Here is a 457467-nt window from a genome sequence, read left to right on the forward strand (position 1 = left end):
GCGATCGGCGAGGGGCGCGGCGACGAGCTGCGCGTCGTCGACGGGCTGGCGGGCAGGGGGGTGTTGCTGGTCAACCCCCGCGTCGCGGTGTCGACCGCGCGGGTGTTCGCCGGCTGGGACGGGGTGGATCGCGGCGCGATCACCGGCGATCCGGCGGAGGATCGCAACGACCTCACCGCGCCCGCGGTCGCCGCCGCGCCCGAGATCGCGACGGTGCTCGGCGCGCTGGAGGCACTGGCGAACGCACGACTGGTGCGCATGTCGGGCTCCGGCGCGACCTGTTTCGCCTTGTTCGACGTGCCGGCCGATGCGCGTTCCGCGGCGGCGGCGATCGGCGCGGAACACCCCGGCTGGTGGTGGCTGGCCAGCGAATTGGCGTGATTTTCACGGGTTGAAGGAAATTTTTGTTCCCCTCTTGTTCATGTGGAACAAATCGGATACTAACACGGCGACGCGTTGAATGGTTCACGCGCTTGGTCTAGCGACGAGGGCTCCACAATGGCCGCCAACCTCAAGGTGATCGATAACGGCATGGCAATCGCGAACGCAGACCGTCAGAAGGCGCTCGACGCCGCATTGGCGCAGATCGACCGGGCTTTCGGCAAAGGCTCGGCGATGAAACTCGGCCAGCGCGAGATTCTGAAGGTGGAGACGATCTCCACCGGCAGTCTCGGGCTGGATATCGCGCTCGGCGTCGGCGGGCTGCCGCGCGGGCGCATCGTCGAAATCTACGGGCCGGAAAGCTCGGGCAAGACGACGCTGGCGCTCCACGCGATCGCCGAGGCGCAGAAGGCTGGCGGCACCGCGGCGTTCGTCGACGCGGAACATGCGCTCGATCCGGTCTATGCCAAGAAGCTCGGCGTCAACATCGACGAACTGATCGTGTCGCAGCCCGATACCGGCGAACAGGCGTTGGAGATCGTTGATACGCTGGTACGCTCGAATGCGATCGACGTGCTGATCGTCGACTCGGTCGCCGCGCTGGTGCCGCGCGCCGAAATCGAGGGCGAGATGGGCGACAGCCATGTCGGCCTGCAGGCGCGGCTGATGAGCCAGGCGCTGCGCAAGCTGACCGGTACGATCAGCCGCTCGCGCTGTCTCGTCATCTTCATCAACCAGATCCGCATGAAGATCGGGGTGATGTACGGCTCACCCGAAACGACGACCGGCGGCAATGCGCTCAAATTCTACGCCTCGGTCCGGCTCGACATCCGGCGCACCGGCTCGGTCAAGGATCGCGACGAGGCGATCGGCAACACCGTCCGCGTCAAGGTGGTGAAGAACAAGGTCGCCCCGCCGTTCAAGCAGGTCGAGTTCGACATCATGTTCGGCGAAGGCGTGTCGAAGATGGGCGAAGTGCTCGATCTCGGCGTCAAGGCCGGACTGGTCGAGAAATCGGGCTCGTGGTTCAGCTACGACAGCGTGCGGATCGGGCAGGGACGCGAGAACGCCAAGCAGTTCCTGCGCGACAATCCCGAAATGGCCGAACGGCTCGAGCGCGCGATCCGCTCACGCACCGAGGGGCTGAGCGAGGAATTGATGGTCGGCCAGTCGGATCAGGATGACGTCTGATCGGCACCGATCTGTTCGAGGAATTTAGCTGAGCGGCGTCGCAAGCCGTCGCAACAACCGGGAAGGCCCGCTCCACTGACGGAGCGGGCCTTTCGTGTTTCGGCGCACCGTGTATCGTCGATCGTCAAGCGCTGGGGAGGGGATGGTCGATGACCAATGCGCAGGAATGGCAGGGCAGGGTCGGCAATACCTGGGCCGAGGAATGGCGGCTGACCGACATGAGCTTCGCCGGGCTCGCCGCGCCGCTTGACGCAGCGATCGCCGCCGCGGCACCGTCGAGCGGACGCGCGCTCGATATCGGATGCGGGGCGGGGGTGACGTCACTGGCGCTTGCTGCGGCGCGACCGGGGCTGTCGATCGTCGGGGTCGATCTCTCCGAGCAGCTCGTCGCGGTCGCGCGGGAGCGTGCCAGGGGCATCGCCAATCTCGATTATCGTTCGGCCAACGTGGTCGATTTCGCCGAGGCAACGCACGGCGCGGACCGTTTCGACCTCGCTTTCTCGCGGCACGGGGTGATGTTCTTCGACGATCCCGCAGCGGCGTTCCGCGCGATCGGCAGCGCGATCCGGCCGGGCGGTGCGCTGGTCTTCTCGTGCTTCGCCGCGATCGCGCGCAACCCTTGGGCGGAGGAGATTGCGGTCGCCGCCGGCGCGGCGGCGCCTGCACCGTCGCCGGACGGCGCCTATATCCCGGGACCGTTCGCCTTTTCCGATCCGCACTTTGTCCGCGGGCTACTCGAACAAGCAGGATTTTCCGCGCCGGCCCCGCAACTCGCCGACTATGCCTATCGCGCGGGGGAGGGTGTGGACGCGGTCGAGCGGGCGCTCCATTTCTTCCAGCGCATCGGCCCGGCCGCGCGATTGCTTGCCGCGATCGAGCCGGCGCAGCGCGCGCCGGTGCGCGAACGGCTGCGCGCGTTTCTCGCCGAGCGCGAACGCAACGGGGCGGTGACCTTCCCCGCAGCGGCGTGGATCTGGACCGCACGGGTGGAGGGGTGAGCGGGCCGGGCAGTCTCTGCTGGATTTGAGCGAGCGTCGCTTCTGCGTGTCTGGATACCGGGCATTTTCCACAACCGGCGTCACCCCCGCCTTGAGCCGGGGTCCATCGTGCCGCGAGCTTTACAGCAGGCCCCTCTTGCCCTGCGCCTGCCTCCCGGTGGATCCCGGCTCAAGGCCGGGATGACGAAGGGGGTAGGCGGCGTTCGACCTCCTTGTGTTGAACTCCCCTGTGTCCCCGCGAAGGGCATCCATCAAAGTAAGACTTTGATGGGACCAAGGCGGCGACACGGCCTGGGCTCCCGCCTTCGCGGGAGCACAAGGGAGGCTGAAGTATGACTGAATTACCGTAGGTTACGCGGTGATGTTAGAGGAAGGAGCCCTATCCCGCCCCCTCAGATCGCCCCCGAAAACGTGTCGCATTGCGCCGGATCGCCGCTGTCGAGCCCGCGTTTGAGCCACGCCTGGCGCTGCGCCGAGGTGCCGTGGGTGAAGCTGTCGGGAACGACGCGGCCCTGCGCTTCCTTTTGCAGCGTATCGTCACCGATCGCCTGCGCGGCGGTCATGCCTTCCTCGACGTCGCCCGGATCGAGCCGGTTGCGGTTCTGCGCCGCCCACACCCCGGCAAAGCAATCGGCCTGCAATTCCAGCCGCACCGAAAGATGGTTGCCCTCGGCTTCGCTCGCGCGCGCCTGCTGGCGGCGGACCTGATCGGAGGTGCCGAGCAGATTCTGGATATGATGGCCGAATTCGTGCGCGATCACATAATCCTGCGCGAAATCGCCGGCGGCGTGGAAACGGTCCTGGAGTTCCCGGAAGAAGCTGGTGTCGAGATAGATGCCCTGATCGGTCGGGCAATAGAACGGGCCCATCGCCGATTGCGCCGCGCCGCACCCCGATTGCCCGAGCCCCGAATAGAAGACGAGCTTGGGCTGGGCGAAGCGCTGCCCCGATTGCGCGAAGATCGCCGACCAGGTCTTGTCCGCCGAGCTGAACGCGTTGCACGCCGAGCGACTCGACGCATCGACCGAGCAGGCCGCGGTCGCGCCGCCGCCCGCGCTGTGGCGCCCGGTCTGCACCTGCGGCGCCCCGCCGGTGCTCGTCCCGCCGCCGAGCATCCCGCCGAGATTGCCGAGCCCGCCGAACACCGCGAGCAGCAGGAGCACCACGACGATCCCACCGCAGCCGAAGCGGCTGCCGATCAGCGGCAACAGCCCGAGCAGCATCCCGCCACCGCCGCCGCCGAAATTGCTGCCGCCGAAATTCTCGCCGCGCTGATCTTCGACATTGATGTTCGGATCGAAATCGTCGAGCCGCATCGCGCTGCCCCCCGTTCGGTTGAAGGTCCGTCGCCCAAATGCGCGAATTGAACCCACGGTTGCAAGGGGCGCGCTTGATCGCGCGCGCGGCGACGTGCAGGAACGCGGGCGATGGCCGATGTCGAACCACGCCGCCGCCGCGCCAAGGCGCTGCCCCTGCCCGATACGGTGGCGCTGGTGCTGCAGGGCGGCGGCGCGCTCGGCAGCTATCAGGCAGGAGTGATCGAGGCGCTGTCCGCCGCGGCGATCGAGCCCGATTGGGTGGCGGGGATCTCGATCGGCGCGGTCAATGCCGCGATCATCGCCGGCAACCCGCCCGAGCGGCGGGTGGAGCGGCTGCGGCGATTCTGGGATCAGGCGACGAGCTGGCTGCCGAGCTTCCCGATCCTGCCCGACGATATGGTGCGCGAATTCGTCCACGAATGGTCCGCCGGGTTCGTCGCGATGGCCGGGGTGCCGGGGTTCTTCGGCCCGCGCTTCATCCCCCCGTTCATGGCGGTGCCCGGCACGCCCGAGGCACTGAGCTTCTATGATTCGCGGCCGTTGCAGCAGACGCTCGACGAACTGGTCGACTGGGAACTGCTCAACCGCGGCCCGGTTCGGCTGTCGGTCGGCGCAGTCGACCTGGAAAGCGGCAATTTCCGCTATTTCGATACCAGGGAGGAGTGGATCGACGCGCGGCACATCATGGCCTCGGGCGCGTTGCCGCCCGGGCTGCCGCCGGTCGAGATCGACGGCAATCTCTATTGGGACGGCGGGCTGGTTTCCAACACTCCGCTCCAGCATGTGCTCGACAATCAGCGCGAGGCGATGATCGTCTTCCAGGTCGATCTGTTCTCCGCCGCGGACAAGCGCCCGCGCACGATCATGGACGTGCTCGCGCGCGCCAAGGAGATCACTTTCTCCAGCCGCACCCGCCAGATCACCGATCAGCTGCTGCGTCAGCGCAAGGAACGCGAGCTGGTGCGCAAGGTGCTCGCCAAGCTCCCCGCGGACCTGCACGACGACGCGGAGGTCAAGGCGCTGACGAAGGTCGCGACGGAACAGCCGGTCAGCCTCGTCCACCTGATCTATCGCGCCAATGCCTGGGAGGGCGGCGCGCGCGATTTCGAATTTTCGACCCGCACGATGCGCGAACATTGGGCCGCCGGCCAGGCGGCGGTGGAGGCGACGATGGCCAATGCCGAGCTGGTCGCCGAAAACATCCTCACCGGCCGCACCGCGGCCTTCGACATGACGCGATAGGAGCAAATGATGTTTCTGAAGGGCAAGAGCGCGGTCATCACCGGATCGACCTCGGGCATCGGCCTGTCGATTGCCAAGGCGTTCGCCGCCGAGGGCGCCGCGGTGGTGATCAACGGCTTCGGCGATGCGGCGGCGATCGAGCAGGAGCGTGCCGGGCTCGCTGCGCTGAGCGGTGCGCAGGCGCTGTACGACGCGGCGGACATGACCAAGCCCGATCAGATCGCGGCGATGATCGTCCGCGCACACGATACGCTCGGCGGGCCGGATATCATCGTCAACAATGCCGGCATCCAATATGTTGCGCCGGTCGATCAGTTCCCGACCGAGAAATGGGACGCGATCATCGCGATCAACCTGACCAGCGCGTTCCACATGATGCACGCCGCGGTGCCCTATATGCGCGAGAAGAAATGGGGCCGGATCATCTCCACCGCCTCGGCGCATAGCCTCGTCGCCAGCCCCAACAAATCGGCCTATGTCGCGGCCAAGCATGGCATCGCCGGGCTGACCAAGACGGTGGCGCTGGAAACCGCGACCGCCGGGATCACGGTCAATTGCATCTCGCCGGGCTATGTCTGGACCCCGCTGGTCGAAAACCAGATCCCCGATACGATGAAGGCGCGCAATATGACGCGCGAGCAGGTGGTCAACGACGTGCTGCTCGATGCCCAGCCGACCAAGCAGTTCGTCACCCCCGAGCAGGTCGCGGCGCTGGCGGTGTTCCTGTGCCGCGACGAGGCGTCGCAGATCACCGGCGCGAATCTGTCGGTCGACGGCGGCTGGACCGCGGCGTAAGCATGCGGGTGGATGTGCGCCTGAACTTAAGAGGGGCCGAATGGCGATATTGATCGCGCTTGCCGCACTGGTGGCGTGTCAGGCCGGGGCGGCGGAGGTCGTGCCGGTCGAGGACGGCGCGAAGAATCTCAACGCCACCCCCGAATGCCGCACGGCCGAAGTGGCGTGGCGCCGCGCCGCCACCGCCGCCGATCGCGAGCGGCTGCGCAACTGGCGGGTGTCGTGGCTCGCGGCGCTCGACGAGGCCAAGGCCGGCGGCGGGGCGAGCGAGATCGCCGCCGATGCCGATCTGTTCGATCCCGATCGGTCGCTCGACAATCCCTTGCCGCCGGTCGGCACATATCGCTGCCGGATCGTCAAGCTCGGTGCGGCGCATCAAGTGAACCGCGATTATGTCGCCCTGCCGCCCGCCAAATGCAGCGTCGGGCAGGACAGCGGCGAAACCTGGTTCGCGATCGACGACGGGACGCAACGCCCGATCGGCCGGCTGTTTCCGGGGCCGCCGGGGCGGGGGGTCTTCCTCGGCACGCTCGAGCTGGGCGATGAGCGGCTGCCGCTTACCTATGGCGTCGACGATCAGCGCAACATCATCGCTTATGTCGATCGCGTCGGCGAGAAGCGCTGGCGGCTGCTGATCCCGGCCCCGCATTTCGACGCAAAGGCGGAACTGATCGAGATCACGCCGGGCGGGTGAGCCTGGCCTTGCCGCCTTCTTCCACCCCTCCCTGGTGAAGGGAGGGGCTGGGGGTGGGTAGGTATGAGGCGCGCGATCCGGTGCCCCTCGAGCCAACCCACCCCCGACCCCTACCTTGTTCAAGGGAGGGGAGAAGCAAGCGGGTGGGGAGCAAAGTAAAGCCGGGCTACTGCCCGAAGCCCGCCGCGCTGGCCTGCGCGATTGCCTCGCGCGCGGCGGCGATCAGCGCGCTCGCCTTGGCCTCGCATTCGCGCTGCTCATAGACCGGGTCCGAATCGGCGACGATCCCGGCGCCTGCCTGCATATGGATCGTCCCGTCCTTCACCACCGCGGTGCGCAGCACGATGCACGAATCCATCGAGCCGTCGGGGGAGAAATAGCCGACGCCGCCGGCATAGGCGCCGCGGCGCTCGGGCTCGAGCTCGGCGATGATCTGGCACGCGCGGACCTTGGGCGCGCCGCTCACCGTCCCCGCCGGGAAGCCCGCGAGCAACGCGTCGATCGCGTCATGCGCCGGATCGAGCCGGCCGACGACGTTCGACACGATGTGCATCACATGGCTGTAGAATTCGACCATATAGCTGTCAGTCACCGTCACGCTGCCGGCGGCGGCGACGCGGCCGACGTCGTTGCGGCCGAGATCGAGCAGCATCAGATGCTCGGCGCGCTCCTTGGGGTCGGCGAGCAGGCTGGCGCGGTTCGTCTCGTCCTCGCTCGCGGTGCGGCCGCGCGGACGGGTGCCCGCGATCGGGCGGATCGTCACCTCGCCGTCGCGCGCGCGGACGAGGATCTCGGGGCTTGAGCCGATCAGCGCGAACCCCGGCAGATCGAGGTGATAGAGGAAGGGCGAGGGGTTGATCCGCCTGAGCGCGCGATAGAGCTCGAACGGCGGCAGCGCGAACGGCGCGGTGAAGCGCTGCGCGAGCACCACCTGAAAGATGTCGCCCGCAGTGATATAATCCTTCGCCCGCGCGACCATCTCGCCGTAGCGACCCGCCGGCAGCACCGGGTTGAGCGCGATCTCGGCGGGATCGCCGGTGACGCGCGGCGGCAGCGCGGCGGAAGCGAGGCGGGCCTCGACCGCATCGAGCCGTTCGTCGGCCTCGGCAACGATCGCCGTGGCATCGCGCGTCGCATCGGGCCATGCCGGGGCGACGAGGAACAAGGCATCGGCGAGCCGGTCGAACACCAGGATCACCGTCGGCCGCACGAACATCATGTCGGGCAAGCCGAGCGGGTCGGCGGCGGGAATCGCGAGATTTTCCGCGAGCGCCATCGTCTCATAGCCGAAATAGCCGACGAGACAGGCGAGCGCCGCGGGCAATGCCGCCGGCACCTCGGCGTGGCATTCGGCGACCAGCTTGCGCAGCGCGGCGAGCGTCGGCTCGGGGCAGGGGACGAAGGCGTCGCGATCGGTCAGCCAGCGCGGGTTGATCGCCGCGTCGTTTCCCTGAGCGCGGAACACCAGATCTGGGGCGAGCCCGATCAGGCTGTGGCGCCCGCGCACCGATCCGCCCTCGACCGATTCGAGCAGGAAATCGCCGCGTCCCGGCTCGATCAGCTTGAGCGCGGCGGCGACCGGGGTCTCGGTATCGGCGATCCGCCGGCGCCAGACGAGCGCGGGCTTCCCCGCGGCGAGCGTGGCGACGGCGGGGTTGCTGGGCGCCACGTTATTGATTGGACGCGTCCTTGCCCGAAAGGTCGGCCTTGATCCGCGCGAGTTCGGCGGCGTTGCGGGTCACCTTCACCTCGGCCTTGACCGCATTGGTGAACTGCTCGGCATATTCGCGCCCGACCAGCCGGCCGAGATCGCGGCGCGTCGAGGCGAGCAGCGGCGGCATGCTGGCGGCATCGCCGGCGACGATCGTGTCGAGCTTGACGATCAGCCAGCCCGCGCCGCCCGGCGCCTCGAGCATCCGCGCGCCGCCGCCGGGCAGGCTGAACAGCATCGCGAGCGCCGGATCGACCCCGCGCGGGTTGCTGGCGAGCTGGCCGCGTACCGCGCCGATCGGCTGGATCTTGGCGCCCTTCGCCCCGGCCTCGTTGAGCGCCTGGGCGAGCGGGGTGCCCTTCTGCACCTTGGCAAGCGCGGCGGCGGCGGCGGCGCGGGCCGCCTTGCGCGCGCGATCGGCCTGGACGTCCTTCACCACCGCCTCGCGCACCTGCGCCAGCGGGCGCGGCGCGGCGTGGACGATGCGATCGAGCGCGACCAACGCGAAGCTGCCGTCGGGGGCGGTCTGCACCATTACCGGCGCGTCGCCTTCCTCGGCCGCGAACGCCGCCTTGATGATCTCGGCCAGCGCCGGATCGGGCTTGGACGCGGGATCGTCGGGGTTGAGCCCGGTCGCGGTCAGCGCCGGGGTCGATTGCGCGGTGAGCTTGTTGTCGCCGACCAGCTCGGCGAAATTGGCATTGTTCGCGATCGCATCGTCGAGCTTGTCGTGGACAGCGCCCAGCGCCGCGACGGTCTTCTGCTGGGTCAGCGCCTTGGCGATCTCCTCACGCGCCTCGGCGAGCGACTTGGCCGCGACCTGCTCGACCGCGTCGACGCGCGCGACGACGAAGCCGACCGCGCCCTTCGCCGGGCCGACGGTCGCGCCCTTCGCCGCGCCGAACACCGCATCGGCGGCGGCGGGGGAGGTCTGCGCGGCGTAAGCGCTCTTTTCCACGGTGTTGATCGTGCGCGGTTCGAGCCCGGCGGCGCGCGCCGCATCGGCGATCGGCGCGCCGCCCTTCACCTTGGCGGCGAGCGCCTCGGCCGCCTTCTGGTCGAGCACGACGACCTGGGTGATCGTGCGCTTTTCCTTCGCCGCATATTTCGCGCGGTCCTTGTTATACGCCGCCGCGATTTCCGCCTCGCTCGGCTGGATCTGCGCCTTGAGCGAATCCGGGGTGACGCGGGCGTAGCGGATCACGCGGCGCTCCGGCACGGTGTAGCGCGCGGCGTTGTTCTTGTAGAACGCCTGCAACTCGGCATCGGTCGGCGCCGGGCCGGTCGGCATCGCCGCCGCCGGCAGCAGCGCGATCTGCCCCGAACGGCGTTCGAGCAGCAGCGAGGCATAAGGCAGCGAGAAGGACGCCGGCATCTGCGCCGCGCCGATCGTCGGGGCGAGCAGGAAGCGCGCCATCGCCTGTTGCGCGATCTCGCCCTGCACCTGCGCGTCGGTCATTCGGCGCTGCTGGAGCACGCGCTCGTAGATCTTCTGGTCGAACTTGCCGCTCGGCCCCTGCAGCGCGGGAATGCCCTGCAGCTCGCTGCCGACCAGCGCGCGGCTCACCGCCATGCCCTGATCCTGCCCGAACTGCTCGAGCGCGATCCCGGTAAGCAGCTGATCGAGCACGCCTTCCACCCCGCCGCCGGCGACGAAGGCGGGCATGTCGACGGTCGGATTTTCCTGGCGAAGCTGGTTGAGCTGATCGCCGACGCGCTGCTTGAGCTGGGCTTCACCGATCGCGACCCGCCCGACGCGCGCGACGGTGGTCTTGGTCATCCCGCCGGAGCCGGAGGCGAGCCCGGTAACGTCACCCGCGGCAAATGCGATCGCGATCACGCCGAGCGTGAGGAAGGTGATGACCAGACCGGCCTTTGAATTGATGATCCGCCGGAAAAAGCCGAGCATGCGCGTTGAAATCCGTAAAGTTGCGGTTGGAGGCTTTAGGGGGGGCGAACGGTGGCATCAAGGCCGCACCGGGTTGACGAACGGTTTGCGTCGCGATTGACCCCGACGGTGGCATCGCGCGCCCGGCATCGCTATCGCCCGTCCGAACACGATCGAAGGGAGCATCATGCGTCGTAAGCTGGTTGCCGGAAACTGGAAAATGAACGGGTCGCTCGCCGGCCTTGCCGAGCTCGATGGGATCGGCGCGGCGCTCGATCCGCGGATCGATGTCGCGATCGCGGTGCCCGCGACGCTGATCGCCCCGGCTGCAGCGCGCGCGGCTTTCCCGATCGGGGCCGAGGATGTTCACAGCGCCGACAGCGGCGCGCATACCGGCTGCATCTCGGCGGCGATGGCGAAGGAGGCGGGCGCGGCCTTCTCGATCGTCGGCCATTCCGAGCGGCGGCAGGGCCAGTGCGAGAGCGACGCCGATGTGAAGGCCAAGGCCGAAGCGCTCAGGCGCCACGGCATGAACGCGATCCTCTGCGTCGGTGAAACGCTCGACGAGCGCGAGGCCGGGCGTGCGGTCGCGGTGGTCACCGCGCAGGTACGTGCCTCGCTCCCCGAGGGCGCGGCGGGTGACTGGCTCGCGATCGCCTATGAACCGATCTGGGCGATCGGCACCGGCCGCACCGCCACCGTCGAGGATGTCGAGGCGATGCACGGCGCGATCCGCGCGACGCTGGTCGAACTGCTCGGGGCCGAGCCGGGCGCGGCGGTGCGATTGCTCTATGGCGGGTCGGTGACCGCGGACAATGCCGCGGCGCTGCTCCACGCGCGCGACGTCGACGGCGCGCTGGTCGGCGGGGCAAGCCTCACCGCGGCGAAGTTCGCGCCGATCATCGCGGCGGGGGCGTAATCGGCCGCGCGCCGGGGTGGGGCGGCGCCACCTTGTGTCCCCGCCTTGGGCCCCAGTCTGGGCTCCCGCCTTCGCGGGCGCACATAGGGTGGGCACTACCGGTGGCTGATCTCGATCTCGACCGTCACCGGATCGCCCAGCGACACCCCGGTTTCCGCGCGCACCGCATCCTTGAGCGGCACCAGATAGCTCCCGTCGCGCGGAAACAGCGAGGTGGTGAAGCTGGCGCCGCCGATCGCCACCGTCACCGGCACGACGCCCCAGCCATAGCTCGCGACGCGCGCCGCCGCCTTGATCGCGGCGGCATGTTCGCGCGGGACGGGGGCGAAGAAGAACGGCGCCGGCCCGCGCCAGTGGATCACTTCGCTGTCAAAGGTGATCGCGAGCAGCGGGCCGTCGCTCATGAATAGCGCGCCTTGAGCACCTCCCACGCCGCGCGCAGCCCCAGCGCGTCGCCGCCCTTGGGCCGCCCCGCCTTGGCCGCCGGGCGCCACGCGAAGGTATCGACATGCGCCCAGGCGATATTGTCGGGGACGAAACGGCGCAGGAACAGAGCGGCGGTGACCGCCCCGGCAAACCCGCCCTCGGGCGAATTGACCATATCGGCGACGTCGGATTTGAGCATCTCGTCATAGCCGTCCCACAAGGGCATCCGCCACAAGGGGTCGCGGACGCGGACCGACGCGTCGAGCAATTCGGCCGCCAGCGCATCGTCATTGGCGAACAGCGGCGGCAGATCCGGCCCCAAGGCGACCCGCGCCGCGCCGGTCAGCGTCGCGAAATCGAGGATCAGCGCGGGCTCCGCCTCGACCGCCTTGGCCAGCGCATCGCCGAGGATCAGCCGGCCCTCGGCATCGGTGTTGGTATTCTCGACCGTCAGCCCCTTGCGCGTCCTGAGCACGTCGCCGGGGCGGAAGGCGTTGCCCGAAACCGCATTCTCCACCGCCGGGATCAGCAAATGGAGCCGCACCTTGAGCCGCGCGGCCATCACCAGCCCGGCGAGCGCCAGCATATGCGCCGCGCCGCCCATATCCTTCTTCATCAGCCGCATGCCCGCGGCGGGCTTGATATCGAGCCCGCCCGAATCGAAGCACACGCCCTTGCCGACCAACGCGATGCGCGGATGCGCCGCATCGCCCCATTCGAGCTCGATCAGCCGCGGCGCGTTTTCCTTCGCCGCCGCGCGCCCGACCGCGTGGATCATCGGATAGCCGGTCGCCAGCGCATCGCCGCGCGTCACGTTGAGCGTCGCATTGTGCTTCTTGGCCAGCGCCTCGGCCGCCGCCTCCAGCTCCGCCGGGCCGAGATCGCCCGCGCCAGTATTGACCAGATCGCGCACCAGCGCGGTCGCCTCAGCGACGCGCAGCGCCTCCTCGATCCGTGCCGGCTCGCCCGACAGCAGCACGCGCGGCTCGGCCGGATCGGCGCGATAGCGGTCGAAGCGATATTGCCCGAGCAGCCAGCCGAGCATCGCCGCCCCGGGCTCGCCCGATGCGAGCCGATAGGTTCCCTCGGGCAGCGATGTGCCGAGCGAGGCGATTCGCCACGGCGATTCTTCGGGCTCGTTGCACACCAGCAGGTACGACCAGTCCTCCGCCGCCTCGCCGGGGAGCACCGCGCGCTCGCCGGCCTTGCCCGCCACCCGGTTCGCCGCGACCGCGCTGCGCACGCGCGGCGGCTGGCCGGCGAGCCAGTCGGCGAAGGCATCGGGGTGGACGATATGGAGCGCGCGCGCCGGCTGGCCGCGGTCGGGCTGAAGCATCGGTGAAAAGTCCGTCATGGGGCCACCAAAGCAGGACTTGTCCGCCCGCGCAACGCAGGCGGTTTGCAACTGGGGAGCGGGGCTCTACATCGTGCGCATGACCACGCACACCACCCGCATGCTGATCCTCGGTTCCGGCCCGGCCGGGCTCTCCGCCGCCATTTACGGCGCACGCGCCGGGATGCAGCCGATCGTCGTCCAGGGCATCCAGCCCGGCGGCCAGCTCACCACCACCACCGATGTGGAAAATTACCCCGGCTTCGCGGACGTGATCCAGGGGCCGTGGCTGATGGAGCAGATGCAGAAGCAGGCCGAGCATGTCGGCACGCGGCTGATGTGGGATACGATCGTCGAGGTCGATCTGACCAAGCGCCCGTTCCGGCTGATCGGCGACGGCGGCGATGTCTATGAGGGCGAGGTGCTGGTGATCGCCACCGGGGCGCAGGCCAAATGGCTCGGGATCGACAGCGAGGAAGCGATGAAGGGCAAGGGCGTCAGCGCCTGCGCGACCTGCGACGGCTTCTTCTATCGCGGCAAGAAGGTCGCGGTGATCGGCGGCGGCAATACCGCGGTCGAGGAGGCGCTGTACCTCACCAACCATTCCGACGACGTGACGCTGATCCACCGCCGCGATTCGCTGCGCGCCGAGAAGATCCTGCAGGAGCGGCTGTTCGCGCACCCCAACATCACGGTGCTGTGGAACAAGGAAGTCGCCGAATTCGTCGACGGCGGCGGCACCGCCGGGCTCGTCGCGCTCGATCTCAAGGATACCGCGACCGGCGAGGTTTCGCGGCTCGACGTGCAGGGCGGGTTCGTCGCGATCGGGCATCATCCGGCGACCGAATTGTTCCGCGGCCATCTCGCGCTCGATGACGACGGCTATATCGCGGTCCAGCCGGGGTCGACCCGCACCAGCGTCGCCGGTGTGTTCGCGTGCGGTGACGTGATGGACAAAATCTATCGTCAGGCGGTGACCGCGGCCGGCACCGGCTGCATGGCCGCGCTTGACGCGGAGCGTTTCCTGGCTGAGGCTGATTTCGAGAAATTGGCAGAAGCTGCTGAATAAGCACACGATTACCGGGGGGATCATGAAAGTCAGATTTGCACTCGCCGCGTCCGCGGCAATGATGTTGTTCGCCACGCCGGCGCTGGCGGCGGACAAGAAGGGCGACGCCGAAGCGGCGGAGAAGAGCGGCGATCCCGCGATCCCGCCGCCGGTCGTTTCGGTGACGCATCACACGGGGACGTTCGGCGGGGTGAAGATCGCCTATAAGGCGACCGCGGGCGAAACCTATCTCAAGGACAAGGACGGCAAGCCACTCGCGGCGATCACCTCCTACAGCTATGTCAAGGAAGGCGCGGTCGATCCCAACCGGCCGGTGACCTTCCTGTGGAACGGCGGACCCGGATCGGGCTCGCTATGGCTGCAGATGGGGGCGTTCGGGCCCAAGCGCGTGGTGGTGCCGAGCGACGCCAAGGATGACGGCGCGCCGCCCTATCGCATGATCGACAATGCCGCGTCGCTGCTCGACGTCACCGATCTGGTGTTCATCGATCCTGTCGGCACCGGGTTCAGCCACGCGCTCGGCAAGACCGATCCCAAGGATTATTGGGGCGTCACCAAGGACGCCAAGTCGATGGCGGCGTTCATCCGGCTGTGGCTCGATGCCAACGGGCGTTGGAACGCGCCCAAATATATCGGCGGCGAAAGCTATGGCACCACGCGCTCGGCGGCGGTGATCAACGAGCTCGAGGGCAGCTACACCGATGTCGCGGTCAACGGCATCATCCTGATCTCCTCGATCCTGGATTTCAGCCAGGCGGCGGATTCCCCCGGCAACGAGCTGGGGTATGTCACCAATCTGCCGTCGATGGCGGCGACCGCCTGGTTCCACAACAAGGTGCAGGACAAGCCCGCGACCGTCGAGCAATTCGTCGCCGAGGCGAAGGCGTTCGCGATCGGACCCTATGCCTCGGCGCTGCTCAAGGGCAATGCGCTGAGCGCCGCCGAGCGCGCGCAGATCCTGCCGCAATTGTCGCGCTTTACGGGCGTGTCGCAAACCTATCTCGAACATGCCGACCTCCGGCTGTCGCCGGGTCGCTTCTACAAGGAACTGCTGCGCGATCGCGGGCTGACGATCGGGCGGCTCGACACGCGCTATACCGGCAAGGATTACGACAATGCCGGGGAGGAGCCCGATAACGATCCGAGCTTCTACGGGATCGACGGCGCCTATACCGCGGCGATGAACCATTGGGTGCGCGAAGGGCTGAAATATTCCCCTGAGCGGGTCTACATCTCGATCGGCGGGGTGCGCGACTGGGATTGGAACATCGGCGGGCCGCGCGGCGGGGAGGGCTATCTCAACGTCGCGCCCTATATCGGCCGGGCGCTGCGCGAGAATAGCGGGCTCAGGGTGTTCGCCGGGCAGGGCTATTATGATTTCGCGACGCCGTTCTTCGGCGCCGAATATTCGCTTACCCGCACCGGGATGCCGACCGACGGACGCATCCAATGGCATTATTATAACGCCGGGCACATGATGTATGTGCGCGATGAGGATTTGCAGAAGCTTTCCAACGATATCCGCGCGTTTATTCGCGCGCGGTAACAAGATCGCGGATCGCCGCCGCCAGCGCGGCGGCGTCCGCCGGCCGCGCGAAGCTGTGCGATGCGGTGCGGACGGTGAGCGTGCGCGGCGCGATCCCGGCGCGGCGCGCGGCATCGGCATAAGCGATCGCGGTTGCATCCTGTTCGGCGAGGATGATGCGCGCATCGGTGCCCCAGGCGGCGATCGCCGCGAGCGCGCCGGCGGTGAACGGATCATTCTGCGGACCGTTCTGCGAAATACGCCGTAACCCGCGGATAAGCTTGCCGATCGATACGCCGCCGGTGAGCAGTCGCCGCCACGTCGCCGGGTCGCGTAGCCGCGCGGCATAATGCGCGCGGATCGCCGGGGCGGGGGGCAGGTCGTCGCGCGGCTCGACCACCCAGGGATTGGCGAGCAGCACGCGATCGATCCCCGCGTCGCGCCCGTGATGCGCGAGCAACGTCGCGGTATCGCAATTGCCGAACGCGACCAGCGCGGCGACCTGCGGCGCCTCGCGCCGGAATGCCCCGCAGGCGGCGAGCAGATCGGCGCGCGCCGCGCGAAACCCGCGATTGGCACCCCCCGAATCCCCGACGCCGCGCCGGTCGTAGCGGAATACCGGCGTTCCTTCCGCCGCCAGCGTCGCGGCGAGCATCGCCATCCCGCGATGCGCCCCGCTGCGCAATTCGTTCCCGCCCGAGACGATCAACAGCCCGGTCGTGCCGTCCGCCTCGTCGAGCGAGCCGAGCAATTGATCCTCCTCGCACGGAAAGGCGATCAGCCGGCGCATATCGCGATCCAGTTGGCGAGATCGGTGGCGATCACTTCCTGCAGCGCCGGGTCGACCGCAGGCTCGCTCGCGCGCCACAGGCTGCGGCCCGAAAGCAGGACGTCCGCCGGTCGCGGATCGCCCTCCAGCCGTGCGACCTTCACCCGCGCGCCGGTCAGCGGCTCGGCGGCGGCGAGTTGGTCGAGCAGCGCGGGCGACAGCAAATTGCCGGCATAATCCGCATCCCCGCCGAGCTTGCGGAGGCGATCCAGTTCGCGGCGCTGATCCGTGCCGCTCAACGGCGCGAGGTGCCAGCGCCCGGCGAGCCGCGCGTCATTGTCGACCAGTGCGCCGCCGCGCCAGCTCATCGCGAACGCCGGCGTACCGAGGCTCGCCGCGGCATCGGCGAAGGCGTCGCGCCAGTCGGCCAGTGTCGCGTCGCGGGTTTCGATCAGGCTTTCGCCGGTGCCGGGCAGATCGGGCAGCGCCCCGCCGATCCCGCGCTCGGCGAGCCGGCGCAGCACGTCGATCGCCGCGGCGCGGGTGCGGTTGGCCTCTTCGAACAGCGGCAGCGCGACGACGACGACCGCGCCGTGCATCGGGCCGAGGCGCAGCATCGCCTCGCGCCCGCCGCGCCAGGTGTAATGATCGATGCGGGGGGCGCTCAGGCCCGGACCTTGCCCGCCGCGAAGCGGGTCAGCGCGCCGAAGGTTTCGAGCATGTCGCCGTCGACGTCATCGTCGTCGATCGTGATGCCGAGCCGGTCTTCGAGCTCGGTCAACACTCCGGCGACGGCCATCGAATCGAGCTCGGGCAGCGCGCCGAACAGCGGCGTATCGGCGGTGAATGCCGCGACCTGCGCCTCGGGCAGCCCCAGCGCGTCGCGCAACACGCCGCGCACCGTCTGCTCGATATCGTCGTGGCCTTCCCGCTTCATGCGTGATCCCTTCCCCGCTGGGGAGGCGCGTTAAGGCCCAAAGGCGCACAGGGCAATGCCGCGATCGCGAGCCGATCGATGTTCGCCGCGGCACCCCTGCACAATCCCGTCACCCCGGCCTTGAGCCGGGGTCCATCGGGAGGCAGACGCCGAGCAAGAGGCTCCAGCCGAAGAGCGTGCGGCACAATGGACCCCGGCTCAAGGCCGGGGTGACGGTGGGAATAGGGCATCGCTCTCGAAATTGCCGAACGACGCCGCCTTGGGCTTCCCGCCGTCCGGCACGGCATGGCATGAGCGTTGGGGGATGAAATCTCCACCGGCTTCGGTCATGGAGGGCCGATGGTGCCGCTCGATCCCGTCCCGCAGCCGATCGATCACGTCCTCGCCGGCGCGCCCGATGCGCCAGCGCTGATCGAGCGCGGGGAAACGCTCTCCTATCGCGACCTTGAGCAAGCGGTCGCGCGGCTGGCCGGCTGGCTCGCCGGATTCGGCTTCGCCCCGGGCGATCGCGTCGCGAGCTGGCTGCCCAAGACCCGCGCCGCGTGCCTGATGCCGCTCGCCGCGCCGCGCGTGGGGCTGGTGCATGTGCCGATCAACCCGTTGCTCAAGCGCGCGCAGGTCGCGCATATCATGAGCGACAGCGGCGCACGGCTGCTGCTGACCCAGCCGGCGCGCGCCGCGACGCTTGCATCCGAAGACCTGCCTGCGGGGGTCGTTCTCGCCGAGGCCGCCGGGGAAGGCGATGCGCTGCCGCGTTCTGCTGCCGATCCGCAGGCGCTGGCGGCGATCCTCTATACCTCGGGGTCGACCGGGCGCCCCAAGGGGGTGATGCTGAGCCACGCCAACCTCTGGCTCGGTGCGAACTCCGTCGCACATTATCTTGAGATCGCCCCGGAAGATCGCGTTCTCGGGGTGCTGCCGCTGAGCTTCGATTATGGCCAGAGCCAGCTTCTCTCGACCTGGGCGGCGGGGGCGGCGGTGGCGCCGCTCGATTATCTCACCGCGCGCGACGTGGTGAAGGCGGTCGAGCGCGTCGACGCGAGCACGCTCGCCGGGGTGCCGCCCTTGTGGGTGCAGTTGCTCGAGGCCGACTGGCCGGCCGAGACCGCGGCGCGGCTTCGGCGGCTGACCAATTCGGGCGGCGCGCTGACGATGCGGCTCGTCGCCGGGCTGCGTGCGATATTTCCCAACGCGCGGCTCTATCCGATGTACGGGCTGACCGAGGCATTTCGCTCGACCTTCCTCGATCCGGCGCTGGTCGATCGTCATCCCGAATCGATCGGGCGCGCGATCCCGCATGCCGAGGTGCTGGTGGTCCGCCCCGACGGCACGCGCGCCGCGCCTGGCGAACCGGGCGAACTGGTTCACGCCGGGCCGCTCGTCGCGCAGGGCTATTGGCGCGATGCCGAGCGCACCGCGCAGCGCTTTCGCCCTGCGCCGGTTTTCTCGCGCTACGGCGGGACGGCGGTGTGGTCGGGGGACAATGCGGTGGCGGATGCCGAGGGGCTGCTCCGCTTCGTCGGGCGCGACGACGAGATGATCAAGAGCGCGGGCAACCGCATCAGCCCCGCCGAGCTGGAGGAAGCCGCGGTCGCGGGGGGCGAGGCGGCGGAAGCGGTCGCGGTCGGCATTCCCGATGCGCGGCTCGGGCAGGCGATCGTGCTGGTGCTGCGCGGCGACGCGACGGCGGAGCCCGCACTGCGCGATCGGCTCAAGCGCGATCTGCCCAATTTCATGCAACCGGCGCGGATCGAGTGGCGCGACGATCTGCCGCGCAATCCCAACGGCAAGCTCGATCGCGCCCGGATCCGCGCGGAGGTGACGTCATGAAGCCGATGGGGCCGATCCCGCCCGAATTCGCCGGGCAGCAGGGGATGCTGACGATCGGCGGCCGCGCCGCGGACGATCTGGTGGCCGAGGCCGGGTCGCCCTGCTTCGTCTACGATCCCGCGATCGTCGCCGCGCGGGTGGCGCGGTTTCGTGCCGCGCTGCCGGGCGTCGACCTGCATTATGCGATGAAGGCCAATCCTTTCCCGCCGTTGCTCGCCGCGATCGCGCCGCTGGTCGACGGGATCGACGTCGCCTCCGCCGGGGAACTCGCGCTGGCGCTCACCGCCAAGGCCGCCGCGAGCATCAGCTTCGCCGGTCCCGGCAAGCGCGACGCCGAGCTGGAGGCGGCGATCGCCGCCGGGGCGACGCTCAACGTCGAATCCGCCAATGAGGCACGGCGCGCGCTGGCGATCGGCGATCGGCTCGGGCGCACGCCGCGGCTCGCGGTGCGGGTCAATCCCGATCTCGAGCTCAAGGGCTCGGGGATGAAGATGGGCGGGCGACCGTCGCCGTTCGGTATCGATGCCGAACAAGCGGCCGAGGTGGTGCGGCTGATCGTCGCGGGCGGGGCGGACTGGCGCGGTTTCCATATCTTCGCCGGATCGCAGGCGCTCGATGTCGCCGCGATCATCGAGACGCAGGCGGCAACGCTCGCGCTCGCCGCGCGGCTGGCCGAGGAAGCGGGCGCGACGCCGCCGCTGGTCAATCTCGGCGGCGGGTTCGGCGTGTCCTATTTCGCGGGCGATGTCGCGCTGGACGTCGAGCGGATCGGCGCGGCGTTGGCCGAAGCGCTGGCGACGCGCGCCGCGATCCTCGCCGATGCGCGTTTCGCGATCGAGCTCGGGCGCTGGCTCGTCGCCGAGGCGGGGGTCTATCTGACGCGGTTGGTCGATCGCAAGGAGAGCCGCGGCGAGACCTTCCTCGTCGTCGACGGCGGGCTGCATCACCAGCTCGCCGCCAGCGGCAATTTCGGCACGGTGGTGCGGCGCAACTATCCGCTCGCGGTGGCGGGGCGCATGGGCGAAGCGGCGAGCGAGGAGGTATCGGTGGTCGGCTGCCTGTGCACCCCGCTCGATCGGCTCGGCGACCGGGTCGCGCTGCCCCCCGCAGCGCCGGGTGACGTCATCGCGATCTTCCTCGCCGGGGCCTATGGCGTCACCGCCAGCCCGGCGGCGTTCCTCGGCCATCCGCCCGCCGCGGAACTTATGGTTGGCCTTTCTTAAACGCTATCTTCACCTCTTAACCGCATAGCGCAAAAGGCAAAGTGCATCGGATCGGGGGGTAGGGGTTCCGCCCGGCCGCGTGCAGCTAAGGGGTGTGACTATGCGTTTTGGCAGTGGTTCCCGTGGGCTGACGACGCTCGCGCTGGCATCGATGATGCTCGCGGGGTGCGGTGGCGCGGGAAGCGGCGCGCGGCCCGCTGCGCTGCCGTCGGCGGCGTTCGTCGCCAAGGCCGAGCAGCCGGGCGAGCAATATGTCATCGGCCCGCTCGATTCCCTGCAGATCTTCGTGTGGCGCAACCCCGAACTGTCGGCGAAGGTGCAGGTGCGCCCCGATGGCCGCATCACCACGCCACTGGTCAACGACATGCCCGCGGTCGGCAAGACCCCGGCCAAGCTCGCCGACGATATGAAGGCGGCGCTCGGCGAATATATAAAGGACCCGATCGTCTCGGTGATCGTGGAGAATTTCTCCGGCACGTTCAGCCAGCAGGTGCGGATCGTCGGCGCGACCGAGAAGCCCGCCTCGCTGCCCTATCGTGCGAACATGACCCTGCTCGATGCGATGATCGCGGTCGGCGGGCTTTCGCAATATGCCGCCGGCAATCGCGCGCGGCTGATCCGTTACGATCGCGCGACCGGCAAGCAGCATGAATATCAGCTCAAGATCAATCGCTTGCTCAAGAGTGGCGACGCATCCGCCAACGTCAAGCTCGAGCCGGGCGATGTGATCATCATCCCGGAAAGCATGTTCTGAGGCCGACGTGACAGGATTGTTCGACGAGATCAGGATCGTGCTCCACATGCTGTGGACGCGCCGCTGGATCGCGCTGGCGGTGGCCTGGGGGGTGTGCATCCTCGGCTGGCTGTTCGTCAGCCAGATCCCGAGCCGCTACGAAAGCCACGCGCGCGTTTTCGTCCAGATGCGGCAGGTGCTGCCCGCCGGCGCCAACGGCGCCACGACGATCGGCGATCAGGTGCGCGATATCGATACCGTGCGGCAGACACTGACCTCGGCGGTCAATCTCGAAAAGGTGGTACGCGGTACCGATCTGGCGCGCGGCGCGACCACCGATCGCCAGATCGCCGATCGCGCCGCCGGGTTGCAGAATGCGATCAAGATCACCGCGCAGCAGGACAATCTCTACGAGATCGTGGTCGCCTCGTCGTCGCCGCGGCTGGCGCAGCAGATCGCGCAGCGGGTGATCGACCTGTTCGTCGAACAGAATCTCTCGGACGACCGCAGCCAGAGCGCGCAAACGCTTCAGTTCCTTGATTCCCAGCTCCAGTCGCTCGGCGCCAAGCTGCAGGATGCCGAGGTGAAGCGTGCGGATTTCCAGAACCATTATCTCGGCTCGCTGCCCGGCACCGGATCGGTCAGCGACCGGATCGGCGCAGCGCGCGCGCAGATGAGCCAGGTCGACAGCGATCTCGCCGCGGCGCAGGCCAATCTTTCCGCGCTCAACGGCCAGATGGCGGGCACGCCGCGCTCGGTGCCGGGGCTCGGCCCGGCCTCGGGGATGGCGCCGGCGCGCGCGCGGCTCGCGGCGATCCAGGGCCAGCTCGCCGATGCGCGCGCGCGCGGCTATACCGATGCCCACCCCGATGTCGTCGCGCTCAAGGCGCAGCTCGCGCAGGCGCAGGCCGATGTGAAGCACGAGCCCGCGCCGGCGGGTATCGCTGGGGCGGACAATCCCGCCTATCTCTCGCTCGCCTCGATGCGCGCCGACCGGCAGGCGGCGGTCACCGCGCTGGTCGCGCGCAAGCGCCAGCTTCAGTCCGATCTCGATACGCTCAACGCCAAGCTGGCGCAGGACCCAGCGGTCGCGGCGGAGCAGGGCGGGATCGATCGCAACTACAACGTCCTCAAGAACCAGTATGACCAATTGCTCGCCCAGCGCGAGCAGGTCGCGCTGCACAGCCAGGCGCAGTCGCAGACCGATGCGGTGAAGTTCAGCGTGATCGATCCCCCGACCAGCCCGCGCACCCCGACTGCGCCCAACCGGCCGCTGCTGCTCACCGGGGTGCTGGCGGCGGGGCTGCTTGGCGGGCTCGGCGCGGCGTTTGCGCTGGGGCAGATCCAGGCGACCTTCCCGACCGCGCGGCGGCTGGAGAAAGCGTCGGGGATGCCGGTGATCGGCTCGATCGGCGAGATGATCACCCGCACCCAGGCGGAGGATCGCGCGCGCAAGCTCAAATGGCTTGCGGGCGGTGCGGCGGCGCTGGTGGCGAGTTACGTGATCCTGCTCGGGGTCGAGATGGTGCAACGGGGGATGGCGGCATGAGCGAAACCCCGGCCCCCCGCGACGGCGCCCCGCGCGACGGATCGCTGATCGAGCGTGCCGCGCAAATCTACGATTTCGATGCGCAATTCCGCGTGCGGCGCGGCGCGTCGCTGCTGTCGACGCGCACCGCGAGCGAGTCGCAGTCCGAAGCGCACAGCTTCCTCGACGATGCCCCGCCGCCGCCGCCGGGCGCCGAAACCCTGTCGCGCGAGGCCGCGCTGACGCTCGCCGCGATCCCGCTCGAATTGCGCGATTTCGGCATGAGCGACGAGGATGACGAGGCCGCGGCATCGCCCGTGCCGTCGGACGTGATCGCGGTCGACCGCGCGTTGCTCGCGGCGAAGGGCATGCTGGTGCCGGGTGCGCCGGTGGGGGCGCTGGCCGAGGAATTCCGGCTGGTGAAGCGGCAGTTGCTGCTCAACGCCCGCTCGATCGCAATGGGCACCCCCGAGCGCCGCGCGCGGACGATCCTCGTCGGATCGGGCAAGCCGGGCGAGGGCAAAACCTTTTGCGCGATCAACCTCGCGATCAGCCTTGCCGCCGAGCGCGATGTCGAGGTGCTGCTGGTCGACGCCGATTTCGCCAAGCCCGACGTCATGGCGTCGCTCGGCCTCAGCGATTCGACCGGGCTGCTCGACATCATCGACGATCCCGCGCTCGATCCCGAGGCATTCGTGCTCAAGACCGATGTGCCGCAGCTCTCGCTGCTCCCGTCGGGCGCGCGGAGCCACGCCGATACCGAATTGCTCGCCAGCGCGCGCACCGCCGAGGTGCTCGATCGGCTGCTCGCGGCCGACCCGCGCCGCATCATCGTGTTCGATTCGCCCCCGGCGCTGGCGGCCTCGCCGGCATCGGTGCTGGCGCTGCTCGTTGCGCAGGTGATGCTGGTGGTCCGCGCCGATCGCACCACCGAGGGCGATGTGCGCGAGGCGGTCGGGCTGCTCGACGGCTGCGAGCATATCAGCCTCGTCCTCAACGCCGTTTCCTACGAGCCGCACCGCGGGCGCTTCGGCAGCTATTACGGACAAGGCGGGCGCGGATGAGGCTTGCCTTCCTGGCCGTTGCGCTCGCCGCATCGCCGGCGGCGGCGGATACGCGCTATCTCATCCCCTATGTCGAGGTGGGGCAGGCGATCGGCGCCGATCTTTCCAGCGACGATGTCGTCACCTGGACCCAGCTTGCGGCGGGGATCGATGCCGGCGTGTCGGGGCGGCGCGCCGAGGGGCAGATCAGCGCGCGTTACGAGCGGCGCATTCCCTGGGGCGGCGATCTCGTCGATCAGGACATGCTGTCGGGCCTCGCGCGCGGCTCGATCAAGCTCACCCCGGCCCTGTCGTTCGACGCCGGCGCGCTAGCGACCCGCACCCGGGCGGATATCCGCGGCGCGGCGCCGGGGCTGTACAGCAGCGACCCGGCCAATATTTCAAATGTATATTCGATCTATCTCGGGCCGCAACTGAGCACGGCGGTCGGGCCAGCGCAGCTGACCGCCACCTATCGCTTCGGTTATACGAAGGTCGATGCCCCCGCCTTTACCGGTATCGCGCCGGGCGCGCCGCGGCTCGATTATTTCGATCAGTCGACCAGCCATCTCGCAACGGCTTCGATCGGGACGCGGGCGGGGGCGATCGCGCCGTTCGGCATCACGCTGAGCGGCGCGATAGAGCGCGATTCCGCCACCGAGCTGTCGCAGCGTTACGAGGGTGAATTCGGCCGCGTCGACGTGGTGCAGCCGATCAGCCGCACGGTCGCGATCCGCGGCGGGGTCGGCTATGAGAAGATCAAGGCCACCCAGCGCGACGCATTGCTCGACGGCAACGGCGCCCCGGTGCTCGATGGCAACGGACGCTTCGTCACCGACCCCAATTCGCCGCGCCGCATCGCCTATAATACCGACGGGCTGATCTACGACGCGGGGGTGATCTGGCGCCCGTCGCCGCGGCTCGAGCTGCAGGCGAACGCGGGCTATCGCTATGGCGGCGAGACCTATTTTGGCTCGCTCTCGTGGCGCCTGACCCCCAACAGCGCGATCCGCGCGGTGGTCTACGACGGGGTGAGCACCTTCGGCCGCCAGCTCCGCGACGGGCTCGCCGGGCTGCCCACCGCCTTTGATACCGGCGGCGGCGGCGCGTTCGGGCAGCAATTCGCCGGCTGCGTCTTCGCCTCGCAACCCGCGACCGGCGGGGCGGGCGGATGCCTCAACAGCGCGTTCCAGTCGATCACCACCGCCACCTATCGCGCGCGCGGGGTCGACGTGGTCTACAGCCGCACCGCCGGGCTCACCCGGCTCGGCTTCGGCTTCGGCTATGCCAATCGCAAGCTCTATGCGCCGCCGGCCGCGCCGGGGATCACGCTGTTCGGCGTGATCGACGAAAGCTATTACGCACAGATCTTCTACGCCCGCGCGCTCAGCCGCAATTCGGAGGTCGATGCCAATCTGTTCGTGAATTATTACGACAGCGGCGTGCCGGGGATGCAGGGCGTGCTCGGCGCGGGCGCGACCGGCAGCTACCAGCATCGCTTCGGCCGGCTCGGCACGATCGCGTCGCTCGGCATTTACACCTATGACCAGCGCGGTTTCGACAGCATCTGGTCGCTCCAGGGGCTGCTCGCGGCGAGGTATGAATTCCGATGATCGCCCGGCACCCCGACAAGCAAGGAACATCGTGAGATGTACGAGGATCATTTCGGCCTCAGCGAGCGGCCGTTCCAGCTCACTCCCGATCCCAAATATTGGTTCGACAGCGCCACGCATCGCAAGGCGATGGCCTATCTCGGCTATGGGCTGGCGCAGGGCGAGGGGTTCATCGTCATCACCGGCGATATCGGCGCGGGCAAGACGACGCTGGTCGGGCATCTGACCGCGCGGATCGATCCCGCGAACCTGCGGGTGATCTCCCTGGTATCGAGCGCGATCGAGGCGGACGATCTGCTTCGCGTCGTCGCGAACGGGTTGGGGGTGAGCGACGTGCCGCGCAACAAGGCGGATCTGCTCGCCGCGATCGAGCGCGGGCTCAATGCGGTCGCGCGCACCGGGCGGCGCACCCTGCTGATCGTCGACGAGGCGCAGGCGCTGCCGCTCCCCGCATTGGAGGAGCTGCGCATGCTCTCCAATTTCCAGGCGGGCGGGAAGGCGCTGCTGCAGATTTTCCTGCTCGGCCAGCCCGAGTTCCGCGAACGGCTCCACGGCTCCTATTCGCTCGAGCAATTGCGCCAGCGGGTCATCGCGCTCCACCATCTCGAACCGATGGGCGAGGAGGAAGTCGCCGACTATATCGGCCACCGGCTGCAGGTCGCGGGGTGGCAGGGGCAGCCCGATTTCGCCGAGGATGCCTTCCCCTTGCTCTATCGCGCGACCGATGGCGTGCCGCGCCGGGTGAACCAGCTGATGGGGCGGGTGATGCTTCATGCCGCGATCGCGGGGACGACGCTGATCGACGCGGCATTGATCGAGGAAGTCCAGGCCGATGCCGCGCGCGATCTGCCCAGCGCCTCGACCCCGCCGACGGGGTCGGCGACGATCGCCGACGAGGGCATCCTCGCCGAGCGTATCGCCGCGCTGGAGGCGCGGATCGCCGAGCAGGACGCCGCGTTGCGCCGCGTGCTGACCTTGCTGGTCGACTGGGTGGAGAATGAGCCGGCCCCTCTTGCATCGCGGCTGGAGGCGGTGCGCGGCGCGGCGGCCTGAACATGGGCGTGGTCAACGGCCTGTCGGTCGATATCGAGGAATGGTTTCAGGTCGGCGCGTTTGAGCGGACGATCGCGCGTGCGGATTGGGAGGCGCTCGAATCGCGGGTCGCCTCCAATACTGCGACGGTGCTCGATCTGTTCGCCGAGACGGGGGTGAAGGCGACCTTCTTCACGCTCGGCTGGGTCGCGCAGCGCCAGCCCGCGCTGATCCGTCGCATCGTCGCCGAAGGGCATGAGATCGCGAGCCACGGCTGGGATCATGCGCGCGTCTTCACGCTCGACGCGGCGCGCTTTCGCGACGATCTGCGCCGGACCCGCGCCGCGCTGGAGGATGCCGGCGGCGTGAAGGTCACCGGCTATCGCGCGCCGAGCTTCTCGATCGACGCGCGCACCCCCTGGGCGCATCAGGTGCTGGCGGAGGAAGGCTATACCTATTCGTCGAGCGTCGCCCCGATCGCGCACGATCACTACGGCTGGCGTGAAAGCCCGCGTTATGCGTGGCGCCCGTTGCGCGACGCGCCGCTGATCGAGCTGCCGGTGACGGTGGCCGAACTGGCCGGGCGGCGGCTGGCGACCGGGGGCGGCTTTTTCCGCTTGCTGCCGGGCGCCTTGACCGATTTCGCGGTGCGACAGGTCAATCGTGCCGGGCAGCCGGCGATCTTCTATTTCCATCCGTGGGAGGTCGATCCCGATCAGCCGCGCGTCGCCGAAGCGCCGTTGCGCTCGCGGGTGCGGCATTACAGCCGGCTCGGCGCGATGGCGGGGAAACTGCGCGGGCTGGTCCAGCGGCATCATTGGGGGCGGGTCGACGCGATCGCCGCGCGCGAGACGACGCCATGACGTTCGCCGTGCGGAAGGCGACCGCCGCCGACGACGCGGCGATCACCGCGTTCGTCCGCGCGCAACCGGCGGCGACCCCCTTCCACCTCCCCGCGTGGAGCCGCGCGATCGAACGCGGCTGCCGGCAGCGCGCGCATTATCTGATCGCCGAGCGCGACGGCGCGATCGCGGGGGTGCTCCCGCTGACCGAGATGCGCTCGCCCTTGTTCGGCAATGCCTTGGTCTCGGCGGGTTTCGCGGTCGACGGCGGGGTGCTGGGCGAGGGCGGGGAGGCGCTGGTCGCCGCCGCGTGTGCGCTCGGGCTGCCGTCGATCGAATTGCGCGGCGGCGCCGCGCCGGTGGGCTGGGCGGTCGACGATACGACCTATCTCGGCTTCGTGCGGCCGCTGGCGGCCGACGATGAGGCCGAACTGGCGGCGATCCCGCGCAAGCAGCGCGCTGAAATGCGCAAGGCGTTGGCGAACGAGCTGGAGGTGGTGACCGGCGGCGCCGAGCGCGCGGGCGAACATTATGTGGTCTATGCCGAATCGGTGCGCAATCTCGGCACCCCGGTGTTTCCCCGTGCCCTGTTTCGCGCGGTGCTGGAGACAATGGACGCCGATGTGCTGACCGTGCGGCATCAGGGACGCGCGGTGGCGAGCGTGCTCAGCCTCTATTTCAACGACATCGTTTACCCTTATTGGGGCGGCGGGACCGCGGCGGCGCGGGGGTTGCGCGCCAACGACCGGATGTATTTCGCGTTGATGAGCCACGCCCGCGCGCGCGGCTGCACCGCCTTCGATTTCGGCCGGTCGAAGGCGGGGACGGGCGCGGCGGCGTTCAAGAAGAATTGGGGATTCGAGGGCGTGCCGCTCGCTTATGCCAAATGGAGCGAAGGCGCGGCGCGCGAGATCAACCCGCTCAACCCGAAATATGCGCTAATGGTGCGCACGTGGCAGCGGCTGCCGCTGCCGCTCGCCAATCTCCTCGGCCCGTGGATCAGCCGGGGGCTCGGGTGAAGGAAATCCTGTTCCTCGCGCATCGTGCGCCCTTTCCGCCCGATCGCGGGGACAAGATCCGCAGTTTCCATATCCTGCGGCATCTCGCGACGCGCGCGCGTGTGCATCTCGTCGCCTTTGCCGACGATCCGCGCGATCTTCGCCCGGCGGCCGAGTATCGCGCGCTGGTCGACGAATGCGTGATCGTCCCGCGCACCAAATCGCGCCTGCGCGCGGCGCTGGAGGCGCTGGCGACCGCGCAGCCGCTGTCGGTGACGGCCTTCGCGCATCGCGGGGTCGAGCGCGCGGTGCGCGATATCCTCGCGCGGCGGCCGATCGAGGCGATCTACGTCTATTCGGGGCAGATGGCGCAATATCTGCCGGTCGCCGGGCCGCGCACGATTATGGATTTTGTCGATCTCGATTCGGCCAAGTTCGCGGCTTATGCCGAAGACGCGCAGGGCATCACCCGCTGGATGATGCAGCGCGAGGCGCGGATGCTCGCCGCCTTCGAGCGCGAGGTGGCCGGGCGGGTCGATGCCAGCCTGTTCGTGAGCGAGGCGGAGGCCCGGCTGCTTCCCGGCAGCATCGCGATAGAGAACGGGATCGATACCGCGCATTACGACCCGACGGCCGCGCATGTCCCGGTGGTGGGGCAGGGGCCGCTCGTCGTGTTCACCGGGCAGATGGATTATCGCCCCAATATCGATGCGGTGACGTGGTTCGCGCGCGATCTGCTGCCGCAGATCCCGGGGGTGCGCTTCGCGATCGTCGGCCGCGCGCCGAGCGCCGAGGTGCGCGCATTGGCGGGCGAGCGGGTGATCGTCACCGGCGAGGTCGCCGATGTGCGCGGCTGGCTCAAGGCGGCATCGGTGGTGGTCGCGCCGCTCAAGCTCGCGCGCGGCATCCAGAACAAGGTGCTGGAGGCGATGGCTATGGCGCGGCCGGTAGTCGCTTCGGTGGCAGCGGCGGAAGGGATCGATCACCGCGGCACGATCCGCGTCGCGCGTGACGGTGCGGATTTCGTCGCGTCGGTCAATGCGTTGCTCGCCGATCCGGTTGCCGCGGCGGCGCTCGGCAAGGCGGCGCGCGCGCAGGCGATCGCGCGTTACGATTGGGCCGCGGCGCTCGCCCCGCTCGATCCGCTGATCGGCCTGTGACGATCGCGCTGGCGGTTGCGCGCCCGACGGCGGCGGCATGGCGGCAGGCGCTGGTCGCGCTTGCGCTGGTGGCGGCGGCGCTGCTGATCGCCTTCCACCGCGATCTCGCCGCCATGGCGCATATCTGGTGGACCAGCACCACTTTCGGTCATTGCCTCTTCATCGCCCCAGTCCTCACCTGGCTGGTGTGGATCAGGCGGCGCGAACTGGCGCGATTGCGGCCCGAGGGGTGGTGGCCGGGAATCGCGATCGTCGCGGCGGGCGGGTTCGGCTGGCTGGTCGGCGATGCGGCGGGGGTGGCGTTCGCGCGCCAGCTCGGGCTGGTGATGATGTTGCAGGGCGCGGTGGTAACCCTGCTCGGCGCCAATGTCGCGCGCGGGCTCATGTTTCCGCTCTGCTATGCCGTATTCCTCGTCCCGTTCGGCGATATGCTCGAGCCGCCGTTGCAGCAGGTGACGGTCGCGATCGTCCTGCCGCTGCTTCATCTGGCCGGCGTGCCGGCGGCGGTGGACGGGGTGCTGATCCACGCCGGACGCTATTATTTCGAGGTGGCGGAGGCGTGCTCGGGCGCGAAATTCGTCATCGCGATGCTGGCCTATGGCGTGCTGGTCGCCAATCTGTGCTTCACGTCGTGGCGCCGGCGCGCGTTGTTCATGCTCGTCTGCCTGGTCGTCCCGGTGCTCGCCAACGGGGTGCGCGCGTTCGGGACGATCTATGCCGCGCATCTCACCTCGGTCGAACGGGCGACCGGTTTCGACCATATCGTCTACGGCTGGTTGTTCTTCGGGCTGATCATGGCGCTGGTGATGGCGATCGGCTGGCGCTGGTTCGATCGCGCACCCGATGCGCGCGCGTTCGACCCTGCGACGCTCTCCACCCCGCTCAAACATCGCATCGCGCTCGCCCCGGCCGCGGCACTGGTGCTGCTCACGGCGGGGCTGTTCGCCGGGTGGAGCGCCGCAATCGCCGCGCGCACCGCGATTTTGCCGGCGCAGATCGATCTGCCCGCGGTGCCGGGCTGGCGGCGCGCGCCGCTCAGCACCCGTGCGCCGTGGCAGCCTTATTACCCCGGCGCGGATCATTATCTGTTCGGGCGCTACACCGATCGCAATGGCGCAGCGGCGGATTTGGCGATCGCGGTCTTTGCCAGCCAGCGTGAGGGGAAGAAGCTGGCAGCGTTCGGCACCGGCGCGCTGCGCGAAGGCGATGTGTGGGTGCGGGTCGCCGATGTGCCCGGTTTCGCCGGAGGACGCGCGATGCGGATGACCGCCCCCGGCCCGGTGGAGCGCATCGTGGCGACATGGTATCGCGCGGGCGGCATGGTTACCGGAGACGACAGGATCGTGAAGCTCGCGACATTGAAGGCCCGCATGTTGGGCGGCGATCAGGCGGCGGTGGCGATCCATATCTCGGCGGAGGGCGCGGCGGCGCGGCGGACGATCCAGAATTTCCTCGACGCCCTCGGTCCGATCGACCGCGTGGCGGACGATGTGGCGGCGCCGCGCTGATGTGCGGCATCGCCGGGCTTTACTATCCGGGAACGCCCAAGCCGGTCGATCCGGCGCGGGTGCGCGCGATGGCCGATGCGATGGCGCATCGCGGGCCGGACGGATCGGGGGTGTGGACCGCGCCCGGCGTCGGGCTCGGGCATCGTCGGCTGTCGATCATCGACGTCGCCGGGTCGCCGCAGCCGATGGCGAGTGCAGACGGCGCGCTGACGATCGTGTTCAACGGCGAAATCTATAATTTCCAGGCGCTGCGGCGCGAGTTGGTGGCGCGCGGCTGGGCATTCCGCACCGAGGGGGATACCGAGGTGCTGCTCGCCGGCTGGTCGACCTGGGGGCCGGCAATGCTCGACCGGCTGGTCGGGATGTTCGCCTTCGCGATCCACGATGCGCGCGCCAACACCTTGTTCCTCGCGCGCGATCGGCTGGGGGTGAAGCCGCTCTATTATGTCTCGCTCGCCGACGGCGCTTTCGCCTTTGCGTCGGAACTCAAGGGGCTGCTCGCCCACCCGTTGCTCCGCCGCATGCCCGACGTCACCGCGGTCGAGGATTATCTTGCCTACGGCTATGTCCCCGACGACGCCTGTATCGTCGCGGGGGTGAAAAAGCTGCCGGCGGGGCATTTCCTGCTAATCGAGCGCGGCCGGCCGATCCCTGCGCCGCGATCGTGGTGGGATATCTCTTTCGCTGATCGCGCCCCCGGCAGCACCGCCGTGCTGGAGGAGGAATTGCTCGCCCATATGCGCGAGGGCGTGCGCTCGCGGATGGTGGCGGACGTGCCGCTCGGCGCGTTCCTCTCGGGCGGGGTAGACAGCTCGGCGGTGGTTGCGCTGATGGCTGAGCAATCGCCGCGCGCGGTCAAGACGTGCACGATCGGTTTCACCGTCGCCGATTACGACGAGCGACGCCATGCCGCCGTGGTTGCCGAGCGCTTCGCCACCGCGCATCGCGAGCGGGTGGTCGACGCCGAGGATTTCGCGCTGATCGATACGCTCGTCCACGCCTTCGACGAACCGTTCGCCGATGCCTCGGCGCTCGCGACCTGGCAGGTCTGCGCGCTGGCGCGCGAGCAAGTGACGGTCGCGCTGACCGGCGACGGCGCCGACGAAGCGCTCGCCGGCTATCGCCGCTATCGCTTCCACGCCGCGGAGGAACGCGCGCGCGGGCTGCTGCCCGCCGGGCTGCGCACGCGGGTGTTCGGGACGCTGGGGCGCGTTTACCCCAAGGCCGATTGGGCGCCGCGGCCGTTGCGCGCCAAGACGACCCTGCTCGCGCTCGCCGCGGACGGGGCGGAGGCCTATGCCGGTGCAGTTGGGGTGACGACGCCGGCGCTGCGTCAGTCGCTATACACCGATGCGGCGCGGCGCGCGCTTGGGGGGCATCGCGCGGAGGATCGCTATATCGCCGCGATGCGCGATGCGCCCGCGCGCGACGCGCTCGACCGCGCGCAATATGCCGATCTCAAGATCTGGCTGCCCGGCGATATCCTGACCAAGACCGACCGCACCAGCATGGCGGTGAGCCTCGAGGCGCGCGAGCCGTTGCTCGATCATCGGCTGGTCGAATTCGGCGCGCGCTTGCCCGCGGCGATGCGGCTGCGGCGCGGCGAGGGCAAGTGGCTGATGAAGCATGCGATGGAGCGTTATCTGCCGCGTGAGACCCTCTATCGGCCCAAAATGGGGTTCGTCACCCCGGTCAGCACCTGGTTCCGCGGCGCGCTGGCGGCACAGGGAGCGGCGCTGGCGCGCTCGCGGACGCTCGCCGGGACCGGTTGGTTCGATCTCGACCGGCTCGCGCGGCTCGCCGAGGCGCACCGCACCGGCCGCGAGGAGCACGGCCGGACCTTGTGGCAATTCGTGATGCTCGAAAAGAGCCTCGCGCGGCTCTTCGGTTAGATCGGGATCAGCTATCCCCGTTCGCCCTGAGCTTGTCGAAGGGCTGTCCTTCCTTCCGAGGAAGAAAGGGCCGGGCTTCGACAGGCTCAGCCCGAACGGGGATGATGTAATCCCGAACTATTTAAGCGAACGACACCTTCGTAGTACGATAGCGCAGCGCCCCGCCGATGCCGAGCATGCCGAGCATCATCATCGCCCAGGTCGCCGGCTCGGGAACGCCGCCGCCACCCGGCCCGGTGATCGGAACATAGGAGGTGATGTTGGTCACCGACGCGTCGCCGATGTTGACGTAACCGTTGACGAGATTGTTGAAGGTGGGATTGTTTTGCGCGTCGAGCGCGACCACCGACAGGCTGCCGCCCTGAATCTGCAGCTGATATTGCGCGCCCTGGAACGCGAAGTTGGCAAGGTAGAAGAAGCCGTTGAACTTCCCGTTGTTATACTGGATCGCCATCGGCGCGATCGCGTCGGCGGCGGTGAAGGTCAGCCCGCCGAAATTGAACACGAACTGATCCGAAGCGGGGATGTTCGCCGCATCGGGGAAGCTGTTGGCGAGCACGTTGACGAACCCCGATCCCGCGGCCGGGATCAGATCGTTGTCGAACACGAAGCTGCCGGTGAAGGTCTGCCCCGGGAAATAGCCATTGCCGCTGAACGGCGCCTTCACATTGGCGTTGCCGCCGAAGGTGCCGGCGGAGAAATCGGCCATATTGTAGACATCGGCCAAGGCTGGGGTCGAAACGACGAACGCAACCGCCGCGATCGCGGGCATGAGCATGCGAGACATGTGGGCATCTCCCCTCTCTGGTTATCCCTGAATTAACCAAATTTATCGGGACGCAAACCCATATGCGAGGGGAAAGTTTCATGTTGCTAACGATTTGGGTGCGGCCGCCCCAGGGGCAGGGGGCCGCACCCGCAATCGGATCAGGCGAAGATCTTCGCCCAGCGCCGCTCGGCGCGATCCTTCCACAGCCCGCGATGATAGGCGTCGGAGGCCAGTAGCGGCATCACGCTGCCCGCTTCGGCGAACACCATCTGCTCGATCCCGGTGTTGACCTTGCCCCAGCTCGCCGCCTCCTGCAGCGTCGAGGAGGAGCAGGCGCCGTCGCGCACGTCGGCGACGGTGATCTGCACCGCGTATTTGTGCACCTCGACGTCTTCATGGCCAAGGATCTCGGCGCAGACCACCGTGTCCTGGATGAAGTTCTTGGGCACCCCGCCGCCGATCATCAGCAGGCCGGTGGTGCCGGCCTGGATTTTGATCTCGGTCAGCTCGCGGAAATCAGCCACCGCGTCGATCATCAGATAGGGCTTGCCGGCCTTCATCTGATCGACCTGATGCTTGACGAGCCCGAAGCCGGCCGAGCTGTCGACGAACGCCGGGCAGAAGATCGGCACGTCATGCTCATAGGCGAGCTTGACGAGGCTGTTTTCCTTCTTGCCGTGCTCCGACAGGTAACGCCCCATCTCCCGGATGAAGGCGCGCGAGGAATAGGCACGCGGTTCCAGCTCGTTCGCGATCTTGTTGATCGTGAAGTCGCAGTCCTGCAGCTGCTCCTCGTCGATATAGGTGTCGTAGATGCGATCGATGTAGAGCGAGCGCAGCGTATCGTCGTCGGGGATTTCGAGCGCCTGGTAATGCTTGTGGCCGAGGCCCTCGAAGAAATCCATGTCGACGATCGTCGCGCCGGTGGCGACCACCACGTCGACCATCTTGTTGCGCACCAGATCGGCATAGAGGTCCATGCACCCGCCGGCTGAGGTCGAGCCGGCGATCACCAGCACGACGGTGCAGTCCTTGTCCGCCAGCATCTGGTTGTAGATGTTGGTCGCGCGGCCGAGATCGCGGCTGGTGAAGCTCATGTCGGCCATCGCATCGACGATCGGGCGCGCGTCGAAGCTCTTGATGTCGATATGCTTGACCTGCTTCGACAGCAGTTCCTGCTTGCGATTGTCGTTGATCGGCGCGTTGGCCGCGGCGGTCTTGTTGAGCGTATCGGTCATGGGGTCTCCCATTCTTGTACCCGTCGTCGTTATGGGGACGCGGAAACCCAAAGGGTCCGCTATGCCGGCTTCACGTCGGCATAGCGGACCCGGATTGCGCCGCTATTACAGCGTTACGACGTTGTTCGCGACCTTCGGCTCGATATCGGCGTAGAGCGAGACCATCGGCTCGTCCGTCGTGACGATCGTCTCATCCGAACCGAAGCCGTTGAACGCGGTGCGCATCGCCGCGCCATAGGCGCCGAGCATCCCGATCTCGATATAATCGCCGGCCTGCACGTCCGCGGGGAGCAGGAACGGCCCGACCATATGGTCGAGGTCGTCGCAGGTCGGGCCGTAGAACGAGAAGGGGTGGTCGCGCACCGTCGACTGCGGCTCGCGCAGCAAGGTGACAGGGAAACGCCAGCCGATATGCGCCGCATCGAACAACGCGCCATAGGCGCCATCGTTGATATACAGCTCGTTGCCGCGGCGCTTTTCGACGCGCACGACCAGCGAGCTATATTCGGCGCACAAGGCACGGCCCGGCTCCGCCCACAGTTCGGCCGAATAGCTGACCGGCAGGCTCTCGAACGCGCGGTGGATCGTCTCGAAATAACGCTCCAGCGGCGGCGGCTCCATCCCGGGATAGGAGGAGGGGAAGCCCCCGCCGACATCGATCACGTCGACGGTGACCGCCGCCTCGACGATCGCCAGCCGCACGCGCTCCATCGCCTCGGCATAGGCCTCGGGGGTCATCGCCTGGCTGCCGACGTGGAAGCAGATGCCGAGCGCATCCGCCGCCTGGCGCGCCGCGAACAGCAGCGGCTTCGCCTCATGCGCGGCGACGCCGAACTTGGAGGCGAGGCTAAGCTTCGAATGTTCGGACGACACGCGCAGCCGGACGCACAGCGTCAGGTCGCTGGCATTCTTGGTCGCGCGGACGATCTTCTCCAGCTCTTCCAGGCTGTCGAGGCTGAACACGCGCACGCCGTGGGTGAAATACGCCTCGGCGATCGCTTCCTCGGCCTTCACCGGGTGCATGAAGCAGAGCGTCGCGCCGGGCACGGTGCGCGCGACGAGGCGCACCTCCGCGATCGAGGCGACGTCGAAATGCGTGATGCCATTCGCATAGAGGGTCGCGATCAGCTCGGGGCTGGGATTCGCCTTCACCGCATACATCGACCGACCCGGAAACTTCTCGACGAAGAATCGGGCGGCCCGCGCGGCGGCGTGCGGACGGATCAGCGTCACCGGCTGAACCGGTGTCCGCTTCGCAATGTCGATGGCTCCGTCAACAGCGGTGACGGGGATAATCGAGGGGGACGCTAGCCCCAGCGCGCTATGATGCTTGTGCAACTCAAGGGACCTCCAATTGCCTCGCGGCGGTTCGTCGAAAAAAGCTGCCTTGCGGTTGGAAGTCCCATGGGGCAGCGGACGGGCGAGTTAGGGTCGCTGGACCCGAATGTAAAGTGGTTTCAGATGAGGCGAGATCGATCGTGACTATTGTAAGACAGCCAACCCGTGCCGGGGTGCGTGACGCAGCCGCAAAAATCGCCGCGATTCTGCCGCCTACGCCGCTTTTCGTTCATGAAATCAACAACGTGCCGATCGCGTTCAAGGCCGAGACATTGCAGCCGATCGGCGCCTTCAAGATCCGTGGCGCGTGGCATCGACTCACCGCGCTGGATGAGGATTCGCGCCGCCGCGGGGTGGTGGCTTTCTCGTCGGGCAATCACGCGCAGGGAATCGCCTGGGCGGCGCGGCGGCTGGGAATCGCGGCGACGATCGTGATGCCGGCGGACGCGCCCGCCGCGAAGCGCGACGCGACGCTCGCGCTGGGCGCCGAGGTGGTCGATTACGACCGCGCCACCGAAAGCCGCGAACTGATCGCCGGGCGACTCGCCGAGGCGCGCGGCGCGACATTGGTGCCGAGCTTCGACGATCCCTGGGTGATCGAAGGGCAGGGGAGCGCCGCGATCGAGGCCACGCAGCAGATGATCGCGGTGGGCCTCGGCGAGCCGACTCATGCCGTCGTGCCATGCGGCGGCGGCGGGCTTTCGGCGGGAATCGCGCTCGCGCTGCCCGAGGCGCAGATCACCGTCGTCGAGCCCGAGGGCTGGGACGATATGGCGCGCAGCCTCGAGGCGAGCTGGATCGAGCCGGTCGGCCCCAATCCACCGCCCACGGCGTGCGACGCGCTACAGACGCGCGAGGTGTCGCCGCTGACCTTCGAGGTGCTGGCGCGGCGCGATGCCAAAGGGGTCGCGGTGAGCGAGGAAGAGATCGCCGCAGCGCAGCGCTGGGCGGCGGAGCGGCTGCGGCTGGTGGTCGAGCCGGGTGGCGCGGTCGGCCTCGCGGCGATGCTGGCGGGCCGGGTGAAGCCCGCGCCGGGGATGCTGGTGATCCTGTCGGGCGGCAACGTCGATCTGGCGGCTTACGCGCGGGCGCTGGCCGGCGGATAACGGCAAAAGAAGCGCGGCAAAATAAAAGGGCAGCGAATCGAAATTCGCCGCCCCCCTGTTTTCTTCGCCTGAGCGTAAAGGCTTACGAAGCCTTCATGTTGCTCGAAACGTTGTTGAAGGTCTTGTTGAGCTGGTTGCCCAGGCCCTGCATCGCGGCGATCGCGGCGACCGCGATCAGCGCGGCGATCAGGCCATATTCGATGGCGGTCGCGCCCTTCGAATTCTTCAGGAACGTGCGGATCTTCTGCATTTCGTATCTCCAGTCGTATTCCAAACTTCAGTCACCCGACCGGATTGGGAGGCCCCCCATCCAGCCCAAAAAGCGTTAGGCTCCTGAAGTTGAGGAATGTTTAAGAGACGGTGTTCATCCGCCGGACCTTATGAGGCCTTCATGCTGGTCGAAACGTTGGTGAAGGTGGTGTTGAGCTGGTTGCCCAGGCCCTGCATCGCGGCGATCGCGGCAACCGCGATCAGCGCAGCGATCAGGCCATATTCGATGGCTGTCGCCCCCTTCGAATTCCTCAGAAAAATGCGAATCTTCTGCATTTCGTATCTCCGGTCGTATCCTAGAGCGTTACTCACCCGGCCGGATTGGAACCCCTCCCCAACCCAGGAAGGGAAATAGGATGCCCAAGTTGACGAAGGTTTAAGAGGTGCCGCTCAATGCGCGTTGGTCACCGCGCTGTTGATATTGTTCCACATGCCCGTGGTAACCGACGCAACCCCTTCGAAACTGGCAATCATTGTGATCACGATCAGCGCCACGATCAGTCCGTATTCGACGGCGGTGGCGCCACGCCGCGCCGCCACGAGCCGCGTGATGAAGAAGCGCATGCCGGTATTTCTTTCCGATCGCTCGCGGGACATGACGCCGGGATGGCAGAATAGGCTTAACGAAGTGTCGACATGCCCGCTTTGACCGAAATACTTCCCGTCGTCGCGGTGGCGCTCGCCGACGATCGGGGCCGCTTCCTGATGCAACAGCGCCCCGCGGGAAAGGCGCATGCCGGGCTATGGGAGTTTCCCGGCGGCAAGGTGGAGCGCGGCGAAACCCCTGAAGAGGCGCTATGTCGTGAACTGGCCGAGGAACTCGGCATCCATGTCATGCCCGACGACCTGTCGCCGTTCGCATTCGCTAGCGAGCCCGCGGGTGGGGGGCGGCATCTGATTCTGATGCTCTATCTATGTCGTCGCTGGGCCGGCACGCCGCATGCGATCGAGGCGGCGGCGTTATGTTGGGAGGCGCCGGCCGCGCTTGCTGCACTGCCGATGCCGCCGGCGGATGTGGTGCTGGTCGAGGCGCTGGGCGGGCGGATTGCGTCGGCCAGGAGGTCAGAAGGTTAGGGAAAGGGGAGTCGGCGAAGTCGCTGGCGACCCGGTTATTGCGGATCAACTCGCGCACGCGCCTACTTCCGTAGCGCCATTGGCAACGAAACGAATAACGCCGCGCTCTTTGTCGGCTCGCAAACAAAAAGACGGTGGCGGGCAGCATCGCCGCAATTACCTGTCGCAAAAGCGGAAATCGGTGTCCCTTGCGCGGGCCCGTAACACTTGGGGAATCTTGAGCGTAAACATTCGTAACGTTTCGTGTTTTTCTCTCAACCTTACGATTAGAAACTGGCACGTATCGCTCGTCCCAGCGATCGATCGCACCGCAACGCGCATCTTCCGATGGGCAAATCCCAAAGCAAAAGTGGGCAGCGGATGGCGACGGGCAAGTGCAGGATCACCGGCATAATAACAAATTAAGTTTTTGTTAATCTTCATTTTCTCGCGATTTGAGGGGGTCGGTGAGATGAAAATGAGCGCGTTGAGGATGCCCGCATCGCTCCCGCCGGCGCAGTTCCGCATTGCCGCTGCAACCGGTGGCGAATGGGCGAGCTTCTCGGGATTGCGGTCACTGGCATTCGGCGACTTTGTGCTGGAATACCAGGAGTTACTGCGGGTCAGTTGCGTTCGCGATGCAAAAAATGATGTCGTCGCAATCATTCTCGGTAATGCTTTCGACATCGCTTCCGGTGATTTCATCGATGGTAGCGAATTTCTCGACATCGAAAATGCCGCCGAACCGGCCGCCGCACTCGAGACGCTCTACGGTCGCCTTTACGGCTCTTTCGTGCTGATCGTTCGGATCGGGCAGCGTTATTTTCTCTATCTTGATGCATGCGGCACGATGTCTGTCGTCTATTCGCGCGATCGTGGCGTCGCAGGAGCCACCGCGACCGCCATCCTGTCGGATCGGGAATATGACCAGCTCTTCCGAGACGAACTCTATGAGAAGCTCGATATCGCCAAGCAAGGATGGTTCACTGCGGGATTGACGGCCCACCGATCGGTCGCGCGATTATTGTGCAATCACCGTCTTGATCTGCAATCGATGGAAAGTTCGCGGCATTGGCCGGTTGATGCGCCTATCCGCGCCGTTGATCCAGCGCCGGTGCTGGAAGAAATCATTGCGATCACGCGGGCAAATATCGACTGCTTTTACGGCAAATACCGCACCGCAATCGCGCTGACGGCGGGGCAGGACTCGCGCGCATTATTGAGTATCGCACGGCATCTGGCGAACGAAATCCTGGCCTATACGGTCGCAGCCGGTACGCCCGGAGCGGATCTCGACGCGGATATCGCCGCGCAGCTCGCGTGCATCGCGGGGATAAAATATAAGCGACTCCACCCCGTTCCGGACGACGGGGTTTCGGCGCGGCAATGGCATTATCGTTGTGGGCAGGCAGTCGGCGGCGGGCTCGATGCGATCTACACCTCGCTCCGGCAACTCGATTGCGTCGAGGCGATTCTCGAAGGCAATGTAGCGGAGGTTGCGCGCGGCTTCTTCTGGAAGAACTCCGATCACGCGAAAACGACAATCGACGCGCAGGCTTTGTGCGGGCGGTTTGGTTTGCCGCCGAACACGGAGACGCTGGAGGCGATCTCACAATGGCTTGAGGACGTTCCGGCGGGCGATGCGCAGTTCATCTTAGATCTTGCTTATCTGGAACTTCGCGTATCGCCCTGGGCATTTGCAGGAAGCTATGTCGATCCGCCGCTCCTCCACTTCAGCCCTCTTGCGTCGCGGGCGGTGATCTGCCGAATGTTTGAGCTACCCACCGCGTTCAAGCGCGACAACCTCTTCGGAAGCGCGATCGTCGGATCCGAATGGCCAGAATTGCTCGCGCTTCCGTTCAATCGTTACGGCGATTTCCGCGACGCCATCAGGATCGCCCGGAAAATGACCAAACCGCATCTGATCACCAAGAAACTACGCAAGATGATGTCGCGATAGCCACATCCCTTTGCAATCCTACGGAGCCTAGGACGTGCGCTCGCTCGCCCCTTCGAACATGATATGCGCGGTTGCGGCAATCGCGTTGCTGATCTTCGACGTGCTAGGTTGCGCGACGGAGGCGAACGCCCGGACATTCTATATCGATTATGTTGACGGCAACGACCGCGCTGCCGGAACCAGCCCGGCGGAAGCGTGGAAACATGCTCCCGGCGACAAAGCCGCCAGCGGCAATCCCGCGCTCTTGAAGGTCGTTCCGGGTGATCGTATCCTGTTTCACGGCGGTGTGCGCTACCGCGGGATGATCGACCTTGCCGCGAGCGGTAGCGACGGCAAACCGATCGCCTATCTCGGATCCGCCTGGGGCGCCGGGCGGGCGATCTTCACCGGGCTCGACGAAATGAGCGGATCCGCCTATTCGTGCGCCGACGCACCGGCGTGTCCGGAAACGTTGCGCACCGCGGCTTATTCGATCGTGGAGCTCTCGATCCCGATCCCCTATATCGCGCAGGTTCGTGTCGGCGGACGAATTTTAAAACTTGCTCAAAGCACCGCGAACGCCGCCTTGGCCCCGGATAGCGAAAATATCCGTACCCTCTTCCCGATCGCGCGCGACAACATCCGCAAAGATGGAGATTGGGTGACGGTCACGTCGCCGGAGATCGCACGGCTGTTGAGCGGCGACGCGACGCGCGACATTGCGGCGTCGATCCACGCCTTTCCGAACATCATCCATTATTCCGATGAAGCGCGCGCCGGCGGATCCGGCGATTCGCTGAGCTTTCACATTCCCAAATTCACGCTGGCCGCCAACGGCACCATGTCGTTCGCGCTCGCCAATCATCCGGCGCTGCTGACGCGTGAAGACCAGTTCATCACGCTGGACGGCGGCCGGAAACTGATCTTCCCCACCGCCGCACTGTCGCACGGGATATCGATCGAGGTTTCCCGCCGCCAAATCGGCTTCAATATCCACGGCCAGAGCCACATCGTGATCGATGGGTTCCAAATCGAGGGATTCGTCGGTGGGCCTCGGAATAGTGCCGGCGGCATCTCGATCAACAACACCAGTGCCGCACGCGACGTGACGATCAGCCGCAACGTCATCACCGATACTGCCAGCTATGGCCGCTCGGCGGTACTTTCGCTCAGCTTTATCGACGGGCTCAACATCAACGACAATCGGATTGCCCGCCATCTGATCGGGCGTGGAATCAGCCTCTATAAATCCCGCAACGTCTCTATTACCCGCAACGACATAAGCGATCTTACCTTTACGGGGATCCTCTCGATCACCAACAACGACGTCGACATCGGCTACAACCGGATCCGCAACGTCAATGGTGTCCACGGCAACGGCATCGCGATCTATCTCGCGAATCGGGATGTGCGTATCCACCACAACGACATCACCGAAAGCATCCGGCCGGTTACGTTTCACGGCGCCGATGACAATATGCCTATTGGGCTCAAGATCTATCGCAACCGCATCTGGGCGACCGGCCCCGCCTCACGCGCCGCACTGCAAAGCTGGGGGCGCGCGATCGATGTGGAGATCCGGTCCAACCTATTACTTGCCGAAGGAGGTGTCGGAGTCGATCTGCGCGACAGCGATCGGCAGATCATGCTGCGCCGCAATATCATCGACAGTCTGGTGCTCGGGCGATTGCCGCGAAACGAGATCACCGGCGCGGGCAACGTTTTTACCAAGCGCCGGGACAATGTGCCGGAGCTCGAAAAGACGCGCTTCGCCCCACGGTTGCGCACCGCCGCCGTTGCCGCATTTACTGGGCCTCCGGCGGGGCGGATTTGCGAGATCGTCAATTCCGATGAAATCGGGCCGCCGCATCACGAAGGCGGACTGGGCTCCGGGCAAGCGTGTAGCGCCGCCCCAAACAATGATATCACCGACACGAAACACTCGCATCGCGCCGGTCAGTAAGGAAATTAGATGGGAACCGCCCGGGCGCTGGTGAAGCGCGTTCTCCCCCCCAGTGCCCGCCAATCGGTCATCCGCATCCGCGCGTTGTTCCAACCGCCTCCTCTCGAAGAGATCGCGCTGCACGATTATGCGCCGATCGCGGATCAGAATCCGCACCTGCGTCTCACTTTGGTCATTCCAACGATCGATCCGGCCTTGACGTTCGGCGGCGTGACCACGGGCGTGGATATTTTTCTCGGATGCGCACGCCAACTCGGCGCGGATGTCCGTATCATCGTCGATGATTTCGGCGGCAATAATGCACGTCGGCCGATGATCGACAAGGCGGCACGCGGCTGGAACATTAACCCGGCCGCGATCGAAATAGCCGCTCGACACAAGCAGGTGCCGGAAATCGCGGTTCGCCGGAACGAGATCTTTTTTACGTTCAACTGGTGGACGACCAACAACACCCGCGCGCTCGTGCAATTCCAGCGCCGGTACTTTGCTTTGCCGCAGCGGCCATTGGTCTACCTGATTCAGGAGTATGAGCCGCTGTTCTACCCCTTTTCGACCACGCACATGTATGCGCGCGCCGCCTATGACAGCCGGGAGGAAACATGGGCGGTATGCAACAGTTCCTATCTCGACACTTATCTGGAATTGCTGGGGCATCGTTTTGCGCGACGATTCGTGTTCGAGCCCCGCCTGACGGAGGCGCTCGCACCGTTTCTCGACGGGCCGAAGCCGCCGAAGTCCAAGACCATTCTCGTTTACGGCCGCCCCATGACGAAGCGAAATTGTTTCCCGGCGGTGGTAGCGGGGCTGAGGCACTGGGCTGTCCACAACCCCCAGTTCGCCGATTGGGAGGTGCTTTCCGCCGGCGCTGCGCACGATCCGATCTCGCTCGGCGACGGCCGCAAACTGATCCCGCTCGGAAAACTTTCGCTTGAGGACTATGCTGGGCGATTGCTGTCGGCTGGGGTTGGCCTGTCGCTGATGGCGTCCGCACATCCGAGCTATCCGCCGCTCGAGATGGCCCATTTTGGCCTTCGCACGATCACGAATTCCTTCACGTGCAAGGATATGGCGCCGGCACACGGCAATTTCCTGTCGATTCCCGATATCTTCCCCGAAACGATCGCCAACGCGCTCGCGCTTGCCTGCACGGAGGTGGAGCGCGATCCTGACCGGGGCTGGAGCCGGCCGTCGAATATGCACGAGTTCCGCCTGCCAGGCCCGTTGCCTGTGATCGCGGAATTGGTGGAAGCGCTCAAGCAATTGCCGGGGCCGAACACCCCGCTCACCGCATCCCCGCCACCGGAAAGTGCAGCGTCGCGATCGTCTGGCCTTCGCGACGGGTGATCGCGATGTCGCCGCCCAGTTGCGAGGCGAGCGCGGCGATCAGGCGTTGTCCCATCCGCGCGCCGTCCCCGTCGGGCGGCGCATAGCCCACGCCGTCGTCGGCGACGCTGAGCTGCATCGCATCGGGGCGGAACGGATGCGGGCGCAGCCGGACGCCGACAGTGCCCGGCCGGTCGTCGGGATAGGCATGTTTGGCGATATTGGTCAGCAATTCGTTGGTGATCAGCCCGAGGATCACCGCCTGCGACAACGGCAGCCGGCATTCGTCGATCTCCAGATGGAGCGCGATCGGGCGCAGGTTGAACCGGCTCTGTCGCATATCGTCGCACAGATTGCCGAGAAACGCGCCGATCTCGACCGTTTCGCGCTCGGCTTCCTCGATCCGCAGCCGCTGATAGACCCGGCTCAGCACCACGATGCGCGATGCCACGCTGTCGAGCGCGGCGACGGCTTCGGGAGTGGCGGCGCTCTGGCGCATCAGCGAGGTGCTCGACACCAGCATCGCGAGGTCGTTGGCCAGCCGATGCGACAATTCGCGCAGCAGCGCGGCGGTGCGTTCCTGCGCGTGATGCGCGGCGGCGAGATCGGCGGCGAGTGCGTCGCGCTGGCGGTTGCGCCGCCCGACATACCAGGCGGCGATCAGCCCGAGCGTGATCGTCGCGATCAGCCCCAGCGCATCGTCCGGATCGGTCACCGCAAAGCCGTCGCCGGGCAGCACGAAGGCGAGTTCGAGCGCGCCGATCGCGATGCCGGCCAGCGCCGGTCCGCGCCCCGCGCCGCCCGCGATCACGGTGAAGGCGAGTGCCATGAAGATGCACAACAGCCATGGCCGATCGGGGGCGAGGTGCAGCCCGCCCAGCGTGACCGCGGTGACCAGCGCGATCGCGCCGGCGAACAGCAGCAGCGGGCGTTTGATCACGGGCATCACGGTCAATTCCAGACAGGTGTCGACCCGAGCCAACTTGCCGTCGCTTGCTTACGCCCACCTTACCCCGTGCGCCTCCCGGCGATATCCGGCGGCGGGTACGTAATGTGCCTGTAAGTCTGGGCTTGTAGGGGCGGCGGAGCCTCGCCGGGAGGCGACGTTGTTATCAACCCATTTTGTCCGCAGGGCCGCTTGACCGACGAACCAGCCTCCATCCCGCCCTTGCCGGCGGCCCGTATCATGAGCAACGGCGCGCAATTGCGGCTGATCGGTCTTGCCGCGGTCGCGCTGGTCGCGCTGCTGCTGGTGATCGCCGGCGTCCGCGCGCTGCTGGCGCCTGCGCCCGCGCCGCCGGAGAAATTGCCGGCGGGCGCGTTCCGCCCGACCCGCGAGCAGCTCGCGCAGCTGACGATCGCGCCGGTACGCAGCGGCGCCGACAGCACGCTGATCCGCGCGAATGGCGCGATCGCGGTCGACGGGGATCGCAGCACGCCGGTGCTGCTGCCGTTTTCGGGGCAGGTGATCGCGGTCTATGTCGAGCCGGGTCAGCGGGTCGCGCCGGGCCAGCCGCTGCTGCGCATCGCCTCGCCGGAAATGGTCGACGCGCGCAACACGCTCGCCGCCGCCGGCGCGCAACAGGCAAGCGCGACCGAAGCGCTGCGCGTCGCCGAAGCCAATGCGGCACGGCAGAAAGCGATTTACGAAACCGCGGGCGGCGCGCTGAAGGATTATAGGCAGGCGCAGGCCGATCTCGTTGCGGCGCAATCGGCGGCGCGCACCGCACAATCGGCGGTGAACGCGGCGCAGAACCATCTCGCGATCTTCGGTCACGGTGGGGGCAATGCCAGCCAGCCGGCGACGATCTATCGCGCGCCGGTCGGCGGGCTGATCGCCGATCGCAACGTCGCGCCAGGACAGTTCGTCACCGCGGGAAGCACCGCGCCGCTGATGACGATCACCGATCCGACGCGGGTATGGCTGGTCGCGCAGCTCGCCGAAAGCGACGTGGCGTCGGTCCATGTCGGCGATCAGGTCGAAGTGACCACCCCGGCGCTGCCCGGCCGCACCTTTGCCGCGCGGGTCGACAATGTCGGCGCGGCGCTCGATCCCGCCAGTCACCGCCTTGCGGTGCGCGCCACGATCAGCAACCCGGACGGCGCGCTCAAGCCGCAGATGTTCGCCTCCTTCACGATCCGCCGCCAGACCGGCGGGGCGGACGGCATTTTCGTGCCCGCGTCGGCGGTGATCCATGAGGGCGACACCGCACGCGTGTGGATCGTCGGGCGCGACAAATTGCTCTATGCGCGCGCGGTGACGACCGCGCCGGGCGAGGGCGGGCAGATCCGTATCGTCACCGGGCTGACGCCGGGCGACCGCGTGGTGACCGCCGGCGCCTTGTTCGTGAACGAGGCGGGTATCGACCAATGAACCGGCTGGTCGAGCTGGCGCTGCGCCAGCGGATGCTCGTGCTCACCCTGCTGATCGGGCTGATCATGGCGGGGGTGGTAGGGTTCGCCAACCTCAATATCGAGGCCTATCCCGATCCCGTCCCGCCGATGGTCGAGGTGCTGACCCAGAGCAACGGCACCTCCGCCGAGGAGATGGAACGCAACGTCACCACCCCGATCGAGGTGGCGATCGCGGGGCTGCCGCATCTCACGGCGGTGCGCTCGATCTCCCTGTTTGGCCTGTCCGACGTGAAGATCCAGTTCAGCTATGACGTGACGTTCCGTGAGGCCGAGCAGTTGGTGCTCGGTCGCCTGTCGCAGATTCCGCCGATGCCCAACGGCGCGCAGCCGACCATCTCCCCCACCAGCCCGATCGGCGAAATCTATCGCTATCGCGTCGTCGGGCCGCCGGGCTATTCGGTGATGGACCTCAAGACGCTGCAGGATTGGGTGCTCCAGCGTCGTTTCAAGCGGCTGCCGGGTGTGGTCGACGTCACCGGCTGGGGCGGCAAATTGCGGACCTATGAGGTGCGGCTCGATCGCGACAAGCTCGTTGCGCACGGCGTCACCGTGCCGCAGGTGCTCGCGGCGATCGGCAAGAGCGACGGCAATGTCGGCGGCCAGACGGTCAATTTCGGCGAGCAGGCGGCGATCGTCCGCGGGGTCGGGCTGATCCAGTCGGTCGAGGGCATCCGCGACGTGATGGTCGGGATGGGCGGGACGACCCCGGTACTGCTGCGCGATGTCGGTACCATCGAGATCGGCAACATGCCGCGGCTCGGCATCGCCGGCGACGGGCAGACCGACGATGTGGTGATGGGCATCGTGCTGATGCAGCGCGGTGCGCAATCGATGCCCGCGATCCGCGCGGTGGAGCAGGAGGTCGAGACGATCAACGCCGGCGGAGTGCTGCCGCCCGGCGTGCATCTCGAACGGATCTACGACCGCTCGAACCTGATCGGCGTGACGACCCATACGGTGATGCACAATCTGGTCGCCGGGGTGCTGCTGATCTGCCTGCTGCAATGGCTGTTCCTCGGCAATCTGCGCAGCGCGTTGATCGTCGCGGTGACCATTCCCTTCGCGCTGTCGGTCGCGGTGCTGGTGCTGATCCTGCAGGGCGAATCCGCCAATCTGCTGTCGCTCGGCGCGCTCGATTTCGGGCTGATCGTCGATGCGAGCGTGATCATGGTCGAGGCGATCTTCCGCCGGATGGTCGATCGCTCGCACAATATCGGCAGCGGGCGGATCCACGCCAGCACCGCCAACCGCTTCTCGGCTATTCTTCACGCGTCGAGCGATGTCAGCCGCGGCATCTTCTTCGCCGCGGCGATCATCATCGCGAGCTTCCTGCCCTTGTTCACGCTGACCGGGGTGGAGGGGCATATCTTCGGCCCGATGGCCAAGACCTATGCTTATGCCATCGCCGGCGGGCTGGTCGCGGCGTTCACCGTCGCCCCGGTGCTCTCGGCGCTGTTGCTGCCGGACAAACTGGCCGAGGTCGATACCTGGGTCGTCCGGCAGCTCAAGCGCGTCACCGAGCCCGCGGTGGGCTTTGCCCTCGCCAATCGCGTGCTGACGCTCGGCATCACCGGGCTCGCGCTCGCCGCGTCGCTTTATGCGGTGCGCGTGCTGGGGGTCGAGTTCCTGCCGCATCTGGAGGAGGGCAATCTCTACATCCGCGCGACGCTGCCCCCGTCGATCTCGCTCGAGGCGGGGCAGCCGGTGGTCAATGGTATCCGCCGCATCGTCGCCGCCCGCCCCGAGGTGGAGCGCGTCGTCTCGACCCACGGGCGCCCCGACGACGGCACCGATGCGACCGGCTTCTTCAACGCCGAATTCTATGCCCCGCTGAAACCCGCCGAGGACTGGCCGTCGGGGGCGAGCAAGGAGAAACTGACATCCGAGCTGCAACGGAAATTGCAGGCGCGCTATCCCGGGGTCGATTTCGAATTCTCGCAATATATCGAGGATAATGTCGACGAGGCGTCGTCGGGCGTAAAGGGCGCCAATTCGATCAAGGTATTCGGCAACGATCTGGAGACGCTCGAAAAGGTCGCCGGCGCGATCAAGGCGCAGATGGCACACGTGCCGGGTATCGCCGATCTCGGTGTGTCGGATTCGCTTGGCCAGCCGACCGTCCGCATCGATATCGATCGCCGCGCCGCCGCGCGCTACGGGCTGACCCCGGACGATATCAACCAGACGGTCGCCGCCGCGGTCGGCGGGCAATCGAGCGCCGATCTCTACGAAAAGGATACCGATCGGCATTTCCCGATCGTCGTCCGGCTCGATCCAGCGCAGCGCAACGATATCGAATCGCTCAACCGCATCACGATCGGCGCACCGGGGCCGGGCGGGAACGGTGTGGTCCAGGTGCCGCTATCCGAAGTGGCGAAGATCCGCCTGACCTCTGGCGCCTCGTTCATCTATCGCGAGCATCAGGAACGCTATGTCCCGATCAAGTTCAGCGTGCGCGGGCGCGATCTGGGCAGCGCGGTCGACGAGGTGAAGGCGCGGATCGCCAAGCATGTCGTGCTGCCGCCGGGCTATCATCTCGAATGGGCGGGCGAACTCGGCAATCTCGCCAATGCGGTCGCGCGGTTGCAGATCGTCGTGCCGGTCAGCTTGTTGCTGATCCTCATCCTGCTGTTCGCCAATTTCGGATCGATCCGCGATACCTTGCTCGCGTTCAGCGTGATCCCGATGGCGCTGATCGGCGGGGTGCTCGCGCTGGCGCTGACCGGCACGCCGTTCAGCATCTCCGCCGCGATCGGCTTCGTCGCCTTGTTCGGCATCGCGGTGATGGACGGGATCCTCGTCGTCACCACCTTCAACCAGCAGCTCAACGAAGGGATGGAGCGCGACGAGGCGCTGGCGATGACGGTGCGGCATTGCCTGCGCCCGGTGGTGATGACCTGTCTCGCGGCGGCGATCGGCCTGTTGCCGGCGGCGATTTCGAGCGGGATCGGCAGCCAGGTGCAGAAGCCGCTGGCGCTGGTCGTGGTCGGCGGGATGACGCTGGCGCCGGTGTTGATCCTGATGGTGCTGCCGGTGCTGATCGCGCGTTTCTCGCGCCACGACAGCGGGCTGCTGGAGCGCAAACCTCAGCAGCCAGATGCCGATCAGGCGCAGGCGGAGCCGGCATGATGCGCGTCGTTTTGCTTTCGCTCCCGCTCGTGGTGCTGGTTGCCGGGTGCACCGTCTCGCCGGCGCATCCGGGGACACAGGCGGCGCTGCCGCCCGCACGCCGGTCGCAGACGATTGCCCCTGCAAGTGGCACGGCGCAGCAGGTGGATGTCGGCGCGCCGCCGCTTGCGCAATGGTGGCGTGCGTTCGGCAGCGCCAAGCTCGACGCGTTGGTCGAGACCGCGCTGGCGCATAACGAGGACCTCGCCACCGCCGAGGCCAATCTGCGTCAGGCGCAGGAACAGGCGCGCGCCACCGCGGGCGGGCAGGGGCCGCAGGCCGATCTCAACTATCAGGTGCAGCGCGCCCGCGTGTCGAACGCGTTGCAGACCCCGCTCGCCGATCAATCGATCAACCTCTACACGCTCCACACCGCACAGGTGACGGTGGCCTATCCGCTCGATCTGTTCGGCGAGGGGCGCAATCGCGTCCGCTCGGCGCGCGCGGCGGCGGAGGTGGCGGCGCATCGGCTCGACGCGGCGCGGATCACCGCAATCTCCAATCTGGTGCAGGCGGCGATCCAATATGCCGCGCTCGACGCGCAGGCCGAGGCGACGCGCAAGGCGATCGCCGACAATCGCGCGCTCGTCGCGATGCTCGAACGGCGGCGCGCGCTCGGCGATGTCGGGCTGTCCGATGTCACCGCGCAGCAGACCGTGCTCGCCAATGCCGAGGCGGCGTTGCCGCCGCTGGAGCGACAGCGCGCGCATCAGGCCGGGCTGATCCTCTCGCTGCTCGGCAGGCCCGCCGGGTCGCCGCTGCCGCCGCTGCCGGCGATGACCGACCTGCATCTGCCCGCCGATCTGCCCGTCGCGCTCCCGTCCGATATCGTCGCGCACCGCCCCGACGTCCAGGCGGCGGCGGCGCAGGTGCGCGGGGCGGCGGCCGATGTCGGTGCGGCAATGGCGGCGCGCCTGCCGTCGATCACGCTCAGCGGGCAGGCGGGGGGCTCGGCGACGCATTTTGCCGATATGTTCGCCAGCGGGAATCCGTTCTTCTCGCTGATCGGCGGGATCACCCAGCCGTTATTTCATTCGGGGCAATTGCTCCACCAGAAGCATGCGGCCGACGCGGCGCTCGATGCGGCCAAGGCGCAATATCGCGCGGCGGCGCTGCAGGCCTTCCTCGATGTCGACGACGCGCTGTCGGGGCTGCGCACCGATGCTGCCGCACTCGACGCGGCGACCCGCGCCGACGACGCCGCCAGTCGCACGCTGGTGATGACGCGGCGGCAGATGGAGTTGGGCGCAGTCGGCAGTTTCGCGCTGCTCAATGCCTCGTCGGCGGCGTCGCAGGCGGCGGTACAGCGCATCCAGGCGACCGCGGCGCGGCTCACCGATACGGTGGCGTTGTTCCAGGCGTGCGGAACGCCCGTTACGGGAAAATAAGTCCACCTCCGTTCGCCCTGAGCTTGTCGAAGGGCGTCCTGCCGGTCGTGAGGTGGGGACGCCCTTCGACAGGCTCAGGGCGAACGGCGTATCTGACGCACCGCGCTACGTCTGGAGCATATAACCCACGCCGCGCACCGTCTGGACGGTGAGCGCAAGTCCCGCCTCCTTCAGATGCCGGCGGATGCGATGGATATAGACTTCCACCGCATTCGACCCGAGCGAATCGCCCGCGCCGAACAATTGATCCTCCAGCACGCGCTTGGGCACCACGCGATTGGGCTGGCGCATCAGCAGTTCGAGCAATTCGCCCTCGCGTACCGAAAATTCCAGCGCAGCGCCCTCGGCGCGAAACTGCCGCGCCTCGGTATCGAGTTCGAGCGTGCCGGCGCGGAGCAGCCGGTCCTTATACCCCGAGTCGCGCCGCAGGATCGCCAGCACCCGCGCGTGGAGCTCGTCGAAGTGGAACGGCTTGGACATATAATCGTCCGCCCCGGCGCTGAGGCCGCGGATGCGGTTTTCCACCTCGCCGCGCGCGGTGAGGATGATGATCGGTTCGCTGCGCTGCGCCGCGCGCAGCCGTTTGAGCAGATCGAGCCCATCCTCGTCGGGCAGCCCGAGATCGAGGATGACGAGCGCGTAGCGCGTCGTGCGGATCAATATATCGGCATCGCCGGCATTATGCGCGAGATCGCAATGCAGATGGCGCGCGGCGAAAGCTTCGCCGATCGCCTGGGCCAGCTCGATATTGTCCTCGACGACCAGCAACCTCATCGCCGCCTCATGCGACGCGCGCGGCGGTCGTGCAATGCGCGATCAGTCGTGCGGGCCGGCATAGCCGGGCAGATACGCCGCCTCCGCCCCACGCGCGATCGTCAGCGCCTTTTCGACCGCGGTGTCGAAATCGCTCTCCAGCAGCGCGGGCTTGATGCGGTGGCGCAGGAAATCGGCCCAGAGGAATTCGGAATAGGGCGTATCGTCCTTGGCATAGCCGCCCGCGCGACGGAGCTGGCCGGCGAGCGAGCGATAGGGATCGTCGCGCAGCCGCGAGAGCTTCTTGGGCAGGTCCGCCGCCGACTTGCGCACGCCCTTCTCGTCGAACGGGTGGAGCCAGTTGCGGTTGTCCATCACCGTCAGGAAGGTCTCGCGCGACAAATGGCTGAGATCGGCGACGATTCGCACCAGCACCTGCTGCTGCCCGGCCTCCATCAGCGCGACCGCGAGGTGGTGGTTGTCGATGATCCACGGCCGCTGCTTCGGCCCGAGGATCGCGGGGAGCAGATGGTGCGACAGGAAGGCGCCGCCCGCTTCGTGCGAGCGCTCCTCCCAGTCACGGCGCTTGCGGGCGACCTCGCGCCGGCCGACCGTCATCTGGGTCGGGCGGAGCTCAGCGAGCGGGGTCGGGTGGAGGATCGGTGGGCAGTCCTGCATCATCACTTCCCCTTGTCGCCGCTTATCGCCGCCACCGCGTCGGCGACGCTGTAGCTGCTGCGCGCGGCGAGATCGTCGCGGCCCGCGCGGTGGAACAGGTCGCGGATATGATCATGGACCCGCGCGAGCCGCAAGCTGGTGCCGGCGCGCGATATTTTGTCGTCGAACTCGATCAGGCAGTCGAGCGCCGTACTGTCCAGATCGAAGCTTTCCTCGATGCTCAGCACCAGCGCATGCCCGCCGCCGAGCCGGCGCTCGACATCGCGCAGCACGCGTTCGGCATTGCCGAAGAACAGCGGTTCGGACGGGCGGAGCACCAGTATCCCGGCCACCGGCTTGGCATCGGGATGCCGCGCGAGATCAACGAAATCATGTCCGCCGCCAAGCTGCCCCAGTTCGAGCACGTTCGAGGTCGACATCCGCTGGATCAGCGCGGCGAGCGACAGCGCGATCGCGATCAGCATCCCGTCGAGCACGCCGAACGCCAGCACCGCTGCTGCCGCCGCGAATGCTACCACTTCGTCGCGTCTGATCCGCCAGAGGTGGAGGAAAGGTGCGGGGGACAAAGCGTGGGTCAACGCGGCAATCACCACCGCCGCCAACACCGCATCGGGCAGATGCGCGATCGCCGGCCGGCCGAACCAGGCGAGCAGCCCGAGCGTGACCGCCGCGAACACCGGGGTCCAGCGCGACGCTGCGCCTGCCGCCTCGCTCGCCGAGCCGGCGGAAAACCCCGCGCCGACCGGCATCCCCTGGACGACCGCCGCCGCCAGATTGGCGCCGCCGATCGCGGCCAGCTCGCGATCGGGATCGATCGAATCGCCGTGGCGCAACGCCAGCGCGCGCATCGTTCCCCAGCTTTCGGCGAATAGGATCAGCGCCAGCGGCACCACCAGTTGCGCCAGTCGTGACACCGCGCCGAAGCCGATATCGGGCAGTTCGGGAAGGTGCAGCGCGATCGCGATGTCGCCCACCGTCCGGACGCCGTGTGCCGTCAGATCGAGCAGGCGCGAGGCGGCGATCCCCAGCACGAGCACGACAAAGGCGGCGGGAATGCCGGGCAGGCGTCGCAACCCGAGCAGCAACGCCAGCGCGACCAATCCGGTCGCGACCGAGGCGAGATGCCAGTCCGGCATCGTCTCGGCGAGCCGCGCGACCAGTGTCAGCAGATTGCCGCCGGCGATATCGACCCCGACGATCGCCGGGAGCTGGCGGAGGATGATCGTGATCGCGAGCCCGAGCGCGAAGCCGCGCAGCACCGGGCGGGCGATGAAGCTGGTCAGCGCCCCCAGTCGCAGCGCTGCGGCGATCAGGAACAGCAGCCCCGCCAGCGCAACTGCCAGCGTCGCCAATATCTCGCGCGGCACCGCCTCATGCGCCATTGCCGCAAGCGCCGCCGCGAGGATCGCGGCGGAGGAGGAGGTGGGGGAAACGATCGCGAACCGGCTGCGCCCGATCGCGGCATAAGCGAGGCATCCGGCGATTGCCGCGACGATCGCGCGCGCCGGTTCGAGCCCCGCGATGCTGGCATAGGCCACCGCCTCCGGCAGCAATAGCCCCGCGACCGAAACGCCAGCGATCACATCGGCCCGCGCCATGCCGGCACGCTACGCACTTTCAATGCGTTGGCAAGCTGCAGAACGCGGACGAACGCCGGCGGCGGCGGTTGGGGAAATCGCGCCGTGGTGATATGATCGCACCGGCGCTGCGGACCCGATCCGGCCGATGGCCGCCCCGCGCGCCGATCGATGCCGACACCGGCTCGGCGAGTGGCGAAGCGCGTCTCCACAGGGAATGGAGCACGCACGTCGCCGGCGCCTGCATCGCGATCTGTTCCGGCCTGTTTTTCCGCGCCTTTGCGGATGCCGGATCGCGAGGAGACGAACAATGAAATCGACACCTTTGCTGATGGCGCTCGGCGCCGTCGCGCTCGCCGGTCCCGGGACGGTGACGGCCCAGCGCGGCGGTCATCCCGCCGCAATGCCGATGATCCATACCCCGACTACCTTGGCCCCGACGACGGCCCCCGCCACGCATATGTCGCAGGGGGCGACCCAGGGGACGGGCTGGAATCATATGAACGGCCCGACCCATGCCACCGGTCAGCCCAATGCGTCATGCGGCAGCGCCAGCGCGCCGACCACGCCGGGCAATGCCGGGAGCGCGCCGGGATCGGCATTCAATCCGACGGGACAAGCGGGCTCGGTCTATGCCGGCCAGCAGCCGCAGAACTCGCGCAACACCGCTTCGGTGTCGCAATATGATTCTGCCTGCCTGCATCACAATTAGGCAATATTGAACCACGGGTGACGCGCGCGGCCGTCCACCGGTCGCGCGCGTGCTCGCGTCCGCTCCAAAAAATCCAGATTTTTCAGAAAGGTGGAGGCCCGACCGGGAATCGAACCCGGGTGCAAGGATTTGCAGTCCTCTGCGTCACCACTCCGCCATCGGGCCTCGATGTGCGTGGAGCGCGGGCTGATGCGTCGGCGCTCGCTCGCTGTCAAGCGCGCGGCGACAGTTGGCGGCGCAGCGGTGACGCGATACAAGCCGCGCGAATGCTTTAGTGTATTGCATCAATAAAACAGCTGTGCGACAGGGTATGATCATGACCGCGACCATTTCTCCCGCGAACGATTTCGAGGCGATGCGCACCGCAATGGTGGTGAGCCAGCTGCGTCCCAATGCGGTGAACGATCCGCGCGTCGTGGCGGCGATGGCCGCCGTCGCGCGCGAGACATTCGTGCCGTCCGAGGCCGCGCCGCTCGCGTATCGCGATACCGCGGTGCCGCTCGGTAACGGGCGTGCGGCGAACCTGCCGATCGCGACCGGCCGGCTGCTGACCGAGGCGCGGCTGCAGCCGGGCGACCGGGTGCTGCTGATCGGTGCTGCGACCGGCTATACCGCGGCGGTTCTCGCCGGCCTCGTCGGCCATGTCGTCGCGGTCGAGAGCGACGCCGATCTCGCTGCCCGCGCGCGCGCCGCGCTGGCCGGAGTCACGGGGGTCGAACTGGTCGAGGGGCCGCTCGAACACGGCCATGCCGCCGGCGCACCCTATGACGTGATCGTGGTCGACGGCGCGGTCGAGGAACTCCCTGAGGCGCTGGTCGATCAGGTGCGCGAAGGCGGCCGGATCGTTGCCGGGCTGGTCGATCGCGGAGTCACCCGGCTTGCCGCCGGGCGCCGCACCGGGGGCGGCTTCGGCCTCGTCGGTTTCGCGGATATCGAATCGGTGGTGCTGCCGGGCTTCGCGCGCCGGCGCGGATTCAGCTTCTGAGGTATTCTTTGGGCCGCCATCTTTCTTCGATCGCGCCGGTCGCGATCCTTGCCGCGACGCTCGCTGTGCCTGCCTCCGCGGAGACGCTGCGTGATGCGTTGGCCAAAGCCTATCACGATAATCCGACAATCACCGGCGCGCGTGCACAGCAGCGCGCCAATGACGAGAATGTGCCGATCGCCAAGGCCGCGGGGCGCCCCGGCGTTTCCGCCACCGGGTCGTTGAACGACAATCTGGTGCGCACCGGCAATTCCTTCACCACGCCGGCGCGGATCGCGCAGCTCGGGGTGACGCTCAACGTGCCGGTCTATTCGGGCGGCGCGGTGCGCAATTCGATTCGCGCGGCCGAAACCCGGGTGGAAGCCGGGCAGGCCAGCCTCCGCGGGACCGAGGCGACGACCTTCACCAATGTGGTCGCCGCCTACAACAATGTGCTGCGCGACGAAGCGATCGTCGGGCTCAACGCGCAGAATGTGAAGGTGCTGGAAACCAACCTCACCGCGGCGCGCGATCGTTTCCAGGTCGGCGATCTGACGCGGACCGACGTCGCGCAGTCCGAGGCGCGGCTGAGCCTGGCGCGCGCGCAATTGCAGACCGCGCAGGCCAATCTGATTTCGAGCCGCGAGAATTATGTCGCGCTGGTCGGCACGGCGCCGGGCACGCTCGAGCCGCCGCCGCCGCTGCCGCATTTGCCCGATTCACCCGATTCGGCGGTCGAGGTCGCGCTGAGCCAGAACCCGACCTTGCTCGCCGCGCAGCGCCAGCGCGATGCCACGCGCTATGACGTCAAAGTGGCGCAGGCCAGCCGGTTGCCGACCGTCGGGATCGGGGTGGGGGAGAATGCCACTTCCTATCTCGGCTCGCTCGGCGCGGGCACGGGGCTCGGCGTCGGGCAGAACGGGTCGTCGACCTCGATCGGCGTCAACCTCCGGGTGCCGATCTTCCAGGGCGGGCTTCCCGCCGCGCAGATCCGGCAGGCGCAGGCGAATCGCTCGCAGGCGATCGAGAATGCCACCGCGGCGGAGCGGCAGGTGATCGCCGATACGCGCTCGTCCTTTGCGATCTGGCGGTCGGCGCTGGAGGTGATCCAGTCGTCGGAGGCGGCGGTCAATGCGAATCGGCTCTCGCTGGAGGGCGTGCGGGCCGAGAACAGCGTCGGCAACCGGACGATCCTCGATATCCTCAACGCGGAGCAGGAATTGCTCAACAGCCAGGTGACGCTCGTCACCGCGCGTCGCGACGCTTATGTCGCGGGCTTCGCGCTGCTCGCGGCGATGGGGCGGGCGGAGGCACGCGATCTCGGGCTCGACGGCGGGCCGCTCTACAATCCGGCGGACAATTATAATGCGGTGAAAGGCCGGTTCCTCGATTACGGCACCGGCGCCGCGCCCGTGCCGATCGCCCCGACCACCGCGAAAGTGGCGCCGCAAAACGCCACGGTGACGCGTCCGCTCGGCCCGGAATTCGATACGCCTGTTGACAGGAACGCCCCCTTAACCACAGGTGAGCACGCACCAAACCGCTGATTGGAACGTCGCTTATGGGGGACACTAGCGCCGAGCCGTCGATGGAGGACATCCTGTCTTCGATCAAACGGATCATCGCCGAGGAGGGAGAGGGGACAACGCGCATGCGCCGTCCCTCGATTCGTCCTGTGCCGTCAGTTGTCCCGCCGCCGCCGAGCGAGGAGGCGGACGAGGTGCTGGAGCTGCGTCACGCTATGGCCACCGAACCCACCACGAGCGACACGTCCGCACCTCAGTCTCGGCCCGAACCGGTGCCCGAGGCGATCGTCTCGCAGGAAACCGCGCAAGCGACTCGCGGCGCGCTCGACGCGCTCTCGCGATTGCTGGTGAAGCCCGAGCCCAATACCGACGGCACGCTGGAAGGGCTGGTGCGCGAAATGCTCCGCCCGATGCTGCGCGAATGGCTCGACGCCAACCTGCCCGCGATCGTCGAATCGGTCGTCGCGCGCGAGGTCGCCAAGATCACCAGCTCGGGGCGCTGACCCGCGCCTGCCGGAGATTGTAGCAGCGGTTACGATCTGCTCTATCTGCCGGCATGAAAGCACTTCTTGCCGCGAGCCTGCTCGCCTCCGCCGCTATCGTCGCCGCGCCCGCCGTGGCGCGCCCGTTGACCATCGACGATGTCACCATGTTGTCGCGCGTCGGCGCACCGACCGTGTCGAAGGACGGCCGCTGGCTGGTTTGGGCGCAGCGCGAAACCGATCTCGCCGCCAACAAGGGGCGTTTTGCGCTGTGGAGGCTCGATCTCTCGCGGCGCGGCGCGCAGCCGGCGAAGCTGTCGGCGGATTCGTCCGCCAACGAGAACGACCCGCAGATCGTCGGCGATACGGTGTATTTCTCGTCCGACAAGGGCGGCGAGGATGCGATCTGGGCGATGCCCGTCGCGGGCGGCACGCCGCGCCGAATCACCGATTTCAAGGGCGGCTTCAACGGCTTCAAGGTCGCCCCCAGCGGCGACCGACTCGTCGTGTGGGCGGATCGCAAGCCCGGCGCACCGTCGCTTGAGCCGGCGAGCGAGAAGAAGGATCCGAATGCCGGCGAGGGGCGGGTCTATGATCGATTGTTCGTCCGGCATTGGGATACATGGGCGGACGGCACGCGCTCGCAATTGTTCGTCCTGCCGCTGTCCGCCAGCGGCGCGCCCGGCAATGGTACCGCGATCGTCGGCGCGCTGGTCGGCGATACCCCGTCCAAGCCGATGGGCGGCGGCGAGGAAATCGCCTGGGCGCCCGACGGTCGCACCGTCTATTTCGCGATGCGCGAGGCGGGGCGGATCGAGCCCTTGTCGACCAACCTCGATATCTTCGCCGTCCCGGCCGACGGCAGCAGCGCGCCGGTCAATCTGACCGCAGACAACAAGGCGACCGACAACCAGCCGACCGTCTCGCCCGACGGCCGCACGCTGGCGTGGTTCGCGATGCGTCGTCCCGGCTATGAGGCCGATCGTCAGGTGCTGATGGTCCGCGATCTTGCCAGCGGCAAGGTCAGCGCGCTGACCGATAAATGGGATCGCTCGATCGGGTCGATCGCTTGGGCGCCCGATTCGAAATCGCTTTACGTCACCGCCGAGGATACGCAGGAAAATCCGCTGTGGCGGGTCGATGCACATAGCGGACAAGTCACGCGGCTGACGCAGCAGGGCAATGTCTCGTCGGTCACGGTGAGCGCCGGCGGCGGGGTGATCGTCGCGATCAACAGCCTCACTGCGCCCGATGATTTCTACCGCGTGACGGGCAAGGGGGCGCCCGAGCGGCTGACCTCGGTCAATGCGGCGAAGCTCGCCGGCGTCGATATGCCCGAGGTGTCGCGCTTCAATTTCAAGGGCGCGAACGGCGATACGGTATGGGGTTATGCGGTGAAGCCCTATGGCAGCACCGGCAAGGTGCCGATCGCCTATATGGTCCACGGCGGACCGCAGGGATCATCGAACAACAGCTGGTCGTACCGCTGGAACCCGGCGGTGTTCGCCGGTGCCGGCTATGGGCTGGTCGCGGTCGATTTCCACGGGTCGACGGGCTACGGCCAAGCCTTCACCGATGCGATCCGCAACAATTGGGGCGGCTGGCCGCTCGAGGATCTGCAAAAGGGTCTCGCCGCCGCGACCGCCAAATATGGCTGGCTCGACGCCGATAACGCCTGTGCGCTCGGCGCCTCCTACGGCGGCTATATGATGAACTGGTTCGCCGGCCAGTGGCCCGATCGCTTCAAGTGCATCGTCCAGCACGACGGCGTCTTCGATGCGCGGGCGATGGCCTATGAGACCGAGGAATTGTGGTTCGACGAATGGGAACACGGCGGCAAGGCCTATTATGAAGACCCGGCCGCGTTCGAAAAGTGGAACCCGGTCAATTATGTCGACAAGTGGAAGACCCCGATGCTGGTCATCACCGGCGAGAAGGACTTCCGCATTCCCTATACCCAGGGGCTGGCCGCCTTCACCGCGCTCCAGCGGCGCGACATCCCCTCGCGGCTGCTCGTCAATCCGAACGAGAATCACTGGGTGCTGAAACCGCGCAACTCGCGGCAATGGTATCGCGAGGTGCTCGGCTGGATGGATAAGTGGACCGGGAAGGCGCGGTAACGCTAACCGTCGTCATGCCGGGTCAAGCCCGCATGACGCGAGGGACGGGCGCACCTTTCATCCGCGGTTCATCCCGCGTCGGGTAAGTGGATCGTGCATAGTCGGTTTCCGATCCGCGCACGATCCAAGCTCCCTTCGTTGCGCGCTTTCGGGGCGGTCCTCCTGTTCGGGGCCGCCCTGTTTGCTTTTAGACCGTAAGCGCGGCTTTTCTTTTGCCGCTCCCCCGGTAAAGCCACCGGGATGACCGAATTGCCCAAGACCTTCGACCCTGCCGCCATCGAATCGCGCTGGTATGCGCATTGGGAGGATAACGGCCTGTTCCGCCCCGACCGCCCGGGCGCGGAGCCGTGGACGATCGTCAACCCGCCGCCAAACGTCACCGGATCGCTGCATATCGGGCATGCGCTCGACAATACGCTGCAGGACATCCTCGTCCGCCACGCACGGCTGAAGGGCAAGGATGCGTTGTGGGTGGTCGGCACCGATCACGCCGGGATCGCGACGCAGATGGTGGTCGAGCGCCAGATGGCGTTGCGCCAGCAGAAGCGCACCGATTTCACCCGCGAGGAATTCGTCGCCAAGGTGTGGGAATGGAAGGCGGAAAGCGGCGGGGCAATCACCCGCCAGCTCCGCCGGCTCGGCTGCTCGATGGATTGGGCCAACGAGCGCTTCACGATGGACGAAGGCTTCAGCAAGGCGGTGCTGAAGGTGTTCGTCGATCTGCACCGTCAGGGGCTGATCTATCGCGACAAGCGCCTCGTGAACTGGGACCCGGGCCTCGGCACCGCGATCAGCGATCTCGAGGTCGAGACCCGCGAGGTGCAGGGCAAATTCTGGCATCTGCGCTATCCGCTGGAGGACGGCAGCGGCTTCATCTCGGTCGCGACGACGCGCCCCGAAACGATGCTCGCCGATATGGCTGTCGCGGTGAACCCCGAGGATGCGCGCTACAAGGCGCTGATCGGCAAGAAGGTGCGGCTGCCGATCACCGGCCGCCTGATCCCGATCATCGCCGATGAACATGCCGATCCCGAACTCGGCTCGGGTGCGGTGAAGATCACCCCAGGGCATGATTTCAACGACTTCGAGGTCGGCAAGCGCGCCGGGATCGAGGCGCGCGACATGCTCAACATGCTCGATGCCAAGGCGCAGGTGACGCAGGTCGCCGACGGGCTGATCCCGGCCGAATTCCTCGGCGAGGATCGTTTCACCGCGCGCAAATTGGTCGTCGAGCGGCTGGAGGCGGAAGGCTTCCTCGAACGCGTCGAGGATCGCGTGATCCAGACGCCGTACGGCGATCGCTCGGGCGACGTGATCGAGCCGTGGCTGACCGACCAATGGTATGTCGACGCCGCGACATTGGCGAAGCCCGCGGTCGAGGCGGTGACCTCGGGCAAGACCCGCGTCGTCCCCAAGACGTGGGAAAAGACCTATTTCAACTGGATGGAGAACATCCAGCCGTGGTGCGTCTCGCGCCAATTGTGGTGGGGGCACCGCATCCCGGCGTGGTTCGCCGACGATGGCCGCATCTTCGTCGCCGAAAGCGCCGAGGAGGCGCAGGCGCAGGCGGGCGCGGGCGTCACGCTCAGCCAGGACCCCGACGTACTCGATACATGGTTCTCGTCGGCCTTGTGGCCGTTCGCGACGATGGGCTGGCCGGAGAACACCGATCCGACACTCGGCGGACGCTATCCCAATGACGTGCTGATTTCGGGCTTCGACATCCTGTTCTTCTGGGATGCCCGGATGATGATGCAGGGCCTGCAGTTCATGAAGGACGTGCCGTTCCGCACGCTCTATCTGCACGGCCTCGTCCGCGCCGCCGACGGCGCCAAGATGTCCAAGTCGAAGGGCAATACGGTCGATCCGCTCGGGCTGATCGACAAATACGGTGCCGATGCGCTGCGCTTCTTCATGGCGGCGATGGAAAGCCAGGGCCGCGACATCAAGATGGATGAGCGCCGCGTCGAGGGCTATCGCAACTTCGCGACCAAGCTGTGGAACGCCAGCCGCTTCTGCCAGACCAATAGCATCGGCGGATCGGCGACGCTGGAGCCGCCTGCGGCAAGCTCGGCGGTCAACAAATGGATCGTCGGCGAATGCGTCAAGGCGATCCAGTCGGTCGATCTTGCGCTCGCCGAGCTGCGGTTCGACGCAGCGGCCAATGCGATCTACCATTTCGTGTGGAGCCAGTTCTGCGACTGGTATCTCGAATTGATCAAGAGCCAGATCGACGACGAGACGCGTGCGGTGGCGGGCTGGGTGCTCGATCAGGTGCTGGTGGTGCTCCACCCGTTCATGCCCTTCATCACCGAGGAATTGTGGCACGCGCTGGCGCCGCGCGAGCATGAATTGATCGTCGCGAAATGGCCGATGGCCGATGCGCGGGCGATCGATCCCGCGGCGGCGAACGAGGTCGATTGGCTGATCCGGCTGGTCAGCGAGGTGCGGTCGAGCCGCACCGAGCTCAACGTGCCCCCCGGTGCGCGTCTGCCTTATGCGGTGGCCGACGCCGGTGCCGAGACCGCCGCGCGGCTCGCGCGCAATGCGGCGACGATCGCGCGGCTCGCGCGGATCGAGCCGGGCGAGGTGACCGGGGGCAGCGCGCAAGTGGTGGTCGACGAGGCGACCTATCGCCTCGGGCTGGGCGATGTGATCGATCTCGACGCCGAACGCGCGCGGCTCGCCAAGGCGATCGCCGGGGCGGAGAAGGAACGCGATTCGCTCGCCGCGCGGCTGGGCAATGCGAGCTTCGTCGAACGCGCCAAACCCGAAGCGGTCGAAAAAGCGCGCGCCGACCACGCCGACAAGGCGGCGGAGGCTGAACGGCTGTCGGCCGCGCTGGCGCGGCTGGGATGATTCTTCGTCATCCCCGCGCAGGCGGGGATCCATTAACGCAGGTCCGGCGATAGAGTCGCGAGCTCGGCGTGAATGGATCCCCGCCTGCGCGGGGATGACGGATTAGAAGGACGAGGATTTTGTCAGACGAAGCGCCACTACCGCCTGCCGCTCAGCACGGTCATGCGCACAATCTGACGACCGGGCCGATCGGATCGGCGCTGCTGATGTTCGCGCTGCCGACGCTCGCCTCGAATATCCTGCAGACGCTCAACGGCTCGATCAACGCGGTGTGGGTCGGGCGGTTTCTGGGCGAGGGGGCGCTCGCCGCGACCTCCAACGCCAATATCATCATGTTCCTCACCTTCGGCGCGGTGTTCGGCTTCGGCATGGCGGCGACGATCATGGTCGGGCAGAGCTGGGGCCGGCGCGACGTCGATGCGGCGCGGCGCGCGTTCGGCTCGGCGATCGGGCTTGTGCTCGGCACCTCGCTGGTCGTCGCGGCGCTCGGCTGGATCTTCGCGCCACAGATTCTGCATGTCCTTGCCACCCCGCCCGGGGCATTCCAGCCGGCGCTCGATTATCTCCGCGTGATCTTCATCGGGCTGCCCGCGTCGATGCTGCTGGTGCTGATGTTCATGGGGCTGCGCGGCACCGGCGATTCGGTGACGCCCTTGTGGTTCATGGGATTGTGCGTGGTGCTCGATGCGGGGCTCAACCCGGTGCTGATCCTCGGGCTCGGGCCGTTCCCGCGGCTGGGGATTGCCGGGTCGGCGACCGCGACGCTGATCGCCAATGTCGTCGCGCTCGGGGCATTGGTGTTCCACATGCAGCGCAACGATCTGCCCCTCCGGCTCAAGGGCGCGGAACTGCGTTATATGGTTCCTGCGCCGGCGCTGGTTCGGGTGATCGTCGGCAAGGGGCTGCCGATCGGGGCGCAGATGCTGGTGATGTCCACTTCGGCGCTGGTGATGATCGGGCTGGTCAACCGCCACGGCATCGACACGATCGCGGCCTATGGCATCACCCAGCAATTGTGGAATTACGTCCAGATGCCGGCGATGGCGATCGGCGCGGCGGTATCGGCGATGGCGGCGCAGAATATCGGCGCCGGGCGGTGGGATCGCGTGGCGCGTATCACCCGCGCGGGGCTCGGCTATAATATCGCGATGACCGGGACGATGGTGGCGCTGGTGGTGCTGTTCGATCGCCCGCTGCTCGCGCTGTTCATCGGCGGCGGCAGCCCGGTGATCCCGGTGGCGCAACACATCAACCTCATCGTCACCTGGGGCCTGATCCTGTTCGGCGCGACGATGGTGCTGTTCGGCACGGTGCGCGCGAACGGCGCGGTGTGGGGGCCGCTGATCATCCTGGCGGTCTCGATGTTCCCGGTGCGGCTGGGGCTGGCGCTGGGGCTCGATCCGGTGTGGGGCGCGGACGCCTTGTGGTGGAGCTTCCCGCTCGGCTCGATCGTCAATATCGTGCTGGCGGTGCTCTATTACCTCTACGGCCCGTGGCGGCGCGGCCGGCTGCTGGTGCCCGAGGAGCATGTCGAGGAACGCAGCCACGCCGATATCGAGCCGGGCAACAATCTCAAACCGGCGAGTTAGCCCCGAGCATACCAAACAATCCGTTCGCCCTGAGCCTGTCGAAGGGCTGGCCTTCTTCCGCGGAAGAAAAGGGCAGGGCTTCGACAGGCTCAGCCGGAACGGGGATGGGTAATGGCGGTAAAACGCATCGAGCCGGTGCTTGCCGAGCGCCGCGCGAAAGCGCATGTCCCCGCGCATCATGCACGCATCATTCCCCGCGCTCCGCCTTCGCCGTACCCGCGTCGCCGAGTGGAGCCGCCGGCTCCACCGCGAGACGGTGTTGACCCCGGCCAATCTGATCTGGCCATTGTTCATCGCCGAAGGCGAGGGGGTGGAGGAGCCGATCGCCAGCCTGCCCGGCGTGTCGCGCTGGTCGGTCGACGGGATCGTCGCGCGCGCGAAGGAAGCGCGCGATCTGGGCATTCCCTGCGTTGCGCTGTTCCCGAATACCCCGTCTGCGCTGCGCACCGCGGACGGGCGCGAGGCGCTCAACCCGGACAATCTGATGTGCCGCGCGATCCGTGCGATCAAACAGGCGGTGCCCGAGGTCGGCATCCTCACCGATGTCGCGCTCGATCCCTATACCGCGCACGGGCATGACGGGCTGGTCGACGATGCCGGCTATGTCCTCAACGACGCGACGGTCGAGGTGCTGGTCGGTCAGTCGCTCAACCAGGCGGCGGCGGGGGCGGACATCATCGCGCCCTCGGACATGATGGACGGCCGCATCGGCACGATCCGCGACGCGCTCGAAGCCGCGGGGCATATCAACGTCCAGATCATGGCCTATGCCGCCAAATATGCCAGCGCCTTCTACGGCCCGTTCCGCGATGCGGTCGGCAGCCGCGGGCTGCTCAAGGGTGACAAGAAGACCTATCAGATGGATCACGCCAATGCCGATGAGGCGCTGCGCGAGGTGGCGATGGACCTCGCCGAGGGCGCGGACAGCGTGATGGTCAAGCCGGGCCTGCCCTATCTCGATATCATCCGGCAGGTGAAGGATGCATTCGGCGTTCCGGTGTTCGCCTATCAGGTGTCGGGCGAATATGCGATGATCGAGGCGGCGGCCGCCGCCGGCGCGGGCGATCGCGACGCGTTGGTGCTCGAAACGCTCACGGCCTTCCGCCGCGCAGGCTGCTCCGGCGTGCTGACCTATCATGCGGCGCATGCCGCGCGGCTGCTCGGCGCATGATCGAGACCGAACGCCTGATCCTGCGCGCGCCCGAGCCGCGTGACCGCGCGCCGCTCCACGCGATGTGGGCCGATCCGCGCGTGATGGCCGATCTCGGCCCGGTCAAGACCGCTGCCGACAGCGACGCCGCGCTCGCGCGCCACGCCTCCTACGCTCCGCTCGGCTTCTTCGCGGTCGAGCGGCGCGAAGACGGCGCGACGATCGGCTTCTGCGGGCTCAAGCCCGGCGCGCCCAACACCCCGATCGAGAATATGCTCGAGGTCGGCTGGATGCTCGGGGTGCCCTATTGGGGCGCCGGCTATGCCCGCGAAGCGGCGGCGGCGAGCATCGCCTGGGGCTGGGCGACGCGCGATGATTCGGCGATCGTCGCGATCACCGCGCGGCGCAACGCCAAGAGCCGCGGGCTGATGGAACGGCTCGGGATGCATTATGTCCCGGCGCTCGATTTCCTCCACCCGCTGTATGCGGTGGAGAATCCGCTGTCCGACACCGTGACCTACCGGATCGACCGCCCGTGATCGAAACCCCGCGCCTGATCCTGCGCCGCTGGCGCGAGGCCGATGCCGAGCCCTTTTTCGCGATGGGGCAGGATGCCGAGGTGATGCGCTATCTCGGCCCGCCGATGTCGCGCGCGGATTGCGCGGCGACGGTCGTGCGGCAGAATGCGCTGGCCGACAGCTACGGCTCGTGCTTCTGGGCGATCGAGCGGCGCGCCGACGGCGCCTTCATCGGCTTCTGCGGGATCAAGCAGGGGCCGGAGGGCACGCCGATCGCGGGGCAGCCCGAGATCGGCTGGCGCCTCGCGCGCGAAGCGTGGGGGCAGGGCTATGCGCGCGAGGCGGCGCAGGCATCGCTCGATCACGGCTGGTCGACGCAGGACTGGCCCGAGGTGGCCGCGATCACCGTCCCCGCTAATACGCAGAGCTGGGGGCTGATGATTCGCCTCGGCATGACGCGCGACCCCGACAGAGATTTCGATCACCCCGTACTGGCGCCGGGCGATCCGCTGCGTCGACATTTGACCTACCGAATCGCGCGATAACGCAAATCGTCTTGTGCTCCCGCGAAGGCGGGAGCCCAGTCTGGGTCCGCGCCTTGGGTTTCCATCAAAGTAATATTTTGATGGGGGCCCTTCGCGGCGACACAAGCAGGCTAACCTAATCCGCCGGCGCAAGGCGTCGTTGGATTGCAGCGATTCGCGCGGTGGAGGTGTCGACCGCCTGTTGCGCCGCCTGAACCGCCTCGTCGAGCGCGGGATAGGGCGCGACGAGCGCCTGTGCGCGATCGGACGCGAGTTGCTCCAGTTCGGCCAAAACGTCGGTCTGCCGCGCGCGGGCCGCGTCGAGATCGGCAAGCGCGGTCTGCGCGTCGAGCCATTTGTCGCTGCCCGCCGCGGCGCCGCTGGCGGCGGCCGCCAGCTGTTCGGCGCGGGTCGCGGCAGTGGCGAAGGTGGCTGCGGCCTCGCTCAGTCGCGTGCGCGCGGCGGCGATTCGCGAATCGAGTTCGGGATCGGCGGCGGCAACCGGCGGCGGCGGCGCGGGCGGCTCGCGGAAATCGAGCTGCTCGCCGGCACGCGGCAACAGCGACGGAAAGTCATGCTCAACACATCCGCACAGCGTCAGCGCCAGAACGAGCAGAGGGAAATGAGGCTTCATCGCCCCCGCGATGTACGAAGTGAGAAAAGTGCACGCAATGCTCTTGCGCAACCTGAAACCCCCTTCTATGAGGCCACCTCCCAGGCGCCCGTAGCTCAGCTGGATAGAGCATCAGACTACGAATCTGAGGGTCGGACGTTCGAATCGTTCCGGGCGCGCCACTTATTCCTGATTTGATATCAGAAGGTTGGGCGGGGTCGCGTAAGGCGGCCCCGCCCAATCTTGTTTTCGGCTGGTCGACCGTGCGGCATGCGCCGCTCGGTGATCAGTTGGGCAGCGTCTCGAGCTGCGCGGGCGCGGGATCGTAGCCGGCCGGCGTGGTGGCGGGGCGCAGCCAGCCGATCTCGTGGAGCAGGAACAGGACCAGCCCCACCGCCAGCGGAATCAGATAATAGACCACGCGATAGACCAGCAGCGCCGCGAACAATGTCGCGCGGTCGATTCGCGGTAACGCGACCAGCATCACCGTTTCGAACACCCCGACTCCGCCCGGCGCGTGCGCGAGCAGCCCCGAGACGAACGCCACGACATAGCCGAGCAGCAATTCGGGGAACGCCGAGAGCGACAGCCCCGGGACGAGCACGAACAAAGCCGCGGTCGCCAGCGCGATATCGAGCGCGGCAAGCGCGAACTGGAGGAGCGCCAGCCGCACCGTCGGCAGCACCAAGGTCCAGCCGAACAGCTTGAGCGACCGCCCCGCAGCGCGATGCAGGACGGCCAGCGTCACGGCGATGCCGCCGAGCACCAGCGCGCCGGTCATCACGCGCGCGGCGGGGCTGATCTCCAGCGCGCCGATTGTCAACGCGCCGGGCCGGAGGATCAGCCCGATGCCGAGCAGCAGGAAGACCCCGCACCAGAAGGTGACCCCGGCGATGATCATGATCTGCGCCACTTCGCCCAGCGTGAAGCCGGCGTGGCGATAGACGCGCCAGCGCGCGGTGCCCCCGGTCAGCACGGCAAAGCCGAAATTGTGGCTGAAGATATAGCTGGTGAAGGCGGCCAGCGCGGTGGTCGGATAGCGCGCGCGGCGCCCGATGATGCGCTGTGCGATCATGTCGTAGCCGGTAAGCACGAAATAGCTCAGCGCGGTGATCGCCAGCGACAGCAGCAACCGCCCCGATCCGATCCGGCGGATCGCGGCGTCGATTTCGTCACGGCTGGTATTGCTGAGGATATGGCGCAGCGCAGTCACTGCCACCGCGACGACGATCAGCATCAGCACCCCGACGATCCAGCGCCCCGCGCGACGCTTGGCGTCGTCGCTCATCAGGCGGGTGGCGAGGGGGGAAGACGGCCGATCCATACCTAATCACTTTCGCGAGGCCGCCCGGGTGGGGTACGAGTCGGCCCTACCTCCTTCGCCATCAAAACCGGGAGCGTAAATACCCAATGCGACCCCCGACGCGAACCGGCCGCTGTTCGTCGTCGCGCTGGCCCGGGTGATCAGGCGCGAACCCAAAAGCCTGATTTGCAACGGGACCTTTCTTAACAGCGGCTGCATGTTATGTTCAGCATAGGTCACAGGTCGGCCGATCATAATCCGGGCTCAGATTTCAAAGGAGGGTTTACGCCATGCGCAAGACTTTGATCATGTCGACGGTGATGGCTTCACTGATGGTTCCGGTTGCCACCATTCCGACGGAGGCTGGTGCGCAGACCTACAATCGCGGCCATCAGCGGCATCACCACTATCGCTGCAAGCGCAGCAGCGGCACCACCGGCCTGATCGCCGGCGGCGCGGGCGGTGCGCTGCTCGGTAATGCGCTTGGCGGCGGCACGCTCGGCACGGTTGCCGGCGGCGTCGGCGGTGCCTTGCTCGGTCGTCACCTCGACAAGAAGCATGACGCCGCGCAGAACCGTCGTAACGGCTGCTGATCCGACAGCGTCCTACGGGGCTTCGGGCCGGGCTGCGGAAATACCCGCGGCCCGGCCTTTGTCTTCTGCGCGATCGCAATAGCCCCTCGCGCCATTCGGCTCGTGACGAACTTAAAGCGCGATCCCGGCGCGCCCGGCAAGATCGGTGATATATTGCCAGGCGACCCGCCCCGAGCGGCTGCCGCGCCGCGTCGCCCATTGCACCGCCTCCGCGGCGTCGAACGGCAGGCCGTAGCGCTCGGTATAGCCGCGCACGATCGCCAGATAATGATCCTGATCGACAACGTGGAAGCCGAGGCTCAGCCCGAAGCGGTCGGCGAGCGCGAGCTGGTCGTCGACCGAATCGCGCGGGTTGATCGCATTTTCCTGCTCATGAATGTCGCGCGGAACGAGATGGCGGCGGTTCGACGTTACCACCAGCCGCGCATTGGCCGGCCGCGCCTCCGCGCCGCCTTCGAGCAGCGACCGTAGCGTCCGCGCATCGCGCACCGCATCGATCCCGAGATCGTCGAGGAACAGCACGAACGCGCGCGGCACATGCGCGATCGTCGCAAACAGCGCCGGCAGGGTATCGAGGCGGTCGGCCGCCACTTCGATCAACGCCAGCGCGCCGCCTTCGGCCTGGATCGCCGCGACGCTCGCCTTGACCAGCGCCGACTTGCCGGTGCCGCGCGCGCCCCATAGCAGCACGTCCTGCGCGGCATGCCCCGCGGCAAGGCGGGCGAGATTGTCGTGGAGCACTTCTTTCTGCGCATCGACCCCCTGCAACAGCGCGATCGGCACCGGCGCGAAGGCACGAGTCGGGAGCAGCACGCGATCGCGCCACACATAAGCCGGATGCGCCAGCGGATCGGCGGAAACCGGCGGTGGCGGAGCGAGGCGCTCCAGCGCGGCGGCGATGCGGGCGAGGGTTGCTTCCATGCCCCGCCGGCTACCGCAGCGCAGCGCGAAGGGTCAATGCGTGCTTCTCGTCGCCCCGGTTAAGGATGGGGCGGCGTGGTCAATCGGCCAGATTGTAGCTCTTGAGCAGATCATAGAGCGTCGGCCGGCTGATCCCGAGCAGCCGCGCGGTATTGCTGATATTGCCGTCGGCGCGCGCCAGCGCGCGGCGGATCGCGGTGCGGTCGGCCGCCTCGCGCACCGCGCGCAGGTTGATCGGGGTATCGTCGGGCTCGGCGAGATCGAGATCGGCGGCGGTGACGAGCTTCCCGTCGGCCATGATCACCGCGCGCTTCACGCGATTTTCGAGTTCGCGCACATTGCCGGGCCACCCCCAGGCGTCGATCGCGGCGCGCGCGTCGGGCGCCAAGCCGGTCACCGCCGGGTTCATCGTCGCGGCGTAACGGGTGACGAAATGCCGCGCGAGCAGCGCCGCGTCGCCGGGCCGTTCGGCGAGCGACGGGATGCGGATGACGATCTCCGCCAGCCGATAATAAAGATCCTCGCGGAAGCTGCCCGCCGCGACCATCGCATCGATATCGCGATGCGTGGCGCAGACGATCCGCGTGTCGACCGCGATCGCGCGTCGCCCGCCGATCCGCTCGATCGTCCGTTCCTGCAGGAAGCGCAGCAGCTTGACCTGGAGCGGCAGCGGCACGTCGCCGATCTCGTCGAGGAACAGGGTGCCGCCGTGCGCCTGTTCGATCTTGCCCTCGGTCGTCTTCACCGCGCCGGTGAAGGCGCCTTTCTCGTGCCCGAACAGCTCGCTTTCGAGCAAAGTTTCGGGGATCGCCGCGCAATTGATCGCGACGAAGGCGCCGGTGCGGCGCGGCGAGGCGTCGTGCACGCCGCGCGCGAGCAATTCCTTGCCGGTGCCGCTCGCGCCGAGCAGCATCACCGAAACGTCGGCCGGGGCGACGCGTTCGATCGTCCGCGTCACCTTGAGCATTTCCGGCGCGGCGCTGATCAGCCCGGCCATTGCCCCCGCCGCGGTGCTCGTCGCGGCGAGCCGCCGGTTTTCGGCTTCGAGCGCGTGGACGTGGAAGGCGCGTGCGACGATCAGCCCGAGCGCGTCGATATCGATCGGCTTCTGGTAGAAATCCCACGCCCCGTCGGCGATCGCACGCAACGCGCTTTCGCGCGCGCCGTGGCCGGAGGCGACGATCACCTTGGTATCGGGCTTGAGCGCGAGGATCTCGGCCAGCGTCGCGAACCCTTCGGTCGTGCCGTCCGGATCGGGCGGGAGACCGAGATCGAGCGTCACGACGGCGGGCTCATGCTGCCGCAGCGCGTCGATCGCCCCGTCGCGATCGCTGGCGACGATCACCTCATAGCCGTCATAGGCCCAGCGCAACTGGCGCTGGAGCCCCAGATCGTCCTCGACGATCAGCAATTTGGGCAATGTCTTCGGGCGGTCGCTCACGCTGCCTGCTCCATTGCCGCGGCCGAGCGCAGCGTGACGCGGAACCGCGTGCCCTCGCGCTCGCGGCTTTCCACCGTCACGCTGCCCCCCATCGTCTCGGCAAGCTGCCGCGCCTCGAACGCGCCGAGCCCGAACCCGCCCGGCTTGCCCGAGACGAACGGCTTGAACAGCCGGTCGCGCATGAACGCCGGGGACATGCCGCGCCCGGTGTCGATCACCTCGACCGCCACCTGCTGCGTCGCGGCCAGATCGACGAGGTTGAGCGTCACCGGCGCATCCGCCGCGCTCGCCTCGATCGCATTCTGGACGAGGTGGCCGAGCAAGGTTTCCAGCGCGGTGGCGTCCGCCAGCGCATTTACCTCAGGCGCGCCGGTGACGAGGATGACGTGCTGCGCGCGCCGCGCGGCGGCGATCCGCTCGGCCAGCCGACGCAGCGACACCTCGCGCAGCGCCTCGCCGCGGCCGCCGTGGTGCTGGGAGAGGCGCGCGAGCAGATTGTTCATGCGCTGTGCCGAATCGCGCAACGTCTCGACCATGTCCGCACGGAAGGCGGGATTGTCGGCGTGGCGCTCGGCATTGCGTGCAAGCAGCGTCAATTGGCTCACCAGATTCTTGAGATCGTGCATGATAAAGGCGAAACGGCGGTTGAATTCGTCGAAGCGCCGCGCGTCGGCCAAGGCGTCATGCGCGCGTTCCTCGGCGAGATAGCTCGCCACCTGCCGCCCCGCGACGCCGAGCAGGTCGAAATCCTCCCAGTCGAGCGCGCGGTCGAGCGGGGGGCGGGCGAGGACGATCGCGCCGGTCAGCTGGTCGAAATGGCAGAGCGGAACGATCGCCCAGACGTGGTCGCGCTCGACGAGCCACGACGGGGCGGCGGCGCGCTCCTCGGCGGGGGCGGTGCCGTCGCGCACCGCGTCGAGCGCGACGATCCGCTGGGTCGCGGCGAGATGGCGATGAAGCGCCGCGTCGCCGCCAGCGGGGTCGGCGTCGTCCTCGGGCCAGTTCCAGCCCGCGCCGCGCTCCAGCCCGCCGTCGCGCGCGAGCAGCAGCAGCCCCGCGGGGGAATCGGTGACGTCCGCTACCGCCTTCACCACACGGATCCCCAACGGTGCAGCGCTGTCGCCCGGCGTGCCGAGCGTCTCGGTGAAGCGAAGCCATTCGGCGCGATAATCGTAGCGGTGGGTGAAAAGATGCTTGGCGACCAGGACCTTGGCCCAGGCGCGCAGCCACGGCGTCGATACGACCGTCAGCAGCGCCGCCGCGGTGCCGAAGACGAAGGCGGTCTGCGCCAGCCGGATATGGTTCCCGCCGAGCTGGCCGATCAGGCTGATCGCCAGCCCGATCACGACGACATAGACCCCCGCGACGAGCAACGAGATCGCCAGGAACGCGACGTTGCGCGACAATTGCAACGTCCATTCGCCGTTGCGCTGCACCGCCAGCCCGAACAGCGGGGCGAAGGCGATCAGCGCGAGGCCGCGCGCCGCGATCAACCCGTCGGAGATTCCGGTCGACGTCCACAGCGCGAGATTGATGACGGTATCGATGACGAACATCAGCGCCATCGCCAGCGCCGCGGCGCGAATCCCGCCGCGCCCGGCGGCGGACAGCCGCGCCTGCATACGATAGATCAGCAGCAGCGCTGTGACGCTTCCCAGCATGCGGAACGCGACCCGCGCATCGCCGATCGCCGCCTTGTCGCCCGGGGCAGCGGTGGCTTCGGCGATCGCCAGCCCCGTCGCGATCGCGAAGGTGAGCGCGCAGGCGATATAGACGGCGGTGAGCCAGCGGCCCCCCGCGTCGGCGGGTTCACGCCGCGCGAGGACGTAGATGAAGCCGAGCCAGGCGAGGTTGCGGGCGCCCTCCGCAAGCCGGGTGATCGGATCGCGCGCGTCGATCCCGGCGGCGGCCAGCGCCCATAAGGCGGTGGCGCCGAGCGCGACGATCAGCGTAATGCGGGGAAGCCCGCCGTCGCGCTGGCGGAGCTGCACCAGCGCCAGCACCCCGAACAGGAAGGCGGCGAGCGCGTGGCTCCACAGGGTCAGCGGCGGTTGCACCTCACCGCGCACCGGCGGGAAACAGCACCACCCGCAAGGTCTGGAGCAGGATCAGCAGATCGAGGAACGGCGAGTAGTTCTTCGCGTAATAGAGATCATATTCGAGCTTGTGGCGCGCATCGTCGATCGACGCGCCATAGGGATAGTTGATCTGCGCCCAGCCGGTGATGCCGGGCTTCACCATATGCCGCTCGGCGTAATAGGGCAGCTCGCGTTCGAGATCGGCGACGAATTGCGGGCGTTCGGGGCGCGGGCCGACGAAACTCATCTCGCCCTTCAGCACGCTCCAGCATTGCGGCAGCTCGTCGATCCGCACCTTGCGGATGAAGCGCCCGACGCGCGTGACGCGCGGATCCTGCTCCGCCGCCCACACCGCCTCGCCCGGAATTTCGGCATCCTGCCGCATCGAGCGCAGCTTGGGGATGTCGAACGGCTCGTTGTACAGCCCGACGCGGCGCTGGCGGTAGAAGGCGGGGCCCTTGCTCTCCAGCTTGATCGCGATCGCGGTCACCACGATCAGCGGCAGCGCGACGAGCAGCATCAATGCGCTGACGATCACGTCGAACCCGCGCTTGACCATCGCGGTCAGCATCTGCCCGGAGGAAAAACCGTCGGAAAAGATCAACGCGGAGGGATTGACCGTCTGCAGGTCGATGCGCCCCGTCTCGCGTTCGAGAAAGGCGGAGAATTCGTTGACCTGCACCCCGGTGGTCTTGATCCGCAGCAGATCCTTGAGCGGCAGCGCGTTGCGCCGCTCCTCGATCGCCAGCACCACTTCCGATGCGTTGAGCCGCACGACATGGTCGGCGAGGTTGTAGATCGCGTCGCGCGGGATCGCCTGCGGCACCACGATCTCCGGCTCGGCCATCGCGACATAGCCGACCACCACGAAGCTCGATCCGGGCACCTGTTCCAGCGTCGCCAGCCGGGCGGCGCGCGTCCCGGCGCCGAGCACGACGACGCGGCGTTTGAACCGCTCGCCGCCGAGGAAGCGCCCGAACAGGATGCGGACCATCACCAGCCCGACGGCGGCGAGCAGCATCGCGTAGAACAGGTTCGACCGCCAGAAGGTGAAGCGCGGCATGACGAAGAACAGCACCGCGAGAAACAAGGCGCCGAGCGATATCGCGACCATCAGTCGCATCGCGGCCTGGCGGATCGAGACGAGGACGTCCGCCTGATAGGCGCCGACCGCGATCATCGCGATCATCAGCGGCGCGGCGAACGACAGGAGCTGGGGCAGGCGGGTCCAGATCGGTTCCACCAGCATGTCGATCTGCCACGCGCGGAAATCCCATCCGCCCTCTGCCGCGGCGATCAGCAGCATGAAATCCAGCACACCGAGCAGCAGCACCGCGTTCGGTACGTAGTGCTTGAAAACCCTGATCATTTTCCCGGCATCCGATCCCCGGTGTAAGCTTCTCCGACAGGTGATCGCAGCAAATGGCAAAAAAAGGCTGAAGAGCCGTGCCCATAAAGAGACGGATCGAATGGTTGCGAGCCGCATTATCCGATAGCAATAGTGACCGAACCAGGCGGAGAAATGCATGCCGATTTCCAGGACGATCGTTCCCGTAATCCTGTCAGGCGGAGCGGGGACGCGGCTGTGGCCGATGTCGCGCCCGGAAATGCCCAAACAGATGCTCGCGCTCACCGCGCCCGAGACGATGCTGCAGCTCACCGCGGCGCGGGCGCGCGGCGCGGGCTATGGCGCGCCGATCGTCGTCGCCAACGCGCGTCATGCCGATATGATCGAGGAACAGCTCGATGCGATCGACATGGCGCCCGCCGCGCTGATCCTCGAACCGGCCGGGCGCAACACCGCGCCGGCGATCGCGCTTGCCGCGCTGGCGGTGGAGGATCGCGCCGCGCCGCTGCTGGTGATGCCGTCCGATCATGTGATCGCCGATGTCGCCGCCTTCCACCGCGCGATCGCCGCCGCGCTGCCGCTCGTCGACGAGGGGTGGCTAGTGACCTTCGGCATCACCCCGGACGCGCCCGAGACGGGCTATGGCTATATCCGCGCCGGCGCCGAGATCGCCGAGGGGGTGCATCAGGTCGAGCGTTTCGTCGAGAAGCCCCCGCTCGACGCCGCCAAGGCGATGCTGGCGAGTGGCGATCATGTGTGGAACGGCGGAATCTTCCTGTTCCGCGCCGACGCCTATCTCGCGGCGTTGGGCGAGTTCGAGCCGGCGATGCTCGATGCGGTGACCCGCGCGATGGCGGGCGCGCAACGCGAAGGGTGTCGCCTGACCCCCGCCGCCGACGCTTTCGCGCAATCCCCCGATCGCTCGATCGATTATGCCGTGATGGAGCATGCCGCGCGTGTCGCGGTGGTGCCCGTCTCGATGGGGTGGAACGATGTCGGCAGCTGGGACGCGCTCCACGCGCTGTCCGATCGCGATCATGCCGGCAATGCGGTGCGCGGCGAGGTGATCGCGCTTGATTCGACCAATTGCCTGGTGCGCAGTGACGGCGCGCGCGTGGCGATGATCGGGGTCAGCGACCTGATCGTCGTCGCGAGCGGCGACGACATCCTGATCCTGCCGCGCGGGCGCAGTCAGGATGTCCGCCAGTTGCTGGAGGCAATGAAGAGCTAGCGGCAACGCTAGAAGAAAATATTCACAGGGTGTTCAATCCGCGATCGTTATGCCACGCGGTGATGAGGATGTGGATCACCGCGTTTCTGCTGCTGCTCGCCGCATCGCCGGCGCTCGCCGCGCCCGATCCGGGGCGCGAGGCGAGCGCCGCGTGGCAGGCGACGCGTCAGGGCCGCATCCTCCCGCTCAAGGAGATCGAGCGCCGTATCGTCCCGACGATGAAGGGCGCGCAATATATCGGCTTCGATCTCGAGCTGCCGAGCGGCGTCTATACGCTAAAATTCCTGCGCGACGGCACGGTGATCTGGGTCGATGTCGACGGCCGCACCGGCCAGGTGATCGGGCGCACCGGGCGTTGACAAGCCGTGGATTTCATCGCGCACGCTTCGGTGATAACCGGGCAGATACAACCCAAAGGGAGAAACCATGCGCGTCCTGATCGTCGAAGACGAGCCGAATCTCGGCCAGCAGCTCAAGAGCACGCTGGAAGGCGCGGGCTATGCCATCGATCTCGCCACCGACGGCGAGGAGGGACATTTCCTGGGCTCGACAGAAAGTTATGACGCGATCGTGCTCGATCTCGGCCTGCCGGAGATCGACGGGCTGACCGTGCTCGATCGCTGGCGCAAGGAGGGCAAGACCACCCCGGTGCTGGTGCTCACCGCGCGGGATAGCTGGTCGGACAAGGTCGCCGGGCTCGATGCGGGCGCCGACGATTATGTCGCCAAGCCGTTCCAGACCGAGGAATTGATCGCCCGGCTGCGTGCGCTGATCCGCCGCGCGTCGGGCAACGCCTCGTCGGAGCTGACCGCGGGCGATGTCCGGCTCGATACGCGCTCGGGCAAGGTAACCCGCGCCGGCGAGCCGGTGAAGCTCACCGCGCAGGAATATAAATTGCTCAGCTATCTGCTCCATCACAAGGGCAAGGTGGTTAGCCGTACCGAGCTGATCGAGCATATCTACGACCAGGATTTCGATCGCGATTCGAACACGATCGAGGTGTTCGTCACGCGCATCCGCAAGAAATTGGGGCAGGATGTGATCACCACGATCCGCGGCCTCGGCTACAGCCTCGAGGAGCCGACGGCTTAAGCCGCGCGGGGCCGATGACCGCCGACGTACAGGAAAGATTTCGCGCGGTTCGCCGCAACGGATCGCTGACGCGGCGGATGATCCTCATCGCGGCGGCGTGGATCCTGCTGCTGCTCGCCGGCGGCGGGCTGGCGCTCGATCGCGTGCTCGCCAGCGCGGTGACGCGCAATTTCGACGACCAGCTCGAATATGTCCTGCAGTCGCTGCTCGTCTCGGCCGAGATCGGCCCGGACGGCGAGGTGATCTTCAACCGCGAGCCCGCCGACCAGCGCTTCTTGGAGCCCTATTCGGGGCTTTACTGGCAGGTCTCCGCGCCGGGGCGGGAGCCGTTTCCGTCGCGGTCGTTATGGGACCGCCAACTCGCGTACGGCGCCAATCACGACGATCGCAGTGTTCACACCTATGATAGCAGCCAGTTCCGCGACGAGAAACTGCGCGTGGTCGAGCGCGACGTCACGCTGCCGCGCTCCAAGACGCGCTGGCGCTTTCAGGTCGCGCAGAGCCGCAGCGGGCTCGATGCGCAGATCGACGTGCTGCGCCGGACATTGGTGCGCAGCTTCCTGCTGCTCGGGCTCGGGCTGATCGTGCTGGCGGCGTTGCAGACCTTTTACGGCCTGCTTCCGCTGCGCAAATTGCGACTGGAGATCGCCAAGATGCGCGGCGGGCGGATCAACCGTATCTCGGGAGACATGCCGGTCGAGGTCGCGCCGCTGGTCGAGGAACTGAACGCGCTCGTCGCGCATAATGAGGTGCAGGCGGAGGAGGCGCGGCGCCACGCCGGCAATCTCGCGCACGCGCTCAAGACCCCGCTGACCGTGATCATGAACGCGGCGACCGCCAATGCCGACGATTTGTCCGAAACCGTGGTGCGCGAGGCGCGGACGATGCGGCGGCAGGTCGATCACCATCTCGCACGGGCGCGTGCCGTCGGCCGGCGCGGATCGGCGCACAGCCGCGCCGAGGTGTGGCCGTCGATCGAATCGGTCGAGCGCGCGGTGCAGCGGCTTTATCCGCATGTCCGCATCGACATGGACGGGCGCAAGGATCTCGTCGCGCATATCGAACGCCAGGATCTCGACGAGATCATGGGCAATCTGATGGAAAATGCCGCGAAATACGGCGGCGGCAGCCTGTTCGTGACGGTCGCGGCGCAGGCCGGATTCGTCGAGATACTGGTCGAGGACGACGGCACCGGCATCCCCGAGGAGGAGCGCGTGCGGATCTTCGATCGCGGCGCGCGGCTCGATACCGGCAAGCCGGGGACGGGGTTGGGCCTCGCGATCGTGCGCGACGTTGCCGAAATTTACGAAGGCACCGTAACGCTTGAAGAAAGCGAGGATCTCGGGGGGTTGTTGGTCCGTCTGCGGCTGCCCATGGCGCAGGCCGAATAGCATTCATTGAGTATTCGGTAACCAACACAGGTTACGACCGGCGCATGGACCGCGTGCGCCGCAATCGCCTGCTCTTGGTGGGCTTCCTCTATTTCATCCTCGTCGCGACCTCGACCCGGCTGGTCACCGACGAGCAGGCGCTGGCGTCGATCTGGCCGGCCAATGCGGTGTTGCTGGCGATGCTGCTGCAGCGCGGAAAGCCGCGCTGGGGCGATGTGCTGATCGCCGGCATCTGCGGCAACGTGCTCGCCAACTTCCTGATCCACGGCACCCTCGTCACGCCCTTCTTCTACAGTTTGATCGACGTGGGCGAGGCGATGCTGGTCGCCGTCGCGCTGCGCCGGACGATGGACATGGAGGAAATGCTCGGCGCGCCGGAGAATGTCGGCCGGTTCGTCTTATGGGCCGGGGGCATCGCGCCGGCGGTGAGCGGGCTGGGCGGCGCGGGGATCGCCTGGGCGTTCCTTCACGAAGATTTCCTCGCCTCGCTCCATACCTGGTATCTCAGCGACGCATTGGGGCTGCTGATCTTCACGCCGTTCTTCACCTCGTTGCTGGCGGGCGAATATCGCCAGTCGTTCCTCGAAAAGAGCCGGCGCGAGCGGATCGAGGCGCTGGCGATCCACCTGCTGGTGCTGGGCACCGCGATCGGGGTGTTCATGTGGGCACCCCCGGCGATGCTGTTCCTGCTGTTCGCGCCGCTGATGCTGGTGACGTTCAAGCTTGGCCGACTGGGGACGCAGGTGGCGATCATGATCGTCACGATCACCGGGGTGATCGGCACGCTGGTCTATCCGTCGTCGGCGCTTCACGGGCAATCGACCGCGCAGCATCTGCACCTGTTGCAATTCTTCCTTGCGCTGATGCTGCTCACCTGCCTGCCGGTGGCGGCGAGCCTGTCGGCGCGCAACCGGCTGACGCGGCGGCTGGCGGACAGCGAACGCCAGCTTCGCGCGCGCGAGGGCGATCTGATCCGCATGGTCGCGACCGATCCGCTGACCGGGCTGCTCAACCGCGCCGCGTTCAACGAGCAGGTCGAGGAAATCCACCCGGAAACGCGCGTCGCGATCGCGATGCTCGATGTCGACCGCTTCAAGCAGGTCAACGATCAGTTCGGGCACGATGCCGGGGATCGCGCCTTGATCCATTTTGCGCGGCTGATCGGCGGCGGGGTGCGGCAGGGCGATATCGTCGCGCGCGCCGGCGGGGACGAGTTCATCATCCTGTTCCCCGATACCGGCGAGAGCGACGCCGAGACGGTGTGCCAGCGGCTTGCCGCCACGCTTGCGCGGCAGCCGCTGGCGCTCGACGAGCAGGTCCTGCTCGAATTGCGGATGAGCTGCGGCGTCGCGGAACGGCGTGACGGCGAAACGATCGAAGCGGCGATCAGGCGCGCCGATCAGGCGCTCTATGCCGCCAAGGGCGCCGGCCGCGCCCGCGTGACCCGCGCCGCCTGACGCCCGATCACGTCAACTTACGCCGGCTCCGGCGCCTGCATCGCTTCCGCGGCGAGCGCGAACGAGCGTTTGCGCGCCTCGTGGTCGTACATCATGCTGGTCAGCATCACCTCGTCGACCCCGGTGCGCGCGACGAACGCGGCGATCCCGCGCGCCACCTCGTCGCGCGTGCCGATCGCGGTGCATTGCAGGACGTGATTGAGGATCGCGGCATGCTGCGGCGGCAGGCTTTCGCGATAGCCGGCGATCGGCGGGGGCAGCTGGCGCGGGTTGCCGGTGCGTAAGGCGACGAACGCCTGCTGCTGCGAACTGGCGAGAAATTCGGCATCCTCGCGCGTGTCGGCGGCGAAGACGTTGAACCCCGCCATCGCATAGGGGCGGTCGAGCTGGGGCGACGGGCGGAACTCGCGCCGATAGATGGCAAGCGCCTCGTCGAGCGCATCGGGGGCGAAATGCGAGGCAAAGGCATAAGGCAGCCCGAGCACCGCGGCGAGCTTCGCGCCGAACAGGCTCGATCCCAAAATCCACAGGTCGGGTCGCGCGCCGGCGCCCGGCGTGGCGCTGATCCCGGTGCGTCCGTCGTCGGCGAAATAGCTCTGCAATTCGAGCACGTCGTTGGGGAAGGCGTTGGGATCGGTATCGAGCGTGCGGCGCAACGCCCGCGCGACGCGCTGGTCCGAGCCGGGCGCGCGACCAAGCCCGAGATCGATCCGCCCCGGGAACAAGGCGTCGAGCGTGCCGAATTGCTCGGCGATCTGCAGCGGCGCGTGATTGGGCAGCATGATCCCGCCCGCGCCGACCCGGATCGTCTCGGTCGCCTGCCCGACATGCGCGATCACCACCGCGGTCGCGGCGGAGGCGATCCCCGGCATGCCGTGATGCTCCGCCACCCAATAGCGGCGATAGCCGTGGCGCTCGGCGTGACGCGCGAGATCGGCGGCATTGGCGAGCGATCGCGGCACGTTGCCGCCCTCAACCACGGGGACGAGATCGAGCAGGGAGAATGCGGTCATGGCGCAGGATGTGGCGTGACGCGTTGCAAACTGCAACCTCCCGCCCGCTCAATCGTCATGCCGGGCCTGACCCGGCATGACGGAAGAAGCGAGCGCAGCGGAAAAAGGCGGTTCCGCTCAATATCGATCGGCCTTAAAGCCCCCGGCGATGCCACCCTCGCTCGCCCCGATCCGCAACTGGATCTTCGATCTCGACAATACGCTCTATCCGGCGAGCGCCGATCTGTTCGCGCAAATCGACGTCAAGATGACCGCTTATGTCGCCGATCTGCTCGGGACCGATCTGGTCGAGGCGCGCCGCATCCAGAAAGCCTATTTCCTCGGCCACGGCACCACGCTCGCCGGGCTGATGAAGGAGCATAAGGTCGATCCGCTCCATTATCTCGATTTCGTCCACGATATCGAGATGGAGGTGCTGGAGGAGAATCTTCCGCTCGCCGCCGCGATCGCACGGTTGCCGGGGCGCAAGATCGTCTTCACCAACGGCGACGGCCCCTATGCCCGCCGCGTGCTCGACCGGCTCGGGCTCGGCGCGTCGTTCGAGGCGATCCACGATATTCACGCGATGGACCTCGCGCCCAAGCCGGCGCCCTCGGCCTATGCCGGGCTGTGCGCCGCCTTCGGGCTCGATCCCGCGCAATCCTTGTTCGTCGACGATATGGCGCGCAACCTCGCGCCGGCGAAGGCGATCGGCATGACGACGGTGTGGGTCGACAACGGATCGGAACAGGCCGAGGGCACCGACCGCAGCTTCGTCGACTATACCACCCACGATCTGACGCATTGGCTACAGGGAATTTTATGAGCAACAGCGAGCTTGAACAGACGATCGACGCCGCCTGGGAGAACCGCGCGGAGGTCGGCGCCTCTACCGGCGGCGAGGTGCGCGTGGCGGTCGATCGCGCGCTGGCGTTGCTCGATTCGGGCGCGGCGCGCGTCGCCCAGCCCGACGGCAACGGCGGTTGGCAGGTCAACCAGTGGCTCAAGAAGGCGGTGCTGCTGTCGTTCCGCCTCAACGACAATGTGCTGATCGATAACGGCCCCGGCGCGGGCCATTGGTTCGACAAGGTGCCGTCGAAATTCTCGGGCTGGACCGAGGGCGAATTCCGCACCGCCGGTTTCCGCGCGGTGCCGGGCAGCATCGTGCGGCGCGGCGCGTTCATCGGCAAGGGCGCGGTGCTGATGCCGAGCTTCGTCAACATCGGCGCCCATGTCGGCGAGGGGACGATGGTCGATACCTGGGCGACGGTGGGGAGCTGCGCGCAGATCGGCAAGAACGTTCATCTCTCGGGCGGCGCCGGGATCGGCGGGGTGCTCGAACCGCTCCAGGCCGACCCGGTGATCATCGGCGACGGCGCGTTCATCGGCGCGCGGTCCGAAGTGGCCGAGGGCGTGCGCGTCGGCGAAGGCGCGGTGCTGTCGATGGGGGTCTATCTCGGCGCCTCGACCAAGATCATCGACCGCGCGACCGGCGAAGTGTTCCGCGGCGAGGTGCCGCCCTATTCGGTGGTCGTGCCGGGTTCGACCGGGGGCGGCGATCTCGGGCTTTATTGCGCGGTGATCGTCAAGCGCGTCGACGCGCAGACGCGGTCGAAGACCAGCATCAACGAATTGCTGCGGGACTGATTGTAACCCACCGACACCCCGGCCTTGAGCCGGGGTCCATCGGGGGGCAAGCGCGGAGCAAGAGGCTCTGATTGCTGAGTTCGCGGCGCTATGGACCCCGGCTCAAGGCCGGGGTGACGGTGGTTGTATTGGCGCTCACCCGTCGCCATAGTCGCCCGACCTACGAAGGAGTAACCACCGTGTACCACCGGATGAACAACGCCAGCCGCTGTGTCTCGTCCGTCTGCCCGGTGCCTTATGCCTGCCTTCGTCACGCTCGATTCGATTTCCGCCGCCACGCCTGATCGCCAGCGGCTTTTCGACAATCTCACTTTATCGCTCGGCGCGGAACGCGTCGGGCTGGTCGGTCGCAACGGCGCCGGCAAATCCACCTTGTTGCGGATCGTCGCGGGCACCGAATTGCCCGCGGCCGGCACCGTCGCGCGCGCCGGGACGATCGGCACGCTCGCCCAGCATTGGGACGAGCGGGAGAGCGTCGCCGCCGCTTTGGGGGTGAGCGACGGCCTCGCGCTGCTCCGGCGCGTGCTCGCGGGCGAGGGCGAACCCGCCGATTTCGAGACCGCGGATTGGGACCTCGAACCCCGCGTCGAGGCGGCGCTGGCCAGCGTCGGGCTGCCCGATCTGGCGCTCGACCGCGCGATCGCCACGCTGAGCGGGGGCGAACGCACCCGCGTCGGGCTTGCGCGGCTGGCGATCGAGGCGCCCGACGTGCTGCTGCTCGACGAGCCGACCAACAATATGGACGCTGCCGGCCGCGCCGCGGTCAAGGCGCTGATCGCGGGCTGGCGCGGCGGGGTGCTGGTGGCGAGTCACGACCGCGATCTGCTCGAAGCGATGGACCGGATCGTCGAGCTCACCCCGATCGGCATCCGCGTCGTCGGCGGCGGATGGAGTGCCTTCGCCGAGGTGCGTGCCGCCGAGCGCGAGCGCGCCGCGACCGAAATGGAGCGCGGCGAGGCGCGGCTGCGCGACGCGAAGCGCGAGGCACAGGTGCGGCGCGAAACGCAGGAACGCCGCGACCGCGCCGGACGGGCTTATGCCGCGAGCGGGTCGTTGCCGCGCATCGTCGCCGGCGGGATGGCGCGGCGCGCGGAGAATAGCGCCGGGCGCGGCCAGCGCCTCAGCGAACGGCTCGTCGCCGATGCCGCCGCACAGGCGGAGGACGCGCGCGCGCGGGTCGAGGTGCTGACCCCGCTATCGATCGCGCTGCCGCCGACCGGGCTTCCCGCCAATGCCGACGTACTGACGCTCGACGGCGTATCGCTGACGCGCGGCGAGCGGCGCTTCGGGCCGTGGTCGCTCGCGATGCGCGGGCCGGAGCGGGTCGCGATCGCAGGGGCGAACGGCGCGGGCAAAACGACGTTGCTCCACCTCGCCGCCGGCACGATCGACCCCGATGCGGGCACGGCGCGCCGCACCGATCGCGTCGCGATGCTCGACCAGCACGTCACGCTGCTCGACCCCGAAACCAGCATCTTCGCCAACTTCCGCCGGCTCAATCCGGCGCTCGACGAACAGGCCGCCTATGCCGCCTGCGCGCGCTTCGCGTTCCGCAATCGCGATGCGCTCAAGCCAGTGGGAGTGCTCTCCGGCGGAGAGCGGCTCCGCGCGGGCCTCGCCTGCACGCTGGCGGGGGAGCGGCCGCCGTGGCTGCTGCTGCTCGACGAGCCGACCAACCACCTCGATCTCGATTCGATCGAGGTGCTGGAGCGGGCATTGGCGGACTTCGACGGCGCGTTGCTGGTCGTCAGTCATGACCCGGCGTTTCTGGCCGCGGTCGGGGTCGCGCGGGAGCTGCGGATCGCGCATTGACCGTCTCGACAATGCAACCTGCGGCTCTTATCGCCGCGGGACGATTTCAAGGGGAGTTCGATGCCCAAAGCCAGTCAGGTTCTCGATCGCGTTCTCGTGCTCGAGATGGTCCGTGTCACCGAAGCCGCCGCGGTCGCCGCGTCGACGTTGGTCGGGCGCGGCGACGAAAAGGCCGCCGATGCCGCCGCGGTCGAGGCGATGCGTGAGGCGCTCAACAGCCTCGACATGGACGGCACCGTGGTGATCGGCGAGGGCGAGCGCGACGAAGCGCCGATGCTCTACATCGGCGAGAAGGTCGGCAGCGGCAACGGCCCGAAGATCGACATCGCGCTCGATCCGCTCGAAGGCACCACGATCTGCGCCAAATCCGGCCCGAACAGCCTCGCCGTGCTGGCGATCGCCGAGGCGGGCGGGCTGCTCAACGCGCCCGACGTCTATATGGACAAGCTCGCGATCGGGCCGGGCTATCCCGACAATATCCTCGATCTCGACAAGACGCCGACCGAGAATATTCAGGCGATCGCCGCGGCAAAGGGGGTCACCCCGCGCGAGATCATGGCCTGCGTGCTCGATCGCCCGCGCCACGAAAAGCTGATCGCCGAGCTGCGCGCGATCGGCTGCGGCGTGGTGCTGATCGGCGACGGCGACGTTGCCGGCGTGATCGCCACCACCAACCCCGAAACGACGATCGACGTCTATATGGGGTCGGGCGGCGCGCCGGAGGGCGTGCTGGCCTGTGCGGCGCTGCGCTGCGTCGGCGGGCAGTTCAAGGGCCGCTTGTTGTTCCGCAACGAGGATGAGCGCTCGCGGGCGCGCAAATGGGGCATCACCGATCTCGATCGGCAATATGACCTCAAGGATCTCGCCAAGGGCGATTGCATCTTCGCCGCGACCGGGGTGACCGACGGCTCGCTGCTCGAAGGCGTCAAGCGCCACGGCAGCCGCATGACGACCGAAAGCGTCGTGATGCGCGCCTCGTCCGGCACGGTGCGCTGGGTGAAGGGCGAGCACCGCATCGAGCGGTAAGCGGTTCGATTGGGCGTGAATCCATCCCCCCTTCGTCATTCCCGCGAAGGCGGGAGTCCATTAATGCTGTCGTCGCGATTTGATCGCCGAGATCCGAGTGAATGGATTCCCGCCTTCGCGGGAATGACGGGTGGTTTTTCAAAATGACCGCCGCCCTCCTGCTTGTCGCCTTGCTGGCGACGAGCTGGTTTGCGCGAAAGCGGCTCAGGCTCGATTTCGGTAGCGGGCGCAGCCGCGCCTATCTCACGGTCGCGGTGCGGCAGGTGGTAGGGTTCGCGCTGCCCGCACTCGTCATGCTCGCGCTGGCGGGCGAGTGGCGCGCGCTGTCTGAAATGCCGGCGAGCTTCGCCGCGCTGGCGGTTTCGTTCGGTATCGAAGGATGGGTCACCCCCGACGACGGATGGATATTATCGATCGGCGCGCTCGCCGGCACCGTGATCGGCTCGGGCCTTGCCTGGCTGCGCTGGCGGCGCAAGCGCAAGCGCGGCCCGATCTTCGGCGAGCTCGGCTGGCTCCTGCCGCGCGACCGCGCCGATCTCGCGTGGGGCGTCGCGCTGTCGCTGACTGCCGGGGTAACCGAGGAATTGTTCTTCCGCCTCGCTCTGCCGTTGCTCGCCACACTCGCGACCGGCAGCGCACTCGCGGGCCTGCTGCTCGCCGCGATCCTGTTCGCCGGCGCGCATTGGTATCAGGGGTGGAGCGGGGTGGTCGCGACCGGGGTGATGGGGCTGGTTTTCGCGTTGCTCTATCTTGCCAGCGGCACGTTGTGGTTCGCGATCGCCGCGCATATCGTGGTCGATCTCAACGCGCTGGTGATCCGCCCCGCACTGACCGGGGCGTGGCGCCGTGCATGAGACAAAAAGGTTCGTAAACTAAGAACTGGCGCGACCGCCCGGCGTGCTGCTAAGCTGGATGCGCAACCGGAGGGGAGGAATCCGATGATCGATCTCGACGCGATCCACTGTCTGTCGGATATCCCGGCGGCGCAGGCGCGCGCGCGGGGCGATCAGATCGCGTTATTGTTCGAGGGCGACGCGACCAGTTATGCCCAACTCGAAACGCAAACCGATGCGGTCGCACGCGCATTGCTCGCGGACGGGGCGCAGCCCGGTGCCCGGATCGCGGTGCTCACCAAGAACCACGCGCTCTGGTATCCGCTGTTCTTCGGCACGGCGCGCGCGCGGGCCTGCCTGATGCCGGTCAACTGGCGGCTTTCGGTGCCCGAGGTGGCGTTCATCCTCGAAGACGGCGCGCCGAGCCATTTGTTCGTCGGCGAGGATTTCTTCGCCGCCGCGCTCGAGGCGGTGGCCGGGATGTCACGCCGCCCGCAGCTTATCGCGCTCTATGGCGCGCATCCCGAGTTCCTCCCGCTCGATATGTGGCTGGCAAGAGGGGCAGGGCAAGCGTCGCCCGATCGACCGTCGCTCGACGACGACGTGCTCCAACTCTACACCAGCGGCACCACCGGTCGCCCCAAGGGGGTGGTGCTCACCAACTTCAACTATCGCCGCTTCATGGAAATGGCGACCGGGGTCGACGGCTTCGCTTATGAGGCGGGTGAGACGGTGATGATCGTCATGCCGCTGTTCCATGTCGCGGGGACCAATGTCAGCTTCGCCGGGCTGATGCAGGGCGGGCGGATCGTGCTGATCAAGGATTTCACCCCCGCCGGCGCGGTCGCGACGATGGTTGCGGAGCAGGTGAGCCACAGCTTCCTCGCCCCGGCGATGATCCTGATGATGCTCCAGACGCCGGAGATCGCGGACGCGCGTTTCCCGCGGCTGCGCAGCATCGCTTACGGCGCATCGCCGATCGCCGAGGACGTGCTGGCGCGCGCGCAGACCGCCTTCGGGTGTGATTTCGTGCAATTCTACGGGATGACCGAATCGGCCGGCGCCGGCTCCTATCTCTCCCCCGCGGCGCATCGCGCGGGTGGTTTGCTCAAATCCTGCGGCCAGCCGTGGCCGGGGGTCGATATCGCGATCCTCGATAGCGAGGGCCGCGAACTTCCCGCGGGTGAGATCGGCGAGATCGCGATCCGCGGCGATATCGTGATGAAGGGCTATTGGCGCCGCGACGAGGCGACGGTCGAGGCGCTGGCCGGCGGCTGGCTCCACACCGGCGACGCGGGCTATGCCGACGAGAACGGCTATTTCTTCGTCCACGACCGGATCAAGGACATGATCGTTTCGGGGGGCGAGAACGTCTATCCGGCCGAGGTGGAGAATGCGATCGCCGGCTGCCCGGGCGTGGCCGACGTCGCGGTGATCGGGGTGCCCGACGACAAATGGGGCGAAGCGGTCAAGGCGTTGATCGTCGCCGAGGATGACGCGCCGAGCGCGGAGGCGGTGATTGCCTGGGCGCGGGCGCGGATCGCGGGGTACAAGGCACCGAAAACGGTCGATTTCCTCGACGCCTTGCCGCGCAATCCGTCGGGCAAGGTGCTGCGCCGTGAATTGCGCGCGGCCTATTGGGCCGGGCGTGATCGCGCGGTGGGGTGATCACCTGACGGCACGAGCGCGACCTGCGATCCGTTCGCTCTGAGCTTGTCGAAGGGCTGCCCTTCTTCCTTCGAAGAAAAGTGCAGGGCTTCGACAGGCTCAGCCCGAACGGCGAGAGCGAAGCAGATAGTCTATACGCTACCCGCCGAAAACTGCTCGTGGTGGCGGATCACTTCGTCGATGATGAAGCGCAGGAATTTCTCGCTGAATTCGGGATCGAGCTCGGCGTCTTCGGCGAGCCGCCGCAGCCGGGCGATCTGCGCCTCCTCACGGCCGGGATCGGCCGGGGGCAGCCCGGCGGTCGCCTTGTGGCGCCCGACCGCCTGGGTGATCTTGAATCGCTCCGCGAGCAGGCAGACGAGCGCCGCATCGATATTGTCGATGCTCTTGCGATAGCCCTTCAGCACCTCGTCCGGCATTGTGCCTCCCGAATCCCTCATCGCCGCGCCTTTTGCGTGTCCACCGCTTCCGGCGCAAGGCTTGCGTTGCCCTAGCGTATTTTGCCGCCTAGAGCCCGTAACAGATGACCGCCACCATTCACCGCCTCGCCGATCGCCCCCCGTCGCTCGAACCGATGATCGAGCTCGTCGCGGGTGATATGAACATGGTCAATGCGGCGATCCTCGATCGCATGCAGTCGCAGATTCCGCTGATCCCGGAACTCGCCGGGCATCTGATCGCGGGCGGCGGCAAGCGCATGCGCCCGATGCTGACGCTCGCGAGCGCGCGGCTGCTCGGCTATATGGGGACGCGGCATCACCGGCTCGCCGCGGCGGTCGAATTCATCCACACCGCCACATTGCTCCACGACGATGTGGTCGACGGGTCGGATCTGCGCCGCGGCAAGCGCACCGCCAACCTCATCTGGGGCAATCCGGCGAGCGTGCTGGTCGGCGATTTCCTGTTCAGCCGTAGCTTCGAACTGATGGTCGAGGACGGCAGCCTCAAGGTGCTCAAGATCCTGTCCAACGCCAGCGCGGTGATCGCGGAGGGCGAGGTCAACCAGCTCACCGCCGCGCGGCGCATCGATCTGGGCGAGGATCGCTATCTGGAGATCATCAACGCCAAGACCGCCGCGCTGTTCGCCGCCGCCTGCCGCATCGCCGCGGTGGTCGCCGAGCGGCCCGAGGAGGAGGAGGTCGCGCTTGACGCCTATGGCCGTAATCTCGGCATCGCCTTCCAGCTCGTCGACGATGCGATCGACTATGTCTCCGACGCCGGGACGATGGGCAAGGACGCCGGCGACGATTTCCGCGAGGGCAAGGTGACCTTGCCGGTGATCCTCGCTTATGCGCGCGGCTCGGCGACCGATCGCACCTTCTGGAAGGATGCGGTGGAGGGGCGCCGCGACGGCGACGAGGATTTCGCGCACGCGATCTCGCTGGTGCGCGCGACCCGCGCGGTCGACGACACGCTCGCCCGCGCGCGGCATTACGGCCAGCGCGCGATCGACGCGATCGGTCCCTTCGCCTCGGGCAAGGCAAAGGACGCGATGGTCGAGGCGGTCGAATTCGCGGTGGCGCGGGCTTATTGAGGTAACGCGGGACAAACACCGCGCCCGAAATCGAAGCCGTTCACCCTGAGCTTGTCGAAGGGCGGCCGAACTCCCGAACGCCAGGACGCGCTTTGCCAAGAGCGAACGGGATAGGTGACCCCGGTTTAACCACGATGCCTTAACCCGGCTCGGCTAAGGCATCGCCCAATGCTTCGCGTGCTGACCCTTTCGACCCTGTTTCCCGACGCTTCGCGGCCCAATTTCGGGGTGTTCGTCGAGCGGCAGACGCTTGGGCTCGCCGCGCGTCCCGATGTCGCGCTGACCGTGGTAGCGGGAATCGGCGTACCGCCCTGGCCGCTCTCGCGACACCCGCGCTATCGCCAGTTTGCGGCGGTTCCGACACATGAGACGTGGAAGGGCGTCGAGGTGCTGCGCCCGCGCTTCACGGTGCTGCCGGGCACCGCGGGGCGGTTTCACGCATCGGCGCTGCTGCGCGCGGTGCGACGGGGGATTCGCGGACGCGAATTCGACGTCATCGACGCCTCCTTCTTCTTCCCCGACGGGCCGGTGGCGATCGCACTCGGCCGGGAGCGCGGCATCCCGGTATCGATCAAGGCGCGCGGGGCGGATATTCACCACTGGGGTCATGCCGCGGCAACGGCGCGGCAGGTCCGCGACGCCGGTCTGGCGGCGGACGGATTGCTCGCGGTGTCCCGCGCGATGGCTGACGATATCGCCGCGCTCGGCATTCCGGCGGAGAAGGTAAAGGTACATCACACCGGGGTCGATCTCGCGCGGTTCGCGCCGGCCGATCGCGCGGCGGCGAAAGCGGCGCTCGGGGTCGCCGGGCCGCTGGTCGTTTCGGTCGGCGCGCTCATCCCGCGCAAGGGCCATGATGTGGTGATCGACGCGGTCGCGCGGCTCGACGGTGTAACCTTGCTGATCGCGGGCGAGGGCGAGGCACGGGGGGCGTTGGAAGCGCAAATTGCGCGTGCAGGCGTCGGTGATCGCGTGCGGTTGCTTGGTGCCGTGCCGCACGCGCAACTGCCTGCGCTGATCGCCGCCGCCGACGTCATGGCGCTTGCCTCCGCATCCGAGGGGCTGGCGAATGTGTGGGTCGAGGCGCTTGCCTGCGGCACGCCGATCGCCGTGCCCCCGGTCGGCGGTGCGCCCGAGGTGGTAACCGCGCCGTCAGCCGGCCGTATCGTCCCACGCGAGGCCGGTCCCTTTGCCGCGGCGATCGCCGATCTCTTGGGCGCGCCGTTGCCCGCCGAAGTGGTGCGCGCGCATGCGCTGGGCTTCACCTGGGAAGCGAATACCGTCGCGCTTTACGCGCATCTCGCGGGATTGGTTCAGACGAGGGGGTAAAGCGCCGCGGCGATCGTTCGCCCCTCGTTGCGCAGCACGCCCCAGGCGCGCGCCGCGGCGCGGCTGTCCATCGCCTCGACCCCGATGCCGCGTTCTTCCAGAGCCGCCACCAGCGCGCGTGGCGGGCGCGAAAGCTCGCTGCCGGTGCCGATCAGGATGAATTCGGGGACCGCCGCGATCAGCGGCGCGAGGTCGTCGACGGAAAGTGCCTCAAGCGCCGGCGGGGTCCATTCCGCCACCGAATCGACCGTCATGATCAGCGCGGGGAAAATGCCGTCGTCGGTGCGAAACCCGCCGGGGCCGATCCCTTTGACGATCGGCCCGGCGGGATCGCGCGTGCGTTCCAGTTTCACCGGCGAAGGTCAGCCTTCGCGCGGGCCGACGCGCTCGGCGCGGTCCGCCGCGCCGCCACGCCCCGCGACCGGCTCGGCGCGCAGCCCGAGCGTGATCAGCAGCGACGACGACACGTAGATCGACGAATAGGTGCCGACCACGATGCCGAGGATCATCGCCGCGGTGAACCCGCGCAGCACGTGCCCGCCGAGGAACAGCAAGGCGAGCAGCGCGAGCAGGATCGTCACCGAGGTCATCACCGTACGCGGCAGCGTCTCGTTGACCGACAGGTTGATGATCTCACGCATGTCCATCTTGCGATAGCGGCGCATATTCTCGCGGATGCGATCGTCGATGACGATCTTGTCGTTGATCGAATAGCCGATGATCGTCAGCACCGCGGCGACGATGTTGAGATCGAACTCGAACCGCGACAGCGCGAAAAAGCCCAATGTCATCAAAAGATCGTGGACGATCGCCACCACCGTCGAGACGCCGAACTGCCACTCGAAGCGGAAGATCGCGAACAGCCCGATGCCGAGGATGGCGAGCACCACTGCGAGCACGCCGTTGCGGATCAGCTCGCCCGAAACCTTGCCCGAAACGGTGGAATAGCGGCTGAACGTCGCGCCGGGGAAGCTTTGTGCCAGCGCGGTCTCGACCTTCTTGACGACGGCGTTGGTCGCGCCCTCGTCGGCGCCCTTCTGCGCCGGGAGGCGGATCGTGATCGTCTTGGGATCGCCGAACTGCTGCAACGAGGCATCGCCGACGCCCTGCGCGTCAACCACCTGGCGGACGCGATCGAGGTCGGGAACGGTCGCGAACTTCTCCTCGATCATCAGGCCGCCTTCGAAATCGACGCCGAAGTTGAGGCCCTTGGCAAAGGTAAGCCCGATCGCGAGCAGGCTGAGCGCGAGCGTCAGCCCGAATGCCCAGCCGCGCAGGCGAACGAAATCGATATTGGTATCGTCGGGGACGAGCTTCAGGAGTTTCATCGTATCTCGCTCGCCTCAGATGTTGATCGTCTTGGGCTTGGTGCGGCGCAACCACCCAGCCACCAGCATGCGGGTGAAGGTGACCGCGGTGAACACCGAGGTGACGATGCCGATCAGCAGCACCACCGCAAAGCCCTTCACCGGCCCCGATCCGAGCACGAACATGATCACGCCCGAAATGGCGTGGGTCATATTCGCCTCGAAAATCGTGCGGCTCGCTTCCTTATAGCCCAATTCGACCGATTGGACGATCGATCGTCCGCGATGCCGTTCCTCGCGGATACGCTCGTTGATCAGCACGTTGGCGTCGACCGCGGTGCCGATCGTCAGCACGAAGCCGGCGATGCCGGGCAGGGTGAGCGTGCCGCCGATCAGCGCGAGCACGCCGACGATGACGAACACGTTGATGACCACCGCGAGGTTCGCATAAAGCCCGAACCGCCCGTAGGTGACGAACATGAAGGCGACGACCAGCGCCACCGCGACCGCGGAGGCGAGGATGCCGGCGCGGATCGAATCCGCGCCGAGATCGGGGCCGACGGTTGATTCCTCGACCACCTTCAATGCCACCGGCAGCTTGCCCGAGCGCAGCGCGATCGCGAGCTGGTTGGCGGTGTCGACCGTGAAGCTGCCCGAGATCGACGCCCGGCCGCCCATGATCGGCTCGTTGATATTGGGGGCCGAGATCACGCTATTGTCGAGGATGATCGCGAACGGCTTGTTGACATTCTCCTGCGTCACCTTGGCGAAGCGGCGCCCGCCCTGGCTGTCGAAGGTGATCGCGACCTGCGGCTCGTTGGTCTGCGGCGAGAATTCCTGCCGCGCGTCGGTCAGCATGTCGCCGGTGATGATCGCCGAGCGCTTGACCGCGATGAACGGCACCCCGCTGGGATTGTTCGGATAGGGCAGGATCTGGCTGCCGATCGGCGCCTGCTTGTTGCGCAGCTGATCGGGCGTGGCAGTGGTATCGACCAGCTTGAATTCGAGCTTGGCGGTCTTGCCGAGCAGGTCCTTCAGCGCCTGCGGGTTCTGCAGCCCCGGCACCTGGACGACGATGCGGCTCGAGCCCTGGCGGATGATCGTCGGCTCGCGCGTGCCGAGCTCGTCGATACGGCGGCGGACCACTTCGGTCGCGTCGCCCATCGCGCGGTCGACCGCCTGGTTGAGCCCGGCGGTCGTCGGGGTCAGCACGAAACGGCTGGTGTCGACGACCTGGATGTCCCATTCGCGCTGGCCGGTCATCCCCGCGCCGCCGCCGGTGATCGACAGCAGCCGCTCGCGCGCCGCGTCGACCTGCGTCGGATCGCGCAGCATGAAGGTGAGATTGCCGTCGCGCGTCGAGATATCGCCGATCTCGATCCGCGGGTTCTGGCGGCGCATCTCGGTCTGCACCTGTTCGCGCATCTGCTCCAGCCGGCTCGACTGAAGATCGTTCACGTCCGCTTCGAGCAGCAGATAGCTGCCCCCCGCGAGATCCAGCCCGAGGTTGACGCGCGGATGCGGGAAGCGCCCCCAGCCATCGGTGACGCGCTGCGGCAGCAGGCTGGGGACGGCGAGCGCCACCAGCACCGCGAGAAGCGCCCAGATCGATGCGACCTTCCAGCGCGGGAAATCGAGCATATCAGTCGTTCGCCGGCTTGCCGCCGAGCGGATTGACCTCGGCCAGCGTCGCCTTGACCACGCGGATGCGGGTGTTGGCGGCGATCTCCACCTCGACGAAGGCGTCTTCCACCTTGGTCACCTTGCCCACGACGCCCCCGGCGGTGACGACCGAATCGCCCTTCTTCACCGAGGCGACCGCATTCTGCAGCGCCTTCATCCGGCGTTGCTGCGGGCGGATCATCAGGAAATAGAAGACGATGAACACCAGGAACAAAGGCGCGAGGCCAAGGAAACTGGCGAATCCACCCTGTTGCGCGGCGCCCCCGGCGACCTGGGCGTAAGCTGGAGAAATGAGCATTTTACCCGTTCATGACTAAAGGGCGGACGAAATTCGCCCGCGAAGCCTGCGCCGCTAACATCGGAACGATATTGGCGCAACATGAGCCGGCGTTTAAGCCGGTCGTCCAGCCCTTTCTCCCCGTCATTCCCGCGCAGGCGGGAATCCATAAGCTCTGCCGTTGCGCCTCTATCCGCGACGCCAGCCAGAATGGATTCCTGCCTGCGCGGGAATGACGGGGAAGCATTTTAAATTTATGGCTGACCTGGCAAGCGATAGGAGAGACGATGACGATATTGGTGATGGGCACGATATTGCTGCCCGAAGGCGAGGGCGCCAAGGCCGCGCAATTGTTCGCTGATCATGCGAAACTGGTGCGCACCGAGGCGGGATGCGACGAATATTGTTTCGCCTTCGATACCGAGAATCCCGATCTGATCCGTGTCGCCGAACGCTGGGCGAGCGTCGAGGCGCTGGCGGCGCACGGCGCGGCCGAGCACCAGAAAGCCTTCGGCCGCGCACTCCGCGCCCACGCGCCGCGCGAGATGGCGGTCGATGCGTGGGACGGGCAGCATTGGCGCAAGCTGATCTGAGATATACCACCACTCTTCCCCCCTCCCTGGTGAAGGGAGGGGCTGGGGGTGGGTGGGTATGAGGTGCGCGACACCGTGCCCCACCGGGCCAACCCATCCCTCGTTCAAGGGAGGGGAGGCAAGTTGACTGTGAGAATTGAGGCGAGAAACACGCCTCAACCCGCTTGCGTTGTCGGCAGGGGGCGCGTAGAGGCCGCCCTCCGGTCGGGGCGTAGCGCAGCCTGGTAGCGCATCACACTGGGGGTGTGGGGGTCGCAGGTTCGAATCCTGTCGCCCCGACCAATTTTCTTCCTGTCATCAACGTTGGGACGCGGGCGCGCATCGCGCGCGTCCGACGCGGCGCTGCGTCGATCCGGCCGATCCGGTCATGACGGATTTGTCATGGTGCGCCCACCCGCCTTCAAGGGCCGACGGCGCACGATCGGCGCGGGAAATCGATCATGCCGCGTTCATATTATCCTTGTCCTGCCGCCCTTTACCGGAGCTTCCGGCGATGAACGGGCTGCGCGCCGCGAGTTGGGCCGCCGTCGGCGCCGCTGCGATCGGCGCGGGCGCGTTCGGGTTGCTCGCCGGCGGGCTGCCACACGGCCCGGTCCGCGGCGCGGTCGGCGGGGCGACCTATTCCCCGGTGACCCGCGCCAAGCGACATGTGCTGGTCGTCACCAGCCTGCGCACCGGTGGGGCGGAGGCGTCGGCGGGTCTGAAGGTGGGTGACATGATCGAGGAAGTGAACGGCGCCACCGACGCCTCGCTCGTCGCGTTACGCGCCGCCGAAGCGCGTCCCGAGCCTACATTGTTGAAGGTGAAGCGCGATGGTGGTGACGTCCAGACATTGACCTTGCTAAAGGAGGCGCCGGGAGGCGCGATTTGAGCAAGATCCTATTGGTCGAAGATGACGATTCGACCGCCGATTATATCTCCAACGGGCTGAGCGAGGCTGGCTTCGTCGTCGATCGCGTCGACAACGGGCGCGATGGCCTGTTCCAGGCGACCGACGGCGGATATGATTGCATCATCCTCGATCGGATGCTGCCCGGGCTCGACGGCATGGCCGCGCTTGCCGCGATCCGTGCCGCGGGGGTGACGACCCCGGTGCTGATCCTTTCGGCGATGAGCACCCCGGAAGATCGCGTCGCCGGGCTAACCTCCGGCTCCGACGACTATCTCACCAAGCCGTTCGTATTCGCCGAATTGCTCGCGCGGGTGCGGCTGCTGGTGCGGCGGGGGCAGGCGGGGGGCAATGCGCCCGAGACCAAACTTGTCTGCGACGATCTGGAGATGGATCTGCTTGCGCATCGCGTGAAACGCGCGGGCAAGCCGATCGAGCTCCAGCCGCGCGAATTCCGGCTGCTCGAATATCTGCTGCGCCATGTCGAGCAGGTGGTGACGCGCACGATGCTGCTTGAAGGCGTGTGGGATTATCACTTCGATCCCGGCACCAACGTCACCGACGTGCATATCAGCCGGCTGCGCAAGAAGATCGACGAGGGCTTTGCCCGGCCGCTGCTGCATACGGTGCGCGGCGCAGGTTATAAGCTGGGCGTCGAGCGATAAGGCTGCGGCTGCCCCGCTCGACGACGCTGCGCTTCGCGGCGCTCGTATTCGGATTGCAACTCGCCGGCGCCGGGATCGTGTTGCTGACCGTGCGCGAGATCACGCGCGGGCAGATCACCGCCGCCGCCGGGCGGGGCGCAGAACGGGTGCGCCACAACCTGATCGACACCTATCGCCGCGGCGGGATCGGCGCGACCCAGGCGGCGGTGACGCGGCTGATCCGCGCGCGTGGGCCGCAGCTCGTGCTGTTGCTGGTCGATCGCGACGGCCGCTTTCTGGCGGGCAATGTCGCCGATTGGCCGCCGACTGTGATCGCCGGGGGCGAGCCGCAGACGATCGAGATCTTCCGCATCGACCGCGAGCTTTCGGAACGGATGCGCGTCGTCGCCACCCGTTTGCCCAACGGCGCGCGGATGCTGACCGGGCATGTCATCGAAAGCGAATTGCGCTTCGCCCGCGCGATGGAGGAGGCAATGCTGCTCGCGATGGCGCTCGCGCTGATCTTCGCCGGGATGGCAGGGGTGTTCGCCGCGCGGATGATCGAGCGCCGGCTCGGACGCACCGTGGCGACCGCGGATGCGGTCGCGGCGGGCGATCTGTCGCGCCGCGTGCCGCTGCGCGGGGGAAGCGACGCGTTCGAATCGCTCGCGCTGGCGGTCAATGCGATGCTCGATCGCATCGCCGCGCTGGTCGGCGAGCTGAAGGTGGCGACCGACGGGCTGGCGCACGATCTGCGCGCGCCGCTCACCCGGCTGCGCGCGACGCTGGAGCGCGCGCTCGCCGCCGCGCCCGACGAGGCCGGACGCGCGATGATCCTGCGCGCGATGGACGAGGGCGAACGGCTGCTGGCGATGCTCGATACCGCGCTGCGCATCACCCGTGCCGAGGCCGGGCTCGGGCGCGAGGCGTTCGGCGATATGGACGTCGCGGTGATGCTCGCCGACCTGGCCGATATGTTCGGCCCGCTCGCCGAGGATCGCGGGATGAGCGTCACGACCCGGGCCGACGGGCCGATCATGATCCACGCCAATCGCGAGATGCTCGGGCAGGCGCTCGCCAACCTCGTCGACAATGCGCTGAAATATGGCGCGGGAGAGGTGACGCTCTCCGCCGAAGCGACCCCGCGCGAGGTGGCGATCGCCGTCGCGGATCACGGCCCCGGCATCCCCCCCGAGGCGCGCGAAGACGCACTGAAACGCTTTGGCCGGCTCGATACCGCGCGACAGGAGGGCGGGGCGGGGCTCGGGCTGTCGCTCGTCGCGGCGGTGGCGCATCTCCACGGCGGGCGGTTGACGCTGGGCGACAATGCCCCCGGCCTCACCGCGACGATGACGTTGCTGCGTTAGGCGCGGACGGCGGGGGCTCTTACACTGCCAGCCGCCGCGCCCGCGCCTGCCGGCGCATCACCCCGCCGACCGCGCCGAAGCCGATGATCATCATCGCCCAGGTCCCCGGCTCGGGGACGGCGGCGGCATGCGGGCCGGTCAGCGAGACATTGTCGAGCAGCGAGAAGGGCGGCTGCCCGGTGGGGGCGCCCTCGGCGATGAAATAGAGATAGGAGGAGGTCGAATCGGCGACGAAATCGAAGGTCTGGTTAGTCCAGTTGATAAAGCCGTGTTCCGGGACGGTGACGGTCGGCGTCGCGCCGTAGGTTCCGTTTTTCGCCTTGGTCGGATCGCTCGTCACCCCGAAGGACCAGCCGGCGGTCGGCGCGCCATCGAAGCCATATTGCTGAGCTGCGGCCCACTCGAACGAAACGCTATAGGCTTGGCCCACGATCAGCCCGGTGACGAGCTGGCTGATCGCCCCCTGATACCAGGCGCCGTCCGCGGCGATGAAATTGCCGCCGTTCGAACTGGAGGCAAAACCGTTGTCGGCACCCTTTCCCGGACCCCACAAACCGAGATGTCCTCCCTTCCTGCCGAGAACGCCGGTCGTCGTAAATTCCTGGTCGTCGCCAAGGAACGCATATCGATCGGCGCTCAGTTTCGACAGGTCCCCCTTGAGAGTCGAATTCCATCCCGTCACCAGGGTGACCGTCCCGATCTGCCCGGAATCCCGCGTCGCTTGTTCGAACCCGCCATTGACGACGAACTGGTGGTTCGGACCGGCGAGTGCCGGAGATATCTGGGTCGCGACCGCCGCGATTGCGAATACGAACGAAGACATCGCTTTACGCGTCAGGGAATCAAAAATGTTCATCGCCATTTCTCGCAACACCGGTTGATCGCGTAATGGATTTCCAATCCGCTTGAGGTCGATCTGCGAGATTTGGCGGCAGCCTTGAATGGTTAATTCTCGATTTATCGTGCCAACCTGAAACAAAGCGCTCGGATTTTACATAAGTTTACTCATCGCATCGCGCGTGTTGGAGCCGCCTCGCAGGCCGTCACACGTGTGAACTTCGTGAACTTTGGCGCGGCTGCTTAGAGCCGTCGGGCGTTCAGTCGTGATCACGTCGAGCCGCACTTGTGCTCCCGCGAAGGCGGGAGCCCAGACTGGGTCCCCGTCGTGGGTTCCCATCAAAGTAATACTTTGATGGGGGCCCTTCGCGGGGACATAAAGAGGGAAGGACGATCCCGTTGAAGGCCGGAACGGGCTCGATGCCCTAAGCCGCCTGCACCCGGCCCGAGCGTTCCAATTTGCCCCAGCCGACCACCCAGCCGCCGATCGCCGAGCTGATCGCACGGAGCACGACCCAATACATGATCTGGCGATAGACCAGCCGCTGCGCGACGAGCAGGAAGGCGGGGTAACGCACCTTCCGTCCGTCGAGGCGATAAGCGATCCAGCCGCAGATCACATCGATCGCGGTGAAGCTCAGCCAGTAGAGCCCCATTTTCCCGACATCGCCGCTGGTCTGCGCCCAGCCGTGCTGGGCGACGCGCATGATCGTGCCGACGATCGAGACGATCAGCGCCAGGTCGATCAGCGGGGAGATGGCGGCGAAGGCGATCTGGAACAGCCACGCCTGCGGCAGCCCGACATGCGCGAGCCCGGGGGGCTTGCCGCTGGCGATCACCCCGCGATGCTTCCACAGGCATTGCAGCGTGCCGAACGCCCAGCGGTAACGCTGCTTGGCGAGCGCGCGGAAGGTTTCGGGCGCCTCGGTCCACGCCACTGCGCGCGGATCGTAGGAGACGCGCCAGCCCGCGCGCTGGATCGCGATCGTCAGATCCTGATCCTCGGCCAGCGTATTCTCCGGATAGCCGCCGACCGATTCGAGCGCCGTACGGCGCCACGCCCCGACCGCGCCCGGCACCACCGTCATCGCGTCGAACCCGGCGAGCGCGCGCCGCTCGAGGTTCTGCGCGGTGATATATTCGATCGCCTGCCAGCGCGTGACGAGGTTGACCCGGTTGCCGACGCGCGCGTCGCCCGCCACCGCGCCGATCGCGGGATCGGCGAACCAGCGGGTGAGCCGCGCGATCGTCTCGGGTTCGAACTGGGTATCGGCATCGAGCGCGATCACCACCTCGCCGCTCGCCTGCGCCAGCGCGCGGTTGAGCGCGGCGGCCTTGCCGCCGTTGACCAACGTCATCAGCGTGACGCGCGGATCGTCGGCAAAGGCTTCGGATACGAGCGCGCTGGTGCGGTCCTTCGATCCGTCGTCGGCGACGATCACCTCGAGCCCCGGATAGTCGCTGGCGAGCACGCGGCGGACCGAGGAGACGATCACGCGCTCCTCGTTATACGCCGGGATGATCACCGAGACCGCGGGGTGGAAATCGGGCGGTACCGCACGACGTCGGCGCGTCTGCAGCCAGGCGAGCCCGGCCATCAGCACTGCGCGGGCGATGCCGAGCGCGATCGCGACATAGAACAGCCAGGACAGCGCCACCGAGGCAAGCGCCAGCGCGATGAAGATGCCGACATCGGTCCGCACCGCGAGCAGATCGCGCCCGGTCACCTCGGGCATCGCCACCGATTGCGGGATGTTGACCAGCCCCGAGGCGGTGACGAAGCTGTAGCCGCGCGCGCGCAGCCCGGCGATGATCTGCGGCAACGCCTCGATCGTCTGCTGGCGGTCGCCGCCGCCGTCGTGGAGCAGCACGACATTGGTCGAGCGGTCCGGGGTCTCGTCATCGACCTGCTGGAGCACCTGGCGCACGATTTCGTCGGTGCCGGGGCGCTGCCAGTCGTTGGGATCGACGTGCAGCCCGACGACGGTATAGCCGTGCTGCTGCGCGATTAGCGCCGGGCCGAGTTCGTCGGTCGTGGTCGGCTCCGCGTCGCCGAAATAGGGCGCGCGGAACAGCGTCATCGACCGCCCGGTATAGGCCTGCACCAGCCGCTGCGTCGTGTTGAGCTCCAGATTGACGGTCTGGTCGTTGCTCAGCGCGAGATTGGGGTGGGTATAGGTATGGTTGCCGATCTCGGACCCGCCGGCGACGATGCGGCGCAGCAGCTGTGGATGCTGGAGCGCATTCTCGCCGATCACGAAGAAGGTGGCGGGAACATGCTCGCGCTCGAGGATATCGAGGATCTTGGGCGTCCATTCCGCATCGGGGCCGTCGTCGAAGGTCAGCGCGATCTTCTTCGGCACCGCGCCGGTGCGCTGGACGACATAGGGCGTCGGCAGCGAGACATAATCCTCGCGCCGGATCATCGCATCCTTGTCGTATTTCACCCGGCGCACACCCTCGGTGGGGGAGGAGGTGATGCGCAGGATCTCGCCCGATCCCTCGACGTCGACGTTGAGGAACGACTGGATCCGGCTGAGCACCGGCACCTTGTTGGGCAAGGTGGTGCGGAAGGCGGCAAGCGCGTTCCAGAACCCCGGATCCTCGGTGCCGAGCCGCCACATCGCGATATTGGCGATGCCCAGCTTGCGCAGCACGACGAACTGGTTCCAGCTCGTCGCCGCATCGAGCATCCAGATCTGATGCTGAGTATTGTCCTCGTCATAGGCGAAGCCGGCGTTGCCGCTGGCGGGATCGAAGGTGATCGGCGCCTGGCTGTCGCGCGCGGCGAGCCACGCTTCTTCCACCGCCATCGTGTCGGCGGTATTATCATGCCAGTCATAGCCATAGCTGCCGAGCGCGACGATCAGCTTGTCGTGCCCGACCTGGTGCAGCGCATCCTCGACCACCTGGACGAACCACGGCTGCGAGGCGATCGGCCCGGCCGACCCGCTCTGCCAATGTTCGTCATAGGCCATCAGGATGACGTTATCGACGACCCGCGCGAAGCTCGCGAGGCGCCATTCGGGCTCGCCCGCGGGGACGGTGACGGCCAGCGTCGCACTCTGCGGCAGCGCCCTGTTGAGCTGGTCGAGGAACGAGACATAGGCGGGCAACGCCTCGGGCGGCAGGCTTTCGTAATCCATCACCAGCCCGGAGGCGCGGACATTGGCGACGGTCGCGACGAGCTTGTCGATCAGCGCCTTGCGTCGCGCGGGGCTGCGCAGCATCGTCGCGACGCCTTTGCCGTCCCATTGCTGGTTGACGATATTCTGCACCATCGGCAGCAGCTTGGGCGGGTGTTGCGCCGAGGCGAGCACCTGCGCCAGCCGCGGCGCGCGCGCCTGATAGATATTGCCATTGGCGTCGCTGGTCAGGATCGCCGGCACCACCCAGTCGAGCGCGTTGATATTGCGCTGGAGCGAGGTGATCCCGCCGTCGAAGCTGGGGGCGTAGAATCCGATCGTCACCGGCTTGCCGCCGGTGCCTTTGGCCGGCCGGGTGTTGCGCGCGATATGCGGCAGCCAGCGCGAGGAGACTCGGCCGCTCGGCGTCGCCTTGGGGTTGAACGGCTGCGCCTGGCGATGCGCGAACGGCAACGGCAGCCCCGGCCCCGATGGGACTGCGACGAGCGTCGTGGCAAAAGCGAATGCCACCAGCATGATCAGCGCGATCAGAAGCGCGACCGAGCGTCGCGCCCGTGTGCCCCGCCGGCCGCTGGGATCGTAGAAGATCGGAGTATTCAATTTATCGTTCCCGGATCGCGCCTTTTCATCCTGCGCGCGTGCGGGCCGCTATAGCAAGCCCCGCCGCAGATGCGGTGTTCTGCGCATTAAGCTTTTGTCATTTCGGGACCGACGCTGCCGATGCGCCGCGCCGCCAGCGCGAGCCAGATCAATGCGGGCAGCGCCAGCGTTTCCCACAGGATGAAGCCGGCACCAGGCGACCAGTTCATCCAGTCGCTGGCGAAGGTGCGCAGATGGCCGTTGAGGAACGGCACGAACACCACGTCGCGCAATTGGAACGACACGATCGGGCTGCCGTAGATATCCGTCGCGGCCATGCAGGCGTTGATCGCGATCGACAGCAGGATCACCTCCGCGGGCAGGTAGCGACCGATCCCGCGCCCGCGCGCCGCCCAGGCGGGGGCGATGCCGAGCGCGAGCACCCCGACGAGCGGGATCGAGTGGCGCGGGCCGGTGGAATTGCCGCCGTCCCAGTAATAATAGCCGGCATTGATCAGCAGCGTGATCGCCACCACCGCCGCGACGACGATCCCGATATCGCGGGTGGCGCGCGCGCGGATCATCAGGAACAGTCCCCACAACCCGAGCAGCAGCGCGGGCGCGAACCACAGCAGCCCGCGCTTATGCCCCAGCGTGATGTTCCACAGCACCGCCGGATCGGGCACGCCGATGCCGAACAGCCCGCGGTTCATCCCGTCGAACCCGACCACGCCTTCGTAACCGAGCTGGAACGGATCGCCGAACGCGAACAGATTATACGCGGCGAGCGGCAGCAACCCGATGATCCCGCCGAGCGCGGCGAGCCCGATCACCGTCACGCGGTCGGCGCGACGCCACGCGCGCCATGTCGCCCATAAGGCGATGGCGGTGCCGGCGATGACCGTGGGATATTCGATCACCACCGCCCAGCCGAGGCTCAGCCCGAGCACGAAGGCGGGCCAGCGCCGCGTCTCGGCGCCGCGTGTCGCGCGGACCCCGGCCCATAAGGCGATGATGAACAAGGCCGCGACGGGGGCGTGGCCGAGCAAAGAGGTCGACCAAGCCCAGGCCGGGGTGCCGAGCCCATAGCCGATCGCGGCGGCGAGCGCCGCGGGGGCGCTGCCGGTGAGCATCAGGGCAAGGTCGAACAACAGCATCGCGGCGATCGCGGTGAGCAACGCGGGGCCGGTCGCCACTGCCAGCCGGGTGCGCACGCGGATAAACCGCGCGAACGGGCTGGCGGAGGTGAAGATCGCATAATCGCCGCTGCGCGCAGGCGACAGCGCGTGGAGCGCCGCGACCGCCGGGATCGCCATCAGCGACATCCCCGGCGCTTTGTCGAGATAGAGATGCCCGCCGAACTGCGCCTTGTCGGTGGTCGCCGAATCGAACTGGTCGATCGTTGCCTCGCCGCGCTCGACCATCACCAACGTGGCGAACAGGCGGACCGCATTGTTGGTGTTCATCTCCCACGATCCGAACCAGCTGCAACTGGCCCAGACGAGCAGGAACAGCACGATCCTGATCGGGCGAAGCCGCCCGCCGGCGTTTGTCACACCGCGACGAAGGCGTTGGCGGCGCGATCCTTGCGCACGCGATCGGCGGCGAACACCGTGCCGTTCATCGCGATCCACACCCCGGCGGGGGCGATCTGCGCGGTGGCGAAGGCCATGCCGAGGTTGAAGGTCGCGTCGCTGTCCGCGAAACGCGCCGGCGCCAGCGCGCCGACCAGCACGATCGTCTTGCCCGCGATCGGCTGGAGCGCCTTGGCGGTTTCGGTCATCGTGTCGGTGCCGTGGGTGATGACGATATGGCTTTCGGGCGCGTCAGCCACCGCCCTGGCGATCGCGGCGCGATCGGCGTCGTCGAGCTCGAGGCTGTCCTTGCGCATCAGCCCTTCGACGCGGAACGGCTTCTTGACGCGTGCGGTGGCGAGCAGCCGATCGACCACGCTGTCGCCGATCTGATATTCGCTGAGCGCGTCGAAATAGAGCTTGTCGATCGTGCCCCCGGTGGTGAGCACCAATATATCCGCCATCATCCAACCTCTTGCTTCCGGCCGCCTCCTAGAACGGATCGGCCGTCAGCAGAACCCGGGTTTTACGCGGCCCCGTCGTCACCCTTTTGCTCCTCTTCCTGGTGAAGGGCGGGGGAGAAGGTTGGTCTGCTGCTCGTCTTATTTCGTCAGGTCGGTCAGCAGCGAGCGATAATAGGTCACGCCGAGCGGCACGTTATCCACCGGGGTGCGCTCGTTGAGGCCGTGACTGAACTCGTCCGATTCCTTGATGAAGATCGGGCTGACCCCGTAGCTCGGGATGCCGACCGCGCGGAAGTGCATCGAATCGCTCGCCCCCGCCGACATCGACGGGAACACCGGCACCCCCGGCCGCACCGAACGGATCGCCTTGGTCACCGCATTCATCAGATCGGGGCGCAGCGGCGAGGCGTCGGTGGGGTTGGAGCCTTCGGTGACGTCCTTGAACTTCACGCCGGGATCGGCCGCGACCTTCTCCAGCTCGGCCATCACCGCAGCGGGCTTCACCCCGGGGAAGATGCGGCAATTGATGTTGGCGGTCGCGCGTTGCGGCAGCGCGTTGAGCGCATGCCCGCCCGACAGCATCGTCGAGACGCAGGTGGTGCCGATCTGCCCGACATAGGCCGGGCTCGCCGCGAGCGTCTCGATCGCCTTTTCGTCGGCGGGATTGGCGGCGAACGCCTTCATCGCCGCGCCGATTTCGGGGGTCTGCAGCGGGGCGGCGCCGTCGAAATAGGCCTTGGTGATCGGCGAGAGCTGCGGGGTGAAGCGATAATTGCCGATGCGGACGAGCGCCGCGGCCAATTCGTTGATCGCATTCACCTTGCGCGGTGCCGAGCTATGCCCGCCGGGGTTGGTCACCTCGAGCTGGAAATCGGCATAGGTCTTTTCGGCGGCGCTGATCGAGAAATATTTCGGCTTGCCGTCCTCGCTGAGCATCCCGCCGCCGCCGTCGACGTTGAGCACCATCTCCGCGCCCTTCACCTTGGAGGCGAGGATCGCCGAGGTCTTCATCGTCGTTTCCTCGTCGCCCGAATAAGCGAGGATCAGATCGCGCTTCGGCTTGTAGCCTGCGCGCTTCATGTCGATCACCGTCGCGGTAACCATCGCGAGATCGAGCTTCATATCGGTCGCGCCGCGGCCGAACAAATAGCCGTTCTCGACGACAGGAGTGAAGGGATCGCGCTGCCAGTCGGCCGGTTTTGCCTCTACGACATCCATATGGCCGGAAATGACAAGCGGCTTCGCCTTCGGGGCGGTGCCGCGCCAGCGCAGCAGCAGATAGGCGGTGTCGTCGACCGGCTCGACCGTCACGTCATCGGCGGAAAAGCCCGCTTCGACGAACAATTGCTTGAGGTAGCGGGCCAGCTCCGGGGTCTGGTTGCCGGGCCCCTGGACGCTGCGAAACGCGATCGCGCGCTTGGCGATCGCCAGCGCATTATCGGCGGCGTTGCCGGCCGGCGCCGCTTGCGCCGTCCCTGCCAGCAGGAGGGAAATAGCTACGGCAAGACCAGTCGTTTTCATGCGCCACCTTTTTTGGTTTGACCCTGAAGGAATGACGCTAACGCGGCGGGCTGCAAGCCGAAAGACTTAATTCTCCGACGGCGCGGAGAAGATCGGAAACGGCGGGAAGCAGATATGAGAAGAGGTTGTCGGACGCCGCCGAAACGGCGCCCGACAACCCCTAAACATGGTCAGCGGCCGGAGAGTTCCAGCCCGGGAGACCATGCGAGCCTCCGTACCTATGAACCGCGTCGTTGATTGGAGGAGGATACCTCCCGGCGCGGCCCGGCGGTGTTAGAAGCGCGTCCCCCGAACGAACTGAACCGACCCCATTGCTGAACCATGAGACATCGGATCACCTCCTTTCGCTGGTTGAAGACGTATTGTGGCTTGACCCACGCTGGTTATTTCGGGCGTCGGGTCGGAATAAACAAGTCTTGTTTTTAAAGATGTTTTGAACGATCTTCGATGGCTGTTGCGCTCCATTTCAGATCGCGACTCGTTTCACCCCCGACAATCTTCGATCACCCGCCCGACTTCGGCATAAGCGGGAATCACCAGCGTCGCCGCGCCCTGCTGCTGGATGACGAATCGCCCACGGCTGAACGCCATCGCATCGAGCAACGGATCGTTGATCGCGAGCGCGGCGGCGACATAGGGCTGCGCGCCGCCGGTCGGCTGCACCGCCACCGCGCGACTCACGCTGCTGGTGCGCACGGTGATCGGCGCGATCCCGGCGCCGGTGCGCGAAAGATACATCCGCCGCTCGCTCCGGTCGCAACGCAGCACGACGACCGCATCGCCGCCGTCGCCGAACATCGCACGCGTGCCGCGGCTGTCGGCGGCGTAGCGCCAGGTGCCGGGCGTCAGCGGCCAGTCGCGCCAATCGTCGGCGAGCGGCGGCGGTGCGGTGACGGCAGGCGGTGGCGGCGCGGGCGCCGGGGCACGGACCACCGGCGGCGGGGCGGGCGGGGCGCTGACGCAGGAGGCGAGGGCAAGCGCGGCAAGCGCGGAACCGGCGGGCAAGATACGACGACGCATGGTATGTAGATATGACGAGGCACGCGCTCGCGCTCAACCGGAACCAGCACGGGCGCCGATCGGTTCAGCGCAGAAGGAGGCGCGGAATGACGATGAGCGACAAGAAAAAAGACAACCCCGTCGAGGAAGTGCTGGACGAGGCTTTGGTCGATCCGGCGTCGCCGGCCAACCACCCGTCGAAGAAGCCGCCGCAGACGATCCGCAACGAACCGGCGGAGAAACGCGGGTGTCTCGCGACATTCCTGCCGCCGTGGGTTGGCGCGAAGGGCCGCGGTGAAGGGCCGCATAATCACATTTGAGGAGCGCGGGCGGCGCGCGCTATGACAATCGTGCCGCTACCTTTATGTGCTCGCGTGAAGGCGGGAGCCCAGGCTGGGTCCCCGCCTTCGTGGGGACATAAGAGGTGATAACCACCGCGGCGCAGGCCGGGGTCCAGCGGCGGGCCGGTGGTGACTGGGCCCCGGCCTTTGCCGGGGTGGACGTCAGGTGCTCCGAATTTAACGCGCGATACTCTACCGCCCCCGCCCGCCGAACTTCCGCTGCACCTTGCCGAATCGCGTCTTGCGTGTCCCGGGCTTGCCCTCGTTCGACCGCCCCATGACCGGCGCCTTGTGCTGGTCCGGCGGCAGCCCGAGTTCCTGCTGCTCCAGCGCGCGGATTTCGTCGCGCAGCCGCCCCGCTTCCTCGAATTCGAGGTCGGCGGCGGCCTTGCGCATCTGCTTTTCGAGCTCCTCGATATAAGCGCGCAGATTGTGGCCGACCATGTGCGGCAGATCCTCGTCGATCTCGACCGTCACCTGATCCTTCGAGGCGACATGCGCGATGATGTCGCCGATATTCTTGCGCACCGTCGCCGGGGTGATGCCGTGCAGGCGGTTATATTCCTCCTGCTTCTCGCGGCGCCGCGCGGTCTCGTTCATCGCGCGCTCCATCGATCCGGTGATGCGATCGGCATAGAGGATCACCCGCCCGTCGACGTTGCGCGCGGCGCGCCCGATCGTCTGGATCAACGAGGTCTCGGAACGCAGGAAGCCTTCCTTGTCGGCGTCCATGATGCACACCAGCCCGCATTCGGGGATATCGAGCCCCTCGCGCAGCAGGTTGATCCCGACCAGCACGTCATAGACCCCGAGCCGCAGGTCGCGGATCAACTCGATCCGCTCCAGCGTCTCGACGTCGGAATGCATGTAGCGGACCTTGACCCCCGCCTCGTGCATATATTCGGTGAGGTCCTCCGCCATCCGCTTGGTCAGCGTGGTGACGAGCGTGCGATAGCCCTTCTCGGCGGTCTTGCGGCATTCGACGATGCAATCCTGCACCTGTTCCTCGACCGGGCGGATCTCGACCGGCGGGTCGATCAGCCCGGTCGGGCGGATCACCTGCTCCGAGAAGACCCCGCCGGTCTGCTCCATCTCCCAGCTGCCGGGGGTGGCGGAGACGCACACCGTCTGCGGGCGCATCGCATCCCATTCGTTGAAGCGCAGCGGGCGGTTGTCGATGCAGGAGGGGAGGCGGAAGCCATATTCGGCGAGCGTGATCTTGCGCCGGTGGTCGCCGCGCGCCATCGCGCCGACCTGCGGCACCGTCTGGTGGCTCTCGTCGACGAACAGCAGCGCGTTTTCCGGGAGATATTCGAACAGGGTGGGGGGCGGCTCGCCGGGCAGGCGCCCGGTGAGGAAGCGCGAATAATTCTCGATCCCCGCGCAGCTGCCGGTCGCCGCGATCATCTCCAGATCGAAATTGGTGCGCTGTTCGAGCCGCTGCGCCTCGAGCAGCCGGCCCTCGCCGGTCAGTTCCTTGAGCCGTTCGGCCAGCTCATGCTTGATCGCCTCGGTCGCCTGTTTGAGCGTCGGCCCCGGGGTCACATAGTGCGAATTGGCGTAGACGCGGACATGATCGAGGCTCGCCACCTTCTTGCCCGTCAGCGGATCGAATTCGACGATCTCCTCGATATCGTCGCCGAAGAAGGAGATGCGCCAGGCGCTATCCTCATAGTGCGACGGGAAGACCTCGAGATTGTCGCCCTTCACGCGGAAATTGCCGCGCGCAAAAGCGGCGTCGTTGCGCTTGTACTGCAGCGCGACGAGCTTGCGCACGATCTCGCGCTGGTCGACCGTCTGGCCCTTCTTGAGATCGAAGATCATCGCCGAATAGGTTTCGACCGACCCGATGCCGTACAGGCATGAGACCGAGGCGACGATCAGCACGTCGTCGCGCTCGAGCAGCGAGCGCGTCGCGGAGTGGCGCATCCGGTCGATCGCCTCGTTCACGCTCGACTCCTTCTCGATATAGGTGTCGGAGCGCGGCACATAGGCCTCGGGCTGGTAATAATCGTAATAGCTGACGAAATATTCGACCGCATTCTCGGGGAAGAAGCTCTTGAACTCGCCGTAGAGCTGCGCCGCGAGGATCTTGTTGGGCGCGAGCACCAGCGCCGGGCGCTGCAACTGCTCGATCACCTTGGCCATCGTGAAGGTCTTGCCCGAGCCGGTCACCCCGAGCAGCACCTGATCGCGCTCCCCGGCGCGCGCCGCCTCGACGATCTCGGCGATCGCGGTCGGCTGATCGCCCGATGGTTCGTACTCGCTGACCAGCTTGAATGGCCGCCCGCCCTCGGCCTTTTCCGGGCGCTGCGGACGATGGGGAACGAAGGCCTCGCCGGTTTCGGGCTCGGCGAGGCTGGTGCGGATCTGGATCGCCATGTTCCCTATATGGACCCGGCGTTTCGATTAGAACAGAGCGAGTTCGGCAATCTCTTCAACGGTGAGGTCGATCCCGAACATCAGGCTCATGCGGATGCGATAGACGCGCGGATCGGTGATCTCGCCGCTGGTCGTGCCTTCGCTCGAATGGCGGCGATAATTGCGGTCGACCAGCGTGGCGAAACCGAACGGCAGCACGATCGAGGCGATGACAAGCTGGGTGAAGCGGCTCTCCGGCGCGGTGGATGTCCACCAATTGCCCGCCGCCAGATCGGCGTCGTACACCGTGCGCAGGTCGAAACTATATTGCTGTTGCCAGCCCAGTTGGTCGGCGCTCGTCGTCGTGGACACGGGGACGCCGGCGCGCAGCAGCATCCAGCCGTAATCGTCGTGCCGTTCGAGCCGATGGCGCGAGCCGTCGGGCGCTTCGGCTTCGGCGCCGTCCTCCAGCGGGAGGATCGGGGCGTAGCTGCCGCCGAAGCCGGCGTCGGCGATCCACTCCCTGCCGTCGATTGTGACCAGCGACAAGGTGTGGGTGAGGGGCTGCGGCTCGGTCATTCCCAGCCAGACGCGGGCGAGCAACGGCCGCGCGGTGAAGCCGATCGCGGCGAGCGCATCGAGCAGCAAGCGGTTCTGTTCGAAGCAATAACCGCCGCGCCGCCGCGTCACGAGCTTGTCGAACACCGAGGCGGAATCGATCGCCACCCCGCGCCCGAGCTTCACATCGAGATTCTCGAACGGGATCGCGAGGCGGTGCGCGCGCTGCAACGCGGCGAGCCCTTCGACATCGGCGGCGGGGGCTTCGGGGAGATCGAGGCGGGCGAGATAGGCGGTGAGATCGAACATCGCCTTCCCATACAGATCGTATCGCCAAAGCGCGCGCGAAATTACCGGGCCTTGAGCCGGGCGGACGGCGGGTGTGCGGAGAAGCTTGCCCCCACGCGCCGCTTCGCCGATGCTGCGCCGGATGAGCGCGACCAAATCCCTCCCCCTCGGTCGCGGCAGCGCGACGCGCAACGAGTTGAAGCGTGCCGCCCGCCGCCTGTTCGCCGAGCGCGGGATCGCGGCGGTCGGGATGCGCGAGATCGTCGACGCGGCCGGGCAGCGCAACGCGGCGGCGGTACATTATTATTTTGGCAGCAAGGACGATCTGCTGCGCGAATTGCTGCTCGACGGCGCCGACGTGATCGACGCGCGTCGCCGCGCGCTGATGGACGAAGCCGAGGCGGCCGGGCCGCCGGACCTGCGCGCGGTGGTGCGCGCGATGGTCATGCCCAACAGCGACATTCCCGGCGATACCGGCGAGAACGAGACCTATTTCCGCTTCCTCATCAACGTGCAGAACGAGCGGCGCGCATTGTTCGACGAGACGGTGCACGAGCATTCCGAAGGCTATCTGCGCTATGTCGCGCATGTCCGCCGGCTGCTGGCGCATCAGCCCGAGGCGCTGGTCAAGCAGCGCATCGTCTATGCCGGGCTGGCGCTGCGCACGTTGCTCGCCGCGCGCGAAGCGGCGCAGGACGCGAGCGACAGCGGCTTCCATCATTATTGGAGCGGGCAGGCGGCGATGGACGGGATGGTCGACGCGGTCGAGGCGATCCTTACCGGCCCCGCCAGACGCGACTGATCAACGGCGCCAGCCGGGCGGGCAGGCCGGGGCGCAGCAGCAGCCAGTCGCGCAGCATTGGCCCCGGCGCCGCACCGATCACCTGCTTGTAGCCGCTATCCCCCATGCCCCAGTCGACAATTGTGATGCCGCGCGAGGATGCGTCGATAAGATTACGATAATAGAGCAATTTTCCCGGAGAATGCTTGGCATAGGCGGGGTCGTAGCTATTGGCGACGGCATATTTGAGCGTGCCGGCATCGAGATCGAACGAGAAAGCCGCGGGCCTGCCGTCGACGCTCAGCAATGCCGCGCGCATCATGCCCGCCAGCACGGGATCGGTCGCCGCGGTGCGCCAGAACAGCCCGTGCCCGCGCTCGGTGAACTTGGCGTCGCTGCCGTCGGTGCGCGCCATGATCCAGCTCGCCTGCTCGATCGCCGCAAGCGCATCGAAGGCAGCGGGCCAGTCGCGATTTGACAGGAAGCGCCAGTCGAGCGCGCCATGTTCGGCGAGCTGCTTCTCGTGATAGCGGTTCTTGCGCAGGGTCGAGCTGCGCGGCCACGCGCCCTCCGCCTGCAACGCCGCCATGTCGAGCAGCCAGCCTTGCCCGAGCGTCCGCATCGCCACGCCCCAGCCACGCGCACGCGCCGCCGCAAACAGCGCCGCCGCCGCCGGATCGTCGTCGGCGACCGGGCCGATGCGCAGCGCGTTGACGTCCCGGGCGAGCGTGTCGAGCGCTTGTTCGAGCACCTCGGCCCCGGCATCGACGGCGAGCGGGAAGCCGCGGAACGGCCAATAGCTGCCCGGCACCGTCGCCAGCCGCAGCCGTGCCGGGCCGACCGCGATCATCGGCAGCGCAAGCATCGCGACCTCCGCCGCGCTCACCGTCAGCGTCCGCGCCGCCCCGCCATAAGCGCGGAGCGCGGCGGCATACCATTGGTAACGCAGGAAACGGTGGGTCGGCGCGGCTGCCTCCGCCACCAGATCGATCGCGGCGGGCAGGCCGTCGACGATCTCGCCGCGCAGGGTGCGGGCGAGGCGACGGAACTGATCGGGCGGCATCGGTCTGGTCATCGGATGCGCTGGCATAAGCAAGCGCGGTTACCAGCGCGTTGCCGCTTGCCTCGATCGGACGCCGCGGGCAGGATTTCGGCCGTGCTGCAATATTCCCCAGACGTGTCGACGATCGCGCAGACGATCCAGCTTTCGCTCGGCCCCGTATTCATGCTCGCCGGGATCGGCGCGTTGCTCAACGTTCTGGCGGGGCGGCTGTCGCGGATCGTCGACCGCGCGCGGGCATTGGAGGCGCTGCATCCGCGCTCGACCGGGCGCGAGCACGATCGCCATGTGTGGGAATTGCGGCTGCTCGACCGGCGCATCACGATCATCAACTGGGCGCTGTATCTCGCGGTCTCCTCGGCGGTGATGACCTGCACGGTGGTGGCGATGCTGTTCGTCGCGGAGCTGGCGAACCTGCGCATCGGGCAATTCGTCGCGGTGGCGTTCGTGCTGGCGATGGTGTTGCTGATCACCGCGCTCATCTCGTTCATGATCGAGGTGCGCATCTCGCTGAGAGCGATCCAGATTCGCGAGGAATTGCTTCGATAGCTGGCGGATGCGCCAGGGCGTGCCTATCTCACGGCGACGTTTATTATCGGGGGCCTTTCCTTGGCGCTTATCCTGAAGATCATTGCCGCGACGATCCTGTTCCTCGTCACGGCGGTCTGCCTTGCGGTCACGATCGTCCCGCGCTTCCTCGACCGGATCTATTATGTCGGCCCGCGGAGCGACCATTTCGACGGCGAGCGCTTCTTCAACCCCAGCGGGGAGGAGGAAACCTTCCGCCTGCCGGCCGGCGCGGGCGGACGCGCGGGGTTCTTCTGGCGCTATCTGACCGGGAGCGACGGCCGCCCGGCGTGGCCCAAGAACCTGCCGGTGACCCCGGGCAAGCCCGAGCCGCGCGTCGAGGGCGATCGGCTGGTCGCGACCTGGGTCGGGCACGCGACGATGCTGCTCCAGACGCAGGGGCTCAACATCCTCACCGACCCGATCTGGTCCGACCGCACCGGCCCCTTGTGGTTCGGCCCGAGGCGGGTGACCGAGCCGGGGGTGCGTTTCGAGGATCTGCCGAAGATCGATCTCGTGCTGATCAGCCACAATCACTATGATCATCTCGATCAGCCGACGCTCAGGAAACTGTGGGACCGCGATCGGCCGATGATCGTCACCTCGCTCGGCAATGATGCGCTGATCGCGGCGGCAGGCGCCAAGGCGACAGCGCTCGATTGGGGGCAGCATGTGACGATCCGGCCAGGTGTCGAGGTGATCGTCACCCGCAATCATCATTGGGGCAGCCGCTGGTTCACTGATCGCAATCGCGCCTTGTGGTCGAGCTTCGTCGTAAAGCTGCCGTCGGGCGGCAATCTGTTCTTCGCGGGGGACACCGGGCTGGGCGACGGCAAATGGCCCGCCGAGGCGGCGGCCTATGGCCCGATCCGGCTGGCGATGATCCCGATCGGCGCGTTCCGCTTCGTCCCCGGCCAGATGGAATCGGGCAGCCATATCGGCCCCGGCAACGCGGTCCGCATCTTCGACCGGCTCGGCGCGGCGCACGCCATCCCGATCCATTGGGGCACTTATCGACTGAGCTTCGAGGCGCGCGAAACGCCGCCGGCGATGCTCGCGACGCTGCTGCGCTGCACCGGCGGCGATGTGACCCGGTTCGCGCCGGCGGGGGTGGGCGTGCCGACCGAGATCGCGCCTTACGCACCGCCGGCTACGCGCCCCGACGAAGCGCTGATCGACGAATGCCTCAAGAGCCCGGAGATCGCCGCGCTGGAATAGCCGCTGCGCTCAGCCGAGGTGCAGGAGGTGGATGAAGGCGAGGCTGATCCCGCCGAGCACGAGGAGCGAGAGGATCACCGTCGCGGTGACGCGTCCGCCAGCCGACGCCACGGTGCGCACGTCCACGCCGAGCCCCAGCGCCGCCATCGAGACGACGGTGAGCATCGTCGCCGCATGCCCCAGCGGGGCGAGCGCGGCGTGCGGGACGAGATCGAGCGAGCGCAGCGCGACCAGCATGAGAAAGCCGATGATGAACCACGGCACCAGATGATGCAGCCGCGGGCGGGCAGGGCGCGCGTCCGCATTCTCCTCCCGCAGCGCGAGCAACGAGAGCAGCAGGCAGACCGGCCCGAGCATCAGCACGCGGACGAGCTTGACCAACGTGCCCATCTGTACCGCGGTCGGCCCGATCGGCGCGGCTGCCGCGATCACCTGAGGGACCGCATAGACGGTAAGCCCGGCGAGCGCGCCATATTGCACCCCGTCGAGCCCCAGCGCGATGCCGAGCAGCGGCAGCGCCAGCACGACGACCACGCCGAGCACCGCGGTGAACCCGATCGAAGCGGCGACGTCCTCGCCGTCCGCGCCGATCACCGGCGCGACCGCGGCGATCGCGGAATTGCCGCAGATCGAATTACCGCATGCCACGAGCAACGCCATTCGCATCGGGAGGCGCAGCCAGCGCCCCAGCAGGTAGCTCGCGCCGATCGCGAGGATCACCACCCCCGCGATGCCGAGCAGCAGCCACGGCCCGGCGGCAAGGATCGTCGCCGCGCTCACCGAAGCGCCGAGCAGCACGACCGCGAGTTCGAGCAGAAACTTCGCGCTGAACGCAATACCGGGGAACCAGCGGCGACCGGGCGCCCAACTGGTGCGGATGACCGTACCGAGCAGGATCGCCAGCACCAGCGCCTCAAGCCAGGCCCGGCCGAACAGCGCCTGTTCGCCGCGCTCCAGCGCGAAAGCGATGAAGGTCACCGCGAGGCACAGCGCGACACCGGGGATCAGCGCAATGGCCGATCGGATCGCCTGGAGAGAACGATGCTGCGCGAGCACGGAAAACGCCTCCTTGTTCGGGAGGCAGATGGACCCGATAATTAATCGAATCCAACGATCAAATCATATCGTTTCAATCTAGAAACTTTATTGTTTCATCCGCTTCGTCTCGGTCTTGAGCCGGGATCCATCGTGCCTCGAGGGCAGGAGCAGGGACCTTTTCTTCGGTGCTTGCCTCCGGGGGAACCCCGGCTCAGGGGCAGAGTAACCGCGCGTGGATCGCGATCATACCGATCGCGGGATCCGATCAGATTACCCAGTTGGACGGCGCCTCATAGGCGTGGATGATCTCAAGCAGCGCTTCGGCCGCCTTGCTGCGATACCGCTCCTTCTGGCGGATCGCGAAGAACGGCCGTGCGGGAAGATCGAGCGGCAGCGCGGCCAGTTCGCGCGCGGAAAGTGCCGGCGCGACGACGAGCTGCGACAGCGCGGCATAGCCGACCCCGGCGCGCACCGCCGCCAGCACCGCTTCGTTCGACGGCAGGGTCAGCACGATATTGAGCGTGCGCGGATCGACCCCGCGGGCGTGGATCGCCTCCTCGAAGGTCGATCGCGTGCCGGAGCCGCGTTCGCGCATGATCCACGGCGCCGCACACAGCCAGTCGTTGCTCACCGTTTCCGCGTCCGCCGGCGACGCGCCGATCAGCAGCATCCGATCGGTGCCGACCTCGCCGTGCGCCAGCGCGGGTTCGTCGACCTTGCCTTCGATGAAGCCGAGCTCCGCGCCGCCTTCGAGCACGATCCGTGCCGCGCCTTCGGTGTTGTCGATCGCGACGGTCAGTTCGATCTGCGGATAGCGGCGGTGGAACGCCGCCAGCCGTTCGGGGAGCCAATAGCCCGCGATCGTCTGGCTGGCGATCAGCCGAAGCGCGCCGCGTTTCAGCCCGGCATATTCCGCCAGCGCGAGTTCGGCGCTCGCCGCCTGCGCGAGGAGCGCGCGGGCTTCGTCGAGGAACATGCGCCCGGTGTCGGTCAGTTCGATGCGCCGCCCGACGCGATCGAACAATCTGACCCCGTGGCGCGCCTCGAGCGCCGCGATCGCCGCGCTTGCCGCGGATTGAGTGACGTTGAGCACCTCCGCCGCGCGCGTGACATGCTGGCGTTCGGCGACACCGACGAAAATGCGAAGTTGTTCGAGCGTCATCGCCGGCCGCTGCTCCGCCGCGCGACATGCGGCTTGGGCTGCTCCGGGATCGCGGGCAGGGTGGTCCAGCCGAAATGCGGGAAGCTGATCGAGCGTTTGCCGGTCAGATCGACCCGCACCACGATCAGCCCCTTCTCTTCGATGAACTCGAGCATGCGCCGCGCCCGGCTCGGCGACGCTGTCTGGTAGAGCACCGCCAGCGCTTCGTTGTCCGGGCATTCCTCTTCCGCCCGCGCGGCGCGCGCCACGCCGAGGAAGGGCGCCAGCATATCCTCGGGCAAGGTCTCGCCCAGCGCGAGAACATCGTCCCAATCCTCGTCGGGGTCGAGGCCGGCCCGCGCTATCGCGAATTGCCGTCGGAAACCGTCGAGCGTTTCGTTCGCCGCGACGCCGCGCATCCGGCAGCGCACCTGATAATCCTGATATAATTGCGGCAGCGGGACGCGCGCATCCTCCAGCGCCATCTCCGCCAGCACCGCACGGCGCACCGCCGCCTGCTCCGCCTCGTCGAGTTCGGGCATGTCCGGCACCGCGAGCGGCGCGGGCGCCGTGACGGCGCTTTGCATCAGCGACGCCATCGGCGGCACCGGCGGCACCGGCGGCACCGGCATGGTCAGCGCCAGCGTTTCCTGTGCGTCGACGGTGAACAACCGCTCGCGCAATCCGTCGGCATCGGCGGTAGGGAGCGGCATCAGCTTGGGGCTGACATTGCGCGCGCTGGTGGCGACGCTGCCGATCCTGACGCTGATCGGACGGCGCGAGATCGCCGGGCCGAGCGCGAGGAACTCGCCCCGCGTCAGATCGCGGATCTGATCGGCCTGCTTGCGCTCCATCCCGAGCAGATCGGCCGCGCGGGCCATGTCGATGTCGAGGAAGGTCCGCCCCATCAGGAAGTTGGATGCCTCCGCCGCGACATTCTTGGCGAGCTTGGCGAGCCGCTGGGTGGCGATCACCCCGGCGAGCCCGCGCTTGCGCCCGCGGCACATCAAATTGGTCATTGCCCCCAAGGAGGCGCGACGCGCTTCCTCACCGACCTCGCCCGCCGCGGCCGGCGCGAAAAGCTGCGCTTCATCGACCACGACGAGGATGGGAAACCATTGCTCGCGCGGCGCCTCGAACAGTGTCGCGAGGAAGGCGGCGGCGCAGCGCAGCTGATCGTCGGCCTCCAGCCCTTCGAGGTTGAGCACGACCGACGCGCGGTGCTCGCGTGCCCGTGCGGCGAGCCGCTCGATCTCGATCAGGCTGTAGTGCGCCGCATCCACCGCGATATGGTTGAAGGCATCGGCGAGCGAGACGAAATCGCCCTCGGGATCGATGACGACCTGCTGGACGAGCCCCGCGCTCCCTTCGAGCAGGCGGCGCAGCAGATGCGATTTGCCCGACCCCGAATTGCCCTGGACGAGCAGGCGCGTGGCCAGCAGCTCTTCGAGGTCAATCTCGACCGCACGGCCCGCTCCATCGAATCCCATGTCGATCTTGGCAGTCATTACCGAGCCGATGGCAATGCTCGCGGCGCGGGGCAAGCGGATTGCGTCGCACGACTGGGTTCGAAGCGGTGTCGACCCCGCGGGCCGCGGGTCAATGGATCGCGATATGCCGCGGAAACCCGCTGTCCCGCATCACCACGCCGCGCGACCTGAGTTCGGCGGCATAACGTTCGGCGAATTCCCGGTGGACGCGCGCGACGCACGGATCGGCGGTCGAAAGCGCCATCGCCGCAGATTTGCGCTGTCGGGCATCAAGATATTCGAGTTCAGTCAACTGACGCATGACCTAGCCCCCGTTCCCCGCGGCAGCTTTCCACTTGCTGTCGGTTGGCGTCTTGCTGTGGGTATACGGCGCCAACGATGAGATTTTAGGGCTGCGCCGTTTCATTGACGAGCGCGGGCCGTTAATCTCCATCACCGTTTGTCGCGTAAATCGAACGATCTGCGGCACCCGTATTGGCGCGCTCGGCTTCCCGATCGCGCGAGTCGCCCTCGCCGTTGCGGGCGCCGGGCGCGTCTTTCAGCTCTCGACGGCGACCGCCATCGCCGCGGCATGTGCCTCGACCGGATCGGAGGCGGCGGGCGGTTCGCCCGGCTGGGTCTCGATCTGGGAGCCGCGTTCGAGCGCGCGGTGGACCGGGCAGCGCTCGGCGATCTCCAGCATGCGGCGGCGTTGCTCCGCATCGATCTCGCCCTCGATCGCGATCCGGCGGGTGAAGACGTCGGGCGGGGTGGCCGATGCTTGCCGGACATGGCCGACCGCGGTGCGGATGCGCGCGACCGGCCAGCCCTTTTGATCGACGTACATCCTGAGCGTCATCGTCGTGCAGGCGGCGAGCCCGGCGCTGACCAGATCATAAGGCGTCGGCCCCGATCCCAATCCACCGACATCGACCGGCTCGTCGGCGAGGAAGCGGATGCCGCCGGCGTGGATCGAAACCTGGAATTTACCGGCGCGGGTCTCCTCCGCGACGACGTCGCCCTCCTGGCCGGCGTCGCGGGTCTCGGGCACGGGGGGCAGGTAGCGCGACGCCCAGCTCGCGATGACCTCGGCGGCATAATCGACGTCCTGGGCGTTGGTCAGCAGGTGATCGGCGCTGTCGAGCGAGATGAAGCTCTTGGGATGCCGCGCGGCGAGGAAGATCTGCGAGGCATTGTCGATGCCGACGGTTTCGTCGCGCGGCGCGTGGAGAATCAGTAGCGGACGCTTGAGCCCCGCGATCCGCGCGCCCTGATCGTGGTGGCGAAGATCCTCAACGAACGACTGGCGCACGCGGAATGGTCGGCCGGAGAGGCTGACTTCGGCCTCGCCGTCGCGCTCGATCGCCGCCACGCCCTCCGGGCCGAACTGATCAAGCACATGCGTGATATCGAACGGCGCGCCGATCGTCGCGACCGCCTTGACCATCGCCAGACCGCCCGCCGCGGCGAGCGCGGCGGCGCCGCCGAGGCTGTGACCGATCAAAAGGGTAGGCGGGCGGCCGCTCGCCGCCATTGCCTCCGCCGCGGCCGCGAGATCGGAGACGTCGGCGCCGAACCCCGCCTCGCCGAATGTCCCGCCGCTCTTGCCGAGGCCCGCGAAGTCGAACCGTAACGTCCCGATCCCGCGCCGCGCCAGCGCGCGGGAGATTCGCACCGCCGCGAGCCCGTCCTTGCCGCAGGTGAAGCAATGCGCGAACAACGCCCAGCCGCGCGCCGGCGCATCGGGGAGCTCGATCCGGCCGACCAGCCGATATCCCGACGGGCTGGTGAATTCGAACGGGGATGCGACCATAGCCACCTCGCGCCTCAGCTCATGCGAGTCCCTGATCGGCATCGCATATCGGACGCGGTTTAGCCGCGATCGCGGTCGAAAGGCGAGTTCCGCGCGTTCAGAGATCGAGCGACCAGTTCTGCCCGATCAGATCGTGCCCGAAGGAATGATGCGGCGCCTCGTCGACGAGCACGAAGCCGGCTCGCTCGTAGATATGGCGCGCGGCGGCGAGCACGCTGTTGGTCCACAGGGTCAGGCGCCGATAGCCCAGGCGCCGCGCGTGGGCGATACAGGTCTCCACCAGCAATCTGCCGACACCCGCACCGCGCGCGAAGCTTTCGACATAGAGCAGGCGAAGCTTGGCCACCGCGGGATCGTCGCCGTGGACGAGAAAGATCGATCCCGCCATCTCGCCGTCGATATCGGCAATCCACGCCGCGTCACGCGCGGGATCGAACTGATCGTGGAAATCGGCAAGGATGCGTGACACCAGCGCTTCATATCCCTGATCCCAGCCATATTCCTCGGCGTAGAGCATCATCTGGCGCGCGGCGACGAGCCCGAGATCGCCGGGCCGCAGCCCGCGCAGCGTGACCGACGCCGGCTCATCCCCGCCGTCGAACGCCTGCATCATCACGCTCGCTGCCCCGATCAGCCGCTGTCGCTGCCGCGCCGAGACGCGATCGAGCAGCGCGCCGATCGCTTCTTGCGCTCGCACGTCGAGGTCCGCGAAGGCGGCGCGCCCGGTGGGGGTCAGCGAGAGCAGTTGCTGGCGGCCGTGCCCGGGATCGTCGCGGGTTTCGAGCAGGCCGCGATCGGCGAAGCGCTTCAATGTGCGGCTGATCTGCGCGCGGTCCATGTTCAGCGTTCGCGCGATATCGGCGGCGGTCGGGTCCTCGCGGTGGGCGAGCTCGTACAGGATACGCGCCTCGCTCAGCGTGAAGCGGCTGCCGTCGAGATGCGCGTCGAGCAGCCCCAACTGGTTGGTATAGAGCCGGTTGAACGCGCGGAGGAGGGCGACATCGCCTTGAGGTCGATCGAGCATAAGCGATCTTCCCTCACGATGTTGATTGAGTCAACAATGACGATGCGATGATCCCGGCTACACCCGCCGGAAAATATAATACCAGACTTCATGCCCTTGCCGCCGCGCCTTGCGCTCGTAGCGGGTCTCCGGCCAGCCGGCCGGGCGGTTGAGAAAATCCTCGGGCCCGCGCGCGGTCCATTCGAAATCGCGGCGCTGGCCCATGATCATCATCGCCCAGCGGCAATAGGTCGGATCGTCGGTGCCGAGACGGAATTCGTGCCCCGGCTTGAGCTTGGCGGCGATCAGATCGAGCGGGCCGTGGTTGACCATCCGCCGCTTGGCGTGGCGCGCCTTGGGCCAGGGATCAGGGTGGAGCAGATAGACCCGATCGAGGCTGGCATCGGGCAGACGCTCGATCACCTCGAGCGCGTCGCCCATATGCACCCGCACATTGCTCAGCGCGCGATCGCGGATATGGCCGAGTGCGCCGACCACCCCGTTGAGAAAGGGTTCGCAGCCGACGAAGCCGGTGCCGGGCGCTGCCTCGGCCTGCCCGGCGAGATGCTCGCCCGCGCCGAAGCCGATCTCGACCTGCAACGGGCGATCGTCGCCGAACAGCCGCTCGGCGGTGAGCGCGCCCCCCTCGGGCACCGCGACGCGCGGCAGCAGTTCCTCCACCAGAGCGGCCTGCCCGGCGCGTAACGCATGGCCTTGGCGCCGGCCGTAAAGGCGGCGGATCGTCGTCGGATCATTCATGGCGAGGCCGCGTAGAGGGGCGGGCGGGCGAGGGCAATGCCGCGTTCATCCTCGGCTCCTTAAATCGCCGCCGGGAAGTGTAGGATAGGGGAGAAAGTGATGCGTTTGGCCTGGGCGTTGGCGGTGATCGTCGCAGCGGTCCCGATGGCGGGCGATGCCCAACTGGCGTCGGAAAAATCGATCTCGCTGGTGAAGCGCGACGGCCATTGGACGACCGTGCCGCTGATCTGCGACGCGACCAACCGCGATCGCGTGTTCGTCCTGGGCGCGCCGGGACGCAACGGGCAGATGGATCTGATCAGCTTTGCCAAGCCGGGGCTGAGCGCGCAGCGCGTCTCCGTCCGGCTCGGGCCGGGCGATCCGGGCGCCGGGCAGATCTATTACCCGTTGTTCAACCTCGTCGGGCGCGAGGTCGGCAACATCCATGCGATCAACCCCGGGATGGTCGAGCCCGGCGCGACGACCCCCGCGGTCACCGCGATCACCTTGGGGCGCGAGACGACGAATTGCCGCTTCGCCGCGCAGACCCGCGTGCTGGCGGTGACGGCGCGGCGCTCGATCCAGATCGTGCGGACCGAGCGCAACGGCTATCGCTACACCGCCTATAGCTTCGATACCGCCTTGCCCGAGACCAGCCAGCCGTGGGGCGGGCACGACAACCGCCCGTCGCTGGCGATCGACGGCGGGCGACTGGTCGACCAAAGCAACGGCCGCCGTGTCTATGAATTCACCAACCGCGGCTTCGTCTATCGCGTGATGGTCTCAGTGCGCCCCGATCATCCCGGCGGCGGGGTCGAGGTGACGCAGGACGGGCGCAACGTGCTGCGCGAGGCGTTCGGGGCTTATACGGCGGCGGTGGTGCCGTAAGGCGGGCCGCTCGACCGTCACCCCGGCCTTGAGCCGGGGTCCATTGCGCCTGAAGTGCGGCGGCTAGAGCCTCTTGTCCAGCGCTTGCCTCCCGATGGCCCCCGGCTCAAGGCCGGGGTGACGGTGGTTTACTGGATATCGGGGTCGCTCTAGCCGCCGGCCACACGGGTCAGGCGGCGACGGCCGCCTTGAGCTTGTCGACCAGATCGGTCGCTTCCCAGGTGAAGTGGGTGCCGTCGCTCTCGCGGCCGAAATGGCCGTAGGCGGCGGTCTTCGAATAGATCGGCGCGTTGAGCTTGAGATGCTCGCGGATGCCCTTCGGCGTCAGGCGGACGAGCTTGGGCAGCACCTCCTCCAGCTTCGCCTCGGGCACGGTGCCGGTGCCGTGGGTATCGACATAGACCGACAGCGGCTCGGCGATGCCGATCGCATAGGACAGCTGGATCGTCACGCGCCGCGCCAGGCCGGCCGCGACGACGTTCTTCGCCAGATAGCGCGCGACATAGGCCGCCGAGCGATCGACCTTGGTCGGGTCCTTGCCGCTGAACGCGCCGCCGCCGTGCGGGGCCGCGCCGCCATAAGTGTCGACGATGATCTTGCGCCCGGTCACCCCGGCGTCGCCGTCCGGCCCGCCGATCTCGAACAGCCCGGTCGGGTTGACGTAGATCTTGTCGTCCGACGGCAGCCAGCCCTGCGGCAGGATTTCGGCGAACACGCCCTTGACGTAATCGCGCAGCTTGGCCTGGCCGGCCTCGTTCGACAGATCGGCCGAATGCTGGGTCGAAACGACCAGCGCGGTGGCGCGCACCGGCAGCTCGTTCTCATATTGCAGCGTGACCTGGCTCTTGGCGTCGGGCTCGAGGAACGGCGCCTTGCCCGAATGGCGGTCGGCGGCCATCCGCTCGAGGATCTTATGGCTGTAATAGAGCGTGGCGGGCATCAGGCCCGGGGTCTCGTCGGTCGCGTAACCGAACATGATGCCCTGGTCGCCGGCGCCTTCGTCCTTGTTGCCGCTCTCGTCGACGCCCATCGCGATATGCGCCGATTGCGGGTGGAGGTTGTTCGAGAAATCGAACGTCTGCCAGTGGAAGCCCGACTGTTCATAGCCGATGCGCTTCACCGTCTCGCGCACCGCCTGCTCGATCTCGGCCTCGATCCCGGGCGCCCAATTGCCGTCGGTGTCCATGATCCCGCGGCCGCGGATCTCGCCCGCCAGCACCACCTTGTTTGTGGTGGTGAGCGTTTCGCACGCGACGCGCGCCTCCGGGTCTTTCGAGAGGAACAGATCGACGATCGAATCCGAAATCTGATCGGCAACCTTGTCCGGGTGGCCTTCGCTGACCGATTCGCTCGTGAAAATGAACGACTGACGCATGATCGCTCCGATAACTTAACGATATAAAGATAACTTTATATGCCCTAACGCGCGCGCCGTCGAATGGCAACCGCCGTGGCGCCGAGCAGCAAGGCGACGATCAGCGCGGCCCAATTGCCGATGCGCGAGAAGAGCGTGGGGGGCAGCGGCGCGGGCATCGCCACGTCGATCGCACCGGCGGTTTCGTGCGGCACGGTGGCGACGAGTCGCCCGTCGGCGGCGATCACCGCCGAAATCCCGGTCGGCGTCGCGCGGACGATCGGCAGGCCTTCCTCGATCGCGCGCATCCGCGCTTGCGCCAGATGCTGCGGCGGCCCCCATTTGCCGAACCACGCGTCGTTGGACGGGTTGAACAGCAGGCGCGGGCGGTGGGCGGGGTTGATCACCTGGCCGGAGAAGATGATCTCATAACAGATCTGCACCCCGATCTCGCCAAAGCCGGGGATGGCGAGGCTGCGCGGCCCCGGCCCGGGGGCGAAATCCATATCCCCCGGCACCAGCCGCGCAAGGCCGAGCGGCTTGAGCAGCCACGGCATCGGCAGATATTCGCCATAAGGGACGAGATGCGCCTTGTCGTAGCGCCCGTCGATTCGCGCTGCGGCGTCGACCGCGAATACCGAATTGGTCGCGGTGGTGATGTTGCCGGCGCGGTCGAACTGCAGCGCGGTGCCGCCGGTGAGCAGCACGTCACGCGGGCCGAGCAGCGCTGCCATACGGCGCCGGATCTGCTGCGGGTTCTGCTGATAGCTGTAGATATAGGGCGGATAGCCGTCCTCGATCAGATCGCGCACCACGCCCTCCGGCCACAGCACCAGCCGCGACGCGGTCCCCGGCACGCCCGACAGCGCGGAGAGCTTGCGCAGCAGCAATTCGCCGTCGCTCTCGCCGCGCTGGTCCTGCGAGACATTGGGCTGGACGACGACGAGGCGCGGGGCGTCCGGCGACTCCCCGGCGGGTTCGCGATATCCCAGCGCTTGCGCCGCCAGCAGCGCGACCAGCGCGAGGCCCGCTCCGGCTAGCGGCAGCGGGCGGCGCGTTATCAGCAACAGGCTTGCCGCCAGCGCCACCGTCAGCCCCGACAGCGCGTAGGTGCCGATCCACGCCGCGAGGCTGGCGACCGGCTGCACCGGCACCCAGATCGCCCCGATCGGGTCCCAGGCATAGCCGGTGAACATCACGCTGCGCAGCCACTCGCTCGCGATCCACGCCGCGCCGAAGCCGAGCGCATAGCCCGCATTGGGCCGCTTGCCGCGCAGATACCACGACAGCCCCGCCGCGATCGCGGGATAGACCGCGAGGTACAGCGCCAGCGCGAAGGGCGCGACATAGCCCAGCACCGGGGGCATCTTGTCCTGAAAATCAAAGGCGTGCTGGAACCAATTGTCGTTGATCGTGAAATGCCCGACCCCGAAGACCCAGCCGAGCCAAAGCGCCTGGCGCACGCTGGGCGCGCGCCATACCAGCGCGATCCATCCGGCGAAGCAGAGGAGGGTCAGCGGCCAGAGCTGGAGCGGCGCGAAACCGCAGGCGGCCAGCGCGCCGAGCAGCAGCGCGGTGAGGGCGGGGCGTCGGGTAAGCAACATCGCCGTGGGTCATGCGGGACGTGGCGACCTGCGGCAAGGCAGACCATCGCATTTCAGGAGAAGTCGGCGCCGGTTTTCCGCCCGAAAATGCGCAAAGAGATAGCGAAAATCATCCGGAGGTGTATGATCGCGGCATGACACTCAGGCCTTTCCACCTCGCCTTTCCCGTCCACGATCTCGCTGCGGCGCGCGCCTTTTACGGCGGGGTGCTGGGGTGCCGCGAGGGGCGATCGAGCGCGCGCTGGATCGATTTCGATCTCGGCGGCCACCAGATCGTCGCGCATCTCGACGAGACGATGCGGCCGCATGAGACATCCAATGCGGTCGACGGGCATGACGTCCCGGTGCCGCATTTCGGCGTGGTGCTGACGATGGCCGACTGGCATGTGCTCGCCGAGCGGGTCGAAGCGGCCGGGATCGCCTTCGGGATCGCGCCTTATGTCCGTTTCGCCGGCGAGCCGGGCGAACAGGCGACGATGTTCTTCCGCGATCCTTCTGGCAATGCGCTGGAGTTCAAGGCGTTCGCCGACGATGCGATGCTGTTCGCGACCGGCGCCGAGGAGACTGCGGCATGAGTGCGCCGATCGAGGTGGATATCCCGCACCAGCTCGGCACCGCCGCGGCGAAGGAGCGGATCGGCAGCGGCTTCGGCAAGCTCGCCGATTTCGTCCCCGGCGGGGCGATCACCGAGCATCGCTGGGAGGGCGATACCTTGTGGTTCACCGTCGAAGGGCTGGGGCAGCGCGTCTCGGCACAGCTCGACGTCGGCGAGCGCAATGTGCACTGCACCTTCACGCTGCCCGCGTTCCTGGCGATGTTCTCAGACAAAATCCGCGCCAAGCTGGAACGCGAGGCGCCGAAATTGCTGGAATAATATCCTCCGTTCGCCCTGACCTTGGCGAAGGGTTGCCCTTCTTCGCGAGGAAGAAAGGGCAAGACTTCGGCAGGCTCAGCCCGAACGGGGAGAGGGGCGTTACTTCGCGCCCGCCGCGCTGACCCGCCAGATGCGGTTGCCCACATCGTCCGCCACCAGCAGCGCGCCGGTCTTGTCGAAGGTCACGCCGACCGGGCGGCCTTGCGCCTCGCCGTCCTTGTTGAGGAACCCGGTCAGCACGTCGACCGGCTTGGCGCCCTTCGTCGGCCAGCCACTATCGCCGAACGGAACATAGACGACCTTGTAGCCCGACAGCGGCTTGCGATTCCACGAACCGTGCAGGCCGATGAACGCGCCGTTGGCGAAATTCGCCCCGAGCTTCGAGTCCTGCGCGAAAGTCAGCCCGAGCGCCGCGACATGCGGGCCGAGCGCATAATCGGGCCGCTTCGAATATTGCTGGAGCGCGGGGTTGGCGGGCTCGACACGCTTGTCGGGATAGCCGCCCCAATAATACCAGGGCCAGCCGAAATTGTCCCCCAGCTCGATCGCGGTGAGATAATCGGGGGCGAGGTCCGAGCCGAGCATGTCGCGCTCGTTGACCACGGTCCACAGCTGGCGATCGTGCGGCTCCAGCGCCATCCCCTGCGGGTTGCGCAGCCCGGCGGCATAGATGCGCCAGGTCTTTTCCTTCGGCCACACCTGGAGGATGTTGGCGCGATAGCGCTCCGCCGCCATGCCATTCTCGGCGATGTTCGACGACGAGCCGACTGCGACATAGAGCGTCTTGCCGTCTTCCGCCGGGATCACGTTGCGCGCCCAGTGATTGCCGCCGCCGTTGAGCTTGATTACCAGCTCGGGCTTGGCGGTCACCTTGGTCATCCCCTCGATATAGGGAACGCGGACCAGCGCGTCGGTATTGGCGATATAGAGCTGGCCGTCGAACAGCGCCATGCCGAGCGGCGAGTTGAGCCCGGTCATGAACACCGTCTTGAGTTCGGGCACGCCGTCCCCGTTGGCGTCGCGCAGCAGGGTGATGCGATTGGCCGAGGGCACCCCGGCGCCGGCGCGGCCCATCAGCCAGCCCATCACCTTATTGACGATCCCGCTGGTGGGGCGCGGCGGCGAATTGGTCTCGGCGACGAGGATGTCGCCGTTGGGCAGGCGATACAGCCAGCGCGGATGATCGAGCCCCGTCGTATAGGCCGCCACCGCCAGCCCCGGCGCGACGACCGGCTTGGCGCCGTCGGGCCAGCCGACCGCCTTGGCGACCGCCATCGTCGGGATCCACTGCTCGCGCGGCGGGGTGATGTCGGGGCGCTGCCCCTGGACGTCGGCGATATTGAGCCGCGCGCTGTCCGGCCAGGCGATCCACGCGACGATCGCGATCGCGGCGAGCACCACCAGCCCGGAAACGATGAGGATATGTTTACGCATTACCGGAGGATAGGCGGCGCGGCGCGGAGACGGAAGGGGGCAGAATCGCGGCAAAGTTCACGAAGTTCACACGTGTGAAGCTTCGTGGTGGCCCGAGGTTGCAAGACTAAGTTACTGAAAAGAAACGTCATCCCGGCCTTGAGCCGGGACGACGGGTGGTTGGGGTTAAGCCTCCACCCCTTCCGGCACCGGGCGCGGCGGGTGGAGGCGGACGCGGTTGACGCGGCGCTCGTCGGCGTCGAGCACCTCGATCTGCCACCCGCTCGGGTGGATCACGCACGCCCCCGGCTCGGGGACATGCCCGGCGAGCACCGCGGTCAGCCCGCCGATCGTGTCGACGTCGCTGTCGCTCTCGCCCAGCCGCGGATCGACCGTCTCGCCGATATCCTCCAGCTCGACCCGCGCATCGGCGTCCCAGGCGCCGCCGTCGAGCGGGACGAGCAACGCTTCGGGCGCCTCGTCATGCTCGTCCTCGATCTCGCCGACGATCTCCTCCATCAGATCCTCGATCGTCACCAGCCCCTCGGTGCCCGAATATTCGTCGAGCACGATCGCCAGATGCACCCGCGTCTGCCGCATGTCGGCGAGCAGATCGAGCGCGCCGCGCGACATCGGCACGAATAGCGGCTCGCGGATCAGCGCGGTGATCCCGGTCGGGCGCTCACCGCCGGCGGCGAGGATCGCGAAGGCATCCTTGATATGGACCATCCCGACGATCGTATCGAGCTTCTCGCGATAGACCGGCAACCGGCTGACCCCGGCATCGGCGAAAATCTTTACCAGCTCGTCGAACGTGGTTCGCTCTTCGACCGCAAGGATATCGGCGCGCGGCACGCCGACATCGCCGGCATCGCGTTCGCCGAAATGGAGCAGGTTGCGCACCATTTGCCGCTCGAGCGGGGTCAGGTCGCCCTTGGCATCGGGGGCGGGATCGTCCTCGTGGCGGTCGATCGCGTCTTCGAGCTGGTCGCGCAGCGTATCCTCGTGCGCGTCGCCAAAGATCAGGTTGCGCAGGCCGCGCCAGATGCTGCTTTCGTTGGAATCGCCGTTGCCGGCGCTACTTCGGTCTTCGGGCAAGTCAGTCCTCGCGAATGGCATAGGGGTCCGCGATGCCGAGATCGGCCAGCGCGTCGCGCTCGATCGCCTCCATCGCATCCCCCTCGTCGTCGATCAGATGATCATAGCCTAGCAGATGCAGCGTGCCATGCACGATCAAATGCGTGGCATGCGCCTCGACCATCACCCCGCGCTCCGTCGCCTCGCGCACGCAGACGCCGTGTGCGAGCACGATATCGCCGAGCAGCAGCTCGCCGTCGTCGGTATTCTGGCTGACCGTCTCGATCAGATCGGGCTGGACCATCGGGAAGGACAGGACGTTGGTCGGCTTGTCCTTGCCGCGATACTGGCGGTTGAGCGTGTGCACCTCATCGTCGGAGGTGAGCCGCACGCTGATCTCGACCAGTGCCGCGGTGTCGAGCAAGTCGCCGAACGGCGTTCGAGCCACGGCCGCGCGAGCGGCGGTGGTGGCAAGCGCCGTCCAGTCCTGATCGGGCCACGGCGCTTCGCGGCTGAGTTCGATTTCGATCATGCTAGAAGATTATATCCGCAAATGCTCCGTTCGCCCTAAGCTTGTCAAAGGGCTGTCCTTCTTCCTTGCGAAGAAAAGGACAGGGCTTCGACAGGCTCAGCCCGAACGGGGAGAGGTGATCGGGTCATCAGTGCGCCAGTCACTCCCCCTCATAGGCCGCGACGATCCGCCCGACGATCGGGTGGCGCACCACGTCGCCGGCGGTGAAGCGGCAGAGCGAGATGCCCTCGATCCCCTCCAGCCGCGACGTCGCATCGGCCAGCCCCGAGGCGGTGACCCCGCCGGGCAGATCGGTTTGGTTGGGATCGCCGCAGATCACCATCCGGCTGTTCTGCCCGAAGCGGGTGAGGAACATCTTCATCTGCGCCGGGGTGGTATTCTGCGCCTCGTCGAGGATCACGAATGCGTCGGCCAAAGTACGCCCGCGCATGAAGGCGATCGGCGCGATCTCGATCTCGCCCGAGGCGATGCGGCGTTCGACCTGCTCGGCGGGCAAACAATCGTAGAGCGCGTCGTACAGCGGGCGGAGATAGGGATCGACCTTCTCCTTCATGTCGCCGGGGAGGAAGCCGAGCCGCTCGCCCGCCTCGACCGCGGGGCGCGACAGGATCAGCCGCTGCACCGACCCAGAGATAAGCTGCGACACCGCCTGCGCGACCGCGATATAGGTCTTGCCGGTACCCGCCGGGCCGAGCGCGAAGATCATCTCATGCGTGGTCAGTTCGCGCATATAATGCGCCTGCGCCGGGGTGCGCGGGACGATCGTCTTCTTGCGCGTGCGGATCATGATCGGCGGGGTTTCGGCGCGCTCGGCCGAGATGATCCCGTCGAGCGTCGGCTCGGAGGCCATTGCGATCGCCGCGTCGACCAGCCCGGAATCGATCTCCTCGCCGCGCTGGATGCGCATGTAGAGATCGTTGAGCACGTCGCGCGCCATCGCCACCTGCTCGGCGGTCCCTTCGAGCCCGATGCGGTTGCCGCGTGCGGTGATATAGACGCCGAGCCGGTTTTCCAGCGCGACGAGGTTCTGGTCATATTGTCCGAACAGGCGCGGCAGAAGCTGCGGCTTGTCGAACAGGACATCGACCCGGCTACGTTCGCCGGAATGGGCGGGGACGGGCTTGCGGCTCATGCGCCTCCTTCGATTCTCGCCATCGTTGGCTAACCATAAGGTGCGTGGTGGCGGGCTTCGCCGCAAGCACCAAGTCAGAGGTTTTCGAGGGTGTTGCGCGCGCGCATCACGCAGCGGCGGCGGACGCCCGTTCGGCCGAAATCTCACGCGCGGTAAGCGAATTGGGGCCGGCATGTCCCAGCTCGACCGACACCATCGTGCCGATCGGCGCACTGGTTTCGAGATGAACCGATTGCAGCCACGGCGATTTGCCGAGCATCTGCCCCGGCTGCTTGCCGCGCCGCTCGATCAGCACGTCGCAATGCCGCCCAACCGACGCCTGGTTGAAGGCGAGCTGATCGCGGTTGATCGCCGCCTGGAGCCGCTGGAGCCGCTCGTCCATTACTTCGGCGGCGATCTGCCCATCCATCGTCGCGGCCGGAGTGCCGGGGCGGGGGCTATATTTGAAGCTGAACGCCTGTGCATGGCCGACCGCGGCGACGATGCCGAGCGTCTCGGCGAATTCCGCCTCGGTCTCGCCGGGGAAGCCGACGATGAAGTCGCCCGACAAAGCGATATCGGCGCGCGCCGCACGCACGCGATCGATCACGCGGAGATAACTGTCGCGGGTGTGGCTGCGGTTCATCGCCCTGAGCACGCGGTCGCTGCCCGACTGGACCGGCAAGTGCAGGAAAGGCATCAGTTTTTCGACATCGCGATGCGCGTCGATCAGCCCCTGCGTCATATCGTTGGGGTGGCTGGTGGTATAGCGGATCCGCGCCAGACCCTCGACGCGATCGAGCGCGCGGATCAGATCGTGCAGACCGCGCCCGTCACCGTCGCTCCACGCATTGACGTTCTGCCCGAGCAAGGTGATCTCGCGCGCGCCGGCGTCGACCAGGGCCCTGGCCTCGTCGACGATTTCGGCGAACGGCCGGCTCGTCTCGGCGCCGCGGGTATAGGGCACGACGCAATAAGTGCAGAATTTGTCGCAGCCTTCCTGCACCGTCAGGAACGCCGTCGGCCCGACCTTGCGCCGCGCGGGGAGCGCGTCGAATTTGGACAGCGGCGGCATATCGGTATCGAGCGCGGCTTCGCCCCTAGTCGCGTCGGACACCAGCCGGGGGAGGTTATGATAGGCCTGCGGGCCGACTACCACGTCGACCTTGGCGCGGCGCACGATCTCCACACCCTCGGCCTGCGCGACGCAGCCGGCGACCGCGATCATCTTGGCCGGATCGTCCTTCCGCAGCCGGCCGATATCCGAATAGACCTTCTCGGTCGCCTTTTCGCGAATGTGACAGGTGTTGAGCACCACCAGATCGGCGCCGGCGGCATCGGCGGTCGCGGTCAGCCCGTCGGCGGCGAGCAACTCGGCCATCCGCTCGCCGTCATAGACGTTCATCTGGCAACCGAACGACTTGACGTGGAAGGTCTTGGGCGGGGTCTTGGTCATCGCGGCGCCTATACAGGCGCCTGCGCCGGATCGCCACCCGCCGCCGCGACCCGCGCGCGCGCCTCCGCCGCGATCGCCTTGCGACCGGGAAAATCGCGCGGATCGAACGGGTCGCAGAAGTGCAGCGTCGCGGTGAAATTCCCCGGGCGGCGCAGCACGCGCTTGGCATGATCGAGCCCGGGCTCGTCGCCGACCCACGCCAGCTCGCGCGTCGCATCGCCATAATCGATCCGCACCGGCTGGACGAGCACCCCCGGCGGGGGCGGATCGAGCACCGCGAGCAGCGCCGCCTTGAACGGCAGCAGCGTCTCGCCGTCGCTGGTGGTGCCTTCGGGGAAGATCGTGATCGCCCAGGTTTCGGCGAGCGCCTCGCGCAACTGATTGATCTGCCCGGCGATCCCCAGCCGGTCCTCGCGGCGGACGAAGATCGTGCGGTTGAGCGTGCAGAGCCAGCCGACGATGGGGACATGCTCGACCTCCGCCTTGGCGACGAAGGCGCTGCCATTGGCCCCGGCGAGGATCGGGATGTCCATCCAGCTCAGATGGTTGGAGAGAAACACCACGTCGCGGCGCAGCGGGGTGCCGATCACCCGGCGACGCGCGCCGATGATCCAGCCCATCGCGCCGAGGAACCATTTGGGCCAGGGGGAGGGGAGCCGCAGCAGCCGCCACAACAGATGTGTGGGCACCGCGACCAGCAAAGCGAGGATGATCGCGGCGAGCCGGAGGTAGAGGCGGATGTCAGGGCCGATCGGCATTAGCGCCACCCCGGCGCGGGCCGGGGTCCAGTATCGGGCCGGTTTTTGCTGGACCCCGGCCTGCGCCGGGGTGGTCGCATATCACCCATGTGTTTTGCTTGGGTGACGAGGAGCGTCGATATGCGCGGCGATCGCGCTTAATCCTTGCGGCTGAGGCTGACGCCGTACAATTCCATCCGGTGATCGACCAGCCGGAAGCCCAGCCGTTCGGCGATCTGCTTCTGGAGCTGTTCGAGCTCGGGATCGACGAATTCGATCACCTTGCCGGTCTCGACGTCGATCAGATGGTCGTGATGCGCCTCGGGCGAGGGCTCGTAACGCGCGCGCCCGTCGCCGAAATCGTGGCGATCGAGGATGCCGGCCTCTTCGAACAGCCGCACGGTACGATACACCGTCGCGATCGAAATGCCCGGATCAACCGCCGAGGCGCGGGCATAGACCTTCTCGACATCGGGGTGATCCTCCGCCTCCGACAGCACGCGCGCGATGACGCGGCGCTGCTCGGTGATGCGCAGTCCCTTTTCGTGACACAGAGCTTCGAGATCGATCTTGCGGGGCATACGTCGCTATGTAGTGCGCAAAGCCTGTTGCGAAAAGCGAAACCGACTCGCAACAGGCATAAGCGCGTGATTACAGGCCGATCCGCGCGAGCAGCACGTCGAGCAGGCGCGCATCGCCGGGGGCCGCCGCGGTCGGGCCGAAACCGCCGCATTCGAGGCACGCCGCCTGGACCCCGCCGCCGGTCACCAGCCGCTTCACATCGCCCATCGCGCGCATCACCAGCTGGCGACGCTCCCACGCGACCCGCGCGAAGGCGTCGGACGGCGCCGCCGCGTCGTCGTCATTGTCGTTGCTCCACTGGCGCGCGAGCTGCGCCGCCCAGCTCGGCTTCTTTTCGAGATAGGTGACCTTGACGGTCGCCGGATCGAGCTTGGCGCGCTTCGCCGCCTCGTCGACCGCGTCCTTGAGCGTGCCGAAGCGATCGACCAGCCCCAATTGACGCGCCGTCCCGCCGATCCACACCCGGCCCTGCGCGATCTCATTGACCTTGTCGACCGGCATGTGCCGCGATTGCGCCACGCGGGCGAGGAACTGGCTATAACCATGCTCGATCGCCGACTGGAACAGCGTGTCGGTCACCGGGTTGGTGCCCGCGAACACATCGGGCTGGCCCGAGATCGGGGTGGTCTTCACCCCGTCGGTCGTCACGCCGATCTTGGCCAGCGTGTTCTCGAAGGTCGGGATAATGCCGAAGATGCCGATCGAGCCGGTGATCGTCGACGGCTCGGCGAAGATCACGTCGCCGGGGGTCGAGACCCAGAAGCCGCCCGACGCCGCGACGCCGCCCATCGAGACCACCACCGGCAGCCCCTGGCGCTTCGCCTCGATCAGCGCGAGCCGGATCCGTTCCGACGCGGTGACCGACCCGCCTGGCGAATCGACCCGCAGCACCAGTGCCTTGAGCTTCTTCTTGGCGAGACCATCATAGATGAACTTGGCGACCGTCTCGCCGCCCGCGGTGCCGGGCTCGGACTTGCCGTCGATGATGTCGCCGGCGACGGTGACGACGCCGATCTCGCCGTTCTTGGGCAAGGGGTGGGCATCGAGCCAGTCGTCATATTTGATCTTCTTGAACCAGCCGGCGGGCTTATTGTCCTCGCCGCCCGCGATCTGCGCGACGCGACGACCGAATTCGACGCGATCGCCCAATTTGTCGACGATCCCCGCGGCGAGATTGGCCTTGGCGATATCGCCCCCCGCGCCCGTCACCACCTTGTCGGGCGCGGTCAGCCAGTCGGCGAGCTTGGCCTTCGGCCGGGCACGCGCGATCGCTTCCTTCCACTGGTCGAACAGCCCGTTGTTGAGCACGGTCGCGGCCTCTTTGGCCTCGGGGCTCTGGTCGGCGCGGGTATAGGGTTCGACGAACGACTTGAACTTGCCGACGCGATAGACGTGCGCGTTGACGCCGAGCTTGTCGATCAGGCCCTTGTAATAGAGCTGGCTACCGCCAGGGCCGGCAAACAGGGTGCCGCCCATCGGGTCCATCCACACCTCGCTCGCCGATGCGGCGAGGCGATAGCCGCCGTCGGTATAGCCGGTGGCGAAGGCGAGAACCGGCTTGCCGGCGGTGCGCGCGCGCAGCAGTGCGTCGGATATTTCGCCCAGCGCCGCAGGATAGGCACCGCCGAAGCGATCGAGATCGAGCACGATCGCCTTGACCCGCGAATCGTCCTTGGCGTCGTCGATCGCGCGGACCACGTCGCGCAGGCGATATTGGCGGTGGATGCGCCCGCCGCCGAGCAATGCCATCGGCGAGATCTCCTCGGGCTGCTCGACGATCGGCCCGTCGAGATCGAGGACGAGCGCGCCGTCCTTCACCGTCGTGGGGGTCGGCCGGCTGTTGAGCGCGGCGAACAGCGCACCGAAGAACAGCAGCATCGCGACGAGCACCAGCGCGTCCTTGATGCCGACCAGCAGTTTCCACGCCCCGCGCACCAGCTGCATCTTATATTCCAATTCCAGCGCCCCGATCGCGGGGCTTGTCGCGCCGCTTTAGCGCGAAGTGTATGGTTCGGGCAATACGCTGCGCCGTAGAGCTCCCTCCGTCATTCCCGCGAAGGCGGGGATCCAGACTGGCTGGCCTATCGTGTCAAACCGCAACCTCAGCGCGAATGGATTCCCGCCTTCGCGGGAATGACGTTTTCGGCAGCCTCACCATGTATCGATATAGCGCCCGCTCGCACGCACCGGTGCCGCCGCCAGGCCGCGCTTGAGCCACGCGCGCGTCTCCGCCGGATCGATCACCGCATCGACCTCGAGGAATTGCGCGACCGACACCGCCTTGCCCTTCTCGTAGCTCGCCTGGACCAGCTCGCGATATTTGGCGTCGCGCGCTTGCGGGTCGGCGATCGCCTCCAGCTCCTTGCGGAAGCCGAGCCGCACCGCACCCTCCAGCCCCATCCCGCCGAACTCGCCGGTCGGCCACGAGACGCAGAACCCGCCTGCGACCAGCGATCCCCCCGCCATCGCCTGCGCGCCGAGGCCATAGGCCTTGCGCAGCACCACGGTGAAGATCGGCACCCCGATATTGGCGCCGACGACGAACATCCGCGATCCCTTGCGGATCGGCGCGGTGCGCTCGGCCTCGGGGCCGACCATGAAGCCCGGCGTGTCGCACAAGGAGACGATCGGCACGCCGAACGCGTCGCACAATTGGAAAAACCGCGCCGCCTTGTCCGCCGCCGGGGCGTCGATCGCACCGGAGAGATAGCGACAGTCGTTGGCGATCAGCCCGATCGCGCGCCCGTCGATCCGCGCCAGCCCGGTGATCATCCCGGGCGCGAAGCCGCCGCGCAGCTCGACGAAGCTTTCGCTATCGACCAGCACATCGATCACCCGACGCACGTCGAACACGCGCAGCCGGTTCTCGGGGACGATATGCCGCAACAGCAGCTGATCGGCATGATCTGCCTGTGCGACGCGGCCCTGGAACATGCCGAGGATGCGCTTCGCCTTGTCGGTCGCCTCCGCCTCGTCCGCGGCGAGCACGTCGATCACGCCATTGGCATATTGCACCGCCGCCGGCCCGACCTCGTCGGGCGCGAAGACGCCGAGCCCGCCGCCCTCGATCATCGCCGGGCCGCCCATCCCGAGATGCGCGTCCTTCGTGGCGATCGTCACGTCGCAGCAGCCGTAGAGCACCGCATTGCCGGCAAAGCCGTAACCCGCAGTGATCCCGATCCGCGGCGCGATGCCCGACAGACGCGCGAAGGCGGCGAAGGTCGGCACGTCGAGCCCGGTCGCGCCGACCGCATCGACATCGCCGGGGCGCCCGCCGCCGCCCTCGGTGTAGAAGACGATCGGCAGCTTCATCGCCTCGGCGACATGGAGCAGGCGGTCGGTCTTCTTGTGGTTGATATGCCCCTGCGTCCCGGCGAGGACGGTATAATCATAGGCGAGGCCCATGCACTTCGCGGCTTCCTCGCCGTGCTCGGCGGCGTTGACCGTGCCAATCCCGCCGATCAGCCCGTCCGCCGGGGTGTTGCGCATCAGATCGTCGACCGTCCGCCGCCGGCGCTGCGCCGCGATCGCCAGCGCGCCATATTCCTGGAAGCTCCCGGCATCGAACAGATCGGCAAGGTTTTCCCGCGCCGTCCGAAGCCCGCGCGCGTGGCGCTTCGCCACCGCCTCCGCCCGGCCGGCATCGAGCCCCAAGGCGTGGCGCTGGTTCACCTCGGCGAGATCGGGGCGGATGTGATCGGGGTCGACTGCGGTTTCAGTCGCGGCACCGGCGCCGTCCTCCTCGACCGGATCGAGCGACAGGAAGGGCGCGCCTTCGTCAATCACCGCGCCGATCTCCGCGTGGACCGCGCTGACCACCCCGGCGCCCGGTGCGAGCACGGCATGCTGCATCTTGAGCGCCTCGATCGTCCCGACTTCCTGCCCGGCGGCGACGCGTGCGCCGACCGGGGCCTCGATCGCCACCACCACCCCGGCGAGCGGCGCGGCGGCGATATGCGCGTCGACCGGCGGCGCATGGACGGCGAGGGGCGGGGCGAGCGTCGCGACGTTGCGATCGAACCAGCCGGTATCGATGTCGAACGCCGCCACCTCCGATTGCGCGAGCACCGCGGCGAGCACCGGCAGGTTGGTCGCCAGCCCGGCGATGCGATATTCGGCGAGCGCACGGCGCGCCTTGGCGAGCGCGGTCGGCCAGTCGGGGGCGTGGACGACCAGCTTGGCGAGCAGCGGATCGAAGCGCGGGTTGGCACTCATCCCGGTCCGCGTGGCGCCGTCGACGCGGATGCCGGGGCCGCCGGGCGCATCGAGCAGCGCGATCGCGCCGCTGGCGGGGTGGACCGTCCCGTCGGGCGCGATCGTCTCGGCATTGACGCGAAGCTGGATCGCCACGCCGTGGGGCGTCGGCGCGGCGGCGATGCCGAGCGCGTCCAATGTCGCGCCGCTCGCCAGCGCGAGCTGGATCGCGACCAGATCGAGCCCGGTCGTCTCCTCGGTCACGGTATGTTCGACCTGGAGCCGCGGATTGACCTCGAGAAAGGCGAAGGCGTCCGCGCTATCCTCGGGCAGGTCGCGATCGACGAGGAATTCCGCCGTCGCGAGGCCGCGATACCCGGTGCCGTTGAGCAACGCCTCCGCCGCGCGCGCGATCCGCGCGGCGAGCCCCGCGTCGATCGACAGCGCGGGGGCGATCTCGACCAGTTTCTGATGACGCCGCTGGACGGTGCAATCACGCAGGCCGAGCGCGATCGCCACGTCGCCGTCGCCGGCAAGCTGGACCTCGATATGCCGCGCACTCGCGACATGCCGCTCGACGATCACCTCGGCCGATCCGAAGGCGGCGAGCGCTTCGGCGCCTGCCGCCGCGATCTGCGCCGGCAGGGTCGCGCGATCGGCGACGACGCGGATCCCGCGCCCGCCGCCGCCCGCCACCGCCTTCACCACCAGCGCGCCGGTCGCCGCCGCGCCCTCCGCCAGCACCGGCACGCCGCGCGCGACGGCATGCGCCTTGGCGCGCGCCTTGTCGCCGAACAGTTCGAGCAGCGCCGCATCGGGGCCGACGAAGGTGATCCCCAGCACGCTGCACGCCGCCGCGAGCGCGGGATTTTCGCTGAGGAAGCCATAACCCGGATGGATCGCGTCGCATCCCGTCGCGCGTGCCGCGCCGACGATCGCCTCGATCGACAGATACGCCGCGGGGCCGGCGCCTTCGAGCGCGACCGCCACATCGGCCGCAGCGACATGCGGCGCGTCGGCATCGTCGGTCGAATGAACCGCGACGGTCGCGATGCCGGCAAGAGCGGCGCTGCGCGCGATGCGGATCGCGATCTCGCCACGATTGGCGATAAGCAGCTTGCGGATGGCGCGCCTCCTCAGGGTCCAAACTCACTCAGAACAACGTCGTGATCGCCCGGAGAAGCCCGCTGGCAAGGAGCGCAGCGCAGTCGCGTAGCTGACGCTACGCGCAAGCAAGCGACGCCGTCCGGCGGGCTTTTCCGGGCGACCGCTCCGCGGCGGGCGGCTTTTGGCGCCATGCGGCGTCGCGCGTCGATCACGATGCGTGAGCATCGCTCCCTCCTTGCTCCTTGCCTGGCGCCAAAATCCGCTCCGTCATGGCGTTGTTCTGAGTGAGTTTGGACCCTTAGTCGATCGTTTTGCGCAGACGGTAGCAGCCCGCGCGCCAACCGCAACGCATCGTAGAGGGTTTGGAAACGCCACCCAGTTCCTCCCGTCATTCCCGCGGAGGCGGGAATCCATAAGCACTGCGGTTTGCGATTCTATCGCAGAGACCAGCCAGAATGGATTCCGGCCTTCGCGGGAATGACAGACGAATATTCTCTAAACGCTCCGTCAGCGCGGGCGTTGCGATCCCGGATCGAGCGCCGGCACGATGCGCGCCGCTTCGCGCGGGTCAATGCCGGGGCGGGCGCCGGTCGCCAGCGGCTCGTCGCCGCGCATCGCGCTCGCCGCGCGCTGGATCGCCTCCACCAGCCGCGGATAGATGCCGCAGCGGCACAGATTGGTGATCGCACCGGCGATCGCCTCGTCGCTCGGGTTGCGGTTGCGGCGGATCAGCACGGAGGCGGCCATGACGATGCCGGGGATGCAATAGCCGCATTGCGGCACATTGGCGGCGATCAGCGCGAGCTGCACCGGATGCGTGCGATCGGGCGACAGCCCCTCGATCGTGGTGACGAACGTGCCCTCCACCGCGTCGAGCGTGATCTGGCACGATTTGACCGCCTTGCCGTCGATATCGACGATGCACGCGCCGCAGCTGCCGGTGCCGCAGCCATATTTGGTCCCGGTGAGGTTCGATGCGTCGCGCAGCGCCCACAACAGCGGGGTCGCCGGGTCCATGCGATATTCGATCGCTTCGTTGTTCACCGTCAGCTTGGGCACCGCGCCTGATTAGGCGAGGCGCGCGGCGATGGACAGCGGCGAAATTTTCACGTCCCCGTGCGGGAAGCGGCCTCCGGGGTGATCAGCGCTGCGATCTCCGCCGCGTCGAACCCCAATTCGCCGAGGATCGCCGCATCCTGCCGCTCGCCGGCCATGACCGGGGCGACGGTCGGGCTTTTCGAATAGCGCGGGGCAGGGGCCGGCTGGCGCACGCCGCCCGCCTCGACGAAGGTGCCGCGCGCGCGATTGTGCGGATGAGCCCACGCCTCGTCGAAGCCGAGCACCGGGGCGAAGCACACTTCATGCCCGTCGAACGCAGCGACCCATTCGTCGCGGGTCTTCTCGCGGAAGCGGGCGGTCAATTCGTCCTTGAGCGCGGGCCATTGCCGCGCATCCATCTGCGCCGCCCATTTCTCGTCCGTCAGCCCCATCATCTTGCGGAACTCGGCATAGAATTGCGGCTCGATCGCGCCCAATGAGATGAAGCGGCCGTCCTTCGTCTTGTAAGTGTCGTAGAAATGCGCCGCGGTATCGAGCAGGTTGGTGCCGCGCGCATCGCTCCACCGCCCCATCGCGCGGAACGACCACATCATCGACATCAGCACCGCCGAGCCGTCGGTCATCGCGGCATCGACCACCTGGCCCTCGCCGGTCGCCCGCGCGTGGAGCAGCGCCGCGAGCATCCCAAAGGCCAGGAACATCCCGCCCCCGCCGAAATCGCCGACGAGGTTGATCGGCGGGGTCGGCTTCTCGTCCTTGCGGCCGAGCGCGTGGAGTGCGCCCGAAATCGCGATATAGTTGATATCATGCCCCGGCTCGGAGGCCATCGGGCCGGTCTGCCCCCAGCCGGTCATCCGGCCGTAGACCAGCCTGGGATTGTCGGCGAGCAGCACCTCCGGCCCGAGCCCGAGCCGTTCCATCACCCCGGGGCGGAAGCCCTCGATGATCGCGTCCGCGGATTTGACGATCCGTCGCACCGCCGCGATCGACGCCGGGTTCTTGAGATCGAGCCCGATCGACTTGCGGCTGCGCAGCAGCGAATCCTGCGCGTCGATCGTCAGCCCGCCGCCGCGCGCCGGGCGATCGATGCGGATCACCTCGGCGCCGTGATCGGCAAGCATCATCCCCGCGAACGGGCCGGGGCCGATCCCGGCGAACTCGACGATACGGATGCCGGATAGGGGCGGGCTGCTCACGACGTCTCTCTCCTGCTTCGTTGCGCAACGCCTATCGCGCGACAAACGGCGCGACAAGCTAAACATGACAAAAGTTATGGAAGGCCTTTTGATCGTCATGCCGGGCTTGACCCGGCATCCAGAGCCGCGAGTGGCGATGTCTGCGGCGCTGGATGCTGATGTTCGTCAGCATGAGGGGTGGGGGATTCTCGACAGGCGATCGAGCGATCCGTTCTTGCCTTTGCCCGGCCCGGCGGCCATCACCGCGCGCCATGATGGGAGATAAAAGATGGGTCATGTGAGGGGGCTGCGCCTGCTTGCCGGAGCGGCGGTGGCGCTGTCGCTGGTGGCGTGCGGCGGGGCGAACGGGGAGCGGCCGAAAACCGCGTCGAGCACGCCGGGCAAGGCCTATTCCCGCGATCCTTACCCTTCGACCTATCATCGCTATCCCGGCGTCCCGACCCTGGTGCGCAACGTCACCGTGTTCGACGGCGAGGGCGGGCGGATCGACAATGGTTCGGTGCTGTTCGCCGACGGCAAGATCGTCGCGATCGGTCAGACGCTCGATGCCCCGGCGGGCGCCAGCGTGGTCGACGGGCAGGGCAAGTGGATCACCCCCGGCGTCATCGATATCCACAGCCATCTCGGCGATTATCCGAGCCCCGGCATCCGCGCGCTCTCCGACGGCAATGAGGCGACCGCGCCGGTCACCGCCGACGTATGGGCCGAACATAGCGTGTGGCCGCAGGACCCGGGCTTCGGCCGCGCGCTCGCCAATGGCGGGGTGACGGCGCTGCAGATCCTGCCCGGCTCGGCCAATCTGTTCGGCGGGCGCTCGGTGGTGCTCAAGAACGTCTATGCGCGCACCACCCAGGCGATGAAATTCCCCGGCGCGCCCTATGGCCTCAAGATGGCGTGCGGCGAGAATCCCAAGCGCGTCTATGGCTCCAAGGGCCGCGAGCCCTCGACGCGGATGGGCAATATCGCGGTCGATCGCGCGACCTGGGCCAAGGCGCAGACCTACAAGCGCAAATGGGACAAATATGAGCGCGACGGCGGCGATCAGCCCGAGCGCGACATCGCGATGGACACGCTGCGCGGGGTGCTCGCCGGCGAGATCCGGGTGCAGAACCATTGCTACCGCGCCGACGAAATGGCCACCGTCCTCGATATGGCGAAGGAGTTCGGCTATCACGTCACCGCCTTCCACCACGCGGTAGAGGCGTACAAGATCGCCGATCTGCTCAAGGCCAATGACACCTGCGCCGCGGTATGGGCCGATTGGTATGGCTTCAAGATGGAAAGCTATGACGGGATCGGCGCCAATCTCGCCCTGCTCGAAAAGGCGGGCGCCTGCGCGATGATCCATTCCGACGACGCCAACGGTATCCAGCGGCTCAACCAGGAAGTCGCCAAGGCGCTGTCCGCCGGGCGCCGCGCGGGGATCGACATCCCCGATGCGGTGGCGTGGAAATGGCTGTCGCTCAACCCCGCCCGCGCGCTCGGGATCGACAATCAGACCGGCAGCCTCAAGCCGGGCAAGATGGCCGATGTCGTGCTGTGGAACGGCAATCCGTTCAGCGTCTATACCCGCCCCGAGAAGGTGTGGGTGGATGGCGCGCTGCTTTATGATGCCAATGATCCGAAACGACGCCCGGTGAGCGATTTCGAGCTTGGCCAGCCCGGCTCGGGAGACGTCAAATGATCCGCGCCCTGCTCCTTTCCGCCGCCGCGCTGATCGCCGCCCCGGCGCTGGCGCAGACCGTCGCGATCACCGGCGCCACCGTCGCGCTCGGCGACGGCAGCGCGCCGATCCAGAACGCCACGCTCGTCTTTCGCGACGGACGCATCATTGCCGCGGGCAGCGGGGTGGCGGCGCCCGCCGGTGCCGAGGTGATTGACGCGCACGGCAAGTGGGTTTCGCCGGGCCTCGTGGCCGGCTTCACCGGTCTCGGCCTGCACGATGCGAACGGGATCGAGGAAAGCAACGACGGCAGCGCCAAGGGCAGCCCGTTCGCCGCCGCGATCGACGTTTCCACCGCGATAAACCCGACCGGGGTGAAGATCGCCAACGAGCGGCTCGGCGGGGTGACCCGCGCGCTCGTCGCGCCCGATACCGGCAATTCGATCTTCGCCGGGCAGGGCGCGGTGATCGATCTCGGCGACGATGCCGATCCGGTGATGCGCGCGCGCGCCTTCCAATATGTCGAGCTCGGCGAGCATGGCGCCCGCGACGCGGGCGGCAGCCGCCCCGCGGCTTATGCGCTGTTCCGCGACGCGCTCACCCAGGCGCAGGATTATCGCCGCAACCCGGCGACGTTCGGGGGGCGCGATCGCGGCGCGCTGATCAAGCGCAGCGATGCCGAGGCGCTGCTCAAGGTGATCGACGGCCAGGTGCCGCTGGTCGTCCATGTCGACCGTGCAAGCGATATCCGCAATGTGCTGGGGCTGACCCGCGACTATCCCAAGCTGCGGCTGGTGCTGACCGGCGCGAGCGAGGGGTGGCGCGTCGCGCGTGAGATCGCCGCCGCCAAGGTGCCGGTGATCGCCGCCGCGCTCGCCGATCTGCCCGAGAGTTTCGAGGCGGTCGCCGCGACCGAATCGAACGTCGGACGGATGCGCGCCGCGGGGGTGCAGGTCGGCCTTTCGGCGGACGGCGCATCGGGCGGCGAGCACAATATCCGCCAATATGCGGGCAATCTCGTCGCGATCACCCGCATCCCGGGCGCGACCGGGCTCGATTGGGGGCAGGCGCTCGCCTCGATCACCTCGGGGCCGGCCGCAGCGCTCGGGCTCGACGGCGAGATCGGCTCGCTCCGCCCCGGCCGCCGTGCCGATGTGATATTGTGGGACGGTGATCCGCTGGAGATCGAATCGCAACCGGTCGCGATCTGGATCGACGGCAAGCCGCAGCCGATGCACTCGCGCCAGACCGAATTGCGCGATCGCTATCTGACCCCGACCGAGGGCGCGCTGCCCAAGGCCTATGACCGGCGCTGAGATTATGTGAGAATGCCGCTCTTCTCCCGTCATTCCCGCGAAGGCGGGAATCCATTCTGGCTGGCCTTAGCAATCGAACCGCGACGGCAGTGCTTCTGGATTCCCGCCTTCGCGGGAATGACGAAGGAAAGTTTGGCAGGCTTCTCAGGTCGCTTGGAGGAATTTACCCTATGTTCCTGAACTTCCTGGACGAGCTGCGCGGGGCGGGGATTCCCGCGAGCCTCAAGGAGCATCTCTTGCTGCTTGAGGCGCTCGACAAGGAAGTGATCGATCGCACGCCTGAGGATTTCTATTATCTGAGCCGCGCGGTCTATGTGAAGGACGAGGGGCTGCTCGATCGGTTCGATCAGGTTTTTGCCAAGGTATTCAAGGGGATCGAGACAAGCTTCGCGCAGCCCGGCGCGGAGATCCCCGAGGATTGGCTGAAGGCGGTCGCCGAGAAGTTCCTGACGCCTGAGGAGATGGAGGCGATCAAGTCGCTCGGCTCGTGGGAGGAGATCATGGAGACGCTCAAGAAGCGTCTCGAAGAGCAGCAGAAACGCCACGAGGGCGGCAACAAATGGGTCGGTACGGGGGGCACGTCCCCCTATGGCAATTCGGGCTACAATCCCGAGGGCGTGCGGATCGGCGGCGAGAGCAAGCAGAAGCGCGCGCTCAAGGTGTGGGACCAGCGCGAGTTCAAGAATCTCGACAGCACACGCGAGCTCGGCACCCGCAACATCAAGATCGCGTTGCGCCGGTTGCGCAAATTCGCCCGCGAGGGCGCGGCGGACGAGCTCGATATCGATGCGACGATCGACGGCACGGCGCGGCAGGGCTGGCTCGACGTCCATATGCGGCCCGAGCGGCGCAATGCGGTGAAATTGCTGCTGTTCCTCGACGTCGGCGGATCGATGGACCCGTTCATCAAGCTGTGCGAGGAATTGTTCTCCGCCGCGACCAGCGAGTTCAAGAACCTCGAATTCTTCTATTTCCACAATTGCCCCTATGAGGGGGTGTGGAAGGACAATCGCCGGCGCTTCGCCGAACGCACCCCGACCTGGGAGGTGCTCCACAAATTCCCCCACGATTACAAACTGGTGTTCGTCGGCGATGCGGCGATGAGCCCGTATGAGATCACCCACCCGGGCGGCTCGGTCGAGCATTTCAACGAGGAATCGGGCGCGGTGTGGATGCAGCGGCTGGCGACCACTTATCCCGCGGCGGTGTGGCTCAACCCGGTCGCGCAGGCGCAATGGGGCTATTCGCAATCGACCAAGATCATCCGCGAGTTGATGAACGATCGCATGTACCCGCTCACGCTTGCCGGGCTGGACGATGCGATGCGCGAGTTGACGCGCAAGCGGTGAGGGCGGGTTGCTTGCGGTGATCGCGGCTCGCAAATCCCCGCCTGTTCGCCGCCGCGCCGGCGGCCCTGACCGGCATATCCCCTGAAGCAACCGCCCCACCGCCACGCCCCGCTCCAGCGATCTGATCACGAATTTTCGATCGATATCACTGGAGTTGGACAATGAAGCTTCTCGTTTCGGCGATCGCACTCGCGATCGCATCGCCCGCGCTTGCGCATCAGAACGCCCCGGCCAATCCCCACGCGGGGCATGCGGCGCCCGCGAAGATGGAAACCTGCACGGCCGAACATGCCAAGATGGGGCATTGCAAGATGGCAGCTGCGGCGGACAAAAAAGCCGATGGTATGAAGATGTCGAAGGACAAGAAGATGGACGCGGCCAAAGCGCCTAAATAGGCGATCGCGGAGCTGGTCGGGAGGCGTAACGCGCGCTTCCCGGCATCTTGCGGCTTTGTTCTTGATATGTTTCAACTTGCACGATATCCTCGTCCAAGTCCCGCGCTGAAGTCGATGCTTTCTATGCGGCGGCGATGGCTCACGGCGGAAGCGACGAAAGCGCCCCGGCCCGCGCCCACACTATGGGCTCGATTGGTACGCCGCCTATCTCCGCGATCCGGCGGGCAACAAGATTTCGGTCGTTTACAACGGGTAAGCTAGCGTTTTTGCCGCTGGCGGAGAGGGTGGGATTCGAACCCACGGTGAGCTTGCACCCACGGCGGTTTTCAAGACCGCTGCCTTAAACCACTCGGCCACCTCTCCGCGTCGCGCGGGAGCCGCGCTGTGGCGTGCTGCGACGATATGTGCAAGCCCGGCGATGACTTGCTGTTTCACAATGCCGCGCGCCGTGCAAGATAAGCGGCATGAGGGGGTTGCTTACGCGCACCATCGCCGGGTTTGCTCTGCTTGCTGCGGCATCGATCGCCACGCCGGCTGCGGCGCAAGACGAGGCGGGATTCCAGGCCTATCTGCCGACGCTCCGCGCCCAGGCGCTGGCCGCGGGCGTCCGCCCGGCGACGGTGGATTCGGTTTTCCCGACGCTCACCTTCAGCCAGCGCGTCGTCGATCTCGATCGGCAGCAGCCCGGCGGCAATCCCAACGCCCCGGTCGCGATGTTCGCGCCTTATCGCATCCAGCATGTCGATGCCGCGCGGATCAGCCGCGGGCGCGCCGCCTATCTCGCCAATCGCAGCCGGCTCGCGGCGGTCGAGCGCGAGACGGGGGTGCCCGAATCGATCATGGTCGCGATCTGGGGCCACGAGACCAATTACGGCAGCTATACCGGCAATTTCGATCTGCTGCGCAGCCTCGCCACGCTGGCCTATGAGGGGCGTCGCCGCGATCTGTTCTCGGGCGAGTTCGTCGCCGCGCTGAAGATGCTCGATCGCGGCGTATCGCGCGCGGACCTCAAGGGCAGCTGGGCCGGTGCCACCGGCAACCCGCAATTCCTCCCCTCGATCTACCTCCGCCTCGCGCGCGACGGCGACGGCGACGGCAAGGCCGATATCTGGAACAGCGCGGCGGATACGCTGGCATCGATCGGCAATTATTTCGTCAACGCCGGCTGGCGCCCCGGCCAGCCCTGGGGAATCGCGGTCAATGTGCCCGCCGGCTATGATCGCGGCGGGCAGGCCAACCGGCTCGTCTCGCCGCGCTGCCCGCGCGTGTTCGAACGGCACAGCGGGTGGCGAACGATGGCCGAATGGCGCGCGCTCGGGCTGGTGCCGCAGGATCGGCCGTGGCCGGGGGACAATGTGCTCGCGACGCTGCTCGAGCCCGACGGCCCCGGCAAGACCGCCTATCTGCTGACCGGCAATTATCGCGTGATCCTCGACTACAATTGCTCGAATTTCTATGCGCTCTCGGTCGGGCTGCTCGCCGATGCGGTCGAGCGCTAAGGCAATTCCCCATATTTACCGTCATGCCGGATCAAGCCCGGCGTGACGGTAAAGAATGCCAATCCGCAGCGCGTGGGTGACGATGCCGCACCGCGCGGCTATGGCACCGTTTCGATCATCGTTTAGCCGCTGAGTATCCGCTCCATGTCCAAGATCCCCTACGTGCTTGCTGCCCCCGCGATCGCGCTGTCGGTCACTTATCCTTCGGTCGCGTCGGCGCCGCAGTTCGACACGCCGGCGCCGGTGGCGTTCATGGAGGATCTGTCGTCGGGGGCGATCCTGTACCAGAAGGACGCCGATCGCCGGATGCCGCCGGCGTCGATGGCCAAGATGATGACGGTTTATGTCGCGTTCGATCTGATCAAACGCGGCGAGTTGAAGCTCGACCAGCAATTTGAGGTGCGCCCCGAAACCTGGCAGAAATGGCATGGCCCGGCAGCAGGTTCGACGATGTTCCTGTCATCCGGTGAGAAGGTGTCGGTCGCCAATCTGCTCTACGGGATCGTCACGCTGTCGGGCAATGACGCCTGCGTCGTCCTCGCGGAGGGGATTTCGGGGACCGAGGATGCCTTCGTCCAGCGGATGAACGAGGCGGCCAAGCGGATCGGGTTGACCAACAGCCATTTCGGCACCTCCAACGGCTGGCCCGACAATGGCGTCACCTATGTCACCGCGCGCGATCTCGCGAAGCTCGCTGCCGCGACGATCACCGATCATTACAAGCTCTACAAGCAATTCTATTCGCGCCCCGATTTCACCTGGGGCAAGACGCTTGGCTCGGGCGCGGCGATCACCCAGGCGAACCGCGATCCGTTGCTCGGCCGCGTCGCGGGCGCCGACGGGCTCAAGACCGGGCATACCGAGGAAGCGGGCTATGGCTTCACCGGCTCGGCGGAACAGAACGGGCGCCGGCTGGTGATGGTCGTCGCCGGGCTGACCGGGTTTAACCAGCGGATCAGCGAGTCGGTGCGTTTCATGGACTGGGGCTTCCGCGCGTGGCAGGCCAAGCCGGTGGTGAAGCAGGGCCGCAAGGTCGGCGACGCCGCGGTGCAGCTCGGCAGTTCGTCGAGCGTCGGGCTGGTAGCGCCGCGCGATCTGAAGGTCGCGCTGCCCGCCGGCGCGGTGCCGGTGCTCAGCGCCAAGATCGTCTATCAGGGGCCGGTCAAGGCGCCGATCAAGGCCGGCGATCATATCGCCGATCTGGTCGTCACCTCGCCGGGGCTGCCCGATCAGACGCTGCCGCTCGCGGCGGAGAAGGATGTCGGGCAGGCGGGTTTCTTCGGGCGCGCCTGGGCCGGGCTGACCGGACTGTTCGGATGATCGGTCGCTTCCTCTCGCTCGAAGGCGGGGAGGGAGCCGGCAAGTCGACCCAGGTGCGCGCGCTGGCCGCCGCGCTGGAGGCGCGCGGCATCCCGACGCTGGTGACGCGCGAACCCGGCGGCAGCGAGGGCGCGGAGGCGATCCGCGGGCTGCTGATGCAGGGCGACGTGCAGCGCTGGAGCGCGCATACCGAGGCATTGCTGTTCGCTGCCGCGCGCGCGGATCATGTCGAAAAGACGATCCGCCCGGCGATCGGCGCAGGGACCTGGGTGATCTCCGATCGCTATATCGATTCGACCCGCGCCTATCAGGGGGTTGCGGGCGGGATCGACGATGCCGCGATCCTCGCGCTCCACGCCTTCGGATCGCGCGGGCTGCTGCCCGACCGCACCTTCGTGCTCGAACTGCCCCCGGCGGAAGGCGCGCGCCGCGCCGCGGGGCGTGATGGCTCAGGGGCGGATCGCTTCGCGTTGCGCGACGAGAATTTCCATGTCGCGGTGGCCGAGGCGTTCGATCGCTTCGCCCGCGTCGAGCCCGATCGCTTTCGCCGCGTCGATGCCACCCGCCCGCCCGCCGAGGTCACCGCGGCGCTGCTCGACGGGCTCGCCGATCTGCTGCCATGACGTCATTCCACGGCAATGCCGCGGCACGCGCGGCTTTCGACGCGGCGATCGACAGCGGCGTGCTGCATCACGCCTGGCTGCTCGCCGGCCCGCAGGGGGTGGGGAAGGGACGGTTCGCGCGCGATGCGGCAGCGCGATTGCTCGCTTCGTCCGCCGGCGATGCGACCGGCGAACGCACTCGCGCGCTGATCGAGGCCGGGTCGCACCCCGATTATCGCGAGCTGGCGCGGCTGGAGAAAGAGGAACGCGGCGAGACGCGGCTGGCGCGGAGCATCACGATCGCGCAGGTCCGCGCGCTGCATCCGTTGTTCGCCACCACCCCGTCGCTCGGGCCGCGCCGGGTGATCGTGATCGACGCGATCGACGATCTCGAGCGCGAGGGCGCCAATGCGCTGCTCAAGAGCCTCGAGGAGCCGCCGCCCGGCACCGTCTTCCTGCTCGTCAGCCATGCGCCGGGGCGGTTGCTGCCGACGATCCGCTCGCGCTGCCGCACCCTGCGCTTCAACCTGCTCGACGAGCGCGAGGTGCGCGAGGTGCTGCGGGAACAGGCGCCCGATCTGCGCGGCGACGAACTGGAGGCGCTGGTACGCGCGGCGGCGGGGTCGCCAGGGCGGGCGCTGCGCTACGCCGGGCTCGATCTCGGCGCGATCGACAATGCGCTGACGACGATCGCGCGCACCGGCGACCGCGTCAATGCCGAGCGCACGCGGCTCGCCAAGGCGCTGTCGACCAAGGCGGCACAGCCGCGCTACGAGGCGTTCCTCGATCGCGCGCCGGAGTTCATCGCGTTGCAGGCGCCCGAGCGCGCCGGGGACGAGTTGCGCGTGGTGCTCGATGCCTATGAGGAAGCGCAGGCGATCGCCGGCGCGGCGCGGCGCCTGTCGCTCGACGCTGGGGGCACGGTGTTCGAACTGGCGGGAGTGGTGGCGCGGCTGGCGCGTTCGTAACCTTGTGTCCCGCGAAGGGCCCCCATCAAAGTATTGCTTAGATGGGAACCCAAGGCGGGGACCCAGTCCGGGCTCCCGCCGCCGCGGGAGCACAAGTGAGGGTGCGGTGACGGGCATTCCATCTGCCATATCCCTGCTGTAGGGGGTGGGCATGGCCGACCCCTTTTATATCACGACCGCAATCAGCTACCCCAACGGCAAGCCGCATATCGGCCACGCGTATGAAGCGATCGCCGCCGACGCGATCGCGCGCTTCAACCGCCAGACCGGGCGCGACGTGCGCTTCCAGACCGGCACCGACGAGCACGGCCTGAAGATGATGCAGACGGCACGCCAGCGCGGCATCGAGGTGCGCGATCTTGCTTTCGAAATGTCGTCTTTATTCAAGGCAATGTGCGACGATCTCAACATCTCCTACGATCGTTTCATCCGCACCACCGATGCCGATCATTATCGTGCCAGCCAGGCGATCTGGGAGCAGATGCGCGAGGCGGGGGACCTCTATCTCGATCGCTACGAGGGTTGGTATTCGGTCCGCGACGAAGCCTTTTACGACGAGAAGGAACTGGTCGACGGGGAGGGGGGCGAGAAGCTCTCGCCCCAAGGTACCCCGGTCGAATGGACCGCGGAGGAGACGTGGTTCTTCCGGCTCTCCAAATATCAGCAGCCGTTACTCGATCTCTATCGCGACAACCCCGACTTCATCCGCCCCGAGGCGCGGCGCAACGAGATCATGCGCTTCGTCGAGGGCGGGCTGTCCGACCTGTCGGTCTCGCGCACCAGCTTCGACTGGGGCGTGCCGGTGCCGGGAAGCCCGGGGCATGTGATGTATGTATGGGTCGATGCGCTGACCAATTACCTCACCGGCGCGGGCTATCCCGACGGCGAGATGCGTTACTGGCCGGCGAACCTGCACCTGATCGGCAAGGATATCGTCCGCTTCCACACCGTCTATTGGCCGGCGTTCCTGATGTCGGCGGGGATCGCGCTGCCGAAATCGGTGTTCGGGCACGGCTTCGTGCTCCACCGCGGCGAGAAGATGTCGAAGAGCGTCGGCAATGTCGTCGATCCGCTCGAGCTGACCGCGGCATTCGGGGTCGATGCGCTGCGCTATTTCCTGCTGCGCGAAGTGAGCTTCGGGCAGGACGGGAGCTATTCGGCCGAGGCGATCGTCACCCGCGTCAATGCCGAGCTCGCCAATGCCTTCGGCAATCTCGCGCAGCGCACCTTGTCGTTCATCGCCAAGAATCTCGACGGCGCGATGCCCGAGCACGGCCGCGCCGAGGATGCCGACGGGCAGCTGATCGAGGAAGTCGTCCTCGCGGCAGCCGGGTTCAAGACCGCGTTCGAGGACCTGATGCTGAGCCAGGGGGTCGAGGCGTGGCTGCGCGGCGTCTTCGCGTGCAACGCCTATATCGACGCCCAGGCGCCGTGGACGCTGCGCAAGACCGACCCGGAGCGGATGCACGCGGTGCTGCGCACCCTGATCCGCGCGATCCGCATCCTCGCGATCACGATCCTGCCGGTCGTGCCCGAGGCGGCGGGCAAGGTGCTCGACCAGCTCGGCGCCGAAGCGCGCGATCATGCGGCGGTCGACGACGACGGCTGGTACGATCGTCATGCCGCGACCGGCTTCCGCATCGCCGCGCCGACCCCGGTATTTCCGCGGCTCGAACTCCCGGTGGAGGCCGAGTGATGCTGGCCGACAGTCATTGTCATCTGAATTACAAGGGCTTGGCGGAGGATCAGCCGGCGGTGCTCGAACGCGCCCGCGCGCGCGGGGTCACCGCGATGCTCAATATCGCGACCCGCGAGCGCGAATGGGACGAGGTGCTCGCGACCGCCGAGCGCGAACCCGATGTGTGGGCAACGGTCGGCATCCACCCGCATGAGGCGGACGAGCATCCGCATATCGACACCGCCAAGCTCGTCGCGCGCGCCGCGCATCCGCGCATCGTCGGGATCGGTGAGACCGGGCTCGATTATTATTACGACCACAGCGACCGTGCGCGGCAGCAGGCGAGCTTCCGCGCGCATATCGCCGCGGCGCGCGAGGCGCAGGTGCCGATCATCGTCCACACCCGCGACGCCGAGGACGATACCGCCGCGATCCTGCGCGAGGAAATGGGGAAGGGGGGCTTCACCGGGGTCATCCATTGCTTCACCGGGACGGGGGCGTTCGCCGATATCGCGCTCGATCTGGGCTTCTACATCTCGATCTCGGGGATCGTGACGTTCAAGAGCGCACGCGAGCTGCAGGAAACCGCGGCGCGGCTGCCGATCGAGCGGCTCTTGGTCGAAACCGATGCGCCGTTCCTCGCGCCGGTGCCGCATCGCGGCAAGACGGGCGAACCGGCATTCGTCGCCGATACCGCGGCGTTCCTCGCCGATTTGCGCGGGGAGCCGGTTGAGCAATTACAGGATGTTACGGCGCGCAACTTCCACCAATTATTCAGCAAGACCCGCGCGTGAAGCTACGTATCCTCGGCTCCGGCACTTCGTCCGGCGTGCCGCGGATCGGCAATGACTGGGGGGCATGCGATCCCGCCGAGCCGCGCAACCAGCGCACCCGCGCCTCGGCGCTGATCGAGCATGCCGGGACGCGTATCCTGATCGACACCAGCCCGGACATGCGCGCGCAATTGCTCGCCGCCGAGGTGGGGATGATCGACGCGGTGATCTGGACCCATGAACATGCCGATCACGTCTTCGGCATCGACGATCTTCGGCAAATCTTCCACGTCCGCCACCGCCCGGTCCCGGCCTATGCCCGGCCGGCGACCGAGGCCGCGCTGCGCGAGAAATTCGGATACGTCTTCGAAGGCCAGCACGGCTATCCGGCGAGCGTATCGCTCGCCACCTTGCCCGATCGGATGGCGATCGGCGCGATCGAGATCGCCTGCGCCGATCAGCCGCATGCGTCGATCACCTCGACCGGGTTGCGCTTCACAGTCGATGGCAAGTCGATCGGCTATGCTACTGATCTCAGCGGCATGACGCCCGAGATGCGCGCGCTTTACGCCGGGGTCGATCTGTGGGTGGTCGATGCGCTGCGCCGCAAGCCGCATCCGTCGCACCCGCATCTCGGGCAGGTGCTCGAATGGGTCGACGAGCTGGCGCCGCAACGCACCGTGCTGATCCATATGGACCAGTCGATGGATTATCATACATTGCGCGCCGAACTGCCGCTGGGCATCGAGCCGGGCTTTGACGGGATGGAGATCGCGCTGTGAACGACGGCGCCCTGGTTGCGCTCTATCTGCTGATGCTCGCGCTGCCCTTGTCGGCGCTGCTCAGCCGGCGCGTGCCGGTCGGGCGGACGGTGAAGATGGCGCTGGCCTGGGTGCTGATCTTCGCGATCGGGCTGGTGGTCGTCGCGCAGCGCGACCGGCTCAAGCCGATCTGGAACGACACGCGCGATGCCTTGTTCGGGCGCGACCAGCATGTCGTCGGCTCGACGGTGCGGATTCATATCGCGCCCGATGGGCATTTCTGGGCCACCACAACCATCAACGGCGTCGAGCGGCGGATGCTGATCGACAGCGGCGCGACGACGACCGCATTGTCCGAAGCCACCGCCAGAGCCGCGCATGTCGCGACCGACGACAGTCCGTTCGCAGCAGCGATCGAAACCGCCAACGGGTCGATACAGGCAAGCCGCGCGCAGGTTCAGCGGCTCGAACTCGGCAGCATCGTCGCGCGCGACCTGCCGGTGGTCGTCGCGCCCGAATTCGGCGATCTCGACGTACTGGGAATGAATTTCCTCTCGCAACTCGCATCGTGGCGCGTCGAGGGGGACGTGCTGATCCTCGAACCCAAACCCCGGACGTGATTTACATAATGTATATTATCGATCTTATATATGGCTGACGTTGAGCAGGCCCCTATCGACCGGTTGCGCGCGGTGATGGCGCGGTTGCGCGATCCCGAACGGGGCTGCGAATGGGATATCGCGCAGAGTTTTGCGACGATCGCACCCTATACGATCGAGGAAGCGTATGAGGTCGCCGATGCGATCGCGCGCGACGATATGGTCGATCTCAAGGACGAGCTCGGCGATCTGCTGCTCCAGGTCGTGTTCCACGCGCGGATCGCCGAGGAAGCCGGCCTGTTCGATTTCGACGCTGTCGCCAATGCGATCGCCGACAAGATGGAGCGCCGTCACCCGCATATCTTCGGCGACCTCGATCAGGGCGGGCATCATCTGTGGGAGCAGATCAAGGCCGAGGAGCGCGCCGCCAAGGCCGATGCCAAGGAGGATCAGGGCGCGCTTGCCGGGGTCGCGCTGGGCCTGCCCGCCTTGCTGCGCGCCGAGAAACTCCAGAAGCGTGCCGCCCGGGTCGGCTTCGACTGGCCCGACGCCAAGGGACCGCGCGAGAAGATCGACGAGGAACTCGCCGAGGTGGAAAGCGCAACCAGCGACGAGGAACGCGCCGGCGAGATCGGCGACCTGCTGTTCGTCGTGGTCAATTGGGCGCGGCACCTCGGCATCGATCCCGAGGCGGCGTTGCGCATGTCCAACGCCAAGTTCGAACGGCGCTTCCGCTTCATGGAAGCTGCGGCCGGTAAGTTGTTCGTATCGCTCGACCTTGAGGCGAAGGAAGCCTTGTGGTTGGAAGCCAAGGCGGACGAGCGACGCGGCTAAGAGCGCCCTGTCGCAATGCGCTACAGATGCGAACCGTCACCCCACCGTCGGCGTGCTTGGTCACCGCAAGCCCCTGCGCGGGGATACAATTTTCCAAGGACGCAAAGTGTCGCTGCTGACGCCTCAGCGTCAGCGCGTCAGAAACCGCTCATAATCGCGGGGCGCCATCCGCACTTCGTAGATCGCGCGCTCGCCGTCGATTTCCTGATCGAGCACCTCGCCGTGCTGGTGCAGCCAGGCCGCGCCGGCGCCGTCGGCGGCGTCGAGCGTGATCGTATAGCGCTGATGCCCGGCGGTCAGCCGCCCGGCGACGGTGGCGACGAGTCGATCCACCCCCTCCCCGGTCAGCGCCGAGATCGCCACGACATCGTCGCGTCGTTCGGTCTGCGCAAGGAACGCCGCGCGCGCCTCGTCATCGAGCAGGTCGAGCTTGTTCCACGCCTCGATCCGCGGCGTCGTGTCGGATACGCCGATCTCGGTCAGCACCGTCTCGACATCGGCGCGCTGCGCCTCGCTGTCGGGGTGCGCGACATCGCGGACGTGGATCAGCATATCGGCCGATACCACTTCCTCCAGCGTCGCCTTGAATGCCGCGACGAGCTGGGTCGGCAGCTCGGAGACGAACCCCACCGTGTCCGAGAGGATCGCCTTGTCGATCCCCGGCAAAGAGATCTGGCGCAAGGTGGGATCGAGCGTGGCGAAGAGCAGGTCCTTCGCCATGACGTCACTTCCCGTCAAATAATTGAAAAGTGTTGATTTTCCAGCATTGGTATAGCCGACGAGCGCGATCACCGGCCAAGGTGCGCGCTGGCGCCGGCCGCGGTGCAGCCCGCGGGTACGGGTGACCTGCTCCAGCTCGCGGCGCAGCCGTGCCATGCGATCGCGGATCAGTCGGCGGTCGGCCTCGATCTGCGTCTCGCCGGGGCCGCCGAGAAAGCCGAAGCCGCCGCGCTGGCGTTCGAGGTGGGTCCAGCTCCGCACCAGCCGCCCCGCCTGATAATCGAGATGCGCCAGCTCGACCTGCAATCGCCCTTCGGCGGTCGCCGCGCGCTCGCCGAAGATCTCGAGGATCAGCCCGGTCCGGTCGATCACCTTGGCCTCGAGCGCGGTTTCGAGGTTGCGCTGCTGGATCGGGGTGAGGCCGGCGTCGAACACCACCAGCGCGGCGTTCTCCATCCTGACGAGCGTCGCGATCGTCTCGACCTGCCCGGCGCCGATCAGCGTCGCGGCGCGCGGCGTACGGACGCGGAACGCCTCGCGCGCCACGACCGTCACGCCGATCGCCTCGGCCAGCCCGGCAGTCTCCTCCAGACGCGCGTCGGCGTCGCGGGAGGAGCCGCCGAGATCGGGATAGACGACGATCGCGCGCGCGCCGCGCGTGAATTCCCCGCGATCGCGTTCGAAGCCGGTACTCAATCCTCGTCCGACTCTTCCGCCGTTTCCTCGGCGAGATTAAGCGCGCGCGACGGCTGGATCGTCGACACCGCGTGTTTATAGACGAGCTGCGACGCGCCATCGCGCTGCAGCAGCATGCAGAACAGGTCGAAAGCGGCGATATTGCCCTGAAGCATCACGCCGTTGACGAGGAACATCGTCACCGGATCGTGCGACTTGCGCACCGCGTTGAGGAACACCTCCTGCAGCAGCGGCTGCTTCTTCACGCTTTCGCCCATCTGATCGACGATCGCCGCGACATCGACATGGCCGCCGGGCATGATCGTGGAAATGGCGTGTTTGTAGATGAGTTGGGATTGCCCGTCGCGGCGCAGCAGCACGGAGAAATTGTCGAACCAGGTTACAATGCCCTGGAGCTTGACGCCCTTGACGAGGAACATCGTCACCGGGGTTTTCGACTTGCGCAGCGCGTTGAGGAACAGATCCTGGAGAGAGGTTTGTTTTTCGGCCATTGGCTCGATCCTTCGATTCTTGGCGGGGTTTGCCCCGCGATGCGCCGGTGCCCGGCGTCGGGTTGCCGCCACGGCTGGCGGCGGCGCCAATCTAGAGGCGCCAGCGGCTTACCGCAACGTGAATGGCAGGAGGGCCGCCATTATCCGCAACCGCGCCCCAGCCCTTAGCCGGGGTGACGCGCGGCGCTATTCCTCGCGCGTCTCGGTGATGCCGAGCAGCTTGAGCTTCCGGTGCAGCGCCGAACGCTCCATCCCGATGAAGCTCGCGGTGCGCGAGATATTGCCCGAGAAGCGCCGGATCTGGACGCGGAGATATTCGCGCTCGAACGTCTCGCGTGCCTCGCGGAGCGGCGCGCCCATGATCGCGGCGGTGCCCGCCCCGCCCTCGCTGTCGCCGAGCACCTCGGCGGGGAGCAGATCGAGGTCGATCCGCCCGATGCGGTCGCCGGGCGCGAGGATGATCGTCCGCTCGACGACGTTGCGCAATTCGCGCACGTTGCCGGGCCAGTCATAGCTCTGCAGCGCGACCATCGCGTCGGTGGCGATCTCGGGGGTCGGCACGCGGCGTTCGGACGCGTAATGCGCGACGAAATGCTCGACCAGCGCGGGGATATCCTCGCGCCGCTCGGCCAGCGCCGGCAGCACGACCGGCACGACGTTGAGCCGATAGTAAAGATCCTCGCGGAACCGCCCTTCGGCGATCTCCGCCGTCAGGTCGCGCGCGGTGGCCGAGACGACGCGGACATCGACCTTCACCTGCCGCGTCCCCCCGACCCGCGCGAAGCTCTGGTCGGTCAGCACGCGCAGGATGCGCGCCTGGGTCGCGATCGGCATGTCGGCGATCTCGTCGAGGAACAGCGTGCCGCCGTGCGCCTGTTCGAGCAAGCCCGGGCGGACGAGATCGCCGCCCTCCTCCACCCCGAACAATTCCTCCTCCATCCGATCGGGGGTCATGCGCGCGGCGCTGACGATCACGAACGGCGAGTTGGTGCGCGGGCTCCAGCCGTGGAGCAACCGTGCCGCGACCTCCTTGCCCACGCCGGCCGGCCCGGTGATGAGGATGCGACTGCCGGTACCGGCGACGCGCTTAAGCGTCGCACGCACCGCGTTGATCGCACTCGAACTGCCGGTGAGATCGGTATCGCGCCCGGCCGAGGCGCGCAGCGACGCCACCTCGCGCCGCAGCCGCTCGGTCTCGGTCGCGCGCTCGACCATCAGCAGCAACCGCTCTGCCTGAAACGGCTTTTCGATGAAATCGACCGCGCCGGCGCGGATCGCCGCCACCGCGGTATCGAGATTGCCGTGCCCCGAGATCATCAGCACCGCGATCGAGGGGTCGCGGCGTTTGATCTCGTCGAGAAGCTGTAGCCCATCGAGCCGCGATCCCTGCAGCCACACGTCGAGCAGCACGAGGCTCGGGCGGCGCACCGCAATCGCCTCCAGCGCGGCATCGCTGTCGGCGGCGACGCGGGTCTCATAACCCTCGTCCTCCAGCACCCCGGCGACCAGTTCGCGGATATCGAGTTCGTCATCGACGACGAGAATGTCGAGCGCCATGTCAGATCATCCGGTTCCGGGTTAGCGCGGTGATCCCCCCGTCCTCGCCGCTGGTGGTCAAATCATCCCCGGTATCGAGCCCGGAGAGCATCGTCGTATCGAACGTCATCGTCACCAAAGTCCCGCCACCGGGATGATCAGAAAATGTAATATTACCAAAGTGTTCCTCAACGATCTTCTTGACGATCGCGAGGCCGAGGCCCGTGCCGCGCGCGCGCGTCGTCATATAGGGTTCGACGATCCGGTCGCGCTCCGGCGGCAGCCCGACCCCCGTATCGGCGACGGTGATCGTCACCCGCCCCGGCGCCTCGGCCAGCGCCATATGCACCTCGCCGCCGTCGCCGCCCTTGGCCTCGATCGCCTCGATCGCATTCTTGACGATATTGGTCAGCGCCTGGCCGATCTGGCGCCGGTCGCACACCAAGGTCGGCCCCGGCTCTCCGTGCTCAAGCTCGAACCGCACGCCGCCGTGCGCCACTTCGTGGAGGAACATCGTCTGCCGCGCGATATCGACGAGCGATTCCTCGCGAAACACCGGCTTGGGCATCCGCGCGAAGGAGGAGAATTCGTCGACCATCCGCCGCAGATCGCCGACCTGCCGGACGATCGTGTCGGTCAGCCGCGCGAAAGTGGTATCCCCCTCCTCCACCTTCGCGCCGTAGCGGCGCTGGAGCCGCTCGGCGGCGAGCTGGATCGGGGTGAGCGGGTTCTTGATCTCATGCGCGATGCGCCGCGCGACATCGGCCCAGGCGGCGCGGCGCTGGTCGAGCAATTGCTGGGTGATATCGTCGAAGGTCAGGATCGGGCCGCTGCCGTCGCGCGCGATCCGCACCGCCAGCGTGCGCGGTTCGCCGCCCACCGTCACCTGCACGATCGCCTCGCGCGCATTGCCATCGAGCAGATCGTCGAGCTCGGGCGCGATATCCGCCAGCCGCTTGCCCACCGGGGTCTCGGAGACCCCGAGCAACGTCTCGGCCGAGCTGTTGATCAGCCGCACGGTGCGATCGCCCGCGATCGAGATCACCCCCGCCGACACCCCCGACATCACCGCCTCGATCAGCGCACGGCGGCTATCGAGCTGCGCGTTGGCGGTGACGAGCGCGTTATTCTGCGCCTCGAGCCGCTCGGTCATCCGGTTGAACGCCGTCGCCAGCGTGCCGACCTCGTCGCGCGCGCGCCAATCGGGGACGCGCGCGGAAAGATCGCCGCCCTCGACGCGCCGGGCCGCCTGGACGAGCTGCCCCACCGGGCGCACCAGCCGGTCCGCCACCGCCAGCGCGATCCACACCGCGATCCCGACCATCAACAGCGACAGCACCAGCAGCGCGACGTTGAAACGGATCTGCAGCGATCGCGCCTTGTCGAGCAATGAATGATAATTGGCCAACGCGGTTTCGGCGCGTTTGGTCTGCGTCGTCATCTGCTTGGGATCGGTGACGCGCGCGGCGTAGAGGAACATGCTTGTCCCGGGCACCCGCGTCACGGTCTGGATGCGGTCGCCCGTCACCGTCACCACGCTGCGCTGGCCGCGGCGCAGCTCGGTCACCGCGTCGGCCGATATCTGCCGCGCGAGATTGAGGTCGTAGGGGTTGACGAAGGCGAGCGTCTGCAACTCGCCGTTCGGCGCGATCTGGAACAGCAAAGCCTCGGAAAGGCTGCGATAATAGGTCTGCTGGAACAGGAACGGGCGAAAGCGCGGATCGTCCAGCGGGCGCTGGCTCAGCTCGTCCGAGATATCCTGCGCCATCGTGACGGTCGCTTCTTCCCAGCGCTGGAGGAATTGATTGTACGAGGCACGGGTCAGCGTCGTCGCATTCTCGAACACCGCGCGCGCGCGATCCGAATACCAGAATTGCACGCCATATTGGAACAGCAGCGAGGCGGCGATCGTCACGAGCAGCATCGGCACCGCGGCGACGATCGAGAAGATCGCGACGAGCCGGACGTGGAGCCGCCCCTCCCCGCCGACCGGCGAGCGCCGCGCGCGGCTGTGCGCGATACGCCGGCCGAGCAGCATCAGCAGCGCGATCCAGGCAACCAGATTGGCGATCAGCAGCAAGGCCACGAGCGGCGGGGCGATCAGCCCCTGCGGCTTGCCCGCGCTCTCGATGATGAAATAGCTGCCGACGCCGACCGCGATCGACACGCCGAGCGCCGCCAGCTCCATCGCCGGCGTCACGGCGAAGCGCCGCGGCTGGCTCGATTCGGCAATCACGGGCGCCTGCGCGGCATTCATGTCACTCTGCTACAACAAAGGTGTTGCAGAGAAAACACATATTCCGCAGCTCAGCGCATGTCAGCGTCCGTTCGACCGGGAAGCGGGGTCTATCCCAAGCAGATCGAGCCGCTTGCGCAATGTGTTGCGATTAAGTCCCATCGCCCGCGCGGCGCGGAGCTGGTTGCCGCCGAACCGCGCCAGCATCGTCTCGATCAACGGGCGCTCGACCTCGGCGATGATCCGATCGTAGAGCGATCCGTCCTCCAGCACATGCGGCTCGCTGCGCGCCAGCCGCTCGATATAGGCGCGGACCGCGACGTCGATCCCCGGATCGGCGAGCGCGGCGGCCGCGATCGGCTCGCCGAGCATGATGCGGATTTCGTCGGCGCTGATCCGGTGGTCGCGCGACAGCGCCGCGAGCCGGCGCATGAGATTTTCGAGCTCGCGCACATTGCCGGGCCAGTCATGCGCCTCAAGCACGTCGACCGCATCGTCGTCGAGCGTCTTGCGCGGCAGCCCGGCTTCGGCGGCGCGATCGAGGAAATGGCGCGCGAGCAGCCCGATATCCTGCCGCCGCTCGCGCAGCGCGGGCAATGTCATCGGGACGACATTGAGCCGGTAATAGAGATCCTCGCGGAACGCGCCGCCGGTCACCGCCTGTTGCAGATCGCGGTTGGTCGCCGCGACGATGCGCACGTCGGCGCGGATCGTGCGCGAGCCGCCGACGGTAGTGAATTCGCCCTGCTGGAGCACACGAAGCAGGCGGGTCTGCGCCTCGATCGGCATATCGCCGATCTCGTCGAGAAACAGGGTGCCGCCAGCGGCCTGCTCGAACCGCCCGGCATTGCGCTGCGCCGCGCCGGTGAAGGCGCCGCGCTCGTGCCCGAACAATTCGGCTTCGATCAGCTCGCGTGGGATCGCGGCCATGTTGATCGCGACGAACGGCCCCGAGCGGCGCGGGCCGAGATCGTGGATCGCGCGCGCCACCAATTCCTTGCCGGTGCCGGATTCGCCCGAGACGAGCACGGTCAGGTCGTTCGACACCACCCGTGCAATGACGCGATAGACGTCCTGCATCGCCGGCGAGCGCCCGATCAGCGGCAGCGCCTGATCGTCGTCGCCCGGCGTAGCGGGGGTGGCGGGGCCGCGGCGGGCCAGCGCCTTGGCGACGGTGCGCGTCAGCGTTTCGAGGTCGAACGGCTTGGGGAGGTAATCATAAGCCCCCGCCTCATTGGCACGCACCGCGGTGGTCAGCGTGTTGCGCGCAGAGAGCACGATCACCGGCATGTCGGGGCGCTCGGCGACGAGGCGGGTGGCATTTTCGATCCCGTCGCCGTCGGGCAGCACGACATCGGTGATCAGCACGTCGGGCGCGCCGAGCTTCAGCTCGCGCTCCAGCTCGGCGAGCGTTGCGGCGGTGCGGACGCGATGCCCCGCACGACGCAGCGCCTGCGCCACCACGACGCGCACCGCATCGTCATCGTCGACCAGCAGCACCTCGCCGTTGGTCATGCGGTGGCCCGCGGCAGGAGGATGCGGAACACCGTCATATGGGGGGAGCCTTCACGCGAATATTGGATGATCCCGCCCATGTCGCGGATCAGTTTGTCGACCAGGGCGAGGCCGAGTCCCTTCCCCTCCGGCCGGCTCGAGACGAACGGATCGAACAGATGCTCGGCGATGTCCTCGGGCGCGCCGGGGCCGGAATCGATCACGCAGATCTCGATCGGCAGCGGCAACCGCGGTCGTCCCGGCGCGGGGGCCACCGCCATGCCGTGACGGAAGGAGGTGGCGAGGATGATGCGCCGCTCGCCGCGCGGGCCGAGCGCGGTCGCGGCATTCTTGAGCAGGTTGAGCAGCACCTGGAGCAACGCGTCGCGATTGGCGAGCGCGGCGGGCAGCGACGGATCGAACCGCTCCTCGATCACCACTTCGCGCGCGAATCCGGCGAGCGCGACGCTGCGCGCATGGGCGAGCAACGGATAGATGTTGAGCGGTTCGAGCGCCACCGGGCGAGTGTCGGTGAAATCCTCCATCCGGTCGATCAGCGCGGCGATGCGATCGACCTCGGCGATCACCAGCCGGGTCAGTTCCTCGGGCGCGGCGCCGTCGGCGATCAGCTGCGCCGCGCCGCGGATGCTGGAGAGCGGGTTCTTGATCTCATGCGCGAGCATCGCCGCCGCGCCGACCGCCGATCGCGCCGCCGCCGCGCGATCGGCGGAATGCCCCAGCCGGCGCGAGCTCGCGGCATTGTGAAGCGTGATCGCGCGCCAGCCGGGATGATCGGCGAGCTCGACCTGCGCGAAATCGACCCGGATGCGCCCGCTGTTGCGCGTCTCGATCTCGGTATCGAACGCGGCGAAGCCGCGCCCCGCGCGATCCTCCGCTTCGCGCGGCAAGGCGAGCACCGCCTGCACCGGCCGCCCGACCATCGCGCGCTCGGAGCGATTGAGCAGCAATTCGCATTCGGCATTGGCGCGAACGACGCGGTCCTCGGGATCGACCAGCAATACCGCAACCGGCAGCGCGGCGAGCACCTCGCCGTGCTCGGGGGTGCTATCGGCGGGCATCACGCCGCCGCGCGGCTGCGCCACGGGGCGTAAAATTCGGCGAGCATCGCCTGGACGCGCTTGGCATCCGGCTCCTGGTTCACCTTGTTGCGGAACTCGGCCGAACCCGGCAGCCCCTTGGTGTACCAGCCGATATGCTTGCGGGCCATATTGACCCCGGTCATCGTGCCGTAATGTACGAGCATCGCATCATAATGCTCTGTGATCGCAAGATATTGCTCTTCGATCGATGGATCTTCGACGCGGCGGCCGGTGGCGAAATATTCCATCACCTGCGACAGGATCCACGGGCGACCATAGGCCCCGCGCCCGATCATCACCCCGTCCGCGCCGGAAAGGTCGAGCGCCTGTTCGGCGTCCTCGATGCTGCAGATATCGCCGTTGACGATCACCGGCACCGTCACCGCCTGTTTGACGTTGCGGACGAAGCCCCAGTCGGCCGAGCCCTTGTACATCTGATTGCGGGTGCGGCCGTGGACGGTGATCATCTTGCACCCGAGATCCTCGGCGATCCGCGCCAGTTCGGGGGCATTGAGGCTATCATGGCACCAGCCCATCCGCATCTTGAGCGTGACGGGCGCCTTGACCGCCTTGACCACCGCCTCGACGATTCCGGCGGCGAGCTTCAGATCGCGCATCAGCGCCGAGCCGGCATCGCCATTGGTCACCTTGCGCACCGGGCAGCCCATGTTGATGTCGACGATCGCGGCGCCCTTGTCCTCGGCGAGCTTGGCCGCCTCGCCCATTTCATAAGGCGTGCAGCCGACGAGCTGCATCGACACCGGCTCCTCCGAAAGATGCCACGCCGCCTTCTGGAGCGACTGGCGCGTCTCGCGCAGCGCCGCCTGGCTGGCGATCATCTCGGTGACGTTGAGCCCCGAGCCGTAACGGCGCACGAGCGTGCGGAACGGCTGGTCGGTCACGCCGGTCATCGGCGCGAGCACGACCGGATTGTCGATCCGGACGGGTCCGATCTGGATGGGAGCGAGGGTGCGCATGGGCCTGCCTGAAAAATGGGCAGTTAGGCGAAGTCCGCCGTGCTGACAAGGTGGCGCGCTCAGATCGCGCGGGCGAAAACCAGATCGTCGTGCCAGGTCGCGCCGACCTTGAAGCGGCGGGTCCCCGCGACCGCAAAGCCCTGCTTGGCGTAGAAACGCTGCGCGCGGGCATTGCCGCCATAGACCCCGAGCAGCATCCGCTTGCGCCCCAGCGCCCGCGCATCGTCGATCGCGCGCTGCATCAGCGCCGCGCCGAGGCCGGTGCCGTGGGTCGGCGCGAGCGCGTAGATGCGCTTGAGCTCGATATCGCCGTCCTCGGCAGGAACCGGCAGATCGGGGGTGGTGAGCAGGCTATAGCCGAGCGGCGCGCCGCCCGTCGGCGCCTCGGCGAGCGTGACGACGCTGGCCGCATCGGCAGCCCAGGCGGCGAAATTCGCCGCGCCGGATTTGTCAGCGACATGGGCGACGATATCCGCCCCGTCGAGGATGCCGGCGAACGCCTCGAGAAAGGTCGCGCCGGCGATCAGCGAACAGGCGGCCGCGTCGGCGGGCTCGGCACGACGCAGCCGCCAGTCCATATCAGCCGACGATCTCTTCGGGCTTGAAGAAGAACGCGATTTCGATCGCGGCATTCTCGTCCGAATCCGAGCCATGGACCGAATTGGCTTCGATCGATTCGGCCAGTTCCTTGCGGATCGTGCCGGGCTCGGCATTCGCCGGGTTGGTCGCGCCCATGATGTCGCGGTTGCGCTGGACGGCATTCTCGCCCTCGAGCACCTGCACCACCACCGGGCCGGAGGTCATGAAGGCGACCAGATCGTTGAAGAAGGGGCGCTCCTTATGGACGCCGTAGAAGCCCTCGGCCTGCTCCTTGGTCATGCGGATGCGCTTCGAGGCGACGACGCGCAGGCCGGCTTCCTCCAGCATCTTCGTCACGGCGCCGGTCAGGTTGCGGCGGGTGGCGTCGGGCTTGATGATCGAAAAGGTACGGTTCGCGGCCATGACGGTCACGTGCTCCTTGGGTGTAGTGTTGGCGGAAAAGCGTCGGCGCGCTCTAGTGCGGGCGCGGGGAAAGCGCAACTGGTGCCAGGGCGAGTGCCGATCGTTCGGGATTTCCCCGTCACCCCGGCCTTGAGCCCGGGTCTATCGGGAGGCAAGCAAGGCCGGGGTGACGGCGATTGGTCGTTCTTAAGCCACCTTCTCCCAGCGCCCCACGTCGTTCTGTTTCCAGTAGCGCCGCTCCACCCCCTCGCGCCCTTGCAAGGTGCGCCACGCCACGCGCGCCGCGTCGATCGATTCCTCGTCGAAGAAGTGAAAGGCGCGCTCGAATTCCAGCGCCTCGTCGCGCCATGCCCCGTCGACCAGCGCGACATGCTGCGCGCCGTTCGCCGCCGCCACCTCGCCGGCGATCAGGATCGGCTGGGCGCTATCGTCCCCCGTCCCCGCCTGCGCATGCGGCAGGAAGCTGTCGGGCGTATAGCCCCACAGCAACCGGTCGAGCGCGACGCGCTGCGCCTCGCCCGCGGCGACGATCAGCAGCCGGTTGCCGGACGCCACCACCTTTTCGGCGATCTGCGGCAGCGCCCGGTCGAGCGGGGTAACGGTCAGGTGATAGAAATCGACCTGCATCAGCCCTCGAAATTCTCCGCGACGAAGCGATCGAGCACGCGCACGCCATAGCCGGTCGCGCCCTTGGCCCAGGTCGCGCCGTCCTTGTCGGCCCAGACCATCCCGGCGATGTCGAGATGCGCCCATTTCACGCCCTCGTCGACGAAGCGCTGGATGAACTGCGCGGCGGTGATCGAGCCGGCGCCGCGCGGGCCGACGTTCTTCATGTCGGCGATCGGGCTGTCGATCAGCTTGTTATAGGCGTCGCCGAGCGGGAAGCGCCACAATTGGTCGCCGCTCGCCTTGCCCGCCGCGAGCAATTGGTCGGCAAGCCCGTCGTCGTTGGCGAACAGCCCGCCATATTCGCTGCCGAGGCTGATGATCATCGCGCCCGTCAGCGTCGCGAGATCGACGATCGTTTTGACGTTGTGCGTTTTCTGCACCCAGGTGACGCAATCGCACAGCACCAGCCGCCCCTCCGCATCGGTGTTGATCACCTCGATCGTCTGGCCGGACATCGAGGTGACGACATCGCCGGGGCGCTGCGCATTGCCGTCGGGCATGTTCTCGACGAGCCCGCACACGCCGATGACATTGGCCTTCGCCTTGCGCAGCGCGAGCGTCTTCATTGCCCCCGCGACCGCGCCGGCGCCGCCCATGTCCCACTTCATGTCCTCCATGCCCGCGGCAGGCTTGATCGAGATGCCGCCGGTGTCGAAGGTCACGCCCTTGCCGACCAGCGCCAGCGCGGGATCGCCCGCCGCCGCGCCGTTCCAGCGCATCGCGAGCAGCCGCGGCGCGCGGCGCGAACCCTGCGCGACGCCGAGCAGCGCCCCCATGCCGAGCTTGTGCATCGCCGCTTCGTCAAGCACCTCGATCTCCAGCCCGAGCCCCGCGGTATCGGCGATCACGCGCTCGACGAAGCTTTCGGGATAGAGGATGTTGGCGGGCAGCGTGACGAGCGTGCGGGTCAGCGCCAGCCCCTGGGTCACTGCATCGCGCGTCGCCCATTCCGCCTCGGCGCCGTCGGGCGCGGCGGCGATCGTCACCGTCGTCAGCGTCGGCTTCTGCTTTTCGGGGAGCCTGGTGCGATATTCGTCGAAGCGCCAGCCGCGCTGCGCCGCGCCGGCCGCGAGCCGCGCCGCCGCAACCGCGGTCGCGCCGCTGCCGGCAAGGTCCACCGTCGCGTCGGTCGCGCCGGAGGTGAGGAGCTTCGCGGTCAGCGCGCCGCCCGCCCGTTCATAGGCCGCGTCGTCGCCGCTACCGACGCCGAGCAGCAGGATGCGCGTCACCCCCTGCCCTTCGCCAACAAAGGCCTCTGCCACCGTCCCGGCCTCGCCCTCGAAACGCTGCCCCGACGCGGCTGCGGCGAGCAGCGCACGCGCGCCCGCATCGACACCGGGCAGCGCGAGCGCCGCGACATCGTCTTTCTTGACGACGAAAGCGACGACCTCTGCCTCGGGAGCGCGCGACTGGGCGAATACGATCTTCATCTCAAACCATCCTTCGAAACGTCGTCCGGTCCCTGGGCGTTCCCGGCTCGACTGGCAAGACGTTGCAGCCTGCGCGTTGCGATGCGATAGGGCGAAGAAGCGCCGCCATGTCGGCCGCGCGGGCAAAATAGCGGGAATTGCGCGCGTTGCGTTTTGAGCTTCTGGCCTGTTGCGCCCTTCCTTTCGCTTTGGTGGCGGGCGCCGCCGGGGCGCAGGACCTGCAGGACCGCGCCGTCCAGCCCCCTTCGGCCGCGGGCGCGCCGCCCCCCGCCGCCGACGCGCCGAACCCGGACGATCAGATCCGCTTCAGCGCCGAGGCGCTGGAATATGATTACAACGCCGATATCGTCACCGCGACCGGCGACGTGCGCATGTTCCGCCAGGGCGAGCGGCTGCGCGCCGAGCGCGTGGTATGGAACCGCAAGACCGGGCAGGTCGTCGCCAACGGCAATGTCGCGATCACCAATCCGCGCGGCGACGTCGCTTATGGCGATTCGGTCGACCTGACCGATTCGCTGCGCGACGGCGTGGTGCACAACATGCTGGTGGTGCTCGATCAGGGTAGCCGCCTCGCCGCGACCGAGGGCACGCGGCACGACGACGGCTCGATCTCGATGAATCACGCCGCCTATACCGCCTGCTCGGTGACCGATTCGGACGGCTGCGCCAAGGAGCCGAGCTGGAAGATCACCGCGGTGCGCGTGCTTTACCGCCCCGATCGCGAGCGGGTCTATTACACCGGCGCGCGCATCCATGTGTTCGGCTTCGCCAGCGTGCCGCTGCCGAAATTCTCGCATCCGGTCGGCGCGACGCACACCAGCGGCCTGCTCAGCCCCAATCTCCGCCTCAGCGCGGTGAACGGGCTGGAGATCGTGCTGCCCTATTATTTCGATCTCGCGCCCAACCGCACGGTCACGATCACCCCGCATGTGTTCAGCGCGGTGCTGCCGATGCTGCAGGCCAATTATCAGCAGCTCGACAGCAACGGCGCGTTCAGCGTTTCGGGCTATGTCACCGCGAGCCGGCGCAGCGACGATATTTCCGCCGGGCCGGGCGCGCCGACCAGCATGGCGCTGCGCGGCTATCTGGAGGGCGCCGGCAAATTCCAGATCGACGAGAATTGGAGCGTTTCGGGCTCGCTGCGGCTCGTCACCGACCGTACGTTCCTGCGCCGCTATGATATTTCGAACGATGACCGGCTGCGCACGACGCTTTCGCTCGAACGGGTCGATCGCGACAGCTATTTCTCGCTCGCTGGCTGGGCGGTGCAGACGATGCGCGTCGGCGATTCCCAGGGCCTCCAGCCGGTCGCGCTGCCCGAGCTCGATTATCGCCGCCGGTTCACCGATCCGCTGCTCGGCGGGGTGATCCAGGCGCAGGTCAACACGCTCGCGATCGCGCGCACCAGCGGACAGGATACCCAGCGCGCCTTCGCCTCGTTGCGGTGGGACCTGCGCCGCATCACCACCTGGGGACAGGAGGTGACCTTCACCGCTTATTCGCGGCTCGACGCCTATAACACCAGCGACATCGCCGCGACGACGGTGCCGAGCTATCGCGGGCTGAGCGGTTTCCATACCCGCGGCATCGCGGCGATGGCGATCGACGTGCGCTGGCCGCTGGTCGGCCCGCTGTTCGGCGGCACGCAGCGCTTCACCCCGCGTTTCCAGATCGTCGCCTCGCCGCAGATCAACAACCTCGACGTGCCCAATGAGGATGCGCGCGCGGTCGATCTGGAGGATTCGAACCTCTTCGCGCTCAATCGCTTCTCGGGCTACGATCGCTGGGAGGATTCGAGCCGCGCGACCTATGGCGCGGAATGGGCACTCACCCTGCCGGGCTTCACGCTCTCCACAGTGGTCGGGCAGAGCTACCGCCTGTCCGACCGGCCCTCGATCCTCCCGCCAGGCACCGGGTTGAGCGACCGTTTCTCCGATATCGTCGGCCGCACCGAACTGCGCTTCCGCGATTTCGTGTCGATCATCCACCGCTATCGCGTCGACAAGGACAATTTCGCGGTCCGCCGCAACGAGATCGACACCACGATCGGGTCGCGATCGAATTACGTCATGATCGGCTATCTGCGGCTCAATCGTAACATCAGCTCGATCGAGGATCTGCAGGATCAGGAAGAACTGCGGCTCGGCGCGCGGATCAAATTCTCGCGCTTCTGGTCGGCATATGGATCGACCGTGATCGATCTGCGCAACAACAATAACACGAATACCTCCACGCCGATCACCACCACCACCGCCACCGGCGACAATTTCAACCCGGTCCGGCACCGGCTCGGGGTCACTTATGAGGATGATTGCCTCGCGATCGGCGCGACATGGAAGCGCGAATATCAGTCGACCGGCGACGCGCGCGCGGGCAACAGCTATCTTTTGACGTTGGCGTTCAAGAACCTCGGCTTCTAGCATCCAAACGCCGTCACGGCGTTGTCCTGACCGAGTTTGGACGCTAAGCCACGGTTCAGCGAAGCTGGTGCACACGCGCGTCGAGCGCGTTAGATGGGAATCCGAACAGAGTGATCATGCGACGGAACGGGGCGGTGCGGTATGGCCGCCTGATCGGTGCGGTACTGGCGATAGCCGCGGCGGGCGCCGCGATCGGGCAGCAGGCGACGGTTCAGGACCAGTCGATGCCCGACAATACCGGGCTGGATATCCCCGCCAATCTGCAGATTTTCGGCAAGCTCGATCCCAACGTCCGCAAGGCGACCGCGATCGTCAACGACTATGTGATCACCGGGACCGACGTCGACCAGCGGGTCGCGCTGATCATGGCGGCGAACAATATCAACCTGCAGGGCGAGGAATATGATCGCCTGCGGCTGCAGGTGCTGCGCCAGCTGATCGACGAGGTGCTGGAGATCCAGCAGGCCAAGACCGCCGATGTGAAGATCGAACCTGCGGAAATCGACCAGAATTTCGCCCGCGTCGCGAAGAATTTCGGCAAGACGCCGACCGAATTCGCCGCCTTCCTGCGCGAACACGGCTCGTCCGAACGCTCGATTCGCCGCCAGATCGAGGCCGAAGCGGCGTGGAGCCGCTATCTGCGCCGTCGCGTCGAGCCGTTCGTCAACGTCGGCGATGTCGAGGTGAAGTCGATCCTCGCCCGGCTCGAAGCGGCCAAGGGGACGGAGGAGTTCCACCTCAACGAAATCTATCTGTCGGCCACCCCCGACCGGTCCGATCAGGTCTATGCCAATGCGCGCCAGCTGATCGACGAGATCCACAAGGGCAAGGCGCCGTTCGGCTATTTCGCGCGCAATTTCTCCGAGGCGTCGACGCGCGGCGTCAACGGCGATCTCGGCTGGGTGCGTGCATCGCAGCTGCCCGACGCGCTGGCGCAGGCCGCGAACCAGATGCAGATCGGGCAGGTCGCCGGGCCGGTTGCGGTGCCGGGCGGCTTTTCGGTCCTCTATCTGGTCGACAAGCGGCAGGTGCTCACTGCCGATCCGCGCGACGCGCGGCTCAGCCTGAAACAGATGACGATCAAATTCCCGGCGGGCACCACGCAGGCGCAGGCATCGGCGCGCACCGCCGAATTCGCCAACGTCACCCACACGCTGCAAGGCTGCGGCTCGGTGGAGAAAGTGGCGGCGCAGATCGGCGCCGAGGTGGTGGATAACGACACGATCCGCATCCGCGATCTCCCGGCGGCGCTGCAGCAGATCATGCTCCAGCTCCAGGTCGGTCAGGCCACCCCGCCGTTCGGCTCGCCGACCGACGGCGTCCGCACGCTCGTATTGTGCGGCCGCGACGAGGCGGCCAGCGCCCAGCTTCCCGGCGCGGAGCAGATCCAGAGCCAGCTCGAGCAGCAGCGCGTCAACCTGCGCGCGCAGCAGGCATTGCGCGACCTTCGGCGCGACGCCGTGGTCGAATATCGCTGAGGCACGAAACGGTGCTGCCGCTCGCGATCTCGATGGGCGATCCGGCCGGGATCGGCCCCGAGATCATCGCTAAGTCCTGGGACATGCGCGGTGAACGCGCGCTGCCCCCGTTCGTCGCGGTGGGCGATGCGCGCGCGATCGAGCGCGTGTGGCGCGGGCCGATTGCGCGGATCAGCGACCTTGCCGAGGTGCCGCGCGCTTTCGCCACCGCGCTGCCGGTGCTGACGGTGGAGGATGCTGGCGAGATCGAGCCCGGCGCGCCCGACGCGGACGGTGCGCGCTGCGCGCTCCATTCGCTCGAACTGGCGGTCGGGCTCACCCGGTCGGGCGCCGCGAGTGCGCTGGTCACCGGGCCGGTCTCCAAGGCGCAGCTCTACGATATCGGCTTCACGCATCCCGGGCAGACCGAATTCGTCGCCGAGCGTTGCGGTATCGCCGGCGCCAATGCGGTGATGATGCTCGCCGGGCCGGGGCTGCGCGTCGTGCCGATCACCACGCATGTGCCGCTGGCGCGGGTCGCCTCCTTGCTGTCGATCGAGCTGATCGTCGCCAAGGCGCGAGTCACTGCGCGCGGGCTGCAGCGCAATTTCGGCATCGACAAGGCCCGCCTCGCCTTCGCCGGCTTCAACCCGCATGCCGGGGAAAGCGGCGCGATCGGGCGCGAGGAGATCGAGCTGATCGAGCCCGCGATCGCGATCCTGCGCGACGAGGGGATCGACGCCCAGGGGCCGTTCGCGGCGGATACTTTGTTCCACGCCCGCGCCCGCGCGCATTATGACGCGGCGCTCTGCTGCTATCATGATCAGGCACTGATCCCGTTGAAGACGCTGTTTTTCGACGAGGGGGTCAATATCACGCTCGGCCTGCCGCTCGTCCGCACCTCGCCCGATCACGGCACCGCATTCAACCTCGCCGGCAAGGATAAGGCCGAGCCGGGCGCGATGATCGCGGCGATCACGATGGCGGGAGAAGCGGCGGCGCACCGCGCGGCTTGCCTCGCCTTGTGAGCGATCTGCCGCCGCTGCGCGAGGTGATCGCGCGCCACGGCCTCTCCGCTTCGAAGGCGCTGGGGCAGAATTTCCTGTTCGACGCGCAATTGCTCGCGCGGATCGCGGCGATCCCCGGCGATCTCGACGGCGCCGAGGTGCTGGAGGTCGGCCCCGGCCCCGGCGGGCTGACCCGTGCCTTGCTCGCCGCCGGCGCGCGGGTCACCGCGATCGAGCGCGATCGCCGATGCCTCCCCGCGCTCGCCGAGCTGGGCGAGGTCTATCCCGATCGGCTCAAGGTGATCGAGGGCGATGCGCTGGAGATCGACGCGCGCGCCTTGTTCGACGGCGCGCCGCATATCGTCTCCAACCTGCCCTATAATGTCGGCACGGCGTTGTTCGTCGGCTGGCTTTCGGCCGATTGGGCGCCGTGGTGGCGATCGCTGACCTTGATGTTCCAGCGCGAAGTGGCGGATCGCATCGTCGCCGCGCCGGGCAATGACGCCTACGGCCGGCTCGCGGTGCTCGCGCAGTGGCGCTCGACCGCGCGGATCGCGATGCCGGTCCACCGCTCGGCGTTCACCCCGCCGCCCAAGGTGATGTCGGCGGTGGTGCATGTCGTGCCGGGCGAGGCACCCGCCGGGGTGGCGCTCAAGACGCTCGAACGGCTCACCGCCGCCGCCTTCGGCCAGCGGCGCAAGATGCTACGGCAGAGCCTGCGCGGCGTGACCGGCGCGCTCGACGCGCTGGAGGCGGAAGGAATCGACGCGACGCGACGCGCGGAGACGGTCAGCGTGGCGGAATTCGTCCGCCTCGCGCGGCGGCTGGACGCGGCCACCCCCCGTTCGGGCTGAGCTCGTCGAAGAACGGGAGGCTGGATCAGTCCTTCGCCGGGGTCGGCTTGGGCGGGACGGCCTGCGCGGTGGCGACCGGCGGCGGCCCCTTGGCGATCACCGCCGCCAGCGCATTGGCCTGCGCGCAATCGCTCTTGCAGAGCGTGCGCAGCTTGGCGAGATTCTCCTTGGCCCGCGCCATCGCGCCCTTGGCGACCAGCGCCTCGCCCTGCCCCTTGAGCGCCGTCTGATCGTTGGGCTCGAGCGTCAGCGCCTCGCGGTAGAAGCGGATCGCCTTGCCCGAAAGCCCGCGCGCTTCGGCCACCTCGGCGAGCACGATGAACGCCTGGCGGTTGCGCGGATCGACCGCCACCGCGCTTTCCAGCGCGTCATAAGCGCCGTCGAGATTACCCGCGGCCTTGGCCGCACGGCCCTGCGCGAGCAGCGCCATCGAGCGCGCGTCGATCTGATCGTCGGGACGCTGGCCGTGGAGCGAGGTCGAGATCGAGACCAGCGCCAGCGAGGCGGCGATGGCGACGGACGAAAAACGCATGAACGGCTCCAGCTTCGGCACAACGCCGGGGGTTAGCATGGGGCGCTCAGCCGCGCGACAAAAAAGCCGTCGGTATCGTCATGCGCCGGGGTGAGCCGCACCCCGGCACCCCGCGCGCGGCCTGCCGGCAGCACCAGCGGCGCGGCATGCCAGCGCGGATGACGCGCGCGGAAAGCGTCGATCTGCTCCGCGCCTTCCTCGTCCAGCAGCGAGCAGACGACATAGACCAGCGCGCCATCGGGCTTGACCAGCCCGGCGCCGACCTGGAGCAGCCGCCGCTGCGTCTCGACCAGCCGCGCGAGCCGATCGGGGGTCAGCCGCCAGCGTGCTTCGGGGTTGCGCCGCCACGTGCCGGTGCCCGAGCAAGGCGCATCGATCAGCACCACGTCCGCCGCGCCGCGCCACTCGGTCAGCGCCTCGAACTCGCGGCCGGGATCGAGCAGCACCGGCTCGGCGATCGTCACCTCGGCCGCGTCGGCACGTGGCTTGAGCTTGCCGAGCCGCGCGCGATCGGTGTCGGCGGCGATGATCCGCCCGGTGTTCTGCATCGCCGCGGCGAGCGCCAGCGTCTTGCCGCCTGCGCCGGCGCACAGGTCGATCACCGTCATCCCCGGCTCGGCGCGCGTCGCAGCCGAAACGATCTGGCTCCCGGCGTCCTGCACCTCGATGCGGCCGGCGAACGGCGCGACATCGCTGCCGGCCGGGAGCCGCAACGCATCGGGCAATCCCTCGATATGCGCCGCGCCGGGGATTTCCGCCTCGATCGCCTCGACCGTCGTCACCAGCCGGTTGACCCGCACGTCGAGCGGTGCGCGCGCAATCAGCGCGGCGATCTCCGTGTCGTTGAGGTCAGCCGCGTGCATCCGCTCGACCAGCCACGCCGGGGCGCTGCCCGCAACGGCGACCGGCTCGTCCTCCGCGATCGGTGCCGGGCCATGCGCCGACCCGTCGAACGCCGCGGCGAGCGCATTGTCATCACGCGCCAGCAACAGCAGCGCGGCCCGCCCGGTCGCCGGCGCCTCGCCGCACGCGCGGATCGCGGCGAACACCAGCTCGCGCACCGCGCGCCGATCCTTCGACCCGGCATAACGCCGCGTCGCGAAATAGCGCTGGACGATCGTGTCCGCCGCCGCCCCGCCCTCATGCGCGGCAGCGATGATCTGGTCGAGCAGCTCGATCGCCGCCTGAACGCGTGCGCCGGGGGTCATCGCGTCGGGTAGTTCGGCGCCTCGCGGGTGATCGTCACGTCGTGGACGTGGCTCTCCTTCAGCCCCGCGCCGGTGATCTGGACGAATTGCGCGCGGCGCTGGAGATCGGGGATCGTCGCCGAGCCGGTATAGCCCATCGCCGCCTTGATCCCGCCGACGAGCTGGTGGATCACGTCGCGCGCCGGCCCCTTATAGGCCACCTGCCCCTCGATCCCCTCAGGCACCAGCTTGAGCTGATCCTTGATATCGCCCTGGAAATAGCGATCGGCCGAGCCGCGGCCCATCGCGCCAACACTGCCCATCCCGCGATAGGATTTATAGGCACGGCCTTGATAAAGGAAGGTTTCGCCCGGCGCTTCCTCGGTCCCGGCGAGCAGCGAGCCGACCATGCAGGTCGAGGCGCCGGCGGCCAGCGCCTTGGCGAGATCGCCCGAGGTGCGCAGCCCTCCGTCGGCGATCACCGGCACACCTTCCTTCGCCGCCGCCTCGGCACAATCCATCACCGCGGTGAGCTGCGGCACGCCGACCCCGGCGACGATCCGCGTGGTGCAGATCGACCCCGGCCCGATGCCGACCTTGATCCCGTCTGCGCCCGAACCGATCAGCGCGCGCGCCGCCTCGCCGGTCGCGACATTGCCCGCGACGACCTGGACCGAGTTGGAGAGTTTCTTGACCCGCTCGACCGCCAGCCCGACGTCGCGGTTGTGGCCATGCGCGGTGTCGATCACGATCAGGTCGCATTCGGCATCGACCAGCGCCTCGGTACGCGCGAACCCCTTATCGCCCACCGTCGTCGCCGCGGCGACACGCAGCCGGCCGGCGGCATCCTTGGTCGCATCGGGATAGGTGACGGCTTTCTCGATATCCTTGACCGTGATCAGCCCGACGCAGCGATAAGCGTCATCGACCACCAGCAGTTTCTCGATCCGCCGCTGGTGAAGCAGGCGGCGCGCCTCCTCCTGCCCGACGCCGATCTTCACCGTGGCGAGATTCTCGTGCGTCATCAGCTCGCTGACCGGCTGGCGCGGGTTTTCGGCGAACCGCACGTCGCGGTTGGTGAGGATGCCGACCAATTTGCCATTGGCCTCCACCACCGGGATGCCGCTGATGCGATGCTGGAGCATCAGCGCCTGCGCGTCGGCGAGCGGCGCATCGGGGGCGATCGTGATCGGGTTGACCACCATCCCGCTCTCGAAGCGCTTGACCTGGCGCACCGCGGCGACCTGCTCCTCGACCGTCAGGTTGCGGTGAAGCACCCCCAGCCCGCCGAGCTGCGCCATGACGATCGCCATGTCCGCTTCGGTGACGGTGTCCATCGCCGAGGAAAGGATCGGAATATTGAGCGCGATGCCACGCGTCACTTGGGTCCGGGTATCGGCGCCGCTCGGCAGCACGGCCGATTCGCCCGGCACCAGAAGGACATCGTCGAAAGTGAGACCGAGGCGGATGTCCATATGCGTGCCGAATCCTGCGTGCGTGGAGGAAGTGGCGGGCCATGTAACCGCACCGAGACGGTTTCGCTAGGGTGCAACGCGATCTGCGCCGACTCCCCTCGTCACCCCGTCTGTGGATCGCCCCTAGGCCGCGCTCCACCACATGATTATATGAAAACGAAACGCCTGAGAGGAAACCCGATATATGGCGACGACCGCCGCGCTCATGCTGCTCGCATTGGTGCTGTTCTACCTGATGACCAGCATCAAGATCGTCCGCCAAGGTTATCAATATACGATCGAACATTTCGGCCGCTACACCACCACCGCCGCGCCGGGGTTTAATTTCTACCCGGCGTTTTTCTATCGCGTCGGGCGGCGGGTGAATATGATGGAGCAGGTGATCGATATCCCGGGGCAGGAGATCATCACCAAGGACAATGCGATGATCTCCACCGACGGGGTGGTGTTCTTCCAGGTGCTCGATGCGGCCAAGGCGGCCTATGAGGTGAGCGATCTCTATGTTGCGCTGCTCAACCTCGTCACGACCAATTTGCGCACCGTGATGGGCGCGATGGACCTCGACGAAACCCTGTCGAAGCGCGACGAGATCAACGCCCGGCTGCTCTCGGTGGTCGATCACGCGACGACGCCCTGGGGGGTCAAGATCACCCGCGTCGAGATCAAGGACATCCGCCCGCCGCAGGATATCGTCAATGCGATGGCGCGGCAGATGAAGGCCGAGCGCGAGAAGCGCGCCAACATCCTCGACGCCGAGGGCGCGCGCGCCTCCGAAATCCTGCGCGCCGAAGGGCAGAAGCAGGCGCGCATCCTCGAAGCCGAGGGACGGCGGGAATCCGCCTTCCGCGATGCCGAGGCGCGCGAGCGCGCCGCCGAAGCCGAGGCGAAGGCGACCGAACTCGTCTCCGATGCGATCGAGAAGGGATCGAGCCAGTCGCTCAACTATTTCATCGCGCAGAAATATGTCGAGGCGGTCGGCAAGTTCGCCACCTCGACCAATGCCAAGACGATCCTGTTCCCGGTCGAGGCGACCCAGTTGATCGGCACGCTGGGCGGGATCGGTGAGCTGGCGCGCGATGCGCTGGGGCAGCAGGCCGCGCCGTCCGCGCCCGCGACGGGCGCACCTTCGCTGCCCGGCGAGCGTTCCGTTCCGCGCGTGAAAGGCACGCCCGAGCAAAAATGATGATCGATGATTTCGCGCATCACGCCGCGGCGGCCTGGGTCGTCGCGGCGGTCGCTCTGGGAATCGCCGAACTGGCGATCCCGGGGGTGTTCCTGATCTTCCTCGCGATCGCGGCGGCGATCACCGGGCTGGCGACCTTCGTGCTGCCCGATCTGCCACTGATCGTGCAGGGCGGCAGTTTCGCCGCGTGGAGCGTGGTTTCGGTGCTGATCGGGCGCCGCTGGTATCGCGACTATCCGGTCGAGACGAGCGATCCGCTGCTCAACGATCGCGCCGCACGCGTCGTCGGGGCGATCGTCGTGGTGGCGGAGCCGATCACCGGCGGCACCGGCCGCGCGGTGCTCGGCGACGGCACCTGGCCGGCGACCGGGCCCGACGCAGCGGCGGGGACGCATATGCGGATCGTCGCGGTCGAGAATGGCGTGCTGCGGCTGGAGCCTTTGGAGCAGAACCGGTCCGACCGATAAGCAACCACCCCGGCGAAGGCGGAAACCCAGACTGGGTCCCCGCCTTGGGTCCCATCAAAGTATTACTTTGATGGGAGCCCTTCGCGGGGACACAGGGGGAGCCGGATCAGCGGCCGAACAGTTTCCCGGCCAGCCCGGACAGCAACCCGCCGGCGCCACCCTCGCCTTCCGCGCCGCCGCCGCCGGCCGCGCCGATCATCTGCGCGAACTGGCCGAGCGAGCCTTCGCCGCCGATATGGCCGACGATCTGCTGGAGAATATCGGTGGGCAGCCCCGTGGTCTGCGCCGCGCCCTCGACGGTGTCACCCGGCTCGGTATGCGCCTGGCTCAGCGCGGCGATCGCCTGCTCGACCTGATCCTGCGGCAGCCCGACCTTGGTGGCCAGATTGGCGACGTCAACGTTCGAGCCGAGCTGGCTCAGGATGGTGTCGATAAGTCCCATAAGGTCTAACCCTCGCAAAATACCCCGGTGCCCCACTCTAGCAGTAGGGCAACCGGAGTGCGAGCGAGATCAGGCCGGCTGCGCAACCTTCGGCGCGGACTGGCGGACGCCATCGTCGACGTGATCGACGAATTGCGCGAAATTCTCGTTGAACAGGTCGACGAGCTTCGTCGCGGTCGCGTCATAATCGGCCGCATTGGGCCAGGTCGCGCGCGGATCGAGGATCGCCGCATCGACCCCCGGCACGCTCACCGGCACCGCGAAGCCGAAATTGGGATCGGTGCGGAATTCGGCGTTGTTGAGGCTGCCGTCGAGCGCGGCGTTGAGCAAGGCGCGGGTCGCCTTGATCGGCATGCGGCTCCCGACACCATATTTGCCGCCGGTCCAGCCGGTGTTGACCAGCCAGCAATCGACCCCGCCCTTGGCGATCCGCTCCTTGAGCAGATTGCCGTAGACCGACGGGTGACGCGGCATGAACGGCGCACCGAAGCAGGTGGAGAAGGTCGCATCGGGCTCGGTCACGCCGATCTCGGTCCCCGCGACGCGCGCGGTATAGCCCGAGAGGAAGTGATACATCGCCTGATCCGGGGTCAACTTCGCGATCGGCGGCAGCACGCCATAAGCGTCCGCGGTCAGCATCACGATATTCTTGGGCACGCCCCCCATATTCTCCTTGGAGGCGTTGGGGATGAAATCGATCGGATAGGCGCCGCGGCTGTTCTCGGCGAGCGTCGCGTCGTCGAGATCGAGCGTCCGCGCCTCCGGATCCATCACCACATTCTCAAGAACGGTGCCGAAGCGCTTGGTGGTGGCGAAGATTTCCGGCTCGGCCTCTGCCGACAGGCGGATCATCTTGGCGTAGCAGCCGCCCTCGAAGTTGAACACCGCGGTATCCGACCAGCCGTGCTCGTCGTCGCCGATCAGCGTGCGGCTGGCATCGGCCGACAGCGTCGTCTTGCCGGTGCCCGACAGCCCGAAGAACACCGCGGTCGAGCCGTCGGCGCCCATATTGGCCGAGCAATGCATCGGCATCACGCCCTGCGGCGGGAGCAGATAGTTGAGCAGCCCGAACACCGATTTCTTCATCTCGCCGCCGTAGCGGGTGCCGCCGATCAGGATCAGCTTCTCGGTGAAATTGACCGCGATCACCGTCTCCGAACGCGTGCCGTGCCGCGCGGGATCGGCACGGAAGCTGGGCAGATCGATGATCGTGTAATCGGCCTCGAAGCCCTTGAGCTCATGCGCCTCGGGGCGGACGAGCATCGTGCGGATGAACAGATTGTGCCACGCCAACTCGTTGATGACGCGGACGCGGACGCGATATTGCGGCTGCGAGCCGCCGTAGAGGTCCTGGACGAACAGATCCTTCTTCTCGCCCAGCGCGGCAAGGAAATCGGCCTTGAGCGCGGCGAAATGCGCCGGCTCCATCGCCTTGTTGCTCTTGCCCCACCACACCGTGTCGGCGGTTTCGGCATCCTTGACGATGAACTTGTCCTGCGCCGAGCGGCCGGTATGCGGCCCCGTCTCGACCACCAGCGGGCCGTCGGCGGCCAGACGGCCCTCGCCACGCGCCACCGCGGTTTCCACCAGCTGCGCGGTCACCAGATTCCAGTGCAACGTCGCGCGCGTCTCAATTCCCTGCGCCTCGAGGCCCGAAGCCGGAATACGATCGCTCACCATTCTTCCCCTAAAAACCTAAGGACTTCCCTTTCAGGGCACTCATTTCGCATAGGATCAGCGCTTGCCCGCGTCAAACGATGCGGCATTGAGCCTGTTCCGTGTTTGGACTAGTCGATGACACATGACGGCAACGATCGCGCTCGTCGACGACGACCGGAACATTCTGACCTCGGTCTCGATCGCGCTTCAGACGGAGGGCTTCCTCACCCGTGTCTATTCGGACGGGGAGACCGCGCTCAAGGCATTGATCGAGAACCCGCCCGATCTCGCCATCTTCGATATCAAGATGCCGCGGATGGACGGGCTGGAGCTGCTGCGCCGGCTCCGCGAGAAGAGCCAGATTCCCGTTATCTTCCTGACAAGTAAGGACGATGAGCTGGACGAGGCGCTCGGCCTCGCGATGGGCGCGGACGATTATATCGCCAAACCGTTCAGCCAGCGCCTGCTGATCGCGCGCATCCGTGCGATCCTGCGCCGCGCCGAACTGGCGCAGGCGCCCGAAGGTGCCGAGGCGGAGGAGGCGCAGGGGCCGTTGGAACGTGGCCGGCTGGTGATGGACCCGGCGCGCCACCGCGTTACCTGGGCGGGCAATCCGGTGACGCTCACCGTCACCGAATTCTTGATCCTTGAGACTCTGGCCCAGCGGCCGGGGATCGTGCGCACCCGCAATCAGCTGATGGATGCCGCCTATCAGGACGACATTTACGTCGACGACCGCACGATCGATTCGCACATCAAGCGCGTCCGGCGGAAATTCCGCGAGGTCGATTCCGAATTCGATGCGATAGAGACGCTCTATGGCGCCGGATATCGTTTCTCCGAGGAATGAGGGCAGCGATCTAGCGCTGCGTTGGTCCGGCCGGGTTTCGCTGACCCGCCGGATTCTTGCGGTGAATATCTTCGCGCTGCTGCTGCTGGCGGGGGGATTCTTCTACCTCGACTCGTATCGCGCCCGCATCGTCGACAATCGCACCGAACAGGCGATGCGCGAGGCGCGACTCATCGCCGAGGCGCTCCAGACGGTCACTCCCGATCTGCGCAACCCGCTGATCGAGCAGCTCGCGCGCGATACGGGCACGCGCATCCGGCTCTACGGCCCCGACGGCAAATTGATCGTCGACAGCCGCGCGCTCGGCCGGCACAACTTCCAGCTCCACGATCCCGACAAGGACGGGCGCGGGCAAGAGATCGCGCGGCTGCTCGATGCCGGGATCGATACGGTGGTCGGCGCCGTCCGCCCGCCGCTTTATCGCGAGCGCAGCAACGGCCGCGACTGGCCCGATGTGCTCACCGCGCAATCGGGGCATGCCGCCGCGACCGTGTGGCGCGCGCCCGATCGCACACCGGTGATCACCGCCGCCGCGCCGCTGCTCGACGGGGTAGCGGTGCTCACCGCGGTCAATGCGCGCGACATCACCCAGACAGTGCGGATCGAGCGCTATCGGCTCAGCCTCGTGCTGCTGACAGTGACGATCGTCTCGATCCTGCTCTCGCTGTTCCTCGCGCGGACGATCGTGCGGCCGTTGCGGCGGCTGGCGCGCGCGGCAGTGCGCGTCCGGCTCGGCCGCGCGCGCGAGGTGGTCGTGCCGCGGCTTCCGGCGCGCAAGGACGAGATCGGGATGCTCGCGCGTGCCTTGTCCGACATGAGCCTCGCGCTGCGCGCGCGGATCGACGCGACCGAGGCGTTCGCCGCCGATGTCACCCACGAGCTCAAGAACCCGCTCGCCTCGCTGCGGTCGGCGGTCGACGGGCTCGGTCACGTCAAGGATCCCACGTTGCAGGAGCGTCTGCTGGCGATCGTCCGCGACGACGTGCATCGGCTCGACCGCCTGATCAGCGACATCTCCGAAGCATCGCGGCTCGACGCCCAGCTGAGCCGTGCCAAATTCGAGCCGGTCGATATCGGCGCGATGATCGACGGGATGATCACCCAGCGCCGCGAACGCGGGATCGAGCGCGATGTCCGCATCCATTTCGACCGCATCCAGGGCGAATCGCTGATCGCCGCGGGCGAAGGCGCGCGGCTGGAGCGCGTATTCGAGAATCTGATCGACAACGCCCTCTCCTTCTCCCCTGACGGCGGGCTGATCGCGATCGCGGCGCATCCGATCGACGGGATGCTCGAGGTACGGGTCGAGGACGAAGGCCCCGGCGTGCCGGAGGATGCGCGCGAGGCGATCTTCCGCCGCTTCCAGTCGATCCGCCCGCAGGACGAGGCGTTCGGCCAGCATTCGGGGCTGGGCCTGGCGATCGCGCGAACGATCGTCGAGGCGCATTCGGGCACGATCAGCGTCCAGGCGCGCGAGGACCGGCTGAGCGGCGCGCGTTTCGTCGTCCGCCTCCCGCTCGCCTTTGGCGCGAAACGATGAGCGGCCGCGAAACCGTCCACGCGTCGACGGTGGCGATCGCCGGGCGCGCGGTGCTGCTGATGGGGCCGTCGGGGGCGGGCAAGTCCGATCTGGCGCTGCGGCTGATCGATCGCGGCGCGATGCTGGTGTCGGACGATTATACCGACGTGACCCCCACCCCCGACGAACTGATCGCCACCCCGCCGGCGACGATCGCCGGGCAGATCGAGGTGCGCGGGCTCGGCATCGTCGACCTGCCGCACCTCGCCGCCGCCCCGGTCGCGCTCGTCGTTTTGCTCGACGTGCCGGTCGAGCGGATGCCGGAGCCGCGCACCCATGTCCTCGCCGGTCGCGCGGTTCCGGCTATCGCGCTCGACCCGTTCGAGCTATCGGCCGCGATCAAGGTCGAACTCGCCATGCGCCGGATAGAAATGTGAACCCCCCTCCCGAGATTCTGCTCGTCACCGGCATGTCCGGCGCCGGCAAGTCCACCGTGCTCAAAACGCTCGAAGATCTCGGCTGGGAGGTGGTCGACAATCTGCCGCTCTCGCTGCTCGACCGGCTGCTCAACGCGCTGCCGCCCGAGGGGAGCGAGGGTATGGCGCGCCCGCTCGCGCTAGGCATCGGCGCACGGACACGCGATTTCGACGCCGATCAGGTGGTGGCGCAGGTCGAGCGGCTCCGCGCCAAGGGCCGGTTCGAGATCGGCACCTTGTTCCTCGAATGCGATTCGGACGAACTGGCGCGGCGCTACGACGAAACGCGGCGTCGTCACCCGCTGGCGCAGGATCGCCCGGCGCGCGACGGGATCGAGCGCGAGCGCGAACTGCTCGCCCCGCTCAAGCGCTGGGCCAATCGGCTGATCGACACCAGCCGATTCAATTCGCACGCGCTCGCGCAGCAGATTCGCGCGGCTTTCTCGCGCGGGGGGCTGGGCGAGACGATCCTCTCGGTGGTGTCGTTCGGCTTCGCGCGCGGGCTGCCGAGCGACGCCGATCTGGTGTTCGACATGCGTTTCCTGCGCAATCCGCATTGGGATCCGGCGCTGCGCCCCGGCACCGGGCTCGACCCCGATGTCGCCGCTTATGTGGCGAGCGATCCGGCCTATGCCGATGCCGTGGGGCGGATAGAGGAATTGTTGCTGCTGCTCGTCCCCCGTTACATTGCGGAGGGGAAATCCTATGTAACCATCGCATTTGGTTGTACCGGCGGGAGACACCGTTCGGTCCATGTCGCGGAGCGGGTCGCAGGGCGGTTGCGTAATGCGGGATTTTCGCCCACGGTCGCCCATCGTGACCTCGCGGCAGCGCCGCAGGATGCGCTTGAAGGACAGCCGATCGGGCAATGAACGACCTTAGTAAGCAATTAATCGGCCTGGTGCTTGTAACGCACGGGCGCCTTGCGGATGAATTCGTCACCGCGATGGAACATGTCGTCGGGCCGCAGAAGCAGGTGCGGACCGTCGCCATCGGGCCCGATGACGATATGGAGGCGCGTCGCGCCGATATCCGTGCGGCGATCGCGGCGGTCGACGGCGGCCGCGGCGTGATCGTGCTGACCGATCTGTTCGGCGGCACCCCGTCCAACCTCGCCATCTCGCTGATGGAGCGTGGCCGGGTCGAGGTGATCGCGGGGATCAACCTGCCGATGCTGATCCGGCTCGAATCCGCGCGCAAGGCGATGACGGTGGTGGCCGCGGTCGCCGCCGCGCGCGAGGCGGGGCGGAAATATATCTCGGTCGCCTCGGAAGTGCTCGGCGAGGCCGCTGCGTGACGGTTTCGCGCGAGGTACAGATCACCAACCGGCGCGGCCTCCACGCCCGCGCCAGCGCGAAATTCGTTACCCTCGCCTCGACCCAGCCGATCCAGGTGCAGGTCGCCAAGGGCGCGTCGAGCGTCACCGGGACGTCGATCATGGGGCTGATGATGCTCGGCGCGGCGATGGGCGACACGATCGTGATCAGCGCGGCCGGCGACGGCGCCGAACAGGTGGTCGCGGCGATGTGCGATCTCGTCGAGGCCAAGTTCGGCGAGGATTGAGGCGTCGTGCGAAAAATCGGAACCGCTGACGTTTCCACCCCGGCGAAGGCCGGGGTCCAGCTGCGACCGGCCCGATGCTGGACCCCGGCCTTCGCCGGGGCGGATCATATTTCGGGCAAGGCGTGCTAGGCTCCTGATGCCCCGCCAGATCACCGCTTATTCCAACCCGCTGGTGAAGCATGTCCGCGATCTGCGCGACAAGCGCCACCGCCGCGAATCGCGCCAGTTCCTCGCCGAAGGGCTGCGCATCCTCACCGAAGCACATGAAACCGGGCGCATCCCGCGGCTGCTGTTCTTCGCCGCCGCGAGCGCGCATCACCCGTTGGTCGAGCGACTGATCGCGGCGGTCGAGGGCGCGGGCGGCGAGGCGATCGAGACTACGCCGGATATCCTCTCGAAACTCTCCGGCAAGGATAATCCGCAGGCGGTGGTCGGGGTGTTCGACGAATTCGCCACCCCGCTCGACACGCTCGATCGATCGAAGGCCGGGATCTGGCTGGTCGCCGAGCGGCTGCGCGATCCGGGCAATCTCGGGACGATCCTGCGGACCGGCGATGCGGTCGGCGCGGGCGGGCTGATCCTGATCGGCGATTGCGTCGATCCCTTTTCGGTCGAGGCGGTGCGCGCGAGCATGGGCGCGCTGTTCACCGTCCCCGTCGTGCGTAGCGACTGGGACGCCTTCCTCGCCTGGCTGCGCACCGGGCCGGGCACATTGGTCGGGCTCAGCCTCCAGACCGAGCATGATTATCGCGAGCCCGCCTACCCTGCCCCCACCTTCCTGCTCACCGGCAACGAGGCGCAAGGGCTGCCCGAGGACTACGAGGCGGCATGCGACCTTTTGGTCAAACTGCCGATGCTCGGCAAGGCCGACAGCCTCAACGCCGCCGTCGCGACCGCGGTGATGGCCTATCAGGTGCTTGCCAGCCAGCGCGGATAGCCGCTATCGCCATACCGGGTTTTGGAAAAGTACGGGATGAGGGCATGAAGCGCTTCGAGGGCACGCAGAGCTATGTCGCGACCGAGGATCTGAAGGTCGCGGTCAACGCCGCGGTGATGCTCCGTCGCCCGCTGCTGGTGAAGGGCGAGCCCGGCACCGGCAAGACCGTACTCGCTTATGAGATTGCCAAGGCGACCGGCGCGCCGCTGATCGAGTGGAACGTCAAGTCGACCACCAAGGCGCAGCAAGGCCTCTACGAATATGACGCGGTCGCGCGGCTGCGCGACGGCCAACTCGGCGACGAGCGCGTCCACGACATTTCCAACTATATCCGCAAGGGCAAATTGTGGGAGGCGTTCACCTCGCCGCAGCTTCCCGTTCTGCTGATCGACGAGATCGACAAGGCCGATATCGAATTCCCCAACGATCTGTTGCAGGAACTCGATCGGATGGAATTCCACGTTTACGAAACGAAGGAAACGATCCACGCCGCCGAACGCCCGATCGTCGTCATCACCTCGAACAACGAGAAGGAATTGCCCGACGCGTTCCTGCGCCGCTGCTTCTTCCATTATATCAAATTCCCCGATCGCGAGACGATGCAGGCGATCGTCGACGTCCACTTCCCCGGCATCCAGAAAATGCTCGTCTCGCGCGCGATGGATATCTTCTACGAGGTGCGTGAAGTGCCCGGCCTCAAGAAGAAACCGTCGACCAGCGAATTGCTCGACTGGCTCAAGCTGCTGCTCCACGAAGATATGCCGCTCGACGTGCTGCAGAACCGCGATCCGACCAAGGCGATCCCCCCGCTCCACGGCGCGCTGCTCAAGAACGAGCAGGACGTGATGCTGTTCGAGCGGCTGGCGTTCATGGCCAAGCGGCAGGCCAACCGGCCGTAGCGCAACGACCGTCACCCGGCCTTGAGCCGGGGTCCATCAAGAGGTTGTGACGCTTGACGAATCCCGGCTCAAGGCCGGGATGACGATGTGCTAACCAATTGTTAGTCATTTCCGGCAACCATTCCCTGACGAGTTCGCGCTGAGGGGCGGTGTCGTGTTGAAACGTTTCGCCATTGGGGTCGCCGGCGTGGCGGCGCTGTTCGGCGTCGCGCCGGCCAGCGCGGGGTCGCTGCTCGACTATGTCGGGCAATGCGTGCCGTTCGCGCGCGCCGCCTCCGGCATCCAGATTTACGGCGATGCCTGGACGTGGTGGGATCAGGCCGACGGCAAATATCCGCGCGGTCATGTCCCGCGGGTCGGCGCGGTGATCGCCTTCGCCAAACAGTCGCGCCTGCCGCTCGGGCATGTCGCGGTGGTCAGCCGGATCGTCGAGAAGCGCGTGCTGATGCTCACCCACGCCAATTGGTCGCGCGTCAACGGCGCGCGCGGCCATGCCGAACAGGATGTCACCTTGTACGACGTCTCGCCGCGCAACGACTGGAGCGAGGTGAAGGTCTGGTATCGCGATTCGGACGGACTGGGCGGGACGATCTACGACGTGAACGGCTTCATCTACGCCCCCGGCCGCCCCTCCCCCGAGCTGACCGCGCACAATCCGGACTATGTCGGCGCGCTGATCGACGCTTATGTGCCCGATGCGGGACACGAGGCGCGCTAAACGCGCTCTTGCAACAATATTGCTATTCTGAAACATGGGCATAGCGCACCCGTGCGCGATGCCGCGCGGCGAAATCCGGCAATAATCTTGTCGTATTGTAACATTAAGGCCACATTGGTCCCATAAAATTACAAGATTGAAATAATTGGATTGTCGATAGCCCCGCTTGCCGCGAGAGACCGCGTACCCGCGCGTTCTCACAATCCCATAATCGCGCGGGCATGAGGGGGAAATCGATGAGACTACGTATCGATATCATGCGATCGAGCGCGCTTGGCGTTCTTGCGCTCAGCCTTGGTACTATCGCCGCGACGCAGGCCGTGGCGCAGGAAGCGCCGCAGACTCCGGAAAAGACCGCCGCAGCCGACACCGCCGAAGTGGTCGTCACCGGCTCGCGCATCGTGCGCCCGGATCTGGCGAGCTCCAGCCCGGTCAGCGTCATCTCCGCCAAGGACATCCAGCTCCGTCAGCCCGCCACCGCCGAAGAATTGCTGCGCGATATGCCGGCGCTTCGTCCGAACATCGGCCCGGGCGTGAATAACGGTGGCGACGGTTCGGCGACGCTCGAACTGCGCGGCATCGGCGCGAACCGCACGCTGGTGCTGCTCGACGGCCGCCGCCTGGTGCCGTTCGGCCTCGACGGCCTCACCGACACCAACAACATCCCGGTCGCGCTGATCGAGCGCGTCGACACGCTGACGGGCGGCGCATCGTCGACCTATGGCGCGGACGCGGTCGCCGGCGTGGTGAACTTCATCACCAAGCGCGATTTCAAGGGCCTCACCGCCACCGCCAACTATCGCTTCTCCGAAAAGGGCGATGCCACCCGCTTCAAGGCGGACGTCGTGGTCGGCGCGTCGTTTGACGACGATCGCGGCAATGTCGTGCTGAGCGTCGGCTACACCAAGGCCGATCCGCTGCTCACCACCGCGCGCAGCATCGGCGCCTATCCGATCAGCTCGGTCACCGGCCAGTTCTCGGGCGCGACCGCCGCGCAGGTCACGATCTTCGGCGCGCCGAGCAACGCGAAGCTCGGCATTCCGGCGAGCTCGTTCGGCGCCGTGGTCAACCCGACCACCGGCCTGCTTCAGCCCGCCACCGCGTCGGATACGTTCAACTCGAACATCGGCACCTATTTCCAGACGCCGCTCGATCGCATCAACGTCTATGCGTCGGGCCGCTACGAGATCAGCGACGGCATCGAGTTCTACTCGACCGCGATGTTCAACCGGAACAAGGTCCGTCTGCAGCTCGCCTCGTCGGGCACGTTCGGCAACACCTATCAGCTCGCGCTGAACAACCCGTATCTGCCCGCGGGCATCCTCGGTCAGCTTTGCTCGGCGTCGGGCATTTCGGCGACCGATTGCGCCACCGCGGCGGCGGTTCAGGGTGGTCCGGGCACCGCCGGCTATCGCGAGATCCCGGTCGTGGCCCAGCGCCGCATCACCGAGATGGGCGCGCGCGGCAACCCGATCGAATCGCAGATGTTCCAGGTGATGGGCGGCTTCCGCGGCTCGATCATCGATTCGCTGCGCTATGACGTGTCGGCGCAATATGGCGAAACGACGCAGAACCAGACCCGCGAACATTGGGGCTCGTTCAGCAAGGTCCAGCAGGCGCTGCGCGCCTACAAGGACAAGAACGGCAACTTCGTCTGCGCCGATCCGAGCAACGGCTGCGTCCCGCTCAACCTGTTCGGCCCGAACGGCAGCATCACCCCGCAGCAGGTGGCGTTCATCGATCTGAGCGCGCTGATCAACCGCAAGGTCCAGCAGACCGTCATCACCGGCACGATCACCGGCGACCTGTTCACCGTGCCGCTCGCCGACCACAAGATCGGCTTCGCGATCGGCGGCGAATATCGCAAGATCTCCGCCCGCAGCATGCCGGACAGCGCGTCGCAGATCCAGGGCGAGGTGCTCGGCACCGGCGCGCGGACCCCGCCGGACTTCGGTCAGTACAGCGTCAAGGAAGTGTACGGCGAAATCAACGCGCCGCTGATCGAGGACAAGCCGTTCTTCTATCGCCTCGGCGTTGAAGCGGGCATCCGCTATTCCGATTATACCACGACGGGCGGCAGCACGACGTGGAAGGTCGGCGGCACCTGGGAACCCTATCAGGGCTTCAAGTTCCGCGGCACCTATTCGGTCGCGGTGCGCTCGCCGAACATCCAGGAACTGTACCAGTCGCCGGTGCAAAGCCTCGGCAACCTCACGATCGATCCGTGCGTGGGCAACGTGACGGGCGGTCTCGCGGCGCTCTGCGTCGCAACGGGCGCGCCGGCATCGACGATCGGGCAGATTCCGAGCCCGACCTCGAACCAGATCAACAACACCACCTCGGGCAACCGCAACCTGAACGTGGAGCGCGCGCGCACCTATACGTTCGGCACCGCGCTGACCCCGTCGTTCCTGCCGGGCTTCTCGCTGACCGTGGATTATTTCCACATCAAGATCCGCGACGCGATCACCCAGCCGGCACAGGCGGACATCCTGAACGGCTGCTATTCGGCGGCGCTCAACCCGGGCTTCAGCTATAACGCCTTCTGCCAGCTCATTAAGCGTAACCCGCTGACCGGCTCGCTGAACGGCGCGGGCGAAACCCCGGGCGTGATCCTCACCTACTCCAACCTCGGCGTCATCGAGACGGCGGGCTGGGACTTCGGGGTCAACCAGCGCCTGCGGATGGACGATCTCGGCGTCAACGTCCCCGGCAACCTGACGTTCAGCATGAACGGCACGCTGCTGAACTATTATCGCTTCCAGGCGACGCCGAACTCGATCAACCGCAACTGCACCGCTTATTACAGCTCGGGCGGCTGCACCAATCCGCGCGCCAAGTGGCGTTGGGTTGGCCGTCTCGGCTACGGCACCGAGAATTTCGACGTGTCGTTGCTCTGGACCCATGTCGGCAGCGTGTCGCTTGAGCCGGGCGTGACGGGTATCCGTCCGGAGTTCAGCCGCATTCCGGCGTACAATTATTTCGATCTGGCCACCCGCGTGAGCCCGACCGAAAATCTGGAACTGTCGCTGACGGTCAACAACCTGTTCAACAAGCAGCCGCCGCTCGTCGGCAACGGCGTTGGCGGGACGACCTTCAACGGCGGCAACACCTTCCCGACCATCTACGACGTGATCGGGCGGTCGTTCACCGTCGGTGCGCGCCTGAAGTTCTGACAAGCGCCACAGCGATAAACTTCATCGGGGGCGTCGCGATCGCGGCGCCCCTTTTTCGTGCCCGCCGCCCACGGAAACAAAAAATGTTTCGCATCCGTCCCCGTTTCGCGCGATGAAACTGCCGCGTTCATCGCACGTTTCGTCGGCATGGCTTATGGTCGCGGTAACCGTCGGCAAGGCGGACACGGAGAAAGACAATGATGAGAAACCTCAAACGTCGCGGTTTGCTGTTCACGGCGATCGCGTCGGGCGCGCTGCTGGTCAGCGGGTGTGCGACCGAGACGACCTATCGTCCCGCCACCGGCAAGGGCTTCTACCGCACCGGCTATAGCGAACGGCAGGTCGAGGCCGACCGCTGGCTGGTGACCTTCGCCGGCAATACCGTAACCGATCGCGACACCGTCGAACGCTATCTGCTGTTCCGTGCGGCGCAGCTCACGTTGCAGAACGGCTATGATTATTTCGTCATGGTCGATCGTTCGACCGACCGCCAGGCGCAGACCTATTCGACCCCCGGGCCGGGTTGGGGCGGCGGCTGGGGCGGTGGCTGGGGGCCGTCGTGGCGCTATTACGGGCGCGGGTTCGGCTGGCGCGCCTGGGATCCGTGGTGGGGCGATCCCTTCTGGGGCAACAATATCGATGTGCGCACGGTCGATCGCTACGAAGCGTCGGCGGAAATCGTGATGCGCAAGGGGACCCCCGCGAAGGACGAAGTCCGCGCCTTCAACGCACGCGACGTTGCCGACCGGATCGGGCCGACGGTGGTGATGCCCAAGTCCTGAGCGACGATATCGCGGTAAACGAAAAGCGGCCGGATCATCGCGATCCGGCCGCTATTTTAATAGCCTCTCCCCTTCAGGGGAGGGGCATTTTTTACCTCACACCGATCCGTGGCAATGCTTGTACTTGCGCCCCGAGCCGCACGGGCACGGCGCATTGCGGCTGACGACGCCCTTCCAGCTTTCCGGATCCTCGCCGATTTCGGCGGCGGTCGGCTGGACGATCTGGAGCGGCGGCAGCTGGCTCGTCACCAGCCCCAGGGTTCCCGCGTCGATATCCGCCGAATTGTCCTCGCCCGAGAACGGATCGAAGTGCGTGGTGATGAAATCGGGCAGCTCGGGCATTTCGGGCAGCGGCTGCATGCGGAATTGCGCATGGGCGATCGTCCGCGTCACATCTTCGCGAATATTGTCGAGCATCCGCTGGAACAACGCGAACGCCTCCTGCTTATATTCGTTGATCGGCGTCTTCTGCGCATAAGCGCGCAGGTGGACCACCTGGCGCAGCGCGTCGAGCGTCGCGAGATGCTCCTTCCAGTGATGGTCGAGGCTCTGCAGCAGGATCGACTTTTCCACCTGCGTCCAGGTTTCGGGCTCGAGATCGGCGGCCTTGGCGGCGACCATCGCATCGGCCTCGGCCAGGATCCGTTCGGTCACCAGCTCGGGGTCGATCGATTCCTCGGTCAGCCAGTCGTCGATCGGCGGTTCGAGGTTGAGCAGCTCGGCAACCCGCGCCTTCATCCCCTCGATATCCCATTGCTCGGGATAGGAATGCGGCGGGCACGCCTCACCCACCACCGCATTGACCGTCTCCGCGCGCATGTCGGTCACCACGTCGCCGACCGTTTCGGCGTCCATGATGTCGCTGCGCTGCTCGTAGATCACCTTGCGCTGGTCGTTCATCACGTCGTCATATTCGACGACCTGCTTGCGGATGTCGTAGTTGCGCGCCTCGACCTTCTTCTGCGCGGTCTCGATCGCCTTGGTCAGCCACTTGCTGCCGATCGCCTCGCCGTCCTCGATATTGTTGCGCATCATCCGCGCGAACAACGTATCCGGCCCGAAGATCCGCAGCAGATCGTCGTCGAGGCTGAGGTAGAAACGGCTCAACCCCGGATCGCCCTGACGCCCCGAACGGCCGCGCAGCTGATTGTCGATACGCCGGCTCTCGTGGCGCTCGGTGCCGAGGACGAACAGCCCGCCGGCTTCGAGCACGCGCTGCTTCTCGGCGGCGATCTCGGCCTTGATCGTCTCGATCGCAGCGTCACGCGCCGGCCCCTCGGGCATCCCCGAGAGCTCGTCCTCGATACGGAATTCGAGGTTGCCGCCGAGCTGAATGTCGGTGCCGCGCCCCGCCATGTTGGTCGCGATCGTCACCGCGCCGAGCCGCCCGGCCTGCGCCACGATATGCGCTTCCTGCTCGTGATAGCGCGCGTTGAGCACCGAATGGTCGACCCCCTCCTGCTTGAGGAAGTCGCTCAGCAGCTCGGACTTCTCGATCGAGACGGTGCCGACCAGCACCGGCTGGCCGCGCTCGGCATGTTCTCGGATCTTCCGCGCGATCGCGCGGAACTTGTCGTGGGTGTTCTTGTAGAATTCGTCTTCCTCGTCGACGCGCTGCACCGGCAGGTTGGTCGGGATGGTGACGACGTTCATCTTGTAGATGTCGTAGAATTCCGCCGCCTCGGTCGCCGCGGTGCCGGTCATCCCCGAAAGCTTGGGATACATGCGGAAATAATTCTGGAAGGTGATCGAGGCCATCGTCTGATTCTCGGGCTCGATCGTCACGCCTTCCTTGGCCTCGACCGCCTGGTGCAACCCGTCCGACCAGCGCCGCCCGTCCATCATGCGGCCGGTGAATTCGTCGATAATGATGACCTTGCCGTCCTTGACGATATAATCGGTGTCGGCCTTGAACATCACGTTTGCGCGCAGCGACTGGTTGAGGTGGTGGACCACCTGGGTATTCTCGAAATCGTAGAGGTTGCTGCCCTTGAGCAGCCCCGCCGCCTCGAGCAGCCGCTCGGCCTTTTCGGTGCCGTCCTCGGTCAGCACGATCGTGCGCTGCTTCTCGTCCATGTCGTAATCTTCGGGGACGAGCTGCTTCACGATCGCGTCGACGCTGATGTACAGTTCGGACTTGTCGTCGGTCGGGCCGGAGATGATCAGCGGGGTCCGCGCCTCGTCGATCAGGATCGAGTCGACCTCGTCGACGATCGCGAAGCCGAACGGACGCTGCACCATCTGGCTGCGCTCATATTTCATGTTGTCGCGCAGATAGTCGAAGCCGAACTCGTTGTTCGTCCCATAGGTGATGTCGGCGGCATAGGCCTCGCGGCGCTGCTCGTCGCTGAGGTTCGGAATGATCACGCCGACGGTCAGCCCGAGGAAGCGATAGACGCGGCCCATCCAGTCCGCGTCGCGGCTGGCGAGATAGTCGTTGACGGTGACGACATGGACGCCCGTGCCCGGCAACGCGTTGAGATAGGTAGCGAGCGTCGCGACGAGCGTCTTGCCCTCGCCGGTCCGCATCTCGGCGATCTCGCCGCGGTGGAGGACGATGCCGCCGATCATCTGGACGTCATAATGCCGCTGGCCGAGCACGCGGCGCGCCGCCTCGCGCACCGTGGCGAAGGCTTCGGGCAGGATCTGGTCGAGCGTCTCGCCGTTGGCGAGCCGTTCGCGGAACAGCACGGTCTGGTTGGCGAGCGTCGCGTCGTCCATCGCCTGCAACGTCGGCTCGAACGAGGCGATCTTGGCGAGGACGGGGTTGAGCGAGCGGACGTAACGGTCGTTGGACGAGCCGAAAAGCGATTTGGCGAGGCCGGCGAACATGGCGGACTTCCTGATATTGGATGGGCGCGGCGCCACACGGATTCGCGGGGCTCGCGCGGGATCGACGATAGGCTGGAACGCCGCGCTGTGGCGCGGCGCACGCAGGTCTTATTCGCGCCGGCGATCGACCCAGGCGGGGACGGCGGCGAAAGCGGGCACGGCCAACGCCGCGGCCGAAGCGAGCATGACGAGCGACGGCAGCGCCTGCACCGGACGCATCGTCGCCCGCGCGGCGATCGTCGCGGGGGCGAGGCGCACCGCCTGCTCCTGCGCCACGGCCTGCACCGGCTGCGGCGAGCCCACGCGCGCGCCGACGCCGGTCAGCGCCGAAAGCAGGGCGGAGAGGAGCAGAAGCAAGTTCATGCGCGGCAAGACATAGGGACGGTGATGCCAAAGGTCCAACCGTTTCGTGCGCCCCACGCGTCGCTCACTGCGAAATAGCCCAACGCACCGGCAACACCGTACGGCTCGCAATCGCGTTCCCCGCGGCGTCGCGCGCAGGCTCGTATCGTACCCTTTCACGCGCAATGCGGCAGGTCGTCTCGTCAAGCAGCCGCGACCCGCTGCTCTTTGTCACCGAACAACTTGCGACCGCACCGGTAGCATCGATCAAAAGCATGGTAACGACACGCCCTTCCTCGCCGCGCCGCAAAGCCTCTGCGGGATAATTATCCTGAGAGAACGCGAGGCCGGGATTGCCCACAGCGGGCATATTGGCCTTCGCGGGATCCCGGAGCGGAATTGTACGCGGCCCAGATGTAGAAACCACCTTGCTCGGGCGATCGAGCTGCCGCTGCCACGACGGAAAACCATCGCTGGCGCGATCCACCCAATGCTCCACTTTCAACGCCAGCAGGAATGCAATTGCCAGCACCAATACCGCACACAGGGCAATAATCGCTAAGCCCCGAAAGTCTGGTCCGTCCACACTAGGCGATAGCACCGGAACGTCCGGGACACCGTCTTCTTTCCCTTGGTTCACGGTCGCCCCTTTTTCCGCACCGGTCACCTGTCTATGGCGCTCATATGTCCACGTCCATCTCCCCGCTCGCCACCCCCTTCCCCGATCTTCCCGCCGTCGCCGGCGCGACGCCGCGCGTGGCGCGGGCGCATTACAAGACATGGGATCGCTGCGACCTGACCTTCGTCACGCTCGACGAAGGCACGGCAGTCGCGGGCGTGCTGACGCAATCGAAATGCCCCTCGCCCGAGGTCGAATGGTGCCGCAAGGCGCTGGTGCTGGGGAAGGCGCGCGCCTTGGTGGTCAATGCGGGCAATTCCAACGCCTTCACCGGTAACCGCGGCCGCGCCGCGGTCGAGGCGATCGCGGCACGGGCGGCGGGGCAGCTCGGGTGTCAGCCGTCCGATATCTTCGTCGCCTCGACCGGGGTGATCGGGGTGCCGCTCCCGATCGACAAAGCCGAAGCCGGGCTCGACGCCGCCTTCAACGCCGCGCCGAGCGACTGGCGCGCCGCGGCCGAGGCGATCGGCACCACCGATACCTATCCCAAGGGGGCGGTCACCACCGCGATCGTCGACGGGCGCACCGTCACGCTTGTCGGCATCATCAAGGGCTCGGGGATGATCGCGCCCGATATGGCGACGATGCTCGGGTTCATCTTCACCGACGCCGCGGTCGAGCCCGCCTTCCTGCAAGCCGCTCTGTCGGCGGCCAATGGCAAGACCTTCTCGTGCATCACCGTCGACGGCGACACCTCGACCAGCGACACCGTGCTCGCCTTCGCCACGGGCAAGGCGGGCAACGCCGCGCTCACCGGAGACGACAGCCCGGGCGCGGACGCCTTCCGCGCGGCGCTCGCCGATCTGTGCCGCCAGCTTGCGATGCTCGTGGTGCGTGACGGCGAAGGTGCGCAGAAACTGATCGAGATCACCGTCACGGGCGCCGAGAGCGACCGCAGCGCGCATCGCATCGCGATGTCGATCGCCAATTCGCCCTTGGTCAAGACCGCGATCGCCGGGGAGGACGCCAATTGGGGCCGCGTGGTGATGGCGGTCGGCAAGGCCGGCGAACCCGCCGAGCGCGATCGGCTCGCGATCCGCTTCGGCGCGGTCGAGGTGGCACGCGACGGCCTTGCGGTGGAGGGGTATGACGAGGCCCCGGTCGCCGCGCATCTCAAGGGCCGCGAAGTCGAGATCGGGGTCGATCTCGGGCTCGGCGACGGCCGCGCGACGGTGTGGACCTGCGATCTGACGCACGGCTATATCTCGATCAACGCCGATTACCGGAGCTGACATGCTGCGCATCTGGGGGCGACCCAATTCGCACAATGTGAAGAAAGTGGTGTGGTTCGCGGAGGAACTCGCCCTGCCCTATGAACGGATCGACAAGGGCGGCGCGTTCGGGATGGACGCGGCCTATATCGCGAAAAACCCCAACCGCTTGATCCCGACGATCGAGGACGGCGATTTCACGCTGTGGGAATCGAACACGATCCTGCGCTATCTCGCGGATACATATGACCTCGGCCTGTGGGGCAAGACGCCGCAGGAACGAGCGCTGGCCGATCGCTGGATGGATTGGCAATTCACTTATGCCGAGGCGCAGCGCGACGCCTTCATCAATCTCGTGCGCAAGGCCCCGGCGGAGCGCGACTTGGACGCGGTGGCGCACTCGGCGAACGCCTGCGCGAAGCAGGTCGCGATCCTGGAGGATGCGCTGGCACGCACGCCGTGGCTCAACGGGGAGAGTTTCGGCATCGGCGACGTGCCGATGGGGGTCTATATCCACACCTGGTTCGCGCTGCCGATCGAGCGGCCGGCGATGCCGCATGTCTCAAATTGGTACGAACGGCTGAAATCCCGGTCGGGTTATGCGCGGCATGTGATGATCCCGCTGACCTGAGCGGCGCAAAAAACAAGGGGCCGAACGATGTCAGCCCCTTGCTTGTGATCCAGTGATGTCGATCGCGGTGGGGGTCAGGCCAGCTCGCCCTCGAGCCACGCCTTGATCCGGCCCTTGGGCTCTGCGCCGACCTTGGTCGCGGCGGGGTTGCCGCCCTTGAACAGGATCATCGTCGGGATGCCGCGCACGCCATAACGGCCCGGCGCATCGGGATTTTCGTCGATATTGAGCTTGGCGATCGTCACCTGCTCGCCGAGTTCCTCGGAGATTTCCTCCAGGCTCGGGCCGATCATCTTGCACGGGCCGCACCATTCCGCCCAGAAATCGACCAGCACCGGCTTGTCGGACTGAAGGACGTCGGCGCTGAAGCTCGCGTCGGTGATCTGCTTAGTGGCCATTCGATTGTCTCCTTGTGCGCGCAATTTAGGATGCGACGCGCCCGCGCTCAACGGGCTCGATGCTAACTTTGCTCCGCACCGCGATAGCTGGGCTTGTGTCGCGCCAGCAAGGCCGCCGGCAACGGCAGCAGCACCGGGCCGCCGGTATAGAGCAACGCCGCCTCGATCGCCCGGCCGGGGAAAATCACCGCAAGCGCCGCGACATAGGCCGCGATCTGGCGCAGGTGGTAGGTGGGTGCCTCATCCACCGAACGCGGCACCTGCCGCCCGGTCTTGAAATCGACCACGCGCACCGTCGTGTCGGTGACGAGCAACCGGTCGACCGTCCCCGCCACCACCGTCCCGTCGGCGAGCACCGCGCTGATCGGCGCCTCCGCGAGCGCCTGCGCGCCGAACAGATCGGCATAAGCCGGATCGTCGATCACCCGCCGCGCCGCCTCGGCGATCGCGTGTCGCTCCGCGGCGTCGCCTACCTGCCCGACATCGGCGAGCCAGCGATCCGCGGCGCATGCGCGGTCGGCAGCAGGAACCGATGGCAACCGCTCGAACAAGGCGTGGATCAGCCGCCCGCGTTCGGCCGCCGCACGCATCGCCGGGGTCGGCGGCGGATCGGCCACCTCATCCTCGCCGAGCGACGAGGGCGACAGCGGGCGCGCCGGGCGCGGCTCCTGCGGCGCCGGTTTGCGCACCCACTCGGGCAGTTCGACGGGTGCGGCGGCCGCCTCGCGCGCGGCGGCGCGGGGTTTGGCGGCGGTCGGCGGTGCGATGCCGGCGAACACCCGCGTCTCCCCCGCGATGCCGAGCGCGTCGAAGGTCCGCGCCGCGACGCCATACCAGCTCTCGGGCGGCGGCTCGCCCTGCCATTTGGCGCTAAGCGACCCGGCGATCACCAGCCGCTCCTCGGCGCGCGTCGCCGCGACGTAGAACAGCCGCCAATGCTCCTGCCGCTCGCGCAGATCGGCGGCGGTGACCTCGTCGTCGATCGGCCCGGCGCGTTCCTCCTTGCGCGGGCGGAACACGGGGAGCGGCCCGGCCAGTTCGCCCGGTTTCCACCGCAACGCCGAGCGCAACGCCGCATCGGGATCGGCGGTGGCATCGGCGAGGATCACCACCGGCGCCTGCAACCCCTTGGCCCCGTGCGCGGTCAGCACCCGCACCGCGTCGCGCGGTTGGGCGGCGTCGCGCACGATCTCCACCTCGCCGCGATCGAACCAGTCGAGGAAGCGCTGGAGCGAGGGCGTCGTCCCCGTCTCGAAATCGAGCGCGGCGGAGAGCAATTCCTCGATCGGATCGCGCGCTTCCTCGCCGAGCCGTTCGAGCAATTTGCGCCGCCCGTCGAGCGCCCCCGAGAGTATTTCTTCGAGGAACTGATAGGGCGTGGTGAAATCGGCGCGCGCCAGCATCGCGTCGAGCGGCGCGAGCAGCGCACGATGCTGCGTCGCGAGATGCCGCCACAGGCTTCCCGAGCGCGGCACCGCGCGCGCCAGCAATTCCTCCTGCGTCCAGCCGATCAGCGGCGAGACGAGCAGGCTGGCGAGGCTGAGATCGTCGTCGGGCTGGAGCACGAAGCGGATCGCGGCGAGCAGATCCTGCACCGCGAGCGGCGCGTTGAGCCGCAACCGGTCGACCCCCGCGACCGGCACCCCCTCGGCATAAAGCCGGGCGACAAGCAATTGCGCCAGTTCGCCACGCCGCTTGACGAGGATCATCACATCCTCGGGGCGCAGCGCGCGTCCCTTGCTCTCGAGCATCAGCCCGTCGTCGAGCCACGCCCTGATCTGCTTCGCGATCCGCGCGGCATTTTCGCGCACCGCATCGTCGATCCACTCTTCCTCGCCGTCGTCGGCCTCGACCAGCCCCGCCGCGACCGGCGGCCACAGCTCGACCAGCCCCGGGCCGGGGACTTCGCTGGCATGTGGCGGCACCGCATCGACCATCCCGAGCGCCTCATGCCCGATCAGGTCGATCGCGGCGTCGACGAATTCCAGCACCGGGCGGGTCGAGCGAAACGAGGCGACCAGTGACAATTTCTCGAACGGCAGCCCGCGCTCGTCGTCGGGCATGTAATCGTCGCCGCGCACATCCTCTGCTCGATTGGCGAAATAGCTTTCCGCCGCCGCGAAGAAGATCGGATCGGTGCCCTGAAAGCCGAAGATCGCCTGTTTGTGGTCGCCGACGGTGAACAGCGTGCGCGTCGACGGCGCATGGACCCCGCGCCCGACGAAATATTCGTCGACCAATGCGCGGACGATCCGCCACTGGCTGGCATTGGTATCCTGCGCCTCGTCGATCAGCACATGTTCGGTGATCTGGTCGAGCTTGAACCGCACCCATTCGCCGATCCCGGGCTGATCGAACAGATCGACCGTCGCCGCGATCAGATCGTCGAAATCGACCGCCCCCCCCCGCCGCTTCGCCGCGGCATATTCACGCGCATAATCGCGTCCGACGGTCAGCGCGTCGGAAAGCAGATCGGCGAACGCGGCACGCACGCGGAGCGACAGCAATGCGGCGCAATGCTCGTAGAGCGACATCGCCAGCTCGGCATATCGATCGTCCTGCGGCGCCTGCCCCTTGCCGAACGAACGCGGATCGCCGTCCGCCTTGGCCCAGACGGCGTGGAGATCGGCCAGCGCATCGGCGCGCGCCGCCTCGTCGCCGGCAAGCCACGCGGCGATCGCCTCGGCACGCGCCACGCCGTTCTTGGTCCCCCAGTCGCGGTTGAGCTGCGCGATGGTTTCGAGCAGGCTCGTATCGATGCCCGCGCATCCCTCGCGGATCGCTTCCTCGACGTCGCCCGCCGGCAGGTCGAGCTCGCGCCGCACGAAAGCGCCGATCCCGCTCGGCAAGGCTTCCAGCGCCCGCCCCGCCCGCGCGCAATCGCGCAGGAAACTCTCGGCTTTCTCCTCGCCGAGCCGGACGGACAGCGCGCCGATCGTCTCGGCCGGGCCGCTGCGCCCTTCGCGCTCGGCATCGACCAGCAGGTCGCCGAGAGCCTGTCGCATCAGCAACACTTCCTCGCGCGGTTCGATCGGGCGGAAACCGGGGACGAGCCCCGCCTCGGCCGGGAAAGCCGCGAGCAGCCCCTGGCAGAAGCCGTGGATCGTCTGGATGCGCAATCCGCCGCCCGGCGCATCGAGCACCCGCGCGAACAAGGTGCGCGCGAGCGCGATACGCTGCGCGGTCGGCTCCTCGCCGAGCGCGATCAGATCCTTGCCCAGTGCGGTTTCGGGCATTCGTACCCAGGCGGCGAGCCGCTGGCTGATCCGCGCCGCCATCTCCGCCGCGCCGGCCTTGGTGAAGGTGAGGCACAGGATCGCTGCCGGGGACACACCGCGCAGCAACAGCCGAAACACCCGCGCCGCCAGCACCTGCGTCTTGCCCGTCCCGGCCGAGGCGGAAAGCCACACATGGCTGTCCGGCCGGCTCGCGGTGCGCTGCTCGCCGCGGAGCGGGGGCAAGGGGCTCAGCGTGTCAGCGGTCACGGCCATACCATTCGTCGCGGCGCATCAGCTGGTCATAATCGGCATAGGGTGCATATTCGGGGTGGAGCTTGGCGACGAACGGCTCGTCCCCGGTCAGCCACAGCCCCGCCGCTTCGGCGAACACCGCGCGGGCCTGCGCGACGAATTCGTCGGTCACGATCCGCCCGTTCCTCCCCGCCGGATCGACCGGCGAGGTCACCTGCCCGAACTGGTCGCGATATTTCGCGAGCGACCAATATTCGAATCCGCCTGCCTTGCCCGCAATCCCCTGAAAGCCCCCCGCCTCGGCGATCGCGCCGAGCAATCCCAATTGCATCGAGAAGCCCGCGCGCACCGCCGCGGGCGACGGCGCCTTGCCGGTCTTGTAATCGACGATGACGAGGCTGCCGTCCGCCGCGCGGTCGATCCGGTCGAACCGGCCGGAAAGCGTCACCCCGGCGATCTCCGCCCCGCCCTTGCCTTCGACCGCGATTACGTCGCGCCCCTCGACGCGCGCCTGATCGAGCCGCGCCGCGATCCAGTCGATCGCCGCGATCAGCCGCGGTTGCCACAAAGCGCGGAGCAACGGGTGCGTCGCGGGATCGTTGAGCATCGCCAGCGCGCGCGGGCGCAACGCCTCAATCGCGCAGCCGTCCTGCTTCGCCCATTGCTCCAGCACCGCGTGCACGACGGTTCCGCGCCACGCCGCCGTCGGATCGGCGTCGACCGGATCGAGCGCGGAAAGCCGCAGGATGCGCTGGGCGTAGAAGGCATAAGGATCGGCCTTGAGCCGATCGACCTGCGTCACCGAAATCTCGCGCGGCCGCTGCTCTTTGGCCGGCGAGGGCGCCGGGCGCGCGGCGGGGCGGTGCGCCGGCGGGCGATCGAGCGCATCGACCCAATGTTCCAGATCGCGCGCGCGCGCGAAATCTTGCCCCGCCATCGCCTCCAGCCGCAGCCAGAAGCGGGAGGCGAGCGTCGGCGAGCGGCTGTCGCGTCGCGCGCGCGTCAGCAATACCTCGGGCGCGCCGAGCCCCTGCCCGAAATCATGCGCCGCGATCCCGACGCGGCGCTCCAGCCCGGGCAGCCCGAGCGCGACGCGGATACGCGGCGCGAGCCAGGGATCGGGCGCGGGCGAGCCGGGCCAGACGCCCTCGTTGAGCCCGCCGAGGATCATCAGATCGGCGCTCTGCAACCGCGCCTCGATCAACCCGTAGATCGCCAGCCGGGCATGACCGCCCTGCGCCGGGCGCACCGCCGCCTCGTCCATCAATAGTCGCAGCAGCGGGGCGAGATCGTCGCGTGACACCTTGCGCGGGCCGGCGCCCGCCTCGGTCTCCAATTCGGCGAGCAGATCGGCGGCGGCGCGCCCGGCGGGGCCGCGCCACGCCTCGTCGCCGGCCAGCACGTTCGCCGCCTCGCGCAACGCGGCGACACGCTCGGCGAGCGAGCGATCATCCGCCGCCAGCGCCTCCACCGGCGCGAGCAAGGCGCGAATTTCGTGCCACCACGCGGCCGCACCGAGATGCGCGTCGATCCCCGCCAGCCCGGGCGCCGGACGCGGCCCGCGCAATGCCTTGTCGAGCCGCCGCACCCCCTCCAGCCACACGGCCCGCGCCTCGCCCACGCGGACCAGCGGATGTTTGAGCAGGGTCAGCAGCGGCAGCGGCGCGAAATCCTGCGCTGCAGCCTCGGCGATCGCGCCGAGCAAGGTGCCGGGCGGCAGGATCGCGAGCGGCCGGCCGGCGGTATCGTCGATCTCGATATTCCAGCGCTTGCAATGCGCCGCGACGCGCCGCGCCAGCCCGCGATCGGGGGTGACGAGCGCCGCGGTCCGCCCTTCACGCTCCAGCGCGCCGCGCAAGGCGAGCGCGATCGCCTGCGCCTCGCCCGCCGGCGTGGCGAATTCGGCCGCGCGCACGCCGGAAAGACGCCGGTCGGCGGCGGCAAGCCCGGTCCATTTGCCGGTGAACTCCGCCGGCGTCAGCGCATTGGCGATCGCGCGCGCGCGCGCCGGCGGCGCGTCATGCTCGCTGCCGTCGCGCCACGCGGCCACCTCGCCGCGGCCGGCGCCGATCCGTTCGAGCATCAGCTTGAGATGATATTGCGGATGCACCTCGATCGCGCGCCGCGGGTCGCCCTCGGGATGCGGTCCGAGCGCCGCCCATTCCTCATCGGGCATCGCGAGATCGACATTGGCGAACACCACCATGCCGTGCGGCAGCCCCGCGACGCGCCGCAGCAGCCGTGCGACGGCCGGCGCGGAGTCGGTGATGCCGGCGGCGCAGACGAACCCGCCCGGCGGCGCCTCGCACCAGCGCGCCGCGAGCCGGGTCAGCAGCCGCGCGCGTCGCTCGGCGAGATCGATCCGCCCGAGCCGCGCCAATTCCCCCGGCCAGCGATCGAGCACCACGCGGAACGAGGCGAGCGCGCGCTGCCAATGCTCCGACAGATCCGGCCCCAGATCGAGCTCGGCCAGCCGCGACGGCGGCACCTCCTCGACGATCAGCTGATCGAGCGTCCGCGCCAGCTCGCCCGCCAGCCGCACCGCCTCCGCCGCGTCGAGATCGGGGCGCTCGTCCTGCACCAGCCGCGAGAGGATCATCCTGCGCGCGAGCGGCGCGATCGCCGGGGGCACCGGCGCATCGTCATCGGCCGGATCGAGCGCGGCGCCGATCGCCTCGCCGAGATCGTCGGCGCCGATCGCCACCAATCGCGGCAGCACCAGTCCGCCGCCCGAGGCGCGCACGAACGCCTCGTTGACCGCGATCCGCGCACGATTGTTGGGCACCAGCACCAGCCCGCGCGCCAGCCCGAGCGGATCGCCGCCGAACCGCCGCATCAGCCCCGCGACCAAAGCATCGGCGAAGGCGCGGTGCGCCGGGATCGTGTAAAGGTTCAGCCCTCGCGCCTTTGCGTCGCGTTGGCCTTGACCCAGGGTCGATTCTGCCTCTGGCGTCATGCCAGAAGCCTCTTGTCCGGCGCCTGCCTCTCCACCGTTCGCCCTGAGCTTGTCGAAGGGCGTCCTGTCGCTCGTGAGGTGGGGCCGCCCTTCGACAGGCTCAGGGCGAACGGTGCTTCGTTTTCGCCCCGCGCCTCAGCCATCGGCCAATATGGCTTCGGTCCGCCCGATCGCGGCGGGGGTGCCGACGTCGAACCACAGCCCCTGATGCACCTGCCCGTAAGCGCGCCCGGCGGCGATCGCGCGATCCCAGAACAAATTGGTCGAGAACGGCCCTTCCGGCCAGTCCGCGATCAGCCGCGGATGCATGATCTGCACCCCGGTCCACACGAACGGCGCGACCCGTCCGCGCCCACGCCGCCCGATGATCCGCCCGTTCGGCGCGAGGCGGAAATCGCCCTGTCCGCGGTGATTGTGCGCGCGGGCATAGGGCACCATCAGCAGCAACGCGTCCATCGTCGCGTCGTCCCAGCGCGAGGCGAGCAGCTTGATCGCGTCGGTCGGGCCGTCGACCCACAGATTGTCGCTGTTGACATAGAGGAACGGCTCGTCGCCGATCAGCGCGCGCGCCTGGACCAGCGCGCCGCCGGTCTCCATCAGCCGCCCGCGCTCGTCGGAGATGACGATCTCGATCCCCGAGACGCGGTTGAGCAGATGCGCCTGCAATGCGTCGGCGAGATAATGGACATTGACCACCGCGCGCTCGACACCCGCCGCCTTCAACCGATCGAAGACATGATCGAGCAACGTCTTGCCCGCCACCTCGACCAGCGGCTTGGGCCGCGTCGCGGTCAGCGGGCGCATCCTTTTGCCGAGCCCGGCGGCCATGACCATCGCGGTCTTGGGCACCTTGCCGCCCGGTTCGGGCCGGATCATTCGCACTCGGGTCATTGGCCTGCCAGCATCATGGGGTCACCGCGCAGCTCGGGGGGGATATTGGCGTCGAACCATGCCGCCACCGGCCCGAGCACGGGATAGGAAAGATCGCGCTCCAGATAGCTCCAGACGCGCGGGCACATCGTCGGATAGCGCGGCTTGCCGTCGCGCTTCCACAAGCGGGTGAAGATGCCGATGATCTTGGCGTTCCGCTGCGCGCCGAGCACGTGATAGGCGTCGAGGAACGCTTCGCCCTCGCCAGTCGCCGCGCGATAGCGGGCGAGCATCGCCTCCTCGATCGCCGGCTCGACGTCGCGCCGCGCATCCTGCAACAACGACACGAGGTCGTAGGCGGGATGCCCGGCGAGCGCGTCCTGAAAGTCGAGCAGCCCGAGCCCGGCCGGGATCAGCATCAGATTTTCGGCGTGATAGTCGCGCAGCACCGTCACCGGCTTCTCGACCAGCGCGCGTTCGAGCACCGCGTCCCACGCCGCGCGATAGCCGGCGGCGTCCACCTCCAGCCCGACCGCGGGGCAATACCAGTCGACCAGCAGCCCCGCCTCGCGCTGCAGCTCGGTGCGATCATAGGGCCGCAACCCCAGCATCGCCTCATGCCCGCGCAACGCGACGAGCAGGTCGATCGCGCTGGCGTAGAGCGCCATCGTCGCATCAGGATCGGTCTCGATCGCTTCGCGCATCCGATCATCCCCGAAATCCTCGATCAGGACGAGGCCGTTGGCTTCGTCCGCCGCGAGGATCACCGGCGCGGCGAACCCGCGTTCGCTGAGCCAGCGTGCGATAGTGATGAACGGGCGCGGATCCTCATGCGGCGGCGGCGCGTCCATCAGCACCGCGCGACGCGCGCCGTGGGTGATGCGGAAATAACGGCGGAAGGAAGCATCGCCCGCCAGCGGCGCGATCTCGGCGCCGGCCCAGCCGTGTGCGGCAAGGAAAACGGCGGCGCCGGCGGGGGGAATCATGTCGGTCGCCATCGTTGCTCCCATGCCGCCGGCGCCGCCCAAGTCAAGCCGCGCGCGCCGTCCGGCAATATCTCCAGCCTGAGCCGCAGCGCATCGGGCCATGCCTGCGGCCCGGCGCGCTCGGCCCATTCGATCAGCAGCGCCGAATCGTAGCGCGCCTCGTCCAGCCCCAGTTCGTCCATCTCGCGCGGATCGTCGATGCGATAGAGATCGACGTGGAGCACCGGCACGCGCACCTCGGGGGGCGCGTAAGGCTGGACGATCGCGAAGCTCGGCGACGGCGCCTCGCCCTCCAGCCCGAGCGCGGCGAGCAGCCCGCGCGCGATGCTCGTCTTGCCCGCGCCGAGCGGCCCTTCGAGCGTGATCACGTCGCGGGGCGCGAGCACCGACGCCAGCGAGGCACCGATCGCCTCGGTCGCTTGCGGATCGGCGAGCCGGATCATCGCCGCGGCAGTTCCACCGTCACCAGCGTCCCCTCGCCCGGCTCGCTGACCAAAGCGATCGTCCCGCGATGCGCCTCGACGAATTGCTTGGCGAGCGGCAACCCGAGATCGAGCGCACGCGCGCCGCCGCTGGTGATGCCGGGCTGGGCGAAGCGATCGAAGGCGTGCGCCGCGGCTTGCGCATCCATCCCCTGCCCGTCGTCGGACACCACGATCCGCGCGCGCGCCGCATTGCCGTCGGCATGGAGCAGGACGCGCCCGCCGCTGCCCGTTTCCCCACCCACCGAAGCGAGCGCGTGGCGCAGCAGATGCTTGATCACCTCGCCGATGCGGCGCGGATCGCCGGTGACGCGGCCGACCGAGCGGTTGATCTCGACGACATAATCGATCCCCGCCTTCCTGGCCTGCGGCGCGAGCCGATCGGCCGCCGCGCGCGCGACCGCCGCGAGATCGACATCCTCCAGTTCGAGCGCGACGCCTTCGCCGTCCGCCTGGGTCAGATCGAGCACATCGTCGACCAGCACCCCGAGCCGCGCGACCGATTCGAGGATCGCCTCGACATAGGCGTCGGCCTGCTTGGTCAGCTTCCCGGCATAGCCGCCGTGGAGCATCTCGGCGAAGCCACTGATCGAGGTGAGCGGGGTGCGCAGCTCGTAGCTCATATTGGCGACGAACGCGGTCTTGACCCGATCGGTGTTTTCCAGCGCCTCGTTGCGCTCGCGCAGCGCCTGTTCGATCCGGCGGCTGTCGGTGATGTCGAGCATCGTGAACAGCGCATTGCCGTCGGGGAGCGGCACGACGCCGAACTCGAAATGCCGCCCGTCGGCCAGCTCGAACCGCCCGCCGCGCGTCTGGCGCTCCATCGTCGCGGCGCGGACCAGCTCGTTGATGATCTTGGCGCGCGCCGGGTGCGCCAGCTTCGACGCGACCTGTTCGGACACCACATCGACCCGCGGGTGGCTGCTGAGAAATTCCTCCTCCAGCTCCCACACCGCGCGGAAGCGGTTGTTCCACAACTGCAATTTGCCGTCGGCCGCGAACACGCCGAGCGCCTCGAACAGATTGTCGAAGGTCGCGGTGCGCACCCGCAGCAAGGTATCGCGCGCCGAGGCGAGCTGGACCTGCTCGGTGCGATCCTCGAAGATCAGCAGCAGCCCGCCGTCGGGCAGGGGCTGCGCCAGCACGCGCAAATGCGTGCTGTCGGGGAGCATCCAATTCTCCTCGAACGCGCTGACCGCCTCGGTGAACCAGTCGCGCCGCTCGGCCTTCCAGCTCGGGAAGTCGCGCACCTCCGGAACGCGGTTGGCCTCGCGCATCCGTTCGAGCACGCGATCGAACTCGGGCCGGTCGGCAAGCCATTCGTTGCGCATCGCGAACATCCGCCGGAACGGCTGGTTGCAGAATACGAGCGCGCGATCGCGCCCGAATTGAGCGACGCCCGCGGAAAGCCGGTCGAGCATCGTCCGCTGCGCCTCGGCGAAGCGCCGCTCGCGCGCATGCGCCTGTTCGAGATCCTCGATATCGATCGCATAGCCCGCGACGCCGCCGGTCGGCAGCGGGATATCGAACAATTTTAGCGAACGGCGTTCGCCGCCGATCGTCGCCGGGAGCAGCCGTTCGTGCGGCTTGCCCTGTTCGCGCGCCTCGACCGCGCCGGCAAGCGGGCCGCCGTGCCCCGAGCCTTCGACCAGTTCCACACCGCGCCCGACGACATCGGCGGCATTGGCACCCTCGACCGCGGCGACATAGGCCGAATTGACCATCGCCAGCTTGAGATCGGCGCCGCGATACCACATCGGCAGCGGCGCCGCTTCGATCAGCCCGGTCAGCGCCTCGAACGCACCGCGCATGTCGCCTTGCTGCGCGGAAAGCTGCTCGATCTCGCGCTGGCTGTCGGTCGCGTCGAACACCCAGATGATCACCGCGCCGATGCCGATCTCGTGCGGCGCGCGCTCGCCGCGCCACATCAAGGTGCGCGACGATCCCGGCACGGTGACCGCGCGGGTGAAGCCACGCGCGGCGCGATGCGCGGCGAGGATGTCGTTCTTCAATGCGCCGAGCACATCGGCGGGCAACACGCTCGCCAGTTCATCGATCCGCCCCGGCAATTCCTTGAGGCCGAGCCAGTCCGCCACGGTGCGGGTCAGCTCGATCCGCCCGTCGCCATAAGCCAGCACCGGTATCGCGGGCGCGGCGGCGAACAACGCCTCGAATCGGCGATTGGCACGCACCGCCGACCCGGCCGCCGCGGCCGCGCGCAGGCCGACGAACAGCGCGAAGGTCGCGCCGACCAGCAGCAGCGCGACGATCACCCCACCGATCAGCGCCGCGGCAGTCGAGATTACGATCATGCCGGCGGTGATAGGCAGAGTTCGGGCATGAAAAAAGGGGCCGCGCGCGGCGACCCCTCGTTTCGTGCTTTATTCTCGATCAGTAACGATAGTGATCGGGCTTGAACGGCCCTTCGACCTTCACGCCGATATAATCCGCCTGCTTCTGGCTGAGCTTGCTGAGCTTCACGCCCAGCTTCTCGAGGTGCAGCGCCGCGACCTTCTCGTCGAGGTGCTTGGGCAGGACATAGACCTTGTTGTCATATTCGCCGCTCTTGGTGAACAGCTCGATCTGCGCCAGCACCTGATTGGTAAAGCTCGACGACATGACGAACGACGGGTGGCCGGTGGCGCAGCCCAGGTTCACCAGGCGGCCCTTGGCGAGCACGATGATCTGCTTGCCGTCCGGGAACTTCACCAGATCGGTGCCCGGCTTCACCTCGGTCCACTCATAATTGCTCAGGGCGGCGATCTGGATCTCGCTGTCGAAGTGACCGATGTTGCAGACGATCGCCATCGGCTTCATCGCCTTCATGTGATCGGCGGTGATCACATCGGCATTGCCGGTCGCGGTGCAGAAGATGTCGGCGCGGGTCACCGCTTCCTCCATCGTCACCACCTCATAGCCTTCCATCGCCGCCTGCAGCGCGCAGATCGGGTCGATCTCGGTCACCAGCACGCGCGCGCCGCCGTTGCGCAGTGACGCCGCCGAGCCCTTGCCGACATCGCCGAACCCGGCGACGCAGGCGACCTTGCCGGCAAGCATCACGTCGGTCGCGCGACGGATCGCGTCGACCAGCGACTCCTTGCAGCCGTAGAGGTTGTCGAACTTCGACTTGGTGACCGAATCGTTCACGTTGATCGCCGGAAACGGCAGTTCGCCCTTCTTGGCGATCTCGTACAGGCGGTGGACGCCGGTGGTGGTCTCTTCCGACACGCCCTTGAGGTTCTTCACCGTCTCGGTGAGGTAACCCGGCTTCTTGGCGATGAACGCCTTGAGCGCGCGCTGGAATTCGACTTCCTCGGCATTCTCGGGCTCGCCGAACTTTTCGCCGCGCTCGAGCTTGGCGCCCCACAAAGCGAACATCGTGGCGTCGCCGCCGTCGTCGAGGATGATGTTGGCGGTGCGACCGGTGCCGTCATCCCAATCGAAGATCGAGCCGACATAATCCCAATAATCGGCGAGGCTCTCGCCCTTCACCGCGAACACCGGGATGCCGGCGGCGGCGATCGCGGCGGCGGCGTGGTCCTGCGTCGAGAAGATGTTGCAGGTCGCCCAGCGCACCTCGGCGCCCAGCGCGACGAGCGTTTCGATCAGCACCGCGGTCTGGATCGTCATGTGCAGCGAACCGGTGATCCGCGCGCCCTTGAGCGGCTGCGACGCACCGAATTCGGCGCGCAGCGACATCAGGCCGGGCATCTCGGTTTCGGCGATCTCGATCTCCTTGCGGCCGAAATCGGCGAGGTCGATGTCTTTGATGACATAATCATTGGTCGGGCGGTCGAGAACGGTAGCCACGGGAATCTCCGCAAAAGACTGGATGCCGGCCACATAGGCGCAGCCGGCGCCCAAAGCAAATATAAAGATATCTTTATATGGAAAAGCGAGGTGGGTCGAGCGCGACGCAGCGCCCTTCCCCGCGGGGCGATCCGCCCGCCGCGCCGGCAAGCAACATCGACACTTGCCGCCGCGGAAATGTAAATTTCTGTAACATACAACCGCTGATAACCATTGTTTTCGCAGAGTCGTCCAGTCCGAGGCGCGAGCGGTTCGCGTCCGGATTCAGGCTGTTCGATATGATGACCGTCATTCACCACGCCGCGCACGACCATAATATGTGGCTGGTCCTTCTCGCGACGCTCGTATGCGTCGGCGGCGCGTGGTGGGTGTTCCGGCTCTTCGCACGCGCGACGGTAACGACCGGGCTTCAGCGTAACGCGTGGCTCTTGCTGACGACGATCGCGGGCGGCGCAACGATGTGGTGCACGCACTTCATCGCGATGATCGGCTATCAATTCCACCTTCCGTTCAAGCTCAATCCGTTGCTCGCCGTTCTGGCGCTCGCGATCGCGATGGCAGGCGCCGGCGCGGGCGTCTGGGTGGCGGGTCGCCGGTCGCCCGTCGGCGCCTTTGCCGGCGGCGCGATCGTGGGCCTCACCATCGCGGCGATGCACTATACCGGCATGCTGGCCTATCATCTGTATGGGACCATCGTGTGGGATATGAATTATCTCATCGCCTCGGTCCTGCTCTCCGCCGCGTTCGCCGCTGCGGCGACGCGTATCGCGGTCGTCGGGACGATGCCGCACCAGCACACGATCGCGGGCGCGCTGTTCGCGCTCGCGATCATCGCGATGCATTTCACCGGCATGGTCGCGTTCCGGGTCGAACCGGCGTTCAACGGCATCCCGGCCCCGAACACGCAGGCGCTGGTGGTTCTGGCGCTGGGAATCGCCAGCGTCGGCCTCACCGTCGTCGCGACCGGCGGGGCGAGCTATATGATCGACGCGCGGACGCGGGCCGATACGTTCGAACGCATTCGCCATCTGGCCTTCAACGACAGCCTGACCGGCCTGCCCAATCGCGCGAGTTTCCACGAGCATCTTGGCCGCGAACTGTCCCGCGCGCATTGCGACGGCGCCGAACTGGCGATCGTCTGCATCGATCTGGATCGCTTCAAGGAACTCAACGACGTCAACGGTCATGCCGCCGGCGACACGGTGTTGCAGACGGTGGGCGAGCGCATGCAGTCACTGTTGTCGGAGGACAATTTCGTCGCGCGCCTGGGCGGCGATGAATTCGCCGCCGTCCACCGTCTGCGCGAAGAACAGAGCCTGTCGAGGTTTCTCGAGAATCTGTGGTTCGCGCTCACCGGGCCGGTGCAGCTCGACAGCCATTCCTATCTGCCGGGCGCCAGCATCGGCGTCGCGAACTATCCGCGCGATGCGGCGGCGGCAGAGGCGCTGCTGAACAACGCCGATCTGGCGCTCTATCGCGCCAAATCGGGCCGGATGGAAAAGATCTGTTTTTACGAAGCCGCGGTGGACGATGCGGTCCGCATCCGCCGCGCGCTCGCCAATGATCTGCGCGAGGCGATCGCGGGCGATCTCCTTGAGGTGCATTATCAGGTGCAGACCTCGATCATAACGGGAGAAACCAAGGGGTTCGAGGCGCTCCTTCGCTGGAATCATCCGACGCGCGGGGCGATTTCGCCGGCCGAGTTCGTGCCGCTGGCCGAACGGAAAGGGCTCATCCTGCAACTCGGCGAATGGGTCCTGCGCCGCGCCTGCACCGATGCCCGGTCGTGGAACAACGATTATTCGGTCGCGGTGAATTGCTCGCCGCTGCAATTCGCCCATGCCGATCTGCCGCGGCTCGTCATGTCGATCCTGGTGGAAACCGGCCTGCCGCCGCGCCGGCTCGAACTGGAACTGACCGAATCCGCGATCTTCGCCGATCGCGAGCGCGCCTTGCGCCAGCTTCACCAGATCAAGGCGCTCGGCGTCAGCATTGCGCTCGACGATTTCGGCACGGGCTATTCCTCGCTCGATGTTCTGCGCAGCTTCCCGTTCGATCGCATCAAGCTCGACGCATCATTCGTCCGCGAACTCGAGAAAAGCCCGCAGGCGGTCGCCATGGTCCGCGCGATCCTGGCGCTCGGAAAAAGCCTGGACATCCCCGTCCTCGCCGAAGGGGTCGAGACCAGAGGCCAGCTCATGCTGCTGCAGCAGCAGGGATGCGACGAAGCGCAGGGCTTTCTGCTCGGCCGCCCGGCGGGGCTGGCCGAGGTTCTGAAGCGCATGGCACATGGCATTTTTGCGTCGAGAGATGACAGCGCGGACACATCGCTCCGCAACAGCGACGCTGCTTAGTGCGCCGCGCCCAAATATATTGATTGGCACCCTTGCGTTGTGATCCACCCCGACGCAGGCCGGAGTCCAGTATCGGGCCGGTCGTAACTGGACCCCGGCCCCCGCCGGGGGTCTCGCCACATGTTCCCGATTTGGCGCACCACGCCCTATGCGTGCCCGCTCTCATTGGCCAGCAAACGCGGATCGATTCCCGCCTGGACGAAGCCGCCGTGCCAGCGCTCCTCGGCGGGGGTATCGAACAGGATCGCCTCGTCGCGCCAGTCGAGGTTGAGCCAGCCGTGCCGCGTCATCTCGCCGTCAAGCTGCCCTGGCCCCCAGCCGGCATAGCCGAGCGCGACCTGCCAACGCGTCGGGCCCTTGCCCTCGGCGATCGCGCGCAACGCGTCGAGCGTGCCCGACAGCGCCCAGCGTCCGGCGACGTCGATCGTGTCGACCCCGCTCCAGTCGCGACTGTGCAGCACGAAGCCGCGCCGCGTCTCGACTGGCCCGCCGCGCAGCACCGGCACGTCGGGCGCGACGCCGGGGTCGATATCGACCTGGCGCAGCACGTCGTGCAGCGTCATGCCGTCGAAGGTCGCGCCGATATCGATCCCCATCGCGCCCTCCGCGTCATGCGCGCAGACGGCGATCATTGCCTGATCGAAACGCGGATCACCGATCCCTGGCATCGCGAGCAGGAACTGGCCGGCGAGAAAACGGGCGGACTCCATTCGAACAAGCATAGCGACCGGGCGTCGCCGAAGCCACGCTTGAAAATCATGCGCGCGCTTGCGACCTAGCCCGCGGCCCGATTCTGCGGCCGCAGGAGATTCCACGATGACGATCAGCGTCGGCGACAAGCTGCCCAACACCACCTTCGTCAAAGCGACCGACAACGGCCCCGAAGCGACCGACAGCGACGCCTTCTTCAAGGGCCGCCGCGTCGCGCTGTTCGCGGTGCCCGGCGCTTTCACCCCGACCTGCTCGGCCAAGCACCTCCCCGGCTTCATCGAGAAGCAGGACGAGCTGAAGAGCAAGGGCATCGACGAAGTGGCCTGCACCTCGGTCAACGATCCGTTCGTGATGGGCGCCTGGTCCAAGTCGAGCGGCGCCGAGGGGATCACGATGCTGGCGGACGGCAACGGCGAGTTCGCCGAAGCGATCGGGCTGACGATGGACGGTTCGAAATTCGGGCTCGGCAAGCGCAGCCAGCGTTATTCGATGGTCGTCAACGACGGCGTGGTCGAGCAGCTCAACGTCGAAGCGCCGGGCGAGTTCAAGGTCAGCACCGCCGAGCATATGCTGGGCAACCTCTGACCCATTCGATGCGTTGGTCATGGCGGTAATCGTAACGGAGTAACCGTCATGACCGACACAGCGCTGAACGCGCTTCCCGATGTGGAAGAACAACAGAGCATCGCCGATCGCGCGCGTTATGCCGCAGCGGTGACGATGGAGGCGGCCCGCGTGCACCCTTACGCCACCGCAGGGATCGCGGTCGCCGCCGCCGCCGCGATCGGGGGCGCCGCCTATGCCGCCAGCAGGCGGACGAGCGACGGCGCGGCCCACACTTAAGGGCAATTCTCCTCCACGCCCTGTCACTCCGGTCTTGAGCCGGGGTGACGAGGGGAATATGCGGCAGCATTGCCGCTCGATGTATCCGAAAGGCTCCCGGTCGTTCGAAAGGCGAAACCGCGCCGCCATTGTCTTGCCAGCGTCATTCAGGCAATTTAATCGCTTAGGATGACCGCAGCAGAAATCGTCGCCGAACTGGATCGGCTCTACACCGCCTCCGTCGCCCGCCTGCAGGAGGCACTGACCCGCTATCTCGCCAACGGCACCCCGCCGCCGCCGGAATCGCGCTTCGACGGGTCGTTCGCCTATCCCGAAATCCATCTGCGTTATCGCGGGCAGGACGAACGCCCGACGCCGCTGCGCTCGTTCGGGCGGCTGGTGACCCCCGGCGAATATCGTATCAGCGTCACCAAGCCGGCGATCTTCGCCGAATATCTCACCGAACAGCTCACTTTGCTGCTCGAAGATTATGACGTCGAGGTGCAGGCGGTCGCCGGGCGGACCGAAATCCCCTTCCCTTATGTGCTCGATCCCGGCCATGCGCTGCGGCTCGACGAAGTCTCCGCATCCGAGCTGGCGCGCTTCTTCCCCGCGACCGAGCTCGCCAATATCGGCGACGAAATCGCCGACGGGCTGTCGGGCGGCCCCGATGCGAGCCGCCCGCTCGCGCTGTTCGACGCGTTGCGCACCGATTTCAGCCTCGCGCGCCTCCGGCATTACACGGGCACCCCGCCCGAGCATGTCCAGCGCTATGTGCTGTTCACCAATTATCACCGCTATGTCGACGAATTCGTCCGCTGGGCGGCGACCCAGGTTGACGGCAAGACGCGCTTTACCGCGCTGTCCGGCCCGGGCGGGGTGATGTTCGAGCCGGGCGACGATCCGAGCAAGCTCGACGATAGCGCGTGGCGCCGGCTGCAGATGCCCGCCTATCACCTGATCGCGCCCGATCGCAGCGGGATCACCCTGGTCAACATCGGGGTCGGCCCGTCGAACGCCAAGACGATCACCGATCACCTCGCGGTGCTGCGCCCCGATGCGTGGCTGATGATCGGCCACTGCGGGGGGCTGCGCCCGTCGCAGCGGATCGGCGATTATGTACTGGCGCACGCCTATCTCCGCGACGATCACGTGCTCGACGACATGCTCCCGCCCGAGATTCCGGTGCCGGCGATCGCCGAGGTCCAGCTCGCGCTCGCCCGCGCGGCCGAAACCGTCTCGGGTCAGTCGGGCGAGGAATTGAAGCGGCGGCTGCGCACCGGGACGATCGTCACCACCGACGATCGCAACTGGGAATTGCGCTACAGCCGCTCGGCGCTGCGTTTCTCGCTGTCGCGCGCGGTGGGGATCGATATGGAATCGGCGACGATCGCGGCGCAGGGCTATCGCTTCCGCGTCCCCTACGGCACCTTGTTGTGCGTCTCGGACAAGCCGCTCCACGGCGAGCTCAAGCTGCCCGGGCAAGCCAATCGCTTCTACGAGCGCGCGATCAGCGAGCATATGCGGATCGGCATCGAGACCTGCGAGGAGCTGCGTCGCGAGGGCGCCCGGCTGCACAGCCGCAAGCTGAGGGCGTTCAACGAACCGCCTTTCCGTTGACGCAACGACTGGCATGAGCGAGCGTTAGTCTGTCTGTACCGCAACAGGGAGACCAACGCATGGCCGATACGCCAGACACCCCCCAGCCGACCAAGGCCGCCGCACCGCGCCGCCGTGCGCCGCGCAAGACCGCCGCCGCCAAGCCGGCCGGCACGAAGGGAACGTCGAAAGCGCCGGCCAAGGCGCCGGCTGCCGCGTCCAAGCCGAAGCGGACCCGCGCCGCCTCGACGAACGCGGCCGCCCCGACGACCCGCGCCGCCAAACCGGCGGCGAAGCAGCGTGCCGCGGGGCGCAAGGCCGCGCCGGCCACCCCTCGCGCCGCCGCCAAGCCGACCACCGCCGAAACGGTCGCCGCCTCCGCGCGCTCGACCCTGGCCAAGGCGACCGACGGGGTTTCCAAGGCGCGCGAGAAGCTCGCCGGCAAGAAATGGGGCTCCGCGGCGATCGCCGGCGGGCTCGCCGCTGTCGGCGCGGCCGCAACCGCGGCGCTGCTGTCGCTGCGCGGCTCGACGCCGAAAGCGGGGGAAGCGACGGATAGCGCGTCGTCCCCGGAGACGACGGACAAACCGGCGGACTGATAACGCGTCATTCCCGCGCAGGCGGGAATGACGACGGTACGAGGTCAGCCCGCGAGGAAATCCGCGATCGCCTGCCCCAGCGCCGGCTTGGTCACCGCGCTCATATGGTTGCCGGGGATTTCGACGTAACGCGCGTCGGGCAGCGCATCGGCGAGCGCGGCGGCCGAGCCGTTGTCGTCATCGTCGACGCCGTTGACGCACAGCGCCGGCCAGCCGAACCGCTCGACCGTCTCGAGCGGGGTGCTGACGAAGGTGTCGATGATGCCCAGCAACGCCACCGGATCGCCGCCGGTGGTCTTGAGGAACGCCTCGGCGAACCACGCCTCGCTCCCCCGCGGGTGCTGGCCGAGATTGGTCAGGACATGGCGAAAATGGCCCGCGCGGCGCTCGGCCGAGACCAGCCCGTCGAGACCCATCCCGGCAAAGACCACCCGTCGCGGGTTGGCCCCGGTCGCGAGCATCCGCGACGTGGTGCGCGCGCCGAGCGAATAGCCGCCGAGATCATAATCGCCGAGCCCGAGATGCGCGATCAGTGCGTGCCCATCCTGCGTCAGCGCGTCGGGTGGATAGGCGGCCGGGTCGTGCGGCCGCGCGCTGTCGCCGTGCGCGCGCAGATCCGGCATGATCACGCGAAAGCCGCGCGCGGCGATTGCGGCGGCGTGTCCGTAGCGGATCCAATTGGTGTAAGCGTCTGAGAAATAACCGTGGATCAGGACGACCGGGCGCCCCTCCCCCATCTCCCGCCACGCCAGCCGCGTGCCGTCGAAACTCTCGAAATAGTGCACTTCACTTTGGGACATCGCTGCCTGCTTCTCGCCACCGCTCGACCAGCGGCTGATATTCCGCGCACCGCGTTCCCGGCAAGTCGCGTGTGTCGAGCCAGGCGTCGTGGCGATGCTCGACCCCGAAATGCGCGGTCGGGCGGAAGCGCGAAGGATCGTCGAAACTGCCGACCGTCAGGTCGAGCTTGTCCGACCCCGCGACATATTCGAACGTCAGCGGCGTGCCGCATGCCGAGCAGAAACCGCGCCGCGCGATCGGCGAAGAGGCATAACGATCGGGCTCGCGCTCCCAATGCACATCGGCGCGCTTCACGTTCTTGAACGCGATCGACACCCCGCCGGTGGCGCGCTGGCACATCCGGCAATGGCACAGATAGGCGTCATCGCTGTCGACCTCCGCCGCATAGCGCACCCGCCCGCATTGGCAGCCGCCGGTCATCCGCGTCATTGCACCGTCTCCTGTCTCAGACGGATATTTGTCGCGCCTCGCACCGCCCGTTGCAACTTTTCGCGCAGCAATTCGCTTCCATTATATAAGCAAGCTTATTATATGGCAGCCTATGACAGAGACGTTCGGTTTCCTGCTCAGCGACACGTCGCGACTGATGCGCCGTCGCTTCGACGAGCGCGCGCGCTCGCTCGGCGCGACGCGTGCGCAGTGGAAGGCGCTGTTCGGCCTCAGCCGGCACGAAGGGATCAATCAGGGCGGGCTCGCCGATATCCTGGAGGTGGAGCCGATCACCTTGTGCCGGATGGTCGACCGCCTCGAAGAAGCCGGGCTGGTCGAGCGCCGCCGCGATCCCAAGGATCGCCGCGCCTGGCGGCTCTACCTCAGCGACAAGGCCCGCCCGATCCTCGAGGAGCTACGCGAGACCGGGGCCGAACTCGCCGCGCAGGCGCTGCGCGGTATCCCTCAAGAGAAGATTGACGAGCTTTCCGACGTGCTGAATGCCATTCGCCAGAACCTCGCCGAGCTGCCGCAACACAAGGACGCCGCTCATGGCTGATGCCGATCCCAAGCGCGCAACGGCCGCCGGCCCTGCCCTCACCGTGCCGACCGAGGCCGCGCCGCTGCGCAAGGAGCGCCGGCTGCTGCGCTCGCTGCTCATGTTCGGCGTGCCGATCCTAATCGCCGCGATCGCCGGCTATGTCTATCTCACCTCGGGCCGCTACATCTCGACCGACAATGCCTATGTCCAGCAGGACATGATCTCGGTCAGCCCCGACGTCTCGGGGCGGATCGTTTCGGTCGAGGTGCGCGAGAACCAGCGGGTCAAGGCCGGCGACGTGCTGTTCCGCATCGACCCCGAGCCGTATCGCATCGCGCTGGCGCAGGCCGACGCCGATCTCGCCACCGCGCGGGTGCAGGTCTCCACGATGGCCACCGACACCGGCAGCGCCGCCGCCGATATCCAGAACGCCAGGGCCGAGCAGACGCTGGCGCAGGCAACCTACGCGCGTCAGGCCGCGCTGATGAAGCAGGGCTTCACCACCCGCGCCGCGTTCGACGCCGCGACGCAGGGGGTCGCTGCCGCCAATGCCAAGCTCGCGACCGCGCAGGCCGCAGCGGCGCGCGCGCGTCAGCAGCTCGGCTCGGGCGGCGGCACCGGCCAGCCCGCGGCGATCCAGGTCGCGCTCGCCAAGCGCGCGAAGGCCGCTTACGATCTGGAACGCAGCGTGGTGCGCGCACCGAAGGACGGCATCGTCAGCCAGACCGGGCGATTGCAGGTCGGCAACATCACCCCCTCGGGGGTTCCGGCGCTCAGCCTGGTGGTCAGCCAGCAGGCGTGGGTCGAGGCCAATTTCAAGGAAACCGATCTCAATCACATGCGCGTCGGCCAGCCCGCCGAATTGACCTTCGACGCCTATCCCGGGCTCAAGGTGCGCGGCCACGTCCAGTCGATCGGTGCGGGCACCGGGAGCGAGTTTTCGGTGCTTCCGGCGCAGAATGCCAATGGCAATTGGGTCAAGGTGACACAGCGCGTGCCGGTGCGTGTCGCGATCGAGGGCAACCCGCCGCGCGCGATGATCGCCGGGCTTTCGACCGACGTGACGATCGACACGAAGGGCGACACCAAGGGCGACGCGAAAGCCAGATAATGGCTTCGCGCGCCGCCCCAGCCTCCGCCGCCGCGCCCGCTGTTCCGCAGCCGGGCCAGCCGCTGCTGCCCGTCAAACATCGCGGTATCCTGACGATCGGGGTCATGGGCGCGATGATCATGCAGATCCTCGACACCACGATCGCCAATGTCGCGCTGCCGCACATGCAGACCAGCCTCGGCGCGACCGCGGATACGATCACCTGGGTGCTGACCAGCTATATCGTTGCCACCGCGATCGCGCTGCCGGCGACCGGCTGGCTTTCCGATCGGATCGGCAGCCGCAACCTGTTCCTGATCGCGGTCGGCGGGTTCATCCTCGCCTCGATGGCATGCGGCACCGCCGTCAGCCTTGAGGAAATGGTGATATTCCGCGTCTTCCAGGGGATTTTCGCGGCGTTCATCAACCCGCTGTCGCAAACCTCGATGCTCGATATCAACCCGCCCGAACGCTCCGCCCAGGCGATGAGCGTGTGGGGCATGGGGGTGATGGTCGGCCCGATCATGGGGCCAGTGATCGGCGGGTGGCTTACCGAAAGCTATAACTGGCGCTGGGTGTTCTACGTCAACGTCCCGGTCGGCGCGCTGACCTTTGCGATCCTGTGGTTCCTGCTCCCGTCACGGCCAAGGGCGAAACGCTCGTTCGACGGCTTCGGCTTCCTGCTGATCGGGGTCGCGGTCGCGTCCTTCCAGCTGATGCTCGATCGCGGGCAAAACAAGGATTGGTTCGCGAGCTGGGAGATCGTGATCGAGGGGCTGATCGCCTTCGCCTTCGCCTGGATGGCGATCGTCCACCTCGCCACCGCGAAGAAACCGCTGTTCGATCGCCATCTGTTCGGCAACCGCAACCTCGTCAGCGGCATGTTCTTCATGGTCGTGATCGGCATCTCGACAATGGCGCCGATGGCGCTGCTGCCGCCGATGCTCCAGCAATTGTTCGGCTATCCGGTGATCGACACCGGGCTGATGATGGCGCCGCGCGGCGTGGGCGTGCTGATCACGATGTGGCTCGCCGGGTGGCTGATGGTCCGCGTCGACACGCGGCCAGTGATCATGATCGGGCTGGTGATCTTCGCGGTCTCGCTGCGCTGGATGGCGGCCTATAGCCTGCAGATGGATTATTGGCCGGTGATCACCGCCGGCTTCGTTCAGGGGCTGGGCATGGGGCTGGTGTTCATGCCGATGAACGCCCTAGCTTTCGCAACGCTCGACGGCCGCTACCGCACCGACGGTGCGAGCCTGCTCAACCTGACGCGCTCGATCGGCCAGTCGGCGGGGATCTCGATGGTCACGGTGCTGCTGGCGCGCAATATCCAGGTCAGCCACGCCGATCTGGCGCAGCATGTCACGCAGGATCGCGTACCCGCGATCAACCTGAGCTCGATCGATCAGCTCGGCATGTATGCCGACAGCGTGTTTTCCTATGCCGATGCGATGGTCAACCAGCAGGCGGCGATGATCGCCTATATCGACGATTTCTACATGATGAGCTGGATCGCGCTCGCCGCGGTGCCGCTAGTGCTTGTGCTCAAGAAGCCGAAGGGCAAGGTCGAGGTGGTGCATTCGGAGTGAGGCGCACGCGCGCTCTCTCCCGTTCGCCCTGAGCTCGTCGAACGGCTGTCCTTCCTCATCGGAAGAAAGTACAGGGCTTCGACAGGCTCAGCCCGAACGGGGCTGGATCCGCGCTCGTTTCCCTATCGCGAGAGCGCCGCGAAAAACCCTTCGAGATCCGGCCCCTCGGGCCATTGCGGCACGTCATCGTCGAGCACGATCCACGGCTGCTTGCTCCGCACCCAGATATGCGCGCGCGGCTCGAGCGATCGATTCTCGTCGAGCGTCCCCGCGCGGATGATCGCAAGATCGGGGCGCAGGCTGCTGACGTTCCACAATCGCGCGTGGCAGGTGCCGCAGGCATATTGATGCGATTGCCGGCCGCTCGGGGTGGCGAGCGTATAATCGATCACCGGCCCGGCGGCGGTGATCGCCCCCGCCGGCACCACCGCCTGCTCGCTGAACGCGCTGCCTGTCCACCGCTGGCAATCGGTGCAATGGCAGCAATAGACGGCCGTCACCGCGTCGAGCGCCACCTCGTAGCGACACGCGCCGCAGCGACAACCGCCGGAGACGGTCATGCCGCTTTCTTCAGATGCCGTCGGCCGAGCAATTCGGCGATCTGCACCGCGTTGAGCGCGGCGCCCTTGCGCAGATTGTCGCTGACGCACCACAAGGAAAGCCCGTTATCCACCGTCGAATCCTCCCGCACGCGGCTGATGAAGGTGGCGTAATCGCCGACGCATTCGATCGGGGTGACGTATCCCCCGTCCTCGCGCTTGTCGACCAGCATCACCCCCGGCGCCTCGCGCAGGATGCGCTGCGCCTGCGCGGCGGAGATTTCCTCCTCGAATTCGATGTTGATCGCCTCGGAATGGCCGACGAACACCGGGACGCGCACGCAGGTCGCGGTCACCTTGATCTTGGGATCGAGGATTTTCTTGGTCTCGACCACCATCTTCCATTCTTCCTTGGTCGAGCCGTCGTCGAGGAAGCTGTCGATATGCGGGATGACGTTGAACGCGATCTGCTTGGTGAATTTCTTCGGCTCGGCCGGGTCGCCGACGAAGATGTTGCGGCTCTGCTCGAACAGCTCGTCCATCCCGACCTTGCCCGCGCCCGAGACCGATTGATAGGTCGCGACCACCACGCGCTTGATCGTCGCCGCGTCGTGCAGCGGCTTCAATGCGACGACCATCTGCGCGGTCGAGCAATTCGGGTTGGCGATGATATTCTTCTTCTTATAGCCGTCGATCGCCTCGGGGTTCACCTCCGGGACGATCAGCGGCACGTCCGGGTCCATGCGGTAGAGCGACGAATTGTCGATCACCGTGCAGCCCGCGGCGGCGAATTTGGGGGCATAGACCTTGGTCGCCTCGCTGCCGATCGCGAACAGCGCGATATCCCAGCCGGTCGGATCGAAATGCTCGATATTCTTGACCGTGAGCATCTTGCCGGTCTCGCCATATTCGATCTGGTCGCCGGTCGACCGCGAGCTTGCGACCAGCGCGATCTCGTCCGCAGGGAATTCGCGCTCGGCGAGGATGTTGACCATCTCGCGACCGACATTGCCCGTCGCGCCCGCGACCACCACCCGATAACCCATGTGTGAACTCCTGCTGTCGGCGCGGCCCGTACCGTCATTGCGGCGCGGGCAGCAACATCATTCTAATCGTGCGTCCGCGCCTGCCAGGTCGCATGGGTAATGCCATGCACCTCCGACAGATGTTCGACGATCGCGTCGAGCTCATGCGACGGAACATTGGTGCTGACGAGGGTCGCGACGATCTCGACGCGCTCCTCGCCGCGCTCCACCACGTCGAGCTCGGCCACCGGCAAAGATTGGGCTTCGAGATGATCGGTCAAGAGGTCGCCGAGCGGCCCGGCCCGATCGGTCGCGCCGGTGATCGTCACCGAATAGGTCGCTTCGAGGCTGCGGCCTTCGAGCGGGATGCGGTTGATCGCGTCGACCACCGGACGGAGCAAGGTATTGGCGACGATCACCAGCCCGGCAAGCAAGGTGGCCTCGGCCAGCATGTCGCTCCCCGCGATCGCGCCGACCGCCGCCGAGCACCACAGGGTCGCCGCGGTGTTGAGCCCGCGGACGTTCATCCCCTCCTTCATGATCACGCCGGCGCCGAGGAAGCCGATCCCCGACACGACATAAGCGATCACCCGGATCGACTCGACGTCGCCGCCGAGCCGCTGCCCGAGATCGGTGAACGCCGCCGCGCCAATCGCCACCAAGGCGTTGGTGCGCAGCCCCGCGGTGCGCTGGCGATATTGCCGCTCCGCCCCGATCAGCGTGCCGAGCACGAACGCCGCGACATAGCTGACGATCGTGTCGAGGAACGGCATCAGGTGGAAGGTGGTGAGGAAGCGCATCGCCCGTGCTTACTTCGCCGGGATGTTCTTTACGTGACGGTCGAGGAAATCGAGCATCGTCGTCCAGGGATGCACGTCGCGCACCGCGCCGTGGGTCTTGCCGGGATAGAGCATCATTTCGAACTTGATGTCCGCCGCCTGCAACCGCGCGGCGATCGACGTGGTGTTGTCGAGGAAGACATTGTCGTCGGCCATGCCGTGCATGAGGAGCAATGGATCGCGAATCTTGGTCGCATCGGGGAGCGCGCTCGACGCGGTATAGGCCGCGGCATCGCGGGTCGGATCGCCCATATAGCGCTCGGTATAATGGGTATCGTAGAGCGACCAGTCGGTGACCGGCGCGCCCGAGACGCCCGCGGCATAGACGCCGGGGTTCTTCTCCAGCATCTTGAGCGTCATATAGCCGCCGTACGACCAGCCATAGGTGGCGATTTTCGTGCCGTCGACGAACGGCAGCGACTTGAGATAGCGCGCGCCGGCGAGCTGATCCTCGACCTCGACGCTGCCCATCGCATGCCAGATCGCATCCTCGAACGCCTTGCCGCGATTGGCCGAGCCGCGATTGTCGATCTGGAAGAAGATCCACCCCTGCTGCACCAGATATTGCACCAGCGGATTGCTCCAGCCGCGGGTCACCTGCTGGCTGTGCGGGCCGCCGTAATGCTGGAAGAAGACGGGATATTTCTTGCCCGGTTCGAGCGGCGGGGTGATCATCTCCCACTGCAGCACCGTGCCGTCCGCGGCCTTCACCGTGCCGAATTCGGTCGGGCGGTGCGCGGCGCGATACGGGGCATAGGGATGCGCGCCAGTCACCGCATTTTCGTTGATCCACGACAGACGCTTGCCCTCGGCATCGGCGAGATAGGTCTGCGGCGGCTGATCGGGGTTCGATCGCGTGATGATGAAGCGCGACGCGCGCGTATCGGCGCTCGCGCTGTTCCACCAGCCCGCCTCGGTCAGCCGCGTGATCGCATGCGTCTTGGGATCGAGGGCGTAGAGATGCTGTTCGAGCACCCCGTCGCGATTGCCGGTGAAGAAGATCCGGCCCGAGGCGTCATCGACCCCGATCAGCCCGGTCACCACCCAGTCGCCCCTGGTCAGCTGGGTCCATTTGCCAGCTTTCCAGCGATAGAGATGCCCGAAGCCGTCGCGTTCGGAGCGCCAGATCAGGCCGCCATCGGGCATCACGCGATAGGCGTTGGAGAGGTTGATCCAGCTCTTCGCCCCGGCCTTTTCGGTGAACATCACCGTCGCTTTGCCGGTGGCGGCATCGACGCGCAGCATGTCGAGCGTGCGCTGGTCGCGGCTCTCGCGCTGGACGAGCAACGCCGAACCGTCCGGCAGCCAATCGACGCGCGCGAGGTAGAAGTCGCTGTCGGTGCCGAGATCGGCCTTCACCCGGCCCGAACCGTCGGCGCGGATCACCCACAATTCGACCAAGGCATTGGGGGTGCCCGCGGCGGGGTAGCGCTGCTGGTAGATATTGGTGCCCGACGCGCCGATCGCTGCGCGGGTGAAGATCTTGACCGGCGCCTCGTCGAACCGCTCGACCGCGATCCGGCTCTCGTCGGGCGACCACCAGTAACCGGTGCGGCGATCCATTTCCTCCTGCGCGACGAACTCCGCCTCGCCGAAATGGATCGTACCCCTTCCCTCCTTGGTCAGCGCTTGCGCCGCGCCCTCGCCCGCGAGCGGCTGGACCCACAGATTCTGGTCGCGCACGAAGCTGACGAACCCGCCGCGCGGCGAGATCGCCGGGTTGAGCGCGCCCTTGGTCCCCGCGATCCGCCGCGCATCGCCGTCGAGCCCGGCGAGGAACAATTCGCCGTCGATCGGCACGAGCAACGAGCGGCCGTCGGGCGCCCAGTCGTAATCGAGGATGCCGGTCTTGCCGGTCTTGGTGCGATCGCGCTCGCGCTGCATCTTCTCCGCCTCGGAAAGCGCCGCGCCGCTGCCGACCTTGCGCGAATCCACCAGCATCCGCTCGGCGCCGGTGCGCGTATCGGTCGCCCACAGATCGTAGCGGGTGCGCTCGTCGGTGCGGTTGCGCACCGAGGTCAGCAACGTGCCGTCGGGCGAGAGGCGCAACGATTGCGGCTGCGGGCCGGCGAGATCGGGGCTGGCGAAGATACGCTCGAGCGTCAGCCGCTGCGGCTGGGGCACGGGATCAGCCACGGCGGGCATCGGTGCCAGCAAGATCAAAGGGGCAAGTGCAGGCAACCATGCGCGCATATCTTTCTCCGTCAGGCGCAAGGGCAAAGCGCGGTGCGACGGAAAAGACAAGGCCCCCCGTCACGCCGGCTTGACCCGGCCTCCAGAGCCAAGGGCGGCACCGCTTGAGACTCTGGATGCCGGGTCAAGCCAGGCATGACGACAAGAGGAAAGCCAACGAAAAGAGGCGCCGGCGATGTCCCGCCGGCGCCTCCGATGCTTTTCAGCTCGTAGCGGCGATTATTCGGCCGCTTCCGCCGTCGGACGGTTGTCGCGACGCTCGGCGATACGCGCCGACTTGCCGGTGCGGCCACGCAGATAATAGAGCTTGGCACGACGCACCGCGCCCTTGCGCACCACGTCGATCGAATCGATGTTCGGCGAATAAAGCGGGAACACGCGCTCGACGCCCTCGCCGAACGAAATCTTGCGCACGGTGAAGCTCGAGCCCATGCCCTTGTTCGAACGCGCGATGCACACGCCTTCGTAATTCTGGACGCGGGTACGCTCGCCCTCGACCACCTTCACGCCGACCTTCAGCGTATCGCCGGGGCGGAAATCGGGGATCGCGCGGCGCGCGGTCAGCTTTTCGATCTGCTCGGCTTCGAGCTGCTGGATCAGGTTCATCTTACGACCTCTTCAATCCTCGCCGCGCGCCAGAGGGCGACCGACCCGAGCACCGGAATGGCGCTCCCACAGGTCCGGCCGCCTTAGCCGTGTATCATCCTCCGCCCGTTGTTTCCGCCAGGCGGCGATCTTCGCATGATCCCCCGATCGCAGCACTTCGGGGATCGTGCGCCCTTCCCATTCATAAGGTCGGGTATAATGCGGATATTCGAGGAGGCCGCTTTCGAAGCTTTCCTCGTCCCCGCTGGAAGCCGCGCCCATTACGCCGGGAAGCAGCCGAACGCAAGCGTCGAGCAGCACCAGCGCGCCCATCTCGCCCCCCGACAGCACATAATCGCCGATCGCGACCTCCTCGATCGCGCGCGCCTCGAACAACCGCTCGTCAAACCCCTCGAACCGGCCGCACAGAATGACCGCGCCGGGGCCAGCCGCAAGCGAGCGGACGCGCGCCTGGGTGAGCGGCGCGCCACGCGGGGTCATCGCCAGTACCGGGCGATCGTCGGCGACATGATCGATCGCGCGCGCCACGACATCGGCGCGCAACACCATCCCCGCGCCCCCGCCGGCCGGAGTATCGTCGACCGAGCGATGCTTGTCGGTCGCGAAATCGCGGATGTTGACCGCATCGAGCGACCACCGCCCCTCGCCCAGCGCGCGCCCGGCGAGCGACAGGCCGAGCGGGCCGGGGAACATCTCCGGATAGAGCGTCAGGACGGTTGCGGCGAAGGTCATCGGGTCCAGTTCTCGACGCGCAGGCCGGGGATATCGGCGAAATCGCGCTCGTTGTTCGTTACCAGGGTCAGATCGAGCGAAATCGCGTGCGCTGCGATCAGCCGATCAAGGTTACCGCGACGGAAAGGCAAGGACGCATAGGTTCGCGCAGCGGATTGATCGAACGGGACGGGCGGGATGATCGTAAACAGCGCGTCGGCAACCGAAAGCATATCGCGCCGATCCGCTCCGATCATCACCTCCGCCTGGACGATCGTGGACGTAACCAAGGTACCGCGAACCGCGGCTTCGATCCTCCGACGAACGATCTCCCCGCCCCGTCCTTCCAGCAAGTAGATGCAGATATTGGTGTCGAGCAGGAAGCGCGGATTAATCGGCATCCGGGAACGAACTCCAATCGCGCTCGGATTCGTCGAACGGCATCCGTTCTATCCCCGGACACGCCCCCCAAATGCCGGTCAAATCGATCTTTTCCGACTCGCTCGGCACGGGCTCGAATTCGAATTTGCCGCGTTCCTCGCGCACCAACATCTCGGTGCCTTCGGTAATGCCGAGCGCTTTCGGTAAGCGCAGTGCCACCGAATTGCCCGACTTGAACACCTTGGCGCGATATTCCTTCGCCACGATCGCCTCCGTATATACGCAATGTATATACTATTCGACGAACGCGCTGTCCACCGTCAGCCGGCCGTCGCCCCATTCGGGCACGGCGTCGGCGCGCATCGGCACCATGAAGCGCTTGCCATTGTCGCGCTCGATCTCGATCACGTCGCCGGCGCCGAAATTCTCCACCGCCACGACGCGCCCGAGCGCCTCGCCCTCGGTCGAGACCGCGGCAAGGCCGATCAGGTCGCAATGATAATATTCGCCCTCGCCGAGCGCAGGCAGCGCCGAGCGCGGCACGGAGAGCTCCGTCCCGCGCAGCGCCTCGGCGCGATTGCGGTCGCCCACCTCGGCGAAGCGCGCGATTGCACCGTTCGGCCCGTCACGCAGCGCCTTGAGCGTCAGCGCGCCGCGATTGAACGACCGGTGGACGCCGAGATCGTCGGCGAACACCTTGAGCCGCACCTCCCCCGTCACACCGTGCGCGCCGATGATCACGGCGAGCACGACGTCGGGATCGGCGGATGTCGCGTTCATCCGCGCCGAACTTACTGCTCGGACGTCGCCTCGGCGACCTGCTCGGCCTCGGCAGTCGGCTCTTCGGTCGCCGCTTCGACTTCAGCCGCAACGACTTCCACCGCCTCGGCTTCGTTCGCCGCTTCCTCAGCCGCCTTCAGCTTCTCGGCCCGCTCCTCGGCGCGCTCCTTGGCCTTCTCGCCCGGCTCGGCCTTCTTCGGGTTGTTGCGCGCGGCGCGCTCACGCACGCCGGCAGCGTCGAGGAAACGCGCGACGCGATCGGTCGGCTGCGCGCCAACGCCCAGCCAATGCTTGGCGCGATCGGTGTCGAGCACGACGCGCTTCTCGTCGTCCTTCTTGAGCAGCGGGTTGTAGTTGCCGATCTTCTCGATGAACTTGCCGTCGCGAGGGCTACGCGCATCGGCAACGACGATGCGGTAGTAAGGACGCTTCTTCGAGCCGCCACGCGACAGGCGAATGCTGAGTGCCATTGGTAATACTTCCTTTCAACTATCTCTAAATATTCAATTACTTCTTGAATTTCTTCGGAAACCCGGGCGGAAGCCCGCCACCGGGCAGCCCCGGCAAACCGCCGCCGGCCTTGCCGAGCATGTCGCCCAGATCCTGCCCGCCGATCGCATTGCCCAGCCCGCCAAGGCCGCCCTTGCCGAGCATCGCCATCATCCCCTTGATCCCGCCCATCTTCTTGATGCGCTTCATCGCGGTGGACATTTCCTGATGCATCTTGAGCAGCTTGTTGACGTCCTGCACGGTCGTCCCGCTGCCCTTGGCGATGCGGATCTTGCGCTTGGCGTTGATCAGCTCGGGCTTGGTGCGCTCCTTGGGCGTCATCGACGTGATCATCGCGTCCATGCGCAGCAGGATGCGTTCGTCGACCGCGCCATTGGCCATCGCCTGCTGCGCCTTCTTCATGCCGGGGATCATCCCGGCAAGCGCGCCGAGACCGCCCATCCGCCGCATCTGCGCGAGTTGGCCGCGCAGGTCGTTCATGTCGAAATGGCCCTTGGAGAGCCGCTCGGCCATCCGCTCGGCGTCTTCCTGCTGGATCGCCTCCGCCGCGCGCTCGACCAGCGACACCACGTCGCCCATGCCGAGGATGCGGCCGGCGACGCGCTCGGGGTGAAACGGCTCGATCGCGTCGAGCTTTTCCCCGGTGCCGGCGAATTTGATCGGCTTGCCGGTGACGGCGCGCATCGACAGCGCCGCGCCGCCGCGCGCATCGCCGTCCATCCGGGTCAGCACCACGCCGGTCAGCGGCACCTGCGCCGAGAAGCTCTGCGCGACATTGACCGCATCCTGACCGGTCAGCGAGTCGACGACGAGCAGGATTTCCTGCGGGCGGGCGATGTCCGCCACCGCCTGCATCTCGTCCATCAGCGCCTGATCGACATGGAGCCGGCCCGCGGTATCGAGCATCAGCACGTCGAAGCCCTGCAGCTTCGCCGCCTGCAGCGCGCGCCGCGCGATATCGACCGGCTGCTGGCCGGCGACGATCGGCAGCGTCTGCACCTCGATCTGGGTGCCGAGCGTCGCGAGCTGTTCCTGCGCGGCCGGGCGGTTGACGTCGAGCGACGCCATCAGCACCTTCTTGCGCTCCTTGCCCGCGAGCCGCTTGGCGATCTTCGCGGTCGTCGTGGTCTTGCCCGAGCCCTGCAGGCCGACCATCATCACCACCGCCGGCGGCGAGACGTTGAGGTTCAGCTCCGCTTCGAGCGGCGCGCCCGCACCCGGCGTCCCGCCGAGCATCTCGACCAGCGCATCGTGGACGATCTTGACGACCTGCTGCCCCGGGGTGACCGAGCGCAACACATTCTGGCCGACCGCTTTCTCGGTCGCCTCCTCGACGAACTGCCGCGCGACCGGCAGCGCCACATCGGCTTCGAGCAGCGCGATGCGCACCTCGCGCATCGCCTGGCGCACGTCTGCCTCGGTCAGCGCGCCACGGCCGCGCAACCGGTCAAACACACCGCCAAGGCGATCACTGAGGCTGTCGAACATCAAACTTCCTTCTCATCCGGCCCCAAACGCAAAAGCGCCGGCGGGCGAAACCTCGCCGGCCAGCGTGCACCACATGGGCGCTTTTCTTCAGCGTTCAACGTCGGAACGTGGGCGGGCCTTTAACGCAAGGCGCTTGCCGGGGCAAGCCGGTCTCGCTTAACGGCTTCTACACCTCGATCTGCGACAAATATCTGGACCGACATTCAGGGGGACCGCACGGCAATGGAAATGCTCGTGATAATCATAGCGTTGAGCATTCTCCTGGTCGCCGCAGCCGGCGCTTTCATGCGATTCTCCCGTCGAGGCGGCAGCGGCACCTGGTCCCGCGCGCGCAAGGCCGCGGCGCGCGACGCCGCCACCGGGCTCGCCACGCGGCAGGGGTTGCTCGAGGCCGGAGCACAGCTTCGCCTGCGCGCGGGCGACCGGATGCTGGCGGCGATCGTGGTCGATGTCGGCCCCCACGCGACCGCCGGGGCGCTCGGCGATTTCGCGCCAAGCATCGCCGCAATGCTGCCGCTCGGCGCGATCGCCGGGATCATCGAACCCACCCGCCTCGCCTGCCTCACGACCTTCGACCGCTATGCCGTGGATGCGCCCGAGCAGCTCGCGCGGCGGATCGCCGACGCGCTCGCCGGCTATCCGCAGGCCGATGCCCGCAGCGCGACGATCGGTCTCGCCAGCACCGACGATCCGCAAGCCCAGCCCGCCGAAGCGCTGGTCGAGGCCGCGGCGACCGCGGCGGCGGCGGCACGCGCCGAAGGGGTGCGCTCGCTGCGCTTCACCAAGGAAATGGCCGCCCGCGCGCGCGCGCGCGCAGTGATCGCGCGCAGCCTGCCCGATGCGATTTCGAACGGCGCGATCGTGCCTTATTTCGAGCCGATCATCGATCTCGAAACCAACGAATTGCTCGGGCTGGAGGTGCTCGCACGCTGGGAACATCCGACCCACGGCGTCATCGCGCCGGCGCATTTCATCGACATCGCGCTCGAGCGCAATCTGATCGCGGACCTTACCCTGTCGGTGATGCGGCAGGCGCTCACCGCCGCGCGCGACTGGGATCCGCGGCTGATCCTCGCGGTCAATTTCTCGGTCACCCAGCTGCGCGATCCGTGGCTGGCGCAGAAGGTGATCCGGCTGCTCAGCGAACTCGGCTTTCCGCCCGCGCGGCTTGAGATCGAGCTGACCGAGGGCGTGCTGATGGATCCGCAAGGCGTCGTCTCGCCGACCGTCGAGAGCCTCAAGGCGCAGGGCGTGCGGATCGCGCTCGACGATTTCGGCACCGGCGTCTCCAGCCTGACGCACCTGCGCGCGCTGCCGTTCGACCGGATCAAGATCGATCATACGATCATCACCGAAGTGTGCGAGGATCCGGCGCGCGCCGCGATCGCCGATGCGGTGATCCGGCTTGGCGAAAGCCTCAACCTGCCGGTGACCGCCGAAGGAGTGGAGAGCCGGCGCATCGCCGACCGGCTGCGCGCGATGGGCTGCGCGGTCGGCCAGGGCTATCTGTTCGGCCAGCCGATGAGCCTGATGCAGACCCGCCGGATGCTCGCCGAGCAACGGCTGATCCCCAATATGGTCACCAGCCAACGCCTGGCTGGCTGAGATAGTCCTTCTCCTCCGCGGTCGATTCCCGGCCGAGCGCCGCATTGCGCGTCGGAAAGCGCCCGAAGCGCGCGATCACATCGGCATGTTCGTGGGCGTAACGCAGCTGCTCGGGCTCGCCCAAAGCGACATATTTCTCGACGCTGAGCCGCTGGAGCGCGGCATCCTCGGCGTGCATCAGCGGCATATAGAGGAAGATGCGCCGATCGACCGGATAATGCTCGTCCCATTCGCGATCGATCGCCGAGACGGTGAGCGAAGCGGCGAGCGGATCGGCCTCGAAGGCGGCGGGCGTATCGCGATGGATATTCCGCGAGAATTGATCGAGCAGGATCACCGCCGCGAGCAGGCTGTCGTGATTGTCCTGCCAGTCGGCCGCCCCCGTCGCGAACACCGCCTGACGCGTCGCGCCGAACCGGTCGGCGATCTCGCGATCGAGCGCGGGATCGGGGATGAAATGCCATTTCGGCGCGAGCGAGAACCAGAAGTCGATCACCTCGCCGGCCTTTTCGTGGACTTGCACGTCTCGCATGACTAGATCGCCTCCATGCCTGCCCCGCCCGCGCCCGAGGTTATAACCCTTGGCTGCCGTCTCAACCTCGCGGAAAGCGAAACGATCCGCGGCCTGATCGGGCAGCGCGACACGATCGTCGTCAACACCTGCGGCGTCACCAACGAGGCGGTGAAGCAGAGCCGTGCCGCGATCCGCCGCGCGCATCGCGCGCGCCCGGAGGCGGAGATCGTCGCGACCGGCTGCGCCGCCGAAATCGACCGCGTCGGCTTCGGCGCACTGCCCGGCGTCGCGCGGGTGGTGGGCAATGCCGCCAAATTGCTCCCGGCGACCTGGAGCGGCTTTCCCAATCGCCTGCCGCCGCGCCGTCATGCGCGTGCCTTCGTCGGGGTGCAGAACGGCTGCGATCATGCCTGCACCTTCTGCGCCATCCCCGCCGGGCGTGGCCCGAGCCGCAGCGACCCCGCCGCGCAGGTCGTTGCGCGGATCGCTGCTCTGGTCGAGGAAGGCGCGCGGGAAGTCGTGCTGAGCGGGGTCGATCTCACCAGCTATGCCGACGGCGACACGACGCTCGGCGGGCTGGTCGAGCAAATCCTGCGCGACGTGCCCGCTTTGCCCCGCCTGCGGCTCTCGTCACTCGACACGATCGAGATCGACGAGCGGCTGTTCGCGCTGATCACCGAAGAACCCCGCGTCATGCCGCATCTCCATTTGTCGCTGCAGGCCGGCGACGATCTGACGCTCAAGCGGATGCGCCGCCGCCATCTGCGCGCCGACGCGGTGCGCATGGTCGAACAGCTCAAGGCGAAGCGCGACATCGCGATCGGCGCCGATCTGATCGCCGGCTTCCCCACCGAGAGCGACGCGATGTTCGCCAACACGCTCGCGCTGATCGACGATTGCGACATTGTCCACGCGCATGTCTTCCCTTATTCGCCGCGCGCCGGCACCCCGGCGGCGCGGATGCCGCAGGTCGCAGGCGACGTGGCGCGGGCACGTGCCGCGCGGCTGCGCGAGCGGGCGGCGATGCGGCGGCGCGCGTGGCTCAACGGCATGATCGGCTCCGAACAGCCGATCGTGCTGGAAAAACCGGGCGATCGCGGCCATGCGCCGGGCTTCGCCGATGTGCGGCTGGCGGAAACCCAGCCTGCGTCGGCCATCGGCCGGATTTTCTCCGTTCGCATCGCGCAGGCGACCGACAGCCATCTTATCGGGCATCTCATCGGAACGATTGAATGAACTCCAACCCTTCCTGGCACGAAAAGCTGCTCGGCGGCTTCCGCCGCACCTCCGATCGGTTGATCGGCAACCTCACCGGGCTCGGCACCGCGCCGCTCGACGATAATACGCTCGACGAGATCGAGGAGGCGCTGATCGCGTCCGATCTCGGCCCGGAGACCGCGGGCAAGATCCGCGCGCGGCTCTCGGCGGGCAGTTTCGAGCGCAATATGGAGGATCTCGGCATCCGCCTCGTCGTCGCCGAGGAGGTTGAAAAGGCGCTGGCCGAGGTCGCGCGCCCGCTCGAAATCGATGCCTTTCCGCGGCCGCAGGTGATCCTCGTCATCGGGGTCAACGGATCGGGCAAGACGACGACGATCGCCAAGCTCGCGCATCTGTTCCTCGAACAGGATTATGGCGTGATGCTCGCAGCGGGCGACACCTTCCGCGCCGCCGCGATCGGCCAGCTCGCCACCTGGGCCGAGCGCGTCGGGGTACCGATCGTTACCGGGCCGGAGGGCGGCGATGCTGCCGGGGTGGTGTGGGATGCGGTGAAACAGGCCACCGCGACCGGGATCGACGTGCTGATCGTCGATACCGCCGGGCGATTGCAGAACAAGCGCGAACTGATGGACGAGCTCGCCAAGATCCGCCGCGTGCTCGGCCGGCTCAACCCCGCGGCGCCGCATGACGTGGTGCTGGTGCTCGATGCCACCACCGGGCAGAATGCGCTGTCGCAGATCGAGGTGTTCAGGGAAGTCGCCGGGGTGACGGGGCTGGTGATGACCAAGCTCGACGGCACCGCGCGCGGCGGCGTGCTCGTCGCGGCGGCGGAGCGTTACGGGCTGCCGATCCATGCGATCGGGGTCGGCGAAGGAATGACCGATCTTCGCCCGTTCGACGCCAATGAGGTCAGCCGGATCATCGCCGGCGTGGACGATACGCGGAAGTGACGAGAGGCGCCGCCTTCGCTTTCCCTCGTCCCCGGCGTTTCATTTCCCTTACCACCCCGGCGGAGGCCGGGGTCCAGCAACGGAACGCTCGCGACTGGACCTCGGCCTTCGCCGGGGTGGTTGGAAAGAGCGGGAACCGCGAAACAATGCTAATGGAGTTGACGTGACGACGAGCAAAACCGCCTCCCCGGGCTTCCGCCTCGCGCTCGATTACGGGCCGTTGCTGGTCTTCTTCGCGGTCAATTTCCTGACCCCGGGCGCGGCGATCTTCCGCATCATCGCCGCCACCGGCGCCTTCATGGCGGCGATGGTCGTCGCGCTGATCCTGTCGTGGTTCAAGACCGGGCGGGTCTCGCCGATGCTGCTGATCTCGGCGGTGCTGGTGCTCGTGTTCGGCGGGCTGACGATCTATTTCCACGACGAGCGCTTCATCAAGATGAAGCCGACCTTCGTCTACGCGATCTTCGCCGCCGTCCTCGGCTTCGGGCTCGCGACCGGCCGCCCGCTGCTCCAGTCGCTGCTCGAAACCGCCTATCCCGGGCTCGATCAGGCCGGTTGGCGCAAGCTCACGCGCAACTGGACGATTTTCTTCGTGGTCATGGCGGTGCTCAACGAGGCGGTGTGGCGCAACAGCTCGACCGATTTCTGGGTCGGGTTCAAATTATGGGGCGCGATCCCGCTGACCCTGGTCTTCGCCTTCGCCAATGTGCCGATGTTGTTGAAGCACGGCCTGCAGGCCGAAAGCGCGCCGGACACGATCCCGCCGGAGGGTTGAGAAATAAAGTGTCCCCGCGAAAGCGGGGACCCAGAGCCAAACAACACGACGCCGGTTGCTACCGCCTCTGGGTCCCCGCCTTCGCGGGGACACATGAGCGCGATTACGCGACCGCGGCGTCGTAGCGGCGGCCGGCCTCGTCCCAGTTCACCACGTCCCACCACGCCTTGAGATAGCCGGGGCGGTCGTTCTTGTAGGTGAGGTAATAAGCGTGTTCCCACACGTCGTTGCCGAGGATCGGCGTGCCCGGTTCCTTGGCATCGTCCATCAGCGGGTTGTCCTGGTTCGGGGTCGACGTCACCTTGAGCGCGCCGGAATTGTCGACGATCACCCACGCCCAGCCCGAGCCGAACTGGCCCGCGCCCTTGGTGTTGAATTCTTCCTTGAGCTTGTCGAGCCCGCCAAACGCCTCGATCGCCGCGGCGAGCTTGCCCGACGGCTGGGTCGAGCCCTTGGGCGCCATGATCTTCCAGAAGAAATCGTGGTTCCAATAGCCACCGCCATTGTTGCGGACGAGCGGCGGCTGGCTCGACATCATGCCCATGATCTCTTCGATCGACTTGCCCGCCAGCTTCGGATCGGCCGCGACGCCCTCGTTGAGCTTGGCGGTATAGGCCGCGTGGTGCTTGTCGTGGTGGAAAGTCATCGTCTCCTTCGAGATGACCGGCTCCAGCGCGTCATAGGCATAAGGCAGCGGCGGGAGTTCGAAAGCCATTGTGTCCTCCTTGGGTCTTCGCGCAGGCAAACGCGACGCAGCCCAAATGGCTCCACAAACCTCGTTACGCAACCGCTCCGATCAGATCGTGGCGACGTAAAGCGTGGCGCAACTGATCGTAGCTGAGCCCGAGCGCATCGGCGGTCGCCCGCTGATTGAAGCGGTTTTCGGACAAGGCGCGGGTCAGCAGCTCCTTTTCGAACCGCGCCACCCGCGTCTTGAAATCGGACGAAGCGTCGCCGTCGTCCGGCGCGGCGTCGTTGACCGCCTCGGGGGGAGCGGCGACGGCCGGCGCGGGCTGGCTCGCCGACGCAGTCGAGCCGGGGCGATAGGGCGAGGCGAAGGGATCGAATTCGATCACGTCGATCGGATCGGTCAGATCCCAGCGATAGACCGCGCGCTCGACCACGTTGCGCAGCTCGCGCACATTCCCCGGCCAGCGATATTCGAGCATCGCATCGAGCGCCGCCGGGCCGAAGCCCGACCAGCTTTCCCAACCCAGCTCGGCCGCCATCCGCCGCCCGAAGAAATCGGCCAGCACCGGGATATCGCTGCGCCGCGCACGCAACGGCGGCAGCGTCACCACCTCGAACGACAGCCGGTCGAGCAGATCGGCGCGGAATTCATTGCGCTCCACTTTCTCGGGAAGATGCTCGTTGGTCGCCGCGACGATCCGCACGTCGACCTGCAGCGGGCGCGAGGAGCCGATCCGCGTCACCTCGCCATATTCGACCGCGCGGAGCAATCGCTCCTGCGCGCCCATCGACAACGTGCCGAGTTCGTCGAGGAACAATGTCCCGCGATCCGCCTCCTCGAAGCGCCCCGCGCGTGCCTTGGTCGCGCCGGTGAAGGCGCCCGCCTCATGCCCGAACAACTCGGCCTCGATCAGCGTTTCGGGCAGCGCCGCGCAATTCATGATGACGAGCGGCTGGTCCCAGCGCGGGCTCAGGCGGTGGAGACGTTCGGCGACCAGCTCCTTGCCGGTGCCGCGCTCGCCGATCACCAGCACCGGACGATCGAGCGCAGCCGCGCGGCTCGCGCGTTCGAGTGCGTCGAGAAACGAGCTCGATTGCCCAATGACCTGCGTCGTCCGTTCCATCGCCAATATCTGGCGCGATTTGCCGACATTTGGCAAGTGCGCCATGCCAACTTTTCTTTCGCCCACGGCAAAACACACGGAAATCAGCCAAAAACGAAATTGGCACGCCTCCTGCAATGCTTTGGGCAATCGCCGCAGGGCGGAAATGACGGATCGAATTTCAGGAGGCAGACATGACCAAGCTCGACACTCTCGGCCGCAACTTCGTCGCCGCCGCGCTCACGCTTCTCGCCAGCGCGACGATGCTGATCGCAGCGGTCGGACCGGCCAATCAGGGGAATATCGTTCAGGCGACCGCGGTCACGCACACGATCGCGTAATCGCCGCCGCCGGGGCAATGCGCCGCCCCTCGCCCGACCCCGGCGGAAGGTTTATAGCACAGGGGCAATCTTCGGAGTTTCGTGAATGGGCATCTTTTCCCGCACCCGCGACATCGTCGCCGCGAACATGGCCGAGCTACTCGATAAAGCGGAAGACCCCGCGAAGATGATCCGCATGATCATCCTCGAAATGGAGGAAACGCTGGTCGAGGTTCGGGCATCGGCCGCGCGGACGATCGCCGACAGCAAGGAAATGCGGCGACATATCGCGAAGCTGGAATCGCTCGAGGCGAACTGGACCGAAAAGGCCGAGCTGGCTTTGTCCAAGGATCGCGAGGATCTCGCCAAGGCGGCCTTGGTCGAACGCCAGAAGGCGACCGATATGGTCGACCAGCTTCGCGCCGAAGTGAAGGTGCTCGACGATGCGCTACGCTCCTCCGAAGAGGATATCGCCAAGTTGCAGAGCAAGCTGCGCGAGGCGCGGGCGAAGCAGAACAATATCGCGACCCGGCTGGAAAGCGCCAACAATCGTACCCGGCTGCGCGAGATGTGGAACGGCCCGCGGACGCACGACGCGTTCAGCCGCTTCGACATGCTCGAACGCCGCGTCGACGAGGCGGAGGGCCGCGCCGATGCGATGGGGCTCGGCGCCCAGCCCAAGACGCTCGAAGAAGAAATCGCGGAGCTGAAATCCGCGGACAAGATCGACGCCGAGCTGGCCGCGCTGAAGGCCCGGCTCAATAAGGGGAATTGAGATGGACGGGTTCTCCATTGTGCTCACCGTCGCGGTCCTGTTCATCGGACTGCCTTGGTTAGTGCTGCATTATATGACGAGGTGGAAGCAGGCACCGCGGATCACCGACGAGGACGAGAAGCTGCTCGACGAGTTGCATTCCTTCGCCCGCAGGCTGGAAGATCGCGTCACGACCGTCGAACGGCTGGTCGCCGCCGATAATCCCGATTTCCGACCCGGCCTCGCCGATTACCGTCGCGAGACGGACCATCGGCTGGAAAACCAGACCCAGAGGAGGAATTAATGGCCGAGGACAGCCCCACCAAATTCTACCTCGATAAGCAGAACGCCAAGTGGAAGGGCGTGTGCGCCGGGATCGCCGATTATACCGGGATCGACCCGCTCTGGGTTCGCCTCGCCACCGCCGCGATGATCTTCATCGCGCAGCAATGGTGGATCATCATCGCTTATATGGTGATCGCCTGGGTGACGCCGAACAAGCCGATCGGCCTCTATCAGCAATCCGCCGACGAGGAGAAATTCTGGCAGGGCGTGCGCACCAATCCCAAGCGCAGCACCGCCGAAGTCCGCTCCAAGTTCCGCGAGCTCGATCGCCGGCTGGCCGATATCGAGCTGCACTATACGAGCCGCAACACGCAGCTCGCCGACGAGATCGAACGCCTGCGCTGAGCCACGCGCGGCCCACGGAGAGAGACAGAGACCATGCACGACTTCGGTTTCCTGGTGCCGATTGCAATCGTCGCGATCGTGTTCGGCAGCCGCGCCTTCCGGACGTGGGTCCGGGCGAAGCACGGTTATCCGCTTGAGGAAGTGCGCCGCGGGCGGCGTCATAGCAATGCGACCAGCCTCGACGATCAGCGCCAGATCATGTTGCTGTCGAACGAGAATGAGAAGCTGACCGGTCAGGTCAGCCGGCTCGAGGAGCGGATCGCGGTGCTCGAACGGATCGCCACCGATCCGGCCACCCGCACCGCCGCCGAAATCGAGGCGTTGCGCGACCGCTGAGCTGCAAGTAATTAAGGAAGAACAAAAAAATGACGCACGGGGACTTGCTTGATTTGGTTGCCACCGCCGGCCCGGTGATCGGGGTCATCGGCTTCGCCGGGGTGGTCGGATGGGTGCTGACGACGTGGATGCGCGTCAAGAACGGCTACCCGCTCGATGGGCAATGGGGTCAGGCGCTTTATCCGAAGCGCGACGATGAGACGGTCGAACGAGTGAAGTTGTTGACGCAGGAAAACGGCCAGCTCCGCGCCGAGCTGGGTGCGATCAAGGATCGGCTCGCCAATGTCGAGCGGATCGTGACCGACAGCGGCAACATGCTGAGCCACGAAATCGAACGCCTGCGCGATCGCGCCAACTGAACTGAAGGACAAGGGAACCGCCACGATGGGTCCGTTTTCGATGGTCGTCGCGATCGTGCTGATCGTGACTTTGGGAAAGGTGCTTTCCGATCGCCACAAGGCGCTCGGCCGCGCGCAGGACGGGCAGCAGCAACTGCCCCCCGCCGACCTGATCGCCGCACGCGACGAAATCCGCCAGCTCAAGGAGCGGGTCGCCGTTCTTGAGCGTGTCATCACCGACAATCACGGCAGCCACGATCTGAGCCGTCAGATCGACGAGCTGCGCGATCACTGAACCAAGGAGCAGTCAGGCCATGTCCGACCCGAGCTTCTACCTCACCATGGCATCCGCGGCGCTCGCCGGGCTCGCGATGCTGATCTACGCCGGGCTGACCGGCTGGCGCGGCTGGCTGCAGCTCAAGCAGCAGCAGCTCGCCGCCGATCACGAGCTGCGCGCGCCCACCGCGCCGAGCGCCAGCGCACGGATCGAGATCGCCGACCTCAAGGAACGCATCCGCAAGCTGGAAGCGATCGCCGCGGGGGTGGATCTGTAAGAAACATACCCGCCCCTCTTGCTCCTCTCCCTCGCGAAGGGAGGGGCTGGGGGTGGGTGGGTATGAGGCGCGCGGAGCGATGCCCCTCGGGCCAACCCACCCCCGCCCCCTCCCTTGTTCAAGGGAGGGGAGAAGAAAAAAGGCCAAAGGTTGCCGTGGCCTCCGCAACGCTTTACCCGCGCGGCGATGGCCGACCCAACCGATCTTGCCGAGCTTCAGGCGGAATATGAGTTTCTCGACGCCGACGATCGCTACCGCTTGCTGATCGATCTCGGCCGCGCGCTGGAGCCGATGCCCGCGGCGCTCAAGACCGACGCTACCTTGGTCCGCGGCTGTTCCGCCGCAGTGTGGGTCTATCCGCAGCAACAGCCCGACGGGCGGCTCCATTTCCTCGCGGACAGCAATGCGGCGATCACCAAGGGGATCATCGCGCTGGTGCTGGCGACGGTGCAGGATCGCACCCCGGCGGAGGTGCGCGCCACCGACATCGACGCCGCGCTCGCGCCGTTCGAGCTCAAGACCCAGCTCAGCTCGAACCGGACGCAGGGCATCCCCAATATGATCGCGCTGATCCGCGAGACGGCGACTCGGCTGGCCTGAATAAACCTTCTTCGTCATTCCCGCGCAGGCGGGAATCCATTCTGGCTGGCTCCGCCGAAGGAAGCGTGAGCGCATTGCTTATGGATTCCCGCCTGCGCGGGAATGACGATAGGCCGGATGCGGCGGCTTAGTGATCACCGCACCGGCGACGCGAATCGCGCCGCCAGCGCCGCGACGTCCTCGCCCGGCTCGACCACCAGCCACTCGCCGGGGCGACGCTTGTCGACCACCGTCACCGCATGTTTCGGGCACAGGCCGAGGCATTTCGTCTCGATCACCCCGACGCTCGCCTTGCGCCCTTTGCCGAGCCCGGCGCATTGCCGCAGCGCCTTTGCCAGCCGGCTCCGCCCCTTCGCGCCGAAACCGCCGTCGAGTTTGCGCGAGCATTTGCCGCACACCAGCACCGCGCCGTTCCATCCGGCCCGCGCGCGCTTCACGCCGGCCGCCAGCTTTTCGTTTCCTCGGCGACGCGCAACACCTCATAAGCGGCCTGGATCGCATGGAAGCGCGTGGCCGCCTCGCTGTCGCCGGGGCGGACATCGGGGTGGTTGGCCTTGGCCAGCCGTCGCCACGCCGCGCGGACCGCTTCGAAATCGGCATCGGGCTCGAGCTCCAGCACCTCCAGCGCACGCATCTCATCCCGCGAGCGGGTGCCGTCGCCGGGGCCGCCCCAGCGATAGTGGCGCGCCTGCTCGAAGCCCGAGGCGTCGCGCCGCTCGGCGGCTTCGCGCGCGGCGGCTTCCTCGGCGTCGAGCCCCTCGAAATAATTCCAGCCGCGATTGTATTCCGCCGCATGCCGCTCGCAGAAATACCAGCGATCGGGGCTGTTGGGCGATTTGGGTGCGGGGCAATCGCCGGGCTCGGTGCAGCCGTGCCGGTCGCACAGCCGCACCTGCTTCGTCTCCCGCGAACTGCCGTAGCCGCGCCAGCGGGGGAAGCCCCAGTCATTTGATCTGCTCGATCGCGCCATGATGCCGGCGACATAAGGCGATTGCCGCCAGACGCAACCGCCGCGGTGCCGACGGCGGCTATCGCCTCATCATAAATGCGCCAGAGGGCCTGTAAGCCGGGTTCTGTCCGTCCCGCGCGAGGCGGGACTGGGCGACCATTCCTCTAGGCCTGCCGTCGCCGACAGGCTCAAGCAACCAACCCGGGCGACCGGCGGGAACACGCCGATATGCCGCCCCTATTCGGTCTTGCTTCCGGTGGGGTTTGCCATGCCGCCGCTGTTACCAGCTGCGCGGTGCGCTCTTGCCGCACCCTTTCACCCTTGCCGCGCCCGTGCGGGCGTTTGGCGGTCTGCTCTCTGTGGCACTTTCCCTGGGGTCACCCCCGGCGGGCGTTACCCGCCACCGTCGTTCCGTGAAGCCCGGACTTTCCTCGCCCTCCCTTATCGGGAGGCCGCGGCCGCCCAGCCCTCTGGCAAAGCGGTCCCTAATCGTCTCCGCGCGGTTTGGGAAGCAGGAGCGCGAGCAGGATCATGCGGCATTCGGCGTCGATCTCGCCGTCGATCAGTTCGGGGCGGAAGCGGCGCTGGAACGCCATGATCGCCGCGAGCGGATCGCTGACATCGTAGCCGAAGCGTTCGAGCGCGATCAGGAAGCCCGATTGGGTCCACATCGGGTCCATCAGATTCTGCGTCGGACGCGGCAGCGCGAGCCGCAGCCGCGCGAGCTTCCCCCACGGGAACAGCTCCCCCGGATCGCGCTTGCGCGCCGGCGCGATATCCGAATGGCCGACGATATTGCCGCGGGTGATCTCGTAACGGTCCTTGATATCGTGGACGAGGCGGATCACCGCGTCGATCTGCTCGTCGGGAAACGGGCGATAGCCGAATTCGTGCCCGGGATTGACGATCTCGATCCCGATCGACGCCGAGTTGACGTCATCCACGTCGCGCCAGTGCGATCGGCCGGCATGCCAGGCGCGCTTGTCGTCATCGACCAGCCGCAGCACCGTGCCGTCCTCGGCCACAACATAATGCGACGAGACCTTCGCCGCCGGATCGCGCAACCGGGCGATCGCGGATTCGCCGTCCTGCATCCCGGTATAGTGAAGCACGATCATCGTGATCGGCAGCGACCGTTCGTCATAATTGGGCGACGGCGCCTCGATGATCTTCATACGCACTCCCCGTTGCCCGGCCGCTGTCAGTGGCTAGCCCGGTCGAGCCGGGGGGATCAACCGCTATCGCGCGTGTAGAAGCCGCGAAACTGCGCGCTGGGAACGAAATGGCGCGATTGCCCGCTCACCGTCTCGCCCGCGCCGAGCACGAGCAACCCGCCCGGCCGCAGCGCCGCCGCGAGCCGGTCGAGCACCCGCGCGCGCAACGTCGGCGACAGATAGAGCAGGACATTGCGGCACAGCACCGCGTCGAACCGCCCGGCCGGCGGGGGATCGTCGACCAGATTGTGCCGGCGGTACGAAATCTGCGCCAGCAATTCGGGCCGCGCGACCCAATGCGCGCCGCATTCGGTGAACCAGCGCAGCATCTGGCGCACCGGCAGCCCGCGCTGGATCTCGAACCGGCTGTAGCGCCCCGCCCGCGCGCGCGCGATCGCCCCCGGCGACACATCGGTTGCGACGATCTCCCCCGCGCGTTCCTGCCCGATGAGCGTCATCGCGAGCGACAAAGGCTCCTGTCCGCTCGCGCATCCCGCGGACCACAGGCGCGGCCGCATGACGCCGTTTTCCGCCAATGCCGCGATCAGCCCCTCGATCGTGCCCGGATCGCGGAAGAAGGAGGTTTCCTGATTGAGCATCGCATCGACGATCCGCTCGCCGATCGCCGCATCCTCCCCCGCATCGAGCCGCGCGACGAGTTGATCGATCGTAAGTAACCCATATTCGGCGACCAGCGGCCTGAGCGCGATATCGACCCGCCACGCGCGCGACGCCGCCAGCCGCTGCCCGGTGTGGGCCTCCAGCAAGCTCGCCAGCCGCGCGATCGCTGCGTTGCTTGCGCCGCCCGGCAATGTGGCACCGATCATCCGCGCGCCACCTGACGCGCGATCAGCCGGCCGATCGCATCCGGCGGCATCACGGCATCGGCAAGCCCGGCGCCGGCCACCGCGCCCGGCATCCCCCACACCACCGACGACGCCTCGTCCTGCACGATCACCGTGCCCCCGGCGCGCCGTACCGCCGCCGCGCCGGCCAGCCCGTCGCGCCCCATCCCGCTCAGCACCACCGCGAGCAATCGTGGCCCGTACACCTCGGCGAGCGACGACAGCATCGGATCGACCGACGGCATGTTGCCGTTCGCCACCGCCTCGCCCGACAGCCGCAACACGCACCCGTCCTCGCCCAGCGGGGCGGCGACGATATGCGCATCGCCCGGCGCGACGACGATCCGCCCCGGCACGAGCCGCATGCGATCCCGCGCGACGTCGCACGGGCGGCTGCCGAGCACCGCGATCTGCGCGGCGAAATAGGGCGAGAAGGCGAGCGGCAGATGCTGGGTGATCACGATCGGCCGGTCGAATCCCGCCGGAATCGCGCGCAGCAGCCCGGAGAGCGCGTGGATTCCCCCGGTCGAGGCGCCGATCGCCACCACCTCGAACGGCGCTTCCGCCACGCGCGGGGTGCGTGGGGCATAGCGTGTCGCCGAGGCAGGTTCGGTCAGCCGCGCGAGCCGCTCGCGCAGTGCCACACCGAAGGTTCCGGCGAAACGCGCGCCGCCCGGCTTCGCCAGCGTATCGGCGGCGCCGAGCGCCAGCGCCTGAAGCGCGGCCTTGCCACCCTGCTCGCCGCTCGACGAGACGATCAGCACCCGCGCCGCGCCGCCGACCGCGAGCAGATCGGGCAGGCCGGTCAGCCCGTCGACCCCCGGCATCGCCAGATCGAGCAGGATCGCATCGACCTGGGCGCTGCCGAGGAACGCCAAGGCGCGCGGCACATCGGGCACCGCGCCGGCGACGACGAATTGTCCGCCTTCCTCGGTCATCCGGGTCAGCACCGCGCGCGCGACCGCCGAATCGTCGACGATCAGCACCCGCGGCGCGGCATCCGGCATATGACGAAGCGTTGTCGGCATCGCGCGCCGTGGTTCAGACGACGCCGACGATCTGCAGCTTGCTTTCCAGCGTCTCGCGGTCGAACGGCTTCATGACATATTCGTCCGCCCCGGCATCGATCGCCGCGCGGATATGCGCGCTGCCGTTCTCGGTGGTGCAGAACACTACCTTGGGCAGCGGCGCGAGCGCGGTCTCGCGCAGCGCGCGGAGGAATTCCATCCCGCTCATCACCGGCATGTTCCAATCGAGCAGGATCACGTCGGGCGGAGTCGCGACGCAATGATCGAGCGCCTCGCGCCCGTCGGCGGCTTCCGCCACCGCGAAATCGAGCCCCTCGAGGATATGCCGCGCGACCTTGCGGATAACCTTCGAATCATCGACGACCAGACATGACTTCATGACGCACCCTGTGCCTACCGGCGGCGAAGCTTGGTGACAGAAAGCGGTAACGACGAGGTTAAGGCTCTAAACTTCGATCAACCTACCCGCGCGATCAGCCGCGCGAGGTCGATCGCCAGCAGCGGCTCGCCGTCGCGCACCGCGCTGCCCGTCGCGATCGCCGCCCAGCTTTCGCCGAGCGCGGTGCCCGGCGGCAGCGGCACGACCTCGACCGGCTCGGCATCCTCGAGATCGTCGACCAGCACCGCATAGACATGGCCGTCGACCGCGGTGGTGACCGCGCGATGCCGCCCCGGCGGCGGCGACGGCAGGTCGAGCACCCGCCAGCTGTCGATCACGGTGACGACCCGGCTGCGCAGCGCGGCGAGCCCGCGCACCGCCGGCGCGGCATGCGGCACCGGCACGATATCGGCGATATCGACCACCCGCCGCACCTGGGTCGCTGGAAACAGCACCCCGCGCCCGCCGAGCCGGCCGACGAGGTGAAGCTCGCGCGCGCTCATGCCGCCTCCTCCAGCGCCGCGACCACCGCGGCGCGGTCGTAGCGATAGAGCGGATCGGCCGGGGTACGCCCCAATCGCAGCAGCCGCCCCGTCTCGACCCCCGCTTCCTCCTCGCCGTCCATCGCCAGCGCCACTTCGGCCATCTCGCCCGGCGCGAGCTGGCGCACGACGCGATAGCCCGCCGCCTCGATCGCGGGCTTGAGGAAGATCTCCATCCACCCCGCTTCCGCGCCGTGCAACAGGCACAGCCGCGGCGCGGCGGGCATCGCGCCCAGCGCGAGCGGGTCGATCAGTTCGATCGCCTCGCCCTCGATCAATGCGACCCCGGCGAGCGGCGCGGCGGCGGGGGCGATGTCGGTCGGCAGCCGGACGATGTCGATCGGCTCGCGCACCGGATAAGCCGCGCCGCCCAATTCCTCGGGCAAGCGCAATGCCGACCACCCGTCCGCCGGCGCGCGCAACGCCACCGCCGACACCAGCCGGATGGGCGCCCCGCCCGAGCTCAGCCAATGCTGCCCCGCCGCCTGATGCACCGACGCCGCCGGCAGCGGCTCGATCCGGCTGATCGCGGCGAGCGGGATCGCGCGGCGGCGGCCGTCGATATCCTCGAACAGCAGCGCCTCGATCCCCGCCTCCTCCACCGCCGCGGGCGGCGCCTCCTCCTCGACGCGATCGATCCGCGAGAAGCGCAGCCCCGACACCTCGGCCAGCCCCGCCGCGTCGAGCAGCAGCATCGGATGCCCGCTGTCGGGAAGCGTCATCCCGGCATAGACTCCGGCGCGCATCACCGCCGGGGAGGCGGGCTTCACCACCACTTCCTCGGTGTCGATCACCGTATCTACGCCGAGCGCATAGCTGCCCCCCGGCACCTCCAGCACCGCCAGCAGCGCCGGATCGCGCACCGGCAGCCCGAGTACCTCGTCGAGCGCGATCAGCGGCAGCCGGCGGTCGCGGATCGTCACGATCCGGCCGTCGCCGATCCGGTCGATCCGCGTCGCCCCGGCAGCGGTCGCGACGATCTCATGCACCGCCTGCCGCGGCAGCGCGAAGGTCTGCCCGCCGCCCTCGACGACCACCGCCGAGAGGATCGCAAGCGTCAGCGGCACCTCGATCGAGACGGTCAGCCCCTGCCCCGGCCGGTTCAGCAGCGCGATGCTGCCACCGATCTGTTCGACATTGGTGCGCACCACATCCATGCCGACGCCGCGCCCCGAGGTGGCGGTCGCGATGTCGCGGCTCGACACCCCCGCCTCGAACATCAGCTCCAGCCGCTGCTGCGGGCTCAGCGCGCGCAGCTCGGCGTCACGCATCGGGTCGCGCGAGACGATCCCCGCGACGAGCCGCTCGGTATCGACCCCGCGCCCGTCGTCGGCGATCTCGACGATGATGCGATTGCCCGACTGGTGCGCCGAAACCGCCAGCCGCCCGATGTCGCGCTTCCCCGCCGCGCGCCGCTCGGCCGGGGTTTCGATCCCATGATCGAGCGCGTTGCGTACCATATGGACGAGCGGATCGCGCAGCAGCTCGATCATCTCGCGATCGAGCTCGACGTCGCCGCCGTCGATCGTCAGCGTCACCTGCTTGCCCAGCTCGGCCGCGGTATCGCGCACCACGCGCGGCAGGGCGGAGAACAAGGCATCGACCGTCTGCATCCGCGTCCGCGTCACCGCGTCCTGCAATTCGGCGACGGTATGCGACAGCCGGTCGAGCGCGCCCTCGAACGCCTGGTCGCCGCTCTCCGCCAGCCGATGCGCGAGTTCGTTGCGCACCAGCACCATTTCGGAGACGCCGTTCATCATCCGGTCGAGCAGGTCGACCGACAGCCGGATGCTGCGCGATTGGCCGCGCTGGATCGTCGCGGGCTGCGCCGGGACGATCCCTTTCTCGCCTTGGTAGGCCGGGTCGAGTGCCGCGATCAGCGCCTCCTCGCCCAATGCTTCGAGCGCCGCCCCGGCATCGATCGCCGCGACGATCGCGCCGATGCGATCGACGATCGCCAGCACCGCATTGACCAAAGCCGGATCGGGCACGCGTTCCCCCGCGCGCACCGCCGCCAGCGCATCCTCCGCCGCATGCGCCAGCCGCCCGACGCGCGGCAGATCGAGGAAGCCGCAGCTTCCCTTCACGGTGTGGACGAAGCGAAAGATCGCATCGAGCCGCGCGCGGTCGGCTGGATCGGCCTCCCACGCGACGACCTCGCCCGCGATCGCCTCGAGCGATTCGCGGGTTTCGGCGATGAATTCCTGCAGCAATTCGTCCATCTTGCGCCGGCCATGCGCGACAGACGGTTAAATCGGGGTTTAGCGCGCCCTATTGAACCGGATCACCCAACACCCGTTCGCCCTGAGCTTGTCGAGGGGCTGCCCTTCTTCCTTCGAAGAAAAGTGCAGGGCTTCGACAAGCTCAGCCCGAGCGGAAGTTTTTGCGCTTCTACCCCGCCCGGATCGTGGCGCCGAACAGCAGCACATTCTCCGCCGGCGCGCTGACCTGTACCGAGCCGCCGGTTTCGGCGACGAGCGTGTGGATCAGATAGGCCGCCGCGCTGCGCGGGGTCACCTCGCGCCCGTCGGCGCCGTCGACCAGCGTCCGGCGCAGTTCGTCGTCGAGCACGATGCGGGTGCCCTCCGCCTTGAGCACGATCTCGGTCACCTCGCCGTGGCTCTCGCCGCCGATCGCCAGCGTGCCGCCGCGCACCAGCGCGTCGCCCGCGATCATCCCGAGGTTGAGCAACACCTTGATCGCGGTCTTGGGGAGCTGCGGCTCCTCGACCAGCCAGTGCAGTTCGAGCCGCTTGTTGTCGCCGAGCAGCCCCTCGATCGCGGTCTGCGCCTCGCGCGAATCGACCAGCTCGCCGAACCCGCCCGCCGCACCGAAGGCGAGTCGGAAGAATTTGAGTTTGTTGGCCGAAGTCCGCGCGCTGTCGTTCATCAGTTCGAGGCAGCGTTCGCGCATCGCGGGATCGGTCTCGTCAGCGAGCAGCTCCAGCCCGTTGTTGAGCGCACCGACCGGGGAGAGCAGGTCGTGGCACAGCCGCGAGCACAGCAGGCTGGCGAAATCGACCGGGCTGATCGTCATGTTGATATGGTCCCCCTGTGACGCCGCGCCTTTTGGCGAAGCGCGGAGTCAGGCGCAAGCCCGCCGCCGATTGGCTGCACCTTTTGCCTCGTCACCCCGGAGTGTGCGGCAACGGATGTTAGGCGCAGCTCGATCCTATCGCACCACGATCGCCACCGGATCGAAGCGTCCGTGCATCGCCCCGTCGCCCACCGCACGCCACGCCCGTACCTCGCTGCCCGCGACGATCACCCAGATCGCCCCGTCCGCCGCGGCCTGCGCCGCATCCTCCGCGGAAGGCTCGGATTTGCCCGATGGATGCGAATGATAGTGCCCGATCACCGCCGGCCCCCCGCCCCGCGCGGCGCGATGCGCGGCGAGCAAGGCGCCGGGCTCCAGCTCGAACCGCGTCGCCGGCTGCGGGTGGATATTGGCGCAGCCGCGCGCCTCGATCCGGCCGTCCGGATGGCGCAGCAGCAGCCCGCAGATTTCGTCGCTGCTCCCTGCCGCATCTGCGACGATCCGGTCCCATGTTGGTCTTGAAATTTCCAGCGTGCTATCCATCTAAGACACGATGTATCCGGGGGCTTCCGTTATTCAAGCGACGATCACGGCGGCCGCCGACGGCTGGCGGCTCGATCGTGCGCTGGCGGACGCCGTTCCGACGCTTTCGCGCGAGCGGCTGAAGGTGCTGATCGCCGGTGGCAAGGTCTCGCGCGACGGCCTGCTCGTCCGCGAGCCGGCGCGCAAGGCGACCGCGGGCGAGACCTTCGCGGTCACCGTTCCCGATCCCGTCCCGGCGCATAACGAGGCGCAGGATATCCCGCTCGTCATCGCGTTCGAGGACGAGCATCTGATCGTTGTCGACAAACCCGCCGGGCTGGTCGTCCATCCTGCGGCGGGCAATCTCGACGGCACCTTGGTCAATGCGCTGCTGCATCATTGCCACGGCTCCCTGTCGGGGATCGGCGGTGTGGCGCGGCCCGGGATCGTCCACCGCATCGACAAGGACACGTCGGGGCTGATGGTCGCCGCCAAGACCGATCGGGCGCACGAGGGGCTGGCGAAACAATTCGCCGATCACTCGATCGACCGCCGCTATCTGGCGATCGTCGCCGGGGTGCCGGCCCCGCCCGCGGGCAAGGTCGATGCCCCGCTGGCGCGCAGCCCGCAGAACCGCAAGAAGATCGCGATCGTCGCGACCGGCAAGCGCGCCGTCACGCATTACCGCACGGTCGAGCGGCTGCGGCGCGACGCGGCTTTGGTCGAATGCCGGCTGGAAACGGGGCGGACGCATCAGGTGCGCGTCCATATGGCCTCGCTCGGCCACGCCCTACTCGGCGACCCGGCCTACGGGCGGACCAAACAGGCGCACCGTGCGATCCTCGAAACGCTCGGTTTCCGACGGCAGGCCTTGCACGCGGCGCGGCTGGGGTTCATCCATCCGATAACAAGAACCGCTTTATCATTCGATAGCGCAATGCCTGCTGACATGCAGGAACTGTTCATTCAGCTCAACGTATAGAGTGGGAGACGGCGCGGCCCAGCACTCGCAGGCCGCCGCTTCCCGACAAAGGGAAAGGGTTAGGATCATGGCAAATCGCAGCAACGTCCCCGCGACGATCCCTGCGCTCGGCGGAGAGCAGAGCCTCAACCGCTATCTCGCCGAGATCAAGAAGTTCCCCATCCTCGCGCCCGAGCAGGAATATATGCTCGCCAAGCGCTTCCAGGAGCATGGCGATACCGAGGCGGCGGCGCAGCTCGTCACCTCGCACCTCCGCCTCGTGGCGAAGATCGCGATGGGCTATCGCGGCTACGGCCTGCCGGTGTCGGAGCTGATCTCCGAGGGCAACATCGGGCTGATGCAGGGCGTGAAGAAATTCGAGCCCGATCGCGGCTTCCGCCTCGCCACTTATGCGATGTGGTGGATCCGCGCCTCGATCCAGGAATTCATCCTGCGCTCGTGGAGCCTGGTGAAGATGGGCACCACCGCGGCGCAGAAGAAACTGTTCTTCAACCTGCGCCGGATGAAGGCCCGGCTCGACGCGTTTGAGGACGGCGATCTCAGGCCAGAGGACGTGGCGAAGATCGCCACCGATCTCGGCGTCACCGAGGCCGAGGTGGTCAGCATGAACCGCCGCATGGCGATGGGGGGCGATACCAGCCTCAACGTGCCGATGCGCGAGGACGGCGAGGGCCAGTGGCAGGATTGGCTCGCCGATGATGCTCCGCTGCAGGACAATGTCATCGCCGACGCGCAGGAAGCCGATGTGCGGCACGAGATGCTCGTCTCCGCGATGGACGACCTCAACGACCGCGAGAAGCATATCCTCACCGAACGCCGGCTGACCGACGATCCCAAGACGCTCGAGGAGCTCTCGCAAGTCTATGGCGTCAGCCGCGAACGCGTCCGCCAGATCGAGGTGCGCGCGTTCGAAAAGCTGCAGAAGGCGATGATGCGGCTGGCCGGCGAGAAAAGGTTGCTGCCGGCCTGAGCGCCCCCTCGTCATGCCGGGCTTGACCCGGCATGACGATGTTTGGGTATTGGAAATACACCTTCCATTGACCTAACCACACCGCATGATCGCACATGTGCTTCGTATCGGCGGCAAGCTCGCCCTGTGGTTCGTCGGCCTGTCGGTATTGTGGGTGGTGATCCTGCGCTTCGTCCCGGTGCCGTTCACCTTCACGATGATGGGCGACCTGCTTTCCGGCCATTCGATCACCAAACAGTGGAAGCCGCTGAGCGAGATCGACCCCAATATGGCGCGCGCCGCGATCGCGGGCGAGGATGCGCGTTTCTGCTCGCATCACGGCTTCGATTACAAGGCGATCGCCGGGGCGGCGTGGCGCAACGCCGAGGGCGGGCGCATCCGCGGCGGATCGACGATCAGCCAGCAGACCGCCAAGAACGTCTTTCTGTTCCAGGGCGGCGGCTATGTCCGCAAGGCGTTCGAGGCGTGGTTCACCGTGCTGATCGAGACGATCTGGGGCAAGCGCCGGATCATGGAAATGTATCTCAACGTCGCCGAGACCGGGATCGGCACCTATGGCGCGGAGGCTGGCGCGATGCGCTATTTCAACCATAGCGCGAGCCACCTGACCCCGACGGAGGCCGCGCGGATCGCCGCTGTCCTGCCGCTGCCCAAGAAGCGCGAGGCGGTCGACCCGAGCGGCTTCGTCCGCCGCCACGGCAACCGGCTGGCCGGCTATGTCGGCGTGGTGAAGCGCAACGGGCTCGATAGCTGCCTGCGCTGAAACCCTCCTTCCCTACTTCTCCCCTCCCTTCACCCGGGAGGGAAGTTAAGCAGGCCCGGCGAGCGGCCGCTCGCACCACACAGTTTCCAAACAGATAGGTGACTTCCCGCGCCCGGCCCGGTAACGCGGCGGGCATGGCTTCATCGGCACCCTCTGACGCCCCGCGCGGCGCGCCGATCCCGTTCGGCGAGTTCGTGGCGATCGTCGCCGCGCTAATGGCGATGGGGGCGTTCGGCATCGACATGATGCTCCCCGCGCTGCCCGATATCGCCCAGTCGCTTCACGTCACCGTCGCCAATCATCGCCAGTTCGTGATCACTGTGTTCGGTGCCGGCTATGGCATCGGACAATTGTTCCACGGGCCGCTGGTCGATCGTTTCGGGCGGCGGCGGATGATGATCGGCTCGCTCGCCGCCTATGCCGCGCTCAACGTGCTGGCGGCGATTTCGGCGAGCTTCCCGCTGCTGCTCGCCGCGCGTTTCTTCGGCGGCACCGCGATCGCCGGATCGCGCATCGGGATGATCGCGATGGTGCGCGATTGCTTCGCCGGGCGCGCGATGGCGCAGATCATGTCGCTCGCCTTCATGGTATTCATGGCGATCCCGATCATCGCGCCGGGGCTCGGCGCCGGCATCCTGCTGTTCGGCAACTGGCGGACGATCTTCTGGATCATCGCCGGCCTCGCGCTTCTCGTGATGATCTGGGTCGCGATCCGCATCCCGGAGACGATGCTCCTCGAGGACCGCCGCGAGATCCGCCTCCCCGCGATCCTCGCCGGGTGGCGCGCGACGCTCTCCGACCGGCTCTCGCTCGGCTATACCCTCGCCACCACCGCGCTGACCGCCTGCCTTTACGGCTATCTCGGGTCGATCGAACAGATCATGGCCGACGGCTTTGGGCGCCCGCATCTGCTGATCGTCATCTTCGCGCTGAGCGCTGGGATGATGATGGTCGGCAACATGACCAATGCGCGGCTGGTGATGCGGATCGGCACGCGGCGGCTGAGCCACGGCGCGGTCTGCGCGATGATCGTGATCAGCGCGATCCACCTCGCGATCGCGATGACCGGGCATGAGACGATCGTGACCTTCGCGGTGCTTCAGGCGCTGACCTTCGCCGCTTTTTCGCTCTCCAGCGCCAATTTCTCGGCGATGGCGATGGAGCGGATGGGGCATATCGCGGGCACCGCCGCCAGCGTGCAGGGGTTCATCTCGCTCACCTTCGGCTCGGCGATCGGGACGATGATCGGGCAGGCGTTCGACGGGACGACGCGGCCGCTGACCGCCGGATTCCTCGTCGCGGCGGTGATTGCGATCGGTCTCGCCTTCATCACCGAGCGCGGCCGCCTCTTCCGCCCGCTCGCCTGAAGGGAACCGCCCGGCCCTCCTGAGTGTTCGCGCTTTTGCGAAGGAGGAGAATGGCGATGGGTGGACGGCAGATCTACGGCCACGGCTCGGGCGACGACGGGTTCGACGAGGACGGCTATGACGAGAGCCAGCGCGCGGAAATCCTTGAGGTGACGCGCGAAGGGCGACGCGACGGGGCGATCATCACCGATCTCGATCCCGATCTCGACGTCGATCTGGAGGCCGACGACGACGTCGATAGCCTCAACGAAACCGACGGCGGGAAATAACCAGCCGGCGCCTATGGCGTTGCGGATCGGCGGCGCCGGTGCCACGGTCGCGCGATGCCCACGATCGCGCTGCTGATCCTTTCGAACTGCTTCATGACCACCGCCTGGTATTGGCATCTCAAAGGCGGGATGGCGAAGCCGTTGCCGCTGGTGATCCTGATCAGCTGGGGCATCGCGCTCGCTGAATATTGCCTCGCCGTCCCCGCCAACCGCATCGGCTACGCGCACGGGTGGAGCGGCGGGCAACTCAAGGTCGCGCAGGAGGTGATCACCCTCCTCGTCTTCGGTATTTTCGCGGTGGCGGTGCTCGGCGAACAATTGAGCTGGCGCCACGCCGGCGCGTTCGCCTGCCTGATCGGTGCGGCGCTGTTCATGTTCGCCGGGCGGCCGTGAAGACCTAACCCGTTCGCCCTGACCTTGTCGAAGGGCTGCCCTTCTTCGTTGGGAAGAAAAGTGCGGGGCTTCGGCAAGCTCAGCCCGAACGGGGAAAACGGATCAGGCCAGGATCGGCATCCACATCGGCTCGCCGACGAGGCTTTGCGAGCCGCGCAACCGCTCCAGCGCCGCCGCGATCGCCGATTCCGGCGCCTCATGCGTAACGATCGCCACCAGGGCGCTGCCGTCGGGATTGGCGCCGCGCTGGATCAGGCTCTCGATCGAGACACCCGCATCGCGCATCGCCGCGGCGATCTCCGCCAATACCCCCACGCGATCGGCGACCATGAAGCGCAGGTAGAAACGCCCGCGCCGCGCGCCGGTATCGGCCGGGCCGGCATCGGCGAGCGCGGTCACCGGCATCGCGAAGGGCGGGCCGGCCTCGCCGCGCGCGATATCGATCAGGTCGGCGATCACCGCGCTGGCGGTCGGCCCGTCGCCCGCGCCCGCGCCCTGGAACAGCAAGCGGCCGACGAAATTGCCCTCCGCCACCACCGCATTGGTCGAGCCGGTGACATGCGCCAGCGGATGATCCTGCGGCACGAGCTGCGGCTGGACGCGCTGGAACAGCCCGCCCTGCCCCAGTTCTGCCTGACCAATCAGCCGGATGCGATAGCCAAGCGCCGCCGCCTCGGCGATGTCGCCGGCGAGGATCTGGCGGATGCCGCGGATCGCGACGTCGTCGAACGCCGGGCGGGTGCCGAACGACAGGCTGGCGAGGATCGACAGCTTGTGCGCCGCATCCACCCCGTCGATGTCGAAGCTGGGATCGGCCTCGGCATAGCCAAGCGCCTGCGCCTCGGCGAGCACATCGCCGAAATCGCGCCCCTCGGCCTCCATCTTGGAAAGGATGAAGTTGCAGGTGCCGTTGAGGATGCCCTGCACGCGCGCGATCTCGTTCGCCGCCGCGCCTTCGCGCAGCCCCTTGATCACCGGGATACCGCCCGCGACCGCCGCCTCGAACTTGAGCGGGACGCCGGCCTTCTCCGCCGCTTCGGCCAGTTCGAGCCCGTGATGTGCGAGCATCGCCTTGTTGGCGGTGACGAAGGCCTTGCCGCGGCCGAGCGTCGCGCGGGCGAGCGCCAGCGCGGGGCCATCCGCCCCGCCGACCAGTTCGACCACCACATCGGCGCCGACATCGGCAAGCGCGACGGTATCGTCGATCCATTCGAATCGCGAAATATCGACCCCGCGATCCTTGGTGCGGTCGCGCGCGGAGACCGCGACGACCTCGATCGCCCGGCCAGCGCGGCGCTCGATCAGCGCGCGATTGGCCTCGAGCACGCGGATCACGCCCGATCCGACCGTTCCCAGCCCCGCCAGCGCAACTCGCAACGCTTCCGCCATGTCGATTCCCTAATTTTGTAAGTCGCGCGCTCTTGGGCCACGAAGGAGGCGGCGGCAAGGGGCTGTGGCTTCCCCATCCCCCCGCGCCCCGCTAGTGATCGCCGATGACTACCGATCCCCACCGGCAACGCGCGGGCGTTGCCGAACTCACTTTTCGCGGCATCCTGCTCGGCGGGATCATCACGTTGCTGTTCACCGCCGCCAACGTTTATCTCGGGCTCAAGGTCGGGCTGACCTTCGCCACCTCGATCCCCGCCGCGGTGATCTCGATGGCGGTGCTGCGCGCCTTTCCCGACAGCTCGATCCTCGAAAACAACATCGTCCAGACGATCGCCAGCGCGGCGGGGACGCTCGCGGCGATCATCTTCGTGCTGCCGGGGCTGGTGATGATCGGCTGGTGGCACGGCTTCCCCTTCGTCACCACCGCCGCGATCACCGCGACCGGGGGCATCCTCGGGGTGATGTTCTCAGTGCCGCTGCGCCGCGCCTTGGTGGTCGATACCGACCTGCCCTATCCCGAGGGGCGCGCGGCGGCGGAGGTGCTCGAAGTCGGCTCGGCGGCGCGCGACGGCGGGGCGGAGAGCGCCAAGGGGCTCTCGGTGCTGATCTGGGGCAGCCTCGCCTCGGCCGGGTTCGCATTGCTGACCCAGATGAACCTCGCCGCGGCGGAGACCGCACGCTGGTTCCGCATCGGCGCGAGCGCGACCGGGATTTCGGGGGGGCTGTCGTTCGCGCTGCTCGGGGTCGGGCATCTCGTCGGGCTGTCGGTCGGGATGGCGCAGCTCGTCGGGATGGCGACCGGCTGGTGGGTGCTGCTGCCGATCCTCACCGCGCATAGCGACCTCGGCGGCAGCGCCGAGGAACTCGCCAATACGGTGTTCCGCGCCGACGTGCGCTTCTTCGGCGCCGGGGTGATCGGGGTCGCGGCGGTGTGGGCGCTGGCGAAGATCGCGCGCCCGGTGATCGGCGGGATCGCCTCGGCGCTCGCCGCGAGCCGCGCGCGGCGTGGCGGCGAAGTGCTGGCGCTCACCGAACGCGATCTGCCGATCGGCGTCGTCGGGCTCGTCTCGCTGGCGATGCTCGTGCCGATTGGCGTGTTGCTGTGGAGCGTCATCGCGGGCGGGCCGCTCGCCGCGTCGGGGGCGCTGCTGATCGGCGGCGCCTTGCTCTTCGTGCTGGTGATCGGGCTGATGATCGCCGCGGTGTGCGGCTATATGGCCGGGCTGATCGGCGCATCCAACTCGCCGGTTTCGGCGATCGGCATCCTGTCGATCATCGCCGCCTCGCTGCTGCTCGTCGCCTTGTTCGGGCGCGGCACCCCGCCCGATACCGCGCAGGCGCTGATCGCTTATGCGCTGATCGTCACCGGGATCGTGTTCGGCGTGGCGACGATCTCCAACGACAATCTCCAGGATCTCAAGACCGGCCAGCTCGTCGGCGCGACGCCGTGGAAGCAGCAGGTCGCGCTCGTCATCGGCGTCTGCTTCGGCGCGCTGGTGGTTCCGATCGTGCTCGATCTGCTCAACACCGCCTTCGGCTTTGCGGGCGCGCCGGGCGCCGGGCCGCAGGCACTCGCCGCGCCGCAGGCCGGGTTGATCTCGGCGCTGGCGAAGGGCGTGCTCGGGGGCGACCTCAACTGGCCGATGCTGCGCTGGGGCGCGCTCGCCGGAATCGGCTTCGTCATCCTCGACGAGGCGATGGGGCGGGCCAAGCTGCTCCGACTGCCGCCGCTCGCGGTCGGGATCGGCATCTATCTGCCGATGGCGGTGATCCTGCCGGTGACGGTCGGCTCGTTGCTCGGCTGGACCTATGACCGCTGGTCGGACCGCCGCACCGATGCCGAGGGCGCCAAGCGGCTGGGGGTGCTCCTCGCGACCGGGATGATCGTCGGCGAGAGCCTGTTCGGGGTGGCCTTTGCCGGCATCGTCGCGGCGAGCGGCAGCGATTCGCCGCTGGCGGTGGTCGGCAACGGCTTCGCGCCGATCGCACTGGTCGGCGGAACGATCCTGTTCATCGCGCTGACCTGGTGGCTCTACCGCTGGACGCGCACGCTGGTGACGCGCGGCTGACAAGCCCCTCTTTCTTCTCCCCTCCCTTCACCAGGGAGGGGAGTTAAGGGGGACGAAGATCACATCAGCGCCAGCAGATCCTTGATCCCGACGAAGGCGAAGCCGACCGAGCTGTCGGCGATGCCATAAGGCATGAACAGCATGTCGCCGTGCTTCATCGCCCCGCAGGTATAGACGACATTGGGCACATAGCCCTCGCGATCCTGATCCGCCGCGGCGAGGATCGGCTCCTGCGTGCGCCCCAGCACCTTGCCCGGATCGTTCTTGTCGAGCAGTGCCGCGCCGATCGAATATTTGCGCATCGCGCCGACCCCGTGGGTCAACAGCAGCCAGCCCTCGTCGAGCTCGATCGGCGCGCCGCAATTGCCGATCTGAACGAATTCCCACGGATGTTCCGGCTTGAGGATCAGATCGCCGTCGTCCCAATGCGTCAGGTCATTCGTCTTGAGCAGGTAGAGATTTTCCCCGTCCTGCCGCCCGATCGCCATATAGGTGCCGTCGACCTTGCGCGGGAACAGCGCGATCCCCTTGTTGCGCGCGGCGGTTCCGGTCATCGGCACGAGGTCGAACGCCCGGAAATCCCTGGTCCGCATCAATTCGGACTGGATGCGCGAACCGTTATAGGCGGTATAGGTCCCCAGCCATTCCACGTCGCCGTCGTCGTGGGTGAACTGGACGAGCCGCAGATCCTCCAGCCCCTTCGATTGCTCGTCGGTGATCGGAAAGATCACCGTCCCCGACAGGGTCGAATCGCGGTGGCGATGCACGCGCACCGCGCCGGTGGGCGGATGCTCCTCGTCCATATTCTTGGCATCGGCGGCGGTGGCGAAGGGCGGCTCGGGGGCGAGCTTGAGTTCGCGCCGCGCGGTGATGATGCCCTCGCGAAACGCGATCGAGGAGATATGCCCCTCCCCCACCGCGCGCAGCGACATCACGATGCGCTGCGATCCCTTGGGCATCCCCGACTGATCGTGATGCGCCACCACGCTGGGGTTCATCAGCGCCGCGGCGGCATAACTGTATTCCAGGCAGAAATAGGCGCCGATCAGCTGGCGCTTCACATCGCCGATCTTGCCGCTGTCGAGATCGTGCTGCGCCGCGATCTGGTCGTAGCGCGCCATGAACACACGCCGCGTCTGCCAGTGCCGCGCCTCGAAATCCTTGAGCACCGCCTCGAGCTGTTCGCTGGCCTCGTCCTCGGTCATTTCGAGCACGACGCCGATCAGCCGCTGCGAGCGGCTGATCCCCGAGCCGTTCGATTGCCAGCCGAGATGGAACGGCCGCACCACGACGCGCGATGGGTCGGCGTGCAGCCGCAACCGGTGGTTGAAAATCTCCAAAACTCGCCTCGCCGTATCGCCTTGCCGATGCGGCGCCCGCCCGTCAGGCGACCGCGCGTCTTTGCCCTGCCACGCCGGCACCCGTTTTTGAAAGCCTTGAAATCGCGCAAGAGGCCAATTGCAGCGCGAGAATCGATTCGGCGCCCTGATTGCGGTTGAGCCCGGTCGGCATCAGCCCGTCGAAACAGCCGCCATCGGCCGCAGTCGCCAAAGGCAGGTCGAGGTCGTTCCCGCCGAGGAACCAGCGATAGGCGCGGTTGGCCTCGTCGATCCATTTGGTCTCGCCGGTCGCGGCAAAGGCCGCGCTGCACGCATCGATCGTCGCCTGCGCCTCCAGCGGCTGCTGATCGAACGGCAGCGGCTCGGCATAGACGCGGCCGAAGCTTTCGGTGCCGACCGCGCGGAAATGCCCGCCCGGCGCGGTCTGCCGCGCGACGATCCAGTCGAGCGTCTCGATCCCGCATGCCACCAGATCGTCGCGCCGCAATGCCAGGCCCGCGCGGATCATCGCCTCGGGCAATCGCGCATTGTCATAAGCGAGCACGATCTCGAACCATTGCCAGTCGGGCCGGCTGGCGTGATCGAGCAATGACAGATGCTCGTCGGGAAACCGCTCCAGGATCGCGCGCGCGAGCGGGTGCCCCGGGGACGCTTCGATCATCGCCGCCGCCCCGAGCATCGCAAAGGCCTGCGCGCGCACGCTGCCGAGTTCGAGCCCGAGACTGGCGGTGTCGCCGAACAGCGCGGTCGCCCAATCGCGATGCTTATGTTCCCGCGCATCGCGCGCGGTGACCCCGAGCGCCCAGAGCGTCCGGCCGTTCGAATCGTCCGACCCTTCCTCTTCGCACCACGTCCGGTCGTAGTTCATGAAATTGCGGAAGCGGCGCTTTTCCGGGTTCCACGCATATTGGACGAACGACGCATAGACCGTCATCCACTTGTCGCGCCGCACCGGATCGAGCGGCTCGATTGCGCTCATCAGCATCAGCGCGCGCGCATTGTCGTCGATGCAATAGCCGTGGCGGCGATCGGGGACCGAGTAGATCGCATGCTGATACATCCCGGTCCGGTCGCTCATCCGCTCGACCGCGGCGAGATCGGGCGCGAGCGGCGCCGCCTGCGCGGCGCCTTTGGTCAGCCGCTTAGGGCGCGCGGAGATCACCGTCTCGATCTCGCTCATCGCGCGCTCGGCGAGCCGCGGCCAGATCATCGTCCGCCCGCGCGCATAGGCCCGCGCGGAAAGCTCGGTCCGCGCCTCCTCGCTGTCGAGCAGGCGATTGATCTCGCGGGCGAAACCGGCCGAATCGCGGAAATCGACCAGCACGCCGTGCCCATCCGCCAATATCTCGGTCGCATGCGCATAAGGGGTGGAGATCACCGGCTTGCCCACGCCGACGGCATAGCTCAGCGTTCCGCTCGTGATCTGCGTCGGATTGAGATAGGGCGTGACGTAAAGGTCCGCCGCCTGCAGATAATCGATCAATTCGTCATGCTCGACGAAAGCGTCGATGAACGACACGCGGTTCGCCACGCCCTTTTCCCGCGCCAGTTCCTGCAACCGCTCGCGATAGGATTCGCCCTCGCGCGCGACGAGATTGGGGTGGGTCGCGCCGAGCACGACATAGAGCGCGTCGGGATGCCGCGCGATCACCTCGGGCATCGCGCCGATCACCGTCTCGATCCCCTTGCCGGGGGCGAGCAGCCCGAAGGTGAGAATCACCTTGCGCCCCACCCAGCCGAAACGCGGCTTGAACTGCGCCGGATCGGTGAGCTCACGGTCTGGCACGCCGTGCGGGATCGTGATGATCGTCCGCGGATCGGCGCCATAGACGCGCCGCAGGATTTCCTGCCCGCGCGCCGCCATCACGATCACGCGCTGCGCACGGCGCAACAGCCCTTCCATCACCGCACGCTGATGCGCATCGGGGTTTTCGAGCACGGTGTGGAGCGTCACGATCAGCGGCAGCGTCGTGCGATCGAGCAGCGAAAGGATATATTCGCCCGCCGCGCCGCCGAAGATGCCATATTCGTGCTGGAGCCAGATCGCCTGCGCGCCCGATGCCTCGATCCGCCGCGCCGCATCGATATAAGCGGCGCGATCCTGCTCGGGGATCGCCGCGGTGACCTCGGGGGGATAGTCGTAGCTCCCCGGGTGATCGTCCATCGCATAGACGTCGATCCTGACCCCGGGAAAACTGCTGCCGAGCGCACGGAATGTATCGGTGGTATAAGTTGCCAACCCACATTTGCGCGGCAGAAAATTACCAATCAACGCAATATGTTTGACGCTACCGCGACCCACGGTCGCGCCTCGAGTTTCTCCTGCCATTGCCTCGCCTTCGCTATCGCACGTTGCGGGCCGTTCACCCGCTGGACAGGATTGAAACAGGCGAGACGGATGTTGGTTGCAAAATTTGTGCAACGCAATATCGGCCGACTCGGCCGATCGCGATCAGCCGCGCCCGCGATAAGGCGGAACACCCTGATCGGGCACCCACAATTCGGCCGGCGGCGCGCCCGTCTGCCAGAAAACGTCGATCGGGATGCCCCCGCGCGGATACCAATAGCCCCCGATCCGCAGCCACACCGGCTTCATCTCCTTCGCCAGCCGCTCGCCGATCCCGACGGTACAATCCTCGTGGAAGGCGGCGTGGTTGCGGAACGAGCCGAGGAACAGCTTGAGCGACTTGGATTCGACGATCGTCTCGCCGGGGACATAATCGATCACCAGATGCGCGAAATCGGGCTGGCCGGTCACCGGGCAGAGCGAGGTGAATTCGGGCGCGACGAAGCGCACCGCATAGAGGCGCCCCACGCGCGGGTTGGGAACGTAATCGAGCGTCGCCTCGTCCGGGGACGCGGGAAGCGTGCTGGCCTTGCCGAGATGCAGTGTCATGCCGCGCGAGATAGGCGCGGATCGGGCGCGGCGCCACTCCCCCTTCCCTCGTCATTCCCGCGAAGGCGGGAAGTTGGGCGTGAGTTCAACGCTTCTTCGCCTTCTTCGGCGGCGCGCCCTTGACCAGCGAGCTGAGCTGGCAGCGCTGCCCACGGACGATCAGCGTGGCATAGCGATCGAGCGTGTCGGTGCCGCGCGTCTCGACCCCGATCCGCTCGGCGAAGGGCAAATCGGTGCACGGCCCCATCAATTGCGCGTGATACCAGTCGAAGCCGTTGACCTGCAGATAGACCGCGTCGCGCCCGTCCGCGCGGAAATCGGTGATATTGCGGTTGGCGAAGGGGACGCTGACCTCCTTCGCATCATTGCCGTGCTTGACTTCGCCGGCCTGCGCCGTCGCCGCCAGCCCGATGATGGCGACCGCAGCCAAGATGCCCGATTTGACCATGATGCTCGCTCCATTCTGCGGGAATGATCATCGCTTACAGGTCGTTTACCGCGGCTGAATTGCGTGCGCGCCGCGTCGCGCTAAGGAAGCGGACATGGAATCGCTCGTCTCCACCGAATGGCTCGCCGGTGCGCTCGGCGCCCCCGATCTGCGTATCGCCGATTGTTCCTGGTTCCTCCCCGGCGAGGGGCGCGACGGCGCGGCCGATTATCGCGCGGCGCATATCCCCGGCGCGGTGTTCCTCGACCTCGCCGATATCGTCGATAGCGCGCATCCCGCGCCGATGATGCTCCCGCCGCCCGAGAAATTCGCCAGCCGGATGGCGAAGCTCGGGATCGGCGACGGGGTGCGCATCGTGCTCTATGACGATTCGCCGCATCGCACCGCGGCACGCGCGTGGATGATGATGCGCAGCTTCGGGGTGCCCGATGTCGCGATCCTCGACGGCGGGCTCGGCAAATGGCGTGCCGAGGGCCGCCCGCTTTCCGCCGAGACGGTGACGCCGCGCGCGCGCCATATGACCCCGCGCGCGACCGGCATCGGGGTGCGCGATATCGCCGCGATGCGCGAAAACCTCTCCTCCCGCGCCGCGCAGGTGGTCGACGCTCGCTCGCCCGCGCGCTTCGCCGGCGAGGAGCCCGAGCCGCGCCCCGGGGTTGTGCCCGGGCATATCCCGGGATCGGTCAACATCCATTATGCGCGATTCTTCAACGCCGACGGTACGTGGCGGTCGCCCGCCGAGCTGGCGGCATTATTCGCGGAGAGCGGCATCGACCCGGCGCGCCCGCTGATCGCGACCTGCGGCTCGGGGGTCACCGCCTCGATCGTCGCCTTCGCCGCGCATCTGCTCGGGCATGACGCGGCGGTCTACGACGGCAGCTGGGCCGAATGGGGCGCCACCCCCGATGCGCCGAAGGAGACCGGCCGGTGAGCGACGGACACGACAAGATCGGCGACGCCACCCGCGTCGTTGCGGCCGGGCGCCGCGCCGAATGGACCGCGGGGGTGGTCAACACCCCGGTCTGGCGCGCCTCGACGATCCTTTACGACAATGTCGCCGAATTGCGCGCACGCGCCGGGCGCGACACCCACCACCGGCTGTTCTACGGCCGCCGCGGCACCCCGACGCAATGGAGCCTCGCCGACGCGCTGACCGAGCTCGAACCGGGGGCGGAGGCGACCTTCCTCTATCCTTCCGGGGTCGCGGCGATCGCCGCCGCGCTGCTCAGCATACTCTCGCCGGGGGACGAATTGCTGCTGGTCGATTCGACCTATGACCCGACCCGCAGTCTCGCCAACGGGCTGTTGAAGCGGCTGGGGATCACGACGCGCTATTACGATCCGCTGATCGGCGCCGGAATCGCCGATCTGATCGGCGAGCGGACCAAGGCGATCTTCATGGAAAGCCCCGGCAGCCTCACCTTCGAGGTGCAGGACGTGCCCGCGATCGTCGCGGCGGCGAAGGCGCACGGCGTGGTGACGCTGCTCGACAATACCTGGGCCACCCCGCTCAACTTCCGCGCGATCGAGCGCGGAGTGGATTATACGATCCTCGCCTGCACCAAATATGTCGTCGGGCATTCGGACGTCATGCTCGGGTCGGTGACCGCCGCCGCGGGGCGGTTCGCGAAATTGCGCGATACCAGCCACCAGCTCGGCCAGATCGCCAGCCCCGACGATGCCTGGCTCGGCAGCCGCGGGCTGCGCACGATGCAGCTCCGGCTCGAACGCCACGAGCAGAGCGCGCTCGCGATCGCGCGCTGGCTGGAAACGCGGCCCGAGGTGGCGCGGGTGCTCCACCCGGCGCTTCCCTCCTGCCCCGGCCACGATCTGTTCGCGCGCGATTTCGCCGGGGCGAGCGGGCTGTTCTCGTTCGTCCTGCAAGGCGGCGGCGAGGCGGCACGCGCCGCGCTGATCGACGGGCTCGACCATTTCGGGATCGGCTATTCGTGGGGCGGCTTCGAATCGCTCGCGATTCCGGTCGATCCGGAGAAATACCGCACCGCGACCAAGCCCGATTTCGCCGGCCCGATCGTCCGGCTCCAGATCGGGCTGGAAGATGTGAACGACCTGATCGCCGATCTCGAACGCGGGCTGGCGCGGTTCAGCGCGGTGCGGGGTTAAGCGGGCAAACCCGCTCGCCCTGAGCTTGTCGAAGGGCTGCCCTTCTTCATCGGAAGAAAGTGCAGGGCTTCGACAGGCTCAGCCCGAACGGGGAAAGGTAACCGCGATCTAAGCTTACTTCGGGGTCGCGGCGCGGGCGTCCTGGCCGTCGCCTTCGGGCGCGGCGACGATATCGCGGGTCGTCTGGCCCTTTTCGACCACATTGGTCTTGGGATCGCCGACCGACGAGCGGATGCCGGGCGCGGCGTCGCCGGCTTGGCTCACCGCGGCGGCTTCGGCCGGGGCGCGCGGCGCGGTGCCGAACAGCGCTTCGAGCGTCTGCGCCTGCGTCGTGCTGTTGGCCTGCACCCGCGCCGCGCCCGGGGTCGGCGGGGTCAGCGCGAAATCGGGCGGGATCATCAGCGACGGCTGGCGCGCGACCGCGAACTCGTCGGGCCGCGCCCGATCGTAGCCGCGCTTGCCGCAACCGGCGAGCAAGGCGAGCGCGGCAATGCCGGCTCCGGCGACGACGATCTTACGCATTATCGATTCTCCACAGGCTTGCCGGGCTTGTCGCGCATCAGGAGCGCACGCACCAGCAGGATCAGCACACCAATCGTAATCGCCGCATCGGCGACGTTAAAGACCAAAAACGGGCGCCATTCGCCGAAGTGCAGGTCGGCGAAGTCAACCACATAGCCGAAGCGCACGCGATCGAGGATATTGCCGATCGCCCCGCCGAGCACGAGCCCGAGCGCAACCTGATCGGCGCGGCTCTTCTCGCGCCACATCCACACCAGCACCGCCACCGCGATCGCCCCGGTCATCGCCACCAGCGCCCAGCGCCCGACCTCGCTCTCCGCGCGGAGCAGCCCGAGGCTGACCCCGACATTCTGGACGAAGCGCAGGTCGAAGATCGGCAGGATTTCGCGCACCGCGCCGAGATAATCGATCCCGAGCGGTCCGGTGACGATCCACTTCACGAGCTGATCGACGAGGAACAGCGCCAAAGCCGTCGCCAGCCCGAGCTTGGGGAGCGCGCGCATCACGCCGCCACCTCGCCGACCACCGCGGTGCAGCGGCCGCACAGCCCGTCATCCTCGGTCACTTCGGGCAGCAACCGCCAGCAGCGGCCGCATTTGTGATAATCGGTGCGCGTCACGGTCACCTCATCGCCCGGCGAGACCTTCGCCACGATGAACGCCTCGGCCAAAGCATCGGCATCGAGCGGCAGCTCGGGCACCGTCACATTCGCCTCGAGGCTCGAGCGGACGATCTTTTCGCGGCGGAGCGGCTCGATCGCCTCGGTAACGCGGACCCGCAGCGCGCGGATCGCCAGCCAGCGCTGGCTGATATCCTCGCTCGCCTCGGCGGGCAGCTCGGGCCAGTCGAGGAAGTGCACCGACCCGTCCTCGCTCGGGAAGCGCGTCTGCCACACTTCCTCGGCGGTGAAGGTCAGTACCGGCGCCGCCCAGCGTACCAGCGCGTGGAACAGCACGTCGAGCATCGTGCGATAGGCGCGCCGCGTCGTATCGGTCGGTGCGTCGCAATAGAGCGAATCCTTGCGGATATCGAAGAAGAACGCCGACAGATCCTCATTGGCGAAATCGCTCAGCAGCCGGGTGTAGGTGTTGAAGTCGAAATCGACGATCGCCTGGCGAAGCTGCTTGTCGAGCGCGTGGACGAGGTGGAGCATATAGCGCTCCAGCTCGGGCCATTCGCTTATCGGCAGCCGCTCGCCCTCGTCGAACCCGTCGAGTGCGCCGAGCAGGTAGCGGAAGGTGTTGCGCAGCTTGCGATATTGGTCGGCGACGCCGGCAAGGATCTCCTTGCCGATGCGGTGATCCTCGGTGAAATCGACCGACAGCGCCCACAAGCGCAGGATATCTGCGCCATATTCCTTCATCAGGTCGAGCGGATTGACCGTGTTGCCGAGCGACTTGGACATTTTCATGCCCTTGGCGTCCATCGTGAAGCCGTGGGTCAGCACCGCATCATAAGGCGCCCGCCCGCGGGTCCCGCAGCTTTCGAGCAGCGACGACTGGAACCAGCCGCGATGCTGGTCCGATCCTTCGAGATAAAGATCGGCCGGCCAGCGCAATTCGGGCCAGCGCCCGCTTTCGAGCACGAAGGCGTGGGTGCAGCCCGAATCGAACCACACGTCGAGAATGTCGGTGACGCGCTCGTAATCGGCCGGATCATAGTCCGGGCCGAGCAGCGCCGGGACCGCTTCCTCGCTCCACGCGTCGACGCCCTCGGCGCGGAAGGCATCGACGATCCGCGCATTGACCGCCGGGTCGCACAGATATTGCCCGGTCTTGCGATCGACGAACAAGGCGATCGGCACGCCCCAGGCGCGCTGGCGCGAGATCACCCAGTCGGGCCGCCCCTCGACCATCGCGCCGATGCGGTTGCGGCCCTTTTCGGGGACGAAGCGCGTCGCGGCGATCGCGGCGAGCGCGGTTTCGCGCAGCGTCGCGCCGCCTTCGATCGGGCGATCGACCGCGATGAACCATTGCGGGGTGCAGCGGAAGATCACCTTCGCCTTGGATCGCCACGAATGCGGATAGCTGTGGACGAAATCGTCCGACGCCGCGAGCAGCGCCCCCGCCGCGCGCAGGTCCGAACAGATCGGGCCGTCGCTGGCGGTGAACTTCTTGTTGATGACGCTGCCCTGCCCGCCGAGCCACGCCCAATCCTCGCGGTAGAAGCCCCCCGCATCGACCGCGAACACCGGGTCGATGCCGTTCGCCTTGCACAGCTCGAAATCGTCCTCACCGTGATCGGGCGACATATGGACGAGCCCGGTGCCGGCGTCGGTGGTGACGAAATCGCCGGCCAGGAACGGGCGCGGCTTGGCGAAGAACCCGCCGAGGTGATGCATCGGGTGACGCGCGACGGCGCCGGCGAGTTGGGCGCCCGTCCCGCGCCAAACAACTTCGCCGGGGTGGACACGAGAGACGAAGGAATCAATCAATTGCTCGGCGACCAGATAGCGCGAGCCATTAAGGTCGAGCGCGACGTAATCGATCTCCGCCCCATAGGCCAACGCCTGGTTGACCGGGATCGTCCACGGCGTCGTCGTCCAGATCACCGCATGCGCGCCGACCAGTTCTGGCGCGTTCGGCGCCTCGACAATCTCGAACGCCACGTCGATCTGGGTCGAGGTGATGTCCTCATATTCGATCTCGGCCTCGGCCAGCGCGGTCTTTTCGACCGGGGACCACATCACCGGCTTGGCGCCGCGATAGAGCTGCCCCGTCTCGGCGAACTTCATCAGCTCGGCGACGATCGTCGCCTCCGCCGCGAAATCCATCGTGAGGTACGGCTTGTCCCAATCGCCGTTGATGCCGAGCCGCTTGAGCTGCTCGCGCTGGGTGTTGACCCAATGCTGCGCATAGGCGCGGCATTCGGCGCGGAATTCGCGCGCCGGCACCTCGTCCTTGTTGCGCTTCTTCTTGCGATACTCCTCCTCGACCTTCCATTCGATCGGCAGGCCGTGGCAATCCCAGCCGGGGACATAAGGCGCGTCCTTGCCCAGCAGCGTCTGGGTGCGCACCACCATGTCCTTGAGGATGTGGTTGAGCGCGTGGCCGATATGCATGTCGCCATTGGCATAGGGCGGGCCGTCGTGGAGAATGAACTTCTCGCGCCCGGCACGCTGCTCGCGCAGCCGCTGGTACAGGCCCAGCTTCTGCCAGCGTTCCAGAATAGCCGGTTCCTTCTGCGGCAGGCCGGCTTTCATCGGAAAGTCGGTCTTCGGCAGGAAGACGGTGTCGCGCCAGTCGCGCTTCGGGGTATCGGATGCGTCAGCCATGAGTGCGCGCGGCATTAGCGCGGGAAAAGGGCCGCGTCATGCCCCATCGTTAGCCTGCGACAAGTTGTTCAAAGCCAACGCTTGCCCAACCCTACCCCGTCATTCCCGCTAAGGCGGGAATCCATAAGCACTGCCGTCGCGCTTCTATCGCAGAAGCCAGCCAGAATGGATTCCCGCCTTCGCGGGAATGACGGAAGAGATGCCGATCAGCCCGCAGCAAGGATCGCCCGCGCACGGTCGCAATCCGCCGCCATTTGCGCGATCAGCGCGTCGAGCGAGTCGAATTTCGCCTCGGGGCGGAGATAGTCGATCAGCTCGACCTCGATCATCTGATCGTACAGGTCGCCGCTGAAATCGAAGAAATAGGGTTCGAGCAATTCCTTGGGCGGGTCGAAACTCGGCCGGATGCCGAGATTCGCCGCGCCGTCCAGCACGCGTCCATCGGGCAGCCGCCCGCGCACCGCATAGATGCCGTAGGCCGGGCGGAGGTAATTGCCCATGTCGATATTGGCGGTGGGAAAGCCGATCTCGCGCCCCACTTTGTCACCGTGCTGGACGCGCCCGGCGATCGCCCACGGCCGGGTGAGCAGCCGCGCCGCCTCGCGCGGGTTGCCGGCACGCAGCGCGTCGCGGATGCGGCTGGAGGAAACCGGGGCGCCGTCGAGCATCACCTCGCCCACCGTCGCATCGGTGAAGCCGTAACGCTTGCCGAACGCGGCCATCGCGGCGGCGTCGCCGCTCTTGTTGTGGCCGAAGGTGAAATCCTCGCCGGTCACCACCCCGCCGACCCCGAACAGCCCGACCAGCCGGTCGCGGACGAATTCCTCCGCCTCCAGCGCGGCGAGCGCGCCGTCGAAGTGGAACACGATCATCCCGTCGACCCCCGCCGCGGCGAACAGCCGCTCGCGCTGGTCGAGCGTCGTCAGCCGGAACGGCGGGCTATCGGGGCGAAAATGGCGCACCGGATGCGGGTCGAAGGTCGCGACCAGTGCGGGGCGCCCCTCGGCGCGCGCCTGATCGACCGCACGGCCGACCACCGCCTGGTGCCCGAGGTGGAATCCGTCGAAATTGCCGAGCGCGACGATGCCCCCCCTGAGGTGCGGCGGAATCGCCGAGCCGCCGTCCAGCCGCTCCATGCCGCGCGCCTTAGGGGCCACCAACCCGGACGGCAATGGCCGAGTCATGCTTCGGCCGTGCGCACCAACGTTTCGAACCGCCCGTCGGCGACGCGGATCTCGTTGAAGCTCGGCGGGGTCTTGCGCAGCCGGGTCGAGAGCGTCCCCGCTCCGATCAGCCGCATCTTGCCGTAAGGAATGTCGAACGGATCGTGGACATGCCCCGAAAGCACCGCATCCGCCCCCGCCGCAGCGAGCGCCGCCAGCGCCTGTGCGCCGTGCCGCGTCCGCCCCGAGCCGGTGGTCGGCCCCTCGATCAGCGGATGATGCCCCGCGACGAAGATCAGATCGCCCTTCGGCGCCGCGGCGATTCGCGCCAGCGCCGTGTCGAGCGAGGGTTTGGCGACCCGCCCCTTCGACTGGTCGAGACGGAATTGCGCGCGCGAGATCGTGCTGAGCGGGACGATCGACACCCCGGGGATCGCCAGCGGGCGTTCGATCAGCTTCTCCGCCGCGCCATAGCGGCGATAGGGCGCGAACAGCCGACGCAACGGATCCCAATAATAAGGGATGTCGTGGTTGCCGATCTCCAGCGTCACCGGCACCCCGAGCGCGCGCAGCCAGCGCCCGCCGGCGTCGAACTCGCTCGGGCGCGCGCGCATCGTCAGGTCGCCGGTCATCACCACCGCATCGGGCCGCTCCGCCGCGACGCATTCGGCGAACCACGCCAGCGCCGCCGGGTCCTCCGCGCCGAAATGCAGATCGCTGACGTGAAACAGCCTGATCGTCACGCTCGCTCCTTGGTTGCTGCCTGCCACCGTCATGCCGGACTTGATCCGGCACCCAGAGCAACAAGCGCCGGCATTTGCGACTCTGGATGCCGGGTCAAGCCCGGCATGACGGTCAAAGGGGGTTTCGCTGAATGTCGAACCGTCTAGAGCCACTTGCAACGATAGCAAGAAAGCGATGGAGAGGCCGTGAGCGAGATCGCGACGATGCTGACCGATGCGATCGAGCGACTGCTCGAGGCGCGGCTCGACGATTCGGCGATGCACGCCGCCCGCACCGGCACCTGGCCGAGCGATCTGTGGCGCGCGCTGGAGGAACAGGGCGTGCCGCTGGCGCTGGTGCCCGAAGATGCCGGCGGGTTCGGTGTCGACCCGCGCGAGGCGCTCGATCTGATCCGCCTGTTCGGTCGCCACGCGGTTCCGCTGCCGCTCGGCGAGACGATGCTCGCCAATGCCGCGCTGGCGCGCGCCGGACTGCCGCTCGCCGACGGGCCGGCCGCGCTGGTGCCGATCGACGGCGCGGCGCGAATCGCCTGGGGCCGCAATTGCCGGACTTTCGTCGTCGAGACCGCAACCGGCATCGCCCGGATCACCGATGCGACGCTCGAACATGAAGCGATCGACCTCGCCGGGCTGCCGCGCGACGCGATGCGCTTTCACGCGCCCGAGCGGGCCGCGCCGATCCCCGGCAAGCTGATCGAGCACGGCGCGCTGGTCCGCGCGCTGCAATGCGCCGGCGCGCTCGACCGCGTGCTCGAACTGACCGTCGCGCATGTCGCCGAACGCGTCCAGTTCGGCCGCCCATTGTCGAAATTCCAGGCGATCCAGCAGGAACTGGCGAAGCTCGCGGGCGAGGTCGTCGCCGCCTCTGCCGCGGCCGATCTCGCCGCGGATGCGTTTATCGCCGACCCGGCCGATGCCACCTTCGCGATCGCGGTCGCGCGGGTGCGGATCGGCGAGGCGGTCGGCCGCGCCAACGGCATCGCGCACCAGCTCCACGGTGCGATCGGCTTCACCGCCGAGCATCGCCTGCATCTGTTCACCACCAGCCTATGGACGTGGCGCGACGAGTTCGGGGGCGCGGCGCATTGGGCGACACGGCTCGGCGATCGCGCGCTCGCCGCCGGAAAAGAGGGTTTTTGGCCGATGGTGACCGCAGCATGATCGGCTTCCGCTTCCCCTCCCCGCCGCCTTCTCCCGCTGCCGAAGCCTTGCGCGCCGAGGTCCGCGCGTTTCTCGCCGAAGCGCTGGCGACGCGCAGCCCCGCTGCGCGCGCCGAAAGCTGGAGCGGGTTCGATCGCGATTTCAGCCGCGCGATCGGCGCCAAAGGTTGGCTCGGAATGACCTGGCCCAAGCGCTACGGCGGGCACGAGCGCAGCGCGTTCGAACGTTATGTCGTGATCGAGGAGATGCTTGCCGCCGGCGCGCCGGTCGCCGCGCATTGGATCGCCGATCGCCAGAGCGGCCCCACCCTGCTCAAATTCGGCACCGAGGAACAGAAAGCGACGATCCTGCCGAGGATCGCCGCCGGCGAACTGGTGTTCTGCATCGGGATGAGCGAACCCGATTCGGGCTCCGATCTCGCCGCGACGCGCACCCGCGCGACCCCGGTCGACGGCGGCTGGCGCGTCACCGGCACCAAATTGTGGACCACCGGCGCGCATCACGCCGATTATATGATCCTGTTCTGCCGCACGAGCGGCACCACCAGTGATCGGCAGGCGGGAACCAGCCAGTTGCTCGTCGATCTCCACGCCACCGAAGGGGTCACGATCCGCCCGATCATCGATCTCGCCGGGCAGCATCATTTCAACGAAGTGCATTTCGAGAATGCCTTCCTCCCCGCCGCGGCGCTGATCGGCGCCGAAGGCGGCGGGTGGGATCAGGTGATGAGCGAACTCGCCTTCGAGCGCAGCGGGCCGGAGCGTTTCCTGTCGTCGATGCAATTGCTGCTCGAGTTGATCGCGGTGCTGCGCGAGGCGCCGGGCGACGCGGCGCGGCTCGCGCTCGGGCGGCTGACCGCGCATCTCGTCGTGCTGCGGCGGCTGTCGCGCGGGGTGGCGGCGCTGCTCGAAGCGGGGGAGAATCCCGCCGTCCACGCCGCGATCGTCAAGGATCTCGGCGCGACCTTCGAACAGGATCTGCCCGAAATCGCCCGCGCTTTGGTCGACGCCGAGCCCGATCGCGCCTCGACGAGCGATTTCGTCGCGGTGCTCGCGCACACGATGCTCAACGCGCCGTCCTTCTCGCTGCGCGGCGGCACGCGCGAGATCCTGCGCGGGATCATCGCGCGGGGTCTGGGGGTGCGGTGACCTTAAAGCCCCTCCCCTTCAGGGGAGGGGTGAAGGCGGGATTTACGAGATATGCACCGACTTGGTGATCATATGCGCCTCGATCCCCTCGGGGCCGTCCTCCGAGCCGAAGCCCGAATCCTTGACCCCGCCGAACGGCGCATCGGGCCATGAGGTGCGGACGTTGTTGATGCACACCATCCCCGATTCGACCGCATCGCCAAGGATCGCCTGACGCCGCCCGTTCTCGGTGAAGCAATAGGACGCCAGGCCATAGGGCAGCCGGTTGGCCTGCTCGATCGCCTCCTCCAGCGTCCCGAAGCGGCGGATCAGCGCGAGCGGGCCGAACGGCTCCTCGTTCATCACCTTGGCCTCCAGCGGCACGTCGGCGAGCACCGTCGGCGCGTAGAAGAAGCCGTCGCCCGCGCCGCGTTCGCCGCCGGCGAGCACCTTGGCCCCTGCCGCGCGCGCATCGGCGATCATCGCCTCCAGCGCATCGGGGCGACGCGGGTTGGCGAGCGGGCCCATTTTGGTCCCCGCGATGCTGCCGTCGCCGACCGTCACCTGCCGCGTCCGCTCGGCGAACCCCGCCGCGAAGCGGTCATAGATGCCGTCCTGCACATAGAAACGCGTCGGCGAGACGCACACCTGCCCGGCATTGCGGAATTTGTGCGCGACGAGAATGTCGAGCGTCTTGTCGAGATCGCAATCGTCGAACACCAGCACCGGGGCGTGCCCGCCGAGCTCCATCGTCATCTTCATCACGCTGTCGGCGGCGAGCCGCATCAGATGCTTGCCGATCGGCACCGATCCGGTGAAGCTCAGTTTGCGCGTCACCGGCGAGGCGAGCAGCGTCCGCGACACCTCATCGGGCACCCCGAAGACGATCTGCGCAACCTCGCCCGGCAGCCCGGCGTCCTGGAAACATTGCAGGATCGCGGTGGCGCTCGCCGGGGTCTCCTCGCTCGGCTTGAGGATCACCGAACAGCCCGAGGCGATCGCCGGGGAGAGCTTGCGCACCACATTGAGCAACGGGAAATTCCATGCGCAGAAGGCCGCGACCGGGCCGACCGGCTGCTTGAGCACCATCGAGCGCAGCCCGCTCGCGCGCGGCAGCACCCGGCCATAGATGCGCACCGCCTCGCCGGCGTGGAAATCGAGGATCGCCGCCGCGCCGATCGCCTCACCGCGCGCTTCGGCGAGCGGCTTGCCCTGTTCCTCGGTGGCGATCGCGGCGAGCGCATCGGCGCGCTCGCGGATCAACGCCGCGGTCTTGCTCAGCACCGCCGCGCGCGTCTCGCCCGGGGTCTCGCGCCACGCGCGGAAACCGCGCTCGGCCGCCGCCAGCGCCTCGTCGAGATCGGCGGCCGAGGCATGCGGCACCGTCCCGATCGTCGCGCCGGTCGCGGGATTGAGCACGTCCTGCGCCACCCGGCCGCCGCCCGTGCGCCATTCGCCGGCAATGTAAAGCGCGCGTGCGGGGCGGTCGGTCTGGCTCATGTCGTCACCTCGGGAAATGAATCGTGCGGCGGGAGATGCGTATCCGCCCAGCGTCTGTCCACCCCAAGAGATTCTTTCCCGATCTTCGCGTTGGCTTCGCAGCCGCGATTATGCTATTTCTGTACGTACAGATATCGCTTGATCGGCGACATTTATGTACGTACAAAAAATCTGATGGACGTCGAGTTCGATACCGCCAAAGACGCCAGCAACCTCGCCAAACATGGCATCTCGCTCGCCTTCGGCGCGAGGATTTTCGACGATCCCGGCCATCTCGTCCTCACATCAATTCGCCCGGTTGACGGCGAGGAGCGATTCAAGGTCATCGGGCTTGTGGAGGAGAGGCTTTATACCGCGGTCCATGTTTTACGTGGTTCGGCGGTGCGGTTCATCTCGGTCAGGAGAAGCAATGATGGCGAAGAACGCATCTACTATCGCCCTTGAGGCGGATCCGAACGATCCGGAAGATTTCGACGTATCCGAATCCGGCATCGAACAGGCACTTGTCGCCCGGCGCAAGCGCGTGGGGCGGCCTCGCGGATCGAACAAGGAGCCGGTGACGATCCGCCTGGATCGAGAGGTGCTTGAACGTTTCAAGGCCACCGGGCCAGGTTGGCAAGCTCGAATCAACGATGTGCTACGAAAGGCGAGCGCGCAGCTTTCCGGATGATCGTTCGATTGCTGCACAACCCTTGCCACGTAACGTTGCCCTCGGCGGATTTGCCTTTTAGTCGGCAGCCAAACGCCGCTTCCGGCCGACTCGCATATCGAGGAAACAAGCATGATCCCGCGCTATTCCCGCCCGGAGATGACCGCCCTGTGGTCCGCCGAGACGCGCTACAGCATCTGGTTCGAGATCGAGGCGCATGCCACCGACGCGCTCGCCGAGCTGGGCGTGGTGCCCAAGGAAGCCGCCGCGGCGCTGTGGCGCTGGTGGGATACCAAGCCGGCGATCGACGTCGCCGCGATCGATGCGATCGAGGCGGTGACCAAGCACGACGTGATCGCCTTCCTCACCTGGGTGGCCGAGAATGTCGGCGACGAGGCGCGCTTCATGCACCAGGGCATGACCAGCTCGGACGTGCTCGACACCTGTCTCGCGGTGCAGCTGACCCGCGCCGCGGACCTGCTGCTCGCCGATATCGACGCGTTGCTCGCGGTGCTCAAGCGCCGCGCCTATGAGCATAAGCTGACCCCGACGATCGGGCGCAGCCACGGCATCCACGCCGAGCCGGTGACCTTCGGGCTCAAGCTCGCCGAGGCCTATGCCGAGTTCAAGCGCAACCGCACGCGGCTCGCGCATGCCCGCGCCGATATCGCGACCTGCGCGATCTCGGGCGCAGTCGGCACCTTCGCCAATATCGAGCCGGCGGTGGAAGCGCATGTCGCGGCCAAGCTCGGGCTGACCGTCGAGCCGGTGTCGACCCAGGTGATCCCGCGCGATCGCCACGCGATGTTCTTCGCGACGCTCGGCGTGATCGCCAGCTCGATCGAGCGGCTGGCGGTGGAAATCCGCCACCTCCAGCGCACCGAAGTGCTCGAGGCCGAGGAATATTTTTCGCCCGGGCAGAAAGGCTCGTCGGCGATGCCGCACAAGCGCAACCCGGTGCTGACCGAAAATCTCACCGGTCTCGCCCGCATGGTGCGCGGCTATGTCACCCCGGCGCTGGAAAATGTGGCGCTGTGGCATGAGCGCGACATCAGCCATTCCTCGGTCGAGCGCTATATCGGCCCCGATGCGACGATCACGCTCGATTTCGCGCTGGCGCGGCTGACCGGGGTGGTCGACAAATTGCTCGTCTACCCGGCGCGGATGCAGAAGAACCTCGATCGCATGGGCGGGTTGGTCCATTCGCAGCGCGTGCTGCTCGCGCTGACCCAGGCGGGGGTGAGCCGCGAGGATAGCTATCGCCTTGTGCAGCGCAACGCGATGAAGGTCTGGGAATCCGACGGGACGCTCTCGCTGGCCGAGTTGTTGAAGGCCGACAGCGAGGTCACGGCGGCGCTTTCGCCGCAGCAGATCGATGAAAAATTCGATTTGGATTATCATCTTAAGCATGTCGACACGATCTTCAACCGGGTCTTCGCCGACTGATTGCAAAAACCGCAATCGTGATTGCGCGCAACTATGTTGCAGCGCAGCATAACAATCGCCACATGCCGCCCCGCCGGACCTTCCCGGCGAGGAGATCACAACATGCGCATGTTCGAAGCCGCTGCCAGCCTTACGCTGGTACTCGCGGTCCAGGCGCTGGTGGTCGGCGTGGTTTCCACCGCGTTCTGACACATCCGCCACCGCCCCTTATCCAAGGGGCGGACTGGCGGGCGTGACGCTGCGTCACACGTGTGAACTTCGTGAACTTTGGGCCTTCGGGGCCTGCCCTAGATTCCCCGAGCCGTCATTCCCGCCTTCGCGGGAATGACGAAGGAAGCGGGGCGTCATCCTTCCGCGAACATCCCCAGCAACGTCTCATAGCTGTCCAGCCCCGGCGCGCCCGGCACGCTGCGGCCCGCGCGCAGCAGAAAGGCGTGGCGGACAATCTCGGCCTGTTGCTCGATCCCGTAGCGTGCGAGCGGCCACCCCGGCACGAAGCTATAGTGATAACGGCAGAAGGGATGCCGCGCGAGCGGCAGGAAGATACCGCGCTGATGCTGCCAGACATGACACATCTCGTGGATGAACAGCCCCTTCAGATCGAGCGACGCCTCGGCGAAATCGTCGCGATACGAGGGGCCGTGGGGGTGGAAATGGATCGTCCCGCGCGGCGCCATCACCACGTTGCGCGGCTGGAAGAATGCCCAACGGCGGCGCGCGATCCGCACCGCGTCATAGTCGATCGCCGAACCGAACATCGAGCGGGCGAGCGCCACCTCGCCCGGCGTCAGCCCGCGCGCGCTCACTCCTTGGGCGCAGGATCGCCCGCGGCGATCACGCTCGCCGGCTGCTGGATGCGCACGCCGTCGGCGAAGGTGAAGGTGAAGGTCAGCTTGCCGCCCGGCTTCACGCTGGGGTTGAGGTCGAACAGCATCAAATGCTTGCCCCCCGGGGCGAACCGCACCGTCTGCGTCGCGGGCACGCGCAATTGCTGCATCGCGTCCATCGTCATCGCGCCGCCCGCGCCGGCCTTCATCTCGTGCATCTCGGTGCGCACCGCGACATCGGTGGCGACGCTGATCAAGGTCGCGTCGGTCGGGCCGCCGTGGAGCGTGAAATAGCCCGCCGCCGGCCGCCCCGGCACCGCCGCGAGCCGCACCCAGGCGTCGCTCACCGACAGTTGCGGTGCCTGCGAACAGCCCGCCAGCGCCGCGATGCCAACGGTCAAAGCCACCACGCTGCGCACGACCATTTTCTCCCTTTACCGAACAATGCGCGGAACCTAGCTGCGGCGCCTTCTTGCGGCAACACGCACGACACCTATATCCGCCCGGTCAACATCGTTCCGTGTCGCCGCTTCACGGGGCACGGCGCAGTTTAAATGTAGGGGCTAGAAGAGCACTCATGGCAAAAGTTATCGGTATCGACCTCGGCACCACCAATTCGTGCGTTGCGGTCATGGAGGGCGGCAAGCCCAAGGTGATCGAAAATGCCGAAGGTGCGCGCACCACGCCCTCGATCGTCGCCTTCGCCAAGGATGGCGAGCGGCTGATCGGCCAGCCGGCGAAGCGCCAGGCCGTGACCAACCCGGATAATACGATTTTCGCGGTGAAGCGCCTGATCGGCCGTCGCTTCGACGATCCGGTGACCAAGAAGGACACCGAGCTGGTCCCCTACAAGATCGCGCGCGGCCCGAACGGCGACGCCTGGGTCGAGGCCGGCGGCAAGGACTACAGCCCGTCGCAGATCTCCGCCTTCATCCTGCAGAAGATGAAGGAAACCGCCGAATCGTTCCTCGGCGAGACGGTGACGCAGGCGGTGATCACCGTTCCGGCTTATTTCAACGACGCCCAGCGTCAGGCGACCAAGGACGCCGGCCAGATCGCGGGCCTCGAAGTGCTGCGCATCATCAACGAGCCGACCGCGGCGGCTTTGGCCTATGGGCTGGAGAAGCAGGACGGCAAGACGATCGCGGTCTATGACCTTGGCGGCGGCACCTTCGACATCTCGATCCTCGAGATCGGCGACGGCGTGTTCGAGGTGAAGGCGACCAACGGCGACACCTTCCTCGGCGGCGAGGACTTCGATTCGAAGATCGTCGAATATCTCGCGGAAGGCTTCAAAAAGGACGAGGGCATCGACCTCACCAAGGACAAGCTTGCGCTGCAGCGGCTCAAGGAAGCCGCCGAAAAGGCGAAGATCGAGCTGTCCTCGGCGCAGACCACCGAGGTCAACCTGCCCTTCATCACCGCCGATCAGAACGGCCCGAAGCACCTCGTCAAGACGATCACCCGCGCCGATCTGGAGAAGCTGGTCGAAAGCCTGATCCAGCGCACGCTGGAGCCGTGCCGCAAGGCGCTGGCCGATGCGGGGATGAAGGCCGACGAGATCGCCGATGTCGTGCTCGTCGGCGGCATGACCCGCATGCCACGCGTCCGCGAAGTGGTGAAGAACTTCTTCGGCAAGGAGCCGCACACCGGCGTCAACCCCGATGAGGTGGTGGCGATGGGCGCGGCGATCCAGGCCGGCGTGCTGCAGGGCGACGTCAAGGACGTACTGTTGCTCGACGTGACCCCGCTGTCGCTGGGCATCGAGACTTTGGGCGGCGTGTTCACCCGCATGATCGATCGCAACACGACGATCCCGACCAAGAAGTCGCAGACCTACTCCACCGCTGACGACAATCAGCAGGCGGTGACGATCCGCGTCTTCCAGGGCGAGCGCGAAATGGCGGCGGACAACAAGCTGCTCGGCCAGTTCGATCTGGTCGGCATCCCCCCTGCCCCGCGCGGCGTGCCGCAGATCGAGGTGACATTCGACATCGACGCCAACGGCATCGTCAACGTCTCCGCGAAGGACAAGGGCACCGGCAAGGAGCAGCAGATCCGCATCCAGGCCTCGGGCGGCCTCTCCGATTCGGATATCGAGCAGATGGTGCACGATGCCGAGCGGTTCGCCGAGGAGGACAAGAAGCGCAAGGCGGCGGCCGAGGCGAAGAACAACGCCGAAAGCCTGATCCACACCACCGAGCGCCAGCTTGCCGACAATGGCGACAAGGTCGATGAAGCGCTCAAGGGCGAGATTCAGGCGGCGATCGACGCGGCCAAGTCGGCGGTTGCCGGCGGTGACGTCGAGGCAATGAACGAAAAGGCCCAGGCGCTCGCGCAGGTCGCGATGAAGCTCGGTCAGGCGATCTACGAGAAGCAGCAGCAGGCCGAAGCCTCCCCCGCGGGCGCCGGCGAAGCGGCTGGCGCCGCCGGTGGCGAGGATGTGGTCGACGCCGAATTCTCGGAAGTGGACGACAACAAGGCGTAAGTGAAGTGATCCGCGATCGTCGCCCCGGCGCGTGCCGGGGGCTCAGGCACAATGAAGCGATGCTTGAGATGCCGGCCTCGGCCGGCACGGCGATCGCCGGACCACTCGGCGGGGGCCGGGAATGACCGAAATCGATTATTACGAACTGCTTGAAGTCGACCGCGGCGCAGACGCGAGCACGATCAAATCGGCCTATCGCAAGCTCGCGATGAAATATCACCCGGACAAGAACGGCGGGTGCAAGGACAACGAAGCCAAGTTCAAGGCAGTCAACGAAGCCTATGACTGCCTGAAGGACCCGCAGAAACGCGCGGCCTATGATCGCTTCGGCCATGCCGCGTTCCAGAACGGCGGCGGCGGTGGCAGCGCGCACGACTTCGCGGGCTTCTCCGATATCTTCGAGAGCGTCTTCGGCGAATTCATGGGCGGCGGCCGCGGCGGCCGCGCCCAGCCGCGGCGCGGCGCCGATCTGCGCTACGATATGGAAATCACGCTCGAAGAGGCGTTCCACGGCAAATCCGCCGACATCACCATCGACGTGACCGCCTCGTGCGACAGTTGCCACGGCACCGGGGCGCGGCCGGGTACGCACGCCCATACCTGCTCGACCTGCGCCGGCCACGGCAAGGTGCGCGCGCAGCAGGGCTTTTTCGTCGTCGAACGCGCCTGCCCGATGTGCAACGGCTCGGGCCAGGTGATCGAGGATCCGTGCCGCGACTGCCGCGGCGACGGGCGGGTCGAGCGCACCAAGACGCTCACCGTCAATATCCCCGCCGGGGTCGACGAGGGTACCCGCGTCCGCATGTCGGGCGAGGGCGAAGCCGGGCCGCGCGGCGCGCCGCCGGGCGATCTCTACATCTTTCTCCATGTGAAGCGCCACGCGATCTTCGAGCGCGAGGGCACTACCTTGTTCGCGCGCGCGCCGATCAGCTTCACCACCGCGGCGCTCGGCGGCACGCTCGCGATCCCCGGGCTCGACGGGCGGACGCACGAGCTGAAGATCCCGGCCGGTATCCAGTCCGGCAAACAATTGCGTCATCGCGGTGCGGGCATGCCGGTGCTGCAGGGGCGCGGACACGGCGATCTTGTGATACAAATCGACGTGGAAACCCCGACGCGGCTCTCGACGCGGCAGCGCGAGCTGCTCGAGATGTTCCGCGAGACCGAGACCGGCGACGAATGCCCCGAGGCGCAGGGTTTCTTCGCACGGCTCAGGAACGCGTTCGCAGGGGATTGAGGTCACGCGCCAAACCGGAGGTGCATCATGCGAATCCTGTTGCCAGCCGCCATCGCCATTGCTGCCGTCGCCGCCCCCGGCGCGGCGCGGGACCGCAACGAGGTCCCCGCCGCGACGCCGGACGGCAAGCCGCAAAGCTGCGTGCCGATCACCTCGCTGCGCGAAAGCCAGGTGCGGAACGATCGCGTGATCGACTTCCGCATCTCGGGCGACCGCTATTATCGCGTGACCTTGCCGCAAAGCTGCCCCGGGCTCGGCGCCGAGCGGCGCTTCGCTTATTCGACCTCGCTGAGCCAATTGTGCTCGACCGACATCATCACGGTGCTCTACCAAAGCCCGCCGATGCGCGGCGCGAGTTGCGGGCTTGCCGAGTTCCAGCCGGTGAAGATCGCAAAAACCAAGTAATCAGGTCGACGAACCCTCTGGTCTTCGCGCTTCGCGGCTGCTAGGCGCGCCTGACAACGCACTCGTAGCTCAGCTGGATAGAGCGCTGCCCTCCGAAGGCAGAGGCCACAGGTTCGAATCCTGTCGAGTGCGCCATTTAATTCGCGCCAAGCGAATAATTTTTCCGCATAATACCGGAACGCCATCGCTGACGTTCCCAGATTCGTCCCCTCTCCGCAATTTCGAGGCGTGGTGGATGGCTGATGCGAAGATGCTCTTCGGTCGCCCTATATCGGTCTTGTCCGTCACAATATTCGTCGTGGAAGGGAACCACGGCGGCCGGCGCTTCGCCACGATGCGCTTGAGCGGATCAAGACCTGGAGCCACATCTACTCACTTGAGCATAACGGGCCGTCCGGCGGAGACTGACGCCCGAAATCGAGAGGTCGCTCTCCACCCCACGATGAGGAAGAATATCAGCACACCGATCTGCGCGATCGCAAAGGGCGGCTCGCTTTGCGTCGGTGCGAGTCCGTGGAGCGCGGGGATCTTCTGAAAGGCCTGGGCGACGGTGACGAAGGCGAGAAGATAGAGGCTCGCGACGAGCGCTGAAGCATATACCCGCGCCCAGACGCCCTCGAGGTGGAAGTGACGGTACGCCGCGAGCGCCACGACGATCACGCCCAATGCGATCGCGCCGACGATCATCGCGGGCGTCACGCCGTGGAACGGGAAGAAATAGCCTGTGACGCTCACCGCGGTTGCCAGTGCGAGAAAGCGCCCTGTCCAGATGCGCCGTCCCTGACATAGTCCGGCGACGGCGACCGCTCCCGCGCCGATTGCGATGAAGCAGAGCGCGGTGTGGAACAAGGTGATGGCGACGAGATAGCTCATGCGCGGGCTCCCCGGTCAGGACCTGATGAACGCCAGAAGGTCCGGGTTGATGATGTCGGGATGGGTCGTGCACATGCCGTGCGGAAGCCCCTCGTAGGTCTTGAGCGTGCCCTGCTTGAGCAGCTTGGCCGAGAGTGGCGCGGCGTTGGCATAAGGCACGATCTGATCGTCGTCGCCGTGCATCACGAGCGTCGGTACGCCGATCGCTTTCAGATCCTCGGTGAAGTCGGTCTCCGAGAACGCCTTGATGCAATCATAATGCGCCTTGGCACCGCCCATCATGCCCTGGCGCCACCAATTCTCAATCACGCCCTGGCTCACCTTGGCGTCCTTCCGGTTGAAACCATAAAATGGCCCCGACGGCACGTCGAGAAAGAATTGCGCGCGATTGGCGACGAGCGCGGCGCGGAAGCCGTCGAACACCTCGATCGGCAGGCCGCCGGGGTTCTTGTCGCTCTTGACCATGATCGGCGGCACCGCGCCGATCAGCACCGCCTTGCCGACACGCCCCGGCTTCGCGCGCGCGACATAACGGGCGACCTCTCCACCCCCGGTGGAATGGCCGACATGAACCGCGTCCTTGAGATCGAGATGATCGGTAAGCGCCGCGACGTCGGCGGCATAAGTATCCATCTCGTTGCCCGCACAGGTCTGGGTCGAGCGACCGTGGCCGCGCCGGTCGTGCGCGATGACGCGATAGCCGTGCAGCAGGAAGAACATCATCTGATTGTCCCAATCGTCTGCCGACAGCGGCCAGCCATGATGAAAGACGATCGGCTGGGCATCCTTCGGGCCCCAATCCTTGTAGAAGATCGAGACGCCATCCTTGGTGGTCACGAAATCCTGGCTCATCGAAATATCTCCTGTGCGTTTGGCGGCTTGATGAGGCATGGCGAACCCGGCGACGTTAGGCACGGGTCCGCCCCGTTATCTGTCTATTCCAGTGTCAGGACGGTGCGGCCGAAGAGCCGCGCGTCGATCGAATAACCGCCGGCGCCCGTCATCGAGAGCGCGAGCGAAGCCAATCCATGCAACCAGGCGGACACGCCGAGCGCGCCGCCGACCTCCGCACCGATCAGCATCGCCACGATCACGCCGCACACGGCGCCGGCACGGGTCAGGATGCCCAATATCACCGCCACGGCGATCAAAAGGATCGGCGGCACAGCCCAGGGCATCGCGACCAACGTCGTCGCTGCGACCAGCGCGCCAGCCACCGAAAGGCGGAGCAGCAACAACGCCACCCCCACCATGCCGGTCGGATACTGGAACAGGCTCCGGGTCACTGGCGAAAACTATGGAAAGCGCGCACATCGCGCCACGCCGAATGGGGTAGCGCAACCATCACCCTTTCGGGTTTGCGGCCGATCGGCGGCGCAGGCATGGCCGTGATCGACAGGTTGGACATCGAGCGATAGGACGGCTGGATGGGGGTTGGCCTGCGCAAATCGAGATGGGCCATCGGCGCGCTGATGCTGCTTGCCCATATGCCGCTCGGCGCGCTCGACTCACAGCGCCGCCTCGACCAGCTTTTTCATAGCGCCTGGACGATCAAGGACGGCGCGCCGCCCGACATCTGGGCGCTTGCCCAGTCGCACGACGGTTACCTCTGGCTCGGCACCGGGGCGGGCCTTTATCGGTTCGATGGCGTCCGTTTCGAAAAGGTCAGGCTCGCGCCGGGCAACCGCATGCCGTCGGCCAATATCAATGCGTTATATGTCGACCCCGCCGGCGATCTGTGGATCGGGTTCGAGGCAGGCCAGATCGCGCGGCTTCGCAACGGCGGGCTCACGACCTTTTCGTTCGGCGCCCGCAGCGCAGCGGTGCTCCAGATCGCAGGCGGCCGAAACAACGGTATCTGGGCCGCGCTCAAGAACCGCGATCGGGGCGGGCTCGCGCGCTTCCTGGCGGGCCGGTGGAGCTTCATCGGCGACGAAGCCGGCCTTCCCGCCGGCGCCGTTTCGAGCGTCGTGGTCGCGCGCGATGGATCGGTCTGGACCACGACCGCAGGATGGCTGTGGGTATTACGCCCCGAGGCACAAAGGTTCGAGCGGACCGTCGAACCGGCCGCTGCGCGCGCGCGTATCTTCGAGGCGCGCGACGGCCGTATCTGGCTCTCGCCGGGTGGCTCGCGGCCGATCCACGCGATCGCCGGCTCGCTGCAGCCCGCTGGGCTGAAAAGCGCGCCGCCCTCGGGCGTTCCGTCCAGTGTCGAGCCGAGTGGCGAGCCGATGCTGATCGATCGCGACGGTGTGTTGTGGGCCGCGCGCGCGGCCGGCGGGATCTTCCGCGTCATCGGCAACGATCGGCCGCCGGCTTCGCGGTCGCTCGAGCGCTTCACGCTGAAGAACGGGCTGAGTTCGGACATTGCCAGCCCGCTGCTCGAAGATCGCGAGGGAAATATCTGGGTCGGGACTAATCTCGGTCTCGATCGCTTCCGGGAAGCCAATGCAGTCGCCGCGCCGGGTCTCCCGCCGACATCGCGCAAGGGTTTTCAGATTGCGGCCGGCAAGGACGGCGCCGTCTATGTCCTCACCGGCGAGACCTTGTTCGAGGCGCACGCCAATCGCGCCGCGCAACCGATCGCGCATTACCGCGGTTGGCCGCGGTCGCTCCATGTCGACCGGTCGAACGCTCTGTGGGCGGGGTTTGATGACGGCATCGCGCGCCTCGCAGGCTCGCATTTTCGCTTCGCGGCGCTGCCCCGCGACGCGCAAGGCACGGTGACCGGCTGGCTGGAAAGCGCCGATTTGCTCTGCGCGGCGGTGTTGGAGCACGGCATCTTCTGCCGTTATCCGAGCGGATGGAGGCGAGCGCCGCCGCCGCTCGGCGCCCAGCGCCGCGCGCCGGTCCAGATGCTGTCGGATGCGCGCGGCCGGGTCTGGCTCAACTATGTCGACCACCTCGTCACGCTCGACGGGAATCGGCAGATCGCGGCTTCGGAGAAGAACGGGCTCGCGGCCGGCAGGATCGAGCTCGTCACGTCAATCGGCGAGCAGATCTACATATTGGGCGACTTCGGGCTCGCGCGCTTCGACGGACGGCGTTTCCAGACGCTCCGTGCGGAAAGACATCCGCGGCTCAGCCGACTGTCCGGCATGGTGCTGGGAAGCGACGGCGCCGTCTGGCTGAACGGCATTTCCGGGGTGACGAGGGTTGCGGTCGCGGATCTCGCCGCCGCCTTCGTCCATCCCGAGCGCGAGCTACGCTCCACCCTCTTCGACCTCGACGATGGCCTACCCGGGGTGGCGCAGCAGGATTCGAACACGCCGACCGCGATCGAGGCACAAGATCACCGCCTGTGGTTCGTCACCAGCCACGGCATCGCGTGGATCGATCCGCAGCATCTGTCGAAGAACGCGCTGGTTCCGCCGGTGTCGATCAATCGGCTCGTTGCCGGCGGCCGATCCTTCGCGACCGGCGCACCGATCCACCTTCCGGCCGGCACGACCGGCGTCCAGATCGATTATGCCGCGCTCAGCCTTTCGATCCCCGAGCGCGTGCGTTTCCGTTACCGGCTCGAAGGGGTCGACGCCGCGTGGGTCGATCCGGGGCACCGGCGACAGGCTTTCTATACCGGGCTCGGCCCGGGTCATTATCGCTTCCAGGTCATCGCGGCCAACAATGACGGCGTCTGGAACCGGTCAGGCGCGACGGTGAGCTTCGACATCCTGCCGACACTCTGGCAGAGCGTCTGGTTCAAGGTCCTCATCGCGATCGCGTTCATCGCCGGCGGCTGGCTGCTCTATTCGCTGCGCATGCGGCAGGTGGCGTCCACGATCCGCCAGCAGGTCGAAGGCCGGTTGCGCGAGCGCGAGCGGATCGCGCGCGAGCTTCACGATACCTTGCTGCAAGGCTTTCAAGGGCTGATCTATCGCTTCCAATCGGCGATCGACACATTGCCGCCTTCGCACGGCGCACGCGCGAACCTGGAGGAGGCGCTCGACCGGGCTGACGCGGCGCTTGCGGAGGGACGCGACAGCGTCCGCAACCTGCGCACCACATCGACCAGCGACAATATCGCCCAGCATTTCGCGGATACCGCCGCGCAAGCCGGCACCACATCCTCGGCGACCTTCCACGTCGTCACCGAAGGGCCGCCGCGCCGGCTATGTCCGCCTGTTCACGCCGAGATATTGCGCATCGGGGACGAGGCGATCCTCAATGCCCTGCGTCATTCGAAAGCCCAGAAGATCATTGTGAACATCATCTATCATAAGCGCGAATTCCTGTTGCAAATTGCCGATAACGGGATTGGAATCGCGCCGGAGGTGGCCGCGGGCGGCGGGCGGCCCGACCATTTCGGGATGACGGGGATGCGCGAGCGAGCCGAAGTTGTCCGGGGCAAATTCTCGATCGCCAGCCGCCCCGGTGGCGGAACGCAGGTGACGCTGACCGTCCCGGCATCGATCGCCTATGAGCAAAGATCCGGGCTATCGAGTCGCTTCGCCCACCGTCGCTGGCTGATCGAGGATTGAAGGTGAATTCGCCGAACCAGAGCCGCGCGATCAGACTGATGACGGTCGACGATCATCCGCTGCTGCGCGACGGTCTCGCCGCGCTGATCGGCGGCCAGCCGGATATGGAACTGGTTGCAGAAGCCTCGAACGGGGCCGAGGCGGTGGAAGCCTATCGCTCGGCCCGGCCCGATGTCACCTTAATGGATCTGCAGATGCCCGGCATGGGGGGCATCGACGCGATCGCAGCCATTCGCGCCGAATTCGCCGCGGCGCGGATCATCGTCCTCACGACCTATGCCGACGAGAACAATGCCGTGCGCGCGCTGAAGGCCGGCGCGGCTGGTTATCTTCTCAAGAGCGCGGTGCGACGCGACCTGCTCGATACAATTCGGGCGGTGAATGCCGGGCTGCGGCGGGTGCCTGCGGAGATCGCGTGCCAGATCGCGGTGCATATCGGCCAGGAGGAGCTCACGAGCCGCGAGATCACGGTGGTTCAGCTCGCCGCCGGAGGCAATGCCAACAAGCAGATTGCCCGCCACCTCTCGATATCCGAGGACACGGTCAAAGCGCATATGAAGAGCATCTTCGCCAAGCTTGAAGCCTCGGACCGGGCGCATGCCGTGGCGATCGCGGCAAAGCGCGGGTTCATCGAAATCTAGGCTCGGCCGGACAAATTTCCGGCTCGAGCATTGCGGGCGGGCGAACGGGAGCGCTGGCATCTCGGAAACCCGCTCGGCGAACAGCCTGCCCCCGGCGGTCAGGCCCCGTTCCCCTTTCGAGGTGGGACGACCCTACCCGTTGGAGGCTTGTCCAAAAGGTGCGGCATTTGCTTCCTTCATCGGGTGAAGGAAGCCGACATGACCGCAGTACCAGCCCTCTTGACGAGCGGGCGGTCGTCTACCGCAAACCCCGCGATCCGCACATATTCGCATGTCGCCCTGCCCGTTGCCGGCAAGGTGACGCAGCCGCGGCCAATGCACTCGCGCGCCTCATCTATTCCAAAATCTGGAACGATCAGTCTCAATTTATCCGTCTGATCCGAAAACAGAAATGTGCCTAGCGTCGAGGAACGGCAGCGAGATGCTGCACAACAGAGGAGCTTTTCATGACGATCACCGCCACGCCGACCCCGGGCAAATCGCTGATCTCGCCGACCGATCATGCGCTCATCCTGATCGATTTCCAGTCGCAGATGGCGTTTGCCACCAAGTCGATCGCCACGGAAGTGCTGCGCAACAATGCCGCGCTGATCAGCCGGGCCGCCAAGTCGTTCGATGTGCCGACGATCCTCACCACCGTCGCCAAGGACAGCTTTTCGGGGCCGATGTTCACCGAGATCGCCGATGCGTTTCCGGGCCAGAAGATGTTCGATCGTACCTCGATGAACACCTGGGAAGACGCCGCCGTGATCGAAGAGGTCAATCGCATCGGCAAGACGCGGCTGGTGATGGCTGGGCTTTGGACCAGCGTCTGCATCGTCGGCCCGGTCGCCTCGGCGATCGATCAGGGTTTCGACGTCTATTTCATCGCCGATGCCTGTGGCGACATATCGGCCGAAGCGCATGAACGCGCGGTGCAGCGGATGATCCAGCTCGGCGCCAAGCCGATGACCTCGCTCCAATATATGCTCGAGCTGCAGCGCGACTGGGCGCGCACCGAAACCTATGAGTCGACCACCGGCATCGCGCGCCAATATGGCGGCGGTTACGGCCTCGGCATCATCTACGCCAAGACGATGTTCAACGCCTCCGAAGGGCATTGACGGAACGCAGGACTGGCGGCCGCCCCCTCCCCTGTCCCGGTCGCCGGTCCTGCACCGTCAGAGTCAAACGCGCTGCTCGCGGCCCGGGAAGGGACGCCGATGCGCAGCTGAAGAGCCATTTTTGCGGAGCATTGTGCGATGAAGCCCTATCTTATCTCGCTCGCTGTCGGCTTGCTGGTTGGCATCATCTACAGCCTCCTCGGCGTCCGGTCGCCCGCGCCCCCGGCGATCGCGCTGATCGGGCTGCTCGGCATGCTGGTCGGCGAACAGGTCGTGCCGATCGCCAAGCGGCTGGCGTCAGGGCAGGAAATGGCCGTCTTCCTCAGGAAGGATTGCGCCGAACATATCCTCGGCCGGCCGATCGACCAGCCCCGAGACGACGCGTGACATTCACCCGCCGCGACACGATCGCCGGAAGCGCCGCCGCGGCCGGCGCGCTTCTCGCCTCGCCGCTTTACGCAAGGAACAATCCGGTGGCTCATTCGGATCTCATCATCATCAACGCCAAGGTGTCGACGCTCGATCGCGCCAATCCCCAGGCTGAAGCCATCGCCATTCGCGACGGCAAATTCCTCGCCGTCGGCAGCGAGGGCGAAGTTCGCGCCGCCGTCGCGCCCGATGCGGAGGTTATCGACGCCAAGGGGCGCCGCGTCATCCCCGGCCTGATCGACAGCCACATGCACATCATCCGCGGCGGGCTCAATTTCAACATGGAGCTGCGCTGGGACGGCGTGCCTTCGCTGGCCGAGGCGATGGCGATGCTCAAGATGCAGGTCGATCGCACCCCGGCGCCGCAATGGGTGCGCGTGGTCGGCGGCTTCACCGAGCATCAATTCGCCGAGAAGCGCCTGCCGACGATCGCCGAACTGAACACGGTGGCGCCCGACACGCCGGTGTTCATCCTCCACCTCTACGATCGCGCGCTGCTCAACGGGGCTGCGTTGCGCGCCGTCGGCTACACCAGGGACACGCCCAACCCGCCGGGTGGCGAGATCGTTCGCGATGCTGCGGGCAATCCCACCGGCCTGCTGCTCGCCCAGCCCAATGCCACGATCCTCTATGCGACGCTCGCCAAAGGGCCGAAGCTCCCGCCCGAATACGCGATCAACTCGACGCGCCACTTCATGCGCGACGTCAACAGCCTCGGCGTCACCGGGGTGATCGATGCCGGCGGCGGTTTCCAGAATTACCCCGAAGATTATGAGATCATCGAGAAGCTGCATCGGGACGGCGAGCTCACCGTCCGCATCAGCTACAATCTCTTCACCCAGAAGTCCAAGGAAGAGCTGGCCGATTTCCAGTCCTGGGTGAAGCAGGTCTCGCCGGGCCAGGGCGACGACAGCTACCGCCACAACGGTGCGGGCGAGATGCTGGTCTATTCGGCGGCCGATTTCGAAGATTTCCGCGTCGCGCGCCCGGATATGCCGCCGAACATGGAAGGCGATCTTGAGCCGGTCATCCGCCTGCTCGCCGAGCATCGCTGGCCGTGGCGGCTCCACGCCACCTATGACGAGACGATCGGCCGCGCGCTCGACGTCTATGAGAAGGTCAACAAGGACATCCCGTTCGAGGGGATCAACTGGTTCTTCGATCATGCCGAGACGATCAGCGACCGCAATATCGACCGGATCGCGGCGCTCGGCGGCGGCATCGCCGTGCAGCATCGCATGGCCTATCAGGGCGAATATTTCGTCGAACGCTATGGCGCCAAGGCCGCCGAGCGCACACCGCCGATCGCGAGGATGCTCGCCGCGGGGCTGCACGTCGGCGCCGGCACCGATGCGACGCGGGTCGCCAGCTACAATCCCTGGGTCTCGCTTTCCTGGCTGGTCACCGGCCGCACGATGGGCGGCCTGAAGCTCTATCCCGACGCGAACCGCGTCAGCCGTGACAAGGCGCTCGCGATGTGGACCCACGAGAACACCTGGTTCTCGAACGAGGTCGGCAAGAAGGGGCAGATCAAGGCGGGCCAGCTCGCCGATCTCGCGGTCCTGTCGGACGATTATTTCTCCGTCCCGGAGGACGAGATCGTCCATATCCGCTCGCTGCTGACCTTGCTCGGGGGCAAGGTGGTGCATGGCGAAGGCGATTATGCCGGCATTGCGCCCACGCTTCCCAAGCCGATGCCCGATTGGTCGCCGGTCGCGGTCTTCGGCGGCTATCACAAGACCCCCGAGGCGCGTGCCAAGCTCGCCGCCGCCTGCGCCTGCCATTCGGCCTGCGCGGTGCACGGGCATGACCACGCGAGCGCGCTCGGCGCGAGCGTTCCGGTTGCCGATGTCCAGACCTTCTGGGGTGCGCTCGGCTGTGGATGCTGGGCGGTCTGACGCGAAATCCCTTCAGGAGAAAACAGATGAAGCGCATTGCCTTTCTGCTTGGTGCCGCGATCGTCGTCGCCGCGCCCGCCGCGCCGCTTCTGGCGCGCGAGGCGCCGGTGCAGACGCCCGATTATTCGGTCGGCCCGCAATATGACACGACCCATGTCTATGTCCCCGAAGCCGAGTTCGACAAATTCGTCGCAAGCTTCGTCGCGACCTTCGGCGGCACCACGTCGAAACAGGGCGAGTTTCAGGTCACCCCGACCAAGAGCCTCACCAAGTCGCAGCTCGCACTGACACCCGCCGGCACGGTCTCGGTGTTCGGCTTCAAGACGCCGATCCCCTATCCGTTCGGCGACGAGCGGACCGGTTATCTCGTGACCGACATGGACGCGGCGGTGACCTCGGCGGTGAAGCACGGCGCGATCCGGCGCATCACGACCTTCCCCGATCCGATCGGGCGCGATGCGGTCATCCAATGGCCGGGCGGTGTCAACATGCAGATCTACTGGCACACGACGAAACCCAATTACACGCCGCTCGCCACGGTGCCCGAGAACCGCATCTATCTGACGGCAGACGCCGCGGACCGCTTCATCAGCGACTGGACCGGGTTCGCCCACGGCAAGATCGCTTCCGACAATCGCGCGGCGCCGGGGGCCGAGGTCGGCCAGCCGGGCAAGACGATCCGGCGGGTCGCGATCGACAGCGGATACGGAAAGATGGTCGTGTTCGTCACCGACGGGCAACTCCCCTGGCCCTATGGGCGCGACATGGCCGGCTATGCGGTCTCCGATCTCGCCGCGACGCTCGCCAAGGCGACCGCGGCCGGCGCCGAAACGCTCGTCACCCCCTCGACGGTCGGCGGTCGCCAAACCGCGATCGTCCAGTTCCCGGGCGGCTATATCGCCGAGATACACGCCGAGGCGGCGAAGTGATGATGCGCGCCGGCCAGGATCCACGCTTTGTCGACGCCATTCTCGAATGGGCGCCGACCTGGTTCATCGCGCGGTTGATGCTGGTCGGCGCCTATCTGCTGGGCGGCGTCGTCAAGCTCAGCGATTGGCCGGCGGCGGTCGCCGAGCAGGCGCATTTCGGGATGACCCCGCCGGCGCTGTGGGCGGGGATCACGATCGCGATCGAACTCGTCGGGCCTCTGCTCATCCTGTCGGGTCGATTGATCTGGCTCGGCGCCGGCATGCTCGGGGTCTTCACGCTGCTCGCCGCCTTCACCGCGAACGCCTTCTGGTCGATGCCGGCAGGCGCGGAGCGGTTCGCCGCGACCAACGCCTTTTTCGAGCATATCGGATTGATCGGCGGGTTCGTGCTGGCGGCGCTGGTCGCCGAGCAAGCGAAGCGGCGTGCCTAGGTTACTTGCGACCGCCGTTATCGCGCTCGTCGGTTATGTGGCACCGGTCGCGGCGCAAACGACCGAGCCGTGGCAGGCGCCGACGCTCACGATCACCCGCTTCGACGAGGATTGGGCGCATCTCGCCAATGCCGAAAAGCGCGCGCATCACTGGACCGGCAAATTCAAATATATCCCGATCAGCGACGACATCTGGCTCTCGACGGGGATCGAGATCCGTGCCCGCAACGAGAATTTCGCGAACAATTTCTGGGGCAGCGGCCCGGCGCCCGACGACAGCTATCTCTGGCTGCGCGTCATGCCTTATGCCGATCTTCACGTCGGGCAGTTTCGTACCTTCGTCCAGCCGATCGCCGCCTATGCAATAGGCGTTCGCCCGGCAGCCTCGCCGATCGACCAGACCCGCGTCGAGCTGTTGCAGGGCTTTGCCGAACTGGACCTTGGCGCGATCACGCTGCGCGGCGGCCGACAGATGATCTCGCTCGGCACCGAGCGGCTTGTGGGCACACGCTATGGCCCCAATGTCCCGCTCGCGTTCGACGGGGTGCGAACGATCGTTTCCTTGGGCAAGGCCAAGGTCAATCTGTTCGCGGTCAACCCGGTCGTGCCGGGGCCGGGCAGCTTCGACGACAAGACCTCCCCAACCAAGATGCTGTGGGGCGCCTATGCCGTACTTCCGGGCGTCGATCTCTATTATCTCGGCTATCGCAACCGCGTCGCGCATTTCGGCGGGGTGACGGGACGCGAGGTCCGGCACAGCATCGGTGCCCGCCTCAATGGCGCTAAGGGCAACCTTCACTGGAATATCGAGGGCGTCGCGCAATTCGGGCATTTCGCGGGAAAGACGATCGGTGCCTGGACGGTCGGCTCCGAGGCCGGGGTGAAGCTCGCAAAGCTCCCGCTCACCCCCGATGCAACCCTGCGCTTCAACGTCGTCAGCGGCGACGGCAGACGCGATGATCGCCACCTCGGAACCTTCAATGCGCTGTTTCCCAAGGGGAAATATTTCGGCGAATTGTCCCCGGTCGGGCCGACCAACATCATCAGCGCCAATCCACGCGTCAGCGCCAGGCTCAACCGCACGATGTCCGCGAGCCTCGCCGCAATGGGCTATTGGCGCTATTCGACCGCCGACGGCGTCTACGACATTCCCGGCAATCTGATCCGCGCGCCCGGCAACAGCCGCGCACGCTTCATCGGCAAGGAGGCCGAGGTGACGCTCTCGTGGCAGGCGACCGCCGAATTGGGGCTGTCGACATCCTTCTCGCTATTCCAGCCCGGCACCTTCATCCGCGAGACCGGGCCGGCCAAAACGATCCGGCTGATCGGCCTCGAAGCCAATTTCCGTTTCTAATCAAAGGAGGTCGCCGATGGCGAGTTCACCCCCCGCTAAAGACAAACCCGTCTCCTCTCCCCTACCCGGGCTACTCCTGCTACTCTCGGCCACCACCGGGCTGGTCGACGCGGTCAGCGTGCTGGGGCTCGGCAAGGTGTTCACAGCGAACATGACGGGGAATATCGTCTTTCTCGGCTTCGCGCTCGCGCAGACGCCGGGCTTCTCGATCGCCACCACGCTGGTCGCGCTCCTCACGTTCTCGGTGGGCGCATTCATCGGCGGGCGGACCGGCCAGACCTTCGGCAAGAAGCCCCTGCGGCACTGGCTGGTGGTCGCGGCGAGCATCGAGGCGGGGTTGCTGTGGATCGCGGCGATCGTCTCATTATTCTTCGACCCCAAAGGCCTCGGGCCGCAATGGGCGCTCCTCAGCATCATCGCATTGACCGCGATCGCGATGGGGTTCCGCAATGCGACGATCCGCCAGCTCAAGGTCCCCGACCTTACCACGACGGTGCTGACGCTGACGATCACCGGGATCGCCGCGGACTCGCGTCTCGCCGGCGGCAGCGCCCCCAATCTCATGCGGCGGATCGCCGCGATCGTCGCGATCCTCGCCGGTGCGTGCGTCGGCGCGATCATGGTGACCCGGATCGGGCTCGCTTTCCCGCTGGCGGTGGCCGGGTTCATCGTTTTTGCCGGCACGATCCTGTGCGTCCAGCATCCCGCCGCCGCCAAGCCGCACGATCGTTGAAGGGCACCTCCTCCGGCCGAAATAGCGATGCCTCGTTTAGCCGCCGAGCGCTGGCATCGTCGCCCGCCTGCCGATTTGTTCCCACCAATCGAGCCGCGCGATCCTGTAGCAACGATGTAATGATCGAGTTCGGCTTCATCCCCGCCGGCTGGAGCTTTCCGTCCACACGTATTGCGTGGCTGTCGCCGGACGCCCCAAAGCGTGGTTACAAAGCTCACCCCGACCGGTCGACTGCATCGACAATCGCCGCAACCGGCTGATGCCAAGTTCTCGACAGCACTGTTGCTCCTTTGCCTGAAGCCAAGCGGGCCTGTGGTGGCGCGCAGTCCTGTCGAGTGCGCCATTTCCCCCGATAGTTTGGATCGCGATGTCCCGGCCGCAACGACGGCTGAGGGAATCGATCCCGCGCGTGCCGCTTTGCTGCGCAAGATCAACCGCAGCATGCGCAGCGGACCTTTCGACGCACTGCACGGCGGTACAGGCAACAACGGTTCGTCGCACACTGCACTCCAATTACCCGCTCTCCCGACCGTCCTACCGATGACGTTCATGCGCGAGACAGGTGAATCTGAACACGCCGACCGCACTGGGGGAGTTTCAAGGGAGACGCTCGATGCGCACCAATATGAATAGCCGAAGAGTTCGCTTCCCGCTGGCCGCACTGGCCCTGTTTGCCTCGGGCAACGTGTTCGCACAGGAACAGACCGCGCCCGACCAGAATGTCGTCGTCACCGGCGTGCAGGAGCATGACGCAGCGGCGATGACGCCGGGACCTGAGGTCAAGGGCGTGATCACTGCACGCAACGGCGACAAGATGAAGGTCAAGACCGCCGACGGCAACAGCGTCGTGATCGCGGTCAACGATGCGACGCGGGTCAAGACCGGCGGTCTGTTCGGCGGCCGCGGCAAGCTGGGCGCGGAATCGCTGCTCAACGGGATGCCGGTCACTGTCAAGACGCTGCAAGCGGGCGACGCCCTAGTGGCGAGCCAGGTTACGTTCCGCAACAACGACCTCAAGACCGCGTCGATGATCCGCAACGCGACCGATCAGCGCTTCGACGAGCAGACCGCGGCGACCGAGGCGCTGCGCGGCCGGCTGGGCGATATCGACAAATACAACATCAAGGGCACCACCAACGTGCACTTCGATACCGGCAAGTCGGATCTGTCGGCGCAGGACAAGGCGCTGCTCTGCTCGACCGCGACCACCGCCCAGGGAACCGAAAACGCGCTGTTGCTGGTCGTCGGCTATACCGATTCGACCGGCGGCGACGACTTCAACCAGCAGCTCAGCGAGAAGCGCGCCAGCCGCGTGATCAATTATCTCCAGCAGAATTGCGGCTGGAAGCCCTATCGCATGCTTACCCCCACCGGGATGGCCAAGGCCGACCCGCTGGCAAGCAATGACACCCCCGAAGGCAAAGCCCAGAATCGCCGCGTCGCGGTGAATATCCTGGTCAGCAAGAGCGTCGACGGGATGTGAATAGCGCGGGGAGGCCCCGCCTCCCCGCATGCGGCGCCCCCGAGGCGCCCCGCAATCGGATCGGGAACGGCCGGCCCGCTCCCGACGCCGTATTCTTGTGCCCGGATGATCCGCCGCGCTGCGCGGCCCGGTCTTTTCCCGCGGTCTTCAAACGCCTGTTTTTGCTGGCGCGCTAACCGAAATGCATGCGATCCTTCGCCTACCGACTCGGCATCCCGCACGGTCGGAAGGGGTGATGATGATGAGGCTGATTCTCGCCGCGCTGACGGCCACCGCATTGCTGTCCACGCCGGCGTTCGCTGCGCCGTGCCGCGACGCCAAAGGCAAGTTCATCAAATGTGCCACCAAGCCCGCACCGAAAACCACGCGGTGCAAGGACGCCAAGGGCAAATTTGCCAAATGCGGCACGCCGGGCGCGCATCCGGCATAAGAACCGGCATGGCCGGCGATGCGAATTGCCGGCCATCCATTTCCGAAAAGGTTCGGCCGAAGCTCATCCCGGCGGTTGAAGGTCCACCCGGAGGGTTGAGTGCAAAATGTGTCCACCCCGGCGGAGGCCGGGGTCCAGCATCGGGCCGCTCGTAACTGGGCCAAATAATCCAAATTCCGAGACGGCGCCTTAAGCCACTGAAATAACTGGCGTCCCCGAGAGGATTCGAACCTCCGACCTGCGGTTTAGGAAACCGTCGCTCTATCCTGCTGAGCTACGGGGACGTGGAGCCGCCCTATCCGCTGGTTTCTTTACGGTCAATTGAGCGTCTCGGGCGGCTGGACCGGGAGCGGCAGCGGGGCGACGGGCACCCCTTCCTCCGCCAGCGCCTTCGCTTCGGCGGGGGTCGCCTGGCCGTGGATCGGCTCGTGATCGCGCTCGCCGAGATGCATCGAGCGCGCCTCCTCGGCGAAACTCTTGCCGACCCAGCGCGAGCCTTCGAGCGCCTTGGCCTGCGCCGCGGCGAGCGCTTCCAGCACATGCTTGACCTGATCGGGGCGCGGCGCTTCGGCGCGGTCGCCCTTGGGCGAGACGCGCGGCGCCATCACCGCCTTGGACACGTCGGTCGCGCCGCATACCGGGCAGCCGATCAACCCGCCGCGCCGCTGCTCGTCGAACGCCTCGGACGAGGCGAACCACGCTTCGAACACATGGTCCACAGGGCAGCGCAGATCGAATACGATCACGGCGCGATCTCCACCGGAGGGATCGCGCGGCGATGCGCGATCACCGGGACGCGCGCGCGCACCGCCTCGACCGCGCCGAGATCGAGTTCGGCGAAACCGATGCCGGGCGCCGCGCCCATATCGAGCAGCACCTCGCCCCACGGATCGACCACCAGCGAATGGCCATAGGTCACGCGGCCGTCGGCATGTTCGCCAGTCTGCGCCGCGGCGATGACGAAAGCGGCGGATTCGATCGCACGGGCGCGCATCAGGATATGCCAATGCGCGGCGCCGGTGGGGCGGGTGAATGCCGCCGGGATGCTGAGCGCGGTGGCGCCGGCATCGCTCAGCGCGGCGAACAGCCCGGCGAAGCGCAGGTCGTAACAGATCGCCAGCCCGAGCCGCCCGATCGGCGTATCCGCCACCACCGCGGTCTCGCCGGCGGTATAAGCGGCGGATTCGCGCCAGCGCTCGCCGGTCGGCAGATCGACATCGAACAGATGGAGCTTGTCGTAGCGCGCGCGGATGCGGCCCTCGGCGTCGATCACGAAGCTGCGGTTGGCTAGCTTGCCGTCCGCCCGGCGCAACGCGAGCGAGCCCAGTTCGACCCAGATCCCCGCCGCCGCGGCCGCCGCGCGCACCGCCGCCAGCACGCCGTCCTCGTCTTCCGACACCAGCGACGCCGCCGCACGCGCGCGATCGCTGTCGAGCAGGCCGCTCATTTCGGGAGTGAACAGCATCGCCGCGCCGCCCCGCGCCGCCTCATGCACCGCCGCGACCAGATCGGCGGCGTTGCGCGCCGGGTCAATCCCGGTCGTCGTCTGGGCGAGCGCGATCTTCACGCCGAGAGCAGCGCGTCGAGCTTGCCCGCCGCTTCCAGTGCGGCGAGATCGTCCGACCCGCCGATATGCCGATCGCCGATGAACACCTGCGGCACGGTGGTCCGCCCGCCGGCGCGCTGGATCATCTCGCCGCGTTTGGGGCCGCCCATCGTGATGTCATATTCGGTCGGCTCGACGCCCTTCTCCGCCAGCAGGCGCAGCGCGCGCGTGCAATAGGGACAAAAGGCCTTGGTATAGATTTCGACATTCGCCATCCTGCCGAAGTGTGGGTCGGGGCGGCGCTTGTCAATCCGCCTCGCTCATGTCGAGCACCCGCGCCCAGCACAGGATCGTGACGCTCGCGGCGCCCGCCGCCAGCAACGCCGATGTCGCGGCATTGCCCGTCGCGCCGCTGGTGTGGACATCGTCGACCACCACCACCGCCCGCCCCGCGACGCTCGCCTTGCGCCCCGGTGCAACGCGCAGCGCCCCCGCCAGTGCCGCGCGACGGCCGCGCGCGCCGAGCCCGCGCAGCACCGGGGTCGCGCGGTGCCGCTCGAGCGCGCGATGATCGACCGGCATTCCGCTCAGCCGCGCCAGCGCCCCGGCGATCAGCCCCGCCTGATTATAGCCGCGCCGCCACAACCGCCAGCGATGCAGCGGCACCGGGACGAGCAGGTCCGCGCCCGCCGGCATCAGCCGCGCCATATGGCGCGCCGCGGTTTCGGCATAAGCGGCGCGCCCGCCATATTTGAGCTTCAGCGCCAGCGTCCGCGCGACCGCGCCATAAGCGACCGCGGCGCGCACCCCGCGATGACGCGGCGGATCGGCGAGACAGGTGCCGCATAACGCCCCTGCCCCGCGATCGAACGCGAAAGGCAGGTTGCAGCCCGCGCACCACGGCGGCCCGAGAAAATGCAGGCTCCCCCAGCAACCCGCGCAGAAGCGGTGATCGGCGGGGGTCACCGCGCCGCAACCGGGGCAGCGCGGCGGCAGCGCCAGCCCGAGCGCCTGCGCCATCCCCTGTCTGATCCGGCCCCCCGGCATTGCGCCCTTGTCCCGCCGATCGGGTGCGGGCACAAGCCCCGCGCATGCGCCCCCCCGAAATCTTCGACCGCAACGCCCGCCGGATGCGCCGCGACCGGATCGCCGATCGCTACCCCGCGCACGATTTCCTGCGCGCCGCGATGATCGACGGGCTGCTCGACCGGCTGGCGAGCGTGAAACGTTCGTTCCACGACGTGCTCGATCTCGGCAGCTTCGACGGTGCCTTTCCTGCCCCGCCCGGCGCGCGCATCGTGCGGCTCGACGCGGGGCGGCGCTTCGCCGCGCAATCGGGCGGGGTGCAGGGCGACGAGGATCGCCTGCCGTTTGCGGATGCGTCGTTCGATCTGATCGTCTCGGCCGGGGTGCTCGATACGGTGAACGACCTGCCGGGCGCGCTGGCGCTGATCCGCCGCGCGCTTCGTCCCGACGGGCTGTTTCTCGGCGCATTTGTCGGCGCGGGCAGCCTGCCCGCGTTGCGCACCGCGCTGCGCGAGGCGGAAGGCGATCGGCCGGCGCCGCGGCTCCACCCGCAGATCGACGTCCGCGCCGCGGGGGACCTGCTGCTGCGCGCCGGCTTCGCGCTCCCGGTCGCCGATATCGAGACGCTCGACGTGCGATACCGCGATATCGGGCGGCTGTTCGACGATCTGCGCTACATGGGCGCGGGCAACCTGCTGGCGGAGCGCCGCGCGATGCCGCGCGAGGTGCTGATGCGGACGGCGGCGGCCTTCGCCCGTCAGGCGGATGCCGACGGGCGCACTACCGAGCGCTTCGCGATCGTCTATCTCACCGCCTGGGCACCCTCGCCCGATCAGCCGCTGCCGGCAAGACGCGGCAGCGCCACCGCCTCGCTCGCGGCGGCGATCGGCAAGCCGAAGGTTTAGACGTCGAGAGCGAGCCCCTCATTGTGCTCCCGCGAAGGCGGGAGCCCAGACTGTGTCCCCGCCTTCGTGGGGACCCGGGGGAGTAGCGTCAGAGGATCATCCCGTCGTCGCCGGACGCGAGCACGCGGCCCATCGATTCGAACAGGATGTCCATCGCGACCGGCTTGAAGATCACATCGTCGGCGCCTGCCTCCAGGCAGCGCTCACGCAGATCGGGGGCGGTATCGGCGGTGACGACGATCACCGGCACTGACGCCTTGGCATCGCCGCGCTTGCGGATTTCGCGGATCGCCGAAATGCCGTCCATCCCCGGCATGCGCAGGTCGACCAGAAGGATATCGAAATCCTCGCGATCGAGGATCGCTAATCCTTCCTCGGCGCTTTCTGCTTCGGCCATGGCGGCGCCCGCGACTTCCAGCATGTCGCGAACCACGCGCCGGTTCATCCGGTCGTCTTCAATAAAAAGAACATTCATTGGCGTGGGACCGGATCGCGCGGCAGTCGTTTCATGTGCGTACCTTTATTGCCTCAAGCCGCTGCAGAGACAAGCAAAGCCGCACTCGGTTTATCGAATAATGTGATTAATAATTCGTCGCGCGCAATAGGCTTGACGATCACCTTGTCAATCCCCGCGCGCTCCAGCGCCTCGCGCTCGTCGGCCAGCCCGGCCGGCCCGAGCAGGGCCAGCGTGGCGGCCCCCGCTTTCGCGCGCAATGTGGCGATCGCCGCCAGCGCATCCTCGTCCTGACGCAATGTCGCATCGTCGAGCAGGATGACCTGCGGCGCGCCGTCGTCGAGCAACCCGAGCGCCTCGCCGACCGAGCCGGCGAAAGTCACCTTGCCCGCGCGCGGCTCGAACAGCGTCTTGAACATCGCGCGGGTGATCGGGTTGCGGTCGACCACCAGCATTCCCTCGCCCGCCGCGACCCCGACCGCCGCCGGCGCCTCGGCGCGGACCAGCGGTAGATCGAGCGTGAAGGTCGACCCCGCCTCGAGCCGGCTTTCCACCGTCACCTCGCCCCCCATCGCGCGCGACAGGTTGCGGCAGATCGCGAGGCCAAGCCCGGTGCCACCATATTGCCGCGTCGTCCCCGCATCGGCCTGACGGAACGCCTCGAATATCTCCTCATGCTTGTCGGGCGAGATGCCGATGCCGGTGTCGGCCACCGTCAGCCGCCAGCGATCGTCCACCGCCGTGGCGGTCAGGCTGATCCCGCCGGCCGGGGTGAATTTCACCGCATTGGAGAGGAGGTTGAAGATGATCTGGCGCAACCGCGTGGCGTCGCCGACGATCCACTGCGGGCCGTCGGTCAGCGTCATGTCGAAGGTCAGGCCCTTGGTGCGCGCCTGCTCGGCCCACATGCCGGTCGCATCGCGCATCAGCTGACGCAGATCGAACGGCGCCTCCTCGATCGTCATGCGGCCGGTTTCCATCTTCGCCACGTCGAGGATGTCGTCGACCAGCGCGCGCATGTTGACCCCCGCGCCGTGGACGACCGACAAGCGGTCGCGCGTCGCCGCGTCGAGCCGCTCGTCCGCCAGCATCACCTGCGTCATGCCGAGGATGCCGTTGAGCGGGGTGCGGATCTCGTGACTGGTCGTGGCGAGGAATTCGGTCTTGGCGGCGAGCGCCTTGGCCAATGCCGCGTTGCTGATTGCCAAACGGTTGCGGCTGCGCCGCAAGGTGAGGATGCTGAACGCGAGCAGGGTGATGATCAGCGCCGTGGCCGCAGCCGCGCCGATAAACACCAGCCGCTGCGTGCGCGCGCGCTCACGCTCGAAGGCGACGGTCTTCTGGAGATCGTCGGCCTTCAACTTGGTGATGCGCAATTCCTGATTGGCGAAATCGAATTGCGCCGATGCCAGCGCCGCGCTGTTCGACCGCGCGAGTTCGGTGGCGCGATCGTCGAGCCGCTTGAGCGCGGCGAGATGTTTGAGCGCCAGCGTATCCTCGCCGAGCGCGCTGTATACGCGATAGGCGATATCGTGTGCGTCGCGGTCGGTAAGCTCGGTCTTGTCGAGATCCACACCGCGGAACCGCGCGTCGATCAGGGTGCGGGCTTGTTGCAGCCGGTGATGCTCGAAGGCCGACTGGGCGGCGAGCACCTGGAATAGGGGGTGATAGGCAACTGCGTTAGGTTTTTCGCTAAGGGCTATACCCTCTGAAATGGCACGATCCGCCCCCGGCAAATCATGCTGCATGAGCCGCACCCGCGCTACGTTGCTCAAAATCAGCGCAACGAGAAAGTCGCTCGACATGCCGCGCGCCGTTTGCAGCGCGAGCGCATATTGCGCTTCCGCCTCGGGGAAGCGCTTCAAATCCTTAAACGCACTGCCGCGGCCGTTGTAAATCGCGAGAGAAAGGCCGGGATCCTTCGAGTACACATCCTTGGCTTGGTCGAAATAGCGCAACGCCGCGACATAGTCGTTGCCGCCGTTATAAAGCAAAGCGATCCCGATAAGCGCCTTCGCCCTGCTCCTGTCATCACCAAGAATGCGGAACAATTCGTGCGCCTGGTGCAGATTCGTCAGGGCAAGCGCCACCTCGCCTGATGCTGTGCGCGCGCTGCCAAGCGATAGCAAGATATCAGCCTCGAGGTGGCTTCCCTTGTCCGAACGCTCCGCCAGGCGCTGAGCGTCACTCAACAACACGAGGGCGCGCTGCGTTTCGTTGACCCGGAGATTTGCCTCGCCGAGCAACCACAAAGCCGTCGCCTGCATATGCGACGAACGCTGTTGGCGCGCATAGGCCAGCGCCGCCTCCCCAAGGTCGATCGCCTTGCGGGGATCAGCCAGCATCGTGGCTTTCACGTCAGCGGCAGTCTTTTCGAATGCGTCGCTCGAATTGGCGTGGGCAGGCGCAGGCCCGAGCAACGCCAGGCTGATCGCCGAAGCGGCGGCGAACGCGCCGCGACGCGGTTTCATCCCCGCTTCCAGACCGAAGCCAGGCGGTTGAGCGGGTTGCGAGCGTCATGCGCGGCGGCTTGCTGCCGGGATTCATCGTCGAGGAATTCGATCAGCGCCTCGCTGGCGACCGGGCGGCTGATCAGGAAGCCCTGCACCATGTCGCACCCCATCACGGTGAGCAGCGCGAGCGCGGCGTGGCTTTCCACCCCTTCCGCGACGACCTCCATCTCCAGCGCATGCGCCAGATCGATCGTCGAGCGAACGATCAGCGGGTCGCGGTTGGAGCTGGTGAGCTGGGTCACGAACAATTTGTCGATCTTCAACTCGCTCGCCGGGAGCTGCTTGAGGTAGGCGAGGCTCGACAGCCCGGCGCCGTAATCGTCGATCGCGATGCGGATGCCGATATCGGCGAATTTCTGAAGGTTGGCGATCGCGCTCACCGGATCGCGGATCACCGAGGTTTCGGTGACCTCGAACCCGAGCGTCGCGTCGCTCCCGGTGATCATCTCGCATGCCTGCTCGATGAACGCCGTGTCGGCGAGCAGCTGGCCCGAAAGATTGACGAACAGCCGGAGATCGTGCCCGGCTTCCCGGAAGCGCGCCTGATCGGCGATCACGCGGCGGATCGTCCACAAGGTCAGCCGGTCGATCAGATCGGCTTCTTCCGCGGCGGCGATGAAATCGCCCGGCGGGATCATCCCGCGTTCCGGGTGGCGCCAGCGGATCAACGCCTCCGCGCAGGTAACCTGCTGGCGGCGAACGTGGAATTTCGGCTGGTAGAACATCACCAGCTCGTCGTTCTCGATCGCCCGATCGAGTTCCATCATCAACGAAGCGCCGCTGACTTCCGCCGCCGGCGACCGAAGCACGTTGCGGCGCGAGCGTTCGAGCGCCGCCTCGGCGCGTTCGACGATCGTCACCATATCGAGATCGGTCTGCGACGCGATCGCCGTTCCGAAGATCAGCGACGGCTCGCATTTCCGCCCGGCGATATCGAGCGACTGCCCGCCGACCGCGTAAAGTGCGGTCAACAGCGCGTCATATTCGGCGCTCGACCCGACCTCCGCGATCACCTCGACAAGGTTGCGCCCGACGATTGTGACGACGCCGAGCGGCGCGGCATCCTCCAGCCGCGTCGCGATCCGATCGACCAGCGTACGCGCGCCATCATTGCCCAAGTCACGGCGCAACGCGGCGAAATTCGCGATCTCCGTCAGGATCACGCACCGCCATCCCGTTTCGGGACGGACGGGTACGTCCAATGCACCGCTCACCTCGGGCGCGGCATCCTCAGGGAGCAAGTGCGATCGGCGCGACATCATCAGTCTCAGCGATATCGGGAAGGGCTGAAGATATCGTTAATCGGCGGGAAAGGTCGGGACCCAAGCCACTGTCCCAAAAGGCGATCAACACTTTGATTGCGAAATGGTTGATTTTCTATTAAGAATATCCCGCAACCGTTCGCGGTTGCCGATAAGGGAGAAAACCATGCTCGCGTTCATTCTGTCGCTGATCTACTCCACGGACCTCCGTCCCTGGTAACCAGCGGGCTTCGGCTCGATATCATTGATTTCATTGCCGTTTTTACGGAAATGGGAGATGTCGGGCCGAAGCTGTTTACCGCGCTGGAGCGTCCGGCGCGTACTTCCCCGATCCGTTGATGCGGCAATCGAATCGTTAACGATTGCGGCCCGAGCGCGAGTCGCGCTTCACCCTTTCAGCTCTCAGACGGGCACCGAAGAGCGGGCGTTTTGCGTCTGGCTGGTGTTCAATCCGCCGGGCGTACGATCGTCGCCCGGAGCATTGGGCATTAAAATAGCGATCGCCTGAAGCCCACCCGGCGAAGGCCGGGGACCGGTTACGACCGGTCCGACGCCCGACCCCGGCCTTCGCCGGGGTGGATCACCTCTGAGCCCGCTCAGGCGGCGCGCGCGGCGCGCGACGGGGCCGGGTTCGAGAATTCCATGCTGTCGTCGACCGAGCCGAACCGCAGCATCATCACATCCAGCGCATAATTCTGGTGGAGCTTCCACGGCGTGCGGCTGCCCTGCTTGGGCAGCTTGTCGAGCGCGCGCTGGACATAGCCGGAGGTGAACGACAGGAACGGCTCGGGCGTGATCGCCTCGTCGCCGACCCGCGGCGTGCACTGCCGCAGCCCGCGCCGGCGCATCGTATTGAGCAAGCGGCAGACATAGGCCGAGGTCAGGTCGGCCTTCAGCGTCCAGGAAGCGTTGGTGTAGCCGAAGCAGGATGCCAGATTGGGGACGTCCGAATACATCATCCCCTTGTAGTTGAAGCTCTGCGCGAGATCCTTCGCCACCCCGTCGACGGTGAAGCGCACATCGCTGAGCAACTGCATCTCGAGCCCTGTCGCGGTGACGATGATATCCGCGGCGATCGATGTGCCGTCGGTAAGGTTAATCCCGGTTTCGGTGAAGGTCTCGATCGTCCCGGTTTCCACCGAAGCCGCGCCGGTGCGGATCGTATCGAACAGATCGGCATCGGGGACGAGGCACAACCGCTGGTCCCACGGATTGTAGCGCGGCGTGAAATGCGTATCGACGTCATAGCCCGGCCCGAGCTGCTCGCGGACCATCTCGATCAGCCGCTCCTTGGTCTTTTCCGGGTTTTTGCGCGCGAGACGATAGAAGAACATCTGGAACAGCACGTTCTTCCACCGCGTGATGCCGTAGGCGATGCTCGCCGGCAGCGCACGGCGGAGGAAATTCGCCATCCGGTCCTTCGCCGGGCGCGACACCACATAAGTGGGCGAGCGCTGCAGCATCGTCACATGCGCCGCGGTCTTGGCCATTTCGGGCACCAGCGTGACCGCGGTCGCGCCGCTGCCGATCACCACCACCTTCTTGCCGGCGTAATCGAGATCCTCGGGCCAGAATTGCGGATGGACGATCCGCCCGGCGAAGCGATCCGCGCCAGGGAAATCCGGGGCGTGCCCCTTGGCGTAATTATAATAGCCCGAGCACATATAGAGGAAATTGCAGGTCAGCGTGCCGGTCGTGCCGTCCGCCAGTCGCGTCTCGACCGTCCAGCGCGCCTCGTCGCTCGACCAGTCCGCGCTGACGACGTGATGCCCGAACCGGATATGCCGGTCGATGCCATAGGTCCGCGCGGTATCCCGGACATACTCGCGAATCGAAGGACCGTCGGCGATCGACTTTTCGTGGGTCCAGGGCCGGAAGTTGTAGCCTAAGGTATGCATATCCGAATCGGAGCGGATGCCCGGATAGCGGAACAGATCCCAGGTTCCCCCGATCGCCTCCCGCCCCTCCAGAATCGCATAGCTACGATCCGGGCAGCGCGCCTGCAGATGATAGCCCGCGCCGATCCCCGACAATCCGGCACCGACGATGATGACATCGAAATGTTCGGCCATGCGATATCCTCTCTCCCCATACCCGATATTCGATTTCGGCGGCGGAGGGAAGATGTATCTACATAGCTGTCAATAATCCTTCGAGTAGCGCACCGAGGCGTTCGAACCGCCGAACGAGCCGACCTGCGTCAGCACGCTGAGCGATTTGGTGATCGCGACGGTCAGCTGCGTCGCGGTGAAGCCGCGCGCATCGGTGACGATCTCGATATAGATGTTGCGCGTGAGGTATTTGCCGGCGGCGAGCGCGGTGCCGCGCCCGGTCGCCTGATCGGCACCGAGCACGCGCAGGCGATCGAAGCCGGTCGCCGAGCGCAATTTGCCGAGCGGGTTGATCCCCCCGCCCGATCCGCGCAGCGAATTGAGCGCGGCGGCGAGCTGGACCGCCTCGATCGCCGACAGGTTCTCCGGGTTGGTGCCGAACAGCAGCCGGCTCAGCACCTCGTCCTGCGGCAGCGTCGGGGTGGAGGAGAAATTGATCTGCGGCTTCTGCCCCGTCCCCGCGATATCGATGTTGAACGTGGTGCTGTTCTTGGTCGTCGTCGCCTGGATATCGATATCGGGATCGAGCAGCGCCCCGCCCTGGAAGCGAATCCGTCCGCGCGTCACGTCGAAGCGCGTCCCCGCGAAGGAGTAAGTGCCGCGGACCAGATCGAGCCCGCCGGTTACGATCGGCGCCGCGGTGGTGCCGGTGACGCGCATGTCCATCTGCCACTCGCTCTCCAGCCCCATCCCCGACAGGTAGAGCTGGTTGTCGGCGCGCAGGCGCATATCGAGCTTGAACAGCCCGATCGGCGTCTCGACCGGGCGATCGGTCGGCCGCGCGACGCGAATGTCGCCCTTGCGGCGCACCCCGGTGAGTTCGGGCACCTCCGCCGCGCCCTGCCGCACGATCTGATAGCGCGCGTTGGGCACGACGATATCGGCCTTGATCAGCCCGCCGCCCGGCCCATTGGTGATGTTGAGCGTGCCGCTCGCGGTCGCGCCGAGCGCGTCGGACTTGGCGAGGTTCGCGCGATCGAGCGTCACGGTGACGTTCATCGGATAATGTTGCTCGGCGGACAGGCTGGCGAAGCCCCTGGCCTGCACCGTCCCCTCGCCCGCGCGCGCCTGGAGCGAATCGAGCTGGAAGCGATCGGCGGTGAAGCGCCCGCGGAGCTGGATCTGTGTCAGCCGCGTGCCATAGGTCTCATTGTCATAGGTGAGATTGTCGGCGCGGACGAGCCCGTTGAGCTGCGGCGCGGCAAGCCGCCCGCCGAAATCGGCCGCCACCGCGATCGCGCCGGACAATTGCTGGTTGGCGAGCCCACCGAAGCTGAACAGCACCCCCGCCGGCCCGTTGTAGCGGATGCCGCCGCCGAGCGGCGCCTGCATCAGCCGCTCCATCCACGTCCCCTCGCCCGCCGGCAGCGGGCGGAGGGTCGCGACCATCCGCCCGACCGTCGTCGGCCCGCGCTTGACGAGCGCGCGCGCCTCGCCGCCGGCGCCGGAGAGGTGGCCGATCAGTTCGACGTCGACCGGCTCGGACACCGTGACGAGGCTCGACCGGGTGAAGCCCGCGATCTTGAGCCGCGCATCGACATCGGGCACCGCGCCCGAACCGGCCTGGCTGATCTCGACGGTGCCGGTCGCCTGCCCGCCGATGCCGATATCGGGAACGAAGGCGTCGGCGATCGACAGATCGAGCGCGTCGAGCTGCATGCGCGCGACGAGCTTGTCACCATAGCTGCCGCTGATCCGCGCGCGGCCCTTGTCGAAGGTGATCAAGGTCGGCGCCAGATCGTAGCGGCCGTGCGCCGAGGTGATATGCGCCGGGCTGCCGGTCTTGAAGCCGACGCCATTGGCATTGCCGCTCAGCGCGACGAGCCAGTCGCCGGGGGCAAGCCGTGCATTGGCGGCGACGCGGAACGGCACCCCGTTCGACCCGGTGAGCAGCGCCTGCGCGGTGCCGCGGCCGCCGGTATAATTGATCTTGGCGCGCGCGCTTTCGATCACCGTCGGGCCGTAGCGCATGTCGCCGATCTGTACGTCGGCAAGCACCTTGGGCTGATCGTAGAGCACGATGCTGGCGGTCGCGATTGCGCGGCCGATCGTGAAATCGACCGATCCCGGGATCTTCGCGGCATGCGCGCGCGCGTCGATATCGGCGCGCTGATATTTGCCCTCGGCGGCGAGCCTGGCATTGCCCGACAGCCCCGAGCCGGCGAACTGGAGCTGCCCCGCGAACGGCCCGGCGGCGGTCTGCACCAGCCGTCCCGTGATATCGACCCCGGCGAACACGACCTTGCGCACGTCGACCGCGAGCTGTCGCCCGGTGCGGACCAATACGTCGGCGGTGAATGGGCCATAAGTGGTGCCGCCCTTGGCGGTGACCGCATAAGCATCGCCGCGGCCGACGATCCGCGCGTCGAGATCGGCAAGCCCGACCCCGACCCCGGGGCGCGGCGCGTGGATCAGGATCACGGGATCGGCCGCCGTCCCGCTCATCCGCGCGGTGATCGGACCATATTGGCGCGACGAGGCGTCGGCGGTGAGCGCCAGCTTGCCGTTGGCCGGGTCATATCGGCCGCCCCCTCGTGTCACGCGGAATTGCGGCGCGTTGACGCGCAGATTGGCGAAGGTGACGATGCCCTCGGGCGAATAGCCGACATCGGCGCGCATCACCGCATTGCCGCCGAGGAAGCTTTCGACCCCCGAATTGAAGATCCGGCTGGTCCGCGCGACGACCTTGCCCGCAATGCCGAACCCGCCGCGCGTCGCGGGCACCAGATGCGCATCGGTGGTGAGGTTGATGATGCCGATGCTCTCGACGCGGTAATTGTTGACCCGCCCGTTGAACGCGCCGGTGTAGCGCCCCGTCTTGATATTGGCGGCGAACAAGGCGGTCGCGTCGACGTTGTCGGAGCGGATGCGCATATTGTCCGACATCACCGACGGCCAGGTGATCGCGATATCGCCGTCGATCCGGGCATTGTTGGCAAGCCCGCCGACCGCCGGGTTGAGCCCACTCACGCGCCGCGCGCGGGCATGGACCGGAATCAGGATGCGGTTGGCATCGACCCGCGCCTGCCCCTCGGCATAAACATTCTCGACCGTCGTGCCGGCGAAGCCGAGCGTCGTCGCGCGCAACTTGTAATCGACCGTCGGCCGGGCGAACGGCCCGTTGAGCACCAGCCGCGCGAGCACGTCGTGCCCGCGCATGTTGGGGGCGATCGCGCCGGGGGTGAGCAATTTCGCATCGACCGCGAAATTGCCGAAGCTGTTGTTCGCCAGATCGACGATCCCGCCGGAATCGATCGCCAGCGCGTCCGAGGTGAGCTTGATCCGCGTATCCGCCTTGCGCTGCGCCAGCGTCGTATCGATCGCGACGTCGAGCTTCGGCGCGGTGAGCCGCTCGACCGGCCCGGCGAGGTACAGGCCGGGTTTGGTATAGCCGCGCACCTCGATATGCCCGTCGCGCGCGGTGACGCCGAGATCGGCGAGCTGCCCGCCGCCGAGCGTCGCCAGCGCCTTGCCAGTCCAGGATTTCCAGCTTCCCTTGCCGCCGACGGTCGCGACGAGCGGTTCCTTCGTCCCGATCAGCCCGGCAACGACCCCGCCCGCCGGCGCGCGGAGCTTGAGATCGATCGCGAGGCGATTGTCGTCGGGCACCGCGTCGAGATGCAGCTTGAGCGCATCGCCTCCCGACACCCCCGGCGCGCGCAACGCGACTGCATCGACGTCGATCTGCGCGCGCCGGTCCGCGATATGCGCCGAGCCGACGATCCGCCCGACATGCCGCACACCGGCGACCGGCGGCTCAGTGACGAAACGCTCGACCCGCAGCTTGCCGATATCGATGTCGATATCGGGCAGATAGGGCGCGTTGGGCTCGGCCGGCTGGGGGGTGAATTGCGGGTTGCGGCGCATCGTGACGAGCCCGCTCTCCAGGCTGCGCACGTCGATATGATTGCGGATGAAGGCGAACGGCCGCCAGTCGACGTCGATCCGCGGCGAGGTGAGAAACACGCCCTTGGGATCGCTGACCCTGACGTCGGACAGCACCATCTTGTCGTAGATCGACCCGTCGATCCGCCCGACCGTGATGTTGAGCCCGGCGGCGGTGCGGTAATTGCCGATCTGATCGGCGACGAAGCGCCGCCCCGGATCGGTGTCGATCCCGAACAGCACCGCGAGCACCAGCACCGCAAGGCCGGCCAGCGCGACGGCCAGCCCGCGCAGCAGGCGGACCCACAGCGGGCGGGCGACGACGGTCTTTGCCTCGTCCGCCATCAGAAAGCCTGCCCGATCGAGATATAGAGCGCGACGCGGCTATCGCCCTTGCGCGGGTTGAGCGGGGTGGCGATGTCGAGCCGCATCGGGCCGAAATTGGTGTAGAAACGCCCGCCGATGCCCGCGCCGTAGCGCAGGTCCCCGCCCTTGGGCAGCACGCTCTCATAGGCGTTGCCGGCATCGATGAACGGCACGATCCCGAAATTGCCGAAGCGATAGCGCGCCTCGAGCGAGAATTCGTTGAGGCTGCGCCCGCCGACCGGATTGCCTTGCGGATCGAGCGGGCCGAGCCGCTGATAGCCGAACCCGCGCACCGACCCGCCCCCGCCGCCGTAATAGCGCCGCGACGGCGCGAGATCGTCGCGCGAGATGCCGGCGATCGACCCGGCCCGCGCGCGACCCGCGATCACCAGGCTCGACGAGACCGGATAATAGAAGGTCCCCTCCAGCATCGCGCGGACATAAGGCGCGACTGCGCCCTGCACCGAGGTTTCCGGGCTGAGGTTGAGCTTCAGACGGTAGCCGCGCGTCGGATTGAGCAGATCGTCCGAGGTGTCGAACATGATCTGCGTCGGCAGCGCGGCGATGCCATAGGTGCGCCGCACCCGCTCGCCGCGCGCGAAATCATAGACGCTCTCGTTGGTGCCAGTGAGCTCCGCGCCGTAGAAATAGGTGATCTTCTTCTGCCACAAGGGCGTCGAATCATAGCTCCAGCGTACCGCGAGCGATCCGGTGATCGCGTTGAACGCGTCATAGGTCTGGTGGTTGGCGCTGGCGATGATCGAGAAAGTGCGGTCGCGCTGGCCGGCATTGGCGCGGCGGAAGGTGGCCGAGGCGCCCTGCTGCTGCGTGCCCGCGATCGCGCCGAGGATTAGCGCGCCCTCCGGCGGGAACATGTTGCGGCTCGTCCACGTCCCCTCGACCTTGAACCCCTCGCCCGTGCCATAGCCCGCCGTCCCCGCCAGGCTGCGCGACGGCCCCTTGCGCTGGCGGACGAGCAGATCGACTAGTTCGGTGCCGTCCGGGCCGGGCTGGCCGGTCGCCACCGGCTCGACCGAGATCGAATTGAACAAGGCGGTCGCGGCGAGCGCCTTGCGCAGATCGTCGGTCATCCGCACGTCATAGAGGTCGCCGGGCTTGAAACGCCGGAAGACGTTGAGGTGCTTGATCGAGAAGACCTTGTCGCCGGTGGTGCGCAGCGCACCGAACGACCCGCGCGCGCCCGGTTCGACCGGGAGGGTATAATCGCCGGTCAGCGTCGTCTCGTCGAGCAGGATGTCGCGCTGCCCGACCTTGGCGAAGGGATAGCCGTGCTGCGGCAGGACGAGGCTGACATTGGCCTCCGCGCCCTCGATCCGCGCCGCATCGATCGCATCGCCGGTCTTGAGCGGCAATTGCGCGCGGATCAGCCCCGGGGGCACCGTCGGCGGCGCGACGACGTTGATCGCGCCGAGATGATAGAGCTTGCCCGGGGTCGCGCTGACCGTCGCGCGGAGCATCCCGGGCTGGTTCGGCACCTGTTCGATCACCGAAACGGCGGTGCCGTCATAATAGCCGAGCGACTTCATCAGCCGCACTGCCAGCGCCTCGTCCTCGCGCGCCCGCGCCCGGATCTGGCTCGCATTGGCCGCCTTGCCGCCGCCGCTGCGCAGCGACGAGAGCGATTTGAACTGCCCCGCCAGCCCGATCTCCTCCAGCCCGCGCGTCGCCGTTTCGTAGCGGATTTCGGGGGCGGCCTTGTCCTTCACGTCCGCCGTGGTTTCGAGCGGGGTGCTCTCGAAGGTGGTGATCGGCGCGAGCGGCTGGTCGAGCGCGGGATCGAGCGGGGCGGATTGCGGGGGCGGCGCGGCCGGGATCGGCTCGAGCGGGGCGTTGATGTCGTTCGACAGCGGCGGCAGCGCCTTGTCGAACTCGGCATCGGGGACGATCGGCTTATTATCCTGCGGATCGGGCGCCGCCTGCGCATGCGCCGAGACCGGGGCGAGGACCAGCAGTGCGGTTGTCACCGGATATAAACGACCCACCGCAAACGCCACACGCGACCCCTTTCTCGCCCGGGGTCCAGGATAGGATTCTTAGTTTCCCCCGAGCAAGGGGAACGCCTCATTTTTGCAACGGTTGCATCGGCGACGCGGTGCCGCGCCGCGACGGGGGGTTGCCACTGCGGGGCAAAGGAGGCGATGGAGCGTCTCCCACACCGAGCGGACGGATCGCATGACGCAGCATATCGAAGTCTCCATCGCCCATCATGTCGCGACGGTGGTGATCGATCGGCCGCCGCACAACCACGTCAACGCCGCGCTGATCGGCGCGCTCGCCGATACGCTTGAGGCGCTCGACCGCGACGACGCGTGCCGCGCGATCGTGCTCGCGACCAATGGGCGGGTGTTCTGCGGTGGCGCCGACCTGTCGGGCGACAAGGTGCTGGTGACCGACAGCGGCGAGGCCGAAACCCCGATCCTCTATCGCAACGCGGTGCGGCTGTTCGCCGCGCGCAAGCCGACCGTCGCCGCGATCCAGGGCTCGGCGGTCGGCGCCGGGCTGGGGCTCGCCCTGGTTGCCGATTTCCGCGTCGCATCGCCCGAAGCGCGCTTCTCGGCCAATTTCGTCAGCCTCGGCTTCCACGCCGGCTTCGGCATCTCGCACACGCTACCGCGCGTCATCGGGCAACAGAAGGCCGCGCTGATGCTGCTCACCGGGCGGCGCGTGAAGGCGGCGGATGCGCTGGCCTGGGGGCTGATCGACGAACTCGTCCCCGCCGACGAGTTGCGCGCCGCGGCGACCGCGCTCGCCGCCGAGATCGCCGCCGCCGCGCCTTTGGGGGTCGAGGCGACCCGCGCCACCCTGCGCGGCGAGCTCGCCGAAGCGGTGCGCCGCCAGACCGAGCACGAACGCGCGGAGCAGGACCGGCTGATGGCCACCGCCGATTTCCGCGAGGGAATTCGCGCGGTTGCCGAACGTCGCCCAGGCAATTTCATTCGCGCATAATTTTCAAGGCTATAAGTCTGCGAACGATCCGGCTATCGAGCGGGATCGAGAGGCGATCGGGCTGCCGCCCGGTCGGATAAATTTCCACCTTCGGCGGGATCACGGTTTTGCGCACGAGAACGATCGGCGGAGCGATGAGCGTTACGATCGCCGCCCTGCTACTCGCGGGGTGCGGCAACGATGCGCAGAGCGATAAGGGCAAGGGCCAACACGGGCCGGTGGAAGTCGGCTATGTCGTCGCGCAGCGCGGCAATGTCCCGGTGCCGGCCGAGCTCGCCGGACGCACCGTTGCCTTCCAGAGCTCCGAGGTCCGCCCGCAGGTCAGCGGGGTGATCCAGAAGCGCTTCTTCGCCGAGGGCTCGATCGTCAAACAGGGCCAGCCGCTCTACCAGATCGACCCCAGCCTCTATCGCGCCGCGACCAATCAGGCCTCGGCCAATCTCGCCAGCGCCGAGGCGACCGCCGCCGCCGCCAGGACCAAGGCCGAACGCTATCGCCCGCTCGCCGAGATCGAGGCGGTGAGCAAACAGGATTATACCGACGCGCGCGCGGCCCAGCGGCAGGCCGAAGCCGCGATCCTGCAGAACAAGGCGCAGCTCGATACCGCGCGGATCAACCTGCGCTTCACCACCGTCCCTGCGCCGATCACCGGGCGGATCGGGCGATCGCTGTTCACCGTCGGCGCGCTCGTCACGACGAGCCAGGCCGATCCGCTGGCGACGATCCAGCAGCTCGATCCGATCTATGTCGATATCCAGCAATCGGCCGCCTCGATCATCGCGCTGCGCCGCAGCCTAGCGAGCGGCGGCGCGGTGTCGACCCAGGCCGCGGTGCGGCTCAAGCTGGAGGACGGCAGCGACTATGGCCGCACCGGCAGCGTCGAATTCAGCGAGGTGGTGGTCGATCCGTCGACCGGCACCGTGACGCTGCGCGCGCGCTTCCCCAACCCCGACGGGCTGCTGCTGCCGGGCATGTTCGTCCGCGCCGTGTTCGATCAGGCGATCGACCGGAATGCGATCCTCGTGCCGCAGGCCGCGGTGACGCGCGATCCGAAGGGCAATGCGACGGTGTGGGTCGTCGGTCCGGGCAACAAGGCGGTCCAGAAGACGGTCACCGCCGATCGCACGCAGGGCGCCTTCTGGGTGGTGACCCAGGGGCTCGCGCCCGGCGACCGGGTCATCACACAGGGCACTGGCAATCTTCGCGCGAACATGGACGTCAAACCGGTGCGCGCCGATACCCCGCAACGCATCGCGCCGCCCGACGCCGGGTCCGATCAGGGCAAGAAGGCCGGCTGAGCCATGTCGCGCGTCTTCATCGACCGGCCGATCTTTGCCTGGGTGCTCGCGATCATCGTGATGATGGCGGGCGTCGGCGCGATCATGAAGCTGCCGATCGCGCAATATCCCGATGTCGCGCCGCCGCAGGTTTCGGTGCGCGCCAATTATCCCGGCGCCAACGCGCTGACGATCCAGAATTCGGTGACCCAGGTGATCGAGCAGCAGCTCACCGGGATCGACGGGCTGCTCTATTTCACCTCTTCCTCCTCGTCGCGCGGATCGGTGGGGATCACCGCCACCTTCGCCAAGGGCACCAACCCCGATATCGCGCAGGTGCAGGTGCAGAATCAGGTGCAGCAGGCGATCAGCCGGCTGCCGACGCAGGTCCAGCAGCAGGGCATTACGGTGCGCAAGTCCAATCCGGACTTCCTGCTGATCGCCGGCGTTTACGACATCACCGACAAGCTGACCAACCAGGACGTGTCGGACTATCTCGTCTCCAATCTGCAGGAGCCGCTCGGGCGGTTGCAGGGTGTGGGCGACACCAATGTGTTCGGCTCGCAATATGCGATGCGCATCTGGCTCGATCCGGCGAAGCTCGCAAGCTTCGCGCTGATCCCGGGCGATGTGATCACCGCGATCCAGAACCAGAACACCGAGGTCGCGGCGGGCGAGATCGGCGGCCAGCCGATGCCGCAGACGCAGATGCTCAACGCCACCGTCACCGCGCAATCGCGGCTGCAGACCCCGGCGCAGTTCCGCGAGATCATCCTCAAGGTGCTTCCCTCGGGCGCGACGGTGAAGCTGTCGGACGTGGCGCGGATCGAGCTGGGCGCGGAGAATTACACCGCGACCTCCCGCGTCAACCGTCACCCCGGCGCGGGCATCGCGGTGCTGCTCGCGCCAGGCGCCGACGCGCTCAAGACCGCCGAGCTGGTGAAGGCGGAGATCGCGCGCATCAGCAAATCCTTCCCGCCCAATCTGCGCGTCGATTACGCCAACGACACGACCGACTTCATCAAGCTTTCGATCGAGGAAGTGGTGAAGACGCTGATCGAGGCGATCATCCTCGTCGTCATCGTGATGTTCGTGTTCCTGCAAAGCTGGCGCGCGACGCTGGTGCCGACGATCGCGGTGCCGGTGGTGCTGCTCGGCACCTTCGCGATCTTCTATATCGTCGGCTTCACGATCAACACGCTGACGTTGTTCGGATTGGTGCTGGCGATCGGGCTGCTCGTCGACGACGCGATCGTCGTGGTCGAGAATGTCGAGCGGCTGATGGAGGAGAATCCCGGGATGACGCCCCGGGAAGCGACAATCGAATCGATGAACGAGATCACCGTCGCGCTGGTCGCGATCGCGCTGGTGCTCTCCGCGGTGTTCCTGCCGATGGCGTTCTTCGGCGGATCGACCGGGGTGATCTATCGCCAATTCTCGCTCACGATCATCTCCGCAATGGGGCTGTCGGTGCTGGTGGCGCTCATCCTGTCGCCCGCGATCACCTCCAATCTGCTCAAGCAGAAGAGCGAGGAAGGCGATTTGCGCGGTGGCTGGCTCGATCGGCACGCCCCGTGGCTCGCGACCGGCGCGATGCGCGCGCGCGACTGGTTCAACCGCACCTTCGAGGCCGGCGTGACGCGCTATACCGGCACGGTCCGCACGGTGGTCGAGCGCAAATGGCTGTTCCTCGTCATCTATGTCGCCACCGTGGCGTTGCTGGCGGTGCTGTTCCTGCGGTTGCCGACAGGCTTCCTGCCGACCGAGGATCAGGGCGGCGCGCAGGTGCAGTTCCGCCTGCCCGCCGGCGCGACGCTGGGCCGCACCACCGAGGTGCAGCGCGCGGTCGAAAATTATTTCGCCGAGCATGAATCGAGCAACCTCAAGACGATCTTCACCGTCGCGGGCGGCGGCGGTGGCGGCGTCAGCGGGCAGAATACCGGGCAGGGCTTCCTCAACTTCACCGACTGGAAGGACCGGCCGGGCAAGGAAAATACCGCCGACGCGATCGTCGGGCGCGCTTCGGCCGCGTTCAAGAACTTCCGCGACGCGCAGGTCTTCGCGCTGATCCCGCCGGCGATCCGCGGGCTCGGCCAGTCCGAAGGCTTCACGATGGAGCTGCAGAACACCAGCGGGATGAACCAGCAGGATTTCGAGGCGGCGCGCGACCGGCTCTATGCGATGGCCAACGCCGATCCGAAGCTCACCGGCGTGCGGCTCACCGAATTGCCCGATATCGGCACGCTGCAGGTCAATACCGACGCGCAGAAGCTCGCCTCGCTCGGGCTGACCCAGGCCGACGTCAACACCACGCTGTCGACCGCCTGGGGCGGCCGCTACGTCAACGATTTTGTCGATCGCGGCCGCGTCAAGCGCGTCTATGTCCAGGGCGACGCGCAATTCCGCGCCAAGCCCGACGATCTCGATCAATGGTATGTGCGCGGGTCGAACGGGCAGATGGCGCCCTTCTCCTCCTTCGCCACCACCGGCTGGTCGCAGGCGCCGACCACCCTTTCGCGCTTCAACGGCATCCAGAGCTTCGAATTCCAGGGCCAGGGCGCGCGCGGGGTGAGCTCGGGCGATGCGATGAACCGTATCGCCGAACTCGCCGCGCAAATCCCGGGCACCAGCATCGCCTGGGCCGGGGTGTCCTATCAGGAGCGGCTCTCATCGGGGCAGGCGCCGCTGCTCTACGGGCTGTCGCTGGTCGTCGTCTTCCTGTGCCTCGCGGCGCTGTACGAAAGCTGGTCGATCCCGCTCGCGGTGCTGCTGGTGATCCCCCTGGGGCTGGTCGGCGCGATCCTGTTCGTCACATTGCGCGGGCTGACCAACGACGTCTATCTCCAGATCGGGCTGCTGACGACGATGGGGCTCGCGGCGAAGAATGCGATCCTGATGATCGAATTCGCCGAGCAGGAGGAAAAGAAGGGCAAGCGCGTGATCGAGGCGGCGCTGACCGCCGCGCGAATCCGTCTGCGCCCGATCCTGATGACCAGCTTCGCCTTCATCTTCGGGGTGCTGCCGCTGGCGATCTCGACCGGTGCCGGCGCCAACAGCCGCATCGCGATCGGCACCGCAGTGATCGGCGGGATGCTGACCGCGACGATCCTCGCGATCTTCTATATCCCGATGTTCTTCGTGCTGGTGCGGCGCGGTTTCCGCGACGCGATGGCGCGGATCCACGGCGAGGAGCCCGGCTTCCACCGCGATCCGCATCTCAACGAGCCGCCCCAGGGCACGCCGCATCTGGAGGGCAAGTGATGCGCCGCGCGACCCTGCTCGCTCTCGGCAGCGCGCTGTCGGCATGCAGCATGGCGCCGAAATATGTCCGGCCCGAGGCGCCGATCCCGCCGTCCTGGCCGACCGGCGACGCCTATCTGCGCCAGAGCGAAGCGGCGCTGCCGAGCGTTTCCTATCGCGATATCTTCCGCGACGCGCGGCTGCAGCGGGTGATCGATCAGGCGCTGATCAACAACCGCGATCTGCGCATCGCGCTCGCCAATATCGCCGCGGCGCGCGCGCAATATCGCATCCAGCGCGGCGAATTGTTCCCCGCGATCGGCGCGAGCGGATCGTATAATTACAGCCACAGCAATACCCCGACCGCGAGTTCGCCGAGCGGCACCAGCACGTCGTTCAGCGCCGGGATCGGAGTCACCGGGTTCGAGGTCGACCTGTTCGGGCGCATCCGATCGCTGACCGATGCCGCGCAGAACCGCTATTTCGCGCAGGAAGCGACCGCGCGTGCCACCCGCCTCACCCTGGTCGGCGATATTGCCGGCGCGTGGCTGAGCTACGCCGCCGACCGCAGCCTGCTGACGATCGCCGAGCAGACCGTCGCCAATGCGCAACGCAGCGTGTCGCTCACCGCTGCGCGGCTGAAGGGCGGGATCGCGCCGCGCACCGATCTGCGCCAGGCCGAACAGATACTCGCCGGCGCAGAAGCCGATGTCGCCGCGCAGAAGACCGCGCTGGCGCAGGATATCAACGCGTTGCAATTGCTGGTCGGCGCGCCGATCGACCCGGTGCTGCTGCCCGGCTCGATCGAGGAAGCCGCCGCGACGATCGGCGATCTCCCCGCCGGGCTCGATTCGCGCATCCTGCTGCGGCGCCCCGATGTGGTGAGCGCGGAATATACGCTCCGCGCCGCCAATGCGCAGATCGGCGCGGCGCGCGCGCAATTGTTCCCCACATTGTCGCTCACCGGGTTCGCGGGCTTTGCGAGCAATGCGCTGCACAATCTGTTCACCAGCAATGCGTTCAATTATTCGGCCTCGCCCAGCGTGCGCTATTCGATCTTCAACGCCGGCGCGGCGCAGGCGGGGGTCGCGCAATCCGAGGCGCAGCGCGATGCGGCGCTCGCCGGCTATGAGAAAGCGATCCAGACCGCGTTCCGCGAAGTCGCCGATGCACTCGCCCGGCGCGGGACGATCGGCGACCAGCTTGCCGCCGATCAACGCAACAGCGATGCCGCGCTCGACAATTACCGGCTGAGCGACGCGCGTTATCGTGGCGGGATCGATACCTTCCTCGCCAGCCTCGTCGCGCAGCGCTCGCTCTATACCGCGCAGCGCACGTTGGTGCAGACCCGGCTGACCCGCGCGACCAACCTCGTCACGCTCTACCGCACCCTCGGCGGGGATTCGCTGATCGAGGCTAATGCGGCGGGCCCGGTGCCTGCTGCGCAACAAACCCCGCAGCAATGACCCTTGACCGGTGCGGCGCGCCGTGAAAGTCTCCTTGTTGCAATGACGAGCAACCCTTCAGATCCGGCGGCTTTCTTTCGGGACATGCTGGGTCATTGGGAAAAGGCCGTAAACAATTTCGGCGGCGACGCGCTCAAGAGCGAAGAATTCGTCCGCGGGATGAGCGCGGCGACCGCCGCCACCGCCAATATGCAGGCGAATACGCATCAGGTGATGGAGCGCGTGCTCGCCGCCGCCAATCTGCCCAGCCGCGCCGATTTCGATGATCTCGCGCGGCGCGTCGCAGGGATCGAGGCGACGCTCGCCCGGATCGAGGCGAAGCTCGGCAGCGGCGGCCCCGATCCGGCCAAGCCGCGCCCCAGCCGCAGCCGCAAACCACCAAGCAAGGCAAGCTGATGCAGCAAACCGCGACGATCGATCCGATCTCGGCCGCCCAGGGCGAATTCGAACGGATGATGGCGCGGAATATCAAGGGGTTGAATTACTTCACCTCCCCTGCCCCGGTGGTCGGCGCGACCCCGCGGGAGGTGCTGATCGAACGCGGGCCGATGCGGCTCAATCACTATCGGCCGATGACCGACGAGGTCTATCGCGTGCCGATCCTGCTGGTGATGGCGACCACCAACCGCGGCTTTATCTTCGATATGGTGCCGGGGCAGAGCCTGGTCGAATTCCTGCTCCGCGCCGGGTTCGACGTGTTCATGCTCGAATGGGAAGCGCCGCGCAGCCACGAACGCTCGCTGACGCTCGAAAGCTATGTGCTCGATTTCCTTCCCGCGGCCGTCGCGCGGGTCAGGGAGGAGACCGGCGAGCCCGATGTCAGCATGGTCGGCTATTGCTTCGGCGGGGTGCTCTCCCTGCTCTATGCCGCGCTGCATCCGGCGCAGGGGCTCGCCAATCTCGTCACCTTCACCACGCCGATCGATTTTTCGCGGATGGACCTGTTCAGCGCCTGGTCCGACCCGCGCTTCTTCGATGTCGACCGGCTGGTCGATACGTTCGGCAACGTGCCGGGCGACATGCTCTACGCCTCGTTCGACATGCTGCGCCCGGCGGCGCGCACCGCAGCCAATATGCGGCTCTACGACAATCTGTGGGACGACGAATATGTGAAGTCGTTCCGCATGTTCGAACGCTGGAACACCGATACCCTGCCGCTCGCCGGTGAATATTTCCGCCAGACGACCAAGAAGCTGATGTGGGACAACAGCCTGTACAAGGGCACGATGACCGTCGGCGGGCGCGCGATCGATCTTGGCGGCATCACGGCGCCGTTTCTGCATCTCGCAGCGGAGCATGATCATATCGTCCCGCGCGAGGCGTCGGCGCCGCTGCTAGGAATGATCGGATCGCCCGACAAACAGGAAATCATGCTGAAAGGGGGGCATGTCAGCCTCGTCGCGGGGGGCAATGCGATCAAGCGCATGTGGCCCGCGCTGGCGAACTGGCTGGCGGAGCGATCGATATGAGCCAACGCATCCGACGTTTCCGCAGCCCCGACCGCGACGCGATGATCGCCTTCGCGCAAGACCTGCCCGAGCATGACCTGTTGTTCCTCGGCCGCGATCTCAAACACCCGCGCGTCGTCGAGGCGTGGCTGACGGCGATCGACGACGGCTGGATCGACAGCCTGCTCGCCGAGAAGGACGGCGAGATCGTCGGCTCGGTCGCGCTGGTGCGCGATCCGCTCGGCTGGTCGGCGCATGTCGGCGAGGTGCGGCTTCTGGTGTCTTCGGAACGGCGCGGCGCGGGGCTGGGGCGCGATCTGCTGCAGGCGATCATGGCGGTGGCGGTCGAGCGGCGGCTCGCCAAGCTCACTGCGGCGATGACCCCCGATCAGCGCAATTCGGTCGCATTGTTCGAAAGCCTGGGGTTCCGTGGCGAAGCATTGCTCAAGAATCAGGTGCGCGATCGCAGCGGGCAGCCGCACGATCTGGCGATCCTCAGCCTCGATCTCGCCCGCCACGAAGCATCGCAACGCGCTTACGGCTTTGATGAAGCCTAGAATTTACTTCCCTTAGCTTTTTAATGATTATAGCCTGATTACTGAACAAAAATAACAGCCGGCGCGTAGATGCCGGAACGACAGGAGAAACTGCTAATGGCCGCTGCCGCGCCAACCGATATCCCGCCCCCGCCTTCACCGCTGCTCGCGCTGACCGAATTGCCGCGTGCGCTGGCCGAATTCGGGTCGCTGCCGATCGCGGCGCCGTTGCTGGCGACCGCGCCGCGCGGCGACGGGCATCCGGTGCTCGTCCTTCCCGGCTTCACCACCACCGACGCCTCGACCACGGTGCTGCGCCGCTATCTGCGGCGGCTCGGCTATGACGCCTATCGCTGGGATCTTGGGCGCAACCTCGGCCCCAAGGCGATCGGGCGCGAAGGCGAAAAGCTGCTCGCGCGGCTCGAAGCGATCTACGCCGAGGCCGGGCGCAAGGTCAGCCTCGTCGGCTGGAGCCTCGGCGGGGTGATGGCGCGGATCGCTGCGCGCCAGGCACCCGAGAAGGTGCGGCAGGTGATCTCGCTTGGCTCGCCCTTCACCGGCTCGCCGCGCTCGACCAATGTGTGGCGCGCCTATGAATTGTTCACCGGCCAGTTGGTCGACGACAAGCAGACCCGCGCGCAACTCGCCGAGGGCGCGACACCGCCCCCGGTGCCCGCCACCGCGATCTGGAGCCGCGAGGACGGCATCGTCGCGTGGCAAAATTGCATCGAGCCGCTCGGCGCGTTCAGCGACAATATCGAGGTCCACGGCAGCCATTGCGGGCTGGGGGTCAACCCCGCGGTGCTCTACGCGATCGCCGACCGGCTGGCGCTGCCCGAGGACGGCTGGCGGCCGTTCCGGCGCGGGGGATTGCGGGCGTTATTCTATCCCAGCGCCGGGCACGCCTGAGGGGCTCCACTTCCCTATCCCCGTTCGGGCTGAGCTTGTCGAAGCCCTGCACTTTTCTTCCAAGGAAGAAGGGCGGCCCTCCGGCGGGTCCCATGAAATTATTACTTTCATGGGTGCCCTCACAAGGTCGGGGCGAACGGAGCGAGTATCCCGACAACAGCCGTCACCCCGGCCTTGAGCCGGGGTCCATCGGGAGGCAGGCGCAGAGGCAAGCGCCTCTTGCCGCAGAGCTTGAGGCACAATGGATCCCGGCTCAAGGCCGGGGTGACGGGGGTTATCTGGCTTCTGTCGGCTATTTCTTCCCCGGCGCCTTGAACGTGCCGACCGCCTCCCGGCCGAACTGCATGATCAGTTCCCCCACCTCGCGCGCCTGCGCCATCGATCGATTGCCCTGTTCGCGCAGGAAATCGCCCTGGATCTTCATCACTTCGGACAGATCCTTGGCCGATGCCGCGGCGCGCATCGCGGCGAACGCCTCGCGGGTATTGGTCTCGGCCTGATCAAGCATCTTGAGCCCGATCGCCTTGTTGTTCTCCAGCGCCTTCTCGCTGGAGGCCTTCATCGCCTCGCCGGCGCGCTTGGCGGGATCGACGACGCGTTCCTTGATCGTCTCGCGCGCTTTTTCCGCACCCTCGCGCACCTTGTCGGCGGCGGCCTTCGCGCGATCGCTGGCGGTCTTGCGTGGTTGTTGTGCCATCATCCCTCTCCTCTCTTGCGACCAGCCGCCCGGCGCGGGCGCGCGGGACGGTTTTCGTTCGCCTCGACCGGTGGCGGGGCGCCGGTACGCGCCACCGCCTCCTTCAACGCGGCAAAGCTATCGCGCAGCGCCTGCGCGTAATTCTGCGGATCGGGCATGATATCGCGATCGCTGGTGAAGCTGATCGCGATCGTATCGCCATAGCTATAGACCGGGTTGATCAGCCCCATGCCGTCGAACACCGGCCCGGTGCCGTACATCCCGACCATCTTGGCGCCGCAGAAATAGAGCGGCACGCGGCTGCCCGGCACATTGGTGACGACGCAATTATACGCCGGGGCATGCGCGTTGACCGCACCGATCCGCGTGTAGAGCCGCGCGGCGAGACCGGCGAGTGCGCTGGGCATCAGTTGCGAATAATCGGACAGGTTCTTGGCGCCGACCGCATTGGTCATCGCCTTGGAATTGACCGCCTCGTCATGGACGAAGCGCAGCCGTTCGAGCGCGTCCTCGATATGCGTCCCGAGCCCGACCACCATCGCCGAGACGAGATTGCCGAGCGCCGCCTTCTCGCCCTCCTGCCGCACCGAGATCGGCGCCATCGCGGTCAGCGTCTCCTTGGGCAGCTCGTCCTTCGACTGGAGGTAGCGCCGGAGCGCGCCGCCGACGATCGACAGCACCACGTCGTTGACCGTCGCATCGGGCACCGCTTCCTTGAGCGCGCGGATCTCCTTGAGCGAAAAAGGCACCGCATCCCATACGCGATGCGCGCCGACCGTGCCGTTGAAGCGCGTCTTGGGCGCGGGCCGGGTGTTGCGCAGCGACACATCGCCCTTGCGCACCTGCGCCGCGAGCCGCCCCATGCCCGGTAACGACCGCCCGATCGTCTCCATCACGCGCATCGGCTGGACGAGGCTGTTGAAATAGCTCCGTGCCAGCAGGTCGGCGACGTGCGGCATATTCTCGGCTTCCCACGGATCGTCGTCCGCCGGGGCGGTGGTATCCGGGGTGATCGAATGCACCGCCGCCGACATTTCCACCCCCGACATGCCATCGATCGCGGCGTGATGCACCTTGCACATCAGCGCGAAGCAGCCGGGGGGCAACCCGGGGATATTGTCGAGCCCCTCGATCACGGTGAATTCCCACAGCGGCTTGGTCAGGTCCATCGGCCGGGCATGGAGCCGCGCCGCCTGGATGCAGAGCTGGCGCCAGTCACCCGGCTTGGGCAGAGCGATGTGGCGGACGTGGAATTCCAGATCGAATTCGGGATCCTCGATCCAATAGGGATGATCGAGATCGAACGGCACGCGGACGAGGCGCTGTCGGAATGATCGCGCCCCGCGCAATCGCGCCGCGATGAAGGCGAGGATATCCTTGAACCTGACGAACCCGCCCGGCGCGGTGGAGGGATCGTAGATCGCAACCGATCCGATGTGCATCGGCGTGTGCGGGGTTTCCAGATAAACGAACGACGCATCCATCGCGGATAGTTGCTGCATCCGTGCCTCTCCTCCCGAGGCGACGGCGTTGCATCGCCTCATCGCACATGCTGGACCGCGCAGATCGGCAGGGCAAGCGATTTCCAGACAGCTTTGGACAGGTTATGCTCCGCGGGATGCGTTGCCCGATCGTCCTGTCCGCCGCGCTGCTCGCGCTCCTTCCCACCGCGCTCGTCGCGCAGACCGCGCCGCCCGCCGCCGCGCCGACGCCTGCCGGGATCGTCAACGTCACCGTGACGACCAGCATGGGGCCGATCGTGATCGCGATCGATCGCGAGCACGCGCCGATCACCGCCGCCAATTTCCTCAAATATGTCGATCAGAAGCGACTCGACGGGGTGAATTTCTATCGCGCGGTGAAGATCCAGGACAATTACGGCTTCATCCAGTTCGGCACGCAGAACGATCCCAAGCGCACCTTGCCGCCGATTGCGCACGAGCCGACCAGCAAGACCGGGCTGAGCCATGTCGACGGCGCGATCTCGATGGCGATGGACAAGCCAGGGACCGCGGCGGGCGATTTCTTCGTCATCGTCGGCGACATGAAGCCGATGGACGCCACCGCCACCGATCCGGGCTATGCGGTGTTCGGCAAGGTGGTGAGCGGGATGGACCTCGTCCACCGCATCATGGAAGCGCCGACCTCGCCGACGCGGGGCGTGGGGGTGATGAAGGGGCAGATGCTCGAGCCGGTGATCAAGGTGATTTCGGTGCGACGCTCGCCCACGACGCCGGTGACGGCTCCGGCGCCCATCGCTACGCCCGCGCCCAAGCCCTGACCTTCTCCCCTCCCTGGAAGGGAAGGGAGAAAAGTTCTCGGAAGGCGAAATTTACCCCGCCAGCGCGAGGTGCGTCTCGGCACGCCCCAGCGCCGCGGCGATCACCCCCGGCAGCGACCCGACCCGCGCGATCAGTTCCTCGTCGAGCAGGAAATCGCGCCCGAGCAGCAGCACCGCCTCGCCGCCCTGCGGCAGCCGCAACTTGAGCCGCACCTCGCCGCGTGCGCCGCGTTGCCCTTCGAGCAGCGTCGCGAGCGGGGCGATCGCCGCCGCGCTGTCGATCGCGATCTCGGCGACGAAGCGTGCGGTCGAGGCGAGGGTCTCGAACGGCTGGAGCCGCCGGATCGTGACGCGCGGCTGATCCTCCCCCGGCCGGCGATCGAGCTCGACCGTCGCCAGCGCACAGGCACCGGCGCGCGCGGCTTCCTCCAGATCGTTGGACACCATCTCGTCGAAACAGGTCGCGAAGAACTGCCCGCTCTGGTCCGATAGCGTGGCCATCATATAGCGCCGCCCGCGTGCCGAGGTGCGCCAGCGCGCCTCCTCGATCAGCACCGCCATCGTCGCGCCGGCGCGGGTGCCGTCGTCGGGGATCGACAATTCGCCCAATGCCGCGAATTGCCGCGCGCCGTGCATCCTGGCGAGATGCGCGTGGCGATCGACCGGGTGGGCGGAGAAATAGAAGCCGAACGCTTCCTTCTCCTGCTCCATCTTCTGCGCCATGCTCCAATGCACCGAGCGCGGGAGCTTGATCGCGTCACCGGCGTGGCTCGCCTCGCCGAACAGCCCGCCCTGCCCGCTGGTCCGCGCCTCCTCGGTCCGCGCGGCGACCGCGAGGATCGTCTCGGCCACCGCGAATACCCCGGCACGGTTGGGTTCGAGCAAATCGAACGCCCCGCCCGCGGCGAGCGTTTCGAGCTGGCGCTTGTTGAGCAAGCGGGGATCGACACGATGCGCGAGATCGTCGAGGCTCTTGAACCGGCCGTTCGCCTCGCGCTCGGCGACGAGCTTTTCCATCGCCCCCTCGCCGACCGACTTCAACGCGGCGAGCGCATAACGCACCGCCGGCGCGCCGTGATCGTCGACCTCGACGACGAATTCCGCTTCGCTGCGATTGATGTCGGGCGGCAAACATTCGATCCCCATCCGCCGCATATCATCGACGAACACCGCCAGCTTGTCGGTCAGATGGATATCGTAACACATTGAAGCCGCAAAGAATTCATGCGGGTAATGCGCTTTGAACCACGCCGTCTGATAGGTGAGCAAGGCATAGGCCGCGGCGTGGCTCTTGTTGAAGCCATAGCCGGCGAACTTGTCGATCAAGTCGAACAGTTCATTGGCCTTGCCGGCGGGGATCTTGTTGGTGTTGGCGCAGCCCTCGACGAAGATCGCGCGCTGCGCGTCCATCTCGGCCTTGATCTTCTTGCCCATCGCGCGACGCAACAGGTCGGCGCCGCCGAGCGTATAGCCCGCAAGCACCTGCGCCGCCTGCATCACCTGTTCCTGATAGACGAAAATCCCATAGGTCTCCTTCAGGATCGGCTCGAGCAACGGGTGGGGATAAGCGATCTCCTCCTGCCCGTTCTTGCGGCGGCCGAACATCGGGATATTGTCCATCGGGCCGGGGCGATAGAGCGCGCCGAGCGCGATGATATCCTCGAACACCGTCGGGCGGACCGCAGAGAGCGTGCGCCGCATCCCCTCCGATTCCACCTGGAACACCCCGACGGTATTGCCCGCCTGGAGCAGTTCGTAGGTTTCCTCGTCATCCCAGCCCAGCGCATCGAGATCGACCGAAATCCCGCGCTGCGCGAGCATCTCGACCGCCTTCTTGAGCACCGAGAGGGTCTTGAGCCCGAGGAAGTCGAATTTCACCAGCCCCGCGCCCTCGACATATTTCATGTCGAACTGGGTGACCGGCATGTCCGAACGCGGATCGCGATAGAGCGGGACGAGCTGCGCCAGCGGGCGGTCCCCGATCACCACCCCCGCGGCGTGGGTCGAGGAGTGGCGCGGCAGCCCCTCCAGCTTCATCGCCAGATCGAGCAGCCGGCGGACATCATTGTCGTTGGCATATTCCCGCGCGAGATCGGAAACGCCGTTGAGCGCGCGTTCCAGCGTCCAGGGATCGGTCGGGTGGTTGGGGACGAGCTTGGCGAGGCGATCGACCTGGCCATAGCTCATCTGCAGCACGCGCCCGGTATCCTTGAGCACCGCGCGCGCCTTGAGCTTCCCGAAGGTGATGATCTGCGCGACCTGATCGCGGCCGTATTTCTCCTGCACGTAGCGGATCACCTCGCCGCGCCGCGTTTCGCAGAAGTCGATGTCGAAATCGGGCATCGAGACGCGTTCGGGGTTGAGGAAGCGTTCGAACAGCAGCCCCAGCCGGATCGGATCGAGATCGGTGATCGTCAGCGACCAGGCCACCACCGACCCGGCGCCCGAGCCGCGCCCTGGCCCCACCGGAATGTCGCGTTCCTTGGCCCATTTGATGAAATCGGCAACGATCAGGAAGTAGCCGGGGAAGCCCATTTGGATGATGACATCCAGCTCGAATTCCAGCCGCTTGCGATAGACCTCCTTCCAGTCCGCCTCGGCCGGGGCCGCACCGAGCTCCTCGATCCGGCGAAGCCGTTCCTCCAGCCCGGCCGACGCGTCGTTGCGCAGCATTGCCGCCTCGCCCTCGCGGTCCCCGGCAAGGCTGGGGAGGATCGGCTTGCGCTTCGGCGCGGCGACCGCGCAGCGCTGCGCGACGACCAATGTATTGGCGATCGCCTCAGGCAGATCGGCGAACAGCGCGCGCATCTCATTCGCCGGCTTCATCCACGCATCGGGCGAGCTTTTGGGGCGGTCGTCGCTTTCGACATAGGTCGAATTGGCGATGCACAGCATCGCGTCATGCGCGTCAAGGAAATCGCGCTCGGCAAAGCAACACGGATTGGTCGCAACGAGCGGGAGGTTACGCGTATAAGCGAGATCGAGCAGATGCGGCTCGGCGCGCCCCTCCACCTCATCGAGCCGGCGGACGATCTCGATATAGAGACGATCGGGGAACAAGCCCTCCAGCCGGTCGGCATAGGCCTCGGCGCGTGCCGGCTGGTCCTCGGCATAGAGCCGGGCAAGCCCGCCCTCCCCGCCCGCAGTGAGCGCGATCAGTCCGTCGCTGTGCTTCGCCAGCGTCGCGAAGTCGACGTGCGGCACCTGCTCGATCGGGCGATCGAGGTGCGCCATGCTGACCAGCGCGCAGAGGTTGTCATAGCCGGTGGCATTCTGCGCGTAGAGCGCGAGCCAGTCGAAGATCGGCGCCACGCCATCGGGCAAATCCGGCCGCGCCACCCCCAGCATCACGCCGATCACCGGCTGCACCCCCGCGTCGCATGCCGCGTCGGAATAGGACATCGCCGCATAAAGCCCGTTGCGGTCGGTCAGCGCCGCCGCGGGAAAGCCGAGCGCCGCCGCGCGCTTGGCGATCGCCTTGGGCTCGATCGCCCCGTCGAGCATCGTGTAGGAGGAGAAGATACGGAGCGGAACGAACGCGGAATGCGGCATGCAGCGAAGCTAGTGGCGCGCACGCGATTCGACCAGCGCGGAACCGGAGAATTCGGTGGACGTTACGACCTCGTAACAGGGGAGAGCGATCATGACGGATTCGGCGCGCGGGATCGGCTGGGGCTGGATTCTCGCCTACGGCGTCGTTTCGCTGCTGCTCGGGATAGTCGCGATCTTCCTGCCGATCCCGGCGACCTTCGCCGCGACGATCGTAATCGGTGCCTATCTGATCGCGGCAGGGTTGTTCTCGCTGCTCGCCGGCGTGTTCGGCAAGGAGCATGAAGGGCGCGGCTATGCCGTCATCGTCGGGCTGCTCTCGCTGCTCGGCGGGCTGGTGATGATGTTCCAGCCGATGGTCGGCGCGATCTCGCTGACGTTGCTGCTCGCGCTGTTCCTGATCGTGCGCGGGGTGACGGACCTCGCCTGGGGCGTCCGCTTCCGCCGCGGGCGCGGGCTGATGATCGCGCTGGGCGTGCTCAACCTGCTGTTCGCCGGCTATATCATCTACAGCATGCCGGTCGCGGCGCTCGCGTTGCCGGGCATCTTGCTTGGATTCAGCTTTCTGTTGTCGGGCGCGACCTGGACGATGTTCGCGCTCGACCACCGCGGCGAAAGCCTCCGACTGGGCGAGTGAAGGTGCGCGATCGGGCCGTATCTTGTGCCCCCGCCTGGGCGGGGACGCAGGGGAGTAAAGCCTACAGCAACTTCTCGATATCCGCCTCGATATCGGCCGGTTTGGTCGTCGGGGCGTAGCGCGCCACTGTCTGCCCCGCGCGATTGACGAGAAACTTGGTGAAGTTCCACTTGATCGCCTTCGATCCGAGCAACCCGGGCGCGTCGCTCTTGAGCCGTTCGAACAGCGGATCGGCGTTCGGCCCGTTGACCTCGATCTTGGCGAAGACCGGGAAGGTCACGTCATAGGTCAGCGAGCAGAAATTGGCGATCTCCGCCGCATCGCCCGGTTCCTGCGCACCGAACTGGTTGCAGGGAAACGCCAGCACCTCGAACCCGCGATCGGCATATTTGCGGTGGAGCGCTTCGAGCCCCTCATATTGCGGGGTGAAGCCGCATTTGGACGCGGTGTTGACGATCAGCAGCACCTTGCCGCGCCACGTATCGAGCGCCGCCGTCCCGCCGTCCGCCGCCTTGACCTCGAAATCGGTGATCGCCTCCATCGCCCTTCCCCTTTTACCCCGGATGATTACCCCTGATGACGCGCCAGCAGATGTTCCAAATTGACACGCACCCCAGGCCATTCGCAAGCGATGATCGAATAGACCACCAGATCACGCACTCGCCCGTCGAGCATTTGATGCGCGCGCAGCACCCCGTCGCGCTTCGCCCCGAGCCGCTCGATCGCGCGCTGCGAATTGCGATTGAACCAGTCGGTGCGGATCTGCACGACATTGCACCCCAGCACCTCGAAGGCGTGGGTCAGCAGCAGCTTCTTCGCCTCGGTATTGACCCCGGTGCGCTGGACCGAGCGCGCATAGAAGGTGCCGCCGATCTCCACCCGGCGATGCTGCTCGTGCATCCGCATCAAACGGGTGAGCCCCACCACGCGCCCGTCGGGGGTTTCGACGGCGAAGGGCATCGCGCGCCCGTAATCGCGCTCGCGGAACGCCGCCGCCAGGAATTTGTCGGGATCGGCGAGCCCGGAAACGTTGGTGAAGAACAATTCGGTCAGATCGCCGTCCGCCGCCGCCGCGACCACCGCGTCGCGATCCTCGAGCGTCAGCGGGCGCAGCGTGACATGCCGCCCCCGCAAGGTCGGCGCGTCACGCCACAGGTTCATTGCAATACCCCGTCGTGGAGCCGGACGACGCGATCCATCTTCGCCGCCAGCCGTTCGTTATGCGTCGCGACCAGCGCCGCCGAGCCCTCGCCGCGCACCAGCCGCAGGAATTCGGCGAGCACGACATCGGCGGTCTGCTCGTCGAGATTGCCGGTCGGCTCGTCGGCCAGCACCAACGCGGGCCGGTTGGCGAGCGCGCGGGCGACCGCGACGCGCTGCTGCTCGCCGCCCGAAAGCTGGCTCGGGCGGTGCGTCAGCCGGTGGCCGAGGCCGAGCGCGGCGAGCAACGCATCGGCGCGCGCCTCCGCTTCCGCCTGCCCCGCGCCGTGGATCAGTTGGGGCAGCACGACATTCTCGCGCGCGTCGAAATCGGGCAGCAGATGGTGGAACTGATAGACGAAACCGAGCCGGTCGCGGCGGACGACGGTGCGTTGATGCGAATCGAGCTGCGCCGCCTCCGCCCCGGCGATGCGGATCGAACCCTCGAACCCGCCTTCGAGCAGCCCGACCGCCTGGAGCAAGGTCGACTTGCCCGAGCCGGAGGGGCCGAGCAGCGCGACGATCTCGCCCGGGGCAACCGCCAGGTTAACGCCGCGCAATACCTCGATTGTTTCGCCACCCTGGGTGAAGCTGCGGGCGAGACCGATCGTTTCGAGGACCGCGTCACTCATAGCGCAGCACCTGCACCGGATCGGTGCTCGCCGCCTTGTACGCTGGATAGAGCGTCGCCAGCACGGTCATCAGCGCGGTGATCAGCACGATCGCGACGATCTCCACCGGATCGGGCTTGGACGGCAGCTCGGTGAGATAGCGGATCGACGGATCCCACAGATTCTGCCCGGTGACGAGCTGGACGAAGTTCACCACCGCCTGACGATAGAAGAGGAAGATCGAACCGAGGATCAGCCCGGCGACGATGCCGAGCGCGCCGATCGAGATCCCGACGGTCATGAAGATCCGCATCATCCCGCCGCGCGTCGCCCCCATCGTGCGCAGGATCGCGATGTCGCGCGTCTTGGCGCGGACCAGCATGATCAGCGAACTGGCGATATTGAACGCCGCGACGAGGATGATGATGCACAAGACGGTGAACATCGCCACCCGCTCGACCGCGAGCGCATCGAACAATTGCGCGTTCATCTGCCGCCAGTCGGTGATCACTCCGAGCCGCCCGACCTTTTGCGCGAGCGGCGCCAGGATCTGCGCCACCTTGTCCGGATTGTCGGTCTGCAATTCGACCATCCCGACCGTATCGCCGAGCAGCAGCAGTGTCTGCGCATCCTCGATCGGCATGATCACATAGGCTTTGTCGTAATCGTAGACCCCGATCTCGAAGATCGCGGCGACATTGTAGCTCACGTAGCGCGGCACCGTGCCGAACGGGGTCGACTGGCCTGAGGGATTGATCAGCGTGATCTGCGACCCGACGGTCGCGCCCAGCGCCTCCGCCAGCCGCGCGCCGATCGCGACATTGCCGCTGCCCGGCTTCAGATCGGCGAGCGAGCCGGCGACGACCTTCTGCCCGATCGTCGAATTGTTGCGGATATCCGATACGCGCATCCCGCGTACCAAAATGCCCTCGACCCGGCCGTTATAGCTCGACATCAGGGGCTGATCGATCAGCGGGACGGCGCTGGTGACGCCGGGCGTTTCCTTCGCCCAGCGTGCGATCTGCTGCCAGTCGGCGAGCCGCCCGTCGATGCCCTGCACCACCGCATGGCCGTTGAGCCCGACGATCTTGTCGAACAGTTCGGCGCGGAAGCCGTTCATCACGCTCATCACGATGACGAGCGCTGCGACGCCAAGCATCACCGCGCCGAGGCTGAAGCCGGCGACGAGAACGATGAAGCGTTCCCCTTTGCCCGGAAGCAGATAGCGCCGCGCGATCATCCGTTCATAGCGCGACAGGATCATGCCGCACCGTCTATCGGCGCCGCGCGCGGCTGGCAACCTCCGTGCGCTGGCCGCGCCTGGGCAACGCTGTGGCGGAATCGTCACAGGGCGCGGACAATCTATTTAGCTGGCGTTCATTTTCATCGACACCGACCCGTGTGGCTTAGTAGCAATAGCGCACTGGCACACAGGCAAAGGCCGTGGTTCGGGGAATGTCACCGCCCCGCTTCGCAAGAAGCGCGCGGGCTGCGACGGGATAGGGGGCTGACGAGCGATCGTCACGCAGGCGCCCGGGTCGGAATACCGATCCGGGCGTTTGCCGTTTCAGGGCAATAGGAATTTATAACCTCCCCTCCCCTGTTCAAGGGAGGGGAGAAAAAAGTTCAGTTGATCCCGAACGATAGCGTCACGCCAAAGGTCCGCGGATCGCCCGGCTGGCCGACGATCAGCCCGGTGTTGCCCGATTGCGTTGTCAGCAGCTCATAATAATTCTGGTCGAACGCGTTGCGCACCCAGGCGAAGATGTTGAGCTTGTCGCCCTTGCGATAGCCGAGACGGAAGTTGGACAGCGAATAGCCCGCGATGTTCATATAGGCCGAGGGTGACGGATTGGACGAGAAATCCGAGCGATAGCTGCCGTCGTAGCCGACATAGACCTGCCCGTCGCCGGCCGGCCAATTATATTCCGCGCCATAGCTGAACGCCCATTTCGACACACCCGGCAGCCGCTGGCCGGAAATATCGCAGAACGGCGGACTGTTGCTGCCGCCCGACAGCTCGGGCGGGCACGGCGCATTGGCGAAGCGGACATATTTGGCGTCGGTATAGGCACCGTTGACGTAGAGGTTGAGCCCGCTGGTCGGGCGGAACGCCGAATCGAACTCGATGCCGCGCGTCCGCACCTTGCCGGCGTTGGCGAGATAGCCGCGCAGCACCGCGAGCTGGAAATTGTTCACCGTCGCCTGATAATCGTAGATATCGGTCCAGAAGGCGGCGAGGTTGATCGTCGCGCGACGATCGAGCAACTGGGTCTTGAGGCCGAGTTCATAATGGTTGACCGTCTCCGGCTTCACCGTCGCGGTGGAGAGGATCGGGTTGTTGTTCGCGTCGAGCGGTAGCCCGGAGAGGTTGATCCCGCCCGATTTGTAGCTGCGCGCATAGGTCGCATAGCTGTGGACGTCGGGGGAGAATTCATAGGCGAGCGTGATGTCGCCCGAGAAATTCCAATTGTCGAATTTCGGGGCATAGCTCTGCGGCGCGAGCACCCCGCGCTGATCGCTCGTCAGGTTGGTGCTGCCCTGCCCGTTGGTCACGACCGAGACGTAGGAACCTTCCTTCTTGTCGTAATTGAGCCGCGCGCCCGGCGAGATCTGCAACTTGTCGGTGACATGCCAGGTCAGCTTGCCGAACAAGGCGGCGGAGGTGTTCTTGAAGCCGATCGTGTTGCGCGAGGTGAGACCGTTGAGCGTCGCCGGGTTCTTCGCCGCCGCGCTGGTCGGGTTGAGCAGCCACGCGCTCGCCGCCGGCCCCTGCACCTGCAGCCCCTGCGTATCGATCGTCTGATAGAAATAGAACATCCCGACCGTGTAATCGATCGCATGCTTGCCGTTCGAACCGAGGCGGATTTCCTGGCTATACTGGTCCTGCTGCGACGGATTGGCCGACACGGTGGTGATCGGCAAGCCGATGAAATCGCGGTCGTTCGACGGGTCCCAGTTCCAGAAGCGCCACGCGGTGACCGAGGTCAGCGTCGCCGGGCCGAGGTCCCAATTCGCCACCATCGAGGCGCCGCCGAGCTTCTGCCGCGCGCGCAGCGGCGTATCGACATCAGTGATGCGATCGAAGGCATTGGTCGAGGGGACGGCATAGCCCGCGGCGGCGGCAAGCGCGGTATATTGCCGGTTGGCCGGGCGCTGGGTCGGCGCGAGGCGCGCATAATATTGCACGCAGCAGGTCGGCGCCTGGCGGTTATAGTCGGCGTAGAGCGTGATATCGAGGTTGGACGCCGCGCGGAACAGCATCTGGCCGCGCAAGCTGAGATTGTCCTGGCTGTTCTGCCATTGCTCCTGCGTCGTGTTCCAGATCGTCCCGCGCCGCGTGGTGAACGAAGCCGAGAAGCGCCCCGCCACGACATCGCCGACCAGCGGGCCGGAGATCGAGCCCTTCGCCTGGAAGAAATCGTAATTGCCGCCGCTCACCTCGAAGCGCGCCTCGGTATCGAAGCTCGGCTTGCGCGTGGTGATGTTGATCGCGCCGGCGGTGGTGTTCTTGCCGTAGAGCGTGCCCTGCGGCCCGCGCAGGATCTCGATCCGGTCGGTATCGGTGAAGTCGAACGTCGCCGAGGCGATGCGGCTGTAATAGACCTGATCGACATAGATGCCGACGCCCTGCTCGATCCCGTCGTTGGTCAGCCCGAACGGCGCACCAAGCCCGCGGATATTGGCGGCCGAGTTGCGCGGATTGGTCGAATAGAATTGCAGCGACGGCTGGAGCTGCGTCAGCCGCCCGACATTATAGGCGCCGGTATCCGACACCGCCTTGCCGCCGATCACCGACATCGCGATCGGCACGCTCTGGATCGTTTCGGCGCGGCGCCGCGCGGTGACGAGGATGTCGCCCCCGCTCTGTTGCGCCGGGCCGAGCCGGCCGGGATCTTCCTGTTCGTCCGGCGCGGCCTGCGAATTGGTCTGCGGTGCCGGGGGCGCAACGGGCGGATTGTCGGCGGGCGCGGCCTGCGCGGCGGCGGCCAGCAATGCGAGCGTGATCGACATGTTCTTTCCCTGGACGAGTGGGTTCGTCGCCCAGTGTTGTATCGGCGCTTTCAATCTCGACCAAGAAAGTAGGTTTTCAGCCTACCTGCTTGAAAACTTCATTCGTCCTCCCATCTTTTCGGTTGCACGGCGCCACTGATCGGGCCGTGCGGGATGCTGCGCTACGTGCGGGCATCTTGTCGTCAACTCGCTCAAAAGAGGATTTGATATGCGACTGGACCTTACCCCCTACCGCCGCTCGACGATCGGCTTCGATCGCCTGTTCGACCTGCTTGAGACCAATGCGCGCTCGGCGGCCGACAATTATCCCCCGTTCAACCTCGAGCGCCTCGCCGAGGACCGCTATCGCATCACGCTGGCGATCGCTGGCTTCAGCCGCGACGAGATCGAGATCACCGCGCAGCAGAACCTGCTGCTCGTCGCCGGCAAGAAGGCCGAGCCGCAGGAAAATGCCAATTTCCTGCATGTCGGCATCGCCAACCGCAGCTTCGAGCGTCGTTTCGAGCTGGCCGATTTCGTCTTCGTCGAAGACGCGCGGCTCAATGACGGGTTGCTGGTGATCGATCTGGTCCGCGAAGTGCCCGAGGCGATGAAGCCGAAGAGCATCGCGATCCGCACCGGCGCGCCGCTGGCCGCGGTCGATACCAAGGCCGACGAAGCCAAGGCTGCGTAAACGCCGCAGCGCCGGAAAGTTCGGCGCCTCCTTGCTCCCTTTCCGAGGCGTCGGGGGCGTCCGGGTCGAAAGGCCCGGGCGCCTCTTTTCGTTATTATGTGCTTAGGGTCGTGGAGCGCAGCCACCTCAACCCGCTCGGGCTGAGCTTGCCGAAGCCCCGCCCCTTTTCTTCCAAGGAAAGAAGTGCAGCTCTTCGACAAGCTCAGGCCGAACGGACGTAAAGCGGCCAATTCCTAATGCGCCGCGATATGCCCGCCCCGCCCGGTCAACGCCTCGAACACGTCGGGATCGAGCGGCGCGTGGAAGCGGCAGCCGGCGGCGAAATCGTCGGCCCACATCACGTCCGCACCGACCGGGCCGATCCCCGGCAGCGTCAGCCAGATCGCCATCCCGCGGCGCAGCGCGGAATAGGTGCTGAGCCGTGCGCCGTGGCGCGACAGGTCGATCACCTTGCACAAGGTCCGCGCGAGCCCGCCCGGTTCCTCGGCGGCCGAATCGAACGAAACCGGCGCACGCGGGTCGCGGCGCCGGTTATCGCTGAACAAAGGTTCGAATTCGGCTGCAAACATGCCGGGCAGCCTAGCCCGACATGCCTAACGCGCTCTTAACGCCGTTACTTGCGGAGCGTCAGCCCACCGCCGAAGCGCTTGTTGAAGCGCGCGACCTGACCACCGGTGTCGAGCACCTGGCCGCGGCCGCCGGTCCACGCCGGGTGCGCCAGCGGATCGATGTCGAGCTGCATCGTGTCGCCTTCCTTGCCCCAGGTGGAGCGGGTTTCGAACACGGTGCCGTCGGTCATCTGCACCTTGATCATGTGGTAATCGGGATGAATGTCTTTTTTCACGTCAGTCAGTCCTTGGATGTGGCTGGTTTCCGACCAGCCTGAAAGGAAGCGGGGCGCCTAGCGCAGGCGCCCCGCAAAGTCAAAAAGCCGTGACCTCGCTCAGCCCGCCTTGGGCGGATCGGCGATCATCGCGGTGAAATTGGCCTCGGCCACCACCTGTCCGTCGATCTTCGCAACCCCGGCGAATTTGCATACGCTGCTGCGCTTCTGGACGAATTCGACCTCCAGTCGAAGCAGCACGCCCGGCTCCACCGGCTTGCGGAACTTGGCGTTCTCGATCGCCATGAAGTAGACCAGCTTGCCCGAGCCCGCGAGGCCAAGGCTTTCCACCGCCAGCACCCCGGCGGCCTGCGCCAGCGCCTCGACGATCAGCACGCCGGGCATGATCGGACGCCCGGGGAAATGCCCCTGGAAGAATTCCTCGTTGACCGTCACCGCCTTGATCGCCGCGATCGACCGGTCGAGGATCAGTTCCTCGACACGATCGATCAGCAGGATCGGATAACGATGCGGCAGCGCCGCCATTACCCGTGCGGTGTCGAGCGGCCCGATATTGACGCCGGCGCCGCTCGTCGCTTCCGCCTCGCTCACCGGCCCTGCGGCTGCTTGGTGTTGGCCGGTGCCGGCGCAGCGGCGCCGCCCTGCTGGCCCGGCTGCCAGTTCGCCGGCGGGGCGATGCTGACCGAGGGCACGAGCCGGTTGAGCTCGGTCGTCACGTCGGCGGTCAGATCGCCCGCCGGATCGAGATGCACGACGTCGTTCGGGCCGATCACGATGCTCGCCTTCTTGCGCGCCGCAGCCGCGTCGATCGCCGCCTTGAGCTGGGCCTGGATCTGCTCGATCGCATAGCCGCGCGCGCGGGCATAGGGCAGCGTCATGCGCTGCAGCTCGGCGTTGCCGGCCTGTTCCTTGGCCTGGATCGCCTGAAGCTGGGTCTGCAGCTGCGCCTGCGGCACATTGGCCTTCTGATCGGCCTGCGCCTTGGCCACAAGCGGCTGAATCTCGTTGGCGATCGCCTGACGGCGCGCCTCGGCCTGATCGAGCGTCGCCTTATAGGTCGTCTGGAGCTGCGACGCGGCGGTCTTCCACGCGTTGCTGTTGCCCACCGCGCCATCGGGGTCGACGACGGCAACGCCGCCTACCTGTGCGTGCGAAACACCCGCCAGAAGCGCGCCCGGCGCGACCAGCGCCGCCGTCATCAGCATGGTCTTGAAGCTATTCATCAGAATTGAGTCCCTACGTTAAAGGTTATGAGCTTCTTGTCGTCGCCCGGCTGGGTCAACAATGCCTTGGCGATATCGATACGCAACGGACCGAAGGGCGAGGTCCAGTTGACGCCGAAACCGATCGACAGGCGCGGTCTGGCCGAGCCGCCGTAATAGGTTTCCTTGAACGGCTGCGACGCGATGATCGGCGAGTTCGGGACGACGCCGTTGCACCCGCCGCCCGGCGTGGGAAGGCCCGCGGCGCAGGTGGTCGTCGCGACCGTGCCGTTGCCCAGAGTGTAATTGTACAGCGCCTGGCCCGAGGCATTCGTCGCCGGCAACGGGAGCACGGTTCCGTCCGCCGCGACCGGGAAGGTTGCCGTATCCAGCGGCCGAGTCATGCTGAACAGGCTGCCCGCCTGGACATAGATCGACGGACGCAGCCCGAGCTCACGCGCGCCCGAGCCGAGCGGCAGTTCCAGCTCGATCCGGCCGAGGTAATAAGCATTGCCGCCCAGCGCGTCGTCGACGATCTGGTTGCGATCGGTGATGAGCACCTGCTTGCCCGAGGAATCGGTCGTATAATATTGACGCAGCACGCGCGGGCCGACGCCGCGGATGTCGAAGCCGCGGAACTGCGGCTCGCCGAGGTAGAAGCGATCGGTGATGCGGACCTTGTCGATCCCCGGCCCGCGGCTCGATTCGAGCGACTTGATATAGCCCGCCTCGCCGACGAACGAGAAAACGAAGCCCTTGCCGACGCCCCAGAATTTCGCGCCTTCCGCGCGGGTGCGGATGTAGCGCACGTCGCCGCCCAGCCCGGCGAAATCCTGGCTGAACGAGAAGCGCGTCCCCTTGGTCGGCCGCAGCCGGCTGTTGAGGCTGTTGTACATCAGCGAATAGCCGACCGACGAGGTCAGCCGGTTGCCGAGCGAATCGCAGAGATAGCGGCCAGCGAGCAGCGAATCGCACTTGTCGCCCGGGCTGTTGCCGCGGATGCCGTCACCGTTCGAATCGGTGTAATAGGTGCCCCGGTCGAGGCTCACCTCGTCATAGGACAGCCCGTAACGGCCCGACAGCGACCAATATTCGGTCAGCGGCACGCCGAGCCGCACCTGGAAGCCGGTCGAGGTCTGGCTGTAGGTCGTCTGGCGATCGGTGCCGAGATAGTTGAACGAGTTGTAATCGCGCCGGAAAAGGTCGACGCCCAGCGCGATGTTGCGATCGAACAGATAGGGCTCGGTAAAGCCCAGCTCGACCGACTTGGAATAAGCCGAATAATTGACGCCGGCGCGCAATTCCTGCGCCTTGCCGCGGAAATTCGACTGGGTGATGTTGGCCTGGATGATGAAGCGTTCGAGGCTCGAATAGCCCGCCGACAGCTGGAGCTGACCCGTCGCCTTTTCCTCGACGTTCGCCTCGAGCACGACGCGATCGGGCGCTGAGCCCGGGGTCTGCTTGATCTCGAACTTGTCCTGGAAATAGCCCAGGCTGTTGATGCGATCGGTCGAGCGCTTGACCTGGAAGCTGTTGAAGGCATCGCCTTCCGCGAGGCGAACCTCGCGGCGGACCACCTTGTCCTGCGTCTGGGTGTTGCCGGTGATCTCCACCCGCTCGACATAGGTGCGCTGCGCCTGGGCGATGTGGAAATTGATCGACATCGTCAGCGCGTCGCGGTCGCGCGAGAATTCCGGGTTCACGTCGGCGAAGGCATAGCCAAACAAGCCCGCCGTCTGGCTCAGGCTGTCGACCGTGTCCTCGACCTTCTTCGCGTCATACCAGTCGCCCTTCTTGATCGAGAGCGTCTGCGCCATGCGCTTGTTGTCGAAATCGCGAATATCGCTGTCGACGGAGACGTTGCCGAACTTGTAACGCGGCCCCTCCTCCACCACATAAGTGATGATGAAATCACGCTTATCTGGGGTCAGCTCTGCCACCGCGCTCGTGACGCGGAAGTCGGCATAGCCGTTGGTGAGATAGAATTGGCGCAGCTTCTGCTGATCGTAGGCCAGACGATCCTGATCGTAGGACGTGTTGGACGACATGAAGCGGAAGAAACGCGATTGTTTCGTCGCCATCTGCGACCGCAGCTTGGCATCATCGAACACCTGGTTGCCGATGATGTTGATCTGGCGGACCTTGGATTTCGGCCCCTCGCTGATCTCGAACACCACGTCGACGCGATTCTGGTCGAGGTTGACCATCTTCGGATCGACGCTGGCGGCGAAACGGCCCTGCCGGCGATACAATTCGATGATCCGCGCGACATCCGCGCGCACCGCCGAACGGGTGAAGATCTGGCGCGGCTTGAGCTTGATCTCCTTGGAGATCTTATCTTCCTTGAGGCGCTTGTTGCCCTCCAGGATCACGCGGTTGATGATCGGATTCTCGCGCACGCGCAGCACGATATCGCCCGATTCCGCACCAGTGACGGTGACGTCGGCGAACAGGTCGCTGGCGTAGAGATCCTTGATCGCCTGATCGAGCGTCTCGTTGGTGTAGGAATCGCCGACCCGGAGCTTGGTGTAGCTCAGCACGGTTTCCGGCTCGATGCGCTGCGATCCGTCGACCCGCAGCGAGCGGATCGTGCGCACCACCTGCACCGCGGGCGCGGACGGAGCGGCAGCCGGCGCGGCGGGGACCGCAGCGGGAGTCGGCGCCTGCTCGGCGGGCGCGGTCTGCGCGGCAGCCGCCAGCGGCACGCCGGCCAGCATCGTGCCGGCGAGCAGCAATGCCACCGATTGCGGGCGAAGAGTTGTTGTCAAAGCCGTCACCAATCCACCCTGAAAGCTACCCTTAGTCCACCGCGTGCTGCGCCCTGCCCCAGCTTGATCAGCCGATCAAGCCGGCGAGGCTGCGCCACAGGCCCAAATTATCCAGATCATTGAACGTCACCAGCAGCATCAATGCGAGAATCGCCGCCAGTCCGCCGCGATAGGCCCATTCCTGCGCTTCCGGCCCGACCGGCCGGCGACGCACCGCCTCGATCGCATAGAACATGAGGTGCCCGCCATCCAGCATCGGAACTGGCAGCAGGTTGATGAACCCCAGATTGATCGACACCAGGGCGATCAGGAAAACGAACGCTTCCGGCCCCAATGTGATCTGTTCGCCGGAAACCTTGGCGATCGACAGCGGCCCGCCGAGCTCGGCGACCGAGCGGCGCCCGGTGACGACCTGCCCGATCGTCTCGACCATCATCGACACGATCTGCCCGGTGCGGCGCACCGCGACGACCGGCGCCTCCAGCAGGCCGACCTCGCGATAGACCGGCGCGGTCGCGCTCAGCCCCAGCACGCCCATGCGATAATCGTTGCCGAAGCGATCGCGCTCGTGCCGCACGCCGATCGTCGCCGGCACCGAGGCGGCGACGCCCTTGCGGACATAATCGACCCGGATCGTTTCGCCGGGGCGGATCCGGACGTAGCGTGACATGCTCTCGAACGTGTCGACCGCGCGGCCGCCGAGCGCGACGATGCGGTCGCCCGGCACCAGCCCGGCACGCGCCGCCGCCGAATTGGGGAGCGTCGCGCCCACCACCGGCGGGGTCACGCTGTCGCCATAGGCCAATGCGAAGCCGGCGAGGATCAGGATCGCGGCGAGGAAGTTGATCGCCGGGCCGGCGATGACGATGAACGCGCGTTGCCACACCGTCTTGGCCTGGAAGGTGCGCTGCCGCTCGGCCGCGGGAAGCGCGAGCCAGTCGGCGGAGGGCTGGCTGCCGGCGTTCATGTCGCCGGCGAAGCGGACATAGCCGCCCAGCGGGAGCCAGCCGAGCTTCCAGCGCGTCCCGCGCCGGTCGGTCCAGCCGGCGATCTCGCGCCCGAAGCCGATCGAGAAGGTTTCCGATTTCACGCCGCACCAGCGCGCGGCGAGATAATGCCCCAGCTCGTGAATGAACACGAGCGGGCCGATCACCAGCGCGAACGCCACGATGGTCAGCAAGAGGCCCGGGGACTGGATCAAGCGACGCGTTCCTTCACACACTCCGCCGCCAGTCGCCGCGCCTCACGGTCGATGTCCAGCACCGCATCGAGCGTCTGAGGCGCGGGCGGGTCGAAGCGTTCGAGGGTATCGGCAACGATTGCGGCAATTTCGAGGAACCGCGCACCACCGCCGAGAAATGCCGCCACCGCGACTTCATTCGCCGCGTTGAGCACCGCGGGACGCGCCCCGCCCGCTTCGACCGCCTCGCGCGCCAGCCGCAGCGCGGGGAAACGCACCGGATCGGGCGCCTCGAAATCGAGCCGGCCGATGCGGGTGAGATCGAGCGGCTCGCCGGGGGTCGCCATCCGATCGGGCCACGCCAGCGCATAAGCGATCGGGGTGCGCATGTCGGGGGTGCCGAGCTGCGCCAGCGTCGAGCCGTCGACATATTCGACCATCGAGTGGATCACCGACTGGCGATGCACCACGATATCGATCTGCTCGTGACCGAGCGGGAAGAGATGGAACGCCTCGATCAGCTCCAGCCCCTTGTTCATCATCGTCGCCGAATCGACCGAGATCTTGGCGCCCATCGACCAATTGGGGTGCGCCACCGCCTGTGCCGGCGTGATCTCCGCCATCTCCGCCAGCGGGCGATCGCGGAACGGGCCGCCGCTCGCGGTCAGGATGATCCGTCGGATGCGGTGCGAAAGCCTTGCATCAAGGCATTGGAAAATAGCGTTATGCTCGCTGTCGACCGGCAGCAGGGTCGCGCCGTGATCGACGATCGCCGCCTTCATCACGTCGCCCGCGGAAACCAGCGCCTCCTTGTTGGCGAGCGCGATCGTCCCCCCGGCGCGGATCGCCGCCATCACCGGCTTGAGCCCCGCGCAGCCGACGATCGCGGCGACCGTGACGTCGGCGCCCTCGCCCGCCGCCTCGGCCACCGCCTCGGCGCCGCCCGCGGCAACGACGCCCGACCCGGCAAGCGCGTCACGGAGGGCGGGAAGATGTGCTTCGTCGGCGATCACCGCGCGTTCGGCGCGGGTGCGGATCGCGACCGATGCCAGCTTGGCGACATCGCTGTTGGCGGTCAGCGCGCGGACGCGGAACGCCTCCGGCGCGCGCTCGATCAGATCGAGGGTGGAGGTGCCGACCGATCCGGTCGCGCCTAAAATGGTGACTGTTTTCATGCCGGATACAGATGCGGGAGGATGACGAGGAAGGCAGCAACGGGCGCGACCGGGACAAGCCCGTCGAGCCGGTCCATGACGCCGCCGTGGCCGGGGATGATGCTGCCCGAATCCTTCACCCCGGCGCGGCGCTTGAGCCAGCTTTCGTAAAGGTCGCCGGCCTGCGCCAGCACCGCGAGAGCGGGGGTCGCGAGCGTCAGCCGCCACGGCAGGCCGAAGCGCCAGTGCATGAAGACGCCGAACGCGCCCGCAGCGACGACCCCGCCGATCAGCCCCGCCCAGGTCTTGTTCGGGCTGATCGCCGGCGCAAGCTTCGGCCCGCCGATCGCGCGGCCGGCGAAATAGGCGCCAATGTCGCAAGCCCAGACCAAAGCCAGCGCCCATAAGGTGAAGACGATGCCCTCATGCTGGCGCCGGATCAGCATCAGCGCAAGCACCGGCAGCCCGCAATAGATCACCCCGGCGGCCAGCCGCGGTTGGCGCGTCACGATCACGACGAAGAACGCCGCCCCGCCGAGCAGCCCGAGCGAGAAGAAATCGTGCGGCACGATCGTCAGCGCCGCAGGGGCCATGACCGCCAGCGGCACCGACAATGCGAATTGCGCGAGCCGCGTGTTGCGCGCGGATGCGCCGTGCAGCGCAGCCCATTCGGCCATCATGATCAGCGCCGCGACCACCGCGAGGATCCAGAAGGCGACACCGCCCCACAGCAGCGCGCCGAGCGCGACCGCGATCAGCACGACGCCGGTCACCGCCCGCGTCGGCAGGTCGGAGCGCGCACGCGGGTTCGTCGCCGTCACAGGCCCCCGAACCGCCGCTGGCGCCGCGCGAAATCGGCCACCGCCGCTTCCAGCTCGGCCACCCCGAAATCGGGCCACAGGGTATCGACGAACAGCAATTCGGCATAAGCCGCCTGCCACAGCAGAAAATTGGACAGGCGATGCTCGCCCGAGGTGCGGATCAGCAAATCGAGCGGGGGCAGATCATGCGTATCGAGCTCCGCCTCGATCATCCCCGCATCGATCGCGGCAGGATCGAGCGCCCCCGCCGCGGCACGCTCGGCGAGGCGCCGCGCGGCGTTGGTCAGCTCGGCCTGCCCGCCGTAATTGAGCGCGATCGCCAGCAACGGCCCGCTATTGCCCGCGGTCCGCGCGATCGCATCGTCGATCAGCGCCACGACATCGTTCGGGAAACGACGGAAATCACCGATCACGCGCAGCCGCACATTCTCGCGTACCAGCTCGGCGAGGTCGGAACGGATGAACAGCCGCAGCAACCCCATCAGGTCGCCCACTTCCTCCTCCGGCCGCCGCCAATTCTCGCTGGAGAAGGCGTAGAGCGTCAGCGCCTCGATCCCCATCGCGCGCGCCGCGCGGCTGACCGCGCGCACTGCCTCGACCCCGGCCTTGTGCCCGGCGACGCGCGGCAGGAAGCGCTTCTTCGCCCAGCGGCCGTTGCCGTCCATGATGATCGCGACATGACGCGGCAAGGCACCCTCGCCGCCCGCGAGGATCGGCGCGGTGCTCATGAACGCCCCGTCAGGCCAAGGGCGCAGAGCGACATCACTTGCCGAGGATTTCCTTTTCCTTCGCGGCCGCGGCCGCGTCGATCTCGGCGATCGTGTTGTCGGTCAGCTTCTGCACCTCATTCTCGTGGCGCTTGCGCTCGTCCTCGCCGAACACGCCCTTCTTCTCGTCGGTCTTGAGCGCATCCATCCCGTCGCGGCGCACGTTGCGCGCGGCGATGCGGGCCTTTTCGGCATATTGCCCGGCGAGCTTGGCGAGCTCCTTGCGGCGCTCCTCGGTCAGATCGGGGATCGGCAGCCGCAACGTCTGCCCGTCGGCGATCGGGTTGAGCCCGAGCCCGGCGGAGCGGATCGCCTTGTCGACCGGGCCGACGTTCGACTTGTCCCACACCTGCACCGACAGCATCCGCGGCTCGGGCGCGGAGACGGTTGCGACCTGATTGAGCGGCATGTGTGCGCCATAGACCTCGACCGTCACCGGATCGAGCAATGTGGTGGAAGCGCGCCCCGTGCGCAGGCCGCCGAGATCGCCCTTCAGCGATTCGACCGCGCCGTGCATCCGGCGCTCCAGGTCCGCCTTGTCATAGGCCGCCATTATTTCGTCTCCTGTTCGTTGCGGACCACCGTCGACACACCCTCGCCGCGCAGCACGGCAGCGAAATTGCCGTGTTCGCGGATGTTGAAGACGACGATCGGAATGTTGCTGTCACGGCACAGCGCCACCGCGCTGGCGTCCATGACCTTCAGATTCTTCGATAGGACCGTGCCGTAACTCACGGTATCATAACGCTTTGCCGTCGGCACCTGCTTGGGATCGGCATCATAGACGCCGTCGACCGAGGTGCCCTTGAACAAGGCGTCGCAATTCATCTCGGCAGCGCGCAGCGCGGCGCCGCTGTCGGTGGTGAAGAACGGCGAGCCGACCCCCGCGGCGAAGATCACCACGCGCCCCTTTTCCAGATGCCGCGCGGCGCGGCGGCGGATGAAGGGCTCGCACACCGATTGCATCGGGATCGCCGACTGCACCCGCGTATCGACCCCGATCCGCTCGAGCGCATTCTGCACCGCGAGCGCGTTCATCACCGTCGCGAGCATCCCCATATAATCGGCGGTCGCGCGCTCGAAGCCCTGCGCCGCCGCGGCAAGACCGCGGAAGATGTTGCCGCCGCCGACGACGATGCACAGCTCATAGCCCTGCGCCTTCACATCGGCGATTTCGGCCGCGACGCGCGCGGTAACTTCGGGATCGATCGCCTTGCCGCCCTCGCCCATCAGGACTTCGCCCGAGAGCTTCAGGAGGATGCGTTTGTAGCGGGGGCTGGTCATGCGTTCCGGATATCTGGGGTAAGGCCGCGAACCTTAGGCGGGGCTGGTAACCGCCGCAACCTTCGATTGGCCCGCCCTCGCCGTCCGGTCCGAAATTCGACCGACGCCAACAACCTTCGTCATTCCCGCGAAGGCGGGAATCCATTCTGGCTGGCCTGGCGGATTGAACGCAAGCGCAGCGGCAATGGATTCCCGCCTTCGCGGGAATGACGGGTATCTGGATTGAGCGCCGACAAAAAAACCCCGGCGAAAACCGGGGTGGTCGAAGCAGGGGAGGAGCCGAAACCCCTCCCCCGATCTTACGCAAATTTACGCGGTCGGCTCGGCCTGCTTCTGCGGCACGCCCGACGCGGCAGCCACTTCGGCGGCGAAGTCCGACGCTTCCTTCTCGATGCCTTCGCCGAGCTGGAAGCGGACATAGTCCTTGAGCACGATCGACGCGCCGGCGTCCTTGGCCGCCTTGGCGACGACGTCGCTGATCTTGGTCTTGCCGTCCATCACGAACAGCTGGCTGACCAAAGCATGCTCCTTGCGATATTTGGCGATCGAGCCCTCGACCATCTTGGCGATGATGTCGGCCGGCTTGCCGCTCTCGGCCGCCTTTTCGGTCGCGATCGCGCGCTCGCGCTCGATCTCTTCCTCGTCGAGGTCTTCCTCGTTGAGCGCCTTGGGGAAAGCCGCCGCGACGTGCATCGCAAGCTGCTTGCCGAGCGACTGCAGCACATCGTCCGCCGCATCGCTTTCCAGCGCGACGAGCACGCCGATCTTGCCGAGGCCCGGGGCCTGCTGGTTGTGGACATAGCCCACGACCGCGCCCTTGGAGACTTCGAGCTTCTTCGCGCGGCGCAGATTCTGGTTCTCGCCGATCGTCGCGATGTTGGTGGTCAGCACCTCCTCGACGGTCTTGCCGCCCAGCGGGGCCGCCTTGATCGTCGCGAGATCGTCACCCAGTTCGAGCGCCACCGAGGTGACGTCGCGGACGAAGGTCTGAAACTGTTCGTTCTTGGCGACGAAGTCGGTTTCCGAATTGACTTCGACCGCGGCGCCCTTGGTGCCCGAAACCTCGATGCCGACCAGCCCCTCGGCCGCGGTACGGCTCGACTTCTTGGCGGCGGCGGCGAGGCCCTTGGTGCGCAGCCAGTCCATCGCGGCATCCATGTCGCCGTTGGTCTCGCTGAGCGCCTTCTTGCAATCCATCATGCCCGCGCCGCTCTTCTCGCGCAGGTCCTTGACCATCGAAGCCGTGATATCGGCCATTGTCCTAGTCCTTCAATTGATACCGGTTGAATATGGGTACGGGCGGGGCAGGCGCCAGTTCCGCCCTGCCCCGCCCGCATGACATTTCAGCGACGGTCAGGCGTCGATCTGGCGCTCGGCCTCGGCAGCCGCTTCGGCCGCTTCCGGGGCCGCCGCCGGGGTCAGCGCCTCCTCGGCGATCGGCTCGGCCATCGCGCCGAGGTCCGCGCCGCCGCGGCGCTGCTGCTCCTGGTTGCCGCGGGTGGCGGCGATCGCCACCGCCTCGCAATACAGGCGGATCGCGCGGCTCGCGTCGTCGTTCGCCGGCACCGGGAAGGCGATGCCGTCCGGCGACACGTTCGAATCGAGGATCGCGACGACCGGAATGCCGAGCGTGTTGGCTTCCTTGATCGCCAGCTCTTCCTTGTTGGCGTCGATCACGAACATCACGTCGGGGATGCCGCCCATGTCGCGGATGCCGCCGAGCGACAGTTCGAGCTTGTCGCGCTCACGGGTCAGCTGGAGCACTTCCTTCTTGGTGAGGCCCGCGGTGTTGCCCGAGAGCTGCTCTTCGAGGCCCTTGAGGCGCTTGATCGAGTTGGAGATCGTCTTCCAGTTGGTGAGCATGCCGCCCAGCCAGCGGTGGTTGACGAAATGCTGGCCCGAGCGGCGCGCGCCGTCGGCGATCGCCTCCTGCGCCTGGCGCTTGGTGCCGACGAACAGCACCTTGCCGCCCGAGGCGACGGTCGACGAGACGAATTCGAGCGCGCGCGCGAACAGCGGCACGGTCTGCGACAGGTCGATGATGTGGACGCCGTTGCGATCGCCGAAGATATACGGCTTCATCTTCGGGTTCCAGCGATGCGTCTGGTGGCCGAAGTGCGCGCCGGTCTCGATAAGCTGCTGCATGGTGACGACAGGAGCCGCCATAGGTAATTTCCTTTCCGGTTATGCCTCTGGGAAGCGAGAATGACGACCGGCTACAAGCCGGCGCACCGGTGATGATGCTTCCCATGTGGGGTTGAAGGCCGCGCCCCTAGCGCAATGCGGGGCGAAAAGCAACGGCGGTCGAAAACCTCCCTTGTGTCCCCGCGAAGGCGGGGACCCAGTCTGGGCTCCCGCCTTCGCGGGAGCACATCGAGGCGAGAACGAACCCGCTTGACACGTCGGAACATACATGGAACACAGCATCAGAACATAGAACGAACATCGGCACGCAGGAGGCCAAGATGATGATGATGCTGGCGATCGCGGTTTTCGGGGGCACCTTGGGCGTGGCGAGCTATGCCATTGCCGGCACGGTCGGGCCGAATATCGACAAGATCCGGCTGGCGCTGGCAGGCCGTTCGCCGCTGGCGATGATGCCGGTGGTGACGCCGGCGCGCAGCACGCACCGGCTGCCGGTCAGGCGGCGGGCGGCGTCGGCGCCGCTGCGCCCGGTTGCGCCCCCGATTGCCCGGCTGCGCGCAGCCGCCTGACGCGATTGTAGCTGGCAATGCTGAACGGCACGGTCAGCAGATAGATGATGCACAGGGCGGAGGCGGTGTGCCACGGCGCGGAGACCGCCGCCGCGCCGAACAGCACCACCACCGCCAGCGCCTCGAAGCGGATGTTGCGGCGCAGGCGAAGCGAGCCCCAGGAATAGGTCGCGAGGCTCGATACCATCAGCAGCGCGACCAGCGCGGTCCACGGTGCAACGACGAACGGCGAGCGCAACAGCGTCTCGCCGCTCCAGAACCACAGGAACATCGGCAACAGCGCCAGCCCCGCGCCCGCGGGCGCGGGCACCCCGGTGAGGAAGCCCGCGGACTTATGCGGCTGTTCGGTCACGTCGATATTGGCGTTGAACCGCGCGAGGCGCAGCGCGCAGAACACCGCGAACATCAGCGCCGCCGCCCAGCCGAACCGCGGCAGCGCGGAGAGCGACCAGAGGTAGAGGATCAGCGCGGGCGAAACCCCGAATGAAATCGCGTCGGCAAGCGAATCGAGCTCGGCGCCGAAGCGGCTCTGCCCGCGCACCATCCGCGCGATGCGCCCGTCGAGCCCGTCGAGCACTCCCGCGAGCAGCACCATTGCCACCGCCAGTTCCCACCAGCCGGCGATCGCAAAACGGATGCCGGAGAGGCCGGCGCACAGCCCCAGCGCGGTCACCGCATTGGGCAGCACCGCGCGCAGCGGCAGGCCGACCCGGCGGCGCGGCGGTCGCGTCATTGCGCGGTGCCGCTCACCGGTTGTCCGCCGAACCGACCGATGATCGTCTCGCCGGCGACCGAGCGCTGGCCGAGCGCCACCTGCGGCGCGCAGCCTTCGGGGAGGAACACGTCGACGCGGCTGCCGAAGCGAATCAGCCCGACGCGCTGGCCAACCGCGACGATATCGCCGACCCGCGCAAAGCCGACGATGCGGCGCGCGACGAGTCCGGCGATCTGGGTGAAGCCGACGCGGCGCCCGTCATGCCCCTCGACCACGAAATGCTGGCGCTCATTGTCCTCCGACGCCTTGTCGAGATCGGCGTTGAGGAACTTGCCCGAGATATAAACGACTTGCTTGATCGTCCCGGCGATCGGGGCGCGATTGATATGGACATCGAACACCGACATGAAGATCGAGACGCGGACCATCGGCTCGGTGCCGAGCTCGCCGGTCAGTTCGCGCGGCACCGGGACGCGCTCGATCATCGTCACCAGCCCGTCGGCGGGCGCGATCACCAGATCGTCGCCGCGCGGGGTGGTGCGCACCGGATCGCGGAAGAACGCCGCGACCCACACCGTCAGCCCCAGCATCGGCCAGAAGAAGATGTTGGAGGCGATCGTCAGCAGCAGGGTGAGGCCGAACGCGATGGCGACGAACTTCTGCCCCTCGGGATGAACCGCGGGAAAGCGCCATTTGACGGTCGTAGTCGTGGGGAGGCCGCCGGGGCCGTCCGATTTATCGAGCGATGACATGCCGGCTGTCTAGCGGTGTGCTGTGGCACACACAACGCGCAACGGTTGATCCCCCGCGCCCTTCCTCCTATCGGCACGCCAAACCTCCCTAGTCTCAAGGAAGCGCACATGGCGAAGATCAAGGTGAAGACGCCCGTCGTGGAGATCGACGGCGACGAAATGACTCGGATCATCTGGGAATGGATCCGCGAACGCCTGATCAAGCCGTATCTCGATATCGAGCTCGATTATTACGACCTCGGCGTCGAGCATCGCGATGCGACCAACGATCAGGTGACGATCGACAGCGCGCACGCCACGCAGAAATATGGCGTCGCGGTGAAGTGCGCGACGATCACCCCGGACGAGGCGCGGGTCGAGGAATTCGGCCTCAAGCAGATGTGGAAATCGCCCAACGGCACGATCCGCAACATCCTGGGCGGCGTGATCTTCCGCGAGCCGATCGTGATCCGCAACGTGCCGCGGCTGATCCCGGGCTGGACCCACCCGATCGTCGTCGGCCGTCACGCCTTCGGCGACCAGTATCGCGCGACCGATTTCAAGGTGCCCGGCAAGGGCAAATTGACGATGAAGTTCGAGGGCGAGGACGGCACCGTCATCGAGAAGGACGTGTACGATTTCCCCGGCGCCGGCGTGGCGATGGGGATGTACAATCTCGACGAATCGATCCGCGATTTCGCGCGCGCCTCGATGAACTATTCGCTCGGCCGCAACTGGCCGCTGTACCTGTCGACCAAGAACACGATCCTCAAGGCCTATGACGGGCGCTTCAAGGATATCTTCGCCGAGGTGTTCGAGAGCGAATTCAAGGATAAGTTCAAGGACGCCGGCATCGTCTACGAGCATCGCCTGATCGACGACATGGTCGCCAGCGCACTGAAGTGGAACGGCGAATTCGTCTGGGCCTGCAAGAATTACGACGGCGACGTGCAGTCGGATCAGGTGGCGCAGGGCTTCGGCAGCCTCGGGCTGATGACCTCGGTGCTGATGACCCCGGACGGCAAGACGATCGAGGCCGAGGCGGCGCACGGCACCGTCACCCGCCACTATCGCCAGCACCAGCAGGGCAAGGCGACCTCGACCAACCCGATCGCGTCGATCTTCGCCTGGACCGGCGGGCTCAAGTATCGCGGCAAGTTCGACGGCACGCCCGACGTGACGCGCTTCGCCGAGACGCTCGAGCAGGTCTGCATCGAGACGGTCGAGGCGGGCGACATGACCAAGGATCTCGCGATCCTGATCGGCCCGGATCAGAAGTGGATGACCACCGAGCAGTTCTTCGAGGCGATCCGCGCCAACCTCGAAGCCAAGATGGCGACCTGGGCCTGATTTCGGCCCGGCGCTAGCGTCGGAATGACGAAACCGGCGTCCGCATCCGCTGCGGGCGCCGGTTTTTTGCCGCGCTCTCCCCGTTCGGGCTGAGCCTGTCGAAGCCCTGCCCTTTTCTTCCAATGAGGAAGGACAGCCCTTCGACAAGCTCAGGGCGAACGGAGACTTGCGCTCGGCGCGCTAACCACCGACCGGCGACCGGATATGCTCGCGCCGCACGCCCAGCCCCAGCACCCGCGCCGGAATGCGGCGGAGCAGCGCCACCCGGTCGAATAGCCGCAGCAACAGCGGCGCGTGCGCGATCTCGCCGGAAAGCGCGCGTTCGAGCACGTTGCGATGCGCCGCGCGCTGGATCGCCTGGATCACCTTCACCGGAAACATCCGCCGCGCCTGCACCTTCGCGAGCAACGCATCAGGATCCTCCCCGCGCAACATCGGCGCGGCGAGGATATTCGCCGCCGCCACCGCATCCTGGATCGCAAGATTGATCCCCACCCCGCCGACCGGCGACATGGCATGCGCCGCATCGCCGATCGCGAGCAGCCCCGGCCGGTGCCAGCGCGTCAGCCGGTCGAGCGAGACCGACAGCAATTTCACATCGTCCCAATCGCGCACCGCCGCGATGCCCGGTGCGATCACCGGCGCCGCTGCCGCCATATCGGTGCGAAAGGTCGCGATGCCGCGCTCACGCACCTCGGCCGCGCTGCCCTTGCGGATCACGCGCGCGCACTGGAAATAATCACCGCGATCGATCGCGACGACCATCTGCCCCTGCGAGAGATAGGCGGCGGTGCGATTCTCCGCGCCGCGCTCCTTGGGGACGCGGAACCAGAAGACGTCGATCGGCACCCCCAGATCGGTGCGCGGCAACCCGGCCGCATCGCGCAACGCCGAATCGCGCCCGTCGGCAAGGATCACCAGTCGCGCCCGCAATTCCTTGCCCTGCGCGGTGCGCACCCCGGCGATCCGCCCGCCCTCGCCTGCGATCAGCGCGGCGCCGGCGGTCTCCATCCGGAGATCGAACCCCGGATAGCGCCGCGCCTGGCGTGCGACGAAATCGAGGAAATGCCATTGTGGCATCAGCGCGACGAAGCGTCCGCGCCCCGGCAAATGGGTGAAATCGGCCAGCCGATAATCGTGCCCCGCAACGACCGCGCCGATTTCCTCGATCTTGTCGTGCGGCTCGGCGAGCAAGGCGTCGAACAGTCCCAGTTCGTCGAACAGATCGAGCGTCGAGGGATGGACGGTATCGCCGCGGAAATCGCGCAGGAAGTCGCGATGCTTCTCCAGCACCGCCACGCCGAGGCCGGCGCGCGCGAAGAGCAGCCCGGCCATCATCCCCGCCGGGCCGCCACCGACAATGACGATATCGTATTTTTCCATCGACTCGTCCTGACAGCGCCCCCCGCCTCTGCTTAGGATAACGTTATGGCGATCGGATTGGACAATAAAGGCTTCAGCGACGCGCTGGTCATTCTCGGCGCGGCGGGGCTGGTGATCCCCGCCTTCGCGCGTTTCAAGATCAGCCCGGTGATCGGGTTCATCCTCGTCGGCATGCTGGTCGGCCCGGCGGGGCTCGGGCGGCTGGTCGACGATGCGCCGTGGCTCTATTATTTCACGATCACCGATCCGCATGCGATCGAGCCGTTCGCCGAATTCGGCATCGTGCTGCTGCTGTTCTCGATCGGGCTCGAATTGTCGTTCCGGCGGTTATGGTCGATGCGCCGGCTGGTGTTCGGCACCGGCGCAGCCGAATTGCTCGGTTCGGGGCTGCTGATCGGCGCTGGGCTGCACCTATTGGGGCAGAATTGGGCGGGCGCGATCGGGCTCGGGCTGGCGCTCGCCTTGTCCTCCACCGCCCTGGTGCTGCCGCTGGTCGGGACGACCGGCGCGGTGGGGCGCGGCGCCTTCGCGATGCTGTTGTTCGAGGATCTCGCGCTGGTCCCGATCATTTTCGCGCTCGGCGCGATGGCCCCCACCGCGAGCGATACCGGGTGGCAGGGGCTGGCCGGCGTCGCATTGCGCGGCGGGCTGACGGTGGTGGCGATGTACATCGGCGGGCGCCTCGTCCTGCCGCGGCTGTTCGCGCAGGCCGCGCGCACCAAAAGCCCTGAATTGTTCCTCGCCGCCTCGCTGCTGGTGGTGATCGTCGCCAGCGTCGCGACCACCGCGGCGGGTCTGTCACCGATCGTCGGGGCGCTGCTCGCCGGGCTGCTGATCGCCGAGACCGAATATCATACCGAAGTCGAGGTGATCACCGCCCCGTTCAAGGGGCTCGCGCTCGGGGTGTTCCTGATCACGGTGGGGATGAGCGTCGACCTCAGCTCGATCATCGACAATTGGAGCGAATTGCTGCTCGCGGTGATCGGGGTGGTGGCGATCAAGACGATCGTCACCTATCTGCTCTTGCGCGTCGCCAATGCGCGGCGCGGGGTCGCGGCCGAGACCGGGCTGCTGATGGGCAGCCCCTCCGAAACCACGCTGATCGTGCTCGCCGCCGCGGCGCAGGCGCAGCTCATCCAGGCTTCCACCGCCGCCTTCTGGCAAACCGTCACCGCGATCGGATTGACGATCACCCCGCTGCTCGCGCGTGCCGGCACCGCGGTCGCGCGGCGGCTCGATACGACGCTCGATCCGCATGCCGTGCCCGAAACCGCGGGCGTGCAGCGCTCGGTGGTGATCGGCTTCGGCCGTGTCGGGCGGCTGGTGGCGGATATGCTCACCGCGCACGACCAGCCCTATATCGCGGTGGAAGCCGATATCGACGCGGTGAAGGCGGGCCAGCTCAGCGGCTATCCGGTGATGTTCGGCGATGTCGCGCGCGGCGGGCTGGTCGATCGGCTCGATCTGCCCGCCGCGCGTGCGCTGATCCTGACGATGGACGATCCGGTGCTGACCGTTCGGCTGGCGCGGCGGATCCGCGCGCTCGCCCCCGATCTGCCGATCATCGCGCGCGCCCGCGATACGCGCCACGCCGCCGAGCTCTACCGCGCCGGGGTGACCGATGCGGTGCCCGAAACGCTGGAAAGCTCGCTGCAATTGTCGGAGGCGGTGCTCGTCGATCTCGGCGTCGCGATGGGGCCGGTGATCGCCTCGATCCACGAGAAGCGCGACGAGATGCGCGAAACGATCCGGCGCGAAGCCGCACTGACCCGCGAACCGCGCATCCGCCGCATCAAGCGCAAGAGCGAGATCGCGACCGAATAGGCGCGGCTGACTGCGAACATCGTCATGCCGGGCTCGACCCGGCATCCAGGGCGACGAATGCTGCCGTCTGCGGCTCTGGATGCGGGATCAATCCGGCATGACGATAACAGAACGATGAAAACCGGACTGTATCCTACCGGTCGCCCTAGTTTTCGCCACGATCAGCCACTAACGCGCGCCGCTATGGAGCCGTCCGATCTTCGCGTCGCCTTGTTCAGCGGCAATTACAATTATGTGCGCGACGGCGCCAACCAGTCGCTCAACCTGCTCGTCGGGTATCTGCTCGAACGCGGGGTGAAGGTCCGTGTCTATTCGCCGACGGTGCCCGAACCCGCCTTTCCGCCGGTCGGCGATCTGGTCGACGTGCCGTCCTTCCCGATGTTCGCCGGGCGCGGCGAATATAAGCTCGCGCGTGGGCTGCCGGCGCGACCGCGCGCCGATCTGGAGGCGTTCGCGCCCAATATCGTCCACGTCTCCGCCCCCGAAATCCTCGGCCATGCCGCAGTGCGCTGGGCGCGCCGGAACAGTATCCCGGCGGTCGCCTCGTTCCACACACGGTTCGAAACCTATTGCAGCTATTACGGCCTCGGGTTCCTCGAGCCGCTGGTCAAATATCTGATGACGCGGTTCTACAACCGCTTCGATCGCGTGCTCGTCCCCAGCAACAGCATGATGGCGCTGCTCGCCGAATGGGGGGTTACCGCGCCGATGGGAATCTGGTCGCGCGGGATCAACCACGATCGCTTCCGTCCCGACCGGCGCGATCTGGCGTGGCGGCGCTCGCTCGGCATCGCCGATCACGAGATGGCGGTCGGTTTCCTCGGGCGGCTGGTCAAGGAAAAAGGGCTCGACATCTTCGCCGAGGTCTCGACCGAGCTCAAGCGGCGCGGGGTGGCGCACAAGGTGCTGGTGGTCGGCGAAGGCCCGGCGCGCGACTGGTTCGCCGAGGCGGTGCCCGATGCGGTGTTCACCGGCTTCCAGTCGGGCGACGCGCTCGGCCGCGCGGTCGCGTCGATGGATGTGTTCTTCAACCCCAGCGTCACCGAAACCTTCGGCAACGTCACCACCGAGGCGATGGCGAGCGCCGTCCCGGTCGTCGCGGCGCGCGCCACCGGGGCGGTCGATCTGGTCGAGGACGGGGTCAACGGCTTCCTTGTCCCGCCGCGCGATGTGGCGGCCTATGCCGATGCGATCGCGCGGATCGTCGCCGATCCGGCGCTGCGCGAAGCAATGGGCGAAGCCGGCCACCGCAAGGCAGCCGGCTATCGCTGGGATGTCGCCAATCAGGCGGTACTGGATGCGTATCTGGCGTTGGAGCGGCGTTAAACCTCCCACCGTTCGGGCTGAGCCTGTCGAAGCCCTGTCCTTTTCTTCCGAGGAAGAAAAGCAGCCCTTCGACAAGCTCGGGGCGAACGGAGGTTAGCCTACCCCTCGCGCCAGTCGAAGGTCAGCGGCGCCTCGCGGAACGCGAAACGATCGAGGTGGCTCGCCACCACGCCGCGCATCCGTTCGACATCTTCCCCCGCGGGAACGGTCAGCGCGACATCCAGCGTTTCGCTGTCGGCGCGCATCTCCAGCCGGCTGCCGTTAGGGAAGTCGATCGTCCCCTCCTCGGGCGAGAAGGTGACGACCATCTTGTGGCTCCAATGCTTGGCGAGCTGCTGGAGATAGCGGCTCGCCGAAGCGGTCGGCACGCGTGCGAGCGAAACGCTCACCGCAGCCGCTCGATCTTCTGCGCGACCTCGTCGATCAGCGCGGCGACATCGTGGAGCGTATCCTGCGAGAATTCGCCCCGTGCCAGCCGATGCTCGAGCGCGACGCGCAAATTGCCCATCGCGCGACGGATCGGCGCGCCGTCGGTGCGCTGGCGACGCTCGCCGACGCGGGTGAGCCGCTCGATCAGCGCCTCGGCCTGCTCGCGATTCTCCTCCAGATGCGCGCGGCCTTCGTCGGTCGCGGCGTAGCGCTTGCGCTTCTCCTCATTGGCCTGCTCCTCGATGAAGCCCATCTCTTCGAGCAGGGTCAGCGTCGGATAGACCACCCCCGGGCTGGGCGCATAATCGCCGCCGGTCAATTCCTCGATCGCGCGGATCAATTCATAGCCGTGGCGCGGCTCGTCGGCGATCAGCTTGAGCAGCACGAGGCGCAATTCGCCGCCGTCGAACATTCGTCGGCCACGGCCGCCACCGCCGCGCTCCGCGCCGCCGAATGACCATTCGCCGCCAAAGGCGCCCCAGCCGCCGCCACGATGACCGCGCGGCCCGCAATGGCCGCCGCGGCGGCCGTGCATTCCATGAAACATGTTGTATCCTCTATATATCAAGATGGCGCTAAGATATATCTTGATACAACGGATGCAACCCCCGCTGTGAAAAAATCGACGAGCCTCCTATCTTGGCCAGATGGCTGACTTGTTCGCCGGGTTCGAACCCGCCTCCCCGCCCGAGGAACTCCCCGCCGCCGATGCGCCGCTGGCCGATCGGCTGCGCCCGCGCGCGCTGGACGAGGTGGTCGGGCAGGAGCATCTCACCGGGCCGGAAGGCGCGATCGGGCGGATGGTTGCGGCGGGGCGGCTCTCCTCGATGATCCTGTGGGGGCCGCCCGGCACCGGCAAGACGACGATCGCGCGGCTGCTCGCCGATGCGGTGGGGCTGCGTTTCGCGCCAATCTCGGCGGTGTTCTCGGGGGTCGCCGATCTCAAGAAGGTCTTCGCCGAGGCGCGCGAGCATATGCGCACCGGGCGCCGCACCCTGCTGTTCGTCGACGAAATCCACCGTTTCAATCGCGCGCAGCAGGACGGCTTCCTGCCCTATGTCGAGAACGGCACCGTCACATTGGTCGGCGCGACGACCGAAAACCCGTCGTTCGAGCTCAACGCGGCATTGCTCAGCCGCGCGCAGGTGCTGATCCTCCACCGCCTCGATCATGACGCGCTGAGCCGGCTGCTCGATCGCGCCGAGGCGGAGATGGAGCGCCCCCTCCCGCTCACCCCGCCGGCGCGCGAGGCTTTGGTGGCGAGCGCCGACGGCGACGGGCGCTTCCTGCTCAATCAGGCGGAGACCTTGTTCTCGGTCGGCATCACCGAGCCGCTCGATCCGGCCGGGCTGTCATCCTTCCTCCAGCGCCGCGTCGCGGTGTACGACAAGGATCGCGAGGGGCATTACAACCTCATCTCCGCGCTCCACAAATCGGTGCGCGGATCGGATCCGCAAGCCGCGCTTTACTATCTCGCGCGGATGCTCGTCGCCGGGGAGGAGCCGCTGTATGCATTGCGCCGGCTGACCCGCATGGCGGTCGAGGATATCGGCATGGCCGATCCGCAGGCGCTGACGCAGTGCATCGCCGCCAAGGACGCCTATGAGCTGCTCGGCTCGCCCGAAGGCGAATTGGCGATCGTCCAGGCGTGCCTGTACCTCGCCACCGCGCCCAAATCGAACGCCGCCTATGAGGCGATGAAGGCGGCGTGGCGGTCGGCGCGCGAGACGGGATCGCTGATGCCGCCCGCCAATATCCTCAACGCCCCGACGCGGCTGATGAAGGAGATCGGCTATGGCAAGGGCTATGAATACGATCATAGCAGCGATGATGCCTTCTCCGGCGCAAACTATTGGCCGGAAGGGATGAATCCCGAGAATTTCTACCAGCCGACCGGGCGCGGATATGAGAAAAGGGTTGCCGAGCGGCTCGCCTGGTGGGACGAACGCCGGCGTGAAAAGAATACGTAGAACCGATCATCATCCGCTGGAAACCGGCAGCCGGCGCCGCTCCATTTACCGTCATGCCGAGCCCGACCCGGCATCCAGAGTCTCAGGCGACGGCATCAGTGGCCCTGGATGCCGGATCAAGTCCGGCATGACGGCAGTCGCGCTGCTGGCACTCGCCACGCCGGTTTCGGCGCAGCAGATTCACCCGACCTCGCAACAATCCTATCATCAGGCGGTCGCCGCCGGGTATAAGGCGCTCACCTTGTGCGAGGGCATTTTCGACGCCGGCCGTACCGAGGCGCAGATCGCCTCGGTCGAGTTGCGCGGCATCTATCCCGAATATGACGCGATCGTCCCGACGCTCCCCGCGACGGTCGACCGGCGCGCGCGGATCGTGACGGTCGCGTTCGACGGCCAGCTCGCGCCGCGCCGCGCGATGTGGCGGCCACGCTTCGGCTGTTACCTTTCGCCGATCGGGGCGCACGCCGACCGGGTCAATCCGTCCGCTACCCCGCCGACCGCGCTCATCCCCGATCCGCGCCAATGGCCGATGGGCGATGCCGGCATCGCGCCGCGCCCCTCGCCGGGGCTCGCCGCGCTCGTTGCGCGCGCATTCGATCGCGCGAGCTTCGGCGCGGAGAGCGTGACGACCGGCGTGGTGATCCTCAAGGACGGCCGCATCGTCGCCGAACAATATGCGCCGGGCTTCGGCCCGTTCGTCGCCAATCGCACCTGGTCGGTCGCCAAGAGCATCGCCGGCACATTGGTCGGCATCGCCTCTGTCACCGCGCGGATCGATCCGCATCGTCCGGCGACGATCCCCGAATGGCGCCATCCCGGCGATCCGCGCGCCGCGATCACGCTCGACAATCTGATGCGGATGGCGAGCGGGTTGCACAGCGACACCGCCGGCAACCGCACCGATGCGATCTATTTCGGCGGCACCGCGGTCACCGAGAGCGCGACCGGCTGGCCGATCGAGGCCGCGCGCGGGACGCGCTTCCGCTACGCCAATAACGATATCCTGCTCGCGACGCGCAGCCTGCGCGCGACGCTGGGCGAGGCGCGCTACGCCAATCTGCCGCACGGCGGGCTGTTCCACCCGCTCGGCATGACCCATACCACCACCGGGACCGACTGGCAGGGCAATTACATCCTCTCCAGCCAAGTGTGGACTACCGCCCGCGATCTCGCGCGGCTCGGACAATTCTGGCTGCAGGACGGCGTATGGCAAGGCCGCCGCCTGCTCCCGGCGGGCTGGATGCGCTATATGACCAGTGCCGCCGGGCCGCAGCCGGCGGAAGGACCAGGCTATGGCGCGACGATGTGGCTGTTCGGGCCGAAGCAGGGGCTTCCGGTCGGCAGCTACGCCGCGCAGGGTAACCGCGGGCAATCGGTGATGGTCATCCCCCAGCATCGCCTCGTCATCGTGCGGCGCGGCGAAGATCCGGGTCCGGCGCGGTTCGATATCGCGCGCTTCTCGGCCGAAGCGATCGCGGTGCTGCAATGAAGGATTGGGCAGAGGTTGTCGCCTTCGCGTGCGCGTTGCCGGATGTGGCAATGGCGCCCTTCTACGGCACCCCCTGCCCCAAGGTGAACGGCAAGGCCTTCGTCTCGCCCGGGCGCGAGCCGGACAGTTTTCACGTCATGGCACCGCACGAGGAAAAAGCGGTGCTGCTCGACACCGATCCCGAAACCTTCTGGCAGACCCCGCATTACGAGGGCTGGCCCGGGCTGCTCGTGCGTTACGGCGCGGCGGACGAAGAGCGCGTGCGCAATGTCATCCGCCGGGCGTGGTGGGATCGCGCGAAAAAACCGCAGCGTGCCACCTTCGGCCCCCGCCCCTGATCGCTTCACGCGCTTCGTCGCGATCGACTGGTCGGGAGCGAAGGGCGCGCGGCATCGCGGGATCGCGGTCGCCGAATGCGGCGCGGGCGATGCGGCGCCGGTGCTGGTCGAGCCCGCCGGCCGAATCTGGTCGCGCAGCGCGGTGCTCGATTGGCTGCTGGCGCGCGCCGACGCGCCGCTGCTGGTCGGGTTCGATTTCAGCTTCTCCGCCCCGTTCGTCGCGCGCGGCGCGCATCTGCCGGGCGAGACCGACACCGCCGACGCCCGCGCGCTGTGGCATTATGTCGACACGCACAGCGACGATGCCGATCTCGGCGCCGCCAGCTTCCTCGCGGCGCGGCGCGGGCGGCATTTCTATCTCGGCGCGGCGGACGGGGCGAAGCGCGACTTCCTCCACTGGCGGGTCTGCGAGACCGGGGCGGATCAGTCGACCAAACCCTCGACCGTCTATGACGCGATCGGCGCGGCGCAGGTCGCCAAGGCGAGCTTCGCCGGGATGCGGCTGCTCCACCGGTTGAACGAGCGGATCGCGATCTGGCCGTTCGACCCGGTGCCGGCGACCGGCGCGACGGTCGTCGAAATCTACACCGCGATCGCCGCCCGCGCGGCGGGGCTGCGCAAGGGCATCAGCAAATTGCGCACCGCCGAGGCGCTCGATGCCGCGCTGGCAGCGCTCGGCGCCCGGCCGCACCTGCCGCTCGCGCGCTATGACGATCATGCGACCGATGCGATCCTCGCCGCGGCGTGGCTGCGTCGCAGCGCCGGCAACGCCGATTTCTGGCGTCCGGCGCGGATGACCCCGCCGATCGCGCAAAGCGAGGGCTGGACGTTCGGCGTTCTCTGACGCATGGACGCCGGCGGGCCGGCTTAGCTCAGATGGTAGAGCACCTGATTTGTAATCAGGGGGCCGCGGGTTCGATCCCTGCAGCCGGCACCATATCGCAATTCCGCACGATCGTGCAGATTCCAATTGGCGCGATTTCCGTTCCGTGCCACCTGGGATCGATGCGAGATCGCGATCGGACCACCAAGCCCAGCGCGCAATGCGCGGGCGATGCGCGGCCCTCGGGCTATGCCAGCCCCTCGATCATCGCCCGACGCGATCGCATCCTCGACGAAACGCGGCGCATGATCGGCGAAGTCGGCGTGACCAATCTCAGCATGGACGATGTCGCGAAGCGCGCGAACGTCGCCAAGCGCACCTTGTACAATGCGTTCCAGAGCAAGGAATATCTCGTCGCCTCCGCGATCAGCAAATATATGGAGGATTATGAGCGCCGGATCCATTATTCGACCGAGGACGCCACGCTCGATTGGATGATCGAGCGCCTCGTCATCGTCGCGCGCCGCAATCTCGAAATCCGCAACTACACCCGCGCGTTGATGAACGTCTATCATTCGGCCGATGTCGCGCCGGAGATCAGAAAGGCGATCCACGACATCGCCGCGCATTCGCACGGGCCGTGGATACGCCGGCTCGCCGGCAAGCGTCAGCTCCAGCCGTGGATCGACGCCGACGATCTGATCGCGATGCTGGTCCGCTATCGCTATGCCACCGCCAGCGCCTGGGCCGAGGGCGAAATCCCCGACGAGAAGATGGTCGTCGAGGTCGTCCGCAGCGTCCTGACGGTGATGGCCGGTGCGACACGCGGCGCGGCGCGGCGCGAAATCGTCGACACGCTCAACTCGCTTGATCGGCACCCGCTGCTCGAAGGGCATGTCGCGGCGATATCCGCGGGAAAATAGAGCGTCGTGCGTTAAATCGGGATCGCTTCACCGCCGTAGGGCGAACGGTTTACATTTTACGCAGGATACTCCAGCCGCGTCGCCGGAAAACCCGCGGCTCAGCGCTGCCTGACCGCGCCCTTTTCCTCCAGCTCGCTGAACTCCGCATCGGACAGCCCCAGCCAGTCGCCGAGTAATTCGCGGCTATGCTCCCCCACCTGCGGCGGGCGATAGCGATAGTCGGTCGGGGTGGCGGAAAACTTGCCGGGGAAGGCGACCGTCGGAATCTCCACCCCGTCCTCGCGGACGAAGCGGTGCACCACGCCGCGCGCCGCGATGAACGGATCGGCGTAGATATCCTTGATCGTATTCACCGGCCCCGCAGGCACGTTGATCGCGACGAGCCGCTCGATCAGCGGCCCGCCCGGCAGGTCGCGGACGATATCCTGCACCGCGGCCTCGATCGCGTCGCGGTTGATCAGCCGGTCGCGCCCGGTGGTGAAGCGCGGATCGGCGGCGAGATCGGGGCGCCCCATCTCATGGCAGAAAGCGCGGAACTGGCTGTCATTGCCGATCGCGATGATGATCACGCCGTCGGCGACCTCGAAGGTCTTATAGGGCACCACGGTCGGGTGCCGGTTGCCGAGCCGACCCGGATTGACGCCCCCGACGAGCCAGTTCGATCCCTGATTGGCGAGCATCGCGATCTGCGTATCGAGCAGCGACACGTCGATCTGTTGCCCCTCCCCCGTCCGCTCGGCGTGACGCAGCGCGGCGAGGATCGAGACGGTGGCGTACATCCCGGTCGACAGATCGGCCATCGCCACCCCGGCGCGGAGCGGCCCGCCATGCTCCTCGCCAGTGATCGACATGAAGCCGCCCATCCCCTGCGCGACGAAATCATAGCCGGGTCGATCGGCATAAGGGCCGGTCTGCCCGAAGCCGGTGATCGAGCAATAGACGATGCGCGGGTTGATCGCGCTGATGCTGGCATAATCGAGCCCGTATTTGACCAGCCCGCCGACCTTGAAATTCTCGACCAGAATATCGGCCTCAGCGGCAAGCCGGCGGATCAGCGCCTGCCCCTCCGGGTTGGCGAGATCGATCGCAGCCGAGCGCTTGTTGCGATTGCAGCTCAGATAATAAGCGCTTTCCTGCGGATCGTCGGCGCCATCGGGCAAGGACAGGAACGGCGGGCCCCAGCCGCGCGTATCGTCCCCCTTGCCGGGCTGCTCGACCTTGAACACATCGGCGCCGAGATCGGCGAGAATCTGCGTCGACCACGGCCCGGCGAGGACCCGCGACAGATCGAGAACCTTGATTCCTTCGAGCGCCCGCCCGGGCCGTCCGTCCGTCACGCCGCTTTCACCCTCCCAAATAGTCGTGCCGGCCTAGGCCGCGCGGGACTCAAGGCGCAAGGTCAATTCGCCGCCGACAGCAATCCGCGCGCGACGACATGCGCCTGGATTTCCGCCGCCCCCTCGAAGATGTTGAGGATACGCGCATCGCAAAGGATACGGCTCGCCTGATATTCGAGCGCATAACCGTTGCCGCCGTGGATCTGGACGGTCGCATCGGCATTGGCCCAGGCGACCCGCGCGGCGAGCAGTTTCGCCATGCCGGCCTCGATGTCGCAGCGCCGGCCCTCGTCCTTGCGCCGCGCCGCGGCATAAGTGAGCTCGCGCGCCATGACGAGCTCGACGAGCATCAGCGCCAATTTGTCGGCGACCCGCGGGAAATCGGCGAGCGCGCAGCCGAACTGGCGACGCGTCCGCGCATAATCCAGCCCGACGTCGAACGCATTCCACCCGACGCCGATCGCGCGCGCCGCGGTCTGGATTCGCGCGCCCTCGAAAGTGCGCATCAGCTGGCGGAAGCCCTTGCCCTCCTCGCCGCCGAGGATCGCGTCGCCGGGCACACGGAAACCGTCGAACGACAGCGCATATTCGCGCATCCCGCGATAGCCGAGCACCTCAATCTCGCTGCCGGCGAGTCCCTGGTCGGGGAAGGCGTCCTCTTCGGTGCCGCGTGTCTTGGCGGCGAGCAGCATCGACAACCCGGCGTGGCCGGGCTCGGCCGGGTTGGTGCGCACCAGCAAGGTCATCAGATCGGCGCGCGCCGCGTGGGTGATCCAGTTCTTCGCCCCCGTCACCGACCAGCCATCGCCGTCGCGCACCGCGCGCGTCTTGAGCGAGGCGAGGTCGGAGCCGACATCGGGCTCGGTGAACACTGCGGTCGGCAGCGTCTCGCCGCGCGCGAGCCGGGGCAGCCAATATGCCTTTTGCGCGGGGGTCCCGCTTTCGCCGATCAATTCGCCCGCGATCTCGGAGCGGGTGCCGAGCGACCCGGCGCAGATCCAGCCCCGACTCAATTCCTCCGACACGACGCACATCGCGAGCTTGCCGAGCCCCAGCCCGCCATATTCGGCGTCGATGCAGATCCCGAACACCCCGAGATCGGCCATTTCGTCAACGATCTCGATCGGGATCAACGCATCGGCGAGGTGCCAATCATGCGCCTTGGGGGCGATACGTTGCGCGGCAAAGGCGCGGAATTGCGCGCGGATCATATCGAGCGTCTCGTCGCCTAGCGCCTCCGACGGCCGTGCATCGGCCTCGATCAACGCGGTCAGCGCGGCGCGGGTCGCGGCATTATTGCCCTCGACCAGAAACCACGCCACCGCGGCATCGTCCGCCAGTGCGCGCGCGGCATCGGCGATGCCGAGATCGGTCGGTCGCGCCAATTCGTTCTGGCTCATCGGCAGCGCATAAACGAGCTGCGCCAGATATTCGCCGAAGCCGATCCGCAGCACGAGCGCGTCGATCGGGGCGAGGCCGTCCCCCGCCTGCAGCCGCGCCGCCCATTGCCGCGCCGCCTCGAGCGATTGCGCCAGCGTCGCGATCCACGAGAAACCATGGAGCGCGCGCTGCTCGATATCGAGCGCACGGGCATCGCCGCCGGCGATGCGGTGCCGGCAGGCCTGGCGCGCGGCAAGCACATAACGCTCCGCCGCGGCGCAGGCGGCACCTGCGCGCATGAGCAAATCGCCGACCGAAATCTCCATGCGCCGCCTTTCTCGTCCCGATCGCAACCGTCGATCTTGCACCTTGATGCAACATTTGCGGCGACCATAAGGAATTGCGGGCACGCTCGTCAAACGGGCGAATCCGCCTTGCGATTTCCGTGCCGACTTTTACATTCGACGCGGCAAGCCGTGATGATCGCTCAGAAATTTTCTTTTATTTCTCAAAGGTTATACGCCTTTCATGGTGTCCGTGCGAGCGGCAACCCGATCGCCGTCGCAAGCGTTCCCTCGGTCTCATGATCCGCGTCGCGAGCTACAATATGCGCAAGGGCATCGGCACCGATCGGCGCCGCAATCCCGATCGCACGCTCGAAGTGCTGCGCGAGATCGACGCCGATGTCGTCGCGCTGCAGGAGGCCGATCGCCGCTTCGGCACACGCAAGGCCGTGATTCCATTGCATTTGATCGACGAGCATAGCGGGTGGAAGCCGGTCAATTTCGGCGCGCGCGCCGCCTCGATGGGGTGGCACGGCAATGCGATATTGGTGCCCAAGGCAGCCGAGGTGGTCGATTGCGCGGTAATCCACCTGCCGGCGCTGGAGCCGCGCGGCGCGGTCATGGCCGATGTTCGGGTCAATGGCGCGACGATCCGCGTCGTCGGGATGCATCTCGATCTTTCCGGGCTGTGGCGGAAGCGGCAGGCGCATGCGATCCTCGCGCATCTCGCCGCCAACCCGCATCCGCGCCCGACGGTGATGATGGGCGATCTCAACGAATGGACCCGCTCGGCGGGGTGCCTCAAGGAATTCCGCCGCGATTTCGCGCTCGCCGATACCGGCCCGAGCTTCCACGCCCGGCGTCCGGTGGGGCGGCTCGACCGGATCATGGTTTCGCCGGACCTCAAGGTGGTCGATTGCGGCGTCCATCACTCGATGGCGGCGCGGACGGCGAGCGACCATCTGCCGATCTGGGCGGATCTCGCCGCGGCATGAGCGATACGCGCCTCCGCGAGAAGGAATTGCGGCTCGCGCTGGTCTGCTACGGCGGGATCAGCCTCGCCGTATACATGCACGGCATCACCAAGGAGGTGTGGCACCTCGCCCGCGCCAGCCGCGCGACCCACGACGGCACGAAGCTCAGCGGCACCGCCGGGGTCTATGCCGCATTGCTCGACGAAATGGCGGAGGAGGCCGGGCTGCGGCTGCGCGTGCTGCCCGACATCCTCGCCGGCGCCAGCGCGGGCGGGATCAACGGCATCTTCCTCGCGCAGGCGATCGCCTCGGGCCAGTCGCTCGATCCGCTGACCGATCTGTGGCTGACCCGCGGCGATGTCGAGGCCCTGATCGACGCCGCCGCCGCCCCCGCCTCGCGCTTTTCCAAGGCCTGGGCGATGCCGCTGGCGTGGATGGCGGCGGGGCGCAGCGCCGAAAAGCTCGAGGCGCTCGATCCCGAAACGCGCGAGGAGGTGCGGAGCAAGCTGTCGCATTTCGTCCGCTCGCGCTGGTTCGAGCCGCCGTTCAGCGGCGCGGGGTTCACCGGGATGCTGCTCGACGCGTTCGACGCAATGGCCGCCGCGCCGCGCGGGCCGCGGCTGCTGCCGACCGGACAACCGCTCGACCTGTTCGTCACCGTCACCGATTTCACCGGCCACCCTGAGCGGCTCCAGCTCCACTCGCCCCCCGAGGTGCTGGAAACCGAGCATCGGCTGGTGCTCCACTTCACCGATCACGGCGAGGTGCGCGAGACGCTCGCGCCCGCCGCCGAACTCGCCTTCGCAGCGCGCGCCACCTCCAGCTTCCCCGGCGCCTTCCCGCCGTTCACCGTCGCCGAGCTCGACGGCGTGCTGCGCGACCGCGCGATCGACTGGCCGACGCGCGAGGCGTTCCTCTACCGCATGCTCCCGCGCCAGGCGGCGGCGAATACCGCGGAAAAGGCAGTGCTGATCGACGGCTCGGTGCTCGCCAACGCCCCCTTCCGCCCTGCGATCGACGCGCTCAACGAGCGTCCGGCGCGGCGGCAGGTCGATCGCCGCTTCGTCTATATCGACCCCGCCCCCGGCAACAAATTCCGCCTTTCGGCCGACAGCGACGGCGTGCCGGGCTTCTTCCAGACGATCCTCGGCGCGATCAGCGAATTGCCGCGCAAGCAGCCGATCCGCGACAATCTCGACGCGATCGCCGAGCGCTCGGCACGGATCGCGCGGATGCGCGCGATCCTTCAGGCGGTGCGCCCCGAGGTGGAGGCGAAGGTCGACGCGCTGTTCGGTCGCACCTTCTTCCTCGATCGCCCGACCGCCGCGCGAATCGCCGCCTGGCGCCGCCGCGCGCAGGTCGCCGCGGCCGAGCAGGCGGGCTATGGCTATGCCGCTTACGCGCATCTCAAGCTCGCCGGGGTGATCGAGAGCGTCACCGCGTTGCTCCACGGCGTCGGCGGCGAGCCCGGCCCGCAGCGCTGGCAGCGCATCCGCCGCCGGATCGAGACCGCCCTGGTCGCGCGCGGCTACGACCCCGCCTCGTCCGAGGTCGCGGAAAGCGCGGTGACGATCGACTTCCTGCGCACCTTCGATCTCGGCTTCCGCATCCGCCGGCTGCGGCTGATGTCGCGGCGGCTGACCGAACTCGAAAGCGAGGCGAGCGAAGACACGCTGCAGCCGATCCGCGAGGCGATCTATCATTCGCTCTCGGCCTATCTCGATTGTCGCAACCCGCGCACCCACCGAGCATTGCGCGGCGAGGTCCGCGCGCTGAGCGGCGATGCCGGGCCGCTACTCGACGATCTCGCCGAATCGATGGGGCTCAAGGAACTCGACGCCGAGACCGACGAGCGGCTCGCCGAGGCGCTCGCGACGCTGCCGCGCGATATCCGCCGGGCGTTGCTGCTGCGCTATCTCGGCTTTCCCTATTTCGACGTCGCCACTTTGCCGCTGCTGCAGGGCGAGGGAATGGACGAATATGATCCGATCCAGGTCGATCGCATCGCCCCCGACGATGCTGTCTCGATCCGCGGCGGCGGCGCGGAGGCGACGCTGAAGGGCATTCAGTTCAGCAACTTCGGCGCGTTCTTCAGCCGTGCCTATCGCGAGAACGACTATCTCTGGGGCCGGCTGCACGGCGCCGAGCGGATGATCGATATCGCGGTGTCGACGCTGGCCGGCGAAGCGCGGCTGCGCCCCGGGCGCGTCGCGGAGATCAAGCGCGCCGCCTTCCATGCGATCCTCGACGAAGAGGCGCCGCGACTCCACACCGCCACCGCGCTGATCGAGGAATTGCGCCGGGAGATCGGGTGAGAATCCAATTCGATACCCCGGTCATTCCCGCCTTCGCGGGAATGACGGCTGAGGAAAGGGCTCGCGGAACACGCCCCACGCCGGACAGTAAAGCTGGAAAAACGACGCTTGCGGGGTTAGTCCGTATCGCGCGGGAGGTCGCCAATGCAGTTTCTGAAGCTTTTATTCTGGTGTCTGATCGCGTTCATCGCGGCGGTGTTCACCTTCGGCAATTGGCAGTGGGTGACGATCCGCCTGTTCGGCAATCTCGTTGCCGAGGTGAATCTGCCCTTCCTGCTGGCGCTCACCTTCCTGATCGGCTTCGTGCCGACCTGGCTCTATCAGCGCGCGATGCGCTGGCGGCTGCGCCAACGGCTCACCGCCGCCGAACGCTCGCTGACCGACCTGCGCGCCGCGACCGCCGCGGCAGCCCCGGCGGCGCCCGAAGACCCAGCCCCCGGAGCAACATCGTGAGCAACCGCATCTATGTCGCGCTCGACACCCCCGATATCGATCGCGCCAAGGCGATCGCGGAACGGGTGCGGCACCATGTCGGCGGGATCAAGCTCGGGCTGGAATTCTTCGCCGCCAACGGGCGCACCGGGGTGCGCGAGATGGCCGATCTCGGGCTGCCGATCTTCCTCGATCTCAAGCTGCACGATATCCCCAATACCGTCGCCAAGGCGGTGCAGGCGCTGCGCGCGCTGGAGCCGGCGATCCTGACGGTTCACGCGTCGGGCGGCCGCGCGATGCTGGAGGATGCCAAGGCCGCCGCCCCTGCGGGAACCAAGGTGGTGGCGGTGACGATGCTCACCAGCCTCGACCAGCGCGATCTCGACGCGACCGGCGTCACCGGCACTCCGCACGATCAGGTGCTGCGCCTGACCGAACTGGCGATGCGCGCGGGGGTCGACGGGATCGTCTGTTCGGGCGCGGAGGTGAAGGCGGCGCATCGATTGTGGCCCAAAGGCTTCTTCGTCGTCCCCGGCGTGCGCCCGACCGACAGCGTGGTGGGCGACCAGAAACGCGTCGTCACGCCGCGGATGGCGTTGGACAATGGCGCCTCGATCCTCGTCGTCGGTCGCCCGATCACCCAAGCCGAAGACCCCGACGCCGCCGCGCGCGCGATCGGCGCGACGCTTTGACCCCACGCCGTTCGGGCTGAGCCTGTCGAAACCCGGCACTTTCTCGCCAAGAAGGGCAGCTCTTCGACAGGCTCAGGGCGAACGAGGGTCGGGCCTGCACTTTCCCGGGCCTGCACTTTCCCGGGCCTGCGCTTTCATCGTCATGCCGGGCGTGATCCGGCATCCAGAGCCGCAAAGGGAATCGCTCGTTACTCTGGATGCCGGGTCAAGCCGGGCATGACGGCAGGGGCAAGCCCAAGGCAAACCGAGTAGAGACAATCCTCATGCCCACCACCGCCAAGATTTGCGGCCTGACCACGATCGAGACGCTCGACGCAGCACTTGCGGGCGGGGCGAGCCATGTCGGGTTGAACTTCTTCCCGCCCTCCCCGCGCAACCTCAGCGCAGATCAGGCGCGGATGCTCGCGGCGCGAACCCCGGATCAGGTCCACCGCGTCGGGGTGTTCGTCGATCCCGACGACGCGCTGCTCGATATGGCGATCGCCGCCGGCCGGCTCGATATTCTGCAATTCCACAAGACCGCCCCGGCACGAATCGCGGAAGTGGCGCGCCGCACCGGGCTGGCTACCTGGGCCGCGATCGCGATCAAGACGCGCGCCGATCTCGATCACGCCCGCGACGTCGCCGGTGCCGCCTCCGCCATCCTCTATGACGCCAAGACGCCGGACAATGCCGCGCTCCCCGGCGGGATGGGGGTACGCTTCGACTGGTCGCTGCTCGACGGTTTCCGTCACCCGCTACCCTGGGCGCTCTCCGGCGGGCTCGATGCGGACAATGTTGCGGAGGCGATCGCCCGCACCGGCGCCACGCTCGTCGACGTTTCTTCCGGCGTCGAAACCGCCCCCGGCGTGAAGGACGTGGACAAGATCGCCGCATTCCTGAGGGCCCTAATTCGCTCAGGATAACGCCGTGATCGCCCGGAGAAGTCCGCTGGCAAGGAGCGCAGCGCAGACGCGTAGCAGTCGCTACGCGCAAGCAAGCGACGCCGTCCAGCGGGCTTCTCCGGGCGACCGCTCCGCGGCGGGCGTCTTTTGGCGCCATGCGGCGTCGCGCGTCGATCACGATGTAAATACATCGCTCACTCCTTGCTCCTTGCCTGGCGCCAAAATCCGCTCCGTCACGGCGTTGTCCTGAGCGAATTAGGGCCCTAAGGCGATCGCTCGATGACCACGCCCAACTCCTTCCGCGCGCAGCCCGACGAGAGCGGGCATTTCGGCGATTTCGGCGGCCGCTATGTCGCCGAGACGCTGATGCCGCTGATCCTCGACCTCGAGCGCGAATATCGCGCCGCCAAGGCCGATCCCGCGTTTCAGGCCGAGTTCGACGAACTGCTCGAACATTATGTCGGCCGCCCCAGCCCGCTCTATTTCGCGCCGCGGCTGACCGAGGCGCTGGACGGCGCGCAGATCTGGTTGAAACGCGAGGAGCTCAACCACACCGGCGCGCACAAGATTAACAATTGCATCGGCCAGATCCTGCTCGCGATCCGCATGGGCAAGACGCGGATCATCGCTGAGACCGGCGCCGGCCAACACGGCGTCGCCACCGCGACGGTCTGCGCGCGCTTCGGCATCCCCTGCGTCATCTACATGGGCGCGAAGGACGTCGAGCGGCAGCAGCCCAATGTGTTCCGCATGAAATTGCTCGGCGCGGAGGTGATCCCGGTCACCTCGGGCGCCAAGACGCTCAAGGATGCGATGAACGAGGCGCTGCGCGACTGGGTCGCCAACGTCCACGACACCTTCTACATCATCGGCACCGCCGCCGGCCCGCATCCCTATCCGGAGCTGGTGCGCGATTTCCAGAGCGTGATCGGCACCGAGGCGCGCGCGCAGATGCTCGCGCGCACCGGGCGCCTGCCCGATCTGCTGATCGCGGCGGTGGGCGGCGGATCGAATGCGATCGGCCTGTTCCACCCGTTCCTCGACGACGCCGGCGTGGCGATGATCGGGGTCGAGGCGGCGGGGCACGGGATCGCCAGCGGCCAGCATGCCGCGAGCCTCACCGGCGGCGCGCCGGGGGTGCTCCACGGCAACAAGACCTATCTGCTCCAGGATGACGACGGCCAGATCACCGAGGCGCATTCGATCAGCGCCGGGCTCGACTATCCCGGCATCGGGCCGGAGCATAGCTGGCTGCACGAGATCGGCCGCGTCCGCTATCTGCCGATCACCGACAGCGAGGCGCTGGAAGCGTTCCAGCTCTGCTGCCGCACCGAGGGGATCATCCCCGCGCTGGAAAGCGCCCACGCGCTCGCCGCCTTGCCAAAGGTGGCGAAGAATTACGGCAAGGACGCGATGATCCTGGTCAATGTCTCGGGGCGCGGGGACAAGGATATCTTCACCGTCGCCGAGGCGCTGGGGGTGGAGATATGACGCGGCTTTCCAACGCCTTTCCCAAGGATCGCGCGGCGCTGGTATGTTTCGTCACCGCGGGCGATCCGAACGCGGCGGCGACCCCGGCGATCCTCGACGCGCTCGTGACGGGCGGCGCCGACGTGATCGAGCTGGGGATGCCCTTCACCGATCCGATGGCCGACGGCCCCGCGATCCAGGCCGCCAATCTGCGCAGCCTCGGCGCGGGCACCACCACCGCCGATATCCTGACGATCGCGCGCGATTTCCGTGCGCGGCACCCGAATGTGCCGCTGGTGCTGATGGGCTATGCCAATCCGATGCTTCGGCGCGGGGCGACATGGTTCGCGAACGCCGCGCGCGATGCCGGGGTCGACGGGGTGATTTGCGTCGATACGCCGCCCGAGGAGGATGCCGCGCTCGGCCCCGCGTTGCGCGCGAGTGGCGTCGACCTGATCCGCCTCGCCACCCCAACCACCGACGGCGCGCGGCTCCCGACCGTCCTCGGCGGGGCAAGCGGGTTCCTCTATTACGTCTCGGTCGCCGGGATCACCGGGAAGCAACAGGCCGCGCAGACCTCGATCGAGGAAGCGGTGGCGCGCCTCAAGGCCGCGACCGACCTGCCGGTGGCGGTCGGCTTCGGCGTGCGCACCCCCGAACAGGCCGAGGCGATCGCCCGCGTCGCCGACGGCGTGGTGGTCGGCTCGGCGATCGTCGAGCTGATCGGCAAGCACGGCGCCGATGCGCCGGGCGCGATTACCCCCTATATCCAATCGCTGAGCGCGGCGGTCCGCGCCGCGCGCAAGGAATCGAAATGAGCTGGCTGTCTAGCGTCCGCAACGCCCTCTCGCTGGTCGTCCCGAAGAAGGAGACCCCCGACAACCTCTGGCACAAGTGCAAGGGGTGTCGGCAGATGGTGTTCACCAAGGAGCTCGAGGAAAACCTCTCGGTCTGCCCGAATTGCGATTATCATGAGCGGATCGGGCCGCTGGCGCGGTTCACCCAGCTGCTCGACGACGGCTGGAGCGCTTTGCCCACCCCGCGCACGCCCGAGGATCCGCTCAAATTCCGTGATTCGAAGCGCTATACCGATCGCCTCAAGACGGCGCGCACCGAGACCGGCGAGGCCGATGCCTTCATCAACGCGCGCGGCACAATCCACGGCCATCGCGTCGTCATCGGGGTGCAGGATTTCGCCTTCATGGGCGGATCGATGGGCCAGGCGGTCGGCGAGGCATTCATCCAGGGGGTCGAAGCGGCGATCGCCGACAAGGCGCCCTATGTCGTGTTCACCGCCTCGGGCGGCGCGCGGATGCAGGAAGGCATCTTGAGCCTGATGCAGATGCCGCGCTCGACCGTTGCGATCCAGATGCTCCACGATGCCGGGCTGCCCTATATCGTCGTGCTGACCGATCCCACCTCGGGCGGGGTGATGGCGGCCTATGCGATGCTCGGCGACATCCAGATCGCCGAGCCCAAGGCGCTGCTCGCCTTCACCGGCCGCCGCGTGATCGAAAATACGATCCGCGAGAAATTGCCCGACGATTTCCAGACCTCGGAATATCTGCTCGAGCACGGGATGATCGACATGATCGTCCACCGCAAGGATCTGCGCGCGCAGCTCGCGACGGTCATCGGCTATCTCTGCGGCCAGCGCGCCGCGGCCTGAACACTACCAATGGCCGATCACGCCGTCTCGACCGATCCGGCGGTTCAGGCGCAGCTTGACCGTTTGTGGTCGCTCTCGCCCGGCGCCGACGTGCTCGGGCTGGGGCGGATCACCGAGCTGCTCGCGCGGGTCGGCGATCCGCAGCGGCGCCTGCCCCCGGTCTTCCATGTCGCAGGGACCAACGGCAAGGGATCGACCTGCGCCTTCCTGCGCGCCGCGCTCGAAGCGGCGGGGCTCAAGGTCCATGCTTATACCAGCCCGCATCTCGTGCGCTTCAACGAGCGGATTCGAGTCGCTGGGCGGCTGATCGACGATCGCGCGCTCGCCCCGTTGCTCGCCGAGGTGCTCGACGTGGCCGGCGATATCGGCGCCAGCTTCTTCGAGGTGACCACCGCCGCCGCCTTCCTCGCCTTCGCGCGCACCCCCGCCGACGCCTGCGTGATCGAGGTCGGGCTCGGCGGCCGGCTCGACGCAACCAACGTGATCCCGCACCCCGCGATATGCGGCATCGCCGCGCTCGGGATCGATCACGAGGCATTCCTGCTCGCCGAGGAGGCCGGCACACCCGCCGCCCCGCTCGACCGGATCGGCTTCGAAAAGGCCGGGATCGCCAAGCCGGGCATCCCGCTCGTGACCCAGCTCTACCCGCGCTCGGTCGCCACGACGATCGCGGCGGTCGCGACCGCGCGCGGCGCGCCGCTGATCGCGCGCGGATCGGGCTGGGATATCGCTCCCGCGGGCGATTCCCTCCTTTATCGCGACACGCGCGGCGAGCTCGCACTGCCCGTTCCGACGCTCACCGGCCCCTGTCAGGCGGAGAATGCCGGCCTTGCCGCGGCGATGCTGCGCCACCAGCAGGCGGTAACGATCGACGATGCCGCGATCGCCGACGGCATCCGCACCGCGACTTGGCCGGCGCGGATGCAGCGGCTGGGCGACGGCCCGCTCACCCGCCGCCTGCGCCCCGAACAGCGCCGCCACGGCGTGTGGCTCGACGGCGCGCACAACGAATCCGCCGCCGCCGCGATCGCCGGATCGTGGGGCGGCGACGCGCCGACCGCGATCGTCATCGGGATGCTCGCCAACAAGGATGCCGACGGCGTGATCCGCCATTTGCTCAACCGGCGCGGCGAGACGCATGTCGTCGCCGTCCCGGTGCCGAGCCACGCCCACCACCAGCCCGAGGCGCTCGCCGCGATCGCGCGCCGCCACGGCGCTGCGTCGACCGCCACCGCCGAGACGATCGGCGATGCGCTCGATCTCATCGCCGCGGCCGGCACGGGCGAATCGGTGCTGATCGCCGGCTCGCTCTACATCGCCGGTGGCGTGCTCGCGGCCAACGGCGAATCGCCGACCTGATTGCGATTGACTTGCAATAGCGAAACATCGAAGATCGCCGGACGAGGAGAATCGTCCGCCATGTCGCTGCCTGCCACCGCGCCGCTCGCCGCGCTCCCGCATCCGCTCCCGCTTTGCCCCAATGCACGCGCGCTGTTGTTCGCGATGCGGCGCATGGGCGCGCACGGCCTTGCCGACGCCCGCGCGGCGCATGCGATCTTCACGCTGTTTCGCGAAGGCTTCCGGCGCCCGCTCACCCTGCTGCGCGCGCTGATGGCCGATCTCGCTACGTCCGCGGCGATGCCGATCGCGATCGCGCCATGCTGCTGCGCGCGGATGACGACCGCCGAGGCGGGGTTGCTCGCAGCGATCGGCCAGGTCGACACCACGCCCGATAAAGCGGCGCTGCTGCTGTCCGACCTGCTCGGGCTGCGCCGCGCCGACGGGGTGCTGGCGAGCGTCGCCGCGCTCGCCGCCGCCTTCGCCGACGAAGGGCGCCCGATCGGCGTATAATCAGCCGGCCTCACCCTTTTCCGTTCGCCCTGAGCTTGGCGAAGGGCGGCCCTCACTCGCGAACGCCAGGACGCCCTTCGACAAGCTCGGGGCGAACGGGGAAACAGCGGAAAGCCTGTGGTCAGCCAGCCCTCGCGAACAAGCGGAAACCCTGCGGCAACCGCCGCGGCACGCGGCCGTCGAGCGACGCTTCGACCGCGCGAATCGCGCCGAGCAGGCTGCGCTGCGAATAAGGCTTGGCGAGGCAGCCGAACGCCAGCGCCTCGGCGTCGCCGGGGCAATTGCCGGTGACGAACAGCACCGGAATGTCGCGCGCAGCGGCGGCGCGCGCCACTTCGATCCCGCTGCCGTCGGTCAGCGCGATATCGACCAGCACCAGATCGATCTCGCGCCCCTCGCCGATGATCCGCACCGCATGGGCGACACGATCGACCGTCGCGACGATCTCATAATCTTCCTCGCTCAGGATATGTTCGGCATCGAACGCGACGAGCGGCTCATCCTCTACCAGCAGCAGGCGCGAGATCCGCCGCTTCTTACGCCCGAACATCATCGCCACTCTCACAATACGACGGTTACGCCCGCGCCCCTTAACGCGGGTAATCGGCAAGTGGCGCAAAATTTTTCGCGCGCGCCGCGCAAGCGATGTATCAGCCGCTTCATGCCCAGCCGACCGACCGATCCGCGCCCCACCGGCCGCCCTGTCCACCGCATCGCCAAATTGCTCGCGCGCGCCGGCGTCGCCTCCCGGCGCGAGGTCGAGCGGATGATCGCGGAAGGGCGCGTCGCCAAAGATGGGGCGGCGATCGACACCCCCGCGACGTTGCTCGTCTCGCTCGCCGGAGTGACGGTCGACGGCCAGCCGGTCGCAGAGACCCCGCCGCCACGGCTGTTCCTGTTCCACAAGCCCGCCGGCGTCCTCACCACCGAGCGCGATCCGCGCGGGCGGCCGACGATCTATGACCGGTTGCCCAGGGATCTGCCGCGACTCGTCCCCGTCGGGCGGCTCGATTACAATACCGAGGGGCTGCTGCTGCTGACCAATGACGGCGGGCTCAAACGCCAGCTCGAATTGCCCTCGACTGGGGTCGAGCGAGCCTATCGCGCGCGCGCCTTCGGGCAGGTGTCGCAGCCGCAGCTCGAGGCGCTGATCGAGGGGGTCGAGATCGACGGCATCCGCTACGGCTCGATCGACGCCAATATCGAGCGCCGGACCGGCGCCAATCTGTGGATCGAAATGATCCTGACCGAGGGCAAGAACCGCGAGGTGCGCCGCGTGCTCGAACATCTCGGGCTCGAGGTGAACCGGCTGATCCGCACGCGCTACGGCCCCTTCGTGCTCGCCGATCTGCCCGTCGGCGGGGTCGGCGAGGTCAAGCAGCACGATCTGGTCGCCTTCCGCCAGTCGCTCGACCGCAAGGCGCCCGCGCCGGGGGCGATCACGGTGACCGCATCGGGCGGCGGCAGCCGACCGCCCCGCGCCGCCGCCAAACCGCGGCCACATGGCGCGTCGGCGATCGCCAAACCCCGTGAAGAAGCCGCACCGGCAGCGGCGGCGCCGGCGACCCGCGCGCGCCCCGCGCAGCCCCCCAAGCGCAAGGCTGGCTGGGCCAAGCCCAAGCCGCGTTCCGGCCCGGCGAGGCCGCGCAAATGAGGATCATCGCCGGCCAATGGCGCGGCCGCCCGCTCGTCGCGCCCAAGGGGGACACCACCCGCCCCACCGCCGACCGCACGCGTGAGGCGTTGTTCTCGATGCTCGCCAGCCGCATTGGCAGTTTCGAGGAACTGGCGGTCGCCGATCTGTTCGCCGGATCGGGTGCGCTGGGGCTGGAGGCGCTGTCGCGCGGCGCCGCGCGCTGCCTTTTCGTCGAGCAGGACAAGCCCGCGCTCGATGCGTTGCGCGCCAATATCGCCAAGCTCGGCGCGACCGGCGCCGATGTCCGCGCGACATCGGTGCTGTCGCTCGGCCCCGCGCCGGCCGCGCTCGATCTGGTGATGATGGACCCGCCCTACGGCACCGGCGCGGGCAATGTCGCGCTCGACCGGCTCGCGCGGCTCGGCTGGATCGGCGCGGGGACCTGGGTCAGCATCGAAACCGCACGCGACGAGAAGGTCGCGGTCGGCGGATTCGAGATCGACGCCGAGCGGGTCCACGGAAAGGCGCGGCTGACGCTGCTGCGGCTCGCCTGACCCCCGTCACCCCTGCCTTGAGCCGGGATGACGAGGAATGTGTGGCTGAGCGGCCACCCCAACATCTCCCGTTCGCCCTGAGCTTGTCGAAGGGCTGCCCTTCTTCCGCGCGAAGATAAGACAGGCTCAGCCCGAGCGGTGAAGCGTTACGGCCCCTCGACCGCCATCGGCGCAACGCCGCGACGCGGGCGCAGCGCAAGCAATGCGATCAGGCTCATCACCGCCGCCGCCGCGAGATAAAGCCCGACGGACCCGAGCCCGCCGCCGCGCTGCGACAGCCATTGCGCCACCACCGGGGTCAGCCCGCCGCCGAGGATCCCCGCCATGTTGAACGACAGGCTCACCCCGGTATAGCGCACCCGCGCCGGAAACAGCCCCGGCAGCCACGCGCCGAGCGGGCCGTAGACGAACCCCATCACGAGCAGCGCGAACGACAGCACGACGAAGATCGTTACCAGCGACCCCGAGCCGAGCCCCGGCGCGAGCAGGAACCCCGCGACGATCGCGCCCACGCACCCCCAGGTCAGCACCCGCGCGGGCGAGGTGCGATCGGCCCAGATGCCCGACAGCGTGATCCCGACCCCCATGAACAGGATCGCCCCGAGCTGGATCGCCAGGAACACCTGCCGGTCGATCTTGAGCGTCGTCGTCGCATAACCGAGCGCAAAGGCGGTCGCGATATAATAGACCGCGAAACAGGCCACCGCGCCGAACGTCCCGCCCAGCGCGATCCGCCAGTGATCGCGCAGCAGCTCGCCCATCGGCACCGTCGGCGGCGGGCCTTCCTCGAGCATCTTGGCGAAGGCGGGGGTCTCGGCGATGCGCAGCCGCACCCACAGCCCCAGCCCGACCAGCACGACCGACAGCAGGAACGGCACCCGCCAGCCCCAGGCCATGAAGTCCGCCGGGGTCATCATCACCCCGATCAGCAGGAACAGCCCGTTGGCGGCGATAAAGCCGAGCGGCGCCCCGAGCTGGGGCACCATGCCGTACCGTCCGCGCCACCCTGCCGGCGCATTCTCCACCGCCAGCAACGCCGCCCCGCCCCACTCGCCGCCGAGCCCGAAGCCTTGTCCGAACCGCAGGACGCACAGGATCAGCGGCGCCCACCAGCCGATCGTGGCGTAGGTGGGCAGGAAAGCGATCGCCAGCGTCGATCCGCCCATCATCATCAGTGAGGCGACGAGCGTCGACTTGCGCCCGATCCGGTCGCCATAATGCCCGAACACCCACGCCCCCACCGGCCGCGCGATGAACGCCACCGCCAGGCTGGCATAAGAGGACAGAAGCTGGACCGAGGCGCTCTCCGCCGGAAAGAACAACGGACCGAAGACGAGCGCCGCGGCGGTCGCATAGATATAGAAATCGTAGAATTCGACCGTCGTGCCGACGAGGCTGGCGATCAGGATGCGGCGGGTCGATGCGGCCGTGGTCATCGCTTTCCATCCCCGCTCAGCGACGGCGCGTCAACATTTCGCGATCGAAACACGATCGCACAGCGCCGACACATTGCCGCAACATCCTTCGTTTAGCTCGGCAATCGTCGACGACGTCCCCTCGGCGTCGACCTGGCCGGGTCTTCCCTTTTCCCGGCCGTTCCCTGAACTACGGGGCGGCCCCTTCCCTGTCAGGCCGCCCCGGATTTTCTCCCGACATTGCCCCCGACGCTTTTAGCCCCTAGGGCGCCGCGCCATGAAAACCGTCGCGTTGATCGTCGCCGCCGGCAAGGGGGAGCGCACCGGCGCGGCCTTACCCAAACAATATGCGCCGCTCGCCGGCCGCGCGATGCTGGCGTGGAGCCATCAGGCGTTCGGCGATCATCCCGCGATCGACGAGGTGCTCGTCGTGATCGGCGCCGGGCAGGAGGCATTGCTCGCCGCCGCGGTGCCCGGCGCGCGTCATGTCACCGGCGGGGCGACGCGGCGCGAATCGGTTGCCGCCGGGCTCGCCGCGCTCGACGGTGCCGATCTTGTGCTGGTCCATGACGCCGCCCGCCCGTTCCTGTCCGCCGCGGTGATCGACCGGCTGATCGCCGCGCTGGCGACGCATGACGGCGCGGTGCCGGTGCTGCCGGTCGCCGATACCCTGGTGAACGCGGACGGCGCCAACGTGCCGCGCGAGGCGCTGCGCCGCGTCCAGACGCCGCAGGCGTTCCGCTTCGCGACGCTCGCGGCGGCGCATCGCGCGTGGCGCGGCGGCGAGGCGACCGACGATGCGCAGATGGTCCGCGCGCTTGGCGGATCGGTGGCGCTGGTGCAGGGCGATACGATGCTGGAAAAGATCACCTACCCCGGGGACATCGCCGCCGCCGAGGCGCGGCTGGGCCGCGAGACGCGCTCGGCGCTCGGCTTCGACGTGCATCGGCTCGCCGACGGCGAGGAATTGTGGCTCGGCGGAGTGCTGATTCCGCATCATCAGGGCCTGTCGGGGCACAGCGACGCCGATGTCGCGCTCCACGCGATCACCGACGCGTTGCTCGGGACGATCGCGGCGGGGGATATCGGGATGCATTTTCCGCCGAGCGACCCGCAGTGGCGCGGCGCCGAATCGGGGCAGTTCCTGCGCCACGCTTTGTCGCTGGTCGAGGCGCGCGGCGGCCGCGTGACCTTCGTCGATCTCACCTTGATGTGCGAGGCGCCCAAGATCGGCCCGCATCGCGATACGATTCGCGCGCGGATCGGCGAACTGCTCGCGCTGCCGGTCGAGCGGGTCAGCGTAAAGGCCACCACGACCGAGCGACTCGGCTTCACCGGGCGCGGCGAAGGCATTGCGGCGCAGGCGATCGTAACGGTCGATCTGCCGGGAGCGACGTGGTGACCACCGTCGCGGGGCAGATGCCCGTGCCGCCGAACCTCCGTCATCCCGGCCTTGAGCCGGGATCCATCATGCCCCGCGCTCAGCGGCAGGAGCCTCTTGCTCCGTGCTTGCCTCCCGATGGACCCCGGCTCAAGGCCGGGGTGACGAGGGTGTTAGGAAAGCCCTTCGACAAGCTCAGCGCGAACGGGATGACGTTTGCGCGTGCCGCGCTGAAACGCACCCTCGCCGCGCTCGTTCTGATCGCCGTGCCGACCGTCGCCACCGCGCAGACCCCCTGCCTCACCCCGGCCGACGCCGAGGCGATCGCGCTGGTCGCGATGCCCGATATCATCCGCGAGACCGGGCGGATATGCACCGCGCTCCCGCCGTCGAGCCTCGTGCGCCGCCCGTCGAGCGCCTTCCTGCAACGCTATCAGGCCGCGGCCGACGCCGCCTGGCCGGCGGCGCGCGCCGCGATCGTGCGGCTCAGCGACCCGGCGGTCGATGCGTTGCTCCAGTCCGATTATGCGCGGCCGCTGCTCACCTCGCTGTTCGCGCCGCAGGTCGTCGGCCGCATCCAGCCGGCGGATTGCCCGACGATCGACCGGCTGGTGACGCTGCTCGAGCCCTTGCCCGCGCGCAACACCGCCGGGATCATCGTCGCGACGCTGCAATATCTCAAGGCGCGCAAGGCACGCGGGAAGCCGGTTGCCGGGGTTCCCGACCTTCCGGTATGTGCAGCCGCTAAATCATGACCGACAATATTCTCCCCTCAGAGCTCGTTGCCGCGGCTGTCCGCGTCGTCGAAGCCAATCGCGCCGCCGGACGTCGCATCGCCGTGGCCGAAAGCTGCACCGGCGGGCTCGTCTCCGCCGCGCTGACCGAAATCCCCGGTTCGTCCGATGTCCTGGAGGCGGGGATCGTCACTTATTCGAACGAGGCCAAGCTCGGGCTGCTCAACGTCAGCAACGACGTGCTCGAAACCTTCGGCGCGGTTTCGATCGCGGTGGCGTGGAGCATGGCGCAGGGCGCACTCGAAACGACTCAGGCCGATGTCGCGGTGGCGATCACCGGAGTCGCCGGGCCCGGCGGCGGATCGGAAAAGAAGCCGGTCGGCACCGTGGTGTTCGCGCGCGCCGAGCGCGGCGGCGATCCGTCCGACGTGGTGGCGGACAAGCACCAGTTCGGCGATCTCGGCCGTGGCGGGGTGCGGCTTCAGGCCGCGCTGGTCGCGCTCGACTTGCTGATGCCGCCCGAGCCCGTGCCGCCGCCCGCCGTCGATCCGGCACCGTAAAGCACCGCGGCGCGCTCCTCGAACGCGCCGATCATCCGGCGCAGCGCGGCGGCGAAGACCTGCCCGGCCATCGCCTCGAACACGCGGTTCCTGAACGCGAAGTCGACCGAGAAATCGACCAGGCAACCGTCGCCATCGGGGCGGAACCCCCAATCGTTGTGGAGATATTTGAGCGGCCCTTCGACATAGTCGACGTGGACCGACACCGGCCGCTGCTTCACCACGCGCGAGGTGAAGGTCTCGCGCAGCCCCTTGAAGCCGACGATCATGTCCGCGACCGTCTCGGTCGCGGTGTCGCTGCGCACCCGCATCGCGACGACCCACGGCAGGAAATCGGCATAATGCGCGACATCCGCCACCAGATCGAACATCTGCTCCGGCGTATAGGGAAGCCGGCGGGTTTCCTTATGCCTTGGCAAGCTGCGCCTCGCGCGCTGCCCTCATCTTCGCGAAATCGTCGCCGGCGTGATAGCTGGAACGCGTCAGCGGCGAGCTGGCGACGAGCAGGAAGCCCTTCGCCCGCGCGATCGCGGCATAAGCGTCGAACGCCTTGGGGGTGACGAATTCGGCGACCTTCGCATGCCGCGGGGTCGGCTGGAGATATTGCCCCATCGTCAGGAAATCGATGTCGGCGGAGCGCATGTCGTCCATCACCTGATGCACTTCGAGCCGCTCCTCACCGAGCCCGAGCATCACCCCGGATTTGGTGAAGATCGACGGATCGTGGCGCTTGACGCTCTCCAAGAGGCGCAGCGAGGCGTAATAGCGCGCGCCGGGGCGGATCGTCGGATAGAGCCGCGGGACGGTTTCGAGATTGTGATTGTAGACGTCGGGCCGCGCCTCGACGATCGACTCGACCGCGGCTTGCGCCTTGTTGCGGAAATCGGGGGTCAGGATCTCGATCGTCGTATTGGGGGTGTTGCGGCGCAACGCCTGGATCACCTTGACGAATTGCGACGCCCCGCCGTCGGGCAGATCGTCACGGTCGACCGAGGTGATGACGATATGCTCGAGCCCCAGTTCGGCCGCCGCCACCGCGACATGCTCGGGCTCGAGCGGATCGACCGCGCGCGGCATCCCGGTCTTGACGTTGCAGAAGGCGCAGGCGCGGGTGCAGGTGTCGCCGAGAATCATCACCGTCGCGTGCTTCTTGGTCCAGCACTCGCCGATATTGGGGCAGGCCGCCTCCTCGCACACCGTCGCGAGATTAAGCCGGCGCATCAACCCCTTGGTCTCGGCGAACCCGATCGAGGTGGGCGCCTTCACCCGGATCCAGTCAGGCTTGCGCTGGCGCGGCGCGGCGACGGGGGAAATCTCGTTCATGCGCGTGCAAATAGCGACTGCCCTCCCGCGAAACAACGCGATAAGAGCGTCGCATGACCGTCTTCACCGATCTCGTCGCCGGATACCGGCGTTTCCACGAACATGGCTGGGTCGAACAGCGTGATCGCTGGGCCGAATTGTCGCAGGGGCAGAGCCCCAAGGTGATGGTGATCGCCTGCTCCGACAGCCGCACCGATCCCGCCACCGTGTTCGACGTGTCGCCGGGCGAGATCTTCGTCGTCCGCAACGTTTCCAACCTCGTCCCGCCGTTCGAGCTCGGCGGCGGGCGGCACGGCGTGTCGGCGGCGCTGGAATTCGCGGTGACCCAGCTCAAGGTCGAGGAAGTCGTCGTGATGGGCCACGGCTCCTGCGGCGGCGTCCACGCCTCGCTCACCGGGCGCTTCACCGATGCCAAGCCGGGCGAAGGCGGGTTCATCGCGCGCTGGATCGACATGCTCGACGAGGCACGCGACCGGATCGTCGCGCAATATGGCACCGGCGACGAAGCCGCGCACCAGCTGGAGCTGGAAACCGTCCGCGTCAGCATCGCCAATCTGCGCAGCTTCCCGTGCGTGCGCGAGGCGGAGGCGGAGGGCCGGCTGGCGCTCCACGGCGCGTGGTTCTCGATCCGCGGCGGGGTGCTGTGGGTAATGGGCGACGACGGGGAATTCGCGCCGGCGGTGTGATCCCCCGATTACCGCCCCGGCGCAGGCCGGGGTTCAGTCACGACCGGCCCGATGCTGGGCCCCGGCCTGCGCCGGGGTGGTTGGAGGTTACCCCTTCAGCGCCTCGCGCGCGATGCGTTCGAATTCGGGATCGAGCGCAGGCGGGTCCATCGAGACATTGGCGGAAAGCACATCCGCCACCACGGTGAGCGCCGCGATCCGCGCTGCTTTCTTGTCGTTGCCGTCGATCACGTGCCACGGCGCGATCGCGGTATCGGTGCGCTCGAACATCTCGTGCATCGCCTCCAGATAGGCGGCGCGTTTGGCACGGTTGCGATAATCCTCCGGCCCGGTCTTCCAGCGCTTCCACGGATCCTCGAGCCGGTCGCGCAGCCTTTTGTCCTGCTCCTTCTGCCCGACATGGATGAACAATTTCACCAGGGTCGTCCCCGATTCGATCAGCCGCGTCTCGAAATCGTTGATCTGGCTGTAGCTGCGTCGCCATTCCGCGCGCGTCGCGAACCCCTCGACCCGCTCGACCAGCACGCGGCCATACCAGCTGCGGTCGAAGATCGTGACGTCCCCCGGCTCGGGCAGATGCCGGCGGAAGCGCCAGAGGAAGGGATGCGCCTTTTCCTCCTCGGTCGGCGCGCTGATCGGATAAACCTCGAAATGCCGCGGGTCCCACCGCTCGACGAGGCGCTGGATGATCCCGCCCTTCCCCGCCGCGTCCCAGCCTTCGAGCATCACCACCGCGGGCCGCTGGTGGACGATATGCGCGACGAGGATATGGTTGAGCCGCTCCTGCAGCGCCGCCAGATCGCGATTATACTTGCCTTTGTAGGGCTTGCCCTTTTCGTAATCGGCGAGATCGATCATGGCGGCAACCTGCCGCGAAATCGCGCGCAGCGCCAGCCCCCGGTTATCGAGGCGAATCAGAGCCTTCTACCGTCATGCCGGACTTGATCCGGCATTCAGAGCGACGAGCGATACGGCCTGTGACTCTGGATGCCGGGTCGAGCCCGGCATGACGAGGAAGGTTTTAGCCCGCGGTCGGCACGCCCTCGGCGGTCGAGCGCAGGTTGAGTTCGCGCAGCTGCTTCGCGGAAACGAAGCTCGGCGCACCCATCATCAGGTCTTCCGCCTTCTGCGTCATCGGGAAGACGATCACCTCGCGGATATTGGGCTGATCGGCGAGCAGCATGACGATGCGGTCGATCCCCGGCGCGGAGCCGCCGTGCGGCGGGGCGCCGAACTTGAACGCGTTGATCATGCCCGCGAAGTTCGTGTCGACATCCTCGCGGGTATAGCCCGCGATCTCGAACGCCTTGTACATGATCTCCGGCCGGTGGTTCCGGATCGCGCCCGACGACAGCTCAACGCCGTTGCACACGATATCGTACTGATAAGCGAGGATATCGAGCGGATCCTTGGTCTCCAGCGCCTCCAGCTCGCCCTGCGGCATGCTGAACGGGTTATGGCTGAAGTCGATCTTCTTGTTGTCCTCGTCATATTCGAACATCGGGAAATCGACGATCCAGCAGAATTCGAACCGGCTCTTGTCGATGAGGTCGAGCTGTTCGCCGACGCGGGTGCGCGCGAGGCCCGCCAGCTTGGCGGCCTGCGCCTCCTTGCCGGCGGCGAAGAACAAGCCGTCGTCCGGCCCGAGGCCGAGCGCATCGGCGAGCGCGTTCATCTTGTCCTCGCCGTGGTTCTTGGCGATCGGGCCGCCCCACTCGCCGCCCTTGCGGGTGGCATAGCCGAGCCCGGCGAACCCTTCGGACTGCGCCCAGGCGTTCATGTCGTCGAAGAACTTGCGGCTCTTCTCGGCGGTGCCCGGCGCGGGGATCGCGCGCACCACGTCCCCCGCCTCGACGATCGAGGCGAAGCGGCCGAAGCCCGAGCCGACGAAATGCTCCGACACGTCGGAGATCAGGATCGGGTTCCTGAGATCGGGCTTGTCGTTGCCGTATTTGAGCATCGATTCGCGATACGGAATCTGGCGGAACGGCAAGGCGCTGACCGTGCGGCCCTTGCCCTGCCAGTCGGCGAACTCGCTGAACACGCCGTGGAGCACCGGCTCGATCGCGGCGAACACGTCTTCCTGGGTGACGTAGCTCATCTCGAAATCGAGCTGGTAGAATTCGCCCGGCGACCGGTCGGCGCGCGCATCCTCGTCGCGGAAGCACGGCGCGATCTGGAAATAGCGATCGAAGCCCGCGACCATGAGGAGCTGTTTGAACATCTGCGGCGCCTGCGGCAGCGCGTAGAATTTACCGGGGTGGACGCGGCTCGGCACAAGATAGTCGCGCGCGCCCTCCGGGCTGCTCGCGGTGAGGATCGGGGTCTGGAACTCGGTGAACCCCTGATCGATCATCCGCCGCCGGATCGAGGCGATCACCGCCGAACGCAGCATGATATTGGCGTGGAGCGTTTCGCGGCGCAGATCGAGGAAGCGATAGCGCAGGCGGATTTCTTCCGGATATTCGGCCTCGCCGGCCACCGGCATCGGCAGCTCCTGCGCCACCGACTGGACGGTGACGGCGGTGGCGAACACCTCGATCTCGCCGGTCGCGAGGTTGGTGTTGATCGTCGCGTCGGAACGCTTCTTCACATGGCCGTCGATCGTGACGACCGATTCGGCGCGGAGCGATTCGAGCACCGGCAGCGCGGGCGAATCGCTATCCGCGACGATCTGGGTGATGCCGTAATGATCGCGCAGGTCGACGAACAACACGCCGCCATGATCGCGCTTGCGGTGGACCCAGCCGGAAAGACGGACACTGTCTCCAACGTTGGACGCGGAGAGTTGGGCGCAGGTGTGAGAACGATATGCGTGCATGCGCCGCGCCCTCCCCTTCCATCCCCGCTTTGTCAAGGCGCGCGCGTGGGGCTATGGGGCGCGACTTATGCATGTTCACCCGCTGATCACCGATAACGCGACGCTCGCCAACCTGTGCGCGCGCCTCGCCAACGCCCCCTTCGTCTGCGTCGACACCGAGTTCATGCGCGAGAGCACCTATTGGCCCGAGCTGTGCCTGATCCAGATCGCCGACACCGAAGAAGCGGCGGCGATCGACCCCAAGGCGCCGGGGCTCGATCTCTCCCCGCTGCTCGACCTGCTGGTCGACAATGAGGAGGTGCTCAAGGTGTTCCACGCCGGCGGGCAGGATCTCGAGATCATCTACAATCTCACCGGCAAGACCCCGCATCCCCTGTTCGACACCCAGGTCGCGGCGATGGCGCTCGGCCAGGGCGAGCAGATCGGCTATTCCAACCTCGTCGACAGCTGGCTCGGCATCCAGATCGACAAGGGCGCGCGCTTCACCGACTGGTCGCGCCGCCCGCTCGATCAGCGCCAGGTCGATTATGCGATCGGCGACGTGACGCATCTGTCGAAGATCTTCCCGCGGATGCTCGAACGGCTCAAGAAGACCGGGCGCGGCGCGTGGCTCGATCAGGAGATGGAACGGCTCGCCGATCCCGCCAATTACGCCAACGATCCCGAGCTGGCGTGGAAGCGCGTGCGCATCTCCGGCCGCAAGCCCGATGTGCTCGGCCGATTGAAGGCGATCGCGCGCTGGCGCGAGATGGAGGCGCGCGCCAAGGATTTGCCGCGCGGCCGCATCGTCAAGGACGAGACCCTCGCCGATCTCGCCGGGCATCCGCCGAAGAAACAGCCCGATCTTGCGCGGGTCCGCGGGCTTTCCGCGACCTGGGCGGCGAACGATATCGGCAAGCGCCTGATGACCGCGATCGCCGAGGCGCAGCCGATGTCGGCGAGCGAGATGCCGCCGCGCGACGATCGCAAGCCCGGGCTGGGCAAGGAAGGCGCGCTGGTCGCCGATCTGCTCAAGCTGCTGCTCAAGATCCGCGCGCGCGATATCGACGTCGCGCCGCGGCTGCTCGCACGCGGCGAGGAACTCGAGGCGCTCGCCGCCGGCCAGCGGGAAGGTCTAGCGATTCTAACGGGTTGGCGTTATGACCAGTTCGGGCATGACGCGCTTGATCTGGTCGAGGGCCGATTGGGTTTCGCGGTTCAGGGCGGCAGGCTCAAAATGACGCGAACCGAGGGGAATGCCGTATGACCAAGGCCCTCTTTGCCGTCCTGCCGCTGATTGCGCTGGTCGGCTGTGTCGACGATCGGCCGGGGATGCCCGGCCCGGTGCGCCAGTGCCGCGCCGATGCCGTTCAGCGTTTCGTGGGGGCGCCCTACCGTCCCGATCTCCAGCGCCGTGCGCGGCACATGTCGGGCGCGCGCAGCGTCCGCGTGCTCTATCCGGGGCAGGCCGCGACGATGGACTTCCGCGCCGACCGGCTCAACATCATGATCGGCGAGCGGAATATCGTGCGGAGCATCAGCTGCGGATAGCCAGCGACACCCCCTTCTCCCCTCCCTTGAACAAAGGGGGGGGGGGGAGCAATCACGCCGTCAGGATCGGCGTCCGCCCCAGCGCGGCGGCGAGTGCGTTGTGGCGCTTTTCCACCGCTTCGCCATAGAGATGGCGGTCGGCCGCGCTAAGCCCGAGCGTCAGCCCGCGCCCGCTGACCGACAGGCTGGAACGCTGCAACGGCCCCGCCAGCCCGGCCGACATGCGCTGCCCGAGCCGCATCGCCAGCCCCCAGCCGACCGCGCGCGACAGATCCATGTCGCTCGCCAGCGCCGGGAGCGGCGGCGGGCTCGACGTGCTGCCACCGAGCGCGGTCCACAGCGCTTGCGCCATCATCGCGCGGCCGCGCGCGTCGACCCCGACCCAATTGCCGTGGAGCGCAATCTCCATCCCGCGTTCGGCGCGAAACTCCGGGTTGGCGCGCCAGCCGACATCGGCGAGTTGGCATGCGGAGTGGCGCAGCCGCGCATCGCTCGCGGATTCGCCGACGAACAGCGGCGCGATCCAGTCGTGGAGCAGGTCGCCATGTTCGGGGAAACGCCCCGCCCGGCGCCCCTCGTCGCGCGTCGCCACCACCAGAGGGTCCTGCGCACGCGTCCGCTCGTCGAGCGCGCCGTAGAGCAACCCCTCGCGCAGGCCATAAGCCGACACGATCGTCCCCTTGGCCTTGAGATGCTTGATCAGCGAGGCGAGCAATGCCGCCGCGTCGCCAAGCGTCGGGATGCGCCCGGTCGACAGCCCGGACACCGCCTTTAGCCGCCCCTTGGCGACATGCGAGATCGTCCGCCCGAGCCGCGCCACCGTCTCCGCCGACATGGCGTATTCGTGGATGATCGGGAGCGGATAATGCGTCCGATCCATATCGAGCCGCGCCAGCGCGCGCCACGATCCGCCGACCAGATACAGCGGCAGCCCCTTGCCCGCGCCGCCCCACCCGGCCTCGCGCAGCAGCCGCCCGACGCGCCGGTCGAGCCCGCCCCTGCCTTGTGAAGCGTCGCGCAACGCCGCGATCCGCAGCACCCCGAGCGGGAAGGAGGCGTGCTGGCGTACCTTGCCATTCTTGACCCGCACCAGTTCGAGGCTGCCGCCGCCGAGATCGCCGACGATCCCGTCGGCATGCGGGATCGCCGAGAGCACGCCATAGCCCGCCGCGCGCGCTTCCTCCGCGCCCGACAGCAATTCGACCGTCAGCCCCGCCGCTTCGGCCAGCGCGAGCAGTTCGGCGCCGTTGGCGGCATCGCGTGCCGCCGCGGTGGCGACGGTACGCACCGTGTCGCAGCGCAATTCGCGCACCAGCGCGGCGAAACGCCCCAGCGCCGCCTCCGCCGCGGCCATCGCCTCGGCATCGATCGCCCCGGTCTGCGCGAGGCTGCGCCCCAGCCCCGCAAGCACCTTTTCGTTGAACAGCGTCGCCGGCAGTCGCGCCGGTCCCTGATAGACCACCAGACGGATCGAATTCGAACCGATATCGATGATCGCCGTGCGCGGCGCGGCCATCAATCTTCCTTCAATTCCTGCCGGCGCAACGACAAGGTCGGCACCGCGCCCCCCTCCGCCAGCGCCGCGCCGCGCCCCGAGAGCGAGGGGTTGGTCATGAAATAACGGTGCAAGTTGAATGGCTTGTCGCCCGGCTTGATCCGCGTGTAGCTGCCGTCGGATTCGAGCTCCCAGCTCTGCTCGTCGTCGATCAGATTGGCGAGCATCACCTGATCGAGCACCTGCGCATGAACCGTCTCATTCTCCAGCGGGAGCATATATTCGACGCGGCGATCGAAATTGCGCGGCATCCAGTCCGCCGACGAGATCAGCACATGCGCCTTGTCGTTGGGCAACGCCGCGCCATTGCCGAAACAGGCGATGCGGCTGTGCTCCAGAAAGCGCCCGACGACCGATTTGACGCGGATATTGTCCGACATCCCCGGCACCTTGGGGCGCAGGCAACAGATGCCGCGGATGACGAGATCGATCTCCACCCCCGCGCCGCTCGCCTCGTAGAGCTTCTCGATGATCGCGGGATCGACCACCGAATTCATCTTGGCCCAGATCGTCGCGGCGCGCCCGGCGCGGGCATGCGCGATCTCGGCGTCGATCAACTCGATCAGCCGCTCGCGCAGATAGCGCGGCGAGATGACGACCAATTCCATCCCCTCAGGCTCGACATAGCCGGTGATGTAATTGAACACCCGCGAGGCATCGCGCCCGATCCGCGGATCGGCGGTGAAGAAGCTGAGGTCGGTGTAGATGCGCGCGGTGATCGGGTGATAATTGCCCGTCCCGAAATGGCAGTAGGTGCGGAACTGCCCGGCCTCGCGCCGCACGACCATCGAGATCTTGGCGTGGGTCTTCCAGTCGATGAAACCATAGACCACCTGCACCCCGGCGCGTTCGAGCGCGCTGGCCCACAGCAAATTCTGTTCCTCGTCGAACCGCGCCTTCAGCTCGACCACCGCGGTGACCGATTTGCCCGCCTCGGCCGCGGCGATCAGCGCGTTGATCACCGCCGATTGCTTGCCCGCGCGGTACAGCGTCTGCTTGATCGCCACCACATCGGGGTCCGCCGCCGCCTGCTTCAAGAAAGCGAGCACGACGTCGAACGTCTCATAGGGATGGTGAACGATGATATCCTTGGCGCGGATCGCGGCGAAGCAATCGCCGTCGAACTCGCGGATCCGCTCGGGGAAGCGCGGGGTGAAGGGCGGGAATTTGAGGTCCGGCCGATCCTCGTCGTACAATTGATCGAGATCGCCGATGCCGAGGAACGACCCGCTCTCGGTGATCAGCGCCCCCGCCTCGCCCAATTCCTCGCGCAGCACCGTTTCCAGCGCCTCGGGCATCCCGGTTTCGAGTTCGAGCCGGATCACCCGCCCGCGGCGGCGGCGTTTGATCGCATTGGCGAAATAGCGGACGAGATCCTCGGCCTCTTCCTCGATCTCGATATCGCTGTCGCGCAGCACGCGGAACTCGGCCGCGCCGAGCACGCGATAGCCGGGGAACAGCACCGGGGAGAAGCGCTTCACGATCGATTCGGTCGCGACGTAACGCGCATCGTCCCCCGGCAGCCGCACGAAGCGCTTCATCGCCGCGGGCAGCATCACCAGTTCGCGGATCGGTTCGTCGTCCGACAGGCGGACGAGATCGAACATCACCGCCAGCCCCTTGTTCGGCATGAACGGGAACGGGTGCGCCGGATCGAGCGCCTGCGGGGTCAGCACCGGGAGCAATTGCTCGCGGAAATGGGTTTCGAGCCAGCCGATCTCCTCGACCGACAGCACCGCGTCGACCTTGCTCGATCCGAGCACCTGGATCCCCGAATCGGCGAGCGCGTGGCGGATATCCCGCCACACTTTCTCCTGATCCATCAGCAGCTTGTCGGCAGTTTCGGTGATCGCCACGAGCTGCTGGGTCGGGGTCAGCCCGTCGGCCGAGCGCGCCTCCACCTCGAGCAATTGCTGCCCCTTCAGCCCGGCGACGCGGACCATGAAGAATTCGTCGAGGTTCGAGCCAGAGATTGACAGGAAGCGCAGCCGTTCGAGCAGCGGATGCGCCGGGTTGCACGCCTCCTCCAGCACACGACGGTTGAACGCCAGCCACGAAAGCTCGCGGTTGAAATAGCGATCGGTCGATTGACTCTCGAACGGGTCGTCATCGGCCTTGATGCTGGCGGCGATATGCGCGGGGCGGGTCATTGCAGGTCCGTCGACAAGGGGGGGATCAACGCGGCGCCGGCGAGCGTGGTGCGCGCGAGCGGGATCGACAACCGCTTGCGGCGCTCCAGCACCTCCTGATCCAGCGCATCGACCGTTCGTATGACGGCAATATGACTCCGCTCGATCCGCGCGACCAGCCAGTCGATCAGATCGGGGCGCGCATCAAGCCCGCGGCGCATGAACTGGCGTTCGAGCAATGCGCGCATCAACTGATCGTCAGGCGCGCCGATCGCCGCGATCGGCGAGGCAGCGAGCCGCGAGCGCAGATCGGGCAGCCGGATGCGCCATTCGGGCGGCGCGGCATCGGCGACGATCAGCAGCGGGCGGCGATGCGCCTGCGCCTCGTTCCAGGCGTGGAACAGCTCGGCCTCCGGGCGCTTCTCGGCATCGTCGATGATCGTCCCGCCGCTCTTCGAGGCGAAGATCCGCGCGAGCAGGCTGCGCCCCGATTTGCGCGGGCCGGTGAGCAAGGCGGTCATCACCGGCCACGCCCCCCAATGCTCGACGGTATGCGCCGCGCGCGCGTTCGAGGGCGTCACCAAAAACTCCTCGTCGCGCGGATCGGCGGGCCACTCCAGCGGCAGCGCGATCTGGTTCGTCATCCGCCGGTCGCGTTGCCCGGCGCCGCTTCGGGCGCGGAAGGTTGCGCGCGGCGGATGCGGATCGTCGTCCCGGTGCCGAACACCTGCCACCCGCGCGCCTGCAGCGCGGCGCGGAAGGCATCGGCGGTGCCGCCATAAGTAACGGTCATCACCGATACCCCGCCCAGCGCGAGGCTGGAGGTGCCCGCCGTCGCCACCCCGGGCACCGCACGCATCGCCGCCTCAGTCGCGTTGACCGCGCCGGCGCCCGGCGAATCGAACTGGACCGAGATCGTCGCGCCGCCCGCCGACGGGGCGGTCACCGGCAGCGAATCGTCGGGCAGCGCCTCTTCCTCGGTCGCCGCGACCGGGGGCACATAAGCGAGCCCGGTATCGGTGCGCAGCAGCCCGCCGCGCGACGCCGCCTGATAGAGATCGTCGAGCCGCTTCACCCCGGCATCGAGCAGTTGCGGTAGCCCGGCGGCATTGTCGACGCGCAGCGCGACCTGCCCGAACAATTTATTGTCCGGCCCGCCGCGCGCCTGGAAGATCGCGACGATCGGCCCGCCCGGCCATTGCCGCTGGAGCCGCACGGTGGGGACGAGCACGTTGCTGCCGCCATATTGGTTGAGCACCGATCGCCACCAGCCGCGCCCCGGCCGCTGCGTCTGCCCGTAATTGAGCAGCAACGGATCGGGGCCGGTGCCGACCGGGCGGACATAATCGATCGTGCTGTTGCCGGTGCGATAGCGCGCCCAGGCTTCCTGCCACGCGGTGCGCTGTTCGAACACCGTCGCCGCGCCGCCCGCCCACATCACCGGGATCACCACCATCGGCGCCGAGCGCGAGACGGAATCGCTCACCCCGAGCATCGCGCTCGCCTTGCCGCGATCGAACAGCACCCCAAGCCGCGCGATATAGCGATTGGGCCCGATCTGCTCGTTTTCGACGACGATCCCCGACACGACGGAATCGAGCGCGCCGTCGGATACCAGCCCGCCGCCCGCGCCGAGCCGCTGCGACAATTGCACCCATGCCTTGCGCTGCGCCAGCCGCCACCCGCCGTAGCGCGCGCTATCCGCATCCTTGGCCGAGACGTCGACGGTGACCCCGCTCACCTCATAATCGGACGAGCTGTCGACCGGCGCAACGCCGCGATCGCCGCCTTCGATCTGGGCGATGCCGATACCGGCGCCGAGCAGCACCACCCCGATAGCGGAAGCGAGGAAAAACGGACGGATACGCATCTTGCACCGCCTTTTGGCGAAGCAGGCGGGGAAATCCAAGTGCGATGTGTCGCAACGATCGATTCGTACCTGTCCACCCCGGCGCAGGCCGGGGTCCAGCAACGGGCCGGTCGTAGCTGGACCCCGGCCTGCGCCGGGGTGGTCATCCCTTGTGTCCCTGCGAAGGCGGGGACCCAGTCTGGGCTCCCGCCTTCGCGGGAGCACATGAGGTGCGGAAGCCGATCCAATCACGCATGGAGAACGTTGCCCCCAACGCCTTTGCGCCCTAGACGCGCGGGCATGACCGAAGATCGTCGCAACGCTCCCTATACTTACGCCGACGCGGGCGTTTCCATCGCCGGCGGCAACGCGCTGGTTCGCGCCATCGCCCCGCTCGCCCGCGCGACGCGCCGCGCGGGGGCGGATGCCGATCTCGGCGGGTTCGGCGGCTTCTTCGATCTGCGCGCCGCGGGGTTCAGCGATCCGTTGCTCGTCGCCGCCAATGATGGCGTCGGCACCAAGCTCAAGCTCGCGATCGACCACGGCCGCCACGCCGGCGTGGGGATCGATCTCGTCGCGATGTGCGCCAACGACCTCATCGTGCAGGGTGCCGAGCCCCTGTTCTTCCTCGATTATTACGCGACCGGCCGGCTCGACAACGCGGTCGCGGAGCAAGTCGTCGCCTCGATCGCCGAAGGCTGCAAGATCGCCGGCTGCGCGCTGATCGGCGGCGAGACCGCCGAGATGCCCGGCATGTATGCCGAGGGCGATTATGACCTCGCCGGCTTCTGCGTCGGCGCGGTCGAGCGCTCGGCGGTGCTGACCGGCAGCGCGATCGCGCCGGGCGACGTGATTCTCGGCATGGCCTCCTCGGGGGTCCATTCCAACGGCTTTTCGCTCGTCCGGCGGCTCGCGGCGGACAAGGCGTGGCGGCTCGATCGCCCGGCTCTGTTCGACCCCGATCGGCTGCTGATCGACGCGCTGATGGCGCCGACCCGCATCTATGTGAAAAGCCTCCTGCCGCTCGTCCGCGAACGCCGGATCGACGGGCTGGCGCACATCACCGGCGGCGGGCTGCTCGAAAACATCCCGCGCGTGCTCCCCGCCGGGTGCCACGCGACGGTCGATGCCGATGCCTGGCCGCAGCCGCGGCTGATGGCCTTCCTCCAGGCGCAGGGCGCGATCGAGCCCGCCGAAATGGCACGCACCTTCAACTGCGGCATCGGCATGGCGGTGATCGTCAAGGCAGACGCCGCGGACGCGGTGACCGCGGCGCTCGAAGCCGCGGGCGAGACGATCTTCCGCATCGGCACGGTCGACGCGGGCGAGCGCGGCTGCACCGTGCGCGGATCGGCCGAAACCTGGAGCGCGCGCGGCGACTGGACCGCGACGCATCACGCATGAGCGCGCTCCCCAAGGTCGCGATCCTCGTCTCCGGGCGCGGATCGAACATGCAATCGCTGGTGAGGGCGGCGGGCGACGGTTATGAAGTCGTGGTGGTCGCCTCCGATCGCCCCGAGGCCGCCGGGCTCGCCTGGGCACGCGAACAGGGTATCCCGACCTTCGCGCTGTCGCCGAAGGGGATCGGCAAGGCCGCCTATGAAGCCGCGCTCGACGCCGCGCTGCGCGCCGCGGGCGCCGAATATATCGCGCTCGCCGGCTATATGCGGCTGCTGTCGGATCGCTTCGTCGCCGATTGGCGCGGGCGGATCGTCAATATCCACCCCTCGCTGCTGCCCAAGTACAAGGGGCTCGATACCCACGCCCGCGCGATCGAGGCGGGCGATGCCGAGGCGGGCTGTTCGGTCCATGTCGTGACCGAGGAGCTCGACGGCGGCGCGGTGCTGGGTCAGGCCAATGTCCCGATCCTGCCCGGTGACGATGCGGAAACGCTTGCCTCGCGCGTGCTGGAGGCGGAACATCAGCTTTATCCCCGCGTCCTGAAGGAATGGCTCGCGCGATGAGTCCCGATCCCGCCTCCGCCCTCGCCCGCGTGCGTGAGATCGCGCTGGCGCTGCCGGCGGCGATGGAGCGGCTGAGCCACGGATCGCCCGGATTTCATATCGAAAAGGGCAAGTTCTTCGCCTATTTCTGGCACGATCATCACGGCGACGGCGAAACCGTGGCGATCGTCAAGACCGCTGACGGCGAGGAACAGGCATTGCTGATCGAGCTCGACCCGGATTGCTATTTCCGCCCCGCCTATCTCGGCCCGTTCGGCTGGGTGGCGATGCGACTCGACCGCGACGATACCGACTGGGATCGCGTGGCGGACCGGATCGCGCGGAGCTGGGAACTGGTCGCCCCGCGGCGTTTGCTGGAAATGGGCGGGCGATGAGCGAAACCGCCGATCAGGCCGCGACGCGTCGCCGCTGGGTGACGCTCGCCGAATTGGTCGCGGTCGCCGGGGTGCTGATCGCCGCCGCGACGCTTTATCTCAACTGGTCGGGCCGCCGGGCCGACGAAGCCGCGCGCGCCGCGCAGGCGACGAGCACCGAGCATGCGCGCGGCGTGGTGACCCTGCTCGGCACGGTGGCCGACGGCGGCGATGCTTTGGCCCTGGCCGACAGCGAGCATGTGTTCAGCGCCGCGACCGTCACCTTCCCCAAGGCGCTCGGCGTCGCGCCGCAGGACGCGCTCCCCGGACCGCGCATCATGAGCGACTGGTTCGCCGATGCGTTGCTCAAGGCCAATGAGGGCAGTGACGCGCGCAACGGGCGGCTGCCGGTGCTGATCAGCGTGAGCTGGTGGGACGGCGATACGAAACACAGCCAGACCGGGCTGTACGACGTGCTGTGGCGCACCGAATCGCGCTTCCTGCGCGGGCGGAAGCTGGAACTGACCGGGCTGACGCTGGCGTCGCGCAACGGAACGGCGGCCGCGCTGGAGGCAGCGTGGCAGCGGAAGCGGGCGGCGGCGAAGAAGTAAACCGCCGCGAGCCGGTCACACGTCCGTCATCCCAGCGAAAGCCGGGATCTCGGGCCGTCAGAGAATCGCTCGCACGATATGATCCACCCCGTTCCGCAGGGCTGTACTCCCGCGACGGCGGGAGCCCAGACTGGGTTCCCGCCTCCGGGCCCATCAAACTATTACTTTGATGGGAACCCTCCGCGGGGACACAAGGAGGAGCTTATTGCCGTCGCCGGCTCTCGCCTTCGCCCCAGGTACGCGATCCCGGCTTTCGCGGGGGTGACGATTGAGGTCGCCCTCTACCCCGCCAGTATCGCCGCCATCCGCGGCACCACCGCGTCGAACGCCTTGATGGGGCGGATCATCACCTTGAACCCGGTGATCAGCCCGTCGTCGTCCCACGCGATGATATCGACGCCGTTGACGAACTTGCCGTCGACCTCGCATTCGAATTCGAGCACCGCGCCGCGGTCCGCACGCCATTCGCCGACATAGCGAAACGCCGGTCCGCCCAGCGCCTGCGCCGCGGCGAGCAGATATTTCATCGTCAGCGCCTTGCCCTTTTGCGGCGTATGCACCGCCGGGCTCTGGAAGACGCAATCCTCGTGGAGCATCGCCGACAGGCCCTCGGGGGTCGGCGCATGCATATAATCGTGCCAGCGTGCGATCGGATCGTCGGTCGGCATCAATCCATCCCCGGGTAGCTTTCGAACGCCGGTAGCTTATCCATCTCCCGCGCCCAGCCAAGTCTATGCCGCACCATAACTTGTGCACTGGGCGGGAACGCTTCCGGATCATCCATCGTGCCGGACTGAATGTCGAGAATACCCGGAAGCAAAGTAGCGCTGCGGTAGAACAACCCGGTGCCGCATCGGGCGCAGAATTCGCGCGTCGCGGCGGAGGAGGATTGATAGCCGCGCGTCTCGCCCTCGATCGTCACGACATTCTCGTCGAACGCAGCCCAGCCGACGACCGGCGCCCCGGACCAGCGCCGACAATCTTCGCAATGACACAAAGAATGACGCTGCGGCTCTTCGCTCGCGCGCCAGGTCACCGCGCCGCAATGGCATCGCCCCGTGATCGGCATCCTTATTCTCCCAGCCATGTTTCCACTTTGTTCTCACGATCCGCCGCGCGAGACAAGCCGTTTTCGCGTGTCGACCGCCGCCAATCAGGCGCTTGCCCCGCGCGCGCTCGTTCCCTACCTGTTCGGCGGTGAACACCCCCGCCCCCACCCCGGACGACGCCCCCTATCTCGCCGGCCTCAACCCGCCGCAGCGCGAGGCCGTGCTGACCACCGACGGCCCGGTGCTCGTCCTCGCCGGCGCCGGGACCGGCAAGACCGCCGCGCTCACCGCACGACTCGCGCATCTCTTGTGGACCCGCAAAGCCTATCCGTCCGAAATCCTCGCGGTCACCTTCACCAACAAGGCGGCGCGCGAGATGAAGGAGCGCGTCGGACGGCTGGTCGGCGCCGCGGTCGAGGGGATGCCGTGGCTCGGCACCTTCCACGCGATCGGCGCCAAGATGCTGCGCCGCCACGCCGAACTCGTCGGGCTGCAGAGCAATTTCACGATCCTCGACACCGACGATCAGCTCCGCCTGCTCAAGCAGTTGATCGTCGCGGCGAATATCGACGAGAAGCGCTTCCCGGCGCGCAGCCTCGCCGGGCTGATCGACGAATGGAAGAACAAGGGGCTCACCCCCGGCGATGTCGATGCCGGCGAAAGCGAGCGCTACGGCGCGGGGCGCGGCGGCGAATTATACCAGCAATATCAGGATCGGCTGAAGGTGGTGAACGCCTGCGACTTCGGCGACCTGCTGCTTCACGTCCTGACGATCCTCAAGACCGACCGCGAGGTGCTGGCGCATTATCAGCAGCGCTTCCGCTACATCATGGTCGACGAATATCAGGACACCAACAGCGTCCAATATCTCTGGCTGCGGCTGCTCGCGCAGGAGCGGCGCAACATCTGCTGCGTCGGCGACGACGATCAGTCGATCTATTCGTGGCGCGGCGCGCAGGTGGAGAATATCCTGCGTTTCGAACGCGATTTCCCCGGCGCCAAGGTAATCCGGCTCGAGCAGAACTACCGCTCGACCCCGCATATCCTCGGCGCGGCGGGGGGCGTGATCGCGCATAATTCGGGGCGGCTCGGCAAGACCCTGTGGACCGAGATCGACGCCGGCGAGAAGGTCCGCGTGATCGGCGTATGGGACGGCCCGGAAGAGGCGCGCCGCGTCGGCGACGAGATCGAGTCGGCGCAGCGCGAGGGCACCAGCCTCGACGATATCGCGATCCTCGTCCGCGCGCAGCACCAGACGCGCGAGTTCGAAGACCGGTTCATCGCGATCGGATTGCCCTACCGCATCGTCGGCGGCTTCCGCTTCTACGAGCGCGCCGAAATCCGCGATGCGCTCGCCTATCTGCGGATCGTCAACCAGCCGGCCGACGATCTCGCCTTCGAACGGATCGTCAACGTCCCCAAGCGCGGGCTGGGCGACAAGGCGATCGCGCGGCTCCACCAGCTCGCGCGCGCCGAGGGGCTGCCGCTGAGCGCCGCCGCCGCGCGCATCCTCGACACCGACGAACTGACCCCGCAGGCGCGCCGCGCGCTCGGCACCTTCGTCGGCGATATCGTGCGCTGGCGCGAGATGGCGGTCGACCTCGCCCATCCCGATCTCGCGCGGCAGATTCTCGACGAGAGCGGCTATACCGCGATGTGGCAGGCGGACAAATCCGCCGACGCCGCCGGGCGGCTGGAGAATCTCAACGAGCTCGTCCGCGCGATGGAGGAATATGAGAATCTCGGCGCGTTCCTCGAGCATGTCAGCCTGGTGATGGACAATGAGGGCGCGCGCGAGGACGCCAAGGTCACGATCATGACGATCCACGCCGCCAAGGGGCTGGAATTCAGCCAAGTGTTCCTCGCCGGCTGGGAGGAAGGCATCTTCCCGTCGCAGCGCGCGCTCGACGAGGGCGGCACGCGCAGCCTGGAGGAGGAACGCCGCCTCGCTTATGTCGCGATCACCCGCGCGCGGCGCCGCGCGACGATCCTCCACGCCGCCAACCGCCGCATCTACGGGCAGTGGACCTCGTCGATCCCGTCGCGCTTCGTCGCCGAACTGCCGGCGGATCACGTCGATCAGGAAACGACGATGTCGGGCGGCGCGAGCCTGTGGCGCGCCAATTGGTCCGAGCGCGCCGATCCCTTCGCCGATGTCGGCCGCGGCACGGGGCGCGGCCCCGGCTGGCAGCGCGCGGCGGGTACGCTCGATGCCGCCAAGCCGGGCGGCGACTGGACCAGCCGAACTTTCACCCGCGAGCCGACCCGCGTGGTCGAAAGCCGCAGCCCGTCGGTCAGCCTCGGCAACAAGGGGCGCAGCGATCTTTCGCTCGGGATGCGCGTCTTCCACCAGAAGTTCGGCTATGGCGCGATCGTCGCGATCGAGGGCAACAAGCTGGAGATCGAATTCGAGAAGGCCGGGCTCAAGCGGGTGATGGACAGTTTCGTCAGCCTGTCGGCGTGAAGAAAACCCCACCCCCCTCGTCATGCCGGCCTTGACCCGGCATCCAGAGTCGCACGCTATGCCGCCCGTGGCTCTGGATGCCGGATCAAGTCCGGCATGACGGTCCAAGGGGCATTCGCGCCTCGTTCAGCAACGAGATTGTTACGCGTTCCTATACCTTGTGGCGCCCGATCAACGGGCAGAGAGGCAAGTGCAGAATGTTTACCCGGATTATCAGCGTCGCGCTCGTCGCCGCCGGCCTGACCGGCGCGGTGCCGGCGCTCGCGCAAACCTCCGCCGACGAGGCACGCTTCCGCGCCGCGCAGGATCGCTTCAGCAACGAGCTCGAGGTCTTCCGCCAGGAATATGATCGCTACCTCAGCGTCTCGCGGCGCGGCAACGGCGGCTATCCGCCCCCGCCGCGCTATGACGACGATCGCGGTTACAACAACGATCCCAACAGCGGCTGGCGCGACGAGAACGGCTATGATCCGTCACGCTATTATCGCGGCGGCGCGCAATATCAGGAACGCCCGATGGCGCCCGACGAGCGCGTCTATAGCGGCAACGACGGCCGCTATTATTGCAAGCGCAGCGACGGTTCGACCGGGCTGGTCGTCGGCGGCGCGCTGGGCGGGTTGTTCGGCAATGTGATTACCGGCGGCCGCAGCCGCCTCGCCGGCACCCTGCTCGGCGGCGCGGCCGGGGCGCTGGCCGGCAAGTCGATCGACCAGAAGAATTCGTCGCTCAACTGCCGGTGAAGCGCGCTCTCAAGCCCCTCCCCTTCAGGGGAGGGGTTGGGGTGGGGCAGTGCCGCAGGCGACCGTCTCGGTGAGACTTCCCCCACCCCCTACCCCTCCCCTGAAGGGGAGGGGCTTTCAAAACTGCGGCCCGCGCCAGCATGTTGATACATTGTAGAAACGAGACCTATGCCCTATGTGTCGTCAAGGTCGATATATGGAGGGCGTGATGCGCGCGCAGGTCAAGAAATGGGGCAATAGCGCTTCGGTGCGAATCCCGGCATCGGTGATGGCCGCGGCGGCGTTGCGCATCGATCAGGCGGTCGACGTAAGGGAGGAGGACGGCCGGATCGTGATCGAGCCACTCCCCGAACAGGCCTATGACCTCGATGAATTGCTCGCAGACATGTCGGCGGATACTTTCCCCGACGATACCGACTTCGGCGAACCGGCCGGCAAGGAAATCTGGTAGTGGCGGCGTGGGTGCCGGACAGCGGTGATATCGTCTGGCTGCATTTCGATCCACGCGCCGGACATGAGCAAGCCGGCCATCGGCCCGCGCTGGTCCTGTCCCCCGCGCGTTACAACGGGCCGCGCGGCATGATGCTGTGTTGCCCGATGACGACGCGGATCAAAGGCTATCCGTTCGAAATCGTCGTAAGCGACGATCCGCCCAGCGCGATTTTGGCCGACCAGATCAAGAGCCTCGACTGGCGCGCGCGTAAAGCGAAACTCAAGGGCAAAGTCTCGCCCGAGATACTGGCCGATACGCGCGCCAAGCTGAAGGCGCTGCTACAGATCTGAACCGCTCAGCGATCGATCGCGAGCAACGTCACCCCGGCGTAGCGCGCCTCGGCGGGGTCGAACAGTTCCGACGGCTCGAAGCGGCGCGGGGTGATGCGCAGGCTGCCGAGCCCGGCGATCTTGAATGCCCCGATCTTCACCTCGCGCGGCGGCTTGCCGTCGCGGTCGAGCGTCGTCGCGTCGACATAGAGTTCGCCGTGCTTGGTGTAGACGATATGCGGCGCCAGCGTCACTTCGCCGCGATTGTAGGTCGCGGACAGCGCCTGGCGCTTGACGATCGCCTCGAACACGACCGGCATGCCCGCCGGGGGAGCGGAGGGAGCGGGAGCAGAGGACACGCGATCCTCCTCACTATTGACCTTCATTCCATCCATATTAATCGCTCTGCTGCATCGCAGCAATAACCCTTGTTGTGACGTTATTCTGTAGCCGGGCCGACCAGCCGCTGCGTGAAATAGACCATCTGCAGCGCCTGTAAACGCGCGCCTTGCGCGATATCCGCGTCGCCCGAATGCCCGCCGGCGGTGTCCTCGTAAAACAGATAGGGCAGGCCATATTCCTTCATCCGCGCGGCGAATTTGCGCGCATGCTGCGGCCCGACGCGATCGTCCTTGGTCGTCGTCCAGATATAGGGCTCGGGATAGGCCACCCCACGCTTGAGGTTGTGATAGGGCGAGGTCTTTTCGAGGAAAGCGCGCTCGGCCGGCACGCTTACCGAGCCATATTCGTCGACCCATGAGGCGCCCGCGGCGATCTTCTCATAGCGCAGCATGTCGAGCAGCGGCACCTGGATCGTCACCGCCTGCCACAGCTCGGGATGCTGGGTGAGTTCCACCCCCATCAGCAATCCGCCGTTCGACCCGCCGTAGATACCGAGCTTCTTCGCGCTGGTGATCTTCCGCGCGAACAGATCGCGCGCCACCGCGGCGAAATCGTCGAAGATCAGCTGGCGCTTGGTCTTGCGCCCGGCGTCATGCCACTTCGGGCCGAACTCGCCCCCGCCGCGGATATTGGCGAGGACATAGGCCCCGCCCCGCTCGGTCCAGATCTTGCCCGTCGCGCCGAGATAGACCGGCAGCCGCGCGATCTCGAACCCGCCATAAGCCGTCATCAGCGTCGGCGTCGTCCCGTCAAGCCGCGCGCCCTTCGGCAGCACGACGAAATAGGGCACCTTGGTCCCGTCGCTCGACACCGCCTCGAACTGCTCGACCTTCACCCCGGCCACGTCGAATCGCGCGGGCAGCGTCTTGACCGTCACCGGCGCGGCGGCCTTGGCGGCATCGACCGCGGCGAGCGTGGTCGGCGTTGCGAAGCCGTTGATCGCGACGAAGGCGGTATCGCTGCGGTCGGTCGCGCTGGCGATGCCGACGCTCATATTCTCGGGCACCGGCAGCTCGGTCTGCCGCCAGCCGTCGCCGTCGGGCGCGAAGCTCGCCAGCCGCCCGCGGACATTGTCGATATAGGTGAGCAGCACGCGCGACCGCGTCGTCGTCACACCTTGCGCCGATTGACGCGCATTGGGCGCGAACAGCACGCGCGGGGTAAGCTTGCCGGCATTGACCTCGGCGAGCGGCGCCCAGGCGACCGCCCCGGCGGGCACGTCGCCCCACGGATCGCTCGTCTCGAAGATCACCCGGCCGTCGACCATCCCGCTGAAGAAGGCGCGCGCCGGCATGTCGAGCTTGCGCGTCCCCGCCGCGGTCCAGACATATTTCTCACCGCCGAAGAAGGTGTTACGCCGCTCGATATAGACGAGGCGGTTGCCCGCGGCATCAGTCAGCGTGCCGGCATAGGTGCCGAGCTGGTCGTCCGCCGCGCCGCGATACACTTCGGTCGCGCGGTCGAGCGGCTCGCCGCGCTTCACCAGCTTGACGACGAAGGGATAAGAGGAAGCGGTCAGCGTCCCCTCCCCCCAGTCGCGCGAGACGAGCAAATTGTCCTTGTCGATCCAGGTCGCGCCCTGTTTCGAGGTCGACAGCCGGAAGCCGCCCTCGACGAACTTGCCCGCGACGAGATCGAATTCGCGCAGCTCGACCGCGTCTTCGCCACCCTCGGAAAGCTGGACGAGGCACAAGCGCTCATCGGGCTGGAGGCAGGTCGCGCCCTTCCACACCCATTTCTTGCCCTCGGCCTTGGACAGCGCGTCGAGATCGAGCAATGTCGTCCAGGTCGGCGTGGCGGCGGCATAATCCGCCTCGCTCGTCGCGCGCCAGATGCCCTGCGGATGATCGGCGTCGCGCCAGAAATTGAGGATGCGCCCGTTGGTCTGCTCGGGCATCGCGATGCGATCCTTGGCCGAGGCGATCGCGAACGCCTCGTCATAATAGGTCTTGTAGCGCGCATCGCGCTCGAGCCGCGCGAGCGTGCGCGCATTCTCATTCTCGACCCAGGCGAGCGGCTTCGCGCCGTCCTTGTCCTCGAGCCAGATATAGGGGTCGTCGTCGGTCATCGGCTTCGTCTGCGCGACCACGGGGCTCGCGGCAAGCGCGGCGAGACAGAATGACAGGCTAATATAACGCATCGCGGTGAACCACTCCCTGAAGCGACCAGTTTGGTGCCAAGCGATTGCGATCGTCGCAATCGGCGCTATCGAGGAACGCGATGCAGGATGGCCTTCCCCTTCCGCGGCGTTATGCCGCGATCGCTGCAATGTCCTTCGGCTCGGCTCTGGTGATCATCGACGGCGGCGTCGCCAATGTCGCCTTGCCGACGATCGCACACGATCTTCATGTCGCGCCGAGCTCGGTCGTGTCAATCGTCACTATTTACCAGGTGATGCTGGTGATGCTGATGCTGCCCTTTTCGGGGCTGGGCGAGCGGATCGGGCTCAAACGCACCTATCAGGGCGGGCAGCTTATCTTCACCGTCGCGACCTTATTGTGCTTCTTCGCCAAGAGCCTGCCGTTCCTTCTGATCGTCCGCGCGGTGCAGGCGATCGGCGCGGCGGCGGTGCTCAGCGTCGCCTCGGCGCTGATCCGCCAGATTTATCCCGCGAACCATCTCGGGCGCGGGCTGGCGATCAATTCGGTGGTCGTCACCAGCTCAGCCGCCGCCGCGCCGACGATCGGCGGGCTGGTGCTGGCGGTCGCGCCGTGGCCGTGGGTGTTCGCCAGCGCGATCCCCTTCGCGCTCCTCAGCCTCGCCTTGGGCCGCTCGATCCCCGATCCCAAGCCGGGGCACGCGCATTTCGATCTCGCCGGGGCGGTGGCGTGCGCGGCGATGTTCGGGCTCGTCGTCGGCGGGCTGGAGAGCGCGGTCCACGGCGACAGCCCGGTGGTGTCCGCCGCGATCGTGCTGGTCGGGGTGGCGATCGGCTATTTCTTCGTGCGCAACCAGCTCGGCGAACCCAATCCGATCCTGCCGGTCGATCTGCTGACGCGACCGGTGATCGCGCTGAGCGCGGCGGGAAGCTTCATCGCCTTCACCGCCTCGATGACGCTGCTGATCTCAACCCCCTTCCGGCTGCAGGCGCTGGGCTTCTCCGCCGCGACGATCGGTGCGGTGATCGCGCCCTGGCCGATGACCAATATGATCGTCGCGCCGCTCGCCGGATACCTTTCGGATCGCATTCCCGCCGGGCTGCTCGGCGGCGTGGGCATGGCGGTGTCGGTGACGGCCTTGTCGCTGATCGCCTTCATCCCCGCGCACCCGACCTATTTCGACATGGCGTGGCGGATGGCGCTGTGCGGCGCGGGGTTCGGGCTGTACCTGCCCCCCAATGCGCGGCTGATCATCGGCTCCGCCCCGCAGGAGCGCGCCGCGGTCGCGGGCGGGCTGGTCTCGACCGTGCGACTGTGCGGGCAGACCACCGGCGCGACCTTGGTGGCGGCGCTGCTGGCGTTCGGCATCGGATCGGGGCAGGTCCCGCCGCTGATCTCGGCCACGCTCGCGGTGATTGCGGGCGTGTGCAGCGTCGCCCGCCTCCGCCCGTCGATCCGCAACCCTTCGCTCACCGAGACCCGCAACGAAATCCCGACGCTGCGGCAGACGCGTTATTGACGCCGAAGGCTTCATCCCAGCGCAAGCTGGGATCTCAGGCCGCGAGCGATACCCCTCCGGCACACGACCCTAGCTTTCGCTGGGGTGACGTATTTTAGCGCTGGAGCGGGACGATCACTTCGTCGGGGTGCGCGACATTGAGCTCCTTGCGCACCAGCTCATCGACCATATCGGGGTTGGCGTGGCGCGGATCGAGCAAGGCGACGCGGTTGCGCAGCATCGTGCGGCGCTGATCGAGCGCGGCATAATCCTGTTCGCGCTTGACCAGCTGGCGCTTGTAATCGCCGAGCGCGAGCACGCCGTTCGGCCCAAGCACCGCATAAATCCCGAAAAACGCCATCACGGTCAGCGCCGCAGCCGGCAAGGCGGCGCGCTTCAGCATGACGGTTAAGGTTGACGGGCGACGCGACATATCGCGCTTTCTCGCGCGAAGCCCGCCGTCAATCAAGCGGTTTTCCACGATTCCAACGATTTCCATGTCGACGAATTGTCAGGAATCGCGGCGAGTCGCATTAACCGTCATGCCGGGCTCATCCCGGCATGACGGCAGTGGCGGATCAGACGCGCAAAATGTCGCGCCCCGCGTAATGCGCGACGCTGCCCAGCTCTTCCTCGATCCGGATCAGCTGGTTGTATTTCGCGAGCCGATCGGAACGCGCGAGGCTCCCCGTCTTGATCTGCCCGCAATTGGTGGCGACCGCGAGATCGGCGATCGTCGCATCCTCGGTTTCGCCCGAACGGTGGCTCATCACCGCGGTATAGCCGGCGCGCTCGGCGACGCGGATCGCCTCGAGCGTCTCGGTCAGCGTGCCGATCTGGTTGACCTTGACCAGCAGCGAATTGGCGAGGCCGCGCGCGATGCCGTCGCGCAGCCGCTTCGGGTTGGTGACGAACAGATCGTCGCCGACCAGCTGCACCTTGTGCCCGACCGCGTCGGTCAGCGCCTTCCAGCCCTCGAAATCGTCCTCGGCCATCCCGTCCTCGATCGACAGGATCGGATAACGCGCGACGAGATCGGCGAGATACTCGGCCATCGCGCCGGGCTCGAGCGTCTTGCCCTCGCCGGCGATGACATATTTGCCGTCCTTGAAGAATTCGGTCGCCGCGCAATCGAGCGCGAGCATCACGTCGTCGCCCGGTTTGTATCCGGCGCGCTCGATCGAGGCCATCACGAAGTCCAGCGCGTCGGTCGTGCTGGCGAGGTTCGGCGCGAAGCCGCCCTCGTCGCCCACCGCGGTCGCCAGACCCTTTTCGTGGAGGCCCTTCTTGAGCGTGTGGAAGATCTCGGCACCGCACCGCACCGCTTCGGCGATGCTCGACGCGCCGACCGGCATGATCATGAATTCCTGGAAATCGATCGGGTTATCGGCATGTTCGCCGCCGTTGATGATGTTCATCATCGGCACCGGCAACACATGCGCCGCCGCGCCGCCGACATAGCGATAGAGCGGCAGCCCGCGCGCGTCCGCCGCCGCCTTCGCCGCGGCGAGGCTGACGCCGAGGATCGCATTGGCGCCCAGCCGGCTCTTGTTCTCGGTCCCGTCGAGTTCGATCATTGCCTGATCGAGCTCCATCTGGTCCTCGGCATCGAGCCCGACGATCGTCTCGGCGATCTCGCCGTTGACGCTCTCCACCGCCTGATCGACGCCCTTGCCCAGCCAGCGGCTCTTGTCGCCGTCGCGCTTCTCGACCGCTTCGTGCGCGCCGGTCGAGGCGCCCGAGGGAACCGCGGCGCGGCCGAAGCTGCCGTCTTCCAGCAGCACGTCGACCTCGACCGTCGGGTTGCCCCGGCTGTCGAGGATTTGGCGGCCGTGGACGTCGATGATTGCTGTCACGAAACGATCCTTCTACGATGGGGAAAGTGGCGGTTCGCGCCGCCTCTAACCTTGCAGCCGCCGGGCTGCAAATCGCGATGGAACCCCGGCGCGGCGCGCGGGGTTATCATCACGGCCAGATGTAAGGATTTCACGATGTCAGACACCCCGCTCCAGCCGATCAACGAAGGCGCCGCCGAGGTCACTGATGCGGCGAAGGATGCCGCCGGGGATCGCTTCGCAGCCACCAAACAATCGCTGGCGGACAATACCGCCAAGTTCCGCGAGCAAGCCGGCGACAAGGCGCGCGGGCTGGCGGAGGAAGGCAAGACCCGCGCGACCGACGCGCTCGGCCAGCTTTCGCAGCTGCTCCACGATGCCGCGGGGCAGGTCGATGAGCGGCTTGGCGAGCAATATGGCCAATATGCCCGCACCGCGGCGGGCAAGGTGCAGGATTTCTCCACGTCGCTCGATTCGAAGAGCGTCGACGAACTGCTCGACAGCGCGCGCGAACTGGTGCGCAAAAGCCCCGGGGTCGCGATCGGCGCGGCGGCGGCGGTCGGCTTCGTCGTCGCCCGGCTGCTCACCGCCGGTCTGGACCAGCGCGATCGGGACTGACGCATGACGGAGGGGGAGCGTCCGACGGTCGACGCCAAGCTGGCCGAACTCGTCGGCCAATTGGCCGACGACGCACGAGAAGTGGCGAGCGCCGAGATCGGGCTGATCAAGGCGCGCGTCACGACCGGCGTCACCCGCGTGCGCGACGCCGCGATCCTGTTCGCGATCGCCGGGGTGCTCGCGCTGGCGGCGCTGATCGCCTTGCTCGTCGGGCTGATCGCGACGCTCTCGGTCTATGTCGGCCCGGCGCTGGCGACGGCGATCGTGTGCGGCACGGTGCTGGTGATCGCCGCGATCCTCGGCTTTCTCGGCAAGGGCAAGCTCGCCTCGCGGACGCCCAAGCCGTGACCGATATGACCGAGCTCGATCGCGCCGAGGCGCGCGCCGCGCTGGCGCGGCTCCACATGGCCAAGACGCTGACCGCGCTGCAGACGCGGCTCGATCCGCGCAATGTCGCGCGCGAGGCGGTGGACGGGCTGGCCGATACCGGCACCCGCGTGCTCGACGCGGGGATCGGCGCGGCGAAACGCCATCCGGGAAAGATCGCTGGCGGCGTCGCGCTGCTTGCCGCCTTCCTCGGGCGTCACCACATCGCCAAGCTGATCGGCAAGGCGCGATCAGCGAAATCATCCGGCAAGAACCCGCTGAAGGCGGAAAGGAAGAAGTTATGACCGACGCTCCCTCCGACACGCATCACGGCAAGCTGCGCGACGGCATCGACAATGCCCGCGACACCGCGCGCAGCGCGGCGCGGCGCACCGCGGAGACGATCGAGACCAACCCCGTCGGGGTGATCGTCGGCGGGCTGGCGCTGGGCGCGCTGGCGGCGGCCTGCCTGCCGCGCAGCAAGCGCGAGAAGGATCTGCTCGCCCCGGTCGGCAAGCGCGTCAGCGCCGCGGCGGCGGCGGCGTTCGCGGCGGCCAAGGAAGCGGGCAAGAGCGAGCTGGATTCGCTCGGGATCAACCGCGACGCGGCGAAGGACCAGGCCAAGTCGCTGTTCGACGGGCTGGTGAAGGCGGCCGGTTCGGCCAGCAATGCCGCGGTCAAGGCCGGCAAGGAGGAAGCCGGGTCGCAACGTTGAGCGCCAGTCACAAATGATCCGTTCGCCCTGAGCCTGTCGAAGGGCCGTCCTGTCGCCCGAGAGGTGGGACCGCCCTTCGACAGGCTCAGGGCGAACGGTGGTGGATGGAGAGGTTGAAACCCCTTCCCTTCACTGCCCGCCCGGCAGTAAAGGGCGTCGCATGAGCAAATTGCACCTTGTGATGGGTGGCCGCGTCAGCGATCCGCGCACCCTCGATTTCGCGGACCTGTCGTCGATCGAGATCGTCGGCGTCTTCCCCGATTACGCCACCGCCGAAAAGGCTTGGCGCGCCGCCGCGCAGCGCACGGTGGACGATGCCGAGATGAAATATGTCGTCGTCCACCTCCACCGCCTGCTCGAGCCCGATCTGCTCAAGCCGGGCACCGGCGCGTAACCTCCGTCACCCCTGCCTCGAGCCGGGGTCCGTCGGGAGGCAGGCGCAGGGACAAGAGGCTCCAGCCGCAAAGCTTGAGGCACAATGGACCCCGGCTCAAGGCCGGGGGGTGACGGGGTGATCCGAACGAGCCCGATCGCCCGGAACCCACCCCGTTCGCCCTGAGCTTGTCGAAGGGCCGCCCTTCTTCCTAGCGAAGAAGGGCAGGGTCTCGACAGGTTCAGCCCGAACGGAAGACGGGCAACCCGGCTCCAACGAAGCCGGGTTTCATGCACAATCTCAGATAAATTCGATCTTCGACACGACATAGTAACGGTCGCCCGCGGGCACCGACACCTCGACCTCGTCGTCGACGCTGCGCCCGATCAATGCGCGGCCGAGCGGGGAATTGTAGCTGATCCGCCCGGTCTTGGCGTCCGCCTCGGTCTGACCGACGATCTGATATTTCACCGGCTTCTCGTCTTCGTCGAGCAGGGTGACGGTCGCGCCGAACACCACCTTGTCGCCTGAAAGCTCGCGCGGATCGATGATCTGTGCGCGCGACAATTTGTCCTCGATATCGGCGATCGACGCCTCGATCTGGCCCTGACGCTCCTTCGCCGCATGATATTCGGCGTTTTCCGAAAGGTCGCCGTGCGCGCGCGCTTCCTCGATCGCGTCGACGATCAGCGGACGCTCGGCCTTCAGGCGTTTGAGATCGGCATTGAGCTTCTCATAGCCTTCCTGAAGCATCGGCATCTTTTCGACCGTCGCCATCACGCAATCCTTCGTCAAAGCCCCTTCCCCGAGCGACCCGGGTGGGCCGCTTCGCACTATCCTTCAATGTCGGGGATCAGTTGTGCGACTGCGAATAATAAGACTGGAGCGGCCTGACTTCAAGGTTGCGCGTGGCCGAGGTTGCAATCGCCTTCGCCGCTTCGAGGCTGGCGGGCGCCGTGGTGAAGTACGGAATCTTCTGCGCCAGCGCCGAAGCACGGATCGGCTGCGAGTCCTTGAGGCTCTGCCACCCCTCGGTGGTGTTGAAGATCAGGTCGATCCCGCCGTCCTTGATCCGGTCGACGATATGCGGCCGGCCCTGCGCCACCTTGTTGACCCGCTCGACCGGCAGCCCGGCCGCGGCGAGATGATCGGCGGTCCCGCCGGTCGCGACGATGCTGAACCCGGCATCGACCAGCAGCCGCACCGCGGGCTCGATATGCGCCTTGTCGCTATCCTTGACGCTGACGAACACCGCGCCCGACGTCGGCAGCAGCATCCCCGCGCCGAGCTGCGACTTGGCGAAAGCGGTGGTGAAATCCTCCGCAATCCCCATAACTTCGCCGGTGGATTTCATCTCCGGCGAGAGCACCGGATCGATCCCCGGGAAGCGATTGAACGGGAACACCGCCTCCTTCACCGCGAAATAATCGATCGCGCGATCGATCTTGGGCAGGTCGCGCAATTTCTCCCCCGCCATCACGCGGCTGGCGATCTTGGCGATCGGCGCACCGATCGCTTTTGCGACGAACGGCACCGTGCGCGAGGCGCGCGGGTTGACCTCGATCAGATAGACGTTGCCGTCCTTGACCGCGAACTGGATGTTCATCAGCCCCCGCACCGCGAGCCCGCGCGCCAGCGCCTCGGCCTGGCGCTCGATCTCGGCGATGATCTCGGGGGTCAGCGAATAAGGCGGGATCGAGCAGGCGCTGTCGCCCGAATGGACCCCCGCCTCCTCGATATGCTGGAGCACCCCGGCGACCACCACATCGTCGCCGTCCGAAATCGCATCGACATCGACCTCGATCGCGTCGCGCAGATATTGGTCGATCAGAACCGGTGCGTCGCCCGACACCTGCACCGCAGTCTGGATATAATCCTCGAGCTGCGCCGGGCCGTCGACGATCTCCATCGCGCGCCCGCCGAGCACGTAGCTCGGGCGCATCAGCACCGGATAGCCGACCCGCTCGGCGACGATCAGCGCTTCCTCGCGGCTGCGCGCGATGCCGTTGGCCGGCTGGAGCAATTTGAGCTTGCCGACCAATGCCGCGAAGCGCTCGCGATCCTCGGCGAGATCGATCGCGTCGGGCGAGGTGCCGAGAATTGGAATGCCGGCCTTTTCCAGCGCACGCGCGAGGTTGAGCGGGGTCTGCCCGCCGAACTGGACGATCACCCCGACCAGCTCGCCGTTCGATTGCTCGACGTTGAGGATTTCGAGCACGTCCTCGGCGGTCAGCGGCTCGAAATAGAGCCGGTCCGAGGTGTCGTAATCGGTCGACACCGTCTCCGGGTTGCAATTGACCATGATCGTCTCGAACCCGGCGTCGGCCAGCGCGAAACACGCATGGCAGCAGCAATAATCGAATTCGATCCCCTGCCCGATCCGGTTCGGTCCGCCGCCGAGGATGACGATCTTCTTCCGGTCGCTGGGCTGCGCCTCATTCTCCGGCTCGCCGAACGACGGGGCCTCATAGGTCGAATACATATAGGGCGTGCGCGCATCGAACTCCGCGGCGCAGGTGTCGATCCGCTTGAACACCGGGCGCACCCCGAGCCGATGGCGCAGCGCGCGCACCTCGTCCTCGGTGACCCCGCCGGTCATCGCCACCACCGCCTCGTGGACCAGCCCCGAGCCGCGCGCGATCCCGCGTTCCATCCCGCGCAGATTGGCCGATTGCAGCGCCAGCCACGCGAGCCGCTTGTCGGAGAAGCCCATCGCCTTCAACCGGCGCATCCCGGCCGCCTCGATCGGCAGGCCATGTTCCATCACCTCGCGCTCGGCGGCGATGATCTCGGCGATCCGCTCGAGGAACCACGGATCATATTTGGCGATCGCGTGCACCTCGGCGACGGTGAAGCCCTCCCGCAGCGCCTGCGCCGCGACGAGCAGCCGGTCGGGAGTCGCCACCGCCAACGCCGCCTCGATCTCGGCGCGCGGCGCGCCGACGAGATGGTCGACCTGGTTGAAGCCGGAGAGCCCCGTCTCCAGCCCGCGCAACGCCTTCTGCATCGATTCGTGGATGTTGCGCCCGATCGCCATCACCTCGCCGACCGATTTCATCGCGGTCGACAGGATCGGCTCGGCACCCTTGAACTTCTCGAACGCGAAGCGCGGGATCTTGGTGACGACATAATCGATCGTCGGCTCGAACGACGCCGGGGTCGCCCCGGTGATGTCATTCTCGATCTCGTCGAGCGTATAGCCCACCGCCAGCTTCGCCGCGACCTTGGCGATCGGGAAGCCGGTCGCCTTGGAGGCGAGCGCCGAGGAGCGGCTGACGCGCGGGTTCATCTCGATCACGACCAGCCGGCCGTCCTTCGGATTGACTGCGAACTGTACGTTCGAACCGCCTGTTTCCACGCCGATTTCACGCAGCACCGCGATCGACGCGTTGCGCATGATCTGATATTCCTTGTCGGTCAGCGTCAGCGCCGGCGCGACGGTGATCGAATCGCCGGTGTGGACCCCCATCGGGTCGACGTTCTCGATCGAGCAGATGATGATGGCATTGTCCGCCCGGTCGCGGACCACCTCCATCTCATATTCCTTCCAGCCGAGCAGCGATTCCTCGATCAGCACCTCGGTGGTCGGCGAGGCATCGAGGCCCTTGCGGACGATCTCGATGAATTCCTCGCGATTATAAGCGACCCCGCCGCCGGTGCCGCCGAGCGTGAAACTCGGGCGGATGATCGCGGGCAGCCCGACCTTTTCCAGCCCCTCCAGCGCTTCGGCCTCGCTATGCGCGATATGGCTGCGCGCGGATTCGAGCCCGATCTTGTCCATCGCGTCGCGGAACTTGAGCCGATCCTCGGCCTTGTCGATCGCCTCGGCATCGGCGCCGATCATCGTCACGCCGAACTTCTCCAGCGTGCCGTCGCGGAACAGCGCGAGCGCGGTGTTGAGCGCGGTCTGCCCGCCCATCGTCGGCAGCACCGCATCGGGGCGCTCCTTCTCGATGATCCGCGCGACCACCGCCGGGGTGATCGGCTCGACATAGGTGGCGTCGGCCAGTTCGGGATCGGTCATGATCGTCGCCGGGTTCGAATTGACCAGGACGATGCGATAGCCCTCTTCCTTGAGCGCCTTGATCGCCTGCGTGCCCGAATAATCGAACTCGCACGCCTGGCCGATGACGATCGGCCCCGCGCCGATGACGAGGATGGAGGAGATGTCGGTGCGTTTTGGCATTAGCTTATCTTCGATCCTGGTTCTTCGATCACACCGAGATAGCCTCGGCCATCCTTGTCTTTTCCGAACGTGCAGTGCGCGCCCAAGCTTAGCGTCGTCGCACCGTGCGCGCTTCGGATTTTCGCCCTTACGCGCTGCACATCTGCCACAGACACGCCGCAACGTTGGGCGATTTCATCGTCAGAAACGTTGGCAACACATGCTCCGAGAAGCATGAATGCCAACAGAAATCTCACCGCAGCATCCCGACGAACTTCTCGAACAGATACAGGCTGTCCTGCGGTCCGGGCGAGGCTTCGGGATGATATTGCACGCTGAACGCCGGGCGGTCGGTCAGTTCGATCCCGCAATTGGAGCCGTCGAACAGCGACACATGCGTCTCGCGCGCGTTGGCCGGCAGGCTGTCGCGATCGACCGCGAAGCCGTGGTTCATGCTGGTGATCTCGACCGCGCCGTCGCTCAGCCGCTTGACCGGGTGGTTGGCGCCGCGGTGACCCTGGAACATCTTGGTCGTCTTGCCGCCGACTGCGATGCCGATCAGCTGATGGCCGAGGCAGATGCCGAACATCGGCAGCTTGGTGTCGAGCAATTGCCGGATCACCGGCACGGCATATTCGCCGGTCGCGGCGGGATCGCCGGGGCCGTTCGACAGGAAGATGCCGTCGGGGCCGAGCGCCATGATCTCGTCATAGCTCGCGGTCGCCGGCACCACCGACACTTTCGCACCCGCCTCAACAAGGTTGCGGAAGATATTGTGTTTGCTGCCATAATCGACCGCGACGACATGCGGGCGATCGTCGTCACTCGTGTGAACTTCGTGAACTTTGCCCTGATAGCCGAAGCCGAGCCGCCAGATGCCGCCCTCACGATTGTCGCCCCAGCCGAAATGGGTTTCGGTGGTCACCGCCTTGGCTAGGTCCATCCCCTCCAGCCCCGGCCAGGTGCGCGCCATCTCCAGCAGCAGCGGGATATCGAACTTGCCCGCCGCCGAATGCGCGATCACCCCGTTGGGGGCGCCGCCGGTGCGGATGCGGCGAGTCAGCGCGCGGGTGTCGATCCCGGCGAGGCCGACGCGCGCGTGGCGCTTCATCCACGCATCGAGCTGCTCGACGTTGCGGAAGTTGGACGGCGCGGTGACGTCCTCGCGGACGATCATGCCGAGCGCGTGGGGCTCGTCCGCCTCGACATCGTCGGCATTGGTGCCGACGTTGCCGATATGCGGGAAAGTGAAGGTGATGATCTGACCGGCAAAGCTCGGGTCGGTCATGATCTCCTGATAGCCGGTCATCGCGGTGTGGAAGCAGACTTCCCCCACCACTTCGCCCTCGGCGCCGAAGCCTCGCCCCCAGGCAACCTCGCCGGACGCGAGGACAAGGACGCCGGTGGCTCCTTCGGGCACGGCAAAAGGCTTGGCGTCGGCCATGATCGGCGGGCACTCCGTTCGTTAAAATTCGCGATGTCGCTAAGCCCCGTCCGCTAGGGATTTGCCCCCCTCGCGTCAACCGTCCGCGGGCGCTATCTCGCTCACATGATTCGAGACGACATCAAGCAAGCCCAGATCGCCGCGATGAAGGCCGGCGACAAGGAAACCCGCAGCGCGGTCAGCCTGATCCAGGCCGCGATCAAGAATCGCGACATCGAGGCGCGCACCGGCCCCGCCCCTGCCGACGACGACGCTTTGGTGGTCGAGGTGCTGCAGAAAATGGTCAAGCAGCGCCGCGAATCGATCGACATGTATCGCAAGGGCGGCCGCGAGGAGCTGGCCAAGGCCGAGGAAAACGAAGTCGCGGTGATCGAGCGCTTCCTGCCACAGCAGATGAGCGAGGACGAGACCCGCGCGGCGATCGAGACGATCAAGGCCGAGCTCGGCGCGAGCGGCATGAAGGACATGGGCCGCGTGATGGCCGAGCTCAAGGCGCGCCACGCCAGCGTGCTCGACATGTCCAAGGCGAGCGGGCTGGTGAAGGCGGCGCTGAGCTGAATCACCCGCTCGTCATTCCCGCGCAGGCGGGAATGACGGGTAGAGAGCGGGCGACCGCGTTAAATTTCATTGCGGGCGGAGAGCTCCCGGCGCATAGGGTATAATGCGCGGGTGAGTCTCTCCCCCGCCTTTCTCGACGAGTTGCGTGCCCGCACCTCGCTGTCGACGCTGATCGGCAAGACGGTGAAGCTCACCAAGGCCGGGCGCGAGTACAAGGGCTGCTGCCCCTTCCACAACGAAAAGACGCCGAGCTTCTACGTCAACGACGAGAAGGGCTTCTATCATTGCTTCGGCTGCTCGGCGCACGGCGATGCGATTCGCTGGATGACCGATCAGCGCGGGCTGCCGTTCATCGATGCGGTGAAGGACCTCGCCGCCGCCGCCGGGCTCGACGTCCCCGCCCCCGACCCGCGCGCCGCGCAGCGTGCCGAGCGGCAGAAGGGGCTCCACGACGCGATGGCCGAGGCGCAGGCCTGGTTCGTCACCCAGCTTTCCGGCATCTCGGGCGGCGAGGCGCGTGCGCTGATCGAGCGGCGCGGGCTGACCACCGAGACGGCGCGCGACTTCGGTCTCGGCTTCGCCCCCGACGCGCGCGGCAAATTGCGCACCGCGCTCAAGGATTATGGCGACGCCGCGCTGATCGAGGCCGGGTTGCTGATCAGCGTCGAGAATAAGGAGCCCTATGATCGCTTCCGCGGCCGGCTGATGATCCCGATCCGCGATCCGCGCGGGCGGGTGATCGCGTTCGGCGGCCGCGTGATCGGTGACGGCGAACCGAAGTACCTCAACTCACCCGATACGCCGCTCTTCGACAAGGGGCGCACGCTCTACAACCTCGATCGCGCCGCGCCGGCCGCGCGCAAGGCGGGGCGCGTGTTCGTGGTCGAGGGCTATATGGACGTGATCGCGCTGGCGCAGGCCGGCGTGGCCGAAGCGGTCGCCCCGCTCGGCACCGCGCTGACCGAACATCAGCTTGAGCGCCTGTGGCGGATGGTCGACGTGCCGATCCTGTGCTTCGACGGCGACGCCGCCGGGCAGAAAGCCGCGATCCGCGCCGCGCATCGCGCACTGCCGATGCTCGCGCCGGGGTGCAGCCTCGCCTTCGTCACCCTCCCCGACGGGCAGGACCCCGACGATCTGGTCAAGGCGAAGGGCGCCGCTGCATTCGAGGCGTTGGTGCGCGATGCCGAGCCTTTGGTCGATCGGCTGTGGAAGCACGAATTCGCCGCCGAGCCGCTCAACACCCCCGAACAGCGCGCCGGGCTGCGCCGCCGCCTCACCGAACTGGCGCAGGCGATCGCCGACCCTTCGGTACGCAGCGAATATCAGAACGAATTCCGCCACCGTTTCGACACCGCCTTCGCGCGCGCGCCTGCCGCGCGAGGCAACTTCACGCCGCGCGCCGCGGGTCGTCCCGGTCAGCGCTGGGCGCCCCCGCCGCTGCCGATCACCGAGGATGCCAAGGCGGTCCGCGCCGCGGGCGGGATCGATCGCGTGCTCGCCAAGGCGGTGCTCGCCGGTCTGATCCGTCACCCGGCGGAGATCGCGCGGCATATGGAGGTGCTGGGTAGCCTGCGCTTCGTCGATGGCGCGCTCGGGCGATTGTTCGAGGCCGTGGTCGATGTCGCGCTGGAGGATCGCGCGCTTGATAGCGGGCGGCTCGTTACCATATTGGCGCGGTCGGGTTTCGAAACAGTGGCTTCAGACCTGCTGCGGGCCGATACGATGCCATATAGTTTCACGCAGCGGACAGGGGATGAAAACCAGGCGCGCGCCGACCTCGATGAGGCGATCGCGATCCTGGTGGCCGGCCCGGAGGTGAATGCGGCGCTCGCGGAGGCAACTGCCGCGATGCAGGCGCGTTTCACCGACGAGGCGTTCGAGCGACAGGTAGCATTGGTGAAGGAAAAGCAGGCGTTGGAGCTTCGGCTTGCAAATCTCGTGCAGTCGAACGAAGACGCCCGCGCTTTTGGTTCCGAGGACGATTGATGGTGAAAGTGAACGGTAGCGGTGGCGACGATGCGACGGATGTGGCCGATGCCCCGCTGATCGATTTGAACGATGCCAACGTCAAGAAGCTGATCGCCCGCGCCAAAAAGCGCGGCTACATCACCTATGACCAGCTCAACGAGGCGCTGCCGCAGGACCAGATGTCCTCCGACCAGCTCGAGGACATCATGTCCGCGCTCAACGAAATGGGCGTGAACATCGTCGAGAACGAAGAGCAGGGCGAGGACGGCGAGGAGCAGGAAGCCGACGACGAGATCGATTCGGTCGATTCCGATCAGGAAAACGCGCCCGTCATCGAGAAGAAAAAGGAAACGGTCGATCGCACCGACGACCCCGTGCGCATGTACCTGCGCGAGATGGGGGCGGTCGAGCTCTTGAGCCGCGAAGGCGAGATCGCCATCGCCAAGCGCATCGAGGCAGGTCGCGACACGATGATCCTGGGGCTGTGCGAAAGCCCGATCACCTTCAACGCGATCATCGACTGGTCGACCCAGCTCAACGAAGGCACGATGCAGTTGCGCGAGATCCTCGATCTCGACGCGATGCTCTCCAAGGGTCCGTCGGCCGAGCAGGTCGAGGGCGCCGAGGACGATACCTCGGGCGAGATCAGCGAATCGAGCGCCGGCCCCTCCTACAAGGAGGAGGAAGAGCCAGAGGAAGAAGCGTCGTCCGACGAGGATGACGAACTGACCGAGCGTCGCGCGCGCCGTCCGGCCGAGGAAGAGGACGAGGACAATACCTTGTCGCTCGCGCAGATGGAGGAGACGCTCAAGCCGCAGGCGCTGGAGAAGTTCGCCAATATCACCGCGATCTACAAGAAATTCTCCAAGATGCAGCTCCAGCGGCTGGAGGCGATGGGCGCCGGCGGCGAGCTCGCGGTGGTCGAGGAACGCAAGTATCAGAAGCTGCGTGAGGAGCTCACCGCCGAGGTGGAGAGCGTCCAGTTCCACAACGCCAAGATCGAATATCTCGTCGACCAGCTCTACAGCTTCAACCGGCGCCTCACCGCGCTCGGCGGGCAGATGCTGCGTCTGGCCGAGCGCCACAAGGTGAGCCGCAAGGACTTCCTCGATCGCTATATGGGCCACGAGCTGGACGACACCTTCCTCCAGTCGGTCAACGGGCTCGACAAGAAGTGGACCGCCTTCGCCACCAACGAGGCGGGCGCGGTCGAGCGCATCCGCACCGAAATCGCCGAGATCGCGCAGCAGACCGGGATGGCGCTCGGCGAGTTCCGCCGCATCGTCAACATGGTCCAGAAGGGCGAGCGCGAGGCGCGGATCGCCAAGAAGGAAATGGTCGAGGCCAATCTGCGCCTCGTCATCTCGATCGCCAAGAAATATACCAACCGCGGGCTGCAGTTCCTGGATCTCATCCAGGAGGGCAATATCGGCCTGATGAAGGCGGTCGATAAGTTCGAATATCGCCGCGGTTACAAATTCTCGACCTATGCCACCTGGTGGATCCGCCAGGCGATCACCCGCTCGATCGCCGATCAGGCGCGGACGATCCGTATCCCGGTGCATATGATCGAGACGATCAACAAGCTGGTCCGCACCAGCCGCCAGTTCCTCCACGAGCAGGGCCGCGAGCCGACCCCGGAGGAAATGGCCGAGCGTCTGTCGATGCCGCTCGAAAAGGTGCGCAAGGTGATGAAGATCGCCAAGGAGCCGATCTCCCTCGAAACGCCGATCGGCGACGAGGAGGATTCGCACCTCGGCGATTTCATCGAGGACAAGAATGCGGTGATCCCGGTCGACGCGGCGATCCAGGCCAATCTCAAGGAGACGGTCACCCGCGTTCTCGCCAGCCTCACCCCGCGTGAGGAGCGTGTGCTGCGCATGCGCTTCGGGATCGGGATGAACACCGATCACACGCTGGAAGAGGTCGGCCAGCAGTTCAGCGTGACGCGCGAGCGTATCCGCCAGATCGAGGCCAAGGCGCTGCGCAAGCTCAAGCACCCGAGCCGCAGCCGCAAGATGCGGTCGTTCCTCGATCAATAACGCGGCGCTGACACCGTGAAACAGAGCAAGGGCGGTCCGAAAGGGCCGCCCTTCGCTTTTGCCGAGACGGGAATCCCCCGGCGGCACGGGGGTGCGATGCCGCCGGGGGCCGCACAAAGCCCGGAGCGGGGCCGTGCGGCTTGCACCGGATGCGGTGAATCGGGACCGAACCTTCACCGTCATCCTGCCGATCGGCTTTGAAGGAGGGGAGCCGCCGTCGACAGGCTCGTTCTACCCGCCGGACGATTGCTGCCCGGTCGACGGATCACGCGCCCTATTCCGCGCGAAATGCGTATCCCGGTGTCCCGCACCTGGTCTGGACTCCCGCAGTCGTGGAGCACATTCAGATGAGATCGCCTTGCCCGATTTTACCTCCACATCGGGGGCGAACCGCGCAATTTGCCGGGCAACCCGGCCCGATCTGACGCCAATCCATTGCCGCTCCCGGCGCGCCGCGCGCAGAATCGCGACATGCCGATTCCCGATCAGCTCCGGCAGCGCGGCGATCAGCGCGTCACCGCTTCGCAGCTCGTGCGGAATTTCGGCCTGTGGCAGGAACGGGCGGCACGCGGCCCGGTCTATGTTCTCCACCGCGGACGCCCGCGGCTGGTGCTCACCTCGATCGACCTGATGGATGCGTTGTGCGCGCCGCATGTGGCGCCTCGGGCGGATGATTCTGCGCTCGCCACCTTGCTCGACGCCGACGGATCGATCGCACTGATCCTTGATCGCGAGGGCGATATCCTGTTGGCGAGCGCAGCCGCGCGTGCGCGTTTCGGGGAGACGCTGCGGCGCGGCGCACACCCGGGGGCCTTGGATAGAACCGGCGGCGAGCTGCTCGACGCCGCGGCGGCGCGCGTCATCGCGAGCGGCATCGCCGAAACGATCGAGATCATGCCTGACGCCTTTCCCTCGCGCCGCCTGCGCTGCCGGCTCTCCCCCTTTCCCGACGGTTGCCTGTTGCGCGCCACCGACATGACCGCCGAACAGGCGCTGGCGGCGGCGCAGGCACGCGCGCGCGCCGTTCATGCCGCCGGCGAATCGGCCGGGGCGATCGCGGTGCGGCTGAGCCTGCGCGGCTATGTCGTCGCGCCCGGCGCCGCGCTCGCTGCGCTAACCGGGGTGTCCCGGGAGGCCCTGGCGACCGCGCGGTTCGCCTCGCTGCTGGCGGTGACGAGCCGGGTGGCGGTCGGCGAGGCGATCGAAGCCGTCGCCGGTGACGGCATCGCGCGCCGGGTCGACGCCGAATGCCTGGTCGACGGCGCCACCGCCGTTTCCGTCACGCTCGGGCTTGCCGCGGCGGCGATCGACGGCCGGATCGAGGAACTGGTCGCCACCATCGTTCGTCGCATCGCATAAACCCCCTCTTTACGTCGTTGGGTTAGGCAAATGGCTTGCGCAGGGCCCGACTCGACACGGCAGGTACCGTTCGGGCGTGGCCCAACCAACGCGCGCGTGTATTGTGCGCTGGACGAGGGACGATCGTGGCAAGTGTAACTGACCCCGCAACCATTTCGCTCGGCGAATCCGTGGCGACGCTCGTCGACGCCGACGGCACCGGCAACACCGGCTGGCCGACCGCGCTCGCTTATCCGGGGGCGCCGCTGCGTGATCTCGCCGATGCGGTGCATAATATCTGTGCGCTGCACGGCATGGCGCCGAGCATCGTCGAACAGGCGAGCGAAGCGCCTGGCCCCGACGAACTGCGCGCGTGGTTGCGGACGACGGCCATTGCTTTCGACGAGGAACGGACTCTGCTCGCCGCGCTGGTCGCCGCGGTCGGCCCGCTTCCCTCGACCCCGGGTCAGGCGCAATCGGAGGCGACGGTGCTGGCGCAACGTCATGCGCTGGCGATGCTTGCGGTGTCGGATCGCGTCGGATGCGCGGCAGGCGCGGCGGCGGCCTTCCTGCTCGACTGGAGCGCGATCCGCCGCATCCTCGCGCTGGCCGGCGATCGCGTCGGAACCCGCCTCCCGCCGAGCCCGCTGCCGCGCGCGAGCGCGGTGATCGCGGCGCTCTCGGCATTGGGCGACGCCAGCGGCACCCAGCGAGCGGTCACTTTCGGCGCGCAACAATTGCTCGCGCAGCATCGCGGGCTGTGGGAATTGCTCGATGCCCGTGCCTCGGCGCGGCGTGGGAATTAACGCCCCCTCCGAAGAACGGGATCACCTATCTTCCGTTCAGGGCGAACGGTTCATATCTGGCGCGGCATTCCCTTCCCGTCACCCCGGCCTTGAGCCGGGGTCCATCGGGAGGCAGGCGCGAAGCAAGAGGTTCTGGCCGAAACGCCCGAGGCACAATGGATCCCGGCTCAAGGCGGGATGACGGGCGGGCTCACTCCGCGATCAGCGGCCGCTCGCTCTCGTCCTCGGCATGCCCCGCGAGCAACTCGACCGGGGAGATCGTCTCGATCTCGCGCGCGCCGGGCTCGATATTGAGGTCGCGCAGCTTGCGCGCGCTCACCAGCGCGCGCGATTCGAAGCTCGCGACGAAGCCGTTGTAATTCTTCACCGCTGTGTTGAGCCCGCTCCCGACGACGCGCAGATCGCCGACCGCCTTGGCGAGCCGGTCGTACAATTCCTTGCCCAGCGCACCGATCTGCCGCGCCTCGGTCGCCAGCCGCTCCTGCCGCCACACCGCCGAGACGGTGCGCGCGATCGCGATCAGATTGGTCGGGGTCGCCAGCAGCACGCGCTTGTCGAACGCCGCATCCCATAGGGTCGGATCGTGTTCGAGCGCGGCGGAGAGGAAATGCTCGCCCGGCACGAACATGATGACGTAATCCGGCGCATCGGGGAACTGGCTCCAATAAGCTTTCGCGCCCAAGGTGTTGACGTGCGCGCGCATCGCATTGGCATGCGCGGTCAGCCCGATCTGGCGCTCCTGCTCGTCGACCGCGGCGAATGCGTCCTGATAGGCGTTGAGCGACACTTTGGCATCGATCACCAAAGATTTGCCGCCCGGCACGCGCACCACCGCATCGGGGCGCAGCCGCTCGCCGTCGTCGCCGGTGACGCTCACCTCAAGCGCAAAATCGGTATGTTCGGCGAGTCCGCAGGTCTCGAGCACGTTGCGCAATTGCTGCTCGCCCCAGCGTCCGCGCGCCTTGGGCGCGGCGCGCAGCGCGTTGACCAGCTTCTGCGCCTCCGCGCGCACCGATTCCTGCCCGACGCGCATCGCCTCGATCTGGCCGTAGAGGGTGCCGAACGCGTCGCGCCGCTCGGCCTCGACCTTGGCCACGCCTTCCTCGTAGCGCTGCAACCGCTCGGTGACCGGCTGGAGCAAGGCGCGCAGCCCCTGCCCCGCGCTTTCCTCCGACTGGCGGAAGCGTTCGTCGGCGCGTTCGAGGAACGCCTTCTGCGCCTCGCCGAGCAGATTGCCCGCGACCTCACGGAAACGGCCGGCCAGATCATCCTTCGCCGCCTTGAACTCGGCGAGCCGCGTCTCGAACGCCGCCGCCTCGGTCTCGCGCCGGGTAACTTCGGTACGCGCCTCGTCGCGCTCGCGGCGCATCGTCTCCAGTTCCGCGCGCAGTCCCTCGGCCGCCTTGGCACGTTCGCTCGCGGCGGCGAGATCGACGATTGCGCGCTTGAATTCCTCGGTGCGCTGGTCGCGCTCTGCCTGCAGCGCCGCAACCTCGCGGCGCGCGACGAACCAGCCGATCGCCAGACCGACGACGAGCGCGACAAGCGCGATGGCAGCGACTTCAATCATCGCCGGAACATAATCGGAACACGACTTAACTGTCTAGGTCGGATCGACATTCGCTCTAAAGCGTCATGCCGGGCTTGATCCGGCATCCAGAGCAACGGGCGATGAGGTTCTTGGCTCTGGATGCCGGGTCCAGCCCGGTATGACGAACTACCTAGACGGGCGTCTCGATCGAGGCGGGCGGCGTGCTGAACCAGCGCGGGCCTTCCGGGGTCATATGGAAGCAATCCTCCAGCCGCACCCCGAATTTGCCGGGCAGATAGAGCCCCGGCTCGTTCGAGAAGCACATGCCCGCGGCGAGCGGGGTCGTCTCGCCGTGGACCAGATTGACCGGCTCATGCCCATCGAGCCCGATGCCGTGCCCGGTGCGATGCGACAGGCCGGGGAGCTTATACCCCGGGCCATAGCCATATTTCTCGTAAAGCGCGCGCACCGCGTCGTCGACCGACCCCGCCGGCGCGCCGATCCGCGCCGCGGCGAGCGCAATGCGCTGCCCTTGCGCGACCTGATCCCACACCTTGCGCTGCGCCGCGCTCGCGCTGCCGTGAACCCAGGTACGCGACACGTCGGACTGATAGCCCTGCACCGTGCAGCCGCAATCCATCAGCACCACTTCGCCTTCGGCGACGCGATGCACCTCGCGGCTGCCGTGCGGATAGGCCGAGGCTTCGCCGACCAGCGCCATCGAGAATTCGACATCGCCGCCCAGCCGGCGCGTCGCCGCAGTCATCAGCGCGCCGATCTCGCCGCCGGTCATGCCCTTTTCGACCCGCGGGTGGACCCAGCGGTACGCGGCGATCGTCACGTCGGTCGCGGCCTGCATCAGCGCGATCTCCGCCGGGGTCTTGATCATCCGGCAGCCGCGCACGATCGGATTGGCGGAGACGAGCTTCACCCCAGGCAACGCCCGGGCCAACCCGTCGAAGGCGAAGAAACGCGCGGTTTCCTCTATGCCGACCGGCCGGCCAGCGAGCTTGCGATCCTTGAGGAACCCGGCGACCACCGCGAGCGGGTTCTGATCCTCCTGCCACACCCGCACCTCGGCCGGGACGGCGAGCGTCTCGCGCACCGACGGTTCCTCGAAGAACGGGGCGACGATGCACGGCTCGCCCTCCGCCGGGATGATCGCCGCGGTCAGCCGCTCGCTGCGATGCCACATCACCCCGGTGAAATAGATCATGCTCGATCCGGGCTCGATCAGCACCGCGCCGATGCCGTGGCGTTGCATCAGCGCTTGTGCGCGGGCGAGCCGCGCCGCGCGCTCCGCGGCGTCGACCGGCTTCACCGCGCGGGTCATGTCGCCCAGCCCGGCCAGATCCGGCTCGGCGGCGCGGAGCACCCCCGCAAAGCTCGCGAGCGGCAGCAAAGCAGCGGCCCCGAGCAGGCCACGGCGCGTCGGCAGAAAACGATGGATCGTCATGACGAAGCGATACGGCGCTTGACCGCGCGGCAGCAATCCCCTTTGCCTCCGCGGCACATATCGGGAGGGCATATGGGCAAGAGGCTGACCACCTATATCTTCATCGCGTTGTTGCTGGGCCTGGTGGTCGGGCTGGCGCTCAATATGGCGATCGGCGACGGCTCGGCGCCGGCGCAGGCCCGGCTCGAGGAGATCGCGGGCTATTTCTCGATCGTCACCGCGATCTTCCTGCGGCTGATCAAGATGATCATCGCCCCGCTGGTTTTCTCCACGCTCGTCGCGGGGATCGCGCAGATGGGGGATACCAAGGCGCTGGGCCGGATCGGTATCCGCAGCCTCGGGTGGTTCATCGGCGCCAGCCTGTTGTCGCTCGGGCTCGGGCTCCTGCTGGTCAATCTGTTCCAGCCGGGGGTCGGGGTGCATCTGACGCTCCCGGCGGCGAGCGCGGCGACGGGGGTCGAAACCGGCGCGTTCAACCTCAAGGATTTCATCTCGCATATCTTCCCGACCTCGATGGTCGACGCGATGGCGAAGAATGAGATCCTGCAGATCGTGATCCTCTCGATCTTCGTCGGGGTGGCGATCACCGCGGTCGGGGAAAAGGCCGAGCCCCTGGTCCGCGCGATCGACGCGCTGGTGCATGTGATGCTCCAGATCACCGATTATGTGATGCGCTTCGCCCCCTTCGCGGTGTTCGCCGCGGTCGCCGGGACGCTCACCGAGCGCGGGCCGAAGGTGATCGGCCAGCTCGCCTATTTCATGGGCAGCTTCTATCTCTCGCTGTTGATCCTCTGGGCGATCCTGCTCGGGATCGGCGCCTTGTTCATCGGGCGGCGGATCGTCGACCTGACGCGGCAGGTGCGCGAGCCGTTGCTGGTCGCTTTCTCCACCGCTTCATCCGAGGCCGCCTATCCGCGGATGCTCGAGGCGCTCGAGCGGTTCGGCGTCCCGCCGCGCGTCGCGAGCTTCGTGCTGCCGCTCGGCTATTCGTTCAACCTCGACGGCTCGATGATCTATATGGGGTTCGCCTCTCTGTTCATCGCGCAGGCCTATGGCATCCATCTGCCGATCGAAACGCAGATCACGATGCTGCTGGTGCTGATGGTCACCTCGAAGGGGATCGCCGGGGTGCCGCGTGCGAGCCTCGTCGTGATCGCGGCGACCTTGCCGATGTTCCATATCCCCGAGGCGGGGCTGTTGCTGATCCTCGCGGTCGACCACTTCCTCGACATGGGGCGGACGGCGACCAATGTGATCGGCAATGCGGTGGCCAGCGCGGTGGTCGCGAAATGGGAGGGCGACCTGCCCCCCGCCGGCTCACCCGGACCGCAATAACGCCACCCCCGCATCGCGCTCGAACAGATAGAGCGCGGTGCGGGCGGTCTGCCCGCGGTCGGCGTCGAGCCCGCCGTCGCGGTCGATCAGCAGCCGCGCATCGTCGGTCGCGGGCGGGAGCAAGGCGCCGAGCTGCTCGGGCGCGACAAGCCGGAACCCCGCCTCCCCCGACTGGCGCGTGCCGAGCAATTCGCCCCCGCCGCGCAGCCTCAGATCCTCTTCGGCGATGCGGAAACCGTCATTGGTCTCGCGCATCAGCGCGAGCCGCGCGCGCGAGGTTTCGGACAAGGCATTGCCGCGCAGCAACAGGCACATCGAATGCCCCCCGCCGCGCCCGACCCGCCCGCGCAACTGGTGGAGCTGCGCCAGCCCGAAGCGATCGGCATGTTCGATCACGATCAACGTGGCATTGGGCACGTCGACCCCCACCTCGATCACCGTCGTCGCGACCAGCACGCCGTGGCGGCCCGCGGCGAAGGCGGCCATCACCGCGTCCTTTTCGGGGCCGCGCATCTTGCCGTGGACCAGCCCGACGCGATCGCCGAAATGCGCGGCGAGCGCCGCGGCGCGCGCCTCGGCGGCGGCGAGATCGACCTTCTCGCTCTCCTCGACCAACGGACAAACCCAATAGGCCTGCTTCCCCTCGGCAAGATGCCGGCCGAGCGCGGCGACCACTTCGTCGACCCGCTCCTCGCTGATCACCCGCGTTTCGACCGGCTCGCGGCCGGGGGGCATTTCGTCGAGCCGGCTCTGATCCATCTCGCCATATTGCGCGAGCGTCAGCGTGCGCGGGATCGGGGTCGCGGTCATCGCCAGCAGATGCGGGGTGACGCGGCCCTTCGCCGACAAGGCCATCCGCTCGGCGACCCCGAAGCGGTGCTGCTCGTCGACCACCACCAGCGCGAGATCGCGATACCCCACCGCTTCCTGGAAGATCGCATGCGTGCCGACGAGGATATCGATCGAGCCGTCCGCCAGCCCCATCAAGGTCGCCTCGCGCGCGCGCCCTTTGTCGCGCCCAGTGAGCACGGCAATCTCCACCGGCAACCCGGCGAGCGTGCGACGCAACGTCTCATAATGCTGCCGCGCGAGGATTTCGGTCGGCGCGAGCATCGCCCCCTGCGCGCCCGCCTCGACCGCGATCAGCAAGGCCAGCGCGGCGACCAATGTCTTGCCCGAGCCGACGTCGCCCTGCAGCAAGCGCAGCATCGGCGCCTCCTGCACCAGATCGCCCTCGATTTCGGCGGCGGTCCGCGCCTGTGCCCCCGTCAGCGCATAAGGCAGCTTGAGCTGGTCGCGCAGCCGCCCGTCGCCTTTCAACGCGCGCCCGCGCCGCCGCCGCGTATCGGCGCGCACCAGCATCAGCGCGAGCTGGTTGGCGAACACCTCGTCATAGCCAAGCCGGGTCCGCGCCGCCTGATCGGCCGGATCGGTGTGGATGCGGGTGATTGCCTCCTTCCAGCCGGGCCATTGGCGCTTGGCCTTCAGCCCCGCGTCGATCCACTCGGGGAGATCGGGCGCCCGCGCCAGCGCCTGCTCGACCAGCCCGGCGAGCCGGCGCGAGGTGATCCCTTCGGACAAAGGATAGATCGGCTCGCGCTCGCGGAATCCCTCGTCGCCCTCGATATCGGGGTGGATGATCTGAAGCTCCTGGCCATAGGTTTCGAGCTTGCCCGAAATCCGCACCGAGGTGCCGAGCGGATAGAGCTTCTTCACCCAACCGGAGGAGCCGCCGAAATAGACCAGGCTGACGATATTCCCCGCCGCATCGGCCGCCTGCACCCGCGTCGGCGCGCGCGCCGAGCCGGTGCTGCGGATATCGCGCGGGGTGAGCGTGATCGCGATCGTCCGCCCCGCGTCGCTCGCATCGAGCCTAGTGCGCGGCAGGCGATCGATCCACCCGGTCGGCAAATGGAATAGCAGATCGACGACGCGCGCGATCCCCAGCCGCTCGAGCGGCTTGGCGAGCGCCGGCCCCACGCCCTTCAACGCGGTCACCTCGGCGAACAACGGATTGAGGATATCGGGTCGCATGGTTATCTGTGCACAGCCCTAACCGTTCGGGTCGAGCTTGCGAAGCCCACGGAAGGAACGACTTTTCCAGAAAGCCGACGGCATTTCGATGCTGCCGGCCATTTTGTCATTGGAGTCCGGATGGACCACGAAATCCGCCTCAAACGCCTGAGGTTCCGCGCCTGGCATCGCGGCACGCGCGAAGCCGATCTGATGATCGGCGGTTTTTTCGACGCGCATCACGCCGGCTGGAGCGCGGCAGAACTCGACTGGTTCGAAACTCTGCTCGAGGAACAGGATGTCGACATCATGGGTTGGGCGATCGGCTCAATCCCCTGCCCGCCGCAATGGGATGGCGCGATGATGCACGCGATGCGCGCGCTGAATTACGTGCAGGTGCCGAAGTGACGTTCCTCCCCTCCCTGGAAGGGAGGGGTCGGGGGTGGGTTGGCCCGCGAGGATGCGGACCGGTGCCCCCCACACCAACCCACCCCTAACCCCTCCCTTCCAGGGAGGGGAACAAGTTGGCCCTCCCGCGCGAGGGCAGGAAATAGATGCCCGAACTCAAGCAGATCCTCACCGCCACCTCCCCGCTGACGCTTGCGGGCGTCCCTGCGGGTTTCCTGCCGTCGCTGCTCGCCGATCTCGCGCGCGCGGCGCCGCGGCGGGCGGTGTTCATCGCGCCCGACGAGGCGGCGATGCGCGCGATCGCCGCCACCGCGCCGTTCTTCGCGCCCGAGCTGGAGGTGGTGGAATTCCCGGCGTGGGATTGCCTGCCCTACGACCGCGCCTCCCCCACCCTGCGCGTGATGGCCGAGCGGATCGGCGCGCTCCACCGGCTGCAGCGGAAACCGCGCGGCGCGCAGCTCGTCCTCACCACCGCCAATGCCGCGACCCAGCGCACGCTCACCCCGTTCCGCATCCGCCAGCTCGTCGCCAATCTCAAGCCGGGCGAGCGGATCAGCCGCGAACGGCTTGCCGCGCTGCTGCAGGCCAATGGCTATGTCCGCACCGACACGGTGCATGACGCGGGCGAATATGCGATTCGCGGCGGGATCGTCGATCTGTTCCCGAGCGGCGAGGAACAGGCGTTGCGGCTCGATTTCTTCGGCGACGAGATCGAGAGCGTCCGCACCTTCGACCCCGCCGACCAGCGTACCACCGGGCGGATCGACGGCTTCACCCTGCTCCCCGCGTCCGAAGCCCTGCTCGACGAGGAAAGCATCAAGCGCTTCCGCACCCGCTATCGCGAGACCTTCGGCGCGACCGCGACCGGCGATCCGCTTTATCAGGCGGTGAGCGACGGGCGACGGCTCGCCGGGATGGAACATTGGCTGCCCTTGTTCGAGGAGAAGCTGGCGAGCATCTTCGATCATCTCGGCGAGGATGCGCTGGTGATCCGCGACAGCGGGGTCACCGCCGCCGCCGAGGCGCGACTGGAGGCGATCGCCGATTATTACGAGAACCGCAAACGCGCCGAGGCCGCCCAGCCCGGCAGTTATCGCGCGCTGACCGCCAAGACGCTCTATCTCGACGATGCCGAATGGCGCGCGGGGCTCGACGCGGCGACCGCGCATCTCACCACCTCCTTTCACGAGCCCGAATCCGCCAGCGTGGTCGATTTCGGGGTCGATGGCGCACGCGATTTCGCCCCGGAGCGCGCCGCCGGCACCAACGTCTATGAGGCGGTGGTCGCGCACCTTGCCAAGCTGCGCAAGGACGGCCGGACCCCGGTGCTGGCAAGCTATTCGGTCGGCGCGCGCGACCGGCTCGGCAATCTGCTCAAGGATCACGGGCTGAACGGCGCCAAGCCGGTCGAGACGTGGCAGGAGGCTTTGGGGGTCGGCGAAACGCAGGTCGCGCTGATCGTCCTGCCGCTCGATCACGGCTTCACCGCGCCGCGCGTCGGGTTGCTCACCGAGCAGGACATGCTCGGCGACCGCCTCGTCCGTCGCCAGAAGCGCCGCAAATCAGCCGATGCCTTTCTCGCCGAGCTGGCGACGCTCTCGCCCGGCGATCTCGTCGTCCACGTCGATCACGGCATCGGCCGCTATGAGGGGCTGACCTCGATCCCGGTCGGCAACGCGCCGCACGATTGCGTCGCGCTGACCTATGCCGGCGGCGACAAGCTCTACGTTCCGGTCGAAAATCTCGAAGTCCTGTCGCGCTACGGGTCGAGCGAGGAAGGCGCTGCGCTCGACAAGCTCGGCGGCGAGGCGTGGCAGCGCCGCAAGGCGCGGATGAAGGAGCGCATCCGCGAGATCGCCGGCGAGCTGATCGCGGTCGCCGCCGAACGCGCGCTGCGCACCGGCGAGGTGGCCGAACCCGACAGCAACGGCTTCCCGACCTTCGTCGATCGCTTCCCTTATGAGGAAACCGACGATCAGGATCGCGCGATCGAGGATGTGCTGGCCGATCTTTCCGCCGGCAAGCCGATGGATCGGCTGATCGTCGGCGATGTCGGCTTCGGCAAGACCGAGGTGGCGCTGCGCGCGGCGTTCGTCGCGGCGATGGCCGGGATGCAGGTCGCGGTCGTGTGCCCCACCACATTGCTCGCGCGCCAGCATTACCAGAATTTCGTCGCGCGCTTCGAGGGCTTCCCGATCAATATCGGGCGCCTCTCCCGCCTCGTCTCGGCCAATGAGGCGAAAGCGACCCGCGAGCGGCTCGCCTCGGGCGATCTCGATGTCATCATCGGCACGCATGCGGTGCTGGCGAAGGGGGTCGAGTTCAAGCGGCTCGGGCTCGTCATCGTCGACGAGGAACAGCGTTTCGGCGTCACCCACAAGGAGCGGTTGAAGGCGCTCAAGAGCGACGTCCACGTCCTCACCCTCACCGCAACCCCGATCCCGCGCACCTTGCAGATGGCGATGTCGGGCCTGCGCGAATTGTCGGTGATCCAGACCCCGCCGGTCGACCGCCTCGCAGTGCGCACCTATGTCATGCCGTGGGATCCGGTGGTGCTGCGCGAGGCGTTGCTGCGCGAACATTATCGCGGCGGGCAGAGCTTCCTCGTCACCCCGCGCATCGCCGATCTCCCCGATATCGAGGAGTATCTGCGCAACGAGGTGCCCGAGATCCGCTATGTCATCGCGCACGGCCAGATGGCGGCGGGCGAGGTCGAGGAGCGCATGTCAGCGTTCTACGACAAGAAGTTCGAGGTGCTTGTCTCCACCTCGATCATCGAGAGCGGGATCGACATCCCTTCCGCCAATACGATGATCGTCAACCGCGCCGATCGCTTCGGGCTGGCGCAGCTCTATCAGCTGCGCGGCCGCGTCGGGCGCTCCAAGACGCGCGCCTATGCGTATCTCGTCACCCCGCCCGAACGGCAGATGACCGATGCGGCGGAAAAGCGTCTCAAGGTGCTGTCCGATCTCGATTCGCTCGGCGCCGGTTTCCAGCTCGCCAGCCACGATCTCGATATCCGCGGCGCGGGCAATCTGCTCGGCGACGAACAATCGGGGCATATCAAGGAAGTCGGCTACGAACTTTACCAGTCGATGCTGGAGGAGGCGATCCTCGACGCCAAGGCGGGCGGGCTCGCCGAACGCAAGCGCGATTTCTCGCCGCAGATCACCGTCGACGCGCCGATCCTGATCCCCGAGGATTATGTCCCCGATCTCGATCTGCGCATGGGGCTCTATCGCCGGCTCAACGAGCTCGACGACAAACAGGCGCTGGAGGCGTTCGCCGCCGAGATGATCGACCGTTTCGGCACGCTTCCCGACGCAACCGAAAATCTCATCCGCGTGATCGAGATCAAGATGAACGCCAAAAAGGCGTGCGTCGCGAAGATGGATATCGGGCCGAAGGGCGCGCTCGTCACCTTCCACGACGATCGTCCGCCCAATGTCGAGGGGCTGCTCGCTTATGTTCAGCGGCTGGGGGCGATCGCCAAGCTCAGGCCGGATTCGAAATTCGCGCTGACGCGTTCATGGCCTGACGCCGATGCGCGGCTCAACGGTGCGCTGCAATTGTCGAAAGGGCTGGCGAAGGCCGCGGGTTGAGCATCCAGCCCGCGACCAGCGCGGCGAGCCCCGCGCTGTCGAGCGCGCCGGCGCAGAGATAGCCCTGGTAGAGATCGCATCCCTCGCCCGCGAGCAGATCGCGCTCCATCGCGGTTTCCACTCCCTCGGCGATCGTCGCGAGCCCCAGCGCATGCGCCATCGCGATCACCCCGCGGACGATCACCCGGTCGCGCGCCGATCCGGCGATATCGCGCGTCAGGCTGCGGTCGATCTTGAGGTAATCGAGCGGCAGCGCCTTGAGATAGGCGAGGCTCGAATAACCGGTGCCGAAATCGTCGATCGCGACGCGCACCTCCTGCTCGCGCAACGCCCCCAGCGCGGCGGCGGCCACGTCGAGGTCGCCGATCAGCCCCGTCTCGGTGATCTCGGCGGTGACGCGCGCGCGCGCGATGCCGCTTTCCGCGACATGATCGAGGAAGCGCGCAACGAAATCGGGCCGCGCGACATCGGCCGCGGTGACGTTGACCGAGATGCGCAGTTCCGCGAGCGTCGCCGGCCAGTCAGACGCGGCGCCCAGCGCGCGCATCAGGATATGTTCCGACAGCGCCGCCCCGAGATCGGCGCGGTCAGCGGCGGCGAACAACGTCTCCGCCCCCAGGATACCGAGCATCGGATGATCCCAGCGCGCCAGCGCCTCGACCCCGGTGATCGCCCCCGAGGCCAGCGTCACCTGCGGCTGGAACAGGATCGCAATCTCCTGGCGCTCGATCGCGCGATGCAGATCGGCCGCGAGCCGGGCGAGCGGTGCGGCATGCGAGCGGGCCGCCTGGCGCACCGCGCCGCCGTCGCGTGCCGGCTCCAGCGCCTCGCGCGCGCGGGTCGGCAGATCGTCGACCTGGCCGCCGTTCGCCGCGCGTGCGACCCCGATCCGCGCGCCGAGATTGACCATCGCGTCGCCGGTATCGAACGGCCGCGCCAGCGCGGTCTCGATCGCCGCCACCACCGTCGCCAGCGCCGCCTCGTCCGCCGCAAGCGCGATCTCGAACAACGCGCCGTCGCCGCGCGCGATCTGGCGATCCCTCGGCGCGACCGGCGACAATGCCTCGACGATCCGCGCGAACGCCGCCGCGAGCAACGCATCGCCGGTCGAGCGCCCGAATGCCGCATTGACGATATCGAACCGCGTCAGGCGGATCGCGATCATCGCCAGCGCGGTGCCGTCCGCCGCGCGCGCGGCGAGGAAACGCGCCACCTCGCCCGGCGCCGCCTCGTCGATCCGTCGCGCGCGCGCCTGACGCCGCACGCGCCGCGCGTGACGCCCGGCGAAGCGCAGCGAGCGCAGCAACGCCGCGGGCTCGTCGCCCACCACCGCATGCGTCGCACCCGCATCATAGGCCGTGTCACGCGCGGCATCGTTCGTGACGATCGCGAGCAGCCCCGATTGTTCCTCGAACGCGACCCCGGCCAGCGCCGCCAGCGTCGTCATCTCGCGGCGCGCGTCGACCAGCCGGACGAGCGGCGCGGTGTCCGTGCTTACCCAGCCGGCGGCGGCGAGGAGCGGCTCAAGCGCCGCGCGCGCCGCGTCGGGCGCGATGGCAATCGTATAGGTCGGTGTAGTAAAGGCCGGCATCGGCGCCTGTGTTAGCGCTCCGCCGCCGCCGCGCCAATCGTCACGCACGTCCCGATATGAGTCATTTCGGGACCGGTTCTTTTGCACTCCCCTCCCGACCAGGAAGGGGAGTTGAGGCTTGCCGCACCGGGTCGGAGCGCCTAGCTCTATGGACGAAGATGACCGCGGCCCCCGCTCCTTCCGCGCCCGGTGCGCTTGTCGACGGCTTCGGCCGCACGATCCGCTATTTGCGTGTCTCGGTCACCGATCGCTGCGATCTGCGCTGCCGCTATTGCATGGCGGAGAAGATGACCTTCCTGCCGCGCGCGCAGGTGCTGACGCTGGACGAAATCGCGATCATCGCCGAGCGCTTCATCGCGCGCGGGGTACGCAAGATCCGTTTGACCGGCGGCGAGCCTTTGGTGCGCCGCGACGTGACCGATCTGGTGCAAAGGCTCGGCGGGCATGTCGGGAACGGGCTCGACGAACTGACGCTGACCACCAATGCCACGCGGCTCGCCGATCACGCCGATGCGCTGTTCGATGCGGGGGTGCGGCGCATCAACGTCAGCCTCGACAGCCGTGATCCCGAGCGCTTCCGCTATATCACGCGGCACGGCGACGTCGCGCAGGTGCTCGCCGGCATCGCCGCCGCACAGGCCGCCGGGTTGCGCGTCAAGATCAACATGGTTGCGCTCAAGGGGCTCAACGAGGACGAGATTCCCGCGATGCTCGACTGGTGCGTCGCCGAAGGACTCGATCTGACGCTGATCGAGACGATGCCGCTCGGCACGATCGATGAGGATCGCGCCGATCGCTTCGTCCCGCTGTCGGCGGTGTTCGAGCGCCTCGCCGCGCACCGCGAGCTGGCGCGCGATGCCGGCAGCACCGGCGGTCCGGCGCGTTACTGGCGCGTCGGCGACAGCAAGACCCGGCTCGGGCTGATCTCCCCGCTCACCAACAATTTCTGCGACGGCTGCAACCGCGTGCGGCTGACCACCGAAGGGCGGCTGTTCTCGTGCCTCGGGCATGACGATCACGCCGACCTCAAGACCGCGCTGCGCACCGGCGGAATCGCCGGGCTCGATGCCGCGATCGATGCGGCGATCGCCGCCAAGCCGCAGGCGCACGATTTCCGCATCGCGCGCGGCGGCGCTCCCGCGGTATCGCGCCACATGAGCGTGACCGGCGGATGACCAGCTATCTTCGGCGGGCGCTGGTCGCCTCGCCCACCGCCCAGGCGCAGGCCGCGCGCGCCGAATTGCGCGACGCATGGGATTGGTGCCCGATCGACGAGGCCGATCTGGTCATTGCATTGGGCGGCGACGGTTTCCTGCTCCAGACGCTCCACGCGATGCTCGAGGCGCGCCGCCCCCCGCCCCCCGTGTTCGGGATGAACCTCGGCACGATCGGGTTCCTGATGAACGAATGGCGCCGGCACGGACTCGACGACCGGCTCGATCGCGCGCGCGCGTTCAAGGTGACGCCGCTGATGATGACTGCGACGGGGATCGACGGCCGCATCCACGCGCTCCCCGCGATCAACGAGGTGTCGCTGCTGCGCGAAACGCGGCAGACCGCGAAGATCGAGGTGACGGTCAACGATCGCATCGTGCTGGAGGAACTGGCCTGCGACGGCATCCTCGTCGCCACCCCCGCCGGCTCGACCGCCTATAATCTTTCCGCGCACGGCCCGATCCTGCCGCTCGGCTCGGCGATGCTCGCGCTCACCCCGATCAGCGCGTTCCGCCCGCGGCGCTGGCGCGGCGCGATCCTGCCCGATCGCGCGCGCGTCTCGCTGCGCATCCTCGAACCCGGCAAGCGCCCGGTCTCCGCGGTGGCCGATCAGCGCGAGATTCGCGATGTCGCACAGGTGGATATCGCGATGGACCGCGCGCGCGAACTGACCTTGCTGTTCGATCCCGAACATGCGCTCGACGACCGAATTACGATGGAACAGTTCATCGCGTGAAAATCATCGCGAAACGGGGGTTGCATCTCTGAAACGGCCGGCTATAGACGCGCCTCCCGCAAGGCATTCCCCGATAGCTCAGCGGTAGAGCTCTCGACTGTTAATCGAGCGGCCGTTGGTTCGAATCCAACTCGGGGAGCCACCTTGCAGCCTGACGGACATCGCGCAACGCCGCGATTTCCGCTGAAATCAGGCACCTGCCCGCTTTCTCGCCAGCCCAGAAGAACCGAGGAGAGCGCAAGCCTCACGGGCGCGGTTCTGCGTCGGCAAGGCGCGCAGCACTTGCATTTTAAAGACACCCGCAAGAAACGCCGTTCGATTTGAAGAAACGGCCGCAACGCCCTCGCACGTCGATCGTTCGGGGTCCGCAACATGTGTTGTGGTTAACGTATCGGGATGTGAATGGGCGTAGCTAGGACAGCAATGTTGTGCGCCGCGGCGATGCTGGGATTGTCCGGATGCGAAGGCGCGTCGGGCGGGCGCCCGGTCACGCTCGCGGACCTCGGGCTGCCGGACCGCTATTCGACCGATTCGACCGCGCAACCGCCCGCGCAGGCCGAGAACCTCGCCCAATGGTGGCGGCATTTCGATGATCCGCTGCTCGACAGTCTGATCGAGCGCGTCGGCGCAGCCGATTCCGCGGCGAACGGCAAGACCGGCTATCAACAAACGGTAAAGCGCATCGCCACCGAGGCGGCGATCGCGCGCAGCTATGTCGCGCTCCGCACGCGGCAGGCGAAGATCGAGAATATCCGCGCCTATCTCGCCGCGCGGCAGGACGATCAGGCGATCGCGCGATTCCGCGAAGAGGCCAAGCTCGTCACCCCGCTCGATGCGCTGCAGATCGCGGCCGATAGCGATCGTGTCGCGGCCGGCATTCCCGTGCTCGAAGCGGCGATCGCGGCGGATGCGGCGCGGATCGCGGTGCTGACCGGGCAGCCCCCCGCCGCGCTCCGCGACCAGCTCGCGCCGATCGCGCCGGTCCCGGTGGGGCCGGCGGAGGTTGCCGTTGGCGCCCCGTCCGACCTGATCAATCGCCGCGCCGACGTGCAACTCGCCGCGCAACGCGTCGGGCGTGGCAAAATCTGGGGCGGCGGCTCGAGCGGCGCGGTCGCCGCGTACAAGGAGGTGGTGCTGCAAACGCTGGAGGAGGCCGAGAATGCGCAGACGGCGTTCGCCGCCGCCAAGGCGCGCGAAGCCGCGCTGGAAAAGGCGGTCGACGAAGCCGAGCAGCTCGCCGTCCTTGCGCGGAAGCAATATCGCGAGGGGCTGACCGATCATGTCGCGCTGCAGAGTGCCGAGCGTGCCTTGCTCGGGGTGCGCGACGAGCGGGTCGGCGCGGCAGCGGATCGCGCCGCTGCGCTGATCGACCTGTTCACGGCGCTGGGCGGAAGCTGGGAGCCGGGGGCGAATGACCGACGCCCCTGACAGCCCCGATCCGCCCGCCGGCACATCGGTCGACGAGTTCCTCGGCACCAAGCCCGGCGGGTCGTGGGGCTGGTGGATAAGGTGGCTTTCGATCGGGCTCGCCGGGGTCGTGCTGATCGTTCTCGTCGGCCGGTTCGTGAGCGGCGGGCTGGCGACCGAATATGCCTCTGAGCCGGTCACGCGCGTCGACATCCCGTTGAAACTGTTCGGCAGCGGGCGGCTGCAACCCGTCGCGGTGCATCTCGTCGATGCCGGGCAGGAAGGCGTGATCCGCGCGATCCCGGTCGCGGACAACCAGCCGGTGAACGCGGGCGATATCCTCGTCCGGCTCGATCCGGCGCCGCTGCGGGAAGCGATCGCCGCAGCGCGGGAACTGCTCGACACGCGGCAGGCGGCGCTGGCCAAGGCGCAGCCGACGAAAGCGGATGTCGACGCGCGGCTGGGGCTTTATCAACGCGTGCGCCGGCGCTCGGGCGGCAGTGTCCCGTCCGATCGCGAAATGACCGCCGCGCAGGATGCCGCGCGACGCGCCGCCGATGCGGTCGATACCGCGCAGGTGGAACTCGCCGCCGCGCGCACCGCGCTGAGCGAACGGGAGGCGCAACTCGCCTCGGCGGATATCCGCGCCCCCGTCGCCGGGGTGGTCTCGCGACGCTTCGTCGCGATCGGCCAGCGCGTCGGCGCCAATCCCGGGCAGCATCTGTTCGCGATCGCCGAGCCCTATACCCGGCTGCGCCTCGATATCGCCACCGATCGCGCCCAGGCGCAGCGGCTGCGCGCCGCGCGCGCGGTACGCGCGATCGTCACCGTGGCGCCTGGGAAAGCGGTTTCCGTGCCGATCCTCCGGCTGACCGAAACCGCCGCGCCGCCGGCATTGGCACGCAGCGCATCGGCCCCCATATCCGTCGACAGCACCCCGGTCGGCATCGCGCTCGAGCTGGGGAACCCGGGTGGCGCGTTGCGGGTTGGAACCGCCGTCACGGTGCAGATCGATCTCGGGATGCACCGCGATGCACTGGTCGTGCCGGACAGCGCGTTGCGCTTCGGGCGGGCGAGCGATGCCGCGCGCCCACCGGGCGCGGTGCGCGGCGAGGCCGTCTATGTCACCGGCAGCGACGGCACGCCGCAACGCGTCCCCGTCACCCGCGGCGGCAGCGACGGGCGCAACAGCGAGGTGGCGTCGGACATGCTGAAACCCGGCATGCGCGTCATCACCGGACTGCGCTGAGCTGGTCGGGATACGCCGTAAGCCGTTAGAGGCTGCGGCGTTTTTGCGCGCGCTTGCCGTAAGAGGAATTACATCTGACTGATAGCGGTACGGATTTGAACAGCACGACAGGCATTTCACGGCGGTCCAGCCTCGCGCTTCTGGCCGGCGCAATGGTCGCTGCGCAAAGCGCCGCGGCGGCCGGTCGCCCGCCCAAATTCGGTCCGGCGACGCCCTTTTCGTGGGACGTGCTGGTCGCACGCGCGCAGGCGCTCGCCGGGCGCCGCTATGTGCCGCGCCCGCACGCACCCGATTTCGCGCCCAATTTCGACGCCGCGACGCAACGCGCTTATGGCGCGGCGGAACGGCTGGCGGGGTTCGTGCGGCTGATGCCGGTGACGCATCTCGCGCGCGAGGCGGTCGCGCTCAACCTCGTCGAAGGCGGGATGGCACGCCCGCTGCTCGCGGCGAATGGGCTGTTCGCCGGTAACAACGCGACCGATCCGGCGGGCTTTCGCGTGCTCAACCCCAATCTGGCCGGCGACTGGCTCGCCTTTCTCGGCGCCTCCTATTTCCGCGCGGTGGGGCCGCAGGACCAATATGGCCTTTCGGCACGCGGCATTGCGGTCGATACCGGGCTCGACGGGCCGGAGGAATTCCCGTCTTTCACCGAATTCTGGATCGAGGCCGCCTCGCCCGGGCGGCTGCGGGTCCACGCGCTGCTCGACGGGGCGAGCGTGACCGGCGCCTTCGCGTTCGATTGCGCGCTGACGCCGGAGGGCGTCACCCAGGCGGTGCGATCGTCGCTGTTCTTCCGGCGCGACATCCGCCGGCTGGGGATCGCGCCCGCGACGAGCATGTTCTGGTACGATCAGAACGATCGCCGCGTCGCGACCGACTGGCGGCCCGAAATCCACGATTCGGACGGGCTGGCGATCTGGTCCGGCAGCGGCGAGCGCATCTGGCGCCCGCTCGCCAATCCGCCGCACCCGCGCACCGTCAGCTTCCGCGCCGACGGCGTCAAAGGCTTCGGCCTGATCCAGCGCGACCAGCGTTTCGCCGATTATCAGGACGACGGCGCCTTCTACGACCGCCGCCCGAGCCTGTGGATCGAGCCGGTCGGGGATTGGGGGAAAGGCTCGGTACTGCTGTACGAGATGCCGACCGACAGCGAGACCAACGACAATATCGTCGCCTTCTGGCACAGCGACCAGCCGGCCCGCGCCGGCGAGCGCCGCGATTTCGCCTATCGGCTGCGCTGGATGTCGCAGGATCCGTTCGACGGCAATGCCGCGCGCGTGGTGGATAATTGGAGCGGCGCGGCGGGCATTCCCGGCGGCGACACGATCCCCGGCGCGCGCAAATATGTCGTCGATTTCGAGGGCAAGGCGCTGGCCGGGCTCGATCGCCAGAGCGGGGTCGAGGCGGTCGTCAACGTCGCCAAGCCGGCGCTGCTGGCGGTGGCCGCCTATCCGCTTGCGCGCCAGAGCGGCCGCTGGCGCGTCACCCTCGATATCCGCACCGACGCGAGCAATCCGAAAGATCTTCGGCTATTCCTCCGCCACAACAACTCCGCCCTCTCCGAAACCCTGATCGAGCCTTTATCGTCATGATGCGTCCCGCCCCCCTCCCCCCGGAGGCGCCGCTCGCGATGCCCGAGCAACGCTTCCACGGTAATCCCCCCGGCACGATCGAGACGCGCACCGTCCCGCCGGGGCTGCTCGCCAAGCGCCTGCTGCTGATCGTCGCGACCGCGGTGCTTGGCATGTATGCCTCCACCGGGATGCGCGTCGCGCTCAGCGAGGACGGCATCGGCGTGCTCGATGTGCTGTTGCTCGCGCTGTTCCTGCCGCTGGTGAGTTGGATCGCGTTCGGCTTCGTCAGCGGGCTGGTCGGGTTCATCAACCTGATCACCGGGGACCACCCAGGCTTCGCGCCGATTCCGCGGCCGGCCGGCACGTTGCGCCACCGCACCGCGATCCTGATGCCGGTTCATAACGAGAGCATCGAGGCCACCTTCGGCCGGGTCGCCGCGATGACGCAATCGGTCGCCGATGCCGGCGGCGCGACCTTCTTCGATTTCTTCATCCTCAGCGATTCGAGCGAGTTGCACGGCAAGCTGGAGGAGGCCGCCTGGGCGAAACTCGCCCCGACCGCGCCGATCCCGGTCTATTATCGTCGGCGCATCCAAAATGTCGGCAAGAAGCCGGGCAATGTCGCCGAATGGGTGCGCCGGTTCGGCGGCGCCTATGAGCAGATGATCGTGCTCGATGCCGACAGCCTGATGAGCGGCAGCGCGATGCTGGGCATGGCCGCGATCATGGAGAGCAAGCCGACCGTCGGGCTGTTGCAGACCGTGCCGATGATCATCAACGCGCGCACCCTGTTCCAGCGCTGGATGCAGTTCGCCACCTGCGCTTATGGCCCGATCTCCTCGGCCGGGCTGGTGTGGTGGTCGGGCTCCGAGGCTAATTTCTGGGGGCATAATGCGATCATCCGCACCCGTGCCTTCGCCGAATGCTGCGGGCTGCCCGATCTTCCCGGTGCGCCGCCGTTCGGTGGGCTGATCCAGAGCCACGATATGGTCGAGGCGGCGCTGCTGCGCCGGCGTGGCTGGTCGGTGCATATGGTGATGATCAACGGCAGCTATGAGGAATTCCCCCCGACGATCATCGACCACGCGATTCGCGATCGCCGCTGGGCGCAGGGCAATCTCCAGCACCTGCGGCTGCTCGATTCGGCTGGATTCCACTGGACGAGCCGCTTGCATCTGCTGATCGGCGCGTCCGCCTATCTCACCTCGCCCGCGTGGCTGCTGCTGATCCTCGCCGAGATCGCGCAACGATTGCTCGGCGTACATGACGCGATCGTCGAGGGGCCGCCCGCGGCGGTGCTCGTGGTGACCTTGCTCTGCCTGTTCGGGCTCAAGGCGCTGGGGGTCATCTGGGTGCTGGCGGATCGCGAGCGGCGGCGCAGCTTCGGCGGCGCGGCGGCGGTCGCCAAATCGGCGGTTCTCGAAATCCTGCTCGCGATCCTGCTCGCGCCGGTGACGATGGTGACCCAGACCAAGGCGATGATCGGGCTGTTGCTCGGCATTCCGTCGAACTGGTCGGTGCAGAGCCGCGAAACCGCCGGCATCCCGTTGCGCGAGGTATTGCCCAAGGTGCGCGAACATTTGGCGCTTGCCGCAGCGTTCATCGTCGTGGGGGTGTTCGATCCGGTTCTTGGGCTGTGGCTGTCGCCGGTGATCGCGGGGCTGCTCGCGTCCCCCTGGCTGATCTCGCTCACCTCGAGCATTTCGCTGGGCGACCGGCTTGCCCGGTGGGGCATCTTTGCCACGCCGCCGTCGGACGACGAGCGCAAGATGAAACCGTCGGGCTTCGTCGGGCACGCGATCGCGCGAGCGTCGGCAAGTTAAGCTCCGGCAACACGATATTGCGATCTCGACCAACCGTCGTGAACAACGCTACGACGGTGTCATGACAGCCCCGCATCCGCTCGATCGCTGCGCTTGGTCCGCGCTCAATGGCCGCCATTCGCCCTTTGCGATCATCCGCGGCGGCGCGCGGCGGTACGATCTCGCTTACGGCGTCTTTGCGGCGGTCGCGGACCAATCGGATGCCAGCCTCGCGGGGCTTGCCGACCTGATCGCGGAACAGGGCGATGTCGCGCTGCTCGAAGCCGATCCGCCCGCCCGGATTCCGGGCGTGGCGGTCGTGTCGCAGGATCTCGGCGTCCAGATGGTCGCGCCGCAACTGACGCCGGGGCCGCGCGTCGATTTCGCGATCGTCCCGTTGAGCGAGGCCGACGCGCCCGCGATGCGCGCGCTCACCGCGCTCACCGAACCCGGCCCGTTCTTCGCGCGTACTCACCAGCTCGGCGATTTCGTCGGGGTGAAGATCGACGGCGAATTGATCGCGATGGCCGGCGAGCGGATGAAGCCCGACGGCTTCACCGAGGTGAGCGGCGTCTGCACTCACCCGGATCATCGCGGCCGCGGCTATGCCGGCGCACTGATGCGGCACGTCGCGACACGCATTCTCGGCCGCGGCGAGACGCCGTTCCTCCACGCCTATGCCGCGAACACCGGGGCGATCGCGCTCTATGAGGCGCTCGGGTTCACGCTGCGCCGCGAGGTACTGATGACGAGGCTGACGCGCGCGTAGCGCGCCGGCGCTCCGATTCAGCGCACGAAATTTCGGACGATGCCGGCAGCGTGATCGCCGCCGGCATCGTCTGCCTTCTCACCGCGCTGTATCGCCCTCGCGCACCGTCGCCGGCACCGCGCCGTTCGCGCCGGCACCGGTCGCTGCCGTCGCGCCGGCAAGCATCCCGTTGAGCGACGTGCCGCTCATGCCGAGTTCGCTCATCAGCGCATCGATCAGCGGCCCGCCGACGCGATAGCGCATCGCCGCCGCCACCGCCGCGTCGGCCAGATTGGCCTGGCCGTTGGCTCCCTCACCGTCGCTCGCACCCTCGCCGTGCAGCCCGCGCGCGTCGACGATGCTGATTTTGTCGATATTCTCCATCGGCTTGCTCGCCGCAGCGATGATCCCCGGCAGCGCCTCGAGCATCGCCTGGCGGATCAGCAACGCGGTCTGCGCGTCGCTGCGCAGGTTGATCGCCTCGTTGAGCAGCGCCTGCCCCGCCGCATCGACCTTGAACGCTGCCTCGCGCCCCTCGGCACGGACCTTCTCGGCCTCGGATTCGGCGGTCGCCTCGGTCTTGAGCGCGATCGCGCGCGCCTCGGCCGCTTCCTTTTCGGCGCCGGCGGCGACGGTGATCCCGACCGCTTCCTCCTGCGCACGCTGGGTCGCGGCGATCACCGCGACGTTCTTGTTGCGGTTGGCGATTTCGGTCGCCTTGGCGGTGGCGACGCTTTCCTCCGCGCGAACCGCAAGCGCGCGCGCCTCATTGGCCGCGGCGATCGCCTTCGATTCCTCCTCGGACTTTTGCGCGGTCTGCACCGCAGTGGTGATGCGCGCGAGCTCGATGTTGCGATCGCGCTCGATCGTCGCGGTCTGGATCGCGCCGTCGCGGCCGATGTTGGCGGTCTGGGTGACCTTGTCCGCCTCGGTCTGCGCCACGGTCTGCGCCTGCATCGCGGTGATCCGCGCGATCTCGGCAACGCGAGTCTGCTCGGCCTCGGCGGTGGCGATCGCGGTCGATTGTTCGGCGCGCAGCGCGGCAAGCGTCTGTTCCTGCGTCAGCCGCGCCTGCTCCGCCGCTTGCGCGATCTCGAGCGACTGTTTGTTCGCCTCGAGGTTGCGCTGCTCGATCTCGACCCGGTTGGTCGCGACGATATCGTTGCGGACCTTCTTGCGCTCCTCGATCGTGCGGGTCAGCACGGTAAGGCCCTCGGCGTCGAACGCATTGTTTTCGTTGAAATGCTCGAACGCAGTCTGGTCGAAATGAGTGATGCTGACCGATTCGAGCTGGAAGCCGTTCATATCCAGATCGGTCATCAGCGCTTCCTGCACCTTCTGGATGAAATCGGCGCGATTGGCGTGGAGATGCTCCATCGTCATCGTCGCCGCCACCGAGCGCAACGCGGAGACCAGCTTGCCGTCGAGCAGCGACTTTACCGCATCGGGATTGTTGACCGAATCGCCCAGCGTCTGCGCCGCCGCGGCGATCGACTGCATGTCCGGCTTCACCTTGATATGGAACAGCCCGATCACGTCGACGCGCAATTTGTCGAGCGTGATCAGCGCATCCTTGTTGAGCCGCGAGACCTCCAGCTTCACCGTCGTCAGCCGCACCTGCATCAACTCGTGCAGCACGGGGACGACCATGACGCCGCCGTTGAGCACTACCTTCTCGCCACCGAAACCGGTGCGGATCAGCGCCACGTCCTTGGTCGCGCGGCGATAGAGCCGGGTCAGGATGATCCCGATCACGATCAGCGAGAACAGGACGATCGCGGCGTAAATCAGAATGTTGATCAGTGACTCAGGCATGAAACTCCCCCGGTGTTACGCGCTGCTCAAATCAGATTGAGCGGAGCAGCGGGTCCCGATCGGGAACCGCGAAAAACATATTCCCCTCACGCCGGACGAGCAGCACGGTTTCGCCCTGGGCAATGCTGCCCTCGTCCTGATGCGGCTCGACCATGATGAAATGCGCCTGGCCGTGCTGGTCGACGACCTTCGCACGCGCCGGGCTGCCGCGGCGCGCCGCGCCCTCGAGGATCGTGCCGCGGCGGCGCAGCAATTCGTCGGTGGTGATCGCGGAGGTCTCAAAACCCGGCATGATCCGCGCCAGCCCGTTCGCCGCCAATGTGTTGAGCATGCTGCCGACGACGGCTGCGCTGCCGACGGCCAGCCCCCAATGCAGCGGCGCACCGGTGAAGGCGCTGGCGACCTGCTGGATCGCGAGGCCGACGAGCGCAAAGCAGCCGAGCAATGACGTCAGCCAGATGAGGATCGGCAATTCGCGGCCCAGCCCGAGCCAGCCGAGCAATCCACCGTCCGCATCGGCATCGATTCCGCCGTGGAGATCGAGATGCCCGAAACCGAGCCCGATCGCCTCGATCAGCCCGATGCCGATCATGACGACGAACGCGATCGCGAACGGGGCATAGTCCGGCGTCAGCAGTTGAGCGAACATTGCATCCCCGATGTAGTCTCGAAACGCTATGCTAATGTTGGCTTCATCACAATAGCCACTGCCAGAGATGTGGAGCAGCCGCGATCCGAAACGATCAGCGCGGCCGGCGACCGAATTTGAGAACAAGGAACGGGGCGCATCCGATCGCGACGCGCGCCACAACCGCTGCAACACCCTCGATCGGACCAGCGAAAACTATGCCCCGAAATTTGTCCGCCCCGTTTCCCGACGCCCCGCTTTCATCCCCAGCGGCGCGGGTCCTGTCCTATGATTGGCCGGCGATCACGCACCAACTCGACGACACGGGCAGCGCGATCCTGCCGCAATTGCTGTCCCCGGAAGAATGCCGCACGATCGCAGCACTTTATTCCGACGACTGCCGCTTTCGCAGCCGGGTCGTCATGGCCCGGCATGGGTTCGGCAAAGGGGAGTATCGTTATTTCAGCTACCCGCTACCCGCCCCGATCGAAGCGTTGAGGACAGCGATCTACCCACAGTTCGCCGATCTCGCCAATCGCTGGAACGAGCGAATGGGCATCGATCAGACCTACCCCGCCGATCACGCCGATTATATCGCGCGCTGCCATGCCGCTGGCCAGACCCGCCCGACGCCGCTGCTGCTGCAATATGGACCCGGCGACTATAATTGCCTGCATCAGGATCTTTACGGCGGGCTGGTCTTTCCGATCCAGATCGCGATCTTGCTCTCCGTACCCGGCGAGGATTTCACCGGCGGCGAATTCGTCCTCACCGAACAGCGCCCGCGAATGCAGAGCCGGGTCGACGTCGTTTCGCTGCAGCACGGCGACGCCGTCGCCTTCGCAGTCCACCACCGCCCCGTAAGAGGTGCCAGGGGCAGCTATCGCGTCAACATGCGCCACGGTGTGAGCCGCCTGCATAGCGGGCATCGGCACATGCTGGGCATTATCTTCCATGATGCCCAATGAACCAAAATGGATCAAGCCGTAATATATATCATGAACTTGTCCGCAAGTTAATCATCAAGTTGTTGAATAGCAACATTATATTCTTGTGTACTTTAAAAATGTAATAGGTTGTTACGCCTCGCTTTTATTTACCATTTTTTTACTGGATGTAAAATCGACGATCCATACGATGAAGCTCCCCACGCTGCAGTTGAGTACCGCGTCAACATTCGATCTGCCGCCCGGATAATTCGGCGCGGCCATAGCGATTGAGCAAAAGGGGAGTTTCGATGAACAAGGGTCGATCGTTTGCATATGCCACCGCCGCAGCGCTGGCGCTTGGTTCCGCGACCAGTGCCGATGCGGTTGTTATCAACATTATCGACGCTGGAGGAACGATCACGCCGGGCAGCGTTTATGATGTTAACTTCAAGGCCGCCAAGTGGTTCTTTGAATCAATCTTTAAGGATGACATTACCGTCGACTTGAAGGTCAATGTCGTCAACGGCAGCACCAGCGGTGCGCTAGGTTTGGCATTGACTTCTCCGATCAGCACCAAGCAGACCGATTGGCGTGCTGCGATCATCGCCGACGCAAAGACCTCGCTTGATTCGGTCGCTATCGCCAATCTAGCGAATTTCTCCAGCAGTACCGTAGGAATTTCTCCGGCTGTTCAGAAGGCGCTCGGCATCTATAAGGGCCCGGACCTCATTACGGCGCTCATCGGCGCTGATTCCTACACTAGCTACAACGTCGGTTATCAATATGATTACGATACCCGCGACGGCATTCAGGGAGTTGCGCTCGATTTTCTTAATGTTGTCCTTCAGGAACTGGGGCACGGGCTGGGATTCTCCAGCGGGGTCAGGGATGGCAACACACTCGATTCGCGCCCGAGCAACGCTGACATGTTCCGCTATAAGGACGGCGAGTGGGACATAACCTGGGGCGGCAAGCCATATTTTTCGATCGACGGCGGCGCGAACCCGCTGTTCGGTAATTCCTATTTCACCCCGGGCGATGATGGCAGACAACCCTCGCACTGGCGCGACGCCGAACGAATCCGTGGCAGCTCCACGATGTGCGGCCAGGAACTGGAACCGCAAATCGGCGGGATGGACCCGACCGCCAATTATTGCCAGATCGGGGTCTGGACCGCGAACGACCTGGCTGTGTTCGATGCGATCGGCTGGGATGTCGCCGTAGACGTCTTGCAAAACCCGGGCTGGAGCATGTCCACGGCGCAAATCATGCGCAATTATCTGGCGTCGGTCCCCGAACCGTCGACCTGGGCGATGATGATCTTCGGCTTCGGCGCGGTCGGCGCGGCAATGCGACGCCGCCCGAGGGTGTCCGTTCGCTTCGTTTGACCGAACGAGTCGAGTGAAGCGCGCGGCCGCCCGCGGCCGCCCTTCACCCGATCGTGCGCTCCCGGCCGAGCGCCAGCGCGAGCGCACCGAGCAACCCGGCATCGCCGCCCAACCCCGGAGGCGTAACGATCTCGCTCACCTCCCCCGGAAAATAGCCGCCACCGGCATCCCGGGCCGCAATGCGAACCTGATCGAGCAGCCCCGGCGTCTGCATCACCCCACCGCCGAGAATGATCCGCGCCGGCTGCAGTATCGCCTGAAAGCTTCGGATTGCCTGCGCGAGATACCAGGCGATGATGCGATGCGCCGGGTGATCCGGCGCAAGATCGGAGAGCGACGCTCCCCAGCGCGCGGCGATCGCCGGCCCCGCGGCGAGGCCTTCGAGGCAATCGCCATGGAACGGGCAGGACCCCGTGAACCCGGCATCGTCCGGGTGACGCGGCATGCTGATATGCCCCATCTCGGGGTGGCTGAGCCCGCGGATCACATGCCCGCCCAAGACCGCGCCGCCGCCGATCCCGGTGCCGACCGTCAGATAGAGCGTCGAATTGGTCCCGGCCCCCGCGCCCCACAGCCATTCGGCCAGCGCCGCGCCGTTGACGTCGGTATCGATCGCGACCGGGCAGCTGAAGGCGCGCGCGAACGGCCCCGCGATATCCGCCCCGCTCCAATGCGGCTTGGCGGTGCGCGTGACATGCCCCCAGTCGGGCGAAGCGGGATCGAGATCGAGCGGACCGAAGCTCGCGATGCCGACCGCGGCATAGTCATCGCCGTGCGCGCGGAGCCAGTCGATCGCGGCGGGGATCGTCTCTTCGGGGCGCGTCGTGTCGATCCGGGTCCGCGCGCGGATCTGGCGCGACGAATCCCCGACGCCGACGATGAATTTGGTGCCACCCGCTTCGATCAGCGCGATCTTGCCGTCCATATGCGATCCCGTCCTTGCGCTGGCTCATCGGCGGGAGGCGCCGTGGGACGCGCGCTCGACCGTGATTGGCAGCTTCCTGTGGTCGGGTTCACGATAGGGCGCATCGGGATACCGCGCCACCCGCCAACGCCCCACTTTGGGCGCGCGTCACCGCCTCAGTTTATAGACCGATATGGTTTCGTCCCCCATCGGCAAGCGATCGGCGAGACGATAATCGCGCGTCACCGCGGCGGAGACCAGCGCACGTATCTCGGGCCGCTCACCGTTGAACGGTGGGCGCATCACCACCACCGCCGGGCGCGCAGCGAGGATGCGACGCACTTCCCCCGCCTGGTCCGCGCCGGTCGCGCCATTCTCGCGCGCCCGGTTGAGGTGCGCCGGGACGATATAGCGCGACAGGCGGCATCGCTCGGTCGCGGCATAGAGCATCGTCGTCCCCGAATAGACGTAGAGGCAGCCCGGCCCGCGCCCCACCGCCTGCGCCAGCGCCGCGAATTGCGTCGCGTTGCCGCGGCCGTGGATATGCGCCAGCACCGTCGCCAGCCCGCCGATCGCAACCAGCCCCAGAACCGCCGGCGCCACCCGCCCGCGGAAACGCCGCGCACCGAAGAACCCGGCCGCACAGGCGCAGCCGGGGACGAGCACCGGCAGCCCGTAATGATCGAACCAGGTGCCGAACAGCGCCAGCCCGGTCAGCGCGGCCCAAAGCCAGCCGAACAGGAACCGGCGCGCGGCCCCGCTCCCACCCACCGCTTCCTGTCGCCGCGCGGCGAACGCCATCGCCACCAACGGCCCGAGCAGCAGCACAAGCGTCCCGATATTGCCCAGCATCTCCGGCAGCGGATTGGCGTTGCGATGCTCGATCGACAGGAAATTGGCGAACAGGAACGCATCGGACTGGCCGATCGCGGCATAGAAGCCCCACGCCATCGCGGTCGGGACGAGCGCGATCGCCGCCAGCATCGCGCCATAGGCCAAAGTGGCGGGAAGCCGGCGATGCGCGTGCCACTCGCGCCACATCAGCCACAGCCCGAAGTAAACGCCCTCGAACACCGCCGAATATTTGATCTGGAGCGCAATCCCCACCAGCGCCATCGCCGCGACGCCCCGCCGGTGGGGAAGGCCCCCGCCATTCTCGCCCGAAACGATCAGCAGCCCCGCCGCGGCCATCGGCAGATTGTAGAAGATCGGCGATTGCCCCCCGACGCCGTTGATCAGATCGGGCCACAAAATATAGCCGATCGCTGCCGCCATCGCCCCCGCCCCCCAACCCGCGCGCGCCGCCAGTCGCGCGACGATCAGCGCGGTGAGGACGAGCGCGGCGGCCGCCATCGCCTGATAGGCGAATATCCCCCACGGCAGCGGGAGGCGGGCGGCGGGGAGGTAGAGCAGAAATAGCCCAATCGGCTTCCTGTCCCAGATATCGATGAAGGGGAGCGCGCCGCGCCACATCTCGTGCGCAGTGACGTAATAGAATTCCTCGTCGGCATGAACGACGGGGTTGCCGAAGGTCAGCCCGCGCGCGGCGATCGCGACGAGGATCAACACGATCAGGCGATAGCGATTGAGGAACCCCGCATGCATCGCGCGCGCCTATCCGCTCGGGCGGGCCGCTGTCACCAGTGCAATGCGCTTTGCTTCAGAATGGCGCTTTCTCCGAGGAGCATTTCGCGCGCCGCCCGCGGATAAACCGCGATATGGTGACCCCTACGGGAATCGAACCCGTGTTTCAGCCGTGAAAGGGCGTAAACACGAGAACATTTAGACAACAGCATACAAGCACAGACAGCGAACGGGTCTCCTTTCCCTCGGCGTATTGTCGTTGCCTGTCTTCTAGCATCCACCTATATTTATAACCGAGAAATTACCGAAGGTCGATTAGCATGGGTCGAACGGTTCGCGATCATCGCCTTGAGAGCCGCGCCGCTCGCGAGAAACTTGCGCCCCGGTCGGAGCCGTACTGGCGGACAATCAATCAAGGCGCTCACCTCGGCTACTATCGCGGCGCGCGGGTTGCTAAATGGGTCGCGCGCTGGCGCTCGCCTGGGGCAACGGGCGGTTATTGCAAGACCACCTTGGGCGAGGCTGATGACTTCACGGACGCGGATGGCGATCGCGTTCTGTCTTATCGAGACGCGCAGGACGCTGCTCGCATGTGGTTCGACGAGCAGGCTCGCGGCGGCACCAAGCCCCAATTGCCTTTCACTATCGGGGATGCGCTGGACGAATACCTGAAGGGTTTCACCGGCAAGGACGTGCAGTCTGCAAAGTATCGGATTGAAGCGCTTATCCGCCCTGCCCTCGGCCATATTGAGGTTGCCCAGCTCAAACGTAAACAGGTGCGCGATTGGCACCGGGAACGCGCTGCGGCATCAATTCGGTTGCGGACACGCAAAGGCGCCTCTGAGCAAAATGAACGCGCCTTTGATGACAGTGACCCCGACGCGGTTCGAAAGAGGCGCGCAACCGCAAATCGTGATTTAACTGTGCTGAAGGCGGCTTTGAATCGCGCGGCGGACGACCGCGAGGGATTGCCTGTCGATGAGTGGCGGAGCGTGAAGCCCTTTCCAGATGTTGAAGTCGCGCGCCGCCGCTACCTTTCCGACGACGAGGCGCGCCGGATTGTTAACGCAATGTCACCTGACTTTCGGCCGATCACGCAGGCCTCTTTGCTAACGGGCGGCCGCTATACCGAGCTGCGACGTGCCCGTGCAGGGGACTTCGATCGGGAGTCTCGCACCCTGTGGCTCGCCGAGACCAAGAGCGCGAAGCCGCGTCCTGTCTATCTTGATGAAGACGGGACCGCCCTGCTTGAGCAGCAAAGCGCGGGCAAAACCAGCGAAGCTTTGTTGTTTCCCAGGCCTGATGGCAGATCATGGACGGCCAGCCAGCAAAATCGTCCAATGGCGGAAGCATGCCGAAAGGCGAAGATATTGCCGCGCGCCACGTTTCACGATCTGCGTCGATCCTATGGAGCGCGGATGGCGCGGCAAGGCGTGCCGATGGCGGTGATAGCAGAGGCGCTAGGGCACGCGGATGAGCGGATCACGCGCAAGCACTACGCGCATCTCTCCCCTTCCTATGTCGCCGATACTGTGCGTGGCGCGGTGTCTGGACTCGGGATTGTTTCGCCGGGCAACGTCGCCCGATTGCCGGTGAAAGAGCGAGCTTGAGGTCGGGTTGACCACCTCAAGGGAGGGGCAAGGGTAGCTCCCTAGCGCGAGGACACTCCGCCCTCGCCGCCCCTCCACCCCAGATGCGGAGCAGGCCTGCGGAGTGGGCGATGAGTGCAAAAACGAAATTGGAAGATCTATGCCCAGAGGATCGACGAGAATGGCTTGAAATTGTTTCGGAAAAATGCGCCTCCGCCCGGGTCCGCGTTGATAAGGCTGCCACAGAAGAAGAACGCCTGCAGCGATCGAGGCACTATCTCGTTATGCTGTTCGAAGCGCTAAAGGTCATTGCCGGCGATGACGTCGTGCGGGCCGCATATCTGGCGGGCTGGTCGGACGAGGCGGATCGTGCCAGCGCGCTCTCGATCCTGTCGATGCGACAACTCCTTGCTGCTGATCTGTTTCGTGGTGTTGAGCGACGCGACGATCCCGCCTCTTTCAGCGCGACCGCCAATGAGGCCGCGGCCATAGCTGCCGGCGATCTGCCGAAATTATTTGCCCAGGTAAGCACGTATGCCGCCGCATACCGGATCGCGGTGGATCACAAGCTTACGGCGCTCAAGTGGGAACGATTCTTAACCCGGTTTGACACCGTCACCCCGGCCGACGCTAAGCGCAAGGTGCAGGCGGTATATTCGGTCAGCCGGCTAGGTGACTGGCGGGACCAGGTGAGCAGGTACTTCACGCCTGACGTTTTCGACGCAATTCTCTCCTTAGTCGACCGAGGATCTGATCCGAAATTCTTTGACATAACCAGCTTAGATGAAGCGCTGGCCACCATGCAACGCGATGCGCAGGCGAAGCTCAACGCCGATAAAGAGCATAAGGCCGCAGTGGTGTTGAGCAAGCGAGAGGCTGCGAGAAAAAACAAAGGGCTTGCCGGAGGCAATTAGCAAGGCACCGTGCGAAAGTTCCTGAAAAGTTTCGCACGAAATAAGTCGAGAATGCTCTTTGCGACAAAGAGCGTCTGTGCGCGTATTTGGTTGCCCACCTTTAACGGTGGAGACAACAAATGCCCTCTTCCCTCCCCGACGATAAGCTAGCGCTGACGATCAGCGAGTGCGTCGCCGCTGGCCTCGGTTCTCGCGCATGGATCTACGACAATCTGAAGACCGGGACGATCAAGGCTGTAAAGCGCGGGCGCCGTACAGTCATCCTGCGCAGTGAAGCCGCACGCTATCTAGCCACCCTGCCTGCATACGAAGCTGCGGCGTGATCAATGCCAGCAACTGTAGAGGCGAGCGGCCCTGAAACGCGAAAGGGCCGCCCGGCAAGGCGACCCCTTCAAAATCTTCGTATCAGCAGCAGTCCGGCAGATACCGAATTCAACAGTCAGGCGCAACGCCTTGCTGATCGCTATCGCCTATCCGGCGCACTTGCCCGGCTGGTGCTCGACCTCCTGCGCGAGGATCAAAAACATGCCTGATGGCTTTCCTTCCGCCCGCGATGCGGCGCGAGCACTCATCCACCATGCCGATCCGAAGCTGACCCGGCGGTCGGGACAATTCCTTGGCGGCCTCCTGTTCGATCCAGAGGGCGCCGTTCCGACCGAACGTCAGCGTGCCTGGCTGGCCGATCTGCTCCGTAAACATGGCCTGCCGCCTCTCGCCGATGGAGGCGCGAATGCGTGAATCATACGACACGGCGCGCAACCATCGCGGCGTAGAAACATCGATTGCCGCGGCAGAAATGATGGCCCCGCTATCGTCTCGGCTCCGCTGGATCGTTCACAAGACGCTGTGCGCGAATCCTACCGGGCTGACCGTCGACGAGACATGCACGATCGCCGGATACCCGCGGTATTCGCTCCAGCCGCGCTTCACCGAACTGCGCAACCTCAAGATGATCCGCGACACCGGTCAGCGCCGCCGCAACCGATCCGGGGCGCATGCAATCGTATGGCGGGCCACAATTCTCGATCAGGCAGGAGAGGCCGCATGATCGGCCGCGATCTGGAACGGGAGTTCGACGCCACGGTGTCGAACGTCCTGTCGGTTCACCTCGATCGACTCCGGGCGCTCGAGGTGGTCCCGGCGACAATCGCGCGGATCAACCTCTCATATCCGGCTCTCGGCATCGCATCTGGGGCGATCGACCGGCATGGGGTTTTCGTTCCCGGCGACGGCAGCGCGCATATCGTGCAGCCGCTCGTCGAGAATGGCTGCCTGATCGACCTGATAGCTTGGCGCCCGGCCGCGCCGACCCGCTGGGGCTTGCGCACCGGCCTTGGTTGGCTGCTCAATGCCGATACCGTCTTCACGACGCGCTGGGACGGCGAGATGCTCGATCTCCACGCCACACCGCTCGATTGGTTGCGCGCCGATGCTCAAGGCGCGGTCGTTGTCGATTGGGACGCGCCGGACCTCGATAGCCTGCGATCGTTCGAACGCATCCGGTGCGGCAATGACATGCTCGGGCGGACCGTTCGCCGCGCGCTGGACCGACCTCGCCGGATTCCTCGCATCGAGACGATGGAGGTGCGTCATGCCGCGTGACCTGAATAGCGCAGCCTCTGAACCCGTGCCGCTTCCCGTGATCGACCGCGCGATTCGCGCGACGCCGTATCGGTGGCGGGATCCAGCCTCCATTCCGGAGCGCCGATGGGTGTACGGTCACCAGCTGCTGCGTGGCGCGGTGACGGTAGTGGTCGCGCCGGGGGCCACCGGCAAGACCGCGCTGATGATCGGAACCGCGCTCGCGCTCGTCTCGGGGCGCCCGCTGCTCGGGAAGACGGTATGGGGTGGCCCTAAGACGGTCTGGCTCTGGAACCTCGAAGACAGCGGCGAGGAACTGGCGCGTGGCCTCCAGGCGGCCGCATTGCATTGGGACATTGGCCCTGACGCGCTGGACCGGGACGACGGTTCGCGCCTGTTCGTCGACAGCGGCCTCGATGGTGCCGAATTGAAGGTCGCCCGTGAGATGCCCGGCGGCGCGCGGATCAACGGCCCGGTTGTATCGGCGCTGGTCGAGCAGCTTAAGACCAACGCGATCGACGTGCTGATCGTGGATCCGTTCGTCTCGTCCCATGCGGTGTCTGAGAACGACAACAACGCGATCGACATGGTGGCGAAGCAATGGGCCAGGGTGGCGACCCAGACCGGCTGCGCGATCGTCCTCGTCCACCACGCGCGCAAGCTCGCAGGCGCCGAAGTCAGTGCGGAGACCGCGCGCGGTGCCAGTTCGTTGATCGCGGCGGCGCGATCGGTGCTGACGCTCAACCGGATGTCGGATGAGGAGGCGCCGCGGTTCGGTATCGAGGGTGAGGACCGCCGCCGCTATTTCCGGGTGTACGACGACAAGAACAATCGCGCCCCGCCGGCGGATCGGTCGGATTGGTATCGCCTTCATAGCGTCTCGCTGGGCAATGGCTCCGACGGTGGCGACAGTTTGCCCGTCGTCGTGCCGTGGTCGCCGCCCGATGCGTTCGACGGGGTGGACGTCAGTCACCTGCGCGCGGTGCAGGAGCGCCTATCAGCTGGCGAATATCGCAAGGATGTGCAGGCTCGGTCATGGGCTGGTGAGGCCGTCGCTGAAGTTTTGAAACTCAACCTGACGAAGAAGGTCGACAAGGCACGCGCTTCCTCGCTGCTGCGCACCTGGGAGGCAAACGGCGCCATCGTCGTTGAGATGAGGGACGATGAACGCCGCCGTCCGAAGGCATTTTATGCGGTGGGCCATTGGGCCGAGGATGGGGTTGCTCCACCCGCAATAAGTGGGGTGGAGCAGGGTTGAGCAGGTGGAGCGCAAAACCTGCTCCACCACCACCCCCTTATATAGGGGGTGGGGTGGTGGAGCGGAGCAATGGGCGGCTCGCAGAGGTGGAGCAGACGGAAGAGGTGCTCTGACATCCTTCCGCTTTTTTTGAGTCCAGAGGCGCGAGCGGTCGCCCAGGTGCTATGAGGCCAGCGCGACACCATCAGATCGCTCCAAGCTGTCGATCAGGGGTGCTTGAAATATGTGGCCGTGGCGCCTGCGAGCGCGAGCAACGCGATAACATTGGAAACGGCGGGTGCCAGCGGACGCGAGCCTCATCGTCGGCCGCCCAACGACTAAAGTAGCAGGAAGTAGCGATTCGTTGCTTTTTCGGAGTCCACACCAGGGCTGGCGACAGCGGGTCGCCCGATGCGGCGCTCTCTAAAATAGAGGAAAATAGAGAATGCGCAGAGCTGGTTTTCCCGTAAAGTACGCGGATTTGCGGGATTTGTTGGCGGCAATAGCCGCTGTGAAAACTATCAGCGAATATCAAACCGCTTCGTCCGGACCATCTCGCTTGCTTGAGGCCAGAGGCACAGGCTTGCCTTCCGACACCTTATCGTGGAATCGGTTGATCATGGGGGACGAATTGCTCGCATCGACAGACATCGAGGACGCTCTGTCCGAGGTGTATGTATCGGCGATTGCTGCACGGGCCGGTTACACCTACTCCAAGCCCAATCTTGACCGAGACAGTGTAGACCTGACCATTTCGGCTGGCGGCCGGCAGCGCCCTAAGCTCGATCTGCAATTGAAGGGCACCATCAATCTCGATGCATCAACGGAGTTGATGCCGTTCTCGCTTAAGCTCAAGAACTACAATGACCTACGGGAAAGCACGCAGGTGCCGCGCATCCTCGTGGTTGTCCGCCTGCCGAGGAATGCCGATCAATGGCTTTCGGTATCTCCCGATGAGTTGATTCTGCGCCACTGTGCCTATTGGCTATCGCTCCGGGATGCACCTGAGGCGGATGTGGATACAGCGAAAACGGTCTATATACCTACCAAGAACCGGTTCGACATTGAGGGCCTGAAGGCCCTCATGGACCTGTCGAGGACTGGGATTGTGAAATGAGGACGTCCATCACCGATCCTGCAGCGCTCCGGTCTATCACCCCGGCGGCGCTGGTTGCATATGCGTTGAGCGAGGGGTGGACGAAGGCGGAAAGCTTCGGCGATCATAGCGACGTTTACCAGCGCCCGAACTCCCCTGAACTGATCCTGCCAGGCACGGACAGCTTGGGGGATTATCCCGCTGTAGTCAGTAGTATTCTAAGCATTTTGTCTGGCGAAGAGGGCCGCGACGAGCTCCAATTATTCCGCGATCTGGTCGGTGCTGATCGAGACGTAATCCGTGTTCGGGCTCCGGAGGCCGATGACGACGGTTCGGTCTCTATCGATGCGGGCGTTGAGCTTGTGTTGCAAGCGAGGGATATGCTGCTTGCTGCCGCCTGTGCCGCCAAAGATCCTCGCGCAGCTTACCGTGCCGGCAAGGTCAAGGATGCCGCGTCTTACATGGATCGAGTCCGTCTTGGTCAGACTGAGCAGGGTAGCTTCATCGTCACGTTGCTCGCGCCCGTCCCCCCTGCCCTTGACCTGCTCGATCAGGGTACATTTTGGCCTGTCGAAACGGAGGAACCTTTCGACCGGAAGGTCACGAGAACCCTGGCAAAGGCTCTTGACGCTTCGCGTCGCGCCGCTGAATCCGCTGTCCGGGGCAACGGCATGGCCGCTTTCCAAGAAGCTGTGAGCTCCGGCGTCAACGCCAACCTGTGCGACGCGCTTGCGACGCTGATCGACAAGGGCAACGGCCTAGAGGTCTCGGTGACTTGGGCTCGGACGCGCCCCACGCCGGAGAAGAGGAAGGTCGTCCGGTTTTCCGAGTCTGAAGGCGAAATTTTTCGAGAAGCCGCGTCGCGGTTCCGAACTTTGGAACCACGTCCCGACGAGACCTTGAACGCTTTCGTGGTTGCACTTGACCGTCAGCCAGATGCTGGAGAGGGCAAGGTTTCTCTAAAGACCTTTCTCGATGGCCAGCCTGTATCCGTTCGAGCGACGCTACCGCCTGATATGTATCACCGCGCGCTCGGAGCGCATGACACTAAGCAGAGCGTGGTCTTAACAGGAGACCTGAAGCGTGCTGGACAACGCTGGGTGCTGGAGAACCCTCGTAACCTGCAAATCATTCAAGACGACGAAGCCAACGAATAGGACGTGGTCAGGACTACCATGAATTCATTCAGACGAAGTAGTGATTCGTTGTTCTACGACCCTAAGTAGATGACTAGCCAAGATCAACAACTCTCCAGCTTCTGCCACATCGCCACGACCTACATGGCGATGGCTTCCGGGGTTTTTATACATTCCAACAGCACCTGCGAAAAGCGAGCTGGTCGCTTCCTTTTCAGCGTCGTCTACCGAAGGATCAGTTAGCGGCCCCGTATCCTTGTGGAATGCCCGGCGGATCATGGGCACGCCATGTTCGCCCTGTGCGAAGCCCGCAGCATCTCGCACAGCGATCTCAACCTCACGGAACGCCTCGAATATTGCAGTGTCAAACCGCCCACGACTGAAGCTGGGCCATGCTTCACGGTCGATCCTTGGATGGAGGAGCGCCCGAGGGAACGCGCTGGCTCCACGATATACCTCGAAAGCAACGGGAGTTGTGATCGATTGGGCGCGCCTGCTCAACACCTGCCAATGCGGGTCCGTGGGCTTGTGAATCAGCAGGCACTCGCGCTCCAGCCACGCCCAAGCTTCCGCAAGCACGGGGGCCAGACGTCGCGCGTCAAGCTGCGGATAAACTCCATGCGCGCCTTGAGTAAGCGCTAACATCATATTGTGACGGCTGAACTGAGATTGGCCGCTGAGATGAAATGCGCGCAGGAGGGCACCCGCAACCTCCTCGACATCAAGTGCGAGAATGTCTTCAGGATTGGGCAAGAGGTCGCGAAAATGAATTATCGGATCCATGACGTCCACTTAGCTCGCTGTTGCCAGAGATAGCAGCGCTGATTTTTAACGGTTACGCCATCAGCAACCCTTTCAGTGTAGCAATTTGGGGGCGAAAGGGCGCGGCGAACATGATGCAAGTGGTGGCGATCCTGTCTTTCGGGCTGGCTCTAGCCATTCAGGCGATACGACTGCCGACGGTTTTGCTCCAACCGATCGTGCCGCCGCCGGGCGCACCACCACCAGAGCCGGTTGGGCGAGTTCCGTTGGGACAGTCGCGGGCGGTCGCCTACCTTACAATCGGCGAGGATGGCCACGTAATGGACTTCGGCATAATGGAAAGCAGCAGCTATGCGGTTCACGATGGAGCTGCCTCCTGGATTGCGTTCCGGCGAGTGAAATACTCCGCGCGAACCGACGCTTCGCCCGGAACGCCGCCACGTACCGTCGATTTGCCTATTAAATAACAGATCAACCAATAGCGGGCGGTATGGTTGGGCGCGATGAGCAGCAAGGCGCCTCGGCCATTTCGACCGGGCGCCCCACCATGCCGCGGGATCCAACGGCGCAATTATGACGGTTTCTTCCAACCGCCACCCGGCGTGCGCGCCAATCCCAGCTCGCGAGCGCGATAGCCCCGCTCGGCTTCACGGTAGTTTATTGGGCCCAGTGACTGGTCGAGCCCGTAGACCGGGCGGGTGGCGACCAATTCGTAACCGTCGTGGCTCGGTGCCTCGCCGTGCTCGTCCAAGGGATCGCCGGCGGGATCATCATCCTCAAGGTCGCAATCGCCGTCGACCAGATCGAGCAAGCCGATCAGCCGCTCAATTTCATCCTCTATTGCTCGACGGTTCGCAAGCACGAAGGTCGGATGGAGATGGACGCCCATGTCAGCGGCCCTCCGCAGTCTGCATGAATTCGCGCACCCGGCGCACCGTTCTCGGTTGAATTCGGCGTCCCCAGCGAAGGCTTTCGACAAATTTCGGATCATCCACCGCCATCGATCCGAAGGCGCTCGCACTCATCCCCGAAGCCAATAGGAAGCGGGCAATGTCCGCCAGGATCGGATGCGGATCCCGGACCCAGTGCTGACGCCGGGCGCGATCCATAGCCTCTCGACGCGCCTTGGCCGCCTCTCCGCTCTTGGGATTGGCGCTCGGGAGCGCTTTGCCGTCGCGGATAAGGCTAACGATCCGATCGACTGTTTCCTGCCTGGGCTGCCGTCCCGATCGGAGATCCGCGACGAGGCGAGGGTCATTTACGGCGGCGCGGCCGAACATCGACGGTGCGACGCCGCGATCGGCACAATATTGCTCGATCGAGCGAAGGAGCTGGGCGCTCATGCTGACACCTCCCCGCGGTGCCGGGCGTCCAACACGGCGATAATGGCTTCGGCATTCACCGGAAGCAGACCGATCGCGCGTAAACGGCATGCTTCCGCATCGTGCATTTCATAGCCGGGGCGGGCGAGTGTCAGGCGATCGGCCGTCCGGACGACGACGCCACCGGCTGCTTCCCAAGCCGCGAGCCACGCATGAGCGTTGAAGGAATGAGTGAGGGCGTTTGCCATGTCAGTGGCCCTCCATTGCGGAGAGCCGCTTAACATCGGCGAATATCTGCTCGGCTGCCTCGGAGGGCTCCAGGCCTCGCTGTTCCATGTTCTCAATTTTCAGAACCAGCTCAGCCAGCGATGTCACCGGGTAGGCGTCAATTCGTTCGTCGAGAGCTACCAGCGGATGAAACATCTCATCCTCCCGCTGCCGGATGCGCGCAGGGAAAGGCGGCTCACTCCCCAACGCTGCAATGCTGCTCCTTCGCCGGTCGTCTGCCTCGATGAAGCGCCGGGCAGCTCGAACGGTCGATGGCCATCCCTCTGCCGGATCGCCATCGCCTGCCCCGATCGCGACGTATTGCTCGGCCAGACTCCGCGAGTATGACTTGGCGGATGAGAAGATGACTGGGCCGCCGCCCACTGACGTCCCGCCCCGCTCTTCGACATGAGGGATCGCTTCGATCAATGCGCGGTGCCGGGCGACCTCGGCACCCCAGCCCTGTTTTGCCGGAAGGTATTCCTCCTCATAAAAGCGATCGAGCGCGTCCGATGCAGTTGCCCGCTGTTTGATCAGGGACAACAGCGACGGCGTGCCAAGAGTCGGCGCGCCCTTAACCTCGCTGGCGATCGCAATGCCTCCCCCTACGAGAGCGGCCCCGGCAACATAGGCCGTCGCGGTGGTGGCGGCGCGTATGATCGCTCGCCGGCTGGTGATGGCGTCCATCGCTCAGGCCTCCTTCGCTGCAGCGCGAGCCGCGTTGATGGCCTCGGTGACGTTCGGCGCGAGACACCATGCTTCGAATGGCTCATATGCCTCGTCACCGAACCGATGATAGGCGGCGAGGGTCTGGCGCCCGTATTCATCGCGGATCGCCCCCAGCGCTTCCGCGCGGTACCCAACGAACTCGAACCAGTCGTCGTCGCTGATAATGTAGCGGGTGCGCCGCCACTCACCCTTCGGCGGCAGAGCGACGCACGACGCCAGCAGCCGCTTGGCGCGTGGATCATCGGTCCACGGCCGGTTGGTGTTGATGGAATGGATAAGGACGAGCGCCGGGGTGGCGCGCGTGGGCACAGCTAGGCTATGCGCGGCAGTAGCCATTTTCGATCTCCTAACGATCGAGTTGTGGTCAGACCGGGTGGGAGGGGCCTAATCCTCCTTCCCGGTCGCTAAACCGCTCGAAGCGGTGATAAGAATTTGATCTATGAACCGGCTTGCGTCAAGCGCAGATTGATAATATTTTTATCTCCATGACACCTGACCAAAGTGCGATGGCGCGCGCGGCGCTGCATCTTTCCCGCGCGGAACTGGCAACCCTTGCCGGCCTCGGCGTCGCCACTGTGGTCAGATTTGAAAGCGGGCAAAGCGTGACAGACGATTCAATCGTC

General features: G+C 67.0%; 424 protein-coding genes, 9 tRNA genes, 1 other RNA gene and 3 pseudogenes (2 of these 437 only partly in view). 231 read left to right on the top strand and 206 right to left on the bottom strand.

Annotated elements, in window-relative coordinates; translation table 11 throughout:
* The 3 genes from NED98_RS03505 to NED98_RS03515 form a co-directional block, all read left to right on the top strand.
* Positions 1-381, top strand: partial view of a 4-(cytidine 5'-diphospho)-2-C-methyl-D-erythritol kinase gene (locus tag NED98_RS03505; protein WP_265311965.1) — the final stretch only. 447 nt of this gene lie to the left of the window's left edge; 381 of the gene's 828 nt are visible here — the last part of the coding sequence; the start codon falls outside the window, past its left edge; it ends in the stop codon at positions 379-381.
* Between the two features lie 117 nt (positions 382-498).
* On the top strand, positions 499-1572 hold the full coding sequence (recA, locus tag NED98_RS03510; protein ID WP_179511465.1) for a recombinase RecA: 1074 nt from the start codon (positions 499-501) through the stop codon (positions 1570-1572).
* Between the two features lie 149 nt (positions 1573-1721).
* The gene (locus tag NED98_RS03515; RefSeq protein WP_265311966.1) at positions 1722-2570 is read left to right on the top strand and encodes a class I SAM-dependent methyltransferase; all 849 of its coding nucleotides are present in this window, start codon (positions 1722-1724) and stop codon (positions 2568-2570) included.
* A gap of 392 nt (positions 2571-2962) precedes the next feature.
* Here the strand turns inward: NED98_RS03515 and ypfJ are convergent, their stop codons facing one another.
* The gene (gene ypfJ, locus NED98_RS03520) at positions 2963-3886 is read right to left on the bottom strand and encodes a KPN_02809 family neutral zinc metallopeptidase (RefSeq protein ID WP_179511467.1); all 924 of its coding nucleotides are present in this window, start codon (positions 3884-3886) and stop codon (positions 2963-2965) included.
* Between the two features lie 111 nt (positions 3887-3997).
* On the opposite strand from ypfJ, the gene NED98_RS03525 reads away from it, so the two are divergent.
* Genes NED98_RS03525 through NED98_RS03535 form a run of 3 tightly spaced genes read left to right on the top strand, consistent with a single transcriptional unit; the run spans position 3998 to position 6620 of the window.
* Positions 3998-5131, top strand: coding sequence for a patatin-like phospholipase family protein (locus tag NED98_RS03525; RefSeq protein WP_265311967.1), 1134 nt, complete (start codon positions 3998-4000; stop codon positions 5129-5131).
* 9 nt (positions 5132-5140) lie between these two features.
* Positions 5141-5926, top strand: a complete 786-nt coding sequence (locus NED98_RS03530; protein ID WP_265269184.1) for a 3-hydroxybutyrate dehydrogenase — start codon at positions 5141-5143, stop codon at positions 5924-5926.
* Positions 5927-5966: 40 nt separating this feature from the next.
* On the top strand, positions 5967-6620 hold the full coding sequence (locus tag NED98_RS03535; protein ID WP_265311968.1) for a DUF4893 domain-containing protein: 654 nt from the start codon (positions 5967-5969) through the stop codon (positions 6618-6620).
* Between the two features lie 166 nt (positions 6621-6786).
* On the opposite strand, the gene trpE is transcribed toward NED98_RS03535, so the two are convergent.
* Positions 6787-8289 (bottom strand): anthranilate synthase component I, encoded by a 1503-nt coding sequence (gene trpE / locus NED98_RS03540; protein WP_265311969.1) that lies wholly within the window; start codon positions 8287-8289, stop codon positions 6787-6789.
* Between the two features lies 1 nt (position 8290).
* A complete protein-coding gene (locus NED98_RS03545) occupies positions 8291-10240 on the bottom strand; it encodes a peptidylprolyl isomerase (protein WP_179511471.1) in 1950 nt (649 codons plus the stop codon).
* A 163-nt stretch (positions 10241-10403) separates the two neighbouring features.
* Between NED98_RS03545 and tpiA the strand changes: the two genes are divergently transcribed.
* The gene (gene tpiA / locus NED98_RS03550) at positions 10404-11138 is read left to right on the top strand and encodes a triose-phosphate isomerase (RefSeq protein ID WP_265312299.1); all 735 of its coding nucleotides are present in this window, start codon (positions 10404-10406) and stop codon (positions 11136-11138) included.
* 95 nt (positions 11139-11233) lie between these two features.
* Here the strand turns inward: tpiA and NED98_RS03555 are convergent, their stop codons facing one another.
* Both NED98_RS03555 and NED98_RS03560 read right to left on the bottom strand, forming a co-directional pair.
* Positions 11234-11542 (bottom strand): DUF1905 domain-containing protein, encoded by a 309-nt coding sequence (locus NED98_RS03555; RefSeq protein ID WP_179511473.1) that lies wholly within the window; start codon positions 11540-11542, stop codon positions 11234-11236.
* Positions 11539-12918: a leucyl aminopeptidase family protein gene (locus tag NED98_RS03560; RefSeq protein WP_179511474.1), complete on the bottom strand. Its 1380-nt coding sequence runs from the start codon at positions 12916-12918 to the stop codon at positions 11539-11541. Before NED98_RS03560 ends, NED98_RS03555 begins: the two co-directional genes overlap by 4 nt.
* Before the next feature lie 79 nt (positions 12919-12997).
* On the opposite strand from NED98_RS03560, the gene trxB reads away from it, so the two are divergent.
* Together trxB and NED98_RS03570 are read left to right on the top strand one after the other, a co-directional pair.
* On the top strand, positions 12998-13966 hold the full coding sequence (gene trxB, locus NED98_RS03565) for a thioredoxin-disulfide reductase (protein ID WP_179513625.1): 969 nt from the start codon (positions 12998-13000) through the stop codon (positions 13964-13966).
* Between the two features lie 22 nt (positions 13967-13988).
* The gene (locus NED98_RS03570) at positions 13989-15512 is read left to right on the top strand and encodes a S10 family peptidase (RefSeq protein WP_265311970.1); all 1524 of its coding nucleotides are present in this window, start codon (positions 13989-13991) and stop codon (positions 15510-15512) included.
* Here the strand turns inward: NED98_RS03570 and NED98_RS03575 are convergent.
* From NED98_RS03575 to NED98_RS03585, 3 genes are read right to left on the bottom strand one after another with little or no spacing between them, the layout of a single operon-like run.
* Positions 15496-16281: a hydrolase 1, exosortase A system-associated gene (locus NED98_RS03575; protein WP_265311971.1), complete on the bottom strand. Its 786-nt coding sequence runs from the start codon at positions 16279-16281 to the stop codon at positions 15496-15498. The two genes, NED98_RS03570 and NED98_RS03575, sit on opposite strands and share 17 nt — an antisense overlap.
* Positions 16269-16877, bottom strand: a complete 609-nt coding sequence (locus NED98_RS03580; protein WP_265311972.1) for an alpha/beta hydrolase family protein — start codon at positions 16875-16877, stop codon at positions 16269-16271. Before NED98_RS03580 ends, NED98_RS03575 begins: the two co-directional genes overlap by 13 nt.
* 47 nt (positions 16878-16924) lie before the next feature.
* Positions 16925-17197 (bottom strand): acyl carrier protein, encoded by a 273-nt coding sequence (locus tag NED98_RS03585; protein ID WP_179511478.1) that lies wholly within the window; start codon positions 17195-17197, stop codon positions 16925-16927.
* Between the two features lie 339 nt (positions 17198-17536).
* Between NED98_RS03585 and NED98_RS03590 the strand changes: the two genes are divergently transcribed.
* From NED98_RS03590 to NED98_RS03645, 12 genes are all read left to right on the top strand, one after another.
* Positions 17537-19027 (top strand): AMP-binding protein, encoded by a 1491-nt coding sequence (locus NED98_RS03590; protein ID WP_265311973.1) that lies wholly within the window; start codon positions 17537-17539, stop codon positions 19025-19027.
* Positions 19024-20250, top strand: a complete 1227-nt coding sequence (locus tag NED98_RS03595; protein ID WP_265311974.1) for a pyridoxal-dependent decarboxylase, exosortase A system-associated — start codon at positions 19024-19026, stop codon at positions 20248-20250. The genes NED98_RS03590 and NED98_RS03595 overlap by 4 nt, the downstream gene beginning before the upstream one ends.
* A gap of 100 nt (positions 20251-20350) precedes the next feature.
* Entirely contained in the window at positions 20351-21004 is a 654-nt protein-coding gene (locus tag NED98_RS03600) for an XrtA/PEP-CTERM system exopolysaccharide export protein (protein WP_265269193.1), read from the top strand.
* A 7-nt stretch (positions 21005-21011) separates the two neighbouring features.
* Positions 21012-22532 carry an XrtA system polysaccharide chain length determinant gene (locus NED98_RS03605; protein WP_265311975.1) on the top strand — a complete coding sequence of 507 codons (1521 nt, stop codon included), beginning with the start codon at positions 21012-21014 and terminating at the stop codon, positions 22530-22532.
* Positions 22529-23575 (top strand): AAA family ATPase, encoded by a 1047-nt coding sequence (locus NED98_RS03610; RefSeq protein WP_265311976.1) that lies wholly within the window; start codon positions 22529-22531, stop codon positions 23573-23575. Before NED98_RS03605 ends, NED98_RS03610 begins: the two co-directional genes overlap by 4 nt.
* A complete protein-coding gene (locus tag NED98_RS03615; protein WP_265311977.1) occupies positions 23572-25167 on the top strand; it encodes a hypothetical protein in 1596 nt (531 codons plus the stop codon). The genes NED98_RS03610 and NED98_RS03615 overlap by 4 nt, the downstream gene beginning before the upstream one ends.
* A 36-nt stretch (positions 25168-25203) precedes the next feature.
* Positions 25204-26220, top strand: a complete 1017-nt coding sequence (locus tag NED98_RS03620) for an ExeA family protein (protein ID WP_265311978.1) — start codon at positions 25204-25206, stop codon at positions 26218-26220.
* A gap of 2 nt (positions 26221-26222) precedes the next feature.
* Positions 26223-27062 carry an XrtA system polysaccharide deacetylase gene (locus NED98_RS03625; protein WP_265311979.1) on the top strand — a complete coding sequence of 280 codons (840 nt, stop codon included), beginning with the start codon at positions 26223-26225 and terminating at the stop codon, positions 27060-27062.
* Positions 27059-28060: a FemAB family XrtA/PEP-CTERM system-associated protein gene (locus tag NED98_RS03630; RefSeq protein ID WP_265269199.1), complete on the top strand. Its 1002-nt coding sequence runs from the start codon at positions 27059-27061 to the stop codon at positions 28058-28060. The genes NED98_RS03625 and NED98_RS03630 overlap by 4 nt, the downstream gene beginning before the upstream one ends.
* Positions 28057-29199: a TIGR03087 family PEP-CTERM/XrtA system glycosyltransferase gene (locus tag NED98_RS03635; protein ID WP_265311980.1), complete on the top strand. Its 1143-nt coding sequence runs from the start codon at positions 28057-28059 to the stop codon at positions 29197-29199. The genes NED98_RS03630 and NED98_RS03635 overlap by 4 nt, the downstream gene beginning before the upstream one ends.
* Positions 29196-30707: an exosortase A gene (gene xrtA / locus NED98_RS03640; RefSeq protein ID WP_265311981.1), complete on the top strand. Its 1512-nt coding sequence runs from the start codon at positions 29196-29198 to the stop codon at positions 30705-30707. Before NED98_RS03635 ends, xrtA begins: the two co-directional genes overlap by 4 nt.
* Positions 30707-32599, top strand: a complete 1893-nt coding sequence (locus NED98_RS03645) for an XrtA/PEP-CTERM system amidotransferase (RefSeq protein ID WP_265311982.1) — start codon at positions 30707-30709, stop codon at positions 32597-32599. The genes xrtA and NED98_RS03645 overlap by 1 nt, the downstream gene beginning before the upstream one ends.
* A gap of 121 nt (positions 32600-32720) precedes the next feature.
* Here NED98_RS03645 and NED98_RS03650 read toward each other — a convergent pair whose 3' ends face one another.
* The 3 genes from NED98_RS03650 to NED98_RS03660 all read right to left on the bottom strand — a co-directional run bounded on the left by NED98_RS03650 (position 32721) and on the right by NED98_RS03660 (position 35944).
* Positions 32721-33386, bottom strand: a complete 666-nt coding sequence (locus tag NED98_RS03650; protein ID WP_265311983.1) for a PEPxxWA-CTERM sorting domain-containing protein — start codon at positions 33384-33386, stop codon at positions 32721-32723.
* Positions 33387-33526: 140 nt separating this feature from the next.
* The gene (locus NED98_RS03655) at positions 33527-34606 is read right to left on the bottom strand and encodes a 1,9-bis(guanidino)-5-aza-nonane synthase (protein ID WP_179511492.1); all 1080 of its coding nucleotides are present in this window, start codon (positions 34604-34606) and stop codon (positions 33527-33529) included.
* 105 nt (positions 34607-34711) lie between these two features.
* Positions 34712-35944, bottom strand: coding sequence for a type III PLP-dependent enzyme (locus NED98_RS03660; RefSeq protein WP_179511493.1), 1233 nt, complete (start codon positions 35942-35944; stop codon positions 34712-34714).
* Between the two features lie 173 nt (positions 35945-36117).
* On the opposite strand from NED98_RS03660, the gene NED98_RS03665 reads away from it, so the two are divergent.
* Positions 36118-37050 carry a threonine ammonia-lyase gene (locus NED98_RS03665; protein ID WP_265312300.1) on the top strand — a complete coding sequence of 311 codons (933 nt, stop codon included), beginning with the start codon at positions 36118-36120 and terminating at the stop codon, positions 37048-37050.
* Between the two features lie 82 nt (positions 37051-37132).
* Here the strand turns inward: NED98_RS03665 and NED98_RS03670 are convergent, their stop codons facing one another.
* The 3 genes from NED98_RS03670 to NED98_RS03680 all read right to left on the bottom strand — a co-directional run bounded on the left by NED98_RS03670 (position 37133) and on the right by NED98_RS03680 (position 37884).
* The gene (locus NED98_RS03670; protein WP_179511495.1) at positions 37133-37300 is read right to left on the bottom strand and encodes a Flp family type IVb pilin; all 168 of its coding nucleotides are present in this window, start codon (positions 37298-37300) and stop codon (positions 37133-37135) included.
* Positions 37301-37428: 128 nt separating this feature from the next.
* A complete protein-coding gene (locus NED98_RS03675) occupies positions 37429-37596 on the bottom strand; it encodes a Flp family type IVb pilin (protein WP_265269204.1) in 168 nt (55 codons plus the stop codon).
* Positions 37597-37710: 114 nt separating this feature from the next.
* A complete protein-coding gene (locus tag NED98_RS03680; protein ID WP_173399396.1) occupies positions 37711-37884 on the bottom strand; it encodes a Flp family type IVb pilin in 174 nt (57 codons plus the stop codon).
* Between the two features lie 72 nt (positions 37885-37956).
* On the opposite strand from NED98_RS03680, the gene NED98_RS03685 reads away from it, so the two are divergent.
* The 4 genes from NED98_RS03685 to NED98_RS03700 all read left to right on the top strand — a co-directional run bounded on the left by NED98_RS03685 (position 37957) and on the right by NED98_RS03700 (position 43619).
* Positions 37957-38394: a (deoxy)nucleoside triphosphate pyrophosphohydrolase gene (locus NED98_RS03685; protein ID WP_265311984.1), complete on the top strand. Its 438-nt coding sequence runs from the start codon at positions 37957-37959 to the stop codon at positions 38392-38394.
* A 451-nt stretch (positions 38395-38845) separates the two neighbouring features.
* A complete protein-coding gene (locus NED98_RS03690; protein ID WP_265311985.1) occupies positions 38846-40333 on the top strand; it encodes a hypothetical protein in 1488 nt (495 codons plus the stop codon).
* Positions 40334-40367: 34 nt separating this feature from the next.
* Complete coding sequence (locus NED98_RS23260) at positions 40368-42275, top strand: right-handed parallel beta-helix repeat-containing protein (protein WP_265311986.1); 1908 nt, start codon at positions 40368-40370, stop codon at positions 42273-42275.
* A gap of 9 nt (positions 42276-42284) precedes the next feature.
* Positions 42285-43619 carry a rhamnosyltransferase WsaF family glycosyltransferase gene (locus NED98_RS03700; protein WP_265311987.1) on the top strand — a complete coding sequence of 445 codons (1335 nt, stop codon included), beginning with the start codon at positions 42285-42287 and terminating at the stop codon, positions 43617-43619.
* Here NED98_RS03700 and NED98_RS03705 read toward each other — a convergent pair.
* Positions 43558-44544, bottom strand: a complete 987-nt coding sequence (locus NED98_RS03705) for a sensor histidine kinase (RefSeq protein WP_265311988.1) — start codon at positions 44542-44544, stop codon at positions 43558-43560. The two genes, NED98_RS03700 and NED98_RS03705, sit on opposite strands and share 62 nt — an antisense overlap.
* A gap of 240 nt (positions 44545-44784) precedes the next feature.
* Between NED98_RS03705 and NED98_RS03710 the strand changes: the two genes are divergently transcribed.
* The 3 genes from NED98_RS03710 to NED98_RS03720 are packed head-to-tail and all read left to right on the top strand — an operon-like array spanning position 44785 to position 50569.
* Positions 44785-45972 (top strand): efflux RND transporter periplasmic adaptor subunit, encoded by a 1188-nt coding sequence (locus NED98_RS03710; protein ID WP_265311989.1) that lies wholly within the window; start codon positions 44785-44787, stop codon positions 45970-45972.
* Positions 45969-49142 (top strand): efflux RND transporter permease subunit, encoded by a 3174-nt coding sequence (locus NED98_RS03715; protein WP_265311990.1) that lies wholly within the window; start codon positions 45969-45971, stop codon positions 49140-49142. The genes NED98_RS03710 and NED98_RS03715 overlap by 4 nt, the downstream gene beginning before the upstream one ends.
* The gene (locus NED98_RS03720; RefSeq protein ID WP_432423299.1) at positions 49142-50569 is read left to right on the top strand and encodes an efflux transporter outer membrane subunit; all 1428 of its coding nucleotides are present in this window, start codon (positions 49142-49144) and stop codon (positions 50567-50569) included. Before NED98_RS03715 ends, NED98_RS03720 begins: the two co-directional genes overlap by 1 nt.
* Before the next feature lie 105 nt (positions 50570-50674).
* On the opposite strand, the gene NED98_RS03725 is transcribed toward NED98_RS03720, so the two are convergent.
* The 3 genes from NED98_RS03725 to NED98_RS03735 are packed head-to-tail and all read right to left on the bottom strand — an operon-like array spanning position 50675 to position 53598.
* A complete protein-coding gene (locus NED98_RS03725) occupies positions 50675-51343 on the bottom strand; it encodes a response regulator (RefSeq protein ID WP_265269210.1) in 669 nt (222 codons plus the stop codon).
* A gap of 42 nt (positions 51344-51385) precedes the next feature.
* Complete coding sequence (locus tag NED98_RS03730; RefSeq protein ID WP_284699402.1) at positions 51386-52000, bottom strand: ParB-like protein; 615 nt, start codon at positions 51998-52000, stop codon at positions 51386-51388.
* A 2-nt stretch (positions 52001-52002) separates the two neighbouring features.
* Positions 52003-53598, bottom strand: coding sequence for a SulP family inorganic anion transporter (locus tag NED98_RS03735; protein ID WP_265269212.1), 1596 nt, complete (start codon positions 53596-53598; stop codon positions 52003-52005).
* Positions 53599-53887: 289 nt separating this feature from the next.
* On the opposite strand from NED98_RS03735, the gene NED98_RS03740 reads away from it, so the two are divergent.
* On the top strand, positions 53888-54289 hold the full coding sequence (locus tag NED98_RS03740; RefSeq protein WP_265269213.1) for a hypothetical protein: 402 nt from the start codon (positions 53888-53890) through the stop codon (positions 54287-54289).
* A gap of 91 nt (positions 54290-54380) precedes the next feature.
* Here the strand turns inward: NED98_RS03740 and NED98_RS03745 are convergent.
* A tRNA-Cys gene (locus tag NED98_RS03745) sits at positions 54381-54454 on the bottom strand.
* 151 nt (positions 54455-54605) lie between these two features.
* On the opposite strand from NED98_RS03745, the gene NED98_RS03750 reads away from it, so the two are divergent.
* The 9 genes from NED98_RS03750 to NED98_RS03790 all read left to right on the top strand — a co-directional run bounded on the left by NED98_RS03750 (position 54606) and on the right by NED98_RS03790 (position 66042).
* Positions 54606-55274 carry a protein-L-isoaspartate O-methyltransferase family protein gene (locus NED98_RS03750; protein ID WP_265269214.1) on the top strand — a complete coding sequence of 223 codons (669 nt, stop codon included), beginning with the start codon at positions 54606-54608 and terminating at the stop codon, positions 55272-55274.
* Between the two features lie 8 nt (positions 55275-55282).
* Positions 55283-56800 carry a TolC family outer membrane protein gene (locus NED98_RS03755; RefSeq protein WP_265269215.1) on the top strand — a complete coding sequence of 506 codons (1518 nt, stop codon included), beginning with the start codon at positions 55283-55285 and terminating at the stop codon, positions 56798-56800.
* A 41-nt stretch (positions 56801-56841) separates the two neighbouring features.
* Complete coding sequence (locus NED98_RS03760; protein ID WP_432423287.1) at positions 56842-57282, top strand: DUF2497 domain-containing protein; 441 nt, start codon at positions 56842-56844, stop codon at positions 57280-57282.
* Between the two features lie 53 nt (positions 57283-57335).
* Positions 57336-59381, top strand: a complete 2046-nt coding sequence (locus NED98_RS03765) for a S9 family peptidase (protein ID WP_265311993.1) — start codon at positions 57336-57338, stop codon at positions 59379-59381.
* 240 nt (positions 59382-59621) lie between these two features.
* Entirely contained in the window at positions 59622-62240 is a 2619-nt protein-coding gene (locus NED98_RS03770) for a valine--tRNA ligase (protein WP_265311994.1), read from the top strand.
* 119 nt (positions 62241-62359) lie between these two features.
* On the top strand, positions 62360-63829 hold the full coding sequence (locus NED98_RS03775; protein ID WP_432423288.1) for an MATE family efflux transporter: 1470 nt from the start codon (positions 62360-62362) through the stop codon (positions 63827-63829).
* 178 nt (positions 63830-64007) lie between these two features.
* On the top strand, positions 64008-65000 hold the full coding sequence (gene hemB / locus NED98_RS03780; RefSeq protein ID WP_265269277.1) for a porphobilinogen synthase: 993 nt from the start codon (positions 64008-64010) through the stop codon (positions 64998-65000).
* The gene (locus NED98_RS03785; RefSeq protein WP_265269219.1) at positions 64997-65518 is read left to right on the top strand and encodes a GNAT family N-acetyltransferase; all 522 of its coding nucleotides are present in this window, start codon (positions 64997-64999) and stop codon (positions 65516-65518) included. Before hemB ends, NED98_RS03785 begins: the two co-directional genes overlap by 4 nt.
* Positions 65515-66042, top strand: coding sequence for a GNAT family N-acetyltransferase (locus tag NED98_RS03790; RefSeq protein WP_265311995.1), 528 nt, complete (start codon positions 65515-65517; stop codon positions 66040-66042). The genes NED98_RS03785 and NED98_RS03790 overlap by 4 nt, the downstream gene beginning before the upstream one ends.
* A gap of 115 nt (positions 66043-66157) precedes the next feature.
* Here NED98_RS03790 and NED98_RS03795 read toward each other — a convergent pair whose 3' ends face one another.
* The gene (locus NED98_RS03795; RefSeq protein WP_265311996.1) at positions 66158-66655 is read right to left on the bottom strand and encodes a hypothetical protein; all 498 of its coding nucleotides are present in this window, start codon (positions 66653-66655) and stop codon (positions 66158-66160) included.
* A gap of 84 nt (positions 66656-66739) precedes the next feature.
* Between NED98_RS03795 and NED98_RS03800 the strand changes: the two genes are divergently transcribed.
* Positions 66740-66816: transfer RNA gene (locus NED98_RS03800), tRNA-Arg, on the top strand.
* A gap of 104 nt (positions 66817-66920) precedes the next feature.
* Here NED98_RS03800 and NED98_RS03805 read toward each other — a convergent pair.
* Positions 66921-67958, bottom strand: a complete 1038-nt coding sequence (locus NED98_RS03805; protein WP_265269222.1) for a putative bifunctional lysylphosphatidylglycerol flippase/synthetase — start codon at positions 67956-67958, stop codon at positions 66921-66923.
* A 269-nt stretch (positions 67959-68227) separates the two neighbouring features.
* Here NED98_RS03805 and NED98_RS03810 point away from each other — a divergent pair, with 269 nt between their 5' ends.
* Entirely contained in the window at positions 68228-68530 is a 303-nt protein-coding gene (locus NED98_RS03810; RefSeq protein WP_179511517.1) for a hypothetical protein, read from the top strand.
* Positions 68531-68641: 111 nt separating this feature from the next.
* Here the strand turns inward: NED98_RS03810 and NED98_RS03815 are convergent, their stop codons facing one another.
* From NED98_RS03815 to NED98_RS03830, 4 genes are all read right to left on the bottom strand, one after another.
* On the bottom strand, positions 68642-69451 hold the full coding sequence (locus NED98_RS03815; protein ID WP_265311997.1) for an ATP-binding protein: 810 nt from the start codon (positions 69449-69451) through the stop codon (positions 68642-68644).
* Between the two features lie 79 nt (positions 69452-69530).
* Positions 69531-70892, bottom strand: a complete 1362-nt coding sequence (gene prsR / locus NED98_RS03820) for a PEP-CTERM-box response regulator transcription factor (RefSeq protein WP_265311998.1) — start codon at positions 70890-70892, stop codon at positions 69531-69533.
* A complete protein-coding gene (gene prsK / locus NED98_RS03825) occupies positions 70889-72949 on the bottom strand; it encodes an XrtA/PEP-CTERM system histidine kinase PrsK (RefSeq protein WP_265311999.1) in 2061 nt (686 codons plus the stop codon). Before prsK ends, prsR begins: the two co-directional genes overlap by 4 nt.
* 1 nt (position 72950) lies before the next feature.
* The gene (locus NED98_RS03830; protein WP_265312000.1) at positions 72951-74339 is read right to left on the bottom strand and encodes a TIGR03013 family XrtA/PEP-CTERM system glycosyltransferase; all 1389 of its coding nucleotides are present in this window, start codon (positions 74337-74339) and stop codon (positions 72951-72953) included.
* A gap of 157 nt (positions 74340-74496) precedes the next feature.
* Between NED98_RS03830 and NED98_RS03835 the strand changes: the two genes are divergently transcribed.
* From NED98_RS03835 to NED98_RS03855, 5 genes are all read left to right on the top strand, one after another.
* Complete coding sequence (locus tag NED98_RS03835) at positions 74497-75549, top strand: mannose-1-phosphate guanylyltransferase/mannose-6-phosphate isomerase (RefSeq protein WP_265312001.1); 1053 nt, start codon at positions 74497-74499, stop codon at positions 75547-75549.
* A 62-nt stretch (positions 75550-75611) separates the two neighbouring features.
* On the top strand, positions 75612-75908 hold the full coding sequence (locus tag NED98_RS03840; protein ID WP_179511523.1) for a PepSY domain-containing protein: 297 nt from the start codon (positions 75612-75614) through the stop codon (positions 75906-75908).
* 67 nt (positions 75909-75975) lie between these two features.
* Positions 75976-76641 carry a response regulator transcription factor gene (locus tag NED98_RS03845; protein ID WP_179511524.1) on the top strand — a complete coding sequence of 222 codons (666 nt, stop codon included), beginning with the start codon at positions 75976-75978 and terminating at the stop codon, positions 76639-76641.
* Between the two features lie 77 nt (positions 76642-76718).
* Positions 76719-78032 (top strand): sensor histidine kinase, encoded by a 1314-nt coding sequence (locus NED98_RS03850; RefSeq protein ID WP_179513627.1) that lies wholly within the window; start codon positions 76719-76721, stop codon positions 78030-78032.
* 44 nt (positions 78033-78076) lie between these two features.
* On the top strand, positions 78077-79489 hold the full coding sequence (locus NED98_RS03855) for a GGDEF domain-containing protein (RefSeq protein WP_265269229.1): 1413 nt from the start codon (positions 78077-78079) through the stop codon (positions 79487-79489).
* Between the two features lie 17 nt (positions 79490-79506).
* Here the strand turns inward: NED98_RS03855 and NED98_RS03860 are convergent, their stop codons facing one another.
* Positions 79507-80502, bottom strand: a complete 996-nt coding sequence (locus tag NED98_RS03860; protein WP_265312002.1) for an LLM class flavin-dependent oxidoreductase — start codon at positions 80500-80502, stop codon at positions 79507-79509.
* A 148-nt stretch (positions 80503-80650) separates the two neighbouring features.
* On the opposite strand from NED98_RS03860, the gene NED98_RS03865 reads away from it, so the two are divergent.
* The 6 genes from NED98_RS03865 (at position 80651) to NED98_RS03890 (ending at position 87467) form a co-directional block, all read left to right on the top strand.
* Positions 80651-81307: a pyrimidine 5'-nucleotidase gene (locus NED98_RS03865; protein ID WP_265269231.1), complete on the top strand. Its 657-nt coding sequence runs from the start codon at positions 80651-80653 to the stop codon at positions 81305-81307.
* Positions 81304-82128 (top strand): 2,3,4,5-tetrahydropyridine-2,6-dicarboxylate N-succinyltransferase, encoded by an 825-nt coding sequence (gene dapD / locus NED98_RS03870; RefSeq protein WP_265312003.1) that lies wholly within the window; start codon positions 81304-81306, stop codon positions 82126-82128. Before NED98_RS03865 ends, dapD begins: the two co-directional genes overlap by 4 nt.
* Before the next feature lie 237 nt (positions 82129-82365).
* On the top strand, positions 82366-83940 hold the full coding sequence (locus tag NED98_RS03875; RefSeq protein ID WP_265312004.1) for an ABC-F family ATP-binding cassette domain-containing protein: 1575 nt from the start codon (positions 82366-82368) through the stop codon (positions 83938-83940).
* Between the two features lie 60 nt (positions 83941-84000).
* Positions 84001-84966: a class II fructose-bisphosphatase gene (gene glpX / locus NED98_RS03880; RefSeq protein ID WP_179511530.1), complete on the top strand. Its 966-nt coding sequence runs from the start codon at positions 84001-84003 to the stop codon at positions 84964-84966.
* Positions 84967-85109: 143 nt separating this feature from the next.
* Positions 85110-85820, top strand: coding sequence for a CPBP family intramembrane glutamic endopeptidase (locus NED98_RS03885; RefSeq protein ID WP_265312005.1), 711 nt, complete (start codon positions 85110-85112; stop codon positions 85818-85820).
* 84 nt (positions 85821-85904) lie between these two features.
* A complete protein-coding gene (locus NED98_RS03890) occupies positions 85905-87467 on the top strand; it encodes a long-chain-fatty-acid--CoA ligase (protein WP_265312006.1) in 1563 nt (520 codons plus the stop codon).
* A 131-nt stretch (positions 87468-87598) separates the two neighbouring features.
* Here the strand turns inward: NED98_RS03890 and NED98_RS03895 are convergent, their stop codons facing one another.
* Positions 87599-87886 carry a chorismate mutase gene (locus tag NED98_RS03895; RefSeq protein ID WP_265269278.1) on the bottom strand — a complete coding sequence of 96 codons (288 nt, stop codon included), beginning with the start codon at positions 87884-87886 and terminating at the stop codon, positions 87599-87601.
* A gap of 104 nt (positions 87887-87990) precedes the next feature.
* Here NED98_RS03895 and NED98_RS03900 point away from each other — a divergent pair, with 104 nt between their 5' ends.
* Positions 87991-89001, top strand: coding sequence for a polyprenyl synthetase family protein (locus tag NED98_RS03900; protein ID WP_179511534.1), 1011 nt, complete (start codon positions 87991-87993; stop codon positions 88999-89001).
* 168 nt (positions 89002-89169) lie between these two features.
* On the top strand, positions 89170-90330 hold the full coding sequence (locus tag NED98_RS03905) for a glycosyltransferase (RefSeq protein ID WP_265312007.1): 1161 nt from the start codon (positions 89170-89172) through the stop codon (positions 90328-90330).
* Here the strand turns inward: NED98_RS03905 and NED98_RS03910 are convergent.
* From NED98_RS03910 to yajC, 4 genes are read right to left on the bottom strand one after another with little or no spacing between them, the layout of a single operon-like run.
* Positions 90315-90683 carry an Mth938-like domain-containing protein gene (locus NED98_RS03910; protein ID WP_265312008.1) on the bottom strand — a complete coding sequence of 123 codons (369 nt, stop codon included), beginning with the start codon at positions 90681-90683 and terminating at the stop codon, positions 90315-90317. The genes NED98_RS03905 and NED98_RS03910 overlap by 16 nt on opposite strands.
* Positions 90684-90692: 9 nt before the next feature.
* Positions 90693-91658, bottom strand: coding sequence for a protein translocase subunit SecF (gene secF / locus NED98_RS03915; protein ID WP_179511537.1), 966 nt, complete (start codon positions 91656-91658; stop codon positions 90693-90695).
* A gap of 15 nt (positions 91659-91673) precedes the next feature.
* Positions 91674-93278, bottom strand: a complete 1605-nt coding sequence (gene secD / locus NED98_RS03920; RefSeq protein WP_179511538.1) for a protein translocase subunit SecD — start codon at positions 93276-93278, stop codon at positions 91674-91676.
* 1 nt (position 93279) lies between these two features.
* The gene (gene yajC, locus NED98_RS03925; protein WP_179511539.1) at positions 93280-93618 is read right to left on the bottom strand and encodes a preprotein translocase subunit YajC; all 339 of its coding nucleotides are present in this window, start codon (positions 93616-93618) and stop codon (positions 93280-93282) included.
* A gap of 266 nt (positions 93619-93884) precedes the next feature.
* Between yajC and NED98_RS03930 the strand changes: the two genes are divergently transcribed.
* The 5 genes from NED98_RS03930 (at position 93885) to NED98_RS03950 (ending at position 97090) form a co-directional block, all read left to right on the top strand.
* A complete protein-coding gene (locus tag NED98_RS03930) occupies positions 93885-94190 on the top strand; it encodes a putative quinol monooxygenase (protein WP_179511540.1) in 306 nt (101 codons plus the stop codon).
* Positions 94191-94395: 205 nt separating this feature from the next.
* Positions 94396-94472 (top strand) — tRNA-Pro (locus tag NED98_RS03935).
* Positions 94473-94683: 211 nt separating this feature from the next.
* Complete coding sequence (locus NED98_RS03940; protein ID WP_265269238.1) at positions 94684-95061, top strand: PDZ domain-containing protein; 378 nt, start codon at positions 94684-94686, stop codon at positions 95059-95061.
* Positions 95058-95744, top strand: a complete 687-nt coding sequence (locus NED98_RS03945) for a winged helix-turn-helix domain-containing protein (protein WP_179511542.1) — start codon at positions 95058-95060, stop codon at positions 95742-95744. The genes NED98_RS03940 and NED98_RS03945 overlap by 4 nt, the downstream gene beginning before the upstream one ends.
* 53 nt (positions 95745-95797) lie before the next feature.
* Complete coding sequence (locus tag NED98_RS03950; RefSeq protein WP_265312009.1) at positions 95798-97090, top strand: sensor histidine kinase; 1293 nt, start codon at positions 95798-95800, stop codon at positions 97088-97090.
* A gap of 19 nt (positions 97091-97109) precedes the next feature.
* On the opposite strand, the gene NED98_RS03955 is transcribed toward NED98_RS03950, so the two are convergent.
* The 6 genes from NED98_RS03955 to NED98_RS03980 form a co-directional block, all read right to left on the bottom strand.
* Positions 97110-98069, bottom strand: a complete 960-nt coding sequence (locus NED98_RS03955) for a PEPxxWA-CTERM sorting domain-containing protein (RefSeq protein ID WP_265312010.1) — start codon at positions 98067-98069, stop codon at positions 97110-97112.
* 283 nt (positions 98070-98352) lie between these two features.
* Complete coding sequence (locus NED98_RS03960) at positions 98353-101673, bottom strand: trifunctional glycoside hydrolase family 18/polysaccharide deacetylase/glycosyltransferase family 2 protein (RefSeq protein ID WP_265312011.1); 3321 nt, start codon at positions 101671-101673, stop codon at positions 98353-98355.
* Positions 101674-101759: 86 nt separating this feature from the next.
* Positions 101760-103208, bottom strand: coding sequence for a glycosyltransferase family 39 protein (locus NED98_RS03965; protein ID WP_265312012.1), 1449 nt, complete (start codon positions 103206-103208; stop codon positions 101760-101762).
* Entirely contained in the window at positions 103205-103690 is a 486-nt protein-coding gene (locus tag NED98_RS03970) for an asparaginase domain-containing protein (protein WP_432423289.1), read from the bottom strand. The genes NED98_RS03965 and NED98_RS03970 overlap by 4 nt, the downstream gene beginning before the upstream one ends.
* 138 nt (positions 103691-103828) lie before the next feature.
* Complete coding sequence (locus tag NED98_RS03975; RefSeq protein ID WP_265312014.1) at positions 103829-105211, bottom strand: M20/M25/M40 family metallo-hydrolase; 1383 nt, start codon at positions 105209-105211, stop codon at positions 103829-103831.
* 483 nt (positions 105212-105694) lie between these two features.
* Positions 105695-106231 (bottom strand): hypothetical protein, encoded by a 537-nt coding sequence (locus NED98_RS03980; RefSeq protein ID WP_265312015.1) that lies wholly within the window; start codon positions 106229-106231, stop codon positions 105695-105697.
* An 86-nt stretch (positions 106232-106317) separates the two neighbouring features.
* On the opposite strand from NED98_RS03980, the gene NED98_RS03985 reads away from it, so the two are divergent.
* Positions 106318-106530 (top strand): hypothetical protein, encoded by a 213-nt coding sequence (locus NED98_RS03985; protein WP_265269246.1) that lies wholly within the window; start codon positions 106318-106320, stop codon positions 106528-106530.
* Positions 106531-106743: 213 nt separating this feature from the next.
* Here NED98_RS03985 and uvrB read toward each other — a convergent pair whose 3' ends face one another.
* Both uvrB and NED98_RS03995 read right to left on the bottom strand, forming a co-directional pair.
* Positions 106744-108933, bottom strand: coding sequence for an excinuclease ABC subunit UvrB (gene uvrB, locus NED98_RS03990; protein ID WP_265312016.1), 2190 nt, complete (start codon positions 108931-108933; stop codon positions 106744-106746).
* 27 nt (positions 108934-108960) lie between these two features.
* Positions 108961-109779, bottom strand: coding sequence for an arylamine N-acetyltransferase family protein (locus NED98_RS03995; protein ID WP_265312017.1), 819 nt, complete (start codon positions 109777-109779; stop codon positions 108961-108963).
* 175 nt (positions 109780-109954) lie between these two features.
* On the opposite strand from NED98_RS03995, the gene NED98_RS04000 reads away from it, so the two are divergent.
* Entirely contained in the window at positions 109955-110560 is a 606-nt protein-coding gene (locus tag NED98_RS04000) for a TetR/AcrR family transcriptional regulator (RefSeq protein ID WP_265312018.1), read from the top strand.
* On the opposite strand, the gene NED98_RS04005 is transcribed toward NED98_RS04000, so the two are convergent.
* Positions 110535-111614 carry a GNAT family N-acetyltransferase gene (locus tag NED98_RS04005; protein ID WP_265312019.1) on the bottom strand — a complete coding sequence of 360 codons (1080 nt, stop codon included), beginning with the start codon at positions 111612-111614 and terminating at the stop codon, positions 110535-110537. The two genes, NED98_RS04000 and NED98_RS04005, sit on opposite strands and share 26 nt — an antisense overlap.
* 81 nt (positions 111615-111695) lie before the next feature.
* Here NED98_RS04005 and NED98_RS04010 point away from each other — a divergent pair, with 81 nt between their 5' ends.
* Both NED98_RS04010 and NED98_RS04015 read left to right on the top strand, forming a co-directional pair.
* Complete coding sequence (locus NED98_RS04010) at positions 111696-112148, top strand: DUF2721 domain-containing protein (protein ID WP_432423290.1); 453 nt, start codon at positions 111696-111698, stop codon at positions 112146-112148.
* Positions 112149-112217: 69 nt separating this feature from the next.
* Positions 112218-113384 carry an MBL fold metallo-hydrolase gene (locus NED98_RS04015; RefSeq protein WP_432423300.1) on the top strand — a complete coding sequence of 389 codons (1167 nt, stop codon included), beginning with the start codon at positions 112218-112220 and terminating at the stop codon, positions 113382-113384.
* Between the two features lie 9 nt (positions 113385-113393).
* On the opposite strand, the gene NED98_RS04020 is transcribed toward NED98_RS04015, so the two are convergent.
* From NED98_RS04020 to trmB, 7 genes are all read right to left on the bottom strand, one after another.
* Positions 113394-114440: a YeiH family protein gene (locus NED98_RS04020; RefSeq protein ID WP_265312021.1), complete on the bottom strand. Its 1047-nt coding sequence runs from the start codon at positions 114438-114440 to the stop codon at positions 113394-113396.
* A gap of 247 nt (positions 114441-114687) precedes the next feature.
* Positions 114688-115584 (bottom strand): LysR family transcriptional regulator, encoded by an 897-nt coding sequence (locus NED98_RS04025; protein WP_265312022.1) that lies wholly within the window; start codon positions 115582-115584, stop codon positions 114688-114690.
* Positions 115581-117071, bottom strand: coding sequence for a helicase HerA domain-containing protein (locus tag NED98_RS04030; protein ID WP_265312023.1), 1491 nt, complete (start codon positions 117069-117071; stop codon positions 115581-115583). The genes NED98_RS04025 and NED98_RS04030 overlap by 4 nt, the downstream gene beginning before the upstream one ends.
* Positions 117072-117162: 91 nt before the next feature.
* Positions 117163-117354, bottom strand: coding sequence for a hypothetical protein (locus NED98_RS04035; protein ID WP_265269255.1), 192 nt, complete (start codon positions 117352-117354; stop codon positions 117163-117165).
* Between the two features lie 237 nt (positions 117355-117591).
* A complete protein-coding gene (locus NED98_RS04040; protein WP_265312024.1) occupies positions 117592-118845 on the bottom strand; it encodes a bifunctional alpha/beta hydrolase/OsmC family protein in 1254 nt (417 codons plus the stop codon).
* Between the two features lie 97 nt (positions 118846-118942).
* On the bottom strand, positions 118943-119869 hold the full coding sequence (locus tag NED98_RS04045; RefSeq protein ID WP_265269257.1) for a bifunctional helix-turn-helix transcriptional regulator/GNAT family N-acetyltransferase: 927 nt from the start codon (positions 119867-119869) through the stop codon (positions 118943-118945).
* 57 nt (positions 119870-119926) lie between these two features.
* Complete coding sequence (trmB, locus tag NED98_RS04050) at positions 119927-120607, bottom strand: tRNA (guanine(46)-N(7))-methyltransferase TrmB (protein ID WP_265312025.1); 681 nt, start codon at positions 120605-120607, stop codon at positions 119927-119929.
* A gap of 99 nt (positions 120608-120706) precedes the next feature.
* Here trmB and NED98_RS04055 point away from each other — a divergent pair, with 99 nt between their 5' ends.
* Positions 120707-121474: a hypothetical protein gene (locus NED98_RS04055; RefSeq protein WP_265312026.1), complete on the top strand. Its 768-nt coding sequence runs from the start codon at positions 120707-120709 to the stop codon at positions 121472-121474.
* Positions 121475-121643: 169 nt separating this feature from the next.
* Here the strand turns inward: NED98_RS04055 and metK are convergent, their stop codons facing one another.
* Together metK and lnt are read right to left on the bottom strand one after the other, a co-directional pair.
* Positions 121644-122849, bottom strand: a complete 1206-nt coding sequence (gene metK / locus NED98_RS04060; protein WP_179511566.1) for a methionine adenosyltransferase — start codon at positions 122847-122849, stop codon at positions 121644-121646.
* A gap of 44 nt (positions 122850-122893) precedes the next feature.
* Complete coding sequence (gene lnt, locus NED98_RS04065) at positions 122894-124432, bottom strand: apolipoprotein N-acyltransferase (RefSeq protein ID WP_265312027.1); 1539 nt, start codon at positions 124430-124432, stop codon at positions 122894-122896.
* A 134-nt stretch (positions 124433-124566) separates the two neighbouring features.
* On the opposite strand from lnt, the gene NED98_RS04070 reads away from it, so the two are divergent.
* Together NED98_RS04070 and NED98_RS04075 are read left to right on the top strand one after the other, a co-directional pair.
* A complete protein-coding gene (locus NED98_RS04070) occupies positions 124567-125007 on the top strand; it encodes a VOC family protein (RefSeq protein ID WP_265312028.1) in 441 nt (146 codons plus the stop codon).
* Positions 125004-125306 carry a polyhydroxyalkanoic acid system family protein gene (locus tag NED98_RS04075; protein ID WP_265269261.1) on the top strand — a complete coding sequence of 101 codons (303 nt, stop codon included), beginning with the start codon at positions 125004-125006 and terminating at the stop codon, positions 125304-125306. Before NED98_RS04070 ends, NED98_RS04075 begins: the two co-directional genes overlap by 4 nt.
* A 99-nt stretch (positions 125307-125405) precedes the next feature.
* Here the strand turns inward: NED98_RS04075 and NED98_RS04080 are convergent, their stop codons facing one another.
* From NED98_RS04080 to NED98_RS04130, 11 genes are all read right to left on the bottom strand, one after another.
* Entirely contained in the window at positions 125406-126740 is a 1335-nt protein-coding gene (locus NED98_RS04080) for a PQQ-dependent sugar dehydrogenase (protein ID WP_265312029.1), read from the bottom strand.
* Positions 126741-126905: 165 nt separating this feature from the next.
* Entirely contained in the window at positions 126906-127817 is a 912-nt protein-coding gene (locus NED98_RS04085) for a hemolysin family protein (RefSeq protein ID WP_265312030.1), read from the bottom strand.
* Position 127818: 1 nt separating this feature from the next.
* On the bottom strand, positions 127819-128328 hold the full coding sequence (ybeY, locus tag NED98_RS04090) for an rRNA maturation RNase YbeY (protein ID WP_265312031.1): 510 nt from the start codon (positions 128326-128328) through the stop codon (positions 127819-127821).
* A 139-nt stretch (positions 128329-128467) separates the two neighbouring features.
* Positions 128468-129460, bottom strand: coding sequence for a PhoH family protein (locus NED98_RS04095; RefSeq protein ID WP_265312032.1), 993 nt, complete (start codon positions 129458-129460; stop codon positions 128468-128470).
* A 106-nt stretch (positions 129461-129566) separates the two neighbouring features.
* Positions 129567-130907 carry a tRNA (N6-isopentenyl adenosine(37)-C2)-methylthiotransferase MiaB gene (gene miaB / locus NED98_RS04100; protein ID WP_265312302.1) on the bottom strand — a complete coding sequence of 447 codons (1341 nt, stop codon included), beginning with the start codon at positions 130905-130907 and terminating at the stop codon, positions 129567-129569.
* Positions 130904-131653 carry a lysophospholipid acyltransferase family protein gene (locus NED98_RS04105; RefSeq protein WP_265312033.1) on the bottom strand — a complete coding sequence of 250 codons (750 nt, stop codon included), beginning with the start codon at positions 131651-131653 and terminating at the stop codon, positions 130904-130906. Before NED98_RS04105 ends, miaB begins: the two co-directional genes overlap by 4 nt.
* A gap of 137 nt (positions 131654-131790) precedes the next feature.
* Positions 131791-132213, bottom strand: a complete 423-nt coding sequence (locus tag NED98_RS04110; RefSeq protein WP_179511575.1) for a Fur family transcriptional regulator — start codon at positions 132211-132213, stop codon at positions 131791-131793.
* A 70-nt stretch (positions 132214-132283) separates the two neighbouring features.
* A complete protein-coding gene (gene sppA / locus NED98_RS04115) occupies positions 132284-134158 on the bottom strand; it encodes a signal peptide peptidase SppA (protein ID WP_265312034.1) in 1875 nt (624 codons plus the stop codon).
* Positions 134159-134365: 207 nt separating this feature from the next.
* Positions 134366-137548: an acetyl-CoA carboxylase family protein gene (locus NED98_RS04120; protein ID WP_349293245.1), complete on the bottom strand. Its 3183-nt coding sequence runs from the start codon at positions 137546-137548 to the stop codon at positions 134366-134368.
* A gap of 474 nt (positions 137549-138022) precedes the next feature.
* Positions 138023-138574, bottom strand: coding sequence for a (2Fe-2S)-binding protein (locus NED98_RS04125; protein WP_265312035.1), 552 nt, complete (start codon positions 138572-138574; stop codon positions 138023-138025).
* A 47-nt stretch (positions 138575-138621) separates the two neighbouring features.
* Positions 138622-139770, bottom strand: coding sequence for a CaiB/BaiF CoA transferase family protein (locus NED98_RS04130; RefSeq protein WP_265312036.1), 1149 nt, complete (start codon positions 139768-139770; stop codon positions 138622-138624).
* A gap of 268 nt (positions 139771-140038) precedes the next feature.
* Between NED98_RS04130 and NED98_RS04135 the strand changes: the two genes are divergently transcribed.
* From NED98_RS04135 to NED98_RS04150, 4 genes are all read left to right on the top strand, one after another.
* Positions 140039-141454: an amidohydrolase gene (locus NED98_RS04135; protein ID WP_265312037.1), complete on the top strand. Its 1416-nt coding sequence runs from the start codon at positions 140039-140041 to the stop codon at positions 141452-141454.
* On the top strand, positions 141451-142749 hold the full coding sequence (locus NED98_RS04140; RefSeq protein ID WP_265312038.1) for an amidohydrolase family protein: 1299 nt from the start codon (positions 141451-141453) through the stop codon (positions 142747-142749). Before NED98_RS04135 ends, NED98_RS04140 begins: the two co-directional genes overlap by 4 nt.
* A gap of 170 nt (positions 142750-142919) precedes the next feature.
* A complete protein-coding gene (locus NED98_RS04145) occupies positions 142920-144098 on the top strand; it encodes a vWA domain-containing protein (protein WP_265271892.1) in 1179 nt (392 codons plus the stop codon).
* A 161-nt stretch (positions 144099-144259) separates the two neighbouring features.
* Positions 144260-144493: a hypothetical protein gene (locus tag NED98_RS04150; protein WP_265271895.1), complete on the top strand. Its 234-nt coding sequence runs from the start codon at positions 144260-144262 to the stop codon at positions 144491-144493.
* A 273-nt stretch (positions 144494-144766) separates the two neighbouring features.
* On the opposite strand, the gene NED98_RS04155 is transcribed toward NED98_RS04150, so the two are convergent.
* A tRNA-Ser gene (locus tag NED98_RS04155) sits at positions 144767-144856 on the bottom strand.
* Positions 144857-144957: 101 nt separating this feature from the next.
* Between NED98_RS04155 and NED98_RS04160 the strand changes: the two genes are divergently transcribed.
* The 9 genes from NED98_RS04160 to mazG all read left to right on the top strand — a co-directional run bounded on the left by NED98_RS04160 (position 144958) and on the right by mazG (position 153527).
* Positions 144958-145992 (top strand): lytic murein transglycosylase, encoded by a 1035-nt coding sequence (locus NED98_RS04160; protein ID WP_265312039.1) that lies wholly within the window; start codon positions 144958-144960, stop codon positions 145990-145992.
* 144 nt (positions 145993-146136) lie between these two features.
* Positions 146137-147312 carry a D-alanyl-D-alanine carboxypeptidase family protein gene (locus NED98_RS04165; protein ID WP_265271899.1) on the top strand — a complete coding sequence of 392 codons (1176 nt, stop codon included), beginning with the start codon at positions 146137-146139 and terminating at the stop codon, positions 147310-147312.
* Positions 147309-147935: a dTMP kinase gene (gene tmk / locus NED98_RS04170; protein WP_179511589.1), complete on the top strand. Its 627-nt coding sequence runs from the start codon at positions 147309-147311 to the stop codon at positions 147933-147935. Before NED98_RS04165 ends, tmk begins: the two co-directional genes overlap by 4 nt.
* On the top strand, positions 147932-148882 hold the full coding sequence (locus tag NED98_RS04175) for a DNA polymerase III subunit delta' (protein ID WP_265312040.1): 951 nt from the start codon (positions 147932-147934) through the stop codon (positions 148880-148882). The genes tmk and NED98_RS04175 overlap by 4 nt, the downstream gene beginning before the upstream one ends.
* 151 nt (positions 148883-149033) lie before the next feature.
* Complete coding sequence (gene metG, locus NED98_RS04180; protein ID WP_265312041.1) at positions 149034-150578, top strand: methionine--tRNA ligase; 1545 nt, start codon at positions 149034-149036, stop codon at positions 150576-150578.
* The gene (locus NED98_RS04185) at positions 150578-151354 is read left to right on the top strand and encodes a TatD family hydrolase (RefSeq protein ID WP_265312042.1); all 777 of its coding nucleotides are present in this window, start codon (positions 150578-150580) and stop codon (positions 151352-151354) included. Before metG ends, NED98_RS04185 begins: the two co-directional genes overlap by 1 nt.
* The gene (locus tag NED98_RS04190) at positions 151351-152115 is read left to right on the top strand and encodes an MBL fold metallo-hydrolase (protein WP_265271907.1); all 765 of its coding nucleotides are present in this window, start codon (positions 151351-151353) and stop codon (positions 152113-152115) included. The genes NED98_RS04185 and NED98_RS04190 overlap by 4 nt, the downstream gene beginning before the upstream one ends.
* Positions 152112-152714 (top strand): retropepsin-like aspartic protease family protein, encoded by a 603-nt coding sequence (locus NED98_RS04195; protein ID WP_265312043.1) that lies wholly within the window; start codon positions 152112-152114, stop codon positions 152712-152714. The genes NED98_RS04190 and NED98_RS04195 overlap by 4 nt, the downstream gene beginning before the upstream one ends.
* Before the next feature lie 30 nt (positions 152715-152744).
* A complete protein-coding gene (gene mazG, locus NED98_RS04200) occupies positions 152745-153527 on the top strand; it encodes a nucleoside triphosphate pyrophosphohydrolase (protein ID WP_265312044.1) in 783 nt (260 codons plus the stop codon).
* 129 nt (positions 153528-153656) lie between these two features.
* Here mazG and hflX read toward each other — a convergent pair whose 3' ends face one another.
* The 11 genes from hflX to NED98_RS04255 form a co-directional block, all read right to left on the bottom strand.
* Positions 153657-154943, bottom strand: a complete 1287-nt coding sequence (gene hflX, locus NED98_RS04205; protein WP_265312045.1) for a GTPase HflX — start codon at positions 154941-154943, stop codon at positions 153657-153659.
* Complete coding sequence (hfq, locus tag NED98_RS04210; protein ID WP_179511596.1) at positions 154940-155524, bottom strand: RNA chaperone Hfq; 585 nt, start codon at positions 155522-155524, stop codon at positions 154940-154942. Before hfq ends, hflX begins: the two co-directional genes overlap by 4 nt.
* Before the next feature lie 96 nt (positions 155525-155620).
* On the bottom strand, positions 155621-156991 hold the full coding sequence (ntrX, locus tag NED98_RS04215; RefSeq protein WP_179511597.1) for a nitrogen assimilation response regulator NtrX: 1371 nt from the start codon (positions 156989-156991) through the stop codon (positions 155621-155623).
* Between the two features lies 1 nt (position 156992).
* Positions 156993-159227 (bottom strand): sensor histidine kinase, encoded by a 2235-nt coding sequence (locus NED98_RS04220; protein ID WP_265271978.1) that lies wholly within the window; start codon positions 159225-159227, stop codon positions 156993-156995.
* A 60-nt stretch (positions 159228-159287) separates the two neighbouring features.
* Positions 159288-160721, bottom strand: coding sequence for a nitrogen regulation protein NR(I) (ntrC, locus tag NED98_RS04225; protein ID WP_265312046.1), 1434 nt, complete (start codon positions 160719-160721; stop codon positions 159288-159290).
* A complete protein-coding gene (locus tag NED98_RS04230) occupies positions 160718-161779 on the bottom strand; it encodes a two-component system sensor histidine kinase NtrB (RefSeq protein WP_265312047.1) in 1062 nt (353 codons plus the stop codon). The genes ntrC and NED98_RS04230 overlap by 4 nt, the downstream gene beginning before the upstream one ends.
* Positions 161779-162777 carry a tRNA dihydrouridine synthase DusB gene (dusB, locus tag NED98_RS04235; protein WP_265312048.1) on the bottom strand — a complete coding sequence of 333 codons (999 nt, stop codon included), beginning with the start codon at positions 162775-162777 and terminating at the stop codon, positions 161779-161781. Before dusB ends, NED98_RS04230 begins: the two co-directional genes overlap by 1 nt.
* Positions 162778-162836: 59 nt before the next feature.
* Positions 162837-163355: a GNAT family N-acetyltransferase gene (locus tag NED98_RS04240; RefSeq protein WP_265271985.1), complete on the bottom strand. Its 519-nt coding sequence runs from the start codon at positions 163353-163355 to the stop codon at positions 162837-162839.
* 1 nt (position 163356) lies between these two features.
* Entirely contained in the window at positions 163357-163779 is a 423-nt protein-coding gene (gene ndk, locus NED98_RS04245; RefSeq protein ID WP_179511603.1) for a nucleoside-diphosphate kinase, read from the bottom strand.
* Between the two features lie 186 nt (positions 163780-163965).
* Entirely contained in the window at positions 163966-164406 is a 441-nt protein-coding gene (locus tag NED98_RS04250) for a DNA polymerase III subunit chi (protein ID WP_265312049.1), read from the bottom strand.
* Positions 164406-165878, bottom strand: coding sequence for a leucyl aminopeptidase (locus NED98_RS04255; protein WP_265312050.1), 1473 nt, complete (start codon positions 165876-165878; stop codon positions 164406-164408). The genes NED98_RS04250 and NED98_RS04255 overlap by 1 nt, the downstream gene beginning before the upstream one ends.
* A 146-nt stretch (positions 165879-166024) precedes the next feature.
* Between NED98_RS04255 and NED98_RS04260 the strand changes: the two genes are divergently transcribed.
* From NED98_RS04260 to rsmA, 4 genes are all read left to right on the top strand, one after another.
* On the top strand, positions 166025-168298 hold the full coding sequence (locus tag NED98_RS04260; RefSeq protein WP_265312051.1) for an LPS-assembly protein LptD: 2274 nt from the start codon (positions 166025-166027) through the stop codon (positions 168296-168298).
* A gap of 116 nt (positions 168299-168414) precedes the next feature.
* A complete protein-coding gene (locus NED98_RS04265; RefSeq protein WP_265268479.1) occupies positions 168415-169776 on the top strand; it encodes a peptidylprolyl isomerase in 1362 nt (453 codons plus the stop codon).
* Between the two features lie 11 nt (positions 169777-169787).
* Positions 169788-170783, top strand: a complete 996-nt coding sequence (gene pdxA / locus NED98_RS04270; RefSeq protein ID WP_265268478.1) for a 4-hydroxythreonine-4-phosphate dehydrogenase PdxA — start codon at positions 169788-169790, stop codon at positions 170781-170783.
* Positions 170780-171616, top strand: coding sequence for a 16S rRNA (adenine(1518)-N(6)/adenine(1519)-N(6))-dimethyltransferase RsmA (gene rsmA, locus NED98_RS04275; protein ID WP_265268477.1), 837 nt, complete (start codon positions 170780-170782; stop codon positions 171614-171616). The genes pdxA and rsmA overlap by 4 nt, the downstream gene beginning before the upstream one ends.
* Before the next feature lie 25 nt (positions 171617-171641).
* Here rsmA and NED98_RS04280 read toward each other — a convergent pair whose 3' ends face one another.
* Genes NED98_RS04280 through guaB form a run of 3 tightly spaced genes read right to left on the bottom strand, consistent with a single transcriptional unit; the run spans position 171642 to position 174810 of the window.
* A complete protein-coding gene (locus tag NED98_RS04280; protein ID WP_179511609.1) occupies positions 171642-172148 on the bottom strand; it encodes a tetratricopeptide repeat protein in 507 nt (168 codons plus the stop codon).
* A 32-nt stretch (positions 172149-172180) separates the two neighbouring features.
* Positions 172181-173356, bottom strand: coding sequence for an RsmB/NOP family class I SAM-dependent RNA methyltransferase (locus NED98_RS04285; RefSeq protein ID WP_265312052.1), 1176 nt, complete (start codon positions 173354-173356; stop codon positions 172181-172183).
* Positions 173353-174810 carry an IMP dehydrogenase gene (gene guaB / locus NED98_RS04290; RefSeq protein ID WP_265268475.1) on the bottom strand — a complete coding sequence of 486 codons (1458 nt, stop codon included), beginning with the start codon at positions 174808-174810 and terminating at the stop codon, positions 173353-173355. Before guaB ends, NED98_RS04285 begins: the two co-directional genes overlap by 4 nt.
* Before the next feature lie 184 nt (positions 174811-174994).
* On the opposite strand from guaB, the gene NED98_RS04295 reads away from it, so the two are divergent.
* On the top strand, positions 174995-175993 hold the full coding sequence (locus tag NED98_RS04295; RefSeq protein ID WP_265268474.1) for an SPFH domain-containing protein: 999 nt from the start codon (positions 174995-174997) through the stop codon (positions 175991-175993).
* Complete coding sequence (locus tag NED98_RS04300) at positions 175993-176460, top strand: NfeD family protein (protein WP_265312053.1); 468 nt, start codon at positions 175993-175995, stop codon at positions 176458-176460. Before NED98_RS04295 ends, NED98_RS04300 begins: the two co-directional genes overlap by 1 nt.
* Positions 176461-176566: 106 nt before the next feature.
* On the opposite strand, the gene NED98_RS04305 is transcribed toward NED98_RS04300, so the two are convergent.
* Both NED98_RS04305 and NED98_RS04310 read right to left on the bottom strand, forming a co-directional pair.
* The gene (locus NED98_RS04305) at positions 176567-176902 is read right to left on the bottom strand and encodes a hypothetical protein (protein WP_179511613.1); all 336 of its coding nucleotides are present in this window, start codon (positions 176900-176902) and stop codon (positions 176567-176569) included.
* Between the two features lie 69 nt (positions 176903-176971).
* Entirely contained in the window at positions 176972-178582 is a 1611-nt protein-coding gene (locus NED98_RS04310; RefSeq protein ID WP_284699408.1) for a phosphoenolpyruvate carboxykinase, read from the bottom strand.
* A gap of 121 nt (positions 178583-178703) precedes the next feature.
* Between NED98_RS04310 and NED98_RS04315 the strand changes: the two genes are divergently transcribed.
* From NED98_RS04315 to NED98_RS04365, 11 genes are all read left to right on the top strand, one after another.
* Positions 178704-179411 carry a response regulator transcription factor gene (locus NED98_RS04315; RefSeq protein ID WP_179511615.1) on the top strand — a complete coding sequence of 236 codons (708 nt, stop codon included), beginning with the start codon at positions 178704-178706 and terminating at the stop codon, positions 179409-179411.
* Complete coding sequence (locus NED98_RS04320) at positions 179380-180951, top strand: sensor histidine kinase (RefSeq protein WP_265312055.1); 1572 nt, start codon at positions 179380-179382, stop codon at positions 180949-180951. Before NED98_RS04315 ends, NED98_RS04320 begins: the two co-directional genes overlap by 32 nt.
* On the top strand, positions 180948-181367 hold the full coding sequence (locus NED98_RS04325) for an HPr kinase/phosphorylase (protein WP_265268470.1): 420 nt from the start codon (positions 180948-180950) through the stop codon (positions 181365-181367). Before NED98_RS04320 ends, NED98_RS04325 begins: the two co-directional genes overlap by 4 nt.
* Positions 181364-182278 carry an RNase adapter RapZ gene (gene rapZ / locus NED98_RS04330; RefSeq protein ID WP_265268469.1) on the top strand — a complete coding sequence of 305 codons (915 nt, stop codon included), beginning with the start codon at positions 181364-181366 and terminating at the stop codon, positions 182276-182278. Before NED98_RS04325 ends, rapZ begins: the two co-directional genes overlap by 4 nt.
* The gene (locus tag NED98_RS04335) at positions 182275-182703 is read left to right on the top strand and encodes a PTS sugar transporter subunit IIA (RefSeq protein ID WP_179511619.1); all 429 of its coding nucleotides are present in this window, start codon (positions 182275-182277) and stop codon (positions 182701-182703) included. Before rapZ ends, NED98_RS04335 begins: the two co-directional genes overlap by 4 nt.
* Positions 182700-182969, top strand: a complete 270-nt coding sequence (locus tag NED98_RS04340; RefSeq protein ID WP_179511620.1) for an HPr family phosphocarrier protein — start codon at positions 182700-182702, stop codon at positions 182967-182969. Before NED98_RS04335 ends, NED98_RS04340 begins: the two co-directional genes overlap by 4 nt.
* Before the next feature lie 136 nt (positions 182970-183105).
* Positions 183106-183906, top strand: a complete 801-nt coding sequence (locus tag NED98_RS04345; protein WP_265268468.1) for a TrmH family RNA methyltransferase — start codon at positions 183106-183108, stop codon at positions 183904-183906.
* Between the two features lie 44 nt (positions 183907-183950).
* Entirely contained in the window at positions 183951-184805 is an 855-nt protein-coding gene (locus NED98_RS04350; RefSeq protein ID WP_179511622.1) for an AAA family ATPase, read from the top strand.
* Positions 184806-184962: 157 nt separating this feature from the next.
* On the top strand, positions 184963-185523 hold the full coding sequence (locus tag NED98_RS04355) for a CHAP domain-containing protein (protein WP_284698832.1): 561 nt from the start codon (positions 184963-184965) through the stop codon (positions 185521-185523).
* A 236-nt stretch (positions 185524-185759) separates the two neighbouring features.
* A complete protein-coding gene (locus tag NED98_RS04360) occupies positions 185760-188699 on the top strand; it encodes a TonB-dependent receptor plug domain-containing protein (protein ID WP_265268466.1) in 2940 nt (979 codons plus the stop codon).
* 197 nt (positions 188700-188896) lie between these two features.
* Positions 188897-189481, top strand: a complete 585-nt coding sequence (locus NED98_RS04365; RefSeq protein ID WP_432423291.1) for a CC0125/CC1285 family lipoprotein — start codon at positions 188897-188899, stop codon at positions 189479-189481.
* 96 nt (positions 189482-189577) lie between these two features.
* Here the strand turns inward: NED98_RS04365 and secA are convergent, their stop codons facing one another.
* The 3 genes from secA to NED98_RS23265 all read right to left on the bottom strand — a co-directional run bounded on the left by secA (position 189578) and on the right by NED98_RS23265 (position 193322).
* Positions 189578-192313, bottom strand: coding sequence for a preprotein translocase subunit SecA (gene secA / locus NED98_RS04370; RefSeq protein ID WP_265312056.1), 2736 nt, complete (start codon positions 192311-192313; stop codon positions 189578-189580).
* Positions 192314-192421: 108 nt separating this feature from the next.
* On the bottom strand, positions 192422-192676 hold the full coding sequence (locus NED98_RS04375; protein WP_265312057.1) for a hypothetical protein: 255 nt from the start codon (positions 192674-192676) through the stop codon (positions 192422-192424).
* Positions 192677-192740: 64 nt separating this feature from the next.
* Positions 192741-193322, bottom strand: a complete 582-nt coding sequence (locus NED98_RS23265; RefSeq protein WP_265268463.1) for an energy transducer TonB — start codon at positions 193320-193322, stop codon at positions 192741-192743.
* Between the two features lie 17 nt (positions 193323-193339).
* On the opposite strand from NED98_RS23265, the gene argJ reads away from it, so the two are divergent.
* Together argJ and NED98_RS04390 are read left to right on the top strand one after the other, a co-directional pair.
* Entirely contained in the window at positions 193340-194566 is a 1227-nt protein-coding gene (argJ, locus tag NED98_RS04385) for a bifunctional glutamate N-acetyltransferase/amino-acid acetyltransferase ArgJ (protein WP_265268462.1), read from the top strand.
* A gap of 1 nt (position 194567) precedes the next feature.
* Positions 194568-195176: a glutathione S-transferase family protein gene (locus NED98_RS04390; protein WP_265312058.1), complete on the top strand. Its 609-nt coding sequence runs from the start codon at positions 194568-194570 to the stop codon at positions 195174-195176.
* Between the two features lie 74 nt (positions 195177-195250).
* Here the strand turns inward: NED98_RS04390 and trxA are convergent, their stop codons facing one another.
* The 8 genes from trxA to ahcY all read right to left on the bottom strand — a co-directional run bounded on the left by trxA (position 195251) and on the right by ahcY (position 208148).
* Positions 195251-195574, bottom strand: a complete 324-nt coding sequence (gene trxA, locus NED98_RS04395) for a thioredoxin (protein ID WP_179511627.1) — start codon at positions 195572-195574, stop codon at positions 195251-195253.
* A 62-nt stretch (positions 195575-195636) separates the two neighbouring features.
* Positions 195637-199065, bottom strand: a complete 3429-nt coding sequence (gene addA, locus NED98_RS04400; RefSeq protein WP_265312059.1) for a double-strand break repair helicase AddA — start codon at positions 199063-199065, stop codon at positions 195637-195639.
* Positions 199049-202000, bottom strand: a complete 2952-nt coding sequence (locus NED98_RS04405; RefSeq protein ID WP_265312060.1) for a PD-(D/E)XK nuclease family protein — start codon at positions 201998-202000, stop codon at positions 199049-199051. Before NED98_RS04405 ends, addA begins: the two co-directional genes overlap by 17 nt.
* Positions 202001-202135: 135 nt before the next feature.
* Positions 202136-202891 (bottom strand): nucleotidyltransferase family protein, encoded by a 756-nt coding sequence (locus NED98_RS04410; RefSeq protein ID WP_265268458.1) that lies wholly within the window; start codon positions 202889-202891, stop codon positions 202136-202138.
* A complete protein-coding gene (locus NED98_RS04415) occupies positions 202888-203868 on the bottom strand; it encodes an aminoglycoside phosphotransferase family protein (protein WP_265268457.1) in 981 nt (326 codons plus the stop codon). The genes NED98_RS04410 and NED98_RS04415 overlap by 4 nt, the downstream gene beginning before the upstream one ends.
* Positions 203853-204299 (bottom strand): tRNA (adenosine(37)-N6)-threonylcarbamoyltransferase complex ATPase subunit type 1 TsaE, encoded by a 447-nt coding sequence (gene tsaE, locus NED98_RS04420; protein ID WP_265312061.1) that lies wholly within the window; start codon positions 204297-204299, stop codon positions 203853-203855. The genes NED98_RS04415 and tsaE overlap by 16 nt, the downstream gene beginning before the upstream one ends.
* A complete protein-coding gene (locus NED98_RS04425) occupies positions 204296-206650 on the bottom strand; it encodes a sensor histidine kinase (protein ID WP_265312062.1) in 2355 nt (784 codons plus the stop codon). Before NED98_RS04425 ends, tsaE begins: the two co-directional genes overlap by 4 nt.
* A 79-nt stretch (positions 206651-206729) precedes the next feature.
* Positions 206730-208148: an adenosylhomocysteinase gene (ahcY, locus tag NED98_RS04430; protein ID WP_265268454.1), complete on the bottom strand. Its 1419-nt coding sequence runs from the start codon at positions 208146-208148 to the stop codon at positions 206730-206732.
* A 278-nt stretch (positions 208149-208426) separates the two neighbouring features.
* Here ahcY and NED98_RS04435 point away from each other — a divergent pair, with 278 nt between their 5' ends.
* Complete coding sequence (locus NED98_RS04435; RefSeq protein WP_265312063.1) at positions 208427-210502, top strand: putative bifunctional diguanylate cyclase/phosphodiesterase; 2076 nt, start codon at positions 208427-208429, stop codon at positions 210500-210502.
* A 146-nt stretch (positions 210503-210648) separates the two neighbouring features.
* On the opposite strand, the gene NED98_RS04440 is transcribed toward NED98_RS04435, so the two are convergent.
* Positions 210649-211212 carry a YqgE/AlgH family protein gene (locus NED98_RS04440; RefSeq protein ID WP_265268452.1) on the bottom strand — a complete coding sequence of 188 codons (564 nt, stop codon included), beginning with the start codon at positions 211210-211212 and terminating at the stop codon, positions 210649-210651.
* Positions 211213-211318: 106 nt separating this feature from the next.
* On the opposite strand from NED98_RS04440, the gene NED98_RS04445 reads away from it, so the two are divergent.
* The 4 genes from NED98_RS04445 to NED98_RS04460 all read left to right on the top strand — a co-directional run bounded on the left by NED98_RS04445 (position 211319) and on the right by NED98_RS04460 (position 214233).
* The gene (locus NED98_RS04445; RefSeq protein ID WP_265312064.1) at positions 211319-211798 is read left to right on the top strand and encodes a peroxiredoxin; all 480 of its coding nucleotides are present in this window, start codon (positions 211319-211321) and stop codon (positions 211796-211798) included.
* A gap of 48 nt (positions 211799-211846) precedes the next feature.
* Positions 211847-212056 (top strand): hypothetical protein, encoded by a 210-nt coding sequence (locus NED98_RS04450; protein ID WP_265268451.1) that lies wholly within the window; start codon positions 211847-211849, stop codon positions 212054-212056.
* Positions 212057-212224: 168 nt separating this feature from the next.
* On the top strand, positions 212225-213655 hold the full coding sequence (locus NED98_RS04455) for an AMP nucleosidase (protein WP_265312065.1): 1431 nt from the start codon (positions 212225-212227) through the stop codon (positions 213653-213655).
* Positions 213656-213714: 59 nt separating this feature from the next.
* On the top strand, positions 213715-214233 hold the full coding sequence (locus NED98_RS04460; protein ID WP_265312066.1) for a hypothetical protein: 519 nt from the start codon (positions 213715-213717) through the stop codon (positions 214231-214233).
* Positions 214234-214277: 44 nt separating this feature from the next.
* Here the strand turns inward: NED98_RS04460 and NED98_RS04465 are convergent, their stop codons facing one another.
* Positions 214278-215033, bottom strand: coding sequence for an alpha/beta fold hydrolase (locus NED98_RS04465; protein ID WP_265312067.1), 756 nt, complete (start codon positions 215031-215033; stop codon positions 214278-214280).
* Positions 215020-215463 carry a GFA family protein gene (locus NED98_RS04470; RefSeq protein WP_265312068.1) on the bottom strand — a complete coding sequence of 148 codons (444 nt, stop codon included), beginning with the start codon at positions 215461-215463 and terminating at the stop codon, positions 215020-215022. The genes NED98_RS04465 and NED98_RS04470 overlap by 14 nt, the downstream gene beginning before the upstream one ends.
* Positions 215464-215575: 112 nt before the next feature.
* On the opposite strand from NED98_RS04470, the gene NED98_RS04475 reads away from it, so the two are divergent.
* Genes NED98_RS04475 through NED98_RS04485 form a run of 3 tightly spaced genes read left to right on the top strand, consistent with a single transcriptional unit; the run spans position 215576 to position 218686 of the window.
* Complete coding sequence (locus NED98_RS04475) at positions 215576-216022, top strand: MarR family winged helix-turn-helix transcriptional regulator (protein ID WP_179511642.1); 447 nt, start codon at positions 215576-215578, stop codon at positions 216020-216022.
* Positions 216015-217115 (top strand): HlyD family secretion protein, encoded by a 1101-nt coding sequence (locus NED98_RS04480; RefSeq protein WP_265312069.1) that lies wholly within the window; start codon positions 216015-216017, stop codon positions 217113-217115. Before NED98_RS04475 ends, NED98_RS04480 begins: the two co-directional genes overlap by 8 nt.
* Complete coding sequence (locus NED98_RS04485; RefSeq protein ID WP_265268446.1) at positions 217115-218686, top strand: DHA2 family efflux MFS transporter permease subunit; 1572 nt, start codon at positions 217115-217117, stop codon at positions 218684-218686. Before NED98_RS04480 ends, NED98_RS04485 begins: the two co-directional genes overlap by 1 nt.
* A 122-nt stretch (positions 218687-218808) precedes the next feature.
* On the opposite strand, the gene NED98_RS04490 is transcribed toward NED98_RS04485, so the two are convergent.
* The 11 genes and pseudogenes from NED98_RS04490 to ffh all read right to left on the bottom strand — a co-directional run bounded on the left by NED98_RS04490 (position 218809) and on the right by ffh (position 227758).
* A complete protein-coding gene (locus tag NED98_RS04490) occupies positions 218809-219246 on the bottom strand; it encodes a GFA family protein (protein WP_265312070.1) in 438 nt (145 codons plus the stop codon).
* A complete protein-coding gene (locus NED98_RS04495; protein ID WP_265312071.1) occupies positions 219243-220271 on the bottom strand; it encodes an aspartate-semialdehyde dehydrogenase in 1029 nt (342 codons plus the stop codon). The genes NED98_RS04490 and NED98_RS04495 overlap by 4 nt, the downstream gene beginning before the upstream one ends.
* 62 nt (positions 220272-220333) lie before the next feature.
* Positions 220334-221050, bottom strand: coding sequence for an MgtC/SapB family protein (locus tag NED98_RS04500; protein WP_265312072.1), 717 nt, complete (start codon positions 221048-221050; stop codon positions 220334-220336).
* A 9-nt stretch (positions 221051-221059) separates the two neighbouring features.
* Positions 221060-223234: a S9 family peptidase gene (locus NED98_RS04505; RefSeq protein WP_265312073.1), complete on the bottom strand. Its 2175-nt coding sequence runs from the start codon at positions 223232-223234 to the stop codon at positions 221060-221062.
* Positions 223235-223501: 267 nt separating this feature from the next.
* Positions 223502-223888, bottom strand: a complete 387-nt coding sequence (rplS, locus tag NED98_RS04510; RefSeq protein WP_179511649.1) for a 50S ribosomal protein L19 — start codon at positions 223886-223888, stop codon at positions 223502-223504.
* Between the two features lies 1 nt (position 223889).
* A pseudogene (gene trmD, locus NED98_RS04515) lies at positions 223890-224620 on the bottom strand (tRNA (guanosine(37)-N1)-methyltransferase TrmD).
* The gene (locus tag NED98_RS04520; protein ID WP_265312074.1) at positions 224617-225000 is read right to left on the bottom strand and encodes a type II toxin-antitoxin system VapC family toxin; all 384 of its coding nucleotides are present in this window, start codon (positions 224998-225000) and stop codon (positions 224617-224619) included. Before NED98_RS04520 ends, trmD begins: the two are co-directional and overlap by 4 nt.
* Entirely contained in the window at positions 224990-225244 is a 255-nt protein-coding gene (locus NED98_RS04525) for an AbrB/MazE/SpoVT family DNA-binding domain-containing protein (RefSeq protein ID WP_265312075.1), read from the bottom strand. The genes NED98_RS04520 and NED98_RS04525 overlap by 11 nt, the downstream gene beginning before the upstream one ends.
* Positions 225245-225274: 30 nt before the next feature.
* Positions 225275-225760, bottom strand: a complete 486-nt coding sequence (gene rimM, locus NED98_RS04530; protein ID WP_265268438.1) for a ribosome maturation factor RimM — start codon at positions 225758-225760, stop codon at positions 225275-225277.
* Between the two features lie 11 nt (positions 225761-225771).
* Positions 225772-226230, bottom strand: coding sequence for a 30S ribosomal protein S16 (rpsP, locus tag NED98_RS04535; protein ID WP_265268437.1), 459 nt, complete (start codon positions 226228-226230; stop codon positions 225772-225774).
* Between the two features lie 37 nt (positions 226231-226267).
* Positions 226268-227758, bottom strand: a complete 1491-nt coding sequence (gene ffh / locus NED98_RS04540) for a signal recognition particle protein (RefSeq protein WP_265312076.1) — start codon at positions 227756-227758, stop codon at positions 226268-226270.
* A gap of 285 nt (positions 227759-228043) precedes the next feature.
* Here ffh and NED98_RS04545 point away from each other — a divergent pair, with 285 nt between their 5' ends.
* Positions 228044-229363, top strand: a complete 1320-nt coding sequence (locus NED98_RS04545) for an EAL domain-containing protein (protein ID WP_265312077.1) — start codon at positions 228044-228046, stop codon at positions 229361-229363.
* Here NED98_RS04545 and NED98_RS04550 read toward each other — a convergent pair.
* Positions 229338-229895, bottom strand: a complete 558-nt coding sequence (locus tag NED98_RS04550; protein WP_265312078.1) for a DUF924 family protein — start codon at positions 229893-229895, stop codon at positions 229338-229340. The genes NED98_RS04545 and NED98_RS04550 overlap by 26 nt on opposite strands.
* Before the next feature lie 15 nt (positions 229896-229910).
* On the opposite strand from NED98_RS04550, the gene NED98_RS04555 reads away from it, so the two are divergent.
* The 3 genes from NED98_RS04555 (at position 229911) to NED98_RS04565 (ending at position 232820) form a co-directional block, all read left to right on the top strand.
* A complete protein-coding gene (locus tag NED98_RS04555; RefSeq protein WP_265312079.1) occupies positions 229911-231113 on the top strand; it encodes a MiaB/RimO family radical SAM methylthiotransferase in 1203 nt (400 codons plus the stop codon).
* On the top strand, positions 231110-232045 hold the full coding sequence (ftsY, locus tag NED98_RS04560; protein ID WP_265312080.1) for a signal recognition particle-docking protein FtsY: 936 nt from the start codon (positions 231110-231112) through the stop codon (positions 232043-232045). Before NED98_RS04555 ends, ftsY begins: the two co-directional genes overlap by 4 nt.
* A gap of 163 nt (positions 232046-232208) precedes the next feature.
* Positions 232209-232820 (top strand): septation protein A, encoded by a 612-nt coding sequence (locus NED98_RS04565; RefSeq protein ID WP_265268431.1) that lies wholly within the window; start codon positions 232209-232211, stop codon positions 232818-232820.
* Positions 232821-232923: 103 nt separating this feature from the next.
* On the opposite strand, the gene NED98_RS04570 is transcribed toward NED98_RS04565, so the two are convergent.
* A complete protein-coding gene (locus NED98_RS04570; protein ID WP_179511661.1) occupies positions 232924-233535 on the bottom strand; it encodes a superoxide dismutase in 612 nt (203 codons plus the stop codon).
* A 64-nt stretch (positions 233536-233599) separates the two neighbouring features.
* Complete coding sequence (gene pspF / locus NED98_RS04575) at positions 233600-234634, bottom strand: phage shock protein operon transcriptional activator (RefSeq protein ID WP_265268490.1); 1035 nt, start codon at positions 234632-234634, stop codon at positions 233600-233602.
* Positions 234635-234807: 173 nt separating this feature from the next.
* Between pspF and NED98_RS04580 the strand changes: the two genes are divergently transcribed.
* The 9 genes from NED98_RS04580 (at position 234808) to NED98_RS04620 (ending at position 238205) form a co-directional block, all read left to right on the top strand.
* Entirely contained in the window at positions 234808-234954 is a 147-nt protein-coding gene (locus NED98_RS04580; protein WP_179511662.1) for a hypothetical protein, read from the top strand.
* An 85-nt stretch (positions 234955-235039) separates the two neighbouring features.
* Positions 235040-235708, top strand: a complete 669-nt coding sequence (gene pspA, locus NED98_RS04585; protein WP_265268430.1) for a phage shock protein PspA — start codon at positions 235040-235042, stop codon at positions 235706-235708.
* Between the two features lies 1 nt (position 235709).
* Positions 235710-235991, top strand: a complete 282-nt coding sequence (gene pspB / locus NED98_RS04590) for an envelope stress response membrane protein PspB (protein ID WP_265312081.1) — start codon at positions 235710-235712, stop codon at positions 235989-235991.
* A complete protein-coding gene (gene pspC / locus NED98_RS04595; RefSeq protein ID WP_265312082.1) occupies positions 235991-236377 on the top strand; it encodes an envelope stress response membrane protein PspC in 387 nt (128 codons plus the stop codon). Before pspB ends, pspC begins: the two co-directional genes overlap by 1 nt.
* Before the next feature lie 33 nt (positions 236378-236410).
* Positions 236411-236713: a hypothetical protein gene (locus NED98_RS04600; RefSeq protein ID WP_265268427.1), complete on the top strand. Its 303-nt coding sequence runs from the start codon at positions 236411-236413 to the stop codon at positions 236711-236713.
* Between the two features lie 29 nt (positions 236714-236742).
* On the top strand, positions 236743-237072 hold the full coding sequence (locus NED98_RS04605) for a hypothetical protein (protein ID WP_265312083.1): 330 nt from the start codon (positions 236743-236745) through the stop codon (positions 237070-237072).
* Positions 237073-237097: 25 nt separating this feature from the next.
* Positions 237098-237346 carry a hypothetical protein gene (locus NED98_RS04610; protein ID WP_179511667.1) on the top strand — a complete coding sequence of 83 codons (249 nt, stop codon included), beginning with the start codon at positions 237098-237100 and terminating at the stop codon, positions 237344-237346.
* A 19-nt stretch (positions 237347-237365) separates the two neighbouring features.
* Positions 237366-237605: a hypothetical protein gene (locus NED98_RS04615; RefSeq protein ID WP_179511668.1), complete on the top strand. Its 240-nt coding sequence runs from the start codon at positions 237366-237368 to the stop codon at positions 237603-237605.
* Between the two features lie 186 nt (positions 237606-237791).
* A complete protein-coding gene (locus NED98_RS04620; RefSeq protein WP_179511669.1) occupies positions 237792-238205 on the top strand; it encodes a SufE family protein in 414 nt (137 codons plus the stop codon).
* A 134-nt stretch (positions 238206-238339) separates the two neighbouring features.
* On the opposite strand, the gene NED98_RS04625 is transcribed toward NED98_RS04620, so the two are convergent.
* The 11 genes from NED98_RS04625 to NED98_RS04675 form a co-directional block, all read right to left on the bottom strand.
* A complete protein-coding gene (locus tag NED98_RS04625) occupies positions 238340-238642 on the bottom strand; it encodes a (2Fe-2S) ferredoxin domain-containing protein (protein ID WP_265312084.1) in 303 nt (100 codons plus the stop codon).
* Positions 238639-239175, bottom strand: coding sequence for a J domain-containing protein (locus NED98_RS04630; protein WP_265268424.1), 537 nt, complete (start codon positions 239173-239175; stop codon positions 238639-238641). Before NED98_RS04630 ends, NED98_RS04625 begins: the two co-directional genes overlap by 4 nt.
* 76 nt (positions 239176-239251) lie before the next feature.
* Positions 239252-239628: RNase P RNA component class A (gene rnpB / locus NED98_RS04635), an RNA gene on the bottom strand.
* 11 nt (positions 239629-239639) lie between these two features.
* Positions 239640-240329 (bottom strand): N-acetylmuramoyl-L-alanine amidase, encoded by a 690-nt coding sequence (locus NED98_RS04640; protein WP_179511673.1) that lies wholly within the window; start codon positions 240327-240329, stop codon positions 239640-239642.
* A gap of 56 nt (positions 240330-240385) precedes the next feature.
* On the bottom strand, positions 240386-241195 hold the full coding sequence (locus tag NED98_RS04645; RefSeq protein ID WP_265312085.1) for a CheR family methyltransferase: 810 nt from the start codon (positions 241193-241195) through the stop codon (positions 240386-240388).
* Positions 241192-242241: a chemotaxis protein CheB gene (locus tag NED98_RS04650; protein ID WP_265312086.1), complete on the bottom strand. Its 1050-nt coding sequence runs from the start codon at positions 242239-242241 to the stop codon at positions 241192-241194. The genes NED98_RS04645 and NED98_RS04650 overlap by 4 nt, the downstream gene beginning before the upstream one ends.
* 13 nt (positions 242242-242254) lie before the next feature.
* Positions 242255-242620 (bottom strand): response regulator, encoded by a 366-nt coding sequence (locus tag NED98_RS04655; protein ID WP_179511675.1) that lies wholly within the window; start codon positions 242618-242620, stop codon positions 242255-242257.
* Between the two features lie 77 nt (positions 242621-242697).
* The gene (locus NED98_RS04660; RefSeq protein WP_265268421.1) at positions 242698-243123 is read right to left on the bottom strand and encodes a chemotaxis protein CheW; all 426 of its coding nucleotides are present in this window, start codon (positions 243121-243123) and stop codon (positions 242698-242700) included.
* Positions 243120-245384, bottom strand: coding sequence for a chemotaxis protein CheA (locus NED98_RS04665; RefSeq protein ID WP_265312087.1), 2265 nt, complete (start codon positions 245382-245384; stop codon positions 243120-243122). The genes NED98_RS04660 and NED98_RS04665 overlap by 4 nt, the downstream gene beginning before the upstream one ends.
* Before the next feature lie 169 nt (positions 245385-245553).
* Positions 245554-246198 carry a histidine phosphotransferase family protein gene (locus NED98_RS04670; RefSeq protein WP_265312088.1) on the bottom strand — a complete coding sequence of 215 codons (645 nt, stop codon included), beginning with the start codon at positions 246196-246198 and terminating at the stop codon, positions 245554-245556.
* A gap of 135 nt (positions 246199-246333) precedes the next feature.
* Complete coding sequence (locus NED98_RS04675) at positions 246334-246741, bottom strand: M67 family metallopeptidase (protein ID WP_265312089.1); 408 nt, start codon at positions 246739-246741, stop codon at positions 246334-246336.
* Positions 246742-246751: 10 nt separating this feature from the next.
* On the opposite strand from NED98_RS04675, the gene NED98_RS04680 reads away from it, so the two are divergent.
* The 6 genes from NED98_RS04680 to NED98_RS04705 all read left to right on the top strand — a co-directional run bounded on the left by NED98_RS04680 (position 246752) and on the right by NED98_RS04705 (position 251464).
* Positions 246752-247702, top strand: coding sequence for an RluA family pseudouridine synthase (locus tag NED98_RS04680; RefSeq protein ID WP_265312090.1), 951 nt, complete (start codon positions 246752-246754; stop codon positions 247700-247702).
* A gap of 67 nt (positions 247703-247769) precedes the next feature.
* Positions 247770-248672, top strand: coding sequence for an RNA polymerase sigma factor RpoH (rpoH, locus tag NED98_RS04685; RefSeq protein ID WP_179511681.1), 903 nt, complete (start codon positions 247770-247772; stop codon positions 248670-248672).
* A gap of 85 nt (positions 248673-248757) precedes the next feature.
* Positions 248758-249435 (top strand): monofunctional biosynthetic peptidoglycan transglycosylase, encoded by a 678-nt coding sequence (gene mtgA, locus NED98_RS04690; protein WP_265312091.1) that lies wholly within the window; start codon positions 248758-248760, stop codon positions 249433-249435.
* 134 nt (positions 249436-249569) lie between these two features.
* A complete protein-coding gene (locus tag NED98_RS04695) occupies positions 249570-250802 on the top strand; it encodes a multidrug effflux MFS transporter (RefSeq protein WP_265312092.1) in 1233 nt (410 codons plus the stop codon).
* A 50-nt stretch (positions 250803-250852) separates the two neighbouring features.
* Complete coding sequence (locus tag NED98_RS04700) at positions 250853-251071, top strand: hypothetical protein (protein WP_265268414.1); 219 nt, start codon at positions 250853-250855, stop codon at positions 251069-251071.
* Between the two features lie 54 nt (positions 251072-251125).
* Positions 251126-251464, top strand: a complete 339-nt coding sequence (locus NED98_RS04705) for a DMT family protein (RefSeq protein WP_179511684.1) — start codon at positions 251126-251128, stop codon at positions 251462-251464.
* 102 nt (positions 251465-251566) lie between these two features.
* Here the strand turns inward: NED98_RS04705 and NED98_RS04710 are convergent, their stop codons facing one another.
* A complete protein-coding gene (locus tag NED98_RS04710) occupies positions 251567-252853 on the bottom strand; it encodes a homoserine dehydrogenase (protein WP_265268412.1) in 1287 nt (428 codons plus the stop codon).
* Between the two features lie 104 nt (positions 252854-252957).
* Here NED98_RS04710 and NED98_RS04715 point away from each other — a divergent pair, with 104 nt between their 5' ends.
* A complete protein-coding gene (locus tag NED98_RS04715; protein ID WP_265312093.1) occupies positions 252958-254922 on the top strand; it encodes an OPT family oligopeptide transporter in 1965 nt (654 codons plus the stop codon).
* A gap of 59 nt (positions 254923-254981) precedes the next feature.
* On the opposite strand, the gene NED98_RS04720 is transcribed toward NED98_RS04715, so the two are convergent.
* The 4 genes from NED98_RS04720 to NED98_RS04735 form a co-directional block, all read right to left on the bottom strand.
* Positions 254982-256262, bottom strand: a complete 1281-nt coding sequence (locus NED98_RS04720; RefSeq protein WP_265268410.1) for a glycoside hydrolase family 130 protein — start codon at positions 256260-256262, stop codon at positions 254982-254984.
* Positions 256263-256305: 43 nt separating this feature from the next.
* Positions 256306-258591 (bottom strand): glycosyltransferase family 4 protein, encoded by a 2286-nt coding sequence (locus NED98_RS04725; RefSeq protein WP_265312094.1) that lies wholly within the window; start codon positions 258589-258591, stop codon positions 256306-256308.
* Between the two features lie 123 nt (positions 258592-258714).
* Positions 258715-259158 carry a preQ(1) synthase gene (gene queF / locus NED98_RS04730; RefSeq protein WP_265268408.1) on the bottom strand — a complete coding sequence of 148 codons (444 nt, stop codon included), beginning with the start codon at positions 259156-259158 and terminating at the stop codon, positions 258715-258717.
* Between the two features lie 85 nt (positions 259159-259243).
* A complete protein-coding gene (locus NED98_RS04735) occupies positions 259244-259606 on the bottom strand; it encodes a DUF6491 family protein (protein WP_179511690.1) in 363 nt (120 codons plus the stop codon).
* Between the two features lie 94 nt (positions 259607-259700).
* On the opposite strand from NED98_RS04735, the gene NED98_RS04740 reads away from it, so the two are divergent.
* Positions 259701-260537 (top strand): sulfurtransferase, encoded by an 837-nt coding sequence (locus NED98_RS04740; protein ID WP_265268406.1) that lies wholly within the window; start codon positions 259701-259703, stop codon positions 260535-260537.
* Positions 260495-261730 carry a cystathionine beta-lyase gene (gene metC, locus NED98_RS04745; RefSeq protein WP_265268405.1) on the top strand — a complete coding sequence of 412 codons (1236 nt, stop codon included), beginning with the start codon at positions 260495-260497 and terminating at the stop codon, positions 261728-261730. The genes NED98_RS04740 and metC overlap by 43 nt, the downstream gene beginning before the upstream one ends.
* A 114-nt stretch (positions 261731-261844) precedes the next feature.
* Here the strand turns inward: metC and NED98_RS04750 are convergent, their stop codons facing one another.
* The 5 genes from NED98_RS04750 to NED98_RS04770 all read right to left on the bottom strand — a co-directional run bounded on the left by NED98_RS04750 (position 261845) and on the right by NED98_RS04770 (position 267426).
* Entirely contained in the window at positions 261845-262252 is a 408-nt protein-coding gene (locus NED98_RS04750; RefSeq protein ID WP_265312095.1) for a DUF3035 domain-containing protein, read from the bottom strand.
* Entirely contained in the window at positions 262252-262755 is a 504-nt protein-coding gene (lspA, locus tag NED98_RS04755) for a signal peptidase II (protein ID WP_179511694.1), read from the bottom strand. Before lspA ends, NED98_RS04750 begins: the two co-directional genes overlap by 1 nt.
* A complete protein-coding gene (gene ileS / locus NED98_RS04760) occupies positions 262755-265526 on the bottom strand; it encodes an isoleucine--tRNA ligase (RefSeq protein WP_265312096.1) in 2772 nt (923 codons plus the stop codon). Before ileS ends, lspA begins: the two co-directional genes overlap by 1 nt.
* A 206-nt stretch (positions 265527-265732) precedes the next feature.
* Positions 265733-266662: a bifunctional riboflavin kinase/FAD synthetase gene (locus tag NED98_RS04765; protein WP_265312097.1), complete on the bottom strand. Its 930-nt coding sequence runs from the start codon at positions 266660-266662 to the stop codon at positions 265733-265735.
* 44 nt (positions 266663-266706) lie between these two features.
* Complete coding sequence (locus tag NED98_RS04770; protein WP_265312305.1) at positions 266707-267426, bottom strand: metallophosphoesterase family protein; 720 nt, start codon at positions 267424-267426, stop codon at positions 266707-266709.
* A 192-nt stretch (positions 267427-267618) separates the two neighbouring features.
* On the opposite strand from NED98_RS04770, the gene NED98_RS04775 reads away from it, so the two are divergent.
* Both NED98_RS04775 and NED98_RS04780 read left to right on the top strand, forming a co-directional pair.
* The gene (locus tag NED98_RS04775; RefSeq protein WP_265312098.1) at positions 267619-268593 is read left to right on the top strand and encodes an acyl-CoA dehydrogenase family protein; all 975 of its coding nucleotides are present in this window, start codon (positions 267619-267621) and stop codon (positions 268591-268593) included.
* Positions 268569-269741 (top strand): acyl-CoA dehydrogenase family protein, encoded by a 1173-nt coding sequence (locus NED98_RS04780; protein ID WP_265312099.1) that lies wholly within the window; start codon positions 268569-268571, stop codon positions 269739-269741. The genes NED98_RS04775 and NED98_RS04780 overlap by 25 nt, the downstream gene beginning before the upstream one ends.
* 42 nt (positions 269742-269783) lie before the next feature.
* Here the strand turns inward: NED98_RS04780 and NED98_RS04785 are convergent, their stop codons facing one another.
* On the bottom strand, positions 269784-271220 hold the full coding sequence (locus tag NED98_RS04785) for an NAD-dependent succinate-semialdehyde dehydrogenase (protein WP_265268400.1): 1437 nt from the start codon (positions 271218-271220) through the stop codon (positions 269784-269786).
* A gap of 138 nt (positions 271221-271358) precedes the next feature.
* Between NED98_RS04785 and NED98_RS04790 the strand changes: the two genes are divergently transcribed.
* The 3 genes from NED98_RS04790 (at position 271359) to purB (ending at position 273315) form a co-directional block, all read left to right on the top strand.
* A complete protein-coding gene (locus tag NED98_RS04790) occupies positions 271359-271664 on the top strand; it encodes a BrnT family toxin (protein ID WP_265312100.1) in 306 nt (101 codons plus the stop codon).
* The gene (locus NED98_RS04795) at positions 271633-271890 is read left to right on the top strand and encodes a BrnA antitoxin family protein (RefSeq protein ID WP_265312101.1); all 258 of its coding nucleotides are present in this window, start codon (positions 271633-271635) and stop codon (positions 271888-271890) included. The genes NED98_RS04790 and NED98_RS04795 overlap by 32 nt, the downstream gene beginning before the upstream one ends.
* Before the next feature lie 111 nt (positions 271891-272001).
* Entirely contained in the window at positions 272002-273315 is a 1314-nt protein-coding gene (gene purB / locus NED98_RS04800; RefSeq protein WP_265312102.1) for an adenylosuccinate lyase, read from the top strand.
* Positions 273316-273659: 344 nt separating this feature from the next.
* On the opposite strand, the gene NED98_RS04805 is transcribed toward purB, so the two are convergent.
* Both NED98_RS04805 and NED98_RS04810 read right to left on the bottom strand, forming a co-directional pair.
* Complete coding sequence (locus NED98_RS04805) at positions 273660-274073, bottom strand: vgr related protein (RefSeq protein WP_265312306.1); 414 nt, start codon at positions 274071-274073, stop codon at positions 273660-273662.
* A gap of 44 nt (positions 274074-274117) precedes the next feature.
* Complete coding sequence (locus NED98_RS04810) at positions 274118-274567, bottom strand: copper chaperone PCu(A)C (RefSeq protein ID WP_179511704.1); 450 nt, start codon at positions 274565-274567, stop codon at positions 274118-274120.
* A gap of 152 nt (positions 274568-274719) precedes the next feature.
* Here NED98_RS04810 and dnaK point away from each other — a divergent pair, with 152 nt between their 5' ends.
* The 4 genes from dnaK to NED98_RS04830 all read left to right on the top strand — a co-directional run bounded on the left by dnaK (position 274720) and on the right by NED98_RS04830 (position 278407).
* Positions 274720-276630: a molecular chaperone DnaK gene (gene dnaK / locus NED98_RS04815; protein WP_265312103.1), complete on the top strand. Its 1911-nt coding sequence runs from the start codon at positions 274720-274722 to the stop codon at positions 276628-276630.
* 121 nt (positions 276631-276751) lie between these two features.
* Positions 276752-277867, top strand: coding sequence for a molecular chaperone DnaJ (gene dnaJ, locus NED98_RS04820; RefSeq protein ID WP_179511706.1), 1116 nt, complete (start codon positions 276752-276754; stop codon positions 277865-277867).
* A gap of 27 nt (positions 277868-277894) precedes the next feature.
* A complete protein-coding gene (locus NED98_RS04825) occupies positions 277895-278272 on the top strand; it encodes a hypothetical protein (protein ID WP_265268397.1) in 378 nt (125 codons plus the stop codon).
* Positions 278273-278330: 58 nt separating this feature from the next.
* A tRNA-Arg gene (locus NED98_RS04830) sits at positions 278331-278407 on the top strand.
* A 237-nt stretch (positions 278408-278644) separates the two neighbouring features.
* On the opposite strand, the gene NED98_RS04835 is transcribed toward NED98_RS04830, so the two are convergent.
* The 4 genes from NED98_RS04835 to NED98_RS04850 all read right to left on the bottom strand — a co-directional run bounded on the left by NED98_RS04835 (position 278645) and on the right by NED98_RS04850 (position 280607).
* Positions 278645-279145 (bottom strand): hypothetical protein, encoded by a 501-nt coding sequence (locus tag NED98_RS04835; RefSeq protein WP_265312104.1) that lies wholly within the window; start codon positions 279143-279145, stop codon positions 278645-278647.
* A 15-nt stretch (positions 279146-279160) separates the two neighbouring features.
* Positions 279161-279997 (bottom strand): alpha/beta fold hydrolase, encoded by an 837-nt coding sequence (locus NED98_RS04840; protein ID WP_265312105.1) that lies wholly within the window; start codon positions 279995-279997, stop codon positions 279161-279163.
* Positions 279998-280080: 83 nt separating this feature from the next.
* Positions 280081-280431 carry a hypothetical protein gene (locus tag NED98_RS04845; protein WP_265312106.1) on the bottom strand — a complete coding sequence of 117 codons (351 nt, stop codon included), beginning with the start codon at positions 280429-280431 and terminating at the stop codon, positions 280081-280083.
* Complete coding sequence (locus NED98_RS04850; protein ID WP_265312107.1) at positions 280428-280607, bottom strand: hypothetical protein; 180 nt, start codon at positions 280605-280607, stop codon at positions 280428-280430. The genes NED98_RS04845 and NED98_RS04850 overlap by 4 nt, the downstream gene beginning before the upstream one ends.
* A 10-nt stretch (positions 280608-280617) precedes the next feature.
* On the opposite strand from NED98_RS04850, the gene NED98_RS04855 reads away from it, so the two are divergent.
* The 11 genes from NED98_RS04855 to NED98_RS04905 all read left to right on the top strand — a co-directional run bounded on the left by NED98_RS04855 (position 280618) and on the right by NED98_RS04905 (position 293054).
* Positions 280618-283623, top strand: a complete 3006-nt coding sequence (locus NED98_RS04855; protein WP_265312108.1) for a sensor histidine kinase — start codon at positions 280618-280620, stop codon at positions 283621-283623.
* Positions 283624-283625: 2 nt separating this feature from the next.
* Complete coding sequence (locus tag NED98_RS04860; RefSeq protein ID WP_265268391.1) at positions 283626-284264, top strand: response regulator; 639 nt, start codon at positions 283626-283628, stop codon at positions 284262-284264.
* 446 nt (positions 284265-284710) lie between these two features.
* Complete coding sequence (locus tag NED98_RS04865) at positions 284711-285367, top strand: hydrolase (RefSeq protein ID WP_265312109.1); 657 nt, start codon at positions 284711-284713, stop codon at positions 285365-285367.
* A gap of 138 nt (positions 285368-285505) precedes the next feature.
* On the top strand, positions 285506-285754 hold the full coding sequence (locus NED98_RS04870; RefSeq protein ID WP_179511713.1) for a XapX domain-containing protein: 249 nt from the start codon (positions 285506-285508) through the stop codon (positions 285752-285754).
* A gap of 86 nt (positions 285755-285840) precedes the next feature.
* Positions 285841-287694 (top strand): amidohydrolase, encoded by a 1854-nt coding sequence (locus tag NED98_RS04875; protein WP_265312307.1) that lies wholly within the window; start codon positions 285841-285843, stop codon positions 287692-287694.
* Between the two features lie 26 nt (positions 287695-287720).
* A complete protein-coding gene (locus tag NED98_RS04880; protein ID WP_265312110.1) occupies positions 287721-288623 on the top strand; it encodes a glyoxalase in 903 nt (300 codons plus the stop codon).
* Between the two features lie 2 nt (positions 288624-288625).
* Positions 288626-289054 (top strand): DoxX family protein, encoded by a 429-nt coding sequence (locus NED98_RS04885; protein ID WP_179513642.1) that lies wholly within the window; start codon positions 288626-288628, stop codon positions 289052-289054.
* Positions 289047-290408 (top strand): alginate export family protein, encoded by a 1362-nt coding sequence (locus tag NED98_RS04890; protein WP_265312111.1) that lies wholly within the window; start codon positions 289047-289049, stop codon positions 290406-290408. The genes NED98_RS04885 and NED98_RS04890 overlap by 8 nt, the downstream gene beginning before the upstream one ends.
* A 16-nt stretch (positions 290409-290424) precedes the next feature.
* Positions 290425-291141 (top strand): YoaK family protein, encoded by a 717-nt coding sequence (locus NED98_RS04895; protein ID WP_265312112.1) that lies wholly within the window; start codon positions 290425-290427, stop codon positions 291139-291141.
* 613 nt (positions 291142-291754) lie between these two features.
* Positions 291755-292624 carry an OmpA family protein gene (locus NED98_RS04900; RefSeq protein WP_265268386.1) on the top strand — a complete coding sequence of 290 codons (870 nt, stop codon included), beginning with the start codon at positions 291755-291757 and terminating at the stop codon, positions 292622-292624.
* A gap of 241 nt (positions 292625-292865) precedes the next feature.
* Positions 292866-293054, top strand: coding sequence for a hypothetical protein (locus NED98_RS04905; protein ID WP_209547709.1), 189 nt, complete (start codon positions 292866-292868; stop codon positions 293052-293054).
* Between the two features lie 207 nt (positions 293055-293261).
* Here NED98_RS04905 and NED98_RS04910 read toward each other — a convergent pair.
* The 5 genes from NED98_RS04910 to NED98_RS04930 all read right to left on the bottom strand — a co-directional run bounded on the left by NED98_RS04910 (position 293262) and on the right by NED98_RS04930 (position 295620).
* Positions 293262-293338 (bottom strand) — tRNA-Arg (locus tag NED98_RS04910).
* 33 nt (positions 293339-293371) lie between these two features.
* Positions 293372-293800 carry a DUF1178 family protein gene (locus NED98_RS04915; RefSeq protein ID WP_265312113.1) on the bottom strand — a complete coding sequence of 143 codons (429 nt, stop codon included), beginning with the start codon at positions 293798-293800 and terminating at the stop codon, positions 293372-293374.
* The gene (locus tag NED98_RS04920) at positions 293797-294621 is read right to left on the bottom strand and encodes a carbon-nitrogen hydrolase family protein (RefSeq protein WP_265312114.1); all 825 of its coding nucleotides are present in this window, start codon (positions 294619-294621) and stop codon (positions 293797-293799) included. The genes NED98_RS04915 and NED98_RS04920 overlap by 4 nt, the downstream gene beginning before the upstream one ends.
* Positions 294618-294875 (bottom strand): glutaredoxin 3, encoded by a 258-nt coding sequence (gene grxC / locus NED98_RS04925; RefSeq protein WP_265312115.1) that lies wholly within the window; start codon positions 294873-294875, stop codon positions 294618-294620. The genes NED98_RS04920 and grxC overlap by 4 nt, the downstream gene beginning before the upstream one ends.
* Positions 294876-294906: 31 nt before the next feature.
* The gene (locus NED98_RS04930) at positions 294907-295620 is read right to left on the bottom strand and encodes a ComF family protein (protein ID WP_265312116.1); all 714 of its coding nucleotides are present in this window, start codon (positions 295618-295620) and stop codon (positions 294907-294909) included.
* Positions 295621-295691: 71 nt separating this feature from the next.
* Between NED98_RS04930 and NED98_RS04935 the strand changes: the two genes are divergently transcribed.
* Positions 295692-296531 (top strand): methyltransferase domain-containing protein, encoded by an 840-nt coding sequence (locus tag NED98_RS04935; protein WP_265312117.1) that lies wholly within the window; start codon positions 295692-295694, stop codon positions 296529-296531.
* A gap of 88 nt (positions 296532-296619) precedes the next feature.
* Here NED98_RS04935 and NED98_RS04940 read toward each other — a convergent pair whose 3' ends face one another.
* The 6 genes from NED98_RS04940 to NED98_RS04965 all read right to left on the bottom strand — a co-directional run bounded on the left by NED98_RS04940 (position 296620) and on the right by NED98_RS04965 (position 309125).
* A complete protein-coding gene (locus NED98_RS04940; RefSeq protein WP_179511723.1) occupies positions 296620-297006 on the bottom strand; it encodes a response regulator in 387 nt (128 codons plus the stop codon).
* Between the two features lie 53 nt (positions 297007-297059).
* Positions 297060-299456: an ATP-binding response regulator gene (locus tag NED98_RS04945; protein ID WP_179511724.1), complete on the bottom strand. Its 2397-nt coding sequence runs from the start codon at positions 299454-299456 to the stop codon at positions 297060-297062.
* On the bottom strand, positions 299453-300661 hold the full coding sequence (locus NED98_RS04950) for an EAL domain-containing protein (RefSeq protein ID WP_265312118.1): 1209 nt from the start codon (positions 300659-300661) through the stop codon (positions 299453-299455). The genes NED98_RS04945 and NED98_RS04950 overlap by 4 nt, the downstream gene beginning before the upstream one ends.
* 695 nt (positions 300662-301356) lie before the next feature.
* Positions 301357-302832, bottom strand: coding sequence for a flavin-containing monooxygenase (locus NED98_RS04955; RefSeq protein ID WP_265312119.1), 1476 nt, complete (start codon positions 302830-302832; stop codon positions 301357-301359).
* Positions 302833-302901: 69 nt separating this feature from the next.
* Entirely contained in the window at positions 302902-307101 is a 4200-nt protein-coding gene (locus tag NED98_RS04960) for a translocation/assembly module TamB domain-containing protein (RefSeq protein ID WP_265312120.1), read from the bottom strand.
* Positions 307101-309125 (bottom strand): autotransporter assembly complex protein TamA, encoded by a 2025-nt coding sequence (locus tag NED98_RS04965; RefSeq protein WP_432423292.1) that lies wholly within the window; start codon positions 309123-309125, stop codon positions 307101-307103. The genes NED98_RS04960 and NED98_RS04965 overlap by 1 nt, the downstream gene beginning before the upstream one ends.
* Before the next feature lie 190 nt (positions 309126-309315).
* Between NED98_RS04965 and NED98_RS04970 the strand changes: the two genes are divergently transcribed.
* From NED98_RS04970 to NED98_RS05005, 8 genes are all read left to right on the top strand, one after another.
* Complete coding sequence (locus tag NED98_RS04970; RefSeq protein WP_265312121.1) at positions 309316-310089, top strand: enoyl-CoA hydratase/isomerase family protein; 774 nt, start codon at positions 309316-309318, stop codon at positions 310087-310089.
* Between the two features lie 134 nt (positions 310090-310223).
* Positions 310224-311387 (top strand): efflux RND transporter periplasmic adaptor subunit, encoded by a 1164-nt coding sequence (locus tag NED98_RS04975; RefSeq protein ID WP_265312122.1) that lies wholly within the window; start codon positions 310224-310226, stop codon positions 311385-311387.
* Between the two features lie 3 nt (positions 311388-311390).
* On the top strand, positions 311391-314627 hold the full coding sequence (locus NED98_RS04980) for an efflux RND transporter permease subunit (RefSeq protein ID WP_265268375.1): 3237 nt from the start codon (positions 311391-311393) through the stop codon (positions 314625-314627).
* Positions 314627-316072, top strand: a complete 1446-nt coding sequence (locus tag NED98_RS04985) for an efflux transporter outer membrane subunit (protein ID WP_265312123.1) — start codon at positions 314627-314629, stop codon at positions 316070-316072. Before NED98_RS04980 ends, NED98_RS04985 begins: the two co-directional genes overlap by 1 nt.
* Positions 316073-316114: 42 nt before the next feature.
* Positions 316115-316468 (top strand): hypothetical protein, encoded by a 354-nt coding sequence (locus NED98_RS04990; RefSeq protein WP_179511733.1) that lies wholly within the window; start codon positions 316115-316117, stop codon positions 316466-316468.
* Entirely contained in the window at positions 316468-317541 is a 1074-nt protein-coding gene (locus tag NED98_RS04995) for a PHA/PHB synthase family protein (RefSeq protein WP_265312124.1), read from the top strand. Before NED98_RS04990 ends, NED98_RS04995 begins: the two co-directional genes overlap by 1 nt.
* Entirely contained in the window at positions 317538-318077 is a 540-nt protein-coding gene (locus NED98_RS05000; protein WP_265268373.1) for a GNAT family N-acetyltransferase, read from the top strand. Before NED98_RS04995 ends, NED98_RS05000 begins: the two co-directional genes overlap by 4 nt.
* A 96-nt stretch (positions 318078-318173) precedes the next feature.
* Positions 318174-318965: an esterase/lipase family protein gene (locus NED98_RS05005; protein ID WP_179511736.1), complete on the top strand. Its 792-nt coding sequence runs from the start codon at positions 318174-318176 to the stop codon at positions 318963-318965.
* Between the two features lie 292 nt (positions 318966-319257).
* On the opposite strand, the gene NED98_RS05010 is transcribed toward NED98_RS05005, so the two are convergent.
* Together NED98_RS05010 and NED98_RS05015 are read right to left on the bottom strand one after the other, a co-directional pair.
* On the bottom strand, positions 319258-319662 hold the full coding sequence (locus tag NED98_RS05010; RefSeq protein ID WP_265268372.1) for a phasin family protein: 405 nt from the start codon (positions 319660-319662) through the stop codon (positions 319258-319260).
* A complete protein-coding gene (locus tag NED98_RS05015) occupies positions 319662-321164 on the bottom strand; it encodes a WS/DGAT/MGAT family O-acyltransferase (RefSeq protein WP_265312125.1) in 1503 nt (500 codons plus the stop codon). The genes NED98_RS05010 and NED98_RS05015 overlap by 1 nt, the downstream gene beginning before the upstream one ends.
* 104 nt (positions 321165-321268) lie before the next feature.
* Between NED98_RS05015 and NED98_RS05020 the strand changes: the two genes are divergently transcribed.
* Positions 321269-321943, top strand: coding sequence for a peptidylprolyl isomerase (locus tag NED98_RS05020; protein WP_179511738.1), 675 nt, complete (start codon positions 321269-321271; stop codon positions 321941-321943).
* Between the two features lie 51 nt (positions 321944-321994).
* On the opposite strand, the gene dnaE is transcribed toward NED98_RS05020, so the two are convergent.
* Positions 321995-325495 carry a DNA polymerase III subunit alpha gene (dnaE, locus tag NED98_RS05025; protein WP_265312126.1) on the bottom strand — a complete coding sequence of 1167 codons (3501 nt, stop codon included), beginning with the start codon at positions 325493-325495 and terminating at the stop codon, positions 321995-321997.
* Positions 325496-325586: 91 nt separating this feature from the next.
* Here dnaE and NED98_RS05030 point away from each other — a divergent pair, with 91 nt between their 5' ends.
* Positions 325587-326129, top strand: a complete 543-nt coding sequence (locus NED98_RS05030; protein WP_265312127.1) for an HdeD family acid-resistance protein — start codon at positions 325587-325589, stop codon at positions 326127-326129.
* A 61-nt stretch (positions 326130-326190) separates the two neighbouring features.
* Here NED98_RS05030 and NED98_RS05035 read toward each other — a convergent pair whose 3' ends face one another.
* From NED98_RS05035 to NED98_RS05055, 5 genes are all read right to left on the bottom strand, one after another.
* Positions 326191-326670, bottom strand: coding sequence for a glutathione peroxidase (locus NED98_RS05035; RefSeq protein ID WP_265312128.1), 480 nt, complete (start codon positions 326668-326670; stop codon positions 326191-326193).
* 26 nt (positions 326671-326696) lie between these two features.
* A complete protein-coding gene (locus NED98_RS05040) occupies positions 326697-327290 on the bottom strand; it encodes a GNAT family N-acetyltransferase (RefSeq protein ID WP_265312129.1) in 594 nt (197 codons plus the stop codon).
* Positions 327287-327961, bottom strand: a complete 675-nt coding sequence (locus tag NED98_RS05045) for an ABC transporter ATP-binding protein (RefSeq protein WP_179511743.1) — start codon at positions 327959-327961, stop codon at positions 327287-327289. Before NED98_RS05045 ends, NED98_RS05040 begins: the two co-directional genes overlap by 4 nt.
* A complete protein-coding gene (locus NED98_RS05050; protein ID WP_179511744.1) occupies positions 327954-329204 on the bottom strand; it encodes a lipoprotein-releasing ABC transporter permease subunit in 1251 nt (416 codons plus the stop codon). Before NED98_RS05050 ends, NED98_RS05045 begins: the two co-directional genes overlap by 8 nt.
* Positions 329205-329566: 362 nt before the next feature.
* Complete coding sequence (locus NED98_RS05055) at positions 329567-331954, bottom strand: TonB-dependent receptor (RefSeq protein ID WP_265312130.1); 2388 nt, start codon at positions 331952-331954, stop codon at positions 329567-329569.
* A 208-nt stretch (positions 331955-332162) separates the two neighbouring features.
* On the opposite strand from NED98_RS05055, the gene NED98_RS05060 reads away from it, so the two are divergent.
* The gene (locus NED98_RS05060) at positions 332163-332627 is read left to right on the top strand and encodes an Hsp20 family protein (protein ID WP_179511746.1); all 465 of its coding nucleotides are present in this window, start codon (positions 332163-332165) and stop codon (positions 332625-332627) included.
* A gap of 233 nt (positions 332628-332860) precedes the next feature.
* On the opposite strand, the gene NED98_RS05065 is transcribed toward NED98_RS05060, so the two are convergent.
* The 13 genes from NED98_RS05065 to rpsB form a co-directional block, all read right to left on the bottom strand.
* Positions 332861-333196, bottom strand: a complete 336-nt coding sequence (locus NED98_RS05065; protein WP_179511747.1) for a PilZ domain-containing protein — start codon at positions 333194-333196, stop codon at positions 332861-332863.
* 44 nt (positions 333197-333240) lie between these two features.
* Complete coding sequence (gene rpmE / locus NED98_RS05070) at positions 333241-333471, bottom strand: 50S ribosomal protein L31 (RefSeq protein WP_179511748.1); 231 nt, start codon at positions 333469-333471, stop codon at positions 333241-333243.
* 99 nt (positions 333472-333570) lie between these two features.
* The gene (gene fabZ / locus NED98_RS05075) at positions 333571-334023 is read right to left on the bottom strand and encodes a 3-hydroxyacyl-ACP dehydratase FabZ (RefSeq protein ID WP_265268485.1); all 453 of its coding nucleotides are present in this window, start codon (positions 334021-334023) and stop codon (positions 333571-333573) included.
* Positions 334024-334058: 35 nt separating this feature from the next.
* A complete protein-coding gene (locus tag NED98_RS05080) occupies positions 334059-334694 on the bottom strand; it encodes an OmpH family outer membrane protein (protein ID WP_179511749.1) in 636 nt (211 codons plus the stop codon).
* Complete coding sequence (bamA, locus tag NED98_RS05085; RefSeq protein WP_432423293.1) at positions 334694-337441, bottom strand: outer membrane protein assembly factor BamA; 2748 nt, start codon at positions 337439-337441, stop codon at positions 334694-334696. Before bamA ends, NED98_RS05080 begins: the two co-directional genes overlap by 1 nt.
* Before the next feature lie 67 nt (positions 337442-337508).
* Positions 337509-338642, bottom strand: a complete 1134-nt coding sequence (locus tag NED98_RS05090) for a M50 family metallopeptidase (protein ID WP_179511750.1) — start codon at positions 338640-338642, stop codon at positions 337509-337511.
* Positions 338639-339796, bottom strand: a complete 1158-nt coding sequence (locus NED98_RS05095; RefSeq protein WP_265312131.1) for a 1-deoxy-D-xylulose-5-phosphate reductoisomerase — start codon at positions 339794-339796, stop codon at positions 338639-338641. The genes NED98_RS05090 and NED98_RS05095 overlap by 4 nt, the downstream gene beginning before the upstream one ends.
* Positions 339793-340596 (bottom strand): phosphatidate cytidylyltransferase, encoded by an 804-nt coding sequence (locus NED98_RS05100; RefSeq protein ID WP_179511752.1) that lies wholly within the window; start codon positions 340594-340596, stop codon positions 339793-339795. The genes NED98_RS05095 and NED98_RS05100 overlap by 4 nt, the downstream gene beginning before the upstream one ends.
* Positions 340593-341324 carry an isoprenyl transferase gene (locus NED98_RS05105; protein WP_179511753.1) on the bottom strand — a complete coding sequence of 244 codons (732 nt, stop codon included), beginning with the start codon at positions 341322-341324 and terminating at the stop codon, positions 340593-340595. The genes NED98_RS05100 and NED98_RS05105 overlap by 4 nt, the downstream gene beginning before the upstream one ends.
* Positions 341325-341358: 34 nt before the next feature.
* On the bottom strand, positions 341359-341916 hold the full coding sequence (gene frr, locus NED98_RS05110; RefSeq protein WP_179511754.1) for a ribosome recycling factor: 558 nt from the start codon (positions 341914-341916) through the stop codon (positions 341359-341361).
* Positions 341916-342647, bottom strand: a complete 732-nt coding sequence (pyrH, locus tag NED98_RS05115; protein WP_179511755.1) for a UMP kinase — start codon at positions 342645-342647, stop codon at positions 341916-341918. Before pyrH ends, frr begins: the two co-directional genes overlap by 1 nt.
* A gap of 309 nt (positions 342648-342956) precedes the next feature.
* A complete protein-coding gene (gene tsf / locus NED98_RS05120) occupies positions 342957-343904 on the bottom strand; it encodes a translation elongation factor Ts (RefSeq protein WP_179511756.1) in 948 nt (315 codons plus the stop codon).
* A 96-nt stretch (positions 343905-344000) separates the two neighbouring features.
* Positions 344001-344813, bottom strand: a complete 813-nt coding sequence (gene rpsB / locus NED98_RS05125) for a 30S ribosomal protein S2 (RefSeq protein WP_179511757.1) — start codon at positions 344811-344813, stop codon at positions 344001-344003.
* A 299-nt stretch (positions 344814-345112) separates the two neighbouring features.
* On the opposite strand from rpsB, the gene NED98_RS05130 reads away from it, so the two are divergent.
* Positions 345113-345361, top strand: coding sequence for a hypothetical protein (locus NED98_RS05130; protein WP_179511758.1), 249 nt, complete (start codon positions 345113-345115; stop codon positions 345359-345361).
* Here NED98_RS05130 and NED98_RS05135 read toward each other — a convergent pair.
* Together NED98_RS05135 and NED98_RS05140 are read right to left on the bottom strand one after the other, a co-directional pair.
* Positions 345288-346094 (bottom strand): CDP-alcohol phosphatidyltransferase family protein, encoded by an 807-nt coding sequence (locus tag NED98_RS05135; RefSeq protein ID WP_265312132.1) that lies wholly within the window; start codon positions 346092-346094, stop codon positions 345288-345290. The genes NED98_RS05130 and NED98_RS05135 overlap by 74 nt on opposite strands.
* Entirely contained in the window at positions 346091-346828 is a 738-nt protein-coding gene (locus NED98_RS05140) for a phosphatidylserine decarboxylase (RefSeq protein WP_265268360.1), read from the bottom strand. The genes NED98_RS05135 and NED98_RS05140 overlap by 4 nt, the downstream gene beginning before the upstream one ends.
* A gap of 108 nt (positions 346829-346936) precedes the next feature.
* Between NED98_RS05140 and NED98_RS05145 the strand changes: the two genes are divergently transcribed.
* A complete protein-coding gene (locus tag NED98_RS05145) occupies positions 346937-348157 on the top strand; it encodes an NADP-dependent isocitrate dehydrogenase (RefSeq protein ID WP_179511761.1) in 1221 nt (406 codons plus the stop codon).
* A gap of 180 nt (positions 348158-348337) precedes the next feature.
* On the opposite strand, the gene NED98_RS05150 is transcribed toward NED98_RS05145, so the two are convergent.
* The gene (locus tag NED98_RS05150) at positions 348338-349540 is read right to left on the bottom strand and encodes an FAD-dependent oxidoreductase (RefSeq protein WP_265312133.1); all 1203 of its coding nucleotides are present in this window, start codon (positions 349538-349540) and stop codon (positions 348338-348340) included.
* Between the two features lie 45 nt (positions 349541-349585).
* Between NED98_RS05150 and NED98_RS05155 the strand changes: the two genes are divergently transcribed.
* Together NED98_RS05155 and NED98_RS05160 are read left to right on the top strand one after the other, a co-directional pair.
* A complete protein-coding gene (locus NED98_RS05155) occupies positions 349586-351364 on the top strand; it encodes a cation:proton antiporter domain-containing protein (protein WP_265268357.1) in 1779 nt (592 codons plus the stop codon).
* Between the two features lie 183 nt (positions 351365-351547).
* Positions 351548-352690, top strand: a complete 1143-nt coding sequence (locus tag NED98_RS05160; RefSeq protein ID WP_265268356.1) for a glycosyltransferase family 4 protein — start codon at positions 351548-351550, stop codon at positions 352688-352690.
* Between the two features lie 98 nt (positions 352691-352788).
* Here NED98_RS05160 and NED98_RS05165 read toward each other — a convergent pair whose 3' ends face one another.
* Both NED98_RS05165 and NED98_RS05170 read right to left on the bottom strand, forming a co-directional pair.
* Positions 352789-353079, bottom strand: a complete 291-nt coding sequence (locus NED98_RS05165; protein ID WP_179511765.1) for a DUF2218 domain-containing protein — start codon at positions 353077-353079, stop codon at positions 352789-352791.
* Complete coding sequence (locus NED98_RS05170) at positions 353076-353666, bottom strand: PadR family transcriptional regulator (RefSeq protein ID WP_179511766.1); 591 nt, start codon at positions 353664-353666, stop codon at positions 353076-353078. The genes NED98_RS05165 and NED98_RS05170 overlap by 4 nt, the downstream gene beginning before the upstream one ends.
* Before the next feature lie 100 nt (positions 353667-353766).
* Between NED98_RS05170 and NED98_RS05175 the strand changes: the two genes are divergently transcribed.
* The 6 genes from NED98_RS05175 to NED98_RS05200 all read left to right on the top strand — a co-directional run bounded on the left by NED98_RS05175 (position 353767) and on the right by NED98_RS05200 (position 358662).
* Positions 353767-355089: a replication-associated recombination protein A gene (locus tag NED98_RS05175; protein WP_265268355.1), complete on the top strand. Its 1323-nt coding sequence runs from the start codon at positions 353767-353769 to the stop codon at positions 355087-355089.
* Positions 355090-355216: 127 nt separating this feature from the next.
* Positions 355217-356578, top strand: a complete 1362-nt coding sequence (locus NED98_RS05180; RefSeq protein ID WP_265312134.1) for a serine hydrolase domain-containing protein — start codon at positions 355217-355219, stop codon at positions 356576-356578.
* Positions 356575-356916, top strand: coding sequence for an MmcQ/YjbR family DNA-binding protein (locus tag NED98_RS05185; RefSeq protein WP_349293033.1), 342 nt, complete (start codon positions 356575-356577; stop codon positions 356914-356916). The genes NED98_RS05180 and NED98_RS05185 overlap by 4 nt, the downstream gene beginning before the upstream one ends.
* Positions 356891-357760, top strand: a complete 870-nt coding sequence (locus NED98_RS05190) for a hypothetical protein (protein ID WP_265312135.1) — start codon at positions 356891-356893, stop codon at positions 357758-357760. The genes NED98_RS05185 and NED98_RS05190 overlap by 26 nt, the downstream gene beginning before the upstream one ends.
* A 17-nt stretch (positions 357761-357777) precedes the next feature.
* Positions 357778-357853, top strand: a tRNA-Thr gene (locus NED98_RS05195).
* 68 nt (positions 357854-357921) lie between these two features.
* Positions 357922-358662: a TetR/AcrR family transcriptional regulator gene (locus tag NED98_RS05200; RefSeq protein ID WP_265312136.1), complete on the top strand. Its 741-nt coding sequence runs from the start codon at positions 357922-357924 to the stop codon at positions 358660-358662.
* 98 nt (positions 358663-358760) lie between these two features.
* Here the strand turns inward: NED98_RS05200 and NED98_RS05205 are convergent, their stop codons facing one another.
* Both NED98_RS05205 and NED98_RS05210 read right to left on the bottom strand, forming a co-directional pair.
* Positions 358761-359999 (bottom strand): CaiB/BaiF CoA transferase family protein, encoded by a 1239-nt coding sequence (locus tag NED98_RS05205; RefSeq protein WP_265312137.1) that lies wholly within the window; start codon positions 359997-359999, stop codon positions 358761-358763.
* A 62-nt stretch (positions 360000-360061) separates the two neighbouring features.
* The gene (locus NED98_RS05210; protein WP_265312138.1) at positions 360062-361705 is read right to left on the bottom strand and encodes an acyl-CoA dehydrogenase family protein; all 1644 of its coding nucleotides are present in this window, start codon (positions 361703-361705) and stop codon (positions 360062-360064) included.
* A 257-nt stretch (positions 361706-361962) separates the two neighbouring features.
* Between NED98_RS05210 and NED98_RS05215 the strand changes: the two genes are divergently transcribed.
* The 10 genes from NED98_RS05215 (at position 361963) to NED98_RS05260 (ending at position 371950) form a co-directional block, all read left to right on the top strand.
* A complete protein-coding gene (locus NED98_RS05215; RefSeq protein ID WP_265268348.1) occupies positions 361963-362658 on the top strand; it encodes an endonuclease/exonuclease/phosphatase family protein in 696 nt (231 codons plus the stop codon).
* On the top strand, positions 362655-364952 hold the full coding sequence (locus NED98_RS05220; protein ID WP_265268347.1) for a patatin-like protein: 2298 nt from the start codon (positions 362655-362657) through the stop codon (positions 364950-364952). Before NED98_RS05215 ends, NED98_RS05220 begins: the two co-directional genes overlap by 4 nt.
* Positions 364953-365096: 144 nt before the next feature.
* Positions 365097-365405: a lipopolysaccharide assembly protein LapA domain-containing protein gene (locus NED98_RS05225; RefSeq protein ID WP_179511776.1), complete on the top strand. Its 309-nt coding sequence runs from the start codon at positions 365097-365099 to the stop codon at positions 365403-365405.
* Complete coding sequence (pyrF, locus tag NED98_RS05230) at positions 365402-366076, top strand: orotidine-5'-phosphate decarboxylase (protein WP_179511777.1); 675 nt, start codon at positions 365402-365404, stop codon at positions 366074-366076. The genes NED98_RS05225 and pyrF overlap by 4 nt, the downstream gene beginning before the upstream one ends.
* A 263-nt stretch (positions 366077-366339) precedes the next feature.
* Positions 366340-366981, top strand: a complete 642-nt coding sequence (locus NED98_RS05235) for a phosphoribosylanthranilate isomerase (protein ID WP_265312139.1) — start codon at positions 366340-366342, stop codon at positions 366979-366981.
* 258 nt (positions 366982-367239) lie between these two features.
* Positions 367240-368451 carry a tryptophan synthase subunit beta gene (trpB, locus tag NED98_RS05240; RefSeq protein WP_265312140.1) on the top strand — a complete coding sequence of 404 codons (1212 nt, stop codon included), beginning with the start codon at positions 367240-367242 and terminating at the stop codon, positions 368449-368451.
* Positions 368448-369248 carry a tryptophan synthase subunit alpha gene (trpA, locus tag NED98_RS05245; protein WP_265312141.1) on the top strand — a complete coding sequence of 267 codons (801 nt, stop codon included), beginning with the start codon at positions 368448-368450 and terminating at the stop codon, positions 369246-369248. The genes trpB and trpA overlap by 4 nt, the downstream gene beginning before the upstream one ends.
* Positions 369245-370099 (top strand): acetyl-CoA carboxylase, carboxyltransferase subunit beta, encoded by an 855-nt coding sequence (gene accD, locus NED98_RS05250; RefSeq protein WP_265312142.1) that lies wholly within the window; start codon positions 369245-369247, stop codon positions 370097-370099. Before trpA ends, accD begins: the two co-directional genes overlap by 4 nt.
* Before the next feature lie 9 nt (positions 370100-370108).
* A complete protein-coding gene (locus tag NED98_RS05255) occupies positions 370109-371458 on the top strand; it encodes a bifunctional folylpolyglutamate synthase/dihydrofolate synthase (protein WP_265312143.1) in 1350 nt (449 codons plus the stop codon).
* A 60-nt stretch (positions 371459-371518) separates the two neighbouring features.
* Positions 371519-371950 (top strand): DUF6628 family protein, encoded by a 432-nt coding sequence (locus NED98_RS05260; RefSeq protein WP_265312144.1) that lies wholly within the window; start codon positions 371519-371521, stop codon positions 371948-371950.
* A 121-nt stretch (positions 371951-372071) separates the two neighbouring features.
* Here NED98_RS05260 and NED98_RS05265 read toward each other — a convergent pair whose 3' ends face one another.
* Positions 372072-372503 (bottom strand): response regulator, encoded by a 432-nt coding sequence (locus NED98_RS05265; protein ID WP_179511784.1) that lies wholly within the window; start codon positions 372501-372503, stop codon positions 372072-372074.
* A gap of 108 nt (positions 372504-372611) precedes the next feature.
* Here NED98_RS05265 and NED98_RS05270 point away from each other — a divergent pair, with 108 nt between their 5' ends.
* The gene (locus NED98_RS05270) at positions 372612-373604 is read left to right on the top strand and encodes a pseudouridine synthase (RefSeq protein ID WP_265312145.1); all 993 of its coding nucleotides are present in this window, start codon (positions 372612-372614) and stop codon (positions 373602-373604) included.
* Entirely contained in the window at positions 373601-374140 is a 540-nt protein-coding gene (gene rsmD, locus NED98_RS05275) for a 16S rRNA (guanine(966)-N(2))-methyltransferase RsmD (protein ID WP_265312146.1), read from the top strand. The genes NED98_RS05270 and rsmD overlap by 4 nt, the downstream gene beginning before the upstream one ends.
* A gap of 146 nt (positions 374141-374286) precedes the next feature.
* Here rsmD and NED98_RS05280 read toward each other — a convergent pair whose 3' ends face one another.
* Positions 374287-375576: an MFS transporter gene (locus tag NED98_RS05280; RefSeq protein WP_179511787.1), complete on the bottom strand. Its 1290-nt coding sequence runs from the start codon at positions 375574-375576 to the stop codon at positions 374287-374289.
* A gap of 256 nt (positions 375577-375832) precedes the next feature.
* Between NED98_RS05280 and NED98_RS05285 the strand changes: the two genes are divergently transcribed.
* From NED98_RS05285 to NED98_RS05295, 3 genes are all read left to right on the top strand, one after another.
* Complete coding sequence (locus NED98_RS05285) at positions 375833-376957, top strand: bifunctional 2-C-methyl-D-erythritol 4-phosphate cytidylyltransferase/2-C-methyl-D-erythritol 2,4-cyclodiphosphate synthase (protein ID WP_265312147.1); 1125 nt, start codon at positions 375833-375835, stop codon at positions 376955-376957.
* Positions 376958-377145: 188 nt separating this feature from the next.
* Positions 377146-377691, top strand: coding sequence for a hypothetical protein (locus tag NED98_RS05290; RefSeq protein ID WP_265268337.1), 546 nt, complete (start codon positions 377146-377148; stop codon positions 377689-377691).
* Positions 377688-378230 (top strand): CinA family protein, encoded by a 543-nt coding sequence (locus NED98_RS05295; RefSeq protein ID WP_265312148.1) that lies wholly within the window; start codon positions 377688-377690, stop codon positions 378228-378230. The genes NED98_RS05290 and NED98_RS05295 overlap by 4 nt, the downstream gene beginning before the upstream one ends.
* On the opposite strand, the gene NED98_RS05300 is transcribed toward NED98_RS05295, so the two are convergent.
* Both NED98_RS05300 and lipA read right to left on the bottom strand, forming a co-directional pair.
* On the bottom strand, positions 378152-378649 hold the full coding sequence (locus NED98_RS05300; protein WP_265268335.1) for a type II toxin-antitoxin system RatA family toxin: 498 nt from the start codon (positions 378647-378649) through the stop codon (positions 378152-378154). The genes NED98_RS05295 and NED98_RS05300 overlap by 79 nt on opposite strands.
* Entirely contained in the window at positions 378636-379553 is a 918-nt protein-coding gene (lipA, locus tag NED98_RS05305) for a lipoyl synthase (RefSeq protein ID WP_179511791.1), read from the bottom strand. Before lipA ends, NED98_RS05300 begins: the two co-directional genes overlap by 14 nt.
* A 53-nt stretch (positions 379554-379606) precedes the next feature.
* Between lipA and NED98_RS05310 the strand changes: the two genes are divergently transcribed.
* Complete coding sequence (locus NED98_RS05310; protein WP_265268334.1) at positions 379607-380239, top strand: carbonic anhydrase; 633 nt, start codon at positions 379607-379609, stop codon at positions 380237-380239.
* Positions 380240-380326: 87 nt separating this feature from the next.
* Here NED98_RS05310 and NED98_RS05315 read toward each other — a convergent pair whose 3' ends face one another.
* Positions 380327-381097 (bottom strand): polyphosphate kinase 2 family protein, encoded by a 771-nt coding sequence (locus NED98_RS05315; RefSeq protein ID WP_265268333.1) that lies wholly within the window; start codon positions 381095-381097, stop codon positions 380327-380329.
* 163 nt (positions 381098-381260) lie between these two features.
* Positions 381261-383060 carry an aspartate--tRNA ligase gene (gene aspS / locus NED98_RS05320; RefSeq protein ID WP_265268332.1) on the bottom strand — a complete coding sequence of 600 codons (1800 nt, stop codon included), beginning with the start codon at positions 383058-383060 and terminating at the stop codon, positions 381261-381263.
* 67 nt (positions 383061-383127) lie between these two features.
* Here aspS and rnd point away from each other — a divergent pair, with 67 nt between their 5' ends.
* Together rnd and NED98_RS05330 are read left to right on the top strand one after the other, a co-directional pair.
* Complete coding sequence (gene rnd, locus NED98_RS05325; protein WP_265268331.1) at positions 383128-384306, top strand: ribonuclease D; 1179 nt, start codon at positions 383128-383130, stop codon at positions 384304-384306.
* Entirely contained in the window at positions 384303-384590 is a 288-nt protein-coding gene (locus NED98_RS05330) for an I78 family peptidase inhibitor (protein ID WP_265268330.1), read from the top strand. Before rnd ends, NED98_RS05330 begins: the two co-directional genes overlap by 4 nt.
* A 52-nt stretch (positions 384591-384642) precedes the next feature.
* On the opposite strand, the gene NED98_RS05335 is transcribed toward NED98_RS05330, so the two are convergent.
* Genes NED98_RS05335 through NED98_RS05350 form a run of 4 tightly spaced genes read right to left on the bottom strand, consistent with a single transcriptional unit; the run spans position 384643 to position 390144 of the window.
* Positions 384643-386106, bottom strand: a complete 1464-nt coding sequence (locus NED98_RS05335) for a Ppx/GppA phosphatase family protein (RefSeq protein WP_265312149.1) — start codon at positions 386104-386106, stop codon at positions 384643-384645.
* A complete protein-coding gene (locus NED98_RS05340) occupies positions 386106-388295 on the bottom strand; it encodes an RNA degradosome polyphosphate kinase (protein ID WP_265312150.1) in 2190 nt (729 codons plus the stop codon). Before NED98_RS05340 ends, NED98_RS05335 begins: the two co-directional genes overlap by 1 nt.
* Entirely contained in the window at positions 388292-388918 is a 627-nt protein-coding gene (locus NED98_RS05345; RefSeq protein WP_265268327.1) for an HdaA/DnaA family protein, read from the bottom strand. The genes NED98_RS05340 and NED98_RS05345 overlap by 4 nt, the downstream gene beginning before the upstream one ends.
* Complete coding sequence (locus NED98_RS05350) at positions 388915-390144, bottom strand: heavy-metal-associated domain-containing protein (RefSeq protein ID WP_265312151.1); 1230 nt, start codon at positions 390142-390144, stop codon at positions 388915-388917. The genes NED98_RS05345 and NED98_RS05350 overlap by 4 nt, the downstream gene beginning before the upstream one ends.
* 279 nt (positions 390145-390423) lie before the next feature.
* Here NED98_RS05350 and purM point away from each other — a divergent pair, with 279 nt between their 5' ends.
* The 4 genes from purM to NED98_RS05370 are packed head-to-tail and all read left to right on the top strand — an operon-like array spanning position 390424 to position 393051.
* Positions 390424-391527, top strand: a complete 1104-nt coding sequence (gene purM, locus NED98_RS05355; protein ID WP_265312152.1) for a phosphoribosylformylglycinamidine cyclo-ligase — start codon at positions 390424-390426, stop codon at positions 391525-391527.
* The gene (gene purN / locus NED98_RS05360) at positions 391524-392087 is read left to right on the top strand and encodes a phosphoribosylglycinamide formyltransferase (protein ID WP_265268324.1); all 564 of its coding nucleotides are present in this window, start codon (positions 391524-391526) and stop codon (positions 392085-392087) included. Before purM ends, purN begins: the two co-directional genes overlap by 4 nt.
* Positions 392084-392461: an MmcQ/YjbR family DNA-binding protein gene (locus tag NED98_RS05365; protein ID WP_179511803.1), complete on the top strand. Its 378-nt coding sequence runs from the start codon at positions 392084-392086 to the stop codon at positions 392459-392461. The genes purN and NED98_RS05365 overlap by 4 nt, the downstream gene beginning before the upstream one ends.
* Positions 392458-393051: a hypothetical protein gene (locus NED98_RS05370; protein ID WP_265312153.1), complete on the top strand. Its 594-nt coding sequence runs from the start codon at positions 392458-392460 to the stop codon at positions 393049-393051. Before NED98_RS05365 ends, NED98_RS05370 begins: the two co-directional genes overlap by 4 nt.
* A 281-nt stretch (positions 393052-393332) precedes the next feature.
* On the opposite strand, the gene NED98_RS05375 is transcribed toward NED98_RS05370, so the two are convergent.
* Positions 393333-393719, bottom strand: coding sequence for a nuclear transport factor 2 family protein (locus NED98_RS05375; RefSeq protein ID WP_265312154.1), 387 nt, complete (start codon positions 393717-393719; stop codon positions 393333-393335).
* The gene (locus NED98_RS05380) at positions 393719-394120 is read right to left on the bottom strand and encodes a GFA family protein (protein WP_265312155.1); all 402 of its coding nucleotides are present in this window, start codon (positions 394118-394120) and stop codon (positions 393719-393721) included. The genes NED98_RS05375 and NED98_RS05380 overlap by 1 nt, the downstream gene beginning before the upstream one ends.
* A gap of 128 nt (positions 394121-394248) precedes the next feature.
* On the opposite strand from NED98_RS05380, the gene NED98_RS05385 reads away from it, so the two are divergent.
* The 4 genes from NED98_RS05385 to mazF all read left to right on the top strand — a co-directional run bounded on the left by NED98_RS05385 (position 394249) and on the right by mazF (position 398087).
* Entirely contained in the window at positions 394249-396564 is a 2316-nt protein-coding gene (locus NED98_RS05385; RefSeq protein ID WP_265312156.1) for an ATP-dependent helicase, read from the top strand.
* Positions 396565-396761: 197 nt separating this feature from the next.
* Positions 396762-397304 carry a glycine zipper 2TM domain-containing protein gene (locus tag NED98_RS05390; RefSeq protein ID WP_265312157.1) on the top strand — a complete coding sequence of 181 codons (543 nt, stop codon included), beginning with the start codon at positions 396762-396764 and terminating at the stop codon, positions 397302-397304.
* Positions 397305-397512: 208 nt separating this feature from the next.
* Positions 397513-397755, top strand: coding sequence for an AbrB/MazE/SpoVT family DNA-binding domain-containing protein (locus NED98_RS05395; protein WP_265312158.1), 243 nt, complete (start codon positions 397513-397515; stop codon positions 397753-397755).
* On the top strand, positions 397755-398087 hold the full coding sequence (gene mazF / locus NED98_RS05400; protein WP_179511808.1) for an endoribonuclease MazF: 333 nt from the start codon (positions 397755-397757) through the stop codon (positions 398085-398087). Before NED98_RS05395 ends, mazF begins: the two co-directional genes overlap by 1 nt.
* A gap of 5 nt (positions 398088-398092) precedes the next feature.
* Here the strand turns inward: mazF and NED98_RS05405 are convergent, their stop codons facing one another.
* Together NED98_RS05405 and NED98_RS05410 are read right to left on the bottom strand one after the other, a co-directional pair.
* On the bottom strand, positions 398093-398425 hold the full coding sequence (locus NED98_RS05405) for a hypothetical protein (RefSeq protein WP_432423294.1): 333 nt from the start codon (positions 398423-398425) through the stop codon (positions 398093-398095).
* Between the two features lie 80 nt (positions 398426-398505).
* On the bottom strand, positions 398506-400608 hold the full coding sequence (locus tag NED98_RS05410) for a prolyl oligopeptidase family serine peptidase (RefSeq protein WP_265312159.1): 2103 nt from the start codon (positions 400606-400608) through the stop codon (positions 398506-398508).
* An 80-nt stretch (positions 400609-400688) separates the two neighbouring features.
* On the opposite strand from NED98_RS05410, the gene NED98_RS05415 reads away from it, so the two are divergent.
* The gene (locus tag NED98_RS05415) at positions 400689-402086 is read left to right on the top strand and encodes an MFS transporter (RefSeq protein WP_265268316.1); all 1398 of its coding nucleotides are present in this window, start codon (positions 400689-400691) and stop codon (positions 402084-402086) included.
* A 94-nt stretch (positions 402087-402180) separates the two neighbouring features.
* Here NED98_RS05415 and NED98_RS05420 read toward each other — a convergent pair whose 3' ends face one another.
* Positions 402181-402468 carry an FtsB family cell division protein gene (locus NED98_RS05420; protein ID WP_179511811.1) on the bottom strand — a complete coding sequence of 96 codons (288 nt, stop codon included), beginning with the start codon at positions 402466-402468 and terminating at the stop codon, positions 402181-402183.
* 175 nt (positions 402469-402643) lie between these two features.
* Positions 402644-403921 (bottom strand): phosphopyruvate hydratase, encoded by a 1278-nt coding sequence (gene eno / locus NED98_RS05425; protein WP_265312160.1) that lies wholly within the window; start codon positions 403919-403921, stop codon positions 402644-402646.
* A 135-nt stretch (positions 403922-404056) separates the two neighbouring features.
* On the opposite strand from eno, the gene NED98_RS05430 reads away from it, so the two are divergent.
* The 5 genes from NED98_RS05430 to NED98_RS05450 all read left to right on the top strand — a co-directional run bounded on the left by NED98_RS05430 (position 404057) and on the right by NED98_RS05450 (position 405993).
* The gene (locus NED98_RS05430; protein WP_265268314.1) at positions 404057-404518 is read left to right on the top strand and encodes a hypothetical protein; all 462 of its coding nucleotides are present in this window, start codon (positions 404057-404059) and stop codon (positions 404516-404518) included.
* Positions 404519-404521: 3 nt separating this feature from the next.
* Positions 404522-404866, top strand: coding sequence for a phage holin family protein (locus NED98_RS05435; protein ID WP_265268313.1), 345 nt, complete (start codon positions 404522-404524; stop codon positions 404864-404866).
* Positions 404863-405189: a DUF3618 domain-containing protein gene (locus NED98_RS05440; protein ID WP_265268312.1), complete on the top strand. Its 327-nt coding sequence runs from the start codon at positions 404863-404865 to the stop codon at positions 405187-405189. The genes NED98_RS05435 and NED98_RS05440 overlap by 4 nt, the downstream gene beginning before the upstream one ends.
* Positions 405186-405599: a hypothetical protein gene (locus NED98_RS05445; RefSeq protein ID WP_265268311.1), complete on the top strand. Its 414-nt coding sequence runs from the start codon at positions 405186-405188 to the stop codon at positions 405597-405599. Before NED98_RS05440 ends, NED98_RS05445 begins: the two co-directional genes overlap by 4 nt.
* A 160-nt stretch (positions 405600-405759) precedes the next feature.
* Positions 405760-405993, top strand: coding sequence for a DUF4170 domain-containing protein (locus NED98_RS05450; protein WP_265268310.1), 234 nt, complete (start codon positions 405760-405762; stop codon positions 405991-405993).
* A gap of 279 nt (positions 405994-406272) precedes the next feature.
* Here the strand turns inward: NED98_RS05450 and greA are convergent, their stop codons facing one another.
* The 3 genes from greA to carA form a co-directional block, all read right to left on the bottom strand.
* Positions 406273-406749 (bottom strand): transcription elongation factor GreA, encoded by a 477-nt coding sequence (gene greA / locus NED98_RS05455; RefSeq protein ID WP_179511818.1) that lies wholly within the window; start codon positions 406747-406749, stop codon positions 406273-406275.
* A 76-nt stretch (positions 406750-406825) separates the two neighbouring features.
* Positions 406826-410158, bottom strand: a complete 3333-nt coding sequence (carB, locus tag NED98_RS05460) for a carbamoyl-phosphate synthase large subunit (RefSeq protein WP_265312161.1) — start codon at positions 410156-410158, stop codon at positions 406826-406828.
* Between the two features lie 232 nt (positions 410159-410390).
* Positions 410391-411581 (bottom strand): glutamine-hydrolyzing carbamoyl-phosphate synthase small subunit, encoded by a 1191-nt coding sequence (gene carA / locus NED98_RS05465; RefSeq protein WP_265312162.1) that lies wholly within the window; start codon positions 411579-411581, stop codon positions 410391-410393.
* Between the two features lie 105 nt (positions 411582-411686).
* Here carA and NED98_RS05470 point away from each other — a divergent pair, with 105 nt between their 5' ends.
* From NED98_RS05470 to NED98_RS05490, 5 genes are all read left to right on the top strand, one after another.
* Positions 411687-412139, top strand: a complete 453-nt coding sequence (locus NED98_RS05470; RefSeq protein WP_265268307.1) for a GatB/YqeY domain-containing protein — start codon at positions 411687-411689, stop codon at positions 412137-412139.
* 111 nt (positions 412140-412250) lie between these two features.
* Positions 412251-414128, top strand: coding sequence for a DNA primase (gene dnaG / locus NED98_RS05475; protein WP_265312163.1), 1878 nt, complete (start codon positions 412251-412253; stop codon positions 414126-414128).
* A complete protein-coding gene (gene rpoD / locus NED98_RS05480) occupies positions 414128-416152 on the top strand; it encodes an RNA polymerase sigma factor RpoD (protein ID WP_265312164.1) in 2025 nt (674 codons plus the stop codon). The genes dnaG and rpoD overlap by 1 nt, the downstream gene beginning before the upstream one ends.
* A 471-nt stretch (positions 416153-416623) precedes the next feature.
* Positions 416624-417511, top strand: coding sequence for a hypothetical protein (locus tag NED98_RS05485; protein ID WP_265312165.1), 888 nt, complete (start codon positions 416624-416626; stop codon positions 417509-417511).
* Between the two features lie 125 nt (positions 417512-417636).
* A complete protein-coding gene (locus NED98_RS05490; RefSeq protein ID WP_179511825.1) occupies positions 417637-418296 on the top strand; it encodes a DUF6975 family protein in 660 nt (219 codons plus the stop codon).
* 190 nt (positions 418297-418486) lie between these two features.
* Here the strand turns inward: NED98_RS05490 and NED98_RS05495 are convergent, their stop codons facing one another.
* Together NED98_RS05495 and NED98_RS05500 are read right to left on the bottom strand one after the other, a co-directional pair.
* Positions 418487-419866, bottom strand: a complete 1380-nt coding sequence (locus tag NED98_RS05495; RefSeq protein WP_265312166.1) for a DNA recombination protein RmuC — start codon at positions 419864-419866, stop codon at positions 418487-418489.
* 151 nt (positions 419867-420017) lie between these two features.
* On the bottom strand, positions 420018-421283 hold the full coding sequence (locus tag NED98_RS05500; protein ID WP_265312167.1) for a M24 family metallopeptidase: 1266 nt from the start codon (positions 421281-421283) through the stop codon (positions 420018-420020).
* 72 nt (positions 421284-421355) lie between these two features.
* Between NED98_RS05500 and NED98_RS05505 the strand changes: the two genes are divergently transcribed.
* Positions 421356-422618 (top strand): dicarboxylate/amino acid:cation symporter, encoded by a 1263-nt coding sequence (locus tag NED98_RS05505; protein WP_179511828.1) that lies wholly within the window; start codon positions 421356-421358, stop codon positions 422616-422618.
* Here the strand turns inward: NED98_RS05505 and recG are convergent.
* Entirely contained in the window at positions 422601-424652 is a 2052-nt protein-coding gene (gene recG, locus NED98_RS05510) for an ATP-dependent DNA helicase RecG (protein WP_265312168.1), read from the bottom strand. The genes NED98_RS05505 and recG overlap by 18 nt on opposite strands.
* 120 nt (positions 424653-424772) lie before the next feature.
* Here recG and NED98_RS05515 point away from each other — a divergent pair, with 120 nt between their 5' ends.
* Both NED98_RS05515 and mfd read left to right on the top strand, forming a co-directional pair.
* Positions 424773-425039, top strand: coding sequence for an FAD assembly factor SdhE (locus NED98_RS05515; RefSeq protein WP_179511830.1), 267 nt, complete (start codon positions 424773-424775; stop codon positions 425037-425039).
* A 146-nt stretch (positions 425040-425185) separates the two neighbouring features.
* Complete coding sequence (gene mfd, locus NED98_RS05520; protein ID WP_265312169.1) at positions 425186-428641, top strand: transcription-repair coupling factor; 3456 nt, start codon at positions 425186-425188, stop codon at positions 428639-428641.
* Here the strand turns inward: mfd and NED98_RS05525 are convergent.
* Positions 428592-430232, bottom strand: coding sequence for a GGDEF domain-containing phosphodiesterase (locus tag NED98_RS05525; RefSeq protein ID WP_265312170.1), 1641 nt, complete (start codon positions 430230-430232; stop codon positions 428592-428594). The genes mfd and NED98_RS05525 overlap by 50 nt on opposite strands.
* 158 nt (positions 430233-430390) lie before the next feature.
* Here NED98_RS05525 and moaA point away from each other — a divergent pair, with 158 nt between their 5' ends.
* The 8 genes from moaA to NED98_RS05565 all read left to right on the top strand — a co-directional run bounded on the left by moaA (position 430391) and on the right by NED98_RS05565 (position 438984).
* Positions 430391-431407: a GTP 3',8-cyclase MoaA gene (gene moaA, locus NED98_RS05530; protein ID WP_265312171.1), complete on the top strand. Its 1017-nt coding sequence runs from the start codon at positions 430391-430393 to the stop codon at positions 431405-431407.
* Complete coding sequence (locus NED98_RS05535; RefSeq protein ID WP_179511834.1) at positions 431404-432183, top strand: NAD kinase; 780 nt, start codon at positions 431404-431406, stop codon at positions 432181-432183. Before moaA ends, NED98_RS05535 begins: the two co-directional genes overlap by 4 nt.
* Positions 432184-432250: 67 nt before the next feature.
* Positions 432251-432325: transfer RNA gene (locus tag NED98_RS05540), tRNA-Asn, on the top strand.
* Positions 432326-432606: 281 nt separating this feature from the next.
* A complete protein-coding gene (locus tag NED98_RS05545) occupies positions 432607-433611 on the top strand; it encodes a TolC family protein (RefSeq protein WP_265312172.1) in 1005 nt (334 codons plus the stop codon).
* Complete coding sequence (locus tag NED98_RS05550) at positions 433595-434839, top strand: efflux RND transporter periplasmic adaptor subunit (RefSeq protein ID WP_265312173.1); 1245 nt, start codon at positions 433595-433597, stop codon at positions 434837-434839. Before NED98_RS05545 ends, NED98_RS05550 begins: the two co-directional genes overlap by 17 nt.
* Positions 434840-434934: 95 nt before the next feature.
* Positions 434935-436431: an OpgD/OpgG family glucan biosynthesis protein gene (locus NED98_RS05555; RefSeq protein ID WP_349293243.1), complete on the top strand. Its 1497-nt coding sequence runs from the start codon at positions 434935-434937 to the stop codon at positions 436429-436431.
* Positions 436431-438236 (top strand): glucans biosynthesis glucosyltransferase MdoH, encoded by a 1806-nt coding sequence (mdoH, locus tag NED98_RS05560; protein ID WP_349293246.1) that lies wholly within the window; start codon positions 436431-436433, stop codon positions 438234-438236. The genes NED98_RS05555 and mdoH overlap by 1 nt, the downstream gene beginning before the upstream one ends.
* Before the next feature lie 61 nt (positions 438237-438297).
* Positions 438298-438984, top strand: a complete 687-nt coding sequence (locus NED98_RS05565) for a GNAT family N-acetyltransferase (RefSeq protein WP_265268292.1) — start codon at positions 438298-438300, stop codon at positions 438982-438984.
* A 78-nt stretch (positions 438985-439062) separates the two neighbouring features.
* On the opposite strand, the gene NED98_RS05570 is transcribed toward NED98_RS05565, so the two are convergent.
* Entirely contained in the window at positions 439063-440778 is a 1716-nt protein-coding gene (locus NED98_RS05570) for a flotillin family protein (protein ID WP_265312175.1), read from the bottom strand.
* A gap of 31 nt (positions 440779-440809) precedes the next feature.
* Entirely contained in the window at positions 440810-441427 is a 618-nt protein-coding gene (locus tag NED98_RS05575) for a YqiJ family protein (RefSeq protein WP_265268290.1), read from the bottom strand.
* Between the two features lie 197 nt (positions 441428-441624).
* On the opposite strand from NED98_RS05575, the gene NED98_RS05580 reads away from it, so the two are divergent.
* The 3 genes and pseudogenes from NED98_RS05580 to NED98_RS23365 form a co-directional block, all read left to right on the top strand.
* Positions 441625-442374 (top strand): 2OG-Fe(II) oxygenase, encoded by a 750-nt coding sequence (locus NED98_RS05580; protein WP_265312176.1) that lies wholly within the window; start codon positions 441625-441627, stop codon positions 442372-442374.
* 269 nt (positions 442375-442643) lie between these two features.
* A pseudogene (locus tag NED98_RS05585) lies at positions 442644-443537 on the top strand (NF038122 family metalloprotease); the annotation flags it as partial.
* 81 nt (positions 443538-443618) lie between these two features.
* Positions 443619-443723, top strand: a pseudogene (locus NED98_RS23365) (PEPxxWA-CTERM sorting domain-containing protein); the annotation flags it as partial.
* 43 nt (positions 443724-443766) lie between these two features.
* On the opposite strand, the gene NED98_RS05590 reads toward NED98_RS23365, so the two are convergent.
* From NED98_RS05590 to NED98_RS05600, 3 genes are all read right to left on the bottom strand, one after another.
* The gene (locus tag NED98_RS05590) at positions 443767-444648 is read right to left on the bottom strand and encodes an ROK family protein (protein WP_265312178.1); all 882 of its coding nucleotides are present in this window, start codon (positions 444646-444648) and stop codon (positions 443767-443769) included.
* A gap of 147 nt (positions 444649-444795) precedes the next feature.
* Entirely contained in the window at positions 444796-446232 is a 1437-nt protein-coding gene (locus tag NED98_RS05595; RefSeq protein ID WP_265312179.1) for a hypothetical protein, read from the bottom strand.
* Positions 446233-446346: 114 nt separating this feature from the next.
* Positions 446347-446447 (bottom strand) — tRNA-Ser (locus tag NED98_RS05600).
* Between the two features lie 84 nt (positions 446448-446531).
* Here NED98_RS05600 and NED98_RS05605 point away from each other — a divergent pair.
* The 9 genes from NED98_RS05605 to NED98_RS05645 all read left to right on the top strand — a co-directional run bounded on the left by NED98_RS05605 (position 446532) and on the right by NED98_RS05645 (position 453785).
* Positions 446532-447821: a tyrosine-type recombinase/integrase gene (locus NED98_RS05605; RefSeq protein WP_265312180.1), complete on the top strand. Its 1290-nt coding sequence runs from the start codon at positions 446532-446534 to the stop codon at positions 447819-447821.
* Between the two features lie 110 nt (positions 447822-447931).
* Positions 447932-448714: a hypothetical protein gene (locus NED98_RS05610; RefSeq protein WP_265312181.1), complete on the top strand. Its 783-nt coding sequence runs from the start codon at positions 447932-447934 to the stop codon at positions 448712-448714.
* A 119-nt stretch (positions 448715-448833) separates the two neighbouring features.
* Complete coding sequence (locus NED98_RS05615) at positions 448834-449037, top strand: helix-turn-helix domain-containing protein (RefSeq protein ID WP_265312182.1); 204 nt, start codon at positions 448834-448836, stop codon at positions 449035-449037.
* A gap of 130 nt (positions 449038-449167) precedes the next feature.
* On the top strand, positions 449168-449452 hold the full coding sequence (locus NED98_RS05620) for a hypothetical protein (protein ID WP_265312183.1): 285 nt from the start codon (positions 449168-449170) through the stop codon (positions 449450-449452).
* Positions 449445-449762 (top strand): hypothetical protein, encoded by a 318-nt coding sequence (locus NED98_RS05625; protein WP_265312184.1) that lies wholly within the window; start codon positions 449445-449447, stop codon positions 449760-449762. Before NED98_RS05620 ends, NED98_RS05625 begins: the two co-directional genes overlap by 8 nt.
* On the top strand, positions 449759-450316 hold the full coding sequence (locus NED98_RS05630; RefSeq protein ID WP_265312185.1) for a hypothetical protein: 558 nt from the start codon (positions 449759-449761) through the stop codon (positions 450314-450316). Before NED98_RS05625 ends, NED98_RS05630 begins: the two co-directional genes overlap by 4 nt.
* Positions 450306-451553, top strand: coding sequence for an AAA family ATPase (locus tag NED98_RS05635; protein ID WP_265312186.1), 1248 nt, complete (start codon positions 450306-450308; stop codon positions 451551-451553). The genes NED98_RS05630 and NED98_RS05635 overlap by 11 nt, the downstream gene beginning before the upstream one ends.
* Before the next feature lie 424 nt (positions 451554-451977).
* Positions 451978-452649, top strand: coding sequence for a DUF4365 domain-containing protein (locus tag NED98_RS05640; RefSeq protein ID WP_265312187.1), 672 nt, complete (start codon positions 451978-451980; stop codon positions 452647-452649).
* Complete coding sequence (locus NED98_RS05645; protein ID WP_265312188.1) at positions 452646-453785, top strand: hypothetical protein; 1140 nt, start codon at positions 452646-452648, stop codon at positions 453783-453785. Before NED98_RS05640 ends, NED98_RS05645 begins: the two co-directional genes overlap by 4 nt.
* Positions 453786-453809: 24 nt before the next feature.
* On the opposite strand, the gene NED98_RS05650 is transcribed toward NED98_RS05645, so the two are convergent.
* The 6 genes from NED98_RS05650 to NED98_RS05675 form a co-directional block, all read right to left on the bottom strand.
* Complete coding sequence (locus NED98_RS05650; RefSeq protein ID WP_265312310.1) at positions 453810-454547, bottom strand: TIGR02391 family protein; 738 nt, start codon at positions 454545-454547, stop codon at positions 453810-453812.
* A 550-nt stretch (positions 454548-455097) separates the two neighbouring features.
* The gene (locus NED98_RS05655; protein WP_265312189.1) at positions 455098-455415 is read right to left on the bottom strand and encodes a hypothetical protein; all 318 of its coding nucleotides are present in this window, start codon (positions 455413-455415) and stop codon (positions 455098-455100) included.
* A 1-nt stretch (position 455416) separates the two neighbouring features.
* Positions 455417-455869 (bottom strand): hypothetical protein, encoded by a 453-nt coding sequence (locus NED98_RS05660; protein WP_265312190.1) that lies wholly within the window; start codon positions 455867-455869, stop codon positions 455417-455419.
* A complete protein-coding gene (locus NED98_RS05665; protein ID WP_265312191.1) occupies positions 455866-456096 on the bottom strand; it encodes a hypothetical protein in 231 nt (76 codons plus the stop codon). Before NED98_RS05665 ends, NED98_RS05660 begins: the two co-directional genes overlap by 4 nt.
* 1 nt (position 456097) lies before the next feature.
* Complete coding sequence (locus NED98_RS05670) at positions 456098-456802, bottom strand: hypothetical protein (protein WP_265312192.1); 705 nt, start codon at positions 456800-456802, stop codon at positions 456098-456100.
* A 3-nt stretch (positions 456803-456805) separates the two neighbouring features.
* The gene (locus tag NED98_RS05675) at positions 456806-457180 is read right to left on the bottom strand and encodes a hypothetical protein (RefSeq protein WP_265312193.1); all 375 of its coding nucleotides are present in this window, start codon (positions 457178-457180) and stop codon (positions 456806-456808) included.
* A 113-nt stretch (positions 457181-457293) separates the two neighbouring features.
* On the opposite strand from NED98_RS05675, the gene NED98_RS05680 reads away from it, so the two are divergent.
* A protein-coding gene (locus NED98_RS05680; RefSeq protein WP_265312194.1) for a helix-turn-helix domain-containing protein crosses the window boundary here: on the top strand, positions 457294-457467 show its 5' portion. 108 nt of this gene lie beyond the right edge of the window; only the first 174 of its 282 coding nucleotides appear in the window; it begins with the start codon at positions 457294-457296; its stop codon lies beyond the right edge, outside the window.

It is taken from the genome of Sphingomonas lycopersici, assembly GCF_026130605.1.
Classification (GTDB): Bacteria; Pseudomonadota; Alphaproteobacteria; order Sphingomonadales; family Sphingomonadaceae; genus Sphingomonas; species Sphingomonas lycopersici.

Coding starts and splice junctions, on each gene's coding strand:
- NED98_RS05605 (WP_265312180.1), top strand. CDS start 446,532: ATGGGTCGAACGGTTCGCGATCATCGCCTTGAGAGCCGCGCCGCTCGC.
- NED98_RS03900 (WP_179511534.1), top strand. CDS start 87,991: ATGACCGCCACCATTCACCGCCTCGCCGATCGCCCCCCGTCGCTCGAA.
- NED98_RS04315 (WP_179511615.1), top strand. CDS start 178,704: ATGACGGCAACGATCGCGCTCGTCGACGACGACCGGAACATTCTGACC.
- NED98_RS04240 (WP_265271985.1), bottom strand. CDS start 163,355: ATGGACTGGCGGCTGCGTCGTGCCGAGCCCGCCGACGCGGCCGCCTGT.
- NED98_RS05565 (WP_265268292.1), top strand. CDS start 438,298: ATGACAGCCCCGCATCCGCTCGATCGCTGCGCTTGGTCCGCGCTCAAT.
- NED98_RS04110 (WP_179511575.1), bottom strand. CDS start 132,213: ATGCCCCGCAAGATCGATCTCGAAGCTCTGTGTCACGAAAAGGGACTG.
- NED98_RS05180 (WP_265312134.1), top strand. CDS start 355,217: ATGACGGCAGTCGCGCTGCTGGCACTCGCCACGCCGGTTTCGGCGCAG.
- NED98_RS05630 (WP_265312185.1), top strand. CDS start 449,759: ATGATCGGCCGCGATCTGGAACGGGAGTTCGACGCCACGGTGTCGAAC.
- NED98_RS04150 (WP_265271895.1), top strand. CDS start 144,260: ATGAAGCTTCTCGTTTCGGCGATCGCACTCGCGATCGCATCGCCCGCG.
- rpsB (WP_179511757.1), bottom strand. CDS start 344,813: ATGGCGGCTCCTGTCGTCACCATGCAGCAGCTTATCGAGACCGGCGCG.
- NED98_RS04570 (WP_179511661.1), bottom strand. CDS start 233,535: ATGGCTTTCGAACTCCCGCCGCTGCCTTATGCCTATGACGCGCTGGAG.
- NED98_RS04835 (WP_265312104.1), bottom strand. CDS start 279,145: ATGAGCTATCTCGTCGCCATCACCTTGTTCCACACCGCGCTCTGCTTC.
- ntrC (WP_265312046.1), bottom strand. CDS start 160,721: ATGACCAACGGCGAGGTGCTGCTGGTCGACGATGACGATGCGGTGCGC.
- NED98_RS05410 (WP_265312159.1), bottom strand. CDS start 400,608: ATGCGTTATATTAGCCTGTCATTCTGTCTCGCCGCGCTTGCCGCGAGC.
- NED98_RS05640 (WP_265312187.1), top strand. CDS start 451,978: ATGCGCAGAGCTGGTTTTCCCGTAAAGTACGCGGATTTGCGGGATTTG.
- NED98_RS05625 (WP_265312184.1), top strand. CDS start 449,445: ATGCGTGAATCATACGACACGGCGCGCAACCATCGCGGCGTAGAAACA.
- NED98_RS03985 (WP_265269246.1), top strand. CDS start 106,318: ATGACGATGAGCGACAAGAAAAAAGACAACCCCGTCGAGGAAGTGCTG.
- NED98_RS04350 (WP_179511622.1), top strand. CDS start 183,951: ATGAAGCGCTTCGAGGGCACGCAGAGCTATGTCGCGACCGAGGATCTG.
- NED98_RS05505 (WP_179511828.1), top strand. CDS start 421,356: ATGGGCAAGAGGCTGACCACCTATATCTTCATCGCGTTGTTGCTGGGC.
- NED98_RS05615 (WP_265312182.1), top strand. CDS start 448,834: ATGCCCTCTTCCCTCCCCGACGATAAGCTAGCGCTGACGATCAGCGAG.
- NED98_RS04545 (WP_265312077.1), top strand. CDS start 228,044: ATGCGATTCTCCCGTCGAGGCGGCAGCGGCACCTGGTCCCGCGCGCGC.
- NED98_RS05265 (WP_179511784.1), bottom strand. CDS start 372,503: ATGATGTTCGGGCGTAAGAAGCGGCGGATCTCGCGCCTGCTGCTGGTA.
- NED98_RS04285 (WP_265312052.1), bottom strand. CDS start 173,356: ATGACCCCCGGCGCACGCGTTCAGGCGGCGATCGAGCTGCTCGACCAG.
- NED98_RS04425 (WP_265312062.1), bottom strand. CDS start 206,650: ATGATCGTAATCTCGACTGCCGCGGCGCTGATCGGTGGGGTGATCGTC.
- NED98_RS03725 (WP_265269210.1), bottom strand. CDS start 51,343: ATGAGGTTGCTGGTCGTCGAGGACAATATCGAGCTGGCCCAGGCGATC.
- NED98_RS04660 (WP_265268421.1), bottom strand. CDS start 243,123: ATGAGCGCGCGCGAGCTTCACCTCGTCGGCCGGCTCGGCGGGCGCGGG.
- NED98_RS05650 (WP_265312310.1), bottom strand. CDS start 454,547: ATGGATCCGATAATTCATTTTCGCGACCTCTTGCCCAATCCTGAAGAC.
- dapD (WP_265312003.1), top strand. CDS start 81,304: ATGAGCAACAGCGAGCTTGAACAGACGATCGACGCCGCCTGGGAGAAC.
- NED98_RS03890 (WP_265312006.1), top strand. CDS start 85,905: ATGATCGATCTCGACGCGATCCACTGTCTGTCGGATATCCCGGCGGCG.
- NED98_RS04360 (WP_265268466.1), top strand. CDS start 185,760: ATGAGACTACGTATCGATATCATGCGATCGAGCGCGCTTGGCGTTCTT.
- NED98_RS05310 (WP_265268334.1), top strand. CDS start 379,607: ATGACCGTCTTCACCGATCTCGTCGCCGGATACCGGCGTTTCCACGAA.
- NED98_RS04230 (WP_265312047.1), bottom strand. CDS start 161,779: ATGCCCGCCGATAGCACCCCCGAGCACGGCGAGGTGCTCGCCGCGCTG.
- ybeY (WP_265312031.1), bottom strand. CDS start 128,328: ATGATCGAAATCGAACTCAGCCGCGAAGCGCCGTGGCCCGATCAGGAC.
- NED98_RS04905 (WP_209547709.1), top strand. CDS start 292,866: ATGAGGCTGATTCTCGCCGCGCTGACGGCCACCGCATTGCTGTCCACG.
- NED98_RS05200 (WP_265312136.1), top strand. CDS start 357,922: ATGCGAGATCGCGATCGGACCACCAAGCCCAGCGCGCAATGCGCGGGC.
- secA (WP_265312056.1), bottom strand. CDS start 192,313: ATGTTCGCCGGCCTCGCCAAATCGCTTTTCGGCTCGTCCAACGACCGT.
- grxC (WP_265312115.1), bottom strand. CDS start 294,875: ATGGCGAATGTCGAAATCTATACCAAGGCCTTTTGTCCCTATTGCACG.
- NED98_RS04960 (WP_265312120.1), bottom strand. CDS start 307,101: ATGGCGGACGAGGCAAAGACCGTCGTCGCCCGCCCGCTGTGGGTCCGC.
- NED98_RS04040 (WP_265312024.1), bottom strand. CDS start 118,845: ATGGTCGCATCCCCGTTCGAATTCACCAGCCCGTCGGGATATCGGCTG.
- NED98_RS05030 (WP_265312127.1), top strand. CDS start 325,587: ATGACGGATTCGGCGCGCGGGATCGGCTGGGGCTGGATTCTCGCCTAC.
- NED98_RS04025 (WP_265312022.1), bottom strand. CDS start 115,584: ATGACGCTCGAACAACTTCGCATTTTCGTCGGTGTCGCCGAACGCCAG.
- NED98_RS05655 (WP_265312189.1), bottom strand. CDS start 455,415: ATGGGCGTCCATCTCCATCCGACCTTCGTGCTTGCGAACCGTCGAGCA.
- mfd (WP_265312169.1), top strand. CDS start 425,186: ATGCCCGAACTCAAGCAGATCCTCACCGCCACCTCCCCGCTGACGCTT.
- recA (WP_179511465.1), top strand. CDS start 499: ATGGCCGCCAACCTCAAGGTGATCGATAACGGCATGGCAATCGCGAAC.
- NED98_RS04935 (WP_265312117.1), top strand. CDS start 295,692: ATGCGCCCCCCCGAAATCTTCGACCGCAACGCCCGCCGGATGCGCCGC.
- NED98_RS04715 (WP_265312093.1), top strand. CDS start 252,958: ATGACTACCGATCCCCACCGGCAACGCGCGGGCGTTGCCGAACTCACT.
- NED98_RS04405 (WP_265312060.1), bottom strand. CDS start 202,000: ATGACGCCAGAGGCAGAATCGACCCTGGGTCAAGGCCAACGCGACGCA.
- NED98_RS05155 (WP_265268357.1), top strand. CDS start 349,586: ATGGCGATCGGATTGGACAATAAAGGCTTCAGCGACGCGCTGGTCATT.
- NED98_RS05235 (WP_265312139.1), top strand. CDS start 366,340: ATGCCCACCACCGCCAAGATTTGCGGCCTGACCACGATCGAGACGCTC.
- NED98_RS04185 (WP_265312042.1), top strand. CDS start 150,578: ATGCTGGCCGACAGTCATTGTCATCTGAATTACAAGGGCTTGGCGGAG.
- NED98_RS03905 (WP_265312007.1), top strand. CDS start 89,170: ATGCTTCGCGTGCTGACCCTTTCGACCCTGTTTCCCGACGCTTCGCGG.
- NED98_RS05210 (WP_265312138.1), bottom strand. CDS start 361,705: ATGGAGATTTCGGTCGGCGATTTGCTCATGCGCGCAGGTGCCGCCTGC.
- NED98_RS04415 (WP_265268457.1), bottom strand. CDS start 203,868: ATGGCGACCGACATGATTCCCCCCGCCGGCGCCGCCGTTTTCCTTGCC.
- NED98_RS04985 (WP_265312123.1), top strand. CDS start 314,627: ATGCGCCGCGCGACCCTGCTCGCTCTCGGCAGCGCGCTGTCGGCATGC.
- secF (WP_179511537.1), bottom strand. CDS start 91,658: ATGAAACTCCTGAAGCTCGTCCCCGACGATACCAATATCGATTTCGTT.
- NED98_RS05005 (WP_179511736.1), top strand. CDS start 318,174: ATGGCCGCTGCCGCGCCAACCGATATCCCGCCCCCGCCTTCACCGCTG.
- NED98_RS04080 (WP_265312029.1), bottom strand. CDS start 126,740: ATGCGTAAACATATCCTCATCGTTTCCGGGCTGGTGGTGCTCGCCGCG.
- NED98_RS04460 (WP_265312066.1), top strand. CDS start 213,715: ATGGCCGATACGCCAGACACCCCCCAGCCGACCAAGGCCGCCGCACCG.
- NED98_RS05435 (WP_265268313.1), top strand. CDS start 404,522: ATGACGGAGGGGGAGCGTCCGACGGTCGACGCCAAGCTGGCCGAACTC.
- NED98_RS04615 (WP_179511668.1), top strand. CDS start 237,366: ATGTCCGACCCGAGCTTCTACCTCACCATGGCATCCGCGGCGCTCGCC.
- NED98_RS03610 (WP_265311976.1), top strand. CDS start 22,529: ATGAGCGAAACCCCGGCCCCCCGCGACGGCGCCCCGCGCGACGGATCG.
- ypfJ (WP_179511467.1), bottom strand. CDS start 3,886: ATGCGGCTCGACGATTTCGATCCGAACATCAATGTCGAAGATCAGCGC.
- NED98_RS04695 (WP_265312092.1), top strand. CDS start 249,570: ATGGCTTCATCGGCACCCTCTGACGCCCCGCGCGGCGCGCCGATCCCG.
- NED98_RS03685 (WP_265311984.1), top strand. CDS start 37,957: ATGCCCGCTTTGACCGAAATACTTCCCGTCGTCGCGGTGGCGCTCGCC.
- NED98_RS04740 (WP_265268406.1), top strand. CDS start 259,701: ATGGAATCGCTCGTCTCCACCGAATGGCTCGCCGGTGCGCTCGGCGCC.
- NED98_RS05495 (WP_265312166.1), bottom strand. CDS start 419,866: ATGATTGAAGTCGCTGCCATCGCGCTTGTCGCGCTCGTCGTCGGTCTG.
- NED98_RS05575 (WP_265268290.1), bottom strand. CDS start 441,427: ATGTTCGCTCAACTGCTGACGCCGGACTATGCCCCGTTCGCGATCGCG.
- NED98_RS04665 (WP_265312087.1), bottom strand. CDS start 245,384: ATGGACGAATTGCTGCAGGAATTCATCGCCGAAACCCGCGAATCGCTC.
- NED98_RS03585 (WP_179511478.1), bottom strand. CDS start 17,197: ATGAAGCGGGAAGGCCACGACGATATCGAGCAGACGGTGCGCGGCGTG.
- lnt (WP_265312027.1), bottom strand. CDS start 124,432: ATGTTGCTTACCCGACGCCCCGCCCTCACCGCGCTGCTGCTCGGCGCG.
- NED98_RS05010 (WP_265268372.1), bottom strand. CDS start 319,662: ATGGCACAACAACCACGCAAGACCGCCAGCGATCGCGCGAAGGCCGCC.
- sppA (WP_265312034.1), bottom strand. CDS start 134,158: ATGCAGCTGGTGCGCGGGGCGTGGAAACTGCTGGTCGGCATCAAGGAC.
- NED98_RS05055 (WP_265312130.1), bottom strand. CDS start 331,954: ATGTCGATCACGCTCGCATTGCTGGCCGCCGCCGCGCAGGCCGCGCCC.
- NED98_RS03720 (WP_432423299.1), top strand. CDS start 49,142: ATGCGCGTCGTTTTGCTTTCGCTCCCGCTCGTGGTGCTGGTTGCCGGG.
- uvrB (WP_265312016.1), bottom strand. CDS start 108,933: ATGGCGATCCAGATCCGCACCAGCCTCGCCGAGCCCGAAACCGGCGAG.
- NED98_RS04680 (WP_265312090.1), top strand. CDS start 246,752: ATGTATCCGGGGGCTTCCGTTATTCAAGCGACGATCACGGCGGCCGCC.
- NED98_RS04160 (WP_265312039.1), top strand. CDS start 144,958: ATGAGGGGGTTGCTTACGCGCACCATCGCCGGGTTTGCTCTGCTTGCT.
- NED98_RS03895 (WP_265269278.1), bottom strand. CDS start 87,886: ATGCCGGACGAGGTGCTGAAGGGCTATCGCAAGAGCATCGACAATATC.
- NED98_RS05015 (WP_265312125.1), bottom strand. CDS start 321,164: ATGCAGCAACTATCCGCGATGGATGCGTCGTTCGTTTATCTGGAAACC.
- NED98_RS05525 (WP_265312170.1), bottom strand. CDS start 430,232: ATGCCGGCCTTTACTACACCGACCTATACGATTGCCATCGCGCCCGAC.
- NED98_RS05290 (WP_265268337.1), top strand. CDS start 377,146: ATGACGTTTGCGCGTGCCGCGCTGAAACGCACCCTCGCCGCGCTCGTT.
- NED98_RS04470 (WP_265312068.1), bottom strand. CDS start 215,463: ATGACGCGGATGACCGGCGGCTGCCAATGCGGGCGGGTGCGCTATGCG.
- NED98_RS04580 (WP_179511662.1), top strand. CDS start 234,808: ATGACCAAGCTCGACACTCTCGGCCGCAACTTCGTCGCCGCCGCGCTC.
- NED98_RS04030 (WP_265312023.1), bottom strand. CDS start 117,071: ATGACTGCCAAGATCGACATGGGATTCGATGGAGCGGGCCGTGCGGTC.
- NED98_RS03645 (WP_265311982.1), top strand. CDS start 30,707: ATGTGCGGCATCGCCGGGCTTTACTATCCGGGAACGCCCAAGCCGGTC.
- metK (WP_179511566.1), bottom strand. CDS start 122,849: ATGCGTCAGTCGTTCATTTTCACGAGCGAATCGGTCAGCGAAGGCCAC.
- NED98_RS04855 (WP_265312108.1), top strand. CDS start 280,618: ATGCTGCTTGCCCATATGCCGCTCGGCGCGCTCGACTCACAGCGCCGC.
- NED98_RS04145 (WP_265271892.1), top strand. CDS start 142,920: ATGTTCCTGAACTTCCTGGACGAGCTGCGCGGGGCGGGGATTCCCGCG.
- trmB (WP_265312025.1), bottom strand. CDS start 120,607: ATGAATGATCCGACGACGATCCGCCGCCTTTACGGCCGGCGCCAAGGC.
- NED98_RS05485 (WP_265312165.1), top strand. CDS start 416,624: ATGCCGATTCCCGATCAGCTCCGGCAGCGCGGCGATCAGCGCGTCACC.
- NED98_RS04345 (WP_265268468.1), top strand. CDS start 183,106: ATGCCCCGCCAGATCACCGCTTATTCCAACCCGCTGGTGAAGCATGTC.
- NED98_RS04250 (WP_265312049.1), bottom strand. CDS start 164,406: ATGCAGGTCGATTTCTATCACCTGACCGTTACCCCGCTCGACCGGGCG.
- NED98_RS05105 (WP_179511753.1), bottom strand. CDS start 341,324: ATGAGCACCGCGCCGATCCTCGCGGGCGGCGAGGGTGCCTTGCCGCGT.
- NED98_RS04765 (WP_265312097.1), bottom strand. CDS start 266,662: ATGGAGCGGCTGGACGGCGGCTCGGCGATTCCGCCGCACCTCAGGGGG.
- NED98_RS05675 (WP_265312193.1), bottom strand. CDS start 457,180: ATGGCTACTGCCGCGCATAGCCTAGCTGTGCCCACGCGCGCCACCCCG.
- NED98_RS03710 (WP_265311989.1), top strand. CDS start 44,785: ATGAGCAACGGCGCGCAATTGCGGCTGATCGGTCTTGCCGCGGTCGCG.
- NED98_RS04995 (WP_265312124.1), top strand. CDS start 316,468: ATGCAGCAAACCGCGACGATCGATCCGATCTCGGCCGCCCAGGGCGAA.
- pspF (WP_265268490.1), bottom strand. CDS start 234,634: ATGGAACGGACGACGCAGGTCATTGGGCAATCGAGCTCGTTTCTCGAC.
- ileS (WP_265312096.1), bottom strand. CDS start 265,526: ATGGCTGACGCATCCGATACCCCGAAGCGCGACTGGCGCGACACCGTC.
- mdoH (WP_349293246.1), top strand. CDS start 436,431: ATGCGTCCCGCCCCCCTCCCCCCGGAGGCGCCGCTCGCGATGCCCGAG.
- NED98_RS03835 (WP_265312001.1), top strand. CDS start 74,497: ATGCCGATTTCCAGGACGATCGTTCCCGTAATCCTGTCAGGCGGAGCG.
- NED98_RS03525 (WP_265311967.1), top strand. CDS start 3,998: ATGGCCGATGTCGAACCACGCCGCCGCCGCGCCAAGGCGCTGCCCCTG.
- NED98_RS03865 (WP_265269231.1), top strand. CDS start 80,651: ATGCCACCCTCGCTCGCCCCGATCCGCAACTGGATCTTCGATCTCGAC.
- NED98_RS04005 (WP_265312019.1), bottom strand. CDS start 111,614: ATGACCAGACCGATGCCGCCCGATCAGTTCCGTCGCCTCGCCCGCACC.
- NED98_RS04825 (WP_265268397.1), top strand. CDS start 277,895: ATGCGAATCCTGTTGCCAGCCGCCATCGCCATTGCTGCCGTCGCCGCC.
- NED98_RS03840 (WP_179511523.1), top strand. CDS start 75,612: ATGAGGATGTGGATCACCGCGTTTCTGCTGCTGCTCGCCGCATCGCCG.
- NED98_RS05430 (WP_265268314.1), top strand. CDS start 404,057: ATGTCAGACACCCCGCTCCAGCCGATCAACGAAGGCGCCGCCGAGGTC.
- NED98_RS04865 (WP_265312109.1), top strand. CDS start 284,711: ATGACGATCACCGCCACGCCGACCCCGGGCAAATCGCTGATCTCGCCG.
- NED98_RS05445 (WP_265268311.1), top strand. CDS start 405,186: ATGACCGACGCTCCCTCCGACACGCATCACGGCAAGCTGCGCGACGGC.
- NED98_RS05220 (WP_265268347.1), top strand. CDS start 362,655: ATGAGCGATACGCGCCTCCGCGAGAAGGAATTGCGGCTCGCGCTGGTC.
- NED98_RS04840 (WP_265312105.1), bottom strand. CDS start 279,997: ATGAGCCAGGATTTCGTGACCACCAAGGATGGCGTCTCGATCTTCTAC.
- NED98_RS05665 (WP_265312191.1), bottom strand. CDS start 456,096: ATGGCAAACGCCCTCACTCATTCCTTCAACGCTCATGCGTGGCTCGCG.
- NED98_RS04630 (WP_265268424.1), bottom strand. CDS start 239,175: ATGGCGCGATCGAGCAGATCAAATGACTGGGGCTTCCCCCGCTGGCGC.
- NED98_RS03875 (WP_265312004.1), top strand. CDS start 82,366: ATGCCTGCCTTCGTCACGCTCGATTCGATTTCCGCCGCCACGCCTGAT.
- NED98_RS03560 (WP_179511474.1), bottom strand. CDS start 12,918: ATGACGGACTTTTCACCGATGCTTCAGCCCGACCGCGGCCAGCCGGCG.
- NED98_RS04495 (WP_265312071.1), bottom strand. CDS start 220,271: ATGGGTTATCGGGTGGTGGTCGCGGGCGCGACGGGCAATGTCGGTCGC.
- NED98_RS04475 (WP_179511642.1), top strand. CDS start 215,576: ATGACAGAGACGTTCGGTTTCCTGCTCAGCGACACGTCGCGACTGATG.
- NED98_RS03590 (WP_265311973.1), top strand. CDS start 17,537: ATGGTGCCGCTCGATCCCGTCCCGCAGCCGATCGATCACGTCCTCGCC.
- NED98_RS05000 (WP_265268373.1), top strand. CDS start 317,538: ATGAGCCAACGCATCCGACGTTTCCGCAGCCCCGACCGCGACGCGATG.
- dnaJ (WP_179511706.1), top strand. CDS start 276,752: ATGACCGAAATCGATTATTACGAACTGCTTGAAGTCGACCGCGGCGCA.
- NED98_RS04810 (WP_179511704.1), bottom strand. CDS start 274,567: ATGGTCGTGCGCAGCGTGGTGGCTTTGACCGTTGGCATCGCGGCGCTG.
- rplS (WP_179511649.1), bottom strand. CDS start 223,888: ATGAACCTGATCCAGCAGCTCGAAGCCGAGCAGATCGAAAAGCTGACC.
- NED98_RS03765 (WP_265311993.1), top strand. CDS start 57,336: ATGAAAGCACTTCTTGCCGCGAGCCTGCTCGCCTCCGCCGCTATCGTC.
- NED98_RS05145 (WP_179511761.1), top strand. CDS start 346,937: ATGGCGAAGATCAAGGTGAAGACGCCCGTCGTGGAGATCGACGGCGAC.
- NED98_RS03885 (WP_265312005.1), top strand. CDS start 85,110: ATGACCGCCGCCCTCCTGCTTGTCGCCTTGCTGGCGACGAGCTGGTTT.
- NED98_RS04655 (WP_179511675.1), bottom strand. CDS start 242,620: ATGAAGTCATGTCTGGTCGTCGATGATTCGAAGGTTATCCGCAAGGTC.
- NED98_RS03650 (WP_265311983.1), bottom strand. CDS start 33,386: ATGTCTCGCATGCTCATGCCCGCGATCGCGGCGGTTGCGTTCGTCGTT.
- lipA (WP_179511791.1), bottom strand. CDS start 379,553: ATGAACGAGATTTCCCCCGTCGCCGCGCCGCGCCAGCGCAAGCCTGAC.
- lspA (WP_179511694.1), bottom strand. CDS start 262,755: ATGCGCGCGCTCCCCAAGCTCGGGCTGGCGACGGCTTTGGCGCTGTTC.
- NED98_RS05170 (WP_179511766.1), bottom strand. CDS start 353,666: ATGTTTCATGGAATGCACGGCCGCCGCGGCGGCCATTGCGGGCCGCGC.
- NED98_RS04255 (WP_265312050.1), bottom strand. CDS start 165,878: ATGAAGATCGTATTCGCCCAGTCGCGCGCTCCCGAGGCAGAGGTCGTC.
- purM (WP_265312152.1), top strand. CDS start 390,424: ATGACCGAAGATCGTCGCAACGCTCCCTATACTTACGCCGACGCGGGC.
- NED98_RS04725 (WP_265312094.1), bottom strand. CDS start 258,591: ATGGCAGGAGAAACTCGAGGCGCGACCGTGGGTCGCGGTAGCGTCAAA.
- NED98_RS04045 (WP_265269257.1), bottom strand. CDS start 119,869: ATGCTCGATCGACCTCAAGGCGATGTCGCCCTCCTCCGCGCGTTCAAC.
- NED98_RS03830 (WP_265312000.1), bottom strand. CDS start 74,339: ATGATCAGGGTTTTCAAGCACTACGTACCGAACGCGGTGCTGCTGCTC.
- NED98_RS04105 (WP_265312033.1), bottom strand. CDS start 131,653: ATGCCGATCGGCCCTGACATCCGCCTCTACCTCCGGCTCGCCGCGATC.
- NED98_RS05215 (WP_265268348.1), top strand. CDS start 361,963: ATGATCCGCGTCGCGAGCTACAATATGCGCAAGGGCATCGGCACCGAT.
- NED98_RS05590 (WP_265312178.1), bottom strand. CDS start 444,648: ATGGACGGCAAGATCGCGCTGATCGAAGCGGGTGGCACCAAATTCATC.
- NED98_RS05645 (WP_265312188.1), top strand. CDS start 452,646: ATGAGGACGTCCATCACCGATCCTGCAGCGCTCCGGTCTATCACCCCG.
- NED98_RS03750 (WP_265269214.1), top strand. CDS start 54,606: ATGACCGCGACCATTTCTCCCGCGAACGATTTCGAGGCGATGCGCACC.
- NED98_RS05345 (WP_265268327.1), bottom strand. CDS start 388,918: ATGACGAACCAGATCGCGCTGCCGCTGGAGTGGCCCGCCGATCCGCGC.
- NED98_RS04070 (WP_265312028.1), top strand. CDS start 124,567: ATGACACTCAGGCCTTTCCACCTCGCCTTTCCCGTCCACGATCTCGCT.
- NED98_RS03530 (WP_265269184.1), top strand. CDS start 5,141: ATGTTTCTGAAGGGCAAGAGCGCGGTCATCACCGGATCGACCTCGGGC.
- NED98_RS03735 (WP_265269212.1), bottom strand. CDS start 53,598: ATGGCGCGGGCCGATGTGATCGCTGGCGTTTCGGTCGCGGGGCTATTG.
- NED98_RS05415 (WP_265268316.1), top strand. CDS start 400,689: ATGCAGGATGGCCTTCCCCTTCCGCGGCGTTATGCCGCGATCGCTGCA.
- NED98_RS03760 (WP_432423287.1), top strand. CDS start 56,842: ATGGAGGACATCCTGTCTTCGATCAAACGGATCATCGCCGAGGAGGGA.
- NED98_RS03815 (WP_265311997.1), bottom strand. CDS start 69,451: ATGGAAGCAACCCTCGCCCGCATCGCCGCCGCGCTGGAGCGCCTCGCT.
- NED98_RS05270 (WP_265312145.1), top strand. CDS start 372,612: ATGCCCAGCCGACCGACCGATCCGCGCCCCACCGGCCGCCCTGTCCAC.
- NED98_RS03625 (WP_265311979.1), top strand. CDS start 26,223: ATGGGCGTGGTCAACGGCCTGTCGGTCGATATCGAGGAATGGTTTCAG.
- NED98_RS03995 (WP_265312017.1), bottom strand. CDS start 109,779: ATGTTCGATCTCACCGCCTATCTCGCCCGCCTCGATCTCCCCGAAGCC.
- NED98_RS04850 (WP_265312107.1), bottom strand. CDS start 280,607: ATGGCCCATCTCGATTTGCGCAGGCCAACCCCCATCCAGCCGTCCTAT.
- tsaE (WP_265312061.1), bottom strand. CDS start 204,299: ATGATCCGGCTCGCCGATCCGCAAGCGACCGAGGCGATCGGTGCCTCG.
- NED98_RS04455 (WP_265312065.1), top strand. CDS start 212,225: ATGACCGCAGCAGAAATCGTCGCCGAACTGGATCGGCTCTACACCGCC.
- NED98_RS05570 (WP_265312175.1), bottom strand. CDS start 440,778: ATGCCTGAGTCACTGATCAACATTCTGATTTACGCCGCGATCGTCCTG.
- NED98_RS03805 (WP_265269222.1), bottom strand. CDS start 67,958: ATGGATCGGCCGTCTTCCCCCCTCGCCACCCGCCTGATGAGCGACGAC.
- NED98_RS04980 (WP_265268375.1), top strand. CDS start 311,391: ATGTCGCGCGTCTTCATCGACCGGCCGATCTTTGCCTGGGTGCTCGCG.
- NED98_RS04605 (WP_265312083.1), top strand. CDS start 236,743: ATGACGCACGGGGACTTGCTTGATTTGGTTGCCACCGCCGGCCCGGTG.
- NED98_RS05280 (WP_179511787.1), bottom strand. CDS start 375,576: ATGACCACGGCCGCATCGACCCGCCGCATCCTGATCGCCAGCCTCGTC.
- rpoH (WP_179511681.1), top strand. CDS start 247,770: ATGGCAAATCGCAGCAACGTCCCCGCGACGATCCCTGCGCTCGGCGGA.
- NED98_RS04650 (WP_265312086.1), bottom strand. CDS start 242,241: ATGCCGACAACGCTTCGTCATATGCCGGATGCCGCGCCGCGGGTGCTG.
- NED98_RS04265 (WP_265268479.1), top strand. CDS start 168,415: ATGCGACGGAACGGGGCGGTGCGGTATGGCCGCCTGATCGGTGCGGTA.
- NED98_RS05225 (WP_179511776.1), top strand. CDS start 365,097: ATGCAGTTTCTGAAGCTTTTATTCTGGTGTCTGATCGCGTTCATCGCG.
- purN (WP_265268324.1), top strand. CDS start 391,524: ATGAGCGCGCTCCCCAAGGTCGCGATCCTCGTCTCCGGGCGCGGATCG.
- moaA (WP_265312171.1), top strand. CDS start 430,391: ATGACCGCGGCCCCCGCTCCTTCCGCGCCCGGTGCGCTTGTCGACGGC.
- NED98_RS04735 (WP_179511690.1), bottom strand. CDS start 259,606: ATGGTCAAATCGGGCATCTTGGCTGCGGTCGCCATCATCGGGCTGGCG.
- NED98_RS05160 (WP_265268356.1), top strand. CDS start 351,548: ATGGAGCCGTCCGATCTTCGCGTCGCCTTGTTCAGCGGCAATTACAAT.
- ftsY (WP_265312080.1), top strand. CDS start 231,110: ATGAACTCCAACCCTTCCTGGCACGAAAAGCTGCTCGGCGGCTTCCGC.
- NED98_RS04900 (WP_265268386.1), top strand. CDS start 291,755: ATGCGCACCAATATGAATAGCCGAAGAGTTCGCTTCCCGCTGGCCGCA.
- NED98_RS04600 (WP_265268427.1), top strand. CDS start 236,411: ATGCACGACTTCGGTTTCCTGGTGCCGATTGCAATCGTCGCGATCGTG.
- NED98_RS04305 (WP_179511613.1), bottom strand. CDS start 176,902: ATGGGACTTATCGACACCATCCTGAGCCAGCTCGGCTCGAACGTTGAC.
- secD (WP_179511538.1), bottom strand. CDS start 93,278: ATGCTCGATTTCCCGCGCTGGAAGGTCGCATCGATCTGGGCGCTTCTC.
- purB (WP_265312102.1), top strand. CDS start 272,002: ATGATCCCGCGCTATTCCCGCCCGGAGATGACCGCCCTGTGGTCCGCC.
- NED98_RS04795 (WP_265312101.1), top strand. CDS start 271,633: ATGGCGAAGAACGCATCTACTATCGCCCTTGAGGCGGATCCGAACGAT.
- NED98_RS03855 (WP_265269229.1), top strand. CDS start 78,077: ATGGACCGCGTGCGCCGCAATCGCCTGCTCTTGGTGGGCTTCCTCTAT.
- NED98_RS05185 (WP_349293033.1), top strand. CDS start 356,575: ATGAAGGATTGGGCAGAGGTTGTCGCCTTCGCGTGCGCGTTGCCGGAT.
- NED98_RS03795 (WP_265311996.1), bottom strand. CDS start 66,655: ATGAAGCCTCATTTCCCTCTGCTCGTTCTGGCGCTGACGCTGTGCGGA.
- NED98_RS05350 (WP_265312151.1), bottom strand. CDS start 390,144: ATGCGTATCCGTCCGTTTTTCCTCGCTTCCGCTATCGGGGTGGTGCTG.
- NED98_RS05610 (WP_265312181.1), top strand. CDS start 447,932: ATGAGTGCAAAAACGAAATTGGAAGATCTATGCCCAGAGGATCGACGA.
- NED98_RS03600 (WP_265269193.1), top strand. CDS start 20,351: ATGCGTTTTGGCAGTGGTTCCCGTGGGCTGACGACGCTCGCGCTGGCA.
- NED98_RS04035 (WP_265269255.1), bottom strand. CDS start 117,354: ATGCGTCAGTTGACTGAACTCGAATATCTTGATGCCCGACAGCGCAAA.
- dnaK (WP_265312103.1), top strand. CDS start 274,720: ATGGCAAAAGTTATCGGTATCGACCTCGGCACCACCAATTCGTGCGTT.
- NED98_RS03785 (WP_265269219.1), top strand. CDS start 64,997: ATGATCGAGACCGAACGCCTGATCCTGCGCGCGCCCGAGCCGCGTGAC.
- NED98_RS04670 (WP_265312088.1), bottom strand. CDS start 246,198: ATGACGATCAGCCCGGTCGATTTCGCCAGCCTGCTGTGCTCGCGGCTG.
- tsf (WP_179511756.1), bottom strand. CDS start 343,904: ATGGCCGATATCACGGCTTCGATGGTCAAGGACCTGCGCGAGAAGAGC.
- NED98_RS05550 (WP_265312173.1), top strand. CDS start 433,595: ATGACCGACGCCCCTGACAGCCCCGATCCGCCCGCCGGCACATCGGTC.
- rimM (WP_265268438.1), bottom strand. CDS start 225,760: ATGAACGCGACATCCGCCGATCCCGACGTCGTGCTCGCCGTGATCATC.
- NED98_RS05035 (WP_265312128.1), bottom strand. CDS start 326,670: ATGGAGGCGATCACCGATTTCGAGGTCAAGGCGGCGGACGGCGGGACG.
- NED98_RS04805 (WP_265312306.1), bottom strand. CDS start 274,073: ATGTTCGGTTCGGCGATCGACTATGACGCGGTGCGGATCGCGCGCCGC.
- ndk (WP_179511603.1), bottom strand. CDS start 163,779: ATGGCCGCGAACCGTACCTTTTCGATCATCAAGCCCGACGCCACCCGC.
- NED98_RS05260 (WP_265312144.1), top strand. CDS start 371,519: ATGTCGCTGCCTGCCACCGCGCCGCTCGCCGCGCTCCCGCATCCGCTC.
- NED98_RS05395 (WP_265312158.1), top strand. CDS start 397,513: ATGCGCGCGCAGGTCAAGAAATGGGGCAATAGCGCTTCGGTGCGAATC.
- NED98_RS05285 (WP_265312147.1), top strand. CDS start 375,833: ATGAAAACCGTCGCGTTGATCGTCGCCGCCGGCAAGGGGGAGCGCACC.
- NED98_RS05045 (WP_179511743.1), bottom strand. CDS start 327,961: ATGAGTGACGCGGTCCTCGAAACGATCGGTCTCGCCCGCAGCTTCACC.
- NED98_RS03975 (WP_265312014.1), bottom strand. CDS start 105,211: ATGAAAACGACTGGTCTTGCCGTAGCTATTTCCCTCCTGCTGGCAGGG.
- rnd (WP_265268331.1), top strand. CDS start 383,128: ATGCATGTTCACCCGCTGATCACCGATAACGCGACGCTCGCCAACCTG.
- NED98_RS03705 (WP_265311988.1), bottom strand. CDS start 44,544: ATGCCCGTGATCAAACGCCCGCTGCTGCTGTTCGCCGGCGCGATCGCG.
- tmk (WP_179511589.1), top strand. CDS start 147,309: ATGATCGGTCGCTTCCTCTCGCTCGAAGGCGGGGAGGGAGCCGGCAAG.
- NED98_RS05580 (WP_265312176.1), top strand. CDS start 441,625: ATGCCCCGAAATTTGTCCGCCCCGTTTCCCGACGCCCCGCTTTCATCC.
- NED98_RS03655 (WP_179511492.1), bottom strand. CDS start 34,606: ATGACCGATACGCTCAACAAGACCGCCGCGGCCAACGCGCCGATCAAC.
- NED98_RS05515 (WP_179511830.1), top strand. CDS start 424,773: ATGGACCACGAAATCCGCCTCAAACGCCTGAGGTTCCGCGCCTGGCAT.
- NED98_RS05470 (WP_265268307.1), top strand. CDS start 411,687: ATGATTCGAGACGACATCAAGCAAGCCCAGATCGCCGCGATGAAGGCC.
- NED98_RS04310 (WP_284699408.1), bottom strand. CDS start 178,582: ATGGTGAGCGATCGTATTCCGGCTTCGGGCCTCGAGGCGCAGGGAATT.
- NED98_RS04990 (WP_179511733.1), top strand. CDS start 316,115: ATGACGAGCAACCCTTCAGATCCGGCGGCTTTCTTTCGGGACATGCTG.
- metG (WP_265312041.1), top strand. CDS start 149,034: ATGGCCGACCCCTTTTATATCACGACCGCAATCAGCTACCCCAACGGC.
- NED98_RS04485 (WP_265268446.1), top strand. CDS start 217,115: ATGGCTTCGCGCGCCGCCCCAGCCTCCGCCGCCGCGCCCGCTGTTCCG.
- NED98_RS03545 (WP_179511471.1), bottom strand. CDS start 10,240: ATGCTCGGCTTTTTCCGGCGGATCATCAATTCAAAGGCCGGTCTGGTC.
- ffh (WP_265312076.1), bottom strand. CDS start 227,758: ATGTTCGACAGCCTCAGTGATCGCCTTGGCGGTGTGTTTGACCGGTTG.
- NED98_RS05635 (WP_265312186.1), top strand. CDS start 450,306: ATGCCGCGTGACCTGAATAGCGCAGCCTCTGAACCCGTGCCGCTTCCC.
- glpX (WP_179511530.1), top strand. CDS start 84,001: ATGCCCAAAGCCAGTCAGGTTCTCGATCGCGTTCTCGTGCTCGAGATG.
- NED98_RS05420 (WP_179511811.1), bottom strand. CDS start 402,468: ATGCTGAAGCGCGCCGCCTTGCCGGCTGCGGCGCTGACCGTGATGGCG.
- NED98_RS04940 (WP_179511723.1), bottom strand. CDS start 297,006: ATGAATGTTCTTTTTATTGAAGACGACCGGATGAACCGGCGCGTGGTT.
- NED98_RS04700 (WP_265268414.1), top strand. CDS start 250,853: ATGGCGATGGGTGGACGGCAGATCTACGGCCACGGCTCGGGCGACGAC.
- NED98_RS04480 (WP_265312069.1), top strand. CDS start 216,015: ATGGCTGATGCCGATCCCAAGCGCGCAACGGCCGCCGGCCCTGCCCTC.
- NED98_RS04450 (WP_265268451.1), top strand. CDS start 211,847: ATGACCGACACAGCGCTGAACGCGCTTCCCGATGTGGAAGAACAACAG.
- NED98_RS03700 (WP_265311987.1), top strand. CDS start 42,285: ATGGGAACCGCCCGGGCGCTGGTGAAGCGCGTTCTCCCCCCCAGTGCC.
- NED98_RS04895 (WP_265312112.1), top strand. CDS start 290,425: ATGGCGAGTTCACCCCCCGCTAAAGACAAACCCGTCTCCTCTCCCCTA.
- NED98_RS04750 (WP_265312095.1), bottom strand. CDS start 262,252: ATGCGTAAGATCGTCGTCGCCGGAGCCGGCATTGCCGCGCTCGCCTTG.
- NED98_RS04500 (WP_265312072.1), bottom strand. CDS start 221,050: ATGCGCTTCCTCACCACCTTCCACCTGATGCCGTTCCTCGACACGATC.
- NED98_RS05295 (WP_265312148.1), top strand. CDS start 377,688: ATGACCGACAATATTCTCCCCTCAGAGCTCGTTGCCGCGGCTGTCCGC.
- NED98_RS05330 (WP_265268330.1), top strand. CDS start 384,303: ATGACCAAGGCCCTCTTTGCCGTCCTGCCGCTGATTGCGCTGGTCGGC.
- NED98_RS03740 (WP_265269213.1), top strand. CDS start 53,888: ATGAAATCGACACCTTTGCTGATGGCGCTCGGCGCCGTCGCGCTCGCC.
- pspB (WP_265312081.1), top strand. CDS start 235,710: ATGGACGGGTTCTCCATTGTGCTCACCGTCGCGGTCCTGTTCATCGGA.
- NED98_RS05130 (WP_179511758.1), top strand. CDS start 345,113: ATGATGATGATGCTGGCGATCGCGGTTTTCGGGGGCACCTTGGGCGTG.
- NED98_RS04095 (WP_265312032.1), bottom strand. CDS start 129,460: ATGAGCCGCAAGCCCGTCCCCGCCCATTCCGGCGAACGTAGCCGGGTC.
- NED98_RS05050 (WP_179511744.1), bottom strand. CDS start 329,204: ATGATCCTGTCGCGCTATGAACGGATGATCGCGCGGCGCTATCTGCTT.
- NED98_RS05500 (WP_265312167.1), bottom strand. CDS start 421,283: ATGACGATCCATCGTTTTCTGCCGACGCGCCGTGGCCTGCTCGGGGCC.
- NED98_RS05175 (WP_265268355.1), top strand. CDS start 353,767: ATGGCTGACTTGTTCGCCGGGTTCGAACCCGCCTCCCCGCCCGAGGAA.
- NED98_RS04140 (WP_265312038.1), top strand. CDS start 141,451: ATGATCCGCGCCCTGCTCCTTTCCGCCGCCGCGCTGATCGCCGCCCCG.
- hemB (WP_265269277.1), top strand. CDS start 64,008: ATGCACGCATCATTCCCCGCGCTCCGCCTTCGCCGTACCCGCGTCGCC.
- NED98_RS04505 (WP_265312073.1), bottom strand. CDS start 223,234: ATGCCCGCCGTGGCTGATCCCGTGCCCCAGCCGCAGCGGCTGACGCTC.
- NED98_RS03715 (WP_265311990.1), top strand. CDS start 45,969: ATGAACCGGCTGGTCGAGCTGGCGCTGCGCCAGCGGATGCTCGTGCTC.
- NED98_RS04165 (WP_265271899.1), top strand. CDS start 146,137: ATGTCCAAGATCCCCTACGTGCTTGCTGCCCCCGCGATCGCGCTGTCG.
- NED98_RS04520 (WP_265312074.1), bottom strand. CDS start 225,000: ATGCCGATTAATCCGCGCTTCCTGCTCGACACCAATATCTGCATCTAC.
- NED98_RS03570 (WP_265311970.1), top strand. CDS start 13,989: ATGAAAGTCAGATTTGCACTCGCCGCGTCCGCGGCAATGATGTTGTTC.
- NED98_RS04375 (WP_265312057.1), bottom strand. CDS start 192,676: ATGAACTTGCTTCTGCTCCTCTCCGCCCTGCTTTCGGCGCTGACCGGC.
- NED98_RS03595 (WP_265311974.1), top strand. CDS start 19,024: ATGAAGCCGATGGGGCCGATCCCGCCCGAATTCGCCGGGCAGCAGGGG.
- NED98_RS04445 (WP_265312064.1), top strand. CDS start 211,319: ATGACGATCAGCGTCGGCGACAAGCTGCCCAACACCACCTTCGTCAAA.
- NED98_RS05065 (WP_179511747.1), bottom strand. CDS start 333,196: ATGTTTGCAGCCGAATTCGAACCTTTGTTCAGCGATAACCGGCGCCGC.
- NED98_RS04880 (WP_265312110.1), top strand. CDS start 287,721: ATGAAGCGCATTGCCTTTCTGCTTGGTGCCGCGATCGTCGTCGCCGCG.
- NED98_RS04970 (WP_265312121.1), top strand. CDS start 309,316: ATGACGCAGCATATCGAAGTCTCCATCGCCCATCATGTCGCGACGGTG.
- NED98_RS05545 (WP_265312172.1), top strand. CDS start 432,607: ATGTTGTGCGCCGCGGCGATGCTGGGATTGTCCGGATGCGAAGGCGCG.
- NED98_RS04675 (WP_265312089.1), bottom strand. CDS start 246,741: ATGGATAGCACGCTGGAAATTTCAAGACCAACATGGGACCGGATCGTC.
- NED98_RS04410 (WP_265268458.1), bottom strand. CDS start 202,891: ATGACCCGAGTGCGAATGATCCGGCCCGAACCGGGCGGCAAGGTGCCC.
- NED98_RS04945 (WP_179511724.1), bottom strand. CDS start 299,456: ATGAAACCGCGTCGCGGCGCGTTCGCCGCCGCTTCGGCGATCAGCCTG.
- NED98_RS03580 (WP_265311972.1), bottom strand. CDS start 16,877: ATGCTGCGCCTCGGCCCGATGCACGGCGCGGTCGTCGTCGTCGCGCTG.
- NED98_RS05450 (WP_265268310.1), top strand. CDS start 405,760: ATGAGCAAATTGCACCTTGTGATGGGTGGCCGCGTCAGCGATCCGCGC.
- NED98_RS04975 (WP_265312122.1), top strand. CDS start 310,224: ATGAGCGTTACGATCGCCGCCCTGCTACTCGCGGGGTGCGGCAACGAT.
- NED98_RS04640 (WP_179511673.1), bottom strand. CDS start 240,329: ATGAAGATCATCGAGGCGCCGTCGCCCAATTATGACGAACGGTCGCTG.
- NED98_RS04435 (WP_265312063.1), top strand. CDS start 208,427: ATGATGACCGTCATTCACCACGCCGCGCACGACCATAATATGTGGCTG.
- NED98_RS03615 (WP_265311977.1), top strand. CDS start 23,572: ATGAGGCTTGCCTTCCTGGCCGTTGCGCTCGCCGCATCGCCGGCGGCG.
- NED98_RS04645 (WP_265312085.1), bottom strand. CDS start 241,195: ATGATCGGTGCCACATTGCCGGGCGGCGCAAGCAACGCAGCGATCGCG.
- addA (WP_265312059.1), bottom strand. CDS start 199,065: ATGGCCGTGACCGCTGACACGCTGAGCCCCTTGCCCCCGCTCCGCGGC.
- NED98_RS03970 (WP_432423289.1), bottom strand. CDS start 103,690: ATGGCGGATATATTGGTGCTCACCACCGGGGGCACGATCGACAAGCTC.
- queF (WP_265268408.1), bottom strand. CDS start 259,158: ATGACACTGCATCTCGGCAAGGCCAGCACGCTTCCCGCGTCCCCGGAC.
- NED98_RS05315 (WP_265268333.1), bottom strand. CDS start 381,097: ATGATCGATCTCGCCGATTACGAAAAGGGCAAGCCCTACAAAGGCAAG.
- NED98_RS05020 (WP_179511738.1), top strand. CDS start 321,269: ATGCTCCGCGGGATGCGTTGCCCGATCGTCCTGTCCGCCGCGCTGCTC.
- NED98_RS03850 (WP_179513627.1), top strand. CDS start 76,719: ATGATCCTCATCGCGGCGGCGTGGATCCTGCTGCTGCTCGCCGGCGGC.
- yajC (WP_179511539.1), bottom strand. CDS start 93,618: ATGCTCATTTCTCCAGCTTACGCCCAGGTCGCCGGGGGCGCCGCGCAA.
- NED98_RS04175 (WP_265312040.1), top strand. CDS start 147,932: ATGACGTCATTCCACGGCAATGCCGCGGCACGCGCGGCTTTCGACGCG.
- NED98_RS04320 (WP_265312055.1), top strand. CDS start 179,380: ATGGCGCCGGATATCGTTTCTCCGAGGAATGAGGGCAGCGATCTAGCG.
- NED98_RS04785 (WP_265268400.1), bottom strand. CDS start 271,220: ATGAGCCAGACCGACCGCCCCGCACGCGCGCTTTACATTGCCGGCGAA.
- NED98_RS03940 (WP_265269238.1), top strand. CDS start 94,684: ATGAACGGGCTGCGCGCCGCGAGTTGGGCCGCCGTCGGCGCCGCTGCG.
- rpsP (WP_265268437.1), bottom strand. CDS start 226,230: ATGGCACTCAGCATTCGCCTGTCGCGTGGCGGCTCGAAGAAGCGTCCT.
- NED98_RS05340 (WP_265312150.1), bottom strand. CDS start 388,295: ATGACCCGCCCCGCGCATATCGCCGCCAGCATCAAGGCCGATGACGAC.
- NED98_RS04885 (WP_179513642.1), top strand. CDS start 288,626: ATGCGCGCCGGCCAGGATCCACGCTTTGTCGACGCCATTCTCGAATGG.
- NED98_RS05670 (WP_265312192.1), bottom strand. CDS start 456,802: ATGGACGCCATCACCAGCCGGCGAGCGATCATACGCGCCGCCACCACC.
- mazG (WP_265312044.1), top strand. CDS start 152,745: ATGGCTGACGTTGAGCAGGCCCCTATCGACCGGTTGCGCGCGGTGATG.
- recG (WP_265312168.1), bottom strand. CDS start 424,652: ATGCGACCCGATATCCTCAATCCGTTGTTCGCCGAGGTGACCGCGTTG.
- NED98_RS04365 (WP_432423291.1), top strand. CDS start 188,897: ATGATGAGAAACCTCAAACGTCGCGGTTTGCTGTTCACGGCGATCGCG.
- NED98_RS04390 (WP_265312058.1), top strand. CDS start 194,568: ATGCTGCGCATCTGGGGGCGACCCAATTCGCACAATGTGAAGAAAGTG.
- NED98_RS03675 (WP_265269204.1), bottom strand. CDS start 37,596: ATGCAGAAGATTCGCATTTTTCTGAGGAATTCGAAGGGGGCGACAGCC.
- NED98_RS03555 (WP_179511473.1), bottom strand. CDS start 11,542: ATGAGCGACGGCCCGCTGCTCGCGATCACCTTTGACAGCGAAGTGATC.
- pspC (WP_265312082.1), top strand. CDS start 235,991: ATGGCCGAGGACAGCCCCACCAAATTCTACCTCGATAAGCAGAACGCC.
- NED98_RS04300 (WP_265312053.1), top strand. CDS start 175,993: ATGATCGATGATTTCGCGCATCACGCCGCGGCGGCCTGGGTCGTCGCG.
- NED98_RS03670 (WP_179511495.1), bottom strand. CDS start 37,300: ATGCAGAAGATCCGCACGTTCCTGAAGAATTCGAAGGGCGCGACCGCC.
- NED98_RS05380 (WP_265312155.1), bottom strand. CDS start 394,120: ATGCCGATCACGGGGCGATGCCATTGCGGCGCGGTGACCTGGCGCGCG.
- NED98_RS04465 (WP_265312067.1), bottom strand. CDS start 215,033: ATGTCCCAAAGTGAAGTGCACTATTTCGAGAGTTTCGACGGCACGCGG.
- NED98_RS03630 (WP_265269199.1), top strand. CDS start 27,059: ATGACGTTCGCCGTGCGGAAGGCGACCGCCGCCGACGACGCGGCGATC.
- NED98_RS03515 (WP_265311966.1), top strand. CDS start 1,722: ATGACCAATGCGCAGGAATGGCAGGGCAGGGTCGGCAATACCTGGGCC.
- NED98_RS05390 (WP_265312157.1), top strand. CDS start 396,762: ATGTTTACCCGGATTATCAGCGTCGCGCTCGTCGCCGCCGGCCTGACC.
- NED98_RS04135 (WP_265312037.1), top strand. CDS start 140,039: ATGGGTCATGTGAGGGGGCTGCGCCTGCTTGCCGGAGCGGCGGTGGCG.
- NED98_RS04335 (WP_179511619.1), top strand. CDS start 182,275: ATGAACGACCTTAGTAAGCAATTAATCGGCCTGGTGCTTGTAACGCAC.
- carB (WP_265312161.1), bottom strand. CDS start 410,158: ATGCCAAAACGCACCGACATCTCCTCCATCCTCGTCATCGGCGCGGGG.
- metC (WP_265268405.1), top strand. CDS start 260,495: ATGGGGCGCCACCCCCGATGCGCCGAAGGAGACCGGCCGGTGAGCGAC.
- NED98_RS05370 (WP_265312153.1), top strand. CDS start 392,458: ATGAGCGAAACCGCCGATCAGGCCGCGACGCGTCGCCGCTGGGTGACG.
- NED98_RS03845 (WP_179511524.1), top strand. CDS start 75,976: ATGCGCGTCCTGATCGTCGAAGACGAGCCGAATCTCGGCCAGCAGCTC.
- dusB (WP_265312048.1), bottom strand. CDS start 162,777: ATGCGCACCCTCGCTCCCATCCAGATCGGACCCGTCCGGATCGACAAT.
- aspS (WP_265268332.1), bottom strand. CDS start 383,060: ATGCACGCATATCGTTCTCACACCTGCGCCCAACTCTCCGCGTCCAAC.
- frr (WP_179511754.1), bottom strand. CDS start 341,916: ATGGCGGCCTATGACAAGGCGGACCTGGAGCGCCGGATGCACGGCGCG.
- NED98_RS05080 (WP_179511749.1), bottom strand. CDS start 334,694: ATGAATAGCTTCAAGACCATGCTGATGACGGCGGCGCTGGTCGCGCCG.
- trpB (WP_265312140.1), top strand. CDS start 367,240: ATGACCACGCCCAACTCCTTCCGCGCGCAGCCCGACGAGAGCGGGCAT.
- NED98_RS04295 (WP_265268474.1), top strand. CDS start 174,995: ATGGCGACGACCGCCGCGCTCATGCTGCTCGCATTGGTGCTGTTCTAC.
- NED98_RS04220 (WP_265271978.1), bottom strand. CDS start 159,227: ATGAATGCCGCGCAGGCGCCCGTGATTGCCGAATCGAGCCAGCCGCGG.
- NED98_RS03980 (WP_265312015.1), bottom strand. CDS start 106,231: ATGCGTCGTCGTATCTTGCCCGCCGGTTCCGCGCTTGCCGCGCTTGCC.
- NED98_RS04075 (WP_265269261.1), top strand. CDS start 125,004: ATGAGTGCGCCGATCGAGGTGGATATCCCGCACCAGCTCGGCACCGCC.
- NED98_RS04280 (WP_179511609.1), bottom strand. CDS start 172,148: ATGCGTTTTTCGTCCGTCGCCATCGCCGCCTCGCTGGCGCTGGTCTCG.
- ntrX (WP_179511597.1), bottom strand. CDS start 156,991: ATGGCGCTCGACATTCTCGTCGTCGATGACGAACTCGATATCCGCGAA.
- NED98_RS05095 (WP_265312131.1), bottom strand. CDS start 339,796: ATGAAAACAGTCACCATTTTAGGCGCGACCGGATCGGTCGGCACCTCC.
- argJ (WP_265268462.1), top strand. CDS start 193,340: ATGTCCACGTCCATCTCCCCGCTCGCCACCCCCTTCCCCGATCTTCCC.
- carA (WP_265312162.1), bottom strand. CDS start 411,581: ATGGCCGACGCCAAGCCTTTTGCCGTGCCCGAAGGAGCCACCGGCGTC.
- NED98_RS04870 (WP_179511713.1), top strand. CDS start 285,506: ATGAAGCCCTATCTTATCTCGCTCGCTGTCGGCTTGCTGGTTGGCATC.
- trxA (WP_179511627.1), bottom strand. CDS start 195,574: ATGGCCACTAAGCAGATCACCGACGCGAGCTTCAGCGCCGACGTCCTT.
- NED98_RS05535 (WP_179511834.1), top strand. CDS start 431,404: ATGACCAGCTATCTTCGGCGGGCGCTGGTCGCCTCGCCCACCGCCCAG.
- NED98_RS05060 (WP_179511746.1), top strand. CDS start 332,163: ATGCGACTGGACCTTACCCCCTACCGCCGCTCGACGATCGGCTTCGAT.
- NED98_RS04955 (WP_265312119.1), bottom strand. CDS start 302,832: ATGGCCGAACATTTCGATGTCATCATCGTCGGTGCCGGATTGTCGGGG.
- accD (WP_265312142.1), top strand. CDS start 369,245: ATGAGCTGGCTGTCTAGCGTCCGCAACGCCCTCTCGCTGGTCGTCCCG.
- NED98_RS05335 (WP_265312149.1), bottom strand. CDS start 386,106: ATGGCCGCGCCGCGCACGGCGATCATCGATATCGGTTCGAATTCGATC.
- NED98_RS05255 (WP_265312143.1), top strand. CDS start 370,109: ATGGCCGATCACGCCGTCTCGACCGATCCGGCGGTTCAGGCGCAGCTT.
- rsmD (WP_265312146.1), top strand. CDS start 373,601: ATGAGGATCATCGCCGGCCAATGGCGCGGCCGCCCGCTCGTCGCGCCC.
- NED98_RS03535 (WP_265311968.1), top strand. CDS start 5,967: ATGGCGATATTGATCGCGCTTGCCGCACTGGTGGCGTGTCAGGCCGGG.
- NED98_RS04325 (WP_265268470.1), top strand. CDS start 180,948: ATGAGCGGCCGCGAAACCGTCCACGCGTCGACGGTGGCGATCGCCGGG.
- dnaE (WP_265312126.1), bottom strand. CDS start 325,495: ATGCCGCATTCCGCGTTCGTTCCGCTCCGTATCTTCTCCTCCTACACG.
- NED98_RS05135 (WP_265312132.1), bottom strand. CDS start 346,094: ATGACGCGACCGCCGCGCCGCCGGGTCGGCCTGCCGCTGCGCGCGGTG.
- NED98_RS04705 (WP_179511684.1), top strand. CDS start 251,126: ATGCCCACGATCGCGCTGCTGATCCTTTCGAACTGCTTCATGACCACC.
- NED98_RS04555 (WP_265312079.1), top strand. CDS start 229,911: ATGCCTGCCCCGCCCGCGCCCGAGGTTATAACCCTTGGCTGCCGTCTC.
- NED98_RS03810 (WP_179511517.1), top strand. CDS start 68,228: ATGCGCAAGACTTTGATCATGTCGACGGTGATGGCTTCACTGATGGTT.
- NED98_RS03930 (WP_179511540.1), top strand. CDS start 93,885: ATGACGATATTGGTGATGGGCACGATATTGCTGCCCGAAGGCGAGGGC.
- NED98_RS03620 (WP_265311978.1), top strand. CDS start 25,204: ATGTACGAGGATCATTTCGGCCTCAGCGAGCGGCCGTTCCAGCTCACT.
- NED98_RS03730 (WP_284699402.1), bottom strand. CDS start 52,000: ATGCAGGACTGCCCACCGATCCTCCACCCGACCCCGCTCGCTGAGCTC.
- pyrH (WP_179511755.1), bottom strand. CDS start 342,647: ATGACCAGCCCCCGCTACAAACGCATCCTCCTGAAGCTCTCGGGCGAA.
- greA (WP_179511818.1), bottom strand. CDS start 406,749: ATGGCGACGGTCGAAAAGATGCCGATGCTTCAGGAAGGCTATGAGAAG.
- NED98_RS04440 (WP_265268452.1), bottom strand. CDS start 211,212: ATGGAGTCCGCCCGTTTTCTCGCCGGCCAGTTCCTGCTCGCGATGCCA.
- rpoD (WP_265312164.1), top strand. CDS start 414,128: ATGGTGAAAGTGAACGGTAGCGGTGGCGACGATGCGACGGATGTGGCC.
- NED98_RS03770 (WP_265311994.1), top strand. CDS start 59,622: ATGACCGAATTGCCCAAGACCTTCGACCCTGCCGCCATCGAATCGCGC.
- NED98_RS05595 (WP_265312179.1), bottom strand. CDS start 446,232: ATGCATGCGGGGTTCCTCAATCGCTATCGCCTGATCGTGTTGATCCTC.
- trxB (WP_179513625.1), top strand. CDS start 12,998: ATGACCACGCACACCACCCGCATGCTGATCCTCGGTTCCGGCCCGGCC.
- NED98_RS04930 (WP_265312116.1), bottom strand. CDS start 295,620: ATGGCGCAGGCGCTCGGGCTGGCGCTGCCGCCGCGCTGCCCCGGTTGC.
- NED98_RS04055 (WP_265312026.1), top strand. CDS start 120,707: ATGCGTTTGGCCTGGGCGTTGGCGGTGATCGTCGCAGCGGTCCCGATG.
- NED98_RS04620 (WP_179511669.1), top strand. CDS start 237,792: ATGGCCGACCCAACCGATCTTGCCGAGCTTCAGGCGGAATATGAGTTT.
- guaB (WP_265268475.1), bottom strand. CDS start 174,810: ATGGACATCCGCCTCGGTCTCACTTTCGACGATGTCCTTCTGGTGCCG.
- NED98_RS04710 (WP_265268412.1), bottom strand. CDS start 252,853: ATGGCGGAAGCGTTGCGAGTTGCGCTGGCGGGGCTGGGAACGGTCGGA.
- NED98_RS03690 (WP_265311985.1), top strand. CDS start 38,846: ATGAAAATGAGCGCGTTGAGGATGCCCGCATCGCTCCCGCCGGCGCAG.
- NED98_RS04610 (WP_179511667.1), top strand. CDS start 237,098: ATGGGTCCGTTTTCGATGGTCGTCGCGATCGTGCTGATCGTGACTTTG.
- NED98_RS05150 (WP_265312133.1), bottom strand. CDS start 349,540: ATGGAAAAATACGATATCGTCATTGTCGGTGGCGGCCCGGCGGGGATG.
- mtgA (WP_265312091.1), top strand. CDS start 248,758: ATGATCGCACATGTGCTTCGTATCGGCGGCAAGCTCGCCCTGTGGTTC.
- NED98_RS05660 (WP_265312190.1), bottom strand. CDS start 455,869: ATGAGCGCCCAGCTCCTTCGCTCGATCGAGCAATATTGTGCCGATCGC.
- NED98_RS03860 (WP_265312002.1), bottom strand. CDS start 80,502: ATGACCGCATTCTCCCTGCTCGATCTCGTCCCCGTGGTTGAGGGCGGC.
- NED98_RS05140 (WP_265268360.1), bottom strand. CDS start 346,828: ATGTCATCGCTCGATAAATCGGACGGCCCCGGCGGCCTCCCCACGACT.
- NED98_RS05365 (WP_179511803.1), top strand. CDS start 392,084: ATGAGTCCCGATCCCGCCTCCGCCCTCGCCCGCGTGCGTGAGATCGCG.
- NED98_RS04550 (WP_265312078.1), bottom strand. CDS start 229,895: ATGCGAGACGTGCAAGTCCACGAAAAGGCCGGCGAGGTGATCGACTTC.
- NED98_RS05040 (WP_265312129.1), bottom strand. CDS start 327,290: ATGAACCTGTGGCGTGACGCGCCGACCTTGCGGGGGCGGCATGTCACG.
- NED98_RS03680 (WP_173399396.1), bottom strand. CDS start 37,884: ATGCGCTTCTTCATCACGCGGCTCGTGGCGGCGCGGCGTGGCGCCACC.
- NED98_RS04490 (WP_265312070.1), bottom strand. CDS start 219,246: ATGACCGTCTCCGGCGGTTGTCGCTGCGGCGCGTGTCGCTACGAGGTG.
- pspA (WP_265268430.1), top strand. CDS start 235,040: ATGGGCATCTTTTCCCGCACCCGCGACATCGTCGCCGCGAACATGGCC.
- NED98_RS03575 (WP_265311971.1), bottom strand. CDS start 16,281: ATGCGCCGGCTGATCGCCTTTCCGTGCGAGGAGGATCAATTGCTCGGC.
- NED98_RS05375 (WP_265312154.1), bottom strand. CDS start 393,719: ATGCCGACCGACGATCCGATCGCACGCTGGCACGATTATATGCATGCG.
- trpA (WP_265312141.1), top strand. CDS start 368,448: ATGACGCGGCTTTCCAACGCCTTTCCCAAGGATCGCGCGGCGCTGGTA.